Genomic DNA, 451,556 nt, shown 5'->3' on the forward strand with positions numbered 1-451,556 from the left:
GTTTCGCGCAGGGCGATGACGTCGGGCAGGTCGAGCTGGTAGAAAGGGGTATGGTCGGCGGTACTGCCGAGCCGCTCGCGGCGGCTGTCGAGCCCGCAGCCGAGGATGGCAACGATGCCTTCTGGGTATCGGCGGATAAAATCAGCGGCCACTTGGTCGAAATAGCGGGCGCGCAGGGCTGTGCCCACACGGCTGTTGCGGGCGGCGCGGAATAGGGTGAAGTCGTAGTCGATTTGCGGCACAAGGCGCAGGGCGGCCGGGTCGTTCAGTATCGGCCGACTTTGTTGTGCATCGAGGTATTTCATGTAGAGCGGAATCAGCAGGGTTTCGCTAACGGCATTTTGGATTTTCAGCATAGCATCTCTCCTGAACTGGGCTGCCTGCAGGCGTTTCCTTAAACGGAGATTTGAGCTGTACAGAAACTGGGTTGCAGCTCTGCTTTCAGGTAGCCTGTTGGACTAAATAGAAATGAGAATCTTGCAGAAGAGATTGTACACCCGAATAAGCAGCTTGAGATGATGTGAAAGGCTACCTGAAAGCCAAAAAGCCGCTTATCCAGATAGATTGAAGTTAGCTATATGGGGAGAGCACTGGCTGCTTCGTGCTGTTTCCAGGTAGCCTTCTGCTTGAAAACCAAGCCAAACCGCCCAACTAGCAAAGTGTTGCTGATGCGGCAACTGCGCGTATACCGAATACACCTGCCGCTTCAGGCTACCTGAAACTCACACCCCGAAAGGAATCCAACATGAACCCCGTCTTCCAGCCCTACACCTTCAACAACGGCGCCACTGTTCCCAACCGCCTCGCCGTCGCCCCCTTGACCCATTTTTCCTCCGATGAAAACGGCCATATTACCGACCAAGAGCGCACGTTTTTGCAAAACCGCTTCAACGGTTTCGGCCTGTTTATCGCCGCCGCCACGTTGGTGCAGGCAAATGGCAAAGCCTTCCACGGCCAGCCGTATGCCATAAACGAGGACGACCTGCCCAGCCTGCGCGAAGTTGCTAAAATCGCCCAAGCGCAAGGTGCGAAAGCCATCCTGCAAATCCATCACGGCGGCAAATCCGCTCTCAAAGAACTCTGCGGTGACACCGTCGCCCCGTCCGCCGATGAAGCCACGGGTGCGCGCGAAATGACCACCGCCGAAATCGAGCAGCTCATCGCCGCCTATGCCAATGCCGCCACCCTCGCGGTGCAGGCCGGATTTGACGGTGTGGAAATCCATGGTGCAAACGGCTATCTGCTGCAACAATTCGTGTCCGCCCAAACCAACCGCCGCACCGACGAATGGGGCGGCAGCCTGCACAACCGCCTGCGCTTCCCGCTGGCCGTGGTCGATGCGGTGGCCGCCGCCGTCAAAGCGCACGCCAAACCAGAGTTCATCTTGGGCTACCGTTTCTCGCCCGAAGAGCCCGGCGAACACGGCATTACCATGGCGGAAACTTTCGCACTCGTGGACGCGCTGGTGCAAAAACCGCTGCAATATCTGCACGTTTCGCTGTGGGACTTCTACAAACACGCCCGACGCGGCGCAGACACCCACCGCGCCCGCATGGAACTGCTGCACGAGCGCATCGCCGGCAAACTGCCATTAATCGGCGTGGGCAACCTTTACACCGGCAGCGACATCGCCAAAGCGTTTAACACCGGCTGGGCGGAGTTCATCGCGTTGGGAAAAACCGTGCTGATTAACCCCGATTTGGCCGATTTGCTGCGCGAAAACCGCGATACCAACATCCAAACCGACCTCGACCCCGACCGCGCCGACCACTACCGCCTGCCCGACGCGCTGTGGCAACGCTGCCTGACCAACTCGCCGTGGCTGCCGCCGGTGAAAGGGATGGAACGGCAGATTGTGGATATTTGAGTGTTTTAGACGGTCTGAACATGAAAAAGCAGCCTGCACATTAAAGTGCAGGCTGCTTTTTAGGTTTCCAGGTAGCCTCAACCCCGCATCAAAGCAACGCCCGTCTCACCGCCTCCTGCCCCTGTTTATCCAACCGTAAGAATTGGTTGATGATGCGTTCGGCATCGGGCGTGTCGGCGGCGGAAAACAACGATTGCACGTAATCGTTTGCAGGCTGCTTTTTGATGGCTTCGGGCGTACCGATTTGTACCAGTTGGCCGTTGTGCATCACGCCGATACGGCATGCAAGTTTCGCCGCTTCCTGCATATCGTGGGTAACGAAAACGATAGTGGTGCCAAATTTTTGGTGAATCATGGCGATTTGGTCTTGCAGCACGGCGCGCACCAGCGGGTCGAGCGCGGAAAACGGTTCGTCCATCAGCAGCACTTGGGGTTTGGCGGCAATGGCGCGCAAAATGCCGATGCGCTGCTGTTCGCCGCCGGAAAGTTCGTGCGGGTAACGGTCGCGGTAGTGCGCGGGGTCAAGTTCCACCAGTTCCAACAATTCGTTCACACGCGCTTTGCGTTCGGTTTTGGGCCAGCCCAAAATGTCGGGCATGAGCGCGATGTTTTCCGCTACGGTCATGGTGGGAAACAGGGCGATTTGCTGCAATACGTAACCAATTTGGTGGCGGAGCTGGCGGATGTCGTAGTCTTTAATCCGCTTGCCGTGCAGGTAAACGTTGCCGTCGGTCGGTTCAATCAGCGCGTTAATCATGCGTAAAGTGGTGGATTTGCCGCTGCCGGAGCCGCCGACTAACACGAAGAATTCGCCCTGGTGGATGGTGAGGTTCAGTTCGCTCACGGCGGCGTGATTGTCGTAGTGTTTGCTGACGTTTTTGAATTCAATCAGCAGGGTTAATTCAGGCGGCGGGGTCATTGACTAAACCTTATTGATGATACGATAGATGACGGCAAAGGGTCGGTGTTGAATCTGATTAATAGTGCCGGTAATAAAGATATTCTTCGACGGGCAATAAAAGGCAAAGCTGCCGCTACTGCCACTATGGCCGATGATTTCCGGAGCAGGAACAAATGGCGATAATATGCGCGGAATTTTGAGTTGCATCATGCCGCTGCCGTATTTCAGCGGTATGAATTGTATGCGGCGAAAGTTCGGATTTGTAAGGTGATTTTTGGAAAATAGTTGGCCTTTCATGAATGCCTGCAAAAATTGCATCAATTCATAATTGGTCGCCACAATACCGCCTTGCGCCATTTGTGCTGATAGATATTTGAGCCAAAAGGCAGCGTGAGAACCGTTATAAATGGGCGTAATATTATTTTCGTTAGCTGTGCAGTAATGCGTGTTTTTAAGACCAAGCGGTTGGCAAATAATTTCTGCCAATAAGGCAGGCAATGTTTTGCCAGTGAGGGTTTGGCAGATTTCACCCAGTAACAACGCATTGATGTCGGCATAGTAAGCACGACTGCCCGGTTGACCCTTCGGCGGTAATGCAGCTGCCAACTGCAGCGACTCCGCAACGTCCACCGCGCGATCCTGGTGCAATATTTCCTTAAACAATACGGTGCCGTCCGGCAATTTATCCAGTTCATGGTTAGCAAAACCGGAAGTCTGATCAATCAGGTGTCGCACAGTGACATCTTCGGCATTGGGTAAATGGCCAACTCTATCTGCCGGCAGTAAATCAACAAGCCGTGATGTGTGGGCGAGCAGCCGTTTATCTATCAACGCAAAGGTTATCGCATGGGTATAGAGCTTCGAGATGCTGGCAATGGCAAAGGATGAATCGCAGGTCATCCCGCCTTTTGATAGCTCAGCAACTTTTTGTTCACCGCGACAGGCAAGCACCGTCGCTTGGTGAATTTTCTTATTGCTGAGAATGGTGTTATCCATAAGAACCTCTTTAATTATGTGTCCGCAGCCAAAACGTGTTTGCTGATATTTTTGAAAGTTATCAGTTGTAACAGCCTAACGTGGTTAAAAATAGCCAAACAGATTCACTATTGAGTTTGGCGTGATAATTGACCATAGAAACGTAAAGCGTATCTCTTTTTCAAGAATCTCTGCTTTCGTCATTTTTATTTCCCTTGATAAATATGCTTTTAACCACTTCGGCAAAACGGCGTGGTGCGCGGCCCAATAGTTGCGGCAGGTCGTCTGAAACTGTGGCGAGTTCGCCACCTGCGATCGCGGTGTAGGTAGACACCCACGCTTCGATTTGCCAGGCGGGCGTGTCGGGGTAGTCGCGTTCGCGGCTGGCATAGGCCTCACGAAGGGTTTGGTTGTGGTAGCGGTGCGGTTTGCCGGTGACGTCGCTGAGAATGACGGCGACATCGGTGAAGGTCAGCGCTTCGCTGCCGGTGAGGGTGTAGCTGCGATTGTGGTGGCGGTCGTCGCCAGAAACGATGGCGGCAAGGATGTTGGCCGCCGCTTGTGCTACATCCTGCTGCGAGACGCAGGCAACGCGGCCATCGCCCGCAGGGCCGGCAATGATGCCGTCGGCGTTGGCAATCGTCGCCATCATTTCGCTGTAGAAGTTGTCGCGCAGGAAGGTGTAGCGCATGGCAGTTTGCTGGATGGCGGCTTCGGTTGCGGCATGGGTACGCGCCAGCGTGAAGGTGCTGCTGGCGCTGGCACTGGCGAAGGACAGATACACCAGATGCTGCACGCCCGCCGCTGCTGCCGCGCGCACCAGGGTCAGGTGTTCCTGCTCGCGCGTCGGGCTTTCGGCGGCGGAAACCATAAACAGCACATCTGCCCCGCTTAACGCCTGCCGGGCCAGCTCGAAATCGCCGTAGGCAAAGGGGCGCGCTTCGCAAGCGGGCAAATCGGGTGCTTTGGCGGGGTTGCGCAGCGGCAAAATCAGCGGCAAACCGCGTGCGCTGAGGTGGCGGGCGACCATGCCGCCGATGTGACCACTGGCGCCGGTGATGGCGAGGTTCATGTTGTTTTCCTTATGCGTTTTCAAAAGGGATAGCTTTGCCGTTGGCAGGGTTTTGTCCAACCATGTGCAGGCTGCTTTTTGGGTTTCAGGTAGCCTACTGCCAATTTCACTTTCCTAACAACCCATTTTTCTCTAAATAATCCCAAGCCACGTTTTCTGCGCTTTCGCCTTGCACTTTCACGCGGTAGTTCATCTCGCTCATTTCCGATTCGCTGATTTTGCCAGCCAATCGGTTCAGCGCGGCCACGATTTGCGGATTTTTTGCGGCAAATTCCGCTTTCATCAGCGGTGCACCCTGATAGGCGGGGAACAGGGCAACATCGTCTTTCAGCAGGCGCAACTGATATTGTTTCAACTCAGCATCGGTAGAAAAGGCTTCCACTAGGTCGATTTTGTCATTCAGCAGCGCGGTGTAGCGCAGGGCGGGTTCGAGGCGGACGATGTGTTTCAGCGTGATACCGGCCGCCTGCATGCCTTTGTAGCCGTCCGCCCGGTCGGTAAACTCCAGTGAGAAACCGGCTCGGATATCGGGTGCAGCCTGCTTTAAGTCGCTGATGACATTCAGTTGGTGCGATGCACCGTAACTTTCTTTGACTGCCAACGCATAAGTGTTCTGATAAGACATCGGCGGCAGAAATTCCAGCCGATATTGTTCCGCCAATAATTGTTTGCCCAGTCGATAGGTTTCATTGGGCGACAGATGGCGGTTCTTCTGTTCAGTTGGCACTTGTACTAAGGCTTCCAACACTGTGCCGGTGAATTCGGGGTAAATGTCGATTTCGCCGCTGTTCAGCGCGTTGAACAGGAAGGTGGTTTTGCCGAAATTAGGTTTGACTGTAACCTTGATATTCGGATTTTCACGTTCAATCAATAATTTATACATATTAATCAGAATATCTGGCTCGCTACCCATTTTGCCGGCAATCACCACGTTTTGCGTGGCAGGCGTAAACGAAACCTGCGACAGGCTGAGTGCGCCGAAGCCCACCGCCAGCACAAGGACAAGCGGCAACTTGCGTCGCGATTTCTGCAACAGCCCGATAATGCCGCTTACGCCGACAGCCAGTAACGCGGAGAGCAATGCGCCGGTAAACGTCATCGTCATGTTGTTGCGGTCGATGCCGAGCAGAATCAGGTTGCCCAAGCCGCCTGCGCCGATTAACGCAGCCAGCGTTGCCGTGCCGACAATCAGCACCGCCGCCGTGCGGATGCCCGAAATCATGGCAGGCAGCGCCATCGGCAGCTCAATCCGCCATAGCGACTGCCAACGCGATAGCCCGAATGCGGTGTACGCATCTTGAATCGACTGGTCGATTTGGGTCAGCCCCAAATAGGTATTTTGAAAAATCGGCAACAGCGCGTATAGCGTGAGCGCAATCAAGACGGGCGGCGAACCGATACCGACAAACGGAATCAGCAAACCCAGCAGTGCCAAAGACGGGATGGTTTGCAATATATTGGTGAACTGCAATACCGCTTCCGCTGCCCGCTGTCTGCGCGCAAACAACACGGCGGCAGGCACCGCAATTGCCACTGCCGCGAGCAAAGCCAGTCCGGAAAGCCATAAATGCGTAAGCAGCATTTGCCAGAGTTCGGCAGGGGTAAAGGGGAGGGATGTGGGCATGGGGTTTGGCCGTGTTGATGATTAGTGGATTGAATGGTATGGGGATTTTTAGCGTGTGGCAAGGAATGGCGGCGTGAAGGCGGAGGTGGGAAAAGCAGCCTGCACTTTGCGAATTTGAAGTGCAGGCTGTTTTTTAGGTTTTCAGGTAGCTTTTATCAGTCGATGGAGGCCTTATCTATGCGTTTCTCTTTGCTATGCAAACATTCCCAGCACTTCTTCCAACAGTTCAACGCGCCATGTTTCGTTGGCGGGATTATCCAGCGCGGCAGTTAGGGCGGTATATGCTTTGTCTGTCCTTGCACCTTCTATTTTTTTCAATTTTGTCGATCATGCCAGCCGCTTCATGTTCATGCGCCATTTCGAAATTGCCGTCAATCAGCCAGCCGACGGCTTTCTCAAACAAAGGTTCTGCCGGATAGTTTGCCAATGCATAAATCAGCGTACCGCGAACTTTGGCGTATTCCGCGCTGTCTAGTGCGGCTAAAATCAACGGGTAGATTTCCCGATTGCGTTGTTCGGCAGAGTCTAAAATCAGCGGAATTTTGTTCCGCAGAGGAGTTTGCGGATTTTTGATTTGTTCAATCAATTCGTTATTGCTCATTCAGGAGGTGGCGCATTTCGCCACGCATGTATTCCAGGTGCTCATGCAGGGCGGCGGCGTGTTTGTGGGTGTTACGCATATGCAGGCCGCTTTGCAGGGCAAGGCCGAGCAGGTACGGTACCTGATGCAGGGTGTCGCGCATCGCCGCATCGCGTACGTGGTGGTTATATATCCAGTGTGCATCGGAAAGCGCGATGACCGAGTTGCCTAAGTCGCCACCGGCACCACGCCACTTATTTCCCAAACCAAGCCATCCGGCATGGCAAAAGGTTACCTGAAAAAGTCCAAAAATGCCTGACAAGATTCAGCCGCCTACAACCTCAGCCCCCCAAAAAAATCTCATCAATCTTAGCCGTAACGGCAGGGTCTTTTTTGATTACCCATCCCCATTCGCGGTCGGTTTCGCCCGGCCATTTGTTGGTCGCGTTCAAGCCCATTTTGCTGCCAAGTCCGTTGACGGGTCTGGCAAAGTCAAGATAGTCGATGGGGGCATTTTCACCACATTCGATGCCATGCTCTAAATGTCTTTCAACAGTGGCAGTTTGGAAAACGCGTCTTTGATGCCCTTGGGCGGCTCGGGTTCTTTCAGATACGCCAGTATCTTCCCGATTTCGCGCAACTTGGACACGCTGTCTGCGCCCATGCCCGTCGCCACGCGTTCGGGCGTGCGTCGGGCTTAATCGAGTTTTCAAGCAGCAACACCAGCCTTTCGGCGCGCAGCACGCGGTCGGCGATTTCAGCCATTTCCAAATGCAGGGAAACGGGATGGGCGAAATGCTTGAGTTTGCTCTACTGCTCAAGCATGAAGATAAAGTCGCGTAGGTTATTTCATTTAAAGGCTACCTGAAAATGATATATAGCTTTGGGATGATTGAGGAGAGTTCAGTCGGCATATTCTTTCAGCCACTCCCTAATCCACTCCGCTCTTTCTTCGGCTGCAGGCGTGCCGGTGGGCAGGGAGATGAAGGTGGGCATTGTCCACGCACCGCCGGCAAACCCACGGCACATTTGATCGGTGGCGGAATAAGTCAGGCTAAATTTTCTGCCGTTCCAAATCCAGTTTTCATGCCCCCAACAATCGCCGAAACCGCGTTCTTTCCAGTTGTTGGATATGATGCCGTCATATCTATAACTTTCGTTAATTTTATTGCCAAGTATTGATTCGATTCGTGAGAAATCCCTGTTGGTTACTGTAACAAATTGGGTTACATCGTTCGAAGCCGTATGCATACAGTCAGCTCGTATCAGTATATGGCCGCCACTCAAGCGGTAGGCTTCGATTTTTGGGGTCTCCTCTGGTGAATCAACAAACTCGCAGAATTTTGCCTGCGGCAAACGACGCAGTTTTTGCACCAATGCACGGTATTGCGGAGTATGGCGTTTTAATACGCGCACCATCGGCATAGACGGGCTATTACTGTTTGCCAGCGCACTATTTGGCTGAATGCGTGGCATTTCCGGTACAGCTGCCGCATGGATTATCGGTAAGGGTTGTGGCTGCAACACGGGGCGGCGGCTGTGGCCGGGGTTGATGAGAGCAGAGGGAGTGACGTTGCGGCATTGGAACGCATCCATGTGGCGCAAAATGGCGGTGGCACCATTGGCCGACAGCCGCCATACCGTGCCGTTTGTTGTGTGTAGGCTGATGGCAGTTCGGCGTTTTAAGGCTGTCAACAGAGCCTGCGTTTGCGAGGCAGGTAATTTGGTTACACCTTCACCCTGATCAGTGAATACAACTCGGCCAACTGTGTGGCTGTTGATACGTAACTCAGTTACGGTTTGCTGCCGAGCCAAATTATCTTGATAACTAATTTGCAGATGGCTAGACACGACAGCCCGCTCGCCGGCGGCGAGTTGCAGCAGCAGGGAAACCGGCAGCCCGTGAGAGTCTTCTTCGTTGGCATAGCCTGCGGCACGGCACGTGCCAGTGTTGTCGCAGGCCAGCTTCGCCCTGCGTGGTGTAGAAACCTTGAATAGGCGCGGCGGCCAGCTTACTGCCGAGCAACAGTAGCAACCATAGTGAATGACGCAACATTGTAATCTCCTTAGGGGGGGGATGGCCGAGATGAGGGATGGGGGTTTGCAAAGGTTAAGGCTACCTGAAAAGATTGGTTTGGCCGGGTGGATTGGTTTGCGTATTGCGCTAATTTTTCAGGTAGCCTTTATTCGTTCAGGTATACTGCGCCGCTATTTGCCATGCAGCATTCGTTGGACGGCTTCGATTTTACCGATGAGGATGTCGGGCAGGGCGTGGATGGATTTGATGATGGCTTGGTTGATGAGGTCTCGGTCTTCGGAGCGGGGTTTTTTCAGCACATAATTCACCACTTCGTTGCGATCGCCGGGGTGGCCGATGCCTAGGCGCAGGCGGTAGAAGTCGGGTGTGCCGAGGCGGGCTTGGATGTCTTTGAGACCGTTGTGGCCGCCGTTACCGCCGCCGAGCTTGAATTTGATGCGGCCCGGATCGAGGTCGAGTTCGTCGTGGATTACGAGGATTTCTTGGGGGTTGATTTTGTAGAAGGTGGCAAGTGCCTGCACGGATTGGCCGGAGAGGTTCATATAGGTTTGCGGTTTGAGCAGGCGGATTTCGCCTTCGGGCTGTGTGCTTCGGGCGTGACTGCCGAAGAATTTTTTATCGTCCTGCCAGCGGGCCTGCCATTTGCGGGCGAGTTCGTCCAGCAGCCAGAAGCCGGCGTTGTGGCGGGTGTCTTCGTATTCGGTGCCGGGGTTGCCGAGGCCGACGATGAGTTTGATGGGCATGGGGTTTCCTTATTGGGTTTCAGGCATAGCGGATTAACTTCACTTTCGCTACTGCATTGGTTCGTCTTGTCGTACTTCCGTACTGTCTGCGACTTGTTGTCTTGTGGGGAAAATAATTGTTTCAGCTATCTCTTAGGCTGACCACAGCTGGCGGGCGAAGTTGCCGATTAAGAGACACAGCAGCGCCATAAAACCATAACGCAGCCAGCGGCTGCCGCCGAGCACCGCCAGCTTCGCGCCGCAGAAGCCGCCGATTAGGTTGGCCGCTGCCAGCGGCAGCGCCCAGTGCCACAGCACATGTTGGCTGGGGATGAAAAAGCTCAGCGCGGCCAGATTGGTCATCAGGTTGATTACTTTGGCGCAGGCGGTGGCGGTGAGGAAATCGTAGGCAAAAAAGCGCACGAACACGAAGGCCAGCAGGCTGCCCGTGCCCGGGCCGAACAGGCCGTCATAAAAACCGATGGCCGCGCCAAACGCCGTGCCCAGCAGCATTTCTCCCCGCGTGAGCGCGTGGGTGCGCTCGGTTTGCCCCAAATCTTTGCGGAAGAAGGTGTACACAAACATCGCCACCATAATCACGAGCATAGCCGGTTTCATATATTGCACTGGTACATAGGCCACCAGCTTCGCGCCGGCGAACGAGGCGGCAAAAGCCAGCACCCCGGCGGGCAGCAGCATTTTCCACGGCAGCTTCAGGCGGCGGGCGAACTGGCCGGCGGCGGTGAAGGTGCCGGCGAACGAAGCCGCCTTGTTGGTGCCCAGAACGGTGGGCACGGGCGTGGCCGGCGGCAACACGCCGAACAACGCGGGCAGCTGCAACAGCCCACCGCCGCCAACGGCCGCATCCATCAGTCCGGCTAAAAAGCCGGTGATGAGCAGCAGGATAAAGGGAAGTTCCATGGGGTTCTCCGTTGATGAAGGGGTGGGACATTGCCACACCGACGTTTGGTTTGAATTTTCGAAATAAGCATTCTCAGGTAGTTTTTATATTTGTGCTCTATTTATCCTTGCGCTTCATGCCCGCGCGGGCACTCAATTTAGCTACGCAAAAACTCGCCCCCCTTCGGAGACCTCGTTTTCTTTGCTTCGCCAAAGAAAGGAAGCAAAGAAAGGCGACTGCGGGCACAGGTTTGGCTTCGCCAAACTTCCCGCACTGCACACGGTTTTTCGGGCGCAAAGAGAAATTGGATTAGCTGCAACTTGCGGCTTCGCCGCTTCGGGCATGCAAGCCCTTATTTCCCGAAAAACCGCGCTCCGTTCAGTTGTGCCAGCAGACGGGAAGCCAGCCCGCCAATTAGATTGTGATTATTCTATTTTGGAGTTCTGGGTTTAGGAAGGTGGAGGCTACCTGAAACGTTGTATGAATAGATTTGCACTCTCTTTCGCTTATGGAATACAGCCTTTGACAGTGGCGATTAGGAACACTTGCTTCCGCTCACAGCCGCACGTTGTGGCAGGCTTCGTACACCGGCAGCAGGCGGTGCAGGGTTTCGACTAGCCAGGCCGCGCTGTCGGCTTGCCCCAGTTGGTTGCGCTCCAAGTGGCGGCCGAGGCAGAGGAAATCCTGCGGGCTGCGCAGGGCGAAGGCGTCGGGCGGAGCGGTGGCGATGGCGGGGTAGTCGGCGTATTCGCTGTCGCTGCCGTGCCAGATTTGGAAGTCGGCAAATTCGGCGTGCGGAAAATCGGCCAAAGCCTGTTGGTAGCAGGCCAATGGCAGGGTGGAGCGGGCGGCGCGGTATTCGTGCCATTCGAGGCTGGCAGTGAGCCTGCGGCGGTTGAGCAGCAGCGAGAGGATGACCGCCGTATCGGCATGGGTTTGATATTTGAAATAGGCGAAAAAGTGGGCGCGCACCTGCCAGCCGTTGCACCAGCGTTCGATATGCGGCGGGGCAAAGCCTGCGCCCAATTCGGAGGCTACCTGAAAAACCAACGTGCGCCACACCTGCCACGCGGCTTTATAGTCGGCCTTGGTTTGCGCTTCGGTTTCGGGCTGGTATTGGCGGATTTGGGCGAACTGGAAAAACGGGCGTTGGAACAGGTCGCAGCTTTGCGGGGTGAGCATGATGGATTGGCGGCTGGCAAGAAAGGTGGAAAGGCTACCTGAAAAATGGGGTTTCAGGTAGCCTCAATGAATGTTGGGGCTGCCTGAAATCGGTTTTTGAACGGGAAATGGGAACGGGGCATCCGTGTTTTATTAGGCATACGATAAAAGGCTACCTGAAACCTTTTTCAGGTAGCCTTTCCGTTTTATCTCTCCAGCGCGGCTTGCAATCTTTGTTCCAGCGTGTCGCTGTCGAAGGATTTGGCGATCACTTCAAAGCGGCTGTCGCGCCGCCAGGCCACTTGGTTGGCACCCCATTGGCCTTCGCTCCAGTTGAGCCACACCCAGCTGCCGAGCACTTGGAACACGCCTTTGGCGCGCACAAGGCCTTCGCACAGTTTGGGCAGGTCGTTGAAAAATTTGGTGAGCTTTTCGCCATCGAAGCTGCTGCCAGTAGGGAAGGTGTAGCCTTGCGATTGCAGGCCCATGCTGTTGTCGGGCAGCTCTTTGATGCGGTAGCGGCTTTTTTCCACCACCGGGGTTTCCAGCAGGGCGATGTCCAAATAGGCGTCGGTGGTTTCCAGCACGGCGGCTTTGGGCGGGAAGAGCTGGGCGGCTTTGCTGCGGAAGGCGGCCATTTCTTCGGGGCTGCACATGTCGGTTTTGTTGGCAATCAGCACGTCGGCCACGCTCACTTGGTCGCGGTAGAGCGGCTGGTTGGCGTAGTCGGGGTTGGTGAATTGGCGCGGGTCGACCAGGGTGAACACGGCACCGATATCCAGCATTTGGTCGAAGGGTTTGGCGCGCAGCTCGTCGATCACGCTGGCGGCGTGTGCCAGGCCGCTGGCTTCGATGATGATGCGGTCGGGCTTGTTGCCGCTCACCATGCGGTTGATGGTGGTGCCCATCTGCGCACCGGCCACGCAGCACAGGCAGCCGCCGGCGATTTCGGCCACGGGGATGCCGTTGTCGCTCAACACGGCGCCGTCGATGCCAATCTCGCCGAATTCGTTTACCACGATCACCCATTTTTCATCGGGTTTTTTTTGCTCCATCAGGTGGCGCAGGGCGGTGGTTTTACCTGTTCCCAAAAAGCCGGAAAACAGATGTACTTTTGCTTTCTTTATTTCTGACATTGTTTGCATATTCCTGTTAAAACAACATGTTCTTCTTTTAATCTAAACCCACCTGCGGCCACGCCGGCGCACAGCGCCTGCCATTCGTGGGAGAGGGTTTGCTCATCGGTGTTGCCGCATTCGGTGCACACCAAAATGAAGGCGCTGTGGTGGCGTTGCTGTTCGTCGCTACTGTGGCAGTGGGCATCGCAATGGTGGCGGGCGTGGCTGCATAAAATGTAGCCGTTCACCGCGGCCACTTTGTGCAGCACGCCGTGTTCGGCCCAGAAATCGAGCGCGCGGTAGGCGGTGGGCGGCGCCACCACGCCGTTGCTCTGCTGCTGCATTTGCGCCAGCACGGTGTAGGCTTTAATCACGCCTTCCTGCCGCAAAACGATATCCAGCACCTGCTCGCGCAGGGCGGTAATCTGCAGGCCTTGTTCGCGGGCGCGGGCAATGATGGTGGTTTTGTAGTCGGGAGCGGAGTGCTTGGTCATGGCTGCTTCCTATTATTGACTGGGGTGGCGCACAACGGCGAGCGGGTTGAAGCTCTGCGCCACCGGCATGATTTCGATGCTGTTCACGTTCATGTGCGCGGGGCGCCGGTAGAGCCACAGCACGGTGTCGGCGATGTCTTCGGGGCGGATGTAGTCTACGTTTTTATATACATCGGCGGCGCGCTGGTCGTCGCCTTTGAAGCGCACGTTGGAAAACTCGGTGTCGCCGCACAGGCCGGGCTCGATATTGCTCACACGCACGCCCGTGCTGGCTAAATCGGCGCGCAGGTTCAGGCTGAATTGGCGCACATAGGCTTTGGTGGCGCCATACACATTGCCGCCGGGGTAGGGGTAGGTGCCGGCCACCGAGCCGAGGTTGATCACATAGCCGCTGCCGCGCGCCACCATGCCGGGCAGCACTTGGTGGGTGAGGTAGGTGAGGCCGATGATGTTGGTTTGAATCATGGTTTGCCAGTCGGCAAAATCGGCCTGATGGGCCGGGTCTAAACCCAATGCTAGGCCGGCGTTGTTCACTAGGCAGTCGATCCGGGCAAAGTTTTCAGGTAGCCCTTTGAGCGCGGCATCCACCGAGGTAGTATCGCCCACGTCCATTTGCAGCGGCAGGAAGTTGGCACCCAATTCCACGCGTAGTTCGTCCAGTTTGTCGGCACGCCGCGCCGCGCCGATCACGTGGTAGCCCGCTGCTGCAAGCGTGCGGCAGATGGCCCGCCCGAAACCGGCCGATGCGCCGGTTACCAAAATGCTCATGATTGCCTCCGTTGAGCTGGATTACTGGATAGAGCCGGAGCACTTACTTCTCCTATGGCATTGGCTCGCCTTGCAGGAAGAAATAACGGCTTTGGCTAAAAACCATAGTATAACACCGGCAGCTTGCCGGCAGCTTTAAAATGGCAGCAAGGCTCTAGCAAGCCAACTTAACTTTCGCTATTGCGTTGGCTCGCTTTACCATACTTCCATACTGCCTGTGGCTTGCCGCCTTGTCCCATTCTTATTTCTAATCCACTATATTTTCAGGTAGCCTCGGGCAGAACGCCATATTCTGCCCAATAGCGGCAGGCGGCGGTATAAGGCTACCTGAAAACCGTGCTAGAATGCCCGCCTTCCGCATTTTGGCCAAAGGCTTGTTGATATGGCACGTCATCCCTACCGCCGCCTGCGTTCGGCACGTTTCGCCCTGCCCGAAGTTGGCATTTCCGAACACGGTAACATCCGCTCGCTGCATTTGGGCAGCGAAACGGTGCAAAGCTCGATGAATGTGGATTACCCCGCCGAGCTGGTGCTCTCCTACAGCCGTGCCATGATGGCCTGGCTCCTGTTTGCCGAAAACGTGCGCCACATCACGCAAATCGGGCTGGGTGGCGGCTCGTTTGTGCGCTGGATCGATGCCCACCTGCCCGAGGTGGCGCAAACGGCGGTGGAGATCAACCCACAGGTGATCAGCGTGGCGCGCGGCCTGTTTGAATTGCCGTTTGAGGGCGAAAAATTCGAAATCATCGAGGCCGACGGCGCGGAATACATCAAAACCCTGCGCGGCGGCACGGATATTTTGCTGGTGGACGGCTTCGACGGCGTGCAGATTGTCGACGCCCTGGTGGCCGAGCCGTTTTTTGCCGACTGCCGCACCGCCCTGAGCGACAACGGCATTTTCGTCACCAACTGGTGGAGCGGCGACAAACGCTACCCGCTTTTCCTGCAACGGCTCGCGCAGGTGTTTGAACAGCGCGTGTTGTGCGTGCCCGCCGAAACCCACGGCAACGTGGCCGTGCTCGCCTTCCAAAACCAAGCGCCCCAGCCGCTGGCGGCCCTGCAGAAAAAAGCCGCCAAACTGAGCGAACGATACGGGCTGGACTTCAAAACCATGCTGCATCAGGCACACGTGCCGCCGGGCAGCACCTGGCAGTGGCTGCGTTGAGGCTGGCTGAAAGCGAAAACTCCAGCACGGTTAGAAAGGCTATCTGAAGACATAAGCTGCAACGAGGCGAACATCAAATAGCGTTGTGGCGGCTAATCCTGTCCGGCCAGCCAATCCACATAGCGGCGTACGCCGGTGGACACGTCGTCGAATTCTTCGGTATAGCCGGCGGCGCGCATGGCGCTGATGTCGGCCTGGGTGAAGCTTTGGTATTTGCCTTTGAGCGCGTCTGGGAAGTTGCTATACACAATCAAGCCTTGTTGTACCAGCTCTTCCAGCGGCAGCTCGGGCTTGCCTTCTCGGGCGCGGCAGGCGTTTACGGTGGCGGCGGCCAGGTCGTTGAAGGGCTGGCTGCGGCCGGTGCCGCAGTTGAAAATGCCGGATACTTCGGGATGGTCGTAGAAGAAGAGGTTTACTTTGACTACGTCTTCCACGCAGATGAAGTCGCGGCTTTGCGCGCCGGCGGGGTAGCCGTCGTAGCTGCCGAACAGGGTGACGCGGCCGTGCTCGCGGTATTCGTGGAAGTGGTGGTAGGCCACGGAGGCCATGCGGCCTTTGTGCTGCTCGCGGCGGCCGTATACGTTGAAATAGCGCAGGGCAACCACTTGATTGTGCAGCCCTTGCGCCATGCGGCGGCGCAATACTTGGTCGAACAGGAATTTGGAATAGCCGTACACATTGAGCGGGGCTTCCAATTCGCGCTGTTCGCGGAAGGTTTGGCCTTTGCCATACACGGCGGCGGAGGAGGCGTGGATCAGGCGGATGCGATCGTCTTGGCACCAGTCGAGCAGGTCGAGCGTGTATTGGTAGTTGTTATCCATCATGTACACGCCGTCGTGGTTCATGGTGTCGGAGCAGGCGCCTTGGTGGAAGATAGCTTCGATGTTGCCGCCGTTGATTTGGTGGGCGCGCACTTGGCGGATGAATTCGTGTTTGTCCAGATAGTGCGCAATATCGGCCTGCACCAGATTGAGGAATTTGTCGGCACGGCTGAGGTTGTCCACCGCGATGATGTCGGTGATGCCGCGCTGGTTGAGCGCGTGCACGATATTGCTGCCGATAAAGCCGGCAGCGCCAGTAACGATGATGGTCATGGGGGTCTCCTGATAAAGGGTTGGCATATATTTTAACCGATTTCGGGCTACCTGAAACTTGAATATCCGCCCTTGGAAACCATATAGCAGCCTGATCAAGATAACAATAAGGAAAGCATCATGACCACCCAGCCCGCCAACCTACGCACCCGCTTTATTTTCGACAACCAACCCGTGCGCGGCCTGCATGTTCAGCTGCAAAGCGTGTGGCAGCACATCGTACAGCGCAAACCCTATCCCGCCGCCATCCGCAGCGCACTGGGCGAACTGCTGTCCGCCGGCGCCCTGCTTTCCAGCAACCTCAAACTGCCCGGCAAGCTCATATTGCAAATCCAAGGGCAGGGCGACCTCAAAATGCTTGTGGCCGAAACCGATTCCAACCACAGCTGCCGCGCCACCGCCCGCTGGAACGAACAAGCCAATTTAGACGACGGCCGCAGCCTGATTGAGCTGCTCGGTGAAAACGCCGTATTCGGCATCACCCTCCAGCCCAACGAAGGCGAACCCTGGCAAGGCATTGTGCCCCTCGAAGGCAGCAGCATTGCCGAAATGCTCAGCGCCTACATGCGCCGCTCCGAACAGCTCGACACCCACATCAGCCTTGCCGCCTCCGAACACGCCGCCGCCGGCCTGCTGCTGCAAAGGCTGCCCGAACAGCAAATCGACGCCGACGCCTGGACGTACTACACCACCCTGGCCGACACCGTTACACCGCAGGAATTGATCGAACTCGATGCCCAACACCTGCTCTACCGCTTGTTTCACGAAACCCTGCCGCGCGTGTTCGAGCCCGAACAAATCGAATTTGCCTGCACCTGCTCGCGCGGCAAGGTGAGTGACATGCTGCTGCTTTTGGGCGGGCAGGAAGTGGGCAATATCGTGGCCGAACAAGGCAGCATCGCCATCGACTGCGACTTCTGCGGCGAAAAATACGTGTTCGATGACACCGACGTGCAAGCCCTGTTCGGCATGGAAATCGAAGCCATGACCGGGCAGCAGCTGCAATAAGGCGGTATTGTCTTAAACTGTAAAAGGCTACCTGAAAACTGTTGCTCGGTTTTCAGGTAGCCTCATTGTTGGTTTAACTGTGCGGCATGAATAGTTGGCCGTTGAAGCGGTATTTGAGGCGGCGGTTGGTGGGGGTATAGGTATGGCTGCTGCTTTGCGGCTGGCTGATGGTGTGGCTGCCGGGTTCGTAGAAGAAGTAGTTGTTGGTGTGCTGGCCGCTGTAGGCGATGTTGATGCGGTGGGCGGGCTCGGCGGCGGCGGGCGGTTTGGATGATGGGCAGGGGTTGGAGCTGTTCTGCGGTGAAGTGGAGGAGGACGAGGGATTTTTCGGTGTGGTCGCCATCGGTGTGTTCGGTGAACAGGAGGTAGGCGTGGCCGTAGCCGCTGAGGCGGAGGGTGTGCAGGCGTTCGATTTGGCCGGGGAGGGTTTGCACGCTGGTGTGGCCGCCGGGGCTGCGGGCTTGGAGCAGGCTGGTGGGGCTGTGCGGCGGAGTGAAGCTGCGCACGCGGCCGTCGGCGCTGCTGTGGATAATCAGGCCGGTGGCGCGGGTTTGGCTGAAACGGCAGGCCCAGGATTCGGCATTTTTCAGGTAGCCTCAAAGGCTACCTGAAAAATGAAACTGGGCGTATGGCGTTGGCGTTGCAGGTAGCTTTTTCTACGTTTCACTCCACCTTCACCCGTTTCAAGCGCAAGGCATTGCCCAGCACCGAAACCGAGCTTGCCGCCATCGCCGCGCCTGCGATGACGGGGTTTAAGAAGCCAAGTGCGGCGAGCGGGATGCCCAAGGTGTTGTAGAAGAAAGCGAAAAACAGGTTTTGCTTGATGTTTTTCAAAGTCGCTTGCGATACCAGCAGGGCATCGGCGAGCTGGTTGACCGAATGCTGCATCAGCGTGGCGGATGCAGTGTGTTCGGCAACGTCCGCGCCGCCTTTCATGGCGAAGCTGACGTTGGCGGCGGCGAGTGCGGGCGCGTCGTTGATGCCGTCGCCGACCATTGCCACGGTTTTGCCGGCGGCTTTGAGTTTCTGCACTTCGGCGGCTTTGTCGCGCGGACTCATGTTGCCGAAGGCGTGTGCGATGCCCAGTTGTTTGGCGACGTATTCGACCGTACCTTGGTTGTCGCCGCTCATAATGTAAACGTCGATGCCGTGTTTTTTCAGACGACCTATGGCTTCGGCGGTATCGGCTTTCAACGCGTCGGCGAGTGCGAATGCGCCGATGGGTTTGCCGTTGGCGGAAACAGCAACGATGCTTGCGATATGCCAGACGTCGTCTGAAAGGTTTTCAGGTAGCCTTAATTCGGCAAAATCAAGTTTGCCCGCTTTCACCAATCCCGCGCCTTCGACTTCGGCGGCAATGCCTGCGCCGACGACAGTTTGCGCGTTTTGTGCGGCGGGAATGTCCAAACCGCGCACTTGAGCGGCAGAGACGATGGCGCGGGCGAGCGGGTGGGTGGCGTTTTGTTCGACGGCGGCGGTGATGCGGTACAAAGCGTCTTCGTCAAAGCCGCTGTCGGGAACGCAATAAACGGCGGCAACCTGCGGTCTGCCTTCGGTCAGCGTGCCAGTTTTGTCCAACACGACCGCATCGACGTGGGCGGCTTCTTCCATCGCCGCCGCGTCTTTAAACCAAATACCGTGTTTCACCGCCTTGCCCATGCCGACCATAATCGCGGCGGGCGTCGCCAGACCGAGCGCGCACGGGCAGGCAATCACCAAAACGGCAACGGCATGTATCAGCGCAACCGTCCAATCGCCTTTCACCAACCAGGTGGCGATAAAGGTCAAAGGCGCGATGCCCACGACGGCAGGTACGAACACCGCCGCCGCCTTATCCGCCACACGCGCAATCGGCGCCTTGCTGCCTTGCGCTTCGGACAGCGCATTCATCATGTCGCCGAGCAGGGTTTGGCTGCCGAGCTGCGTGGCGCGGTAAACCACGCTGCCTTCGGTCATCAGCGCGCCCGCCAACACTTTGCCGCCCGCCTTTTTCTCTTCGGGATTGGATTCGCCTGTGAGATGGCTTTCGTCCGCCCAGCCGCTGCCGCTCTCGATAATGCCGTCGGCGGCAATGCGTTCGCCGTGGTTGGCGCGGATTAGGTCGCCGATTTGCACTTGGTTGATGGGCAGTTGCCGCCATTCGCCTTCACGTTGCACGTTAACTTGGGTCGGCGTGAGTTTCAGCAGCAAGCCCAAGCTGTTCAGGCTGGATTTTTTGGTGCGGTGTTCCAAAAATTTGCCCAGCGATACAAACCCAATCACCATCACGCCCGCTTCAAAATACACATGCGCCATGCCGCTGTGCCCCATCGCGCGGTGATGAAACAGCATATACACGGAATACAGGTAAATTGACACCGTGCCGATGGTAACGAGCACGTCCATATTCGCCAGCCCGCCCCTGATGCTCGCCCACGCGCTTTTGTAAAACGGCACTGCCAGCCAAAGCTGAACAATGCTCGCCAGCGCGAATTGCCACAACGGCGGCAGCATCCAATCGTGCCGACCAATCATCATGCCTGCCATGCCGATAAGGAACGGGACGTTGATGGCGAACAGCAGCCACAGCCGCCAGCTTACATGCGCGGTTTCTTCGGGCTGCGGCAGCGCGTCTTCCGTCTTTTCCTTCGCGCCGTAGCCGGTTTTCTCGATGATTTTGGCGATGTCGGCGGCGGAGGTTTGGCTGTCGTCAAACACCACCTGCGCTTCCTCGCTGGCGAAGTTCACCCCCGCCGATTCGACAAAATCTTTTTTGTTCAACACTTTTTCAATGCGTGAAGCACAGGCCTGGCAGGTCATGCCTTCGATTTGGAAACGGACTTTTTGTTGCATGGTTTCGTCCTCCTGAATGTGGTCGGGCTACCTGAAAAAAGTGGAGCGGGGTTTTCAGGTAGCCTTTGGGGTGTTGCAGTCGATTCTTTGCGATTCGGTTTACACAGCCGCATCAAAGCCGCCGTCTTCTACCGCCTCTATCAGCGCGGCGGGGTTGGTTTGGGCGGGGTCAAATTCCACGACGGCGTTCTTGTTTTCCAGGCTCACTTCGGCTTTGGCCACGCCGCTTACGCCTTCGAGGATGCGGGTAACGCTTTTCACGCAGCCGCCGCAGGTCATGCCGCCGATGTTTAATGTGATGGTTTGCATAGGGTTTCCTTTCTGTTGGAATGAGGCTGAAGTTTTAAGGCCCGTTGCCGCTAAAACTTTCAGGTAGCCTTAAATGATGGGTCTGCTCTTGCTTTCCCGCTAAGTGCCGCCACTATAAAGCTTCACCCGAAGTAAAGGTCAAGCATCATGATGAACATCAGCCGGGCCGCGGCCGAAAGCGGCCTTTCCGCCAAACAAATCCGCGACTACGAAAAACACGGCCTGCTCGCCCCGGCCGCGCGCAGCGAAGCGGGCTACCGCCGCTACGGCCAGGCCGACCTTGCCCGGCTGCGCTTTATCCGCCATGCGCGGGAAGTGGGCTTTTCGCTGCCGCAGATCGGGCAGCTTTTGAGCCTGCAACACAACCCGCAGCGCACCAGCCGCGAAGTGAAAACGCTTACCGCGCAACACATCGCCGAGCTGGAAGCCAAAATCGAACGCTTGCAGGGCATGGTGGCCGGGCTGCAACGCTGGCACGACGCCTGCGCGGGAGACGACTGCCCGGATTGCGCGATTTTGGCCGGGCTGGAGGAGCGCTAGGTGGTATTGGCGGAATGGGAACAGGCTACCTGAAAAGTTTCAGGTAGCCTGTTTTAGATTTCAGATGGTGTTTGCTGCAGTTTGCGGTATAAATCTCGGCAGTATCGGCGTTGTTGTCGGCGTAGATAGAATTGCACCAGCCAGCGCGGCAGCCATTTTTTCAGGGTAATGGATTCTGTGAAGTTGAGCTCGGTGTGGCCGTTGTCCAAAGCGGTAAAGCGCCCAACCCAGTGGCCGGAGAAGGTATCGTTTTCCATGTCGAACGCCCATAGGTTTGGCGGTTGGGATTGGGTAACGGTAAACAGTGTGCTGATGCCGGATGGGCTGTATTCGCGAAATTGGGTGGCGTTGAGCTGCTCGATTTTTTGCACGTCGCTGCGCCAAGCGTAGTCGGTGAGTGAGGTAACCGTGTTCCATACGGTTTGGATATTGGCGGGGACGGTGTGGCGGATTTGGGATTGGGTGGGCATGGGTTTGGGCTGGATTGTGTTTTTGCAGTAGGGCGGTTGAATCGGTATGGATACCAGGCTACAGGGCTGAATGTAAGGCTACCTGAAATCTTCAGGTAGCCTATTTTACTATTTAGCTGCCGCTTCGGCTGCTTCGGGCTGGGTGCCTTCTTCCTGCCAGCCGCTGCCGATGGCTTTGTAGAGGTTGAGCAGGTTGAGGCCGGAGGCGAGTTGGTTGTCGAGCAGGTTTTGGCTGAAGCCGTGGGCGTTGAGCTGGGATTGCAGGGCGGTGTCGAGGGTTTTGCGGCCGTAGCGGAAGAGTTGGCGGTCGTTGCGTACTTGCTGCTTCGCGGTGCGTTCGGCCTGCTGCAATTCTTGCTGCTGGGCGTTGAGGGCGTGTTGGGCCTGGTAGGCGTTGTCTACGTCGGCGAGGGCCTGCAGCAGGGTTTGGTCGTATTGCAGCAGGGCGGTTTGCAGGCGGGCGTCGGCGGCTTGGATGTTGGCGCGGATGCGGCCGGCGGTGAAGAGGGGGAGCTGTACGCCGATGCTGAAGAGGCCGCCGTTGCCGCTGCGGGCGCGGTTGAAGGGGGCGAGGTCGCTGTTGAGCTCGATGCGGCCGGTTTGCCAGAGGAATTGGATGTCGAAGCGGGGGAGGAGGTCGGCTTTGGCGCTGGCGAGTTGGGCGCTGCGGGCTTGGATTTCGGCGGCGCGGGCGCGCAGGTCGGGGCGTTGGTTGAGGAGGCTGCCGGGCCGGATGCCTTGCGGCGGGCTGGGCAGGTGTTGCAGCAGGGCGGCTTGGCGCATGGCGCCGCTATCGAGGCGGAAGCTTTGCGGGGTTTGGCCGATGAGCACGGCGATGCTGCGCTGCTGGGCGTCGAATTGGGCTTGGAGGGTGCTTTGGCGGGCTTGCAGGGCTTGGATTTGGGCGGCAATGGCGGTGGTGTCGTGGGTGGTGGCGTGGCCGGCGTGGAAGCGGCCGGCGGCGTAGCGTGCCAGTTCTTGCAGGGTGGCGAGCTGTTGGGAAACGAGGGCTTGTTGCTGCTGGGTGTGGGCGGCGCGCAGGTAGTGTTCGGCGATTTGGGCGGAGACGAGCAGGCGGCTGCCGTGGAGCTGCTCTTGGTTGCCGAGGGCGGCGGCACGGGCGGCATCGGCATCACTGCGTTTTTGGCCGAAGATGTCGGGCTCCCAGGCGGCGCGGAAGCTGGCGGAGGTGAGGTTGCCGCCGTTGCCGAGGTAGGGGTCGCGGCGGTGGTTGCGGTAGCCTTTGGCATCGGCGGCGAGGCCGGCTCTGGGGAGGAGGTCGGCTTCGGCCAGGCGGGAGGTGGCGCGGGCTTCTTCTAGTCGGCTGCGGGCGATGGCGATGCTGTGGTTGTGCTGCAGGCCTTGTTCGATGAGGCGGCCAAGCTGGGGGTCGGGCCATTGCTGCCACCAGCGGGCCAAATCGGGGGCGGAATCGGCCTGGCCGGTGTGTTGGAAGTTTTCAGGTAGCGTGATGTTGGATTGGCGGTTAATTTGGGTGGCGGTGCAGGCGGTGAGGAGGAGGGCGAGGGCGATGGGGAGGAGTCTGGGCATGGCGGTTTCCTTGGGGGTGGGGCTACCTGAAAATGTACGGGCGGTTTTTCAGGTAGCCTTTTGGGTTATTTGGGGCTGCCTGAAAAGGTAGGTGCCGTTTTCAGGTAGCCTTTCGGCTAGGTGGCGGGCATGCTTCTTGGGCAGGCTGCCGTTTGGGCTACCTGAAAACCCGTCTTCTTTTTTTCAGGTAGCCTCTTTTAATTCTGCTGCGCCAGCATCCGGCGGAAGCGGATGACGGCGATGGCGGTGAAGAGGATGCCGGACACGGCGGTGATGGCTACGCGGTGGCGGATCACGTTCCAGCCGGCGCCCCGGAAGACGATGTCTTTGGAGAGGGCGGTGAATTGGGTCATCGGCGAGAGTTCGGAAAGGCTGCGCAGCCAGGGCGGCAGGTTTTCGATGGGCGAGGTGCTGCCGGAGAGCAGGAATACGGCGATATACACGATGATGCACAGCAGGCTGAACTGCGGCATGGTAGGCGCCTGGGTGGCGAGCAGCACGCCGAGCCCGGCCATAGCAAACAGATACACGGCCTCGCAGAACACGAACAGCGCCAATGAGCCGTTAATCGGCACGCCCACGGCGCGGTGTACCACCAAGAGCAGCGAGAGCAGGGAGGAAACCAGGATAATCAGGCCGTTGGCCAGGATTTTAGCCATCACGATTTCGTTCGCATCCACCGGCATCACCAACAAATGCTCAATCGTGCCATGTTCGCGCTCGCGGATCACGGCCGCGCCCACCAGCAGGATGGTGAGCAGGGTGGCATTGCCCACCAGTTGGTTGAGCGGCATAAACCATTCGCTGCGCAGGTTTTCGTTGAACAGCACGTTTACCACCGGCTCGAAGGGTGCGGCATTGCCGTGCCGCCCCAGATAGGCCGCCGTTTCGCGATTTACGATTTGGCTGATGTACACCGAGCCCACGCCGGCCTGCGACATGGCGGTGGCGTCCACCAATAATTGCAGCTCGGGGCGTTTGCCGGCCAGGAGATCGGCGGTGTAGTTGGGCGGGATAACCAGCACGAAGCTGTATTCGCCCAAATCCATGGCGCGGTCGATGCGGCTGCCGTCGATGTCGTCCACCTGTTTGAACTGCGGGGCGATCATGGCATCGCGGATGCGGTAGGTGAGTGCGCTGCGGTCTTGGTCGTAGACGGCCAGCGCGGCGTTTTTCACTTCGGTGGTTACGTTTTGCGACACGGAATACACGGAAAAGCTGAACATAAACACCAACAGCGCAAACAGCGCGTAATCGGTGAAGAAGCTGCGGATTTCCTTGCCGCCCAGATACCAAACGTTGCTTATCCATTGGCGCATATTATTTCTCCTGCTTTTTCAAAAGCAGCCCGGCAGCGAGCCAATAGGCGGCGAAAAACAGTAACAGCGTGCCGCACAGCGTGTCCACATCACGCCAGCCCAGGCCTTTGGTGATAACGCCCAGGCTGACGGTTTGAAACCAGCTGGTGGGGCTGAAAATGCCGATCCACTTGCCCGCGCCGCTGAGTGTGGCGGCGGGATAGAGCATGCCGGAAAAATTCAGCGCGGGAATCATGGCCAGAATGGCCGCTGCGAAAATGGCCGCCACCTGGCTGCGCACGAAGGTGGACACCAACAGCCCGAAGCCGGTGGAGGCGGACACGAAGCACAGCACGCCTGCCGTGAGCGCGATAAACGAGCCTTTCAGCGGCACGCCCAGCCCGAACACCACCACGCCGAGCAGGATCAGGTAGCTCAAGAACGAGAGCAGCACATAGGGCAGCTGCTTGCCGAAAAGGTATTGGAAAGAGGAAGCGGGCGAACTGTAGAGGTTCATGATGGAGCCGATTTCTTTTTCGCGCACCACGGACAGGGCGGTGAGCATGGCGGGAATCATCATCAGCGAAAGCATTAAAAAGCCCGGCGTGAGCGCGTTGATGCTTTTGAAGGTGGGGTTGTAGATGAAGCGGGTTTGCAGGCCGCCGCCGGTGTTGATGCGGATGCCGCGTTCGCGGTAGAGCTCGGCCATATAGCGGTTGAGGATGCCTTGGGCGTAGCCGCTGAGGTTTTCGCCCACAAACGGCCACGAGCCGTCGAAATAGAAAGCCAGCTGCGGGCGGCGGCCGAGGGTGAGGTCTTTGCCGAAGCCGGGCAGGATTTCAATCACCATGCGCGCGCTGCCGTTGGTGAGCACGGCGTTGATGTCGTCGCGGGCGGCGAGGCTGGCCCGTTGGCGGAAATAGGACGAGCCGTCGAACTCCTGCGTCAGCTCGCGGCTGTAGCGGCTTTGGTCTTGGTCGAGCACGGCGAAGTCCATTTCGTTTACGTCGAACGATACGCCGAGGCTACCTGAAATCAGATACACCAAGGGGCCCAGCAGGGCAAACATCAGGCGGATGCGGTCGCGCAGCAGCTCTTTTCCTTCGCGGCGGGAGAAGGTGAATACGGCGGAAAGCCAATAGAGCAGGCCGGATGGGGCGGCATGGTTTTCAGGTAGCCTTTGAGTTTCAGGTAGCCTTTGAGTTTCAGGTAGCCTTTCCGCCGCTTCGGCGGCTTCGTCTTGCTCCAAATAGCGGATAAACGCTTCTTCCAGCGTATCGGCGTGTTGGCGGCGGCGCAGTTCTTCCGGTTCGCCCACGGCCAGCACGCGGCCGCGGTGCATCAGCGAGATGCGGTCGCAGCGGGCGGCTTCGTTCATGAAGTGGGTGGAGACGAAAATGGTTACGCGCTCTTCCCGCGCCATGCGGAACAGATATTGCCAAAACATATCGCGCGCGGCAGGGTCGACGCCGGAGGTGGGCTCGTCCAAAATCAGCACCTGCGGGCGGTGCAGGCAGGCGGCGGCCAGCTGCAGGCGCTGGCGCACGCCCAAGGGCAGGGCGGCGGGGGTGGCGTCGGCCAGGTCGGCCAGCTCGAATTGCCGCAGCACGGCTTCGATGGCGGCATTGCTCTTTTCGCCCAGCCGGTACAGCCTTGCGTGCAGCACCAGGTTTTGCCGCACGCTCAGCTCTTCATACAGCGAAAATGCCTGCGACATATAGGCCACGCGCTGGCGCACGGCGGTGCTGCCTGCGTCTATCGGCTCGCCCAAGAGCGTGGCCTCGCCTTCGCTGGCGTCCAAGAGGCCGGTGAGCATTTTCATGGTGGTGCTTTTCCCGCAACCGTTGGAGCCGAGGAAGCCGAAAATTTCGCCTTGGCGGATGCGGAAGCTCACTTGGTTTACCGCCGTGAAATTGCCGAAGCGTTTGCTGAGGTTGTGCGCCTCCATCGCGGGCGGCAGGGAATCGTCGGGGATGAAGGGCGGCAGTTGGGAATCGTCCCAATGGGTTTGCTTGCCTTCGGGCAGCATTTTGATGTAGGCCTGCTCCAGCGTGGCGCAGCCGCTTTGCGCGAGGATTTCCTGCGTGCGGCCGTGGGCGAGGATTCGGCCGTCGTCCATGGCCAGCAGCTGCTCGAACTGCTCGGCTTCGTCGATGTAGGCGGTGGACACCAGCACGGTCATGCCGGGATTTTCGGCGCGCAATTCGCGCACCAATGTCCAGAATTGGCGGCGGGAAAGCGGGTCGACGCCGGTGGTGGGTTCGTCCAGAATCAGCAGGTCGGGGTTGTGCACCAGGGCGCAGCACAGGCTGAGTTTCTGCTTCATGCCGCCGGAGAGTTTGCCGGCGGCGCGGCCGGCAAAAGGTGCCAGGCCGGTGGACTGCATCAGGCGCTCGATGTGCTGCTTGCGCTGGTGTTTGTTCAGGCCGAACAGGCGGGCGTGGAAATCGATGTTTTCATACACCGAAAGCGTGGGGCAGAGGTTTTTACCCAAGCCTTGCGGCATAAAGGCAATGCGCGGCAGCAGCGATTCGCGTTCGGCCTTGTGCGCCACATTGTGCCCGAGCACGCGCACTTCGCCGCTTTGGGGCGTGCGCACGCCGGCAATCAGCGAGAGCAGGGTGGATTTGCCCACGCCGTCGGGGCCGATCAAGCCGACGGTGGCGCTGCGCCCGATGGCGATCGACACGCCGCGCAAGGCCTGCACTTTGCCGTAGGCGTGCGAGAGTTGGCTGATTTCGATGGCATTCGGCATAGCTGTATCCTACTGCGGCAGGCGGGTTTGCAAATCGGCCGGCCAGGCGAGTTTGGGATCGGTGCGCACGAAGCCGGTGGCCGTCATGCCGCCTTTCAGGTAGCCTTGGTATTTGGCCGCCACATCGGCGGGAATCTGCAATTTCACCCTAAACATCAGCTTGGTGCGCTCTTCGGCGGTTTCCACAAATTTGGGCGTGAACTGCGCCTCTGAGGCGATATAGGTAACTTTGGCGGGGAACACCGCATCCAGCCCGTCCATCTTAATCCGCGCTTCGCTGCCCAGCGGGATTTGGTTTACCGTGGGCGCAGGCAGGAACAGGCTGATGCTTGCGTCGTTCAGGTTCAACAGGCTCACCACCTTGCCGCCGGCGGGCAGCACGTTGCCCGGCTCGGCCAGCCGGTATTCCACCCGCCCGGCCTGCGGTGCGCGCACCGACAAATCGCCGATAACGGAAGACACCTGCGCCATTTTCGCCCGCGCCTGCCCCACGCCGGCCTGCGCTTCGTTGCGCGCCGCTTCTGCCGCCTGCACCGCTGCCCGCGCCGCATCGCGCTGCGCCAAGCGGGTGTTGAGTTCGGCCTGCGAGATTAAATTGTCGCGGAACAGCTGGCGGGCGTTGTCTGCCTCCATCTGCGCGGTTCGCAGTTGCTGGCGTTGCGCCTCGATTTGCGCCTGTGCGCGGCGCACCGTCTGCTCCAGTTGCGCCTTGCCCGCCTGCGCTTCGGAAAGCTGCGCCTCGGCGGTTTGCGAAGAAATCCGTGCCAACACCGTGCCCGCTTCCACAAACTGCCCTTCGCTCACCGTTATTTTCTCTACCCGCCCGGCATACAGGCTGGCCACATCCATGCGGGCAAACTCCAGCCGCCCGTTGGCATGCGCGATGCCCGCCAGAGGATCGGGTGCGGCATATTGGTGGAACGCAAAAAAGCCAATGCCGACAAGTGCAGCAAGCGGTAGCAGGAGAAGCAGGGATTTGGGCAGGCGTTTCATCACGAATACCTCGCAAATAAGAATGATTTAAGTGTAAGTCTACGGCACAGGGCTGCATACCATTAAAAAACAATTCCGCGTATTATTAAGCATACGAAATCAGTAAAAAAGTTGCTTAAGCATACGTAAAACCGCAAAATGCCTTGGCCGAGACCCAAAATGGAAGCGCAAACATGAGCGAAAACGAAAGCTATACCGACCCCCGCATCATCAAAACCCACCGCGCCATCCGCGAAGCCTTTGTGGATTTGCTGCACGAAAAACCCTTCGCCCAAATTGCGGTGCAAGATATTCTTGAACGCGCTCCGGTAAACCGCTCTACTTTCTACAAATACTACTCCGGCAAAAGCGATTTGGCCGGCAAGATGATTGCCGACTTCAAAGCCGAATACAGCCGATACATCCTCACCCGTTTCCAAGCAGGCAGTTTTGATGTGTTCCTCAATATGATGCCCGAAGCCTCCGACTGGGTACACAGTCGCCGCCGCCTGATTCTTGCCCTGTGGAAAGTGGATACCCGCCGCCACCACCTCTACCGCGATATGCACAAGCTGATTAAGCAGCAATTCCTCCACTTCGCCCATACCCTGCCCAACGTTTCCCCCGGCAAAGATTGGGACTACCAAGCCGACATGCTTGCCACCCTCATTCTCGGCAGCATGAACTACTTTTTCAGCCGCGACCTGCCACTGCACCTGCCCGAAGTCCGCCAAGCCTGGACGGAAATGAGCCAACTGCTGCTGCCGTGAGGCGAAACGAAATACAGGGTTTGATGCTTGCTCGTCATAATGCCAAAGGCTACCTGAATCCTGTTTCAGGTAGCCTTTTCAGCATGAGTAGGGTGTGTGCCAGGGCACGCACGTTGTTGCACTCATTATTCCAAACTGCGTGCATTTCGCACGTACCCGATACGCCCTGCAAAGGGTAGGCTACCTGAAGCTTATAGGAGCAGCTTACCCATGCCCGCTGCAATACAAAGGCTACCTGAAAGCATAGCGACGCAGAGTTTCTGCGCAGCTAAAACTTTCAGGTAGCCTTAATTTATGCTTTTCAGCTGTCGATACCGCTTAACGCAAGGGGCGGATGCCTACGGCGTCGCGCACTTGGTCGAGCAGTTCGCGGGCTTGTTTGCGGGCTTTGGCGGCGCCGGCCTGCAGGATGTCTTCGATTTGTTCGGGTTGGGCGGTGAGCTCGTGGAAGCGTTCGCGTTTGGGGGCGAGCTCTTCGTTCAGTTTGGCGCCGAGCAGTTTTTTGGCTTCGCCCCAGGCCAGGCCGTCGGCCAGCATTTGGGTGAATTCGGCGGTTTCGGCGGGGGTGGCGAAGGCTTTGTAGATGTCGAACAGCGGGCTCTCGTCGGGAGTTTTTGGCTCGCCCGGCTCTTTGAGGTTGGTGATGATTTTGTTCACGGCTTTTTGCAGCTTTTTCTCGCTTTCAAACAGCGGGATGGTGTTGCTGTAGCTTTTGCTCATTTTGCGCCCGTCGAGGCCGACGAGGAGTTCTACGTTGTCGTCCACTTTGGCTTCGGTCAGCACGAACAGCTCTTTGAAGCGGTGGTTGAAACGCTGGGCGATGTCTCGGGTCATTTCCACGTGCTGGATTTGGTCGCGGCCTACCGGCACTTCGTGGGCGTTGAATATGAGGATGTCGGCGCTCATGAGGATGGGGTAGCTGTAGAGGCCCATTTCCACGCCGTGGTCTTGGTCGGTTTGGCCGGCATCGAGGTTGGCCTGTACGGCGGCTTTGTAGGCATGGGCGCGGTTCATCAGGCCTTTGGCGGTGATGCAGGTGAGTATCCAGTTGAGCTCGGGCACTTCTGGGATGTCGCTTTGGCGGTAAAAGGTGGTGCGCTCGGGATCGAGGCCGCAGGCGAGCCAGGTGGCGGCCACGGCTTGGGTGGAGGCGTGGATGACTTCGGGGTCGTGGCATTTGATGATGCCGTGGTAGTCGGCCAAAAAGAGGAAGGATTCGGCAGAGGGGTCGGCTGCGGCGGCAATGGCGGGGCGGATGGCACCGACGTAGTTGCCCAAATGCGGGATGCCGGTGGTGGTTACGCCGGTGAGGACTCGTTTTTTCATGGGTGGCTTTCTGTGGTTTGGCGGGAATAGGGAAGCGGTGCTGGGGCTACCTGAAAAATGACATGATTATAGTGCAAGGGCGGGGAGACGGTCATGCCTGCGGCAGCGCGGTGGAAAAATTTCAGGTAGCTTTGGGGGTTGGATAAAGGCTACCTGAAGCCAGCTTTAGTTTCGCAGAAGCTCCGTTGTGCTGCGTTCTAACTTCGTTGAAGCTTTGCTTTAGCTACGCAGAAACCCAGCTTTGGCTTCGCCCAGACATTGTTTTCAGGTAGCCTTTGCTCGTTATCATCAATATGCATCCAACTCAATCGATGCGGCCAAGAGCGAGAGCCTGGCCATCACGCCGTATACATACAGGCGGTTGCTGGCACAGTCGCAGGCTTGGCTGCGGTCGGGCAGGCCGAGGGTTTGCCATTGTTCGAACACGCGCTTGCTGCCGGCGAGGAATTCCGGGTCGCCGCCGCTGCTGTCGGTTTGCGGCATGTTGCGGTTCAATGGCACGAAGCGCATGCCGCTGGCGTTGAGGTTTTCGTCGGCGCCGCGCCCTTCGTGCACGCGGAAGAAGCCGCCCACCACGAAGCGGTCGATCATATACACCACCGGCTCGGCCACGGCGCCGTTGAGGGTTTCGTAGGTGTAGATGCCTTCCTGCACAATCACTTCGGTTACGGCCAGGCCTTCTTTCACAGTGGCCATTTTGTTGCGGTTTTTGCGGTTGAGCGCGCGCACTTCGTCGGCGGATTTCACGCTCATCACGCCCATGCCGTAGGTGCCGGCGTCGGCTTTGACGATGACGAAGGGTTTGTCGGTGATGCCTTTTTCGTCGTATTTGGCCTGGATTTTAGCCAGCACGCGTTCCACGGCCTCGGCTAGGGCGTCTTCGCCTTCGCGTTCGTGGAAGTTGAGGCCGGACACTTTTTCGAAATAGGGATTAATATGCCATTGGTCGATGCCGATGAGCTCGGCAAATTCGGCAGCCACTTGGTTGTAGGCGGCGAAGTGGGTGGTTTTGCGGCGGGTGGTCCAGCCGCCGTGCAGGGGCGGCAGCACGGTGTGGCGGATGCCTTGCAGGATTTCTGGCACGCCGCCGGAGAGGTCGTTGTTCAACAACACGAGGCAGGGCGAGAAGCCGTCGGCCAGGTGTACGCGCTCGCGGGTGCGCAGCAGGGGCTCGAGCAAAATGGTGTGCCCCAGCGCGGTTTTGAATTCGGACGGCTCGGTGATTTCGGGGTTCAGGCTGCCCAAGCGCACGGCAAAACCGGCCTGTTGCAGGATATTGCTCAGGGCATACACGTTTTCCAAGTAAAACGTGTTGCGCGTGTGGTTTTCCGGCACGATCAGCACGGATTTGGCTGTTTCGCAATAACGTTCCACCGCGTCGGTGGCGGCAGCGGCGGCCAGCGGACTGAATTGGGGATTCAGGTTGTTGAAGCCGCCGGGAAAGAGGTTCATGTCGATGCTGGCCATTTTGTAGCCGCTGTTGCGGATGTCGACAGAGCCGTAAAACGGCGGCTTGTGCCGTTTCCACTGGCTGCGGAACCAGGCCTCGATTTCGGCTTGCTTTTGCAGGATGAGTGTTTCAAAATCCAGCAAATATTGCGCGTATTGCGGGGAAATAACCGGAATACCCATGCTGATCTCCTTTCAAACGGCGTGTGCAGGTGGCAGGTATTATACTCCAAGCCCGTGCCGCCACAGCGAATTTCCCCACACCTCGTCAGGCTATCCCTTTTTATTCTATGCTCGACAACATCCTCCCTTTCGCCCACCGCCTGCTCGCCCAAGCCACGCCTGAAGGCGGCATTGCAGTGGATGCCACTGCCGGTAACGGCCACGACACGCTGTTTCTGGCGCAATGCGTAGGCAGCGGCGGGCGCGTGTATGCCTTCGATATCCAGCCGCAGGCCTTGGCCGCCACGCAGGCGCGTTTGCAGGCAGCCGGAGAGGAAAGGCAAGTGCGCCTGATTTCTGCCAGCCACGCCGATTTGGCGCACTATGTAAACGAACCCGTGCACAGCATCGTGTTCAACTGCGGCTACCTGCCCGGCGGCAACAAAGCGCTTACTACCGAAACCGGCAGCACCCTTTCCGCCCTGGCGCAAGCCGTGCACATACTGCGCCCCGGCGGGTTGTTGGCTGTGGTGCTTTATCCTGGCCATGCAGCGGGCGAGCTCGAAGCCCAGGCCGTATCCGAATGGGCGGCCGCCCTGCCGCAGCAGCAGTTTGCCGTGCTGCACTACGGCTTCATCAACCGCCGCAACCGCCCGCCTTATTTGCTAGCGATTGAAAAGCACAACACATCTACCAACCCAAAGGCTACCTGAAAGAGGCTACCTGAAACCGATGGCTAAAAAGCGCAAACCCGGCACCTCCGCTTTCCCGCCTGCCCTGTTTCCCTACATCCAACAGGCCAACGACGACACCCTAACTGCTCTTCACCGGCATGATGCTGATGACCATTACCCGCTGCGTGCCTTTCGATAACGCAAACTGGCTGGGCGTGAAGCTGAATTTTGGTGGTGCTGTATGTGCTGGTGGGCATGTTCTGCCTGAAAAGCCCGCCGCGATCCACCAAATGGTGGATCGGCTACGCCCCCTCCACCGGCTGCCTCTGCACCATTTATTGGCTGGCCACGTATAAGCCGATGTTTTGAGTTTGGCGGTTTGAACAAATAAAGGCAGCCTGAAAAGCCGTTATGTGCTTTTCAGGCTGCCTTATCCGTTCTTTTTGCGGTTTACGGTCTACTCCAGAATTTGTCCTCTTCTGCCTGATGTTCGGAGAAAGTCCACACTTCTTGTATTTTCCCGTTTTCTATTCTGAATAAATCGATACCTGGATTGTTTAGCTTTTCGGCTCCTTTTTCGGCTAGGGAGACAACGCTTGCGGCGACAAAGCAGCCGTTGCCTGCAAACCAGTTCGTCACTACGCGGAATGTTCCGTTGCTTCTTTCCGAAAATTCGGCCAAGCGTCTGCCCAATGCCTGTTTTCCCGCAACATCGCCCGAAAGCGGGCTTTCGCCGCCCATATGCCACACGATATTGTCGGCCAAGGTTCCGAATACGGCATCGAAATCGCCTTTTGCCAAGGCTTCCGTATAAGTTTTAAATATTTCCGCTGCTTCGTTTTTCATGAAGACGCTCCTTCTTTAACGAGGTTGGTAATTTCGGTTTTTCCGAAAACCATTATACGCCCGATAATCCGGTTTGAATGTGCAGGGCGGTTTTTTCGGCACGTCCGGAAATTTTCGGGCTGCTTGAAAAATGCTCCCGCCCGTTTTCAAAGCACCGCCACGCCCTCGTCGCCCAAAAACTCCACCGGCTCGAACAGCGGCAACAACCGTAGGTCAGATTCTTGAATCCGACACTCCACCCAAAGGCTACCTGAAAAACCGAGTACTTGCGGCTTTCAGGTAGCCTCCTGGCTTCCGGTAACACCATCAAGACAAACAAAACGCTTGCGGAATCATGCTCCGCAAGCATTTTGTTGTTGGAGGGCGCGGGCTGGGGCTACCTGAAAGTACCGGCGCCAAACCGACAGCTACAGCTTGTGGCACAAATCGCCGATGGCGAAGCCCTGCCAATCTGGGTCGATATTTCGGCTGAAGGCGATGGCTTTGAAGAGCTCGCCCATTTCCTGCGGGGCAAGGAGGGTTTGGCAGGCGGCGGTGCGGATGTAGGCTTCGCTTTCGGGTTCGTCTTGGGCGGCAAGCAGGTCGGTGAGGCCGAGGTTGAGCAGGAAGGCGGCCTGGGTGGTGTAGCCGATGAGGTCGAGCCCGGCTTGGCAGGCAGCTTCGGCGATGGCGGTGAAATTTACATGGCAGGTAAGGTCGGTGAGGCCGACGTGTTCGAAGGGGTTGTGCACAGCGTGATGGCGGTAGTGGCCGATGAGGGCGCCGCCGCTGCGCTGGGGGGATGGTAATACTGGGCGGCGTCGAAGCCGTAGTCGATAAAGAGCAGGGCGCCGCGCGTGAGGCGTTGGGCGAGGGTGCGGATAAAGGCTTTCTAGCGCAGGTGCAGTTCGCTGGTGTAGCCGTCAATGGCGGGCAGCAGCTCTTAGGCGGAGAGTAGGAGTTTTTCGGGTAGGGGCGCTTTGCCATTGGAATTGTTGGTTTGCATCCAGCCCCATGCCCATCAGTTACCATTGGCCGCTTTGATAACGCACGATGTCCAGGGCATAGTATCGAGCACTTCGTTGCCGATGACGAGGCTGTCGAATTCTACGGGCAGTTCGGTGAGCCATGTGATTTGGTGCTGATGTTGTATCAGGCCACACAGTGTTTGTGAGGCGCCGAGGGCTTTGGGGCCGGGGCAGACATATAGAGCTGTTCATAGAGCAATTATGTGAATAATCTGGAAAACGTGCGCAATTATAAAGGCTTGCTGCCGGGAGGCGGAATTGGAGCTGTGTGGAAAACGGCAGGCGTGGTGATTGAGACTAACTATCTTATGTAAAAACAGTTTGTTAATCGTGGATTTTACGGTGTTTGTAATTGACCGATGCCGCTGCTTTGCCGTATAGTGTCGCTTCGTGGGGAATTGTGGGGCAAAGTGCCTTTTCAGTTCCAAAAATCAATCGAAGGTGGGAAAAAGTGTTTGGCGGCGTACATGAATTGAGCATCGACAGCAAGGGGCGCTTGGCGATTCCGGCCAAGTTCCGCGACTTGCTCGCGCGCCACTACACGCCGTCTTTGGTGGTTACTGTAGAAGCGCGTACGCATCTGGTGATGTATCCGGAAGCGGAGTGGCAGAAAACGGCGGAAAATTTGCAGGCGATGAATGTATCGGGCAATCCGGTTGCCAGAATGTTCCGTGATTTGATGCTGAACCACGCCGAAGCGCTGGATTTAGACGCTTCAGGCAGAATTTTGCTGCCGCCGAGCCTGCGCCGCCGTGTGCAGTTTGATAAAGAAGTAACGCTAGTGGGCCGAGCCGACCGGCTGGAGTTGTGGAACCGTGAACGTTGGGAAGCCAATATGAACGCAGTGCTGGATATGGATCCGGATGAATTGGCCGAACAGCTCGATAAAGCCGGGTTCCGCCTATGAACGCGCAGGAATTGGCGCACGTTACCGTGCTTTTGCACGAGGCGGTGGACGCTTTGGCAGTGAAGCCGGACGGCATATATGTGGACGGCACGTTCGGCCGCGGCGGGCATTCCCGCCTGATTTTGTCTAAGCTGGGTGCAAACGGCTGGCTAGTGGTGTTTGATAAAGACCCGCAGGCGATTGCCGTGGCACGGCAGCTGGCGGAAGCCGACAAACGCGTACAAGTGGTGCACGGTGGGTTTTCCGGCTTTCAGGTAGCCTTAAAAGAATTGGGCATTGAAGCGGTGGACGGAGCACTGTTTGATTTGGGTGTGTCTTCGCCGCAGATCGACGATGCCGAACGCGGCTTCAGCTTCCGCTACGATGCGCCGCTGGATATGCGGATGGATACCACGTGCGGCCAAACTGCCGCGCAATGGCTGGCCGAGGCCGGCGAAGAAGAGATTCGCGAGGTAATCAGAGATTATGGTGAAGAGCGGTTTAACAGCCAAATTGCGCGCGCCATTGTGCAGCAGCGGCAAGAGCGCCCCATCCTTACAACCGGCCAGCTGGCGCAGTTGGCGGCACAGGCCGTCCGTACTCGCGAACGCGGCCAAGACCCGGCGACGCGGACGTTTCAAGCCGTTCGGATTTTCATCAACCGTGAGCTTGAAGAAATAAGCGCGGTGCTGCCGCAGGCCGCAGGCTACCTGAAAACCGGCGGGCGTTTGGCGGTGATTGCCTTCCATTCGCTGGAAGACCGGATAGTAAAACAGTTTATCCGCCGCCACAGCCGTCCGGCGTCGCTGCCCAAGTGGGTGATGGTGCGCGAAAGTGAGCGCCCCGAGCCGCCCTTGCGGGAAATCGGCAAGGTACAGCGGGCTTCGGCAGCCGAAACCGCGGCCAATCCGCGTGCACGCTCCGCTGTGTTGCGCGTGGCCGAGCGGACGGCGGGAGAGTTTGTAGATGAATAAGCTGAATATCATGCTGTTTGTGTTGGTGGTGCTCTCCGCGTTGGGCGTGGTGTCGGTGCAGGACAGCTCGCGTGAATCGTTTATTGTGCTGGAAAAAGAGCACCAGCGGCAGGCAGATTTGGAAGAGGAATACCGCCGCTTGCAGTGGCAGCAGGCCAAGTTGGCCAACCATAGTTTCATCAAAGAGGCGGCTCAGCAGCAGTTGCAGCCGCCCACCATGCAGAACACCAAAATCGTGCGTCTGCAATATTAAATAGGCGAATGAAGCTAATAAAAGTAGTTGAATAATATTAAATAAGCAGTTTTGCTGCCGTGTGGGCGGCAGCGTAGAGAGTAAATACCATGCTGATTAAAAGCGATTACAAGCCGCAGATGCGGCAGAAGCCAGTTAAACAGAAGAAGCCGGTGAGCACCAATGGCCGGATTGCCTTTGTTTTGCTGGTTTTTGCTTTGGCTTTCGCCTCAGCGGCGGGCTGGAGCGTACATTTGCATACGGTGGAGCAAGACCGCCTGCAAACTGAGGGCAATAAGCGTTTTGTGCGCACTTTGGTGCAACAGGCCAACCGCGGCACGATTACCGACCGCAACGGCGCAGTGCTGGCCTTGAGCGCGCCCACCGATTCGCTGTATGCCATCCCTTCTGCCATGGACAAAATGCCCAGCCAGGAGCAGCTGGAACAGCTTTCCGAGATTATCGAAGTGCCGGTGGAAACCATTGCCGACCGCCTGGCGCGCACCAATAGCGATTTCGTGTTTCTGAAACGGCAGATGAGCGCGGAAACCGCTGCCAAAGTGCGTGCTTTGAAAATCAAGGGATTGGCCTTCCAAACCGAGCCCAAACGGCAATATCCGATGGGCAATTTGTTCTCCCACGTTATCGGCTTCACCAATATCGACGGCAAGGGCCAAGAAGGTTTGGAGCTCTCGCGTGAAGATGACCTGCGCGGCCAAGACGGCGCGCGCGTGGTGTTACGCGACAATAAAGGCAATTATGTCGATCAATTAGATTCGCCGCGCAACCGCGATGCGGTGGACGGACGCAATATGGTGCTCTCGCTGGATCGGCGTATTCAATCTCTGGCGCACGATAAATTGGCGCAGGCTATTGCCTATCACCAGGCCAAAGCCGGCACCGCTGTGGTGTTGGATGCGCAAACCGGCGAAATCCTTGCTTTGGTAAACCTGCCGGATTTCGATCCGAACCAGCCCGGTGGTGCCGAAATTGCTCTGCGCCGCAACCGTGCGGTAACCGATATGATCGAGCCCGGTTCAGCTATGAAACCTTTCCCGATCGCCAAAGCCTTGGATTCGGGCAAAGTAAATGAAAACATGGTGTTCAACACCAATACTTATAATATCGGTTCGGCCACTGTGCGCGATACGCACAATTACCCTTCGCTCACTCTGCGCGGCATCATGCAGAAATCTTCCAACGTGGGCGTGAGCAAACTTTCGGCCATGTTTAAGCCCGAAGAGATGCACGATTTTTATAAAGCAGTCGGTTTCGGCCGCCGCATGCACTCCGGCTTCCCCGGCGAATCGCCCGGCCTGGTGCGCGACTGGCGCAACTGGCGGCCCATCGAACAGGCCACCATGTCGTTCGGCTACGGCTTGCAGATGAGCCTGCTGCAGCTTGCGCACAGCTACACTATCTTCACCAGTGACGGCAAACTTTTGCCGGTGAGCTTCCTGCACCAGGGTGCCGCGCCGCAGGGCGAGCAGGTGATCAAACCTGAAACCGCACGTGCCATCCGCCGCATGATGGTATCCGTTACCGAGCCCGGCGGCACCGGTACGCAGGGTGCAGTACCCGGCTTCAACGTGGGTGCGAAAACCGGCACCGCGCGCAAGCTGGTGGGCGGTCGCTATGCCGACAACAAACACATGGCCACCTTCATCGGTTTCGCCCCTGCCGAGCATCCGCGCGTGATTGTGGCGGTGAACATCGACGAGCCCACCCAAAACGGCTATTACGGCGGCATCGTGGCCGGGCCGGTGTTTAAAGACATCATGGCCGGTTCGCTGAATATTCTGGGCGTAACGCCCACCAAACCCGTGCAGCAAGTCGCTGCCAAATAAATCGGTGCTTGGAGCCGACCATGTATTGCTTGAAGGACAAACAGTTTGACTTGCCTGACAACTGCACCCTGCCGCCCGATGTGGCGGCGGGGTGCATTTTGCGTATGGACAGCCGCTTAGTGCAGCCGGGCGACGTATTCGTGGCCTGCCAGGGCGAATATGCCGACGGCCGTAACTATATTCCCGCCGCGATTGCCAATGGCGCGGCGATGGTGTTTTGGGACAGCGGCGACGGTTTCGCCTGGCGGCCGGAGTGGCAAATCGCCAACCTCGGCGTGCCGCATTTGAAGCAAAACGCCGGACTGCTGGCAGCCAAACTCTACGGCAATTTTTCAGGTAGCCTTTCTTGCTGGGGGGTAACCGGCACCAACGGCAAAACCTCGATTTCGCAATGGCTTGCCCAAGCTGCCGATTTGCTCGGCACGCCCTGCGCCATCATCGGCACGGTGGGCAACGGCTTCTGGGGGCGGCTCGAAGAAACCACCCATACCACGCCCAACCCCGTGCGCGTGCAAACCCTGCTGCACCAATTCAAGCAGCAGGGCGCAAAAGCCGTGGCGATGGAAGTTTCCAGCCACGGCCTCGACCAAAACCGCGTGGTCGGCACGCCCTTTTCCTCCGCTATCTTCACCAACCTCACCCGCGACCACCTCGATTACCACGGCAGCATGGCTGCTTATGGCGCCAGCAAGGCCAAGCTGTTCTATTGGCAGAGCCTTCAACACGCCATCATCAATACGGACGACGAATTCGGCCGCGAGCTGGCCGCCGGGCTGCGTGCCGACCGCCCAAGCCTGAACGTATACGGCTACGGTTTCAATGAACAAGCCGATATCCGCATCACCCGCTTTACCGCTTCCGCCCAAGGCATGCAGGTTGCCTTCGATACACCTTGGGGCAGCGGCGAAATCCACAGTCGTCTTTTGGGGCGGTTCAATGCGCAAAATCTTGCCGCCTGCGTCGGCCTTTTGTGCGCCGAAGGTTATGCGCTGCCCGACGTGTTGCACGTGCTCGCACAAATCCGCCCCGCCACCGGCCGTATGGACTGCATCAGCCGCTCAGGCCGCCCGCTGGTGGTGGTGGACTATGCCCACACGCCCGACGCGCTGGAAAAAGCGCTGGCTACCCTGCGCGAAATCAAACCGCAGGGCGCGAACCTGTGGTGCGTGTTTGGCTGCGGCGGCAACCGCGACCGCGGCAAACGCCCGCTGATGGGCAGTGCCGCCGCGCAGGGTGCGGATAAAGTGGTAATCACCAGCGACAACCCGCGCATGGAAGAGCCGCAAGACATCATCGCCGATATCCTGCCTGCCGTGCCGCAGCCCGCGCTGGTGGAGGCCGACCGCCGCATCGCCATCCAAACCGCCATCCGCCGCGCTGCGCCGCAGGATATCGTGCTGATTGCCGGCAAAGGCCACGAAACCTATCAAGACGTACAGGGCGAGAAGCACCATTTCTCCGATTTTGAAATCGCCGAAGCCGCGCTGGATGAGGCTACCTGAAAACAGGCGCATCGGATTTTCAGGTAGCCTGCCGCCCCGTAATATTTTCAATGGAATGCCCATGCCCACACTCGATTTAGCTTTTGTCTGCCGCGCCCTGAACCTGCCCGCGCCGCAGCACAACCTCCCCATCCGCCGCGTCATCACCGACAGCCGCCAAGCCGCCGCTGCCGACGAGCGCGGCACGGATTTGTTTGTCGCTTTGGTGGGCGATAAGCACGACGCTCACGATTTTGTGCCTGCCGTATTGGAGCAGGGCGCTTTGGCGCTGGTGTCGTGCCAAGACTGCGCCGCGCTTTCAGGTAGCCTGCCGGTGGCCGACACGTTGGCGGCGCTACAAACCCTGGCTGCGGCCTGGCGCGAAGCGGTGAACCCATTTGTGCTCGGCATCACCGGTTCTTCCGGCAAAACCACGGTGAAGGAAATGCTGGCCGCCATCCTGCGCCGCCAATTCGGTGAAACGGCCGTGCTGGCTACCGCCGGCAATTTCAACAATCACATCGGCCTGCCGCTCACCCTGCTTGCCCTGCGGCCGCAGCAGCGCTACGCCGTTATCGAAATGGGCATGAACCACTTCGGCGAGCTCGATGCGCTCACCCGCATCGCCCGCCCCAATGCCGCGCTGGTCAATAATGCCTTGCGCGCGCATATCGGCTGCGGTTTCGACGGTGTGGGCGATATTGCCCGCGCCAAAAGCGAAATCTACCGCGGGCTACCTGAAAGCGGCACGGCGCTGATTCCGGCGGAAGACGAATACGCCGAAGTGTTCCACGCCGCCTGCCGCGCCCTGAATTTGCGCCAAATCGAATTCGGCGTGGACAAGGGCGAAGTGCATGCCGAAAACGTCCAGCTGCTGCCCCTGGGCTGCCGCTTCGATTTGGTGTGGCAAAACCAACGCGCGGCGGTAGAGCTACCAGTACCGGGCAAACACAACGTGGCCAATGCCGTGGCCGCTGCCGCGCTGGCTTTGCAGGCCGGCGTGGGGCTACCTGAAAGCGCCGCCGCGCTGGCCGGGTTTGCCAATATCAAAGGCCGCTTGCAACGCAAGGCCGGCCTGCGCGGCAGCACGATTATCGACGACACCTACAACGCCAACCCCGACAGCATGAAGGCTGCGCTGGATGTGTTGGCCGGGCTGCCTGCGCCGCGCATTTTCGTGATGGGCGATATGGGCGAACTGGGCGACAGCGAAGCCCCCGCCCTGCACGCCGAAATCGGCCGCTATGCGCGGGATAAGGGCATCGAAGCCGCTTATTTTGTGGGCGATTTCAGCGTGGAGGCTGCCGAAGCTTTCGGCGCGGCCGGGCTGTGGTTTGCCGCCAAAGACCCGTTGCAGCAGGTGCTGGTGCACGAATTGCCGGAGCAGGCTTCGGTGTTGGTAAAGGGTTCGCGTTTTATGCAGATGGAAGAGGTGGTGGCCGCCTTGCAGGGCCATGAAGCGTAGGCCGCACGGCGGTTATCCGCTTTATCCGGCCAGCAACCACTACGACCCGATCCGCCGCCGGTTTTTCAACCCCGAGCCCAAACGCCGCTTGCAGCCGCTGGATTTCGGCGGGGCGTTCAAAATGCTCAGCCGCAAAGGCCGCTTCCCCGTGCAGCCGCTGCCGTTTGCCAAGCCTGATTTTGCCGCCTTCATGCGGCATGAAGGGCTACCTGAAGACGAGCAGCGCGAGTTTCTGCGCAGCAAAAATGAACAAAAGGCACGGTTTGTCTGGTTCGGCCATTCCACCCTGCTGATGCGCGTGGCCGGGCTGAACATCCTCACCGACCCCGTGTTCGGCATGAGCGCCGCGCCGAACAACAAAATGTTCCGCCGCTTCCAGCCGCCGCCCGCCGCGCCACACGAACTGCCGCCGCTCGACATCATCCTCTACAGCCACAACCACTACGACCATTTGGAGGAATCCTTCGTGCGCAGCGTGGCAGACAGCGGGGTGCATTTTCTCGTGCCGCTGGGCATGGAAGTGCTGCTGCGCCGCTGGGGCGTAAAAGCGGAAAACATTTCGGCGGCGGATTGGTATCAGAGCTATACCGTCGGCGGAGTAACATTCACCGCCACTCCCGCCCGCCACGACAGCTTGCGCAACCTGGCTGACCACAACCGTATGCTGTGGGCGGGCTGGGCTATCGAAGGCGGCGGGCAGCGGCTTTATTTCAGCGGCGATTCGTCCTATGGCAGCCACTTCGCCGACATCGGCCGGCACTTCGGCGGCTTCGATCTGGCCTTTATGGAAAACGGCCAATACGACCGCCGCTGGCCGGACAACCACATGTTCCCCGAGCAAACCGTGCAGGCCGCCATCGACGTGGGCGCACGCCGTATGATGCCGATTCACTGGGGCGCCTTCAGTCTGGCCATGCACGATTGGGACGAACCCGTGCGCCGCAGCATCCCGCTGGCCATCGAGCGCGGCCTGCCGATGCTCACGCCGCTAATCGGGCAGGTGTTTGAGGCGGATACGGAAACTGAATTGTGGTGGGAAGAGGTTTGAGCGGTTTGGGAAATTTCAGGTAGCCTCTTTTTAAAGGGTGGCTTGGTTTATAATGCCGCGTTTGCCTGTTTTACGGCGTGCGCAATACAGATAGTTATGTTTCAGGTAGCCTTTTCTATTTCCGGCTGCCTAGGTTAATTAAGCGAATTCAATTTAAATCAGGACAAGGCGGCGAGCCGCAGATAATGCAAAGTGGTACAGCAAGGCGGGCTAACGCAGCACCGGTTTAAATTGAACTCACGAGAAATGATTTAAGGAAGTTTTATGCTTTTATGGTTGGCCAAGCTCAGCAACTGGATTTCGGCGCTGAACATTTTCCAATACACCACTTTCCGCGCGGTGATGGCGGCGCTCACGGCTTTGGCGTTCAGCCTGATGCTGGGGCCGTGGACCATCCGCAAGCTCACCGAGCTTAAAGCCGGTCAGGCCATCCGCAGCGCCGGGCCGAAAACCCATTTGGCCAAGGCGGGCACGCCCACTATGGGCGGGGTGCTGATTTTGGTGTCGATTACGGTGTCCACGCTGTTGTGGGGCAATGTGTCGCACCCGTATATCTGGATTTTGCTCGGCGTGTTGCTGGGCACGGGCGCGCTGGGTTTCTACGACGACTGGCGCAAGGTGGTGTATAAAGATCCGCACGGCGTGTCGGCCAAATTTAAGATGGTGTGGCAGAGCAGCGTGGCGCTGGCGGCAGGGGTGCTGCTGTTTTATGTGGCGAGCAATTCGGCAAACAATATTTTAATCGTGCCGTTTTTTAAGCAGGTGGCGCTGCCTTTGGGCGTGGTGGGCTTTGTGGTGTTGTCGTATTTCACCATTGTCGGTACGTCCAACGCGGTCAACCTCACCGACGGCCTGGACGGCCTGGCGGCTTTCCCTGTAGTGCTGGTGGCTGGCGGGATGGCGGTGTTTGCCTATGCCACCGGGCACTGGCAGTTTGCACGCTATCTGCAGTTGCCCTTCGTGCCGGGGGCAAACGAGGTGATGGTGTTCTGCGCGGCCATGTGCGGTGCGTGCTTGGGCTTTTTGTGGTTCAACGCGGCACCGGCGCAGGTGTTTATGGGCGACGTGGGCGCATTGGCGCTGGGCGCGGCGCTGGGCACGGTGGCGGTAATCGTGCGGCAGGAATTTGTGCTGGTGATTATGGGCGGGCTGTTTGTGGTGGAAGCTTTGTCGGTGATGCTGCAGGTGGGCTGGTATAAGAGAACCAAAAAACGCATCTTCCTGATGGCGCCGATTCATCACCATTTCGAGCAGAAGGGCTGGAAGGAAACGCAGGTGGTGGTGCGCTTTTGGATCATCACCATCGTGCTGGTGTTGGTGGGCTTGAGCACATTGAAAATTCGTTAAACGGTTTTCAGGTAGCCTAATCTGTTAAAGAGAGGCTACCTGAAAGCGGATACGGTAGGCTGCTGTGAAGCCGAAACCCATTTAAAGGATTCCGGTTATGTTGCTACACATGTTGATTTTGCTGGCCTTTGCCAAAATGCAGGATTTCTCTGAGGGCTCCTACGCCTGGCAATGGGCGCTGGCCTTTGCCGGCGTAACCTTCCTGTTCGGCTTGTTTGGCGGCCCCCTGATTGCGGCAGCTATTTCCGCCGTGATTTGGGGCTTGTATTCATGGGGCTATTTCGCCCTGCTGCGGCAGATGGCAGACAGTTTGATTTTGTGGCTGATGGTATGCATCGGCGGGATTATGCTGCCGTGGCTGCTGTTGCTGAAGTTGCTGGCTAATACAGCCGTGCAGTAAAGACTACCTGAAAGCGCAAGCCTCAACGAAGTGAAAATAAGCGAAGCTAAAGCTGAGAAAGCAGCCGCCCGCAGATAAACCGGGTGGCATGGAGAAAAGAATGAAAAGCGAATGGCAAAATCAAAAAATCCTCGTGGCCGGTATGGGCGGCAGCGGCGTTTCCATGCTGGATTTCCTGCGCCGCAAAGGTGCGGTGGTAGCCGCTTATGATGCCGACTTCCCCGCCGCCAAACAGGCCGAGCTGCAACAGCGTTTCCCCGGCCTGGCCTGCCACACAGGCTACCTGAAAAATGTATTGGCCGAAGGTTTCAGCATTCTTGCCCTCAGCCCCGGCATTAGTGAGCGCACGCCTGAAATCGAAGCCTTCAAACAGGCTGGCGGCCGTGTGCTGGGCGATGTGGAGATCTTGGCGCACGAGCTTTCCGGCAAGCGCGACAAAATCATCGCCATCACCGGCAGCAACGGCAAAACCACCGTAACCAGCCTGGTCGGCCATTTGTGCCGCGAATGCGGGCTGGATACCGTGGTGGCTGGCAATATCGGCACGCCCGTGCTCGAAGCTTATGAAGACCGGCAGGAGCAGAGCGCCGATGTGTGGGTACTCGAACTTTCCAGCTTCCAGCTGGAAAACACCGACCATTTGAACGCCGCCGCCGCCGCCGTGCTCAATATTTCCGAAGACCACCTCAACCGCTACGACGACCTGCTCGACTACGCCCACGCCAAAGACAAAATCTTCCGCAGCAGCGGCGTGCAGGTAATCAATGCCGACGATGCGCTGTGCCGTGCCATGAAACGCAGCGGCCGCGAAGTGCGCCGCTTTTCGCTGCAGCAGGAAATCGATTATTGGTTTGACGCCGCATCAGGCTACCTGAAACACGGCGCGGAAACGCTGATTGCCGCCGCCGATATTCCGCTGCAAGGCCTGCACAACGCCGCCAACGTGCTGGCCGCACTGGCTTTGTGCGAAGCAATCGGCCTGCCGCGCGAGCAGCTGCTGCGCCATGTGCGCACCTTCAAAGGCCTGCCGCACCGCGTGGAAAAAATCGGCGAGAAAAACGGCGTGGTGTTTATCGACGACAGCAAAGGCACCAATGTGGGCGCCACCGAAGCCGCCATCGCCGGCCTGCAAAGCCCGCTGTTCCTGATTGCCGGCGGGCAGGGCAAAGGGCAGGATTTCACCCCGCTGAAAAACGTGCTGCCCGGCAAAGCCCGTGCCGTAATGCTCATCGGCGAAGACGCGCCGCAAATCCGCCGCGACCTGGCCGGCTGCGGCGTGGAGATGATGGATTGCGCCACCCTGCAGGAAGCCGTGCAAACCGCCTACCGCCTGGCCGAACCCGGCGACATCGTGCTGCTCAGCCCAGCCTGCGCCAGCTTCGATATGTTTAAAGGCTATGCGCACCGCTCACAAGTGTTCATTGAGGCGTTTGAGGCCTTGTGATGTTTTCAGGTAGCCTCTGCCCGAGCCTAAAGGCTACCTGAAACTGCCGCATCGGCAGGCAAACCGAATGGGGAAAGCACAAATGGTATTGCACACTTTTTTGGAAAACTTTCCGTGGCGCCGGTTTGGTACGCCTTATGAAACCCACGCCAAAGGGGTGCAGCAGAACATTTTGAATATATTGGCGGGATCGGCCGCAGAAAAAGATTATGAGCGGCTGATTGACAGCTTGGAATCGCAGGCTTGGCTGGTGAAATTGTCGCCTTGGGAGTTGAAGGTTTGCCTGGCGTTGCTGGCGGAATAGAAGCCGAATAAGGCCTGGTTGCTTAAAGGAATGTATACGCTGTTTGAAGCGGCCAACTATAGTGCCCAATCTCCGCAGGCCCAGGCATTTAAAGAAACCAAGGGCAAGGCGCTGAAATACGGCATATTTAAAGCCAAACTGTTCGATCCCGCCTTCGATGGCACGATGGACGAAGAGTTTCTTAAAATAACCAAAACATTAGATAGGCATTATTTACATGTGTCTGTTTTAGAATTGTTTGCGGCGAACCGCGCCCTGATAGTGGGTTTGGCCGCTTCCGCAGATGAAGAAACCGCCAAACAGGCGGCCCGGTTGGCGGAGGCGATTGCCCACCCCAAGCAGTATCCTTGCAGTTAGCCGGCCGCAGATTTGAACCGCAACAGATTTTTCAGGTAGCCTCTGTTGAAGCCTAAAGGCTACCTGAAACCTTGTTCCATTGATTTTTGAAGTAACTTGAAGTACCCGAATGATTACTGAATCCAAACTCCTCGACCGCAAAATCCTGCGCCACGGCCACACCATCGATCAATCGCTGCTGTGGCTGGTGGTGCTGATGCTGGGCTTCAGCCTGGTGATGGTGTATTCTGCCTCGGTGGCCTTTGCCGGGCAGGGCGGCGGCAATAAATGGGCGTTCCTCATCCGCCAGGCGGCCTACATTGCTGTGGGTGGCGGGGCGGCTTTGGTGGCGTTCCGGGTGCCGATGCGCACTTGGCAGAAGTATTCGATGGTGCTGCTGGTAATCAGCCTGCTGATGCTGATTGCGGTGCTGCTGGTGGGGCGCGATGTGAATGGCGCGCGGCGTTGGATTCCTTTGGGCGTGGCCAATTTGCAGCCGAGCGAATTTTTCAAGCTGGCGGTGATTCTTTATCTCTCCGGCTTTTTCATGCGCCGCGCCGAAGTGTTGCAGCATTTGAAGAAAGTGTGCTGGGTGGCGTTGCCGGTGGGCTGCGGGCTGGGGCTGATTATGCTGCAGCCGGATTTCGGCTCGTTTGTGGTGGTGTCGGTGATTAGTGTGGGCTTGTTGTTTTTAGTGGGGTTGCCGTTTCGCTGGTTTATCGTGGTGGTGCTGGCCGGCCTGAGCGGCATGGTAACGCTGGTGCTGATTTCGCCCTACCGCATGGCGCGTGTGACCGCCTTCCTCGATCCGTGGGCCGATCCGCTGGGCAGCGGCTACCAGCTCACCCATGCGCTGATGGCCATCGGGCGCGGCGGCTGGACGGGCGTGGGTTTGGGTGCTGGGCTGGAAAAACGCTTCTACCTGCCCGAGGCGCATACCGATTTCATCACCGCCGTGATCGGTGAGGAGTTCGGCTTTCTCGGCATGATGCTGCTCACCGCCTGCTATTTGTGGTTGGTGTGGCGTTCGTTTTCCATCGGCAAAATGGCGCGCGATTTGGAGCAGTTTTTCGGCGCGTTTGTGGCCAGCGGCGTGGGCATCTGGCTGGGGATTCAGAGTTTTTTCAATATCGGTGTGAACATCGGCCTGTTGCCCACCAAAGGTCTGACCCTGCCGCTGATTTCCTTCGGCGGCTCGGCGCTGGTGGCCATGCTGATAGCCGTGGCGCTGCTGCTGCGGGTGGATTATGAAAACCGGCGCAAAATGCGCGGTTTTGAAGTGTGAGGAGCCGAATATGGGCGTGAAAACCTTTTTGCTGATGGCCGGCGGTACCGGCGGGCATATTTTCCCCGCGCTGGCGGTGGCTGCCGCGCTGCGCGAACGCGGGCACAAGGTGCTGTGGCTGGGCAGCGAGGGCGCGATGGAAACGCGCATTGTGCCGCAGCACGGCATCGAAATCGAAACCCTGGCCATCAAAGGCGTGCGCGGCAACGGCCTCAAGCGCAAGCTGATGTTGCCGCTCACGCTGTGGGACACCATCCGTGCGGCACGGAGCATCATCCGCAAGCATCATGTGGACGGCGCCATCGGCTTCGGCGGCTTCGTGACCGTGCCCAGCGGGGTGGCGGCCAAGCTGTGCGGCGTGCCGTTGGTGATTCACGAGCAAAATGCCGTGGCCGGGCTTTCCAACCGGATTTTGGCCAAATTGGCCAGCCGTGTGCTGTATGCCTTTCCCAAGGCGTTTAGCGATGAAAACGGGCTGGTGGGCAACCCCGTGCGCGCCGATATTGCCGCACTGCCCGCGCCCGAAGAGCGGTTTGCTGAGCGTTCAGGTAGCCTGAAGCTGCTGGTTACCGGCGGCAGCTTGGGCGCGGATATTCTCAACCGCCTGCTGCCCGAAGCGCTAGCCCTGTTGCCTGCCGAGCAACGCCCAGAAGTGCGCCACCAAAGCGGGCGCGGTAAGCTGGAAGGTTTGCGCCAGCGTTATGCCGAAGCCGGCGTGCAGGCCGAATGCAGCGAGTTTATCGACGATATGGCTGCAGCCTATGGCGCGGCGGATTTAGTGGTGTGCCGCTCCGGCGCGCTCACCATTGCCGAGCTGGCCGCAGCCGGCGTGGGTGCATTGCTCGTGCCTTACCCCTATGCGGTGGACGATCACCAAACCGCCAACGCCCGCTTCGTGGCCGCCGGCGAGGCCGGGCTGCTTTTGCCGCAGAGCGAGCTGACTGCGGAAAAACTGGCTTCGGTGTTGGGCGGCCTCAACCGAGACACTTGCCGCCAATGGGCGCAAAACGCCCGCCAGATGGCCAAACCGGACAGTGCGGCCAAGGTGGCGGAAGCGGCGCTGGCGGCGGTGGGCGGATGATTGGTTGAGGCTACCTGAAAAGCGGTTTTGAAGTTTCAGGTAGCCTCAATAGCAGTATCGGCTTTTCCCGCTTGTGTTGTATCGAAAAATGTTTATCCGCTATACAATAGCGGTTTTGTCTGCAAAGGCTGCCCGAGAAGCAGTGATAAATATGAAGCAACGAGTAAAACGCATCCATTTCGTCGGCATCGGCGGCTCTGGCATGTGCGGCCTGGCCGAGGTGCTGTATAAAGAATTCGACGTATCCGGCTCGGATCAGGCACAAAGTGCGGTAACGCGCCAGCTGGCCGATATGGGCATCAAGGTGTTCCACGGCCATGCGGCAGAGCATATCGAAGGCGTGGACGTGGTGGTTACCTCCACCGCCATCAAGCCGGATAATCCGGAAGTGTTGGCCGCCCGCGAGGCAGGCATTCCGGTGATTCCACGTGCCATGATGCTGGCGGAGATTATGCGCTTCGGCCAGGGCATCGCCATTGCCGGCACGCACGGCAAAACCACAACCACCAGCCTCACTGCCTCCATTCTCACTGCCGCCGGCCTAGACCCGACCTTCGTTATCGGCGGCAAGCTCACCGCTGCGGGCACCAACGCCAAGCTCGGCGGCGGGCAGTATATTGTGGCCGAGGCCGACGAATCAGATGCCTCTTTCCTCTATCTCACGCCCGTGATTACCGTGGTAACCAATATCGACACTGACCACATGGACACATACGATCACAGCGTGGACAAGCTGCACCAGGCCTTTGTGGAATTTGTACATCGTATGCCGTTCTACGGCAAGGCATTTTTGTGTATCGATAGCGAACATGTGCGCGCCATCCTGCCGGAGATTCAGAAACCGTTTGCCACCTATGGCTTAGACGAAACCGCCGATATTTACGCCGACAATGTGCACAGCGAAGGCGCGCAGATGTGCTTTACCGTGCACCTGAACAAACGCCTGATCGCGCCGTTTGAAGTGCGGTTGAATGCGCCGGGGCGGCACAATGTGCTCAATGCGCTGGCTGCCATCGGTGTGGCGCTGGAGTGTGGCGCGGACGTGGAAGCCATTCAGCGCGGCCTGGCCGGTTTTGGCGGTGTGGGACGGCGCTTCCAGAGCTACGGCGAAGTCAAGCTGCCGCAAGGCGGCAGCGCCTTGGTCGTCGACGACTATGGCCACCATCCGGTGGAAATGGCTGCAACGCTCTCCGCTGCTCGCGGTGCTTATCCAGAACGCCGCCTGGTGTTGGCATTCCAGCCGCACCGCTACACCCGCACCCGCGATTTGTTTGAAGACTTCGTGCGCGTGCTGAATACTGCCGATGCGGTGGTGCTGACTGATGTATACGCTGCCGGTGAAGAGCCGATTGTGGCCGCCGACAGCCGTGCACTCACCCGCGCCCTGCGCGTGGCCGGCAAGCTGGAGCCGATTTACTGCGCTGATGTGGCCGATATGCCCGCCACCCTGCTTAATATGCTGCAAGATGGCGATCTGCTGCTGAATATGGGCGCAGGCAGCATCAATAAAGTACCGCAGGCTTTGCGGGATTTAGCAGCGCATGGATGATTTCCTGAAACGCCGCCAAGAGGCGCGGCAGCGTGCCGCCGCTTTTTGGCAGAGCTGGCAGTGGGAGCAGCCCTGGCAGGCCGGCGGCGGTTGTGTGGCGCTGGTGAATAGCGGCAACTATCTGCTGCACCACTATTTCCCCGGCGTGTTTTTGCAGGCCGTGTCGGATTATGCTGTTGATGTCGGAGCTAAATTTCAGGTAGCCTTCAGCAGCGGCGGCCGGCTGGAGCCGATGGCCGATGCAGTGTTGCTGGCCGAGGTTGCACCGCCGGGTTTGCCCTTCGGTGTGCAGGCCTTGCTGCGGCGCTGCCCGGCTGCCGAACTGCCGCAGCGCAAGGCCGGTTTTGGCAAAACGCAGCTTTCCGGCAGCCAGTTTCAGGTAGCCTGCGCACCAGGCAGCGATGGCTTGGTACATTTACAGGTGTTTGTGAACGATAATCCCGCCGGCACGGATGCCGATGACCGCCGGCTGGCGGTGTGGCTGCTTTTGGCACAGGCCTTGGGGCAGTGGGATTTAAACGTGAAAACTGGCTATGTGGAGCTGGTGGAGCAACCGCCTCAGGGTGCGCTGCCGCTGGCCGAGCTGCCCGCTGCTTTTGATAAGTTGTGGCGTGCCCAGCTGGGGCACGACGGCGTGTATCCGAGCGGCGAGGCTGAGTTCCGCGTGTATGGCGCGGAAAACGATGATGGCGAGCCGGCCAAGATTTTGGTGCGCAACGAATCGGCTGCTTCGCTGTTGGGGCGTGCCGATTTGGCCTGGTGTTTGAGCGTGCGCTGTGAAGTGTACGACGACATGAGCCAGGCTCTGGCGCAGGAATTGGCACACGAGTTTTCCGGCTGCGTCGGGCAGCACGAGCAGGGTATCCTCACCGCCATGCTGGCTGATGCGGAAAAAGGCGAATACATCGCCTTTGCCATGGTGACCGAGCCGGAAGGATTGTGGGAAAAGGTGCGGGAAATCACTGCACGTTATGAGCGGCTGGATGCACGGGCCAACTGTGTGTTCGACCCGTCATGGTGGCATTACCGCCTGCAAGGATAAGAGATGAAGAAATCAGATGCCAACGAAGCCGCAGGCCAGCGCAGCCTGAGCGAATGGCAAGATAATGCCCATTGTTTCTGGACGGTGTGGCGGCGCGAAGAGGCGCGGCTTGCAGCGTTGGAAGCCCCGGTAGCTTTCGTTACCGAGGCCAACAACCTGCTGCACGAATACTGCCCCGGAGTGGTGGTGGAGTTGGAAGGACAGCCGGCCGACGGCGCGCTGGTGTTCAGCGCCAACGGCGATTTGGAACACTTTCCGCAAGTGCTGGCGCTGATTGCCACGGCAGCGGAATCCACCGATCGTTCGGTGCTGTGTTTCCGCCAGCGGCTGGGCTCGCCGGAGCAGTTCGCCATCCGCATGGGCGGCGTGGAAATGCAGGCGGCGGATATTTTGGTACGCTGCGAAGAATGGCGCGGCCTGCCCGCGCTGGACGTGGCTTTTGCCAAGCCGCCCAAGGCAGAAGATTTGGAAACCGCGCAGCGGCTGGCGCTGATTATGTTCGACCATGTGTTGGGCGAGTGGGATGCGGTGGTGAAAGTGGGCGCACTGGATTTTGTGGATACCGTGCCGCCGGAAGCCGTGCCGCTGCACAGGCTACCTGAAAAATTAGACGAAGTATGGAAAGCCTTGGGGCGTGATGCGCTCTATCCCGAGCCGGAATGGCAGTATACTGCCTATCAGCGCGATGAAGACGAAGAACATGAACAAGATGCCCTAGTGCTGCTGCGCAATGAATCGGCCAACGGCCTGCTGGGCCGAGCAGATATGGGTTGGTGCGTTTCCGTGCGCTGCGAAATCAACGGCGAAGACGCGCTGATGGCGGCCTACCGGCTGCAAGACGAATTCGACGCCGAAGCCTGCCACCAGCAGCAAGGCATCGGCACGATTGCCGTAACCAACCTCACGCGGGGCGAGCGCACCATATTTGCCGCTACCGGCGAGCCGGAGCGCCTCATGGAAAAAGCGCAGGCACTGTGCGAGCAGTTTGCCGAGCTCAAGCCGCAGGCCGTGTGCGAATACGACCCGAGTTGGAGGCATTACCGGTTTTAAGTTTTCAGGTAGCTGAAATAATTATTCTTTCCCTGCCAGCCGGTGAGCCGCAGACAGTATAAAAGTACGGCAAGGCGAGCCAACGCAGCAGGAGGAAATAAGGGGTTGTAGCTATAGCCTTTCATACGGGCGTTTGATGAGGCTACCTGAAAGTAGAAGCAAGGAAGAAGCAAAGCAAATGAACAAGCAGTTTGGCAAAGTAGCCGTATTGAACGGCGGATTTTCCAGTGAGCGCGAAGTATCGCTCGATAGCGGCGCGGCCGTATTGGCCGCCTTGCAGAGCCGAGGCATCGATGCCCACCGGTTCGACCCGAAAGAACAAGACATCTTGCAACTGAAAGCGCAGGGTTTTCAGGTAGCCTTCAATGTGCTGCACGGCACCTATGGCGAAGACGGCACTGTGCAGGCGCTGCTCGATTCCATCGGCATCCCCTACACCGGCTGCGGCATGGCTGCCTCCGCACTGGGCATGGACAAATACCGCTGCAAACTGATTTGGCAGGCGCTCGGCCTGCCCGTACCAAATTTCGCCGTGCTGCACGACAACAGCGACTTTGCCGCCGTGGAAGCCGAACTCGGCCTGCCGATGTTTGTGAAACCCGCCGCCGAAGGCAGCAGCGTGGGTGTGGTGAAAGTGAAACAGCCTGGTGAGTTGCCTAAAGCATACAGTGAGCTGCACGAACGCCGCCTGCACGGCGAAATCATCGCCGAACGCTTTATCGACGGCGGCGAATACACCTGTGCCGTGCTCGGCCAACAGGCGCTACCCAGCATCCGCATCATCCCAGCCACTGAGTTTTACGATTACGACGCCAAGTATTTCCGCGACGACACGGTGTATCAATGCCCCAGCGATTTAGATGCAGCTGGTGAGGCCGAAATCCGCCGCCTGGCCAAAGCCGGTTTTGAAGCCATCGGCGGGCGCGGCTGGGGCAGGGTGGATTTCCTGCGCAGCCGAAGCGGAAAGCTTTATTTGTTGGAAATCAATACAGTGCCGGGCATGACTAGCCATAGCTTAGTGCCGAAAGCTGCATCGCAAACCGGCTTGAATTTTGCCGACTTATGCGTTGAAGTATTGAGCCATGCGATTTTGGGATAATGCCGGCGCGCTCAAACGCATCTACAGCAGCCTCTATCTTCTGGCTGGCGTCGGCCTGATTGCGGTGGTGGTGATGTGGATGATGAATTCGCCATATTTCCCGGTGAAGTTGGTGAAAATTGACGGCAGACTGTATCGCTTAAGTACCGCACAGCTACAACAAACCGCCCACCGCCATATCCGCGGCAATATTTTCAAAGCCGATTTGAACGAAGCACGGCAGGCGTTTGAAACGCTGCCTTGGGTGGCCAAGGTGGAGGTGCGCAGAATCTGGCCGGATACGGTGCAAATCCGGGTGGAAGAAAGGCAGCCTGTGGCACGCTGGGAAGGCGGCGGGCTGGTGGATAGCGAAGGTAAAGGTTTCGATGCGCCCACCGACGAAAACTTTCCCATATTTGCAGGCACGCCTGGAATGCGTAAAATTATGGTGGAGGAATTTCTTGAGTTCCAAGCCATCTTGGTGCCGACCAACCTGAAAATCAGCCGCATGGACTATAGCTCGCGCTCCTCACGGGAGCTGACTTTGGAAAACGGCATCCGGCTGCATCTTGGCCGCGTCGACGCGCCAAACCGCTTGCGCCGCTTTGTGCAGGCGTGGCATGAGATTTTGAAAGAACGCGCAGCAGACGTGCAATACGTGGATTTACGCTATAAAGACGGTTTCGCTGTGCGCTACAAACAGGACACAGCAGATGAAGACAACAACAGCAAGCAACAACCGCAATCGGGCGGGCATGGCTGAAACAATTATTTTTTTCCTACTAGGCGGCGAGCTGCAAACAGTATTGAGTAATATGGCAAGTCGGGCCAATGTAGTAGGAAGAAATAAGTGCTTTAGCTATAAACAACCATTTCAACAATAAGCGAGACAGAGTTATGTCAAACAACAAACAACTGGTGGGCGCGCTGGACATCGGCACCTCGAAAACCATCGTTTTGATCGGTGAAGTGCAAGACGACAAGGAAATTCACATCATCGGCTTCGGCCAGGCGCCGTCGCACGGCCTGAAGGCCGGCATGGTGACCAATATCGATGCCACCGCCCAAGCCATCACCCAGGCCATGGAAGAAGCCCAGCTGATGGCCGACTGCCAAATCGGCAGTGTGGTAACCGGTATTGCCGGCAACCACATCCGTAGCATGAATTCGCAGGGCGTAGTGAAAATTAAGGAAGGCGAGGTGATGCAGGCCGATATCGATCGTGCCATCGAAACCGCCAAGGCTGTAAATATCCCGCCAGATCACCAGATTTTGCACACTGTGGTACAGGAGTACATCATTGATAACCAGCCCGGTGTGCGCGAGCCCATCGGTATGAGCGGTGTGCGGCTGGATACACGCATCCATATCGTAACCGGCGCGGTTACCGCCATGCAGAACATTCAAAAATGTATCGAACGCTGCGGCCTGCACATCGACAACATGATTCTGCAGCCCTTGGCCAGCGGCCGTGCCGTGCTGACTGAAGATGAGAAAGAACTGGGCGTGTGCGTAATCGATATCGGCGGTGGCACGACCGATATCGCCGTGTACACCAACGGTGCTATTCGCCATACTGCTGTGATTCCGGTGGCCGGAGACTTGATTACCCGTGATTTGGCGCAAGCCCTGCGCACCCCTTATAACGCTGCCGAATACATCAAAATCAACCATGGCGTGGCCTTGGCTACCGGCGATGGTTTGGATGAAATGATTGAAGTGCCCAGCGTGGGCGATCGCAGCCCGCGCCAGATTTCACGCCGTGTGTTGGCCAGCGTTATCGGCCCGCGTGTGGAAGAAATTTTGGAGCTAACCCGCAATGAGCTGCACCGTTCCGGCTTCCCCGAAGAAGTGCTCACCTCTGGCGTGGTACTCACCGGCGGCGCATCTTTGCTCTCCGGCGTGGTAGAACTAGCCGAAGACGTGTTCAACCTGCCCGCCCGCATTGGAGTGCCACAGGAAATGGGCGGCTTGTCAGAGCGTATCCGCAATCCGCGCTATGCTACCGCCATCGGCCTTCTGCAAACCGCTGCCGAGTACAGTAATCAACATGGCGCGCACAACACCGTAAGGCAGGCCGCAGACGGCGATTCTATTTTCTACCGTCTCAAAGAGTGGCTGAAAAACAATTTCTAAGCTTTTTGCTTATTCTTGCACACAAAATCCGTTCAAACCTTTATAATACGGGCGATTTCAGTTTTCAGGTAGCCTTCCGGGGCGCAAAAGGAGTGTTAAATGCAGTTGGTTTATGATGTTGTCGAGTCCGCAGCCAGTCCGGCGGTCATTAAAGTTATCGGTATTGGCGGCGGTGGCTGTAATGCTATTAACAATATGATAGACAACACGGTACAAGGCGTTGAGTTTATTAGTGCCAACACCGATGCCCAATCTTTACAGGGCAGCAAAGCGCCTAAACGCATCCAGTTGGGTACCAATTTGACCAAAGGTTTGGGTGCCGGCGCAAATCCGGAAACCGGCCGCAATGCTGCGTTGGAAGACCGTGAAACCATCGCCGACGCCATTCAAGGCGCCAATATGCTGTTCATCACCACCGGTATGGGTGGTGGTACCGGCACCGGCGCTGCTCCGGTGGTGGCCGAAATCGCCCGCGAGCTGGGTATCCTGACCGTGGCTGTGGTTACCCGCCCGTTCGAACACGAAGGCAAACGCATCCAGATCGCCAAAGACGGCTTGGAAACCCTGAAAAACCAAGTAGACTCGCTCATCGTTATCCCGAACGACAAGCTGATGACCGCCCTGGGCGAAGATGTAACCGTGCGCCAGGCATTCCGTGCCGCCGATAACGTGTTGCGCAACGCGGTGGCCGGTATTGCCGAAGTGATTACCTGCCCCGGCATGATCAACTTGGACTTCGCCGACGTACGCAACGTAATGGGCATCATGGGTATGGCCATGATGGGTTCAGGTTTCGCACAAGGTATCGACCGTGCCCGTTTGGCTACCGAGCAGGCAATTGCCAGCCCGCTGCTGGACAACGTAACGCTGGAAGGTGCGCGTGGCGTGTTGGTGAACATCACTACCGCCCCAGATGGCCTGACCATGAAAGAGTACAAAGAAATCATGTCGGTAGTGAGCGAATATGCTCACCCTGATGCCGAATTGAAATACGGTACAGCCGAAGATGCTGCCATGGAGGAAGGCGAAATCCGCGTTACCATCATTGCCACCGGCCTGAAAGAGCAGGGCGACAACAGCCAGAGCAGCAATTTGCGCATGGTGAAAGCTGCCCAAGCTACCGGTACAGACGGCGCATTCCCGGAAATCGACAGCGTTATCCGTTCCGGCCGCACTGCCCGCACCATGAATTTGGCTGCTTCTGATTTTGCCAACCAGTCTGTGTTGGACGATTTCGAAATTCCGGCGGTGATCCGCCGCCAGGCTGATTAAGCCCAGTTTGGTTCTTAATAAAACCTGCCTCTTTCGAGGCAGGTTTTTGCTCATTTGATATTTTAAGGCTACCTGAAAGGAGATGGGTGCTTTGGTTTCGATGAAAATAGCTAAAACACTTTGATTCATACGGCATAGGTTCGCTTTGCCGTACGCCTGTACTATCTTCGGTTCGCCGCCTTATATGAAGTGAAGTTTTACAGTTATATATCTCCAATGCAAAATCAGCAAAGGCTACCTGAAAGATTTCAGGTAGCCTTTTTATTCCATTTTCAATTAGGAATGATACGGTACTGCTTAGATTTGCCGATTTAGAACGACTAAACCATACGGGTGCAGCGGATTTTCAGCAGAAGCTGTGTGTACCCAATAGATCTCAAGCCGCCGTGTTGATTTTGTTGAACAGCCGCAGGCAGTTGGCGGTAGTGGCTTGGGCGATGTTTTCCAAGCTGTCGCTGCGCAGCTGGGCAACGAAGGCAGCAGTGTGGCGGACGTAGGCCGGTTCGTTGGGTTTGCCGCGTTTGGGCACGGGCGCGAGGTAGGGGGAGTCGGTCTCCACCAGTAGCCTGTCGAGCGGCACGTAGCGGGCGGCTTCTTGGATGGCAGCGGCGTTTTTGAAGGTGACGATGCCGGAGAAGGAGATGTAGAAGCCTAAATCCAAGGCCAGTTTGGCGGCGTGTACGTCTTCGGTAAAGCAGTGGATAACGCCGGCGTGGGCTTGATGTTCGCGCAGCAGGCGCATGGTATCGGCAGCAGCATCGCGGGTGTGGACGACAAGTGGCAGGCCGCTGCGGTTGGCAGCTTCGATATGCAGGGCGAAGCGTTGGTGCTGCCAGGCCAAATTGCCTTTGCACCAATAATAATCCAAGCCGGTTTCGCCGATGCCCACCACTTTGGGCAGGGCGGCGTGTTCCAGCAGTTCTTCCAGGCTGAATTCTTCGGCTTCTGGGTCGTCGGGGTGGATGCCGACTGTGGCGTAGATGTTGGGATAAGCTTGGGCGATGGCATGCACTTCTTCGAAGCTCTGCCGGCTCACGCTGATGGCGATGGCTTTATCCACGCCGGCCTCGGCCATGTTGGCGAGGATTTCAGGTAGCCTTTGGGCGAGGTCGGGGAAGTTGAGATGGCAGTGCGAATCGATCAGCATGGCTACATGGTGTAGGTGGCGCGGTCGGTGTGCAGCAGGCCGGGCAGTTGGTCTTCGATGTAGTTTTTACATTTGATGCCGGTCTCGTCGTCGCCGAAAGCGAGGCCCACGCCTTGCGGCTGGCCGTTGGTGGTGCGGCTGAGGTTGATCCACACTACGCGGGTGCGCAGGAAGAATTTTTCTGGATTGTCAAACAGTTCCAATACCAACAGCACTTCTTCGCCCATTTTGAATTCGTCGTTGGTGGGCACGAAAATGCCACCATGCTCCAGAAATGGCATGTAGCTGTAGTAGGCGGTGGGTTTGTCTTTGAGGCTAACGCTCATCATGCGGCCGGGGGCGTTGTCGGCGGGTGTGCTCATGGGTATTTCCTTGTTTTAAGTAAGTAACGTTTATACAAAATAAATAACGGGCTTGTTTTCTTAAAGCGGTTTGTTTTGCCAGAAAGCAAGGTAGTTGGTTAGCAAATTTTCAATCTGCATTCTAACACTTAAGGTATGCCGGCCGTAAGGGCTGAGGCGGTTTAGGGTGTGTACCAGTTGGAATAAGGTTGTCCCCTGGGTGCGGGAGGCTACCTGAAAAATGGCAGCTTGGTGTTGCGGGTAGTAGAGCGGGGGCAGGTTTTGTTGGGCGAGCGCGGTGTCGGCCAGCCATTTGTGCAGCCAGTCGAGAAACACGGCCAGCGGCCATTTTTGCTTGTCGAAGGCGGCGGCGTAATTCAGCATGGCCAACAGGCGCGGTTTGGCCAGCAGTTGGCACAGCTCTTCGCGCATCGTGTCTTGCTCCGGCTCGGTTGCAAACAGCGGGGCACCGCTGTGGAAGGCAAGCAGGGCTTCGGCTTGAGGGGTGTTTTGCGTTTTCAGGTAGCCTAAGGCTTCTTCGGCGTTTGGGGCGGGCAGCAGGAAGGGGCGGCAGCGGCTTTTAATGGTGGGCAGCAGGCGGTCTTTGTTGTGGGTCACCAAAAGGAATACCACCGATGCGGGAGGCTCTTCCAGCATTTTCAACAGCGCGTTGGCGGCTTGGGTGTTCATGGTTTCGGCGGGTTGCACCAGCACCACGCGCAGCCCGCCGCGCACGGAGCTTTGCAGCAGTGGCGCCAACACGGCGCGCACGGCATCGATTTTGATTTGCAGCAGCTTGCGCGCGCTTTCGCCTTCGGCTGGCAGCTCGGGCGCGAGTTCGTAGTAGTCCGGATGGCTGCTTTGGGCGAACAGGTGGCACGAAGGGCAGCTGCTGCAGGGCTGGTGTTCGGCCTGCGGCTGTTCGCACAACAGCGCCTGCGCCAGATGGCGGGCAAACGCTGTTTTACCGGTATCGCGCCGGCCGGTAAGCAGCCAGGCGTTGGGGCGGTTGTTCCATTGGGCAGCCAATTGACACCAAGCGGATTCATGCCAAGGATAAATCATAGGAAAACGTGAAGGCTACCTGAAAAGAAATTAGCCGTTTAAAAATAGAGTGAATGAAAATAAGATTGCTACGGCGGTCTGCTTGGTCGTATTACGCATACTGCCTGCGGCTTGCCGCCATTTTAATCCACTATAGTAAAGAGGCTACCTGAAAACGAAGCAGGAGCGGCACACTAAGCCTGCTTCCTCCACTTGGCCTTGGCGATTTCTACCGCCATCGGCAGCACGGACACCACAATAATGCCGATCACCACCAGCCCGAAATTGTTTTTCACCACCGGCAGCTCGCCGAAGAAGTAGCCCGCATAAGTGAGCAGCCCCACCCACATCAGCGCACCGATGATATTGTAGCGGATAAAGCGGCCGTAATGCATATTGCCCATGCCCGCCACAAAGGGCGCAAAGGTGCGCACAATCGGCACGAATCGCGCCAGGATAATCGTTTTGCCGCCGTATTTTTCGTAGAAAGCATGGGTTTTATCCAGATACTCGCGTTTGAACACGCGCGAATCCGGTTTGGCAAACAGCTTTTCGCCGAAATACTTGCCGATGGCGAAGTTTACCGCATCACCGATTACCGCTGCCGCCAAGAGCAGCCCGGCCGCTATATGCACATTCATCCCGCCCAGCGCCGCCACCGCGCCGGCGGCAAACAAGAGCGAATCGCCCGGCAGAAAGGGCGTAACCACCAGCCCGGTTTCGCAAAACACGATGAGAAACAGGATGGCATAAATCCACAAGCCATAGGTTTGGGTGAGCTCAATGAGGTGTTGGTCGATATGCAGAACGAAATTAATCAGGCTGGCAAGCATGGGGAAACCGCAAATAAAAAGAACGGGTGGCATTGTAAGGCAAGAGGGGGCGGGCTGAAAGGGCTGCGTGCAAATCGCGCTGCAAACGCCGTTTTTTGCCGCCGGTTAGATGGTGCAATTTTTCAGGTAGCCTCAAGAGGGGTTAGAGGCTACCTGAAAGTTTCTTTTTCTTAGAAACGCTGTTGCTCCGTATTTTCAGGTAGCCTTTCGGCTGCCTGAAATGCTTTTTTCGGTTAGAATCGGCGGCATTTACCTATTTGCCTGTTTTCCCTATTTTCGAGGAGTTGTTATGTCGCAATACGTCTATTCCATGCTGCGCGTGAGCAAGGTTGTGCCGCCGCAGAAAACCATCATTAAAGATATTTCCCTTTCCTTCTTCCCCGGCGCGAAAATCGGCCTGCTCGGTTTAAACGGCGCGGGCAAGTCCACCGTGCTGCGGATTATGGCGGGTGTGGATAAAGAGTTTGAAGGCGAAGCCGTGCCGATGAGCGGCATCAAAATCGGCTATCTGCCGCAAGAACCGGAGCTTGATCCTGAAAAAACCGTGCGCGAGGAAGTGGAAAGCGGTTTGGGCGAAGTGGCTGCCGCGCAGAAACGTTTGGAAGAAGTATATGCCGAGTACGCCAACCCTGATGCGGATTTTGACGCGCTGGCGGAAGAACAAGGCCGCTTGGAGGCGATTATCGCGGCAGGTTCGTCCACGGGCGGCGGTGCGGAGCACGAACTGGAAATCGCCGCCGATGCGCTGCGCCTGCCGGAATGGGATGCCAAAATCGGCAATCTGTCCGGCGGTGAAAAACGCCGTGTTGCTTTGTGCAAACTCTTGTTGAGCAAGCCCGATATGCTGCTGCTGGACGAGCCGACCAACCACTTGGATGCGGAATCGGTGGAATGGCTGGAGCAATTCTTGGTGCGCTTCCCCGGCACGGTCGTTGCCGTCACCCACGACCGCTATTTCTTGGACAACGCCGCCGAATGGATTTTGGAACTCGACCGCGGCCACGGCATCCCGTGGAAAGGCAATTACACGTCTTGGTTGGAGCAGAAAGAAAAACGCTTGGAAAACGAAGCCAAATCCGAAGCCGCGCGCGTGAAGGCGATGAAGCAGGAATTGGAATGGGTGCGCCAAAACGCCAAAGGCCGTCAAGCCAAGTCCAAAGCCCGCTTGGCGCGTTTTGAAGAAATGAGCAACTACGAATACCAGAAGCGCAACGAAACGCAGGAAATCTTTATCCCCGTTGCCGAGCGTTTGGGTAACAAAGTGATTGAATTTGTGAACGTTTCCAAATCGTTCGGCGACAAGGTGCTGATTGACGATTTGAGCTTCAAAGTGCCTGCGGGCGCGATTGTCGGCATCATCGGTCCGAACGGCGCGGGCAAATCGACGCTGTTCAAAATGATTGCGGGCAAAGAGCAGCCCGATTCGGGCGAGGTGAAAATCGGTCAGACCGTCAAAATGTCCTTGATCGACCAAAGCCGCGAAGGGCTGCAAAACGACAAAACCGTGTTCGACAACATCGCCGAAGGCCGCGACATTTTGCAGGTTGGGCAGTTTGAAATCCCTGCCCGCCAATATTTGGGACGCTTCAACTTCAAAGGCAGCGACCAAAGCAAAATCGCGGGGCAGCTTTCCGGCGGCGAACGCGGCAGGCTGCATTTGGCAAAAACCTTGTTGAGCGGCGGCAATGTGTTGCTGTTGGACGAACCGTCCAACGACCTCGACGTGGAAACCCTGCGCGCGCTGGAGGAAGCATTGCTGGAATTTGCCGGCAGCGTGATGGTGATTTCGCACGACCGCTGGTTCCTCGACCGCATCGCCACGCATATCTTGGCGTGCGAAGGCGATTCGAAATGGGTGTTCTTCGACGGCAACTATCAGGAATACGAAGCCGACAAGAAACGCCGTTTGGGTGAAGAGGGTGCAAAACCGAAACGTATCCGCTACAAACCGGTAACGCGCTAAAGCACGAAGAGGCTACCTGAAAACCGCAGGCTTGGTTTTCAGGTAGCCTCTTGCTTATATACCAAGGTCGTTTTTTCGGTGCAGCACCGTATCGTACAGCCCGATTAACCCTTTCTTTTTATCCAGCCCCGTGTATTCCAGGCTAGAATCTTCATAACGCTTGAATTTATACACGGCATCGTTCATTAATGCGCTATTGAACACATTTAGGCTCACCAAAAGTTCAAAATCTTTTTGGGTCAGTCCTGTTACCTTTTGAAATAGGCCGGGTTCAAGCTGGGTAATCACATCTTTTAAGGTGTGCTCGCGAAAATCGGTCAGATACATAAACACAGGGATACGGGTGGCAAACTTGATGAGTTTTTCCTGTATTTCCTTGCGTTTGTTGCGATATTCCTTCTCATCTTGGGTGAGTTGGTATTTTTCTTCTTTACTTAGCTCCCGTTCGCTGGCTTCTGCTTTGACTTTTTTTACTGCTTCCGATTTATTGATGATGGTTTCGATATCTTCATTCAGCGAACGGAAGCCCTCAATACGCTGCAAGGCGGCCATGGCTTCTTCGTTGGCCATCAATTTTTGCAGAGTGATATTGTCTACGTTTACCAATAATGCACTTTCCCAGCGGCGTGCCAGCAGGGTGGCGGTGGTGCCGCTCATAGCCATATCCAGAATACCGGCTGCATCAATCTGCTTCATTGAGCTGCCATCGTAGGCTAATACCGGCAGGAAGCGGATAAACTCACCCACTTTAGCTTCTGGGCTAACATCTTCAGTGTTGAGGCGGCAGCTGTAATCTGAAATTTGTCTCAGCGCCCGGTCGGGTGCGAAATCGAACACATAGCATTCGTTCTTCACAATCAGCTCGTTGTTTGGGTCGGAAGCGTCATGACCGTGCAGCACCCAGGGCGTTTGCACACGGAAGGCTGCCTGGAAATATGTTTCGGGGCTGGATGCATTGCGCAACATCAGGATACCTGTCCATGGCGGTACGGATACGCCAGTGGTGAGTTTGCCGCAGGATAGGGTTATGGTTTTGCTTTCCAGCGGAACAGCCATGGCCTCCTTTACCGGAGGTAGAGCATTCACGCCGATACCGGCTTCTTTGCCTGCAGCCACAATAATGTGGTAATCATGGTAGAAGCGGTTTTGCCGCTGAAGCAGTAGGGTGTTCATAGCATGGCAGGCGGCAACGGAAGGCAGAAACCAAAAAGTATGTAGCAGAGAGCCCAAAAGCCGGGTATCGGAAAACGGCATAGGTGGTTTTCCTTTACCCATTTTTAGTGTGTCGGCAGCCGCTTCGGGCAGGGCGTTGCGGATTAAATCCAGCCATTTTTGCACCTGCTCTTCGTATTTGAAACGTGCATCTCCGCCCTCACCCTGAGCCGAGAAAAATTCGTTTAGGTCAAATTCGTTAAATTCCCCCCTTTGCGCCACGTCGCGGATACTGTCGGGTAGTTGGTAGGTCATCATCACCATGCGCGGCAATGCGGCATAGGGGTTGCTGCCGTTTTCAGGTAGCCATTCGGCTTTGGCTTTTTGTTCATCAGAGTATGTCCAATTGAAAATCTGCTCTTCGATAAACTCACCCGAGGCGATGGCGCGAAATGGCGTGCCGGAAAGATAGAGATAGTGGTTAGCAGTAATCGGCAGATAGTCTTCATTGAAATAATCCATTCCGCCGCCTTCGGCAAAAGCCTGTTCGCTTTTGTCTTCGCCTTCAAACAGGTCTTTGGCATTTTCACGCCATGCGCCGTAGTGGTATTCGTCAAAAATCACGCAATCCCAGTTGATGGTGTGTACCCATTCATTTTTGGCTTTGATGCCGCCTGCCTTATTTTTGCCGAGAAAGTCTTGGAATGAGCCAAAACACACAATAGGCCTAGTTTTGTCGGCCTCTTCATAACTTAGGCCACCGCTGCCGAGAAACTGCCAGCCTTGGAAATCGGCATGATTTTGTAAGTCTTCCTGCCAGGCATTTTGCACCGCCGGTTTGAAGGTAAGGATCAGTACTTTGCGCCAACCCATTTCCAGCGCAAGCTGATAGGCGGCGAAGGTTTTGCCGAAGCGCATTTTCGCATTCCAAAGGAAATGCGGCGTAATACCCTTATTGGCCGGATCGCGATGGAATTGATCGAAATAGGCGCGGGTTTTATTTACCGCTGCCTGCTGCTCCGGGCGCATACCGAAACTGAGTGTGCGCTTTTCTTCGTTGTGCCGCCCCGTTCTCACTTCTACCAGTGCAGCCTGTACATCTTGCAGTCTGCATTCAAACCATTCAGTTATCCGGTCATGGCTATCACTCAGGCGTTTGATGCCGTGGCGTTCCAGCACTTTGTGCACTTCGTGATCTTTAAATAGGCTGCCGTCTTCGCGTATCGCCGGCTCGTCCAGTTCGATGGTGTAGGTTTGTTCGGGGCGGAGAGTTGGGTATTGTTCGGCCACACGCTCACGCGCAACGGCTTTGGCGGTATAGCCTACTTTCAAACAACCGGGAAACGATTGGTCGGAATAGGCATAGATTCGGGGATGGGTGAGCGGGGGGAATAGGGAGACAGTCATGGCGGTAGGTTAGCTGGAGGTTGGCTAGGCGGGCGGCAGGGGCTACCTGAAATTTCAGGTAGCCTTTATGCTCCGTCCATTGGGCGTACCATTTTTTCAATAAAGCCGATTTCTTCGGTAGTGAGGCCGTACTTGGCGTAGAGTTCTTCGTCTGTCCACGGTTTGCTGAAATTTTGCATGGGGACGAATTGGTAAACTTTCTTGGTGGTATGTTGGGTATTCTTTTTTAGAGTTAGCATGAAATGGAAAAAGCGGGTATCGATATAGCTCATCACGTTTTCACAAATAGCTTTGTTTGGGAATGGTCCGATTACCAAATAAGTTTCGGTACAGGCGGTATTCGGCCCGGCGTAGATGGGTTTTACCTGGTCGGTTTTGCTGTCGCCCGAACCGATGGCATAAGGAACAAGCACTTTATGTTGATTTATCCACGCTGAGTTGGTTTGGATTATTCCACGTTTTAAATAAGCCGTTCCTTTATTTTGATACAGCAATATATTTTGAACATCAACATAAGGACTTGGATTTCCTTTTGTTTCTGTAGTCAGACCAAATGGCTTTCGTGAGCTAATTATTTCACTAAAAGATCTCTCATTTCTTGATAATACTTTTTGCAAGATGCTAATTGCCTCATTATTTCGTATAAAAATGTCAATATTTTCTTCTTTCAGTGGTCGGGAAGCTTTTGAAATCATCTGTTGGTCTTCATATGTGCAGATTAAGCAATTCGGGTCGGTTTTTTTGCTGTCCCAGAGAAAGTAGTTTATCCCCCCCTTAATTTCTACCCCTGTAAAACAATCACTTGAATTCGGGAAATCGTGAATCTCCCTTAATCTCCTGTCGTTTAGCATTTCGTCGCGGAATTCGTCCAGCCCTTTGCCGCCCGCAAACCAGCGCGAGGGGATGATCATCACCAGATAGCGCGGTTCGAGCTTTTTCGCCTGTTGCACGAATTTGTGGTAAATCGGCGAGGCGCTGGCCTGTGCACCACCGTCGCTGAGCTGATACGGCGGGTTGCCGATAATTACGTCAAAGTTCATATTACCGATTTCTGCCAGAAAAGGGTTGTGTTCGGGATGGATAAAGGCATAGGCGTGGTTTTCCAATTCGTCGGGGCGGCCATACTGCTCTTCGCCTGCGCCGCAGTCGAGGCATTTGCGGCTGCCTTTTTTGCCGCTGCCCCAGCGGTGCGGGATGCGGCCGTGCAGGATATTGCCTGCGGCATCGGCAAATGCGGTGCAGACGGACTGGGGGCTGTTTGCCTGCTTGCTGCAATAAATGCTGCGGCGGCTCAAAAGGGCGGTGAGCTCGGTGATGGCGATGCCGTAGAGCTGGTGGGTAAAGATATGGTTCAGGCGGGTTTGCAGGTCGGGGATTTGCGCGGCCAACCCGCGATTGAGCCGTTTGGCGGCTTCGCGCAGGAATACGCCGGATTTGCACACGGGATCGAGGATTTTTGTGTTTGGACTGCTCCACAGGCCGGCGGGCAGGGAGTCCAACATCCGGTTGGCCAATTCGGGCGAGGTAAACACTTCGTCGTTGGAAAGGTTGGCCAAGCAGGTGAGCACATCGGGGTTGTAGCCGTTGGTTTGCCGTTCAGACATTGCTTACCTCCAAAAAATGGATAAGCGGGTAGTCGTCGCGTATGGGGATGGCGATGAAGCATTCTTCACCGGTGTCGGATTTTTGGGGCGGGAGGCCGGATAGGCTACCTGAAAAAATATCTGCGGTTTCATCCGGCCGGTTGCGCTGGATGAGGTGGCGGTATTCGTAGTCGCGGCGTTTCAGGCGGCTATCTATCATGCTCCATTCGGCAAATACGATCGGCTTTTTTTCTGGTGTTTCCAAAGTGAGCGCATCGCCATGCAGGATGTTGCAGGTGAGGATGCTGCGGACGGCCGCAAGATATTGCGGGTTAGCTCTGTTGCCGAAGAGCTCGGTGTAGCGCTGTTCGGCCAATGTGCTGAGGCGTTCGCGGCAAATGGCAACGTTGTCGGACAAAAGCTCGATGCCGTAGATGCTGGCCACGGATTGAATGCCGTCTCGTTCGTAATGCAGTTGGTTTTTACTTCGTTTGTAGCGTGTGGCGGCAACGTCCAGCTTGCGCGATAGGATTTCCACCAAAAAATTGCCTGTGCCGCAGGCAGGCTCTAAAAAACGTGATTCGATGCGCTCGGCTTCAACTTTGACCAAATCGAGCATGGCATTGACTTCGCGCGGGTTGGTATAAACTTCGCCGTGATCGGCGACACGCTGTTTGGAAACGATTTGTGTGGCGGGCATGGAAAGGAGGTGAACGTAACTTTCAACACCTTAAATTTAGCTAATAACGTAACTTTAAGTCAAGTTAAAGCGTAATTTTCTGAAAATTCGCGTAACCGAAACTTACGTTGGCTAATGTGGCAGCATGGATACGCAAAATTCAAAAGCAAAATTTGCCGAGAAGCTGAAAATCGCCATGCAAGCAAGGGGATATGAGGCTAAGGCTTCGGTGTTGGAGCGGGAGTTCAACCTGCGTCATTTTGGCAAACCGGTTACCTTGCACGGCGCGGCCAAGTGGCTGCGGGGAGAAGCACTGCCGCGCCATGACAAAATTGCCACATTGGCCAAATGGCTGAAAATGAATCCGGATGAATTGGTGTATGGTTTAGAGGTTAAGGAGGAAACTGCGGGCAGCCGACGGCGCTGGGAGGAGAGTATCGGCTACCGCGAGCGTGAGCTGTTTGAAATTTTCCTCAATCTACCGGCTCCGCAGCGTAAAATAGTGCGGGAAGTGATTTTGGCGTTCGGCAAGGCGTATTCTGTCGAAAATGACTGAAGAGCGGTATGCTAGGCATCTGGTGAAACCGCTTCTGGTTTGTGGTATAAGCATCCCGTTTTTATTTTTCAGGTAGCCTCATATGAACTGGCAGCAATTGCTCAGCACCAAGCGCTTCAAGCCCGAGAACGGCCGGCTGGTGGCCACCGTTACCCCATCCAGCCAGGAAGGCGCGGATGCGCTGCGCACCGATTTCCACATCGATTACGACCGCGTGGTGTTTTCCGGCTCGTTCCGGCGGCTGGGGCGCAAAACGCAGGTGCACCCCTTCGCCGAACACGACCACACCCACAACCGCCTCACCCACAGCGTGGAAGTGGCCAGCGTGGGGCGCAGTTTGGGCAACCGCGTGGGCGTGATGCTGGCCAAGGGTGGTTTCTTGCCGCCGGAGAATATGCCTTCCGACATCGGCGCGGTGGTTCAGGTAGCCTGCCTCGCGCACGATATGGGTAACCCGCCTTTCGGCCACACCGGAGAAGAGGCGCTGCGCGACTGGTTCCGCAACCCCGAGCACGCAGGCTACCTAGAACATCTGGCCGAAGCCGAACGGCGCGACGTGCAAACCTACGAAGGCAATGCCCACAGCCTGCGCATTTTGGCCAATCTTGAAATGTATCAGCATCGCGGTGGCATGCGGCTTACCGCCGCCTCTATTGGCGCGCTGCTCAAGTATCCGTGGACTACCTCCGCACCGCAAGGTTTGAAAAAATTCAATATTTATCAAACCGAGCTGCCGTTTATCGAATGTGTGGCCGCCGAATTGGGGCTACCTGAAATCGCCGCGCACCATTGGAGCCGCCACCCCCTGTCCTACCTGATGGAAGCAGCAGACGACATCTGCTACGCGCTCCTGGATTTGGAAGACGCGGTGGAGCTCGGCCTGTTGGACGACCGCGAAGTGGAAAACGTATTGCAGGGCATGGTGCACATCGACAAACTCTGGCCGGAGCAATCCGCCCGCCAGCGCTGCGCCATGCTGCGCGGCATGGCCATCGGCCGCACCATCGACGACATGGCGCAGACCTTTATGCTGCACCATGCCGACTTGCTCTCCGGCAACTTCCAGGGCAAAGACCTGCTCAGCGTGTGCACGCCTGAAGTGCGCGATACGTTGGAAGGAGCAAAAGAGCTGGCACGCACCCGTGTGTTCCGCCACCAGAGTAAGCTGATTACCGAAATCGCCGCCTTCCCCTGCATCGGCTCGATTCTCAACCTGCTCGTGCCCGCCGCCTTCGCTTACATCACCAAAGCACACATCGGCACACGCCAATCGCTGGCTTTGGAGCTGCTGCGCGACGACCCGTTGAACGAGCAGGACACACTCTACACTGCCTACATGAAAATCCTCGATTTCGTCGGTGGCATGACCGACAATGCAGCCGCACGACTGGCGCGAGAGGTGTCGGGAATTGGGATGTTGTAATGTGTTTCCGTGTAAATAATGAAAGGCTACCTGAAACTTCAGGTAGCCTTTCCAATAGGGCAGGGCGCTTTATTGATACAGGCAATGCCGACGCCATTCCTGCCGCTGCTGCGGCGTGAGGATTTGCAGCAGGGCGTGTTGGGCGCGCAGGTTTTCCACTTCGCGCTGCATTTGCGGGGTGTATTTTTCGTTCACATAATGCCGTGCCATATTTTCATCGAACACCGGGCCGGAGAGCACCAAATTGGAAGCCTGTGTGGTGTATTGGCGCAGGTTGCGCGATTGTGCCACGAGGTTGTCCATCCGTTGGCGGTATTCGGCACGCACTTGGCGCAGCTGCTCCTGTTGGCTGCTGCTGAGCGCAAGCTGGCGCATATCGCAGTTGGGGCTGTCGGCCAAGGCAAGGCTGCCAGCAGTGAGCAGGGCAGTGGAAAACACAATCCGGCAAAGGGTTTGGCGGCGGGGGAGAGGAGTCATGGGGTTAACTCTTTAGATTCAGTATCGAACCAAGTAAATTTATTATTACCAGTATACGAATGACGGCGTGAAACACGGTATAATCTTGGTAAACCTGTGTAAACAACAATGTAGTGGAAATCACTACGTTTTTGGCACGATGTGCGATGAATTATAATCCCATTTATAGAAGAAAGCACCAACATGGCCCACTACCGTATCGCTCCGAGCATTTTATCTGCTGATTTCGCCCGTTTGGGCGAAGAAGTGCGGCGCGTGATTGCCGCCGGGGCCGACTGGATCCATTTTGATGTGATGGATAACCACTACGTGCCCAACCTCACTTTCGGGCCGATGGTGTGCGCCGCGCTCAAACCTTATGCCACCGTGCCGCTGGATGTGCATTTGATGGTGGAGCCGGTGGACGAAATGATTCAGGCCTTTGCCAAGGCTGGGGCGGATATCATCACCTTCCACCCCGAAGCCAGCCGCCATATCGACCGCAGCTTAAGCCTGATCCGCGACAGCGGCTGCCGCGCCGGGCTGGTGCTTAATCCCGCCACGCCGGTGTATGTGTTGGAACACGTTTTAGACAAGCTCGATGTGGTGCTGCTGATGTCGGTTAACCCCGGCTTTGGCGGGCAGAAATTTATTCCGCACACGCTGGAGAAAATCGAACAGGTGCGCTCGCTCACCGACCTCTACGCCGCCGAAAGCGGCCGCCGCATCCTGATTGAGGTGGACGGCGGCATCAAGGCCGACAATATCGCCGAAATCGCTGCCGCCGGCGCCGACACCTTCGTGGCCGGTTCCGCCATTTTCAATCAGCCCGACTACGCAGCGGTGATTACCGAAATGCGTCGGCAGTTGGAAAAGGCCGGCAGTTGATACGGCAAAAGGCTGCCTGAAATTCTCAAATACAGCGGAAGCGCTTCATTTCTTCCTGCCGCGTGAGCCGCCTTGGCATACTTGGTATGGCTTGCGGTCGGCAGCTGGGCAGTGGAAATCGAGTGCTTCCGCTCAAGTTTTTTCAGGTAGCCAATGTTGCAGGCTGCCTGAAAAACCAAACTGCAGTTTTCAGGCAGCCTCATGCTGCAGCCCGCCTGAAACATTGATACAATTCCCCCGCTTATTCTTAAATCCCGCAGAAAGCCCGTCATGAAAGCCTCCCAGTTCTTTATTTCCACCCTCAAAGAAGCCCCCGCCGAAGCCGCGCTGGCCAGCCACAAGCTCATGCTGCGCGCCGGGCTGATTAAAGCCAACGCCTCCGGCCTCTACACTTGGATGCCCATGGGCTTGCGCGTGCTGCGCAAAGTGGAGGCCGTGGTGCGCGAAGAGATGAACCGCGCCGGTGCTATCGAGCTTTTGATGCCCGTTATCCAGCCGGCCGACTTGTGGAAAGAATCCGGCCGCTGGGATTTCTACGGCGACGAGCTGCTGCGCATCACCGACCGCCACGATAACACCTTCTGCTTCAGCCCCACTTGCGAAGAGCTGATCACCGACATCGTGCGCAAAGAAATCACCAGCTACAAACAGCTGCCCAAGAATTTCTACCACATCCAAACCAAATTCCGCGACGAGCGCCGCCCCCGCTTCGGCGTGATGCGCGCGCGCGAATTTGTAATGAAAGACGCCTATTCCTTCCACGCCGACTACGAATCCCTGGTGCGCGACGGCTACCAGCCCATGTACAACGCCTACTGCCGCGTGTTCGACCGCCTGGGCCTCGACTACCGCCCCGTGGCCGCAGACACCGGCAGCATCGGCGGCACCGGCTCGCACGAATTCCAAGTGCTGGCCGAAAGCGGCGAAGACGTCATCGCCTACAGCAGCGAATCCGATTTCGCCGCCAATATCGAGCTCGCCCCCACCCTGCGCCAAAGCGGCGAGCGCGCCACTGCACAAGCCGTGCTTGCCAAAGTGCACACCCCGGGCGTGAAAACCATTCCCGAGTTGGTGGAATTTTTGCAAATTCCGATTGAACGCACGCTCAAATCTATCGTGGTGGAAGGCGAAGAAGAGGGCGAACTCGTGTTGCTGCTGCTGCGCGGCGACCACGAATTCAACGACATCAAAGCCGAAAAACTGCCCGGCGTGAAAAGCCCGCTGGCCATGGCTTCGCCCGAAGCCATTAAAGAGAAATTCGGCGCAAACGGCGGTTCGCTCGGCCCGGTGGGCTTCAAAGGCAAAGTGTATGCCGACTTCGCCGTGGAAAAACTGGCCGACACCGTGATCGGCGCCAATGAAGACGACCACCACTACACCAGCTTCAACTTCGGCCGCGACTGCCCCAAGCCCGAATTTGCCGACATCCGCAACGTTATCGCCGGCGACCCCAGCCCCGACGGCAAAGGCTACCTGAAACTCGCACGCGGCATCGAAGTCGGCCATGTGTTCCAACTGCGCGACAAATATTCCGCCGCTCTCAACGCCTCGTTCTTGGATAACAACGGCAAATCGCAAATCATGGAAATGGGCTGCTACGGCATCGGCATCACCCGCATCGTGGCTGCCGCCATCGAGCAGAACAACGACGAGCGCGGCATCATCTGGACCAACGCCATGGCGCCGTTCCAAGCCGTGATCGTGCCGATGAACTACAAAAAATCCGAAGCCGTGCGCGAGGCCGCCGATAAAATCTACGCCGAACTCACCGCCGCCGGCATCGATGTGCTGCTCGACGACCGCGACGAACGCGCCGGCGTGCTGCTGGCCGACAGCGAACTGTTGGGCATCCCGCACCGCATCGCCATCGGCGACCGCGGCCTGAAAGAAGGCAAAGTGGAATACACCGAACGGCGCAGCGGCGAAACCGAGCTGGTGGCAGCGGGCGAAATTGCCGCCAAGCTGAAAGGTTTGTTGGCTTAAGCATTACGCCGGATTAGAGGCTACCTGAAAAACTTGGCTTGATAGAAGCTGCGTTTATTTTCAGGTAGCCTTTATGCCTCTGAGTTCTATCGATCCGCACAAACCGTTATTTAGCCCTCGGCCCGCTTTCCGCTACAATGCCGCTTTCCCCACAATACAACATAAAGGAACCCAATCATGGCACGTCTTCCCGTCCATACTGTAGAAACCGCTCCCGAAGCCGCCAAACCGCGCGTGGAGGCGGTGCTGAAGGCCAACGGCTTTATCCCCAACCTCATCGGCGTGTTGGCCAATGCGCCCGAAGCCCTGGCGTTTTATCAGGAAGTGGGCAAGCTCAACGCCGCCAACAGCCTCACCCCGGGCGAGGTGGAAGTGGTGCAGATTATTGCCACCAAAACCAACGAATGCGGCTTCTGCGTGGCCGGGCACACCAAAATCGCCACGCTGAAAAAACTGCTCTCCGAAAAAGCCATCCAAGCCTCGCGCCATCTGAACCCCGCCGAATTCGACGACGCCAAACTGGCCGCACTGGCCGCCTTCACCCAAGCCGTGATGGCGAAAAAAGGTGCGGTGTCCGATGCTGAGCTGCAAGCCTTTCTAGACGCGGGCTACAACAAACAGCAATCGGTGGAAGTGGTGATGGGCGTGGCGCTGGCCACCCTGTGCAACTACACCAACAACTTGGCGCAAACCGACATCAACCCCGAATTGCGCGATTACGCTTAAACATACGCAGCTTGCTGCGGTGAGCGAAACCAAAGGCTACCTGAAATTTCAGGTAGCCTTTGGTTATGGGGCGGCAGAGCTTTGCCGACAGGGTATAGTGGATTAACAAAAACCAGTACGGCGTTGCCTCGCCTTGCCGTACTATCTGTACTGTCTGCGGCTTCGTCGCCTTGTCCTGATTTTTGTTAATCCACTATAGGTTCAAGCCTTTGAGATTTTCAGGTAGCCTGTGCCGTTGCAGGCTACCTGAAAATCTGTGGGGCGGCCAGCTGCGTTCATTTGCTCTGCCGCAAGCGGCCTGTTCCCGTTCGGTGTACAATGCTGCCGTTCAACCATCAACCTAGGAGCCACCCATGCCCAGCACCCAAACCCAGATTGCTGGTTTCTCGTTTGACAACTGCCTCATGAACGCCGCCGGCGTGGCCTGCATGAGCATTGCCGAATTGGAAGAAGTGAAAAATTCCGCCGCCGGCAGCTTTGTTACCAAAACCGCTACCCTCGAGCCGCGCGCCGGCAACCCCGAGCCGCGCTACCGCAACGTGCCGCTGGGCAGCATCAACTCCATGGGTCTGCCCAACCACGGCATCGATTACTACCTCGACTACCTGCTCGACCTGCAAAACCGCGAGCCGAACCGCACCTTCTTCCTCTCCCTGGTGGGCATGTCGCCCAGCGAAACCCACGCCCTCCTGCGCAAAGTGGAAGAGAGCGGCTTTAGCGGCCTCACCGAGCTCAACCTTTCCTGCCCCAACGTGCCTGGCAAACCGCAGATTGCCTACGATTTTGAAACCACGGAAAAAATCCTCGGCGATGCCTTTGCTTATTTCAGCAAACCGCTGGGCATCAAGCTGCCACCCTATTTCGATATCGTCCACTTCGACCAAGCCGCCGCCATCTTCAATAAATTCCCGCTCAAATTTGTGAACTGCGTCAATTCCATCGGCAACGGCCTGTATGTGGAAGACGAAACCGTGATTATCCGCCCCAAAAACGGCTTCGGCGGCATCGGCGGCGAATACATCAAACCTACGGCGCTGGCCAATGTGCACGCTTTCTACCAGCGGCTCAACCCTTCCATCCGCATCATCGGCACTGGCGGCGTGCTCACCGGCCGCGATGCTTTCGAGCACATCCTGTGCGGCGCCAGCATGGTGCAGCTGGGCACCACCCTGCATAAAGAAGGCGTGCCCGCCTTCATCTGCATCACCGAAGAGCTGAAAGCCATCATGGCCGAAAAAGGCTATGAAACGCTGGACGATTTCCGCGGCAAATTGAAATATTTGGGCTAACCGCAATCGGCGTATCCAACAATAAAGGCTACCTGAAAAATTTCAGGTAGCCTTTTTATCTCCGCAATCAAGCTGCCATGTGGGTTTAAAAATGGTTTTTCAATTCGCGCAGTGCGGTGAAGACTTGTTCTTCGCCGTGCAGGCTTTGGCTGCTGAGTTCGGCGGTGCGGGAGGCTACCTGAAAATCGGCGGTGCGCAGGAAGGGGTTGATTTGCCGCTCGTGGGCAAGGGAGACGGGCAGGGTGGGCGTGTGCACGGCGGCGGCCAGGCTGCGGGCGATTTCGGGGTTGTGCGGCTCGATGTGTGCGGCGAAGCGCAGGTTGGCGGCGGTGTATTCGTGGGCGGGGTAGAGCAGGGTGTTTTCAGGTAGCCTGTTGATGCGTTGCAGGGAGGCGAAGAGTTGGGCGGTGGTGCCGTTGAAGACGCGGCCGCAGCCGGCGGAAAAGAGGGTGTCGCCGCAGAAGAGATGGGCTTGCCCGCCCGCTTGTAGCAGGTAGCTGAGGTGGGTTTGGGTGTGGCCGGGGGTGTGCCAGACTTCCACTTGGCTTTGCCAGAGCGGCCAGCGGCTGCCTTCGCCTACGGTGTGGGTGGTGTGGGGGATGTCGTGGTTGGCGTAAACGCGGCAGTCGGGGAACTGGCGGATGAGCTCGGGCAGGCCGGCGGTGTGGTCGGCGTGGTGGTGGGTAATCCAGATTTGGCGCAGCACCAAGCCGTGGGCTTTCAGGTAGCCTGCTACGGGAGCGGCGTCGCCGGGGTCGATGCAGACGGCTTCGTTGCCTTGTTGGAGCAGCCAGATGTAGTTATCGGCAAGAGCGGAAATGGGCGTGATTTTGAGCATGGTGGCAATGTTAGTAAATTGACAAAAGGGTGGCCGGTTGCTAGCCTTCACAGCATTTTACACGATAAGGGAGCGGCAGATGACCGCTGTGGATTATGTAGTGAATTTGGTGTTGAGCGGGATTTTGATTGTGGGGGCGTATCAGTTTTACTTTTTCACCCAACGCCACCCGCTGCGGCAGGCGCAGGTGCTGCATTCGCCGCTGGATGAGAAGATTCCGTTTGTGGCTTGGTGGTCGTGGGTGTATAGCTTTTTGTATTATCCGGCGATTTTGTATTTAAACTGGCTGATGGCGGATTCGCGCCAGTTTGTGATGACGGCGTTTAGCTTTTTGATTTTGCTGTTTGTGCAAATGATGTTTTTCTGGCTGTGGCCGGTGTCCACGCCGCCGCACTGGCGCAGTGTGAACACGGGCAAAACGGCTTCGGAGAAGTTTTTGCTGTTTGTGCAGAAGTTCGACCAATCCACCAACTGCTTCCCGAGCATGCACGTTTCGGTGGCGATGCTCACGGCCATGTATGCCTACCCGAGCATGGGCGCGGTGGCGTTTGCCTTTCCGGTGTTGATCGCGCTTTCCTGTATGTTTACCAAGCAGCATTATCTGATGGATTTGCCCGCCGGCGCGTTTTTGGGCTGGCTGGTGTTTAAGCTGTATGGTTGGCTGATGTTGGGATAAATGAGAAGGCTACCTGAAAGTCCCAGGTAGCCTTTTTTACTGCGAGGGTCAACTAGGAGGTGGCGTTGTTATGCCGCCGTTTGAAGTGTCGGGCTGTTCAAGTTTCCAGGTAGCCTGAAGTCTTTACCAAACAATATGCATTTGGCGCAGGGTGGGTTTATACTCACTCTGTTTTCAATGGATTGTACGGGCTAAGTCTCAATCTTAAGCAAAGGCGGGCAGGCAATCTGCCATTAAACAACAGGGCATGGTTTTCAGCCTGTTAGGCTGGATAGAGGCTACCTGAAAAATTGGCGCGGATATCAGCGCTCGCGGCGTACGCTTTGCCGCCAGCGGCCGTTCACCAGCCGCTTGGTGATGACTTCGGTGTAGGCGCCGTTGCCTTGCCGGCTGTCCCGTGTGGTGATGGCGATTTTACGCGGAGCGCGACCAGGGATAATCTGCCAGGTTTCTTCGGCGTGGAAGCAGCAGCCGTCGCGGGCAGCGGTGGTCAGGGTGTGGCGGGCGGCATCCACGCGGAACATACCCATGTAGTCGGAGGCGAGCTCGGTGAGCTCGCGGCTTTTAACGAAGCGGCCGGATTGGGTTTGCACGTAGATATCGTAGCTGGGGCTGCCGTAGGAACCGCCATTACCATTGCGGATGGCCAGGTCGGGTTTGCCGTCAAAGTTGAAGTCGCCCATTTGCACATCACTTGGCCACAATCCATTGTTGTGGAAAGAGAGTTGTTCGCTGCGGAAGCTTTGTGAGAAGCTACCGTGGCGTAGGGTGATTTGGGCCGGGCCCATACAAATCAAGCCATCTCTGTCGCAGCTGTCGCTTTGCACTTCGGCCTGCCAGCCGGGAGGCAGTTTAGTCGCATCTACCGTTAGACTGCGGGCGTGGGCGGTGAGGGGCAGGATGGCAAGCAGGAGCAGTAGGGTGGGTTTCATGGCGATCTCCAAGGGTGGGGAAGGGGGTTGAGGAAGATTATAGCAGCAAAATCAGGCGGCTGGTTTGGTTTCGGTAGATATGGTTTCAGGTCGCCTTAACCAGCGGTTTTGGCAAAACGGGGCAAATCGGGCATGATTCGGTTTGGACGAACTGCAAACAGGAAAAGGGCAAATGGAGATTTATCTGGTGGGCGGTGCGGTGCGCGATGCCTTGTTGGGGCGGGAAGTGAAAGACCGCGATTGGGTGGTGGTGGGCGCCGATGCGCCGGCCATGCTCGCGGCGGGCTATCAGCCGGTGGGCAAGGATTTTCCGGTGTTCCTGCATCCCGAAACGCATGAAGAATACGCCCTGGCGCGCACCGAGCGCAAAACCGGGCGCGGCTATGCCGGCTTCACTTTCCACGCCGAGCCGGACGTTACCCTGGAGCAAGACCTGCAGCGGCGCGACCTCACCATCAACGCCATGGCGCAGGATTCCGCCGGGCAGATTATCGACCCCTTCGGCGGGCAGGCCGATTTGGCCGCGGGCATATTGCGCCACGTTTCCCCCGCCTTTGCCGAAGACCCGGTGCGGATTTTGCGCACCGCGCGGTTTGCCGCCCGCTACGGTTTTCAGGTAGCCCCCGAAACCCTGCGCCTGATGGCGGATATGGTGCAGAGCGGCGAAGCCGATGCGCTGGTGGCCGAGCGCGTGTGGCAGGAGTTTGCGCGCGGGCTGATGGAAGCGCGGCCGGTGCGCATGATTGAAGTGCTGCGCCAATGCGGCGCGCTCGCCGTGCTGCTGCCCGAAGTGGAAGCCCTGTTCGGCGTGCCGCAGCGCGCAGACTACCACCCCGAAATCGACTGCGGCATCCACACCCTGCTCACCTTGCAAAGCGCCGCCGATGCCGGCCTGAGCCTGCCCGAACGCTACGCCGCGCTGCTGCACGATTTGGGCAAAGCCGCCACCGCGCCCGAAATCCTGCCCGCACACCACGGCCACGATGAAGCCGGCGTGCCGCTGGTGCAGGCGGTTAATCAGCGCTGGAAAGTGCCCAAAGCCTGCGCCGACTTGGCCGTGCAAGTGTGCCGCTGGCACGGGCGGCTGCACAAGGCGGCCGAATTGCGCCCGCAAACCGCCGCCAAAATTTTGCAGCAAACCGATGCCTACCGCCGCCCCGAACGCTTCGCCGCCATGCTCAACGTATGCCGCGCCGACGCGCAAGGCCGCCTCGGCTTCGAACACGCCGCCTACCAGCAGCGCGAACACTGGCTCGCCCTGCTCGCCGCCGCGCAGCAAACCGACACCGCCGCCATCGCCGCTGCCCGCGCCGGGCAACCGCAACGCATCGCCGAAACCATCGCCGCCGACAGGCTGGCGCGGATTAAACCCTTGCAGGAAGCGTATCGGCGGGAGCAGGGGAAGGCTACCTGAAAAGCGCAGGCTTCAGCGCAGCGGAAAATACGCGGGCAGACAAACGGATAAAACGGAAAGGGAAAGTATGTTGAACAAATCAGATGTGAAAGAATTTTGCGTTCGCTTGGCGGAGGAGTATCCCGGCTGGGAATATAAGGCACATTCTTTTAAGAATAAGACATTAAAGCATTCTGAGGTTTGGATTGATACTGGATGGGTGTTGCATTTATCAGCTATGCCTAGTGTTATTGTTTATAATAAATCAGTTAATAAGGTATTTAAGGAGGGATTTAATAATTTCCAAACAAAATGGACTGCTCGTATGTTAATCCTTAGCCCGGATGCCCATAATCATTGCATGATTTATCAAAAGCTGGTGCATACCTTACCTGATGCCGAAACCTATATCCGCGATTTTTTCGAACGCGGTTTGGATTTGGTCGGGCGTTATTTCAGCAATCCGGACGAAAAAGAGTTTCTAGCCAGTTATCCGATTTATGGCGAGTTCCCCGCGCCTTCTACAGATGATGCCTACGAAGGCTTGGGCAACTGCATCGCCCGCGCCATCCTGCTGGACTTTGATTATGTGGAACGGTTTATCAAAGATGATTTCCCCACCGTCCGACCAATCTATGAGCCTTACCGCGAGCGCGTAGCCCAGTGGCTGCCCATCTGGAAAGAGCGCGCCACCGAAACCGGCAGCATCCTGCCGCCGAAGAAGTGAAACCGGGCAGGAGCAGCGGGATAGGTAATAGCGCCGCAGTTATATTTTCAGGTAGCCTCCGGCAGGAAAGAGGCTACCTGAAAAAGTATGGCCGAAGCATTTTGCTGTTATTTATCGGCAGGCAGCGGTTGCGGCTCCACATCGGGCATCGGCGCGATAGGGCTGAATTGCAGGCCGGTTTGCACGGGGGCGAATCGGGCACGGTCGCTTTCTTTGGGCAGGTAGAGGTCGCTTTTGTAGCCGCAGGAGCTCAGGAGCAGCGCAGCGGCGAGGGCGGGGAATAAGGTTCGCATCATCATCAACTCGAAATTGCCTGAAACAGGCGGCTGTGGCAAGATGGGGCATCTTAAACAAAAATGCCACCATACACAAACCATCATGACCGAGACCGAATTTTTGCGCTATTCCGACCAATTGTTTGCCTACATCGAAGACCAGCTCGACCAGTGCGGCGCCGATTTCGACTGCGAACACAACGGCAATGTGCTCACCATCGAGGCCGATAACGGTACACAGATTATCGTAAACCGCCACATGTCAAACCAAGAGCTGTGGATTGCCGCCAAAAGCGGCGGCTACCACTTCGCCCTGCGCGACGGCGAATGGCGCTCCACACGCGATGGCAGCGGCTTTTTCGCCATGCTGAACGAAGTGCTGGGCGCGGCGGCGGGTAAGACGGTGGAGATCGAGCCGCTGTAGTTTGGGCCGGACGCTTGGGAAGGCTATCTGAAAATGGATTGTAGATTTTCAGGTAGCCTTTACCCATTAAAGCCGCCGCTTGATTTTATGCAATACCATGCCGATAACGATGGCGCAGAGCAGCAGGCCGAAGGCTACGGGCAGGATAACGGCGTAGCCCGCCGTCCGGCCGTAACGGATGCTCCACAGGATTTTACCTGCGGCAGCTGCGGCTAGGCAGAACAACCCGAGGCGCGGTTTACTCTGCCAGAATGCGGCGGCAATCAGCGTCAGGCTCAGGGCAACCATGCCCGATGCCAAGACTTTGGCCGTATTCCAGCCGCCGAGCAGGAAGTTTTGCTCCATGGCCAAGAATTGCCGGATGCGTTCGTTTGGATAGTCGGGTGGGGGAAACCAAAACATACTGCTGAGCAGCAGCAACAAGGTAGCCCAAATACCGGCGTGGCTGCGGCGGTAGGCTGAGAGGCAGAAGGGGATGAGGAACAGCGGGCGGATGTACCAGCTCAGGGGGTTATGATGCCGTGCGAATGCCCAATGGAAAAAACGGCTGTCGGCAAAAAAAAGCGGCAATCAGGGTGGCGCTGAGCAGGGCGAATAGGATGGCGGCTGCGCGATCGATGGCGGATCGGTTCATGGGGCGGCTAATATAGTGGATTAAAATAAAAATGGGGCGGCGAGCCGCAGACAGTATGAGCAATACGGCAAGGCGAGCCAACGCGGTAGCATTCTTATTTTAATCCACTATAAAGGGCTACCTGAAAACGGTTTGGATGTTTTCAGGTAGCCTTTGCTTTAGCGGTGTTTGATTGTCCAGCAGCGGTGGATTTTGCGGTTGCGGAAGTCTTCGGGCACGGATTGGCGGCTGATTTCGGCCACTGCATGGCGTTCGGCCACGGCGGGTTCAAGCTCGAAGCTGCGCAGGTTGTTGGAGAAATAAAGCGTGCCGCCTGGTTCGAGCAATTGCATGGCTTCGCGGATGAGGCGGGGGTGGTCACGCTGGATGTCGAGGATGTCGAGCATTTTTTTGCTGTTGGAAAAGCTGGGCGGATCCATCACGATGAGGTCGAAACGTTTGCCTTCGGCGGCGGCGTTTTGCAGGTATTGGAATACGTCGGCGCGGATGATGCGGTGCTGCTCGGGGTTGATTCGGTTGAGCTCGAAGTTGCGCCGCGCCCAATCCAGATAGGTGTTGGACAAATCTACGGTTTCGCTGCTAACAGCGCCGCCGGTGGCGGCATATACGCTGAAGCTGCCGGTGTAGGAAAAGAGGTTGAGGAAGTGTTTGCCTTGGGTTTCGCTGCCTACGAGGGCGCGGGTGTTGCGGTGGTCGAGGAAGAGGCCGGTATCGAGGTATTTGTCGAGGTTTACCCAGAAGGCGCGGCCGTTTTCGTGCACGATAAAATCTTCGCCGCTGCAGCCGGTTTTTTCGTATTGGCTGCTGCCGCGCTGGCGGCTGCGCTGTTTGAGGTGGATGTGTTCGGCGGGAAAGCAGGTGATGAATTGCACGGCCTCCACCACTTCGGCCAGCCAGACTTCGTATTCGGCATGCTGCATGATCCAGCCGGTGTCGTATTCCTGCAGGTGGACGTGATTGCCGTAGATGTCGATGGCGAAGGGGTATTGCGGGATGTCGCGGTCGTAGAGCCGCCAGGCTTCGATGTTTTGCCGGCGCGCCCATTTGATGAGGTGTTTGGCGTTTTTGCCCAGCCGGTTGGCAAAGGCGGTGATTTCGCTCATGTGAGGCTACCTGGAAAGTGGAAAAGGAGTGCGGCTATTTTACGGTTAATTGCCCCGTCGCTCCAAACGGGCAACTGTGGCTTTCAGGTAGCCTTTTCGGTAGATAGGTGTAAATCTAAAGATTTTGCTTGACCGATTCCAAGCAAACGCCTAAGATGCCGTCCCTTTTTTGTTCGAAGCCATCGTCTTCAGCCCCCGCAGTTTTACAGCTGCGTCTGTTTGCCGCATTTTGCGTGCAATCCTTCTCTGCTTCGCAGGTTGTCGCCGATGCCACTCCAAGCGCTTTGCTTGCGACAATCTTTTGCGTAACCTCCAGCGGTTGCCCTCGTTTTCTTTGCTGCTTGCGGCCTGCCCTAGTTATTGAAAGCGAATGAATCCCGCCTCTTTCTGTTAGCGCATCCTTTTGCTTCGTGGCTGCCCGTTTTGTGCGGGCGGAAAGTATTGTTGTCCTTTTTGGAAACACATGACCATCCAATTCAGCGACCTGCTGCACGATAAAAACCTGCTCGCCGCCCTACGTTCTGCCGGCTACATCGAGCCCACCCCCATTCAGACCCAAGCCCTGCCCGCCGCCATTGAAGGCCGCGACATCATGGCTTCGGCGCAAACCGGCTCCGGCAAAACCGCCGCTTTCCTGCTGCCCAGCCTGCAGCGCATCACCCGCCGCAGCGACAAACCCGGCAAAGGCCCGCGCATCCTTGTGCTCACGCCCACGCGCGAGTTGGCGGCGCAGGTGGAAAAAAACGCCAAAATCTACGCCCAAAACATGAAATGGTTGCGCACCGTCACCCTGGTGGGCGGCTCGTCTTTCGGTTTTCAAATCAAGGCGCTGGCCAAGCCGATTGATTTGGTGGTGGCCACGCCAGGCCGCCTGATGGACCACATGCGCAGCGGCCGCATCGATTTCGACCGCCTCGAAGTGCTGGTGCTCGACGAAGCCGACCGCATGCTGGATATGGGCTTTATCGACGACATCGAAACCATCGTGGCCGCCACGCCCGAAAGCCGCCAAACCCTGCTCTTTTCCGCCACTTGGGACGGCGCTGTAGGCAAACTCGCCCGCCGGCTCACCAAAAATCCCGAAGTGATTGAAATCGAACGAGAAGACAACCAAGGCAAAATCGACGAGCAGCTCTTTTACTGCGACGACAAAAACCACAAAAACCGCCTGCTCGACCATATTTTGCGCGATGCCAATATCGACCAGTGCATCATCTTCACCAGCACCAAAGCCATGAGCGAACAGCTGGCCGACGAACTCTACGAAAAAGGCTTCGCCGCCAACTGCCTGCACGGCGACATGCCGCAAAACTGGCGCAACCGCACGCTGATGGATTTGCGCAAAGGGCGCATCAAAGTACTGGTGGCCACCGATGTGGCCGCGCGCGGCATCGACGTGCCCAGCATCACCCACGTGATCAACTACGACCTACCCAAACAGGCCGAAGACTACGTGCATCGCATCGGCCGCACCGGCCGTGCTGGCTGCCACGGCCTCGCCCTCACTTTTGCCGAAGTGAACGAATACGTGGCGGTGCACAAAATCGAAAAATACCTCGGCCGCAAGCTGCCCGAGTTCACCATCGAAGGCATGGAGCCCACCCGCAAGCGCAGCAAAGCCCCGCGCAAAGCCAAAGGCGGCGGTTGGAAACAAAAAGGCAGCGGCCGCAAGCCCAACGGTAGCGGCAAACCCTTCGGGAGCCGTTCCGCCGGCAACCCGCGCGGTAAAGCCCGCAAACCGGCCGCCCAAGGCCGCCGCGCCTGATATGGTTGAATAATTTTCCCCCTGCTGGGTGAACCGATAGCAGCAGGGGGGGAAGTAAGTGTTTGAGCTATGGCCGGTTCAGTAGCAGCTGGCTGTGAAATAAAGGCTACCTGAAACTTGGGAAGCGGCACGAAAAATTGCCGTATTGTTTTCAGGTAGCCCTTAGTTCGCTCGAGCGATTTACTTGGCTTGTTTGCTTGGCTTACAGTAAGATGATTGGCTGTTTGAGTGTAGCGAGAACGCTTCCCTGTATATGAACGCTGTGTCAGGGAGACGCCTAAAGCCAAACCCAAAAATGCCGCTTTCCGAGCAGATTACAAAACAGCCAATCTACGGCACATTGTGCCGTAAACGTAAACCGCGGCTAAAACACCTCATTTCATGGGATGGCCTGGTTTCTATTTTGAACGGCGATACCGTTTGGGCTACCTGAAAACAGATGGCGTTGCTGATGTTTGCTTTGCAGCAGCTCAGCATATTGTTTTAACTTCGTTGAGGCTTCGTTTTCAGGTAGCCTGCTCCATCATTTCCCCAACCCTGCCGCTTGTTGTTGCCGCAGAAGAACCGTTGATAAATATCACGAGTTAGGAGTGTAACCATATGAAAAACCAACGCGACTCTAATAAACGTAATCCGCGCCGCGCCGATGAAAAAGTTTCAGGTAGTCCTAAGCGCCAGCAGCAGCCTGAAGCGGAGAAAGCGCCGAAAACCCGCGTGGCACGAGCAAAAAAGCTAGCGGTGCGCCCGGCTAACCAAAAAGTGCAGAGCCAAGTGCGCCGTTTGCAGGAACAGCGTTCCGATTTGAGCGGCATTGAGCCGGTGCGCCTGCAAAAGGCGCTGGCTGCTTCGGGCGCGGGTTCGCGCCGCGAGATGGAGGAGTGGATTCAAAACGGTTGGGTAACGGTGAACGGCAAGGTGGCGCAGCTGGGCGATAAGGTGCGGCCGGAAGACCAGGTGTTGGTGAAAGGCAGCGTGATCAAGCTGAAATGGCCGGATCGATTGCCGCGTATCATCTTGTATTACAAACAAGAAGGCGAGATTGTGTCGCGCGACGACCCGCAGGGGCGCGTGAGCATTTTCGACCGTTTGCCGCAGGCGGCGAGCAGCCGTTGGGTGGCCATCGGCCGCTTAGACATCAATACCAGCGGCCTGCTGATTCTTACCACTTCCGGCGAGCTGGCCAACCGTTTTGCCCACCCGAGCTTCGAAGTGGAGCGCGAGTATGCGGTGCGCGTGTTGGGCGAGCTGGGCATGGACGAGATGCGCCTGCTCACCAGCGAGGGCGTGATGCTGGAAGACGGCCTGGCGCGGGTGGAACGCATCCACAGCCAGGGCGGGGAAGGCGCGAACAAATGGTATAATGTGGTGCTCAAAGAGGGGCGCAACCGCGAAGTGCGCCGCATTTTCGAGCATTTCGGCCTTACGGTGAGCCGCTTGGTGCGAACCGGCTTCGGGCCGATTGGTTTGCCCAACCGATTGAAACGCGGGCAGTTTTATGAACTGAACGCGGCGGAAGTGGCCTCAGTGATGAAGTGGGCGGATTTGCCGCTGCCGGACAGCCGCCGTCGGCCTGGCTGACGGTATGCCGCCGATTAAAGGCTACCTGAAAAATCAAACAGCCGCTTTCCTATTGTTCTTTAACGAGTTATGAAACAGCCCAACCGCATCGATTCCCAGCCGGCGTTTTTGCTGTCGGCCACGCCGTGGCGCGAAACCAGCCTGCTGGCGGAGCTGTTTAGCCGCGATTACGGGCGGGTGGCGGTGGTGGCGCGCAGCGCGCGCAAACGGCAAAGCGAATTACGCGGCGTGTTGGTACCGTTTGTGCCGGTTCAGGTAGCCTGGTATGGCAAGGAAGAGTTGAAAATGTTGCACCGAGCCGAATGGCTGGGCGGCTGGCCGCAGCCGCAGGGCAGGGCGCTGCTGAGCGGGCTGTATGTAAATGAATTGGTGCAGAAACTCACTGCCCGAGAAGACCCGCAGCCTGCGTTGTATGAGGCCTTGCAGCAGGTGATGCGTACTTTGTGCACCGAACCGAACCACGCCGCCGTGCTGCGCCGTTTTGAGTGGACATTGCTCACGTTGGCGGGCTACGCGCCGGACTTGCAGAAAGATAGCACAGGATGTTCAGTGGAAGCCGACCGGCAATACTGGCTGCGGCCGGAACATGCGGTGCTGCCGCTGGATCAGCGGCATAGCCTGCCATCGGCAGAGGCGCAGCCGGGTGTGGCTGTGGATGGCGATGTGTTGATTCAGCTGCAAAACGGCGACTTTACCAATGCCGCCGCTTTGCAACAAGCACGTCGGATTACGCGCATGCTGCTGGATTTCCGCCTGCCGGAAGGGATTAAATCGCGGCAGGTGTTGCAGCAGATGCAGGTTTTCAGATAGCTTTTATCAATAGTTTTAGATAAGCAAACCATTAAGTTGTACGTGTTGGATATGTAGAAAATCATGGGTATTACGTCGCATGGCGAAGGCGATTCACGGTAAACTTTAACAGCCGTCCGCCGTCTATATCTCACTTGTGGCGGTAGTTTCGATGCTGTGTTGCTTGCCGACATTATGTGCAACATTAGTAAAATGGTTTTTTATCTGAACAAGCGGTTAATCGTGCATCTGTTTTTCGTTCCCTGTTTGAAAGCGGGGAAAATCACGGCGTTTAAGTGATGATTTGTATAGTTGCAGTATTGACCATATCTTGGAAAAGCTTTGTGGTAATGGCATGCCGGTTGCTAGGTATGGCTACGGCGTGAGTCATAAAGCTAAATTGCCAAATTCGATACCCGAAAGGAAAGAATATGCTGTTGGGTGTTAATATCGACCACGTTGCCACCTTGCGTAATGCACGCGGTACGCGCTATCCCAGCCCGTTGGAGGCGGCTTTGGTTGCCGAAACCCACGGCGCGGATTTGATTACCCTGCATTTACGCGAAGATCGGCGCCATATCAAAGATGCAGATGTGTTTGCCATCAAGCAGGCGATCCGCACCCGTATGAATTTGGAAATGGCGCTGACGGCAGAAATGCTGGATAACGCTTTGCAGGTACAGCCGGAAGATGTGTGTATTGTGCCGGAAAAACGGCAGGAGGTAACCACTGAAGGCGGCTTGGATGTGTTGGCACAACAGCAGACGGTAGCAGAGTTTACGCAGCAATTAAACGCTGCCGGCATCCGTGTTTCGTTGTTTATCGATGCGGATGAACAGCAAATCAAGGCTGCTCGTGATGTTGGAGCTCAAGCTATTGAACTGCATACCGGCGCGTATGCCGATGCAGTTTCACATGCCGTTCGGCAAAACGAATTGCTGCGCTTGGAAGAAGCGGCATATTTTGCTTCCGAATTGGGTTTGGTGGTAAATGCTGGACACGGGTTGACGATTCACAACGTAGCGCCGGTGGCGCGGATTCTGCCGATTCGTGAGCTGAATATCGGTCATGCACTCATTGCGCAGGCTGTGTTTTTGGGTTTGCCGAAAGCGATACACCAAATGAAGGATGAGATTTATCAGGCGCGGAGTCAGCCGGATTAGAGGTAAGAGAAATTATAATTATGAGTTGGGATACGATTCAGAATGAAGAAAAGAATAATAAGAAAAATGGAGTTTTATGGCGATGAATAAATCAAACGTAAGTGGGTTTACTTTAGTTGAGCTGATGATCATTATTGCATTGATTGCTATTTTGGTTACTCTATCATATCCAAGTTATGAGGCTTTCATGCGAAGGGTTCATATGGAGGAGGCCAAGGCAAGTATCATGGTAAAGGCTAGGGATATGGAGCGCTTATATGCCAGTAAAAGGACCTTTACCGATTCAAGTAGCCCCGCGACAGATCCGGTTGATACGGAGTACTTTGCTATTGATTTCGCACCAGGTAGTCCCAAGGCAGATAGCTACGAAATTATTGCAAAACCGAAAAATCCTCGTGAAACGCAAGCTCTTTACTACAATAGCATAGGTATTCTCAGTCGTTGCAATGCCTCTACAATGCAGGACTGTGAGCAATACTAATAGTAACAGGGTATTTCATTTTTTTCTAAAGCCGTTTATACTGCGTGTCCTAATAATTATCTAAAGGAGTAGCAATATGAACGGTTTATCTGTTTTCACCAAACGCGGTTTCACACTGATGGAGCTGATGATCATTATTGCCATAGTGGCGATTTTGGCAGCCATTGCGTATCCTTCATACCAATCGTTTGTGCGAAAATCCCGTTTGGAAGAGGCGAATGCTGCTTTGTTGGAAAATAGTCGGGCGATGGAGCGTTTCTATACGAGAAACCGCACTTTTAAAGCCACTTCCACTACTTGGCCGGTGTTGGCGGTTAGTCAAACGCAGCATTTCTGTATTAAATTCCAAGGTAATGCGCGTGGGGTGTTGGGAGATAAATATACAATTAAAGCCGTGGCCTTTGATGTAAATAAAGAGCCACGGGTTTTGTTGATAAACCAAGATCAAACCGTGCGGATTTGCCAAAGAAGTCGTAGCCGTTGCGATAATAAAGAGGTATTTTCTGGAGGTAATAATATCGACCAAGAATGCGAATTGCTGCATTAGTTTTCTTATTATTTAAATTCAAATTTTGATGAGTATTGTAATCTTACTTGCAACAAAAAATCCAAAATGCCGATTATGCTCGCATGATTCAAAACGATACCGTCCCATTTAGCCTAGGAGAAACCGAACTGCTGGCTGAAATCTTGAGTGGTACGAATTTGATATGGTGTATATGGTGTAGCAGCAGGCGGTGATGCAGCAGTCCCGTTTCGATCCGGATGCCTTCCACCAAGATTTGACGATAAAGACGTAACCGGCATTTGCCCGCATTGCATCAACCCGCCCATGCCGCCGTTGCGTGATTATCTGGCGTGGCGTCAAACGCTGGCTAAACAGGCTACCTGAACATTTCAGGTAACCTTTTTCCCTGTATAATCAAACAATAATCTTATCTGGAAAACCCATGCGTATCATTTCTGCCAATGTAAACGGCATCCGTTCTGCCTATAAAAAAGGCTTCTATGAATACCTTGCCGCAAGCGGCGCCGATATCGTTTGCGTACAGGAACTCAAGGCTCAAGAAGCTGATTTGGACGACAGCATGAGGGCCCCGCACGGTATGTACGGCGTTTGGCACTGTGCCGAGAAGCGCGGCTATTCCGGCGTGGCGCTGTATAGCAAACGCGAGCCAGACCGCGTGCAAACCGGCATGGGTATTGCCGATTTCGATGCTGAAGGCCGCTTTGTGCAGGCTGATTTCGGCAATTTATCGGTGATTTCGCTCTACTTGCCGTCTGGTAGCAGTTCGGAAGAGCGCCAGCAGGTGAAGTTCCGTTTCCTAGAAGCCTTCTACCCGATGCTGCGCGAGTTGCAAACCCAAGGACGCGATATCGTGATCTGTGGCGATTGGAATATTGCGCATCAAAACATCGACTTGAAAAACTGGAAAGGCAACCTGAAAAACTCCGGCTTCCTGCCTGAAGAGCGCGAGTGGATCGGCAAAGTGATTGCCGAACTGGGCTGGGTAGATATTTGGCGCACGCTCTATCCCGAAATGCCTGGCTACACTTGGTGGAGCCAGCGTGGCCAGGCCTATGCCAAAGACGTGGGCTGGCGCATCGACTACCAAATGGCCACGCCCGCTCTGGCCGAGCACGCCCGCTCCGCCCATGTTTATAAGCAGGAGAAATTCTCCGATCACGCCCCGCTGGTAGTGGATTACGATTATCCGCTGTAGCGGATGCCGGCGTTCCGGTTTTTCAGAAATCCGGCATTTCGGAAAACCTGTTTCAGGTAGCCTGTAGTATCTGTTTAAGGGCTACCTGAAACCGCGAAAACCAACCCAAGGAAATACCATGTATTTTGTAGACCGCAGCGCCGTGGTGGTGAAGCCCACCGAAGCTTTCCTCGCCTGGCTCAAAAGCACTGGCGACGACCTGCCCGACCTCACCCTTGCCCAAATCCGCAGCAATTGCAGCGTATATTTGTTGGCGCAGGCCGATACGCCCGAAGAGAGCGCCGGCCTGTTCGGCGAACGCTGGCGCGAGGTGTTCAGCGGCGAGATTGCTTCGTGGGAAGTGCCGCAGGAGCAATGGCCGGAGCTCACGCCCGAGCTGTTTGCCCGCTTTTTCGACCTCGAATTCCACGACATGGTGCTGGACACGGATGACGACGACATCCGCGTCAGCCCTGTGGTGGACAACATGATGTAGCCGCCGTGCAGCCTTTTCAGGTAGCCTTTCGGCCTTCGCGGTTGCAGCGTGTGCTGCAGTTGGCCGCATGGGTGTGGCTGGCCGTTATCTGGCTGCTGTATTTCGCCGGTTGGCTGCGCCTGCTCGGCCTCGCGTTCACCGCCTTTGCCGCTTGGTATGCCCTACGCCGGCCATTGCTAATCGGCAGCCTCACAGTGGGCAGCGGCAGCGAGGCCGTGCTGTTTTTGCAGCCTCAGCAAATCGCCGTGGCGGCCACCCTGCGCGGCGGCGTGGTGCTGCCGTGGCTGCAACTTTTGCACTGGCAAACCGACGGCGGCCGGCAGATTTACCAAGCCGTTTGGCCGGATTCCGCCGATGCCGAAGGCCTGCGCCGCCTGCGCGTGTGGGCGCGTTGGGGGCAGGCGCGGAAGAAACGGAGCAAGCCGGTGGATAGGTAGGACTTCCGCTGACAACGACTGTGTCAACGCGGCATATTCTATTGGCTTTTTCATTGCACACAGGACTCAACCCTATGACCAATCCCAACCACCTTATCCTGCCCAGCCGTTTGGGTATTGCCGAAACGCTGGCCGTGTTGAAACAGGCTTTTGCCGCCAAGCAGATTACCCTGTTTGCCGAAATCCCGCATTCCGCGCTGGCCGCCGAACACGGTCTGCCGCTGGCGCCCGTCAGCCTGCTGATTGTCGGCCACCCGGCCAAAGGCACGCCGCTGATGCAGGCCGATTTGCTGCTGGCCGCCGAGCTGCCGCTGAAAGTGTTGGTGTACGAGCAAAACGGCCGTGTGCAGGTGCTGTACCGCCGTGTGTTGCCGCTGGTTGAGGGGCGCGGTTTGGATGCGGCCGAAACTGCCGCCGCGCAAATCGATGCCGCCACGGGTGCACTGATTGCCGCCGCGCTGGAGAGTGTGCCGGGCTGAATTCTGCTGCGGTATAATGTGGCGGCAAAAGGCTACCTGAAAAGGTTTAACCGTTTTCAGGTAGCCTTTATCAGTTAAAGCAGGCTACCTGAAAGCGCCGCTCAAAACCCGGGCCAGCAAGCGCTTGGCACGGTAATGCAGACCGACACCGTTATTTTCAGCTAGCCTTCGCCAAGCCGCCCGTACCGGCATACAGGCTACCTGAAAACCAGTTTGGCATTTTCAGGTAGCCCCTCAAACAAGGTTGAACAAATGAAAACACTCTCCCAATGGCTCGCCCACCTCGAAACCGCCTACACCGGCGGCACCGCCCACAGCCACGGCAGCATTGATTTGGGCTTGGAGCGCGTGCGCGCGGTGAAAGAGCGGATGGGTTTGCAGCCGCAGTGCCCTGTGATCGTGGTGGCCGGCACCAACGGCAAAGGCTCGGTGTGCGCCTTTTTGGAAAGCATCTACCGCGCCGCCGGGTTCAAAACCGGCATGTTCACCAGCCCGCACATCCTGCGCTACAACGAGCGCATCTGCGTAAACGGCCAGCCCGCTGCCGATGAAACTATTGCCGCCTCTTTCGAGCGCATCGAAGCCGCACGCGGCGATACCGCGCTTACTTATTTCGAGTTCAACACCTTGGCGGCCGTGGATATTTTCCGGCGCGCCGAAACCGATGTGATGATTTTGGAAGTCGGGCTCGGCGGCCGGCTGGACGCGGTGAATATTTTTGACGGCGACGTAGCGGTGGTAACGTCGGTGGATTTGGATCACCAAGCCTTTTTGGGCGACACGGTGGAGCAGGTGGCCTTTGAAAAAGCGGGCGTATTCCGCGCGGGCAAACCTGCTATCTGCGCCCAAAACCCGCCGCCCGAATCGCTGCGCCGCCACGCCGAAGCCATCGGCGCCGACCTTTTGCTGGCCGGACGAGATTTCGGCTTCAGCAAGCTGGAGCAGCAACAATGGTCGTTTCACTTTCATCCCGAGCGCAGCCGCCTGTTTTCAGGTAGCCGCAACCGCAACGCACTGCCTTTTCCCGCCCTGCGCGGCGGCTACCAGCTGGGTAATGCCGCCTGCGCGCTGGCCGTGCTCGAATGCCTGAATGCGCGGCTGCCGGTGGATATCGGCGCCATCAAACGCGGGTTGTTGCTGGTGAGCCACCCCGGCCGTTTTCAGGTGTTGCCCGGCTGCCCGCCCACTATTTTGGATGTCGGTCATAACCCGCATGCCGCCCGTGCCTTGCGCCGCAGCCTGATGGCTCTGCCGTTTGCCGAAAAACGGCTGGCGGTGTTCAGCATGTTGGCCGATAAAGATATCGACACTGTGGTTTCCCTGCTGCAAGACCAGTTTGACGAATGGCTGGTCGCCCCGCTACCACTGCCGCGCGGCCTCCCGGCGGAAGCATTGCGGCAGCATCTGGAAGCGGCGGGAGCGGCCAATGTGCGCTTGTTTGCCAGCGTGGGCGAGGCCTACCGTGCCGCCTTATCGGCGGCGGGGGAAAATGATAGAATTGTCGTATTTGGTTCGTTTCACACGGTGGCCGAAGTGATGGGCGCACCGCAACAGGAATAAGAAATTATGCCACCCCAATCCAACCCGAATTGGCGCCATCTGGAAGAATACGAGCAGATTAAGCGCAAAAACCGCCGCCGCTTGGTGGGCGCGCTGCTGCTCACCACGGTGGTGGCGCTGCTGCTGGCCAAAGTGATGGGCAGCAGCCAAAATACTGCCGCACCGGGCGAAATCACCGTGAGCGGCGGCAGCGAAACTGCGGCTTCCATGGTGGTGAAAACCCAGCCGTTGCCCGAGCCGGTGGCCGAAGTGCCGACCGGTGCTGATACTTCGGTGGAAATGCAGCCGCAGCCTGTGTCGGCACCGGTTGTTGAGCCGGAAGCAGTGGTTGTGGAGCCTGCTCCGCCTGCGCCGCAGCCCGTGCAGCCGGCCAAGCCGGTGGAGGCGCGCACCACGGTGTTGCCCAATCCGTTGGCCAACTCTGGAAACACGGCTAATCCGCAGCCGAGCCGCCCGGTTGCACCGCCGGTGCGGGCTGAAAGCAAGCCTGCGCCGCAGCCGCGTGTAGAAGCCAAGCCAGTGCCTGCCGAGCCGCGCGCGCAACAGGCAGAAAACAATAAACCGGCGGCTCAGCCGCAGGCTAAGCCTGCCGTGTCGGAAACCCCGCGCCGCGCCGAGGGCGTGAAACCACAAACGCCGGCCGCGCAGCCGAATGAGCGCCGTGCCGAAAGCAAACCGGCCGAACCGAAGCCGACCGAACAGAAACCAGCCGAGCGCCGCCGCCCAGCTGAACGCCGGCAGGAGCGTAAGCCAAACGGCAACCGCCTCTCGCCGGAAGATATTTTGAATAACCGCGCTGCCAACCATGTGGCCGGTAACGGCAAAGCTGCCGATAATCAAGCGGCGCAGACGGAGCGGCGCATGGTGATTCAGGTGGGTGCTTACACCACCGAAGAGCAGGCACGCGCCGTGCAAAAACGGCTGGCCGATGCGGGTGTGAGCGCCTATGTGGCGCCGCCGGCCAACAAAGGCGGTAACGCACTCTACCGCGTGCGCACCGGCTCATATCCCAACCGCCAGGCCGCCAGCCAGGCAATGGGCAAAATTAAATCGCAGGGGCTGGACGGCATCCTGCTGGAGCGCTGATGACTCTGTTTGATTATCTCGCGCTGCTGGTGATTGCGGCGTTTACCCTGATTTCGCTGTTTCGCGGCGTGGTGGCCGAATTGGTGGGCTTGGTTTCCTGGCTGGGCTCGCTGCTGGCGGCCAAGCTGCTTGCTCCATCAGTGGGCGACTGGCTTTCAGGTAGCCTCAAGCCGCATGCACTGGCGGTGGTAGCAGCGTTTATCGGTGTATTTCTGCTGGCGCGGCTACTGTTCCGACTACTGCAAACCTTGCTCACTTCGTCTGCCGGCGCGGCCGGGCTGGGCGGGGCAAACCGCCTGCTCGGTGGCGTGTTCGGCGCGGTGAAGGGGGTGCTGGCGGTCACGCTGGCGGTGCTGGCCTGCGCGTTTACCGATTTGCCAAAGAGCGAGGAATGGCAGCATTCGCAAACCGCATTTGTTTTCGAGGGCTTGGCCCAATTGGCCGTGCCGTATCTGCCGCCGTTTATGGCGGATCGTGTCGACTACCGGCAAGAGCCGGGGGAGTGAGTTTATGTGTGGCGTGTTGGGCATGGTGGCCTTTGAGCCGGTAAATCAGTTGCTGTATGACGGCTTACAGGTGTTGCAGCACCGTGGGCAGGATGCTGCCGGCATCGTAACCGCCGAGGGCGAGATGCTCCATATGCACAAAGACACCGGCATGGTGCGCGACGTGTTCCGCACACGCGATATGCGCAACCTAGTGGGCAACGCCGGCATCGCCCATGTGCGTTATCCCACCGCCGGCAATGCCGCCAGCAGCGCTGAAGCGCAGCCCTTTTATGTGAATTCGCCCTTCGGCATCGTGCTGGCACACAACGGCAATCTCACCAATACCGAAGAACTCAATGCCAATCTGTGCCGCCGCTACCTGCGCCACATCAACACCGGCTCAGATTCCGAAGTGTTGCTCAACGTATTGGCCAGCGAACTGCAGCACGTGATCGGCAGCCGCAGCAAGCTGGAAGTGGACGATGTGTTTGATGCTGTGGCCGCGCTCAACCGCCAAGTGCGCGGCGCATACGGCGTGGTGTCGCTGATTGCTGGCTACGGCATGCTCGCCTTCCGCGATCCGCACGGTATCCGCCCGCTGGTGTTGGGCAAATCCACCGACGAAGCGGGGCGCACCGCTTATATGGTGTCTTCCGAATCTATCGTTTTCCCCGGCCTGGGTTATGAATTGGTGCGTGATATCGCACCGGGCGAAGCCGTGTTTATCGGCTTTAACGGCGAGTTCCACAGCCGCCAATGCGCCGAAGCGCCGCGCCTTTTGCCCTGCCTGTTTGAATACGTGTATTTTGCCCGCCCCGATTCCGTGATGAACGGCGTATCGGTGTACCAAGCGCGGCTCGATATGGGCGTAACCCTGGCTGAAAAAGTGAAACGTAGCCTGCCAGTAGGAGAAATCGACGTGGTAATGCCCATACCGGATACCAGCCGCCCTAGTGCCTTGCAGCTGGCCATGCACCTGGGCAAGCCCTACCGCGAAGGCCTTATTAAAAACCGCTACATCGGCCGTACCTTCATTATGCCCGGCCAAGCCACGCGCAAAAAATCCGTGCGCCAGAAGCTCAATCCCATCGACAGCGAAGTTGCTGGCAAATCTGTGCTGCTGGTAGACGACTCCATCGTGCGCGGCACTACCAGCCGCGAGATTGTGGAAATGGTGCGTGCCGCCGGAGCACGGAAAGTGTATTTTGCCTCCGCCGCCCCCGAAGTGCGCTACCCCAATGTATATGGCATCGATATGCACACTCGCAACGAGCTGATTGCCAGTGGCCGCAACATCGAACAAATCGCCATCGAAATCTCCGCCGACGGCGTGGTGTTCCAAGATTTGGGCGACTTGGAGAACGTGGTACGAACACTCAATCCTGCCATCGAAGGTTTCGACAGCTCCTGCTTCAACGGCTGCTACGTGACCGGTGACATCGACGAAGGCTACCTGAAACACCTTGAACGTAAAAAAGACAGCAACACGGCCCCTGCCGGCCAGATGGAACACGGCATCCGTGTGGATTCGCTACGGGAATAGCAAATGGCGGAAGCCGGCTTTGAGGCCGGCTTCTTTGGTTTGGCGGGGTAGGGCAATTTCAGGTAGCCTTACCGGCAGATGAAAAGGCTACCTGAAAACCATGAATCTTTCGCGCAGAAACTTACTCAAACTGGCCGCAGCAATATTGTCGGTTTCCGCCTGCGACAAGCCGGACAATAGCCGCCATTCTTTCAACAAGCCAGACAAGGAAACTTCCATGCAATCCAAATTCATCAAACATCAAGGCGCGACGCTGCACTACCAAATCGGCGGCACGGAAACAGCTCCCGTTATCGTTCTGCTGCACGGCGGGTTCGGTTCGATTGCCGACTTTGCCCCGCTGCTGCCGCGTTTGCAGCAACACTACCGCGTGATTGCGATAGATACGCGCGGACACGGACGCTCCACGCTCGGCACAGCCGCGCTGACCTATGCCCAAGCCGCCGAAGATGCGCGCCAAATCCTGCGGCATGAAGGTGTGGAAAAATACAGCCTGTTCGGGTTCAGCGATGGCGGCACGACAGTCTACCGATTGGGTGCGGCAGACAAAAATATCGAGAAAATCATCACCGTGGGCGCGGAATGGCACAAAAAGCACTTGGACGGCGTGCGACCCATGTTTGAAACGATCAATCTTGATTTCGTAAAAGAAAACCTGCCCGAACAGCTCGCCGCCTATCAGGCAGCCAACCCCGAGCCTGATGCGGCAAAATGGGCGGCAGCGTTGAAAGCCATGTGGCTGGACGAGGGCGCGAGCGGCTATCCCAACGAAAACATCCGCCAAATCCAAGCCCCCGTGCTGGCGATACGCGGCGAAGCCGATTTCCTGTTTGCATTTGACGACTGGGCGGCATTGAAAACCGAATTGCCCGAAGTTCATTTGATGAATGTGCCGTTTGCCGCGCACGAAGCCATCAAAGAACAGCCTGAAATCGTTTGGGCGGCGGTGCGGGCGTTTCAGGTAGCCTGAAATACAAATGTATCTATATTTCATGTATGTGAGCTATAAGGCTACCTGAAAAATATCGGCCACGGCAAAATAGAAAATGGCACTTGGACTATTTAGACAGCCGGATGATTTCCCCGATAACTAAGGAATCCGACAGATGGATACCGCTTCCCCAACCCCCCTCGCCACGCCCTTTGGGTTTGACCATCCTGTGCCCGCTGCTGCTGGCGTACGGCATTGCTTGGCCGCTGCTGATGATTATTGCAATGAGCAATTTGGTTGATGGTTGGGAGATGTTTGAATGGGAGATGTTTGAATGGGAGATGCTTGAAGTGTACAGAATCAGCCCGAGAATCGTATTCATCCATTTCATCCTAGGGATTATTGAACCGTTTGCGGTGTCGTTTGGGATATTGTTATGCGCAGCGGGATTGTGGCATCGCCATAAATGGGCGCGTGTGGTATTTTTGTGTGGAGGCCTGCTGCATTTGGGGTGGTTGGTCGGCAGCCAGTTAATCGTTTGGGTGGAGAGGGGCATTTTTGGCTATACGATTTTCGGTAACAGGCCTTTCTTCATTCCATGGCTCGATATGCTCTGCTTCAGCACCGCCATCCTTTATCTTTACCTGCGCGTGCCGAAAACCTATTTCCGCGAAGCCGCCCCGACCACCATTATCAAAATTCAAAAATCATGACCCCCTACGACTACTGCCATCAAAAAGCCGAAGAGAGCGGCTCCAGTTTTCTGGCCGGCTTCCGCTTTCTGCCGCCGGAAAAACGCCGCGCCATGACTGTGCTGTATGCCTATTGCCGCGAGCTCGACGACGTGGCGGACGATTGTGCCGACCCGGCCGTGGCGGCGCAAACGCTGGCTTGGTGGCGGCAGGATGCGGCCAAGGTGTTTCACGGTGCGGCCTTGCCGGAGCATCCGGTCAATCAGGCCATGCGCGAAGTGGCGCCGGCCTACGGGCTACCTGAAAACGAATTGACTGCCGTGATTGACGGCGTGGAAATGGACTTAACCCCGGCGCGTTATGCCGATTTTGCCGCCTTGCAGCAATACTGCCAGCGCGTGGCCGGGGTGGTTGGGCGGCTGATTGCCCGCATCCTCGGTTTTCAAGATGCCGCCGTGCTGGATTATGCCGACAAAATGGGCTTGGCCCTGCAGCTCACCAACATCATCCGCGACGTGGGTGAAGATGCGGTGGCCGGGCGGATTTACCTGCCGGTGGAAGATTTGCAGCGCTTCAACGTGCCCGCCGCCGATTTGCTGCAACGCCGAAACAGCCAAGAGTTTGCCGAGCTGATGGCTTTTCAGGTAGCCCGTGCCCGCCAAACCTACCGCGAAGCCGTGGCCCTGCTGCCCGCTGCCGAGCGGCGCGGCCAAAAGGCCGGGCTGGTAATGGCCGCCATCTACTACGCGCTCTTAAACGAAATCGAGCGCGGCGGCGCGGCCAATGTGCTGCGCTACAAGCTGGCGATTCCGAAGCCGCGCAAGGCACGGATTGCCCTGAAAACCTGGCTCTTGGGGTTTAAGCCGTGAGCGCCGCGCCGCGTGTGGCGGTTATCGGCGGCGGCTGGGCCGGGCTCGCGGCGGCGGAAGCGCTGTGCGGCCGGGCGCAAATCACCCTGTTTGAGGCCGGGCGGCAGTACGGCGGCCGTGCCCGCGCGTTGGGCGGCGGCAGCGGTTTTGCCCATGCCGACAACGGCCAGCATATTTTGGTGGGCGCGTATCGGCAGGTGCTGGATGTGCTGGCGCGCTGCGGCGTGCGCGAAGAAGAGGCGTTTTTGCGCCTGCCGCTGCAATGGCATTTGGCCGACGGCCTGCAGTTTGCCGCCCGCCGCCTGGGTGCGCCGCTGCATTTGCTTTTCGGCGTGCTGGGCGCACGCGGCATCGGTTGGGGCGAGAAAACGGCGCTGCTGCGCCAGATGCGCGCTTTGCAGAGCCTGCGTTTGGCGGAAGACGTTCCTGTGGCCGTTTGGCTGCGGCAGCGGCAAGTGCCGCACCGTTTGCAGCAGCAGTTTTGGCAGCCTTTGGTGTGGGGTGCGATGAACACCGCTTTGGAGCAGGCTTCGCTGCAACGCCTGCAAAACGTGCTGCGCGACGGCGTGTGGGCGGAGCGCGCCGCCAGCGATTTCTTGCTGCCCAAGCAGGATTTGGGGCGGCTGTTTGCCGAGCCGGTGTGCCGCCGCCTAAAAAAATACGGCGCACAAATCCAGCTGGAAACGCGCGTGCCGCAGATCGGGCAAACGCTTTCAGGTAGCCTGTTGGTGAACGGCGAAGCCTTTGATGCCGCCGTGTTGGCCGTTGCGCCCTATCATGTGCCGTCCCTGCTGCCCGAGGCCGCCCCGCCCGAGATTGCCGCTGCGCTGGATGCCTTGGCCTACCACGCCATCACCACCGTGTATTTGCGTTATCCCGTTGCGCCCGGGCTGCCCGCGCCGATTACCGGCCTGGCCGAAGGCACGGCGCAATGGTTTGTCGACCGCGATGCGCTAGGCTTCGGGCGCGGCGAAGTATCCGCCGTGATTTCCCTGTCCGACCAATACGGCAAACTCAGCCGCGAAGAGTGGATCAGGCGCGTACAGCACGATTTGCGGCGCATCTGCCCGCACCTGCCTCGCCCCGCTGATGCTCAGGTCATCACCGAAAAACGCGCCACCGCCGCCAGCCGCATCGATAACCCTGTCATCCCCACTGCCTGGCTGCGCCATCAGCATATCTACCTCGCTGGCGACTACCTCCACCCGCGCTACCCCGCCACGCTGGAAGCCGCCGTGCAAAGCGGCCGGCAGGCTGCGGCTTTGCTGTTGAAAGATGCGGGGTGAGGAGAGGCCACCTGAAAGCAAAACTTCTAAGCAGCTGAAAGTAGGCTAAACTAGTTTTAGTTTTCAGGTAGCCTGCTCTGTGTATGCTCTGTTTACCCTTGCGCCTCCTGCCGGCGCGGGGCACTTCCTTTTCTTTGCTTCGCCAAAGAAAAGGAAGCAAAAGAAAGGCGACTGCGGGCACAGGGTTGGCTTCGCCAAACTTCCCTCACTCCACGTGGTTTTCCGGGCGGGCTCGCAACTTGCGGCTGCGCCGCTTCGAACATGCAAGCCCTATTCCCCGAAAAACCGCGCTCCGTTCGGCTGCGCCAGCAGAGAAAAGTACAGCCCAACCTTTGGTGCTAGAAAAACCTATATCTAGTTTTTCAGGAGCTTTAATTCGGTTGCGGATTGAATTGTTGGATATGGAGTTTTTGGCAGTAATTAAGAGGCTACCTGAAAATTTTCAGGTAGCCTCTATCAGGCGGCCAACGCTGCTATTTGCCCGAACCTATTTTGCTTTCCTTGCCGCTGAGCAGGTTTTGGATATTGCTGCGGTGGCGCAGCAGCACCAGCGCAGCAATCATGGCAATGGCCGCCTGCCAGGAAGGCTGTTGCACCAAGAACATGGCGGCCAGTGGGCTGATGACGGTGGCGGTTAGTGCGGCCAGTGAAGAAATTTTCAGCCCGAAGGCCATCATCAGCCACACCGTTGCGCAAATCAGTGCCACCGGCCACGACAAAGCCAGCAGCACGCCCAGCGCGGTGGCCACGCCCTTGCCGCCCTTGAAGCCGAAAAACAGCGGCCACATATGCCCCACCAGCACCGCCACTGCCACGGCGGCCACCACTTCGTCGGCCTGGCCGAAATGCGATTGCAGCCATCGAGCGAGCAGCACGGCCACCAAGCCTTTTAGCGCGTCGCCCAAGAGCGTGAGCGCGGCGGCTTTTTTGCGGCCGCTGCGTAAAACATTGGTGGCGCCTGGGTTGCCCGAGCCGTAGCTGCGCGGGTCGTCCAGCCCGTAGAATTTGGATACGATAACGGCAAACGAGAGCGAGCCGATTAAGTAGGCGGCGACCACGGCGGCCAAGCCCCACACAGACAAGATGTCAGCCATAAGATTTTTTCACATTCAAACAAACGAGCCGGATTCTATCACGAGGACAAGCACAGCATGGATACCGTTTTTCTGCACGGCCTAAAAGCCCAAACCCTAATCGGCGTTTTCGACTGGGAACGCCGCCAGCCGCAAACCGTGTTGCTGGATATCGACATCCGCGCCGATCTGAGTGCGGCGGAGAATAGTGACAACGTGGCCGATACGATCAGCTATGCCGAGGCGGCGGAGCTGGTAACGGCAGCCTTGGCCGGCCAGCAGTTTTTCCTGCTGGAAGCGCTGGCTGGCTATGTGGCGCAGCTGCTGCTCAAACATTTCCCTTCTTGCGAGGGCGTGCGGATTAAGGCGGTGAAACCCGGCATCCTGCCCGGCGTGGCATCTGTCGGCGTGGTGATGGAGCGGGGCAGGGCAGAGGCTACCTGAAAAGATATAGTGGATTAAAATCAGAATGCTATTGCGTTGGCTCGCCTTGCTGTACTAGTTGTACTGTCTGCGGCTCGCTGCCTTGTCCCCTTCTGATTTTAATCCGCTATAGCCAAAGTATTTTCCCCTCTGCTAAGAGAGCTAACACGATATGCAGTGCATTGCTTCAGCCATCTCGCCGTTTAAACTTCGCCTAAGCTGTGCTTTCAGGTAGCCTCACAAATAAAAAAAGCCGTCTGAACACTCAGACGGCTTTTGGTTTATTTCATAAAGTTTTTCAGCAGCATGGAAGCCACATCGTCCAGGCCGAAGCCGTCTGCATCTTGCGCACTGCCGTTTGGGGTGGCGTGGTCTACCAGGTTGGGCAGGATTTTGGCCAGCATCTCGCTTGCCTGGTTGGCATCCACGCCGAATTTCTGCGCCAGCTGGTTTACGGTATCGCTGCCCAGCGCTTGTTGCAGTTGGCTGCCGGACACGGGCATATTGCCGGACTGGTTGGAAACCCAGCTGCTGATGGCATCACCCAAGCCGCCTTGTTGCAGCTGGCTAATCAGGTTGCCCACGCCGCCGTGCTGTTTCACCAAATCCATCGCCATATCGGTGAGCGAGCCTTGGCCGCCGTCTTTGCCACCCAGCATTTGGCTGGCCGCATTCATCAGGTTGTCCATTAAAGTCATGATTTTTCCTTATGTTAGGGAGAAAAGGGGCGCAGTGTAGCAAAGTTTGGGTTACTCGGTGGCGGGCTTAACTAAATTTAGCGAACGGTATGGTAAAACCGCTTCATAGAGGGTGTTTGGCAAGACGGTTTGCAGACATAAAACGTGGCCCTACGGTTTTCAGGTAGCCTTCCATAGCGGGGCGGCAACCGATATTTGGAGGAGCCGGTTTTATGCCCGGCCGCGATATGGCGTAGGCTACCTGAAAACTGATGCCATTCCGCATTTCAGCCTCGCGGAAGAAGAGGCTTTCAGGTAGCCTTTTTCTCAATTAAAAACAGCCGCTTCAGGCTACCTGAAACGGCTGTGGTTTTATCCGCGTTGCTTATTTAGCGGCAGATGCGCCAGAGGCGGCTGCTGCAGAAGCGGCGGCTGCTGCAGAAGCGGCGGCTGCGCCTTCACCCCATACGGCAGGATATTTGTAGCCGACGAAGCGTTTGTGCGCGTATTCTTTGAATTCTTGGGAATTGTAGGCGGCGGTTACGTCTTGTACCCATTGTGCGTCTTTATCGGCAGTGCGCACGGCAGACCAGTTGATGTAGGCGAAGCTGGGCTCTTGTAACAGGGCTTCGGACAGTTTCATACCGGAAGACATAGCGTAGTTGCCGTTTACGATGGCGAAGTCTACGTCTTGGCGGCTACGCGGCAGGTTGGCGGCTTCCATTTCCACGAATTCGATATTTTTGGTGTTTTCAGCAATATCGGTGCGGGCGGTGCGCAACGGGTCGATACCTTCTTTCAGTTTAATCCAGCCCAGGTTGTCGAGCATCACCAAAGCGCGAGCGAGGTTAGACGGATCGTTGGGGATGGAAACAGAGCTGCCGTTTTTCACTTGATCCAGCGCGGTGAGTTTGCCGGGGTAGATACCCAAAGGAGCAGTCGGCACTTGGAATACTTCAGTCAGGTCGAGATTGTGCTCGGCCTTGAAGGAATCCAGATAGGGTTTGTGCTGGAAAATGTTGATGTCGATTGCGCCCTCGGCCAGTGCCTGGTTGGGGGTAACGTAGTCGGGGAATTCGGTAAGGGTAACGGTGTAGCCCTGTTTTTCCAGGATGGGCTGGATTTGGTCTTTAATCATGTCGGCAAAGTCGCCCGGGGTGGTGCCGAAGCGGATTTCCCGCTTGGCTTCGGCGGCGGGCTGGCTGCCGGCAGATGCGGCGGATGCTTGTGCACCGCTGCCGCTGTCTTGTCCGCCGCAGGCGGCCAGGGTCATGCCCAGCACGGCGGCGCAGGTGAGTTTCCATAATGCTTTCATTGAGTGTCTCCTTATACAATGGATAAACAGGTTGAGAAAAAACGGATTAGCGTTTGTCTAAACGGGCGGCTAAATGGTTGCCGAGCGTTTGGATGCAGACCACTAAGGCTGAAAGTAGGGCAACTACTGCCCACAACACATCAGCCATATAGCGCTGATGGCCGTAACGGATGCCGAGGTCGCCCACGCCGCCGCCGCCGATTAAGCCAGCTGCAGCACTGGTGCCCAGCGTGGCAATAATCAGGATGGCAATGCTGCGTACGAGGCCGGCACGGGCTTCGTTCAGTAAAACTTTGGTGATGATGGTCATGGGTTTGGCACCCATGGCCAGCGCGGCTTCCACCACACCTTTAGGCACTTCGGCCAAATTTTGCTCCACCAGCCGCGCAAAATAAAACATGGCGGCCACGCTGAGCGAAATAGAGGCGGCCACCGGGCCGAATGTGGTACCCATGATCATGCGGGTGGGTTTCATCATCACAATCATGAGGATGACGAAGGGGAAGGCGCGGATAAAGTCGATGGTGAAGCCTAAAATATGGTTCACGCGGCGGTTGGCAAAAATCTGATTTTTGCCGGTGGTGTAGAGCCATACTCCGAGCAGGCCACCGATGATGATGCTGACAATGCCGGAAATGCCGAGCATGATGGCGGTTTCGCCGAAGGCCTTGTAAAACTCCGGCCGCAGGTGCATCAGGTTTTCCCAAATATCGTATTGCTGCCCCATTTCAATCCTCCTGTACCAATTCACGCCCAATGTCGGTGTGCGCCAGAATCTGTTTGTCGCGTACGTCGGCCACTTCCAGCAAATGCCCTTGATGCAGCAGGGCGGTGCGGCGGCACAGGCGGCGGATTACGCTCATTTCATGGGTAACGATCACAATAGTTACGTTGAAACGGCGGTTGATGTCTTGCAGACAGTCGAGCACGCTGCGGGTGGTGGCCGGGTCGAGCGCGGAAGTGGGCTCGTCGGCCAGAATTACGTGGGGGTTGGGCGCGAGTGCGCGGGCGATGCCTACGCGCTGCTTCTGCCCGCCGGAAAGTTGGGCGGGATAGTGTTGCGCACGGTCGGAAAGGCCAACAATTTGCAAACATTCGCGCACACGCTCGTTGATTTTGCTTTTGTTCCAGCCGGCAATTTCCAGTGGGAAGGCCACGTTGCCGGCCACGGTACGGTTGGCGAGCAGGTTGAATTGCTGAAACACCATACCGATATTTTGGCGGGCGGTGCGCAGCCGGGCGGCATTCATGGCGGTGAGGTCTTGGCCATCGATCAGCACTTTGCCGCTGTCGGGTCGTTCCAAAAGGTTGATCAGGCGCAGCAGGGTGGATTTGCCCGCGCCGGAATAGCCCATCAGCCCGAACACCTCACCTTGGTCGATGCTCAGGCTTAAGGGATGCACGGCCATGAATCGGTTGCTTTTGCCGTGATGATAGCTTTTACAAACTGAGTCCAGAATAATCATGATGTTGTTGTATGGCCGCCTCACTCGGCGGCTGCAAAGATTTAAAGCCCACTGAATCAACAATGGGCTTAAAACAGAGGTGCGTGTTATAAATAGTACGCTTTAGCTGTTTTAACGCCCGCAAGCTGTATCAAATCGGCGTAAATAATGATGGCGTATTTAATGCCCAAATATGGGTTTTGTCAAGAGCGGCTGTTTGCCGGGCTGTATTTCAAGCTCGCCGGTTTCGGGTATAATCTTGCCATTTTGGCGGGTGAGCCGCCGTTTCTTCAGCCAACTAACTTTTGGAGCAGAGTGCATGAGCGCCATTATTGATATTTTCGCCCGCGAGATTCTCGATTCACGCGGCAATCCCACCGTAGAATGCGATGTGTTGCTGGAAAGCGGCGTGATGGGGCGCGCGGCTGTGCCCAGCGGCGCTTCCACCGGCCAGAAAGAAGCGCTGGAACTGCGCGACGGCGATGCCGCACGCTATTTGGGCAAAGGCGTGCTCAAAGCTGTAGAACATGTGAACAACGAAATCGCCCAAGCCATTATCGGCATTGACGCTTCCGAGCAGAACTATATCGACAAAGTGCTGGTGGAATTAGACGGCACGGACAACAAAGGCCGCCTCGGCGCTAATGCCACTTTGGCCGTATCTATGGCCGTGGCACGCGCTGCCGCCGAAGATGCCGGCCTGCCGCTCTACCGCTATTTGGGCGGTGCTGGGCCGATGGCGATGCCGGTGCCGATGATGAACGTGATCAACGGCGGCGAACACGCCAACAACAGCCTGGATATCCAGGAATTCATGATTATGCCGGTAGGCGCTGCCAGCTTCCGCGAGGCCTTGCGCTGCGGTGCGGAAGTGTTCCACCACTTGAAAAAAATCTGCCACGATAAAGGCTTTCCCACCACTGTGGGCGATGAAGGCGGTTTTGCCCCCAATTTGGGCAGCCACGCCGAAGCCTTGGATTTGATTTTGGAAGCCGTGAAAGCTGCTGGCTACGAAGCAGGCAAAGACGTGTTGCTCGCGCTCGATTGCGCCTCCAGCGAGTTTTATAAAGAAGGTAAATATCACCTCTCCGCCGAAGGCAAAGCGCTTTCCAGCGCCGAATTTGCCGATTATCTGGCCGATTTGGCCAACCGCTATCCGATTGTTTCGATTGAAGACGGCATGGACGAAAACGACCGCGAAGGCTGGAAACTGCTCACCAACAAGCTTGGCGGCAAAGTGCAGCTGGTGGGCGACGACTTGTTTGTTACCAACCCGAAAATCTTGGCCGAAGGCATTAAAGAAGGCATTGCCAACGCCCTGCTGGTGAAAGTGAACCAAATCGGCACCTTGAGCGAAACCTTGAAAGCCGTGGAGCTGGCTAAACGCAACCGCTACGCCAGCGTGATGAGTCACCGCTCCGGCGAAACCGAAGACAGCACCATCGCCGATTTGGCTGTGGCCGCCAACTGCATGCAGATTAAAACCGGTTCGCTTTCCCGCTCTGACCGCATGGCCAAATACAACCAGCTGCTGCGTATTGAAGAAGAGCTGGGCGAAGCTGCTTATTATCCCGGCCAAGCCGCGTTTTACCATTTGGCTCGTTAAAGGCTACCTGAAACATGAAATGGGTAACCGTGGTACTGGCCGTGGCGCTGGTGTGGTTGCAACATGATCTGTGGCTGGCCAAAGGCGGCTGGCGCGATATGTGGCGGCTGGAGGCTGAAGCCGAGCGCCAGCGGCAGGCCAACCAAGGCTTGGTGTTGCGCAATCAGGCTTTGGCAGCCGAAGTGGAAAACCTGCGCGCCGGGAAAGATGCCATTGCCGAAATTGCACGCACCGATTTGGGCTATGTGGGGCCGGGCGAAGTGTATTACCGCATTTTGCCCGCTTCCGAGGCGGCGGCAGAGAGTGAAACGGCTGCCGAATAATATGTTTCAATAGTTTTTCAGGTAGCCTGCTGTCTGCAAGGGGCTACCTGAAAATATTTCTGCCATAGCAAACAGAATATCAGCCACCGGCAATCATGGAGCTCCTAACTGTTTACCTAGACTTCTCCCTTGCCGCCCAATCCTCCGTTGCCAAGCAGCAAACCATCAATAAGATCAAGCAAAGTTTGCAGCCGTATCATTTTGAGACAGTAATGGAAGAAGGAAGGTTTGTAGTTAAACTGAGCACGCCCAACTGGCCGGATGGCGTGTTTCAACTGTTGGATTTCGCCCAACAGTTGGGACGGCATTTTCAGCAGCAAGATATGCATCAACGGCGCGGCTGCCGCAAGCATGATGTGTGAGAATCCGTCTAGTGTGCCCCGCATGCTGCAGCAGTACGAAGTATAGTGGGTTCACTTTAAACCAGTACTGCGTTGCCTCGCCGTACTATCTGTACTGTCTGCTGCTTCGTCTCCTTGTTCTGATTTTTGTTAATCCATCATTATAATGGATGTGGCATCATCACACTTCTGAGCATATTAATTTTGTTTTTTGGAATGTTATGAGCAATCTCTCTCTGCGCGGTGACCGCCTGGGCTCTGGTTGGATGGTGGTTTCTGCCGCCCTATTTGCCTTGATGGGCGCGTTTGCTAAAGCCGCCGGCAGCCGTTTCGGCTTCAGTTTCAACGAGCTGGTGTTTTGGCGCATGCTGTTTGGCCTCGTGGCTATTGGGTTGCCTGAATGGTGGCGCAACAAGCCCTTCCGCACGCCCTATTTGAAATCGCACCTCAACCGCAGCATTACCGGTTCAGTGGCGCTCCTGCTTTCGTTTTTCGCGCTCACCCGCCTGCCGCTGGCCACCGCTATCACGCTCAATTACACTTCTTCGCTGTTTTTGGCCTTGCTTTCCTTCATCTTCCTTAAGGAAAGAATTGCCCCGCGAATGCTGGCCGCGCTCTTGATGGGCTTCGGCGGCATCATCATTCTACTCCAGCCCACTATTGCCGCCGAGCAGCAGCTTGCCGGCCTCATCGGCCTGATTTCCGGCGTGTGTTCCGGCTGGGCGTATTTGCAGGTGCGCGAACTCTCGCAGTTGGGCGAACCGAGCTGGCGCGTGGTGTTTTACTTCTGCTGTGTGGCCACTGCCATGTCGGGCATATTGGCCTGCATCAACGGCTGGCGGCTGCCCACCGCCCAATCGCTGCCCTATCTGTTCGGCCTAGGTGCCGCCGGTACGCTCGGCCAGCTGGCGATGACCCGCGCCTACCAAGTGGGGCGCAAGCTCACGGTGGCTTCGCTGTCCTACCTTACGGTGGTGTTTTCCACCCTGCTGGGCATTTTCTGGTTGGGCGACAGCACCAGTTGGCACGAAATCATCGGTATGCTGGTTATTGTGTGCGCCGGCGTATTGGGCAGTTTTGCCAAAGGTAAATAAACGGGATTTGAGGCTACCTGAAAGCGAAGTTAACAATTTATCCAATGTATTTAAAGGAGAAAATTATGATCAACAGCATGACCGGTTTTGCCAACGGCAGTGCCGAACATGGCAGCAAACGCCTGTATATCGAACTGCGCGCGGTCAACCACCGCTATCTCGACATCCAATTCAAAATGCCTGAAGACCTGCGCCACCTCGAAGGGGCATTGCGCGAAGCCATGTCGGCCCACGCCGCGCGCGGCAAAATCGAATGCCGTATCCAGCTGCGGCATGGCGAGCAGGCTGGTGGCGAGCAAGAATTGCGGCTGAACAAAAAATTGGTTGCCCGACTGGCTAAAATCAACAATAAAATCTGTAAGAAACATCCTGGCATCCACTGTTTGGGCGTAGCCGACATCCTCGCTTTCCCCGGCGTGCTGTCCGCTCCGGCGGAAGAAACCGGCGATTTAGACGAAACCGTGCTGCAGCTCTTAAACGAAGTGTTGGCTGCCTTCAACCAAGCGCGCAGCCGCGAGGGTGAGCAGCTGCAACAGCACCTGCTGCAGCGTTTGCAGCAGATGGAGCAGATTCTGGACGCTTTGGCTGCAGCTTTCCCGCAGCTGCTGCAACAGCATATGGACAAAGTGCGCCAGCGGCTGCGCGAAGCCGTGGGCGACGTGGAAAACGACCGCCTGCAGCAAGAGTTTGCCTTGTTTATGCAGAAGGCAGACGTGGACGAAGAATTCAGCCGCCTGCGCACCCACATCGCCGAAGTGCGCCGCATCGTGAGCAGCCAGCCCAAAGGCAGCATCGGCAAACGCCTGGATTTCCTGATGCAGGAACTCAACCGCGAAGCCAACACGTTGGGCAGTAAATCCATTGCCGCCGAATGCACCCAGGCCTCGGTGGAGCTGAAAGTGCTCATCGAGCAGATGCGTGAGCAGGTGCAGAATATTGAGTGATGTTTGTGCAGACGAAGAAAGGCTACCTGAAATTTTCAGGTAGCCTTTTGGGTTTATACTGCGCCGGAGGCTTCGCTGGCGGTGGGGGTTGCGGAGGCAGCGGGGTTTTTCAGCCAGGCGGCGGTGTCTTTGGCGAGGGTGTCGGTTACGCGTTCGAGCACGGAGCAGGAGCTTTTAAACATGCCGCCCATGCCGCCGAGGGAGCGGCGTGAAAGCTCGGTGGTGGCGGGTTGCTGGCTGTTTTCGTAGCGGGTGAGGCGGATGTGCATGGATTTGTAGTGGCCGGTGAAGGCGCTGCCGTAGCTGCGGGCGTCGGTAATCTGTACTTCGAGGCGGTCGGGCTGCCCGGCGAGGCTGTCGGCACTGGTGGCCTGCAGTTCGATGCCGCCGGCTTTGGTTTGCTCGATGATTTTGCGGCTGAGGTTTGCGCCTAGATCGGTGCATTCTTGGCGGATGCGGTCGGCCACTTTGGCTTCGGGAGCGTAGGGGATGGTGTCGGCGATAAAGCTTTGGGCGTAGGTTTGGCCGGCGATGAGGAGGACGGCGATGGCGGTGAGGCGGCGGAACATGGGGTGTCCTTTCTGTGGTGGTTGATTTGGGAAATGGGGAATTTTAACGGTTGGGTAGCAGGTTTGGAACGGGGAGGGAAAAGGCTACCTGAAAATTTCAAGTAGCCTTTCCACCCTAAATAATTGATAGCGAGTTACTGAGGAGTATTGAAATTTCTAATGACTTTATATGTGATGCTCTGATTGTTTGCATCAATAATCTCTATCAGAGCACCTTTATAACCAATAGTTTTTGATTCGGTTAGGTCGTATTCTACGTCATTTGAAAAATCTGAACGTGCCATATTGTGGATAAATTCTCTATATCCAATTTTAACTCGATTGCCAATTTTCCCACTATAAATGAGGGTTTGTTGAAAGCTCCTGTCAGAAGGTACGACAATCTGTTTGATTGATGGTAGGGTAGTTATTTCAGAAGTAGGGCAAGATACTAAATTTAAGATAGTTATCAGGCAAACATCTTTATTGGGTTTCAGTAGTATAGAGACCACAGGATCAGCTAGGGCGCGTACAATAACTTGTTGTCCTTCTATACTGCTGGTTAAAAAATTTTGTCCTGCAGAGCTATCCCCTGTTTTTCGGTAGTTACCTGGTGGAATAGAGTATGCAAAATTAATTCTTGTTGCGGTACTAAATGATAGTACATCTGCTTTCGTGATAATGCCCTGTCTTAGCATTTCATCGCCAATATTTACGGTATTTTGGCTACCAATTGGTGGCAAGCTAATATTTTCAACATTAGGGGGTATAGTTATAAGAGGGAGCAGCGCAAGCGCATAGTATAAGGCTGGTGCAAATCAATAGCATATTATTTTCTAACATAAAATATCTCCTAAATTCAATCTAGTGCCGCAAGCGTCCAGATGCGTCTGTTTCAGGGATGATTCAATATTACGCATCAATGTTTTGCGCAATCAGGGCGTTGGTTTCGATGAACTCGCGGCGGGGTTCGACTTCGTCGCCCATCAGGGTAACGAATACTTTGTCGGCAGCGATGGCGTCTTCGATGCGTACTTTCAGGAGGCGGCGCACTTCCGGATCCATGGTGGTTTCCCACAGCTGTTCGGCATTCATCTCGCCCAGCCCTTTGTAGCGCTGGATGGCCATGCCTTTTTGCGCACCGGCGAGCAGGATGTCGATGGCCTGCTCGAAGCTGTTTACGGTTTGCGGCTCGGCTTCGCCTTTGTGGAGCAGGGCGCCGGGCTCAACCAGGCCTTTGAGCTGTTCGGCGGTGCGGCTAATGGTTTGGTAGGCTTTGCTGTCGATGAATTTCTGGTCGAGATAGGAAACCATCACGTTGCCGTGCAGCTGGCGGGTGATTTTGATGAAATGGCCGCCTTCGTGGCCGTCGAGTCGCTCCAGCGCCACTTCTTCTTTAGCCAACAGGGAGGAGAGGGCGGCAATGGCGGCATCAGTGCTTTCGGCACTTTCAAGCGAAATGGGGGCGGTGTCGAGCAGGGCGCGCAGCACGAGGCCGTCGATGATGCGGCTTTCCTGTTCGATGGTGCTGCGGGCGCGGAGGAACTGCTTGGCGGCGCGTTCCAGCTCGGCGCCTTCCAGCGTGCGGCCGCCGGAAACGATTTTGGCTTTGTCCACGGCGAGGCCGAGCAGGAATTCGTCTTTTTCCGTGTCGTCTTTCAGGTAGCGTTCCTGCTTGCCGTATTTGGCTTTATAAAGCGGGGGTTGGGCGATATAGATGTAGCCGCGTTCCACCAGCTCGGGCATTTGGCGGTAGAAGAAGGTTAAGAGCAGGGTGCGGATATGGGCGCCGTCCACGTCGGCATCGGTCATGATGATGATGCGGTGGTAGCGCAATTTTTCCAGATTGAATTCTTCTTTGCCGATGGAGGTGCCCAGCGCGGTAATCAAGGTGGCCACTTCTTGGCTGGCGAGCATTTTCTCGAAGCGGGCTTTTTCCACGTTGAGGATTTTGCCCTTCAGCGGCAGGATGGCTTGGAATTTTCGGTCGCGGCCTTGTTTGGCGGAGCCGCCGGCAGAATCGCCCTCCACCAGATAAAGCTCGGATAGGGCAGGGTCTTTTTCTTGACAGTCAGCCAGTTTACCGGGCAGGCCGAGGCCGTCCATCACGCCTTTGCGGCGGGTGATTTCGCGCGCTTTGCGGGCAGCTTCACGGGCGCGGGCGGCATCCACGATTTTGCTGCAAATGATTTTGGCATCTTGCGGATTTTCTTCCAAGAATTCGTGCAGGGCTTGGCTGAGCACTTCGTTCACCACAGGGGCGATTTCACTGGAAACCAGTTTGTCTTTGGTTTGGGAGGAGAATTTCGGGTCGGGCAGTTTCACGGAAAGCACGCACACCAAGCCTTCGCGCATATCGTCGCCGCTGGTATCCACCTTGGCTTTCTTAGCGATTTCGTTGGCTTCGATATATTGGTTGATGGTGCGCGTCATGGCGGCGCGTAGGGCGGTGAGGTGGGTGCCGCCGTCGCGCTGCGGGATGTTGTTGGTGAAGCATTGCACGGATTCTTGGTAGCTGTCGTTCCACTGCATGGCGCATTCCACCGTCATGCCGTCTCTTTCACCGAGGGTGTAGAAGATTTTGTCGTGCAAGGGTTTTTTGCCGCCGGTGGTGTAGTGGACGAAGCCGGCTACGCCGCCGGATTCGGCGAAGTTTTCGTGTTTGCCGTCGCGTTTGTCGAACAGTTCGATTTTCACGCCGTTGTTCAAAAAGGACAATTCGCGGATGCGCTTGGCCAGAGTTTCAAATTTATATTGCACTACGCCGAAGATTTCTTCGCTGGCCATGAATTGCACACGCGTGCCGTGTTTGTCGGCAGGGCAGTCAGCCACGGCTTTGAGCGGGGCAACGGTTTCGCCACGGCGGAATTCGACAAAATGCTCTTTGCCTTCGCGCCAGATGGTGAGTTTCAGCCAGTCGGAAAGCGCGTTCACCACACTCACGCCCACGCCGTGCAGACCGCCGGAGACTTTATAGCTGTTGTTGTCAAATTTGCCGCCCGCGTGCAGGATGGTCATGATCACTTCGGCGGCGGAGCGGCCTTCTTTGGGGTGGATGCCGGTGGGGATGCCGCGCCCGTTGTCTTCGATGGTGATGGATTCATCGGCGTTGATGGACACGGTGATGCTGTCGCAATGACCGGCCAGCGCTTCATCGATTGCGTTGTCGAGCACTTCGAACACCATGTGGTGCAGGCCGGAGCCGTCTTGAGTGTCGCCAATATACATGCCGGGGCGTTTGCGCACAGCCTCCAATCCTTCGAGGACTTGGATGCTGTCTGCGCTGTATTCTTGTTGGGTTTGTTCTGTCATGGTTGTTTTGCTGTGATTTGGAATGAGTTGAGGCTACCTGAAAAATGGCAGCGCAAATTAGGATGTTTAACTGGCAGCCAATTAGGTCAGCAGGGAGGCTTGGCCGACAATTTCACCGGTGGGCGTGCCGTGCACCACCACGGCGGTTTCTAGCCTAGCCATGAGTGCGGCGAATAATTTGTCTGCTTCAACGCGAGGCAGCCAAAGCTGGCGGAAGGCTTCGGCCTCGACGCCGCCAATGATGGTGATCATCAAGAGTTTGGCCTCTTGGCAGGGCATCAAAAGCTGGCTGGAAACGGCCTGCTGCACTTCGGCTACGAATGCCTCTGTTTCTGCTTCGTTGTTGATATTGCAGGCGATAAATAGGGCTGGGGTTTCTTGGCCGTTTTCGTTTTTCAGGATTTCGTAACTGATGTCGGCGATTTCGTTTGGCATGGGGTGGTGATGACAGGTATTGTTATATTGGGAAATGATGTGTGCTCAATGCGATTTCAGGCTACCTGAAACCTAACGCGCGATTATAACACATCTGTCCCGGCCGTTTTTGCCTGAAAAAGAACAGGCTTCCGCTTAGGAAGCCTGGTTTTCATTTCATTGAAGCAGATAGTTTCAGGTAGCCTGTTCTGCCTTTTCGCGGCGCATGGTTTGGATGCCGTGATACAGCATCACGATGATGCTCGCCCAAATCAGGCTGTGGCTCACCATGGCCACCCAGTCCAAGTGCTCTCCCAACACAAACACCGAGAGCAGAAACAGCAGCGCCGGCTCCAGATAGCTCAGCATGCCGAACAGCACCACCGGTAAAAGCTCGTTGGCTGTGAGGTTGACCTGCATCGATACTGCGCCGTTGAGTCCCAAGAGCACGGCAAATAAAAGCAAAATCGGCTTGGCCTCGATCATGGCCGGGCTGGGTGAATACATCACCAGATACCCAACCACGAAAGGCAGCGCCAAAATCAAATCCAGTAAGAGCCCGAGCAGCGGCGGCACGCCTTGCCAGCGGCGCATGATGTAATAAATCGGGAAGGTGGCGAACACGGCAATGGTTACCCAGGAAAACGTGCCACTGTTCCAGATTTCCAGTGCCACTGCCGCCGAAGCCAGCAGCACGGCAACCAGCTGCAATCGATCGAGCCGCTCGCGGAACACCATCACCCCGCCCAGCATCATCGCGAGCGGGAACAGGAAGTAGCCCATCGACACGTCCACGCCCTTGCCGTTTACCGGCGCCCACATATAAAGCCAAATCTGCCCGATCATAATCGGCGCGGGCAGCAGCACCAACGCCCAGCGGCGCACATTGCCGCCGATTTCGTGCAGGAATTTGGCCGCATCGTGTTTGGCCGAAGTGAGCAGCATAATGGAGAGCGCACAGGCAAACGTGCCCACGATACGCCAGGCAAACACATCCGTGCCGCTCATCGGCCGCATCCACGGGCCAAACATAAACAGCGAGCCGAACAGAATATTGGAGACCACGGCCGCAATAATCCCCTTGGCCATTCTCGACATATACAGCCTTCCAGAATTAAAGATAGTTAACATTATAAGCTTCATCGTGCCGCTTGGCACGTTTTAGCGGTTTTGCTTAAATAACCGTGGGAAAGGAGAAACAGGGCAATGATTTGCCTATTTGTGCCGTGGGTAAAGGCTACCTGAAAAATTCCGGTAATGGTTTGTGTGAAGTTGAGTTAATTAAGATGAAAAGGGTTTTGGGTTGAGTGCTAAGATGATTTTTCAGGTAGCCTTCTGCACACTGAAAGGCTACCTGAAAAAATGTTGGCTGCATTTTTGCCTCTCAGAAACTCGGTCTTGGCTTTAATCAGACATCGATCTACTTTGTTGGGTTGAAGCTCACGCTTTCAGGTAGCCTAAACCGTGCAAACGGTCTAAACTTCTGGCTTTATATACTTCAAGCCCGAATTTCTCTATGCCCGAACTGCCCGAAGTTGAAACCACCCGCCGGGGGATCCAGCCCTATATGCAGGGCAAAACCGTGGCCGAGGTAGTGGTGCGCCAGCCGAAATTGCGCTGGCCGGTGCTGCCGGATTTGGCGCGGCAGCTGGTCGGCAGCCGCATCGTGCACATCCGCCGCCGCGCCAAGTATTTGCTGTTTGAATTTGCCCACGGCGTGATGCTGCTGCATTTGGGCATGTCCGGCAGCCTGCGCGTGTATCCCGACGGCAGTGCGCCGCCGCCGGAAAAGCACGACCACCTCGACATCGTTACAGACGACCAAACCGTGCTGCGCCTGCGCGACCCGCGCCGCTTCGGCGCGGTGCTGTGGTTTGCCGGGCCGGCGGAGCAGCACCCGCTGTTGCAGCATCTGGGCCCTGAGCCGCTGCAAGACGAGTTCACTGCAGGCTACCTGAAAAATGCACTCTCACGTCGCAAAAGTGCCATCAAAACCGCGTTGATGGACAATAAAGTTGTGGTGGGCGTGGGCAATATTTATGCCAACGAAGCGCTATTTGCCGCCGGTATCCTGCCCACCCGCTGTGCCGACAGCGTGTCTGCCGAGGAGTGCCGCCGCTTGGTAGTGGAAATCCGCAGCGTGTTGCACCGCGCTTTGGAAGCCGGTGGCAGCAGCCTGCGCGATTTTTTGCACAGCGATGGGCAAAGCGGCTATTTCCAGCAGCAATATAATGTATATGGCCGCGAGGGCAAAGCATGCCGTCAATGCGGCACGCCGATTGCGCGGCAGATTATCGGCCAGCGCAGCAGTTTTTACTGCCCGCAATGCCAGCGTTGAAGCTGTTCAGGTGGCCTTTCTCAATCTAATAATTAGACCAGCACAAATGAGCACGCAATCTACTTCAATTTTCACCCGTCTGTTCCGCGTCCTGCACCTGCTGTGTTGGTTTTTATGCACGATTTACCGGCTGTTCCGCCTGCGCGAATACAACCAGCATAGCAAAGACGTGATGCAGGATTTGGCGCGTAGTATGTTGAAAGTGTTGCATATCCGTATCGAAGCCAATCCGAACAACCCGCCGTTTCCGCCTGTGTTCCTCGGCGCGGCGAACCATGTGTCCTGGCTCGATCCGATGATCCTGATGGCCATGTATCCCACCGTGTTCATCGCCAAACGCGAAATACGCTCCTGGCCGGTGTTGGGTGCGATGGTAGCGCGCACCGGCGCGGTGTTCATCAACCGCAACAGCCGCAACGATGTGGCGCCGGTAAACGAGGCTATTGTGCGTTCGATGAGTGCGGGGCACAGCGTGTCGTTCTTCCCTGAATCTAAAGCTTCAGACGGCATATCGCTGCTGCCGTTTAAAGCTGCACTGTTTCAATCTGCGCTAGATAGCGGCCTTCCCGCCGTGGCCGTGGCGCTGCGCTACTGTGACAGTGACGGCTGCCGCACCACCACCCCCGCCTATGCTGGCAATACCGGCCTCTTTACAGCCCTGTGGCGTACCGTATCCATGCCCTACATCATCGTCCGCGTCGACTGTTCCATGCCGCTTACCCTGAATGCTGAAGAAACCGCTGACGCCTCCTCCCGCTTCCTGCTCAAAGATAAGGCCGAAGCTTTTGTGGGCGAGATTGTGAACGGGGAGGATAAGGGCCGATTGCTGTTGAAGGAATGAAAAAAGGCTACCTGGAAACTATTCTTCAGATAGCCTTTTTGTTTTCAAAGCCGTTGCATTAAATATCAACCCTCTGTCGGTTCGGCCTTGCGCCGGCCGAAGTAGAGGAAGCCGATAAGGCCGCAGGCGATCATGGGGAGGCTGAGCCACTGGCCCATGGAGAAGTTTAAATAGAGCAGGCCGAGGAATTCGTCGGGCTCGCGGGCAAATTCGGCGATAAAGCGGGCGGTGCCGTAGCCGAGCAGGAACAGGCTCACTACCTGGCCGGTTGGGCGTGGTTTTTTGGAAAACCACCACAGCAGCACAAACAGCAAAATGCCTTCCAGGGCAAATTGGTAGAGCTGGGAGGGGTGGCGCGGCAGCATGCCGTATTGCTGGAAAATCGCGCCCCACAGCTGCGGCTGCTCGGTGGCCAGTTTTAAGTCTTCGCTATGTGCTTGGGGAAAGCCCATGGCCCAGAAGGCATCCGGCCTGGTGACGCGCCCCCAGAGCTCGCCGTTCACAAAGTTGCCACCCAGGCGCACGGCAGCAAAGCCTAATGGGGTGAGCGGGGCGATGGAGTCGGCCAGCTTGAGCGGGTTGATTTTATGTTTGTAGGCAAACAGGAGGCCGGCGGTTACCACGCCGAGGAAGCCGCCGTGAAACGACATGCCGCCCTGCCATACTTTGAAAATTTCCAACGGATTGGCAAAATAGTAGGCGTGCTGGTAAAACAGCACATAGCCCAGCCGCCCTCCCACAATCACGCCGATAATGCCCCAGGTGAGGAAGTCGTCTAGGGTTTGCGTGGTAAACACGCTGTTGCCTTGGCGGATGCGCCGCCGCCCGAGCCACATAAACAGGGCGAAGCCGACGAGGTAGCTGACGGCATACCAGCGGATGGCGAGCGAGCCGAGCTGGAGCATAACGGGATTGAAAGCGGGATGGATCAACATAGGAAAATGCGGCTGAAACAAAAGGGTGCATTATAGCGCATCTGGCCATTGGCCGATAACGGGCAGAGGCGTAAAGAAAACCCGGTTTGGGTTGGATTTTGCCGGGTTGTGTTGTGGTTTTGTTGGGAAGTAGGGGTTTCAGGTAGCCTTGGTGGAGGGGAGAGGTTACCTGAAAAGAGCGATTGGGCTTATCAAGCTAAGAGGTCTGCTGGAAACGGAAGTATCTTGCCGTATGGCATGGCTATGCTGATTTTCAGGTAGCCTGTGCCGGGAAGACTACCTGAAAGTTGAAACGCGGCTTTAACTTGCGGCGGGGATTGGGTATGATAGCCCGCTTTGAAACTGCCGGCGGAGGCCGTGATGGCTGTATTGAAATTCACCAAAATGCACGGTTTGGGCAATGATTTTATGGTTATCGACGGCATCAGCCAGCATTTTGATCCGGCTGCCGCGCCGATTGCCGAATGGGCAGACCGCTACTGTGGCATCGGTTTCGACCAGCTGTTGTTGGTGGAAGCGCCGCCGCTGCCCGAAGCCGAGTTCGGTTACCGTATTTTTAATGCAGACGGCAGCGAGGTGGAGCAGTGCGGCAACGGCGCGCGCTGTTTTGCCCGTTTTGTGCACGAAAAAGGCCTGAGCCGGAACCGCCGCATCAAGGTGGCCACGGCCAAGGGGCTGATTGTGTTGAATTTGCAGGAAAACGGCCTGGTTACGGTGGATATGGGCGAGCCGCGTTTGGCAGCGGCGGATATTCCGTTTGCGCCCACGCCGGGCGAGGCTGCCGATGCCTTGTGGTATGAGATTGACTTGAATGGTGAAACCGCGCGTTTTTCCTGTGTGAATATGGGCAATCCGCATGCCGTGTTGGTGGTGGACGATGTGCACCGTACGCCGGTGGCCGAATGGGGCGCGCGCCTGGAGCGGCATCCGCAGTTTCCCGAGCGGGTGAACGTGGGCTTTATGCAGGTGCTGGATACGCACCATATCCGGCTGCGCGTGTTTGAGCGCGGCACGGGTGAAACCCAGGCCTGCGGCACGGGCGCGTGCGCGGCGGCGGTGGCCGGTATGCGGGCCGGGATGCTGGCGCGGCAGGGCGAGGTGTGCGTGAGCCTGCCGGGCGGCGATTTGCAGATTGAGTGGACGGCGGATAACCATGTGTTGATGTCAGGGCCGGCGGCCACGGTGTTTGAAGGAACGGTAACTTACTGATGGACGAAAAGAAAATATTAGCTTATTTGCAGGAGCACCCGGAATTTCTGTTGAACCATGCCGCCGATTTGGGTGTGCGTCCGGCAGAGGGGCGGGTGCAGTCGTTTGCGCAGGCGCAATGGCTGGCGCAGCAGAAAAAGGCGGCCAAAATGGCCGGGCAGCTGGCGCAAATCATGCAGGATGCCGACAGCAACCATCAAACGTTGGGCCGGATGCTCGGCTTCGTGCGACGCTTGCTGGCGGCCAATACGCTGTTGCAGGTGTTGCGTGCGGCGGAGGCGGGCTGGCAGGAAGATTTCGCGCTGCCGTCCGGCCGGGTGTGGCTGCTAGCCGAGCCGCCGAAAAAAGGCGCGGTTTCCGGCACCTACAGGCTACCTGAAAACCATGCCGCCCATGCTGCCTTGTCTGCTCTGGAAGAGCCGCTGTGCGGCAACCGCATCGCGCCGGCGCTGGTGAAGGCGCTGCCGCAGGAGGGCAGGGGGCTGGAGAGTTTCCTGCTGCTGCCCTTGCGCGTGAACGGGCAAACCGTGGCGGCGATGGTGGCGGGCGATGCCGATGAAACGCGCTTTACGCCGTATTTGCCGCTGGATTGGATGCGCGAGCTGGCTGCCTGCACCGCAGCGGCGCTGGCCAGAGCCGGCGGGTGGTAATGATGGCTTGGCAAAGCCCGACTTTGTGGGCGCTATCGGTGTATATCGCCGTATTTCTGACTTTGGCGTTTCAGCGGCAGCAGTTTTCTTGGCTGTGGGGCAGCGTGATGCTGTGGCTGGGCTTCGGCATCCTCAGCGCGCGGATTATGCCCGGCGTACTGGGGATTACCCATGTGGCCAACCTCTATCCGGTGTACGGCTATTTTGCGCTGGGCAGCCTGTTCCTGTTTGTTAATGGCTGGCGTTACGATGCGCGGCAGATGGGCTGGCGGCTGGACGGCGGCGGGGTGTTTCTGGCCTATTTCGCCGTGGTCGGCGCGGTGCAGCATATTACGTTTTTGTTTTTGCTGCTGTTTGCCGCCTGGCAGTATCCGCAAGGGATGTCGGTGCCACTGCTCACCGGCCTCATGTCGCTGTATCTGCTCAAACCGCTGCTGTGGATAGCCGGGCAGGCGCTGCTGATGCTGCTGATGTGGCTGCACCGGCATTATTTGAGCCGTGATGATGTGCTGCTGTTCAGCCCCTTGCAGCTTCAGGGCGTGTTGCTGATTAGTTTGCTTTTTCAGGTAGCCTGTTTGCTGGCGGGTGAAAAAATCCTACTGATTGCCCTGTTGCGTGCGTTGTGGATGCTGTTTTATGGATAGGGTCGAGTTAGTCCAAAGTTTGTCCAAAGTGCCACAGAGAACTCAGATAAAAGAAATCGCAAATCAGTATAACCAACTGATTTTCGACTTTAATTTTGGTGGGTCGTGAGCGGCTCGAACGCTCGACCAACGGATTAAGAGTCCGCTGCTCTACCAACTGAGCTAACGACCCATGTAATGTTGTGTATTGTAAAAATGCTTTAACAGACTGTCAAGCATGGTTGGTATGGCGGGAGAGGAAAGGCTACCTGAAAATTGAAAAATGGTTTTCAGGTAGCCTTTTATTGTGCGAGTAATGCGCCCTGCTTACCTAAGCCACCAGCCAAGCATTTTTGTGCTGATACATCAAATAGTCGACGATTTTCCCGTCTTCGTATGCCAGGCGGGGTTTTTGATCAGGGGTGCTCGGGATGCGTTCGTCTTGGCGCACGAATTCCAATAAATGGGTTTGGCCGTCTTTTTGCAGTTGCAGGGTGCAGCGGTGCTCGGCGAGGGAGCAATCGGTGATTTCGCAGCCGATGAGCAGGGGCGAGAGTTCGTCCCATTCGGCCCCGTTCAAGCTGCCGACTCAACCGCGTGCAGCGGTGTTGCCGTATGGGTAAATTTTTACTGCGCGGTTGTCCAACAGCGTGCTGTATCCCGCGTGCCATGCGGTGTAAACCAAGTATTCGTCTGTGTCCAGCAGCAGGCCGAAAAAGCCAGGGCCGCCCATGCCGTAAGTGCCTAGATGGGTGCAGAAACCAACAATTTTGCGCCCGATAGGGGATTTGGCCGCCAAATATTCGGGGCGGCCAAACAGCAGCACATCGCGCTTGAAGCGCATGAAACCGTAAACCATATAGGCACGGTCGGCCTCGCGGCGCGACAGTCCGACGGCGTAATGCGGCAGTCAGCCTTGCTCGTACCATTGCGGCACTTCTGCTTTGGGCATCATCATGCAACAGCTTTCCACGTTGCCTTGCTGCAGGTCTAAATAGGGGTGGCTTGTCATGTGTTTGATTCCTTATAGCTCAAATCCTTATTCCTTCCTATTGTATTGGCTCGCCTTATCGTACTAGCTGTGCTGTCTGGGGCTCACCGCCTGGTATGAAGAAATCATTATTTCAGCTATATGTGTTTTCAGGCTACCTGAAAAAAGGTGGGCAACTAATGCCCACCTTATTGCTGCGGATATTTTAACTTTCGTTGAAGCTGACGCTTTCAGGTAGCCTCAACCGGTTTAGGCGTAATCCCGCTCTTCACCTTTTCCATCCACATTCTCGGCGCAGCGGGCGCACAGGGTGGAGTGGGCGGCAACGCTGCCTACGCTGTCCACATAGTGCCAGCAGCGTTCGCATTTGGCCTCGGCACTGGGGCGGACTTCGGCAGTGAGTTCGTCGCCTTTTTGCAGCTCGATTTTGGAAACGAGCATGGCGAAGCGTAGTTCGCTGCCGAGTGCTTTCAGGTAGCCGTATTGCGGTTCGGGCGTGGTGAGGACGACTTCGGCCTGCAATGATGAACCAACGGTTTTGTCGGCACGCAGCGGCTCGATGGCGGCGGTAACGGCGGCGCGGGCTTCGCGGATGTGCGTCCATTTTTCCACGAGCGCGGCTTCGCCGGCGGCGGGGATGGGCGGGAAGTCGTGCAGGGTGTGATAAAGCACGCTGTCTTCTTCACCGCCACCGATGATGTCCCACGCTTCTTCGGCAGTGAAGCAGAGGATGGGCGACATCAAAAGCACGAGGCTGCGCGTGATGTGGTAGAGCGCGGTTTGCGCGCTTCGGCGAGCGTGGCCGTCTTTTTTGGTGGTGTAGAGGCGGTCTTTCAGGATGTCCAGATAGAACGCGCCGAGGTCTTCGGAGCAGAACTGTACGATGTCCTGCACGGCGAAGTGGAAGGCGTAGCGCGGGTAGTGGCTACCTGAAACTTTTTCCTGCAACCGGCGCGCCAGCACGAGGGCGTAGCGGTCGATTTCCACCATGTCGGCCTGCGGCACGGCGTCTTCAATCGGGTTGAAGTCTTTGAGGTTGGCAAACAGGAAGCTGAGCGTGTTGCGGATGCGGCGGTAGCTTTCGGTTACGCGCTTGAGGATTTCTTTGGAAATCGCCAGTTCGCCGCTGTAGTCGGTGGCGGCAGCCCACAGGCGCAGGATGTCGGCGCCGAATTCGTTATACACCTCCTGCGGGGCAACCACGTTGCCGATGGATTTGGACATTTTGCGCCCGTTCTGATCGACCACGAAGCCGTGGGTGAGCAGTTGTTTGTAGGGCGCGCGGCCGAGGGTGGCGCAGCCGGTGAGCATGGAGGATTGGAACCAGCCGCGGTGCTGGTCGCTGCCTTCCAGATACAAATCGGCCGGCCAAGCGAGCTCGGGGCGCTGTTTCAGCACGGAGAAGTGGGTGCTGCCTGAATCGAACCACACGTCCATGGTGTCGGGCAGTTTGTCGTATTGTTCGCAGTCTTCAGGCGACAGCAGCTCGGCTTTGTCCAGTTCAAACCAGGCGTTGATGCCTTTTTTCTCGATGGGCAGGGCGACTTTTTCCAACAGCGCGGCGGAATCGGGGTGCAGCTCGCCGGTTTCTTTGTGGGCGAAGAAGGTCATCGGCGTGCCCCAGAAACGCTGGCGGCTCACCACCCAGTCGGGGCGGCCTTCAATCATGGCTTCCAGCCGCGTGCGTCCCCAGGCGGGGAAGAATTCGGTGTCGTCCACGGCTTTGAGGGCTTTGTCGCGCAGGGTTTTGCCGTCTGTGCCGGCTTTGTCCATGCCGATGAACCATTGGCCGGTGGCGCGGTAAATCAGCGGGGTTTTGTGCCGCCAGCAGTGGGCGTAGCTGTGTTCGATTTTGCCGTGGGCGAGCAGGCGGCCGTTTTCTTGCAGCCAGTCGATAATCGGCTGGTTGGCTTCCCACACGGTCATGCCTGCCAAGCGCGGGGTGTCAGCGGCATAGCGGCCTTGCGCGTTCACAGGGTTGATGAGCTCGATGCCGTATTTGTTGCAGACAAAATAGTCTTCCAAACCATGCGCAGGCGCGGTATGAACGAGGCCGGTACCAGCTTCGGTGGTTACATGGTCGCCGTTTAAAACGGGGATATCGCGTTCGACAAAGGGGTGTTCGGCTTTCAGGTTTTCCAAATCCGCGCCGGTGCATTCGGCGAGGACGGGGCTACCTGAAAAACCGTAGCGTTCCAGCGCGGCTTCGGCCAAATCTTTGGCCAGCACCAGTTTGCCACGCGGCGTGTCGATGAGTTGGTACACGATATCGGCACCGGCAGAAATGGCCTGGCTGGCGGGCAGCGTCCACGGGGTAGTGGTCCAAATCACGGCAAATGCGTCGCCGGAGATTTCAGGCAGCCTGAAAGCCTTGGCCAGTGCGGCGTTGTCTTGGAAGCGGTAGGCCACGTCAATCGCGTGGGAGGTTTTGTCTTTGTATTCCACTTCGGCTTCGGCCAGCGACGAGCCGCAGTCCAAACAGAACTGCACGGGCTTCGCGCCGCGATACAGGTAGCCTGCTTTGTAAATCTCGCCCAGCGTGCGCACGGTGTCGGCTTCGGTTTGGTAGTCCATGGTCAGATAGGGGTTTTCCCAATCGCCAATCACACCTAGGCGGATAAAGTCTTTTTTCTGACGCAGAATCTGCTCGGCGGCATATTGGCGGCACAGTTCGCGGAACTTGCTGGGCGGCATTTCTTTGCCGTGCAGTTTTTCCACCATCACTTCAATCGGCAGGCCGTGGCAGTCCCAGCCCGGCACATAGGGCGCGTCGAAGCCCGCCAGCGTTTTGCTGCGGATAATGATGTCTTTCAAGATTTTATTGACTGCATGACCGATGTGGATGTCGCCGTTGGCATAGGGCGGGCCGTCGTGCAGGATGAATTTCGGGCGGCCGGCGGCAATTTTGCGCAGCTTCTGATAACGTTTTTCGTCCTGCCACTGCTTCACCCACGCCGGCTCGCGCTTGGCCAGATTGCCGCGCATGGGGAAGGGGGATTCGTAGAGGTTTACGGTTTTGGCATAGTCGGTCATGTTGGTCTCGGAATAGAGTACGGCTGTGCGGCGGGCCGTTTCAGCCTGTCTGTTGTGCCGGAATAAGTGAAAATACAAGTTATCAATTTTATAAGGATTTGGTATAAAAGGCTACCTGAAAGCGGGTTTCAGCTGAGTAATCCGCTATAAAACGGGCAGCAGTGTTTTCAGCTAGCCTCAGGCGGGAGGGGAGGCTACTTGAAAATAGGGGGCGGGGGATGGGTTGGTTTACTATGGCTGAAGTGCTTCATTTCATGCGGTGTTGGCTCGCCGCCCTGCTGTATGGCAAGCCAACCTAATTTGGCACGGCATGGGTTCGTCTTGCCGAATTTTTGTGTCGCCTGCAGCTCGCCGCCTTGCGCCGACTTTATTCCAAAATCAGTTCGGCCATTTTGCGATTAGATTTCAGGTAGCCTCAAATCGCCGATAACAAACCGCCCCAAGCATTTGTTCGGGGCGGTTGGTTTGTGGCCTGGGCGGGCTACCTGAAAACCTACATCAGCTGTGGTGGGTTTCCACTTGCTGCAGTTGCTGCGGCTCGGGCACGGCAGCCGGGGCGGCGGGGGCAACATCGGCGCGGCGCAGGCCTTTGGGCTGTTCGGGCTCGGGCTGAACGGCAGTGAGCGCTGCGGGATCGGTTTGCACCAATACCAGACCACCCAGGTCGGCGGCCGCGGGTTCGGCTGCGGTTTGTTGCGGAACGGGTTGCGCCACGGCTGCCGTTGCCGTTTCTACGGCTTGGGCTGCAGCAACAATGGAATCATCAGCAGGAGCAGCCTCCGGAGCGGCTTGGGTTTCGGCAGATGAGGTTTCTACTGCCACGGTTTCCACCACAACGGCTTCTTCCCGCGCTGCTTCCACAGCCGGGCTTGCAACAGCAGCCGGGTTGACGGCTTCGGCAGCTTCCACGGCTTCAGCTGCATTTTCTTCGGCAAACACGAAGGTGGGCGCATCGGCTTCATCGGCCACTTCGGGGATGGTGATGACCAGCGGTTTATCGTTGTCGGCCTCATCAGGCTGCGGCACGGGGGCGGGCGCTTCGGTGTGCAGGCCCAATACCACGTCGGCGGCAGATTTCACCAGCTCGGCTTGCAGCGGAATATTCAGATATTGGATGATTTTCTGTGCAGAGGGGATGTTGCGCTGGCGGCTTCGGCCTTTGCCGTTGCGCTGGCTGCTGTCTTGGCGGCGGTCGCGGCTGGAGCGGCGTTCGTTGCGTTCGCCGCGCTCATTGTTACGCTCGCGCTCGCTTCGTTCGCTACCACGCTCTTGGTTTTCTGCAGAGCTGCCGGTGTCATCAGCAAAACGTTCGGGGATGTCAGCCGCTTGGCTGGCGGCCTGCAGCTTATCGTTTTCAGCCGAGGCTACCTGAACATCGCTGTCTTTGCGTTGGCGGCGGCGTTGGCGCGGATTGGGCTGCTGCTCGGCAGCGGGTTTCTCTGCCAGCTGTTGCGGTGTGCGGTTGTCCAAGGTTTCGGCATCGTCGGCATTTTGCTGGCGCGGCGGGCGGCTGTTGCCGTTTTGGCCGCGCTGCTGGCTGCGGTTGCGGCGGTTGCGGTTTTGCGGGGCTTTGCCGCGATTGCCGCCGTTGCGCCCGTTGTTGGCTGCGGGGGCTTCGGCGGGTTTGCTTTCGCCGCCGCCGAACAGTTTGGCAAACCAGGCGCCGATGCCGGCCAGCAAGCCGGGTTCGGCAGACTGCTGCACCACGGGGGCGGGGCTGCTGTGTTTGATGCCTTTTACGGCGGGCTCGGGTTTCACCGGCTTGGCCTGGCGGCCGATTTCCAAGGTTTGGCTGTCGTCTTCTTCGGGGATTTCGACTTGTTTGTAGCTGGGTTCGGCATCGTCGTCCACGTCGTCGGGGCGCACGCGGGTGATGTTGTAGTGCGGGTTTTCCAGATGGATGTTGGGAATCATCAGGATGGATACGTCCAGCCGCTCTTCCAGGCCGAACAGCTCGGCACGTTTTTCGTTGAGCAGGAAGGTGGCCACGTCCACCGGCACTTGGGCGTGCACTTCTTCGGTGTTGTCCTTCATCGCTTCTTCTTGGATGATGCGCAACACGTGCAGGGCGGTTGATTCGATGCCGCGGATCACGCCGGTGCCGGCGCAGCGCGGGCAGGCCACGTGGCTGCTTTCGCCCAGGGAGGGGCGCAGGCGTTGGCGGGAAAGCTCAAGCAGGCCGAAGCGGGAGAGTTTGCCCATCTGCACGCGGGCGCGGTCTTTCCGCAGCGCGTCGCGCAGGGTGTTTTCCACATCGCGCTGGTGCTTGGGGTTTTCCATGTCGATGAAGTCGATCACGATCAGGCCGCCCAAGTCGCGCAGGCGCATTTGACGGGACACTTCTTCGGCGGCTTCCATATTGGTTTGGAAGGCGGTTTCTTCGATGTCGGCGCCGCGGGTGGAGCGGGCGGAGTTCACGTCTACGGAAACCAGGGCTTCGGTGTGGTCGATTACGATGGCGCCGCCGGAGGGCAGGCTCACGGAGCGCGAGAAGGCGCTTTCGATTTGGTGCTCGATTTGGAAGCGGGAGAAGAGCGGGATGTGGTCGTCGTAGTATTTGAGCTTGCCCACGTTGTGCGGCATCACATAGCTCATGAATTCCTGCACTTGGCCGAACACTTCGCGGTTGTCGATGAGGATTTCGCCGATGTCGGAGCGGTAGTGGTCGCGGATGGCGCGGATGAGCAGGGAGCTCTCCATGAAGAGGAGGTAGGGGTCTTGATGGGCGTTGCCGGCTTCTTCGATGGCGCGCCACAGTTGCAATAGGTAGTTGAAATCCCATTGCAACTCTTCCACGCTGCGGCCGATGCCGGCGGTGCGGGCGATCAGGCTCATGCCGGGCGGCACGTCGAGCTGGCTCATGGCGGCTTTGAGCTCTTGGCGCTCTTCACCTTCGATACGGCGGGAAATGCCGCCGCCGCGCGGATTGTTCGGCATGAGCACGAGATAGCGGCCGGCCAGGCTGATGAAGGTGGTGAGCGCGGCGCCTTTGTTGCCGCGTTCGTCTTTTTCCACCTGCACGATAACCTGCATGCCTTCCTGCAATACGTCTTGGATGCGGGCGCGGCCGCCGTCGTAGTCTTGGAAGTAGGCGCGGGAAACTTCTTTGAAGGGGAGGAAGCCGTGGCGGTCGGTGCCGTAGTCCACGAAGCAGGCCTCGAGCGAGGGCTCGATGCGGGTGATGATGCCTTTGTAGATATTGCCTTTGCGCTGTTCTTTGCCCAGCGTTTCAATGTCGAGATCGAGCAGGTTTTGCCCGTCTACAATCGCCACGCGCAGCTCTTCGGCCTGGGTGGCGTTAAACAACATACGTTTCATGATATTGCTAACCTTTTGTTTGGTTTGCAATTCCGAAGCGCGTAATCAGTTTGGCCGCTTTGCTGCCGCTGGGGAAGGCTACCTGAAAACAAAGTTAAAACCGGCAGCCGTATGCTGTGCGGGCCTGAAGCGCGGTGTGCGGCAAACCGCCGGGGCGGTCGGGCAGCCGGCTTCGGGCGCGGGCAGAAAACGGTAAAGAAGGTAGTGAAAGAGCGGGGCGGGCATCGCTGCCGCGCCGGCCGCCGGAGGGGCGGCTGATTTGGCAAGCCGCGGCAGGCCGGGTGGCGGCCGCTTGCGGCGGGGTATAGCGGATTGGTTTAAAGCAAGGCTGTGCCGGCTGGTTTTACCGTACTGCTTGGGTTGCGGCTTGCCGCTTGGCTTTGGTTTAACTTAAATCCGTTATTAATTCGGTGTTGTGGTCTTCTTTAAGCCCGGCAGCGGGTGCGGCGGCGCGCTGGTCGCGTCTTAGGCCGTTTGGGCTGCCGGAGCCGTAAACTCAATTACTATTTCAGTCTGCCCGCTAAAATGCCTGACAGGCAGAGGAAAGCCGTTCGGAATTGTCTTTTTACGATAAAATAAACAGTAAACAATCAACTTGCCAACCCGGCGGCACCCTTTGTTTTTCGCTTTGTTGAAGCTTGGCTTTCAGGTAGCCCGGGCACGGTGTCGGCAGGGAGGGGATTATAGAGAAAATGCCAGCAATTAGCAAAGATTCAGTCAATTATTTGAGCGTGGACGAAGCCGCCGCCGAGCAGCGTTTGGATAACTTTCTCATCCGCCTGCTCAAAGGCGTGCCCAAGAGCCATATCCACCGCATCATCCGGGGCGGCGAAGTGCGCGTGAACAAAAAACGTGCCGCTGCCGACAGCCGTTTGGCCGCGGGCGACGAAGTGCGGGTTCCGCCGATCCGGCTGGCGCAGAAAGCTGGGCAGGCCGGGGCTGCCGTGCCGCCGCGCGAGTTTGACATTGTGTTTGAAGACGAGCACCTTTTGGTGGTGGACAAGCCTTCCGGCGTGGCCGTGCACGGTGGCAGCGGCGTGAGCTTCGGCGTGATCGAACAGCTGCGCCGCGCCCGGCCTCAGGCGCGTTATTTGGAATTGGTGCACCGGCTGGACAAAGATACCAGCGGCCTCTTGGTGGTGGCCAAAAAGCGCAGCGCATTGGTGAAGCTGCACGAAGCCTGGCGCAACGATAAGCCGGAAAAAGTATATTTGGCGCTGGGCATGGGCGCGTGGCCGCAGGGCGTGCGGCAGGTGAAGCTGCCGCTGTTCAAATACACCGGTGCGGCAGGCGAGAAAATGGTGCGCGTGAGCGAAGAAGGGCAGAGCGCGCACACGCTGTTCCGCGTGCTGGAAAGCTTCGGCGGCACGCCGCTGCACGCGGTGGGGCTTTCCGCCCTGAGCCTGATGGAAGCCACGCTGCGCACCGGCCGCACCCACCAAATCCGCGTGCACATGCAGTCGCAAAACTGTCCGATTGCCGGCGACGAACGTTACGGCGACTACACCGCCAACCGCCGCCTGAAAAAGCTCGGCCTCAAACGCATGTTCTTGCACGCCCACCACTTGGTGCTCGAGCACCCGGCAAGCGGCGAAACGCTGGTGCTTACCGCGCCGCTACCGGAAGAGTTGCGGCAGATGCTGGAAGGCTTGCGGCAGGGCAAAGGGCTACCTGAAAAATCGGAATGTTGAGGGCGGGAGGTGAATGATGGAATACGAGCTGCGTATCAGTTTTTCCGTTGCAGCCTATGGCTGTTGCCGAAAGCGGCGGTTTTTCTCGGGTTCGCGTTTTTGCTTCTGATCGGGAGCGATTCGGCGGCACACGATACTTTTGCTTATGTGCTGTTGTGGCTGTTTGCCGCAGTGGGCGGGCTGTTTGTGCTGGTGTGGCTGCGCTGCATCACGGGCTTTCGGCCGGTTGTGCTGACGCAGCAGGGCGTGGTGCTACGTTCCGTATGGGGCAGGAAGCGGCTGGTGCGCTGGGCGGATATCGAGGACGTTCGGGAGTGTACAATCCGTGCCAACGGTTGGAGCACTGATTTTGCAGCTTTGTGTTTGCGGGGAGACAGCCAGTATGCGCCGTATGATTGCCGCTATGCCGAGAGCAAGAAGCAGGTGTTGGTTCCATACAGCCACGTTATGCGCGGCGGGCATCGGAATGTGCAGCAGCAGCTGCGAAGCGCCCTGAGCCTCTATGGATCGCAGCTTTAGCCGGTGCCGGTGTTCGGAAGGGCTACCTGAAAAAAGTGTGCCCATTATTCCGGCTCTGTTTCTCAGGTAGCCTGTTTGCCATTTAGCCAAAAAGGAAAGATATGCAGCAAAACGATAAGCAGCCCAAATTCAAAGTGATCCTGCCGGAAGGCTTTTCTTTGGAGCGCTCCAAGCAGGCGATTACCCAGCCCGTCGAGAGCGGCCGTGCCGATTTGGAGGAAATCATCCGGCAGGAAACGGCGTGCCGCCAAGCCGAGGCAGAAGCCGATGAAATCATGATTAACGCCTTGCTGCACGGCGCAGGGCGCGGATTGAAGTGAGGCTACCTGAAAATTCAGCCAGCCTAAATTTCCAAACACATCAAGGAATGCCCATGAAACCGTATCGAGTATTGATTTTCGACTGGGACGGCACCTTAGCCGATTCCACCGCCCAAATCGTGCAGGGCGTGCAAAACTCTTTTTGCCGCTTCGGCTGGCCGCCGCCCGCCGAGGCCGACATCCGCGCCACCATCGGTCTGAGCCTGCGCGAAGCCCTGCGCCGCCTGTGCCCGCAGTTGGATCAACAGCAAACCGAAGCCGCCATCCGCGCCTATCAGCACGAATTCCACCACCACCGCGAGCAAACCGTTTTGTTCTCCGACGCGGGCAATACCCTGCAGCGGCTGCAACAGCACTACTGGCTGGCCGTGGCCACCGGCAAAGGCCGGCGCGGGCTCGATGCCGCCCTGGACGAAACCGACACGCGCAGCTTCTTCCTCGCCACCCGCACCGTCGACGAATGCGCCTCCAAGCCCCAGCCGGAAATGGTGCTCTCCATCTGCGACGAATTGGGCGTGCACCCGGCCGAAGCCCTGGTAATCGGCGACACCACCCACGATTTGCACATGGCGCACAACGCCCAGAGCCCCGCCATCGCCATCACCACAGGCGCCCACACCCCCAGCCAACTGCAAACCGCTCCGCATCTGGCCATGCTGGACGGCTTAACCAGCTTGGCGGCCTGGCTGGCAGAATAAAGGCTACCTGAAAGAGTAAGCTTCAATGAAGTTAAGATGAGTTTTGCGAGTTTCTGTGAAGCTAAGATTTTTTGCCGTGCAGTGTGGAGTAGAATGGCACATTTTTGATATTACCGCTGTTTGTGGGCGGCAGCAGGCCAGAATTAAGGAGGGGGTGAGTCTGGAAGGGCGGTCGGCCGGATTTGGAGGCCTTGTGTGGCTCTGCTGGCAGTGATGTGCGTTTGGATTGGGACTATCTGGTTTGCGAGACCGGCAGCGATGCCCAAGCGCAGATAGGGTGCTGGGCGAGCTGACATTCCTTGATTAGGCGCAGGCTGGTAGTTTGCATGGAAATCCTCTATACTGCGCGCACTCCTATTTTGCGGGTATCGTCTAATGGTAAGGCACCGGCTTCCCAAGCCGACTATGCGGGTTCGATTCCCGTTACCCGCTCCATTTTCTTTCCCATGCTACTTTCCTGGCATGGGATTTTTGTTGGCAGTTTGTTAAGAAATATTTACAAGTAGGTGGATGGAATGCAGAGGGACGGCTTTTCGGGCAGGGTGTGTGGGGAGGTGTAGTTAAGGATAGATAAATATTTATTGTTTATATACAAATTATTATTTCGAATAAAGGCTACCTGAAAATAAAATCCGTTTTATTTTCAGGATAAAGTTTGGTAGCCTCGGCGCTCTTTTTGCATACATAAATTTACTTTGGAGACCATAATGAGCTTTTTTGCTCAATATGCGCAGTTTTTTATCCAGTTTGCTGTGGTGCTGTTGTGCATCTTAGCCGGTGCCCAGGTGGGCGGCATCGGCTTAGGTGTGTTCGGCGGCATAGGTTTGGCAGTGTTGTCGTTCGGTTTCGGCCTAGAGCCCACCAGCCCGCCGATTGATGTGATGCTGATGATTATGGCGGTCGTGTCGGCAGCGGCAGCCATGCAAGCGGCCGGCGGTTTGGACTATATGATTAAAATCGCCACCCGCGTGCTGCATAAAAACCCGAAATACATCACCTTTATCGCGCCGATGGTTACCTATACCTTCACCGTTTTGGCCGGCACGGGGCATGTGGCCTATTCCGTGCTGCCGGTGATTGCGGAAGTGAGCCGCAAAAACGGTATCCGCCCGGCGCGCCCGCTCACCATGGCGGTGATTGCTTCGCAGTTTGCCATTGTGGCCAGCCCGATTGCGGCGGCGGTGGTGGCTTGCGTGAGCTACCTCGAGCCGCAGCATATTACGATGGCAGACGTGCTCAAAGTGAGCGTGCCTTCCACCATTATCGGCATCGGTATTGCCTGCGTGTTGGTAAACCGGATGGGTAAGGAATTGAAAGACGACCCGGAATACCAACGCCGCCTGAAAGATCCGGCCTACAGCAAGCTGTATGACACGGAAACCGTGGCCGCCGATGCGCAAGTGGGCGGCAAGGCTAAGATTTCGGTAGGGATTTTCCTGTTTGCCGCTATTTTGGTGGTGCTGCTCGGCGCGATGCCTTCGCTGCGCCCGGTATTTAACGACAAGCCGATGGGTATGGCGCACACCATTGAAATTGTGATGCTTTCTGCTGCCGCGCTGATTATTGTTACCTGCAAACCAGATGGCAACGCGATTACGCAGGGCTCAGTGTTCCATGCCGGTATGCGCGCCGTGATTGCCGTGTTCGGCGTAGCCTGGTTGGGCGATACGCTGATGCACGGGCATTTGGACGAAGTACAGCAGGCAGTGTCCGGCCTGGTGCAGAGTGCGCCGTGGACGTTTGCCTTTGCGTTGTTTGTGCTCTCTATATTGGTGAACAGCCAGGGCGCCACTGTGGCTACGCTGTTTCCGGTGGCCATTTCGTTGGGCGTGCCCACGCCGGTTATCATCGGCACATTCGTGGCGGTGAACGGCTATTTCTTCATTCCGAACTACGGTTCGATTATTGCCGCCATCGATTTCGACAGCACGGGCACGACGAAAATCGGCAAGTTTATTTTCAACCACAGCTTTATGCTGCCCGGCTTGTTGAGCATGGGCTTCAGCTTGGCCTTCGGCCTGCTGTTCTCCAAGATGTTCTTCGGCTGAACGGTTTGATTGGAATACAAACGCCCGGGCTTTGGCTCGGGTGTTTTGCTTGGGGGAAGGCTACCTGATGCTTAGCTTCTCAAGAACTCAAGTAGCTCGTTTGATTTCGTTGGGATTGCTGCTTTCAGGTAGCCTTTTGTGGTTTGCTTGTCTTGCCGTTATTTAATCGCCATCAGCCTTTGATAAAGCTGGGTCATCAGGCGGCTGGTGTGCGGGTCTTTGGGCAGGATGACGAAGCTGTTGGCTATGGCTTCTTCGCTGGGGAAGATGGATTCGTTGTTGCGGTATGCCTCGGGCATCAGCTCGCGGGCCGGTTTGCTGGCGGGGGCATAGGTCACGAAGCTGCCGTTGGCGGCGGCCACTTTGGGGTCGAGGGTGTAGTTGATGTATTTGAGAGCGTTGGCAGGGTGGTGCGCGTCTTTGGGAATCATCAGGGAGTCGATCCACACCGCCAGGCCGTTTTTAGGCACGAGCACTTGGATGTCGATGCCGTTGCCGGCTTCGATGGCACGGTTGCGGGCGATGTTCAAATCGCCGCCGTAGCCTACGGCCACGCACAGGTTGCCGGCGGCGAGGTCGTTGATGTAGGTGGAGGCGGTGAAGATGCGGATGTCTTTGCGCACGGCGCGCATCATGTCGGTGGCCGCTTGCAGGTCTTCGGGCTTGGTGCTGTTGGGGTCTTTGCCTAAATAGTTGAGCGCCAAGGGATATTGCTCGAGCGGGCTGTCGAAATAGGAAATGCCGCAGGATTTGAGTTTGGCGGTGTATTCGGGGTTGAACACCAAATCCCACACGTTTTCGGGCATGGGCTTGCCACCCAAGGCTTTTTGCACCATTTGGGTGTTGATGGCCAGCGTGTTGATGCCCCAGAAATAGGGCACGGCGTATTTGTTGCCGGGATCCACCTGCTCCATCAGTTTGAGCAGCTGCGGGTCGAGATTGCTGTAGTTGGGGATTTGGCTTTTGTCGATGGGCTGGTAGGCGCCGGCTTGGATTTGGCGGCCTACGTTGGAAATGGAGGGCACCACCAAATCGTAGCCGCTGCTGCCGCTGAGTATTTTGGCTTCGAGGGTTTCGTTGTTGTCGTAGTAGGCGGAGCGGATAGTGATGCCGGTTTTTTCGGTGAAGGCGGTGAGGGTGGCGGGGTCGACATAATCCGCCCAGTTGTAGAGGTTGAGCAGGTTGGCGTTGTCGCCTTCGGGGGCGGAGGCTTCGCTTTGGGCTTGGCCGCCGCAGGCAGCGAGCAGGCCGGCGCAAATAGCGAGCAGGAGCAGTTTCTTCATTGTTATTCCTTGGTGGGCGGGGAAGGAAGGGTAAGTAGGCGCAAGTATAGTGAAGTAAAATAAGAATGCTACTGCGTTGGCTCGCCTGGCTGTACTAGCTGTACTGTCTGCGGCTCGCCGCCTTGTCTCATTCTTATTTTACTTCACTATAAATTTCTCATTATAGCCAAACGCCTGGCTCCTTCATACCTCGGGCCGGGCAGGGCACGGCGGCGTGATTGGGGCAACTGCGCTGTGCGGCAAGTATTTTTCAATATTGCCAACAAATTGGCACTTTGTCTGCACTAAATTAACGCAGCGGCATTTTCTGCCTGCTTTTCAGGTAGCCTTCCGGCTATGGAAAAAGCACATGTTATAGAGTATCATGCCGCCCGTTACAACATAACATTCAGCACACACTATGCACTCTTGGTTACTTCGCGGCGCCGGCAGCCGTTTGCTTTTGGCCGTATCGCTCATCGCCCTGATGCTGGGCGTGTTTGCCTGGACGGGTGCGGCGCTATGAGCATCGTGTTCGACAATCTCACTGTGAGCTACCGCCGCCATCCCGCCGTGCACCACATTTGCGGCGAATTCGCGCCGGGCAGCATGTGGGCGGTGTTCGGCCCCAACGGCGCGGGCAAATCCACCCTGCTCAAAGCCATCATGGGGCTGTTGAAAATCAGCACCGGCAGCGTGCAATGGCAAGGCCTCGCCCGCCGCGACATCGCCTATCTGCCCCAGCAATCCGATATCGACCGCAGCCAGCCCATTTCCGTGTATGAGCTGGCCGCCATGGGTTTGTGGTATGAAATCGGCTTTTTCGGCGGCACCAAACCCGCGCAGCGCGAACGGGTGCACGCTGCGCTCGAGCGCGTGGGCATGGCCGATTTCGCCCGCCGGGGCATCGGCCAACTTTCCAACGGCCAATTCCAGCGCGTGCTGTTTGCCCGCATGCTGGTGCAGGACGCCAAATTCCTGCTGCTGGACGAGCCCTTCAACGCCGTGGACGCGCGCACCACTTACGAATTGCTGGAAGTATTGCGCCAATGCCGCCAAAACGAAGGCCGTGCCGTGATTGCCGTGCTGCACGATTATGAGCAGGTGCGCGCCTACTTCCCCCACACCTTCCTGATTGCCCGCGAAAAAATCGCCAGCGGCGCCACTGCCGATGTGCTCACCGAAGGCTACCTGAAACAGGCTACCGAAGCCATGCACCGCACCGAACCGCGCGAATGGTGCGCCGCTTGAGTTTTCAGGTAGCCTGAACGCCATGTTTGCCGCCACCGTTGTTTTCTTCCGAAACCGCAGCGAAGATTTCCCCGCCCAAGCGTTCCCGCAGCGCATCCGCAGCCGCCCGCACTTCCCCGCCGAAGGCTACCGCCCGCACTTCGCACCCAAAGGCAGCCGCGACATGCTCGGCATCGTGTTTGCCGCGTTCGAGCACACCCGATTCGGCGAGCCGCTGCAAGCCGGGCTGGACTACCTCTACCCCGGCCGCGTGGATTATTCCGCCCTGCGCCCCGGCACGGAATTTTGGATTATGGAAGGCGGCACTGCCGTGGGCGAAGGCGTGATAACCCACAACGACAGCCCGCCCGCTATGCAGGCTACCTGAAAACATGAGTTGCCACGCAAATGAACAATATAGTGGATTAACAAAAATCAGGATAAGGCGGCGAGCCGAAGACAGTACAGATAGTACGGCAAGGCGAGCCAACGCTGTACTGGTTTAAATTTAATCCACTATAAAACCCAATCCATTTAACACGAATAAGCGCACACACCATGACCCTCTCCCAGCTCCTGATCGAACCCTTTGCCGACGATTTTATGCGCTATGCCCTTGCCTCCGTGCTGTTTCTGGCCGTGGGCGCGGCGCCGGTGGGCGTGTTTTTGGTGATGCGTCGCATGAGCCTGGTGGGCGACGCGCTCGGCCACGCGGTGCTGCCCGGCGCGGCGGCGGGCTATATTGCCGCCGGTTCGCTCAGCCTGCCCGCCATGAGCTTGGGCGGTTTTGCCGCCGGGCTGGCGATGGCGCTGCTCGCCGGCTTGGTGAGCCGCCACACCAATTTGAAGGAAGACGCGAATTTTGCCGCGTTTTACCTAGCCAGCCTGGCCTTGGGCGTGGTGCTGGTGAGCAGCTACGGCAGCAATGTGGATTTGCTGCATCTTTTGTTCGGTTCGGTGCTGGCGGTGGATACGCCGTCGCTGATTTTGGTGCTGTGCGTGAGCGCGGTGTCGGTGTTGACGCTGGCGCTGATCTACCGCCCGCTGATGCTGGAGAGCATCGACCCGCTGTTTCTGCGCGCGGTAAACGGGCGCGGCGGACTGTGGCATGTGCTGTTTTTGATGTTGGTGGTGCTGAATTTGGTAGCCGGTTTCCAGGCCATCGGCACGCTGATGTCGGTGGGCGTGATGATGCTGCCGGCGATTACCGCGCGGCTGTGGTCGCGCAGCATGGGCGGGCTGATTGCGCTCGCGGTGCTGATTGCACTCGCCTGCAGCTTCTGCGGCCTGCTGTTTTCCTACCATGTGGATATCCCCTCCGGCCCGGCGATTATTTTGTGCCTGGGCGGCGTGTATGCCGTGTCGCTGTTTATCGGGCGCGAGGGCGGGATGCTGCCGAAATGGTGGCGCGGGAGGCATTTGCGGACGTAGTGGCCGGCAGCTTGAAGGCTACCTGAAAATGCTCTGCGAAACTAAATTCTTAGTTCATATAGTTTTAGTGATATTTTGGATTTCGAGACAAATTATTTTTTGGGAAGTCTCACCATCTCCTACCCTATTCGCTTTTGCGCCTCATGCCGGCGCGGGGCACTTCCTTTCTTTGCTTCGCCAAAGAAAGGAAGCAAAGAAAGGCGACTGCGGGCACAGGTTTGGCTCCGCCAAACTTCCCTCCCTCCGCACGGTTTTTCGGGCGGGCTCGCAACTTGCGGCTGCGCTGCTTCGGGCATGCAAGCCCTTGTTTCCCGAAAAACCGCGCTCCGTTCGGCTGTGCCAGCAGGGGGCGCTGCATTGTACGTTTGTGGTGAATTTTCTGTTTTGAAATTCGCACATTAGTAAAAAGGCTACCTGAAATCTTTCAGGTAGCCTCACGGACGAGCCGGAAGGCTCATATGAAAACCAAACATAAGGAGTAAAAGATGAAATTGAAGCATTGGAAACTCGGCCTGATTGCCGCGCTGTTTTCCGGCAGCCTGTATGCCGCGCCGCTGGAAGTGGTGTCGAGCTTCAGCATTTTGGGCGATGTGGCCAAGCAGGTGGGCGGCGAGCGCGTGAACGTGAGCAACCTGGTCGGCCCCGACCAAGACGCGCATGCCTACAACCTTACCAGCCGCGATATGCAGCGCATCCGCAATGCCAAGCTCGTATTGGTGAACGGCTTGGGTTTTGAGCAGGCTGCGGTGATGCGCGGCATCCGCCAAAGCGGCGTGCCGTTTGCCGAGGCCACCAAAAACATCCAGCCGATGAAGGCCGAAGACCACGATGAGCACGATCACGACCATGACCACCACGGCCACGGTCATGACCACGGCCACCACCATCACGGCGAATTCGATCCGCACGTGTGGAACGACCCGGTGCTGATGAAAACCTACGCCCAAAACGTGGCCGACGCGCTGATTAAAGTCGACCCGCAAGGCCGCGCTTATTATCAGCAGCGCCTCAGCGGCTACCAAGCCCGCCTCGATGCCATGCACCAATGGGCGCAAACCCAATTCAACAGCGTGCCGCAGGCACGGCGCAAAGTGCTCACCGGGCACGATGCCTTCAACTACATGGGCAAACGCTACCGCATCGAATTCATCGCCCCGCAAGGCGTGAGCACCGAAGCCGAGCCTTCCGCCCGCCAGGTTTCCGCCCTAATCCGCCAAATCCGCAGCCAGGGCATCCGCGCCGCGTTTAGCGAAAACATCAAAGATTCGCGCATGGTGGAACGCATCTCGCGCGAAACCGGTATCCGCGTAAACGGCAAGCTCTATTCCGACGCCCTGAGCCGCGGAGCTCCCGCCGCCACTTATGAGCAAATGTTCCGATACAACGTGAACGCGCTGGTAAATGCGATGAAGCAGTAGTGTTTGAAACAGCATAGTAAAGGCTACCTGAAAACCGATTTTTTGGTTTTCAGGTAGCCTTTTATGATGGTGGAAACAAAGCAGTGTGGCATCAGCTCACGATGAAACTAGCCGCTTACGTTTAAATGGGCATCGTATGGTTCGGAATGTTCCGCTACGATTTGCTGCAAATCGCGCATCAGGCGGTCGATGGTTTGAGCGTATGCAACAGCATCGAGCTGGGAGAGCAGGTCTAATTCATCGAAACACTCAATAATGCTCTGCAATTTCGGCGGGCAGTAGGGCAAGATTTCATCATAATTTTTCGGCATGCGTAATGTCCAAATGCCTGCTTCCGGCGAAATGACTCCCGATTTGATGGCGCTCAATAAACCGAGCGCCAAGAAGGCGATATAGAGCGTGGGATTTGGGGTGCGGATATGAAGGGTAGGCATGATGATTGGGGAGTTTGGCGAGCCGCAGCAAGCAACTAGGCGATCAGTTTGGCACACTCATAGCCAAATTAATGCGCTGAATAAAGTTTCAGGTAGCCTGCATGATGTGGCAGGCTACCTGAAAGTTTCTTTGCCATTTACTGCCCAGCTTCCGGCCTTATCTGGCTTTTGTGCACATAGCCGTAATAAGCTGAGGTGACTATTCCCCATCTGCCGATTACGCCCACGAAATGCCAGTTTCCTTTACGCTTGGCGGGGAATTCGATCACTCTTGTGCCGTTGGCGAAACGCCCCACCATACTGGAACGGTTGCCGGCTTTCCGGCGTATATTGGCCGAGCCATCGGCGCTGTGCACGGTATAAACATGGCGCAGGCTAACCTGGCTTTGGTGCACATAGCCGTTGATGATGCGCCGCTCCGCCGGCTGGTTTGGCCGCAAGGCCAGCCGCACGCGGTACCACGCGCCACTTTTGCCGAGGATGGCGGCTTCGCTTTGATTGTCGCAAACGGCAAGGATGGCGGCGCGGGTGTTGGGACGGGCACGGATGTTTACTCTCTTGCCGCCGTCGGTAACCAAATAGGTAGTGGGTTCGGCTTCGCCGGTTGCTACGGAGGACAGGCCGCAGCTATCGGGGGCAACATGGGCGGCGGCAGTGGTGGATAGCACCAACAGCACGGCGGCAAGGGCAGAGGTGCAGGTATGCAGTGATGAAAGCATGGGCTTGCTCCTGAGTTGGGTTGATTGGAGGAAATTCGTTACGATTTCACCTGCCGCCATCATATCTAAATTGCCGTGCCAGATAAAGTTTCAGGTAGCCTGTATGGCGATACAGGCTACCTGAAACTTTAGATATACACAGGCTGCGTTTATGCGGCTCTCAACAAGGGCGCAACATAATCCCGCCATTGCAGGGCCAGGCCGGCATTGATTTCGGTGAGATTGTCGAGGAAATAGAACAACGGCGGGTCTTGCACGCCTTCTTGGCTGGCCAATTCTTCGTTCCATGCGGCTTCCCACAGGAAAAAGCCCATAGCCGCTTCTTGGCGGCGCAGATGGGGGATGCTGTTGAATTGGTTTCTTTGATGTTGCCAATGCTGCCTGCATTTTTCTGCCAGCTCGGCAGAGGAAATTCGGCTTTGGAAAAAGGCGCGGGTAGCGGCGGGATAATCGAACAACATTTGGTGGCTTTGGCTGTAGGGGCGGACGTATTCCTCTAAAAAGCCCAGCGATTACAAGACGGTTTCCTGCATCGGCACGCGCTCGAACAGTTCTGCTTCATCGCACCAATCCTCTACCAAAATGGTTTCAAACCCTGGGTATGCCTGCAACTCGGCCAGCTGTTCGGGCGTAATCGGCCGGATTGCGCCGATATCGTTTAAGCGCATTTGGCGGTATTGGGCAAATGCTTCAGGCAGGTTGGCATCATATTGTGCCAAAGCGTGAAAAAAGGCGGGCTCGTGCGTTTTTTGGGCGTAATCCGCGGTATAAGGCGCGAGGAAATTGCGTGCGGCCAGCAGGGTGGGCAAATCGCTGCCAGGCGGGTAGTGCGGAGTGGTATGGGTTTGCGTCCATTCGCTTTGGGGGCAGAGGAGATAGCCCCAAGCGCGTTGGTGGGCTTCGTAGAGTTCGCTTGTATCCCATCTGCTGCCGCTATTGAGCAAAGCGGTTTCAACAAAATCGAGGCAGATGCGTAGGTGGAGGGCGGCGGTCATGGCAGATTGCTCAATCTCAATAGGGTAGGGCGAAAGCAGGCATGGGCCGGCAAAGGCTAGCTGAAAAGCGGGATCGTGCGTTTCAGGTAGCCTCTGCGGCCAAACAGGTTACCTGAATTATTTTGCCTGCTGTTCGCGCAACAATGCTTTGATTTCAGCCATTTCTTGATGCAGGCGCGCCAGCTCGGCGCTGCTCACCAAGATTTGGCCTGTTTGTGGCGTTTCGGGCTGGTGTTCTGTATCTGGGTCGGTGGAATGTAGGTTCGACATGGTATCCACAATCACAGCCACGAATAAGTTCAGCATCACAAAGGCAGACACCAAAATAAACGGCACGAAAAACAGCCAGGCGTTTGGATAGGCTTCCATCACAGGGCGCACAATGCCCATCGACCAGCTCTCCAGCGTCATCACTTGAAACAGCGTATACAGCGATTTGCCCAGGCTGCCGAACCATTCGGGGAAGCGTTCGCCGAAGAGCGTGGTGGCCATCACTGCGCCCACGTAAAACAGAATGCCCATCAGCCCCGCAATCGCACCGATGCCCGGCACGGCCTGCAAGATGGCATCGGCAATACGGCGCAGCTGCGGCATGCGGTTGATCAGCCGCAGCACGCGTAACACGCGCAGCGAGCGCAACACCGAAAGCGCGCCTGCATTGGGCAACAGCGCCACGGCCACCACGAGGAAATCGAAAATATTCCAGCCGTCGCGGAAAAAACGCCGCCCCAAAGCAACGAATTTCGCCGCCAATTCCACAATAAAAATAATCAGCGCGGCCATATCCAGCCAATGCAGCAGCGCGCCGCAACGCGCCATTACGGCGGGTGAGGTTTGCAGGCCGAGGATGATGGCATTTAAAACGATGATGAGGAGGATGGCCAGCTGGGTGGTTTGGTGCAAAACAACGGCACCGATTTTTTGCCGCCAAACGGCAGGAGAGGTGTGTGTCATGATTTGTGTGAATGGATAAGGATTAATAATTGGCTGCCTGAAAGCAGGTAGTAGGATGAAACAAGATGATGGAGAAGCCTGTATGGCCAGCTTTTCCATCGGGTGTATTGTATCAAGTTTTTCACTACATTGAAGCTTAACGATTTCAGGTAGCCTGCATAGTAATACAGGCTACCTGAAAGTTTGTGTTGCAACAAAGTGAAAACCTAGCGGCTATTGGCAGTGCCCCGATGTTTCCCGCCGCAGCTGGCTTTTGTGGATGAAACCATCCATCGGTTTGGCAATATATAGCCAGTCGCCTTCATTCCACTCTGGGAGCACCCATACCCGCGTGCTCGTGCGCAGTTGACCAGTTTGTATCCTTGTCCCAGCATTGTCTTGGTCTTGCCGTTCTGTGCGGACATTGGCATAGCCGTCGCGGCTGCTCACAATATAGCTATGCAGTAGATGGCCCTGGCTTTTATGGATATATCCCTCCACATGGCGGCCGCCATATAAACGCCGAACGTGCAACCAGTTTCCTTGTTTGCCCAAAAGATCCAGTTTCTCTTCGTCATCGGCCAATTGCGCCAGTATCCGGCTTTGTGTGGTGGGCTGGGCACGCAGATTCACTTTATCGCCCGATTGCATATCCGGATTCGGCACCACACAGGTTTGTGCGGCTGCCGACAAAGAGAAGATTGCCAATACAACTGCTGCAATGGATGGTAAACGCCATACAGAATGTCTCATGATGCTCCTCCTTTGGTTAACTAACCAGCTAAAAATCAAGGCATTTATATTGTATCTCATATCTATTTGGGTGGGTAATGAAATTCAGGTAGCCTGCAAGCAATACAGGCTACCTGAAAATGGTTTACAGCTTTAAAACCAATCAACGTTCCACTTGGCTCACATCACGCACCGCGCCTTTGTCGGCTGAAGTCGCCATGGCACCGTAGGCGCGCAGGGCGGCGGAGACGTAGCGGTCGCGGTTTTCCGGTTTCCAGGCTTTGCTGCCGCGTGCTTCCATTTCGGCGCGGCGTTTTGCGAGTTCTTCGTCGGACACTTTCAGATTGATGCTGCGGTTGGGGATGTCGATTTCAATCGTGTCGCCTTCGTGTACCAAGCCGATGGCGCCGCCTTCTGCCGCTTCGGGCGAAGCGTGGACGATGGAGAGGCCCGAAGTGCCGCCGGAGAAGCGTCCGTCAGTCAGCAGGGCGCAAGCTTTGCCCAAGCCTTTGGATTTCAGGTAGGAAGTCGGATACAGCATTTCCTGCATTCCCGGGCCGCCTTTGGGGCCTTCGTAGCGGATGATGACGATATTGCCGGCGACGATTTGGTTGCCCAAAATGCCTTCGACGGCGGCTTCTTGGCTTTCAAACACGCGGGCGCGGCCGGTGAATTTGAGGATGCTCTCGTCCACGCCTGCGGTTTTCACCACGCAGCCGCGTTCGGCGATGTTGCCGAACAAGACCGCCAAACCGCCGTCTTGTGAGTAGGCGTGTTCGACGTTGCGGATGCAGCCTTTTTCTCGGTCGAGGTCAAGGGTTTTCCACATTCGGTTTTGCGAGAACGCTTGGGTGGTGCGCACGCCGCCGGGCGCGGCTTTGAAGCGTTCGATGGCGTGGGTGTTTTCGGGATTGGTCACGTCCCATTTTTCAATCGCGTCTTTCAGCGTCGGCGCGTGGATGGTGTACACGTCGGTGTGCAGTTTGCCCGCTTTGTCCAATTCTTTCAGGATGGCGAAGATGCCGCCGGCGCGGTGCACGTCTTCCATATAGTAGTCGTGGTTGTTGGGCGCGGTTTTGCAGATGCAGGGTACGACGCGGCTTAAGCGGTCGATGTCGGCCATTTTGAAATCCACGTCCGCTTCGTTGGCGACGGCGAGCAAATGCAGGATGGTGTTGGTGGAACCGCCCATGGCGATGTCCATGGTCATGGCGTTTTCAAACGCTTTTTTGGTGGCGATGCTGCGCGGCAGCACGGTTTCGTCGTCTTGCTCGTAATAGCGTTTGGTGATTTCGACAATCATACGGCCGGCTTCGAGGAACAATTCTTTGCGGCCGGCGTGGGTGGCGAGGTAGGAGCCGTTGCCGGGCAGGGACAGGCCGAGCGCTTCGGTCAGGCAGTTCATGGAGTTGGCGGTGAACATGCCGGAGCAGGAGCCGCAGGTCGGGCAGGCGTTTTGTTCGACTTCTTCAACCTGTTGGTTGCTGACATTGTCGTCCGCCGATTCAATCATCGCGTCAATCAAATCCAAGCGGCGTTCGGGCTGGATGTTGGCCACGCCGATGACCTTGCCTGCCTCCATTGGACCGCCGGAAACGAAGATGGTCGGGATGTTCAGGCGCATGGCGGCAATCAGCATTCCCGGGGTAATTTTGTCGCAGTTGGAAATGCACACCAGCGCGTCGGCGCAGTGGGCGTTCACCATGTATTCGATGGAGTCGGCAATCAAATCGCGGCTGGGCAGAGAGTACAGCATGCCGCTGTGTCCCATGGCGATGCCGTCGTCGATGGCGATGGTGTTGAATTCTTTGGCGATTGCGCCCGCTTTTTCGATTTCACGGGCAACCAGTTGGCCCATGTTGTGCAGGTGGACATGGCTGGGGACGAATTGGGTGAAGGGGTTGGCAACTGCGATGATGGGCTTGCCGAAGTCGGTTTCCATCACGCCGGTGGCGCGTCACAATGTGCATGTGCCCGCCATATTGCGGCCGTGGGTGGAGGTTTTGGAGCGGTAGTCTGGCATGGTTGTGTCCTTGTTTAATATGGTGATTTATAGAATATTTGGGGCTACCTGAAAACGGCTAAAGGTGGCGTTTTTCAGGTAGCCTTTCGGTTGGGGCGTATTTTAGCCGAATCGGGCGGGCTTGTTGCAAGTGCCGCTGCAGAATATGATGCGCTATTTATTTGCTCAAAACGCTATAAATTTGCCATTTTATAGCCGTTATAGGCGTTTCAATATGATTCCAAACCGTTTTCAGGTAGCCCGAAACACAAATCGGGCGAATCTGTGCCCGTTTAAAACGGGTATTGCTGATGCCGGGATTGCCTTGCCGGGTGGGAAATGGTAGTTTGGCAGCCTCTTTACAAAATTTGTGGCACAAACTGCCAAGTTGAAGCGGGAGGAGATGGAAGTGAACGAAACAAAAGAAGCCTTATTGGAAATGCAACCGCGCGAGGCGGCGGTGATGGCTGCGCTGGCGGTGGCCGTGATGGGCATTACCATGATTCATTTCGGCTGGGTACCGCATTTGTCCGTGATTCTGGTGCTGTGCGGGCTGCTCGGCTTCGGCAAGGCCAAGGGGCTGGATTTCGGCCGTATGCAGCTGAGCATGGCGCGTGGTGTGCTCTCCGGCATCGGCGCGATTTATCTCTTCTTCTTTATTGGCTTGCTGGTATCGGCGCTGATGGTGTCCGGCGCAATTCCCACGCTGATGTATTACGGCTTCGAGCTGATTTCGCCGCAGTTTTTCTACCTTTCCGCCTTCGTGCTCACTTCGATGGTGGGGGTGGCCATCGGCAGCAGCCTCACCACCTGTGCTACCCTGGGCGTGGCCTTTATCGGTATGGGTAGCGCGTTGGGTGCCAATCCTGCCGTGGTGGCCGGGGCAGTGGTGTCCGGCGCGTTTTTCGGCGACAAAATGTCGCCCATTTCTGACACCACCAGCATTGCCGCCTCCATTGTGGGTATCGATTTGTTCGACCACATCCGCAATATGATGTACACCACCATCCCCGCCTGGCTGATTACCGCGCTGCTGCTCTGGCTGCTCTCCGGCCATACCGCCGCCGCCGATTTAAGCAGCGTGGCCACCTTCCAAACCCAGCTGCAGGCCAGCGGCTTAGTGCACGGCTACACCCTGTTACCTTTTGCCGTGCTGATCGTTTTGGCCGTGCGCCGCGTGAACGCGATTTACACCATCATCATCACCATTGCTGTTTCCCTCGTGCTTACCTACCTGCACAGCAGCCCCAGTATCGAACAGCTCGGCGGCTACTTCTTCAACGGTTACGCGCCGCCCGAAGGCACCGATTTGGGCAATGTGGCCAAGCTGATTTCGCGCGGCGGCATCGGCAGCATGTTTTTCACCCAAACCATCGTTATCCTCGCCCTCAGCCTCGGCGGCCTGCTCAACGCCCTGGGCATCCTGCCCGCGCTGCTCTCCGGTATCGGCCATATGTTGGCCAACGCCGGCCGCGCCACCTTCACCGTGGCCGCCACTTCGCTGGGCGTAAACGTGCTCATCGGTGAGCAATACCTCAGCCTGCTCCTGGCTGGCAACACCTTCAAGCCCATCTACGAACGGCTCGGCCTGCACCCGCGCAACATCGCCCGCACCGTGGAAGACGCCGGCACGGTAACCAACCCACTCGTGCCTTGGAGCGTGTGCGGCGTGTTTATCCACCATGCCCTCGGCGTGCCCGTGATCGATTATTTGCCCTACGCCTTCTTCTGCTACCTCAGCCTGCTGCTCACCCTCGTGTTCGGCTTCACCGGCTTCACTTTGAGCAAGAACGAGGCAGCATAAACGGCATAGCACCGCAAACTATTGGAAAAGGCTACCTGAAAAGTGTAAGGAAAGTTTCTGCTTCGCACTTTTCAAGTAGCCTTTTGCCAACACGGAGCGCTGCCTGAAAACATATGGCAAGCCAACCGAACTTTCGATCTGGCGGCAGAGAGGGCGCAACAAGGGAAGGGCAATTTGAAGTCGGTGCGGCAATGCCGGCCTGCGGCGATATAAAAGACAAGGAAGGCTGCGGCTCGCTACGCTTGCCTTGCCCTGCCTCATCATCTGTTGCTTGAGTTTCATAAAAAATTGCCCTTGGTCTATGACACAAGGGCAATCTTTGCTTACTCGAATGCAGGCTGGCTGTCAAGCAACCGCCTAAAATACTGTTCAGATTGGTTTTTACTGCTTGCCCCTATTGTCGGGGCGTAATATAAGGCTACCTGAAAACGCAGCGCAGCAAAATTTCTGCGCTGCGTTTTCAGGTAGCCTTATATTAGCTCAAGCGGTCGGGTTACTGCTGCGGCTGGGCGCGTTCTTTCTCTTCGGTAACGAAGCCGACTTTGCTCAGGCCGGCATCGCGCACGGCGCTGAGGGCTTTTTCCACGTGGTCGAACTGGGCGTTTTTATCGGCGGCAATGGCAATCACTTGGTCGGGATCGGTTTTGGCCAGCTCTTGCAACTGGCTTTCCAAGTCCTGCAGGCTGATTTTCTCGCCTTCGGCCAGGTGGTAGCTGCCGTCGGCGGCAATGGAAAGGCGTAGCGGGTCTTTGGGCTGGGCGGCGTTTTCCTCCACCTGCTTGGCCGAGGCGGTGGGCAGTTCCAGCGGGATGGAGTGGGTCATCACCGGCATGGTAATCATGAATACAATCAGCAGCACGAGCATCACGTCCACCAGCGGGGTAACGTTGATGTCGGCCATGGGCGAATCGTCGCCGCTGTTCATCGAACCGAAGGCCATGCTCTTACTCCTTATTGTTCATAATTTTAACGTGCAAATCGTAGGCGTAGGCATCCATATCCTGCACCACCTGTTTGTTGCCGAACACGATGAAGTTGTAGGCCAGCACGGCGGGGATGGCGGCAAACAGGCCGATGGCGGTGGCCACCAGCGCTTCGCCGATGGGGCCGGCCACGGTGGCGATGTTTACCTGGCCTTGCAGGCTGATGTTTTCCAGCGCGTGGTAAATGCCCCATACCGTGCCGAACAGGCCGATAAACGGAGCAGTGGCGCCTACGGAGGCGAGAATGGTAAGGCCGCCGTTGAGACCGCGTTTGGCAATGTTCATTTTATGGCGGATGTGCTGCACCAAATAGTCACCCAAAGGGATGCTGGTGAGCTGGCTGGCGGGGTTGGCGCGATATTGGCGCGCGGCCTGAATGGCAGATTCGGTGAGGTCGGCCAGCGGGGAGGGATGGGCTTTGGCCAGGCGCAGCATGTCATCGAGCGAGGCCACGGTGGCTACGGACTCAATCGTGCCCCGATTGGCGTGGCGCACTTGGTGCAGGCGGATGCTGCGCATGATGATAATCCACCAGGTAAGGACGCTCATCAGCACCAGCAGTATAAATACGGTTATCAATACAATGTCGCCTTGGGCGAAAACATGTCCTAAATTCATGATATTCCTAATGTTAATGATGAAATTGGATAATTGGTTTAGTTTGGGGCTTTAAACCGCAGGGTAAAAGTATAGCTTTGGCGCATGGGTTGGCCGTTGCGTTTGGCCGGTGTGAAGGTGTAGCGTTCGCGTACGGTTTTTTCTGCCGAACGGGCGAATAGTGGATGGGTGGCGGAGACCACTTCCACGCTGGATGGCTTGCCGTTGGCTTCCACCATCACGCGCAGTTTCACTGTGCCGCTGACGCCTTCTTCTTCTAGTTGCGGCGGGTAGGGTGGTTTCGGATTGTTCAGGTAGCCACCAAGGTGGGTGGGCGCGCTGTCGCCGCCACCTCCGCCGCCGGTGCCCGAGCCTTTGCCGTCGCCGACACCGCCGCCTTCGCCACCTCCACGGCCACCACCTTTGCCGGGACCTTCCCCATCGCCTTCACCTTGGCCGTGACCTGTGCCACGACCGCCGCCACGGCCTCCGCCTTCTCCGGCAGAAGGCGTGCCTTTGCCACCACCGGCACTTGCGTTGGCGCCATGGCCTGTGTTCGGGTTGGTAGGGGCAATCGGCCGTTCAGGCTGTGCCTGCGGCTTGGGCTCGGGTTTTGGTTCGACAGGTTTGGGCTGAACGATATCGGCGGGTTTGTCTTGCCGTTCCACCGGTTTGATTTGCGCGCGCTGCTCTGGAACAGGTTTGGCTGGCTGCGGCTTGGACTGCTCTGGTTTGGGCGCTTCGGGTGGGGTTTGCTCCGGCGGCCCGGCGGGCTGCTCGTCTTCAGATATGGTGTTGCCACCCGTACCGCCGCCGCCCCCGCCGCCGCCGATCTCGCCGAGATCAACAAAGCTTAGCCCTGGCGGCTCAGCCGGCAGTTCCGGGGGCTTAATCGAGATCAGCAGCCAATACAGCAGGGCATGAGCGGCAATCACGAATAAAAGCGCGGCCGGGGATAAAAGACGGTTTTCGGTTTGCATAATAGGGCGGCATATTAGTGCGAACTATTTCTGTTTGCAAGGAGTTTCTATTTGATTGTTTAAGTGTCAGGTGTTTTCGCCAAAAAGCGTGTTTCAGTAGGGGTGACGTGGAAGTGTGGATGACTTATTCTTTTATCGCTAAAGCACTTCACTTTACTATTTGCGTTGGCTCGCCTTGCTTCACTCCTGTATTGTCTGCGGCTCGCTGCTTGGTATGAAAAAATAATTGCTTTAGCTATAGATTGGAGACTGCCTAAAATTTCAGGTAGCCTTTGTGGTACCTGTTTTTTAATCAGCTAAAACTGGCTATATTGGTATAACTATCTGTTTGATAATCAAAAATGTAATATATAAGCAATAAACTTGCTATTTAATCTTTTATATAGCATAAAATGCTATAAATATAGAAAATAACAATCAACAGTGTCTGCATGCCAGCCGATTTGGGCAGGAAAACTGCGTAATGCGGCAGCGGCGCAGTTTTGGCGGCAGTTTGGATGTTTATTTCTGTTAAAATCGCTCTATTCTGAATCGTTTTGGATTATTGCAGTTTTATGAAATCCCCTGCTTCCTGGTCGTCTAAAATCGGTTTTATCTTATCTGCCGCCGGCTCTGCCATCGGCTTGGGTGCAATTTGGAAATTCCCCTACACCGCCGGCACCAACGGCGGTGCGGTGTTTGTGCTGATATTTTTGATTTTCACCGTATTGGTGGCCTTGCCGGTGCAGCTGGCCGAGTTTTATATAGGCCGCAAGAGCGGCAAAAACGCAGTGGATGCGTTTAAAACGCTCGCGCCGAACAGCCTGTGGCCGTGGATCGGGCGCATGGGTGTGTTTGCCTGCTTTATTTTGCTGTCGTTCTACAGCGTGGTGGGCGGCTGGGTGTTGAATTATGTGGTGCACGCATTCGATGGCAGCATTCATCCGAATGCGGATTTCGGTGTGCTGTTTGGCAGTACGATTTCCAGCCCGGCAGGCCCAATCGCCTATCAGGGGCTATTTATGTTGATGACGGTGTGTGTGGTAAAAAGCGGCATCGCGGCGGGAATCGAACGGGCGAACAAATACATGATGCCTGCGCTGTTTGTGTTGCTGCTATTGCTGGCGGTGCGTTCGCTCACGCTGGATGGCGCGATGGCGGGCATCTCCTTCCTGCTCAAGCCCGATTGGTCGCACTTCACGCCGCAAACCATGCTCACCGCACTGGGGCAGGCCTTTTTTGCGTTGAGCTTGGGCGTGTCCACCATGATTACTTATGCCGCTTATTTGGACAAAAAACAGGATTTGTTCCGCTCCGGCAACAGCATTATGTGGATGAATCTGCTGGTGTCTTTGTTGGCTGGTCTGGTGATATTTCCCGCTGTGTTCGCCCTCAACTTTGAGCCGGGGCAGGGGCCGGGGCTGATTTTCGTGGTGCTGCCTGCCGTGTTTATGAAGCTGCCGCTGGGGCAAATCCTGTTTGCCGTGTTTATGCTGCTGGTGGTATTTGCCACGCTTACTTCCGCCTTCTCCATGCTGGAAACCGTGATTGCCGCAGCCATCCGCGAAGATGAAAGCAAACGCAGCAAAACCACCTGGCTGATCGGCACGGCGATTTTTATTGTCGGCATTCCCTCCACGCTCTCGTTCGGCGTGCTCTCCGAATGGAAGCTGTTCGGCAAAACGCTGTTTGACCTGTGGGACTACATGATTACCGCACTGATTATGCCGATCAGCTCGCTTTTGGTGGCGGTGTTTGTGGGCTGGATACAGCAGAAGAGCGATGTGTTCGAACACATGCGCGAAGGCAGCAGCGTGCCGCAAGCCGTGATTGCGCTGTGGTTCAATGCATTGCGTTTCCTCGCGCCGGTGGCGATTTTGCTGGTGTTTGCCAATACGTTGGGCTGGATTTAGCGGCTTTCAGGTGGCCTTATGGTGGGATTCCTATAACTGAAAGTAAATCGGCAAGCCTTAGTCGCTACGGGATGCAGTAGGGTAAAGCAATGCTGTGGCAACGATAGAGCTTTCTCTAATATTAAGTAAGCGGTAAAAAGGCTACCTGAAATTTCAGGTAGCCTTTTTTAGCGCCCATATCACCGGTTTGCTCAAATTGCTCTTGTGCCCAGCGTTGGCGATTGTCGGGGGTGTCGGCGGATTGGGCTTGCCCCTGTCGCCAGTTGCGGTAGGCTTCGGCATCGAAGGCAATCACCCGACCACCCATGGCGGCTACTTCACCGGCCACGCTTTGGCTGATGCGCCAAGAGGCCAGGTCGGGGCAGGCGTTTGGTTCGGGATACCATAGCACCACCACGGCATTGCCGCCCTGCATTTGGACTTCGATTTGTTCGGCATACTGGTCGATGGCTTGGTATTTCTGGTTGAGGCGGGTTTCTACGGCGCGAACCACGTGTAGGGGGATGGGGGCGGCACCGTTTTCCCATTGTGCCCATTCTTCGGCAGAAGCGCCGTGGGGGAAATCGACATTGGTGGCAAGAGCTTGGCCGGCTTCGGCTTGGGTGAGGCCGAGATTGCGGCGCAGGGCTTTGAGTTCGATGGGGAACATGGTTTTCCTTTTGGGCTGGTTATTTAACTTGTGCGGCCAAGTGTTCTATCGCTGCCTGTGCGCAAAACAGGCCGAAGGCGGCGGTAACCAGCATGCTCGCGCCGTAGCCAGCGCAAGACAATCCTTGCGGTGCGGCATCGGTTTCGCAGGCGGCACCGGTTTGCGGCGGGGTGATGTTTTCTTCGGAATAGATGCAGCTCACTTTCATGCGCTCTTTCGGATCACGAGGAAAGCCGTGGCGGCGGCGCAGGGTGTAGCGCAGGTTGGAAAGCAGCGGGTCGTGGGTGGTGCGAGCGAGGTCGGCGCGGCGGATGAGGGCGGGGTCGCGCTGGCCGCCCGCACCGCCGGACACCACAAAAGCTTGCTTTTTCGCTACAAAATGGGCGGCCATGGCGGCTTTCACACGCACTTGGTCGATGGCGTCGATCACAAAATCAAACGGCTCGGCAAATAAGGTTTGCACGTTTTCCGCATCCACAAAATCTTCGATTTCATGCACGGTGCAGGCGGGGTTGATTTGCAGGATGCGCCGGTGCAGCGCGGTTACTTTGGGCAGGCCGAAATTGTCGGTGAGCGCGTGGAGCTGGCGGTTGGTGTTGGATTCGGCCACGTTGTCCAAATCAATCAGCGTGAGCCGGCCGATGCCGCTGCGCGCTAGCGCCTCCACCGCCCAAGAGCCCACGCCGCCCACGCCCACCACGCAAACATGGGCTTGGGCAAAGCGTTGCAGGGCGGCAGAGCCGTAGAGGCGGGAAATGCCGCCGAAGCGGCGCTCGTTTGGGGCGGGAATAATCATCGGGATAAGTCAAAAAACAGGTAGAAAAAATGGCACATTCCGTGCATCGGTATTATACTGTAAACGTATCAGGAAGCGACCCGTCCGGCGGCTGTAGCCTCTGCGCGGAAGCATTGAAATATCGTTCACTAGGAGAAAGCTTATGTATCAACATATCGTGATTGCAGTAGACGGCAGCCGCACTTCCCAACACGCGCTCAAACAGGCCTGCGGCCTGGCTCAGTCCACCGGCGCGGCACTCACTTTGGTGCATGTGGCCAACCCCGCCGAATACGTGGCCACCGTTGCCCCCGAGTTTTTGCAGTATGAAAACTACGAAACCGCCGCCACCGAACAAGGCAACGCCATTTTGGACGCCGCCATCAAACAGGCGCGCACCGCCTTGGGCGAAGATGCAAAACTCGGCCGCCACCTGCTTGTGATCAGCAAAAATGCACGCGATATGGCCAAAAGCCTGGTGGATTATGCCGCCGAGCAGAAAGCCGACCTGCTGGTGCTGGGCACACACGGCCGCACCGGCCTGATGCATCTCCTGATGGGCAGCTTCGCCGAAACCGTGATGCGCGAAACCCGCCTGCCGCTTTTGATTATCCGCCGCGAAGCATAAGGCTGGGGATGTAGGCAGGATTAGAGGCTACCTGAAAGTTTCAGGTAGCCTCTTTTGATATTGCAGTAGGTCGGGCATTGATGCTCGACCTATGCGTTTGGCTTTAGATTTCGTTGCAGTTAATCCGCCATTCCTTGGTGTATTCCCAATGGTAGTCCACCACGATGTCGTTGGCGTCGGTGTAGTAGGTTTGGTAGAGATTGCGCCCGTAGCAGACGTCAGCGTAATAGGTGGTTTGGCCGGTGCCTATGCCAGGGTTTCGGTAGGTGCCGAGGTTTTCCCGGCCGGCGTAGCGGGTGCGGTAGTATTTGTAGGTGTAGGCATAGCGGTTGTTGCCTACTCTGCTGCGGCCGGAATTGGGCTGGCCGCCGTGTTCGCGGAATACTTCGTTGATGTGCTGGCCAACTTGGCGTTTCATGTTGTCGTCTACTGAGGCGCAGCCGGCAAACAGGAAAACAGCGCTGGCAACTAGGCAGAGTCGCAACAGGTTTCGGGCGGGGTGTGCAGGGGGCGGATGGGCTTGCATGGTTGGTCTCCTTGCAGGTTGAAATTAAGGAAATAATACCAATGGCGGGATGTGCTGACAAGAAGGCTGCCTGAAACTTTCAGGCAGCCTTCTTGGTGGTTTTGCATATTGTTTGACCTATGGCAATTTATTGTTGCGATAGTTCTGAAAAAGGGAGGGTTTGGGGGGTAGCCTGTTCATTGCGTGGAAACCTGGGCTGCGGTTTTCAGGTAGCCTTTGCTTGGGGCGGAAACGGGCTTACAAAAACAGTTGCAGCAAATCGTTCAGATAGCGTTGGCCGCGTTCGGTAGGGCGCAGGAGGGTAGGGTTGGGGTCGATGAGGCCGAGCTGGGTGGCTTCTTGCAGGGGGCGGGCGATGGTGGCGAGGCTGTGGCCGGTGCACTCTTGGAACAGGCGGGCGGGCACGCCGGCGGTGAGGCGCATGGCGTTGAGCATGAATTCGAAGGGCAGCTCGCCGGGGGTTACCTGAAAGCGTTCTACGGCATCGGCGGGATTGCTCTGCATGGCGGCGAGGTAGCTGCGTGGGTGGCGGGCGCGGGTGGTGCGCGTGATGCCGCTGTGGCTGCTGATTTTGCCGTGGGCGCCGGCGCCGATGCCGATGTAGTCGCCGAATTGCCAGTAGTTGAGGTTGTGGCGGCATTGTTGGCCGTTTTTGGCGAAGGCGCTGGTTTCGTAGCGTTCGAAGCCGGCATCAAGCAGGGTGTGGTGCACGGCTTGTTCGATGGTGTAGGCGGCGTCTTCTTCGGGGATGCCGGGGGGCGGGGTGCGGCCGAAGGGGGTGTTGGGCTCCATGGTGAGGTGGTAGGCGCTGATGTGGGTTACGCCGAAGGAGAGGGCGGTTTCGGCATCGCGCTGCGCTTCTTCGGGGGTTTGGCGCGGCAGGGCATACATGAGGTCGGTGTTCACGCGGGGGAAGATGGCGAGCGCGGCTTCGATGGCGGCGCGGGCTTCATCGCCGTTGTGGATGCGTCCGAGGGCGTGCAGTTTGGCGTTGTCGAAACTTTGGATGCCGAGCGACAGGCGGGTGATGCCGGCTTCGGCATAGCCTTGGAAGCGCGCTTGCTCGAAGGTGCCGGGGTTGGCTTCGAGGGTGATTTCGGCTTCGGGCTGTAGTCGCACCAGCGCGCGCACGCCGCTGAGCAGATGGTGGATGGATTCGGCGGAAAACACGCTGGGGGTGCCTCCGCCGATGAAGATGGTGTCCACCGGCCGCCCCCAGATGTGGGGCAGTTCGTGTTGCAGGTCGGTGAGCAGGGCGTTGATGTAGGCGGCTTCGTCGGTGTCGGGTTTGAGGCGGTGGGAGTTGAAGTCGCAATAGGGGCATTTTTGGATGCACCAGGGGATGTGGATATAGAGCGAGAGCGGGGGCAGGGCGCTGGGGCCGGAGCCTGGGGCTTGCAGTAGGGGCATGGTGTGGCGCTTGGTTTTTAAAATAATGGGTTATTCGGCTTGGAAGGCTACCTGAAAAACTTGGCTGCCGATGCGGAAGTCTGCCAGGTAGCCGTCGCGGCGGTCGGTGCATACGGGCAGGCGGATTTGGGCGGCGAGCCAGGAACCGTCGGCCTGGCGCTTAAGCGGGAAGCGGTTGAAGCCCATATCCATACTGTCCATGCTGAAGCTCACTTCGGCCTGCTGTACTTGGGGCGGCACGTTTTCCAGGGTGATGTCGAAGGGGCGGTGGCGCGCGGCGGCAAAGCGGATGCGGCTGCCGTCGGGCAGGGTGCAACCTTGGTTCGGGTCGCAAACGGTTTGTACTACCGTTTCGGCAGCAGGCTGTTGCCCAGCACGCCATTGGCGTACGGTGAAATGGCCGCTGGCCAGCAGCAACAGCGCGGCGATGACGAGCAGGATTTTGGCGCGGGGGAGAGGGTTTGCGACATAAGAGGCTACCTGAAAAAGTTTGGGTGGGTTATCTGGGTCTGATTAGGAAAAGTATTATGACAATCGGGGCCAGCAAAAACGGCACAAAGCTGTTGAGAAAACCTGTCCGAAACGCTGCCCTTCCCTCGGCTTTTGCTCCTGCTTGCCGTATCAAAGCCACGATAAAGCCGATCACTAAAGCCGGTGTCGAAAACCAATATGCAAACCATAATTCATTGTTGTCAAACACAAGCACTGCCAGCCAATACATCCATATCCCCAAATTTATGGCCAGTGAGATGCCCGACACAAAATACGGCCGAACGCTCGACATTTTCCAACTGCACAGCCAAGCCAGCAGGGTGGGGATGAGCAGAAGAATATAATTAGCAAGAGCTACGTCTTCCAAAAAAGGTAAAGTCAATAACCCGATTGAGGGTGGCCAGCACAGCGTATATACCGTTAGCGGCAGATACAGCGCCAAGGCAATCAAAATATCTTTCCAATACGGATTAAGCTTGTTCCACATTTGTTGGTCCTTTCGGTTTGGTTTTTTTCAGGTAGCCTCATGCCATGTGGCAAAGGCTACCTGAAAACATCTTCATCGCCCTTGCACCACCGCATGCGCCCCTGCCGCGAGCCAGCGTTCGGCATAGCGCGCCGCTATATCGGCATCGGAAGGCAGCAGCACCAGCGGCAGCGGCACGCCTGCGGCCAGCGCGGCGCAGGCTTGTTCCGCCGCTGTTGCGTTATCTGCCGGCCACACGGCGGCTTCGGCTTGGGCGGCGGCTGCGGCGGCAATGTCGCTGGCTGAGTGCACCAGCGGCCAGCGGTGCACATCGTCCGGCGTATCGGCGGCCAAATCGGCTAAATCCGCCAGCAGGCGGCTGCCCGGCGGCGGGTTGGCGGCATGGAGCGGCAGCACGCAAAAACCGTCTGCCGCGTGCAAACCCTCATTCAGGCTACCTGAAAACTGCGTGGGCAAAGCCAGCGCCGCCAGCAGCGCGGCATTGGCCGGCAGCATGGGCGACACATCATAACGCCCCGGCTGCTGCCAGCGCCATTGCTGGCCTTCGCACGCTTGCAATTCGCCGCGCCAGCCGTCGGCCGGCACGCGGAAAAAACGCAGCCGCACATGGGCGTGTTCGTAGCTGTGGATTTTGGCGAGCCACGGCACAGCGCTGCGGATTTGAATGCCCAGCTCTTCGGCAAACTCGCGGCGCAATGCCGCCAGTTCGCCCTCTCCCGCCTCCACTTTGCCGCCGGCAAACTCCCAATAGCCCGCATAGGCCTTGCCTGCGGGGCGCGAACTGAGCAGCACCTCGCCGCGATCGTTATACACAATGCCGGCCACCACTTGCAGCAGCAGGCGGGGATCGGCCTCGGCCGGGGCGATGCAGGTGTGCCAGAGCCAGTCGATACACTCCTGCAACAGGGCGGGCAGGCGGCTGATTTCGCGGGTGTATTCCTTGCGCAGCGGATGTTCCCAATCTTGGTTTTCCACCAGCATCACGCCAAACTGCCCGCGCGGGCCGAAGCCATACCAGCCCGCATCAAGCAGGTATCGCCCGCCGCCAAAGCTGATTTGCAGCAGGTCTTCGCCTAAAAGCAGATCGGCCGGGTTGCTGTCGGCGTGTTCCAGCAGCCAGAAGAAATTGTCGTAGGTGATGGTTCCGTTGCGGAGGTTGAGGGCTTGGGGCATGGTGTGGCGGAGGGAGGGATAAACGCGGGCAGTTTACTGGAGCGGGCGGGCTCGGGCAACGGCGGCGTTTCAGGTAGCCTGCAAAGGGTGGGCGGGTATCGGCTTAGACGTTATTAGACGATAAATGTACAATTAGACAAAATGCAGTACAATAATGGCTAATCCCACATAAAGGCACCCGTATGGAAGACCCTCTCTATTTTCCCAGAACCGAATTGGCCGCCGCCCTGCTCAGCAGCCTGAAAAGCGGCGTATCCAACGCATTCACGCTGTTTGCCCCGCGCCGCATGGGCAAAACGCAATTTCTCACCAACGATATTGCCCCCGCCGCCGAGAAAAACGGCTTTAATGTGTTTTACTTCTCTTTCATGGACAACAAAGACAGCGCCAGCACCGCGCAGTTTTTCCATGAAGCCCTACACCGTTTTGCCTTGGAAACCCGCACCGGCAACGGCGTGAAAACCTTTTTCGGCAGCCTAACCAAGATAGACGTGTTGGGCGTGGGCCTGGAGCGCGAAACGCCGCCGTGCGACCTGCCGGGCATCAGCGAAATCATCGCCTATATCGCCGCCGACAGCCGCCCCACCTTGCTGCTGCTAGACGAAGCGCAAGAATTGGCGCGGCTGCCGAATACCGAAGGCATGATCCGCAGCTTGCGAACCGGCCTGGATATCAACCAAAGCCGCGTGAAAACCCTGTTTACCGGCAGCAGCACCAACGGCCTGCGCGCCATGTTCAACGACATCAAGGCCCCCTTCTTCCATTTTTCCCATGCGCTGGATTTCCCCACTTTGGGGCAGGATTTCATCGATTTTTTGGCCGGCGTTTATTACGACCGAACCGGGCAGCAGCTGGATGCGGAGAAGTTTTACGCCATTTTCGAGCAGTTCAACAAAAGCCCGATGTATATCCGCGCCGTGATTCAAGATATGATCATCAACCCCGCGCTCAGCTTAGAAGCCGCCGCGCAAGTGCGGCTCGGGCAGATGCAGGAAAACAGCAATATTCCGATGCAGTGGAAAGCATTAAGCGCCATCGAGCGGCTGCTGCTGCAATCGATGGCGCTGGGGGAGGTGAGCCCGTATGGTGCGGAATTCAGAAAGCAGGTCGCCCGGATATTGGGCGTGGAAAGCGTGAAAGTGAGCACCGTGCAAAGTGCCATCAGAAAGCTGCAACGCAAAGACATGATCAGCAAATTCGGCAACAGCGCGTTTCAAATCAACAACCCTTTGCTGCAAATGTGGCTGAGTGAGAATGCGGAATAAGTGCCAGTGCACGTTTGCGGTGTTGCAGCGGAGAGTACAAACCTGCTGTCGGGCAGCATTCTCCTAATGTGGGGATAGTTTTCAGGTAGCCTTCAAGCAGCGGGATAGATGTTTACAATATCTTGTTTTTTGTTACGATCCGATCATCGGCAATACCCTTATTCCCCCTTTCCAAACAGGAGCGGCAAGATGAAGCAAACCATGATGAACACGGCAGCGGGCGTATTGGCGGCAGTGCTATTGGGCAGTGCGGGCTTGGCATATGCCAACCCCTATCCGGTTGGCTCGCAGCAATGGCACAACTTTAATGGCATCATGCAGTCGGAAGCAGATCGGATACAACGCGAGCGCAATGCCGTACGGCAACAGCCGATCAACCGCGGCCCCACCGCCGCCGAAATACGCGCCTGGGAGCAGCGCGAGGCGGAGGTGCAAGCCGAAATCGTGGAACTGCGCCGCACGCCGTTTTACATGGTGATTGCCTATGATTTCGACACCCGCCAATCCATGTGGAGCGGCGGCTATATTTCCGAGCACCGAGCCGTGGAAGAAACCCTGAAGCAATGCAGCTCGTCCAATTGTCGAGTTATTAAAACTTTTGCCAACACCTGCGCCGCCGTGGTTGAGCCAGACAGCCGGGCAAAATCGGCGGCAGATATTTTCGTTGCCTTAGATAAGGATGACAGGCAGGCAGCGGCTAAAGCCATGCACTCCTGCGAAGCGCAGCACGGCGCGGGCAATTGCAGCTATTGGCAAGTCCGTAAACCCTTGTGTACTGGCTACGATTACAGTATCTACGGCCAGCGTTAAGCCAGTTACAGCCAAAAGGCTACCTGAAAACCGAATATGGTTTTTCAGGTAGCCTTTTATTTGCTACAGCCCGGGCTTACTTACTCTTGCCCAGTTTCGGCAGCACCGAGCCTTCGCCCAGCGAGAGCAGGCCGCTGTCGGCGTAGATGCCGAGTTTGGCGCGGGTGTCGGTAATGTCCAGATTGCGCATGGTGAGCTGGCCGATGCGGTCGAGCGGAGTGAACGCGGCATTTTCCACTTTTTCCATGCTCAGGCGTTCGGGCGCGTAGGTGAGGTTGGGCGATTCGGTGTTCAGAATCGAATAGTCGTTGCCGCGGCGCAGCTCCAGCGTTACTTCGCCGGTGATGGCTTTGGCCACCCAGCGTTGGGCGGTTTCGCGCAGCATCAGGGCTTGGCTGTCGAACCAGCGGCCTTGATAGAGCAGGCGGCCGAGGCGCAGGCCGTTGGTGCGGTATTGCTCGATGGTGTCTTCGTTGTGGATGCCGGTGAGCAGGCGCTCGTAGGCGATGTGCAGCAGCGCCATACCCGGGGCTTCGTAGATGCCGCGCGATTTGGCTTCGATGATGCGGTTTTCGATTTGGTCGCTCATGCCCAAGCCGTGACGGCCGCCGATGCGGTTGGCTTCGAGGAAGAGTTCCACTGCGTCGGCAAAGGGTTGGCCGTTCAATGCCACCGGCACGCCTTCTTCGAAGCGCACGCGCACTTCTTCGGCCTTCACTGCCACGCTTTCATCCCAAAACGCCACACCCATAATGGGTTTGACGATTTTGATGCCGCTGTTCAGAAACTCCAAGTCTTTGGCTTCGTGGGTGGCACCGAGCATATTGGAATCGGTGGAATAGGCTTTTTCCACCGACATTTTGTATTGGAAGCCGTTGGCGATGAGGAATTGGCTCATTTCGTGGCGGCCGCCGAGTTCGTCGATAAATTGCTGGTCGAGCCAGGGTTTATAGATTTTCAACGCGGGATTGGTAAGCAGACCGTAGCGGTAGAAGCGTTCGATGTCGTTGCCTTTGTAGGTGCTGCCGTCGCCCCAGATGTTCACATTGTCTTCCTTCATGGCGGAAACGAGCATGGTGCCGGTTACGGCGCGGCCAAGCGGGGTGGTGTTGAAATAGGGCACGCCGCCGGTGGACACATGAAACGCGCCGCATTGGATGGCGGCGATGCCTTCGTGCACAAGCTGTGCGCGGCAGTCGATTAAGCGGGCGTTTTGCGCGCCGTATTCCATGGCTTTTTGGGGAATGGCGTTGTAGTCGTCTTCGTCGGGCTGGCCGAGGTTGGCGGTGTAGGCGTAGGGCTGCGCGCCTTTGAGTTTCATCCACAGGAGGGCGGCGGAGGTGTCGAGCCCGCCGGAAAAGGCGATGCCGACTTTTTGGCCAACAGGCAGGGTTTGCAGAATGGTGGCGTTGTTCTGGCTCATGATGCTCCTTTGTTTGGCAAGATGGTTGAAGGCTGGGATTGTGTGCCAGCCGGCACAGATTGTCTAGCTTCACGATAAGGCTACCTGAAAATGCCCGGTTTACGCATGTGGCGCTTTCAGGTAGCCTGTGCGCCTTGGGTGAAATCAAGGAGCGGGCAGTGGGGAATCGGCAAACTTTGCCGCAGCAGCAAACGATGATTTGGTATGTGCTGTATACGGGCATTTCCTGCGGCCTGCTCTACGGCGCGCTAACCGTGTTGTGGAAAGGCGGCTGGCAGTCGCCGCAGGCCATGCTGCTGCGCCTAGTGGGATTCAACGGTTTGAGCATCGTGCTGACATCGGCCATCCACTGCCTGTGGCTGCTTGCGCTGCCCGCCCTGCTCACGATCTGGCTGGCCGGCCGCTTGGCTTGGCAAAATAATCTGCCGGGACGGGCAATGGCCACTTTGGCCTGGATGGGGCTGACGGCGGTTTTGTATGCTCTGCCGCAATTGGCGGGTGTGGATGTGGTGCCGGAGTTCAACCGGCTGATTGCCAACACTTTGGAGGGCGTGCTACCCGTGCCCGACGGCATGTTCAACCGGCTGATGGCCACGCCGCCGTGGTATGTGCTGCCTGTACTGTTTGCCTGCGGCGGCTGGCTCGCGGCCATGATGGTGCTGCCCTACGAACCAGACGAAACTTGGGGCGACCGCACGGGCGAACACGGCGAGCAGTGGTGAAGTAAGCCGAGGCTACCTGAAATTTCACAAACTACTAGAAATTCAACCTGTGCCTATGACCAAAAATATTACGCGCGCCAAGTTTCCGAAAGAAGTTTATTGCCTCCCACAATAGAGCAAGCAGCGAAGGCTATGGTGGAAGTTAAGTTAATTCGCCATATATCCCGTATCTTGTATAATCGCACCCTATTCCAACTTTATTTCATGAGGATAATACCGTGAACCGTTCCTACCCCCACCCGCTGATTGCGCGGGAAGGCTGGCCGTTTATTTTGGGCGGGCTGCTGCTGAGCATGCTGGTGAGCATCTGCTGCGGCTGGTGGTCGCTGCCGTTTTGGGTGTTTACCGTGTTTGTGGTGCAATTTTTCCGCGATCCGGCGCGCGATATTCCGGCCGACCCGGAAGCCGTGCTTTGCCCGGCCGACGGGCGCATTGTGGTGGTAGAACGCGCTGAAGACCCGTTCCGCAAGGTACCTGCGCTGAAAATCAGCGTGTTTATGAACGTGTTCAACGTGCATTCGCAACGCGCGCCGGTTGACGGCACGGTTACGCGGGTGGACTACTTCCCGGGACAATTTGTGAACGCCGCACTGGATAAGGCCTGTACGGAAAACGAGCGCAATGCGGTTTTCGCCACCACCCGAAGCGGGCGCGAGCTTACCTTTGTGCAGGTGGCAGGCCTGGTGGCGCGGCGTATTTTGTGCTACGTGCAGCCGGGCGAGAAAATCACGCGCGGCCAACGCTACGGCTTTGTTCGCTTCGGCTCGCGGGTGGATGTGTATCTGCCCACCGATGCCGTGCCGCTGGTGGCCATCGGTGAGAAAGTGCGCGCCAGCGAAACCATTTTGGCACGCCTGCCGCTGGAAGCCGACGGCGAACAAACCGCCATCGAAGAAGCTGCGGCCTTGGTGCAGGCGGCGGCGGAAGAGGTGCTGCCGGAGTAAGTTTTTGGGACTTGGCATTCGGGGCAAAGGCTACCTGAAAACAGGAATACCGGCCTTCCGGCATCCATACCCAACCCGCAAAAAAGGCTACCTGAAAACGCAGCGTAGCGGAGTTTCTGCAAAGCTAAACTTTCAGGTAGCCTTTGGCCTGTTTGGGCAAACTGTCGGCGTTTAATCTGCCAGTTTCACCACACCGTTCATCACGCCGGCATGCCCGGGGAAGGAACAGAAGAATTTGTAGTTGGTGCCGGCGGCCAGTTTGGCCACGGGGAAGGTAACAGAGGCTTCTTCGCCGCCGCCGATGATTTTGGTGTGGGCAATCACGCGCCTACTGTACCGCTTTATCCGGCGGCATAAAATTCCTCTAAATCGAAAAATAATCCGGCTTCAGGTAGCCTGAAAGCCGGATATGGCATGGGCGGTTTTTAGCCGGCCTGCGGCGCAATATGCTCTTTTCCCACGGCACCGCTGTTTTGATACAGAGTAAACAGGGAAACGCCTTCGTTGCGGACGCGGTCGCCGCCGGGCAGGTCGGTGAACTCAAGGATGGCAGCGGCTTCCACCACGCTCCCGCCGAGCTTGTGGATGAGTTTAATGCCGGCGTGCATGGTGCCGCCGGTGGCCACTAGATCGTCCACCAGCAAAACGCGGGCGTTGTCTTTAATGGCGTCGGTGTGGATTTCCACGGTGGCTTCGCCGTATTCGAGCGCGTAGCTTTCAGAAACGGTGGTAAAGGGCAGCTTGCCTTTTTTGCGGATGGGCACAAAGCCCACGTTGAGCTGGTAGGCCAGCGCGGCGCCAATGATGAAGCCGCGCGCGTCCAGCCCTGCCACCACGTCGATATCTTGCGTCATGTAGCGGTAGGTGAGCAAATCCACCAATAGGCGGAAATATTCCGGGCTTTGCAGCACGGGGGTGATGTCGTGGAACAGCACGCCTTTCTGCGGCCAGTTTGGGATTTTGCGGATTTTCTGCGCCAGCATTTCAACAGTCATCACTTCGGGGTGGAACAGCATAGCGGGTATCTTTCAGGTAGCCTTTGGAAAGCGCGAATCTTACCACTTCCCCAAACAAAATTGCACCTGCATCAAACTCCCTGCGCCAACAAGGCCCCACCCGCCGGATTTTTGGTTACAATCAAACTTCATACTGCACAAAAGGGAAACCATGGAGACCGGCTATTCAGACACGCATGTAACCAACCTGCAAGAATGTTTGGCCTGGCTGAAAGGCTATGCCGCACAGCAAAACGAGGCCGACCGCTCACTCTTGCAGCAAGCGTTCGCACTGGCCGAGGCGCACTACCCCGCCAACGCACAAACCTACGCCGGCGAGCCGCTGCTGCCGCACGCCGTGGGTGCGGCGCAGATGGTGGCGCAGCTCGATTTGCTGCCCGAAGCCGTGGCTGCCACCATATTGTCGGGCATGTCTAAGCAGGGCGGGGATTGGCAGCTTCAGGTAGCCGGGCAGTGCGGCCAAACCGTATGCAGCCTGATGCAGGGCATCGACCAAGTGCAGAAACTCACACACTTCGCCCGCGTGGATGGCCTGGCCACGCCAGAAGAACGCGCCGCGCAGGCCGAAACCATGCGCAAAATGCTGCTGGCCATGGTGTCCGACATCCGCGTGGTGCTAATTAAGCTCGCCTTGCGCACTCGAACCATGCAATACCTCGGCAGCTGCCCCGACAGCCCAGAAAAACGCAGCATCGCCAAAGAAACGCTGGATATTTTCGCTCCACTGGCCAACCGCTTAGGTGTGTGGCAGCTCAAATGGCAGCTCGAAGACCTCGGCTTCCGCCACCAAAACCCCGAAGAATATCACCGTATCGCCCACCTGCTCGACGAAAAACGCCCCGAGCGGCAGCACTATATCGACCACTTCCTCGGCATCCTCAAAACCGAGCTGGCCAAATACGGCATCCGCGATTATGACGTGGCCGGCCGCCCCAAACACATCTACTCCATCTACCGCAAGATGGTGAAGAAAAAGCTCGATTTCGAAGGGCTCTACGACATCCGCGCCGTGCGCGTGCTGGTGAACAGTGTGCCCGAGTGCTACACCGTGCTGGGCATCGTGCATAGCCTGTGGCAGCCCATCCCCGGCGAATTCGACGACTACATCGCCAACCCCAAAGGCAACGGCTACAAAAGCCTGCACACCGTGATTGTCGGCCCGGAAGACAAAGGCATCGAGGTGCAAATCCGTACCAAAGAAATGCACCAATTCAACGAATTCGGCGTGGCCGCGCACTGGCGTTATAAAGAAGGCGGTAAAGGCGATTCCGCATATGAGCAGAAAATCGCCTGGCTGCGCCAGCTCTTGGATTGGCGCGAAAACATGGCCGAGAGCGGCAAAGCCGACCTCGCCGCTGCCTTCCAAACCGAGCTGTTTAACGACACCATTTATGTGCTCACCCCGCACGGCAAAGTGCTCTCCCTGCCCGTGGGCGCCACCCCCATCGACTTCGCCTACGCCCTGCACAGCAGCCTGGGCGACCGCTGCCGCGGCGCGAAGGTAGACGGCCAAATCGTGCCCCTCTCCACCCCGCTGGAGAACGGCCAGCGCGTGGAAATCATCGCTGCCAAAGAGGGCGAACCATCCGTAAACTGGCTGTATGAAGGCTGGGTGAAAAGCAACAAAGCCGCCGCCAAAATCCGCGCCCACATCCGCCGTCAAAATGCCGAAAGCGTGCGCGAACAAGGCCGGCTGCAACTGGAAAAAACCCTGCTCAAAGTCCAGCCCAAGCCCAATATGCAGGCTTTGGCCGAAAAGCTCGGCTTCAAAAAACCGGACGAGCTCTACACCGCCGTGGCACACGGCGAAATCATGCCCCGCGCCGTGCAGAAAGCCTGCGGCCTGCTGGCCGAGCCACCTGCCGCGCCGGTGAGCACCGAGAGCATCGTCAAACAGTCGCGCATCAAAGAAACCGGCGGTAAAGGCGGCATTTTGGTGGACGGCGAATCCGGCCTGCTCACCACTTTGGCCAAATGCTGCAAACCCGCCCCGCCCGATGAAATCGCCGGCTTCGTAACGCGCGGGCGCGGCATTTCCATTCACCGCATCGGCTGCGCTTCTTTCCAGAAACTCGCCGCCGACGCGGCTGAAAAAGTTGTGCCAGCCTGCTGGGCCGGCGTGCCTGCCGGGCAAGTGTTTGCTGTGGATATCGAAGTATCCGCCCAAGACCGCAACGGCCTGTTGCGCGATATTTCCGAAGCACTGGCGCGGCATAAACTCAACGTGACCGCCGTGCAAACCCAATCGCGCAACCTGCAAGCCAGCCTGCGCTTCACACTAGAAGTACATCAGGTGGACGACCTGCCGCACGTGCTCGCCAGCCTCGCCAACGTGAAAGGCGTAACCGGCGTGAGCAGGCTGTAGGCGCATGGTTTGACCGAATAAGGCTACCTGAAAGCTCAACCAAATATTTTCAGGTAGCCTTCCCATTCCCATCCCAAGGCTAAAATTGCCCCATCCCATCCAAGGAATCCCACCATGTCGCAATCCCCGCAGCTTTTGGCGCAAGAGCTGGCCGAGCACAAACGGCAAATCGTTGCCGACTACCGCCGCCACCGCAGCCCGCAGCGTTTTTTTGCTGCCTACAGCGCCCTGCTCTCGCACACCGTTACCGCGCTGTGGCGGCAGATGCAGCCGGCAGGGGAGCTGGCGCTGCTGGCGCTGGGCGGCTTCGGGCGCGGCGAGATGTATCCGCATTCCGATGTGGATTTGGGCATTGTGGCGGCCGATTCCCTGAATGAAATGCAACAGCAGCAGATTGAAACTTGGCTGCAAACCCTGTGGGACATGGGGCTGAACCCCTCGCTGAAAACCGGCAGCGTGGCCGAGCTGTGCGCCGGAGCAGCGGAAGACTTAACCGGCGACACCTCGCTCCTCGAAGCCCGCCTGCTCCACGGCAGCCAAGAATTATTTGCCCGCCTGCACCGCGATTTGGACGTGCAGCGCGACCTGACGGCCTTTGCCGAAGGCAAACTGCTGGAATTGCAGCAGCGGCACCTGAAAGCGCAAGCAGGCAGCAGCCTGGAGCCAAACCTGAAAACCTGCCCCGGCGGCCTGCGCGATATCCACACCATGCTCTGGCTGGCGCGGGTGCAGGGCATTTCGCCGCAACTGCACCGCCTCGCCCGCCAAGGCATCCTCACCCGCACCGAAGCGGCCATGCTGCGCCGCAGCCACCGCAGCCTGGCACGCATCCGCATCGAGCTGCACCTGGCCGCCGGCAGGCCTCAGGAGCAGCTGCGTTTCGACTTGCAGCCGCAGGTGGCCTACGCGCTGGGCTACACCGATGAAAGCAAACAAGTGCGCAGCGAGCGGCTGATGCACACGCTCTACCGCGCGGTGAAAACCGTGAAACAGCTGGGCGGCATCCTGCTGCCGATGCTGCGCGGGCGCATTTCCTCGCCGCTGCCGCGCGTGGCGCTGGATTTGGACGAGCACTATTTCCAAGTAAACAACCTCATCGCCGTGCGCGACAAAACCCTGTTCCGCCGCGAGCCACAGCATATTTTTAAAGTGCTGGAACTGTGGCAGCAATACAGCAACCTCGCCGGCCTCGCCCCCGAAACCCTGCGCGCCTGGTGGCAGGCCGTGCAGAAAACCGACACCCGTTTTTATGCCGATCCGGCCAACCGCCGCCGCTTCGTGGGCTTCTTCCGCCACGGCGGCGGGCTTACCCACCTGCTGCGCTTCCTCAACCTCTACGGCGCGCTTTCGCATTACCTGCCCGAGTGGGGCAAAATCGTCGGCTTGTTGCAGCACGACCTGTTCCACGTTTACCCCGTGGACGACCACATCCTGATGGTGGTGCGCAATATGCGCCGGCTGGCTCTGGAGGCGCACAGCCACGAGCTGCCTTTTGCCAGCGCCCTGATGCACGCCTTCGAGCGCAAACCCGTGCTGTATTTGGCCGCCCTGTTTCACGACATCGCCAAAGGGCGCGGCGGCGACCACGCCGAGCTGGGCATGGAAGACGCCCGCCGCTTCGCCGCCGACCATTTCCTGAGCCAATATGAAACCGACTTGCTCGTGTGGCTGGTGGGCAACCATCTTTTAATGTCGCTCACCGCGCAGAAAGAAGACATCCAAGACCCGGCCGTGGTGGCCGCCTTCTGCCGCCGCGTGCAAACGCCCGAGCGGCTTACCGCGCTTTATCTGCTCACCGTGGCCGATATGCGCGGCACCAATCCCAAAATCTGGAATGCTTGGAAAGCCAGCCTGCTCGAAACCCTGTTCCGCTCTGCCCTGCAATATTTCGGCGGCCAAACCATCAGCCGCGACATGGCCGTGAGCCGACGCCAGCAAAGAGCTCGCCAGGCCTTGGCCGAAGCGGGCGTGGGCGAAGCGCAAAGCCGCGAACTGTGGCAGCAACTCGGGCAGGCCTATTTCGTGCGCCACAGCGCCGACATCATCCTGTGGCATCTGCCCCTGCTCGCTGCCGATGCCGCAACGCCCCAAGCCCACATCCGTCCCCTGAGCGCAACCGGCGGCCTGCAAGTGATGGTGTTTATGCCCAACCGCGACCGCCTGTTTGCCGGCTTGTGCCGCCTGTTCGGCCGCCACCAGCTTGGCATCCTCGCCGCCCACGCCTACGTTACCGACCACCAATACATCCTCGACACCTTCGTGCTGCAACTGCCCGCCAACTGCTTCGCCGACGACATCGAGCGCATCAGCAGCCGCCTGCAGCAAGCATTAAACCAATTCGTGCACCACCCGCCGGGCGCCGCCGAGCCCACCCCCGCGCCCCGCCGGCTGAGTCGCCGCCTGCGCCACCTGCCCATCGCTCCGCGCATCACCCTCTCTGCCGAAGAAACCGCCGGCGCCTACACCCTGGAAATCATCGCCGCCAACCGCGCCTTCCTGCTGGCCGACATCGCCGACGTGTTCGCCCGGCTCAACATCAGCCTCAGCTACGCCGCCATCGCCACCTTTGACGAACGCGCGGAAGACAGCTTCCTAATCCGCCATCCCCAGCTGGCCGACACCGCCTTCCAGCTCAAACTCGAACGGATGCTGCTGGAACGCATCGGCGGCTAAACCGGCGCACGAATAGGCCGGCATAGCCGCGCTGCCATCCGGCACAACCGCCTTTCGCAAGCAATCAAAGAGGCTACCTGAAATTTTCAGGTAGCCTTTTGCCGATACCCAATCCAATGTCAATCTTGCCCGTACACGCTGTAATCGTAGCCAGCGCAGAAAGCGGTACCGTTGCGGGTTTGTATATTGGAAAACAAACAGCGGTCTTTCCGCTTGCCGTGTACCGCTTCGCAGGCATTCATCGCTTTTTCTGCTGCCCGCCTGTCGTCTTTATCAATGCCCACAAAAATATCATTACGCGAACGCGGCGGATTACGGGCATATACCAATACAGCACAGGCATTGCTAAACGTGGTGATCACGGAAACATTAGATGCGCCGCGATGGCATTTCATTGACTCTTCAATCGCTCTGCTCTCCGAACGATAACCACCCGACCAACACAGACCTTTTCTATCCCAATCTCGCGTGATGGCCATATAAAACGGCGTGCGGCGCAGTTCCGCGATTTCGGCTTGCACCTCCGCCTCACGCTGCTCCCAGGCGCGTATTTCGGCGGCGGTGGGGCCGTGGTAGGTTGGCTGTTGTTGTGCTTCGCGGTTCTGCTGGATTTGCTTGTTCAGCCCGTCTGCCAGCCACGGGTCGAAACCATCCGCCCAAGCCAAGCCCGCGCCGCCCAATAGCAGCACCGCCAATACGCCCGCTGCCGTGTTCATCATGGTTTGCTTCATCTTGCCGCTCCTGTTTGGAAAGGGGGAAAAAGGGTATTGCCGATGATCGGATTGTAACAAAAAACAAGATATTGTAAACATCTATCCCGCTGCTTGAAGGCTACCTGAAAACCATAATATGGTTTTCAGGTAGCCTGCATCCGCCTGCCCATGCGCTATAATGCCGCATCTTCAATCGTTCTGCCTGATGTCATGCCGCGCCGCCCGCCTCTCCAGCCCGACAAATCCCTCAGCCGCCCCGAGCGCGTATTGCTGGTGGGCGTGATGCTGGCCGACAGTTTCTCCGGCAGCAACGAGCAGCGCGCCCGCGCTTTTCAAAACGTGCTGGATGAAGCCGCCGAGCTGGTGCGTGCCGGCGGCGGGGAGTTGGTGCACGTTTCCACCGCCCGCCGCGACCGCCCTGGCGGCGCATTGTTTGTGGGCACAGGCAAAGCCGAGGAGCTGGCGGCCGAAGTGCAGGCGCACAATATCGAATTGGCCGTATTCAACCACGAGCTCACGCCCACGCAGGAGCGCAACCTCGAAGCCAAGCTGCAATGCCGCGTGCTCGACCGCGTGGGGCTGATTCTCGCCATTTTCGCCCAGCGCGCGCAAAGCCAGGAAGGCCGCCTGCAAGTGGAGCTGGCGCAGCTCACCCACCTTTCCGGCCGCCTGGTGCGCGGCTACGGCCACCTGCAAAGCCAAAGGGGCGGCATCGGCCTCAAAGGCCCGGGCGAAACCCAGCTCGAAACCGACCGCCGCCTCATCGCCCAAAAAATCACCGCGCTGAAAAAACGCCTGGCCGACGTGCGCCGGCAGCGCGCCACCCGCCGCAAAGCCCGCCAGCAGGGCAGCCTGCCCACCTTCGCCCTGGTGGGCTACACCAACACCGGCAAATCCAGCCTGTTCAACCGCTTCACCAAAGCCGATGTGCTGGCCAAAGACCAGCTCTTCGCCACGCTCGACACCACCGCCCGCCGCCTGTATCTCGACAGCGAACACAGCATCATCCTCACCGACACCGTTGGCTTCGTGCGCGACCTGCCGCACCGCCTGGTGGCCGCCTTTTCCGCCACGCTGGAGGAAACCGCCCAAGCCGACGTCTTGCTCCATGTGGCCGACGTTTCCCAGCCCGGCTACGAGCAGCGTATGGAAGACGTCAACCGCGTGCTGGCCGAAATCGGCGCCGCCGATGTGCCGCAGCTTTTGCTGTATAACAAAATCGACCTCCTGCCCGCCGAGCAGCAACAGCCCGGCATCCTGCGCAGCAAAAGCGGCCAAATCGCCGCCGTGCGCCTCTCCGTTACCCAAAGCCTGGGCCTGGACGACTTGCGCCAGGCATTGATTGAGTGGGCAGGTACGCATAGCAAGGCATCGGGCGGCAAAGAGGCTACCTGAAACGGCTATAGTCGGAACGCTTTACTTTCTACAGCGTTGGCTAGCCTTCCCCTGCTTGCTAGCTTGGGCTAAGCGTATTGCCCATGCGGTTTCCCTGGAGATTTATTGCTTGAAGAGGCTACCTGAAAGTGAAGCTAAAGATTTCAGGTAGCCTTTTTGATTTGAATTGTCCGGCATTTATACATGGAGGATTCAAAGGTGGAAAGGCTACCTGAAAAACCAAAAGCCGGTCATACAAGCTCGGCCGGTTTAATTGATCAAAACCGTTTTCAGGTAGCCTCTGTCTGCTAAACCAGCTGCTCGCCCCAATGCAGTTTCTGGCGCAGGGTTTTGTAGTATTGGTAGTTGGTGGGGTGCAGCACGCGCAGGGTGTTGCGGTAGCGGCGGATGGTGAGGCGGTTCATGCTGTGCAGGTCGAGGTGGGATTGGCCGTCGAAATGCACGCGGGCGTTGTCGGCTTTGGTGATGAGGATTTCGATTTCGCAGCTGTCGGGCACCACGATGGGGCGGTTGGTCATGGATTGCGGGCAGATGGGCACGAGGGTGAGGGCGCGCAGGGTGGATTGCAGAATCGGCCCGCCGGCGGCCAGGGCGTAGGCGGTGGAACCGGTGGGGGTGGACACAATCAGCCCGTCGGAGCGTTGGGTATAGACAAACTCTTGGTTGATAAACACTTCAAATTCAATCATCTGCCCCAAGCCGCCACGGTTGATGACTACTTCGTTGAGGGCCAGCGCGGTGCAGTCGGATTCGTCGTGGCGCTGCGTGGTGCATTCGAGCATGATGCGCTCTTCGGGCAGGTATTGGCCGGCGAGCATGCGCGAAATGTCGGCAATCATGTTTTGGCGCGGCACTTGGGTGAGGAAGCCTAAATGCCCCAAATGTATGCCCATGATGGGGATGCGGTAGGGTGCGAGCTGGCGGGCTACGGATAAAAAGGTGCCGTCGCCGCCGAGCACCAGCACCAGATCGCAGCAGGTGCCCATGTTTTCTTTGGCCACCCGGCGGCAGCGTTCGGCCAGCGGGTTGGCAAGCAAAACATTGCTGCATTCTTCGTCTAGCAGCACTTCGAGCCCGTTTCCCAGAAAGAAGGCCACCAGCTCGCTCAGGGTTTCGCCCAAGTGCGGGGTGTTAGGGCGGGTAACGATGCCGATGCGGTGAAATTGGCTGTGTTTCATGGGTGAAATGGGGAAATTTACGTTAGGCCGAACTCTACCTGATTTTCAGGTAGCCTGAAAGGCGGGAGCGGGGCAGGGCGGGTCAGTGCTGTAGCATTCTTATTTTAGTTCACTATATTTTGTTTTCTAATCATGCGGCTGATAGAATGCCGCAGCGGGTGGCTTTATGTTTCAGGTAGCCTTTTGTGTGGCCACAGGCTACCTGAAACATAAAGCCGGAATATTGATTTCTTTTTCAGGTAGCCTCATGCCGCAATCCACTCTGCCGCCGGCACTCGCCTTGCTCGGCCCCACCGCCGCCGGCAAAACTGTGCTCGCGCTTGCCTTGGCTGAAAAGCTGCCGCTGGAAATCGTTAGCCTCGATTCCGCGCTGATTTACCGCAGTATGGACATCGGCACTGCCAAGCCCACTCCGGCCGAGCGCGCTGCCGTGCCGCACCACCTCATCGACATCATCAACCCGCCGCAAAGCTACAGCGTGGCCGATTTTTTGAGCGACTGCCTGCGCCTGTGCCACGAAATCCATGCGCGCGGCCGCCTGCCGCTGATTGTGGGCGGCACCATGATGTACTACTACGCCCTCGTTAACGGCCTTAACAGCCTGCCTGCCGCCAATCCTGAAATCCGCCGCCAACTGCAAGAGCAAAAACAACAACACGGCCTGCCGCACCTCTACGCCCAACTGCAGCAGGCCGACCCCGCCACCGCCGCCCGCCTCAAGCCTGGCGACAGCCAGCGCATCGAACGCGCATTGGAAGTGTGGCTGCTCACCGGCCGGCCGCTCAGCCAACACTTTGCCGAACAGTCCAGCGCCGCGCCGATGCTCTCCCTGCGCAGTATCGCCCTGATTCCGGCGCAACGCGAACGGCTGCACCGCAATATCGAACAACGCTTCCACGCCATGCTGGAGCAAGGCTTCCTCGAAGAAGTGCGCCGACTGCAAGCGCAATATCCCGAGCTCAATCCCGACTACCCCGCCGTGCGCTGCGTGGGCTACCGCCAAGCCTGGGCGCACCTGCAAGGCGAAACCGACCGCAACACTTTCATCGCCCAAGGCATTGCCGCCACCCGCCAGCTCGCCAAGCGCCAGCTCACCTGGCTGCGCAAACTGCCCGCCGATTTGGTGATCGACCCGTTTTCAGGTAACCTCCGGCAACACAGCCAAACCATTCATTCTTTTTGCCGACAACACTTCGCATGAGCACTCCCGCCCCCGCCTCTTTCCGCCGCCATTTCGCCGCCCTGTGTTAAGAAGCCTTGCTGTTGGCCGAAACTGCTGTAGCGCTGATTATCCTTGCCGTGTGGTGGGGCTATTTCCGTCTCTGCCGGCACAGCTTGCGCAGGCAAACTCTGCCGATGAAAGTGTGGCGGCTGCAGCTGTAAACCCCTGCCGGCAGCCGCCCAAGCCTGCGCCAACTGCGCCTGCACTTCATCTGGGCTACTGTGCTGCTTCTGTCGCTTGCCTCATTCGGCATCCTACGCCAACTCACCCCCCCTACCACCCCAAACCATGGCTGGCATGGCGGCATAGGTGTACACCGCGCCTATCCATTGCCGCACTTTCTCGGCGGTTACATTGGCGCCGCGCGCCACAATGGCGGCAATAACGTTTTTCACGTCGGAAACGCTTACTTCGGCCAGCGGTATTTGCCCAATATGGGGAAACACGTCTTTTTGCATATCGGCAAGGATACGTTCGGCGTGAACGGGCTGCCAGCGGTGCAGGTTGTCGGCATGCCAACGGCGGGCAAGGGCTTCAAAGGTATTTAGGGCGGCAGCTTTTCGCTCTTGTTTTTCCTGTTGCTTGGTGGCAGCGGGGTCTTGCCCGTCTGACAGCAGACGGCGGTCGTTCAGGGACATTCTGGGGGTATGTTTTCGGGGGTATTCTCACATACCCCCGAAAACATACCCCCAGATTTTGGTTTATTCAACGATACGGGAATATACGGCGTTATACGATAAAGGCGGGGGCTAATGTGGGTAGTATTGGCTTGAAAGCCTTGTCTGGCTTAGTGTTTGGTATATGGGGATATACGGCGTTAGACGTAAAAAACAGCCCGAAAATTTGGGCCGTTTTTGTTTGATGGTGCGACAATGAGACTTGAATTAGTGATTTAATGCATTGTTTATAAGATATTTTATTTTCATGTTGTGTTGATATACCCCCAAATATACCCCCATTTTGCACAAGTCAAAATCTTTCCCCTGTCTCACGCGTGCGATGCCCGCATTCCGAAGGTGCAAATTCTGCAGATTGGGGCATTGCATGGGATTGATGTTTCAAACCGGGCTTTCGTGGGGTTGTTTTGCAAGTGCGGTTCGGCAAGGCGGTTTTAATCGGTTGCATGGCGCGGGGCTGGTGTCGGGGAGTGGGCAGCAAATGGCAGGGGGTGGGGCTGCCTGCCGATGTCTTGCCTGAAAAAACCAAACTTGGGACGGCAGGAGGGCAGGGAAACAGGCCTTGCCCCGTTCCGATTTTCAGGAATCCTGCCGTCTTACCCTGTCAAATATCCCAAAACGTGCGCTAGGTGGTCTAGGATACGCTAGGATTGCGTTTATATGGTCGGATAATAGGTATTAGCCTGAAAGGTATAAATCGCATTAAAACGCAAAATAGGGCATTTATGCGCTTACTGGTTTTTTAGTATGCGCTGCCGCTGCTTTTCTGTTTCCGGTCGGCATGGTGGGGATTGGTTTGTTTGGCAGGCGGCAACGGCAAGATTGCGGCAAGGTTTGGAAACGGGGCTTCCCTTTTTTATATCTTTCAGAAACCCCAGGCGTAAGGATTTCACACGGTCGTGCGAAAACGCACGCCGAAGGTTTGCCGTTGCCGGCCTGTAATGGCTTGATGTGTAGAGAAGCCCCAAAGTTGGGGGGCTGGTGTCGTGCGGCAGGGAAGGAAGCGGGCAGGGTTTGGGGCAGGTGTGCGGCCTGCCCTGCTTCAGGTAGCCCGGTGCGGCTGCTCCCGTTCAGTCGGCCTGCAGGTGTCGGCAGGGGTAGAGCCCATGCAGGGCGGATAGTCTGCAAGGGATGGGGCGGCAGAGGATGGCCGCCGTGTGTTTTTCCGCTCCCAAGTTTTCAGGTAGCCCGAAATTTTCCGCCGTGTGCCGCCCGTGTGTTTCTGCCTATATTTTGTGCAAGAGGGTGAAAGAAAAAATGGGGGTATATATGGCTTATATATATATAGGACTTCAGAAATTGAAGTAACTCGGAGGCCAAAAATGGCCTGACTACTTCAGTTTTTGAAGTAATTGCCCATTTTTTAGGCAAGCGTTACTTCAGAAATTGAAGTAATAGCGGCTTAATTACTTCAGTTTTTGAAGTACAAGAATTAATTTTTTTTGAATGAGTTTGTTACTGTATAACACACAAGCCGCCCCTGTTTTCGGGGGTGGCAACCGGGGATTCTGCCGCCGCTCCGATTGCTGAAAACTTGTCATATTTTCCGGCGCGGCTGGTGTAGCAGGTTCACTAGGTGGTGCAGATGGTTCACCAGCTCCGGCGGGAGGCAGCTACTTGTCAAAACCTGTCATTGCAGCACGAGAAAACCTCACAAAACCTAACATCAAAGCTCGGAAATAAATCCGAACAGCGGAAATAAATCCGGCTCTCGGATTTCAATCCGAACTACCGGGGAATGCAAAACACCAGCGCGGCGGCTGGTGTCGGGTTTTCAGGTAGCCTTATCTGTAAATGGCCAATTAGCCATCATGCGTCTAATAGTGGCTAATACAGGATTCCGGCAGCTGGGAAAATCGAACTAGTTCCAAAACGGAAATAGTTCAAACTCAATGCTGCTTTAACGACGGGATGGGGTTTAGCTCGTAATGCCTGCGTTTCCAGTCGTCGGGGGCGCGGCTGGTTTCGCCTATATCCAGCTTACCGCCGCAATCATCAATGGCTAGGAAAGTCAGGGCGTATAAGGTGCATTGGTTCTTGCCGCCCTGCCTCGATACGGCTATCAGCCCGCTTTCCAGCAACTCGCGTTTGGCTTTGGCAAGGGTGGCGGTCGATTTGAACGCTCCTGCCTCTGCCGTTCCTTTGTCGGTGGCCGATAAATCGCCGTTGTTGTAGCCGTTGTATTGTGCCATCAGGTAGGCCAGTAGCTTCACGGCGTTGCCTGACAGGGTCTGTATCACGGGGCTGCGCAATACGTCGTAGCGGAGCGGGAAAAACGGCTCTCTGTTGCGTTTCTCCGCTGCCTCCTGCCATCTCGCTGCCTTTCTCTTTCGGTTGCCCATTTCTCTGCTCCTTTTCGGGATGCTGCCTAGGCGTTCAGGGCAGCGGCGAATTTCTGATAGACGGCTGCCTGTTTGCTCGGGTTGGTTTCCAGTATCAGAAACAGCAAATCGGGTGCTTCCTGCTTCAGTTCCTCTATGCGCTGCTTGGCGGCGGTTTTGGTGGGGAAATGGCCGATTGGCTGGTATTCATACACCAGCGGGCTTTCAGGTCGGCAATAACCCACGGCCAGCAGGCAGGATTTCGGCGGCTTGGTCGGATGATTGGTTTTCATGGGTTTTGCGCTGTGCGGATGTTGGGTTTTCATGCTGCCTGCTCCTGTAAAAACACAGCCAGCTTAGCCAAGCCCCGGGCGGTTACCAGGGCTTGGGTATATTGCCGCCCGTTGCGCTCGGAGATGCCGGCCACCTGCACCATTACGCCGCTGTCGATGGCGGCTTGTGTGGCCTGAATGGGACTGCCCGCCCATATCCATTTGCTGCGCCGCAGCAGGGCGATTAACTCGTGGCGGGGGATTTTGAGGTGTTTGGCGGTCAGGGTGAGGTTGCTCGCGCCCCGGCTGTCGGCCAGCAAATCCAGCGCGGCAGCTTTCGGCTCGGCTTTCAATAGCCGCTCCCCCTGCTCAATGATGGTTTTGCGCTGCTCGTTGTTCTTGTCCACTTCCGCCGCCCATGCGCGGGCTGCTTCGGCAGGGTTGGTAAAGTCTGGCAGGGCAACGGCGGCCTGTTTGGCCTGCCGCTCGCATTCGATGAAGTAGCGGCGTGCCTCCCTGCCTTTGGCGTTGCGCTCTACCATAGCCAGTTCTTTTGCGGTGTCGAGTGTGAGGAAGTATTCAATAACGGGTTTTCTGTTGCCGCCCCTTCCGGTGGGTTTGGTTACTTGAATTTGAGTAACCAAAAAATCCGCGTTTTCGATGAAGCCGTATTCTTCGATGCGGCGGGCTATCCAGTCGTTGAAGCGGGCTTCCACTTCAAGGAAGGCGTGCAGTTCACGGGCATTGACTGCCTGCCGCTCTTCGCCTGCGATGGCTTGGCCGGTGATGGGGATTAGTTGGGCTGTATTGGTGTTTTGCATGGTGTCTGTCCTTTCAGGTAGCCCTACCCCTTGCCCTGCGGCCTGAATGCAATCCAAGCGCATTCTGCGGCCTTTGGCGGGCAGGGGAAGGCTGCCCCGTTCCGATAGCGGGCGGGGCTGGTGTTTGGGTTTAGCAGGAAGTTTGGGGCAGTCGGGCAAGCAGCCTGTCGAATAATGGGCTGCCGGGCTGCATGATGCTGTAGCCTGCCTCTGCGGCCTGTTCGGGCGGCAGGGTGGCGATAAACGTCAGGCAGGCGGCGCGGGCGGCCTGTTCGCTGGTGTGGAGGCCTAGCGGCTGCCAGCTGCAGGATTGGGCTGCAAGGTCGGCATGATATTGTTCGGGGATAGCCACGGCGGACAGAAACGGATTGATGATGCGGCCTGCGTGGCTGTAGCAGGTCGTGCCGTTTTCCAGGTTGCTGTGCTGAAGGATGGTTTGGAGATTGGATTGCATGGTATTTGCTTTCTTGAGAGATTTGAGAAGCCCGAATAGGGGGCGGTGCTCTCTCTGGTGCAAATACAACCAGCCGGGGCATTACTGCTTGCCGACACCGCCATAACTTGAAAGGCCGTATGAATTTCATACGTTCGTCTGATTTTGACACGGTCGTGTTAATTTCACACGCACGCCAATCAGGCTACCTGAATTGTGATGGCGATAAAAAACGGCGTTTTACCCGTGCCGTTTTCGGGTATTTGCTTTTGAGAGAGAGTCTGCATTCTGCTTCTCAAGGCTCAATCTGTCAAATGTTTTTACTGTGCCACACCAGCAGGAACAACAGGGCGGCAATGGCGTACAGCATGGTTAATCCTTTGTTTTGCCAGCAGCCCTCAAATTTGAGGAGTGCTGATTGCACTTTGCGGTTTCAGGCCGCCTGCTTTCGCGCTATAGGGCATTTCTGCGGCTGGTGCAGGGGGATGACAGCCAAGCAGGGACAAGGCCGTTAAAACGCAATACGGGCGGTTTGGCGCGTTTTGAAAACCTAATAAAACTTAATATGCCGATACTTCAGGAAACTTCAGTCTGCCCCGAAAATATCGGCCAGGCTGCGGGTCTCAATCTTCACGGCGGCGGTGGCATTCACGTCCAGGCGGTCGCCGTATTTCTTGGGCGCAAGGCGGGCAGCTTTCCATTTGCGGGTGTCTATCCGTACTTTGGCTTTGGCAATTTCTTCATGGATGGGCGGGCAGTTGTCGGCTATTTCGATGATTTCGTCGGCGTAGAAGTCTGCTTGTTGCTCGCGCGCGCGGGCGTATCGCTCCGAAAATTCGGGGCTTTCGGCCAGCCATTTGTAGATTGTGCTGGGGGCGGGCAGGTTCTTCCTGCGGCAGATGGCGGCCAGGCTGTGGCCTTGTGCCAGCATCTCGCAAATACGGGTTTCGATGGTTTTGCGGTTATTGTGCATAGCAGTTCTCCGGTTTCAGGTAGCCTTGTTCAGCAGCCTGCCAAGTTTGCCTAGGTAGTGGTCTGCTTCGGCCAGATGGTGGGCTAGGATGGCGGCGATGCCGTGGCGTTGCGGCTCGGCAAAGTCTTGTGTCAAGTCGCCAAGCTCTCCGGCCAGATGCTCGATTAAATCGCGCTCGTACCGGAACAGCGCCATCATGGCGATGATGCGCTGGTGTTTGCGGTGGATGCAGAAGGGCAGGCGGGTTTTCGTGATGTGGCAGATGGGGCAGCCGTGGCGGTAAGGGTGTTGGGGTTGGCTCATTGCAATGCTCCTTGGGGTTGGGCGGCGATGGCGGCCAGTTCCGCCAAGCCGTTTACCCTGCGCTTGGCTTCCCGGTAGGCCGCGCGGTGGTCTTGCCCTGTGGCAAGTGTTTCCTCAATGGCTGCCTGTGCGATTTGATAGGCGCTGCCGATTAACGCCTTGATATTGGGCGGCAGGGTGCGGCGGGTGCCGGTCTGAAGGTTGAATGCCTTGTTTATCATGCGTTCCAAGTTGGCGTGATAAATATGCTCGGCTACCCCGCTGCCTCTCTCCGATGCGCTTTGATACATAGCACGGGCTGCGTCATGGCATAAATGACGGAAAGGGCTGTATTCGTTGTCATGTACGCTTTGCAGCTTTTGCGCTTGTGCAAAGGCGATAACTAGGCGGGCTTTGAAATCCACTACCCGCGCCGTATTTTTGGACAATGTGCCAATGAAATAGCATTGCGTTTCGGTTAATAATGCATAGCGCTCCGGCGTTCCCCCTCCCTGCTCCCTCTTGCCACGTGCGATTTCAAATCTCACGTGGTAAAACGGGTTGGAAGGGTTGGTGCGTTGCTCCACTTCGGCCAATTTCTCCTGATAGCGGTCGATGGTTTTCATAAAACTGCGGTGCTTAATGCCCAACAATTCGGCGATATTTCGGCTGTCTGCCCGCATTCCGTATTTGGCGGTAATGGTTACGGCTACGCCTTGGCAGGTGGTGGCAAGTTGATTTGCTTTCATGCCCTGCCCTCCGGCATTAACCAGTAACGCCCGCGTTTCACGGTTTGGCCGAACTGGTTTCTTGTCCGTTCCATGATGCAGACGATATTGTGCCCCGCCTGCCTCAGTTCGCAGATACGGGCGTTGCAGCCCATGATGCCCATTTGGTGCATATCGTAGGCGGTCAGGCTTTGCCCGCTCTGCAGGGCGGAGAGGATGCGCTGGTTTTGCGTGGGGATGGTAGAATGTCGGGTAGTGGTAATTCCCTTTGTTTGGCCGTTCGGATGCTTGGCGTTCGGGCGGTTTTTGTTTTGCATGGCCTGCCTCCCTAGCGGTTTTCGGCCAGCTTACGGATATAGCCGTCAATCTCTGATTGCAGCCAGCCGGTGGTATTGGCGGAAACTTTGAAGGGTTTGGGAAAGTCGGGGCGGTATAGCCGGTGCTTGGGGTTGTTCCAGTTCCAAAGGGTGGAGAGGGAAACACCGAACAGGGCGGCGGCTTGTTTGGGGCGGATGATGCTTTGTTGCATGGTTTGATACCTCGTTAGCTGTTGTTGGATAACGGGGCAAAGAATAAGCCGCCTCATGGGCGGCTAGTTCTAATTAGGATTGCTTTAGAAATGCTCAATTCTAATTAGATTCAGTTTGAAAGGCGTTCTATGCCTTGCAGAATGTATTTCCCGATAGTGTCCTTGCTGGGTGGATTGCCTAGTTTGTCAGACTGTCTTTGCCATTCTTGGCGTATGGTCTCGGCAGCCTCGTATGGCTTGCTGCAATCTGTTTTGGTGTACATACAGGCAAGGGCGGCTATGATGCAGGCTTGCATGTTTTCGGCTCTTTTCTGTTGCGGCGCACTTGCAGATGGTGGGGTTGCCTGTTCGATATCTTCGTCAGTGGCAAGCTGCACTTCATTGATTTGGCTCTCCTGTTTAAACTCTTGCCAACCATGAAAATCTTTTATCCCGCATTCATTTTTTAAGAAAAAGGCAACGGCTCTTTTTTTCAGATAGATATTTAAATACTCATTATGGCTTACCCAATTTGGGTTATCTTCCGAACAGCCATTATCAAAGCAGTTATAGGAAGCTACAAATTCTAAAAAATGAAGTAATGGGCGTTTATGATTAGCTCGTTTATATAGGCCGGATATAGTCCAAATAAAACATTCCTCGTCTACATAGCCAAAAGGGATATCTTCAATGTAATTCTTCTCATATTTCTGCAAGAGGAATTTTGCGGTTGCCATAAGGCTTGGCTTGTCGCCGTCCAATTCCTGTACCAGTAATACAATATCTTCCAACAAAATATATTTGTCATGCTCTTTGTTGATTTCAGAAAAAATAAAGCCCATTCCAAACCCTATCCAAAAATGATTTTTCAGGTAGCCTAGGCAATCGCCTCAGTTAGCCTCCTGTTGAAAAATGTTGAAACCGAATATTAAGTTTTATTAAGTCCGCTCTGTTTTCAGGTAACCTCAAACGGGTTAAGCAGCCTTACCCCACTTCCTTGGAAATCGGCAGTATTACGCGTTACCAACACCAGCCCGTATTGTTTGGCGGTAGCGGCTATCCACGCATCATTTTCCGGGGCGGGGTCTGGAATATGTAGGGCGGCACAAACAGCGGCGGTGCGCTCGTCTATCGGCAGAATGCGGCCGGCAAATAGCCCCGTCATGATGGCGCTATACCACGCCCGCAATACCTGCCCTTGTGCAGGGTCTTTGCGCTCCATACGCAATATGCCTCGCTCAAGTTCCATTACAACAACGGCGCTGGTGTAGAACGCGCCGCTATCGGCGGTAGACAGCCAAGCGGCAAACCCCTTGTTTGCCGTACCGTGTCGGATTTTCCGCATTTCGCTAATAGCATTGGTATCCAGCAGATACACGGCTAATCCTCCGTGAAATTCACTGGTTGGCGTTGCGCTTTGCTGCGCGGGGGAATTTCCAGCTCTATATCGGCGGCGGTATCGGGATAATTCAGGCTTTGCAGTGTCTCTAGTGCGCTCCGACGGCCTCCGGTTAGTTTCTGATAGTCGGCATAGCTCAACAGCACATGCGCCGGCCTGCCCCTGTTGGTAATCACAACAGGGTTTTTTTCTGCTTCTTGCTGGGCGCGGTAGGTGTGCTGATTAAACTCCCGGCTGGTCATAATGGCGGGCATGATATTTCCCTCCTGTAGCTTTTCTTGCCGTGATGTTACTACTATGTGTTATCGGCTGCAATACGGCGTTATACGGCATTAGGCTAGATTAAGGATAATACTAAGCAAAATAAAACACCAGCCCGCCTGCCGGTGTCTTGTTTTTCAGGTAGCCCCGGCTGTTGCAATCAAGGCTTGGGCTTGGCGGTATCGCTCCCGCAGATAGTCTGAATACCATTGCATCATCTCCCGCCGCTCGGCCAGATACTCTGCCCGGTTGTAGGCGGCTCTAATCCGGTTGCTTTCTTCATGCGCTAACTGGCGTTCTATGGCATCTGGGTTGTAGCCCTGTTCGTTCAGGATGCTGCTTGCCAAACTGCGGAAGCCGTGCGGGGTGGCTATGCCTTTGTAGCCTAGGCGCTCAATGATGCGGGTTAGGGTGGCATCGCTGATAAAGCCGGTGGTTTTGGTGCGGCTGGGAAATAGATAGGGAGTATTGCCGGTTAAGTCGTGCAGTTCCCGCAGTAGCTCCAGCGCCCAATCGGAAAGCGGCACAGTATGGCTGCGTTTCATCTTCATGCGCTCGGCGGGAATAATCCATTGCGCTGCGGCAAAATCCACTTCCGCCCATTGCCCGCCGCGCAGTTCGGTATTGCGTACAAACACCAGCATAGTCAGCAGCAGGGCAATTTTGTTTGCCGGGCCAATATCGGCCAGTATCAGGCGGCGGTAAAACTCGGCCAGTTCTTCGCGGGGCAGGGCGGGCATGTGGCGGGTGGTCTTTTTCTCGAAGTGGCCGCGTAGCGGTACGGCGGGGTTGCGGTCGGTTATCTCCAGCATGGCGGCATAGGTGTACACCGCGCCTATCCATTGCCGAACTTTCTCGGCGGTTACATTGGCACCGCGCGCCACAATAGCGGCAATAACGTTCTTCACGTCGGAAACGCTTACTTCGGCCAGCGGTATTTGCCCAATATGGGGAAACACGTCTTTTTGCATATCGGCAAGGATGCGTTCGGCGTGAACGGGCTGCCAGCGGTGCAGGTTGTCGGCATGCCAACGGCGGGCAAGGGCTTCAAAGGTATTTAGGGCGGCGGCTTTTCGCTCTTGCTTTTCCTGTTGCTTGGCGGTGGTGGGGTCTTGCCCGCCTGACAGCAGACGGTGGGCGTTTTCGGCAGCTTGCCGGGCTTCGGATAGGGAAACGGCAGGATACTTGCCGATAGTCAGCGTTTTTTCTTTGCCGTCGATACGGTATTTCAGGCGGAAGATTTTGCCGCCTGCCGGGGTAACTTCCAGATACAGGCCGCCGCCGTCAAACAGCTTGGCTTTCTTTCCTGTGCCGGTAGGTTTCGCGTTCTTGATTTGGCGGTCGTTCAGGGGCATTCTGGGGGTATGTTTTCGGGGGTATTCTCACATACCCCCAAATATACCCCCAGATTTTGGTTTATTCAACGATACGGGAATATACGGCGTTATACGATAAAGGCGGGGGCTAATGTGGTTAGTATTGGCTTGAAAGCCTTGTCTGGCTTAGTGTTTGGTATATGGGGATATACGGCGTTAGACGTAAAAAAACAGCCCGAAAATTTGGGCTGTTTTGTGAAGATGGTGCCGACAATGAGACTTGAACTCATACGACCTACGGTCACTACCCCCTCAAGATAGCGTGTCTACCAATTCCACCATGTCGGCTGAAAAATCAGAATTTGTTCTTACTCCGGAATAACCGGTTTGCTGGCTGCTGCTGGTTGCGAAGCGGCCGGAGCGTGATGTTGTGTTGCAGCAGGCGTATCCAAGCCCAGTTTGTTGCCGCTGTTCTGCTTGGAGGAAATGATGCTGAGTGCTAAGCAGCAGCAGAAAAATACAGTGGCGGCGATAGCAGTGCTGCGGCTGAGGAAGTTGGCGCTGCCGGCAGAACCGAATACGCCTTGCGCGCTGCCGGTGCCAAAAGCCGCACCAGCATCAGCACCCTTGCCCTGCTGCATCAGCACTAGGCCGATGACAGCAATCGAGGCAAAGCCACCAATAATCATAATAAGGGTTTTAAAAGCTTCCATGTTTGTTTCGCTATTTATTGCTTTGCTGCGGCTTGAACGATGGCGGCAAAACTGTCGGCCTGCAAGGATGCGCCGCCGACTAAGGCACCGTCTACATTAGGCAGGGTCAGGATGGTTTGTGCGTTTTGTGCATTGACACTGCCGCCGTAAAGAGCGCGAATACTAGCACTCTTGTTGGCGAAAGACAAGAGTTCCGTGTAAATAAAAGCGTGCATATCGGCAATTTGTTCGGCAGAGGCCACCTGGCCGGTACCGATAGCCCACACCGGCTCGTAGGCAACGGCAATATGGGGCATGGCTTTGCCGCGCAGTACAGAGAGTTGCCTGGCCACTACAGCCTGCTCCTGGGCGGCTTGGCGTTGGGCTAGAGTTTCGCCCACGCACAGAATCGGAGTAAGACCGGCGGCTAAGGCGTTGTCTAGTTTGGCAGAGAGGAATTCGTTGTTTTCGCCGAAATACTGGCGGCGTTCAGAGTGGCCGAGCAGAACGAATTGTGCGCCAAGGTCGGCCAGCATGGCGGCAGAGGTTTCGCCGGTAAATGCGCCGTCTTTATCGAAGCGGCTGACGTCTTGTGCGCCCACTGGTAGGGTGGAGGCGGCTTGTTTTAAGTCGAGCAGATAGGGCAGGGGGACGGCAATGCCGGTGCTAACGTTTTCAGGTAGCCTTTGTGCCGTCCAAGCTTGGGCAAATGCCGCTGTTGAGCTGCGGCGGCCGTTCATTTTCCAGTTGCCGATAATCCATGGTTGTTGCCAATTCATGCTGTACCGTCCTTTCGGTTGCGGGATGGTTGGGGCTTATTCTGCGTGGTTGGTCGCAGTTTGGGGTTGCTCTGCTGCAGTAGTCAGGCGTGCCATTTGGGTGGCGATACCTCGTTCGATTTTGGCCATGGAGCCGGATTCAACTTCGTGGTAGGCCTCGAGCAGGGCGTATTTGAAGGCTTCTACGTCTGCGCCGCCGTGGCTTTTGATCACGATGCCGCGCAGGCCGAGGAAGATGGCGCCGTTAAACTTGCGCGGGTCGAGGCGGTTTTTGAAGCCGCGCAGGGTGGGCAGTGCCAGCAGGGCAGCCAGTTTGTTTAGCCAGTTGCGGCTGAATTCTTCGCGGATAATGCCGCCGATAAATTTAACCGCACCTTCAATGGCTTTCAGTACGGCGTTGCCGGTGAAACCGTCAGCCACGACAACATCGACTTCGCCGCTGAACACGGCGTTGCCTTCCACGTTGCCAACAAAATTCAGCGGGCTTTGTTGCAACAGGTGGTGTGCTTCTTTAATCACGCTGCCGCCTTTGATGTCTTCAGTACCGACATTAAGCAGGCCGATACGCGGTTGGCTGTTGCGCGGATACATGGCGCCGAACAGTTCGCCGCCCATCACGGCAAATTGCAACAGCTGGGCGGCGGAGCAATCCACGTTGGCGCCCAAATCCAGCATCAGGGCGAGGCCGCCGCCTTTAGAGGGCATGAATTTGGCAATTGCCGGCCGGTCGATGCCGGGCAGGGTTTTGAGCACGAAGCGGGCAGTGGCCATCAGTGCGCCGGTGTTACCGGCGGATACGGCTGCCTGCGCTACTCCTGCTTTTACCTGGCTGATGGCCACGCGCATAGAGGAGTCTTTTTTGTTTTTCAAGGCCGACTGTGGGGCTTCGTCCATGTCCACCACTTCGCTGGCATGTATGATTTGTAGCCGCTCGTGTGAAGCGTGTTCGCTCAGTGTGCTGCGAACGGCTTCTTCATTGCCTACCAGAATGAGTTTGACATCAGTTTTTTCTTGTAGGAAGGCCAAAGCTGCCGGAATGGTAACCGTGAGGCCGGCATCGCCGCCCATTGCGTCTATGGCTAAAGTAATCATTTAATTCTGTGTTTCCGTTGTGTTCCGTTGCCGTGCCATGAGGCTACCTGAAAGATAGAATGGAATAGCGGCGGACGGATGGTTTCAGGTAGCCCTTAGGGCAGTTGCGGTTTTTGGGCGGCTAGTGCGTTGTGTTCATTGATGTCGTCGGCATCCCAGGGGTAGTTAATCCACCAGTCGGGCGTAACAAGGCCGCTGAAGTAGGCGATATTGGGCGGTAGGGTGCCTTTTTTTTCTTTGATTTTTTCGTGCAATACGGCTACGCCTAGAGAAGCAAAGTTTTCTTTTTGCAGCTGTTCGAGGCAGAATTGCAGGGTAACACGGCTGTCGTCTACTTCGTCCACCACCAAAACGTGTTTGCCTTTCAAGCTCTCCGGCATTGGGTCGAGCCATTGGATTTTCTGCACGGAATCGCGGGGGGTGTGGCTGTGGTCGTTACAGTAATAGGCGGTGGTGATGGCGTAGATTGGAATATTGATGAAGCTACGCAGCATCCGCGCGGGGATGAAACCGCCGCCGCCAATGGCGATCATCGCATCGTAGCGAGTGCCGGACGCTTGGATTTTTTGCGCCAGATGGCGGATGGCTTGATGAATCTCGTCGTAGGTGTACCAAATTTTTTCCGACATTTTCAATCCTTTGTTAAGTCGGCGCAGTGAGGGTTGTTATTGAGTTATCTGCGTGACGGCAAATTGTAAACAGCTGTTGAGCAGAGGGCAACCAAGCAGAGGGCAACCAAGCAGAGGGCAACCAATAGGCACAGAGGCTGTTTCAGGCTGCCTGAAACCCCGGTTTTCTTTGCTGCCCTATATTTGCAATGCAACGCAAAAAAGCCAGTAATTGCTAAGGGCAATCTGCTGGCTTGGAATCGGCCTATGGCTGATTTACTCGTCTTTGGCCTTAACGACTTTGCGGCCACGGTACATGCCGTTGGCGGAAATGTGGTGCGGGCGGTGTACTTCGCCGGTAGCGCTGTCTACAGATAGGGCGGGAGCGGTCAGCGCGTCGTGGGAGCGGTGCATGCCGCGGCGGGAGGGGGATTTCTTGTTTTGTTGAACAGCCATGTTGCAAACTCCTGAGGATAAACCTGAATAAAATAATTAACGACCACTTTTCAACGCCGCCCAAGCAGCAAACGGATTGGGGCGATCTTGATTGACGGCATCGAGCGTATCAGAATGGCAGCTTTCGTGGCAGGGTGCATACGGCAGCGCCATCAGAATCTGCTCTTCCACTAGCATGCCGACATCCAACTGCGCTTCTGGCAGCATGCCTTCGAGCTCTTCTTCGGCTGCCATGGCTTCATCCAGCGTTTCTTCGCTATCAAACAAAACGATATGCGCCTGTTCGTTTAAAGCAAAGGGCAACGGCTGCATGCAGCGTTGGCAAACCAGCGACAACTGCGCTGAAACCGATAAATCCAAATACAGGCGCTGCCGTTTATCGCAGCCGCCCTGTAAGGTAAAAGACACAGGCGTTTGCCGTTCGGCCAAAAACTCGTGCCGGCTCACGCGCTCATCCATCTCGCTCAGCCGGATTTGGCCGGCCAGATGCTGTGCCTGTTCGGCCAGCACCTTCGGATCAATCAAAATAGGGTCTGACATAAACGCACCATGATATAATCAGCCGCCTGAAACGTCAATATTTTAATACGGTTTATGAACACAGTTCCGCCGATTGTCCTCGCTTCTTCTTCGCTGTTCCGACGGCAGCAGCTGGCTAAGCTTGGCCTGCAATTTACCACTGCCGCGCCTGATTGCGATGAAACGCCGTTGCCCGGAGAAACGCCCTGCCAAACTGCCCAACGCTTGGCCGAGGCTAAAGCCCGTGCGCTGGCTGTGCATTTCCCGCGGCATTTGATTATCGGTGCCGACCAAGTGGCCTGCTGCAACGGGCGGCAGTTGGGCAAGCCGATGGACGTGGCGAAAGCACAACAAATGCTGGCTGAAACCGCTGGCCAAGAGCTGCATTTTTACAGCGCATTGTGTGTGCTCAATACGTTTTCAGGTAGCCTGCACCGCCATGTGGATACCACCACGGTGAAGATGCGCCCGCTTACCGCGCAGCAAATCGCCCGTTATCTGGAGCGCGAACCGGATGCGGTTTATTGCGCCGGCGGCGCGAAAAGCGAAGGTTTGGGCGGTGCGCTGATTGAACGCATCGACAGCAGCGATCCCAATGCCCTCATCGGTCTGCCGATTTTCCGGCTGATTGATTTTTTGCAGGCCGAAGGGATGGCGGTTTTGTGAGCTTGAGGCTAGCTGAAATTTCAGGTAGCCTCATTAAAAATGTTTTAACGACTCAAGGAGGCAGTTATGTTTATCGTTTCCCTAAACTATATCAAACCATTATCCGAGATTGAGGCTTATCTTCCAGCCCACATCGAATATCTTGACCGCCACTACGCAGCCGGCACGTTTTTGCTTTCCGGCCACAAAGAACCGCGCACCGGCGGCGTGATTATCATGCGTGCCGACAGCCGGGCGCAGGCCGAGGCCGTGATTGCCGAAGACCCGTTTTACCGAGCCAAACTGGCCGAATACCAAATCACCCAATTTATCCCCACCAAAACCGCCGCCGATTTGGCGGCCTATCGTGAAACGCTTTGATACGTCATAGGTTACCTGGAAGCGAAGCTTCAACGCAGTTAAAATGAGTGAGGCGAGTTTCTCCGAAGCTAAAACGCACCAGCAAGTTTCCGAATAGTGAGAGATAGCCCACCAAATTTTCAGGTAGCCTTTTCTAGGCCAGCAACAAAACTATGCACCCCACTTTATTCCTTATCCCCACTCCGCTAGGCAGCCCGGATACCCCCTGCCTTCTGCCGCACGAGCAAAAGCTGCTGGCCGGCCTTACCGATTTTGTGGTTGAAGGTGAGAAAACCGCCCGCGCCTGCCTGCGTCATTTCGGCTTGAACGCCCCGTTGCAAGAGTTGAGCCTGCGCACGTTAAACAAACACACCGAGCCTGCCGAATTGCCCGATTTGCTGCAACCGCTGCACCAAGGCCGCAGCATGGGTTTGCTCAGCGAAGCCGGTTGCCCCGCGGTGGCCGACCCCGGCGCGGCGCTGGTGGCACTGGTGCATCGCGCCGGATTTGCCGTGTGGCCGCTGGTGGGGCCGTCCAGCCTGATGCTTGCCCTGATGGCCTCCGGCGCCAACGGCCAGCAGTTTGCCTTCCGCGGTTATCTGCCCGCCGATTCTGCCGGACGGGTAGGCTACCTGAAAACCATCGAGCAAGATTCGCAGCGCCGCAACGAAAGCCAAATCTTTATCGAAACCCCGTATCGCAACAACGCCCTGCTGGCCGATGCCGTGGCCGCGTTGCAAGCCGATACCCTGCTGTGCGCCGCCAGCAATCTCACCCTGCCGGAGCAGCGCATCATCAGCATGAGGGCGGGCGAATGGCGCAAACAGCCGCAATTGCCCGACCTGCACAAGCAGCCGACCGTATTTGTGGTGTATGCCGCCGGTCAAACGCCTGCGCCTGCCCGCAAACGGCGTTAGAGGCTACCTGAAACCTTGGCTTGGCTGCTTTTAAACGCCTTATTTTAGCGAAACCCGTTTTGCTCGTGTTAACGGCGTTAAGGCTTCGCTTTCAGGCAGCCTTTGCCATCCAATCGTATTCAATAGAAGAGACCTTATGACCTCCATTCCCGTGAGCATCACCATGCTGGTGAAAAACGCCGAGCGGCACTTGGAAACCTGCCTGGCCGCGCTGGCCGCGTTTGACGAAATCATCGTGCTCGACAACGGCTCCACCGACCGCACGATCGACATTGCCCGCCGCTTCCCCAATGTGGCCGTGCACCATCATGATTTTATCGGCTTCGGCCCGATGAAAAACCTGGCCGCCGGTTTGGCGCGCAACGATTGGGTGCTTAATATCGACAGCGACGAAATCCTGCCGCCCGAGCAAGCGGAAGCCATCCGCGCGCTGGATTGGAGCGACAGCGGCAAAATCTACGCCCTGCCGCGCCTAAACCATTATCGCGGCCGCCCCATCAAAAGCTGCGGCTGGTATCCGGATTGGGTGAAACGCCTCTACCAGCACCAAACCGTGCGCTTCAACGACAACCAAGTGCATGAGTCCCTGATCGAACCGGCCGGCAGCAGCGTGGTGAGGCTACATGAAAAATATCCGCTTCTGCATTATTCGTTCGATGGCGCTTCCGCCCTCATCAGCAAAATGCAGCACTACACCGATTTGTTTGCCGCACAGCAGCAATTCAAACGGCGCGCTTCCGTGCTCGGCGCGGTAGGGCACGGCGCGGCGGCGTTTTTCAAAAACTATATTTTGAAACGCGGCATGCTCGACGGCGGCGACGGCTGGACGATTGCCTTTGCCAACGCCAGCGGTGCCTACTACAAATACATCAAGCTGCACGAGGCCAACCAGCGGCTAAGCGTGTCGCTCATCACCACCACCTATAACCGCCCCGACGCGCTGGAAGCCGTGTTGCGTTCGGTGCTGGCGCAGCGCGTGCTGCCGCAGGAAGTGATTGTGGCCGACGACGGCTCGCGCGACGATACCCGTGCCGTGGTCGAACGCTATCGGGCGCAGTTTCCCGTGCCGCTGTTGCATGCCTGGCAGCCCGACGACGGTTTCCGCCTGGCCGAATCGCGCAACCGCGCCCTGGCGCAGGCGGGCAGCGACTATATCGTGATTATCGACGGCGATATGGTGCTGCATCCCGAATTTATCGCCGACCACAAACACGCCGCAAAAAAAGGCCTGTTTGTGCAGGGCAGCCGCGTGATCCTCACGCCCGAGAAAACCAATGAGCTGCTGGCCAATCCTGCCAGCTACCGAGTGCTCAAATGGTATGAAAAGGGCTTGGAAAAACGTTTTGAAAAACGCTTCTCTGCCTGCCGCCTGCCGTGGCTTTCCCAGCGCATCCTGCGCCGCGAAACCCGCGATGATTTCCACGGCATCCGAGGCTGCAATATGGCTTTCTTCCGCGAAGACGCGCTGAAAATCAACGGCTTCAACAGCGATTTTGTCGGCTGGGGGCGCGAAGACAGCGAATTTGTCGCCCGCTTTTTCAACAACGGCGGCCAACGCGCCAACCTGAAATTCGCCGCCGTGGCCTACCACCTCTACCACCCCGAAGCCGAACGTGCCGCCCTGCCGGAAAACGACCGCCTGCTGGCCGCTGCTCAGGAACAGAAGCTGGTGTGGTGCGAAAACGGAGTGGATCGGTTTTTCCTGCAGAGTAAGCGCTGCAAATGATAAAAAGGCTACCTGAAATTTTCAGGTAGCCTTTTGGTTGAGAGAAGCAAGCGGTTAGCGGTTATTGTCGGTATTGTATTTTTTCTCCAGGTGGGAGAAGAACCAGGCCAGTGTCATGGTGAGCATCAGGTAAACCAAGGCGATGAAGTAATACGGTTCTTCATACACATAATAGCGGCCGGCCGCGCTCTTGGCGACATAGGTCAGCTCGGCTACGGCGATGGTGGCCAAGAGCGAACTGTCTTTGAGCAGGGTGATAAATTCGTTGCCCAAGGGACCGAGCATACGGCGCAGGGTTTGCGGCAGGATGATGTAACGCATGGCTTGGCCGTAGCTCAAGCCGAGCGAGCGGGCAGCTTCCATTTGGCCGCGGTCGATAGATTTGATGCCGGAGCGGAATACTTCGGTGATGTAGGCGCCGGAGTTGAAGGAGAGTGCCAAGATACCAGCCACCAGCGGGGCATAGTTCTGGCGCAGGTAGATAGCCAAATCGCCGCTGATTAACAGGCCGTTTTGCTGGTGCACCAAAAGGGGCGACCACACGTTGTGCCAAATAAAAATCTGTACCAGCATCGGCGTGCCGCGGAATAGGGTAACGTAGAGGCGCGAGCATTGTTGCAGCAGCCGCAGCAGGCCTTTGGTAACGATGTTGCCTTTTTCGATTCGAATCACGCGGATCAGGGCGTTGCACAAGCCCAGAATCATGCCGAAAAAGGTGGAGGCGGCGGCGATGCCGATGGTGGCCAGCATGCCGAAGAAGAACATTTGGCGATATTCGTAGATAATCGGAAAATGTTGGGAAAACAGTTGAATAAGGCCGGTTTCGCTGTTCATGGAAATCTTTGCTCTGCTGCGGTATGGCGAATTAACTTAACTTTTGCTACGACGTTGGCCCGCCTTGCCGTACTACCTGTACTATCTGCGGCTCGCCGCCTTGTATCGAAAATGTGTTAATCCGCTATCAAGGTTTACGGATTTTGACGAAATAAGAGGCGGATTGTACAAGAAAACGGCGGGTTTGTCAGTCGGCGGCAAGTGGCTGGGAAGGGGGTCGTTGGCGGCGAAATGAATGGAGGCTACCTGAAAGCGAACTTCAACGAAGTTAAACGGGATTCGTTTTCAGGTAGCCTGATTGCTATTGGCTGCTTAGTCGGCGGGGTTGGCCAGGCGGTTGATTTCGGCCAGTACGGCGGCGGGGTCGGGCGCTTGGGTGATGGGGCGGCCCATAACAAGGTAGCTGCTGCCGTCGGCGAGGGCTTGGGCAGGGGGCATGATACGGCGCTGGTCGTCTTGGTTGCTGCCGGGGGGGCGGATGCCGGGAGTAACCAACACGAATTCGCTGCCGCGCTGCCGGCGCAGGGTGGCAGCTTCGTGCGGGGAGCAGACCACGCCGTCGAGGCCGGATTGCTGCGCCAGGGCGGCCCAGCGGGATGCCCAATCGGCAATGGGGGCGGTGAGGCCGAGTTCGTTGAGGTCGCCCTGCTCCATGCTGGTGAGGATGGTGACGCCGATGAGCAGGGGGCGCTGGCTGTGGTTGGCCACGGCTTCGGCGGCAGCTTCCATCATGCGGCGGCCGCCTGCGGTGTGCATATCCACCATCCACACGCCCATATCGGCGCCCACACGGCAGGCGGCGGCCACGGTGTTGGGGATGTCGTGGTATTTGAGGTCGAGGAAGAGCTGGAAGCCTTGGTTGATCAGGGCTTCGGCCAGACGGCGGCCGGTGGCGGTAAACAGCTCTTTGCCGATTTTGAGGCGGCACAAATCGGGGCTTAAGCGGCGCACGAAGGCGAGGGTGTCGGCTTCGTTGGCAAAATCGAGGGCGACGATAACGGGGGTGCGGCGGGCGGGCGGGGCGGGGTCGAGGATAAGGGGGTTCATGGGGATGGGGGCGGATGGGTTGGAATGGAAAAGGCTACCTGAAAGCCGTGTTGCTGAGGAATAGGTTTCAGGTAGCCTTTTAAGTTAAGCGTCAAGCGGGGGCATGGGACTGCCGCTTTCGCCGGCAGCGGCAGTGAGCTCGGCGAATTCTGCGGGGTGGCGGCGGATGTAGGAGCAGACGGTGCAGAAGTCGTCTTCACACACGAGGCAGTAGTCGGCATCGAGCTCGTCAAACTGGGGGAATTGTATGCGCAGTTTTTCAATGCTGCTGTTTGGGGTGGCGGTTTGGATGGTGGCGCCGTGCTGTTGGTGAAGGGCGCGGGCGCGATCGATGATGTCAGGGGTGTCGCGAACGCCCCATTGGCGCAGGTATTCGGCGGTTTCGGGGGCGAGGGCGTGTTCGCCCCGGCCGTCGGCAATCAGCACCACGAAGCCGTCGTCTTCCATCAGGAGGTCGAGGCTGAGGTAGGCGAGCAGGGCGCGTTGGGCGCCGCTGTAGCGTTCGATGAAACGGTCGCTGTGGCGGATGCGGTGTGTCCACACGTTGAGCATGCGGTACATTTGGTTGATGGTCATCATGTTATCGGGCATTTTGTTTTCCGTTCGGGGCTAAACTTCGATTTTGTTGGGGGTGAAGGTTTCCCATTTGTTGCAGGCGGGACAGTGCCAGAAGAATACTTGCGATTTGAAGTGGCAGTGGCGGCAGCGGTACATCACGTTTTTCTGCAGGGTGCGCCCGATTACGCCGCGCATCATGTCGGCATCGCTCTTCCAGGCAGGATCGAGGTTGTTCAGGCGCAGGCCGAGCAGGCGGTATACGCCGCCGAGGTCGGGCTTTTGGCGCACGAGTTCGACGGCGGTTTCGGCCGCTTTTTCTTCGCCGTAGAGCAGCAGCGATTTTTCGTACACCACATTGATTAAATCGAGCTGGGGAAAGGTTTTCAGGTAGCCTGTGAGCACGGCGAGGCTGGCGGCGGCTTCGCCTTGGGCATCGTAGGCGTCATACAGTTTTTCGCCCACCATGCTTAAGTAGGCATGGTTTTGTTTTTCGATGGCGGTGTAGGCGGCTACGGCGGCGGGGTAGTTGCCCAGCTTTTGCTCCAAGTCGCCGAGAATCATGTTGGCGCGGGCGCATTTGCGGTTGGCGTCCAGTGCTTTGGCAATATTGGCACGGGCTTGCTCGAAGTCGGATTTGAACAGGGCAGCTTGCGCCAGCTCACAATAGAATTGGGCGATTTCGAAGCGGTAGGTTTGTTCGTCGTGGCTGAGCAGCTGGGCAGTGTCGATGGCTTTGGCCCAGTCGCGGTCTTGCTGGTAGATATTCAGCAGCACTTGGCGGGCTTGGGCGGCCATATTGCCTTGCTGCAGGCCGAGGAAAATCTGCTCGGCGCGGTCTACCAAGCCGGCGCTTTGGTAGTCTTGCCCCAGTTCGAACAGCACTTGGTTGCGCTTTTCGCCCACGGTTTCGGGCGCTTCGAGCAGGGCTTGGTGCATGCGGATGGCTTTGTCGTTTTCGCCGCGCTGGCGGTAGAGTTTGCCCAGGGTGAGGTGCAGCTCGTAGGCGTTGTCGCCGGCGGGCAGCAGGTCGGTCATGTCGGCCAGGTGGCGGGCGGCGCTGCCGAGGTTGTGGTCTACCAGGGCATCCAGGCTGGCGTAAAACGCGGTGGGCACGGATTTGGCCTGCTTAAGCACGGCTTTCATGTCTACCCGTGCGGCAAACCAGCCCATGGCAAAGAAGACGGGCAGCAGGATAATCGGGGTGAGCCACCACCAAATATTGCCGTCCATGCGCCTATTCCTTCACCGGGGCGGCGTCGGGCACAGGCTGGGCGGCATCGGCGGGCGCGGGCGTTTGCAGCTGCTCCTGCGCGATCCGGGCGTTTTTGCGCACTTCGTTGCGTAGGCGGTTGTTTTCATGGCGCAAGGAGAGTAGGCGGCCAAACATGGAAAACACACCGAACACCGCGCCGATAACGAAAAACGCCAAGAGCAGCAGAATCAGCGGCAGGCTGATTTCGCTGCCGGGCAGGTAGCTGAAGCTGACGAGATGGGTGTTGAATGCGGCTAAAACGATAAAAATCGCTAAAAGCAGCAGTTTGATGATGAGCGAAAACAGTTTCATGAAGCTAGGCCTTTCGTCATGCGGGCGGGAATGGATATCAATGGTGAAGTGTAAACTATTTGAGGGGTTTCAGGTAGCCTGCCGGGCAGTGGGAAGGCTACCTGAAAATATGTTATGATGGTTTCATCTTAAGTAAGTTTGCTGTCATCTAACCTGCATTAAGCGGCTAACCATTTCAAACAATAATAAAATATCCAATCAAACCCTGCCGGCCGGATTTCCCTCCCACTCGTTAAACAAATTAAGGAGCAATCTGATGTCTGCAACTGCTGTGACCCCCGTATCCGAATCCCTATTCAAACTCGGCCTGAACCAGGCGCTGCCTGTGAGCGAGCAGGCCACCACTTCGCGCACCGTGCTGAACAACGACTTGCTGCGTGTGGTGGCTTTTACGCTGGATGCCGGCCAAGTGCTCACCGAGCACGCCTCTACCAAGGCTGTGGTGGTGATCCTGCTGGAAGGCGAGATGGATTTTTCCATCGGCGCGCGCCACGAAATCCTGCATGCAGGCGATGTGGTGTATCTCGCTCCGAACGAACGCCATGCGCTGAGTGCCGTGAGCGCTTGCCGGATGCAGCTGGTGATGGTAAACGTGGATTGAGCTTGGTGCCTCGGGTGTTGAAGCTACCTGAAAATGAAATAGCAGCTGGATATGGCTGTTTTTTCAGGTAGCCTTTACCCCTGATTCCGGGCTACTTGAAAAGCGATTTACCCACACAGTCGCTACAAATTTTAACCTAGGGCTAACAGTAGATTAAGAAAACGGTTTGTTACAATGCACCCAATGTTCTGCATTGGGTTTTGGCCAAATAAAAGGCCAATCCGCCTAGAGAATACCGATTATAGTGAATTGAATGAGAACGCTACTGCGTTGGCTCGCCTTGCCGTATTACGCATACTGTCTGCGGCTCGCTGCCTTGTCCCATTCTCATTTTAATCCACTATTCATTCCAACGTGAAGGGAGTTTGAAAATGAAGTTTTGGCAATCTACTGCATTAGCTGCTTTGGCCGTGGGCATCGCTGCCCCGGCATTTGCCGCTGGCGGCACAGTGTCTTATGTCTGCCAACAAGGCAAACAGGTGGATGTGAGCTATCAGTTCAACAGTCGTGGTAAACCCGTGTCTGCGCGCGCCCGCCTCAACGGCAGCAACCGCAACATGGCTTTCGATGCGCGCCACTCTGACAGCACAGGCACTGCGTTTAAAGACCGTGCCGGCTACAACCTGACCGGCCCGGTGCTCACCGTCAACAACTACCGCAGTGAAGAAGGCATCAGCATCCTCTCGCCGCGCAGCGAATTCCTGTATAAAGACTGTAATCCACGGCACAACGAGCCTGCCCGCCAAGCTCCGCCCGCTTCAGCCCGCAGCGGCAGTGTGGCCTACGTTTGCCAGCAAGGCCGCCGCTTGAATGTGAATTACCACTTCAACTCCGCCGGTGTGCCCACCAGCGCCGAACTGCGGGTGAACAACCGCAACCTGCGCCTGCCGTATAACCTGTCGGCTTCCGACAATGTGGACACCGTATTCAGCGCCAACGGTTACCGCCTAACCACCAATGCCATGGATTCGGCCAACTATCGCAGCCAAGACATCATCGTGAGCGCGCCCAACGGCCAGATGCTGTATAAGGATTGTTCGCCCGCCCGTTAATCGGAGTGGCGGATAAGCAAACAGGCACAACTTTGCGGTTGTGCCTGTTTTGTTTGGCTATGGTGTTTCAGGTAGCCTTGGTGTTTCAACGATGCCCAGCAGCTTTTCTGCTAAATCGGTTTTAGCCAAATCAGAGAAGCGGATGCTCAAGCCGTCGGCCAAGTCGTTTACCACGATGAAGTCGTTGCCTTTTGAAACGTGATCGCCCACATATCCACATTCGGTGCCATGGTATAGTCTGAATAGGTGAATACACGGATGTTGCCGGAGGGCGGTATCGATACATGGGCTGGGAATATCGCCGGCGTGGGCAGACGGCAGCTCCCACAGAGAGATATTGAGTTTGAAGGGTGTAGTGGCAGTAAGTAAAACAGGCTACCTGAAAAGGTAGCCTGTTTGGGATTTGGTGCCGGCGGCAGGAATCGAACTCGCGACCCCCTGATTACAAGTCAGGTGCTCTACCAACTGAGCTACACCGGCAAGAAACGCTGCATTATGCCGATGTTGTGTATATTTGGCAAGTAGGCGCTGCAAAAAACAGTGGAACGTGGGTTTGCGGTAACTTGGTGAGAATGGGTAAGAATAGAATGGTGTAGCATATATTCTCAGGTAGCCTGTTGCGGGAACCAGGCTACCTGAAATATGTTTGTGGTGGTTTAATCTTAACCAGTGAGTTGTTTGGTAATCAGTTTTTTCACCAGCGGCAGGTGGTTGCTCAGGCGCAGTACAGTATTACGCAGGAATTTGGCGGGTAAAGAAGCCGGCGGGTGCGTACATTGATCAAGAGGTGGGCGTGGATGCTGCCGGCTGGTGTTATGTTGCCGAGCTTGTGTCGGCAGCGATGAGCAGGCAGGCGGATACGGTATCGCCGTTGTCGAGCAGGATGCTCACGGTTTCTTCGCCATCTACGGCTTCCTGCACTTTATGGCTGGTGAGAAAGTGGACATTTTTTGCCGGCTGGCAGTTTGGTAGGTGGTGCGGCGGATGTCGTGAGTTGGATATGAGGAGGCTGAGCTGGCCTTTGCCGTTGGTGTGTGGGGGGGGGAAGTTGATGGTGCGGGGGAGCTGTCCTTGATCACTTTGGGGCTTTGAGCGGGTAGATACCTTCGGCGGGAATGTGCTGCCACGGGCTGAGTTTCCCCATGATGCCGTGCGAGGGGTGGGTGAGGGCGATTTTGCAGCTATCATGGGGCGGGTTAGCCAAGGGTTCCTGGCTGCTTTGTTTGATAAGCAGGATGTTCAGGCTGCCGTATGCGGCTGCGGTGGCGAAGCTGAGGCTGGCTGGGCCGATGCCGATAATGACGATATCGCAAGTGTGCTGCATGGTAAAGCCCCTCTTGGGGTGATGGGAAAATCGTGTGGCTGTATCCGATTATGCCGCTTCAGTTATAAAATAGTCAGTTGAAAAGATGAAACTAGATATGGAGCCGAAATAATGGATAAACAGGATACGCAAAAGCTGCTGCAGCAATTGGGTAAGGAGGCGAAGCGGCGGCAGGAGGAAGTGGCGGCGCAAACGAGGCAGCAGCGGCAGGAAGAGCTGGATTTTGCGGCGGCAGTGGGCAAGGTTACGCCGCTGAAAAACAGTAATCGGGTGGCTGCACCGAAAGACAATAAACCTTTGAAACGGCGGTTTGATGAGGCGGGGTGGGATGATGATGAGTATTTTTATGTGAGCGCCGACAGCGAACATGAGCCGCCGCGTTCGTTTTGCAAAAACGGCCGTGGGCAGGACGACATCCGCCGCCTGGTGGCCGGTCATTGGCCGTGCGTGGGGCGCTTGGATTTGCACGGCTGCACGCGCGAGGAGGCGCAGCGGGAGTTGAGCGAGTTTCTTGAGGAAGTGTTGCGACGCGGGGTGTGCGCGGAAATCGTGCACGGCAGCGGGCTGGGTTCGCACGGCTTTGTGCCGGTGTTGAAAAGCTTGGTGCGCCGCTGGCTGATGACACATCCGGAAGTACTGGCTTATGCCGAGCCGCATGGTGCGAACGATGGGGCTGTGCGCATTTTGTTGCGTAAACGGCGCGCAGGGTAGGCGGTTCTGTTTTGTTGTTTTGTGTATATGCCATCCTAGCCTGTTTTCGGATGATTTTTTAGGCAGTGAGGTGCCGGAAAGGGGCTTGTGTCTTGAAGAATAAAGGCTTTAAAAGCCTGAAAAAAACGTTGCCAATCAGGCGCAAGACTGTTAATATTCCATGGAAATGCAGAGTGTTGCAGCATTGTTGGTGTGGCAGAAATCTTTAGGAAACAGCGGTTTCCAATTTTTCTGTTTAAGTGCGTGCTTTGTAAGAGTTTTATGTAGATGATTAAGATACTATGTTTGTAGGAAAGGATTTTGATTGAGATGAAAAAATTATTAATAATGATATTTTTTTTAGCAATTTCAAGTTTGGGATTTTCTAGAGAATTTGCAATACATAGTGGAGTTTTAGATGGGGCTAATCTTAGGGAAAACCCAATACTAATTCAAGGATATTGGCAAAATTAGTTATCTTTGACGGCGGTAGAATAATCAGAAAAGAAGGAAGCTGGTATTATATTGAATATAAAACAGAATCAGGGAAAGCTGTCTATGGATATGTCCATGAAAGTCAAGGTAATGTAATAGATTCTTATGTAGTTTCAGCAAGAGATGGCTATGCAAATGTAAGAGCGGGAGCTTCTTCTGAATCAAGAATTATGGGAAAGGTATATAATGGAGAAACAGTGCATTCCTATGGGGAAGAGGGAGATGGATGGCTACATATTACATGGGATGGATCTGCGGAAATACCAGTGGCGTATATTCATAAAAGCCAAGTAAGAAAAATAGAATAATAATATGGTAGATTTTTACTGTGTTGCCAAACGAGAAAGCAAAGCTCATTTATTAACTCAAGAAATGAAGATAGGAATTATGTCTGTCGAAAAACATGATATCGACCCGATTGAAACCCAAGAGTGGTTGGATGCGCTCAGTTCTGTGTTGGAAAACGAAGGCTCGGAACGGGCATATTTTTTGTTGGAAAGCCTGGCACGCTACACCCGCCGCTGCGGCGTGCTCCTGCCATTTAGTGGTACCACCGCGTATTTGAACACCATCCCAGTCAGCAAGGAGCAGAAATCGCCCGGCAACCACGAGCTGGAACACCGCATACGCGCTGCCATTCGCTGGAACGCTGCCGTCATGGTGCTGCGCGCTGGTAAGAAAGATTTGGAATTGGGCGGCCACATCGCTTCCTTCCAATCTTCTGCCACTTTATATGACGTGGGCTTCAACCACTTCTGGCGTGCCAAAAACGAAGCTGCCAGTGAAGAAGGCGATTTGATTTATGTTCAAGGCCATTCCGCTCCCGGCTTCTATTCTCGCGCCTTTGTAGAAGGCCGCCTGAGCGAAGACCAGCTGAACAGCTTCCGACAAGAAGTAGGTGGTAACGGCCTGCCGTCTTACCCGCATCCGCACCTTATGCCTGATTTCTGGCAGTTCCCTACTGTATCTATGGGCTTGGGCCCGTTAATGGCGATTTATCAGGCACGTTTCCTGAAATACTTGGAATCGCGCGGCCTGGCCAAAACCAAAGGCCGCAAAGTATGGTGCTTCTGCGGCGACGGCGAGATGGACGAGCCGGAAAGCCAGGGTGCTATCGCATTGGCTGCCCGCGAAGGTTTGGACAACCTGATTTTCGTCATCAACTGCAACCTGCAGCGTTTGGACGGCCCGGTGCGCGGCAATGGCAAAATCATCCAAGAACTGGAAGGCAACTTCCGCGGCGCAGGCTGGAATGTGTTGAAAGTGATTTGGGGCAGCCGCTGGGATGGCCTCTTGGCACGCGACACCAACCACGCCCTGCAACAGCGCATGGAAGAATGCTTAGATGGTGACTACCAAACCTTCAAATCCAAAAATGGCGCATATGTTCGCGAACACTTCTTCAACACGCCCGAATTGAAAGCCCTCGTGGCCGATATGTCTGACGACGAAATCTGGGCCCTGAACCGTGGCGGCCACGACCCGCACAAAGTTTACGCTGCTTACTACGAAGCTGTGAACAACGCCGGCGGCCGCCCTACCGTGATTTTGGCCAAAACCATCAAAGGCTACGGCATGGGTGCATCCGGTGAAGGCCAAAACGTTGCCCACCAAGCCAAGAAAATGGATGTGCAGTCGCTCAAACAATTCCGCGACCGCTTCGGCATCCAGGTAACCGACGAGCAAATCGACAGCGGCGACTTGCCCTACTTCCGCTTTGCCGAAGACAGCCCGGAAATGCAATACCTGCGCGAACGCCGCAATGCTTTGGGCGGCTACCTGCCCGCACGCCATCCGAATAACGAAGTCCTGCCGATTCCGGTTTTGGAAACCTTCGATGCCCAGCTGCAATCCAGCGGCGAGCGCGAATTCTCCACCACCATGGCTTTCGTGCGTATTCTGGCTGCCTTGTTGAAAGACAAGCAAATCGGCCGCCGCATCGTGCCGATTGTGCCCGATGAAAGCCGTACCTTCGGTATGGAAGGCATGTTCCGCCAATACGGCATTTGGAACCCGAAAGGCCAGCAGTATACCCCGCAAGACAAAGACCAACTGATGTTCTATAAAGAATCCGTTGACGGTCAAATCCTGCAAGAAGGCATTAACGAACCCGGCGCCATGGCCGACTGGATTGCTGCTTCCACAAGCTATGCCAACAACCGTTACGCCATGATTCCGTTCTATATTTACTACTCTATGTTCGGTTTCCAACGTGTCGGCGATTTGGCTTGGGCTGCCGGCGATATGCACGCGCGCGGCTTCCTCTTGGGCGGCACCGCAGGCCGTACCACCCTCAACGGTGAAGGCTTGCAACACGAAGACGGCCACAGCCAGCTGCAAGCCGACCTGATTCCGAACTGTGTCAGCTACGACCCCACCTTCCAATACGAAGTGGCCGTAATCGTACACAACGGTTTGGAACGCATGTATGTGAATAATGAGGACGTATTCTTCTACATCACCCTGATGAACGAAAACTACGCCCACCCGGCCATGCCGCAACGCAAAGGCATCGAGCAGGAAATCCTCAAAGGCATGTACTTGTTCCGCGAGGGCGGCAAAGGCGACAAACGCGTTCAGCTGATGGGCTCCGGCACCATCCTGCAGGAAGTGATTCACGCTGCCGATTTGCTGAAAAACGATTTCGGCGTGGAAGCCGACATCTGGTCTTGCCCCTCATTCAACCTGCTGCACCGCGAAGCCATCGAAACCGACCGTTGGAACCGCCTGCATCCGGCTGCCGAGCAAAAACTGCCTTTCGTTACCCAGCAGCTGCAAGGCCATGCCGGCCCGGTTGTAGCCGCCACCGACTACATCCGCAGCTTTGCCGACCGCATCCGCGCCTACATCCCCAAAGAAAACGGCGACTATGTAGTGCTCGGCACCGACGGTTTTGGCCGCTCCGACAGCCGCGCCAACCTGCGTAACTTCTTCGAAGTAGACCGCTACCATGTGGCTGTGGCCGCGCTGGACGCTTTGGCCAAACAAGGCAAAGTGGGCAAAGACGTGGTGCAGAAAGCCATCGAGAAATACGGCGTTCAAACCGAAGTTGCCCCCAGCTGGAAACGCTAATCCCGGCCTGAATTTTCAGGTAGCCTTGCCCCCGCGGTAGAGGCTACCTGAAAAACAGAAAAGGAAGAATATGAACCCCTTATTCGTTGCATGCTCCGTCAGTCTTACTGACTGCTTGCGCTTCTAATACGCCGGTGGCGCAGGAGGAAAACACCGCGGTTACGAACAGCAGTACCCAAGTTACACGTGTCCCTATATGTCCAAAAACAGGAAGCCACCGTCATGGTGAGCGGCATCAACTGCGAAGATGAAGATTGATCCGCCGCAGCCACAAAGTGAATGTGGGCGGCAGCTTGGGCGATGCGTTTGGCTCGTTTGCCGGTATGGTCAAAAGCCGCAGTTTGGGCATAGCCGAAACCGTACACAGCAAAAATATCGGTCAATCCAACGGTATTTTATCGCGGGCGATTTTTCCGCGAATTTGCCGTGCCGGCCGGCACGGCTGTGAACGTACAGGCCGCCTATCTCGACTTGCAGAATGTGATGGAAGGCGCTACCGAAACCGTCATTCAAACCGAAGGCTCGTGCAACACCCGCATGGCTTCATTCGTGCCCCAAGCCAGGCACGATTACGAAGTGATCGGCCTGCCTGGGCGGCGCTGCACTGTGGCTGTGTATGAAGTTGGTATGTAAGGCGAACTAAAGCCGATGGAAGTGCAAGACGCGGTAAGCTGCCGAAGAAGGCGTTAATTTAATGGTGTCTGAACCTGTTCAGACCATATCCAACCGAATACTAAAGGAACTCTCATGAGTATTGCAGAAATCAAAGTCCCCGATATCGGCGGACACGAAAATGTAGACGTGATCGATGTATCCGTGAAAGCCGGCGACACCATTGCGCTGGACGATACCCTGATTACCCTGGAAACCGACAAAGCCACCATGGACGTACCGGCCGATGCCGCCGGCGTGGTGAAAGAAGTGAAGGTGAAAGTGGGCGACAAAGTGTCTGAAGGCCATGTGATTGTGCTGGTGGAAGCCGCCGGTGCTGGCGCCGCTGCCGCTCCGGCTGCTGCACCCAAAGCCGAAGCCGCTCCCGCACCTGCTGCGCCTGCCGCTGCCCCGGCTGCTGCCGCCAATGTTCAGGTAGCCGTGCCAGATATCGGGGGGCACACCGATGTGGACGTGATTGCCGTGGAAGTGAAAGTGGGCGATACCGTGGCCGTGGACGACACCCTGATCACATTAGAAACCGACAAAGCCACTATGGATGTGCCCAGCACCGCTGCCGGCACCGTTACTGCCGTACACATTAAAGTGGGCGATAAAGTGTCTGAAGGCAGCATTATTATTGACGTGGCCGCCGCCGGCGCACCTGTCGCTGCTGCTCCCGCCGCTGCCGAAGCGCCCAAAGCTGCACCTGCGCCTGCTGCCGCTCCGGCTCCTGCTGCAGCTGCCGCTCCGGCCACCGCTGCCTATGGCAGCGCGCCCGTGAACGAAGCTGGTTTCGCCAAAGCCCATGCTGGCCCCTCCGCCCGCAAACTGGCGCGCGAATTGGGCGTGGATTTGAGTTTGGTGAAAGGCAGCGGCAACAAAGGTCGCATCACCAAAGACGACATCAAAGCCTTCGTTAAAGCCGCCATGCAGGGCAGTGCAGGCAAACCTGCAGCTGCCGGTGCTTCTTTGGGCGGCGGCTTGGATTTGCTGCCGTGGCCGAAAGTGGATTTCGCCAAATTTGGCGAAGTCGAAGTGAAAGAACTCAGCCGCATCAAGAAGATTTCCGGCCAAAACTTGTCGCGCAACTGGGTAATGATTCCGCACGTTACCGTACACGACGAAGCCGACATGACCGAGCTGGAAAGCTTCCGCAAACAGCTCAACAAGGAGTGGGAGCGCGAAGGCGTGAAACTCTCGCCCCTGGCCTTCATCATCAAAGCCAGCGTGGCCGCACTCAAAGCCTTCCCCGAATTCAACTCTTCGCTCGATGGCGACAACCTGGTGTTGAAAAAATACTTCCATATCGGCTTTGCCGCCGACACCCCCAACGGCTTGGTGGTGCCCGTGATTAAAGATGTGGACAAAAAAGGCCTTAAAGAAATCAGCATCGAGCTGGGCGAATTGAGCAAAAAAGCCCGCGAAGGCAAGCTCAAACCGCAGGAAATGCAGGGCGCCTGCTTCACTATTTCCAGCTTGGGCGGCATCGGCGGCACCGGCTTCACCCCGATTGTGAATGCCCCCGAAGTAGCCATCTTGGGCGTGTGCAAATCACAGATGAAACCGGTGTGGAACGGCTCCGATTTCGAAGCCCGCCTGATGTGCCCGATCTCCCTGTCGTTCGACCACCGCGTGATCGACGGCGCAGCCGGCATGCGCTTCACCGTGTTCTTGGCCAACCTGCTCAAAGACTTCCGCCGTATTTCCCTGTAAGCGTTTGGGCATGATGAAAAGGCTACCTGAAAGTTTTCAGGTAGCCTTTTTGTTGTTCTCGTGGATTAGAATAAGAATGGGATACGGCGGTGAGCCACAGGCCATACATGCGGCCAGGCTAGCCATTCTTAATTTTAATTCGTATATGGTGAAGACCGAGGTTAGGGTGGTATTGTTATAGTAGAGCTCTGTTTGGCTGCCTTTTCTAATTTTCAGGTAGCCTCAAGATGGTATGGAGGCTACCTGAAAACTGATGCAAGCCAAACACAAACCGGCTGCCTGATGAGCTTAGGCAGCCGGTGTTTTGTGCGCGGATTACTTGAAGAAGTTGTCCATGCTGGGGGGCAGGCCGAGGCCTTGGGTAAATTGCGACATATGCTGCTGGGCGGCAGCTTCTACTTTGCGGGCGGCATCGTTGAAGGCGGCGGCAATCAGGTCTTCCAGCATTTCTTTGTCGGAAGCGGCATCGGCAGCGAGGCTGTCGTCGATATGCACGCGTTTGACGGCGTGGTGGCAGCTGAGGGAGATTTTCACCATGCCGCCGCCGGCTTCTCCTTCCACGGTGATGTTGGCCAATTCGGCCTGTGCCTGTTTCATTTTTTCCTGCATTTTTTGTGCCTGTTGCATCAGGTTGCCGAGGCCGGCTTTGTTGAACATGAGTGTGCTCCTATTTAAAGAGTGGGTGGGAATAAAAAAGTGCGGGAGCGGCCTTAGGTTTGGCCGTTTTCCTGCAATACAAGGCTTTCGGGTAGCCAGCGGGCGCCGAATAAATTAAGGATATCTTGTGCGGCTGGGTCTTGCTCCAGCAGGCTTTGCACTTGATCGCGGGCGGCCTGGCGCAGGCGTTGTTGGCGCATGGCGGGGGTTTCGGTGGTTGTGCCGCCGGCCGGCCAATCGGTGGTGCGGATGCTGACGGGATGGCCGTAGGCGGCAGCCAAGTGCTGCTCGATGCGCTGGATGTGTTCGCGGCTAATGCTGACTTGCCCGGCTTCGGCCACGGCGAGGGTGAGCAGGTGTTGCTGCGGGTCGTAGCCGAGGCAGGCGGTGTGCTGGGCGCTCATTTGGGCGGCACCGATTTTGGGCGCGATGGCGGCGACGATGTGCGGCCAGGTGTCGGCATCGGGCAGGGGCAGGGCTGTCGTGCCGGGGTGTTCCGGGGCTGCGGTAGCGGCCGATTGGGCGGGAGATGGTTCATTTTGCCCGTTTTGGCCGTGTAAAAATCCGCTTTGTTCGGTTTCAGGTAGCCTTTCGCTGCCTAATCCGGATTCGTTTCGAGGTGCGGCATCATGCTGGTGTTGGGGCAGGCTGTCATTTTGGTTTCGGCCATGCGGAAACTCGTTTGCGGGATTTTGGCGGGGCTCGGTTTCAGGTAGCCTTTGGCTTGGCTGGCTGTCGGGCTGTTGAGTTTCAAAACCAGCGGGCGGTGGGCTGTCGTCCCACGGCGGGCTGCTTTCGAAGGCGGCGGGGACGGCTTCTGCCGGGGCAGGTTGCGGCTCGCTAGGATAGGGGCGGCCGGGTTCGGCTGAATCGGGCGCGAGGTTGCCGGATGCGTTTGGGTTGGGCGAAAGCCGATGCTGGCTGTTTGGACTGCCTGAAATATTTTCAGGTAGCCTTTCGGTATGGCGGGCAGCAGTGGCAGTTTCTTGCGGCAGGGGTTCGTTTTGCGAAAGCCTGCCGTTGTTGTTTGGGCTACCTGAAAAACTGCCGTGCTCATTTTGGCTGTGTGGAAACTCGCGTTGCCCGCTTTTGCTGCGCAGAAGCTCGTTATGTCCGCTTTCAGGTAGCCTGGGTTCGGCTTGGGCGGGCGGGGCTTCTGCGGGCTGGTTTTCGGCTGGAATGCGGGCCTTATCCGGCTGCGGTGTGGCAGCCGGACGGGGCTTTGGGGCGGGATCGTGCAGTTCGCTGCCGCTGATTTGGCTGCCTTCGGGCAGCTCGGCGGCGGCCAAGGGGGCGAAGGCGAGCAGGCGCAGCAGGGTCATCACGAAGCCGGCGTATTCGTCGGGCGCGAGCGGCAGGTCTTGCTTGCCGTAGATCACGCATTGGTAATACAGCTGGATTTGTTCGTCGCCCAGTTGGCCGGCTAGCTGTTGCAGGGTGTCGCGCTCGGGGTCGTCTGCGGGCACGGCGGCGGGGATGGTTTTGATGAGGGCGAGTTTTTGCAGCAGAAGGGCGAGCTCGCTCAAGGCGCTGTCGAAACCGATGGCGCGGCCGGCCATTTCCTGTGCGGTGGCGAGCAGGGCGGCGCCGTCTTGGTTGGCGGCGGCTTGCAGCAGGGAATAAAGGTAGCGTTGGTCGACGGCGCCGATCATTTGGCGCACGTCGGCTTCGGTTACGCTGCCGGAGCCCATGGCGATGGCTTGGTCGAGCAGGCTGAGTGCGTCGCGCATGGAACCTGCGGCGGCGCGGCCGAGTAGGGCGAGGGCGGGGGCTTCGTAGGGGATTTGTTCGCTGGTCAGAACGTGCGCGAGGTGTTGGGATACCTGCTGGGCGGTCATGTTGCGCAGCACGAATTGCAGGCAGCGGCTGAGTACGGTAACGGGGACTTTGTGCGGGTCGGTGGTGGCCAGGATGAATTTGACGTGCTCGGGCGGCTCTTCCAGCGTTTTGAGCATGGCGTTGAACGCGGATTTGGAGAGCATGTGCACTTCGTCGATGATATAGACTTTGTATTTGCCGGCGGTGGGCGCGTATTGGGCGTTTTCCAGCACTTCGCGGATGTTGTCGATGCCGGTGTTGGAGGCGGCGTCGATTTCGAGCAGGTCCACAAACCGTCCGGCGTCGATGTCGCGGCAGGATTGGCATTGGCCGCAGGGCTCGCCTTCGTGCGGGGTTTCGCAGTTGAGGCTTTTGGCGAGGATGCGGGCGATGGTGGTTTTGCCCACGCCGCGCGTGCCGGTGAGCAGGTAGGCGTGGTGCAGGCGGCCTTTGCCCAGGGCGTTTTGCAGGGCTTTGACAACGTGTTCCTGCCCGACTAAATCGGCAAAGGTTTTGGGGCGCCACTTGCGGGCGAGAACTTGGTAGGCCATGTGGGATGCTTTGATGGGGTTGTTCGGGCGCACGGGTGCGCGGGGCGCGCATTGATGGTGCTAAAGGCGGTATTTTAGCATTATCACCGCTATTCTTGGGGGCGGGGAAAAGCAAACAGGCTACCTGAAAACCGGATTTCAGGTAGCCTGCCTGTTTGACCGGGCGGGGCTTATGTGCCGTTGCCGCCGTTGTTGGCGCGGTAGTATGCCCATTCTTCCACTTCTTTGCCGTCTGGCAGGATGCACATGCCGTATTCGCTGCCGTCTTGGTTTTTACGGATTTCAGACTTGCCGCCTTGCTGCACGCAGTACACGCTGGCGGGATTAGCCGCGCCCACGGCGGGCATGGAGGCGTCGGCTGGCTCAGAGGCGGAAGCAGGGGTTTGGCTACCGGCGCAGGCGGCCAAGCCGAGGGCGGCCATCAGGGGGAAGAAACGTTTCATGGGCTATCCTTTTCGGGTGTGGCGAATAAATTTTCAGGTAGCCTTTATCGGAGCAAACTTAAGCCTGATAAAGGCTACCTGAAAGATAGCAGACAAAGGGAAAGTGGAACGTTAATCCGGGTTCGGCCAGGTAAAAGCGCGGCGTGTTACAGCTTAACCTTGCGCACGGCGCGGCAGCACTGGCGATACCAGCGTTTTTGCGAGGCTTTCGGGGGCAGGCCGTCATCGGCGTAGTTCCAGCGTTCATATTGCGCCAGCAGGCTTTCCAGCTCGGGGCTGAGGCATTCCTGTTCGCGCAGGATGCTGGCGGTTTCGGCGGGGCCGAGGGCGGCAGGGTCGATGCCTTCCACGTCGAGCAGGCGCTCTTTGATGCGGGCGAAGCCTTCTTCCAACAGGTTGGCATAACGCCGACTGCTGCGCCGCCACCACAGCCACAGCGGAATCACGGCCAAAGTGCCGCCAACCAGCAGGAACACGAGCAGGCTCAATAGGTTGAAGCCGCCCAAGCCTAGGCTGCGGAACAGGCTTTGCTGCGAGCTGCTGTCGTAGTTCACCACCCATTGCTGCCAGTAAAACTGGCCTTCGGCGCTGAGTTTGCTCCACCACTGCCAATTGCCGCTGCCGGCCACCAGCTCTTGCTCGCCGCCCTCCAGCGCGGAGGAGAGGCCTTGTTCGATGCGGTTGCTGCTCACGGCGGCGGTGGGATCGACGCGCAGCCAGGCTTCTTCTTCGGGCAGCCACACTTCGGCCCAGGCGTGGGCATCTTTGCCGCGTACCTGCCAGAAGCCGCCGTCGGGGTTGTATTCGCCGCCCTGATAGCCGGTTACCACGCGGGCGGGCACGCCGGCGGCGCGCATGATGACCACAAAGCTTTCGGCGTAGTGTTCGCAGAAGCCGCGGCGGTTGTCGAACACGAAGTTGTCGATGCGGTCGGGGCTGCGGTCGAGCGGGGGATTGAGGGTGTAGGCGAAGGATTGGTTGCGGTAGTAGGCCAGGGTACGGTTGATGAAATCGACGGTGTTGGCGGATTGGCTGCGCAGCTGGCGGGCGAGCGAGCGGATACGTTGGTTGCTGTAGCCGGGCAGGCGGCTCAGCTGGCGCTGGCGCGAGGGGGAGAGTTTTTCAGGTAGCCTGTTGCCGATGGCGGCACGCAGCACGAAACGGCGCAGGCCGTCATGGCTGCGTACGCGGATGGTGTGGCCTTCGGCAAAACGCATTTTGCTGCGGGCGTTGTCGGTATTGAAGTTGATGATGGGGTAGTCCAGCACAGGAATGCGGCCTTGCTCATCGCGCATAATGATGCTGTAGGAAACAATGGTTTGCGTGTAGGCAGTATCGGCGCGGGTGGGCAGTTCGTCATCATCGGCACGCCATTGCTCGCCATCAAACTGGCTCATGGTGATGGCGCGCCAATAGAGGTCGGATTGGTTGGGGGTGTAGCCCCCGTCGAAAGTGGCGTTGAAAGCCAGCTCGTTGCTCTGCACCAAATTGCTGATGCTGCCCGGCTGCATGGTGTCGGACAGGCCGGTTTGGGCTTGGCCGGGTTTGGGCGGTTGCGGGATGCGCCATAAAGGCTCGCTCATGCGCGGCACGGCGATAAATAATACGGCGGCCAGCGGCAGGGTGAGCAGCAGGGCAGTAGCGGCGTGGCGGGCGGCCAGACGCAGCGGCATATTCAAGAGGGCGATGCAGGTGGCGGTGCCGAACAGGCCGGCCAATAGCCACAGGCCGATGAACATGCCTTGGTTGAGCAGCACGGTGGCACCCATCAGGAACACCATGGCGGTGAGCAGCATATGCCAATCGCGCAACACGCGGCTTTCATAGGTTTTTAGCAGCACCAGCAGCAGAAGCAGTGCGCTGCCGCCTTCGCTGCCGAGAAACGTGCCCAACTGAGAAAACACGAAGCCAAACACGGCCAGGCCGCCGATGGCGGTGGCCCAAGCGGGCAGGCCGCGGCTACCGATAAGCGTGAGCCCGAGCTGTATCAGCCACAGCACGCCGAATACGACAATCACGCTGGCAGGCAGGGTAAAGGCCAGCGGCAGGGTGATCCATAAAAGCAGCAATAGAACGCCCAAACGCGGCAGGCGTTCGGGCGGGCAGTTGATATATTCGGGATTAAAAATAAACATGGCGGTTTGAGTTTGACGACGGCTTTGTTTTTGGCTTCGCAGAAGGTTGGCTTCTGCTGTGCCGAAGCTTCGTTGAAGCTCACATTTTTCAGGTAGCCTGAACGGTTGTTTTGGTTTCTTGAAAACTCGGCTTCCTTCGGGAGCTTTGTTTCAGGTAGCCTTTTTATCAGACGGTATGTTTTGTGTGCCCGTAGCCGACAGTCTGCGTTCAACCGGTAATCAGATTGGGCAGGCTGTGGCTCAGTTGCAGCGAATTGCCGATTATACCCAAATCCGCATCGGCAAAGCAGGCGTTTTCCAAAATCAGCCCGCCGTTGGGGCGCGAGGCGTGCAGGCTCATGCGCATTTGCGCGGGGGTGAAGGGCAACCCGTGTTTGCGGGCGTATTCGGCGGCGCGGCGGTTGGCGGTTTGCAGCATCGGAATCAGCGTGATGTCTAAATGAAACACGCGCACGCCCAACACCAAAATACGGGCGGCAAACCAATCTGCTTCTTCGGTGAACACTTCCGGGCTGTGTTGCTCGAAATTGTGCCGCTCGGCAGCAATCAGGCAGGCCGGGAGCGGATTTGCGGCAGCAGGGCTTCGCACAGCATGAAATCTTGCTGCTGCGGCGTATCGGCCTGCAAATCGGCACGGTGCTGGTTGCCGTCCATGGCCAAATACCAGCGTTGCAGCTCGGTGCGGGGCTGGGCGGGGGGAAGCTGGAGCTGGCGGAGTTGGCGGGCTAGGGCAGACATTTTGTGTTCCTGTTCGGCTGGGAGGTTCATGGAAAGATTCCGTGGGTGAGCGGCCTTGCCGGGGCAAATAAAAAACCGCTCGGGGTTTCCGGGCGGTAGCTTTTCTTTCGGCCAATGTAGCGCGAATCAGGTGCGCAGTATTAAAGATACTGCTCAGTTGGGCGGTACCATAAAAAGGAGGTGAAAGAGAAGTTTTGCGTATTCATGGGGGCCAATGGGGCGGCGTAGGCTGTCAAGTGCCGGGCAGCGACGGGATTGGCGTTTTCAGACAGCCTTTATAAACAGGAGCAGCTGGTTTTGCAACTGTAAAAATAATATTGCAGACAGTATGTTGGAGTAAAGCTGGGTTAAACGGTTTCGAAATTGCTTGCTCCGCTGCTATCATGTATAACTTTGTGGATACCGCGCGGGCATTCCGAATTCTGTTCCAAATCAGCCGGGCTTGATCAGGTTTGGCTGGCTGTAGGAGAAAAAAGTTGAAATATTCAAATTTATTGTGGCTGCTGCTTTTGGCGCTGGCCGGTTGCATTTCGCCGGAAGCAGCGGGCATCCGCCGGCAGCAGTCGAATATCAATTATGATGACGATGTGAAAATCGGTAGTTCGCGCATGGCCTACGGCTTCCGCAGCCAGCCCACACGCGGCAGGCCGGAGGTGGAGGTGCGGAGCGACAAAGCGCCGGGCGAGGCAGCGCAATGCCTGCAACAACAGCTGCAAACCCGTTTGCGTTTGCCGGAAAACTTTATCCAAGTCCGCAGCTATACCAATTCGGCCTATACTGTGGCACTGCACAACCCCTTCACACATAAAGACGGCGTGGTGATGGATGTGCGGCAACGCGGCGTAAAAAGTTCGGAGATTAAACTGTATGCCAACGGCACCACGCTTTCGCGCGTTTGGCGCAGCATACCGGCAGCGTGCAAGTAGCCGAGTGTTTGCCAAGATATTATAATGACAGCGTTTTAATCCGATTAATCACACAGGCAGACGAAACATGAAAAAATATTTGCTGGCTTTGCTGCTGGCCTTGAGCAGCACCGCTTGGGCGCACCGCTTCCCCATCGACAGCATGGAAGTGGCCGTACTGAAATCCGCTTCTTTCCCGCAGGTTACGCTCACTACAGACGGCTTTTCCTGGTTGCGCACCCTGACTTTGGGTTGGCTGGACGATGGCGCGAAAACTGTGGATATGGTGCAGGGCGTGCGCATTAAAGACGAGAACAACCGCTTCATTACCCACGGCCAGCTGCAAAACTACACCGGCCGCATCGTGGCCCTGCGCCGCAACGGGGCGGGCAATATCGTGGAAATGTGGATACTGACCCCGCAGGAAAACGAAGCATTCAAGGAACGCGCTGCCTTGCTGCAAAACCAGCAGCGTTAAGGCGGGATGAGAAATGAAACCTCCTGCTGCCCCGAATGGGGTGGCGGGAGGTTTTGGTTTGAATGGAGTTGAGATTTTGCTTTCAGGTAGCCTTTGGGAAAAGGCTACCTGAAAAAGTGAAAGCCATTCTATGAGGCTACCTGAAAACGCTGTACTGGGTTTTCAGGTAGCCTTTTTAAACAGAAGGGCCGGATAGTACGTTTAATCCGATGCAGTTTATGCGCGGCAACATATATCAATCCTACGGCTTGAGTTAAGCACCGCTCCCGTTATACACATCAAACCGGGTTGATTTGCCCGTGTATTGGTAATCCGGCTTGCGGCCGCACAGGAAATCGCCCAGACGCGGGCGTTTGACCACCACGCGGGCGGCGGCTGTGGCGAGGGAGGCATCGAGCAGGGTGGAGTCGTTTTGCGCGGTGCCGACCAGCTCGTGGAAAAACGCCATTTCTTTTTTTACCGCTGCCGATTTGCGCCGTTCGGGGTACATCGGGTCGAGATACACCACCTGCGGGCGGCCGATTTCGGCGGCCAGGCGCGGCATATATTCGGCGGCATCGGCGTGGTGCAGGGTGAGGCGGGAAGCGGTTTCGGCGGTGTTCGGGTGGAGCAGGGCGCGTGCGAGGCCGTCGGCCAAGAGGCAATATACGGCGGGATGCCGCTCGAAAATATGCACGTTCAGCCCTAAACCGGCTAAAGCAAAACTATCGCGGCCGAGCCCGCCGGTGGCATCCCATACGGTGGGCTGTTTGCCGCGGCCGACAGCTTTAGCTAGTAACTCGCTGCCGCCGTGCAGCCGCCTGTGCTGCGCCGCGCCGGCAGTGAAGTCCACCCACACGGCGCCTTTGTCGCCCACGCGGTGCAGTACGATGCCGTATTCTTCGATGGCTAGGTAGAGGCCGGAATCAGGCAGGGTGTCGGAAACAGACAGTGCGGGATGGCGGGCGTAGTCTGGCAGGGTGTGCTGGGTTGGGGTGATGAGAGGGATGGGGTGCATGGTGGGTTTCAGGTAGTGTTTTCAGGTAGCCTCCTAGGCAGGCTGCCTGAAAATCTGCATTACGTCGACACAATCCAAAAAATCAGATCGAGCCCAAAGGGGATATTTGGTAGCTAAAACTGCGTTGTGCCAGCAGCACACCGGCGAAGCCCAGTAGCCATATCGGCACGGATACGACGAAATACACAACAAAAACTTCTGGGCCGGGCATCAGCCGATCCAGCAGCAGGTAGCCGAACAGCCCAAAATCAAAGCTGAATGAAATAGCTGATGCAAAATAGGGCCGAACGCTTTTTATCCGCCAGCGGCAGAAGAAAGCCATAAATGTGGGCAGCATGGCTATGGGCACAAAAAATATGCCGCTTCAATCGCCATGTGCGGTGAACAGGATAATCAGCGGCAGATACAGGGGTAATGCAATCAGCATATTTTTATTTATGCTGGCTGGTACTTTTACACATTAGCATCTCTATTTGGATTTGGGTGCTAGTGGGGGTACAACTTCGCTTTCAGGTAGCCTTTATGGTAGGTAGAGGCTACCTGAAAAGCTGCCGTTTTGTTTCAGTCAAGCTATGTGGCTATTCGATTTCCAAACGCTCCATCCGATAGCGCATGGAACGGAAGCTGATGCCGAGCAGTTTGGCGGCCTGGGTGCGGTTGTAACGGGTTTTTTGCAGGGCTTGCTCGATAATCAGCCGTTCCACATCGTCGAGATAGTCTTGCACTTGGGTGCGGCCGAGTACAAAACCGGGCAGGTTGTCGAGCTGGCCGCTGCTTTCGGGAGCGGCTGCTTCGGCGCTGCTGCTGTTTTGGCCGAAGGCGTCAATGGCGCCGCCCCAGTTGTCATCTTCTTCCAATAGCGGGGAGCTGGAGAGCTGGAGGTCGGCGGCGTCGATGGTGTTGTCGGCAGCGAGGGCGACGGCGCGTTCGAGGATGTTTTCCAGCTCGCGGAAGTTGCCGGGATAGCTGTATTGCAAGAGGGCCTGTTTGGCAGGCTGGGTGAGGGTGTAGTAGCTGCCTTGGCGGTGTTTGCGCAAGAGCTGGGTGATGAGCTGGGGCAGGTCTTCGCGCATTTCGCGCAGGGGCGGCATGGTGAGGGAGACGACGTTGAGGCGGTAGAACAAGTCTTGCCGGAATGCGCCCTTGGCCACGAGGCCGGCAAGATCTTTATGCGTGGCGGAGATGATGCGCACGTCCACTTTCACTTCTTGCGCGTCGCCGATGCGGCGCACGGCTTTTTCTTGGATGGCGCGCAGGAGCTTTACCTGCATATGCAGGGGCAGGTCGGCCACTTCGTCGAGGAAGAGGGTGCCGCCGTGGGCATGCTGGAAGAAACCGAGGCGGTCTTGGTCGGCGCCGGTGAAGCTGCCTTTCTTGTAGCCGAAAAATTCGCTTTCCATCAGGTTTTCAGGGATGGCACCGCAGTTTACGGCTACAAAGGGCCGGCTGCGCCGCTCGGAGAGTTCGTGGATGCTGCGTGCGGCCTGTTCCTTACCGGAACCGGATTCGCCGGCGATATATACGGGCACGGTGGTGCGGGCTAGCTTGCGGATCATCTGCCGGGCTTCTTCGATTTGCGGGGAGCGGCCGATGAGACGGGGGATGTCTTCAGGGTTGGCAGCAGGCTGTTTTTCAGCTGCGGGCTGGAGCTTGCGGCCGGCGGCTTTGCTTTCTTCCTGCGGCTCTTCGTTTTCAGGTAGCCCTTCGTCTGCGCCGTCTGCTTGGGGCGGAGGCTCTTCTTTGTCCGGTGCGGGGGCGGGGCGGCTGTCTTCTTCGTGGATTTTGATGGCGGATTTCACCAAGGTGCGCAGTTGCGCCAGGGTGATGGGCTTTTGCAGGTAGTCGAAGGCACCGGTTTTGATGGCCTGCACGGCCTGGTCGGCATTGCCGAAGGCGGTGATCACGGCCACGGGCACGTCGAGCTCTTTTTCGTTGATGTATTCCACCACTTCGAGCCCCGAGCCATCAGGCATGCGCATATCGGTGAGCACGAGGGAGAATTTTTTGCTGTCGAGCCACTTTTTGGCGGCATTGACGCCCTCGGCGGTTTCCACCGACAGGCCCATTTTCATCAGGGTCATTTCCATCAGGTCACGGATGTCTTGTTCGTCGTCCACAACCAATACTGGTTTTTGCAGGCTTTGTTTACTCATTGATATCTTTCGGCATAATTAGTTCGAATCCCTTGATTTCGGGATGATAATGAAGCTGGCCGGAGTTAGCGTGCGCCAATTCGCGTGCCACATACAGCTCCAGCCCGGTGCCTTCGGCGCGGGTGGTAAAAAACGGTTCGAACAGGCGCGGCTGGTTTTCGGGCGATACGCCGGGGCCGTCGTCCATCACAGTGAGCGATACGGATACGTTGTCGTCGGTGGGCTTAACCAATACGGTAATGGAATCGGCCTGCTTGCTGCCGTGCTGCCAGGCATTGTTGATGAGGTTCCACATAATCTGCTGCAAGTGCATTTTATCGAAATACACTTTTAGTGCGCCGCCCTGCATATAAAGGTGTACGGCGTGTTTGGCTTCGGGACGGGTGAGCAGGAATTCCTGTTTGAAATCAAACCAGAATTTCATCAGGTTGATCACTTGGGCATCGAGCCGGTCGCTCTTGTTCAGGCTGCTCACTTCTTCCAGCATTTTATCGATGCGCTGGATATTGTTGTCGATGATGCCGTGCAGCTTGGAGATCATAGGGTCTTCGTTTTCTTCGGCCAGGAGGCTGTTGGATTGGCGGATGGCGGAGAGCGGGTTACGGATTTCGTGCGCCAGGTTGGCGGTAAGTTGGCCGAGCGCGGCCAGTTTGGTGGCCATGGCTTCCACAGCCACTTCCTGGTCGGAGCGGATAAACAGCATCAGCAGCGATTCGTCTTCGCGCACCAATGGGCGGGCGCGCACCTGTACGCCTTGCCCGCCCAGCTCGGCGTGGGTGATGAAGTTGCGCGTGGGGGCGCGCTGCCAGCGTTTCACTAGGAGGGTGAACATTTCTTCGTAGCGGTCGAGCTGCACATAGGGAAAATAGTGGCCGGCTTGGCGGTTCATCAGCCAGATGCGGCTGCCGGTGTCCACCACCACCACGGCTTCGGCCACATGGTTGAGCACCAGTTCGTTCAGGCCTTTGAGGCGGTCGAAGGCACGGCGGTGTTTGTTCAGGGTGGAGGAGGCGCGGTTGAGGAAGGAGGCGTAAAACGAGGTGAGCAACGCCACCAGATAGCCTACCGCCGAGAGCACGATGGTATGGATAATCGCACTGCTGCCGGCTTGGCTGTTGGCTTCAAACGGCCAATAATGCAGCCAAGTGCCGATAAACAACAGGAGGGCAACGTAGGAGGCATATAGGAGCGGGTAGCGGCCGTGGCTGAGCAGGCAGGATACGCCGATAAAGGGCAGGATGAGGATGCCGAAGCCGGAGGCAATGCCACCGGCTAGGTGCATCAGTATCACCATCATAGTGATGTCGACCACCGCACTGATGTTGGGCAGATTGTTTCTTTGTTGCTGCCAGTTGGGAAACGCCATGCTGAACACGATTAGCCCTCCGTATACTGCTGCCCAAATATAGAAGCGGCTGCTGAAAATGGGCATTGAGGCCAGCCTAGCCATGCCCACATTTGAGCCGTAGGCATTTACCAACACGTGGAAGGTGAGCAACGAGAGCAAGAGGCTCACGCGGGCGATGTTCATCAGCCAGGGCAGGCGGTCGAGTTGGCTGTCCCATTCGTTGGGGGCATACGGTTTCGGCAGTTGGGTCATGCTTCGCCCTCCTTCGTGCTGCTCAGGCTGATGAGGCTACCTGAAACATTCAGCACCCGGCCTTTGCGGCCGCGTTTGCCTTCAATATCCTGCACGCGTAAGCGTTCGCGGTGTGCCGCGCCGCGTTTGCCGCGGCTGCATACCCAGAAATCGGGGGTGGACACCAAGGCGGTCAGTTGCAGCGTGTCGTTGCCACGCAAAGACATCAGTTGCAGGCCGCGCCCTTTGGCCATCACTTTCAATTCGCCGATCGGGAAGGCGAGCAGGTGTTTTTCCGCACTGGCCAGCACCAAGCGGCAATCAGGGTTGATCAGCGCAGACTGGCGCACCGGCTGCGGCATCAGCAGGGTTTCGCCCGCCTCCAGTTTCACCACTTCCTTGCCCGCCTTCACGCGGCCGACCAAATCGCCCAGTTTGGCGATGAAGCCGTAGCCGCCGCTGCCGGCGAGCAGGTAGTGCTCTTGCGGCTGCCCGGCCAGCATGGTGAGCACCGACGCGCCCGGCTGCAATTCCAAGAGCGAGGCCAGCGGCACGCCGTCGCCGCGCCCGCCGGGGATTTCGGCCGGGTCGATGGTGTAGCTGCGGCCGAGCGTGTCGAGCACCACCACCGGATCGACGGTGCGCGTTTCCAGCGTTTGCTGCAATTCGTCGCCTTCTTTAAACGCAGTGGCCGACAAATCCAGCCCGTGCCCGGCCCGGCTGCGAATCCAGCCCTGGCGCGACAGGATGAGCGTTACCGGCTCGTCGGCCGTGGTGTGGGTGAGCGCGGCACGTTCGGCTTCGGCCACCAGCGTGCGGCGCGGGTCGCCAAACTGCTTGGCATCGGCCTGCATCTCTTTGATGACGAGCTTTTTCTTCGCGCCTTCGTCGTCCAATAAGTTTTTCAGGTAGCCTTCTTCCTCGCGCAAATCGGCCAATTCCTGCTCCAGTTTGAAACCTTCCAAACGGGCAAGCTGGCGCAGGCGGATTTCCAAAATATCTTCGGCTTGGATTTCGGAGAGGCCGAAGGCGGCCATCAATTCGGGCTTGGGCTCGTCGGCTTCGCGGATAACGCGGATAACCTCGTCGATGTGCAAAAAGGCGGTCATGCGCCCGTCGAGGATGTGGATGCGTTTGAGCACCTGTTCCAAGCGGTGTTGCAGGCGGCGGGTTACGGTGGATACGCGGAAATCGAGCCACTCCTGCAGGATGGTTTTCAGGTTTTTCTGCGCGGGGCGGTTGTCGAGCCCGATCATCACCAGATTGGCCGGCACATTGCCTTCCAGCCCGGTTTGCGCCATCAGGGTGTTGATGAAGTTATCCGGCTCGATGCGGCTGGATTTGGGTTCGAACACGAGGCGCACGGGGTGTTCGCCGTCGCTCTCGTCGCGCACTTTGTCGATGAGCTCGAGCATCAGCTTTTTGGTGTTGAGCTGGTCTTGGTTGAGCTGTTTTTTGCCGGATTTGGGCTTGGGGTTGGTTTGCTCTTCGATTTCGGCCAGGATTTTCTGCGCGCTGGTGTTGGGCGGCAGCTCGGTGATGACGAGGCGCCATTGGCCGCGCGCCAGTTTTTCGATTTCGTAGAGGGCGCGCACGCGGATGCTGCCTTTGCCGGTTTCGTAGAGCTGGAGCAGGTCTTTGGCCGGGGTGATGATGTGGCCGCCGCCGGCGAAATCGGGGGCGGGGATGTGCTCCATCAGTTCGGCGGTGGTGAGCGCGGGCTTTTTGAGCAGGGCCACGGCGGCGGCGGTAACTTCGCCTAAGTTGTGCGGCGGGATTTCGGTGGCCATGCCCACGGCGATGCCGGAGGCGCCGTTGAGCAGCACCATGGGCAGGCGGGCGGGCAGGGCTACGGGCTCTTCAAACGCACCGTCGTAATTCGGCACAAAATCCACTGTGCCTTGATGCAGCTCGGAAAGCAGCAGCTCGGCAATCGGGGTGAGACGGGCTTCGGTGTAGCGCATGGCGGCCGCGCCGTCGCCGTCGCGCGAGCCGAAGTTGCCGATGCCGTCGATTAAGGGATAGCGCAGGGTGAAGTCTTGCGCCATGCGCACCATGGCGTCGTAGGCGGAAGCGTCGCCGTGCGGGTGGTATTTGCCCAGGATTTCGCCCACCACGCGCGCGGATTTCACCGGCTTGGAATGGGCGGCCAGCCCCATTTCCTTCATGGCAAACAGGATGCGCCGCTGCACGGGCTTTTGGCCGTCGCCCACGTCGGGCAGGGCGCGGCCTTTCACCACGCTCATGGCATATTCGAGGTAGGCGCGTTCGGCGTAGGGGGCGAGCAGCAGGATATCGCTGTGTTCGGCGGGTGCGGTGTTTTCTGGCATGGTGTGGCGGGTGTTCCGGTTGCTAAACGCCGTAATTGTAAAGCAAGCAAGGGTTTTCAGGTAGCCTGCGGGGCGGTGGGGCTGGCTGAAACCATCGCGGGAGAGCGGGTTAAGTTTTGTAGTATGCCTTGCGGGCGGCGGGGGAGCGAGTCTTATAATCACGCACTTTCAGCTGCGCCCGCATGAAGAAGGCTACCTGAAAACGGGAAGCCAGCATTTGCCGGTAGGAAACGTCTGACTCACTTTTAAGAGGTAAAAATAATGACTGAAAAACAAATCAAAATTTTAGGCATCGTGGCCAGCATCATGGCTGTGGGCATGTATGTGGCCTACATTCCGCAGATTGCCGACAACCTGGCCGGGCATAAAGGCAATCCGGTGCAGCCCTTTGTGGCTTTTGTGAACTGCACGTTGTGGACTGGCTACGGCCTGTTTAAAAAACCGCGCGACTGGCCGATTGTGGTGGCCAACGTACCGGGCATCTTTTTGGGTTTGGCAGCCTGTTTTACCGCGCTGTAAGCCTTTAAACTTCGCAGTAGCCACGCTTTCAGGTAGCCTTTTGCCAATACGGCAGGCTACCTGAAAACATTGCAGGGTTTCTGCCCAATGCCATCCAACCCCAAGCCCATGCTCTATCTGCATGCCTTCCCCTCGCCCTTAGGCAATATCCTTGCCGCCGCTAGCGAACGCGGCCTGTGCCTGCTCGAATTTGCCGGCAGCCGGCGTATCGACGGCGAATTACGCGATCTCCAGCGCCTGATCGGCTGCCAAACCAAGCAGGGCGGAAACGAACACACCCGCCTGGTGCAAATCCAGCTGGGCGAATATTTCCAAGGCACGCGCCGTGAGTTTAGCGTGCCGCTGCACGCCCCCGGCAGCCCGTTTCAGCGGCGGGTGTGGAACGCGCTGCAAACCATCCCCTACGGAGACACCCATTATCAGGCTCTGGCCGAACAGCTCGGCAACCCTGCTGCCGTGCGCGCCGTAGCCGCTGCCAACGGTGCCAAACGCCTCTCCATCCTCATTCCCTGCCACCGCGTCATCGGCAAAGACGGCAGCCTCACCGGCTACGGCGGCGGCCTACAGCGCAAACAATGGCTGCTCGACCACGAACAGGGCAGGCATCAGGTGCAGCCTGATTTGCTGGGCTAAGCAGAGGAATTTCAGGTAGCCTGCTCGTGTGCTAAAAGCTACCTGAAATTCCATCTGCCCCATTTTTCACGTATCATCCCTTCCCCCACACCAACCGACAACACCATGACCACTTTCACCCACCAACACACCGCCCACTGCGAAAGCGGCGTGATGTCTGCCCTTCTCACCCACCACGGCTGCGCCATGAACGAAGCCATGTTATTCGGGCTGGCTCATGCGCTTACCTTTGTGTATTTGCCCGTGGTCAAACTCAACAGCATGCCCCTGATTTCCTACCGCATCGCCCCGCGCGGCATCATCAAAAACGTTTGCCGTGCCCTTGGTGTGAAGCTGGATATGCGCAAATTCGCCCAAGCCGAGCGTGGTGCGGCTGCGCTGGATGAGGCGCTGTTGCGCGGGCAGATTGCCGGTTTGCAAACCTCCGTGTATTGGCTGCCTTATTTCCCGCCCGAAATGCGCTTTCATTTCAACACCCACAATCTGTTGGTGTATGGCCGCGAAGGAGAGGATTATTTAATCAGCGACCCCGTATTTGAAACGCCCCAGCGCTGCGCCGCCGCCGATTTGCAGCGCGCCCGCTTTGCCAAAGGCGCCCTGGCCGGCAAAGGCTTGATGTACACGCTCGACACCGCCAGCCTGCCGACAAAGCAACAGCTGGCCGAGCGCCTGCCCGCCCTGCTGTATGCCGCCATCCGCAAAAACGCCAAACAAATGCTCGCCCCCGTGTTTTTTGTGGGCGTGCGCGGCATCCGCACCGTGGCCAAGAAAATCGAACGCCTGCCGCAAGAGCCGGAAAAATATCAAAAGCTGTGGCTCGGCCACTTGGTGCGCATGCAGGAAGAAATCGGCACCGGCGGCGCCGGTTTCCGCTATATTTACGCCTATTTTTTGGAACAGGCCGCCGATATTTGCGCCAACCCCGCCTTGCAAACCACCTCGCAGGAAATGACCGCCATCGGCGACCAATGGCGGCAGCTGGCCAGCCAATGCGTGAAACAATGCCGCCACCCAAGCGAACAAGGCTGTGCCCAAATCGCCGCCTTCCTGTGCGAAATTGCGGATAGGGAAGAAAAAACTGTGGCGCGGCTTGCTGCATATTGCGAAATAGGCCGGAGGGCAAGATGAAAGGCTACCTAAAATTTCTGGTAGCCTTTCCGGCATTCCAAGCAGCTTGCTAGGGGCTACTTGAAACTTATCTGCATTATTCCGCCTGCTGTGCGGCCAGTTTTTGCGAGAAGGCGGCCACTTCTTCGCGTTTGGCGCGGGCTTTGCTGCTGTCGATGGCTTTGCGAGCTATGTCCACGCCTTCGTCGAGCTCGTTGCTGCCGTGCACCACGAGGGCGTGTTTGCTGCCGAGCTGCTGAAACACGTGGGAGAGGGTGCCTACCAAATCAATGTGAAACACGCCGATGAGCTGGCTAGCAGCTCCAGCGAGGTTGGTGAGCGGGCCCAACACGTTGAACACGGTGCGTACGTCCAATGCGCGGCGCACGGGGGCAACGTATTTCATGCTGCTGTGGTAGTTGGGGGCATAGGGGTTTCTTTGCGGGAAAAGATAAGGCTACCTGAGAGCGCAGCCTAAAATTTGTCGGCATCTTTGTTCGGGTAGCCTTTGGCCTTTGCTATTCCTGCAAGGCGGTTTTGAGCAGGCGGCTTACATCGCTCATATCGGCCTGGCCGGCGAGGCGTTTTTTCAGCACGCCCATGGTTTTGCCCATGTCGGCCATGCCGGATGCGCCGGTTTGGGCAATGGCTTCGGCCACGGCGCTTTGGATTTCGGCTTCGGAAAGCATCTCGGGCAGGTAGCGCTGGAGGATGGATACTTCGGCCAGCTCTTTGTCGGCCAGGTCTTGGCGGCCGGCTTCGTGGTAGATGGCGGCGCTTTCTTTGCGCTGTTTAATCATTTTGCTGAGCATGGCGGTGATTTTGGCGTCGTCGGCTTCGGCGCGCTCGTCCACTTCGTAGCGTTTGATTTCGGCATTGGCCAGGCGGATGGTGGATAGGGTGAGCGTGTCTTTGGCGCGCATGGCGGTTTTCATGTCTTCGGTGAGGCGGGTTTTCAGGCTCATGGTGTTCTCCTTTTTGTTTGAGGTTTGAATTTGGGGTTTCAGGTAGCCTTTGGTTTTGCTACGAAGCGAGCCAACGCGGGAGCGAAAGTTAGGCTCACTGGCTATTGCGGCCGCGTGCTCTTTAGATGAAGTTAGCCAGCATATCGTGGCCATGTTCGGTGAGCAGGGCTTCGGGGTGGAATTGTACGCCTTCTACGGTGTGTTGTTTATGGAGCACGTCCATGATTTTACCGTCTGCCGCCCAGACGGTGATGTCGAGGCATTTGGGCAGACCGGCGAGTATGCCGCTATTGGTGTGGTACACGGGCGATACTTTGCCGTGCATCAGCTTTTGCGCGCACGATGCGGTCGCCGATGGCTTGAGTGGCCGAGGCACACGCCCAAAATGGGAATCTGCCCGGCAAAGCGGCGCAGAGGGGGCGCGGAAATGCCGGCTTCTTTGGGCGAGCAGGGGTCGGGGCCGATAACGAGGTATTGGGGCCGGAGTTCGGCAATTTCGTCCAGCGCTATGTCGTCGTTGCGGCGCACACTGATTTTCTAGCCGAACTCGGCGAAGTATTGGATGATGCTGTAGATGAAAGAGTCGCAATTATATATAAATAACAGCATGATATGCTAGGCTTGTTCGTTTTTCACGATAAAGGCTTTGTTGATGCGGATGCGTTCGCCGCGCCCGGCTTTTTTGATTTCCACCCAGTCGCTGTAGATGGAGTGGATGAGATCGCGGCCGTTGGCGCAGCCGTATTGGATGGGGTCGATGGCGGCGGGAAGCTGTTTGACTACGTCGCCCAGCCGTGCCCAGCCGTCGGGGGCGGCGGTGGCTTGGATGGCCTGCTGCACGGCGGGGATGAGCTTGGTAAAGGAGGGTTTGGCAGCTTTGGGCGAGCTGCCTTCGGCTTTGGCGGACTGGGGTTTGCGTTTGGCGGGTTTGCTTTCGGTGGGCTGGTCGCTTTGCTGGCGCGGCTCGTTTGGGTTGGGGCGGGCTTCGCTTCGTTCATTTTGGCTTTGCCGTGCTTCGCGTTGCTCGTTTTGATTTTCAGGTAGCCTTTCGGGACGGGATTCGGTTTTGCGGCGCACTTGGAGCTGGTTGTTGTCGGTGCGGTGTTCGAAGATGTCGAAGGATTTGATGAGGTCAGAGAGTTTGCCGTAGCCGTAGAGGCGGGAGTCGAAATCGGGGTTGATTTTGTTGATGTAGCTGCCGATGGGGCCGAGGTTGGCCCAGCCGAGGTCGTCGGCATTTTCACGCACTGCGCGTTTGAGCAGGGGCAGTGCATCGGGAGTGTTGTTGCTTTCTTCAGCGGCGGGGGAAGGGGTTTTACCGTTGCCGCGCTCTTTGTTGGTACGTTGTTTTTCGGGTAGGAAGATTTCGGTGTAGATAAATTTGTCGCAGGCTTTGCGGAAGGCGGTGGGGGTTTTCTTTTCGCCGAAACCGTATACGGTGAGCCCGCTTTCGCGCAGGCGGCTGGCGAGGCGGGTAAAGTCGGAGTCACTAGACACGATGCAGAAGCCGTCGAAATTGCCGCTGTAGAGCAAGTCCATGGCGTCAATTACCAAGGCCATGTCGGTGGCATTTTTGCCTTTGGTGTAGGCAAATTGTTGCACGGGGATGATGGCGTGCGGCAGGAGGGCGGCTTTCCATTTGGAGAGGCCGTGGCTCCAATCGCCATAAATGCGTTTTACGCTGGCGATGCCGTATTTGGCGATTTCTTCGAGCAGACGGTCGATAATGTCGGCGGGGGCGTTGTCGGCGTCGATGAGGACGGCGAGGCGGGCTTGTTGATCGTTTTTCTGCATGGTGTTTGGGTTCTTGGTTAGGGCTACCTGAAAAATGGCTTTCAGGTAGCCTTTGGTGTTAAGGCTATTGGTTTAACAGGGTTTTGAGGTCTTCCACCAGATGGGTGGCGGTTTGACTGACGGATCCCATCTCCACGGGGCGGCCGTTGCGGTAGGTGGAGGTGGATTCGCCGCCGATAGGGTCTTGGCTGATGTCTGTGCCGTGAAACCGGCTGGCAACGGCAGAGGTGGTAGAGGCCGAAGATGCCGACACTTCAGGCACGGCAGGTGGTTTGGATGGGTAACCGTCCAATAGCAGGAGGGCTGCGGATAAGGAGTATTGGTATGCATATGCGGCGATTATATATAGTGGATTCACTTTAAACCAGTACTGCGTTGGCTCGCTATGCTAGCTGCACTCTGCGGCTTATTAACTTGTCCTGATTTAAAGCCAATCTGCTATAATTAAGTACAAACTAGAACTCCACCATCGCACAAAATGAGGTTTTGTCCAGCCAAAAGGCAGCATGGCGGAGTAGGGCTGTGGTTTTATTGCCATTGAAAACACGGTTTTAAACGGCAAAACGGCGGATGTGCAGGTAAAAAACTTTACAAACGTGGAAAAATGCCTATAATGCCGTTTCCTCATCACCTGCCCAGGTGGCGAAATTGGTAGACGCAGGGGACTCAAAATCCCCCGCCGCAAGGTGTGTCGGTTCGAGTCCGACCCTGGGCACCACAAACCGCTTTTCAGCGGTTATTTTTTTATCTTCCTGTACCCACTAAAAACTACAAAGTAATTTGAATTCAATCGATTGATTTGTTTTGATTTTAACTTTCCATCTTTACAAATCTTCCCTTGTTTTCCAAAAGCCACATCAATCAGTTGGTGCTTTTGTAGGTGCATGGTTAAGATAACTGGCAAAAGCACCAACATCTTTCCTAGTATGGCAAATTGAGAGAAAGGATGACTAAAATAGACGGTTATTCTGCCAATAAGGGAAATGTTATGTTATTAAGTGACCGCAGGATTAAAAGCCTCAAACCCGGTAAGAAAAAACAGACCTTGGCCGACGGTAGAGGGCTATCATTTGTCGTTGCTCCTATTTTCCGAGGCAGCACACGGTATTTTGTCTACAATTACCGCTATCACGGTAAAGCACAGAGTTTGCGATTGTGGGAGGCCCACGGCATTCAGATAGGGTTTCAGGCAGATTTGGAATAGCAGGTCTTGGTAGATGCTGTGTTCCAGCTGGGCATAAGTGGTGTTGGCCACGCCGATGATTTCTTTCACTTGTTCCAGTGTGCCGTAGCTCAGTGTGCGGGAGTCTTCGCCGGTGAAAGCGTCCAACAGGCGGATTTTGTCTTGTAGCGCGTTAAATTCGGCTTGCAGCTCGGGGGAGATTTTCACTTTGCCATTGAGCAAAGCCTGCAGTTCGCCAGGTGTGAGCGGTACGCCTTGGCCGGCGGTGCCGGATTGCTCGGTGGCGGCAGTGAGCGTGGGCGTGTAGCTGCCGTAGCGGGCATCGGTTTTGCCCCACTCGGCGGCCAGCTGCGCCAGCAGTGCCGTTTGTTGCTCTTTGGTTTCGGCAGCGGCATATTGGCGCAACACTGCATCCAAAGCAGGCGACAAAGCCGCTGCCTCGCGCAAATCGCGCAGGCGGCCGATGCCGGAGAGGTTCGGATTTTGCAGCTGCTCGGCAGTCAGCTCTACATGATCGTTGAAACGGCTGAACAGCGGATCGTTGGTCAGCAGCAAATCGCCCATTTGGCGGGTTTGGCCATCGGTGGTGGTGTAGCTGCCTTCCTGCGCCAGCGTGTTGCCGTCGCCTAGGCTGCGGTTGGTGTTGCGAAATTGAGTGTTGAGCGACCGCACCTTGGCCTGCTCCAGCGTGAGCAGCTCGCCTTCCTGGCTGATGCCGTCTTGATTGAGATCGCGCCAAACGCGCAATGAAGAGAACGCTTTGTCGGCCGCATCGATTTTGCCGTCGCCGTTGTCGTCCAAATCGGCCAGCGCGGCAAAACCGTGTGCCGCCATGCCGCCGTTTTTCAGGCGGGTGGCATCGCCGAACAGCTCGCTGCCGTTGTTGATGATGCCGTCGCCATTGCGGTCGTACACCAACAGCCCGTCTTCTTTGCCCACCCAGCCCGAAGCGGTACGGATACCGTCGCCGTCGTGGTCGAAGAGGCTACCTGAAAACTGGTTGGCGGCCACAGTGCTGATACCGTTGCCATCAAGGTCTAGGGCGAGGGGGTCGACGATGTGGTATTTTTTGCCTTTATTGGCGTGTTCATGCCATTTTTTGAGTTTGCCACCATCTACCCAATGCTGTTTTTTAAGGTGTTTAGAGGGGAGGTTGCCTGGGACGGTAATATCATATGATTTATATGTGCTTTCTCCCGGTATATTTCCCAAGTTATCAAATCTATTTATTTTGTTTCCACTAAGAGTTACAGGCATATTTTCAACATGAATTTTTGTTCCAGGAGGGGCATGATTAACTATTTCTCGTTGAAAAGAGTTGAGATTTGTCTCTGAACCCGGAGTAACGCCGACGCCTCCTTCAAAATTCAGCAGATGCGAAACCAATATCAACTAGTGCTTTGGCTACAAAATCAATACAGCTATTATAAAGGATATTATACCTAGTATAAAATCCTTTTATTTCCCCGTTTTGAGCCCTGTCGGGAAAGTTTGTTAATCCATCATATTGTTCTTTAGATATTTCTATAGTAAATGATGTAACCGGATGGTTTTTATCTTCAATATAATTTTCATTATCATATTTATTTAGATGACCTGGTTTTCCAGTATCTGATGAGAGTGACCAACCATAACTATGAGTTAATTTTCCAGATGCACGTAACTCATACCACATATGACCAGGTAGTGAGTGTCCTCCTCCACTTTTTTGATTTGTGATGGAGCGCTTCTAATAGTAAGAATATAAGACATATAAATTTCCTTTCTTTTAGTAAATTTTAGATTATTTTAGGCTATAATTCGGATTAATTCCAATAGATGTTTTAATTTCATTAAATTCATTGATTTGATTACTTTTATCTATAATAATAAATTTATATCTTCCTTTTGGTAGGGTAAAACAATCAAATATAACAGTAGTAGAACTATTTTGGTTATTGCTTTTATAAGTACCACTCCATACGTCCATGCATTATCAGTATTCATGTATTCTTTATTTAATATTTCAATGTTTCTTGAGTCATATGCTATAACTTTAAATTTATAAAGATATATTTTATTTCTTGCTAGTTTACTAAGTCCTGAGAAGTTTTTTTGCATATCATCAACATATTCATTATAAGTATAATTTCCTTTATCAAAATCTTCACCATATAATTTTCTTCTTCCATTAATAAATTCTATATTCATATCAACACAGTATTGGTGTTTGAGATAAAAAACTTTATTCAAGGTTACTTGCTTGTTTTGTCCTAAAGGAAAGCTTATGTAGGAGGAAGGCTGAATGGTTCCTAGAATTATTGTTCTGCTGTAATTCCAACTTATTAATATATATGGAATTATTATTAAGATAGCTATACTCCATAGCCATGGGGAGAAGCGTTTTAGACGGCTTATTGGATAAGGAGAATGCTGAGGAGCAGCCTCGATTGTTGGATCGGGCTTGGGTGTTGAAGGCTGTTGTTTATCCATCTCAAATTCCTTTTAGCAGGATTGTTACAGCAAGCACAGGTTGGGCACTTGCTGCCTACGCGGCTACCTAAAAACCACGCAGACATCAACGCCATCCAGCGATATATCGATAATCTTCATCTGCCGTACATCTTAAATTTGCAGCTCCACAGAAACCTGCATTGCCCGTTTTCAGGTAGCCTGAAAGCACATGAACACAAATGCCAGCCCTGTGCTTACCGGCTTTTTGTGATGATTGAAATAATATTGAACTTCCGTATGCGACAGGCTACCTAAAGGCGTAAGCTTCGGTGAGAAGCTAAAACATTGGCTCGGACGAAGCGGAAGCACTGCGGCCGCAAAGTTAGCGGACGAAGCTAAATTTTTGATTCTACGTCATGTTGCTTGGCATGACAAGAATTTTATTTTGTATAGAAGCGATAAGAAGAAAGAAACTGTTGGCACGAGTTGCAATCTTGCCTGCAGGCTACCTGAAACCAGCCGCTCTCCGCTGCTGCATTTGCACTCTACAAAAGACAGCTGCTGCTGTTGGCCAATCTTGGACTTTACCTAATCGGTGTTGTCCTTTTTAGCAAGCCATGAGTTTGCTTCGCTGCAGGTGTTGCTTTTAGGTAGCCTTTTCCATTTGGTTATGCCGTTATTTGGCTGTTCCATTGCTTGGGGCTTTGCCTGGGGCGCGGCTTGGATAAATAGTTTTGCTTGAATGGCACGGATTTGGTGGGATTGTTGCAAAGAAGCTGCATAGTTTGGATGTGTGAGAGCTTTTGTTGGTGCTTAGAGTGTGGCATATGGCGGTTCGCATTTATAATTATGGGTATAGAATGCGGCTTTGATAGAACCTGCCAAATAATACGACAGCCTGAAATGATTAGCATTTCAGGCTATTTTGCGTTAGCTGCTAAGTTTCAGGTAGCCTTTGCTATATGCCGCTGTAGGCTACCTGAAAATGTCCACACACACATCATATAATATCGAAGGGGAGCCGGAATTGCATAAGCCATCAGATGTTTATATCAAGCGCGCTGCTGCGTTTCTGCCGAATCCGCCGGTGAGCAATGAGCAGATGGAAGCTGTGCTCGGTATGGTGGGGGATATGCCTTCGCGGGTGTGCAAGATGATTTTGCGCTCCAATGCCATTACTTCCCGCCATTACGCCATTGATCCGCACACCCGTCAAACCACTCATAGTAACACGGAGCTGGCTGCGCTGGCGGTGCTCGGTTTGTTGGGGCAGGGCTTGCGTGCGGACGAAATCGGCAGCTTTGCCTGCGGCACGTCTTACCCGACCAGATTTTGCCCGGCCATGCGGTGATGGTGCATGGGCTGCTGCCGCAGATTCCACCCTGCGAGGTGGTGAGCACGGCTGGCGTGTGTGTGGCGGGGATGGCGGCGATGAAGCAGGCCGAACGCGCGGTGCGTACTGGTGAATGCCGCGAAGCGGTGGCAGCAGCTTCGGAAACGGCTTCGGCGGTATTGCGCGGCGAGCGTTTCCGTTGTGAAACCGACAGCCTGCGCCTGCAGGGTGCCAAGCCGGAGATTGCGTTTGAAAAGGATTTTTTGCGCTGGATGCTGTCGGACGGTGCCGGCGCGGTGCAGCTGGGCAGTGAGCCGCTGGCCGGGCAGTTGAATTTTAAAATCCATTGGATTGATTTGCTGTCGTATGCCAGCGAGATGCCAGTGTGTATGTATGCCGGTGGCGAAGTGGGGCAGGGCGGGGAGTGGCTGAGCTGGAAAGATGTCGATGCCAATGAGTGTGCCAAGCGCAGCCTGATGGTGGTGAAGCAGGATGTGAAGCTGTTGAATGAAAATATCGTGGCTTACACGGTGGAAAAGCCGCTGTGCCGTCTAATTGCCAAGCACGGCCTGCAAGCCGGCGAGATTGATTGGTTTCTGCCGCATTACTCCTCCGATTTCTTCCGCAGTAAGTTAGCCGATGGCCTTGCTGCAGCAGGGCTGCCGATTGCCGAAGAAAAATGGTTTACCAACCTGCACTATAAAGGCAACACTGGCTCGGCGGCGATTTACATTATTTTGGAAGAGTTTATGCGCCGCACGGATATCCGAAACGGCCAGAAAATCCTATGCTACATTCCCGAAAGCGGCCGCTTTTCCACTTGTTTTATGTTGCTGGAAGCGGTGTATGCCTGAGGCTACCTGAAAACCCAGATTCTGCTTGTTTGGAACTATTCAGCATGGATATCAACGACATTCCGCAAGACGACAGCCCCAGCTATCGTGGGCATCAAAAAATTATCTATGGCACGCACAATGGCCGTTACCAAGCCGCCACCAGCACCGGCTGGCAAGACGAATCCTACGCCACTGTGCAGGCCGTGGCCGAGTTGGAGGAACAGGCCGAAGCCGCCAAGCAGGCCGTGGAGCGTGGCGAGCGCTCCGCTTTGTATTACCACATGTTCCGCAGTCGATACGACGAAGTCGGCCTGGCTATGGCCGCCGGCGTATGGCGTTGGCAGCTGCGCCACCATTTACAACCAGTCGTGTTTGAGGGGCTACCTGAAAAAACCTTGGCTAAATACGCCCAAGCGTTGGGTATCAGCTTGAGCGAACTGCGGCAACCGTTTTGAGGCGATGGATGGAGCAGGATAGCAACCTTGTTTTTCCTCTGTATTAGGCGATGGGTGTAATAGGGCCTTTGTAAAGACAATTGCTGAAAATTTATTTTACAGCTGAGAGTTTGAAACGCTTGTTTATCCTAATGATAAGCAAGCGTTTTTTGTGTAAGGGCTAGGGGCGATTGACATTGGGTTGTGTTTGCCCGATTTTGCGGTGCCCTGTGCCATTTACGATCTAGGTTTGTGTTGTATTACGATTAAAACCTCATAAAGGGTAGGGAGGAGAAAGTTACCTGAAATTTAGGAGGACATGGCAATACGATATTTTATTGCTATTTTGTTGCGTATTATAGAGAATTTTGTAATAGATATTGCTGCTAAGCTACAAGTTGATTCAAGCTAGGAATAGCTTGTAATTTACTTAGTGAGGTTACTCAATAAAGTGAAGCTTCGGCTCGGGCAATAGGAAACGAGCGTATTTATGCTTGGTTTTTAGGTGGTATTTAAGTGTTTGTATATCCAGGAATTATAATATTATGTTCGCTACCTAAAAACCGCCTGAAATGTGTAGTTGATGTGGCTTGTATAAGTAGAGAGTGTTACAAATTTGTTGCAAGTTTTTGTAAAAGAAATACAACCAAGCGATAAGCGGCTAGGATGATACGTTAACTGCCTGTATTATGCCAGCCTCAATTTGCCCACGGGTTTAGAATACGTAGTCTATTGAATTTATTTGAATAAAATAAAGGCCCTCTGCAAAAATAATTTAAGTTTTGTATGGCCTGACAAGCGTAGGAAGAAATCGATGGTGATTGATGTAAATCAACCGATGGGCTTTCCCGTTGTTTAATGTGTTTTATTTTTTGATTCTTTAATTTTGAAAAGTTAGGAAGCTGAATTATATGAACAAAGTTTACCGTACCGTATGGAATGAATGTACCAACACTTGGGTGGCTGTGCAGGAAACAGCTAAGGCTCATCGGAAGTCTGGTCGCAGCAGAGTTGTAGATGTTGGTGTGGCAGCATTGTCCTTTTTTGGTGTTAAAGCAGTTACGCTTTCTGCCGCTATTGCCGGTTTGTTTGCTATGAGCAGTACAGAAGCTTATGCTGCGCCTGGTATTTATATCAATGACGGACACGATACCGGTTGTACAGCAACGTTTGATAGTGGCAACCAAACAGGGCTATATGCGCTGGATTTGAAAGGACAGACTAATAACAGGAGAGCTTGGGGATATTGGGGTGCAGGACAAGGTGCTAACTACCCTGCAATTGACGGCACCCATTTTGGCGTACAGGTAGGAAGTTCTTTCCGCCCATGTTTATCCGTTGAAGATGCTACAAAGGGTGCTACTAATCTCTCTGGCGCAGAAAAACGTGAAACTCAAACTAATCGTACTTTGTTTTATGGCGATAAATGGAGTGCTACCGACAAAGATAACGGTGCTAAAAACCTGACGCTGGGCGGCCGTCTGGATGTCAATAGTGGCATCATTGGCATCGGTAACCGTGGTACGAACGGGGTTGATCCCAACTTCACTCCGAATGGTGAATATAAAGATACGAATGGCAACCTGTATCGTTCATCGAACAGCATCCGCATGGGTACCGGCATCACGTTGGATGAGGCCAATAATAAAGAGGCATCCGTCGCTATCGGTGTGGATACCGTGTCTTCCGGCTTGCGGGCGGTGGCCGTCGGTTGGGATGCGCAAGCCATTGGCAATGAGAGCGTGGCTTACGGCGTGCACGCCAAAGCTTCAGCTACGCAAGGCGTAGCTTTGGGGCCGTCTACCCAGGCCATTGGCAGTCAATCGACCTCCATCGGTAACAACACCATCGCCAGAGGCAATTCTTCCGTCTCCATTGGCGGGGACGACCTGAATGCGGTAGCCAGTACTACGCCGCTGGTCAGTACCAGCCCCGCTAATAACAACGATGCGCTGAACGATACGGCTGCGGCGGCTAAATATAGAAACCTGACAGGGCAGAACCTGGTCGACTTTACTTCTACCGCCGGCCGCTATATCGGTACCGAGGCGGGCGACGGCGCGGTTTCTTTGGGTGTGCAGGCCAAGGCAACAGGCGCCTTGTCAACCGCCTTTGGTACCAAAACGTCGGCAACCGGCATCGCTTCAGTGGCATTGGGCGTTGGCGCAAGCGCTGATAAAGAAAACGCCGTAGCATTGGGCGCGGGCAGCACCACGGCTGCAGCGGCTACGTCAGAAAAAACGGCAACCGTGGGTTCAATCACTTATGGCAGTGCGGCTAATCCGTTTGCTGGCAGCGGCAGCGTGACTGCCGGTGACCAGGTTTCTATTGGTTCGGCTGGTTTCGAACGCCAAATTAAACACGTTGCTCCAGGCGCTATTAATGCCGCCAGCACCGACGCCATCAACGGCAGCCAGCTGTTTTATGTAACGCAAGGATTGCAAAACCAGATTGGTGCTGCGAAAACGCATTACTATAGCGTAAGAGGCAGTGGTGCTACCGACGGAAACTACAACAACGACGGCGCAACTGGTACGCATGCACTAGCCGCTGGCGTAAATGCGTCTGCTTCTGCAGAGCATTCGGTAGCCGTAGGTTCTGCAGCCAAGGCAATGGATAAAGGAACTGTTGCGTTTGGTAATGATGCTCAAGCGACAGGACGAGATGCGTTGGGTATTGGTACGACAACCCGTGCAAACGGAATGGGTGCAACCGCAATCGGTAATACGGCTGAATCAACCAAGCATGGGGTTGCTATCGGTAATGGTGCACATGCAAAAGCTACGGGCGGTTATTCCACCGCGGTCGGTACCGGTTCCAAAGCTATGGGAGATGCTGCAGTAGCATTAGCTAATGATGCGAAGGCTGGAGGACGAAGTTCTGTTGCAGTTGGTAGAGAAGCTAATGCAGGGGGTGATGCTGCGATTTCTATCGGGGAATCGGCTGCTGCTAATGCTGCACAAGCTATTGCAATGGGTCGTGAAGCCAAGGTTACTAAAAATAATAATATCGCTATTGGCTATAAGTCCTCGGCTACCGGCGAAAGGACGGTCGTGGTCGGCCCGAATGCAATTGCGACCGCCGATGATGCGACCACAATCGGGAGTGCGGCAACAGCAACAAAATTACGCAGTTCGGCATTCGGTAGTAATGCGAAAGCTGACGGTATTGATTCCTCCGCATTAGGACAAGGTGCTGAAGCCAAAGCGGATAGCGCAACAGCTATCGGTTCTAAGGCTATTGCTTCTCAGGGCAGCTCCACCTCTATAGGTACTGAGGCTAAGGTGGCAGCCGCCAGCGGTGTTGCTATCGGTGCGGGTGCGAAAGTAGAAGGTGCTGGACAATATGGTACTGCCATCGGTTCTGGCGCAACGGCAACCCATTCTAAGTCTGTTGCATTGGGTAGTTCTTCGACTACTGAAAATGCGGTAGGTACAAATACTGCAACGGTAGGCAATATCACTTACGGTGGTTTTGCGGGAACCAATCCTGTTGCGACAGTAAGTGTTGGTAATGGCAATGAAAAACGTACAATTACCAATGTGGCTGCGGGCCGCATCAGTGCCACCAGCACCGATGCCATCAATGGCAGCCAGCTGTATGCCACACAAACAGTGATTGGCAATGTGGCTGGTAGCATGAAGAATATTTTGGGTGGTAATGCAGCCGTAGGCGCCGATGGTAAACTCAGCATGAACAATATTGGTGGCACAGGTAAGGGCAACATTCACGAAGCCATTCAAGCCAGCAGAACCACGGTGTCTTCTAACAACGGCAGCCTTACGGTCACCAAAACGACCAATGGAACAACTGGCGCAGATAACTACGATCTGAGTGTCAACGCCCAAGGCTTGGCCGAGTCTGCCCAGCTGCCGGTGGTCTACACCAAAGCTGACGGCAGCAAAGTGTACAAACACACCGACGGCAAGTTCTACGATGCGCCCGAAGGTCAACCGGGGGCGCAGCAAGTACAGGCTGGCGACGTGATTGCCAGCATGCAGAATGCCGCTGGCTCCACCACTGAGCCGACCACATTGGCCAATGTGAAGAGCAACCTGGCTGATACAACCAATGCTGTAAACAACCCGGCCAACAACAGCCGCGCTGATTTTGCAGGCAAAGGCAACAATGCCGCTACCGTAAACGACGTATTGAACGCTGGCTTCACCGTACAAGGCAACGGAGTTAATAAGGACTTCGTCACCCACGGCGACACTGTCAACTTCGCCAACGGCCAAGGTACTGTAGCCAAAGTAACGAGTACCAACGGCGTAACTACCGTTAAGGTTGATACCCCGATGACCTATGCCGATGCTTCAGGCAACCCCACCAATACGCCAACTAACAGGGTGAACTTAGTAGGCGGTACCGCAGGCAACCCGGTTACCTTGGGTAACGTGGCGGACGGTACTGTTGCCGCAGGCAGCAAGGAAGCTGTAAACGGCGGTCAGCTGTATGCCACCAACCAAAACGTGGCCAAAGGTATCAACTTCGGCGGTACTACTGGCAGCAACAACTACAAGCTGGGTGACACCATCAACGTGAAAGGCGACAGCAACATCACCAGCACCACTATAGCTGGCGGCACACAGTTGGCGTTGAACCCGAACCTGAACGTAACCAGCGTAACCACCACCGATGCAGCTGGTAATAAAACTGTTACCAACGGTAGTGGCGTAACCATCACTCCGGCAGCAGGTGGCGGCAACCCCGTTAGTCTTACCACCGGTGGTCTGAACAACGGCGGCAACAAAATTACCAATGTTGCTAGAGGTACGGATGGCACGGATGCAGTTAACGTGAATCAGCTGAATGCGGCTAAAGCAGCAGCCACCAGCAAGATAGAAGCAGGCAACGGTATTAGTGTTAGCAGTACGCCAAATGCTGATGGCAGTACCACCTACAAAGTGGCTGCCGACACCACTGCGTTGAACGTGGGCGACGGCACCGGTGGCAACCCGGCTGGTAAAGTGATTGCTCCGGCTCCCGCTGATGCTAACAAACTGGCTACTGCCGGCGATATAGCCAAGGCCATCAACAACAGCGGCTTCAACATCGATGCTGGCGGCAATGTAGCGGGTAATCATTCTGCTACGCTCGCCAAACCCGGCAGCACTCTGACCCTGAAAGCGGGCAACGGGTTGACTGTGAAACAGGAGGTGGACGGCAATGGCAATCAGAGCTACACCTACGCCCTGAATGCCCAATCTGTGGTGCAGAGCGCCCAAACCCCGGTGGCGTACACCAAAGCTGACGGCAGCAAAGTGTACAAACACACCGACGGCAAGTTCTACGATGCGCCCGAAGGTCAACCGGGGGCGCAGCAAGTACAGGCTGGCGACGTGATTGCCAGCATGCAGAATGCCGCTGGCTCCACCACTGAGCCGACCACATTGGCCAATGTGAAGAGCAACCTGGCTGATACAACCAATGCTGTAAACAACCCGGCCAACAACAGCCGCGCTGATTTTGCAGGCAAAGGCAACAATGCCGCTACCGTAAACGACGTATTGAACGCTGGCTTCACCGTACAAGGCAACGGAGTTAATAAGGACTTCGTCACCCACGGCGACACTGTCAACTTCGCCAACGGCCAAGGTACTGTAGCCAAAGTAACGAGTACCAACGGCGTAACTACCGTTAAGGTTGATACCCCGATGACCTATGCCGATGCTTCAGGCAACCCCACCAATACGCCAACTAACAGGGTGAACTTAGTAGGCGGTACCGCAGGCAACCCGGTTACCTTGGGTAACGTGGCGGACGGTACTGTTGCCGCAGGCAGCAAGGAAGCTGTAAACGGCGGTCAGCTGTATGCCACCAACCAAAACGTGGCCAAAGGTATCAACTTCGGCGGTACTACTGGCAGCAACAACTACAAGCTGGGTGACACCATCAACGTGAAAGGCGACAGCAACATCACCAGCACCACTATAGCTGGCGGCACACAGTTGGCGTTGAACCCGAACCTGAACGTAACCAGCGTAACCACCACCGATGCAGCTGGTAATAAAACTGTTACCAACGGTAGTGGCGTAACCATCACTCCGGCAGCAGGTGGCGGCAACCCCGTTAGTCTTACCACCGGTGGTCTGAACAACGGCGGCAACAAAATTACCAATGTTGCTAGAGGTACGGATGGCACGGATGCAGTTAACGTGAATCAGCTGAATGCGGCCTTGGGTGCTTTGAGCGGTACCAACAATGCTAACATCATTGCTCTGGATGCCAAAGTTAACGATGTAGCCAATACTGCCAATGCCGGTGTGGCTCAAGCCATTGCCACTGCTGGCCTGCCGCAGGCTTACTTGCCGGGCAAAAACATGGTGGCTGTGGGTGGCGGCTACTACAAAGGAGAAACTGGTTATGCCGTTGGCTTCTCCACTATTTCTGATAGCGGTAACTGGATTATTAAAGCTACCGGCAGCGGTAATTCACGTGGTAACTTCGGTGCTTCTATCGGTGCAGGCTATCAGTGGTAAGCTGAAAGAGGCTACCTGAAAATCTAAGCATAGAATTTTCAGGTAGCCCTACTGGATTCTCCAAAATAAACAACCCAAAGGAAAAAATTATGAAATTTGCTAAAGTAGCCCGTTGCACAGCAGCTGTGACCACTATCGCCATAGTATTGTCTGCCTGTTCCTCACTAACAAGAGTAAGCTCAAGCGGTACTACTGACCAGCCGGTATGGCCAAAGTGGGATCGGGTAACCCTCAATAAAACCCGTGGCACCTTCCCTGATTTGGGCAGTCTGAACCAAGTGAGAGCTGGCTTGACCAAAGACGATTTGTACTACCTGATCGGCCGTCCGCACTACGGTGAAATGTGGCGTCCGCGCGAATGGAACTACCTGTTCCACTTCCATACTCCCGGCCAAGGTACCAATGGCGTAACTACTTGCCAATTTAAAGTGTTGTTCGACAAAAACGTGTTCAGCAACGAAACCTACTGGCGCGCTGTTGATCCCGAAAACGCCACCTGCCCACCACTATCGCAAGAGTCTGCAGCCCCTGCACAACAGCAGCACCGCTACACGCTGAGTGCAGATGTATTATTTGCGTTCGACCGTAGCGGCGAATATGATTTACAACCACGTGGACGCGAAGAGCTGAGCGAATTGGCCGCTAAATTGAGAAACTTCGAGCAGCTCAATAGCATCACCGTAATCGGCCACACCGATTACCTCGGCTCAGATGCCTATAATCAAAATCTATCGCAGCAGCGCGCCGAAACTGTGCGCCGTTATTTGGCAGCTCAAGGCTTGCCGGCTGACAAAATCCGCGCAGTTGGCATGGGCGAATCCCAGCCAGTTAGGCAGTGCGATAACCACGGTGGACGCAACCAGCTGATCACCTGCCTGCAGCCCAATCGTCGTGTGGAGATCCAAGTAGACGGCTACGGCAGCCGCTAAGCTTGCCTACAGGCAGTTTTGTTAGTACTCAGTTGGCAATAAATAAACCTTTCTGTTTCGGCAGAAAGGTTTATTTATTGCAGGGGAGGAAACTGGCATAAGACTTGCTTGGAATTAGATAGCTCTTACATATCTGTTTCACCTGTCAGGATTTTGCTGGCGGATTTTCGGTTTTATGTAAAAGTTGCTGCTTGGCGAGGAAGTTTAAGTGCCGCGGCGATCAATTTTTTGTTTACTTGATGAGGGATACACCATGCCTTTCGTATATTGGACTTCCGATTTGGACACCGGACTCGACGATATCGATGCACAACACCGCCAATTGGTTGATTATACTAATAAGTTGTATGATGCCAGAGAAGCTAACGATAAAGAAGCTATCGAGCTGGAACTCCAACACCTGATTGACTACACCGTAGAACACTTCAGCTACGAAGAAATGATGTTGGAGGAGGCACAGTACCGTCTGGTAGAGCAGCACAGAAAAGTGCATCAAAACTTCGTAAACCGTATGAGTACCCTGCAAGCCCGTTATCACAACGGCGACCTTGAAGCCTTGGATGAAGTAATTACTTTATGTGAAGGCTGGTTGTTCCGCCACATCCGTATTAACGACCATGGCTACGTTGACAGCGTGAAAGCATCCGGCATCCGCTCTTAATCTGAGTAGATTTTGCTCCATAGGCTACCTGAAAATCGTTTTAGGTAGCCTGTTTGTATAGCCATCCAGAATAGGAATGATACGGTGTTGCCTTGTCTTGCTACTGTTTTTTGTCTGTAGTTCGGCGTCTTCATCCTACTTGGGAAGACTATATTAAGGAGCACATTTAAATAGAATGCAGAAATGATTTACTCCTCTGGTATATATTGAACATTACTTATCCGTATTACTTTGCAGCTCCATCCCAGCTATGAAGGGAGCTTTCATGAACCTACTTGATGAAACTATAAAACACAATAAACACTTCGTTGAAAGCGGCGAATGCGTAGAATTTTTCAGCAATAAATACCCTGAAAAGAAACTGGCCATCCTATCCTGCATGGATATACGTATTTTCGAGCTGCTGTATGCCGCCTTAAACTTGAAAAACGGCGATGGCAAAGTTATCCGTAATACCGGCGCTATAGTGCCGCACCCGTGGGGTTCAGGAATACGCAGACTCTTGGTGGTTGTGTTTGATTTAGATGTGGAAGAAATCATGGTGGTGGTGCATCATGACTGCAGCATGTGCGGCTTTTCTCCCAATCGCCCGTTTAATAAAGCCCGCGCCGCCAGCATTCCGGAGGCGAACACCAACATCCTATGTCATACTGGTATTGACTTAGACGTCTGACTCACCGGCTTCGATAATGCTGACGACAGCGTACGCCAACCGTGAAGTCCATCAAACAACACCTGCTGATGTCTGAGTGCATCGCCGTATGCGGCTTGGCTATCCACCCTGCTACCGGCAAGCTCACCGTGGTGGTGGAAGGCAATAAAAAAGCCGCCGAGTAAATGCCGCTTTGTCCAATAGCCTGCGCTTCATGCCCGCTGCTCTAGTTTTCAGGTAGCTTTTTACTGATGTCTGCGGCGTGGTATTTAGTGGCCGCCTACGGTGTCGGCAGCACGGGTTAGACCTTGGGACAGGGATTCCACCATGGAGGAGTAGCCGTCACCTTGCTGCGGGGTTTTGATGTTGAATGGGGTGGTGCGGCCGTTCGGCCATTGGGCATAGCCGCTCACGAGGGTGTGGCCTTGGAAGCTGCCTTGGAATTGTTCGATATAAATTTTGAGCACGGGCAAGCTGTTGCCGCGGCCGTAGGGCACGAAGCGGGCGCTGCCGTGGCGGTTGAGCCGGTTGCTGAAGGCGGCGGCCAGGCTTTGGTCCAGCGGGGCGGCCCACAGGTGGTGGCGGGCGAAGTTGAGGCGGTGGGCGTCGGTTTGGTAAACGAGGCCGCCTTGGCCGAGCGGCTCGGCCAGGATGATTTGCACGGCGGTTTGGCCGCTGCTTTGGCCGGCCGGCGGCATGAAGGCGCTGTCGGGCAGGCTGAAATACTGGGCGGTGGGGGCGGAGGCGCAGGCGGCCAGCAGCAGGGCCGTGGCGGCGGCGGACAGTTTGGCAAACAAGGACATCAGCGGCTTCCTTTCGGGGTGGGGTCGGTGGCGGAAGATTTGAAAATCAGGGCGTTGGGCTGCTCTTTAAGGGTGTTGAGCACGGGCGCGGCCTGCTGCAGGGTGCGGTCGATGCTGCGCAGGGTTTTCTGCACATCGCCATACACGGGCGATTGCGGGGATACGCCCTGCAGGGTGGTGCGCAGTTCGGCCAGGGTGCGGTTGAGCTCGCCGGGCAGCTGCTGGGTTTGCGGCTGGCCGAGCAGGCGGTTGGCTTGGGCGAGCGTGCCTTTCAGCTCGGTTAGGCTGCCGTTGAGTTCGCGCACGGTTTTATCCAGCGGCAGGCGGTTGAATTTGTCGAGCAGGGCGGAGACCTGCTGCTGCAAATCGCCCAGGCTGCCGCCGTTGCGGCTGGCGATGACGGTGTTGCCCTGATAGCTGGCGGCGGGTTTGAGCACGCTTTGGCCGGGGGCTTCGGAAAGCTCGACAAACAGGGAGCCGGTGAGCAGGTTGTTGCTGGACAGGGTGGCGCTGAGGCCTTTGTTGAGGGCGCGGCCGATTTGGTCGGCCCAGGCTTCTTTGCTTTGGCTGTCGGCGTTGATTTCGAGGCGGGAGGGGTCGATGCGGATGCGCACGGGAACCCAGCCGTTGTCGAACAGGTTGAGGCTGTCGTTGCGGCTGAAGTAGGGCACGTCGGTTACCGTGCCGACGGGGATGCCTTTGTATTCCACGGGTGCGCCGGCGGCCAGGCCGCGCACGCTTTGTTTGAAGAAAACCACGTAATACAGCGAGCGCGCGTCGGCTTGGTTGTCTACGTCGGCACGGCTGTCGTAGAGGGGGAAGAGGGTGTTGTTGCCTACTTGGCTGCCTTTGTTGCCGCCGGGCGGGTCGTCGAAGGCGATGGCGCCGGAAATCAGGGCGGGCAGGGAAGGAGTGTCCACTTTGAGGCCGCTGCCGCCGAGCTCGATTTTGAGGCCGCTTTGCAGCCAGAAGCGCACGTTGTTGCCGATGAGTTTGTCGTTGGGGCTGCCGATGAAGATTTGGTAGTCGGTGGTTTTGGACACGGGGTCGAATTTCGCGCCCTCTACGATGCCCACCACGATGTCGCGGTACATCACCGGGCTGCCGCTGCTAAGAATTTTGCCGCTGCCGCCTTTTAAGCGCAACCGCAGGCCGCCTTGGGAGAAGGCAGACACGGGCGGCACATCGGCCACGGTGAATTCGCGTGCTTCTTCCGGGCTTTTCCCGGGCATCAGGGCGATATACGAGCCGGACACGAGCGTGCTCAAGCCGGTGATGCCGCTTTGGTCCACGCGCGGTTTCACCATCCAAAATTGGCTGTCTTTACGGATCATGTCTTTAGCTTCGCCGGTGAGCTGGGCGGTGAGTGCCACGCCTTCCTGGCCGGGGCGCAGGTGGATGGCGGTAACGCGGCCCACGTCTACATCCAACACCTTAATCACGGTGTTATTCACTTCAATGCCCTCGGCATTACTCATATACAGCGTGACTTCCGGGCCGGTGTTGCGGATGTGGTCGAACAGCAGCCAGCCGCCGGTGAAGAGGGCAATGAGCGGAATCAGCCAAACCATAAAGGAAAAACTGCGGTTGCGGCGGATTTTTGCCTGTGGTTCGCGTGTGGAAGAAGGTTTATTCATTGTGTGATTTGCGTTTTATGGAAGAGGTTTTCAGGTAGCCTATGCTGCGTTGGGGCTACCTGAAAATGGTTCGGGCAGCCCTAATGGTTTCAGGTAGCCTTTGTGTTGCGCTGGGCAGCTTTGTCCCACATCAGGCGCGGGTCGAAAAAATGTGCCGACAGCATGGTGAGCAGCACCACCAAGCAGAAATACAGCGCCGCCGGCCCGGGCACCACCCGCGCCATGTGCGTGCGGAAAGTGGACATCAGCATGATGATGACGAAAATATCAATCATCGACCAACGCCCGATGGATTCCGTAAGCAAATACAGCTTGGAAAGCTTCTGCGGCGCCATCTTGGTGCCGAACTTCGCCGCATACAGCAGCACGCCCATGGCGATGATCTTCAGCCACGGCACCATAATGCTGGCGCTGAAAATAATCATGGCAATGTAGTGGTCGCCGTCGCGCCACATAAACCGGATACCGCTGAAAATCGTGCTGCGTTCGATAACCGTGGGGTTGGACGACACCATAATCGTCATCAGATTGGCCGGCAGCAGCAAAATCACAGAAGTAATCAATAGTGCCAAGCTCAAGCTCAGACTGTTTGGCCGCCGTTTGTGCAGCCCCGAGCCGCAAATTTCGCATTCGGTTTCGTGTGCCGGCCGCTCAAACAAACACTTGCCGCAAAACACCGAGCCGCCTTCTGGTCGCACCAAATCCTTATCCCCACGCAGCCGCCGGATTTGGTAATACACCCAATGCTCCGGCACGGAAAGCGCAGTGCGGATAAGCAGCACGGACAGCACAAACATCAAATAAAACGCCGGCCCGAAATGCACTTCCGCCACTTTGCCCAGCTTGATGTAGGCCACCAGCGTGGAAATAAAAAACACATCCACCATCATCCAGCCGCGCAGCCGCACCAGCCAGCGCGTGGCCCGCAGCACACCAGGCGGCGGCTTGCCCCACAGCAGCCCGCCATACACATACAAACACAGCAGGCAGAAGAAAAACGGCGCGCCGAAGGTGAGCACAAACATCACCTCGGCCAAAAAGCTGGATTTCTGCAAAATCAGCACCTTCATCATTTCCGGCATAGTGAGCGGCACCTCTAGGCCCAACACCGTAACATGCATATACAGCCCGGAAAACACCACCGCCAGCATAACCAGCGAAGCCAAAGCCAGCGCCAGTGGCAGCAGAAACGGGTTGGTTTCCACACGCGCCAGCGGATGGCCGCAGCGCGGGCAAAACGCCGCTTTCCCCGGCTTGAGCGGCGGCAGGCGCAGCTCAAGCCCGCAGGAATGGCAGGAAATATAGTGTGCCGGCATTACCGCCTTCGGCTGATAAGGTCGGTAGCGGCGCGCGCGGCGCAAGCGGGTAGCGAATTTCAAAAGGAAACCGGAAGATAATGAAAAATGGCGATTATAGCCTAAAGCGGATTGGCAGCAATAGTTTAGGGGCTGTTGACAACTGCTGGTTTCCGCGTCTTTTTGCCCCAAAGGCGGCATCTTCCGCGTTGGAAGTTCTCGCAAGGTGTCCAACCTTACTGCGGTTTCCGCCTTGAATCTGCCGCCTTTGGGGCAAAAATCCGCTTGGAAAAGTAGCTGTCAGCAGACTCTAGCAGGTTTTCAGGTAGCCTTGGCTGGGGAGAAGGCTAGCTGAAAAATAATCGGTATTGGAAAAAAGAGTTGGGCAGATAGTGTTCAGGTAGCCTCTTTGTGTAAAAGACAGGCTACTTGAAAATGGTGGAAGCGGTATCTGCTGTCCACAAAAAAAGGCTACCTGGAAAATCGTGGCTGTTGCGGATAGGAGTTTGGTGTGGAAGTGCGGCACACTATTTTCAGGTAGCCTGAAGCAGCAAGCTAGGATTGAGTTTAGACGATGGCGGTGGCCAGCCATAGTTTGGCTGCGAAGAAGATAAACAGGGCACTGGCACCGCTTTTGCCGAACGCAGCCACACGGCTGTATTTGGTGCCCACGCGGCCAACTGAGTTCGCCATCAGAATCAGCGTACCCATGCACAGCAGACTGCACAGCTGGAAGGTGCCGCCCAAGAGCAGGAAGCTCAGGTGCGGGTGTTCGTAGCGGATATCGACAAACTGCACCATGATGGCGGGGAAAAACAGCAGGCTTTGCGGATTGAGCAAGGAAATGGTGAGCGATTTGCGGAACACTTGCAGCAGGGTGCCTTCAGCAGTATGGCTGTCGGCTTTGGCAGCGGCAGCATGATGCAATTTGAGCCAGCCTTCACGCAGCAGCATGATGCCCAAATAGGCCAAGTATGCGCCGCCGGCCAGTTGCAGCGCGTTAAATAAAGAAGGATAGGTTTGCAGCAGGGCGCTGGCGCCGAAAGTGGAAGCCACAATCAACACGCCATTGCCGACAAAGATGCCGGCGAAGGCGCTCCAACCCGTTTTGGTGCCGTATTGCCCGGCCACTGATAAGCAGTAAATCATATTCGGCCCGGGCAGCAACACCAGCAGCAACACGGCGAGCAAATAAGCAGAAAAATTAATAATACCGAACATTTACATACTCACAAATACTCAGGTAGCCATACTATACAACCGGTTTCTTGATATATAAAATACTGGTTAAGGAAGCCTGTGATAGGGAAAGCAGATGATAAATTTCCGCCTCATTCGCCATTTGTGGATGTTTCTTGCCGTGGCCGAAGAAGAACACTTCGGGCGTGCCGCCGAGCGGCTGAATATGTCACAACCGCCGCTCACCGAACATATCAAACAGCTCGAGCAGGCCTTGGGTATGGTGCTGTTTGAACGCTCGCGGCGCGGCACCAAACTCACCGCCGCCGGCTATTCCATCTTGCCCGCCGTGCGCAAATTTGCCGAGCAGATGCAGCGGCTGCAAACTACCGTGCAGGAAATCGCCGCCGGCCACAGCGGCATTTTGCATATTGGTGCGATTACCGTGGCGCTGTTGGAAGAGGTGCCGCCACTCATTGAGCACATCCACTGGCACTATCCCGCGCTCACCGTGCGCGTGCGCGAAATCGACAGCGGCGACGCCGAGCCGCTGCTGCAAGCGGGCGACATTGACCTTGCCTTCGCCCGCCTGGAAATCCCGTGGGACAGCACCATCCGCCTGCACACCCTGCGCCGCGAGCCGCTGGCCGTGGTGTTGCCGAAAAGCCATCCCTTTGCCAAACGAGAATCGATAGATTTAAAAGACCTGGCTTGCGAAGGCTTTGTGATGTTTGAGCGCGCAGTCAGCCCCGGTTCTTTCGACGCCCTGCTTGCCGCCTGCCAATGCGCCGGCTTTGTGCCCAATATCCTGCACGAAGTGCGCACCATCGCCCTGCAGGTGGCCTTCGCCGGCTGCGGGCAGGGCGTGGCGCTCGTACCCGTGTCCTCCGCCCGCTACCTACCCGGCAACGCCGTGCTGCGGCCGCTGGACGACGACATCTGGATTAACAGCGTGGTTCTCGCTTGGCACGAAAGGCAGCACGACCCGCTACTGGAAAATGTGCTGGACTTGGTGCAGGGATATTTCGATGATGAAGGGGAGAAGAAGGCTACCTGAAAATTTCAGGTAGCCTTTTGGGAGAAGTATCAGAAGTAGGCAAGGTGTGCGGAGCAGCCACGCACGCGGTTGGTGGGGATGCGGGCTACGGCTTGCTTTCGAGATTTGGAAGTGCAGGCTGGTTTTTTGGGTTTGTAGGAGAAAATAGACAGACCCTCAAGGTTTTGGCTTTATGAAAACTGTTTTTCAGACGGCCTTTGCGCTAAGAGGTTTTCAGACGACGTTTGAGGTCGTCTGAAAGTTTGAAACAATGGTTGGACGGCAAAGAACGCGTGTGTGCGTGGCTGGTGGGAATGTGGGCTATGCTTACTATGGTTGCTCAACCTACGCTTGCTTTACTGAACTGAAATAATATTCGTGATAAATTTTTTCAAAATCTTCAGTTTTAATATTCTTTCCTGAAGCTATTAATTCTTCAATTTTTTCATTAATAGTTTCTAGAAATATTAGATAATCCGCATGAGTTTTTGAATATAGCGATAAATCAGGGTCTATTTTATTAATTAAATGAAAATTAATATGCCAGTTTAAAGTAAGACAATTAAAATATCCTGCTTTTGATAGTTCGCCAATTTCTTCTCCTTGAATTTTAATAGAGCTCGTTATACCATCTCTCCTATACATATCTTGCGCCTTTTCATGTTCTATAGACAACTTATTTAAGAGTTCATGAACTAATTTATGTATCATTTGAAAAGAAATTCTTTGATTTTGGTTTAAAATTAATAAGGTATCTTTGTAATAATTTGTGTATATGGGATTTGATATGCCAATCATTGCATATTGACCAATTTTATTTGCTCCATATAACTGCAGGTTTCTAGCATGATAGTGTAAGATTCTTTCCACCTCTTTTTGTATATCCGATAATTCTTCATATAGTAGTTTAATAATTTTCTTTCTTTCAAAATAGGTTTTAGCAAAACCAGTTAATTGCGATATTAACCAACCAAGAGAAGTAGAAAATACTACTAAAATAATTTTTTCCAATAAATCTTTATCCATATTTAATCTCCAAAATTCTTTTTAAAAATTTACTCTGCCCCCCAAAGCAGATTCTCTTTAATCCCCCGTATCCTATCCCGTAACACCGCCGCCTCTTCAAACTGCAAATCCCTAGCCGCCTGCTGCATGGCTTTTTCGAGTTTGGCGATTTCTTTAATCGCGTCTTCTTCGTTGTGAATTCCGCCAACTTTAACCTTGTTTTTGCCTTTCAGACGACCTTTGCCGCTGTCTTCTTCGTGGTACACGCCGTCGATGATGTCTTTGACCTGTTTTTTAATCTGCTGCGGCACGATACCGTGTTCTTCGTTGAATTTCATCTGTTTTTCGCGGCGGCGTTCGGTTTCGTCGATGGCGGTTTTCATGGAGTCGGTGATTTTGTCGGCGTACAGGATGGCGACGCCGTTCACGTTGCGCGCGGCGCGGCCTATGGTTTGAATCAGGCTGCGGTGCGAGCGCAGGAAGCCTTCTTTGTCGGCGTCGAGGATGGCGACGAGGGAGACTTCGGGAATGTCCAAGCCTTCGCGCAACAGGTTGATGCCGACGAGTACGTCAAACAGGCCTAGCCGTAAATCTCTAATGATTTCAACGCGCTCTACGGTGTCAATGTCGCTGTGCAGGTAGCGCACTTTGATGCCGAGTTCGCTGTAATAGTCGGTGAGTTGCTCCGCCATACGTTTGGTGAGGGTGGTAACGAGTACGCGTTCGCCTTTTTGGATGCGGTCGTTGATTTCGCTCATTAAGTCGTCGACTTGGGTGGCAACGGGGCGGATGATGATTTGGGGGTCGACCAGCCCTGTGGGGCGGACGACTTGTTCGACCACTTGTCCGGCGTGTTCTTCTTCGTATTTGGCGGGGGTGGCGGAAACGAAGACGGTTTGCGGCATGACTTTTTCAAATTCGTGGAATTTGAGCGGGCGGTTGTCACGGGCGGAAGGCAGGCGGAAGCCGTAATCGACGAGGTTTTGCTTGCGCGATGCGTCGCCTTTGTACATGCCGCCGATTTGGGTAACGGTAACGTGGCTTTCGTCGATGAACATGATGGCGTTGTCGGGCAGGTAGTCCATCAGCGTGGGCGGCGGTTCGCCTTCTTTTTTGCCGGAGAAGTGGCGGGAGTAGTTTTCGATGCCTTTGCAGAAGCCCATTTCGTAGAGCATTTCGAGGTCGAAGCGGGTGCGCTGTTCGATGCGTTGTTGCTCGACGGGGCGTTGTTCGCGGGCGAAAAATTCGACGCGTTCGCGCAATTCTTCTTTGATGGATTCGCAGGCGCGCAATACGGTGTCGCGCGGGGTAACGTAGTGGCTGGACGGGAAGACGGTGTAGCGGCCGACGCGCTGGATAAGGCTACCTGAAAGCGGGTCGAACATATCGAGGCGGTCGATTTCGTCGTCGAACAGGCTGATGCGCAAGGCGTTTTCGGAGCTTTCGGCGGGATACACGTCAATCACGTCGCCGCGCACGCGGAAGCTGCCGCGTTTGAAGTCCAAATCGCCGCGTTCGTACTGCATGGAAACAAGCGTGGCGATGATGTCACGCTGCTCGATGGTGTCGCCTTCTTTGACGGACAACACCATTTGTTGATACTCGGTCGGGTCGCCGATACCGTAAATGGCGGACACGGTGGCGACGATAATCACGTCGTCGCGCGTCATCAGGTTTTTGGTGGCGGAAAGGCGCATCTGTTCGATGTGTTCGTTGATCGCGCTGTCTTTTTCGATGAACAGGTCGCGGCTGGGCACATAGGCTTCGGGTTGGTAATAGTCGTAGTAGGAGACGAAATATTCCACCGCGTTTTCGGGGAAAAACTCGCGCATTTCGGCGTAGAGCTGGGCGGCAAGGGTTTTGTTGTGCGCCATGATGATGGCGGGGCGGCCGCTTTGGGCGATGACGTTCGCCATGGTGTAGGTTTTGCCCGAACCGGTTACGCCGAGCAGGGTTTGGTAGGCCAGGCCGTCTGAAAGCCCTTCGAGCAGGCCGGCAATGGCGGTAGGCTGGTCGCCTGCGGGCGGGAAGGGTGGGTGGAGTTTGAAGGGGGAGTTGGGGTATTGGATGATGTCCATGAGGCTACCTGAAAAAAGCGCGGGCAAAGGTGGAATTATAACGCTAATGCGTGTGCTTGCTGCTGGGTGGCTGGGGAAGTTTCAGGTAGCCTTTTGTGGCAGGATAGGGCGGCAATGGGGGAGGGCGGTATTGTTATGCTGCCGACTCGGTTCCTGCACAGCTAAAACCGCAGCCCGGCTTTGCCGCCATCCGATTTTTAGGTAGCCTTTGCGGCTTGATACGAACAAGGAGTTTCCATGAGCAATATCCGCCCTTATTTGGATGCCGTGCCGCAGGTACATGGCAGTTGTTATCTCGATCCGCTGTGCTTGGTGGCGGGGGATGTGGTGTTGGCTGAGGAGGTGTCGGTATGGCCGTTTGCCGTGTTGCGCGGGGATGTGAACAGCATCCGTGTGGGGCGGGGCAGCAATATTCAAGATCATGTGATGCTGCATGTGAGCCCCAAAACGGACAGCAAGCCGGAAGGTTCGCCGCTGATCATCGGCGAGGATTGCACCATCGGCCATCATGTTACGCTGCACGGCTGCACCGTTGGCAACCGTGTGTTGGTGGGAATGGGCAGCATTGTGTTGGATGATGCTGTGATTGAAGATGATGTGATGATCGGGGTGGGCAGCTTGGTGCCGCCGCGCAAACGGCTGGAAAGCGGCTATTTGTATGTGGGCTCGCCGGTAAAGTAAGTGCGGCGGCTTACGGCGGAGGAGCTGGCGTTTCTGCCTTATTCGGCAGCGCATTATGTGCGGGTGGCAGAGGGGCATAAGGCGGGCGGCTGATTTTAGTTTTGCAGAACCCCGTCGTCTTCGGCTACTTCGTTTTCATTTCGTTGAAGCGGGGCTTTCAGGTAGCCTGCTGTGCTATAGAGGCTACCTGAAAATGATTGTGCTATTATTTGAAAATACTTGTTTTGTATTTAATTGGATGAAAGGAAAAACCATGAAAGCAACATATCGATTAGCCGCTGCTGCGGTGTTGGCCGCCCTGTTGTCGGCTTGTGGCGTTGGCGTGGGCGTGAGCGGCGGCAACGGCCATGTGGGTGCGCGCGGCTCGGTGGATTTGGGCAACGGCAATAGCAGCGTTACGCCTTATGGCAAAGTGGGCGTGGGGGTGGAGGTAACGCGTTAAACGGGTTTGCCTCCGGTTGATGCTGCCCCGTTTGAAAGGCTACCTGAAAACTGTTTGTATGGTTTCAGGTAGCCTTTTTGTTGTTCGGTATTGTTATTCAGCCGCGGCACATTAGGCGTTGTGTTTCGTGCCACATGCCGTCGGGGCGCGGTTCGACCACGGCGATGAGGCCGGGGGCTTGGTGAACGAGCTCGGCAGCATTGATGGTTTGTTCCAAGGGAACGCGGGCGGGCGCGAGGTAGGCGAGGCGGGGCAGGGGGTGGAAGCGTTGTGCGGCTTGGGTGGGGTAGTCTGCCCATTGTGGGAGGAAGAGGCCGCTCCAGCCAAGGGGATTGAGGGGGCTGCCGTTGAGGATGCCGTTTGGGGTGAAGCCGATGCCGCGGATGATGGTGGCGGTGTTGAGGGCTTGGCTAAGGTTTTGGGGTTGGCGGCAATCTGTTTTGCCCGTATTGGCTTCGCGGGGGCTTGCTTCGTTCGTTTTAGCTTCGCAGAAACTCGCTTCGCTCGTTTTCAGGTAGCCTTGGAGTGGTGCGGGCAGTTGGGCACGGGCTTGGGGGGTATGGAAGAGGCGGCATTGTTGTTGCAGTTTGGCGGCTTTGCCAAGCAGGGTGTCGGCGGGGTTGAGGCCTTGGAAATCGTTGGGTGCTGTGCCGCCGTAGTATTTGCAGGTGAGTTCGAGGTGGTAGGGGGTAGAGTCGAGCAGGCAGAGGAAGTCGGCGGCGCCGAGGGGTTGGCCGCTTTCGCTGTGGATGGGGTGGTCGCGGGCGATAAGTTGGCAATGGGGGGCGTGGGCAAGCCAGAAGGCGAGCAGGCTTTCGGCGTAGTGGCCAAGGCGGTGGCCGAAGGGGGCTTCTTGCTCGAGCCATTGTTGCAGCGGGGCGGGCTGGCTGTCGAGGCTGAGCAGAAAGCGGAAGCCTTGGCTGCCGAGCAGGCGGGGGATGGTGAGCTCGCAGCCGCTGTACCATAGGGGCGGGGCGGTGAGTAGGGCGGTGAGGTCGCGCACGGCGGGGTGGCTCAGCTGCCACCAGATGGCATTAAGGGCGTAGTTCATGGTTGGGCGGGGATGGAATGGGATGGCGGGAATGTAGCGATGGCGGGATAGGCAGTCAAGTTGTTTGGAAAGGCTACCTGAAAATAGGGAGTGGTTTCAGGTAGCCTTTGGTTGTGGATTATGTGTGAAATCATTTGTTTTTTATGGGTTGACACCGGATAATGCGCGCGACGCGGCGTGTGCCGGATGAATTTAAAGAGGCTGTAGTATGTATCAAACGAAGAAGCGTAGCTGGCTGCCATGGGTGGTGGGCATGGCGCTATTGTTGGCGGTGGTGCTTTTAATTGTGCAGATGCGCGATGTGCTTTCGCCGTTTGTGGTGGCTGCAGTGTTGGCCTATATTTTGAACCCGCTGGTGGAAAAGCTTTGCCGGCACAGGCTGCGGCGCGGGGCGGCGGCGATGCTGGTGATGGTATTTACGCTATTGCTGTTGGTGTTGCTGTTGCTGATTGTGGTGCCGATGTTGGTGCAGCAATTTGTCAGTTTGCTGGATAAACTGCCGGAATTGGTGGCATTTGCGCAAAATAAGGCGCTGCCTTGGATTAATCATATGCTGGGCACGCATTGGGTGTTAAACGACCAATCGGTATCGAAATGGCTAAGCGGCCATGTGGGCAGTGTTCAGGCAGGGCTTTCCAAGGCGCTGCCAGCCTTGCTGGAACAGGGTGGCAGTTTGGTAACCAGTTTGGGTAATTTGATGGTGCTGCCATTTTTGCTGTATTACTTTTTGCTGGATTGGTCGCGCTGGGCAGAGGGGATTAATACCATGATTCCGCGCCGTTATCTGGCGGCCTATGCGCGCATCGGCGGCAATATGGATACGGTGTTGGGCGAATTTTTGCGTGGGCAACTGATAGTGATGCTGATCATGGGCCTGCTCTACGGTTTGGGCCTGATGCTGGACGGTTTGGAGTCTGGTTTTGCTATCGGGATGGTGGCGGGGCTCTTGGTGTTTGTGCCGTATTTGGGAGCGTTCACCGGCCTGCTGCTGGCCACGATAGCTGCGCTGTTGCAGTTTGGCACTTGGCAGGGGCTGATTACGGTGTGGGCGGTGTTTGCCGTGGGGCAGTTTCTGGAGAGTTTCTTTATCACGCCGAAGATTGTGGGCGATCGCATCGGGCTTTCGCCGTTTTGGGTAATTTTCGCCTTGATGGCTTTCGGCAGCCTGTTGGGTTTTGTGGGCATGCTGCTGGCGCTGCCTTTGGCCGCGGTAACGCTGGTGTTGCTGCGCGAGGGCGTGTCGGCATATATGGATAGCGGGTTCTACCGGCGCGAGAAATAGTCGGGCAGGGCAGGCGTTGTTTGCAAAGGCTACCTGAAACGCAGCACAGCGAAGTTTCGGCGTAGCTAAAGTTTCAGGTAGCCTTTCGTTTGGCTTTGGAGGCTGGCTGGAAAATGCGCTAGGCCGCCTCGGTTTTGTTGTATCAGGCAAACGTTCTTTCCCTACTTACCCGCCGTTTGCCGAAAATAGCTCGTGGCTGCTTGCATTTAGGCAACATCGCCAGTAAAATGCCGCGCTTACGGATTTTATTTTACTTATCAGGAGATTTTTCATATGGCCAATAGCGCCCAGGCACGCAAACGCGCCCGCCAGTCGCAGAAAAACCGTGCACACAATGCCAGCCTGCGTACTGCTTTCCGTACCGCAGTGAAGAAAGTTTTGAAGGTTGTGGAAAGTGGCGATAAAGCCGCTGCCCAAGCCGAATTCGTGGCAGCCACCAAAGTGATGGACCGCATCGCCGACAAAGGCGTGTTCCACAAAAACAAAGCCGCCCGCCACAAAAGCCGCTTGGCTGCCAAAATTAAAGCCATGGCCTAAGCCGCTTGCTGCATAAACGCTGCCGCATCTTGCAAATAGATGCGGCTTTGTTTTGCGCGGAAGATTTGCAGAACGGCTGTGAGGCTGCCTGAAAAATATGCCAATCCCGGCAAGCCTCTGCCGCCCCACCTGTAAGGCTGCAGCCAAAATGCGCTACAATGCGCCCACTACCTTGCACAACAGGAATACTCAATGATCTACGGCATCGGCACCGACATCCTGCGTATCGAGCGCATCGAGCAGCTATACGACAAATACGGCCAGGCATTGGCCGAACGCCTGCTCAGCCGCATCGAACTTTTGGAGTGGCGCTCCGTCGGCAACAAGGCAAACTTTCTGGCCAAGCGGTTTGCCGCCAAAGAAGCCTTTGCTAAAGCCGTGCACACCGGCTTGCGCTCGCCGGTAACGCTGCACCACATTTCCATCGCCCACGACAAACTCGGCCGCCCGGAATTCGTGGTGGAGCCGCCCTTGCAGGAATGGCTGCGCCAACAAGGCATCGGGCGGGTGCATTTGAGCCTGAGTGACGATAACGGCGCGGTCGTGGCCTTCGTCGTGGCCGAAAAAGGGTAGGGCAAGGCAGTTTATAAAAATAATAAAAATAATCGCATCAAGTTTTAGTTTCGCAGAAGCCAGCAGGGCTTGTTTTAGCTTCGTTAAAGCTGCGCTTTCAGGTAGCCTGCTGTACGGGCTGCCCGCTAAAACCATTTAATCCAAAGCAAATAGAGAAAGGAAACACTATGTTCTATAGCCGAAACGTCGTCAGTAACACCTTGCTATACGAACGCCCCGCCGACAGCATGGACGCCTTCAGCCAAAGCTTGGCTGAAATGCGCACCGCCCAGCGCCGCTTTGCCGCTGCCGGCGTACAGGCGCGGGTGGCTATGCTTGCTGCCTTTGTCGACCACCTCGAAGCCGAAAAAACCAAGCTCGCCCGCATGATTTGCGAAGAAGTCGGCCGCTGCCTGCGCGAATGCGAAGCCGAGATGGATAAATCCGTCTCCCTCATCCGCTATTATGTGAAGCTCGCCCCCCAGCTTCTGCAACACCAAACCATCGCCACCCAGGCCAGCCTCAGCCAAGTGCGCTTCGAGCCCTTGGGCGTGGTGCTGGCCGTGATGCCGTGGAACTACCCCGTATGGCAGATTATCCGCTTTGCCGTGCCCGCCTTGTGCTCCGGCAATGCCTGCTTGGTAAAACCCGCACCCAGCGTGGCCCGTGTCACCGCCGCCTTGTTTGATATTGTTGGCAGCGAATTGCCCTGGCGAGCCACTTGGTTGGCACATGAAGATGTGGAATACGCCATTGCCAAAACCGATGCCTTGGCCTTCACCGGCTCTGCCGACGTCGGCCGCCGCCTTGCCGGCTACGCCGGAAGTCATCTGAAAAAATCCGTGATGGAGCTTGGCGGCAGCAACGCCTTCATCGTGCTCGACGATGCCGACATCGCCCAAGCCGCTGCCGATGCCTGCTATGCCCGTTTCCGCGATGCCGGCCAATCCTGCAACGCCGGCAAACGCATCATTCTCACCAAAGGCATCGCCGCGGAATTCACCCAACTCTTCCTCGAACACTGCCGCCGCCTCACCCCCGGCTGTCCGCTCGATCCCGACACCACCCTCGCCCCGCTGCACCGCAAAGACCTGCAGTTGCAAGTGCACGAACAAGTGCAAGACGCGCTCGAACACGGTGCCAAACTCCTGCTCGGCGGCGAACTGCCCAACGAAGCCGATACCACCTTCTACCCGGCCACCGTGCTCGACAACATCACTCCTGCCTGCCGCATGTACCGCGAAGAAGTGTTCGGCCCCGCCGTGGGCATTTTCCACGCCCGCGATGCCACCGACGCCGTGCGCCTGGCCAACGACAACCCCTTCGGGCTCGGTGCCAGCATCTACTCCGCCAACCTCGACAAAGCCTGGGAGCTCGGCCAGCAAATCGAAGCCGGCAGCGTATTCATCAACCGCCACACCAGCAGCGACCTGCGCCTGCCCTTCGGCGGCGTGAAAGACTCCGGCTTCGGGCGTGAGCTTTCCGAATTTGGCTTGTATGAATTTGTGAACGTGAAGGCATATTGGCAGAAATAGCGCAGCAGAAGGCTACCTGAAAGCGCAGCTTCAACACAGTTAAAACGATGTTTGGGCGCAGCTCAAACTGAGTTTCTGCGAAGCTAAAACGGCAGCCCCGTAGGCTGGTTCGCAGCTGGGCGGCATTGCTGCACCGATGCCGGATTATTTTCAGGTAGCCTCTATGCCACAGCAAAGGCTGCCTGAAAGAGTAAGTACCAACAAAGTTTCAATCGGTCTCTCATGTTTCAATCTCTAGCCGGAACACATTTTTCACAGGACAGCGAGCTGCAGACAATATGGCAGTAGACTGTGGTGCAAGCGCAATATAAAAGGCTACCTGAAATATTTTCAGATAGCCTTTTTGCTTGCTTAATCCGCTTAGTGCTCAATCGGTTTGGCCGGGCGGGTGGCGGCCTGGCCCAGGGAGGCGCGCCATTGTTGTGGAGCTTTCACCAGTTCCAAAGCGCGGCGCAATTGGTCGTCTTTGGCCGGATCGGGTTTGTAGCGGGTGGCGGGGTTGTTGTCGGCCTCGTCTTTGGCAGCGGGCTCGGAGGCGGCTTTGTTTTCGGCGCTGTGGTTGTTCAGTGCACGGCCGCGCACTTCGTGGCCGCCGTTGGGGTTGCTCAGGTGGCCGGAGAGGTCGGCTTCGCGGCTTTCATAACGGCGGGTTTTATCAGCCACTTCCACGTCGGGCATGATACCTTGGGCTTGTATGGAGCGGCCGCTGGGGGTGTAGTAGAGCTGGGTGGTGATCTTCAGTGCGCCGCCGTTGGAAAGGGGCATCACGGATTGTACGGAGCCTTTGCCGAAGCTTTGGGTACCCACAATCACGGCGCGTTTGTGGTCTTGCAGGGCGCCGGCCACGATCTCGGAGGCGGAGGCGGAGCCGGAGTTAATCAACACGGTGATGGGGATGGTTTTAAATTCGGCAGGCAGGCCAGCAAGCGGGTCTTTGCTGCTGCCGATTTGGTAGTCGGCGGGCTGGGCTTTGAGGTTCATGTTTTCTTTGCCGTTGCGGCCTTTGGTACTCACCACGAGCTGGCCATTTTGCAGGAAGGCGGCAGATACGCCCACTGCGCCATTGAGCAGGCCGCCAGGGTCGTCGCGCAGGTCGATGACGAGGCCTTTGAGAGGGCCGCCGTTGGTGTGGCGCATAGTTTGCAGAGCCTCAACCATAGCAGGCACGGTACGTTCTTGGAACTGACTGATACGTAGGTAGCCGTAGCTGGGCTCGATGAGGTCGTGGCGCACGCTGCGCACTTTGATGATGGCGCGGGTAAGGGTAACCACGATGGGCTGGGGCGCGTCTTTTCGGGTGAGGGTAAGGGTAATTTTGGTGCCGGGCTCGCCGCGCATGCGCTTCACGGCATCGTTTACACTCATGTTGAGGGTGGAGGCATCATCGATTTTGATGATGTAGTCGCCACTTTGGATACCGGCACGTTCGGCCGGCGTATCTTCAATCGGGGCAACGATTTTGATGAAGTTATTTTCAGAACTGACCTCCATGCCTAAGCCGCCAAATTCACCTTTAGTATTTTCCTGTAGGTCGGCATAGTCTTTGGTGTTCATGTATTCGGAGTGCGGATCGAGGTGGGCAACCATGCCTTTGAGCGCGCCTTCGAGGATTTCGTCGTCGGTTTTGTCTTGATAGTAGTTGGCTTTCACCTGGCTGTACACTTCGGCCATGGTGCGCAGGGAATCCACGGGCAGGGGCTGCTGGCTGCGGGTTTCGGCAAAGCTCTGCATGCTCAGGCTCACGGCGATGCCGGTGAAGGTGCCCAGGGTGTAGAGGGCAATTTTTTTGAAGGTGTTGTTGGACATAATGAGTTTTTGTCTTTCAGTTTGCTGATTAGGTGGCTGGGATGGTTTGCAGTGGCGGGGCTATTTGGTTTTCAGGTAGCCTGCTGCTCAGCCAGATTGAACTTTAGGCAAATTTTCCTGTTCCAGCAAGGGGGTGGGGGTAAATAAATGCTAAATGAGGAATTTTAGTAGGTTCTGTGTGAGTGGAGGCTGCCTGAAAATGTAGCGCAGCGAGGTTTCTGCAAAGCTAAAGGTCGACTGTTTGGTTTGATTAATTCACCCATGAAGTGGGGTTCATGGCTTGGTTGCGGTAGCGGATTTCGAAGTAGAGGCCGTTTTCGCCGTCGGGGAGGCTGCCGCTGCGGCCGATGGTTTGGCGGGGGGATACGCGGCTGCCTGCGCCGGCGCTGATTTGGGAGAGGCCGGTGTAGATGCTGAGGTAGCCGCTGCCGTGGTCGACGATAACGGTGTTGCCGTAGCCTTGCAGGGGGGCGGCATAGGCGACTTCGCCTTCGGCGATGCTGCGCACGGCGGTGGGTGGGGTGCTGATGAAGAGGCCTTTCCAGGTGCCGCCGCCGGGGCGGGCTTGGCCGAAGCGGCCGCTGATGTTGCCGCTGGCGGGGCGTTGCAGGCGGCCTTGCATGCGGCTGAAGCCGTGACTTTGCGGCTCTTGGGCTTCGGAGGCTTCGAGGGCGAGGTCTTCGGCGGTGAGGGTGTTGCGGTTGGGGTTTTCTGGTGTTGGGGTGTCGTGTTGACGGGCTTCGTTGCGTTCGCTTTCAGGTAGCTTGTGCGGACGTGGGGTGGGTTGGTTGCCGTTTTGGGCTTGCTGCTGGCGGCGTTGGCGCAGGGCTTGGGCACGGCGCTGGCGTTCGGCTTCCTGCCGTTGGGCGGAGCGGCGGCTGAGGCTGGCGATGAGGCCGTTGAGGCGGCTTTCGTTTTGGCGCAGGGTTTGCAGCTTGGCGGTTTCGCGGCTGATGTCTTGCTCGAGGCTTTGCTGTTGGCGTTGCTGCTGTTGCTGTTGGCGGCCGAGGCGGGCGGCGGTGGTTTGCTGCTGGCGTTTGAGGGCGTCGAGCCGCTTCAGCTGCTCGTTGATGCTGTCTTGCTGCTGTTTGAGCTCTTGGCGGTTGTGTTGCAGCTGGCTAAGGGCCTGGGCGTTGGCTTGGTTGAGGTGGCGCAGGTATTCGAGGTGGCGGCCTTTCTGCTGGGGGTCGGCGTTTTGCAGGAACAGGGTGACGGCGTTGGGCTGATGGTTGCGGTAGCGGCTGTTGAGCAGGCGGGCGGCTTGGGCTTGGGTGTTTTGGATGCGGGTTTGCAGGCTGTCGAGCTTGGCCTGCATGGCTTGCAGCTCGCGCCAGGCGGTTTGGCGGCTGCGGGTGAGACGGTCGAGCTCGCGGCGCACGGTGTCGAGTTCGCTTTGGGTTTGGCGGATGTTGCTTTGCAGCTGGCGTTGTTCGCTTTGCTGCTGTTGGAGCTTGCGGTTGCTCTCGCCGATGGCGCGCTGTACTTGGCGCAGGTCGTCTTTGGGCGCGGCGGCGGCGGGCAGGATGCTGCAGAGGAGGGCGAGGAGAATGAGGATTTTGTGCTTCATGAGGCTACCTGAAAAAAAGGAGAGGCTACCTGAAAGGGTTTAGAGGAAATTGAGGTGTTCGGCGAGGATGAGTGTGCCGATACCGATGAGTACGAGGCCGCCGAGGATTTCGGCGCGTTTGCCGATGGCGCTGCCCAGGAGGCTGCCCAAGCGCAGGCCGATGGCGGCCATGATGGTAGTGGCCAGGCCGATGGTGAGGGCGGTAAGCAGGATGTTGACTTCGAGGAAGGCCAGGCCGACGCCGACGATCATGGAGTCGATGCTGGTGGCGAAGGCGATGGCGACGAGCATGAGCGGCGAGGGCGGCCGGCGGCCGGATTGGCCGCTTTCTGGCTGTGCCTCTGCAGATTGTTCCCCGACGTGCTGTTCCGGCTGCAGCGCGCCGTAAATCATGCGCAGGCCGAGCAAGAGCAGCAGGATGAAGGCGATCCAATGGTCCCAATCGGCGATGTAGCGTTGTGCCACGGAGCCGATTGCCCAGCCGATGGGCGGGGTAAGGGTTTCCACGCTGCCGAACACGGCGGCGGTGCGCAGTGTGCCCAGGCGGGTGGGTGTGCCGATGGCGGCGCCTTGGGCGATGGCGGCGGCAAAGGCGTCCATAGACATGCCGAAGGCGAGGGCGAGGATAGTGAGGAAGCTCATGGCGGGTGGGGGCTGCCTGAAGCTTTCAGGTAGCCCGCTGCTGGGCAGTCAAACAAACTCAATCAGGCTCTCGCCACTCATTTCCTGCGGCTTAGGCAGGCCGAGCATGGCGAGGAGGGTGGGGGCGATGTCTTTCAGCGCGCCGCCGGCCTTGATGCGGGCGGGGCGGCCGACATACAGGAAGGGCACGGGGTTGGTGGTGTGCTGGGTGTGCGGCTGACCGTTGGCGGGATCGAACATCTGCTCGCAGTTGCCGTGGTCGGCGGTAATCAGCACTTCGCCGCCGGCTGCTTGAGCGGCAGCCACGATTTTGCCCACACAGTCGTCGAGCGTTTCCACCGCTTTGATGGTGGCAGCCAGCACGCCGCTGTGGCCGACCATGTCGCCGTTGGCGAAGTTGCACAGGATCACATCGAAACGCTTGGCGGCGAGGCTGTCGAGGATGTGCTGACACACTTGCGGTGCGCTCATTTCGGGCTGTAAATCGTAGGTGGTGACTTTGGGCGAGGGCACGAGGATGCGCTCTTCGCCGGGATAGGGCTCTTCGCGGCCGCCGCTGAGGAAGTAGGTAACGTGCGGATATTTCTCGGTTTCGGCAATACGCAGCTGGCTTATGCCTTGGGCAGATAGGTATTCGCCCAAGCCGTTGCGGATGCTTTCTTGGGCAAACAGCACGGGGAAGTGGTATTGGCTGCCGTAGCTGGTAAGCGAGGTGAAATAGCCGGGGCGGAAGCGCTGCTGGCGTTGGAAGCCTTGGAAATCGTCGAACAGCAGGGCTTGGGTGAGCTCGCGGGCGCGGTCGGCGCGGAAGTTCATGAAGACAACCGCATCGCCGTCGTGCAGGGCGGCTGCGGGGTCGATAACGGTGGGCTGGACGAATTCGTCGTGTTCGCCGCGTTCATAGGCGGCGGCCAGGGCTTGCAGCGGCGTGTCGGCGCGGAATTGGGCTTGGCCGAACAGGGCGTTGTAGGCCTGCTCAACGCGCTCCCAGCGGTTGTCGCGGTCCATGGCGAAGAAGCGGCCGACCACGCAGCCCACTTTCACTTGCGGATGCTGTTCGCAATAGCTTTGCAGGGTTTTCAGGTAGCCTTCCGCGCTTTGCGGCGGGGTGTCGCGGCCGTCTAGGAAGGGGTGGAACACGATTTTCTGCATGCCGGCGGCCAGAGCAGCGTCGGCTACGGCGAAGAAATGGTTGATGTGGCTGTGCACGCCGCCGTCGGAGAAGCAGCCGAGCAGATGCACGGTTTTCGTGGGGCTTTGCCAGGCGGCGGTGAGGGCGGGGTTTTGCGCGAGCGAACCGTTTTCGATGGCCATATCGATGCGCGTGATGTCTTGCGCCACTACGCGGCCGGCACCGATGTTCAAATGCCCCACTTCGGAGTTGCCGAACTGGCCGGAGGGCAGGCCGACCATGCGCTCGGAGGCATCGATCGTGCCGTAGGCGTATTGGGCTTTGAGGCGGTCGAGATTGGGCGTGTTGGCGAGAAGGACAGAGTTGTCGTCGCCTTCGAGGCGGTGGCCGAAGCCGTCGAGAATGAGGAGGACGATGGGTTTGGTGAGCTTGCTCATGGTGTGCGTTTCAGATGGAAATTGGGATGACGGTATTATATAGCGGATTGGGTGAGAATTGAATGCGAGGGGAGGGCAGGGTGTTGTTTGGGAAGAGGGTTGGGCAAAGGGGGTGGTACATAAAGGCTACCTGAAATTTCAGGTAGCCTTCGTATTGCGGCGGGGAGATGATTACCAAGTTTTTTCTTGCTGAAAAACAGGCTACCTGAAGAAGCTAAATCGGTTTTCAGGTAGCCTTTATTCAACCAAACGGCCTTACACCACGATATTCACCAGCCGTTTCGGCACGATGATGATTTTCTTCGGCTCTTTGCCTTCCATAAACTTCTGCGCACCGGCAGTGGCGAGAGCGGCAGCTTCGATGGTGGCTTTGTCGGCCTCGGCAGGAACAGTGATTTTATCGCGCAGTTTGCCGTTTACCTGCACCATCATCTCCATCTCGGTTTGCACCAGCGCGGCAGGGTCGGCTTTTGGCCAGGGCTGTTGCCACACATTACCGCCCTCGCGCAGCTGCTCCCAAAGGTTTTCGCAAATATGCGGCACGATGGGCCACAGCAGAAGCAGTACGGTTTCGAGAGTTTCCTGCGCCACTTCGCGGCCGTGTGTTTCGGCGAATGCGCCGTTTTTGGCGGTGGCATCGTATTGGTTCAGCAGCTCCATCACGGCGGCGATGGCGGTGTTGAACTGCTGGCGGCGGTCGTAGTCGTCCGTTACTTTGGCGATGGTGCTGTGCAGTTTGAAGCGCAGGTCTTTCAGGCTGCTTGACAGGGCTTCCTGGCTACCTGAAAACTTGCTCACGCCGCTGCCGCCGTTTTGCACGAATTCGTACACGGTGCGCCACAGGCGGCGCAGGAAGCGGTGTGCGCCTTCCACGCCTGCATCCGACCATTCCAGCGACTGCTCGGGCGGGCTGGCGAACATCATAAACAGGCGGGCGGTGTCCGAGCCGTAGGCATCGATGATTTGCTGCGGGTCCACACCGTTGTTTTTGGATTTGGACATTTTTTCCACGCCGCCGATGACCACGGGCTGCCCGTCCGCTTCCAGCACGGCGGACACGGGGCGGCCTTTGTCGTCGGTCTGCACGCGCACTTCGGCGGGGTTGAACCAGGTTTTTTTGCCGTCCGCGCCTTCGCGGAAATACGTCGCTGCCAGCACCATGCCCTGCGTGAGCAGTTGTTTGAACGGCTCGCGCACCGACACAATGCCTTCGTCGTTCATCAGTTTAGTAAAGAAACGGGCATATAAAAGGTGCAGAATGGCGTGTTCGATACCGCCGATATATTGATCAACCTGCCCCCAATACGCGGCGGCTTCGGGCGCAACCATGTGCGCGTCGTCGCGCGGCGACATATAGCGGAACTGGTACCAGCTCGATTCCACAAACGTGTCCATGGTGTCGGTTTCGCGCTTGGCCGCGCCGCCGCATTTCGGACATTTTGTCTCGTAAAATTCGGGCATTTTGGCCAGCGGCGAGCCTGCGCCGTCGGGCACGACGTTTTCAGGCAGCACCACGGGCAAATCTTGTTCGGGCACGGGCACGTCGCCGCAGGTATCGCAATGGATAATCGGCACGGGGCAGCCCCAATAGCGTTGGCGCGAAATGCCCCAGTCGCGCAGGCGGTATTGCGTTTTCGGCTCGCCCGCAGAAGCAGCCTGCAACTTGGCGGCGATGGCATCGAAGGCTTCTTGGAAATTCAAACCGTCCAGATCGCCGCTGTTCACCAGCACGCCGTTTTCCTTGTCGGCATACCAGTCCTGCCATTGCGCCGCGTCAAACGGCTGGCCGTCCACGCTAATCACTTGTTTAATCGGTAGATTATACTGTTTTGCAAAGGCAAAATCGCGCTCGTCATGCGCGGGCACGGCCATCACCGCGCCGTCGCCGTAGCCCCACAGCACATAGTTCGCCACCCACACTTCCAGCCGCTCGCCGTTGAGCGGGTTGATGACGAAACGGCCGGTGGGCATGCCTTTTTTCTCCATGGTCGCCATGTCGGCTTCCGCCACGCTGCCGGCCTTGCATTCGGCAATGAACGCTTGCAGTGCAGGCTGCTTTTCGGCAGCGGCGGCGGCCAGCGGATGCTCGGCGGCCACGGCCACATACGTCGCGCCCATCAGCGTGTCGGGTCGGGTGGTGTACACCTGCACAAACTCGCGGTGGTTTTCAGGTAGCCCTTCGCGGCTGTCGGCGGCTACCTGAAAACGCACCGTTATGCCGCGCGATTTGCCAATCCAGTTGCGCTGCATGGTTTTCACTTGTTCCGGCCAGTCCAAATCGTCCAAATCCGCCAGCAGCTGCTCGGCATAATCGGTGATTTTGAAGTAGTACATCGGGATTTCGCGCTTTTCCACCAGCGCGCCGGAACGCCAGCCGCGCCCGTCAATCACCTGTTCGTTCGCCAGCACGGTTTGGTCAATCGGGTCCCAGTTCACCGTGCCTAGTTTCTTGTACACAATGCCTTTTTCAAACAGCTTGGTAAACAGGAGTTGCTCCCAGCGGTAGTATTCCGGGCGGCAGGTGGCGATTTCGCGCTCCCAATCCAGCGCAAAGCCCAGGCTCTGCAACTGCTTGCGCATATAGGCAATGTTTTCATACGTCCATTTGGACGGCGCGACTTGGTGGTTAATCGCCGCATTTTCGGCGGGCATGCCGAACGCGTCCCAACCCATTGGCTGCAACACGTTGAACCCCTGCATTTTTTTGAAGCGGCTGCGCACATCGCCGATGGTGTAGTTGCGCACATGCCCCATGTGCAGCCTGCCGCTGGGATAGGGGAACATGGAGAGGCAGTAGAATTTGGGTTTGGAAGCGTCTTCGGACACATTGAACACGCGTTCGGCAGCCCATTTTTTCTGCGCAGCGGGTTCGGTGAGTGAGGGTTGGTAGTGTTCTTGCATGATGAGGTTTTGCCGATGGTTTCGGATAGATTGAAAAGCTATGGATTATAAGCCAGCAGCGGGCGCTACGCCAAACGGGATGACGGCGGGAAAATCAATTAGGGATGATACAGCGTTAGCTTGCCTTACTAACCTGTACTGTCTATGGCTAGCCACCTGATCTCATTCCTACTTTGAACAATTATAAATTGGGAGGCTGTTGTTTGAAACAGCCTCCCAAGGCGATGTAATGATTCTGAAAAAACGAGCTCATAGATTGCAATAGTCGGTTCCACATTTCTCTGTGGCCAGAGGCTACCTGAAAGCACAAAACTCAAATGAGCTTAGCTTCCTTCCCTTCGTTTTGGCTGGCTAAATATAGAAACCCCCTCCATTTAGCCTACACAAAAAAAACCATCAATACCAAGGGAGGAAGTATCGATGGCCAATTTGCGGGAAAACGTCTACTTACTATCCATGCTTGCCTACCAAGAAGCAGCACAGATGTAGTACATTATATATAACACTTTCCACGATGTCTCTACCTAATTGTCTTTTTTACCTAACTGCCGCAATTTACTGCAATTAAATTGCATAAAAATACACTTTGCCAACAACTCGAGCGTTTACTTTACTTAATATTGATATCAGTATTTAAACAATATTGTTTAACATTTATTCACTTTTTGCCTGATAATGCCGTGCGATGTTATGTTGTTTCAAATGTTGTATTTTTGTCATCATCCATTGTATTCATCTTTTTAACGGCTTGCCGCACCTTCTCCGGATCGCTCAGGCGCAGCAGTTTTTGCACCTGTGCTGCCAGCTCGCCGGCGTGGCTTTGAATGATTACATTCTTCACGGCCAAAAGATTGCTGGCGTTCATGGAGAAGCGGCGCAAGCCCAAGCCGAGCAGCAGGCGGATGAAATGTAAATCACCAGCCATTTCGCCGCATACCGACACTGGCTTGCCCATGCGTTTGGCAGTGCGGAAAATATGGTGCAGTAGTTTCAACACTGCTGGATGGGCGGGCTGGTAGAGGTAGCTCACGCTATCGTCGCCACGGTCTACTGATAAGGTGTATTGAATCAAATCGTTGGTGCCCACCGAGATAAAATCCAAGTGTTGCAGGATATGACCCACTGTGAGCGCGGCAGAGGGAATTTCAATCATCGCGCCCACCTGCACTTCGCCATATTCTGTGTCACGTTCATCCAGCTGCTTACGGGCAATGGCCAAATGATTGATACATTGTCGCACTTCATCCACCGAAGTAATCATCGGCCACATAATCTTTACCGACCCGTGCGCCGCTGCGCGCAAAATCGCACGCATTTGGGTACGGAACATCAGTGGCTCGGCCAGGCATAGGCGGATACCGGTCATGCCCAGCGCGGGATTGAGCGCATGGTCCTCGCCGAACCAGCGCGGGTTTTTGTCCACGCCTAAATCCACGGTGCGCACGGTGAGCGGCTTGCCTTTGAGCTTTTTCACAATGCCGGTATACACGCGGTATTGCTCGTCTTCATCAGGCAGATTGTCGCGGTTGAGAAACAGAAATTCACTGCGAAACAACCCCACGCCGTCGGCAGAGAGGCGGTGCATCAGGCGCACATCCTGAGCAGATTCGATATTGGCCAACAGCTCGATGTCTACGCCGTCTTTGGTGGTGGCGGTGATGTCTTTGAGTTTGTTGAGCAGGCGGCGCTGGCTGCGGTATACGCGGTCGCGCTTGCGGTATTCGCTGAGGATTAAATCGTCGGGGTTGATAATCAGCACGCCACTGATGCCGTCCACGATAATCCAGTCGTCTTGGCTGATGAGTTCGCGTGCGTTGTAGAGCCCGATTACCGAGGGCATATCCAGGCTGCGCCCCAAAATGGCGGTATGGCTGGTGGGGCCGCCGGCATCGGTGGCGAATCCGGCAATGTGGTGTTCTTTGAAATACACTGCATCGGCAGGCGACAAATCGTGGGCAATCAGGATGATGTCGTCGTCTAACTCGCTTTCTTCGGGCATGAAATCGGTGTTCTGCCCCATCAGGTTTTGGTGAATCCGCTCGGCTACCTGAAGCATATCCTGCTTGCGTTCGCGCAGGTATTCATCTTCAATCGCATCAAACTGCTCGGCCAGCTTGTCGGTTTGCAGCTTCAGTGCCCATTCGGCATTGATGGCCTGCGCGCGCAGAATATCAATCGGCTCGCGCGAAAGTGTAACGTCGGTCAGGAGCATCAGGTGCAGCGAAATAAACGCGCCCAATTCTGTTGGCGCATTTTCCGGAATGGCGCTGCGCAGCTGCTCCAGTTGTCGGCGCGTGGCCTTGATGGCGGCATCGAAACGTTCGGCTTCCGCATCAATTTCTTCCGGCGCCAAATCCAGCTGCGGTACTTCCTCCATACCGCGTACCACCAAATGTGCCCGCCCGATGGCAATCCCGCCGCCTGCTGCAAATCCGTGCAACACCACGCTCATGTTTATTCGCCTTCGTCAAAATAATTGTTGATTAAAGCCGTCAGCGCCTGCATGGCTGCTCGTTCGTCGGCGCCCTCGGTTTCAATTTCAATCACCGAGCCCTTGGCTGCCGCCAGCATCATCAAACCCATAATGCTTTTGCCGTTTACGCATCTGCCGTTGCGGCACACCCGCACTTCCGCCGCAAACGCGCCTGCCGTTTGCGTGAACTTGCTGCACGCGCGCGCGTGCAGCCCCAGTTTGTTTATAATCTCCACCTCCTGTTTCAGCATACACCCTGCTCCTTTTCCGGCAACACCAACATAATCCCCGCCAAGGCCGACTGGCGGACCGACTCGGCCATTGCCAGTAAATCATCAGCCTTTTCCGCCTCCTGCACCGCTTTCACCATCATCGGCGCATTCAGCCCGGTGAGCATCACCATGCGGTGGTGCGGAAGCAGCCGGCGGCCGATATTGCATGGTGTGGCACCGAACACGTCGGCTAAAAGCAAAATACCGTCGGCAAACGCCAAACGCTCCGCTTCCGATTGGGCTCGAGCGGCGGCCACGTCCACATCTTCATCCGGGTTCACTCCCACAATCGCCAAATGCGCCGGTATCTGCCTGAAAAAATGCCGGGCCAGCTTGGTGTACGACTTGCCCAGCGTTTCATGTGTGATAATCATCAAACCAATCATTGTGTTTCTCATTCCATTGCAAAATTTTTTTCAGGTAGCCTTGAACCAGTTAGGAGGGCAATGATAAGCAGGCCGGAGGCTATCTGAAAACATGTAATCGGTCATTTTCCTTTTTCGGGTAGAGGGTGGATTTTGGCAACAGGCTACCTGAAACTTTAACTCAACCAATAATACACATACAGCCCGAAAATACTGAACAGCACCACCAGCGCACAGCCCAACTTCGCCACCACGCCCGCCACAAAGCCCAAGAGCGTGCCCAGCCCCACTTTGCCAGCTGCCCACAAGTTGCGTTGCGCCGCAAATTCTCCCATTGCCGCGCCAACCAGCGGGCCCAGCACCATGCCCGGCAGCGCAAAAAACAGCCCCACAACACCGCCCGCCAACGAGCCCCACAGCGCCTGTTTGCTCGCCCCGGTAAACTTCGCCCCCAGCAGCCCCGCCACATAATCCAGCGTCCAGGCCAGCGCCATAATCAGCCCCAACACCGTCAGCGCCGTGGTGCCGATAACTTCGTAATTCTGGCTGTAGGCCAAGAGCCAAGTGCCCGCAAACATCAGCGGCATCCCCGGCAGCAGCGGGTGTATTGCGCCCGCCAAACCTGCCAGCAGCAACACCAGTGCCAGAATAATCAGCAAAGCCGTCATCATTAAATTCCTTTATCAAACAAGGCAGGCAACTTTCCCGCACGTTCAATCAGATAAGGCCGCTGCCGCCAATTTAAAGCCCGGGCGCTTTTGCCCGTCTGCCGCCCAAGGTATAATGCCGCCCCAACATCGGCTGCCGTTTCCGGCGCAGCCTTTCCATTTTCAGGTAGTCTGCCAGCAGCAGCCTGCCCCCACCAGCCAAATCGGAGAAATATGAATCCCGTCCTCAACACCGCTGTCAAAGCCGCCCGCCGCGCCGGCGACATGATGCTACGTGCCGCCAACAACCTGCCCGCAGTTAAAATCGACAGCAAGGCCTTCAACGATTTCGTTTCCGACATAGACCGCACCGCCGAGGAAATCATCCGCGAAATCCTACAAGAAGCCTATCCCCAGCACAAAATCACCGCCGAAGAAGGCGGCAGTAGCGGCCCCGAAAAAGCCGAATACGAATGGATTATCGACCCGCTCGACGGCACCACCAACTACCTGCACGGCCATCCCCAATACGCCATCAGCATGGCTCTGCTGCACAAAGGCGTATTGCAGGAAGCTCTCGTTTACGCCCCCGAGCGCAACGACCTCTACCTCGCCTCACGCGGCCAAGGCGCCCTACTCAACGACCGCCGCATCCGCGTATCCAGCCGCATCGAGCTCAACCGCTGCCTGATTGGCACCGGCTTCCCCGTGGTGGATCAAAGCATGATGGAGCGCTACCTAAACATCCTGCGCGACTTCCTCGCCAAAACCGCCGGCGCCCGCCGCGAAGGCGCCGCCTCGCTCGATCTGTGCGCCGTGGCCTGTGGCCGCTTCGACGGCTTCTTCGAATTCAACCTCAAACCCTGGGACATCGCTGCCGGCGCACTTATCGTGCAGGAAGCGGGCGGTATTGTAACCGATATGCGCGGCAACGAAGGCTGGCTCGAAAGCGGCAACATCGTAGCCGCACCGCCCAAGGTGCTGGCACAAATGCTGCAAACCATCGCCCCGCATTTAGCTGCCTGATACCCTTGCACAATATAAAGGCTACCTGAAAACATAGCGTCAACGAAATTCAAACACGCGCCATGTTTTCAGGTAGCCTTTTCTCATCCCCACACTTATTCAGCCTCCACATAATACCCCAGCCGATTCTCCCGCATCTCCACCCGCACCGTTTGCCCAATCATCTCCCGTGGCGCACTCCGCAAAAAACCGTATTCCACATCAAACTGCGTACCATTCTCCAGCTCCAGCACCCACGTATTGAACCCGCTCCGGCTTCCCCGTATTTCCAACAGCCGGGCTTGCACTAAAGCTGGCGGTAGCGGCAGCAACGTAGCCAGCACGATGCCGTTTACCGCCACCCGCGTCATCACACAAGCCAGCAACACGCCCCACATCACGCGCGACATATTAGATTTAAACTTATTATGCGCACCCGCACCGCCCTGCCCTCCGTTCGCCGGCCAGCGCAGCAGCCAACGCACGCAGCACACCGCCAGCGGCACAAACACAATGATGCCCAGCCGCGAAGCATCTGCCTTCCACACCAGCGGCCGGGTAAGCAGCAAAAGCGATCCCAGCAACACCGCCACCACCAATGCCAGCTTGTTCCACCATTCCCATTCGCTCATTTTGAACCAAGCCATTTCGCTTTCTCCATTCGGTGTTCAGGCTACCTGAAAATACGCCTACCCGATTTTTCAGGCAGCCTTGCACATTCTTCACAAACAAGCACTTAAGTCTACCTGATAACCATGATTGTCTCCTAAGAACAGTTAAAGAATACAAGGCCAAGATGCGCAAACCAGCTCGCACTCACTCAACAAAGGCTACCTGAAACCCATTTTCAGGTAGCCTTTTATCAACTCAGCTTCGCCGCATGTTCCCTGGTTTCATGGAACACAATATCCGGCCAGCGTTCTTGCGTCAGGTTCAAATTCACGCGGTTGGGGGCGAGATATGCTAGATTGCCGCCTGCGTCTATCGACAGATTGCCTGCGTTGGCTTTTTCAAACTTCGCCAGTTTTTTCTTGTCTTCGCACGATACCCAGCGCGCCGACCAGATGGATGCGTTGTCGAACACGGCCTCTACGCCGTATTCGTTGGCCAGCCGCGAGGTAACGACTTCAAACTGCAACACGCCGACCGCGCCCAAAATCAAATCTGCGCCGCTCATGGGTTTGAAGACTTGAACCGCGCCTTCTTCGCCGAGTTGTTGCAAGCCTTTTTGCAGTTGCTTGATTTTCAGCGGATTTTTGATGCGGACGCTGCGGAACAGTTCGGGCGCGAAGAAGGGGATGCCAGTGAACGCCAGTTGTTCGCCTTCGGAGAAGCTGTCGCCGATTTGGATGTTGCCGTGGTTCGGGATACCGATAATGTCACCCGCGTAGGCTTCTTCCACCAGCTCGCGGTCGTGCGACATGAACGTTACCACGCTGGAGGCGGCGATTTCGCGGTTGATGCGCAGGTGTTTCATCTTCATGCCGCGCTCGAATTTGCCGGAGCAGACGCGCAAAAAAGCGATGCGGTCGCGGTGTTTCGGGTTCATATTGGCTTGGATTTTAAAGATAAATCCGGAAAATTTCGGCTCGTCTGGCTCAACCATGCGCACGGTTGCATCGTGCGGTTTCGGCGCGGGCGCCCAGTCGATGAGCGAATTTAAAATTTCCTGAATCCCGAAGTTATTAATCGCCGAACCGAAGAACACGGGTGTGAGTTCGCCGGCGAGAAATTCGTCGAGATTGAACTCGTTGGAAGCAGCCTGCACCAATTCGATTTCGTCGCGCAACTGCTGGATTTCCAGCGGAAAGCGTTGTTCCAATTCGGGATTGTCGATACCTTTGATGATGTCGAACTCATGCGGCAGGCGTTCGCCGCCTGCTTCAAAGAGATAGATTTCGTCGTTCAGGATGTGGTACACGCCCTTGAAGTTTTTGCCCATGCCGATCGGCCAAGTAACGGGCGCGCAGCGGATTTTTAAAATATTTTCCACTTCGTCCAAGAGTTCCAAGGAATCGCGCACTTCGCGGTCGTATTTGTTCATGAAGGTAACAATCGGCGTATTGCGCAGGCGGCAGACGTTCAAGAGTTTGATGGTTTGCGCTTCCACGCCTTTTGCCGCGTCGATGACCATCAAGGCGCTGTCCACGGCGGTCAAAACGCGGTAGGTGTCTTCGGAGAAGTCTTGGTGTCCCGGCGTGTCCAAGAGGTTGACGGTGTGGTCTTTGTAGTCGAACTGCATCACGCTTGATGCCACGGAAATGCCGCGCTGCTTCTCGATTTCCATCCAGTCGGAGGTGGCGAATTTGCCGGTTTTCTTGCCTTTTACCGTACCCGCGCTCTGAATCGCGCCTGAAAACAGCAAGAGTTTTTCAGTCAGCGTGGTTTTACCCGCGTCGGGGTGGGAAATGATGGCAAACGTGCGGCGGCGGCGCACTTGGTCTGGAATATTGGACATGGCGGAAAATCCGAATTGAAAACGGCGTATTTTAACATATTGCCACGTAGGGAAAGGCTACCTGAAAATATCGGCTTGGGCGGAGCGGATACAAAAATAGAAACAGCCCGCTATCTTGCTTGGGATAGCGGGCTGGGTTTTGGTGGCGGATTAGGCTATCTGAAAATACAAAAATATTAGTTCAGAAAAATTTTACCAACCTATCGGCTTCCGATTACATCTAATTTCTTTTTCTAATTCTGCATACTTAGCTTGATATTCTTTCTCAAGCGCATCATGCTTCGCATCACGTTCACGGTCATATGGCAAAGCGTCTCTTGCAGCAAGAAATTCATCCCACAGCTTTTCACATAGTGGCTGATGTGCTGCAATTTTATCTTTAAACTCAGCATCTATCTTGGTGTAGCTACGGTCGCCGATATACATCGACTTGCCGTCATCCGATAGTTTGAACGGCACACCATGCACAGACAGCACACCGTCTTTTTCATCCAACACCACCGCTTTCCAGGCCATTCCTAATGAATCGTCAATACCCATCAGATTCCTGCCAAAATAATTACCGTTTTCATGCTTGATTTCCATCACTTCTTCTATTCTATCGCCCTGCTCGCGCCAGTAACCCACATAATCGTCCGTACTCTTGCCGCAGCCGGCCAACAAACAAACTGCCGTTATCAAAGTCAAACGTTTCAACATGATTTGCTCCTTATCAATACAGGTGGAAAAAATATTTTCGGCAGTATATTGTTTTTTTTTTTTGATTTGTCAATTTTAATTTACACAGACTATTTTAGTTTGAGAGGCTACCTGAAAAAGCAGGCAAATCCATCCGCCCGATTTTTCAGGTAGCCTTCCCCTTGTATAATGCCGCCTTTGTTTATTTTCCCGCCGTCTTGCCATGTCCGACCTATTCGCTCCCGCCGCGCTCTCTGTTTCCGAGCTCAACCATTTGGCTAAAAACCTGCTGGAAGACCAGCTTGCCGGGCTGTGGGTGGGCGGCGAAGTGTCGAATTTGGTGAAGGCGGCCAGCGGGCACTATTATTTTGTTTTAAAAGACCAACGCGCCCAGGTGCGCTGCACTTTGTTTAAGCATGCCGCCCGTTCGCTGGCCGCGCTGCTGCGCGAGGGCGAGGAAGTGGAGGTGTTGGGCAAAATCACGCTATATGAGGCGCGCGGGGAGTTTCAGATTAATGTGCAGGAAGTGCGGCGCAAGGGGCTGGGGCAGCTGTTTGAAGCTTATGAACGGCTAAAGCGGCGCCTGCAGGCGGAAGGGCTGTTCGCCGCAGAGCGCAAACGACCGCTGCCTACCGTGCCGCAGTGTATTGGCGTGGTCACCAGCCTGTCGGCGGCGGCATTGCGCGATGTGGTCACCACGTTGCGGCGGCGTGCGCCGGATGTGCGCGTGGTGGTGTATCCCACGGCGGTGCAGGGCGCGGGCAGCGAGTTTCAGGTAGCCTCGGCCATTGCGGCGGCGGCGGAACATGCGCAGGCGGATGTGCTGATTGTGTGCCGAGGCGGGGGTAGCATTGAGGATTTGTGGGCGTTTAACGAAGAGGCGGCGGTGCGCGCGGTGGCGGCCTCGCCGATTCCGGTGGTGAGCGGAGTGGGGCACGAAACGGATTTCACGCTCACGGATTTTGCCGCCGATGCGCGCGCGCCCACGCCCACCGCCGCCGCCGAGCTGGCCAGCCCGAACCGTGCGGAGCAGCTGGACAAAATGTGCCGCCTGCACAGCCATATGCGCCACACGCTGCAACGGCGCTGCACAGACGCGGCGCAACGGCTTGACTGGCATGCCGCGCAGTTGCGCCATCCGCGCCAGAAATGGCAGGAACAGCAGGCTGGCTTGCTGCGCAGCCGCCAAATGCTTGCCGACAATATGCTGCGCCACCTGCACCGCAAACAGGAGCAGCTGACCTACTTGGTCGAACTATGTCGCCGCAGCCGGCCGCAAGTGCAAACTGCTGTGCGACAGCTACAAACACAGGCCATGCAACTCAACCGCTACATGGCCGCACTCTTGGCACAAAAGCAGGCACAGTGCCAAAAGCAGGTGGGCATTTTGGATGCCCTCTCGCCACAACACACGTTGTCGCGCGGCTATAGCGTGATTACCGACCGTACGGGCAAAGTGGTGCGCGATGCGGGCAGACTGCACAGCGGGCAGGTGTTGCAGCTGCATTTCGAAACCGGCACGGCCAAGGCGCAGGTGTTGCCGCAGCGTACCGGGCAGCAGGATTTGTTTGATTAGCGCGTGCAAATATCGCTGCAGCAATTTTTTCCTGCGAGGCGGCACAAGCCAATGCAATCAAGAAACATCATCGCTGTAGTTATAGTTTTTCAGGTAGCCTCACTATAGGAAGGCTACCTGAAAAAGCAAAACGGCTTCCTTTGCGGAAGCCGTTTGTTGTTTGACCGATACGTTTATGCCACGGTAAAACCTTCTGCCGAGATGGCAGCTTTGAATGTTTCAAGGTCGAAGCCTTCGCCGTGTGTAATGACTACGCGGCCATTGTCATGATTAGCATTCACCATTCTCACACCCGCAACAGTTTCGCCCTTCAAAACCAAGCGATCCTCATCCGTTTTGTGCTTCATACCGGATACTTGAATCAACGTTTGTGGCATATTAACCTCTAAATATAAGTTGATTGAAAACAAAGATCTGGCCATACTGCACTGTTTTTTACAATTATGCGGCGCGTATCACAAAAAAATATTGTTCACACTTTGTTACGCGTTTCCCCCAACATCCTTGCTGCATCAAACAGGCAATGTATACATTTTGCCTAGGTAGCGGCAACTTGTCCAGCATTATTAAGGGGGGGAGGCCATATTCGTCGCTCGGTGTGTGGCAGCACACCCTAATGCTGCCAATGGCGCATTTGGTAAGATGCTGATGGATACGCAAAGTTGGATAACTATAGTGGATTAACTTTAGATCAGTAAGGCATTGGCTCGCTTTGCCGTTACGTGTGTACTATTTGTACTTGCCACCTTGTTCTGATTCTTGTTGGTTCACTATTATTAAAGAGGTGGAAAAATGATCAGTATTTTTGATATGTTCAAAATCGGTATAGGCCCGTCCAGTTTGCATACCGTGGGACCGATGCGTGCTGGTATACTGTTTCGCAAACAGCTTATCAAACAGGGACTACTGGATAAGATTGCTCGGTTTAGCGCCCATGTGTACGGCTCGCTCTCTTTACACTGGCAAAAACCACGGCACAGACCACACCATCATCGGCAGCCTGGCGGGCTACGAGCCGGATACAGTAGATACCACCGCCTCCCCCGAATTCATCGCGCAAGTATTGCACGGCAAAACCCGACATTGGCGGCAACTACACCCCGTTTGACTACGAACGCGACTTCATGTTCCATTCTTCCTTCTGCTACACGAAAACGGCATGCGCCTGGAAGCCTATGTCGGCGATGAGTTGGTGGCGCAGGAAGTGTTTTACTCCATCGGCGGCAGTTTTGTGATGACCGAAAAACAGTTTGCTGATAGCGGTAAGCAGTCCGCCCCTGTAAATGTGCTCTACCCATACACCAATGCGGACGATCTTATCCGCTAGTGTGCCGAATACAAGCTCTCTCCGAATTGATGTTTCGCAACGAATGCGCCCTGCGTCCGGAGCAGGAAGTATGCGACTATGTGTGCCAGACCATGAGTGACTATATCCAGCGCGGCCTGCATACCGAAGGTGTGCTGCCCGGCCTCATGCAGATACGCCGCCGCGCGCCGCTTTCACGCAAACAGTTTGAAAAAAACGGGCTGAACGATAAAGACCCGATGGCAGCGGTGGACTGGGTAAATATGGTGGCCTTCGCCGTCAACGAAGAAAACGCCGCCGGCGGGCGGTGGTTACCGCGCCCACCAACGGTGCCTGCGGCATCGTGCCCACTGTATTGGCCTACTACGACCACTTCATTTTCTACGCCGATGAAGAACACATCCTGCGTTATTTAATCACGGCCAGCGCCATCGGCAGCCTGTATAAAATGAATGCCTCCATTTCCGGCGCGGAAGTGGGCTGCCAGGGTGAAGTGGGCGTGGCCTGCTCCATGGCTGCTGCCGGACTGACCGAGATTCAGGGCGGCACTGTCGAACAAGTATGTATTGCCGCCGAAATCGCCATGGAGCACCATCTTGGCCTCACTTGCGACCTGGTGGGTGGTCAAGTGCAGGTGCCATGCATCGAACGTAACGCCATTTCATCCATCAAGGCCATCAATGCCTCACGCATGGCGCTGCAGCGCACCACTGATCCCATGGTGTCGCTGGATGCAGTCATAAAAACCATGTATGAAACCGGCAAAGATATGAACCCGAAATACCGCGAAACCTCTACCGGCGGCTTGGCCACGCACGTGGTGCATGTGATGTGTTGAGACTTAATGCTGTTTAGTGCCACAGAGGCAGGAAGGCTACCTGAAAATGGTTTTTCAGGTAGCCTTCTGATTGTAGCCATAGCCAAAGCAATTATTTTCTCTACCAAGCGGCGGGCTGCAAACAGTATGAATCACTTGGCAAAGCGAGCCTGCGCTGTCGGGAATTAAGTGCTTCGGCTATACGATATTAACGGTTGGCCTGCCGCCTATCTTCTCCTAGCTGTCGACACCGTTTGCCATACACTTTTTTACGTGCTTGAAAAGTTTTGTTTTAATGTTTGCCCGAACGCCAGATAGACCAGATAATCCACAGGCTGTTGGCAAAGGCCAAGAGATAGCCGAGGAAGCCCACAAACGACAAGCCAAACAGCTTCGGGCCGATATTGCTGCTGAGCAGGATGGATGAGCCGATAATCAACGCCGCCGTTACCATGCCCATGGTCAGCCGGTTGGCGCTGTATTCCAAGTGCCGGTTCAAACTGTCGAGGCGTTTTAAATCCAGGTTCACGTTTAGCCGACCGCTTTGCAGATTGCGATTGAGGCGCAGCAGGTTTTTGGGCAGCTCGCCCAACATCTGCCCCAGCATACGGCTTTGCGTGCGGCTTCGGCGCCAAAGTTGCCGTGGCGAAAGGCGCTGACGGATGACCTTCTGCACAATCGGTTTGGCGTGCTCCAGCAGTTGGAAGCTGCCGTCCAGCCTTTTCACTACGCCTTCGAGAGTGAGTAGGGCTTTGAACAGCATCACCAAATCGCCCGGCAAGGCCAGCTCGTGCTCGCGCATGATGCGGGTTAGATCGTTAATCACCTGGCTGATGCGCAGATCACGCACGGCGGTGTGTTCGTAGTCGAGCAGCATTTCCATCACGTCGGCGCCGAGCAGGTCTTCATCGGGAACATCGCCCTGCGCCCAGTTGCTCAGAATATATTGCACGGCAAACGGGTCGCGGTGGATAAGGGCTTCAATCAGCGCGTTGATTTCCTGCCGGCGCACCGGATTCAGGTAGCCCGTCATGCCGAAGTCGATCAGGCCGATGCGTAAGTCGGGATAAATAAAGATATTGCCCGGGTGCGGGTCGGCATGAAACAAGCCCTGCCCCAGTATCATGTTGAGCAGTACGTCGGTAATGCGGCAGGCCAGAATATGCCGCTCTTCTGCGCCAAGCAATTCGATTTCTGTATCTTTCAGCAGGGCGGCAGCCACGTATTCCTGCACCAACGCCTGCCGGTTGCTGTATTCGGGATATACCTTGGGAATATGCACTGCTGGATGGTCGGCATACAGCGCGGCAAACCGCTGCAAATGGCGCATTTCGGCCAGCAAATCGGTTTCCTTAGCCAGACTTTTGGCAAAATACTGCACCATCTGCACCGGCTGATAGCGTCGGGTTTCCGGCATTTCCGATTCGGTGAGCTGCGCCAGATGGGTTAGAATACGCAAATCCGCCCGGATGAGCGGCTCAATATCCGGCCGGCGCACCTTTACCGCCACCTCGCTGCCGTCGAGCAACACCGCGCGGTGCACCTGCGCAATAGAGGCGCTACCCAAAGGCTCGCTGTCGATGTGCCGGAACACCTGCTCCGGCGGGCAGCCCAGCTGCTCGGTGAGCAGGGAGAGAATCGCCTCGAAGGGCAAGGGATTCGCGCTGCTTTGCAGATGCTCGAATTCCTCAATCCATTCGGCGTTGAAAATATCAACCCGAGTGGCCAAAATCTGGCCGAGCTTGATAAAGGTCGGCCCCAGCTCCTCAAACGCCAGCCGGAAACGATGCGCCGTGCTCAACCCACCAGCATCTTCCTGAGCGGTTGAGCCACCGAGCCAAGAAGCACGATTCAGCTTAATCCGGCTGAGAAAACCGCCCAAACCGTGCCGCGCGAGTGTGGCTACGATTTGACGCAAACGATTGATATCGCCCAAAGCGGGCATGGCAGATCTAACCATACAGCCCCCTTGCGGAACCAGTGTCCGCACAAACAGATACACAGCATAACATACGCGCCCACCGGTGCGCACAAACTGCCCCTATTGCACACTGCCCGGCCAAACACATTGCCGTGCCTTACCGCACTATGCTATAACATGGGCAAAACAAGAAAGTTTCAGATTGATGAAGTGGATAAAACAAGCAACCCTCTGCGCCCTGGCCGCCCTTGCTTTCGGCCTCGCTCCCGCCGCATACGCCGCCCCGGAAGGATTGGATAACGACGCACTCGAGCGCCTGATCCGCGAACGCACCAGCCACAGCAACAATGCCCCCGCATCCAGCCGACAGTCTTCATCTTCAGGCAGCCGCTCCTCCTCCGGCAGCCAAGATGAAGCCGGCGACCTCATCATGAACGCCATGAGCCTCATCGGCCTCTCCTACCGCTTCGGCGGCAATTCCCCCACCCAAGGCCTCGATTGCAGCGGCTTCATGCAATATATCTTCAAACGCAGCATGGGCATCACCCTGCCGCGCACTTCCGCCGAAATGGCCACCGTAGGCCAGCAGGTAGACCGTGCCAACCTCAAGCCCGGCGACATGGTATTTTTCGGTTCGGGCGGCCGCGTCTCCCACGTCGGCATGTATATCGGCAACGACCGCTTCATCCACGCCCCGCGCACCGGCCGCGACATCGAAATCACCAGTATGAACGGCAACTATTGGAAAAGCCGCTACATCACCGCCCGCCGGGTAGACCGCTCCTCCCGCTTCACCCGTTAAAGGCCTGCATCATGAATATGCCCACCATGCCCAAATGGCACAGCGACGACGGCAGCATCGTATCGTGCACCGAAAAAGTGAAAGTGATGCAGGAAAACATGCAAGAGCTCTACCAGCTCGCACAAGACACCTTCGAAGACGCCCTGCTGATGGGCTGCAGCGAAAAACAAGTGCGCGAATTCCTGCAAGATTTGGTACGCAGCGTGCACAACCCATATAACTGATGCAAGCCGCATCTGCCAATTAATAAAAGGCTACCTGAAAATTTCAGGTAGCCTTTTCTATATGCTGTATGTGGTCGGTATGAGCGATGGCAGCACTGTGGTAGATGGTTTGTCTAGATTGTCAGTAAACAATTGCCGTACCGAATACTGGTCAGGCAGCACGCTATTTATTTTTCAGGTAGCCTCAAGCGTATGGAGGCTACCTGAAAATTGCCAGCCTAGATAAAACAGCACGGTATTAAATCAGGCATAACCGCTATATAATCTATACTATATAATTAAACTATTTCCACACACGCCGAAACCCATATGGATTTAACCAACCATTTCCTCATCGCCATGCCCGATATGCAGGATAATTTCTTTGCCGACAGCGTGGTGTATGTTTGCTCCTATTCCGCCGAAGGCTGCATGGGCGTGATTATCAACAAGCCCTCGCCGCTGCCGCTGCGGCAGATTCTTTCCGCCCAGCAGCACACCGAGCCGCAGCATTTGTTTGACGACTATATCTTCCTAGGTGGCCCGGTGCAGGTGGACCGCGGGTTTGTACTGCACAGCCCGGCGGGCAACTGGATGAGCAGCATCGTGATCGGCAACAATCTCGCACTCACCTCCTCCGGAGACATTCTTCCCCACCTGCACGACGAACAAAGCGTGAAGCAGGCCATGCTATTTATGGGCTACACTGGCTGGAGCGCCGGCCAGCTCGAGCGCGAGCTGGCAGAAAACAGCTGGCTCACCGTGCCTGCCAGCGAGCACATCATGTTTGGTATGCCGCACGAGCAGCGCTACCAAGCCGCCATGTCGCTGCTCAATATTGCCCCCGAGCAACTCATCCGAACCGGCGGCCATGCTTAATATCCCACACGGCACCACGCTGGCCTTCGATTTTGGCGAAACCCGCATCGGCGTGGCGCAGGGCGACGCCGAAGTGGGTATTGCCCACCCGCTGGCTACCGTCAGCGGCGAGGGCAACGACAAAAAATTCGCCGCCATCGCCGCCCTGGTGGCCGAATGGCGGCCGGTGCAATTTGTGGTAGGGCTGCCGCTTTCCACCGACGGCAGCGAACACGAAATGACCCGTCTGGCCCGCAAATTCGGCCGCCGCCTCAACGGCCGCTTCGGCCTGCCCGTGTATTGGGCAGACGAGAGGCTCACCTCGCTCTACGCCGCCGAACTCCTCAACCAAACCGGCCTTCGCGGCCGCAAACAAAAGCCCGTGCTCGACCAAGTGGCCGCGCAGGCGATTTTGCAGGGCTTCTTTGAAGGGGGCTGGGTGGAAGAGTTTCACGGTTGATCGCATGAAGGCTACCTGAAAACGGGAGTGAGATTTCAGGTAGCCTTTTGGCAATGTGCAGGCAAATCTTTGGAGCTATATGCTGCCCGTTGCCATCTGGTTTGATCTATCCCCACTCAAATAATTAAGGATGAAAACATGAAACTAAAATTATGGCCGGCCATATTGATGCTGTTGCCCGCGGTGGCTCTGGCCAAGCCTGCCCCGCGCGGCGAAGAAATCGTTTATTTCAGCGCACCGCCGGCAGGATCTGAAATCGGTTATCGGGCTTCGCAAGGCGGGCAGACGATTGTGGAGCTGGTGCCGAGAGGGCAAACGGTGCAGAATTGGGAGCGGATGGTTACCCTACAAACCTTCGCCGGCAACACCCGCTCGGTAAGCGATTTCCGCCGCGCGGTGTCGGACGGTTGGCGGAGCGCCTGCCCGGGCGGCAACACAATCAATCTGAGCGAAGGGCAGGAAAACGGCTATCCCTTCGCTTTTTGGCAAATGAGCTGCGAGCACAACCCGCAAAGCGGCAGGCCGGAATATACTTGGATAAAAGCGATGCGGGGCGAACGTGCGCTTTATGTGGCGCAATACGCCTTCCGTCACTTGCCGAGCCGGGCGGATCTGACCGATGCGGCACGCCGACTGCGCGGCATGTCGCTGTGCGATACGCGGCCGGGTAGGGCGCGCCAGCATCCTTGCGGCCGTCGTTAGAAATGTGGGAAAGGCTACCTGAAAGCTCACTATATCCGCTTTCAGGTAGCCTTTAAGCTGAATGCTGTTGTATGCTTGTCGGGCAGGGAACTGTCTGTATGGCAAAGTTGAACTACGGTGATGTGGTAAGAGTTGGCTGAAGTTTTTCAGGTAGCCTGTGGGGGAGGAGCTACCTGAAAACATGTGGGCTGCTTCTCTACAGTTCTAAAGCCAAACAGCAATCTGCCCCGATTACCCCGTTCCGTTATCATGCTTCCCGTTCGGATTTGCAGGTGTGCGGAACCGCAACGACTGGGTGTGGAAACATTTTTACCGGTGGAAGCATTCAACAATTTGGCGTTCGACTGCCTTTGCTGCGGCGGCTTGAAAAAACAGGGCGGCGGGGTATAATCGCGCCCAATTAGTCGGGGTGCTGCCTTGGGCGGCTGAGAGGATACCCGTTGTACCTGATCCGGTTAGCACCGGCGTAGGGAACTATCAGGCAGAGGAATGCGGCGGCATGTGCTGTTCGGGTTGCTTTGCCCCATCCGGAACGGATGGGTGTCTTCTCTGCTTTGCTCCCCTGGCTTGGTGTGCCGGGCTTTTTTATGCGCATTTGATACGCGGCTCGGTGGAGTAGTTTTCACAATATAGAGGAAACAGTTTGATGGAACAGCAGGCAGATAAACTTTCGGTTACCGCTTCGGCGGTGATTTGGTTTGGGGCGGCGGTGTCGGTGGCGGAAATTCTCACCGGCATGCTGTTTGCGCCGTTGGGTTGGCGCATGGGCCTTTTGGCAGTGGCTATTGGCCATGTGATCGGCGGGGTGCTGTTTTATCTGGCCGGGCTGATTGGGGCGCAAACGGGGCGCAGTGCGATGGAAACGGTACAGCTTTCCTTCGGCCGTCGCGGCTCGCTGCTGTTTTCGGCGGCCAACGTGGTGCAGCTGGCGGGCTGGACGGCGATTATGATTTTCACCGGGGCGCAGGCTGCGGCGGCGCTCACGGCGGGCTGGAGCGCCGCACAGATAGGGTGGAGCGTGATTATCGGCGCGCTGATTTTGCTGTGGCTGCGTATTGGGATGCGGAATTTCAGCAAAATCAATTTTGTGTCGATGGGCACGCTGTTTACGTTAACGCTGTGGTTGAGTGTTCAGGTAGCCTCCGGCGAGCCGGCGGCAGCCGGGCAGGCAGATGCGGAGGCGATGAGTTTCGGGCTGGCAGTGGAGCTGGCGGCGGTGATGCCGCTGTCGTGGTTGCCGCTGGTGTCGGACTACACCCGCCGCGCAGCCAAGGCACGGGCGGCCACGCTTTCGGCTACGCTGGCTTATTTCTGCACCAGCTCGTGGATGTATGCCATCGGGCTGGCGGCGGCGCTGTTTGCCGGCCAGAGCGAAATCGCGCCGATGCTGCAATATGCCGGGCTGGGCGCGGCCGGGATTTTGGTGGTGGTGTTGTCCACGGTGAGCACGACGTTTTTGGATGCGTATTCGGCCGGGGTGAGCTTTCACAGCATCAGCAGCTGTTTTGGTGAAGTGGCGGTGGCAGCGGCGGTTACGCTGCTGGGCACGCTGCTGGCGCTGGTGTTTGATGTGAGCCGCTTTGAAGGGTTTCTGTATTTTATCGGCTCGGTGTTTGCGCCGATGATTGCGGTGCAGATTGCGGATTATTTTGTGCTGAAACGCAAGCCGGCTTCAGGGGAAGCGGATTGGGTGAGCCTGGCATTATGGCTGGCGGGTTTTGTGTTCTACCGCCTGATGCTGCAATGGCAGCCGCCGCTGGGCACCACGCTGCCGGTGATTGCGGCCACGTTTGCGCTGACGCTGCTGGTGCGTAAGTTGCTGCCGGCAGCGGACGGAGCGGCAGTGCACGAAAGTTAAGTAGAACCAAGAGCAAAAGGCTACCTGAAAAATTTCAGGTAGCCTTTCGTTTTGCCGTGGATGGAGGAAAGTCTGTTCCCCATCATTTTTCAGGTAGCCGCTATCCGAAGGCTACCTGAAATTTTTGGCGGGTATCAGCCATTAAACACGGGCAGGATATTGGCACGGCTGAGGACTTGAGCGGCTACGTTGGCCAGCCCGAAGAAGAATACCCAAGCCATCAGCCATTTCCCGCCGTACACGCGGTAGCCTTTCCCTTCGCCGAATTTTTTGCGGCAGGCGTAGAGCAGCAAGGCGGGGACGAAAGCCGTCCACACGGTGGCGGCGAAGCCGACGTAGCTGATGGCGAGCACGAAGCCGGTGGGGAACAGCAGGCAGGCAACGAGCGGGGGCAGGAAGGTGAGGGCGGCAGCTTTGCTGCGGCCGGTGCGGCTGGTGCCGAAGCCGAACAGGTCGGTGAGGTAGTCGAGCAGGCCGAGGGTAACGCCGAGGAAGGAGGAGGCGATGGCCATGTAGGAAAACAGGGAGAGCACGCGCACCAGCCCGCTGCCGGCCACTTGGGCGAGGGCGGCGAGCAGGGCGGCCACGTTGTCTTGCGCGGCAATCACGGGGCCGAACTGGCTGCGCGGCAGGTTACCTTGTACGGCGAATTGCCAGAGGGCGTAGATCACCAGCGCCACCAAGGTGCCGAGCCAGAGCGAGCGGGCCACTTTTTTGGCGTCGCCCCGGAAGTAGTCGAACAGGCCGGACACGTTGCCGTGGAAGCCGAAGGAGGCTAGGCATACGGGCAGGGCGGTGCCGAGATAGATCCAGTAGCTGCCGTTTCCGCTGCCAACACTATCGAATAATACGGCGGGCTGGGCGGAAAGGAGCAGGCCGCCGTTGGCCCAGAGGAAGGTCATAATCATGCCGCCGATGAGGATGGTGGTGCCGCGGTCTACCCAGAAGGTGGACCACCATACGCAACCGGCGAAGATGAGGGCAAACACGATCTGCCCCACCCATAGCGGCGCTTGGAGGGCTTGGGCGGTGAGGTTGCCACCGGTGAAGATGTAGGCGTAGGTGAGCAGATAGAGTACAAAGGCCACGGAGAGGCCAGTGATGATGCTCCAGCCACGGCCGAGCAGGTCTTTAACGATGGTGTCGAAGTTGGCGCCGGGCGGGTAGTGGGTGGTGGCTTCGAGAATCATCAGGCCGCTAGAGAGCATGGAAAACCAGGTGTAGAGCAGCACGATGAGCGAGCCGACAAACCAGATGCCGGCAGTGGCGGTGGGGTTGGCGAGCATACCGGCACCGATTACAGTGCCGGCGATAATCATGGCGCCACCGAGTACGGAGGGTTTTTGATTCATAGTGATGTGGGTATGGAGTGGGTTTTAGGTATGGTTAAAGCACTGAATTGCTTCCTACGGCGTTGGCTTGCCTTGCTGTCTGTGGCTCACCGCCATGTAGGAACAAATCATTGCTTCCGCCACACCCTGGGGCAGGAAAATGAAACGGCCGCCCAAATCTGCAGCAGCCGGAGGCGGAATTATACAGGGCAGGGGCTTGGCTTGACTATATGATTTGCGATTTTTGTGAACCTGGTTTTTGGCATATTCTCACGTTATTGCTTATTTAATGGCGTTTAGTTTTTAATATGCAGTTTTGTTGTCATGTTGTTGCTTGGATGTTGTCTGGCAGGCAGATCATACTGTTTGAGCCAGAGGCTACCTGAAAATAAATTGTTAGCTTCGCAGGAACGGGTAAAGCTCGTTGGAACTTTGTCGAAGCCTTATGTTTTCAGGTAGCCTGTGGCGTAGAACAAGTAACTTGCTGCTCACGTGGCAACTGTATTGGCTGTGTAATGCTGCATATGTTTCAACTAGAGAAAAAGGCTACCTGAAAATACCGGATAGGGTTTCAGGTAGCCTTTTCAATCAGGCAGAGAGATTGGTTTAGAACAGGGCGTCAATCTCTGGTGAGGGTGCTGTGCCACCACCGCCGTTTTGCGGCTGTACCGGCTCTACCGCGGTTTCTTCCGGAATCACTGGATCGCCGCCTGCGGCTTGGATATCTTCAGCATCAGGAGTGGCGCCACGGTTGTCGATAGCCAGGCGCGGGCTGGTGCTCTGCTGCTCTTGCAGGAAGTATTCGCCGCCATTGCGGACAATCTTCGCGGGCATCGGCATGCCTTTTTGCGGTACGCCTTGGAGCGCATAGCGCATGTATTCGACCCATACGGGCAGGGCAATCGTGCCGCCGAAGCCGGCGCGGCCCATGCTGCGCGGTTTGTCGAAACCGATATACACCACGCCCACCAAGTCGGGATTGAAACCGGCAAACCAGGCGTCTTTGTTTTCGTTGGTGGTACCGGTTTTGCCGGCAATATCGCGTCGGCCCAGCGCGTTGGCACGGGCACCGGTGCCTCGGCGCACCACGTCTTGCATAATGGTATACATGATGTAGGCGTTGCGCGGATCGATAACCTGCGGCGCGCTTTCGCCGGCCACCAAGGGCTTCATCTGGGCACGCAAACGGCCTTGATTATCTTCAATCCGGTCAATCACATAGGGCGATACTTTATAGCCGCCGTTGGCAAATACGGCATAGGCCTGCGCCATTTGCAGCGGGGTAGCCACGCCACTACCCAAGGCCATAGACAGCGAATCGGGAACCTGGCGGGCATTGAAGCCGAAACGCTGTACGTATTGATGCACTTCGTGCACACCGAGTGCCATCACGATGCGGATAGAAACCATATTTTTAGACGCAGTAAGCGCCTGGCGTAGGGTGATGAAGCCAGAGTAGCGGCCATCAGAGTTTTTCGGACGCCACGGACGGCCGCCGCTACCCATGCCGGGCAATTCGATCGGGGCATCATTGATGGTGGTGGCGGCAGTCATCCCTTTGGCCAAAGCAGCGGAGTACACAAAGGGCTTGAAGGTAGACCCGGGCTGGCGCTCGGCCTGAGTGGCACGGTTGAAGCTCTTACTATGGAAGTCGAAACCGCCCACCAAGGCGCGGATGGCGCCAGTTTTGCTGTCTAATGCCACAAATGCGCCTTGCAGCTCGGGCATTTGGCTGATTTGCCAGCCGCGATCGAGTTTGCGCACGCGGATAACCGCACCGGGGCGGATGGCATTGTCTTTACCGTTGTTGATAGTACGCGCTACATAATTGAGTGCGTTGCCGCTGATTTTGATGCGGTTGCCGCCTTGTGTGTAGGCTTCTATCGAAGAGCGGCTGGCCTGCAACACCACGGCCGGTTGTAGGCCGTCTACGGTGTAAACCGTATCCAGATATTGATCTAAGTTTTCATCTAAGGCATCAGCTTCTATCGTTTTTAAATCGATAAAGGCTTCTGCGCCACGATAAGCACCCAGCCCGAAGCCTTTCAGGGCACGGCGCAGGGCTAGGGTGGCTACTCTTTGGCTTTCGGAGCTAACGGTGGTGTACACACGGAAGCCTTGTGTGTAGGCATCTTCACCATATCGGTCGTACATTTCTTGGCGAACCATTTCGGCTACATATAGAGAGTTTTGGTCAATCTCTACCTGTTGGCGTCGGTAATGCAGCTCTTCGGCCAGCGCTTGATCGCGTTCTGCTGGCGTAATCATCTTTTCTTCAACCATGTTGTTGAGAATATAACGCTGGCGTAAACGGGCACGCTCGGGGTTCACAATCGGGTTAAAAGAAGAGGGCGCTTTAGGCAGGCCGGCCAGGATGGTGGCTTCGGCCAAAGTCAGCTCTTTTACTGGTTTGTTGAAGTAGATCTGCGAAGCGGCAGCAAAGCCGTAGGCACGCTGGCCCAAGTAGATTTGATTGAAATACAGCTCCAAAATCTGTTGTTTGCTCAAGGATTGCTCGATTTTGTAGGCCAACAGTGCCTCGTTGAATTTACGGCGGTAGCTGCGCTCGTTGGTGAGATAAAAGTTGCGGGCTACCTGTTGGGTAATGGTACTGGCACCGGATTGCACACCCCCGGCACGGAAGTTGCCAATCAGAGCACGCGCTACGCCGGTAACGTCTACCCCCCAGTGTTGGTAGAAGCGTTTGTCTTCTGCTGCGATAACAGCATTTACCAACATCGGCGGGAATTCGTCAATTTTAGTAAACGCACGGCGCTCTTCGCCATACATGCCGATGAGCTTGCCATCTGATGAATAAATAGTTAGCGGCATCCTGGGTTGATAATTTGTTACTATCTCTAAGCTGGGTAGTTTCGGGTAGGTTGCTAAAACTGCAATAGCCAGCAATCCGATACCGAACAAGGCTAGCCCCAATAATAATCCAAAGACAGTTTTAAATATTTTTCTAAACATAGTTACAAATTTTTCTATCAATAAGTACTTTGATTAAAGTAAACTATACCTTAATTTATGCAAGAAAACGCAAAACCTGATATAAATTTGCCTGTGACCGTTCAATTGGTCTTTCAAAGGGAGACTTAAAGATGCGAATATTAAAAAAACCAAGAAAATCAAAACAAAAGACTAAAATATCTTTTGGCAGCAAAGGCTGCTTGGGCGTGGATATTACGCCAACCGCCATTAATATGGTACATCTTGTTGGCAGCGTTCCGGGTAATCTTCGGTTGGAAAATTACACCATCCAGCCCCTACCTAAAGGCGTTATTATAAACGGCAACATCGAAGATCATGACCAACTCGTGTCATATTTACAACAAGCTTACCAACAGCTCGGTAGTGGTTGCAAGAATGTAACAGCAGCCTTGCCGCAAGCTCTAACCAACATACAAACGATTACTTATGATGTTCGTAGTTCTGATTTGCCGATAGATGAGTTCGTTGAACTGGAAGCCAGCCAAACCATCGGCTCCGATAATCTGAGCTATGATTTCCAAGTTACTGCTGAATTGCAAAACGGTAATGTGCAGGAAATCGTGATGGCCGCCGCCAAGCGCGACGATGTGGATTTGCGCACAGACTTGTTCTCGGATGCTGATATTCCATTGACACAAATGGATGTGGATACTTTTGCTGTTGTAAATGCTTTCTCTGTTTGGATCGATCAATTCGCTCCCGATTTGGAACATCAAAAACTGGCTATCTTCCATGTAGATGAAGATCAGACCAAAGCTTTGATCCTCCAAAATGGCAATCTTGTTTATAAACAAGAAACCAATTTTGGCAACAAGCAGCTGACCCACAATATCCAGCGCCAATATAAATTGAGCGAGGATGATGCGTGGAGTATGCGTTTCAAAAGCAATAAGCCCGCAGATTTCCAAGGCGCAGTAGCTGATCACTTTAATAGTCAGCTTACTCAGGAAATCCAAAGGGTTCTGCAATTCTATTACACCACGGTTAGCAGTGATTACCAAGATAGCATTAAGCACATCTTGATTTCTGGATGTCCGTTTATGCAGCCTTTCGGTCTTGCAAAAAGCGTGTACGCTCAAACAAATATCTCTACTCAACAAGTGGAGCCTATTGCTAGCACACGAGGCAGCAAACAAACCGAAACTTCGAAATTTAATTTGGAATCCGGGCAACTAACTGTTGCATTTGGATTGGCTGTAAGAGGATTGTAAAATGATTCCATTGATTCAACTGAATATGCTCCCTTATCGTGAGGAGCAGGATAAGCAGAAAAAAGCTCAGTTTACCAGGCTGATGGTATTTTCCGGGCTGATAGGAGTTGGTTTGTTGGTGTTTACCTATGTATCGCTTAGCGGCTTGATTTTGAACCAAGAGTCCCGCAATCGGCAGTTAACTGCTGGTATCGAGCAACTAGATATTCAAATCAAGGAAGTAGAAACCTTGGAAGCTGAGAAACGTGACTTCTTGGCTCGGAAAGCCAAAGTAGAAGAACTGGAAAATAAACGTTTTGAAGCGGCTAGGATGATTGATTCTCTGAATACTGTTGCACCTGAAGGTGTTTACCTTACAGGGATTAAGGCAAAAGATGTCAGTACTTATACCCTGTCGGGCAAAGCTACCAGCGATAGCAAAATTGCCGATCTCATGCGTGTGATCCCGAGTACCAATGTATTTGGTCAGCCCTCATTAGATCGCATCAATAAAGTAGAATCAGTGCAAGAATTTGAATTGACCGTAGCAGTTTCTGCTTCTGCACCGATGAATGGCGACTATGCGAATGTTGCTCCTGTTGTGATGCCGTCAGAGGCTGCTTCTGCTGCCAGCGACGTTTCCGCATCAATACCTAATACGCCTGTAGCGCCTGCGTCATCTGCTACAGCCACTTCCTCCCCTGCGAATTAATGGAAGGATGAAATCATGGCACAAAAAATTGACCTTAACACCCTATATAAACAGAACAAGCTGGTTCAGCTTGGGGCTGGTATTGTTATTGTTATTCTTCTTTTAGTTGCAGGCTACTTTGTTTTGTTTAAAGAGCAGTGGGAAGAGTTTGAAACCTTGCAGCAGAAAGAAGAGCAGTTGAAGCAGGACTATCAGAGTAAAGCTGATCAAGCGGCTAATCTGCCGGTTTTGAAAGATGAATTGGAAAAAATCCGAACTGCATTTAATGTGTTGCTGAAGCAGCTGCCAACTGATGCAGAAATTCCGAACCTGATTCAGGAGCTGCATCAAGCTGGGGCCAAAAACAGTATGCGGATGAATAGCGTGAAGCCTCTGCCCCCGGTGGATCTTGATAACGTACAACAATTGCCTTATGAGATTTCCATTTCGGGAAATTATGATCAAATTGCACAATTTATACGTGATGTGGGTCGTCTGTCCCGTATCGTAACTTTGGATAAGATCAATCTTGCTCCTGCAGATGCAAAAGATAGTAATGGCGTACTCACTTTGACTGCTAATGCTAATACCTATAAGGCGTTGGCGCAGAGTGAGGTGGCTGCTGCATCAGCTGCATCACAAGCTGAATGATAAGCATGGTTCTTTAAAAGGATTTTATAATGAAGAAAAATATACTAAGGTTCTTGGCTATTATTTTTTTGCTGACGGCCTGTTCTTTGGCAGAGGGTGATTTGCAGCAGTGGATGGATAACGCCCGGGCGGAAGCAAAAAATAAAGTTCGTCAACCTCAGATACCAACTATTTCAAAGTCGCCTGAGTATATCGATCCTATTATTAATGGTTTGAATATATTTGATTCAAAGCGGCTTCGTGTGAATCAGCAATCAGGTATTAATGCTCCAAACCCCGATAGGCCAAAAGAGATTTTGGAGAACTTTAGTTTGGAAAGCTTGCGTTATGTGGGCTCTATTAAGCGGGGTGGGCAGGTTTCTGCCTTTGTTGAAGCCGGTGGGCATACCTATACCGTACATGTTGGCAATTATCTCGGTCAAAACTACGGACAAATTACAGCTATTACGCCGGATAAGCTGATTTTATCGGAGGTAACTGAAGACAGCTATGGTGCATGGCAACGTCGAACAGCGGAGTTGGAACTGAACACAACTCCAGATGCTTCTAATCAATCAAAACCTAATTAAACTTATCAAGGGATTTACGCTATGAAAATCAAAAAACTGCAATATCTAACTGCTTTAGGTATGGGCTTGGCCATGCAAGGCGTACTAGCTGGTAATATTACAGATATTAATGTCTCTGCTTTGCCAAATAATCAAAAAGTTATCAAAATCCATTTCGATCGGGATGTGTTGAAGCCTAGCGGTTTCATTACTACTACGCCTGCTCGTATTGCTTTGGATTTCCAAAATACCGGTGCTAATCTTAGCCAACCGGTACTTCAATATAATGACTCCTTGCTCAGCCAAATCGCAGTTGCTCAAGACGGCAATAAGACCCGTGTTTTGCTCAACTTAAACAGACCAGGGCAATACAATGCTGAAATCAAAGGTAACGAAGTTTGGATTTATCTGAACGAGTCTGGTCAAGCATCTTCTGCAGCTGCCAGAACTACTGCACCCAACAACCAGATTCAGCAAGAGTCTCTGGGTGTAACTGAGAGTAAGCCTGCCACAGGACAAACTGCTCTTGGCAGCAATACTGCAAACGTAGCAGTTGATTTTCACAAAGGTGCAAATAATTCAGGTGTGATTGAAATTAATACCGCCGGCTATCGTGGCACTCCTGAAATCAAACAGCGTTCAAATAACCTGGTTATTTTACTGAAAAATAACCAATTGCCGATTGCTGCTCAGCGCAATTTGGATGTGACCGATTTCAGCACACCGGTCCGGACTATCAGTTTGCGCCGTTTAGGTAACGATACTGAAATTACCATTAAAAATCAAGGCGGCTGGGAGCATAAAACCAGCCAGTCTGCTGGTCGGTATACTATTACCGTTTCTCCCAAATCTGTAGTGGCCGAAGCTGGTATCAACCGTAATCGCAACCGTAACTTTACCGGCAAACGTGTTTCTTTAGATTTCCAAGACGTAGATGTGCGTACCATTCTGCAAATTTTAGCTAAAGAATCCAATATGAACATTGTGGCTAGTGACAGTGTTTCTGGCAAGATGACCTTGTCATTAAAAGATGTGCCTTGGGATCAGGCTTTGGACTTGGTAATGCAATCACGCGGGCTAGAGTCACGTCGTAACGGTAATATTATCCGTGTTGCTCCTGCTGATGAATTTCGAGAAATTGATCTTAAAGCTTTGGAAGGTGCTAAACGTATCGAAGAGCTTGGTCCGCTGGTGTCTCGTACATTTCAGTTGAAGTATAAAGATGTTAATGAATTCCGCAAAATTTTGAATATTAATGAGAATGGTGGATCCAATAACAGTAATAACAGTAACTCTTTATTGAGCAGTCGTGGTTCTGCTGTTATTGATCCGGCTACTAATACTTTGATTATTAAAGATAATCAAAACGTTATTAAAGAGTTTGAGCGATTAATTGAACAGTTGGATGTTCCTGCCCGTCAAGTGATGATTGAGGCTCGTATTGTTGAAGCTAAAGATGGCTTCTCCCGTGCATTGGGTGTGAAATTTGGTTATGATCGCAAATTCGGTTCAACCCGAGTAGGTAGTGGTTTGAGTGGGGGCTCCAGCACCACCGGTAACATCTTTAACCTTGCTCCGAACGTGAACCTGCCGGCAGCATCTGCGACTTCTTCGCTGACCATTGTTCGTGCCTTGTCTTCCGGTGCACTTGGTTTGGAGTTGACTGCCATGCAGGAGCAAAACCGTGGTAAGATTATTTCTAGTCCGCGCGTGCTGACTCAAGACCGTAAAGAAGCAACCATTAAAGCTGGTCGAGAAATTCCTTACCAAGAAGCTTCTTCCAGTGGTGCTACCAGTACCAGCTTCAAAGAAGCTGTATTGGGCTTGACCGTTACTCCGCAAATCACGCCTGATGGCAATGTGATTATGGATATCAAGCTGAATAAAGACTCTGTGGATCAGGGTTGTAGCGTATTAGGCACTCCGTGTATCAGCACCAAAGAGCTGACTACCCGTGCCATGGTAGAAGATGGTGGCACTATTATCTTGGGTGGTATCTATGAGGAAGATAACTCCAATACTCAGTATAAAGTACCGTTGCTGGGTGATATTCCTGTTGTTGGCAACTTGTTCCGTGGTACTAAGCGCAACAATGAGAAAAACGAATTACTGATCTTCATCACCCCGAGAATCATGGGCAGTGAAGGTAACGTTCTGCGCTACTAAGCCACACTTCACCGATTGATTCGGTTACAATGCCTGCCATGGATACCATGGCAGGCAATATTTTTTTCATCGGATTGATGGGTGCGGGTAAGACCACGCATGGGAAGCAGTTGGCAGCGTTGCTGCAACGCGATTTTATCGATAGCGACCAACTGATTTGCCAACGCACTGGCGTTTCTATCCCCACTATTTTCGAGCTGGAAGGGGATAGTGGTTTTCGTAAGCGCGAAGCTGCCATTATTAACGAACTTACCCGCCGCCATCCCATCATCCTTGCCACAGGTGGTGGAGCTGTCTTGTCTCCCGACAATCGCCGTTGTCTGCATACGCGCGGCACAGTGATCTATTTGCACGCCACCCCAGAAATTCTATACCGGCGCATCCAATACGACAAAAACCGCCCCCTGTTGCAGGTAGCCGACCCACTCGACAAGCTGCAAACATCCTACCAACAGCGCGACCCGCTCTACCGCGAAACCGCCCACCTCATTTTCAATATTCCGCCGCAACATTCCTGCCCGCGAATCACCAAGCAACTGTTGCAGCTGATTCAACAACATAGCCAAGAAAACCGATGATGCAAACTCTGCACGTCCATACCCCCGGCCACAGCTACCCCATCCACATCGGCTTTCGCCTGCTTGATAATCTGGCCGAACACATCCGCCCACACATTAGCAGCAAAGCCGCCATCATCAGCAACCAGACCGTTGCCCCGCTCTACCTTGCTCCTGTTGAAGCCGCCTGCCGACAACTCGGCATCAGTACCTGCAGCATCATCCTGCCCGACGGCGAACAATACAAAAATAACGAATCCCTCCAGCAAATCTACACTGGATTGTTGCAGCACCATGCCGACCGCCGTACCACCATCCTCGCCCTCGGCGGCGGCGTAATCGGCGATCTTGCAGGCTTTGCTGCTGCCACCTATCAGCGTGGCATCCCCTTCATTCAAATTCCCACCACCCTGCTCAGCCAAGTCGATTCATCCGTGGGTGGGAAAACCGGTATCAACCATTCCCTCGGCAAAAACATGATCGGCGCGTTTTACCAGCCCCAAGCCGTCATTGCCGATACTTCCACCCTACAAACCCTTCCTCCGCGCGAATTTTCCGGTGGCTTGGCCGAAGTCATCAAATACGCCCTGCTCAGAGACATTGATTTTCTCGCCCGACTCGAACAAACCATGCCCAGCATTATGCAGCAAGAGCAAACCACTCTCGCTGATACCATCCGCCACTGCTGCCAAATGAAGGCGCACATCGTTGAGCAGGACGAAAAAGAACAGGGCATCCGAGCCCTGCTCAACCTCGGCCACACCTTCGGCCATGCCATCGAAACCCAAATGGGCTATGGCAACTGGCTGCACGGCGAAGCTGTGGCTGCCGGCATGGTGCTTGCTGCGCGACTTTCCGAGCATAAAGGCTACCTGAAAACCGCCGACACCGAACGCATCATCCGCCTGCTGCAAGCCGCACGATTGCCCGTTGCACCGCCGGAGTTTGCGATTGATACCTGGCTTGCCCACATGCAGCATGACAAAAAAAATCAAGCCGGCCAAATCCGTCTTGTTATTCTCAAACAGCTAGGCCAAGCTGCAGTGGAAGCTGGCTTCAGCCGTGAAAACATGGCAGCCTTGCTGCAAAGCATCTGATTGCCCGTTGTAAGCTGGTTGGCTAATTGATCAAGTTGATACAGCAATACAGGCCGATGCCATATAGGGAATAAAAATCTTAGTTTTGCAGAAGCTCGCCTTTTTGTGGAAATCTTACTTTCAGGTAGCCTCTCATGCAGCAGGCTACCTGAAAATTATTTTGGCTGTTGGGCATGGTTTAAGTTTAAGGTTTGCTGAAAAATAAGGCTTTGTCTTTGGTAATAATCCAGAGGATCAATATAAGCAGCAAACCAGTTTGGATGATTTTGCTATCGGGATGAGTGGCAAAAATTTCGTTGCCGAGGTTGGCAGATAGGTGGAACAACACAGCAATCAGGATACTGCGGCCGCTTTTCAGATACAGCCAGTTGGAAAGCAACACGAATACAATCATGCTGAACACAAAATTGGCGGTATATAGCGCGCCTTCAGCTACTACTTGGCTATGGTAGTAGCCTTGAATAAAGGCCAGCGGCAGATGCCACAGCGCCCAATATATGGTAAAGATCATGGAGGCGGCGAACATACTGAATCGGCTCAATAGCGCATCGGTGCCATAGCTGTGCCAGGCCAGCTCTTCAATGATGGCAGCAGAAATGAGGAGGAACCACGGCGAGACCATAGCTGAGCTAAATGAGGGGTTGCCGGAGATGTGGAATTGCGCCATGCTGTGGCCAAACAGCAAGGAGATAAATTGTGCCAATATCAAAGTAAACGGCAGGAGCAGAAGGGTGCACAGCAGATAGCGTTTGGGAAAACCGCCCAGCTTCAGCAGCCGGTTGGCAGCATCGGCACGCAAGCTGGGGTTGCTTCGCAGCAGCCATAATGCCAGCAACATCGGCGATACCAGCCCGATTATGCTTAAGCCGATTTGTATATACTGCATAGCCTTCGAAGGCTGATGATGGCTGATGTAGGCGGCGACGAACCACATCAGCCAGGGAAGAAGCAGGGAAAGGGAGAAGAAGGTGAGGGGGTGGTAGGTTTGTCGCATGATAGTTTGGTATTTGCTATGCTGGAAAAGTTTTCAGGTAACCTGTCTCAGAACAAAAGGCTACCTGAAAAACAAAATAGCGGCTTGAAAAATTGTCTGCTTGCCGTTACCCGTTTCAGGTAGCCCTCTGCTTGGTTTGGGGCTACCTGAAAGCGTAAGCTTCAACGAAGTTAAAACCGTTCGCCGTTTAAAACGTGTAGCCAGTTTGCAGTTCTTCGTCGCCCACCAGCTCGAGCAAGAGTGCGTAGAGTGGGGCGAATTCGCGGTAGCGGCGGGCGGTGCGGCGCAGGTAGTTGAGGAAGCGGGGGATTTCGGGGCGGTATTTGCCTTTGCCGTCGCGGTGCCACAGGCGGGCGAAAATGCCGGCCACTTTCAAGTGCCGCTGCACGCCCATCCATTCGAAATCGCGGTAGAAACGGTCGAAATCGGCAGGTACGGGCAGGCCGGCAGCGCGGGCCTTTTCCCAGTAGCGCACAGCCAGGTCGATGACAAACTCTTCTTCCCATTCGATAAATGCGTCGCGCAGGAGGGAAACCAGGTCGTAAGTAATCGGGCCGTAGAGCGCGTCTTGGAAATCGAGCACGCCGGGGCGGCCCGGGGTGAGCATCAGATTGCGCACGATGAAGTCGCGGTGCACATACACCTGCGGCTGGGCGGTCAGTACGGGCAGGAGGGTGTCGAGCGTTTGCCGCCACAGCTGCTGCTGTTTGAAGTTCAGGCTTTTGCCCAGCTCTTTGGCCATAAACCAATCGGGGAACAGCTGCATTTCCTGGCGCATCACGGCTTCGTTGTATTCGGGCAGCACGCCGGGGCGGCTGGATTTTTGCAGTTCGATCAGTGTGTCGAGCGCATCCAAAAGCAGGGCGCATTGCACTTCGGGGCGGGTGTCGTGCTCCAGTGCGGCCAGGTAGGGCACTTTGCCGAAGTCTTCCAAGGCGGCGAAACCGTGTTCGATATCGTGGTGGAACACTTGCGGCACATGTGCGGCGGCAAAAATCTCGCGCACGCGCAAATAGGGTTCGATGCTCATTTTGTCGGGCGGTGCGTCCATGCAGATCACGCTCTCGCCGTTTTCGAATACGGCGCGGAAATAGCGGCGGAAATCGGCATCCGCTGCAGCGAAGGAAAGGGTGAAACTCCGCTGCGGATAACGTTTCTGCAGCCAGTTTTGCAATTCTTTTTCTCGTTCCATGATGTTTTTCGGGTTAAAATATGCGCCATTTTAAACCCGCTGTAAAAAAATTGGGGTGATTCTTTGTCTTGCTTTTTCCGATTGAGCCCGATGGTGGCTGCCGTGCTGGCCGGTTTGAGCCTGCCAGCCCTGCTGCAGGCCGAGCCGTTGTCGCTGGCGGCAGAGGGAGGGGCAGCCTGCCACAGGCCGGATGCACCCAAACAGATGATTGCGCCGGTGAAAACCAGCGGCGAAGGTGCATTGGCCGAAGGTGTTACCCGCGTGAATGCCGACCGTGTTATCGGCCAGAGCGATGTGCGCGTGCGTGCCGAGGGCGATGTGGTGGTGGAGCGCGGCAACCAGGTGCTCAACGCGCAATGGATTGACTACAATCAGCCGCAAGATACCGTGCATGCCGGTGGCCGCTTCATTTTGGAGCAGGGCGGTGGGCGCGTGAGTGGCGAAAATCTGCGTTATAAGATGGACACCCGCCAGGGCGAGGCCACCAATGCCCGCTTCGAAGCCGAAAGCAGCCGCCGCCGCCTGCAGGGCACCAGCCGAACTCTGCGCATAGATGGCGAAAACCGCTACCACTTGGAAAACGGCCGCTTCAACACCTGCAACTCAGGCGATGAGAGTTGGTATATCCGTGCCAAAAACATTGAAGCGGACTACGAACGCAATATTGGCATGGCACGCAATGCTTCGCTAGTGGTGGGTGGTGTGCCGCTGTTTTATACGCCGTGGATTGATTTTCCGCTCAACGGCAACCGTAAAAGCGGCTTTTTAGTACCTACCTTCAAAGCCGGCTCCAACGGCGCGGAAATCACCATTCCCTATTATTTCAACCTTGCTCCGAACTACGACTTCACGCTTACGCCCAAACTCTATAGCCGGCGCGGCCTGCAGCTGGCCGGCCAGTTCCGCTATCTGCGGCCTAAATACCAGGGAGATATAAGTTTGGCCGTACTGCCCAAAGACCAGCTTAGCCGGCACACCACCCGTAGCAAAATCGATTGGAACCACCAACATCAATTCAGCCGCACCCTCAGCGGCGGTGTGGATTTCCACCAAGTATCCGATGACGATTACTACCGCGATTTCTACAACCGTACTGATATCGCCACCAATGTCAACCTCAACCGCCAGTTGTGGCTGCGCCACCAAACCGAATTGTGGACTGGCCGCTTCGACAGCTACGCCACTGTGCAGAAATACCAAACTCTGGCTAATGCCGACGGCTACAAAGGCGACCAACCCTATTCACTGTTGCCGCGCCTAAGCAGCCAGTGGCAGAAGCGTTTCGGCATCGCCAACTTCCAAATGTTCGGTCAATACAGCAACTTCCGCCACGATAGCAAACAGGAAGGCAGCCGTTTGGTGCTCAACCCCAGTGTGAGCGCGGAACTCAACCGCAGCTGGGGCTATGTCCGACCCAAGCTCGGCTTGCACGCCACTTATTACAACCTAGACAGCCATAACGGCGCGCAGGCACGCAATTTCAGCCGCATACTGCCCACCTTCAGTGTGGATAGCGGCATGGTGTTTGAGCGGCCGGCCAGCTGGCAGGGGCGTGATTATGTGCAAACCTTAGAGCCGCGCCTGTTCTACACCTACATCCCTGCCAAGCAGCAAAACGATATTCCGCTGTTCGATACTGCAGAAAACAGTTTCAACTACAGCCAACTATTCCGCGAAAACCGCTTCTCTGGCCACGACCGCATTAATGCCGCCAACTTCCTCACCATGGCAGTGCAAACCCGCCTGTATGACGCCAAAAACGGCGAAGAGCGTTTCTCCGCCGGTCTCGGCCAGCGCCTGTATTTCACCCGCGACGATGTGCTGCTCGACGGCAGCCGCGTGCAGCGGCGCAGCGGCCATTCCGATTTGCTGGCCTTCGCCGACGGTCGGGTAACCGACAATATCTGGCTGAACAGCGAAGTGCACTACGACACCAGCCAAAATGCCGCGGCCAAATATCATCTTGGCCTGCGCTACAGCCCTGAGCCCGGCAAAACCGTGGGTGCGCGCTATCAATATCGCCGCCATGGCGAAATTTACGACGACGTATACGGCAAAGTGCGCCGGGCCGACGTGTATTTCCAATGGCCGGTGAGCCGCAATCTTTATCTAGTGGGCCGCCACAGCTATTCCTTCAGCGAACATAAGCCGGTGGAACACCTTTTGGGCATGGAATACATCAGCGGCTGCGGCTGCTGGAGTCTGAGCGCCGTCGGCCAGCATTATGTGAACGGCGTGAATTCCAGCAAAAATGCCTTCTTCCTCCAGCTGCGCCTGCGCGACTTGAGCAGCTTGGGCAACAATCCTTTTGAACAAATCCGCCAGTCGATTCCTGGCTACACTAACATTGATGAGGTAATGCGTAGATGAAAATGAAAACTTTGGTTTTGGCGCTGGGCATGAGCTTGGCTTCTCAGGTAGCCTTGGCCAACACCGTGCGGTCGGTAGACAACATCGTGGCCGTGGTGGAGAACGAAGTCATCACCCAGCGTGAGCTCGATCAGGCCGTGGCCCACACCCGCAGTCAAATGCCGCGCGGTATGCAAGTATCCGAGCAGGAATTGCAGCGGCAAACCCTGATGCAGCTGGTGAACCAATCGCTTTTGGTGCAGGCCGGTCGGCGCAACAATATCCAAGTGCCCGATGCCGAAGTGGAAGCAGAAATCGCCCGCATCGCCGCCTCCCGCCGCCAAAGTGTGGCTCAGTTTGAAGCTGCCCAAGCCCGCTTCGGCATCGACAAAACCGCCCTGCGCCGCCAAGTGCGCGATAGTATGCTCGCCCAACGTGTGCAACAGGGGCAAACTGCCGGCGAGGCTAAAGTGAGTGAAGACGAAATCAATGCCGCCATCGCCCGCGCCCGCGCCCAAGGCATTACCCTGCCGCAGGCCGCACCTAAAACCCAATACCATGCCCAGCATATTTTGATTGCCAGCCAAGGCGAGCGCGCCCAGCGGCTGGCACAACGCCTGGCGCAAAATGCCCAACGCGGCGCCGATTTTTCCGCCCTGGCGCGCCAGTATTCGCAAGACGGCAGCGCTGCCAATGGCGGTGATTTGGGCTGGCTCTCCGAAGGCGAAACCGTGCCCGAGTTTGAACGTGCCATGCGCGGCTTGAAACCCGGTCAGGTGAGCGCACCGGTACACACCCAGTTCGGCTGGCACGTGATCCGCCTAGTGGAAGCGCGCACGCCGAACACGCCCGATGCCCGCATCCGCGCCGGCGTGCACGATGCCATCGCTGCCCAGAAAACCCAAGCCGCCATGCAGGGCCTGCTCCAGCAGCTGCATCAAAACAGCTTTATTTCCATTCGGATGCAGTAGGCAGATTGGCCGCAGGGGATGATTGGCCTATCCTCTGCGGCCAATTTACAGGCTACCTGAAACTTTCAGGTAGCCTCATGCTCGACCAATTTGCTGTTGCAGGCCATCAATGCCGTATTTATTTTTCAGGTAGCCTTTAAAGGCTACCTGAAACCCATACCAACCCTAACCGATAGAGAATAGAGACCCGCCATGCGCCCGCTCACTGCCACCATCCGCCTCAGCCACCTGCGCCACAACTACCAACTGCTCAAACGCCTGCACGGCAACAAAATGCTCGCTGTGGTGAAAGCCGATGCCTACGGCCACGGTGCCGTGCGCTGCGCCCGTACGCTGGCCGATTTGGCCGACGGTTTCGCCGTGGCCACGCTGGATGAAGGCATCGAACTGCGCGAAGCCGGCATCAGCGCGCCCATCGTGATGCTCGAAGGCGTGTTTGAGCCGGCTGAATACGCTGCGGTAGACGAATATCGCCTGTGGCCGGGCGTACAAAACCAATGGCAGCTCGGAAGCCTGCTGGCACACCGCTGGCGCGAGCCGGTTACCGTTTGGCTGAAAATGGATTCCGGCATGCACCGCGTGGGCTTCTTCCCGCAAAACTTCGCTCCCGCCCACCAAGCTCTGCGTCAAAGCCCCCAGGTGGCGCACATTGTGAACATGACCCACTTCGCCCGCGCCGACGAGCCGGAACAAGCGATGACCGCTGCCCAGCTGGCTGCTTTCGACACCGCCGTGGCCGGCCTTTCCGGCGCACAGAGCCTCGCCAATTCCGCCGCCATCATCGCCCACCCCGCCGCCCGCCGTGACTGGGGGCGTGCCGGCATCGCCCTCTACGGCATCGAGCCCTTTCCGGGAGCCTGCCCCGAACTCAAACCCGTGATGCGCCTCACCAGCCGTATCTTTGCCGAACGCACCCTCCAGCCCGGCGAGCCTGTCGGCTACGGCGCATCCTTCATCACCGAACGCTCCACCCGCATCGGCATTGCCGCCTGCGGTTATGCTGACGGCTACCCCCGCACCGCACAAAACGGCTGCCCGCTCACCGTAAACGGCCAACCCAGCCGCCTCATCGGCCGCGTGAGCATGGATATGCTCGCCGTTGAGCTCGACCATCATCAAGGCGTGGGCAGCGAAGTGGAGCTGTGGGGCGACGCCGTTTCCGTAGCCACCGTGGCCCAATCCGCCGGTACGATTTCCTATGAGCTGCTGTGCCACATTAAGCGGGCCAACTATGTGTATCAAGAGTAATCAATAAGTTGAAGGCTACCTGAAAAAGCTTCAATGGCGTTTCTGCGAAGTTTCAATGCAGTTAAAACAGTTGTGCATTTTCAGGTAGCCTTTGGCCTGTTATTTGAGGCTGTATAAAGCCATCATTCATCGACAATACTACCCATGACGATACCCATGAAAAAACTTCTCCCCTTCCTGCTCTTCGCCCCCTTGTTCGCCCAAGCCCAACCGCTTGGTACAGGTACATACAAATACGTTGAATGGGGCGTCCACGGCGGTGCCGACATCCGAAAAATGCTGGTGATCGAGGTGTTGCCCAACAGCCGATACTGCCTGCTTTCCATCATGGATTACAAAGAAGACAGCGCTGCGGGCAGGTGGCAGCGCAGCGGCAACAGCATTCGTCTCGGCAACGGCCTGCACCTGCAGCAGAGAAACGGCCAAGTGTATGCTGGCCAACAAGCTGTGCAATACGAACCCTATACCAGCAAAGACAGAGAAGACTACGCCGCTGGAGTTTGTAAGGAAATAGAAGGCAATAGCACGCCGTCTCGATAAAGTTGTTCCGCTGCTTGGAGGCTACCTGAAAAAAGCAGCCCGGCATTCATACCCAACGTTTTGCCAAACCCGCCCAACACACATCCAACCACCCATGCCGCAAACTCTTTCCCCCGAAAGCCTGATCGAAGCCGCGTTGCTCACCCAGCCCGAGCCGCTGCCTGAACGCCGCCTGCGCGCCCTGTGCGAGCTGCCGCTTTCTGCCGATAAGCTCGAAGACGTGCTCGAAGCCCTGCAACAACGCTGGCAGGGCAGGGCACTGCAATTGGTACGCACCCATGAAGGCTGGCGTTTTCAGGTAGCCTCTGCTGCCTTCGAGCGGCTCGGCAGCCTGGAAGAGCAGCGCACGCCGCGCTACTCCCGCGCCGTGATGGAAACTTTGGCCATCATCGCCTACCGCCAGCCGGTAACGCGTGGCGACATCGAAGCCATCCGCGGCGTGGCGGTGTCGCAAAACGTGATGCAAACCCTGCAAGAACGTGGCTGGATAGAAAGTGTGGGCAAGCGCGACACCATCGGCCGCCCCAGCCTGTGGGCCACCACCAAAACCTTCCTCACTGATTTGCAAATCGACACCCTCGAATCCCTGCCGCCCCTAGCCGAACTGGGCGAATTGGTATTGCCTGAGCTGGGTATTCATGGGACAACGGCAGAAGAAGAGATGGCGGAAGAAGAGGTTGAGGAATAGGGCGTTCGAGCGGGCCCCATATTTTCAGGTAGCCCGATGAAGGCTACCTGAAAAGCATCTGCTCCAGTACAATCCCGCCATCTTTCTGCTCCGTACAAGCCCACGTTTTAGCTTCACAGAAACTCACTCCGTTCGTTTTAACTGCGTTGAAGCTCACGCTTTCAGGTAGCCTTCCTCATGAGCGCCGATTTCAAACAACAACTCAAGCTCACCGACGCCACCGCCGGCAAGCTCGCCAAGCTGCATATCCGCAGCCTGTGGGATGCCGTGCTGCACCTGCCCCTGCGCTACGAAGACGAAACCCACATCACCCCGATCAAAGACGCGCCCGTGGGCGTATCCTGCCAGGTGGAAGGCGAAGTGGCGCATCAGGAAATCCAGTTCCGCCCGCGCCGCCAGCTGATTGCCCAAATCCGCGACCAATCCGGCAGCGTGCTGCACCTGCGCTTTATCCATTTCTACCCCAGCCAGCAAAAACAGCTCGCCAAGGGCAAACGCATCCGCGCCATCGGCGAAATCCGCCACGGCTTTTTCGGCGACGAAATGGTGCACCCCAAAATCCGCGATGCCGATAGCCAAAGCCTGGCCGAGAGCCTCACCCCCGTGTATCCCACCGTGTCCGGCCTCAGCCAGCCCACGCTGCGGCGCATTATCCGCCAAGCCCTCGGGCAAACCGATTTGGCCGACACGCTACCTGAAAGCCTGCTGGCTCAACTCAAGCTGCTGCCGCTGGCCGAAAGCCTGCATCTTCTGCACGCGCCGCCGCCCGAATACAGCATCGGCCAATTGTCGGACGGCAGCCTGCCTGCCTGGCAGCGCCTCAAGTTCGACGAACTGCTGGCCCAGCAGCTTTCCATGCGCCTGGCCCGCGCACAGCGGCTCAGCGGGCAGGCCGTGCCGCTGGCGGGCGACGGCAGCCTGGCCGAGCCGCTGGTGCAGAGCCTGCCTTTTGCCCTCACCGCCGCGCAGGAGCGCGTGTTGGCCGAAATCCGCCAAGATTTGGCGCAGCCGCACCCGATGCACCGCCTGCTGCAAGGCGACGTGGGCAGCGGTAAAACCATTGTGGCCGCGCTCTCTGCGCTGGCCGCCATCGAAGCCGGCGCGCAAGTGGCCGTGATGGCACCCACCGAAATCCTTGCCGAGCAGCACCATATCAAATTCCGCCAATGGCTCGAGCCGCTGGGCATCAGTGTGGCCTGGCTTTCAGGTAGCCTCAAAAAGAAAGAAAAAGACCAAGCCAAAGCCGCGCTGGCCGACGGCCGCATCCGCCTGGCTGTGGGTACGCACGCCCTGTTTCAAGACGACGTATCCTTCCAAAACCTCGGCCTGGTGATTGTGGACGAGCAGCACCGCTTCGGCGTGGCGCAGCGCCTCGCCCTGAAAAACAAAGGCCGCGACGTGCACCAGCTGATGATGTCCGCCACCCCCATTCCGCGCACGCTGGCCATGAGCTTCTTTGCCGACCTCGATGTTTCCGTTATCGACGAGCTGCCGCCCGGCCGCACACCGATTAAGACCCGTTTGGTCAACAACATCCGCCGCCGCGAAGTGGAAGGCTTTGTGCTGGCTACCTGTAAAAAGGGGCAGCAGGCCTATTGGGTGTGCCCGCTGATTGAAGAGAGCGAAGTGCTGCAGCTGCAAACCGCCACCGATACGCTCGCCGAGCTGCAGGCCGCCCTGCCCGAGCTCACCGTCGGCCTAGTGCACGGCCGCATGAAAAGCGCGGAGAAAGCCGCCGTGATGGCTGAATTTGCCGCCGGGCGGATTCATGTGCTGGTGGCCACCACCGTGATCGAAGTGGGGGTGGACGTGCCCAATGCCGCCCTGATGGTAATCGAACACGCCGAGCGCATGGGGCTTTCCCAGCTGCACCAATTGCGCGGCCGCGTGGGGCGCGGCGCGGCGGTGTCGAGCTGCGTGCTGCTGTTTGCCGAGCCCTTGGGCGACACCGCCAAAGCCCGTCTCAAGGTAATCTACGAAAACACCGACGGCTTTGAAATCGCCCGCCAAGACCTCAACATCCGCGGCCCTGGCGAATTTCTCGGCGCCCGCCAAAGCGGCCTGCCCCTGCTGCGTTTTGCCGATTTGGAGCAAGACCTGCCCCTCTTGGAAGCCGCCCGCCGGATTGCACCCGAACTCATCGCCCGCCACCCCGATATTGTGGAAAACCACCTAGAACGCTGGCTTGCTAGCCGCGAAGGGTATTTAGGGGTATGAGCGGGGAAAGGCCACCTGAGAACGGATTCCGTTAAAATTGAAAGAAGTAGGCAAATTCAAAATATCGGTGTGGCAACACCGGCCTACAAAGGAAGTGGAGGGTAGGGAGGTGTGACCACGCTGCCGTTTGGGCGGAATTGGATGGGAGAAAAGATACTGCTACATATTTTGTCAAATTCTCACTGTATAAAGGATGGTTAAATAAATATACACCTTTTGGTTTTATTATATTTCTCGGATTATGTCGCCGATACATTAAAACTCAAAATCCTATCCTATCGGGCAGGGGTATTATTCCTGCTGCACTTCGCTTGGCGGTAACCTGCCTGCCTCTATTTCCTACGGAGCTAAAAGCATTCAGGCTGCTTTGGGTTGGTATGGCTTTCCGCTCTTCAGTACGGCAAAGCAGTAAACGGCCAATTTGCACATGATGCACAAACAATCTGCTTGCCCGTCTTTCCGGCGGCTCTCAAGCGCTCAATTAACGGCCGTCATTCCGGCATTGTGAATGTCATGACGGCTGGCATGTACAATGCCGCCCTCGCCGTCTTACCAAACAGCTCAACAAGCTGGTAAAAGTGCGGGCCTTGGGCAAAGACCGCAACGAGCTCCTGCGCCTCACCGATATTAACCACGGCTAGGTAGTGGCGTAACCGATAAGAGCTATGTGATTGAAATCACGGGCACCAGCGACAAGCTCGACAGCTTCCTCGAAACCGTACCCAAAGCCTGATTCTGGAAACCGTGCGTACCGGCGCTGCCAGCATCGGGCACGGGAAGCGCAGTTTGAAGATTTGATGTTTACTTGACCGGCGTATAGCTGAAACACATTGTTTCATACAAGACGAGCTAACGCAGTAGGAAGTGCTTTAGCTATAAAGCTGGTTGGATATTTTCAGGCAGCCTGTATGCAAAGCAGGCTACCTGAAGCCAGTAGCCGCCAAGCATACCGAAGACCAAAGTAACGATAGGGGCTTCACTTAACTGCTTTTGAATTGTTAGCGATAAGATCTTCTTATGCAAATAAAACAGAGGAAACCACTTTATCTTTGCTGGAGATTATAGTTAATGCGCAGTTTTCACTATTCCTCCATTTGTGAGGAATAGCGGAAATCCTTGCTGCAACTAGTTTGCAAGCGATAGAATCCCCATTCATTAAGGCATCCTGCCACATTTTCAATCGAGTTTTTACTGTGGATACTCCAGTTTACAACTTCTCCGCCGGCCCGGCCGTGCTGCCCGAATCCGTATTGCGTACCGCGCAAAGCGAAATGTTCGACTACAACGGCACGGGCTTTTCCGTGATGACCATGAGCCACCGCTCCGACGTGTTCATGAGCATCCTCCATCATGCCGAGCAGGATTTGCGCCAGCTCTTGAATATTCCTGATAACTATAAAGTTTTGTTTTTGCAAGGCGGCGCCAGCGCGCAGTTCAACATGACCGTGATGAACCTGAGCAACGGCTTCAAGCGCGTCGATTCCGTGGTGAGCGGCAACTGGAGCCGCATCGCCCATCAGGAAATGGGCAAATTGTCGGATGTCGATATTCATCTGGCCGCGCACGGCGGCGAAATGTTCGACTACACCGACCTGCCGCCGGTTGAGTCTTGGGATATCGACCCGGGCTCCGCCTTCGTGCATTTCGTAATCAACGAAACCGTGCACGGCCTGCAATACCGTGAAGTGCCCAAACTGGGCGCGGATATGCCGCCCTTGGTGTGCGATATGTCGAGCGAGATTCTTTCCCGCCGCATCAATGTGGCCGATTTCGGCGTGATTTATGCCGGCGCACAGAAAAACATCGGCCCTTCCGGAACCACCATCGTTATCATCCGTGAAGACCTGCTCGAGCGTTGCTCCAGCCGCGTGCCCGATGTGTGGAACTATCGTTCGCACATCGATCGCCAAGGCATGTATAACACCCCGGCCACCTATCCCATCTACATTTCCGGCCTGGTGTTCCGCTGGTTGCAGTCGCAGGGCGGGGTAGGGCAGATGGAAACCATCAACACCCTCAAAGCCAAAACCCTGTATGCCGCCATCGACAACAGCGGCGGCTTCTACCGCAACCGCGTTGCGCCTGCCGCCCGCTCCAAAATGAACGTGATCTTCACCACCGGCAACAAAGAATTGGACGAGCTTTTCGTTCAAGAATCCACCACCCGCGGCCTACGCCTGCTGGGCGGCTACAAGAGCATGGGCGGTATGCGTGCCAGTATCTACAACGCCATGCCCTTGCAAGGGGTGGAGGCGCTGATTGAATTTATGCGCGAATTTCAGAAACGCTACGGCTGAGATGTGCTTAAGCTGAAATGTGCTTAAACTGATGTGCTGAAGTGATTGTTTTTCATGCAAGGTTGGCCGACACCGTAGGAGGAGACAAGAATTTTGGTGATGGGCGTATAATGAGGCTATCTGATAATTATTTTCAAGTAGCCTCTGTTTTTACTTCGTGGAAGTCTCGTTTTAGCTCCGCAGAAACGCACTACGCTTGTTTTAACTTCGTTGAAGCTGACGCTTTCAGGTAGCCTCTTATTTGGTTTGTTTCTAGTGCGCAAACAGATAGTTTACAGGAGAACGCCATGATTAAAATCGAAAACGCCATCAGCGAAACCCTGCTGATTCCGCTCTATATGAAATACCGTGCCTCCCAGCAGGCCAATCCTATCCTCACCGACCCCGCCGCCTGCCGCTTGGTGCCGCAGATCGACTATGATTTTGCCAAGTTCGACCGTGCCAAGCCCACCCTCATCGGCACAGCCATCCGCGCCCGCTATTTCGACCGGCTCACCGCCGATTTCATCCGCTGCCAAAGCCGACCGGTGGTCGTTATCCTCGGCTGCGGGCTCGACAGCCGCCGCGAACGGCTCGGCAGCGAAGCAGACGGCGTACCGTTTTACCAGCTTGATTTAGAAGATGTGATTCAATGGCGGCGCGCCATCCTGCCGCCGCAAAGCAACGAAACCCTGATTGCCGCCTCCGCCTTCAACACTGAATGGATGGATGATTTGCATGTCCGCCACCCCGATGCCCAATTCCTGTTCGTGATTGAAGGCGTGCTGATGTATTTTCCCAACGACACGGTACGCGCCTTGTTCCAAAGCCTTGCCGCCCGTTTCCACGGTAGCGAAATCGCCTTCGATATGTGCAACCGCTGGGCGGTAAAAAACTCTGCCCGCCACGATGCCATGAGGCATGTTAGTGCCCGCTTTGAATCCTTTTGCGACAACGAACGCGAGCCGGAGAAATGGGCAGATAATCTGTGCTTCATTTCCAACAGCTATATCGTTGGCGACTTCCCTGACGAGTGGAAACGCATCGGCTTCGTCTCTAGCCTGATTATGCGCCTGGTGCGCGTTATCCGCGAAAGTAGCCGCATGTTGCACTATCGGATTGATTGAACGCGGCCTTGCCCTTTGTTTGGTGGAAATAAAGGCTACCTGAAAGCGCAAGCTTCAACGAAGTTAAAACGAGCAACGCGGGTTTATGCGCGGCTATGGTTTCAGGTAGCCTTTATCTATGGAACGGGCTAACGGTTTAATCGTCGGGATCGAATTTGGAAGAGAGGATGCGGCCGCTGCGGGCGTCCACAATCACTCCATAATCGCCACGCCGGCCGTCTAAATCCACTTCATACACACGGCGGCCGTGCCAGGTGGTGAGGTACACGTCGGTTACGCGGGCACGGGTGTGGCTGGCAGCACAGGTGCTCGAATCAAAGTTCGGAGGTTGAGGAAACCGGGAAAGGCTACTTGAAGGATATGGCGTCAATTTTAACGAGACTCTAATGTGTTCGTTTTAACTTCGTTGAAGCTTGCGCTTTCAGGTAGCCTTCTTGCTTACTGGATGCGGGTAACAGCTTTCACATCCACTTCGGTGCGGCGCCATTCTTGATCGATTTCAGCTTCGATGCGTACTTTATCGCGCGGGGTAACGTTCAGGCCACGCCATACGTCATCGTCGATTTCCACTTCGATACGGCCGCTGGCATCGCGGAAGATATAGTGTTCGTGGCGCACTTGGCGTTCGATGTAGCCTTCCAAGATAACGTAGCTGTCGTCCGGTACGCTGCGCAGGGCAGAAACGCGGATTACGGCATTTTGGGAGGCAGACGCTTGGCCATTTTCGGAGAAGCCGGCGGAAGCGGTGGCGGATACGGCTAACAGGGCGGTGAAGAGCAAAGCGTTTTTCATGGTGTTTTCCCTTATTCAAGATTGTGGTTTATCGGGCGGCAACCGGTGTTGCCTGAGTTGATGGCTCGCATTATAGGCAGGCAAGCTTAGCGGAAAATTAGGGTTGCGTGAAAAAATGTAAATTATGCAAACCGGCAAAAGCTGCCTAATAGTGGATGAATTTAAATCAGGGTGCAGCGGTATGGTTTAAATTTATCCGCTATAAAACAATCCGGCCGTATCCATTGCGGGATTCGGCCGGGCGGAACTACACGGCTTATTGTAAACCTTGAGTAAAGTTGTCCGCGGCATCCATTTCTTCGTTGCTCATGCGTTTGGCAATGTTGCTCATGATGGAGTTGGTGCGCTGGCCGCTTTGTGTAGATGCAGAGTTGGTCTACCACACAAGATTTGTGCTGACCGGCCAGGCGTGGGTAAGCCACTGTACCGTCTTTCTGGGTTTGGTTGCCCGGAATGCCCGCGCTACAGGAGCCGTGCCACGACATACATGCAGGCAAGCTACCACGATGCGTGCCTAATCTCTATTTTTATAAACGTGGTACTCTATACTAAATTTTACTTTTTGTTCGAGCTATGTCGCTTTTTAAAAACGCCAAATTTTATACCACCGTTAATCACTTAAGAGACCTACCCAATACCCTTGCCGAAATTGCTTTCGTGGGGCGCAGCAACGCCGGCAAATCCAGCGCCATCAATACGCTCACCGCCCACACCCGCCTGGCTTACGTTTCCAAAACCCCGGGCCGCACCCAGCATATCAACTTCTTCAGCCTGGCCAACGGGCACTATATGGTGGATTTGCCCGGCTACGGTTACGCCCAAGTGCCCGAAGCCGTGCGCGCACATTGGGTGCAGCTACTCGGCGGTTACCTGCAAACCCGCGCCCAGCTTATCGGGCTGGTGTTGGTGATGGACGCGCGCCATCCGCTCAAGGAGCTGGACAAGCAAATGCTGGAATTTTTTGCCAGCACCGGCAAACCTGTGCATATTTTGTTGTCGAAAGCCGACAAACTTTCCAAAAACGAGCAGATTAAAACCCTCGCTGCCGTGCGCCGCGCCCTCCAACCTTTTGCCGAGCGGCAAGCGGTAGGGGTGCAACTGTTTTCCAGCCTGAAAAAACAGGGTATGGAGGAAGTGGATGCCGTGGTGGCTGCATGGTTTGCGCAATGGGAGGTGGAGCATGCCCTGCCGGAGAGCGAACAGGTTGCCGAAAACGGAGAAGAGGCTACCTGAAACATGAAGCAGCCGGAAACCGATTGGTTTTAGTTGCAGCAATGAATTTCCTATAGTGTGAAGCGGTGCTGTATGAAATATTGCAGCTGGATCTCACAAAAGAACGAAATCAGCTTTTCAGGTAGCCTCAGTTATGGCTACCTGAAAAGCTGCTAAAGCAGCAGCAACAGGCTGGCTGAAAGCCGCATGGCTTAAACTTTCCCAACAGTATTTCAGGTTATAATCCGCCGCATGCAAAACTCTCTCTCTCTCTTTCTCAACGGCGAAGCCGCCACTGAAGCCTTCGGCAACCGCATCGCGCCCGATTTGGCCGCACCGCTGGCGGTGTGGCTGGAAGGCGATTTGGGTGCCGGCAAAACTACGCTGGTGCGCGCTATTTTGCGCCGGCTAGGGCATGCGGGCGCAGTGAAAAGTCCCACTTATGCCATTGTGGAAAGCTACCGGCCAAACGGCCTGGCGGTAAACCATTTCGATTTATACCGCTTTGCCGCGCCGGAAGAGTGGGAAGATGCCGGGCTGGGCGAACTGTTTGCCGAGCCCTCCCTCCATTTCATCGAATGGCCGCAACGCGCCGAGGGCTTCGTGCCCGCAGCCGATTTGCGTATCGCCCTGCACAACAGCGGCAGCGGCCGTGTCTGCACCCTTTCCGCCGATTCTGAAAACGGCAAGCAACTCATCGAATTATGGCAAAACTTACCCGCCGAACTTTCCTAAGCAGCGGTGCCGGCCTGCTGCTCCTGAGCATTGTGCCCACGGGCGAAGCACACGGCACGCCGCAGTTTGTGGCCGTGCGCATTTGGCCGGCCTCTTCCTACACCCGCGCCACGCTCGAATCCACCCGCCCTCTGCAACATAAATACTTCCTGCTGGACAACCCGCGCCGCCTGGTGGTGGACATTCAAGGCGCGAGCCTCGATAGCGTGGTGCAGAGCCTGCCGCAGAAGCTCAGCCGCAGCGACCCTTATGTGGCCGGCATCCGCGTGGGGCAGTTCAACCCCGACACCATCCGCGTGGTGATGGATTTGAAAACCGCCGTGAACCCGCAAGTGTTCGCACTCACGCCGGTGGCCAATTTCAAACACCGCCTGGTGATCGACCTCTATCCCACCCAGGCTGTGGCGCTGGCGCAGGAAGCTAATGATCCGCTGATGGCGCTCCTGCAAGACTACACCAATGGCCGTATCCGCCAAGACGGCACCGCCACCGCGCAGGCGCAAACCACCAGCGTGCCGCCGGTGCAAAACCATGCCGGCGGCAACCGGCGCGGCAACCGCAAGCTGGTGGTGATGCTCGATCCCGGCCACGGCGGCGAAGATTCCGGCGCGGTCGGCCCCAGCGGCCTGCGCGAAAAAGACGTGGTGCTTTCGATTGCGCGCGAAGCCAAACGCGAAATGGAGCGGCTCGGCTATCAGGTGTACATGACGCGCAACGAAGACGTGTTTATTCCACTGGGCGTGCGCGTGGCCAAGGCGCGCAGCCGCAAAGCCGATATTTTCATTTCGATTCATGCTGATGCCTTCACTACGCCGCAGCCGCGCGGCACCGGCGTGTATGCCTTAAGCCGGGGCCGAGCCACCAGTGCCGCCGCCCGCCGGCTGGCGCAATCGCAAAACGCCTCCGACCAAATCGGCGGTATCCGCGTGAGCGGCAACCGGCAGGTGGACCACACGCTGTTTGATTTGGTGCAAACCGCTACCATCAACGACAGCCGGCGCCTGGGCAAATCGGTGCTTGACGAAATGGGCAAAATTAACCGGCTGCACAAAGGCCATGTCGATCAGGCTGGCTTTGCCGTGCTCAAAGCGCCGGATATTCCGTCTATCCTGGTGGAAACCGCCTTTATCTCCAACCCCACCGAAGAGCGGATGCTGGCCAGCAGCCAGTTCCGTCAAAAAGCCGCCCGCGCCATTGCCGCCGGTGCACAGCAATATTTGGCTACGGCAGCGGTGGCAAGGCGTTAGGTGCTTGTCCGGCATGCTTTAAAGGCTACCTGAAAAGGCAAACCCGTTTGTAGAGGCAGATGGGTTTGTTTTTTCAGGTAGCCTTTGCATTCGCGCCGGGTTGGCTGCCTGTGCTACACTTCGTGCATTGTTTGTTTGCTTGGAAACTATGATGAAATTGAAATTTGCCCCCGCTTTAGCCGTTTTGTTTGTGTTGGCCGCATGCAGCAGCGAGCAGCCGATTACGCCTGTGCCGGAGGCACAGAAGGCGGTGCCGGAAGCATCGACCTTGCCGGTGTCGGAAACCGGGTTCAGCCAAAATGCCGAGGTGCAGCGTTTTATCCGGCAGCAGGCCGGATTGGGCGTGATGGGCGAAGGGCAGTTGCAGCAGTTTTTCGCGCAGTCGGTGTATAAGGGCAATATTGTCAACATCATGAACCGCCCCGGCACGTCGCGCCCGTGGTATGAGTTCCGCAGCGGCAATGCCGGCGCGGGCAGAATCAACGGCGGCCGCCGCTTTTACCAGCAATACCGCCAAGTGCTCGACCAAGTGGCGCGCGAATACGGCGTGCCGGCAGAAGTATTGGTGGCGATTGTGGGCATTGAAACGAACTACGGCAGCAATATGGGCAGCTTCCGCCTGGCCGATTCGCTGCCCACGCTGGCGTTCGGCTACCCGCGCCGTGGCGAGTTTTTCCAGCAGGAGCTGCATGAATTCCTGCTGATGGCCAAAGAAGAAGGGCGCGATCCGTTCAGTTTCACCGGCAGCTATGCCGGGGCGATGGGGATGCCGCAGTTTATACCGTCGAGCTACCGCAAATGGGCGGTGGATTACGATGGCGACGGCCAGCGCAACATTTGGGGTAGCGTGCCGGATGTGGCGGCTTCGGTGGCGAACTATCTGAAGGCACACGGCTGGCAGCGCGGCGGCAAAGTGATGGTGCCGGTGTCGATGGTGCCTACGCCGGAATTGCTGGCGCTGATTGATGAAAAAACCGCGCTGAATAAAACCGTGGGCGAGTTGCGGCGGATGGGGGTAACGCCGCTGGAGGAAGTGGCCGACCACGAAAAAGCCGTGCTGTTCCGCCTGGAAACCGCGCCCGGCCAGTATGATTACTATATCGGCCTCAACAATTTCTTCGCCGTTTGGCAATACAACCACAGCCGCCTGTATGTGAGCGCGGTGCGCGAAATTGCCAACGGCGTGGGCGGCGGCAAGCTGTAAGCCCCGTTGTAATAGAGGCTACCTGAAAAGCAATCAACTGTTTTCAGGTAGCCTTTTCCGTTACAATACGCCACTCAAAAAATTCAGCCAAGAAAGCACACACCATGCCCAAAGTAACCGTCTTGCCGCACAGCGAATTGTGCCCCGAAGGCAAAATCATCGAAAACGCCCCCGAAGGCGAAAGCATTTGCAGCCTGCTGCTCGACAACGGCATCGAAATCGAGCATGCCTGCGAGCAATCCTGCGCCTGCACCACCTGCCATGTGATCGTGCGCCAAGGCTTCGACAGCCTGGAAGAACCGAGCGAAATCGAAGAAGACCTGCTCGACCAAGCCTGGGGCTTGGAAGCCGAATCGCGCTTGAGCTGCCAGGCCAAAGTGGCCGGCGAAGATTTGGTGGTGGAAATTCCCAAATACACCATCAACCACGCCCGTGAACATCATTAAGCCTGGCGCTCCCCAGCCGCCGGCCGTACACATCTAGTTTCAGGTAGCCTCATCATGAAATGGACCGACACCCAACGCATTGCCGAAGAACTCTTCGACCGCCATCCCGACATCGACCCGAAAACCGTCCGCTTCACCCAGCTGCGCCAGCTCATCCTCGATTTGCCCGAGTTTGATGACGACCCGCAGCGTTGCGGCGAGCGCATCCTCGAAGCCGTACAACAGGCTTGGATAGACGAAGCCGAGTAAGCAGCCAGCCAATATAGTGGATTAACAAAAACCAGTACGGCGTTGCCTCGCCTTGCCGTACTCCCCGTACTGCCTGCGGATTCGTCGCCTTGTCCTGATTTTTGTTAATCCACTGTATTTCAATTCCGTTGAAGCGCATATTTTCAGGTAGCCTCACTATCGATGCAGGCTACCTGAAAAATTCATTCCGAAAGCAAACGCCATGAAAATCGCCACTTGGAACGTAAACTCCCTCAAAGTGCGCCTGCCGCACGTGAGCGACTGGCTGATTCAGCATCAGCCCGACGTGCTCTGCCTGCAAGAGCTCAAACTGGATCAAGACCAGTTCCCGCTTTCCGCCTTCGAAATGCTCGGCTACCGCGCCGTGTGGAGCGGGCAGAAAACCTACAACGGCGTGGCCATCCTCAGCAAAGAAGAAGCGCAAGACGTGCACACCGGCCTGCCCGCCCTGCCCAACGACCCGCAGCGGCGCGTGATTGCCGCCACCATCGGCGGCGTGCGCGTGGTGGACGTATATTGCGTGAACGGCGAAGCCGTGGGTAGCGAGAAATTTGCCTATAAGCAGCAATGGTTTGCCGCGCTGGCCGAATTTATCCGCAGCGAATTGGCTCAATACCCGGAATTGGTGCTGCTCGGTGATTTCAACATCGCCCCCGCCGATTTGGATGTGTACGACCCCGAAAAATGGCAGGGTAAAATCCTCTGCTCCGCCGAAGAGCGCGCCTGGTTTCAAACCCTGCTCGACCTCGGCCTCACCGACGGCCTGCGCCGCCTGCACCCCGCCGAACCGCTCTACACCTGGTGGGACTACCGCATGAATATGTTCCGCCGCAAACTCGGCCTGCGCATCGACCACATCCTCGCCAGCCAAGCCCTGCTGCCACGCCTTACCGCCGCCGGCGTAGATACCGCCCCGCGCGCGCTGGAACGCCCCAGCGACCATGCCCCGGTGTGGGCGGAGTTTGAATAGCACATCGTTGCCGCAATAGAAAAGGCTACCTGAAAGCAATGCCTTGGCGAAACTGAGGTTGGGCTTTCAGGTAGCCTTTTGCATCGAAATCGGAGTGGGGGGTGGGTTGGAAACCCAACATGTCTGGGCTATTTTCATTGTGTTGGGTTACGCCGTAAATGGCTAACCCAACCTACACATACTACTACACTCGGTAAAATGATGATGTTGTATTAGCAATAGTTAATTGGATATAGGAGAAATCACTGTACTGCTGGATTGGGTATTACCAGATTGGATATTGCTGGGTTTGGTGCACTGGAACTGGACACTGTGTCTATATAAATCGCAGGTAAATATACCGTGTCCAGGTTCAACGCATGAGGTTTTCACATAATCAAAAGGTTCGGCATCTTGGTAGCCCCATACTGAGCACCGTGTAACTGCTAATTGCTTTACTCTGCTATCGACAGGTTTCTCTTTATCGAGCGGGCTGCGGTCATAGGATAATTGGATGAAACCATCAGCCCGGCTACCGCCTGATGCGCCCCAATCGGTTGTTCTACTTTGAGCCACCATTGCGCCGATACAGCCTGATAATGATGTGGTTAACAGGATAAGAGCGGAAAGTCTTAGAATACTTGATTTGATTGGAGACATAGCTAGCCTCTGGGTCTTAAGTAAATAGGTTTAATTATTGGTTGCATAAGGAAGTTCAGAATAAACTATTCTTATTAAAATTTTAACTTCGTTCTTTTTCTTTTACAAATTTCTTTGTTTTATATGGATAAGTTGTTGTTTGTGAAAAAAGGTAAGCGGGTGGCAGCAGGTAGGTTGGGTTGTAAACACAACATTATCCAGGCTATTTCCATTGGTTTGGGCTACTTGTTATACATGAAAAAGGCTACCTGAAAATGTGAGCTTTGCAGAAATTCGCTCCGCTTATTTTCAGGTAGCCTTTTTGCATCAAAATCAGAGCGGGCGGGGCTTACGGTTGCATCGTCCAAGCCACGCTGCCGCCGGCACGCATGGGGACGAGTTGCCCGCCGTTGCCGATAGGGAAGCTGTTGGGCACGGTTTGCGCTTGTTTCACCAGGGTGATGGTGTCGGTGTTTTCCGGCAGGCCGTAGAAGCGGGCGCCGTTTTTCGAGGCGAAGGCTTCGAGTTTGCCGAGCGCGCCGATTTGCTCGAAGGCTTCGGCGTAGAGTTCGATGGCGGTGGCGGCGCTGAACATGCCGGCGCAGCCGCAGGCGTTTTCCTTGGCGTGTTGCGGGTGCGGCGCGGAGTCGGTGCCGAGGAAGAATTTGTGCGATTGCGCGCCGGATACGGCTTCGAGCAGGGCTTGGCGGTGGCTTTCGCGTTTGAGCACGGGCAGGCAGTAGTGGTGCGGGTGCACGCCGCCCACCAAGAGGTCGTTGCGGTTGAGCAGCAGGTGCTGCGGGGTAACGCTGGCGGCGAGGTTTTCGCCGCTTTGGCACACGAGGCGGGCGGCTTCGGCGGTGGTGATGTGTTCAAACACGGTTTTGAGGCCGGGCACTTTATCCAGCACGGGCAGGAGGATGCGTTCGATGAATGCGGCTTCGCGGTCGAAGATGTCGATGGCCGGATCGGTTACTTCGCCGTGCACCAGGAAACGCATATCTTGGGCAGCAATTTCTTCGAGCACGGGCAGGAGTTTGAACAGGTCGGTTACGCCGCTGTCGGAATTGGTGGTGGCGCCGGCGGGGTAGAGTTTGAAGGCAACGATGCCGGCGGCTTTGGCTTCCTGCACCAGGGCGGGGGTGGCGTGGTCGGTGAGATAGAGCGTCATCAGCGGTTGGAAGCGGCTGCCGGCGGGCAGGGCGGCGAGGATGCGTTCGCGGTAAGCCAAGGCGTCGGCCACGCCAACCACCGGGGGCTTGAGGTTGGGCATGATCACGGCGCGGCCCATCTGGCGGGCGGTGTGCGGCAAAACGTGGCGCAGGGTGTCGCCGTCGCGCAGGTGCAGGTGCATGTCGTCGGGGCGGAGGAGGGTGAGGGTTTGCATGGTAGGGGCTTTCGTGATTTGGAGCGTTATATTTTCAGGTAGCCTTTGGATGCTGGGCGGATAAGGCTACCTGAAACCGTGTTGCAAGATTGGTTAAAACGATATTGCGGCGAAGCCGGGTTATTTGTGTTGGATCACCAAAACGAACACGCCGTTATCCGTACCGGAAGCGAGCAGCTGGTGGCCGGTTTGGCGGCAGAAGGCGGCGAAGTCGTCGGGGGCACCGGGGTCGGTGGCGCGCACGGAGAGTATCTGCCCGGCTTCCAAAGTGGCCAGCGCTTTTTTGGCGCGGAGGATGGGCAAAGGGCATTTGAGGCCGCTGAGGTCGAGCTCCAGGGTGGGGGACATGATGGTGGTTTCTATATGGTTGGGTGGGAGTGGATTATAGCGGAAAGTGGGGTGTGGACTGAGCCTGTGGTGAAAAAAGGCTACCTGAATTTTCAGGTAGCCTTTTTAATGTGGCAACAGCCTAGTGCAAAGCCTGCCACACTTTCAACGCGTCGGCGGTGGCTTTCACGTCGTGCACGCGCAGGATGGCGCCGCCGCGTTCGGTGGCGGCTATGGCGGCGGCAACGCTGCCGTGGATGCGTTGGGCGGGGTCGGCCTCACCGGTGATTTCGCCGATCATGCGTTTGCGCGATACGCCGATGAGTAGGGGCAGGCCGGTTTGTGCCTGCAAATCGGGCAGGTGGCGCATGAGTTGGGTGTTGTGCTGGAGGGTTTTGCCGAAGCCGAAGCCGGGATCGAGCACGATGCGTTCGGAGCAGATGCCGGCGGCTTGGCAGGCTTGGGCACGGGCTTTCAGGTAGCCCGCCACTTCGCTTACCACGTTTTGGTATTGCGGGTTGTTTTGCATGGTTTCGGGCAGGCCCTGCATGTGCATTAGGCAGATGCCGGAGTTGGGGTAGGCGGCGAGCAGTTCGATGGCACCGCTGTCTTCCAGGGCGGATACGTCGTTGATGATGTCGGCCAGGCCCTTGCCGAGTAGGCGTTGCATGATGGCGGTGCGGCGGGTGTCCACGCTGAGCGGGACGTTCCATTTGATGATTTCGCTCACGATGGGTTGCAGCCGTGCCCATTCTTCTTCGGGGGAAACGTGGTCGGCACCGGGGCGGGTGGATTCGCCGCCGATATCGAGAATGTGCGCGCCTTCGGTAAGCAAGCGTTCGGCATGGGCGAGGGCGGCGCTTCTATTACGGGAGTAAGTGCCGCCGTCAGAGAAGGAATCGGGGGTGAGGTTGATGATGCCCATGATTTTGGGCGTGGATAAGTCGATGCGAAAGCGCCCGGCTTGCCAAGAGGGTTGTGTCATGTGAGGCTACCTGAAAAAGAGGGAAAACAGAATTAAGGGAGAACAGAATTATAAGCCTGCGCTGAGAAAAGGTCTTCTTTGTTGTGCTAGGTAGTGGAAATAGGATTAGTGTGGTGTGTTTGAAATGAAAATAGCTGAAAAAAATGATATTATGCAGTGAAAAAATGGTCAGCTTGGACAGTGTTTAGCGGTGGCTAGGGTGCGGATATTTTTGGCCTTATGGGATTAAGAAACAAAAATATCATGGCATTTGGGTGTGGGTGCCAGAAGTTGCTGTGCATCAAATGCATACAATATATGTCGGTGTTAATATTTACTTTGAAAAGTAAAAGGCATATACTGCGATTCAGCGTTGAAGGTGGTGGAAAAGTTTATACAGCCAGCTGCCTAGTCCAGATAACTAATAGAAGTAGGCGATGTTGTTTGGATAATAAAGCCTGCCAAGCCTTCCTGAGTTACAAAGTAGAGAGTATGAATTGGTTTCGGGAAGCTTAAATTATTTGTTTTTATTTTGTTTTTGTGGAGATCTTGTCGAAAATGAATTACGATAAAACCGTAGCGGAAATGTTGAACGTGGATGGCGCTTTGGCTGCCGCAGTAGTGGATTATTCCAGCGGCATGTTGTTGGCCGGCGGCGGTAGCCCCTCAATCGATTTGGAAATTGCTGCCGCAGGTAATACTGAGGTGATGCGTGCCAAAAACAAAACCATGCAGATGCTTGGTTTGAAAGACGAAATCGAAGATATCTTGATGACTTTGGGCACCCAGTACCACCTGCTGCGCCCGCTGCCGCGTCATGATGGCCTCTTCCTGTACTCTGTGCTGGACAGAAGCAAAGCCAACTTGGCTCTGGCTCGCCGTTCTCTGATTAATGCCGAACGCAACTTGGGCTAATTGCCATATTCGAAACCGGCTGTCTGGTAATTAGATAGCCGGTTTTTATTGTTTACCACACCCAGTATGGTGCGGGAAAAATACAACAACCCTCCCGCCTTTTCTGCCATGCACTTGCCGCAGCCGGTATCCGGCCGCTACTATGCGCGGGTTTTCATGATTCATTCACCACTGCAAAGAAAGGAGCTGGCTATGCCGTACACTTCAATCCTCCGTTCAATCCTTTGCAGCTCAGAAGCCTAAGGCCATTCCCTTTTTCTGTGCCGCCCGCTTCGGGCTGCTTTCTCCCTATTTTGCAAACTGCATTTGATGCGCTGCTTCGTCGCGCCTGCCGTTTGCGTTCTGAGGATAAATTTATTTGCCGTTTCAAGCTGTTGCCGTCGTGTTTACGCGTGCTTGGCAGAGCTGTGCGCAAACGGATTTATCCGCTGCAAGAAAGTACATTATGGGCACACAAAATCTCCAAATCATTTCTGAAAACATTGTTTTAATAGCTGATTCAAATACCTGGATTGAAAGCAACGCCATCCAACAGCTCCGAACCACCGCCCGCCTGCCGCAGATGCGCCGGGTGGCTGGTATGCCAGACCTGCATGCCGGGCGCGGCTATCCCGTCGGCGCGGCATTTTTCAGCCCCGACCGTTTTTATCCCGCGCTCATCGGTAACGACATCGGTTGCGGTATGGCGCTGTGGCAAACCGATTTGCCCGCACACAAAGCCAAACCCGCCAAGCTGGCCAAACAGCTCGGCAGCATTGATGCGCCGTTAGGCGAAGATTGGCAAGCACGGATTAATGACATCCTGCCGCAGCATCCTTTTCAGGTAGCCTTAGGCACCATCGGCGGCGGCAACCATTTTGCCGGACTGCAAACCGTAGATACTGTTTACCGCCCCGAAAGGCTACCTGAAAACTTCGATACCGGCTGCCTGCAACTGCTCGTGCACAGCGGCTCGCGTGGGTTCGGCCAGCAGGTTTTGTGCCGCCATGTGGACGCGCACGGCCACCAAGGGCTACCTGAAAACAGCCCCGAAGCCGCCGCCTACTTGGCCGAACACGACGATGCGCTGGCCTTTGCCTGTGCCAACCGGCTGCTGATTGCCGAGCGCATGCTTGAACGTTGGCATGCCGAAGGCCGCCGCCTGCTCGATGTGCACCACAACTTCCTGTTACACACCGAAATCGGCGGCGAAACCAGCTGGCTGCACCGCAAAGGCGCCACCCCTTCCGACTGCGGCTTGGTGCTGATTCCCGGCTCGCGCGGCGACTACAGCTATTTAGTTGAACCGGCCGCCGATTGCAGTATCGCCCTCAATTCGCTTGCCCACGGCGCCGGCCGCAAATGGCAGCGCGGCGAATGCAAAGGCCGCCTGTCGCACAAATACCGTGCCGACAGCCTGCGCCGTACCGCTTTCGGCAGCGTGGTGGTGTGCGCCGACAAAGCCTTGATTTTTGAAGAAGCCCCACAGGCCTACAAAAATATCGACAGCATCATCGAAGCCATGCAGCAGGCCGGCTTGATCGAGCCGATAGCCCGCCTCAAGCCAGTGCTCACCTACAAAATCAACAGCGGCTACGGGGAGTAACGGCATGAAAATCATCAGTAAATTTAAAGACTTTTACGACCACAAGGTGGCCAAATACGGCATCGACCCCGTGCTGGTGTTCGACCGCTGCCAACCGCCGGAAGCCAAAATCCTGCGCGGCCTGCCCAAGCCGCCCGCCGGGTGGGGGAAGGAATACGGCGCTTGCGCCGTGGTGTCCGAGCTGTATATCGGCAATCTGCACGTGTTCCTGTTTGCCACCGAGAAGCAGGTGTATAGCTCATACGACATCGACACCGTGTATCTGCAACACCGCCGCCACCGCTTTCCCCTGAGCATGGTACGCTTCTTCGACGGCAGAGAATACTGCCTGCCGCAATGCCATAACTACTACTGGCCAGGGTATCGCCACTACCAAACGCCCGATTTCAGCCTCCGCCGTTGCAGCCGAAGCCACCCCATAATCGCCAAATACCGCCATACGCCGCTTCTGCTCGCCTATTACGCCGATCCGAACCGGCCCTCCCGGCTCGACAGCCGCCAAGATTTCGCCGAAGATCCGCAGCTCTCCAGCCTCGGCGTGTACCTCGACCCCGATACCGTGTGGCAGCACCTTTGCGAATACCTGTCGCAGCTCAAAAGCGAGGCAGAAACCAGTCCTCCCGTGCCAGATCAAGACAAAATCGGCAACAAAGGCTTCGATGCCAAGCATTCGTTCCGGCCAAAAATGAAAAGGAAGTAAACCATGATTTATCTGCAAATTTTCACCGCCCAAGGCTTGGTCGAATGCCAGATGTTTGCCCGTTTTGCCCTGCGGAAAATCCCGCACGAGGCCGAAGCGGCAGGCGTGGATGCCGAAATATTAGAAGAAACCCCGAGTAAACACGGCATCCTCTCCGCCGTGCTCAAGCTCTCCGGCAGCCGTGCCGAAAGCCTGGCCGCAGCTGGCAGGGCACGCTGCAATGGGCCTGCCCAGCCCGCGGCGGCCCCAGCACCCATGCAAAACTGGTATATCGGCGTGTTTAGTTTATCTGAGATTCCCGCGCTGCCAGCAGAGACGAAGGTATCGAATTCCAAACCTGCTACGCCGGCAGCAAAGGCGGGCAGCACGTGAACAAAACCGACTCCGCCGTGCGCGCAGTCCACCTCGCTAGCGGCATCGCCGTGCGTGCCGAGAGAGAACGCAGTCAGCGCGCCAACAAAAAATGCACACTGAGGCTGCTCGCGCTCAAACTGGCCGAACACCACCAAACCGCCCTGCGCCAACACGCCTCCGATGCACACAAATTACTCTATCAAGTGGAGCGCAGCAACCCGAGACGGGTATTTAAGGGGGAAGATTTCCGCGAACAGGCTTGACGGCGCGGGCAATGGGAAAGGCTATCTTAAATTTCAGGTAGCCTTTGTGGTTTAAATAGCCGTATCTGGTGGATAGGCCGCCATTCGGGAAGTCGGATTCAAGAATCCGACCTACAGGTTTTCAGGTAGCGTTTCCCTATTCGGCACATTGGCAGCCGGTATGGTGATGCCGTGTTGTTTGAGCGGTGTGTAGGGTGTTGCCGCAGGCATGCGCGCTGTCGCCCGATGTTTCAAACCGCGTGCGTGCGGTTCCGCACATACCCTATGCACCCCGCAAAGGGAAAGGCTACCTGAAAACGGTTGGTTGTCGTGGGGGCGTGGGCAGGCGGGCTGTTGTCTGAGTATTAAAACCGCATGTGTGTGTTTCCGCGCACTTTGCGCGTCCAGCAACGGAAAGGCTGCCTGAAAATTGTTTCAGCCCAGCAGGAACAACTCGCGGCCGTGTTGTTTGAGCCAGGCGGTAGCGGCGGGTCGGTGCGGGGGTGTGTTGTTCGACTTCTGCCCAAAAGGCGGGGCTGTGATTGGGGTGGCGCAGGTGGCAGAGTTCGTGCACGCAGACGTAGTCAGCCACGTATTCGGGCGCGCCGACGAGCCGCCAGTTGAGGCGGATATTGCGGCGGCGGCATACGCCCCAGAAGGTTTTTGCGCGGCTGAGGGCGGAGTGCTCGTGAACGAGTTGCAGGCGTTCGGCGTGTGCGGCGAGACGGGGAAGGAGGTAGGCTTCGGCCAGTGGCTGGAGATGTTGGCGCAGGAGGGCTTGCTGCTGCGGCCATTTGGCTGCGGGCAGGAGGATGCGGCCAGGCTGGATTTGGATGGCGGCTTGGGCATGGGATTGCAGTTGGTGCGGCTGGCCATAGAGCCAGAGGTAGCCGGGGGTGGCGGGCGGGGCGGGGCTGCACTGGAGCATTTGCTGCAGGGCAGTTTCATTATGTTGCAGCCAGCGTCGCAGCTCGGGCAGGCTTAGCTGCGGAGGAATGCTGAGCCGCAGGCTGTGTTCGCTGTGCGCCCGCAGGATGATGTTTTTCTTGGCACGACGGCTGAGGTGGAGTTGGATGGCGTGGCCGTTGGCTAGGGTGTGGGTGAGGAGGGGCATGGCGGGTTTCAGGTAAGCTTTGGGGTTTGATTTATATGGTTTCAGGTAGCCTTAGGCTACCTGAAAATATTTATACTGGTGCAACCACACCAGCCGATGGCTGGCAGGCTTATGCCTGATATTAGTGCCTAAAACTGCTGTTTGGCATGAATGCCCGGCCTACGGTTTTATGTTTCAGGTAGCCTCTGAGCACACAAAAGGCTACCTGAAAGTTTAATTGGATTGGCCGGCGGCTTCCGGCTGGGCGGATGCGGCGTCGGTGGCAACAGTTTGGTGCAAGGTGGTGAGCTTGCGGGTAAGGATGTTGAGGATGAGGCCGTAGGCGGGCAGGAAGAAGAGTGTGCCGATCACGAGTTTGAACAGGTAATCAACAAAGGCAATGTGCGGCCAGTTGGCAGCCATAAAGGCGTCGCTGCTGCCGGCGAAGGCGATGGAGAAGAAGAGCACGGTATCCACGGCGTTGCCGGCGAAGGTGGAGGCGGTGGGGGCGATCCACCAGGATTTCAGCTGGCGCAGGCGGTTAAACACGACAATATCGAGGATTTGGCCAACTGCATAGGCGGCAAAGCTGGCCAGGGCGATGCGGAACACGGGCATCACAAACACGGCAAGCGCGCTCCAGCCTGTCCACGCACCTTCTTGAAACAGCACGGAAAAGGCATAAGAAACGAGCAAGGCGGGGAACATAACGAAGAAGATAATGCGTCGGGCGAGGCTTTGGCCGAAGATGCGCACGGTTAAATCGGTGGCGAGGAAAATGAAAGGGAAACTGAGCGCACCCCAAGTGGAATGCACTTCGAAGCCGTTGGGCAGGGTGACGCTGAAGGGAAACTGCACAAGATAGTTACTGGCGGCAATCACCAGGATGTGGAAGAAAACGAGCCAGCGGAGTGCTTGCTGCTGTTGGGCGGGGGTGAAACGGTAGTTTTGCATAATGGTCCTTAGTTTTGGTTTAGATAAGAATCTACGCGGGAGGGTTGCGAACCGCGCGGGGGTTAGAAACAGGGTTTCAGGTAGCCTTTTGGTTAATGCGGCGGAACTTAATCTTCGCCGCCTGCTTCAAAGGAGAAGCTGAGGCCAGCAAACCATTGGCTGAAGTGGTCGGCAATTTTTTGGTAGAACAAATCGCTGTAAATCAGCCAAACGGATTGGTTGGGCAGGAGGAACAGGCGGCCTTCGTTGTAGCTGCCAATAGTAAAGCCCTGCTGTATTTCTTCCTGCGATAATCGCGGCCCATCGCTGCGGGTTTCTGTGGCTTTGAAGTAGAACTCGGGATCGGAGAGGTGGGCGTAGTATGGCAGGCCGTTGCGCTCAGGTTCGCACAGCCGGGCAGGTGGGTAAAAATCTACGTCTTCGCCATCAGCAGTTTCGTACACTTGGATGCCACGTGCCTAGCCAATCATGTCGAGGTATTCGGCAGGCAGGGGCTGACTGGCGTAATGGGTGGGAAGGGTGTAGGGCATGATGTTTTCTATAAATTTAGAAGATTGGCGTGGAGGTTACCTGAAAAATATGGCTGCTATGTTTCCTGCTCAAACTCTGCCTGCATGATTTGGCAGGCCTGTTCAAAAGCAGCTTTTTCTTCATTGCTGAAAACCGGCAGGGAGAGGGTAAGCCGTTTGGCTTCGTTCAGGCTGATGCGGCAGTTGGCTTGTAAAAGGCAATACAGGCTAGCAATGCTGTACTGTGCTGTTTCAGCCGGCAGATTTCGACGGCCAGTGCTGCGTTATCCAGCGGGGAAAGAGAGACGGCACGGTTTTTAATCTCAGCAATCGATATGGGTTTCAGGTAGCCCGCAGGCTTACTGCATATCGTGTGTAAACAGCCGCTCGCGCGCCATTTGCTCGAACGGCGTGCCGGGGCGGCCATAGTTGGCGAACGGATGAATGGCGATGCCGCCGCGCGGGGTGAATTCGCCGAACACTTCGATGTATTTCGGGTTCATCAGTTTGATGAGGTCTTTCATGATGATGTTGATGCAGTCTTCATGAAAGTCGCCATGGTTGCGGAAGCTGAAGAGGTAGAGTTTGAGCGATTTGCTTTCCACCATTTTGATGTCGGGGATATAGCGGATGAGGATGGTGGCGAAATCGGGCTGGCCGGTAAGCGGGCACAGGCTGGTGAATTCGGGGCAGGCGAATTTGACGAAGTAATCGTTGCCGGGGTGTTTGTTGTCGAACGCTTCGAGGATTTCGGGGGCGTAGGTTGAGGGATATTGCGTGCCGGTGTTGCCCAGCAGGGAGAGGCCGCCGAGCTCTTCTTTGTTGCGCATGGGAGTCCTTAGTTTTGGTAACGCGGGAGGGTTGCGAACCGCAGTTTGGAAAAAAGGAGCGGATTATAAAGGATTTTTAGGCTACCTGAAAGCGCAGCTTCAACGAAGTTAAAACGAAGTTTCCGAAGGAAGCTGAGTTTGTGCGGAGCTAAAGTCAAACTTCAACGAAGTTGAAATGCAGCGCAATAAGTGTCTGTGAAGCTAAAATTTCCAGGTAGCCTTCTGCACACTTGTCAGTGTACTTGATAGCGCTGCAATACGGCGCGGATTTGCGGCAGGGCGGCGCGGGCGGCGTCTTCGCCGAGTTTGACGGCGTGGGCTTTTTCATCGAAGCCGCCTACGGCGCCGAGATGCTGCACCTGTGGTTTGATCACCACGTCGGCCTTGGCCAGCTCGCTGTTGAGGGCGGGGGTGCTCATAATGTTGAGGCTTTGGTCGAGGTAGGAGAAGAAGCCGCTTTGGGATAGGCGGGCGGGTTTGGCGGAAATGTCCACCGCAATCACCACGTTGGCACCCATCTGGCGGGCGGCGGATACGGGTACGGGGGCGGTGAGGCCACCATCCACATAGCGTTTGCCGTTGATTACTGCGGGTTGGAACACGTTGGGGATGCTGGCAGAGGCGCGCACGGCCTGGCCGGTGTTACCGCTGCGAAATACCACGCTGCGGCCGGAGTCGAATTCGGTGGCCACGGCGGCGAATTTGCGCGGCAGGTTTTGGATGGGGCGATTGCCCACTTGGCGGTTGATGTAGTTTTGCAGTTTTTCGCCGCGGATAAAGCCGCTGGTGGAAAGGGTTAGATCCACCAAATCGGCGCGTTGCAGGTTTTCGGCTTCGCGCTGCAGGCGGGGGGCGTTCATGCCGGAGGCATAGAGGCTGCCCACCAGGGCGCCTGCGCTGGTGCCGGTAACGATTTTTATGGGAATATTGTTTTCTTCCAATACTTTAATCACGCCGATATGGGCGAAGCCTTTGGATGCGCCGCCGCCCAAGGCCAAGCCGATGACGACTTGAGGCTTACGGGTGGCGGTGAGCGGCTGGCGTGATGGGTTCTGCGAGTTGCCGCTGATGAGGTTGCAGGCGGAGAGGGTGAAGGTGAGCAGGGAAATGCCGAGGCTGCGGTGCAATAGGCTGTTCATGGGGGAATCCTATGTTATTAAGCGGGGGAGCCGGTATTGTATAGCAAAGTAACTCAATTTTCGCTACGGCCTTGGTTTGCTTTATTGTAGTTTTATACTGTCTGCGGTTTGCCGCCTGGTATCGAAAGTTGATTTAGTCCGCTATATCGGATAGCTATGATTGCCGGCGAATTGCTGGTGTTGGCGTTGGAACGATAAGGAGTTATTGCTAAAGAACAAGCCTACCTGAAAGCGCAGTTGCAACGAGAGGCTAAAACGAGAGGTTAAAATAGGAATGATGTGGTGTTGGCTCTTCTTACTGCCACTCAAGCTATCTTCGGTTTGTCGGCTGTTAGGAGTCACACTATTAAGTGCCAAAACCATATCGGCTGTTAATTATGCTCATGCGTAGGCTGTTCGCACGCTTGGCAGCATGCTGCGCCGGTATTTGCGGGTTCGGTCTGCACGGTGATGTGCCCGATGCCGTGAGTTTGCACCGTTGCCTGCACTTGTTGCGCCAAAGTGGCGGCTTGTGCCACGGTTAGGTCGCCACGCACGATGATGTGGCAGGACATGGCGTGTTTTTTGCTGGTAATCGTCCAGGCATGCAAATCGTGTACGCCCAATATACCGTTGATTTTCTGTATGTCTTCGGCAATTTTTCCCAAATCCGTGCCTTTGGGCGTGCCTTCCATCAGGATGTGCAGGCTACCTGAAAGCACGCCCCAGCTGCTTTTGCCAATCAGCAGCGCCACCGCCGCGCTGGCGGCCAAGTCCGCCCAGTCCCAGCCATAAAACTGTATCAACAGGCCGGCCGCTACTGCGGCAACGGAGCCGAGCAAGTCGCCCACCACATGCAAAAACGCGCCGCGCATGTTCAGGTTGTCTTTCTCGCCGCGCAGCATATACCACGCGATAAACAGGTTTACCAACAGCCCGAATGCAGCCACCATCAGCATCGCGCCGCCTGCTACGGGCACGGGCTTGAAGGCGCGGATAACGGCTTCGACCACAATCCACGCCGCCATCACCACCAGCGTAAGCCCATTGAGCGTGGCGGCAAGGATTTCCACGCGCTGATAGCCGTAGCTTTTCTGCGAGTTGGCGGCCTTCTCCGCCCATTTGAAGGCAAAAAGCGCCAAGGCGAGCGAGGCGGCATCGGAAAACATATGTCCCGCGTCTGAGAGGAGTGCCAAGCTGCCGCTGATCCAGCCTGCCGCTGCTTCCACCAGCATAAAGCCGGCAATCACGGCTAACGATACGCGCAGGATATGGGTGTTGGTGCTGTGGACGTGGGAATGGTTGTGTTCGTGGCTGTGGAAGGACATGGACGCTCCTTGGGGGATAGGGTGGGGCTACCTACCTGAAAATGAGAAGACAATAGAAGCGGGCATAAATGCCCGCGTGGTTTCAGGTAGCCTTAGAAATAAAAATGTATAGGCAGCGAGTGTTCATCCCACGGCTTGCTTGCCTAACTGGCTACCTGAAAATTTGCAGCCGCTGGGGCTAGTCTGCCTTCAGCGCGCGCTGGCGGCGGGTTTCGGCCAGCACTATACCGGTGCTCACGGATACGTTGAGGCTTTCCACCGTGCCGAGCATGGGGATGGACACCAGTGCGTCGCAGTGTTCGCGGGTGAGGCGGCGCATGCCTTCGCCTTCGTTGCCCATCACCCAGGCCACGGCGGCGGGGATGTCGTAGTGGAACAGGTCGGCTTCGCCGCCCATGTCGGTGCCCACTATCCAGATATCGCGCTCTTTGAGTTCGCGCAGGGTGCGGGCAAGGTTGGTGACGGCGATGTAGGGCACGGTTTCAGCGGCGCCGCAGGCTACTTTGCTCACGGTGGCATTCAAGCCGACGCTGCGGTTTTTCGGCGCAATCACGGCGTGCACGCCCATGGCGTCGGCCACGCGCAGGCAGGCGCCGAGGTTGTGCGGGTCGGTGATGCCGTCGAGGATGAGCAGCAGGGGCGGCTCGGTAAGGTTGTCGAGCACATCGTCGAGGTGGACGTGGTTGTGCGAAGCGTCGATAAAGCCGGCGATGCCTTGGTGGCGTGCGTGGCGGCACAGATTATCAAGGCGGGCGGCTTCCACGAAGTGAACGGGAATATTTTCCTGCTCGGCTTTCTCCAAAGCCTGCTGCATACGGGTATCGTGGCGGCCGGACAGGGCGTAGAGCTCGGTGAGGCTTTTGGGGCTTTGCCACAGGCGGGCGTTGACGGCGTGGAAGCCATAGATCAGGCGGCGGTTGGACATATGGTTTGCTTTCGTGATGCAGGCTACCTGAAAAAGCAGATATGGTTTCAGGTAGCCTTTTGGATATCGAGGTTTAATCTACGCGGCAGCTTGCGCTTTCTGATGGCCGCGTGTTGGGTGGCCTTATTCCGGCCACAATTTTTGGAAGGCGCGCACGGCGGCGGCGGGGTCGGGGGCGTGGGTGACGGCGCTGACCACGGCCAGCGAGGACACGCCGGTGGCGAGCACGGCGGGCGCGTTTTCCAGCGTGATGCCGCCGATGGCCACAGTGGGGGTGCTACCGGCTTGTTGCACGTAGCGGCGCAGTTTGTCCAGCCCCTGCGGCTCGGTGGGCATGGCTTTGGTGTGGGTGGCGAATACGGCGCCGCAGGCCACGTAGCTGGGCTGTACGGCCAGGGCGCGCGCCATTTCGGTTTCGTCGTGGGTGCTCAGCCCCAAGCGGATGCCGGCGCGGGCGAGGGCGGCAAAGTCGGCGCTGTCCATATCTTCCTGGCCGAGGTGCACGCCGTAGGCGCCTTCTTCGAGGGCGAGCTGCCAGTGGTCGTTGATGAAAAGTTGGCTATGCGAGCCGCTGGTGGCGGCGATGGCGCGGCGGATTTCCCGGCGCAGTGCTTCGCCAGTGAGAGTTTTGCTGCGCAGCTGCACGGTGTCTGCGCCGGCATCGGCCATCCGCGCCACCCAATCGGCATCGGGCACTACGGCGTAGAATTTGAGGGGGCGGATGATGGGGGGAAAGGGTTGCATAGCGGGCGGCCTGCGGGTGGTTGCGGGGTGGCTATTATAGCGTAGCCGCTACTGGCCGGGATGGGAAAGATACTGTCAGGACTAGCCCCGACGGCATGAAATATATAAGGCTACCTGAAAATAAATTGGAGCTTTCAGGTAGCCTTTAGGGCAGAGATGGCGGTTGCCTGAGCATATAGTCGTGTCGAAATAGGCATGCTACGACGTCGGCACGTTTTGCGTAAGGCTGTATGTTCATGGTTTGTTGTCTTGTATGAAAATAGTTGTGCCTCAATATAATAAAAGGCTACCTGGAACTTTCAGGTAGCCTTTTGTATGTATCAGAAATTAGAACAGGCGTTGGCGGCGGCGGCTAATTTCAAAGCCGTGGTTTTGGCTGTTGGTGCAGGTCATGCCACTGGTGCGGCTGGTGCACTGCCAGCCGTCGCCGCGCAGGGTTTGGCCGTAGGGCAGCACGCGGCTGTCGGGGCTAGCGAGGCTATCGCCAACGCAGCCCATTTGGGTGCGGCCGGTGCGGGAGATGGAGAAATTGCCGCCCCAATCGAGCTCGCAATCGCGCGGTTTGGGCCGGATGGGACGGTCGGGCTGGGGAATCTGGCATTCCACTACGCCGGGGGAATGGTCGTACATGCAGTTGATGTTGCCGCTGGGGCTGCGGAAAAGTTTGATGTCGGCATGGGCGGTGCCAGCGGCGAGTAGGATGGCTGCGACGGTAAGGGGGAGGGTACGCATGATGTTACTCCTTATATAGAGAGTGGTTGGAAAAGTGATTGGTAAACAGATAGTTAGAAGCGGAACAGGCTGTCTGGACTGATTTGGAAGCCGTGGCCTTCGGTATTGGTGCAACTTAGACTGTCGGATTGGGCAGTACATTGCCAGCCGGGTTGGTTAAAGAGTTTGAAGGGCTGGTTGTCGGGGAGGGCATAGCTGCCTGCTTGGAATTTGGCGTAGTACGCATGGTGTTGCTCTATTAGAGTGGTTGGGAAAGGAGAATTGTATCTCAAAGTTGGATGTTTTTTAGCTTTGTAAAAACTAGTTTTAGCTTCTTTAAATAATTTCTCAGAAACTCGACTTCCTTCGAAAAGCTTGTTTCAGATAGCCTTTGCTGCATTCTAAAGAGGCTACCTGAAAAATATTTCGGGATTTCACAGCACAGCTTGCGGATAGGCGCCGATGATTTTTACGAAGGCGGCACATTCGGCAAGGGCTTCGAGGGCGGGCTGGATTTGGGGGCTGTCGGCGTGGCCTTCGATGTCAATAAAGAAGAGGTAGTCCCACAGGCCGGCGCGGCTGGGGCGGCTTTCGAGCTTGGTCATGGAGATGCCGTACTCGGAGAAGGGCTGGAGCAGGCAGTGCACGGCGCCGGGGCGGTTGGGGGCGGAGACGATGAGGGAGGTTTTGTCGAGGCCGGAGGGCCGGGTGCGGCTGTGGCCGAAGATGAGAAAGCGGGTGTTGTTGGGCTCGTCTTCGATGTTGGCGGCGAGTTTGGCCAGGTGGTAGTGCTCGGCGGCGGTCTGGCCGGCAATGGCGGCGGCTTGCGGTTCGGCGGCGGCGAGGCGGGCGGCTTCGGCGCTGCTGGCCACAGAAATGCGGGTGGCGTGGGGCAGGTGGCGGTTGAGCCACTCGTGACATTGGGCCAGCGCTTGGGCGTGGGCATACACTTTTTCCGGCTGAGGGCTGCCGCTGGGTTGCTGCAATAAATGGTGCTGGATACGCAGGAGTACTTCGCCGCAGGCACGCAGGGGGGTGGAAACCATGAGGTCGAGGGTGCGCCCGACCGGGTCTTCGGTGGAGTTTTCCACAGGGGCAACGGCGTAGTCGGCCTGGCGGGTTTCCACGAGGCAGAAGCATTCGTCGATGGAGGGGCAGGGCTGGGTGTGGGCGGCGTGGCCGAAGTGCTTCACGGCGGCTTGCTGGGTAAATGTGGCTTCGGGGCCGAGGTAGGCGATGGTGAGCGGGCGTTCTACGGCGAGGCATTCGCTCATGATTTCGCGGAACAGGCGGGCAACAGCTTCGTCGGACAGGATGCCGGCGGCGGTTTGGTTTAGGCTTCGAATGCGCTGCAACACTTGGGATTCACGCTCGGGGCGGTAGACGGTGCCGGTGCCTTTGAGCTCGCCGATGGCACGGGCGTGGGCGGCGCGCTGGTTAAGCAGAGTGAGGATTTCGGCGTCGATGGCGTCGATGGCCTGGCGGTGGGGGGCGAGGGATTGGTCGGGCATGGCGCGGCCTTTGTGCGGGATGGGGATGGGTTGATTGTATAGCAGATTGGCGTCCTGTTGATACCAATTGGGCTAAGGCTGCAGCGGAAGTGAAGTGAGCTTGTTATAGCGCAGAAAAACGGGGCGTTGGTGTTGGCTGAATGTTTTCAGGTGGCCTTGATTGGGGTGGGGGTTAGCTGAGAAGCATTGCGGGAAAAGTTGGGCAAAGGCTGCCTACGGCTAGGGTAAAACGTTTATAATCTCGCGTTTTCAGGTAGCCTTTGTTACCAAGGGCTGCCGCTTCAACCTAAAGATTAAAGAAATTCAACTGAAACATGGACAAACTGAAAATTACCGGCAATGGCCCGTTGCACGGCGAAATCGTGATTTCCGGTGCTAAAAACGCTGCCCTGCCGCTGATGTGCGCCGGGCTTTTAACTGAAGATATTTTGCATTTGACCAACGTGCCGATGCTGGCTGATGTGAAAACCACGCACAAACTCCTGCAAGGCATGGGCGCGGAGGTGGAAAGCGACGGCGTGAGCGAGTTCAAAATCAACGGTGGCACGGTAAACAACACTTGTGCACCGTATGAATTGGTGAAAACCATGCGCGCTTCCATTTTGGTGCTCGGTCCCACGCTGGCGCGTTTCGGTGAGGCGGAAGTGAGCCTGCCCGGCGGCTGCGCCATCGGCTCGCGGCCGGTGGATCAGCACTTGAAAGGGCTGGAAACCATGGGTGCGGAAATCGTGATCGAGCACGGTTATGTGAAGGCACGCGGCAAGCTCAAAGGCGCGCGTGTGGTGATGGATATGGTGACCGTGGGCGGCACGGAAAACCTACTGATGGCAGCCACACTGGCCGAAGGCACCACCGTGCTGGAAAACTGCGCAGTGGAGCCGGAAGTGGTGGATTTGGCCGAATGCCTGGTGAAAATGGGCGCGAAAATCAGCGGTATCGGCACGCCCTCTATGATCATCGAAGGCGTTGAAAAACTGCACGGCTGTACCCACAGCGTGGTGCCGGACCGCATCGAAGCCGGCACTTTCCTCTGCGCCGTAGCCATGACTGGCGGGCAGGTACGCCTGAAAAATGCCGCGCCCAAAACCATGGAAGCGGTATTGGACAAGTTGGTGGAAGCAGGGGCGGAAATCCAAACCGGTGAAAACTGGATTGAAATCAAAATGACGCAGCGCCCGAGGGCAGTGGACGTGCGCACCGTGCCGCATCCGGGATTCCCCACCGATATGCAGGCGCAGTTTATGGCGATGAACGCGGTGGCCGAGGGCAGCAGCCGGGTGGTGGAAACCATTTTTGAAAACCGCTTCATGCACGTGCCCGAACTCAACCGCATGGGCGCGCAAATCAGCGCCGAGGGCAACACTGCGCTGGTAAAAGGCGTGGAGAGGCTTTCCGGCGCCACCGTGATGGCCACCGATCTGCGCGCTTCGGCCAGCCTGGTGATTGCCGGCCTGGTGGCCGACGGCGACACCATCGTGGAGCGCATCTACCACTTGGATCGCGGCTACGAGCATATCGAAGAGAAGCTGAGCAAAGTGGGCGCGAAAATCGAACGTTTGAAACAGTAGGCGCTTTGACAGCAAAGGCTACCTGAAAAACCAACCGTAGGGTTTTCAGGTAGCCTTCAGCATCAGGAAGCAAAAACAGCCCGATATTCGGGCTGTTTCCAATCTTTGCCGGTTTGGATTAACGGCAGGACAAGCCCAAGATGGTGGGCGGGTTGCCGTTGGACAGTTTGATGCGGCAAGTGGTGCCGGAAGTGCCGGATACCACGGCATAGCGTGCGCCGCCTTCGCTGCGGGTGCTGATATTCATCGGCTCTTTCACGCCCATGGATTTGGACGTTTGCGCCAGATTTTGTACCAATTCGGGCGGCAGGCCGGAAGAGTCGTTGCCGATTTTTACACCGTCGGCCCATGCGGACGCAATCGGCAGCAAGGCCAGCATCAGAATAGTTAATTTGCGTTGCATAGTTAGGTTCTCCTGTGAAAAATGGCTACCGTTGCCAGTAGCTGTGGAAACACTCTACTATATCGGAGTAAGGTTTGACAACGATTATGCCGCTTTTTCCCTACGGCAGTGTCGGTAAGTGTCGCATTTTGTGGGCGGGTGATCTAATGGCTTTAAATAAATTTCTTTATAAATTAGCCTATTAGTTGGCTAATTTGCTGCCTGATGTGAAGCAGGCGATAGCCAAGCGCGTACTGCCGATTAAATATTTTCAATGGATTGCCACACATGAACCGAAACAATTTCCCCCAATTGCCCGCCTACCGGCCACCGTTTTGGTTGCGCGGCGGGCATTTGCAGAGCATTTGGCCGAAGTTGGTGCGCATTGGCAGCCTAGCCTACCGGCGCGAACTTTTGCCCGACAGCCTGGGCGCTACCGAGGTGGCATACGATTTTGTAGATGGCAAACGCCCCGATGCTCCGCTATTGATGCTGTTTCACGGGCTGGAAGGCAGCAGCGCCAGCCATTATGCCCGCGCCCTGATGTTTGCCGCGCAACGGCACGGCTGGCATGGCGTAGTGGCGCATTTCCGTAGCTGCGGCGAAGTGGAAAACCGCGCGCCCGTGTTTTATCACTCCGGCGACAGCGCCGAAGTCGCGCACATGCTGCAATTAATGCACTCACGCTACCCGCGCATCTGCGCCGTCGGTATTTCCTTAGGCGGTAACGCATTGGCCAAATATCTGGCCGAACAAGGCAGCCATGCTATTCCGCAGGCTGCTGCCGTGGTGAGTGCGCCGTTGGATTTAACCGCCGCCTCGCACCGGCTGGAACAGGGCTTGAGCAAAATGTTGTATGCACCTTATTTCCTGCGTTCGCTGTTGCCTAAAGCCGCTGCTTGCGCCGCCCGTTTTCCGCAGATTGACGCCGCTGCCGTGCAAGCTGCCGCCAACTTCACCGATTTCGACAACAGCTTCACCGCCCCCGTGCACGGCTTTGCCGATGCCGCCGACTACTACCGCCGCTCCAGCGCCAAACCCCTGCTGCACCAAATCGCCGTACCTACCCTGATTTTGAACGCACTCAACGACCCCTTCATTCCTGCCGAATCACTGCCGCAGGCGGGCGATGTGTCGTCAGCCGTTACCCTGTTGCAGCCCGAATACGGCGGCCACGCCGGCTTTCCCGGCACGGCTGATTTAGATTGGCTGCCAGATACCGTGTTGCGTTATTTCGACGGCGTGGCAGTAAAGGCTACCTGAAAAGGTAGGAAGATTTTTCAGGTAGCCTCTAATCAGAGTTGAAAGGAAACATCATGACCATTACCCAAAACTATCTCGCCGGTTTGCAGCAAGCCTACGTCCAATGCGGCGGTACAGACGAGTAGGCACACTTTGTCGACATCAAGCACGGTATCGCCCTTGAAGATGTCCATGCTTTGCAAGCCACCTATCCGCAAACGCCTGCCTCCCTGCTTGAGCTGCTCGCTTTCGCCGACGGCACCTACTGGCGCGAATACCAAGGCGAAACAGTCAGCTTGTTCCTGCTCGGCTCTGATATTATGGAATATCCCTACTATCTGCTCTCCGCCTGGCAGATGCTGGAAAGCAAAAGTCCACAATATTTGTCCGACTACATCAACCGAACCTACCCTGCTGAAGACGTGGCCGTGGATGACCGTATCACCCGCGATGCAGCCAATGCCTGCTGGCTACACTTCTCCGACTGCATGAACAACGGAGGCACCTCGCAGATGTTTATCGATCTCACCCCATCGGCATCCGGCAAGGGTGGGCAAATCGTTCGCTACCTGCATGATCCCGACGAGCTGGAAGTGATTGCCGACAGTTTCGATGAATATCTGCTTGCCTTAATTGAAGATAGATACGATTTTATTCATTAAAGACGATTTTTAAGCAGAGTTAATAGATACCGTGGTAAAGAGGCTACCTGAAAACCGATATTCTCAGGTAATCTTGATTTAATAAACTGCTACAATCAGCCAGCCGACGCAGTCGAAAGCGCGTATAATGCCTGCCGTTTGAATTTTCCAACCATGAAGAGAGGCTGCCATGACTATCCGCTACAAGCGTGTTTTATTGAAACTTTCCGGCGAGGCATTGATGGGTAACGATGCCTTTGGCATCAATCGTGCCACGATTATGGGCATTGTCGGGCAGATTGTGGAAATCGCCAAAATGGGCGTGGAAGTGGGTGTGGTGGTGGGCGGCGGCAACCTGTTTCGTGGTGTGGCCGCACAAGCCAGCGATATGGACCGTGCCACTGCCGATTACATGGGCATGCTTGCCACCGTGATGAACGCGTTGGCTTTGAAAGATGCGTTTGAAAGCCTCGGCCAGCCAGCACGTGTGCAATCCGCGCTTTCCATGCAGCAGATTGCCGAAACCTATGCCCGCCCCAAAGCCATTCAATATTTGGAAGAAGGCAAAGTGGTGATTTTCGCCGCCGGTACGGGCAACCCCTTCTTCACCACCGACACCGCCGCCGCGCTGCGCGGTGCGGAAATGAACTGCGACATCATGCTCAAGGCCACCAATGTGGACGGCGTGTACACCGCCGACCCGAAAAAAGACGCTTCGGCCACGCGCTATCAAGACATCACGTTTGACGAAGCCATCGTGAAAAACCTGAAAGTGATGGATGCCACCGCCTTGGCGCTGTGCCGCGAACGCAAACTGAACATTGTGGTGTTCGGCATCGCCAAAGAAGGCGCGCTCAAACGGGTGGTGCTGGGCGAAGACGAAGGCACTTTGGTGCATATTTGATTGAATTGGCAAGATTGCAGGCCGCTTCCCAATGGGAGCGGCCTGATGTTTTGGGTTTCAGGTAGCCTGTTGTAGGGGGAGAGGCTACCTGAAAAGCACCAACACAAAATCTGGCCACCCAAAGTTAGCCTCCGTAGACGCTCAGCCTCCTTTGGTCATCTTGTTCCGGCCAGCTTTTCGTGCCGCAAAAAAATGCCCGTTGCAACAACGGGCGTTGGTGTGTTGGGCAAGCCTGCTTATTTTTGCAGCAATACGCGCAGCATCCAGGCGGTTTTTTCGTGGGTTTGCATGCGGGTGGTGAGCAGATCGGCAGTGGGCTCGTCGTTGGCTTGGTCCACAGCGGGAAACAGCTCGCGGCAGGTGCGGATCACGGTTTCCTGTCCTTCCACCAGTTCGCGGATCATGGCAAGGGCATCGTTGCTGCTTTGGCCATCGGGGATAGACGTGAGTTTGGCGAATTCGCTGTAGGAACCCGGCGCTTTGAAGCCAAGTGCGCGGATGCGTTCGGCAATTTCGTCCACGGCCAGCGCCAGCTCGTTGTATTGCTCTTCAAACATGGTGTGCAGGCTGTGGAACATCGGGCCTTCCACGTTCCAGTGGTAGTTGTGGGTTTTCAGATAGAGGGTGTAGGTGTCGGCCAGCACTTTAGACAGGCCTTGGGCGATGGTTTGGCGTTGGGTTTCGTTGATACCGATGTTGATGCTCATGATGGCTCCTTATTAAACAGAGTTGGGAAAAAGAATTACTGTTTGATTGGTAGCCATTGTAGTGCTGAGTATTTTATTTTTACAATTAAAAATTACTTTTCGATTGATTTTTTATTTTAATACCCAAGAGAAGGCTACCTGAAAGGTTTCAGGTAGCCTTATATTATGTTCTGATATGTTTGAAAGATTGGCTATAAAAGGTGAGCGTGGGCATTTGCTGTTGTTTTAGCGTAGCACTTCCTGTTCGGGCGAATCGTTGCGGGTTTGCAGGCGCACGCCGTGCTGGCCGACGCTCCAGCATTGGGCATTGGCGCTGCGGCTGCACAGGCGCTTGCCATCGCTATACCATTCTTGATTGCGGTTGCCGGTGCAGGGTTCGAGGGTGATGCTGATGCTGCTGCCGGTTTGGGTGAGGCATTGGCTGTTTTGGCGGATGGTGCCGTTGCGGACGATACGTTCGAAATATTGATTGGGCGCGTTGCGGCAGGGGCGAAGGGTGGGGGTGCGGTTGTGGACGGTGATGCATTCGCTGCCGATACGCATGGTGTTGCCATCGGGGAGCTTGGATTCAGATTGTTTTTCGCGAGCAAAAGCAGTGCTGCTCGGGGCTTTTGTGTGGAGTTTGGGTGCATTGGGCGGGATGGGGCGCACGGGGCAATAGGGCAGAGGGCAGGCAGTGAGGAGGAGGGCGGAGAGCAGGATGAGGCGGCGCATGGGGTGATCCTCGTGGGTTCAGGTAGCCTTTTATATAGTGAGGCTGGGAATATGGCATAATTTGCTGCTGTGGAATTTAGCAAATGCTGGCTTGATAGGAAAGTGGTTTGTGTAGTTTTGTATAGCGGTTTGGTGTTGTTGTGGGCGGGGTTTGTCCGTTTGTGCGGCGAGGTGTTAAGCCGGATGCAGATGCAGTATTATCAGGCCGGAGAGCAGGCGGATGTGCGGTTTATGGTGGCGGCGCGCCCGGTAGCCGGAAAACCTTGCCGCAGCGGGCAAAGCAAGGTAGTATCCCGCCCGTTATGCACTATTGCCGTGGCAGCCGGAAGGCTACCTGAAAACATTTCAATTAAGGAAACCCTATGATCAAAGAAATCCAAACCTCAGCTGAAACCAAGATGCAGCGTTCGGTGGAAGTGCTGCGCGAAAACTTAGCCAAAGTGCGCACCGGCCGCGCCCACACCGGCCTGCTCGATCAGGTGGAAGTGGAATACTACGGCAGCATGGTGCCGGTGAGCCAGGTGGCCAACGTAACCCTGCTCGACGCGCGCACCATCAGCGTGAAGCCCTATGAGAGCAATATGGCCGCCGCAGTGGAAAAAGCCATCCGCGATTCCAACCTCGGCCTGAACCCCGCTTCTATGGGCGACCTCATCCGCGTACCGATGCCGATGCTTACCGAAGAGCGCCGCAAAGACCTGATCAAGGTGGTGCGCGGCGAAGCCGAAGACGGCCGCGTGTCTATCCGCAACGTGCGCCGCGATGCCAACGACCACATCAAAAAATTGCTGAAAGATAAAGAAGTGTCGGAAGACGATGCCCGCCGCGGCGAAGAGCAGATCCAGAAGCTTACCGACAAATACATCGCCGAAGTAGATAAGCTGCTGGAGCATAAAGAAGAAGATTTGATGGTGGTGTAAACCATCCGAGCGATACGGCGGCATGGGCTGATATATTTGCCCGTGCCGCCTCAGGCTACCTGAAACCTGCCTAGCCCGAGGAAAGCATATGAGCAGCAGCACCCAAAGCATCCCCGAACGCACCAATATTCCGCGCCATGTTTGCGTGATTATGGACGGCAACGGCCGTTGGGCGAAAAAACGCTTGCTGCCGCGCGTGATGGGGCACAAACGCGGCCTCACCGCCCTAGAAAACCTAGCCGCCCGTTGCGCTGAGCTCGGCGTGGAATACCTCACCGTATTCGCCTTTTCCACTGAAAACTGGCGTCGGCCCGAAGATGAAGTTTCCTTTTTGATGAAGCTATTTTTGCAGGCACTGGATGGGAAGGTGGACAAAATGCATCAAAACAACCTGCGGCTCAAAGTGATCGGCAATCGCAGCCGCTTCCCCGCCGCGATTGTGGCTGGCATCGAAGCTGCCGAACGGCTCACTGCCGGCAACACCGGCCTCACGCTCACCGTTGCTGCCGACTACGGCGGCCGCTGGGATATCCTGCAAGCTGCCAACCAGCTGATTGCCGAAGGCAAAAGAGAAATCACCGAAGATGACCTCTCCCAGCGCCTTTCCTTGGCCGAAGCCCCTGAGCCCGACCTGTTTATCCGCACCGGCGGCGAAACTCGCATCAGTAACTTCATGCTCTGGCAAATGGCCTATGCCGAATTTTATTTTACCGACGCGCTGTGGCCGGATTTCGATGCTGCCGAGTTTGACCGTGCCATTTCTTCCTTCCGAGTGCGCGAACGCCGCTTTGGCCGCACCAGCGAACAGTTGCCGCCGGAACAGCAGCGCGGTTGAGTTGTTGGTTTTCGATCGGGCAGGGCGGCGATGGGCAGATACCTGTTGCCGCTTTGTTTTAGCGATACAATTCATGCCAATTTTATAAACCACAGCGAATTCTTCATCCATATCGAAAATCTTCGCTAGTCATTCACCAACCGCGATCTCGAAGACTATCTCCTGGCACTCTACGCCCTGCTGCAAAGCCAACAGGATGCCGTTTGCACTCCCGCCCTCTGCCTCAGCCTACTGCAAGAAGCCTTTACTGCTTCGCCTGCGCCGTTTAACGAACAATGGCTGCTCATCCGCCAGATGCCCGATGAGCAGCTGAAAACAAGCGATCCGTGGCAATACGCCTGCGCCGTGATTATTTTTCAGGTAGCCGAGTTGCACCGCATGCGTGGCCAAGAGTTGCAAAACGAATTGCGCCACTACGGTATCACCTCCGAAACCGGCTATAGCTGGTACAACTTCGACCCGCTCACCCTTTTGGAATGCGGCGCGCAGGGGCTGGAAGATAGATTGGGGGAGGAAGCGGCTGTGGCAGAGGATTGGTCGCTGTTTGGTGATTTGTTGGACTTAGGGCGTTATTACGAATAAGTAGCACGAAAGGCTACCTGAAAATTTCAGGTAGCCTTTACTTTGGACAGCCAAAACCGTTTGCGCTAAAATGCCGCGTTTTCCGTTTTTCCCTGATTTGACTGAAAGAGATATAAATTATGAAAACCGCACAAGAATTGCGCGCCGGCAACGTATTCATGGTGGGCAGCGAGCCGATGGTGGTACAGAAAACCGAATACATCAAAGGCGGCCGCTCCTCTGCCAAAGTAAGCATGAAGCTGAAAAACTTGCTCACCGGCGCAAACAGCGAAACCATCGTGAAAGCCGATGACAAGTTCGACGTTATCCAGCTCGACCGCAAACAATGCACCTACAGCTATTTCGCCGACCCGATGTATGTATTCATGGACGAAGAGTTCAACCAATACGAAGTTGAAGGCGAAAACATCGGCGATAACCTGAAATTCATCGTAGACGGCATGGAAGACGTGTGCGAAGTAACCTTCTACGAAGGCAACCCGATTTCTGTTGAGCTGCCCACCATCATCGTGCGCGAAGTGGAATACACCGAGCCCGCCGTTAAAGGCGACACTTCTGGCAAAGTGATGAAACCCGCACGCCTCGTGGGCGGTACCGAAATCCAAGTGATGGCCTACATTGAAAACGGCGACAAAGTGGAAATCGACTCCCGCACCGGCGAATTCCGCAAACGCGCCTAATTGCCGAATCTGGCCGGTATAGCTCAGTTGGTAGAGCAGCGCATTCGTAATGCGAAGGTCGGGGGTTCGACTCCCTTTACCGGCACCAATCCCGGCTCCGCTTTTGCGGGGCTTTTGCCAGGTAGATTTCAGGTGGCCTATGTGCTTTATTTCTTCAAGCGCAACTATGTCGCGCAGTGTGCCGTCGTGCAGCCAAATCATGGCGCATAGGCTACAGGCAGGCGGATGCGGGGGCGTTGCCGTTGCGCATCATTTTGAATGCTACCGGATCGCGCCACGATCAATACAGCCAGTAGATGCCGTCGACGGAAAACCACATGCCAAACAATGCCAGCGGCAGGTATTTCCACTGCCGACGCGCCAGCGTGCGTGAAGTGATGGGGGCGAACAAGTAGGTACTGAAGGCCATCGGGAAACTGATGGGAATATCCCAGTCGGGTGCGGGCTGGAGGTAGGAGCCGGCAATAAAGATGGCGATGCCTCAGGCACGAAAAAACAGCTTTCAGGGTTGGAGGTAGTCGTGAAAGGATTTATGAAGGGTATGTTCAGGTAGCTTGGGGGTGCTATATTTACTGGAAAATTGGTTTAAGTAGGATTAATAGCTGTTCCAATCGAACATGAAACAAGGCGGGCTCCCTGTTGTTTGTTTGCTTGAGGATGAGACTGAATAGGTGGATAATTTAACCACATCGGAAGCAAAGGTAGCCTCTGGCTGGGAAATGAGATTACCTGAAAAATTTCTTGATTTTAGTGTATTGATAAGTAATAATAAAAGATATCAAGTTTGATTTAGGTTAAGAGAAGCACTATTGGTTAGAGTTTTCTGCCCAAAACGGCATGAAGAATGCCATTCTTTAATGGTGAATTCTAATTTGTAACGTTGTTTTATTTATTTATATTAAACAGGAGGTTATTATGGCTTCAGCAATAGAGCGTCCGGCTGCTTGGACAGGCTTTGTTAGCGGTGATTGGGAAAATAGCATTGATGTACGCGATTTCATCCAAAAAAACTACACGCCTTATGAAGGCGATGGTAGCTTTTTAGCGCCGGCCACCGAAGCCACTACCAAGCTGTGGGCGGAGGTGATGGAAGGCATCAAGGTGGAGAATAAAACCCACGCGCCGTATAAGATTGATGCGCAAGTTGTTTCCGGCATCACCAGTCACGGGCCCGGCTATATCGACAAAGATTTGGAAACCATCGTCGGCCTGCAAACCGACGAGCCGCTGAAACGCTCCATCATGCCCTTCGGCGGCCTGAAAATGGTGAAAGATTCCTGCAGAATCTACGGTGTGGAACTGAATCCCGAAGTGGAAGAAATCTTCACCAAATACCGCAAAACCCACAACCAAGGTGTGTTTGATGTGTATACGCCCGACATCCGCCGCTGCCGGAAATCGGGCGTTTTAACTGGTTTGCCCGATGCCTACGGCCGCGGCCGCATCATCGGCGACTACCGCCGTGTGGCGCTTTACGGTATCGACCGTCTGATGCAAGACAAAACTGAGCAGTATCATTCTTTACAAGCCGATTTGGAATCTGGCCAAAACTTGGAAAGCGTTATCCGCCTGCGTGAAGAAATCAACGAGCAGCATATTGCGTTGAAACAGATGAAGGAAATGGCCGCCTCTTACGGCTTCGATATTTCCGGCCCGGCCAAAAACGCGCAAGAAGCCATCCAATGGACTTACTTCGCCTACCTCGCCGCCGTGAAATCGCAAAACGGCGCCGCCATGAGCTTCGGCCGCGTGTCTTCCTTCTTGGATATCTACATTGAGCGCGACCTGAAAAACGGCGTGATTACCGAAAGCCAGGCACAGGAATTCATCGACCATTTGGTGATGAAACTGCGTATGGTTCGTTTCCTGCGCACGCCCGAATACGACCAGCTCTTCTCTGGCGACCCGATTTGGGCCACCGAATCCATCGGCGGCATGGGCTTGGACGGCCGCACGCTGGTCACCCGTACCAACTTCCGCGTGCTGCACACCCTGTACAACATGGGCCCGTCTCCCGAACCGAACATCACCGTGTTGTGGTCCGAACAACTGCCGCAAGGCTTCAAAGAGTTCTGCGCCAAGGTATCCATCGACACTTCGTCTATCCAATACGAAAACGACGACCTGATGCGCCCCGACTTCAACAGTGACGATTACGCCATCGCCTGCTGCGTGAGCCCGATGGTAATCGGCAAACAGATGCAGTTCTTCGGTGCACGCGCCAACCTGGCCAAAACCCTGCTGTACGCAATCAACGGCGGCGTGGACGAAAAATCCAAAGACCAGGTCGGCCCCAAAACCGAGCCGATTAAAGACGAAGTATTGGATTACGACACCGTGATGACCCGCATGGACAGCTTCATGGACTGGTTGGCAACCCAATACGTTACCGCGCTGAACATCATCCACTACATGCACGACAAATACAGCTACGAAGCCGCCCTGATGGCGCTGCACGACCGTGATGTGAAACGCACCATGGCCTGCGGCATCGCTGGGTTGTCCGTGGCCGCCGACTCGCTGTCCGCCATCAAATACGCCAAAGTCAAACCGATCCGCGACGAAAACGGTATTGCCGTCGATTTCGAAATCGACGGCGAATACCCGCAGTTCGGCAACAACGACGACCGCGTGGACGGCATCGCCTGCGACTTGGTGGAACGCTTCATGAAAAAAGTGGCCACCCACCCGACCTACCGCAACGCCGTGCCCACCCAGTCCGTGCTCACCATCACGTCGAACGTCGTGTACGGCAAGAAAACCGGCAACACGCCCGACGGCCGCCGCGCAGGCGCACCGTTCGGCCCGGGCGCCAACCCCATGCACGGCCGCGACGTGAGCGGCGCCGTGGCTTCGCTGACTTCCGTGGCCAAACTGCCGTTCGAGTTTGCCAAAGACGGCATTTCCTACACCTTCTCCATCATCCCCGGTGCGTTGGGCAAAGACGAAAGCTCCCGCGAACGCAACCTGGCCGGTATGATGGACGGCTACTTCCACCACGAAGCTGGTGTGGAAGGCGGCCAGCATCTCAACGTGAACGTGCTCAACCGCGAAATGTTGGTGGATGCGATGGAACACCCGGAAAAATATCCGCAGCTCACCATCCGCGTGTCCGGTTATGCCGTGCGTTTCAACTCGCTCACCAAAGAGCAGCAGCAAGACGTGATCACTCGCACCTTCACCAGCCGGATGTAATCATGCCCAGCTAGCAGGAATCAGTGCCGGAACTCATTCCGGCACTTTTGTTTCCTCCCGTTTTCAGGCAGCCTGATTCCTGTTGTAAAGGCTACCTGAAACCCAACGCACACCAACCACCATGCCAGAATCCATCCCCATCAGTCCCGGTGCCCCACCGAAAAAACAGCCCGACACTCGCAGCCGCTCCTACAAAGGTATCGGCTACATCCACTCTATAGAAACCGGTGGTGCCGTAGACGGCCCCGGCCTGCGCTTCGTCCTCTTCATGCAGGGCTGCCTTATGCGCTGTCTCTACTGTCACAACCGCGACACTTGGGACAGGCACAGTGAAAAAGAGCTGCACTTCACTGTGCCCCAGCTCATGCAGCAAGTGCTCTCCTACAAACACTACTTTCGCGCCACCGGTGGCGGCGTAACCGCCACCGGTGGCGAACCCCTGCTGCAATACCAATTCATCCGCGACTGGTTTGTAGCCTGCCGCGAGCACGACATCCACACCTGCCTCGACACCAATGGCTATGCCCTGCACTACGACAGTGCCTTGGAAGAGCTGTTGGACAATACCAACCTCGTCATGCTAGATTTAAAGCAAATCGATCCCGAAATCCACAAAGTGTTGGTTGGCATCCCCAACACCAAAGTTTTGCGGTTTGCCCGCCATCTTGCCGAACGAAATCAGCCCACCCGCATCCGCTACGTCGTCGTACCTGGCTACACCGACGACGACCGTTCCGCCCACTTGCTCGGCGAATTTATTGCCGATATGCCCAACGCCGACACCGTGGAAATCCTTCCCTACCACGAACTAGGCGCCCACAAATGGGAGCTGTGCGGCGACGAATACAAGCTCAAAGGCGTGCACCCCCCGCCCAAAGAAACCGTCCTGCGGATAAAGGAAATCATCGAAAGCTATGGTAAACAAACCATCGTATAAGCCCGCCCGAATAGGCTGCCTGAAAAGAGGCTAACATATTTCAGGTAGCCTTTCCTCCTATAAAAAACTGCCTGCAAACAATTGCAGGCAGTTTTGGTGCAAGATTGGCAGAACCGGCTTATTTGGCAGCGGCGGTACCGAAGTATTGCTGGTGGATGCGGTTGTATTCACCGCTGGCTTTGATGGCGGCCAGGGCTTTATTGAGGGTGTCGCGCAGCTCGGTGTCGTCTTGGCGCAGGGCGATACCGTAGTGTTCGGCTTCGAAATCGGGCACTTTAATCATGGTGAAGCCTTTGTCGCCGTTGTGTTTGATGAATTCCATCACCACGGAGCTGTCGCTCACGGCTGCGTCCACGCCGCCGTTTTGCAATTCTTTCAGCAAGAGGGGCAGGCTTTCGAAGCGGGTTACTTTGGGATTGGTGGCGCCCAAGAGTTTGGAAGCGGCCAAATCGCCGGTGTTGCCGGTTACCACGCCTACGCGGTTGAGATTTTTTAAATCTTCCACAGAAGCTACCTGTTTGCCTTCGGGCACGGCCACTACTTGAGTGATTTCAAAGTAGGGGTCGGTGAAGAGCATGCTTTGTTGGCGTTCGGGGGTGATGGTTACGGCAGCCACTACCACGTCGGCATCACCGTTGCGCAGGCTGTTGAAGAGGCTGTCCCAAGATTGGTCTTTAAATTCCACGCGGTAGCCGGCTTCTTTGGCTAAGGCGTTGATGAGGTCGATATCGAAACCGCTGAGGCTGCCGTCAGGGTTTTTAGATTCGAAGGGGGCGAATTCGGCATTGGTGGCCACGCGCAATACTTTTTCGCTGCCGGGGGCGGAAGCGCTGGAGGCGTTGGCATCGGCAGGTTGCGAGGCTTGCTGGGTGCCGCCGGAATTGCCGCAGCCGCTGAGGACGATGGCGGAGCAGGCCAGAGCGGTGGCCAGCCATTTTTTCATGTTCATTGTTTGGTTCTCCTGGATTGGTTTGGATATTAATTAATGATTGCGCTCTGTGCACATCATTCGGGAACACATCATACAACCATATGCGGAAATTCTAAAGGTTTATTGCAGAATATAGCCCAAGCACCTTATTTCTTCTGAGGCGGTAGCGCACTTTGTTGCCTTATTCATGCTGTCTGTAGGCCGCATTGCGGGAAGAAGTAATTGCTTCAACGATATCGGGTAAGGCTACCTGAAAGCATCGGCTGCTGCGAAGCTAAAATGCTATTTCATTGTTCAGCCTGTATCGAAGATAGCCTGCTTCGCTGCAATAGGCAGGCTCAAGCTACGCCGTGTGGGCGAAACTCCACTATAATAGCGGCTGTTATCATCTTAATCGGTGCACTTTAAACCATGTCGTATCCGTTTGCCCCCGAACAGCCCGAGCGCCGCCGCCTGCTCGCTTCGCTGGCTGCCGTTTCTACCGTTGCCTGCCTGCCTCAAGCCGCCCGTGCCGGGGCGCAGCGCGAGGAGACGCTGTCGGACGATGTTACTTCGTTGATGCGCCATTCGGTGGATAATGTGAATCCGCCGCGCCTGGTGTTTGAAAACCCGTATAACGCGCCGCGCTGGCTCAATGATATGTCGCTGCGGCTGGCACGTTTTGTGCCCGACCCGCTGGAACGCCGCCGCCTGCTCATCAACATCCAATACGAAACCACCCGTGCTGGGCTGGATACGCAGTTGATTCTGGGACTGATTACGGTGGAAAGCGCGTTTCGGCAGTATGCCATCAGCAGCGTGGGCGCACGCGGGCTGATGCAGGTGATGCCGTTTTGGCAGCGCTACATCGGCAAGCCGGAACACAACTTATTCGATATCCGCACCAACCTGCGCTACGGCTGCACCATCCTGCGCCACTACAGCAATCTGGAAAACGGCAATATGGAGCGGGCATTGGCGCGCTACAACGGCAGCCTAGGTAGCCGGCGTTATCCCGACGCGGTGATCGGCGCGTGGCAGAACCGCTGGCAATGGTCTTAGTGGAACAGGCTACCTGAAAGTCTAATCAAACATCTACCCTTGCCGAAAAGCTCCCGATGGCGCAAGGCTTCGGGTATAATTAATAGAATTTTTCCCTAACTACTTCCATTTGAACACCATGCCCTGAATCTCCTGCACCGCCTTAATTGTCCAAAGAATGGGGTGCGCCAGCACATAGCTTTCCGGCGTATATGTGCTGCGTATGCTGAGTATGTTTTTGGTGTTGCCTGCCAAGGAGCTGCCTAGTAGTACGCCTGCGTACAGCGTTTAGTGATTGTGGCGGTTGCCGGGCTTTTGGCGGATTTAACGTGCGAAGAAGTGCGTACCCGTGCCATGGCTCCAATGGGGTTCATTTATCGATTTCACTTTTGCTGCTAGCATAATGGTTTTGCCGTTGTTTACCCGCTACGTCAACATTTTCGGCCTGTTTGCATTCACCGGTGCATTGTGTGTGTTGGCTGTAGCGTGGTGTGTGGATTATGTCCAATCCGTAGCGGGGTCGTTTTCATGAAGATATGAGAATGAAGACTTCCGCATCAGCGAGGCGTTACGCAACAAACGCCTGATGCAGCTCAATTTCGGTATTTTTGTTCTGCAGGCGGTGATAATGGAAATTTTTGCCAGTCTGTCGATTGTGATGCGCGGCTTGGTATGTCCAAAGAATGGTATTGGTAGCTTTATCTGTCAGCGGTGCTGCTGGAATTGGCGATTGTGGTGGACGAAACGTGCAACAGGCTCAAGCAGGTGTTTGTAGCTAGTATCATGCTGATTGCAGCGGTTTTGTGCGGAATTTATGTCGACCAGGCTTTGCTCTTGGCTATTGGCGTATCGCTGGTGGTGTATTTTGTTGGCTTCAATATTTTGGAAGTCAGCCTGCTGTCTATCGTATCAAGAGTGGCGCCGATGGATTTGAGAGACATAGCCACATGTACAACATAGCGCAATCCATCGGCGTGCGCAATCTGGCGCCCCCGGTATGGCAGAGCTGCGAAGAGTGGCTTTTGGCCGTGTTGCAGCAGTTTGAAGGCGTGGAAGCTGCCAGCCTCAGCGCCGACCGTCCAACCGTTTACATCAAGGCGCGGCAGCATGGTTTCGATGAAGCCGCCGCCAAACAGATTATTTTAGGAGGAAATCATGTTGAATAAAGTGATGCTTATCGGCAACTTGGGGCGTGACCCTGAAGTGCGCTACCTGCCTAGCGGCGACGCAGTGGCCAATTTTTCTATTGCTACTAGCGAAAACTGGAAAGACCGCAACGGCCAGCGCCAAGAGCGTACCGAATGGCATAACATCAGTATGTTTGGCCGTTTGGCAGAGATTGCCGGCCAATATCTGAAAAAAGGCAGCAAAGTGTATATTGAAGGCCGCATCCAAAGCCGCAAATACATCGGCAAAGACGGCATCGAGCGCACTGCTTACGACATCGTGGCCAGCGAAATGAAAATGCTTGATGGTCGTAACAGCGGCAGCAGCCCCTACGAAGGCAGCGACCAATACGCAGCCGCACCCAGCAGCCCACGCCCGCAGCCCGCTCAAAGCTACAATGAACCGGCCTACGCCGCCGAGCCGCCCGCTCCGCCACGCCGCCAAGCCGCAGCACCCGCCCCGGCACCGATTGACGATATCGATGACGATATTCCATTTTGAATTCTAGATACTTGAATTTTGTAAAAAATAAATCATTAAAACCCGGAGAAACCTTATATAGAAAGGTTTCTCTTTTTTTACACATATTTTGACTTTTGTTATCTTCTTTGTTAGTATTTATATATATTGACTCTGTAAATTTAGTAGATATGTATAGACTAGAAACAATCCTGTTTTCAAATGGAGAACGCTTTTCCCTGTTAGTTAATGAGAAAACTGGTATACCTGATTTTTATTCAACCCTATGGGTGACAGTAGAACTACGTAATCAATCCGCAGTAAATACCATTAGAAATAAACTAGGAATCATACAATGGTTAATGAGCTGGGAAAAAGAGAATAATCTTGTTATTAGTGATCTAATTCATAAAGAGATACTCTTAACAGAAAATCAATTAGAATCTCTTATTCAACATATGAGACTAAATGTAAAAAAGCAAAAGAATGTAATTAGTATGAAAAAAAGTGTGTTAATGAAAGGTCGAACTCAATTTATTGATATTTACCCGTCTGTATCCCTTAGTCACCAATACAATAGGCTAACAACGCTTTCAGAATACATTTTATTTCTATCTAAAGTAATAAGTGCATCTAACGAATATGTCGAAAAATTAAAAAAATTACTTACGCTAATTAAAGGAGTAAGACCTAAGAATCATAAAGCATTATCTATAAAACCAGAAAGTGAGTTACCCGATGGATTGTTAGATGAGTTTATGTCTATTGCGAACTTTTCAAACCCTAATAATCCGTTTCAAGATATCGGAATAAGAAAAAGAAACCATTTAATGTTTATCTTACTGAAAGAATTAGGAATTAGAAGAGGAGAACTATTATCACTTCAAATACCATTTATCGATATAGGGACTGCTAAACCATCGGTTACAATAAAGCGAACGCATGATGATAAATTTGACACAAGAAAAATTCAGGCAGTTAGTAAAACTAAAGAAAGGCGCTTGCCAATATCACAAAAGATAGCTCAACTACTTAATGATTATATTATGAATTATCGTTCTAAAGTTCCCAATGCGAATACACATCCATATTTGTTTGTAACTCATCGAAAAGGAAAAACTCAAGGGAGTCCAATTAGTACAAGTTCTTTTGACAACGTTATTGTACCAACGATGAAAAAGGTAGATCCAAGATTCTCTATTATTCATCCGCATATTTTTCGTCATGAATGGAACTTATATTTTTCACGAAAAGTAGATAAGAATAATAAAAATTTAAATCATGATTCTTCCCATAAAGATTTTATCTCCCCTGAAAAAGAGGCAAAAATAAGACAGCATCTCATGGGGCATACGTCAGAAAAATCAGGTAATTTCTATAATCAACGTTATATTAGAGAAAAAGCTAACAAGATATTATTAGAACTTAAAATTGAGTTTCAAAAAAAGGTTGATGATTATGAATCATAATAAAATTATTAGACAATCTAGAGATGGATATGTATTTGATGAAAAAGAAAATTCTTGGCATATAAGCAAAGAAATAAAGATTAATTTTTCTAAACACATATTAGGAATTAATAAAAAAACATTAGAAGGGTTTAGAAAGACATTAGCAATATATGCCGAAAAATATTCAAGTTATCACGTATTTCACATGTACCAACAGTTCCAACGATTAGTAATTTCAACTAAATTAGAAAATATTAACGTGCCAATAATCTTGGATTAGAAAAATAAATTAGGAAAAGATCATGAATGGTATTTAGGTGCACTAAAAGGTTTTTTGCTCTCATGGCATGAGTATGGTTATTATGGAGTTGATGAATCAGTTGCATTGCTGCTAGAAAGCTTTACCTTGAGTGGAAACAACAAAGGTAAAGCGGTATTAATGAGATGCCCTTATACAGGTGCATTTACTGAAAATGAAATTTTGGCTTTAATGACGGAGCTGGCTAGACTTTGGAAAGAAGATCTTATTTCATTTGAAACATATACATATATTCACTTACTTCAAGCTACCGCGAGAAGACCTATTCAAATCCACCATTTAAAATTTAAAGACTTGAAAAAGGAAATTTCTCAAGGAACATGGAATTATTTCCTAAATATCCCTAGGGCTAAAAAGAGAGGTGGGTTATTTAGAGAAACATTTAAAAAGCTTGCCATCACAGAGGATTTGTATTTAATTCTCTTAAACTTCATAGAATATTAATACAAAAAATTACTTAGTTTGGTTGATGAATTGTTTATCTCAGATTATAAAATGAGATTACCAATGTTTATCGATTGGAATTCTTTGACAAAGAATATACAAAATAGGTGTTTTGATCTTTCATTATTAGATAAAGATATTTTTCATTACTCAGCATCTTTATTAGAGAAAAAACATTACGAAAATTCTGTTTTCATCAAAAAGCTGTTTCAGAGCGGACAGGTGAAATCATTCATGTTAATGCAAGACGTTTTCGTCATACAAGGGGAACTAACCTAGGGAGAAAAGGAGTTGGTGCAGCGATTATAGCAGAACTACTAGATCACTCAGATACACAAAATGTGAAAGTCTATACTGAAAATACAGCGGATACAGTGCAATATATTGATCGCGTTATGGGTGCTGAAATGGGAAAACTAGCCCAAGTATTTGTTGGCAGAATTATTTCTAATTTGAATGAAAGTGAGAGAGGATTTGATCCAACATCTTTAATAACTAATAACGGAGTAGATACCATAGGCGCATGTGGGACGAATGATTTTTGTATAACTGGTTATGAGACTTGTTATTTATGTCCTAAATTTAGACCTTTGGTTGATGGTCCACATCAACAAATATTAAATAAACTGTATAAAGAGAAAGAAGAACGGTTAAGAAGAACTAAAAGTATAGATTATGCATCTTCTAAGGATCGTATTATATTGGCTGTTGAATATGTTGTTCAAGCGTGTAATGAAATGAAAAAAATATAGAGACTCATTAATTATGAATAATACAATTTTTTTCCAAGTACATGAGAATCCAAAATCCAGTTTAGAAAATTTTATCACTTTCTGTAAAAACAAACTTACAGCTTTCGGAAGTGATTGTTGGGACAATAATCAATGGAGAGATACCTTTAATCTTCACAACATTCAAGTTCGTTTTTCCACAGATAGGGTTAAATCTACATCCTACCAATATGAGCCGTTATCTGAACCATTTATTGATTTTGCTAAAGCATACATTCGTTATGTTTATTCTCAGCAGCCAGTTCGTCAATTATCACGGCATATGGAATCATTACGTATGGTTGAAATGGCTTTATACAATGTAAAAGCCAATTGCGATGTATTACAACTCGATAATTTAGTCATTAATGAAGTTGAAATCCTTGTATTGAAAAAATATAAAAAAGATACTGAATCAGTCAATAAATTAGGATATCAACTTGAGAAGTTATTTGATTTTTGTCGTGAAAATGGTATTACTCCAAATTTGTCTTTATGGAATAACCCATATAAACGTCCTAGAGATTTAACGATATTGCTTGATGAAAGAGGAAAAGAATACCGTTCAAGTAAAATGCCAACAGATGAAGAAATGATGTTGGTTGCTAAACTCTTTCATGATGCACCAAATTTAGATAAAGAAACTGAGTATTATACAGCAGTTATGGCTCTACTTATGGTTGCTCCATCTCGTTGTTCTGAGTTGATGTCTTTATCTGTTAATTGCTTAGAATGGGAAGAAGATAGCTTAGGAAATAGGCAATTAGGTATTCGATGGATACCTGCAAAAAATGGAAAAGAGGGTTTGAAATGGGTTCCTGGTAGCATGCAAGATGTGATTATTGAAGCAGTCAAACGTTTAACAGATATAGGAGCTTTAGCAAGAAAAGCAGCAAAGTTTGCAGAAGAAAATCCTAACACAGTAATGATATCACCAGATCAAGGTATGCAAGTATCCCATTATTTATCTCAAAAACCTTTAACTGAAATAGAAATAGGTAAGATTTTAGAAATTAATGGAAAGCATGGGATTAAAACTAAGTGGTTTGAAAAGTTAATGAAAGAAAATAATGGCGTTATAACTTCTAATTTTTAGGAAAGTACTTATACGAAAAATATACCTCAAAATTCAATTACTGGCCATATATTGATAAAAATAGAAACGTTAAAGCTTCTGAAGCCTTATTATTATTTAGAGAAAATGAATTTCATGATGATTTTCTCCCTAAAAAATTTTCTTTTATATTACCAACAGTAAATCTTATTAATGATAGATTCTGCTATTCTGATACACGTCCCAAAACATCATTATGGGAAAAGCATTGTATAACTACTTCGAAAGGAGAGTTTGTTAGATTACTATCACACAATGCAAGGCATTGGTTAAGTACAAAAGCTGAGAGAGGTGGAATGGATGAATTAACTTTAGCGAACTGGGCAGGGAGGGCTAGAATTGCAGATAATAAGGCTTATGATCACAGGACAGAAGAAGAAAAAAGTGAAGCAGTTCGGAATTTACTTATTCCCGAGGATGCTTCACTTTTAGATAAAATCCATTTAAATCTTCCAGTAACCTATGAAGACTTAGGAAAAAATAGAATTGGAATTGCAACTATAACAGAAATAGGCATTTGTGAACATGATTATGCAATGTCGCCATGCTCTCGCCATGGGGATTGTGAAACATGTAAAGAACTCGTTTGTATTAAAGGATTAGAATCATCTTTAGAAATATTAAAGCTTAGAGAAATTCAACTTACAGAACAATTTAATAAAGCGAGAGAGCACCATAAATTAGGTGTTTTTGGTGCAGATCGGTGGATAAGTAATTTAGGATGGAGATTAACGCATATAAAAACTAAAATTGCATTTCTAGAAAATAGGGAAATTCCAAATGGATCATTATTACGAATTCCTGATGAGTATGACCCTTCCCCAGTTAAATTAGCTTTACAGGAAAAAGGAATGGATATAGACATTCTAAAACCAGATACAGCTAAATTAGACAATGATTTATATAGACTAATGAAGTTATAATATGCCAAAAATTCTTGTTACAGAAGAACGTTTAGAAGACATCATCATGTTGATTAAGACCTGGGAAGGTAAATTAACTTGGGAATTACTTTGCCACAAAGTTTCAGAATTATTAAATGTTAAAAGTATTGAAAGACAATCACTAGCTAATTATTCAGACATACAAGAAGCATTTAGCAAACAAAAACAGAAGCTTAAAGAAAAAGCAAAAGCTAACCCAGAACCGAATGTAACAATGGATTATCTGCAAAAGCAAGTTAAGAATTTAAAAGCTCAGGTACAACGTTTGGAAGAAATTAATGAGCGATACAAACAGCAATTTATTGTATGGCAATATAATGCATATATGCATGGTATGACCCAAGTTACTTTAAATAAGCCTCTTATTGCTGTTAACCGTCAACGTAGGTAATTTATAGGATGTAAGGTAAATAATTTTTACTACAGTAGTTTCTACAAAAGATTGTCTGAAAATTAATTTTCAGACAATCTCTTCACACCTATTAAACTTCTTGATGAGTAGAGTAGAAGACAATTCTCGTCAACATTCACTTCTTCTGGTCGGAGAGGTACAGCAGTTTAGTGGCGCGTCAAACACTATTGTACTGAACTGCTTTCTGCTCAAGCCCGCACCCCAACTTGCAGCAGTCTCCACTAAATCTTTATTTTGTTAACAATATGGATTTGCTCGGCTTCGCTCACGTCTTGCCGGAGACAAGCACACGGTCATGTATGCAAAAATTCAAGACTGCTGCATGGTTATTAATCCCAAAGGTATTCCAAAAAATAATTGTGCAAACTAGTTATCGGAACAGGAACGCGATTGAAGTGTAACGCGAAATTTCAGGCAATCTGCATACCTCGCAATGACTGTGGCTGTCTAAACTTCGCCATTTCAGGAATGAACCCATGCCAAACACCCACACTCATACCATCCAATCAACGCATGTCTACGACTGTACAATATCCACTTGCATGCTGGCTGATTGGACCTTCACCCGCTACCACACGCCCGGCAAATCCGAGTATGCCGTGGTGTACGGCACAGTCGTCCAAGATGGATCGGGGCGCTTTGCCACAGGCGGCCGAATCCGCACTTCGCCCGTTACTCAATGGGCGGCACCGCTGGCCTATACGCACAACTCTGTGTATTGCCTGCCGGACGGTGCAGGCTGCTTTTGCAACCTGCCCGCAACCTTGCAGCCGGCCATAGACAGTTTGAGTATTGATCCTGCCGAAGCGGCTGTTATCCTGCAAAACGCCTTCATGCAGCCTGCACATGCCTTGCCTGAAACCACCTGTTTCGGCGTTCCGGTGATGCGGCCGGCAGGACGGGGCGATTGCCCGGTCGTCATGGAACGCCACATCGCCGAATTGCCGTTCTACCCGTTTTGGCGGGACAGCAGCATCGGTTCCGCCCAAAGCCTGATAGACGGACAAGCCGCCGTGTTTCTGCACGATTGGAACGCATTCTGCCGTCTGTTTGTCCGTACCGGTAAACACCGCTGCCAAACCGGCCACACAGGCAATCAAGCGGAAGACGGCCAATACAGCTATTTCGGCCTGCCGATTGTGCATACGCCAGAACAGGATAACGCCCCTGCCGTATCGGAAGCCGACATCGCCAAACTTCCGTTTTACACCTATTGGCGCACCACTTGCGCTTCCGATGTACACCCGTTGGCAGACGGCACGCACGTTGTGCACCTTACCGACTGGGAAGCCTTCTGCCGACGGTTGGTATTGACCGGCAGATAGGTGGGCAAAAAAGTGCAGGCTGCTTTTTATCGCCCCAACCCTGTTTCAGACGGCCTCTAAAGCAGCCTGCACCTTATTTTTCATTGTCAGATCACCCGAAACCGAGTATCCCATGCCCCAAACCTATTTCACCGCCGACTGGCACTTCTCCCATCCCAACATCGCTCGATACTGCCCGCAATTCCGCCTACAAAGCGATAACACCGACGAGCTGAACGAATACCTGATCGACTGCTGGAACCGCGTCGTTACCCCGCAAGACACTGTGTATAACCTCGGCGATGTCTGCTTTGCCAAAAAGTCCGCACACATCGAAGCCGTGCTGCAACGGCTTAACGGCCAACACCATTTGATCTACGGTAACCACGACTACCTAATTCGGCAAAACGAAGCACATTTCCTCAACACGCGCAAAGCCGACGGCCATCCGTTGCTCTCGTCCGCCAGCCATTACCTGCGGCTCAAACTGCCCGAAATCGGCAATACCGCGATTTTGTGCCACTATCCCTTATACGAATGGGACAGCATCCACCACGGTCTATACCACCTCTACGGCCATCTGCACGACCGCATGGCCGCCGTCAAAGGACGTGCCCTCAATGTTGGCTGGGATATGCACGGCCGTTTCCTGACTGCACAGGATATTGACGGCTTCCTGCGCGACCTCCCTGCCGTTCAGTATTTCGACGACAAGCAAAACGTTATCGTTGGTAACAGTACGGAAGATGCAGCTGCAAAAATTCGGGCAAGATTGGCGGCATTGAACGGATGAGCTGTGATTTTAGAGATGAATTTTCAGGTAGCCTTGAATGGTGTAGGCTGTCTGAAAAACAGTCGGCAAAACAAAAGGACGGGTTTTCAATCCGTCCTTTCCGCATCAGCAATACCGGTAAGTGTCCTGCATAAAATGAATAATCTCGTTTAACGGCACAGGCGAAAGCGTAAACAGTTTGTCCCCTTTCTTCTGCTCCACTTCCAAAATCAACATACAGCCCTCTGACAACTTGCCCAGTCGGTCAAATTCCAATTCTTTGATTTTGACCGACTGGGTAATGCCTCTGTTCGCCAAGTTCTGCCGGTATACCTCTTCCGAATATCCGTAAAAAGGGGAAAGCAGCACGCTCAAATCATAGGATTCAGACCGATGACAGCCTGCATTTGGATTTTGTGTGGTAAACAGAGGGCAGGTTGCAGGCTGCTTTTTGGTGCTTTCAGACGACCTTTCGGCTGGTTCGAGCTACCTGAAAACGGAGCGAAGCGAGTTTCTGCGAAGCTAAAACGTGTGCTTTAACGGAGTTAAAACGGATTTATGCTTCGCCTTCCTAGCTGCCACGCGTATCCACGCCAGTTTCTTCCGCTAGGCTTTCGATTTCGGCCATTTGTTCGGCGGTCAATACCAGTTTGGCGGCATCAGCAGCATCAGTAACATGGTGCGGCTTGGTTGCGCCGATAAGCGGCAATGCGCCTTTGGCAATCAAGGTATGGGCCGTCCACCAAGAAATTGCCTGCCTCGAAATATTTTTTGAACCATGCGCGGTGCTGTGCCAGCCATTCGGCGGCTTCTGTTTCGTTGGGTTGTTCGGTGATTTTGATGTCGATAACGTACATTTCGATTTCCTTTATATTATTGTGAAATAAAGCATTTTTAGGCTACCTGAAAAGTTCAGGCAGCAGCGGCTTGAATGGCGGCAACCAAACGCGCCGCGTGTTTGCGCGCCTGTTGTTTTTGGGTATTGACGGCTTCTTCGTTGCTACGGTCGGTGTAGCCGATACCGCAGGTGTACACGGGTTGTTGATAATCCAGCCCACACAAGGCAGCGAAGGTTTCAAACTGCGGCAGATAGTCTTCCACCGAGTGTTTGAAGAAGCCGTCTTTTTGATACAACGCAGCAGGCGCGCCGGTAGTAAATGACACAATGAGCTTTTTGCCACCCAGTTTCGCGGTCGAGCCGTGCGCAAAACCGTGTACGAATACTTCGTCAATCCACAACTTCATCAAACCCGGCACCGAATACCATGAAAACGGGAATTGCAGCACAATCACATCGGCTTTCAGCAGCGCATCTTGTTCGGCGGCAATATCAAACCGACGGTTCGGATACAGCGCATCCAGTTTGCGGATTTCGGCTTGCGGCAGGGATTTTTCCACTTCCGCCAAAATTTCGGCATTGGCCAGGGAATGTTGCAAATCGGGGTGTCCGGAAATAATCAGGATGTTTTTCATATTCGGTTTCCTTGTAGGGGTTTAACGGAAAAATGTTTTTAAGCTTTATCGCTTGCTGATGGGGTGTATTATACGCAGAATAATTGTTATGATTAGACGCACAATTTCTAAATTACTTTTAGGTAAAATCTAATAATTGGTAATTCATTCTATAGGTAACTAATCACTGACAATGATAGTCAAGAGACGGCGGAACCGTTAAAATACGCAAATTTTATTGCCTTATTTCAGAAGGACAACATCATGCCCAACCAACCAACCAACCAACCAACCAACCAACCAACCAACCAACCAACCAACCAACCAACCAACCAACCAACCAACCAACCAACCAACCAACCAACCAACCAACCAACCAACCAACCAACCAATTAGCCTAAGTGCAATCTTAAAAGATTCCAACTACAAACTTTCCCAATTCAGCACCAACCAAGTTGCCAAACTTGAATCTCAAATCAGCGAAAAAGTTGTCAAAGGCAAAACCCACTATTATTTGACTTGCCGTATCCGTAATAAAGAAATCAAATTAACCCCCGAAGAAGTTGTCCGCCAACTGTATCTAATGATTTTGATGGATGACTATGGCTACCCTGCCGAACGCATTCAGTTGGAGTACGGTGTTACCTTTGGTCGGGACGACAGTAAACGGGCAGATATTGTTGTATTTGACAAAGATAATCCGAATGCTGCCTACATTATTGTCGAACTCAAAAAGCCTAAACTTAAAGACGGTAAAGAACAGCTCAAATCCTATTGCAACGCCACAGGCGCACCAATCGGTGTATGGACGAACGGCGATTCCATTTCTTTTTATCACCGAAAAGACCCAAATTATTTTGAAGATATTCCCGCATTGCCAAGAGTATCGGAAAAACTGTCTGACGTATTGAATGAAAAATACACCATCGATGACTTAATCCGAAAAGATAAGCTCGTCAATGAACGCAAATCATTGAAAGATTTGATTTTAGAAATGGAAGACGAAGTCTTGGCAAATGCCGGCGTGGATGTATTTGAAGAACTCTTCAAGCTGATCTTTACCAAGCTCTATGACGAAATGGAAAGCGGACGGAACAAAAAACGCTACTTGGCATTCCGCAACAGCGGCGATACTGAAATCGAATTGAAAAACAAAATCCAAGGTCTGTTTGAAAAAGCCCGTGAAAAATGGGAAGGCGTATTTTCCGAAGACAGCAAAATCCAGCTTACCCCTTCGCATTTGTCCGTCTGCGTTTCTTCACTGCAAGATGTGAAGCTGTTCAACTCCAATTTGGATGTGGTGGATGAAGCTTTCGAATACCTGATTAACAAATCCAGCAAAGGCGAAAAAGGACAATATTTCACGCCGCGCTATGTGATTGATATGTGTGTAAAAATGCTCAATCCGACTGCTGATGAAACCATTATTGATACAGCAGCCGGCAGTTGCGGCTTTCCCGTCCACACAATCTTCCACGTTTGGGAACAGATTTTAAAAGCGCAAGGCTTGGAAAAAATCCATTTGTTTACCAGCGAAGAAAAGCCTGCCGAATGCACTGATTACGTTACCAAGAAAGTTTTTGCTATCGATTTTGATGAAAGAGCTGTGCGCGTTGCCCGCACACTGAACCTGATTGCAGGCGACGGGCAAACCAACGTATTGCATTTAAACACCCTGGATTGGGAACGCTGGGATGAAAAAACCAAAGACGAAAACTGGCTCGATACTTACGGCAACGGTTGGAAAGGTTTGCGCAAACTCAGAAAGCAAAAAGACAGCAACCGAGATTTCGGATTCGACATCCTGATGGCGAATCCGCCGTTTGCAGGTGACATCAAAGAAAGCCGTATTTTGGCGAAATACGAACTGGGGAAGAAGCCCAACGGCAAAGCCCAAACCAAAGTTGGGCGCGACATTCTCTTTATCGAACGCAACCTGGATTTCTTAAAAGACGGCGGACGCATGGCAATCGTGTTGCCGCAAGGGCGTTTCAATAACAGCTCCGACAAAGCCATCCGCGAATTTATCGCAAAACGTTGCCGCATCCTTGCTGTGGTTGGTTTACATGGGAATGTATTTAAACCACACACCGGTACCAAAACCAGCGTCTTGTTCGTGCAAAAATGGCATGACATCCTTTGCCCAGAAGTGGAAGACTACCCGATTTTCTTTGCCACCATGCAAGAACCCAGCAAAGACAACAGCGGCGACAAAATCTTTGTCCGCAACGTAGACGGCACGCCTGTACTCGACAGCCACGGGCATTTGATCGTCAAACACGACCTGTTCAACCACGACGGCAAAACAGGAGACGGTATTGCCGAAGCCTTTTTGGAATTTGCCAAAAAAGAGAAAATGTCTTTTGCGGGAAAGCCCTAAGCCCCTTTGATGCCGCGAAATACAAGCGGTTGTTGGAGGGGCTGGAGGTAAAAGTGTTGAATTACTCTGAAGTTTTGGAAGATAACTTTACTTACCGTATTGATGCAGAGTTCTTTAAAAAAACCTATTTAGAAGAAGAAAAGATAATTGCAAAACTTGGTTTTGAAGAAGCTAAAAATATTATTGCCGTAAAAGGTGGGAAGAGGTTGCCAGAAGGACATGATTTTCTGAATGATAAAAGAGGAATACCATATATACGGGCAGAAGATATAAAAAATGGTTTTGTCGATTACAATAATTCTCCGACTATTTCACTAATAACTCATAGAGAAATAAAAGCCTATCAAACAGAATATAATGATGTATTGATGACTATTGTTGGGAACTCTATTGGAGATATAGGTATAGTAAAATTTAATTTGGATATTTGTAATTTAACAGAAAATGCTGTTCGCTTAATTACTAAAAAAAATAAAATTAAGCCAGAATATTTGTTTTCTTTTTTAGAAAGCAAATTTGGTCAAAATTATATTGAAAGAAATAAAGTAGGGACTGCTCAACCAAAACTATCAATAGAGCGTATTAGAAAAATAAAAATCCCGATAATCTCGTTAGAAGTTCAAGATGAAATTGAAGCTATTGTTTCGTCAGCATTTGAAAAACTGCAAAAATCCAAAGAGATTTACCAAACAGCCCAAAACCTGCTTTTAGAGCATTTAGGCTTAAAAGACTTTAATCCGCCTTCCCAAACGGTCAATATCAAATCCTTTACCGACAGTTTCGGTACATCGGGTAGGCTGGATGCGGAGTTTTATCAGGAAAAGTATGAAAGCTATCTGAAAAAGATTCAGGCATTCAACAATGGATTTGTTCAAATCCAACAGGAATACAGTCAAGTTAAAAGCAAATCAAAGTTTGATTTGCCAGCGTATCAATATATTGAAATTGGGGATGTAAATGTATCTGATGGCTCATATTCATTTAATGAAGTTGCAATAGAAGATTTGCCAGCCAATGCTAAGATTATGGTTAAAGAAGGTGATATTTTGATTTCAACTGTACGTCCAAATCGCGGCGCAATTACAGTTATTGAACATGATAGAGATGATCTGATTGTCAGTGGAGCTTTTACCGTATTACGCAGAAAAGTAAAATCGTATTTCAATAATGAATTCCTAAAAGTTCTTCTAAGAACAGAAATTTATAAAGATTGGTTACTTCAGTTTAACGTCGGAACAAGTTACCCCGTTATTAAAGATGAAGATATTCTTAATTTAGTTATCCCAAATGTGGAGGAGACAATCCAAACCCAAATCGCCGATTTAATCCGACAATCCGACCGCTTGCGCCAAGAATCCCAAGCCTTGTTGGAAGAAGCCAAGCGTAAGGTGGAACAAGCGATTGAGGGGTAAGTTTTAGTTCATTGCCAAGTAAAAGGTCGTCTGAAAAATCTTCAGACGACCTTTTGTCTGTCTAAACGTTTCGTAATATATTTGTTATGATTAGACGCATAATCTCTAAAACACTATTAGGCATAATCTAACGATGGACAATTCATTCTACGGCCAGCTCAAGGTTTTCCAAACCATCGCGCAAGAAGGCAGCATTTCGGCGGCAGCGCGCAAACTGGAAATCGCCGTACCTTCGGCGAGCCAAGCATTAAAGTTATTGGAGCAGAAAATCGGCGTGCCGCTGTTTCACCGTACCACGCGCAATATCCAGCTCACTGATGCCGGCAGGCAGCTTTTGGAACGTACCGAACAAGCCATGGCAACGCTACATCAGGCTTTTGAGGAAGTGCGGAATTTTGGCGGACAGGTGAGCGGAACAGTGCGGATTACCATGGCACGGGTAATGTATCAGCTTGTTTTGAGCCCGCATTTGGCGGAATTTCACCAACGCTATCCGCAAATTCAACTGGAAATTTCTCTGAATGACGGGCTTTCGCACCTGATTGAGGATGGTATCGATTTGGGGATTCGCTTCGGCAACCGTTTGGATGAAGGCATGGTTGCACGTAAGCTGCTGAACGGTACGCAAGAAGGGCTGTACGTCAGCCAAAGCTACACCGCGCAACACGGCACGCCGAAAACGCCCAAGGATTTGCCCGCCCATAAACTCATCGGCTACCGCTTTATCTCGTCCAACAAAATCGAGCCGCTGGTGATTGCGCAAAACGGGCAGGAAACCACAGTGGAAATGGATACGCCACTTATCTGCAACGACCCTGAAATCTTATTGGATGCCACCCGCCAAGGCTTGGGTATTGGGCGGGCGTTTACCCCCAATATGCAGCAACAGCCCGACCGCACGGATTTTGTGCCCGTGCTGCAAAAGTATTGGCGGCAGTATCCGCCGTTGTATCTTTATTATCTGCAACACAGCCAGCGGACGAAAAAGGTGCAGGCGGTGATTGAGTTTTTGCTGGAGAAAACGGCGCAATACCGTTGAAGCCGGGTAGCCTGAAAACGGACGAGGCGGGAAGCGGCAAAGCTAAATTTCAAAAGCAGCCTACACTTTGTTGATGGAAGTGCAGGCTGCTTTTTGTGTTTCAGCTTCGTGGAAACTCAGCTTTCTCACAGAAATTTCGTTGAAGCTGTATTTTCAGACGACCTCCACCCGCAGCGCATCCACAATCAGCTTAAACACATTGGAATGCCTGCGGCGGCTGGGGTAATAGAGGTAAAGCGGATCGTAAGTCATCGCATATTCAGGAAGTAACTCGACTAGCTGACCCGAATGGATTGCATCCGCCACAATCATATGTGCCACCCACGCAATGCCGAGGTCGTCTGAAACGGCTTGCAGGCGCAGATGGTTGTTGATGGAAAACTGCGATTTGGGCGTGAACGTCATCCGCCTTTTTTTGTCTTTGAATTCCCACTGCATTTCTGCGCCGTGTTCCGCGGAGAGCTTCGCGCCGATAAGGCGGTGCCGGTGCAAATCGTCAATATTTTTCGGCGAACCGTGTTGCGCCAGATAATCTGGCGAGGCGACCAACGCCATTTTGAGCGGCTCAGAAATCGGCACGGCAATCATCTCTTTCGCCACATCGTTGCCCAGCCGCACGCCCATATCAAACCCTTTTTTCACAATGTCCGCCAAGCAGTTGTCCACCACGATTTCCAAACGGATTTCCGGGTATTGGTTCAAAATCGGCATTAATTTCGGGTACAACACCGCTTCCGCCACTACCGCAGGGGCATTGATGCGGATTAAGCCTGACGGAGTGTCCAAAAAATCGTTCAACGCATCAACTTCATTGTTAATCGCTTGATAAAGCGGGGAAAGCTGCTCAAAAAGCTGCTGCCCGGCTTCGGTCAGCGACACATTGCGCGTCGTGCGGTTGAGCAGGCGCAGGTTTAGCCGTGTTTCCAAATTTTTCATGCTATGACTCAACGCCGAAGAAGAAATCCCCAAAAGCTGCCCCGCTTTCACAAAACTCTGCGTTTGTGCCAGCGTTAAAAAATAATTCAGCTCGTTAAAGTTCTGCATTTTCCCGCCCTGTTTTTGGTTGATTAGTGAATTTAATTCACTGCATCATAAAACCAAACCCGATTTATCTCAATAAAAACACGGACTAAAATGGCTACACTTTCATGAGAACAAACAGGAGGCGACATCATGCAAAACATCGCATTAAACAACGGCGTACAAATCCCCGTCCTCGGCTTCGGTGTCTTCCAGATTCCGCCCGCAGAAACCGAACAGGCCGTGGCGGAAGCGATTAAAGCAGGCTACCGCCATATCGACACTGCGCAGGCTTATATGAATGAAACCGAAGTGGGTTTGGGCATTAAAAACAGCGGCGTGGCGCGCGAAGAATTGTTCGTTACCACCAAAATTTGGGTGGAAAATTTCGGCTATGAAGCCGCCAAAGCGTCGCTGGATCGTTCATTGGGTCGTCTGAATTTGGATTACATCGATATGGTGCTGATTCACCAGCCTTACAGCGACAGCTACGGCACATGGCGCGCGCTGGAAGAATATCAGGCGGCCGGCAAAATCCGCGCCATCGGTGTGAGCAATTTTTCGCCCGTGCGCGCGGTGGATTTGGGGCTGTTCAATAAGGTCATGCCGCAAGCCAATCAGATTGAAATCAATCCGTTCCAACAAAAAAACGACGAAGTCGCTGCCTTGCAGGCCGAAGGCATCGCCGTGGAAGCATGGGCGCCGTTTGCCGAAGGTAAAAACGATATTTTCCACAATCCCGTGTTAAGCAAAATCGGCACGAAATACGGCAAATCTGTGGCGCAAGTAATTACCCGCTGGTTGATTGAGCGCGACATCGTGGTATTGGCGAAATCCACCAAACCCGAACGCATGGCGGAGAACCTACACATCTTTGATTTTGCGCTCAGCGATGAAGACAAAGCCGAAATCGCCAAGCTGGACGGTACGTTCGCCGCCATCATCAATCACGACACGGTGGATAATTTGAAACGTATCGCCGCTTGGAAAACGGGGCGGTAGGCTACTTGAAAGCGTAGCTTCCACGACGTTAAAACGGTGCTTCCGAAAAAAGCGGAGTTTCTGCCAAGCTAAAAAGCAGCCTGCACTTTTTCAGGCTGCCCTCCAAACCAAACAAGGGGATTTTTATGAAATTCAACCACATCCTCACCGCCGCTGCACTGGCAGTCGGCACAGCAACCGCTTATGCCGCGCCTGTGCAAGACGTTCGCCCCGTCCGCACCGAACCCATGTCCGCCACCGAAATCAGCGACCGCATTGCCTTAAAAGAGTTGGTGGACACCTTTTCCAATCTTGCCGATGAAAAACGCATTGATGAACAAGTGCTGCTGTTCACCGAAAACGCCAGCGTGCAGAGTTTGGAAAACGGCAAAGCCAATCCGCCAATCGTCGGACGGGACGCTTTGAACAAAGCATTCAGCGGTTATCTGGCGCAGTTTCACACCGTTTACCACTTAAACGGACAGCAGACCGTCAGCTTTCAAAGTCCGACCCGCGCCACGGGCATCAGCTATTGCGACGTTACCTTGATTAAAAGTGAAAACGGCAAAGACATCGCCCTGCGGCGTGGTGTGCGTTACGAAGACGTGTATGTGAAACAAAACGGTCGTTGGCTGATTGAAAGCCGCAAATCCAATTTTATGTTCAGCCAGCAGAGTGAAGCCGGACTCAACTAACAAATATCAACCGAAGAAGGAGTACAACATGAAAAAAGAAGTCATCGTATTAGTCGGCTCGGGTGCGATCGGCGTTGCCATTGCCCGCCGTGTGGCCGTAGGTAAAGAATTGGTACTGGCGGATTTACACCTTGAAAACGCCGAAAAACAGGCAGCGGAATTGCGCAACGCGGGCTTTTCCGTGCATACCGTGGAATGCGATGTGTCCAGCCGTGAAGGCATTCAAAAAACGGTCGGATTTTCTACCGCACTTGGGGCGGTGAAAGGCGTCATCAACACCGCAGGCGTATCGCCTTCGCAAGCGTCCGCGCAATTATTGTTTAAGGTGGATTTATACGGCACGGCGGTGTTGTTGGAAGAGTTTGGCAAAGTGATTGCCGAAGGCGGTTCGGCGGTGATGATTGGCTCGCAGTCCTCCCATCGTTTGGAGCCTTTGACTTTAGAGCAAAACCGCGCGCTGGCTTTAACGCCGTCTGAAAAATTGCTTGATTTGCCGTTTATTAAAGAAGTGGACGACAGCCTGCGCGCCTATCAGCTTTCCAAACGCGGCAACGCCTTACGCGTGCAGGCGGAAGCGGTGCGATGGGGCAAGCGCGGCGCACGCGTGAACTGCATCAGCGCAGGCATCATCTATACGCCGCTTGCCAATGACGAACTCAACGGCGAGCGCAAAGATTTCTATCAGAAAATGCTTTCAGAACTTCCTGTCGGACGCGGCGGCGCGCCGGACGAAATCGCCAACCTCGCCGAATTGATGATGTCCGAACGCGGTGCGTATATCACCGGCAGCGATTTTCTGATTGACGGCGGTGCCACGGCGAAATATTGGTGGGAAGATTTGGAACAGAAATAGCCGGCAAAGAGAAAAATTAAAGGCGGTTTTTATCCGCCTTATCTTTAGGTCGTCTGAAACCGTAAAAGCAGCCTGCACCTGCCCGAAGCGGTGCAAATAGGACTGTCGCCAAATGCAAAGGGCGGGCATTTGCCCGCCTCTTTCGTTCAAAACTTTTCCAAACGACCTCAGGAGCAATAATGACAACGCACAAACGTTCCCTTTATTTTTTATTGGTTTTAAGCGCGCTGATGGCGTTCACCTCGCTTTCTACCGATATTTATCTGCCCGCCATGCCGACGATGGAAAAGCAACTGGGCGGCAATGCGGAGCTGACCATTACGGGCTTTTTGACCGGGTTTGCCATCGCCCAACTGATTTGGGGGCCGATTAGCGACCGTATCGGGCGCAAGCTGCCACTGTTTATCGGCATGGTGCTGTTCGTGATTGGTTCTGTGGGTTGTGCATTGTCTGAATCCATGAGTACGGTCGTTTTTTGGCGCATTTTTCAGGCAGTAGGCGCATGCGTCGGGCCGATGTTGAGCCGTGCGATGATTCGCGACAGCTTCGCCCAAAGCCAAGCGGCGCAAATGCTCTCCACGCTTACCATCATCATGGCGATTGCACCGATTGCCGGGCCGTTTATCGGCGGCGGTTTGCTGAAAGTGGCTTCGTGGCATTGGATTTTCTGGCTGTTGGCGATGATTGGCGTGTTGATGTTTACCGCCATTTTTAAACTGCCCGAAACACTGCCGACGGAAAAGCGGGCAAGCGGCTCAGTGTGGAACGCCTTTAAAAATTACCGCACTCTGTTCACCAACGGCACATTTATGCGCTACACCCTAAGCGTGACCTTTTTCTACGTTGCCGCTTATGCCTTTATCACCGGATCGCCTTTTGTTTACATTGATTATTTCGGTGTCGCGGAACAAAACTACGGTTTTTTGTTCGGCATCAACATCATTGGCATTGTGGGCTTGAGCTTTCTCAACCGAAAATTGGTATCCCGCTTTGCTTTGTCCAAATTATTGGTGGTTGCCAGCCTGATTGCCTTTACCGCTTCCGCCGTATTGTTCGCGCTCGTATGGGCAAACATCGGCGGGATTTGGGGCGTGGTTGCGCCGCTGTTCGTGATGTTTAGCATGAACGCCATCATCGCCGCCTGCGCCAACGCCGCCGCCCTTGCCGCCGTGCCGAACCAAATCGCAGGCTCTGCCGCTGCCTTACTCGGTTCACTGCAATACGGCAGCGGCATCGTTTCCTCACTTTTATTGGCGGCATTTTCCAGCGGCACGCCGTTTACCATGGCCTGGATTATTGTTTTATTTGTCGGGCTGAGTGCGGTGATGGCGGTGTGGCAGTGGGCAAAAAAGCCGGAGAGCGGCGAATAAAAGAGTCGTAAACCGCGTATTTTTAACGAGAGATTTACAAGGAGAACCATCATGTCTTTAACGAAAACCCAACAGCATCTCGCCGCCCTTGCCGCTGCTAGCGCACGCGGTGATCAAGACGCACTTGCTCGTCATTTGCACGCGGCATTCGCTGCGGATGGCTTGACCGTCCAGCAGGTTCAAAGCGCGTTGGAGCAGCTTTACGCCTATTGCGGTTTCCCGCGCAGCTTAAACGCCCTGACCACGCTGATGAATGTCGTGGAAGAGCGTAAAAAAGCAGGCAAGTCCGTACAAGAAGGCAATCCGCCCTCCCCGCTACCCGCAGGCGATATGGCAGAGCGCGGACGCATGTTGCGTGAAAAATTGGTCGGACACCGCGTTGGCGGCGCGCTTGCCGCCTTTGCCCCGCGCAGCGATTACTACCTGACTGCCCATCTCTTTGGCGACATCTTTTCAGACGACCGCCTGACGCACCAAGAACGCGAAACCGTAACCATCGCCGCCCTAAACAACCTTGACGGCGTGGCAAACCAGTTGGCTTCGCATATCGCCATCGCCAAAAACATCGGTCTGGACGACGAAGCCGTTTTGGAAATTCAGCAAATTGCCAAACCATAAGGAGAAAACCGTGTCCCATCCCGAAGATTTCAAACAACCTTTCCCTACTGGTGAAATAAATACCGCTTACGCCCAATTTTTTACCGGCACCAGCTATCTTGCCCCGCTTGCCGTTCGCGATGCGGCGGTAGTCAACGTCACTTTCGAGCCGGGCTGCCGCAACCATTGGCATATCCACCACGGCGCAGGTCAAATTCTGATTTGCACGGCGGGCGAAGGCTGGTATCAGGAAGCCGGCAAACCGGCACGCCGTCTGCGAGCGGGCGATGTGGTGGATATTCCGCCCGAAGTCAAACATTGGCATGGCGCCGTCAAAGACCAATGGTTTTCACACATTTCCGTTACCGTGCCGAAAGAAGGCGCAAGCAACGAATGGTGCGAGCCCGTTGATGATGCGCAATACACCGCCCTTGACGCTTAACTTTCACTTGTCCAATAAGGAGAAATCATGACAAAACAACCCCTCACCCTCGCCGAACAAGGCAGCTTTTTCGTGGGCGGCACAGTAATTCAGGCAGACGGCGCATACAGCACCGAAAACCCGATGAGCCACGCAGGACAAACCTTTCACGGCGACCATGCCTACGTTTCCTACCAAATTCCCGTAAACGCCCGCCGCCTGCCGCTCGTTTTCCTGCACGGCGCAGGACAATCGGGCAAAACCTGGGAATCCACACCCGACGGGCGCGAAGGCTTCGGCACGCTATTTCTGCGGCGCGGTTTTGCCACTTATCTTTTAGACCAGCCCCGACGCGGACGCGCGGGCAACAGCACCATCGCCGACAACGCCCCCGTGTTGCCCAACGACCAGTTCTGGTTTGAAAACTTTCGCATGGGCATCTTCCCGAACCTGTTTGCAGACGGACAGTTCCCCAAAGATGCTGCCAGCCTGAACCAGTTTTTGCGCCAAATCACGCCCAATACCGGCGCGTATGATTTGGACGTGGTGTCCGATGCCGTTGCCGCCGTATTCGACCGCATTGGCGAAGGCGTGCTGATTACCCACTCACAAGGCGGCGGCCCGGGCTGGCAGACCGTGCTGAAAAATCCTGAAAAAGTGAAAGCCATGGTTTCCTACGAACCCGGCACCGAGTTTGTTTTCCCCGAAAACGACATGCCGAGCGTCGCCACGCCCGCTAACGACGCCGCCAACATTTCACTCTCGCAGCCTATCAGTGCCGAACGTTTCGCCCTGCTGACCCAAATGCCCATCGTCATCTACTACGGCGATTACATCTCGGCAGACAACCCGCACTGGGCATCACAGCGGTGGATTGAGCGCATCCATATGGCGCAAGCTTTCGCTGACTGCGTCAACCGCCACGGCGGCGATGCCAGCGTTGTGCGCCTGCCCGACATCGGCATACGCGGCAACAGCCATTTCGCCTTTGCCGAAGCAAATAACGTGGAAATCGCTGATGTGCTGGAAAACTGGTTGGTGGAAAAAGGATTGAAATAAGAGCAAATAAAGGGTTAGCTCTTGAAAGCAATTAATACAAATCCTGTACTAATTTTGTAAAATATAGGGCTATTATTATCCGATTGCGTGTACTATTTTTACGTATTGCAAATAATTATTTTAATTTTAGTCTATAATATATTGGAAATATTGTAATTTTATTTTTGCAGTTTATATTATATAGAAACAACCATTTTAAACGGTAAGTTGATGACAACAATCCGCCGCCTGTTCCCGAATAGAAGCAGGCGGCGGGTTTGGTTTGGGTTTTCAGGTAGCCTTTTGCTGTAGAGAAATTGCCGGTTATTTGCTGTTTTCGGCAAACAGGTCTCGGTCGAATAAATCCGGTTCGGCTTGCCGTTGTCGGCAGTCGATGCGGATGTCTTCTTTCACCATGCAGCAGCAGGTGAGGATTTCGTTGGGCAGAAGCATGGCCAGCGGGCTTTCTCGGTATGCAACGCTGCCGGATAGGAGTTTGACGCGGCAGGAGCCGCAATAGCCGCTGCGGCATTGGTATTCGATTTCGTGGCCGGTGCGCTCCAAGGCTTCGAGCAGGGTTTCGCCTTCCTGCATGGTGAAGCGGGTGCTGTGGGTGGTAATCTGGGGCATGGCGTGCGGTGTTTGGTTTGGTGCAGTGAAAATTTCAGGTAGCCTTTCTTATGCGCGGGCAGGCATAAAGGCTACCTGAAATTGTTTGGCCTGGCCAAGGCCAGATTTCTTTTGGGGTTAAAGCTGACTGACGGTCTGCTTCAAGATGTAGAGGTTGGCCAGTTCGCCTTCCACTTGTTTACCGTCGGCATCCAGCGCCCAAATCTGGCCGTTGCCGATTTGGTAGAGCCGCTCGCCGCCGGCTTTGTCGAGCTGGAATACTTCTTGCGGCTTGCGCCAAGTGAAGCGACCATCGGTTTTTTCAGTAAACGGCTGGCGCTGCTTATAGGTTTCGGTGAGTAGGTAGCTGCCGTCTTCTTGCAATATCAAGGTGGTTTCGATGCCTTCGCAAGAGGCGCAGGGCAGCACGCCATAGTAGCGGCCACTCCATTGGGCAGCAGGTTGTGCAGCAGTGGAAGCAGCTGATGCGGCAGGCTCAGCAGCAGGCTGTGAGGCAGCAACAGTGGAAGCAGCCGCCAGGGTGGAGCCCGGTGTGGCATTGTCTTGCGGGGCACAGGCGGCCAGCAGGAGGATAAGGGGGAGGGCGGATCTTGTTTGCATCTTAAATCCTTTCTCGATGGTTTGGCATTGTGACGAACTAACGGGTAAGTTGCCAACGGCCGTCGCGTTTGGTAATGAGAATGTTGTAACTGTTTTTGGCGTCTTCGTAGGAAGAGAGGCCGGTAAATACTTTGATTTCACATGTATAAATTCCACGTTTAACTTTACCGCCACCGGTACGGGTGCAGGATTTGCCCGTGGCTAAATGGCTGCCTTTAGGCAGGTTGCGGTTGGCCTCATTAGCCAGTTTTAGGACAGTTTGCTGCGGTGGGGGCGTGATAGTTATATCGCCGGTACTTAGGTAATTGTAGCCGCCGTAGGCGATAGCCCCGACGATGAGCCAGCTAACGAGTTTTCCAATGTCCATAGAAATATCTCCTTAAATGAGTTGATTTTATTAACTTAATTCTGCTTTAAAAATCGACATATCAGTAGTAATAGGTGTTTCCAGAGGTGTATCAGTTTCAGCCTCTGCTGCGACCAGTTGTTTCTTCTCGGCCAAATACTGCCCGATTTGCCGCACCAACTCCTGCGTGCCCTGATGGGCGAGTGCGCTGATTTCAAATAGGCGCGGGGTTTGCCAATTGAAGCCAGGCTCGCCGGGGGCGGGGTAATCCCAACCGACGGCTTCGAGGAATTCGGCTTTGCGTTCGGCAGCCTCTTCCGGCGTGAGCATGTCCAGTTTGTTCAGCACCAGCCAGCGTGGTTTGTCGAACAGTTCGTCGTCGTATTTTTTCAGTTCGTTGATGATGGCCAGCGCTTCGGCGCCGGGGCTGACGGCTTCGTCGAACGGGGCTAAGTCTACCACGTGCAGCAAGAGGCCGGTACGCGAAAGGTGTTTCAAAAAGCGGTGTCCCAGTCCGGCGCCTTCGGCCGCGCCTTCAATCAGGCCGGGGATGTCGGCCATCACAAAGCTTTGGCTTTCGTCCACGCGCACCACGCCCAGATTGGGGTGCAGCGTGGTGAAGGGATAGTCGGCCACTTTGGGGCGGGCGGCAGACACGGCGCGGATTAGGGTGGATTTGCCGGCATTGGGCATGCCCAACAGGCCGACGTCGGCCAACACTTTCAACTCCAACAGCAATCGGCGCGCCTCGCCGGGTTCGCCGGGCGTGGCCTGTTTGGGCGCACGGTTTACCGAGGACTTGAAATGGATGTTGCCCAAGCCGCCTTTGCCGCCGCGCGCCAGGCAAACGCGCTGGCCGTGCCGCGTGAGGTCGGCCACGATTTCGCCGGTGTCGGCATCTCGGATTAGTGTGCCTACGGGCATTTGCAGCTCGATATCGCCGGCGCCGGCGCCGTAGCGGTCGGAGCCGTGGCCTCTTTCGCCGTTTTTGGCCTGATAACGTTTCACAAAACGGTATTCCACCAGTGTGTTTACGTTTTCGCTGGCCACGGCGAACACGCTGCCGCCGCGCCCGCCGTCGCCGCCATCGGGGCCGCCGCGCGGAACGTATTTTTCGCGGCGAAAGCTGACTGCGCCGTTGCCGCCGCGCCCGGCGGCGACTTCGATTTTGGCTTCGTCGATAAATTTCATTTGCGCTTTCCGTTTTCAGGTAGCCTCTTGGGACTACCTGAAAATCTTAATTCGTTATTTGGTTTGGGATGATGCTTGCGGCCGGAATGGGTATGGCTGTGCCGGATTTTGCTTTAGCCCGCCGTGTGCAAATATGCACATTATAAAGGACTGGCGCAAAGGCTACCTGAAAAATTGTGCCATATTTTCGTTTTGCAGAAACCGAGTCTTGGCTGCGCCAATTAACGTTTCACTGCGTTGCAGCGGATGCTTTCAGGTAGCCTGCTGCTTAAACCGACAGCATCACGTATTTGGTTTCCAAATATTCTTCCAGCCCGTATTTGCCGCCTTCGCGGCCGATGCCTGATTGCTTCACGCCGCCGAAGGGGGCGGCTTCGTTGGAAATCACGCCGGTGTTGATGCCGACCATGCCGTATTCCAAGCCTTCCATCATGCGCGTGGCCGTGCCGAGGCTGCGGGTGTAGCAATAGGCGGCCAGACCGTATTCGGTGGCGTTGGCCTGTTGCAACACGTCTGCTTCGTTCTCGAAACGGAACACGGGGGCGAGCTGGCCGAAGGTTTCTTCGCGCGCCACTTTCATGCCGGCATGGGCGTGGCGGATAACGGTGGGCTGGAAGAAGAGCTTGCCTGCCGGGTGGCGCGCGCCGCCGGCAACTACTTCGCCACCATGGGCGAGCGCGTCGGCCAGGTGTTCTTCCACTTTGGCCAGCGCGGTCTCATCAATCAGCGGGCCGCATTCCGTGCCGCTTTCCAAGCCGTTGCCCACTTTCAGGTAGCCTGCCGCTTGGGCGAATTTGCGGACAAATTCGTCATACACGCCGCTTTGCACATAGATGCGGTTGGCGCATACGCAGGTTTGGCCGGCGTTGCGGAATTTGCAGGCAATCGCGCCGGAGACGGCGGCATCGATGTCGGCATCGTCGAACACGATAAACGGCGCGTTGCCGCCCAGCTCCATCGAGGTTTTTTTGATGGTGGAGGCGCATTGCGCCTGTAGCTGTCGGCCGACGGCGGTGGAGCCGGTGAAGCTGAATTTTTTCACCACATCGCTTTCGGTGAGCACGCGGCCGATTTCGCGCGACGAGCCGGTGATCACGTTGAACACGCCCGCCGGAATACCGGCACGTTCGGCCAAGGCGGCAATGGCCAGCGCGGAAAACGGCGTTTGCGAGGCGGGGCGGATGACGAAGGTGCAGCCGGCGGCCAGCGCGGGCGCGGCTTTGCGCGTGATCATGGCGTTGGGGAAGTTCCACGGCGTAATCGCGGCGCACACGCCGACGGGCTGCTTGAGCACCACAATACGCTTGTCGGGCGCGGGGCCGGGGATGGTGTCGCCGTACACGCGTTTGGCTTCTTCGGCATACCATTCGATGTAGGACGCGCCGTAGGCAATTTCGCCGCGTGCCTCGGCCAGCGGCTTGCCTTGCTCCAGCGTGAGCAGGGTGGCGAGGTCTTCCTGCGCCTCCATCATCAAATCAAACCAACGGCGCAGGATTCGGCTGCGTTGTTTGGCCGTGAGCGCGCGCCAGGCGGGCAGGGCGGCTTGGGCGGCGGCCACGGCGCGTTCGGCTTCCGCCGCGCCCATATCGGGCACGCTGCCGATGGTTTCGCCGGTGGCGGGGTTGGATACGGCGATGGTGCGGCCGCTGTCGGCATCAAGCCATTGGCCGTTGATGTAGCACCGGGTGCGTAGGAGGGCGGGGAGATTGGGCTGGGTCATGGGAGGGCTCTTTAGAGGCTATGTGCAAAATCGGTAGGGCAGCTGTTGAGGCTACCTGAAAGCATGGTTGCAATGAAAGAGGCTGATGTGTGGGTGTAGCTAAGGCTGATTCCTGAGCAGCCCAAATTTTGCTGGTTTGGTTTTTTGGTGGAGGCAGGTTTAGGCTTTATCTGATGGCTTGCAGACGTTCATCAAGCGCAGTCATATCGGGCAGAAACCAGATGTGTTGGCCAGCATTGCTTTCCTGCACCAAGGCTTGCAGGCTGGGGCTGTTGGCCAAATGCCGGCTGATGTCGCCGATGATGGCCAGTTGCAGCCAGTAGGTAGCAAATTTTTGCATGATGTGGCCGGCCAGCCGGGTTTGTAGGGAGAAAAAGCTGTCGTCTAGGCGCTTTGCAGGCAGAGCAACCAATTCCACGCCAAGAAAGGCGTGGCCGATTAAGTCGTCGGCATCAGCCGGCGTACGGATTTTTATGCCATCAGCTGAACACGCGAGTATGAGCTTGCTGCAACGTTCTTCGATTTTATCGCTCATGGTGTGCCCCTTATGGCTGGCTGAAAATCAGGGGGTGGATTTGCTGCCTTATTTTCCCTTGCTCAAGAATGCCTTGCGCTCAGTGGTGTAGTGCCACCAAGGTTTGGGCTGGCCGCCGTGCATGAAGTCGATGATGGAAAGGAAAACATCGATCATACAGGGGTCGTGCCGGTTGCCGGTGTGGCTGCATAGGCGTTCGTATAAATCGTAGGCATTTTGACCGATGAGCTCTGCTGGGGTGCGGATACCGAGCAGTTGCAAATCTTGAGCCACAGCGTGGCCGACGTTGGGCAGATCGGTAAGGTGGCGCAGTAGTTGACGGTTTACTTTGCTCGGATGCATGGCTTGGCTTCTCGGTGTAGTAAGACCCTGCGGGTGGCATGATGCGTATGAGGCTACCTGAAAGCAATGATTGCCAGCTTTCAGGTAGCCTTTGCCTATTTACTCCAGTTCCAGCACGGCGGAGGTGTACACGTTCTGCACGTCGTCCAGTGCTTCGAGCGCGTCGATCAGGCGCTGCATTTTGGCGGCATCTTCGCCGGTGAGCACGGTTTCGTTTTGGGCGCGCATGGTTACATCGCCATCCTCGGCTTTGAAGCCGGCGGTTTCGAGGGCGGCTTTGATGCCGGCCCAGTCGTTGGGGGCGGTGATGACTTCAAACGAGCCGTCGTCGTGGGCAACGACGTCTTCGGCGCCGGCTTCGAGGGCGGCTTCCATCAGGGCGTCTTCTTCGGTGTCGGGGCCGAACAGGAGGTAGCCTTGGTGTTTGAAGTTGAAGGCTACGCAGCCGTCGGTGCCGAGGTTGCCGCCGTGTTTGCTGAAGGCGTGGCGCACGTCGGCCACGGTGCGGGTTTTGTTGTCGGTGAGGCAGTCCACCATCAGGGCGGCGCCGCCGATGCCGTAGCCTTCGTAGCGCAGTTCGGTGTATTCCACGCCTTCGAGGTTGCCGGTGCCTTTGTCGATGGCGCGTTGGACGTTGTCTTTGGGCATGTTGGCGTCCCAGGCTTTGTCCATGGCCAGGCGCAGGCGGGGGTTGGAGGCGGGGTCGCCGCCGCCGAGGCGGGCGGCTACGGTGATTTCTTTGATCAGTTTGGTGAAGATTTTGCCGCGTTGGGCATCAACGCGGGCTTTTTTGTGTTGGATATTCGCCCATTTGCTATGGCCGGCCATATTGCTTTCCTTGTTTATCTGGTGGGATGACAAAGCGTGATTTTAGCATTTTCAGGTAGCGTGTTGAACAGCGTGGCGCGGGAGGAGGGGCGGATGGTTTTCAGGTAGCTTTTGTTGGGAATGGAGACTACCTGAAAAACCAAACCGGCCATATAGACCGGTTTTGTATGATGGAAGCGGTATCACAGGCTCCACACATAATTGAGCCATTCGTTATCTTGCTTGGCGCCAAGGCGGGCATAGAAGCGCTGGCCGCCTTTGTTCCACGGGGCAACCGTCCATTTGATTTGCACGCAGTTGTGCTTTTGGGCTTCCTCTTTTAGCACGAGCATCAATTTTTCACCGATGTTCTGCCCGCGATAGGCTTCGTCTACATACAGCTCTTTGATATATACAGCAGGGCGGTTATGCAGGGTGTAGGGTAGGAAGTAGTACACAATCATGCCGACCAGCTTGTCGCCGTCGGTAGCCACAAAGCTGTAGAAATCGGGCGGATTTTTGCGGAAGCCGCTGTTCACCACCACTTCCGGGGTAATAGCGAAGTCGTTGATATATTTTTCGAATACGGCCAAGCCTTTCATCAGCTCCCACAGCTGCGGGGCATCGCTTTCTACGGCTTTACGGATGACGATACTCATGTTTTGCTCCTAGTTACAGTTAAAGGAAATCTCGTGTGTGAATATACGCCTATACAGAGGTAGGAGGCTACCTGAAAAATGGCATAGCGGTTTCAGGTAGCCTTTAGCCTAATCGGCCAGCGGGGCAAGCATTTGGGAAAAGGCCTGCTCAAACTGGGCTAGGCCGTCTTGCTGGAGCTTGGCGGCCAAGGCTTCGAGGTTAATGCCGAGGGCGGCGATTTCGTCCAGAACCGGCTGTGCGGGCACGGCGGGGCGGGAAAGGGCATCGGCGGCGCGGCCATGGTCGGTAAAGGCTTGCAGCACGGCATCGGGCAGGGTGTTGACGGTGTGCGGGGCGATCAGGTTGTCCACATACAGGGTGTCGGGGTAGGCGGAGTTTTTCACGCCGGTGCTGGCCCAGAGCAGGCGGGCGGTGGGTACGGCGCTGCTTGGTTGGCTGAAGAATTTCTGCCAATCCTGATAGGAGGCCTGCGCCAGGGCCAGCGCGGTTTTGCCTTGCAGGTGCGGCGGCAGCTGAGGGTCGAGCGCGGTATCGATGCGGGAGATGAAAAAGCTGGCCACCAGCTGTGGTGTGGCCTGGCCGGCGCGTTGCGCCAAGCCTTGTTGATAGGCTTGGTAGGCGCGCACGGTTTGGGCACGGGAGAACAACAGGGTGAGGTTGATGTTGATGCCGTCGGCCACCAAGGCGGGCAGGGCGGCGAGGCCGGCATCGGTGGCTGGGATTTTAATTATGGCGTTGGGGCGGCCGATCAGATTCCACAGGCGGTGCGCTTCGGCAATGGTGCCTTCGGTGTCGTGCGAGAGCGTGGGGTCGCATTCGAGGCTTACCAGCCCGCCGTTGCCTTCTGCCGCAAACTGTGCGGCAAACACATCGCAGGCGGCCTGTACGTCGGCCACAGCCAGGGTTTCGTAGCGCGCCTTGGCAGAAAGCGGCTGCTGCTTTAATTGAGCGATTTCGGCTGTGTATAATGCATCGCCGGCCAGCGCTTGGCGGAAGATGGCCGGATTGGAGGTAACCCCGCTCACGCCGCTTTCCTGCAACTTAGCCAACGTGCCGGAGCGCACGAGCGAACGGGAAAGGTTGTCGAGCCAAATTTGCTGGCCGAGCTGTTTGACTTCCTGCAAAATAGCCATATTTTGAGCCTCCGCTGAATGTGTAAATTTTGGAAAATACCCGATTCCGGCGGCCGCCGCAAGCCAGAATGAAGAAAGAAGAATGATGAGTGAACAACAATATCTCGCCCACGCCCGCGAAGTGCTGGCGATAGAAGCCGATGCGCTGCGCGCCCTGTCCGACTCGTTGGACGGCAGTTTTTCCCGCGCCTGCGAAGCCGTGCTGGCCTGCGAAGGCCGCGTGGTGGTGAGCGGCATCGGCAAAAGCGGGCACATCGGGCGCAAAATCGCCGCCACGCTGGCCTCCACCGGCACGCCCGCCTTTTTCGTGCATCCGGCCGAAGCCGCGCACGGCGATTTGGGCATGATTGTGGACGGCGATGTGGTGCTGGCCATTTCCAACTCCGGCGAGAGCGACGAAATCGCCGTGATCCTGCCCGCGCTCAAGCGCAAGAACATCACGTTAATCGGCATGACCGGCCGCCCCGAATCCACGCTGGCGAGCCATGCCGACATCCACCTCACCGTGGCCGTGCCGCAGGAAGCCTGCCCGCTCGGCCTCGCGCCCACCAGCAGTACCACCGCCGCGCTGGCCTTGGGCGATGCGCTGGCCGTGGCGCTGTTGCGTGCCCGCGCCTTCACGAGAGACGATTTTGCGCTGAGCCACCCCGCCGGCAGCCTGGGCAAACGCCTGCTGCTGCAAGTGGCCGACGTGATGCACACGGGCGACGAACTGCCCGTGGTGCGCCCGGATACGCCTTTTGCCGACCTGATTGTGTGCATGAGCGAAAAAGGCCTGGGCATGGTGGCCGTGGCCGATGAGGCAGGCTACCTGAAAGGCATTTTTACCGACGGCGATTTGCGCCGCCTGTTCCAGCAGCAGCGCGACTTCTCCGGCCTCACTGCCCAAGCCGTGATGGGCGCGCATCCGAAAACCATCACGCCGAATCGCTTGGCTACCGAGGCGCTGAAAACCATGCAGCAAAACCGCGTGAACGGCTTGCCGGTGTGCGATGAAGCGGGCAGGCTGTTGGGCGCACTGAATATGCACGATTTGCTCAAGGCGCGGATTGTGTAGGCGCGCCGGGTGTGGCATAAAGGCTACCTGAAAACCGAAGCGAAGTTTTCAGGTAGCCTTTATATTGTCGGCAGTTTTGGCTGCTTAATTGACGTAAGCCTGTCCGCTCATGGCATCCACTTCCACATCGTATTTGCGCCCGCCGCTGAGAATTTCAAATTCGTAGCGGCTACCGCGATGTCCGATTTTGAAGTCTGCTTCGGTAATAATGCCGCCGTTGGTAGTGGCAAATGCCTTCTGTGCAGCCTGAACGGTAGTGAGGTTGCTCTGCCCAGTGAGTTTGGGCAGATAGTTGACTCCCGCACCGGCTGCCAGAGCAATCAGGATGGTACCAGCGCCGATTTTTAGCACCGTTTTACGGCTCGGTCGAAGGGTTTTGGCGAAATGCCACAATCGTATACTGCTGGTTTTGATGACGTCGGTAAATTGTTTGGTGGCGTGCGCAGCGTGGGCTTGGTTGTTGGGATTGAAAGAGATTTTAATCATACTGTTGTTCTCCATAGTGTGTTGGCGACACTGTGTGATAGCTAAAGCACTTATTTCTTCTAGCATTGGCTTGCTGTAGCTTAAACCATACTGTCTTTTGCTTACCTCTTTACAGGAAAAAATAATTGCTTCAGCTATGGGGCTGTGTCGGTTCTACTTTAGTTATCTAGATGGCTGGAGAGGACATTGCCGGTTTGTGCATCGATTTCCACTTCGTATTTTCGGCCGTCCGGTAGGCGCACATCTACATCGAAGTGGTCGGGCTTGGTGCGGCTGCGGTCGAATTCGACTTCGGTAGCTTGGCCGCCGCCCACTTTGGATACAGCAATTTGTGCGGCACGGTCGTAGCTGATGTAACTTTGGCGGTTATGTTCGTAGTGCAGTTGATTGCCATCAGCAAAGGCGGGAGCGGTGAACAGTGCAGCCAAAAGAGTAAGGGAAAGGGTGGATTTTTTCATAATAGATACTCCTTGCCGTGAAACGGCGTTAGTTGGGAAATAGGTTGTTTGTTGCAACGATTCGCAGTATAGGCATGGAGAATTAGTACTGGATTAGGGGTCTGTTAAGAAAAGAAAAAATAAAGGAGGCCCTTTCTTTTTATTATTGTTGGATATCGGATGGTGAACACGCTTCCATATTGGCTGGCAATGGGTTGGCGCAGCGCTGACTTTGGCGGCGATTTATTTGGGCTCGCTGAAGGAAAACGCGGCTTGAGGCTACCTGAAAACGAGTGCGGCGCGTTTCTGCGCGGCAAAAACCGCTTGGCCAATTAAAGCATATTCCTGCCGATGCGTGGCATTTGGTTTTCAGGTAGCCTTGTTTTGCTGTGGATGGGCAGTGTTTTATTGCTTGTGTTTTTAGTTCGGATAAATAAAATTGCCAGTATTTGGCGGTGCGGTGCTTGACCGAACGGGGGCGATTCTTTACGATTGCTTGCAAAATCGTTGTTGATGTAAGTTGCGGCGGCCGCTGAGCTTTGGCAAATGGCCGCCATTCACATTTTAAGAGGTATTCGAACGTGTCTAATCCGCAAAATTCCAAGCGCGAAACCTTCTCCAGCCGACAGGCGTTTATGTTTGCCGCCATCGGCTCGGCGGTGGGTTTGGGCAATATCTGGCGCTTTCCCTATGTGGCGTATAAAAACGGCGGCGGGGCGTTTATCCTGCCGTATTTGGTGGCGCTGCTCACGGCGGGCATCCCGCTTTTGTTTCTCGATTATGCGGTCGGCCACCGCTATCGTGGCTCGCCGCCTTTGGCTTTCCGCCGCCTCAACCGCCGTTTTGAAACCATCGGCTGGTGGAATGTGTTGGTGAACGTGCTCATCGGGCTTTACTACGCGGTGATTTTGGGCTGGGCAGCCAGCTACACCTATTATTCGCTCAATGCGGCCTGGGGCGCGAATCCTGCCGATTTCTTCTCTAACGACTATCTGCAGGTGGCTTCGGATGTGTCGGCGCAGATGCAGTTTGTGGCGCAGGTAACCGTGCCGCTGGTGCTGGTGTGGCTGGCTACGCTGCTGATTTTGGCCTTCGGCGTGCAAAAAGGCGTAGCGCGCGCGTCCACTTTCTTTATGCCGCTGTTGGTGGTGATGTTTGTGCTCTTGGTAGGGGTTGCGCTGTTTTTGCCGGGCGCGGCCAAGGGTTTGGACGTGTTGTTTACCCCGGATTGGAGCAAGTTGGCCAGCTCGGAAGTGTGGGTAGCGGCCTATGGGCAGATTTTCTTCTCGCTCTCGGTGTGCTTCGGCATCATGATCACTTATTCTTCCTACATGAAGCGTGATTCAGACTTAACCGGCACGGGCATGGTGGTGGCGTTTGCCAACAGCAGCTTCGAATTGCTGGCCGGTATCGGCGTGTTTGCCGCGCTGGGCTTTATTGCCACAGCCAACGGGCAGCAGGTGGGCGATGTGGCCGCCGGCGGCATCGGGCTGGCCTTTATCGCCTTTCCCACCATCATCAACCAGGCGCCGGCCGGCGCACTGATCGGCCTGCTGTTTTTCGGCTCGCTGGTGTTCGCCGGGCTCACTTCGCTGATTTCCGTGCTGGAAGTGGTGATTGCGGCGGTGCAGGACAAACTGAAAACCGGCCGCGTGGCCGCCACTTTGGTGGTGGGCGTGCCGATGATGACGGCTTCCGTGCTGCTGTTCGGCACCACCACCGGCCTGCCGGTGTTAGATGTGTTGGATAAATTTGTGAATACCTACGGCATCGTGGCCGCCGGTTTCCTGTATGTTCTGTGCGTGGTGCTGAGCCGCCATCTGGGCGTGCTCTCCCGCCATATCAACAAAACTTCTTCGCTGAAAGTGGGCAAAACCTGGCTGCTGTTTGTGGGCGCGGTAACGCCCCTGGTGTTGGGCACCATGCTCTTCACTGACACGCGCTCGCTGCTCACCGAAGGCTATGGCGGCTACCCGGCCTGGTTTGTGAATATCTACGGCTGGGGTACGGCCATCGGGGTGTTGGTGTTTGCCTTCCTGCTTTCCCTCCTGCCGTGGAAACACGAAGACAAACTGCAAGAAACCCCTGTTGAAACCGAAGGAGACGAATAATGAGCACGATTGCGATTGTGATGATGGTGGTGGCGCTGGTGGTGATCTGGGGCGGCTTGATTGTATCGATCATGCGGCTGCCGGAAGACCACGGCAGCGGGCAGGAGTAAGCAGCCGATTGGGAATAAAGGCTACCTGAAAGGTTTCAGGTAGCCTTTTTTGGTTTTCAGGTAGCCTCAGAAGCGGGGCAGGAACATCGCCAAAGTGGTAAAATCCAACTTTCGGTTTTTAGTATGGAAACGGGCGGAAAAACGGCCCGTAATCAGGAAAGTTTGGCAGATATGACAGAACAAACAACGCGCGAGAGTATGCAGTATGACGTGGTGATCGTGGGCGCGGGCGTGGCCGGGCTGTCGGCGGCGATACGGCTCAAGCAGCTCTCGGCCGAGGCAGGCAGCGACATCAGCGTGTGCGTGGTGGAAAAAGGCTCAGAAGTGGGCGCGCATATTTTGTCTGGCGCAGTGTTTAATCCCAAGGCGCTGAGCGAGCTGCTGCCCGATTGGCGCGAGCGCAGTGCGCCGCTCCTGCAGCCGGTGAAAGGCGAGCGGCTGCTTTTCCTCACCGGCCAATCCGCGCTGCCGCTGCCCCTGCCGCCCAGCTTCCACAATCAGGGCAACTACATCATCAGTTTGGGCGTGTTGTGCCGCTGGCTGGCCGAGCAGGCCGAAGGCTTGGGTGTGGAGATTTATCCCGGCTTTGCCGCCGCCGAAGTGCTGTATAGGGAAGACGGCAGTGTGAAAGGCATTGCCACCGGCGATATGGGCATTGGCAAAGACGGCCAGCCCACCGACGCCTACCAGCCCGGCATGGAGCTGTGGGGGCGGCAGACGGTGTTTGCCGAAGGCTGCCGTGGTTCGCTCTCCGAACAGCTGATTGCCAAGTTCCAATTAGACCGCCACAGCCAGCCGCAAACCTACGGCCTGGGCGTGAAGGAAATTTGGGAAGTGCGGTCTGAACAGTCGCAGCCCGGCAACGTGATGCACACCGTGGGCTGGCCGCTGGATGCCCGCACCTATGGCGGCTCCTTCCTCTACCACTTGGCCGATAACAAAGTGGCCGTCGGCTTCGTGGTGGGGCTGGACTATCAAAACCCCTACCTCTCGCCGTTTGAAGAGTTTCAACGGTTTAAAACCCACCCAGCCATCCGCCCCGTGTTTGAAGGCGGGCGGCGCATTGCCTATGGTGCACGCGCGCTCACCGAAGGTGGTTTGCAGAGCCTGCCCAAGCTCACTTTCCCCGGCGGCGTGCTGGCGGGCGATGCGGCGGGTTTCCTCAACGTGCCCAGCATCAAAGGCGCACACACCGCCATGAAGTCGGCCATGCTGGCCGCCGAAGCCGTGTTTGGCGTGCTGCAAAACGGTGCGGCGGAAGAGGGCGCCGAAGCTGCGGCCTATGCCGAAGCCTTCTGCCAATCCTGGTTGCACGACGAGCTCTACCGCGCCCGCAATATCCGCCCCGCCTTCAAATGGGGCTTCTGGCCGGCTATGGGGCTCAACGCGCTGGATGTGTATCTGTTCCGCGGCCGCGCCCCGTGGACCATCGGCCATCACGGCAGCGACCGCGAGAGCCTGAAGCCGGCCGCCGCGTGCCGCCCCATCGAATATCCCAAGCCGGACGGCCAAGTGTCGTTCGACCGCGCCAGCAGCGTGTATCTGGCCAACACCCATCACGAAGAAAACCAGCCGCCGCACCTGAAACTCGCCAGCGAACAGGCCGCCATCGAGGTGGGCTACCGCCGCTTCGTCGCCCCCGAAACGCGCTACTGCCCCGCCGGCGTGTATGAAATTGTGCAGGAAAACGGTAAACCGCGCCTGCAAATCCATGCTGCCGACTGCATCCACTGCAAAACCTGCGACATCAAAGATCCCGCCGCCAACATCACCTGGACCTGCCCCGAAGGCGGCGGAGGACCGAATTACGGCGAGATGTAGCGGCCGGTAGGTTTCAGGTAGCCTTTTTTTTGATGGGTTTGGCAGGAAGCAGCGGATTGGGCGATTTGATTTTCAAGTAGCCTTCATGGCGCCGCTCGGCAGAACTATGCCGATATTCCTTATACACAGAGTAGATAGCTATTCGCTGATATCGGCACCATACCCACTAAGTGTTCGACGTTCTGTTCAATAGGTTTCAAAACCCAATTAGGTTGAACAAACAGGCTACCTGAAGCTTCACACACCAAGCAGGCAAAAGCAAACTCCCCAACCGGCAAGGTTGGGGAGTTTTAATACTGGCGGAGTAGGAGGGATTCGAACCCTCGATACAGGTTTTAGCCCATATGCACCCTTAGCAGGGGTGTGCCTTCAGCCTCTCAGCCACTACTCCGTGTTCGGAACAGCGGATAATATAGGAAGCGTACCTAAAAGGCAAGATATTTTGTGCCCAGGGCGGGTGCTTGGGTTTGATAGACTTGAAGTGTAAAGATTTTTAGCTGACAGAATAGCAGGCAGTTTGCAACGGATAAGCAGCATAAATGTACCAACGGCTTACCGCTTCATCGCTGTTTGCTATAATGTGCAAAGAAATGTTTTGTTCATTTAACGTACTACTGCGTTTGGGAATGGCTTGTGCCGACAAGCAAATTTTTCAGCCGCAACGGATAAATCAATATGAAACGATTGGGTTTTAAGCTGAGCAGCGGTATCGGCAGGGCGCTGTCGCACAAAATCAAACAAACGCAGCGCCTGTCGCGCAAAACGGCGGCGGTGATTTTGCTGTTGATGGGGGCAGCCTTGGTGTCGCTGGTGTCGCTGGGTTTTGCCAAATTGGCGGATTATGCGCTGCATCTGAACGCCAAATGGTCGCAGCGGTATCCGATGGCAGCGTTTGCAGTGTTGCCGGCAGCGATGATGCTGATTGTGTGGTTCACGCGCCGTTATGCGCCTTATACGGCGGGCAGCGGGATTCCGCAGGTGTTGGCCACGCTTTCGATGCCGAAAGTGAAAGGAAGCAACCGCTTGGTGGCTTTGGGGCGCACGGCTTTGAAAATCCCGCTTACGTTTTTGGGCATGTTGGCCGGGGCTTCCATTGGGCGCGAGGGGCCTTCGGTGCAGGTGGGGGCGGCGGTAATGCTGGCATGGGGCTCTTGGTGCAAACGCTACAATTTGGCATTCAAACGCTTGCAGGACAAGGAATTGCTGGCGGCAGGCGCGGCTGGCGGTTTGGCGGCGGCATTCAATGCGCCGCTGGCCGGGGTGATTTTTGCGATTGAAGAGCTGGGGCGTTCGGTGTCGCTGCATTGGGAGCGGCAGATTTTTATCGGCGTGCTGGCTTCGGGCTTTTTTTTGGTGGCGATTGAGGGCAACAGCACCTATTTTCAAGGCGTTAACGCCGGGCAAACGGCAGAGCATATGTTGCGCTGGGCCTTGCTTTGTGCTGCGGTGTGCGGCGTGGCAGGCGGGCTGTTTGCGCGTTTTTTAAGCAAGGGTGCAACTTGGCTGGCGCTGCCGAAATGGCGCAACTGGATGCGCCGGCACCCGATTTGGCTGGCGGGCGTGTTCGGCTTGATGCTGGCCGCATTGGGCGTGCTGTTTAACGGGAAAACCTACGGCACAGGCTATGATGTGGCGGCAGCCGCGCTGCACGGGCAGACGGATTTGGCCTACGGCCTGGCCGGGGCGAAGTGGGCAGCCACGGTGCTTTCCTATTGGGCGGGCATTCCGGGCGGGATTTTCACGCCTTCGCTGGCCATCGGTGCGCTCTTGGGCGTGCACATTGCCCAAGTTGCCGGCGCGGAAGCACCGGCGGCGATTTTGGCCTTGCTGTGCATGGCTGCGTTTTTAGCAGCGGCCACGCAGGCGCCGCTTACGGCCAGCGTGGTGGTGATGGAAATGACGGGCAGCCAGTCGCTGCTGTTTTGGATGTTGGTATCGTCGATTGCGGCTTCGGTGATTGCCCGCCAGTTTTGCCCGCAGCCGTTCTACCACTTTGCGGCAGGGCGTTTCCGCCAACGCGTGCGCGAGGAATTGCAGCGGGAAGAGGAAGCGCGGTTGGCGGAAGGAGCGACAAAGTAATGGAAAAGGCTACCTGAAAATACTTTTCAGGTAGCCTTTTCAGCCTCAAACGGCAGGTTTTAGCGCTGATTGTAAAGGTTGTAATCGTAGCCCACGCAGAAAATGCCTTCCCCATGCGGCGTTCGCAGCAGGGAGGAGAAGCATCTGTCTTCCCTTTTGCCATGCACCGCCTCGCAGGCATGAACAGCTTTCCGTACCGCCCTGTTGCCGTCCCGGTCGTAGGCCACAAAAAAATCCTGCACCGAGCGCGGCCTGGCTACCGCACTAACGAAATGGGCGCAGGTGTTATTGAAAGTGGCAAACACATGACAATTGGGGGAAGAGCAGATCTGTTTGGCTCGTTCGATGGCTCGCTGCTCAGATCTAAAACCGCCAGGCCAAATGATTGCATCTTTCTCGAAATTCCAAGCCAAAGCCATCCAATACGGCGTGGCGCGGAAACGGGCGATACGTGCTTGCACCTCCGCCTCGCGCTGCTCCCAGGCGCGTATTTCGGCGGCGGTGGGGCCGCGGTTGATCGGCTGTTGCCGTACGGCATTGCGCTCGCGTTGTATCCGATCTGCTTCCGACTGCATGATGCCATTAAAGTTGTGCCATTGCTGCGAGCCAACCGGATAGGGGTTGGCATATGCCAAGCCCGCACTGCCCAATAGCACTGCCGCCAATACGCCCGCTGCCGTGTTCATCATGGTTTGCTTCATCTTGCCGCTCCTGTTTGGAAAGGGGGAATAAGGGTATTGCCGATGATCGGATCGTAACAAAAAACAAGATATTGTAAACATCTATCCCGCTGCTTGAAGGCTACCTGAAAAGTGAGGCATGTCGGGCATTGATGCCGGATTATGTGTTTGTATCTGTAAAGTGTCGGGTACCAATGCCCGATCTGCGGGCTACCATTTTCTGCAGGGTGGGCTTTAGCCCACCCTGCACATGTATCGATTTTTCTGTGTGTTGGCTATTGCCTTTAGTTGGCAAAGGGCTACCTGAAAATGGGAAGATATGTTTTTCAGGTAGCCTTTGTTTGTGTTGGAAGAGGCTACCTGAAAAATGCTGCGGCAAAAAAAGCCGCCCGATTGAATGTGTCGGGCGGCTGCTTCTCTAGCTGTTTTGTTGTGGCTTATTTGCCGGCTTTCAAAATGCGGCGGATGAAAATAAGCATACCGCCAATGAAGAAGGCCAAGCCGAGGAATTCGCCTGCGGTGTCCCAGTTTTCGAGGTTCAGCGCCAGTGGGGAGTCTGAGCCGCCGCTGGTAACAGACAGGGCAATAATCAGAGCCATAATCACGCCGATCAAGCTCTCGCCCACAATCAGGCCGGCGGCAAACAGGGTGCCTACGCGTTCGGCATTTTTCTGTTTGGCCTCATCTTTGCCGATATGGCGTTTCAGGAAGGCAGCCATGATGGCACCGATGGCAATCGGCATATTGATAGCCGGCGGTAGGTAGATACCCATACCCACAGCCAGGGTGGGCAGCATCAGTTTGGAGCCGCTGCGTTTGAATATTTCGTTGATGATGATAAGTACCACACCAATACCGATACCGGTGAGGATGTAGTTCCATTGCAGCGAGTGCGAGAAGATGGCTTTGGCGATGGTGGTCATCAGCGTGGCCTGCGGGGCTGCCAGAGCTTGGTTCGGATCCATATCCGGGCGCGGCATGGCGCCGGTGAAACCGTAGGCAGCGTAAAGCAGCTCAAGCACAGAAGATACCACAAATGCACCCACCACACAGCCGATAATCAGCGCCACTTCCTGCCGCCACGGGGTGGCTTTAATCAGGTAGCCGGTTTTCAGGTCTTGCAGGTTATCGTTGGAGATGGAGGCCACGGCCACTACGGCGGAGCCGCAGAATAGGGTGAGCGCCACTAGGAAGTTGCGCGAGCCTTCATCGGCAAACAGGTTGTTGGCACTACCGACACCCAGCAACACCAGTGAAATGGCCACTACGGAGATGATGCCGATGCCAGAAATCGGGCTGGAAGAAGAGCCTACCAAGCCGGCCATATAGCCGCAGGCGGCTGCCACCAGGAAACCGATAACGAAGGCCAGCAGGGTGCAGACCACTACCAGCAGCCAAGCCGTGCCGGTGGGCAGGTTGGCATCAGCCACGAAGTGGTAGAAGGAAAAGCCCAATAGCAGCATCATACCCAGTGCGTAGGCAATCATCGCTTTGGGCGACAAGTCTTGCTCAACGCGTTCCAGTGCAGCGCCCTCGCCGCCTCTGATGGCACGGAACGACATTTTCATGCCTTCGAGGGTGGGTTTGAGCAGGGTAATCAGTGTCCAGATAGCAGCAATACCGATGGTGCCCGCGCCAATAAAGCGCACTTTTTCTTTCCACAGCTGCATGGCGAAAGCGACCATTTCCATATCGGCTGGCTGCGGATTGGTAGCAGAGAAATAGGGGATGGCGATGCCCCAGGCAATCGCAATGCCCACCAGCATGGCAATACCGCTGGCCAGGCCAACCAAATAGCCTGCGCCGAGCAGCGCCAAGGAGAAGCCCATCGGGATTTGGAAAATAGATGCGCCGGCTTTGAACCACAGGCTGGCGCTGTCGGCCACTACGCGCAGGCCGTTGCTGGCGAAACTGAAAATACCGGAAATCACGCCGCCGGTAACGATTTCGCCGATACCACTGTCAGCCTTTTGCGCGGTGTCGGCATTTTCTTCGCCCACCACGCCGTCGCCGCTGCCGACTTTCAAAATCTCAGCCGCAGCCACGCCTTCGGGATAGGGCAAATCGCTTTTCACCACCATGGCATAGCGCAGCGGGATGGTGAAAATCACCCCCAAAATACCGCCGGCCATACACAGCAGAGTGGTTTGCCAAAACGGGAAACCTGTCCAATAGCCGCTCATCAAGAGGCCGGGCAGGATGAAGATCACGGAAGAGAGCGTACCCGCGGCAGAAGCCTGGGTTTGCACCATGTTGTTTTCAAGGATATTACTGCCTTTGGCGAACTTCAAAATTGCCATAGAAATCACAGCAGCTGGAATAGAAGAGGCGAAAGTGAGACCAACTTTCAGCCCCAAATAAATATTGGAAGCGGTGAACACAACTGTGATCAATGCACCCAATATCATGCCGCGCAGGGTGAGCTCCCTGTAGTTGGCATAAGGGTCGTGAGTTGAGAGAGACATAATCTTTACCTTTGGTTGGAATGAGGTTGCATTTTTTTTCGATATTCCGATTATGTCAATAGGAAATTAGCAAATGTAAATAATTATTTACAATTTACTAAAAAATAACAGAAAAGAAATTATGCATGATTATTTGAAATATTTTGATAATAGATTAAATTAATTATATATAACAAAATAATATCATGGTATGAAAAATTATTAATCAGGAAACGCTTGTTGTACGTTAATTTATATTTAACGTAAACTTACATATAGATATAGGGATATATGGTAGAGAAGGGGAAAGTAGAAGAGATATTTTGAGCAGAAAGAGCAGCAGATGCCGGCTAATTGTTTGATAGGGTTATATGCGGACAAGAGAGAGAAAGGCTACCTGAAAATTTCAGGTAGCCTGATTAATAGCGGGCGTTTACAGCACCGATTTCACGGCATTGACAACATTTTCCACGGTAAAGCCGAATTCTTTGAACAGTACGTCGGCAGGGGCGGATTCGCCGAAGCGGTTGATGCCGACGACTGCGCCGTTCAGTCCGACGTATTTGTACCAGCCGTCGGCGTGTCCGGCTTCTACGGCGATGCGCGGCAGGCCTTCGGGCAGGACGGCGGCTTGATAGGCGGCGTCTTGGCGGTCGAATACGTTGGTGGACGGCATGGAAACGACGCGTACTGCGATGTTTTGCGCGGCGAGTGCTTTTTGCGCTTCCAAAGCCAGCTCGACTTCGGAACCGGTGGCAATGATGACGGCTCGGGCGTTGCCTTGGGCTTCGCTGATGACGTAGCCGCCGCGTTTGATGTCGTGCAGCTGTTGTTCGTTGCGCGCTTGGAATTTCAGGTTTTGACGGCTGAAAATCAGGCAGGACGGGTGGTCTTCGGCTTTAGCCGCTTCCGCCCATGCTACCAAGGATTCGGCGGTGTCGCACGGGCGCCATACATCCATATTCGGAATCAGGCGCAGGGTGGCGGTTTGCTCAATGGGTTGGTGGGTCGGGCCGTCTTCGCCGAGACCGATGGAATCGTGGGTGAAGACGAAGACAGGGTTGATTTTCATCAGCGCCGCCATACGCAAAGCGTTGCGCTCGTATTCGCTGAACATCAGGAAAGTCGCGCCAAACGGTTTGACGCCGCCGTGCAGGGCAAGACCGTTCATGATGGCGCCCATGCCGAACTCGCGCACGCCGTAGTGGATGTAGTTGCCGCCTTTTTCGCGGGTAACGGAGACGCTGTTAGACCAGTCGGTCAGGTTGGACGGGGTCAGGTCGGCAGAACCGCCCACCAGTTCGGGCAACTCTTTAGCCAAAATTTCAATGCTGTTTTGGCTGGCTTTACGGGTGGCGATGGTTTCGGCTTTGGCGCACACTTCTTGCAAGGCGGTTTGAATATAGGCGTCGAAGTTTTCAGGTAGCCTGTGTTCCATGCGGCGCACGAATTCTGCGGCTTCGGCAGGATATTTTGCTTGGTATTGCGCAAACAGTTCGTTCCATTCGGCTTCCAGTTTTGCGCCTTGTTCTTTCGCGCTCCATGCGTCGTAAATTTCTTGCGGGATTTCAAAGGCGGGGTAAATCCAGCCCAGATGTTTGCGCGTGGCTTCGATTTCGTCCGCGCCCAAAGGTGCGCCGTGGGTTTTGTGGCTGCCTTCTTTGTTGGCACTGCCTTTGCCGATTAAGGTTTTGCAGCAGATGATGGACGGTTTGCCGGTTTCGGCGCGTGCGGCTTCGATGGCGGCTTGAATGGCGGCGGTGTCATGACCATTTACGTTGGGAACGATGTGCCAGCCGTAGCTTTCAAAGCGTTGCGGGATGTTTTCGGTAAACCAGCCGTCCACTTTGCCGTCGATGGAAATATTGTTGTCGTCATACAAAACAATCAGTTTGCCCAAGCTTAAAGTGCCAGCGAGCGAACAGGCTTCGTGCGATACGCCTTCCATCAGGCAGCCGTCGCCCATGAAGACGTAGGTGTAATGATCGACGATGTTCAAACCGTCTTTATTGAACTCGGCGGCCAGGATTTTTTCCGCCAATGCCATGCCCACTGCGTTGGCAATGCCTTGTCCCAACGGGCCGGTCGTGGTTTCCACACCGTCGGTGTAGCCGTATTCGGGGTGGCCGGGGGTTTTGCTGTGCAGTTGGCGGAAGTTTTTCAGGTCTTCAATGCTCAGGTTGTAGCCGGTCAGGTGCAGCAGGCTGTACAACAGCATGGACGCGTGGCCGTTGGAGAGGATGAAGCGGTCGCGGTTGTAGAATTTGGGGTTGGCGGGGTTGTGGCGCAGGAATTTCGTCCACAATACTTCCGCCATTTCCGCCATACCCATGGGCGCGCCGGGGTGGCCGGAGTTGGCTTTTTGGATGGCGTCGGCGGAGAGGAAGCGGATGGCGTTGGCAAGTTGGGAGGGCATGGTGTTTCCTAAATGATTGGTTTAGATAGAATAATGAGGCTACCTGAAAATTACCCGGCAAGCGAAAACGACGCAAATTATCGCACTTTTACGCAGTGCGTTCAAAACATCAGGCGAACAGTTTTTCCAGCGCGGCCTCAATATCGCGGCGCACCACGGCTTTGCTGCAGTTGCTGTTGATAACCGTATAGCGCTCGGGTGCAGCGGCGGCGCGCTCTAGGTAGCTTTGTCGCACACGGGTGAAGAAATCGGATTTTTCCTGCTCGAAGCGGTCTTTGTGGCGGCTGCGTTCGATGCGTGCCAAGGAAACCTCCAACGGCACGTCGAGCAGGATGGTGAGGCTGGGGCGCAGGCTGCCCTGCACCCATTGTTCGAGCTGGGCAATATCGGCTTCTGGCAGGCCGCGGCCGCCGCCTTGGTAGGCGAAGGTGGCATCGGTGAAGCGGTCGGACACCACGGAGACGCCGCGCTCCAGAGCGGGCAGGATAACACTTTCGATATGCTGGGCGCGGGCGGCAAACATGAGCAGGGTTTCGGCACGCAGGCAGGCCTGGGTTTGCGGGCTGAGCAGCAGGCGGCGCAAGGCTTCGCCCAAGGGTGTGCCGCCGGGCTCGCGGGTGAACAAGACGGGGCGCCCTTGTACGGCAAACCATTCGCGGATTACGGCCAGCTGGGTGGTTTTGCCGGCGCCATCGATGCCGTCAAGGGTGATGAAATGGGCGGTCATTGTTTAACTCCGTTGAAGCTTTGCTTTTAGGTGGCCTGTTGCTGGGAGGAGGCTACCTGAAAAGTATTTTATAGGTTTCAGGTGGCCTTCAGTTTCAGTACCGCTGTTGGCTTGGCTGTTCGCTCGCTTCGTTTGCCGGGGTGGTGTCGCTTTCGATATTGAGGTGTTTGCGCAATACGAAGGCTTGGGCGGCGAGGAAGATGCCCATCAGGATAAGCTGGCCGTAGCTTTTGAAGTGGATAAACAGGTTTTTGGCCTGCTCGGAGGCGTCGTAGTGGTAGAGGCCGAACCAGTAGTGCAGGGCGGCGAGCAGGAGGAAGAAGGCGGCCCAGGCATAGGTGAGGCGCTGCCAGCCTTGCGGGCCGAAGCGGAATACGTCTTTGGCCACGGGCTGCATCAGGGGCTTGCCGATGAGGGCGCTTATGGCCAGGGCGAGGGCGAAGCTGAGGTTGATGATGGGGGTTTTCCATCGTAGGTAGAGGTCGTCGCGCAGGAGGATGGTGGCGCCGCAGAAGAGGATGGTGAGCACGAGTACCGCCCATTGCTGTTTGGTGAGCCGCCATTTTTGCCGCACGAGGTGGATGCCGTATACAACCAGGGTGGCGGCCAATACAGCGGCAGCGCCGGCCAGGAGGCCGAATTTCTTGGAGGCGATGAAAAAGGCGAGGAGGGGGAGGAGGTCGAGCAGGGCGGTCATGTTACGGCCTTTTCAAAATATAGCGGCGGACGTTGGCGTTGTGTTCTTCTAAGGTGCGGCTGAATTCGCTTTTGCCAGTATCGTCCATGCGGGAGACGAAGTAGAGGTAGTCGGCGTTGCTGGGGTGGGCGGCAGCTTGGAGGGCGGCTTCTCCAGGCAGGGCGATGGGGGTGGGGGGCAGGCCGTCGCGGGTGTAGGTGTTGTAGGGGGTGTCGCGCTGGAGGTCGGCGCGGCGGATGCGGCCGTTGTAGGCGCTGCCCATGCCGTAAATCACGGTGGGGTCGGTTTGCAGGCGCATGCCTTTTCTGAGGCGGTTGACGAATACGGCGGCCACGTTGGCGCGGTCTTCTTCGTGGGCGGTTTCTTTTTCGATGATGCTGGCCATGGTGAGCAGCTCGTAGGGGTCTTTATACGGCAAATCGCCGGCACGGCCACTCCAGGCGGATTGCAGCCGGCTTTGCATGTTGCGGTAGGCGAGGCGGTAGATTTGCAAATCGCTGCTGTCGTAGTCGATTTCGTAGCTGTCGGGGAAGAAGCGGCCTTCGGGGTGCTGCACGGCGGCATCGGAGGCGACGGCGGCGAGGAGCTGTTGGTCGCTCCAAGATGCGGTGTCGTGGCGGATGTCGGCGGTTTGGTTGATGAGGCGGCGCATTTGGGCAAAACGCATGCCTTCGATGATGCGCACGGTGACGGTGTCGGGGCGGCCGTTTTTGAGGTGGTGCAGGATTTGCCAGGAGGAGGCGCGGGGCTGGAGGCGGTAGTTGCCGGGCAGGAGCTGTTTGTGGGTGCCGGTGAGGTAGGCGGCGGCCACGAATACCCAGCGGCTGTAGATGGCATCGTTGGCGGCCAGTGTGCGGCTCACGCTGCCGATGCCGCTGCCGCGTTCTATCCGCAGGCGTTGGCTGTGGGTGTCTTTGGGGGCGAAGAGCAGACCGGCAAACAGGGCGGCGGCCAGCAGGATAAGGGCAAGCAGGGAATAAAGGATTTTTTTCAGCATGGGTTTCGGTGTGGCCGATTAAAGGGCGGCAGTATAGCCCAGGGTGGGGCGGATGCGAAGCGGCGGGGCGGTATTTGGTTTGCAAACTATTTTTCAGGTAGCCTGAAACCTTGGCAGCCTGCGCGGGTAAAGGCTACCTGAAACTGCTTTTTTGTTTTTCAGGTAGCCTTTTTGCGCTTTTCAGGCCGAGGCTTAGTCTTCTTTGCCAAACCAGCGTTGCCAGCCTTCGCGGATTGGCGGGGCGATTTTCAGCAGGTATACCAACACCACAATATTGCTCGCCGCCACGATGAAATAAAGCAGGTTGATGCTGTCGAACAGCCACAAAAGAATGGCGGAGAGCAGGGCGGCGGCCACCATGAAGAGGCCGTTGATGATGTTGTTGGCGGCGATGGCATGGGCACGGAATTCTTCGCTGCTGGCGGTTTGCAGCCAGGTGTAGAGCGGCACGGAGAAAAAGCCGCCGCAGAAGCCGAGCAGCACGATGCAGAGCATCACGGCATAGGCCTCGCCGCGCAACAGGAAGCTGCCGATGCCGCTGTATTCGTGGTAGTGCGTGCCGTGCACGAGGGCAACGAGCAGCAGGCCGAATATGGCCATGCCCACCGTGCCCACGGCCACCCAGCCGAGGTTGAGCCGGCGGTGGCTGAGTTTGGCGCACAGCACGGAGCCGCTGCCGATGCCGATGGAAAACAGGGTGAGCATCAGGTTGAACACATTATCGTTGCCGCCCAGGTGCAGTTTGGTAAAGGTGGGCAGCTGGGTGGTGTACACCGCGCCGATAAACCAAAACCAGGAAATGCCGATGATGGCGGCGTAGATTTCGCGGTTGGCAAAGGCTTGTTTTAGAATGGCTTTGGAGTTGCGCACAATGTGCCAGTCGATTTTTGCTTCCGGGGTTTTCGGCGCCACACGCGGCATAAACAGGCTGGAGGCGAGGCCGCCGGCAGCAATGATGAGCAGGAAAACAGATACCGTGGTGCCGCCGATGCCGGCCAGAATGGTGCCCAAAATCTGGCCGAACAGGATGGCGAGAAAAGTGCCGCCTTCCACCAGGCTGTTGCCCACAATCAGCTCGTGTTCGTCCAAATAATCGGGCAATACGGCGTATTTAAGCGGGCCGAACAGGGTGGAATGCAGGCCCATCAGGAAAATGCAGAGCAGCAAAAGCAGCAGCGATTGGCTGAGGAAACCCACCGTGGCCAGCAGCATAATCAGCACTTCGGCCACCTTCACCGCCACTGCCATGCGGCTGCGGTCGAATTTGTTGCACAGCTGGCCAGAGAGGGCGGAAAACAGGAAAAAGGGCAACACAAACAACAGCGCGCTCACGTTAATCATTTGTGCCGGCTCGATGAAGCCGTTTTTGCCCAAACCATAAAAACTGATCATGGTGGCCAGCGCGATTTTAAACAGGTTATCGTTGAGCGCGCCGAGGAATTGGGTGCCGAACAACGGGGCAAAGCGGCGCGATACGGCAAATTTGAAGCCTGGAGTCATGGTTTGTCCTGCGGGGGTGGGGAGTCGGGATGCACGGAATCGTCGTCCATCAGAATGCGGTGGGCAGGGCCTTCCAAATCGTCAGACTGGCCGTTGTGGCCGGACCACCAAAAGAAATAGCCGATCACGAAGGCCAGCACGATGCTGATGGGAATCAGGATAAACACGCTGTCCATCAAAGGTTTCCTTCCAAATCGGTGAGCAGCAGGCTCTGGCCGCCGAGGCGCAGGTATTGCTGTCGGATATCGGCCGCCAGGCCGCCTTCGGCATCATACAGGGCAATGCCCTCGCCATGCGGCTGCCAAACCAGCAGCTGGCCGGCCAAGGATTCCAGTGCGCGGGCAGGCGCGGCGTCTTCCGGCGGCAGCTCGGCTGCGTGCGCTTGAATCATGGCGCTGCCGGAGATGGGCTCATCGTCGTTGTCGGCCATGAGTACGAGGAAACCGAGTAGGGTGCCGTTGGGGGTGCTGAGGGTGAATTGGCACATTTTCAGGTAGCCTTTTATTTCAGGTAGCCTTAGTTGAGTGTGTTATTTGCTGTTGAGCAGCCAATACTGCAGGCCGACCAAGGTTTTGCCATCTTGAATCTGGTTGTTGGCAATGGCTTCCCGCACGGCTTGGCGTGAGAGCAATACGGTTTCGACAAATTCGTCTTGGTCGGGTTTGCGGGTGCTGGTGGGCGTGATGCCTTCGGCGAGGTAGAGATACATTTTCTCGTCGCAGAAGCCTGGGGCGGTGTAGAAGGTATGCAGTAGGCGCACGGATTGGGCGCGGTAGGGGGTTTCTTCTTCCAGTTCGCGCGCGGCGCATACGGCCGGATCCTCGCCGGCATCGAGCTTGCCGGCGGGCAGCTCGAGCAGGGCTTGGCCGGTAGCATATCGCCATTGGCGCACCAGCACCACTTCGTCTGCTTCGGTAACGGCCAGCACACAGGCGGCGCCGGGGTGGCGGATAACAATGCGGTAGCTTTGGTTGCCGTTGGGCAGGCGCACAGTATCGTGGGCAATGGTAACGAATTTGCCGTCGAAAATCGGTTCGGAAGAGAGTTGGGTTTCGGTGAGGTTCATTGCAGTGGGGTGAGGCTACCTGAAATTTTCAGGTAGCCTTTTCTAGAAACAGATTATTGGGAAACGTAGCCGCGCAGTTCTTTGGCCTTGTTGCGGGCCTCGGTGGCGGTGCATTCGAGGCGGGCAAGCTGGCCGTTGTTGCCGCCGCCGGCCTGTTGGGCGGCTTGGGCACATTTGGCTGCGCTGCTGGCGGCCCAGGATTGGTAGTCTTGACCGATGATGTCTTTCACATCGGCAGGCACGCTCTGCCACACATTGCGCAATTCCTGCTGGGCGGCTTGGGCACGCTGGGTGGCTTCAGTGAGCTGGTTGCCGGTGAAAGTTTCGGCTTCCTGCTTGAGGGAGGGGATGCGCTGCTGCACCTCGCGGGTATCGCATTCGATACGCAGGGCTTCCTGCTCCAGCGGTTCGGTGGAGTCGGCCTTGCTTTGGTAGGCGCATTGGCTCTCACGCAGGCGGTTCCACTGGTTTTGGGCATCTTTCAGCTGGGTGCGGGCGGCGGCGGGCAGGGCTTGCCAGGCTTTATTAAGTTCGTCGTGTGCCTGTTTGTTTTGAGTGCGCAAGAGCTCAATGCGGGCTTGCAGGCGGTTTTGGTCGAGTGTGTTCAGCTCTTGCTGGCGGGCTTCTTCGGCAGCAGATTTTTGTTGGGATTCGGCCATTTGTTTAGCTAAATCGGGGGCGGCGACGTAGTAGGCAACGGGGCCTCGCAAGCCTTCAGCAATTTCTTTGCTGGCTACATTGACTACGAGTTTGTCGCCACTGTCGGTTTGGCTGACGGTATAGCTGAGCGGGCCAATGAAGCCGCCTTTGCCATCGGGCTTGAGCATTTCGCCGGCACTCATCAGGCTGTTGTAGTCGGCACCGTCCATTTCGTTTATTTCGATGAAGTCATTGATGCTTTGTTTGATGCGGGTTTGGGCTTCGGGTTTGGGGGCAAGGCGCAGGGTGGCCTCGCAGGCGAGCTGTTTGCTGCCTTCGGAGGCGGCTTGGGTGGTGCGGATGTCAGTGATTTCGAAGCCGAGTTGGTCAAAGGCGGCTCCCACTTCAGATATGTCGGCTTGGAAGTAGGGTAGGCCGCCTACCCCCTCTTTAGAGGGAACAACGGCAGCTTGGATTTGGGCTTTAATTTGTTCGAGAGCTTCTGGCGCCTGGCAGCTGAGGGTGGCGGGTTTAGCTTCTTCTTCTCCTTTGCCGCAGCCAGCGAGGGCAGCGGTGATCAGGAGGGCGAGGACTGGTTTAATCAGGGGTTTCATGTTTAGATTCCTTGATAGGAGATGGATAACAGTATTCTAACCCGCCGTGGTGCGCCGTGGCGGGAATTTTTGCTTGCAGCTAAAGCGTTTTACTTACTGCAGCGGCTCGCCACGTATGCTGTTGGCAGTCCGCTGCTTGGGAGAAGGAAGCATTGCTTGGCTATCGTTGAAGCCGTAGTTTTTCAGGTAGCCTTTCGATGGCTGGAGGAGGCTACCTGAAACAGGAGGATTCGGTTTTCAGGTAGCCTGTGTTTGGTGTGGGCTGAAAGGCTACCTGAAAGTTTGCGTCATCCCGTTGCTATTGCAGCAGCAGCCCGAAGCGGATGCCGATCTTGCGCCATTGGGCGGCATCATCGGCCAGCGCGCCGGCGGTGAGGGGGTTGTCTTCCGGCCATTGGCGGCTGATGGCGAGGGTGTAGTTTTTGTTTTCGTAGCTCAGTCGGGTGCCTGCGGGCAGGGTGTGCGGCAGGCGGGCGCGGCAGAACAGTACGGCCAGGCGCAGGGCGGCCACGGCAAGCCACATGGTGGGGCTGATAGGCAGCTCGGCCATTTTTTTAAAATCGCCGCGCTGGCCGAGCACTAGGGTGGCAAGGATTTGCTGCTCTTGGCGGGAAAATCCGGGCATGTCGGCTTGCTCGAGGATGTAGGCGGAGTGCTTGTGATAGGCGGTGTAGGCAATGTCGGTGCCGATTTCGTGCACGAGGGCGGCCCAGCGCAGGTATTGTTGCCAATAGTGGCGTTCTTTTTCGGATTCGCGTTCGGCGAGCATGTCGAAGAACTGGGCGGCGAGGGCGGCCACGCGTTGGGCTTGGTTTTGGCTGACGTGGTAGCGCTGTTGGAAATGGGCGATGGTTTGCTCGCGCATGTCTTCGTTGAGCTGGCGGCCGATGAGGTCGTAGAATACGCCGTCGCGCAGGGCGGCGTCGGTTACGGTCATGCTGTCGATATCGAGCTCGGCGAATACGGCGCTCATCACGGCCAGCCCGCCGGCGAATACTTCGATGCGGTCGGCTTTCATGCCGTCGAATTTGGCTTTTTTGGCGCTGCCGGCTTCAATCAGGCGGGCGGCGATTTTTTGCAGGGCGGCGGGAGTAATGCGGTTGTCTTCGGGATTGGCGGCGGCAATGAGGTCGCGCATGGTGCGGGCGGTGCCGGAAGTGCCTACGGCCAGCTGCCAGCCGGTGCTTTTTAACAGCTTGGCAATGCGCTGGATTTCGCTGCGGGCGGTGTTTACGGCTAGCTTGAAGGATTCGGCGGATACTTTGCCTTTGGGGAAGAAGCGCAGGCTGTAGCTCACGCAGCCGAGGTTGAGGCTTTCGGTGATGTCGGGCTGCAGGCGGCTGCCGATTACGAATTCGGTGGAGCCGCCGCCGATATCGACCACCAGCATTTGCCCGCTGCCGGGCGGCAGGGTGTGGATGACGCCGGTGTAGATAAGGCGGGCTTCTTCGCGCCCGGCGATGATTTCGATGGGGAAGCCCAAGGCGGCTTCGGCGCGGGGCATGAAGGGGGCGATATTTTTGGCTACGCGGAAGGTGTTGGTGGCCACGGCGCGCACCTGCTCGGGCGGAAAGCCGCGCAGGCGCTCGTGGAATTTGACCAGGCAGGCCAGTGCCCGCTCTTGGGCGGCTTGGTCGAGTTGTTTGTGTTCGTCCAGCCCGGCAGCGAAGCGCACCATATCTTTGATGGAGTCAACGATTTGCAGCTGCCCATTGTGGTTGGTGCAGATTTGCAGGCGGAAACTGTTGGAGCCGAGGTCTACCGCGGCCAGCATATTGGCGGGGATGGTCATATTGCTTGTGTTGGATAGAAAGAGTGTATCTTACCTTGCGGCGCCTAGTGTGTCATTATGCTGCGGAATTTCAGCTCGCCTCTAGGGGAAGGCGGCTTTGTTATAATGCGCTTGAGGCTACCTGAAAATTGGTTTTCTATTTTTCAGGTAGCCTGCGTTATGGTTTACACCCTGCCGCCGCGCCTGCAAAATGCGCTGGAACACGGCAGCGACGAACAGCAGCAAATCCGAACCCGCCGCGAGTTCGGCCAAGAGTTGGCGCTATATCAAAACAGCAAAAGCCGCCCCTACATCCACCTGCTCGACGGCGGCCTCACCGACAACCTCGGTTTGCGCGGCCTGCTGGAAGCCGCTGAAATCTATCCCAGCCATACCCTATACCGCCAGCTGGCCAACCAAAACGTGCGCAAAATCATCGTAATCAGCGTGAACGCGCAAAACCAGCCCGACAGCATCATCGACCAAAGCGCCAAAGTGCCCGGCCTCTACGATGTGTTGGGCGCCATCATCAACGTGCCCATCGACCAAAATTCGCAGGAGTCGCTACGCCGCATCCGCGCCGTGGCCGACCAATGGAACAGCCAGGCCGGCAGCCGCAAAGGCCATCCGATCAGCATGCATTTCGTGAGCCTCAGCCTGCGCGACTTGCCCGATTCCCCCCTGCGCAAAAACGTGCTCAATATTTCCACCAGCTTTTACCTGCCGCGCGAAGACATCAACAACCTGAAAGAGGCTGCCCGCGTGCTGATGCGCCAATCGCCCGAATACGCCCGGGTGCTGGCTGCCTTATCGAAAGAAGCGGGGTCAGAATCAGGGGCTCAAGAAGGCTCGACTGCTTCGGCTCAAGATGCCTGCAAAAACGGCACAGCGGCAGCTAGGGCGGATTGCTTGGAGGAAGGTAAGGCAGAGTGAGGATAGTTGGTTAAGCTGAAAGGCTACCTGAAAGATTTCAGGTAGCCTTTTATAGTGGGTGGATAAGCCAAGACATGCTGGGTTGCCTTACCGTATTGATCAGCTTTCAGGTAGCCTGCTTTTTACGTGCACCCCACACAAACAGCGCCACACCCGCCCATACCCACAGATAGCCGGCAAACTGCATACGGCTGAACGGCTCGTGGAAGGCGGTGAGGCCGAGTAGGAATTGCAGGCTGGGCGAGAGGTATTGCAGTATGCCGATGGTGGTGAGGCGGATGCGTTGCGCGGCAGCGGCAAACAGCAGCAGCGGAATCATGGTGGCGGCACCGCTGCCAATTACAATGGCCAAGGGCAGGGGTGGCAATTGGGTGAAGACCAGGCTGCCGTGCCAATAATGCCAGCCCAGATACAGGAGGGCAAAGGGCAGCAACATCAGTGTTTCCAGCGTGAAGCCGGGCAGGGCTGGCAGCGGGGCAAGTTTACGCAACAGGCCGTATATGCTCCAGCTCACGCCGAGGCCCAGTGCAATCCAAGGCATCTGCCCGCCCCATGCAGAAAGCCATACCACGCCCACGATGGCTAAAAGAATGGCGCCGATTTGCAATGGGCGCAGGGCTTCGCGCAGAAATAGGCGGCCGCAGAAGATGCTGGCGAGTGGTGCGATGAAGTAGCCTAGGCTGGCTTGCAATACCTGCCGTTGGGTGATGGCGGCCAAATAGAGCAGCCAGTTTGTTGCCAATAGGGTGGAACAGAGGGCGAAGGCGGTGAGGGTTTGGCGGCTTTTGATGGCTTGTGCGAGCTGGGTGCGGGCGGAAGGTGAGCAGGCTACCGTGCCGATGGCGAGCAGCGATGCCCATACGATACGGTGCGCCATCAGTTGCCCGGCGCCGATGAGCTGGCCGACCAGGGGCAGCCAGTAGAGCGGGAAAAAGCCCCAAATCAGATAGCAGCCGATGACGCAGTAGAGGCCCCGGCGGTATTCGGTGGAGTGGGTGGTATTCATGATGTGTTGGTGAATGGTGTAGAGGCTACCTGAAAATCCGTCGGGCGGTTTCAGATAGCCTCTATACAGCTGTTTGGCCGTTACATCAGGTTCAAATCACTTACACGCTCGAAGATGTGCGTACTTTCGCGGCCTTCTTCGTAGAGCTTGATGCGCAGGCGCAAGTCGTTGGCGGATTCGGCCTGGCGCAGGGCTTCGTCGTAGTCGATTTCGCCGTTGATGTAGAGGCGGAACAAGTCTTGGTCGAAGGTTTGCATGCCGTCGTCCTCAGCGCGTTCCATCAGCTCGCGAGCCTCAAGCAACTGGTTTTTGAATACGTGATCCTGCATAGCGGGGGTGTTGATAAGCAGGTCGATGATGGCATTTCGGCCTTTGCCGCCTTTTTTCAGCACCAAACGCTGGCCGATAATGGCCACTAGGTTCAACGCCAAGTCCATCAGAATTTGCGGATGCCGTTCTTCCGGATACAAGTTCATAATACGCTCAACGGTTTGGCTGGCGTTGGTGGCGTGGATGGTGAAGAAGCACAAGTGGCCGGTTTGCGCCAGTTGCAGGGCGTACTCCATGGAGTGTTCGTTACGTACCTCACCCACGCAGACTACATCGGGCGCCTGACGCATGGCGCTTTGCACGGCCGCACCCCAGCTGTGGGTATCAAGGCCGACTTCGCGTTGGGTGATGATGCTCTTGATCGGGCTGTGAATATACTCGATCGGGTCTTCGATGGTTACGATGTGGCCGGCGGAGTGTTTGTTACGCCAGTCGAGCATCGCGGCTTGCGAAGTGGATTTGCCGGAACCGGTGGGGCCGGCCAGAATAATCAGGCCGCGCTTGCGCATGGAGAGCTCTTTGAGCACTTGCGGCAGGCGCAGGTCGTCTATGGTGAGAATGTTGGTGGTGATGCGGCGCATTACCAAGCCGATACGGCCTTGCTCGTGGTAGGCGTTCACACGGAAACGGATACCGTTTTGCGATTGCAGGGAATAGTTCAGTTCCCACTCCACCGGGAATTTGGCTTTCTGCTCGTCGTTGAAGGTGGAGTAAACGATTTGTGCGGCTTCTTCTTCGGCGAGCGGTTTTACCGGAATCGGCACCAGCGTACCGTCGATTTTGAACGAAGGCGGGAAGTTGCTGCTGATGAAGATATCGGAAGCGTTGCGTTTGAGCGATTCATCGGCCATTTTTTCCAGTAGCGGGTGCAGTTTGGCGCGCTCGCGGGTTAAGTGCTGGTTCGGGCCGTGGCCAATAGGCTGTGCCGGCGCGGCATGCAGCGGCGGATGGCTAGACACGGCTGGTGCGGGACGGGCGGTAGGCTGCTGCGGGGCAGTCTGAGCCAGAGTCGGTTTGGCTGGGGTCTGCATTGGTTGGACGGCATGGGGTGCAAGGGCTGCTGCGTATTTAGATTTAAGTTGCGGCTGCGGTTGTGCTGCTTGCGGCTGCACTGGTTGGGCAGGCGGCGTAATGGGCTGTGCCACGAAACCTGGTTCAATCAATTCCGGTTTGCCGAATGTGCTTTCGGGCAAATCGGGCAGCGGCGGAATATCGAGCGTACCAGTGGCCAGCTGGCTTTCCATGGAAGCCAAATTGCCATTCGGCATCATGGCGGCAGTAACGGGAGTGGGTTCGGGCGGTAGGTCGTCGCGTTGGTTGGCCATTTCGGAGAGCAGCTCGGCCAAGTTTTGTTTGTGCTGATCGTTTGACATGATGTTTTCCCTTGTACGATTGTCGGTTTAGACGAGTTGGTCGGGGTTCTGCGCTTTGGCGCGGGCGGCATCGATGCTGATGATGCCGCGTTTGAGCAGGGCCTGCAGGGATTGGTCGAGCGTCTGCATACCGTGTGCTTGGCCGGTTTGCAGGGCAGAACCGATTTGGGCGATTTTGTTTTCGCGGATCAGGTTGCGCACGGCGGCGGTGGAAATCAGGATTTCGTGCGCTGCCACGCGGCCTTTGCCGTCTTTGGTTTTGAGCAGGGTTTGCGAAATCACGGCGCGCAGTGATTCGGAAAGCATGGAGCGCACCATCTCTTTTTCGCCGGCGGGGAACACGTCGATAATACGGTCCACGGTTTTGGCGGCACCGGTGGTATGCAGGGTGGCGAATACCAAGTGACCGGTTTCGGCGGCGGTAAGCGCCAAGCCGATGGTTTCCGGGTCGCGCATCTCACCCACCAGGATGATATCCGGGTCTTCACGCAGTGCGGAGCGCAGAGCGTTGGCGAAGCTGTGGGTGTGTTGGTGCAGTTCGCGTTGGTTTACCAGGCATTGTTTACTCTGGTGCACAAACTCGATCGGGTCTTCGATAGTGAGGATGTGGTGGTGATGGTTTTCGTTGATGTAGTTGATCATCGCTGCCAGGGTGGTGGATTTACCGGAACCGGTGGGGCCGGTTACCAGCACCAGGCCGCGCGGCTGGTCGGAAATTTTTTGGAATACTTTGGGCGCGTTCAATTCTTCCAGTGTGAGTACTTTGCTGGGAATAGTACGGAATACGGCAGCCGGACCGCGTTCGGTGTTGAATGCGTTCACACGGAAACGGGCGATGTTGGGCAGTTCGAAGGAAAAGTCGGTTTCCAGCCGTTGTTGGTAGTCTTTGCGCTGGTGGTCGTTCATGATGGAAGAGATCATGTTGCCCACTTCTTCGGCGCTCATTTCCGGCAGGTTGATGCGGCGCACGTCGCCGTGCACGCGGATCATAGGTGGTAGGCCAGCGGAGAGGTGCAAGTCGGATGCTTTGTTTTTCACGCTGAACGCGAGTAGGTCGGTAATCTGCATGGCGTTTGAAACTCCCTTTTCAGTAATTTTTTTGCAGTTTTGCTAAAAACAGTTCATTGTAAATACAGATGGCGGGATAAATAAAGGAAAACTTGTATTTTCATGTAAAATTGGCGGTTATCTGAAACAGGATACAGGGTTTTGGCATGTTTCTGGCTATTGGCCGGGATGATGCCCAGTCAGACAGAGGCTACCTGAAAATCCATTCTGTTTATTTTTCAGGTAGCCTCCTGCAATCTACCGGCTAATCAAACGCCATTCCAAACACCCTTTCTTAATCATGATGACCCCGCAACAAAAAGGCCTAGCCTGGACGGCGGCGATGGCGCTGTTTATGCAGTCGCTGGACGCCACCATTTTGAACACCGCGCTGCCGGTGATGTCGGCGAGCCTGCACGAATCGCCGCTGCAGATGGAGCTGGCCATCATCAGCTACGCGCTTACCGTGGCCGCGCTGATTCCGCTATCGGGCTGGCTGGCCGACCGGTTGGGCACGCTCAACGTGTTCCGGCTGGCGGTGGCGGTGTTTGTGCTCGGTTCGGTGGCTTGCGCCGTGTCGCCCACGCTGGATTGGCTGGTGGCCGCGCGGATACTGCAGGGCGCGGGCGGTGCGCTGATGCTGCCGGTGGCGCGGCTGGCGATTATCCGCACTGTGCCCAAATCGGAATTGGTGGCGGCGTGGAATTTAATGTCGATGACCGGCCTCATCGGCCCCATCGTCGGGCCGATTTTGGGCGGCTGGATGGCGGTAAACCTTTCTTGGCACTGGATTTTCTTCATCAATATCCCCATCGGCCTGTTCGGCATCGCCATTGCCGGACGCTATATGCCCAATGTGCGGGCCGCCGTGCAACCCTTGGATTGGCTGGGCTTTTTGCTGTTTGCCGGCGGCCTGGTGGGGATTACCTACGGGCTGGAGCTGGCGGCGGAAAACCTGCACAACGGCCGCCGCGCCCTAGTAGTTATCGGGTTGGGCGCGGCGGCCATGTGGCTGTATGCCGCGTATGCGCGGCGTGCTAAAAACCCGCTGCTGCCGCTTTCGCTGTTCCGGGTGCATACGTTCAGCGTCGGGCTGGCGGCAAACCTGATGTTCCGCGTGCTCTCTTCCGGCATTCCCTTCCTGGTTCCGCTGATGCTTCAGGTAGCCTTCGGCTACAATGCCGAAATGGCGGGCTGGATGCTGGCGCCGGTGGCATTGAGCTCGATTCTGATGAAGCCGTTTACCGCGCCGATTCTGGTGCGCTTCGGCTATAAGGCCACGCTCTTGGGCGTGGCCGTGGCCATGTCGGCCGTGGTGGCCGCGCTGTCGCTGCTCGATTCGCGCAGCTCGATAACGTTTTACATGCTGCTGGCCACCTGTTTCGGCCTGTGCCAATCCCTAATGTTCACCGCCATCAACACTCTGACTGTTGGCGATTTGTCGGACGAAGAAGCCAGCGCAGGCTCGACCATGCTCAGCGTGGTGCAGCAGGTGGGCATCGGCATCGGCATTGCCGTGGCCGCCGTGATTTTGGGCGCATACCGTGCCGCCGTGGGTGAAACCGGCGCGCTGCTGGAACAGGCCTTCAGCTACACCTACCTGTCGCTGGCCACCTTCGGCCTGGTGCTGCTGTGGCTGCTGGCCAAACTGCACTCCGGCGACGGCGGGCATTTAAACCGTAAGGCTACCTGAAACCTTCATCCGCACATTTGAACAGATTTGAAAGCCATCATGAGCAACACTACCCCCAACTACATTACCCCCGCCGGCTGGCAGGCATTGAAAGACGAGCTCTATCAGCTGGTGAACAAAGAGCGCCCCGAAATCGTGCAAATCGTCAACTGGGCGGCTAGCAACGGCGACCGTAGCGAAAACGGCGATTATCTCTACGGCAAGCGCCGCATGCGCGAAATCGACCGCCGCATCCGCTTCCTCACCAAACGGCTGGAAGCGGCGCAAGTGGTCGACCCCGAAACCCGCGAAGCCACCGACCAAATCTTCTTTGGCGCCACTGTGGAGCTGCTACGCGGCAACGGCGAAGAGCAAACCGTGCGCATCGTGGGCGTGGACGAAATCGACACCGCCCGCCACAAAATTTCCTGGACTTCCCCGCTCGCCCGCGCCCTGCTCAAAGCCCGCGAAGGCGACGAAATCGTGTTCCACGGGCTGGAAGGCCGGGAGGAAATCGAAGTGTTGTCTGTAGCTTATGTGAAGATAGAGTAGGGGCAGATATATCGTATGGGGAAGGCTACCTGAAAATTTTCAGGTAGCCTTTTGCTGGCAGCGGTGTTGCCATGCTTAAACAACATCCGTTTTTAGCCGGCCTGGTGCAGAGATGATGGCCATGCTTGGATAGTGTTCCGACAGGTATAAAACTCATTCCTAACAAGGTTGCAGGTTACCTGAAATTTAGCGGATTGCCTGAAACGAAATGATGGGCTAGTTTCAGGTAGCCTTTCATCATATTGCAGGCTATAATCCGCCGCCATTAGTCGGGGTGCCGCGCAGGCGGCTGAGAAAATACCCGTTGTACCTGATACAGCTAGGGTCTGCCGGCAATTACTGGTTTCCGCGTCTTTTCGCTTCCAAAGCGGCATTTTCCGCGTTGGCAATCCTCACAAGGTGTCTAACCTTGCTGTGGTTTCCGCCTTGAATTGCCGCTTTGGGAACAAAAATTCGCTTGGAAAAGTAATTGCCAACAGCCCCAATACTGGCGTAGGAAACTATGTAGGCAGTTGGGCATCAAACAGTACAGTTTGATGACAGACTACCTGAAAGCGCAGCTGAAGAGCCCGCCATATTCTCTTGATACAACACCATTTCTCGCCCGATCCAGCAGCGGGCGTTTTTCTTGCCCGTTCCGCCAATCACTAGGAATAAAGTAATATGGAAATCAAATATCTAGATCAAGTTCGTGCCCGCAACCCGCTGGTGCACAACATCACCAACATTGTAGCGGCCAATTTCTCGGCCAACGGCTTGCTTGCCATCGGCGCCTCGCCGATTATGGCCGACAGCGTGGACGAAATGGAGGAGCTGGCAGCGGTGAGTTCGGTAGTGGTGCTGAACACCGGCACGCTGAACAAGCAGGAGGTGGAAGCCATGCTGGTGGCGGGCAAGTCGGCTAACCGTGCAGGCGTGCCGGTAGTGCTTGATCCGGTGGGCGCAGGCTTTACCCAACTGCGGCGCGAAACCACGGCGCAGCTGCTGGCAGAAATCCGATTTGCTGCTGTGCGCGGTAATGCGGGCGAAATGGCACATATTGCCGGGGTGGAATGGCATGCCAAAGGCGTGGATGCAGGCAGCGGTTCGGCCGATTTGCACAGCATCGCCCAACGCATTGCGCAGCAATACGGTTGCGTTGCCGCCATCAGCGGCGAAACCGACTACGTTTCCAACGGCAGCCGCACCGCCAAGCTGAATAACGGTACGCCGCTGTTCCCCAAAGTAACTGCTTCCGGCTGCCTGTTGAGCACGGTGGTGGGCGCATTTGCCGCCGTGGCTGCGCCGGAAGACTATCTGCATGCCGTGGCCGAAGCCTGCACTGTGTATGCCGTGGCGGGCGAGTTGGCGGCGCAGGGCTTGCAGCCTTCGCAGAGCGGCTCGTTTGCATGGAAGCTGATCGACAGCCTGGCTGCCATATCGGCACAGGAAGTGGCTGCGCGTGCGAAAGTGGAATGGATTTAACGGCTTAATTAGGAGACAATAGATGACGCAAATTGCACAAGCCCTTACCATCGCCGGCTCCGATAGCGGCGGCGGTGCCGGCATTCAGGCTGATTTGAAAACCTTTCAAATGCGCGGTGTGTACGGCATGAGCGTGCTGGCGGCGGTAACCGCGCAAAACACGCTCGGCGTGCAGGCCATCCACGGCGTGCCGCTCGATATTATCCGCGCACAAATTGATTCCATCGCTGCCGATTTTCAGGTAGCCGCTTTTAAAATCGGTATGCTCGGCACGGCAGAAGTGATTGAATGCGTGGCGGAAAAACTGGCAGGCAAACCGTTTGGCCGGCTGGTGCTCGATCCGGTGATGGTGGCCAAGGGCGGTGCGCCGCTGTTGCAGCAAAATGCCGTCTCCGCGCTCAAACGGCATTTGTTGCCGCTGGCCGACGTGCTCACGCCCAACCTGCCCGAAGCCGAAGCGCTCACCGGCATCGATATCCAAACTGATGCCGATGCCGAACGCGCCGCCCGCATCTTGCAGGAAGCCGGGGTGCAAACCGTGGTGATTAAAGGCGGCCACAGCGGCGGATCGCAAAGCGAAACCTGCCGCGACTGGGTGTTTATGCCCGACGGGCAGTTCACCTTGGAAAGCCTGCGCTTCCCCACCCCGCACACCCACGGCACCGGCTGCACCTTCTCCGCCTGCCTCACCGCCGAGCTGGCCAAAGGCGTAAGCGTAGAAGCGGCCATCCGCACCGCCAAACAGTGCATCACCGCCGCCATCTCGCAGCCCATCAACATCGGCCACGGCCACGGGCCGGTAAACCATTGGGCGATGTGTGCAGAGTGAAGAAAGCAAGCAGACAGCTTGGCTGTGTGCAAAGGCTACCTGAAAAGCTTTGGCTTCGTTGGAGCTGATGTTTTCAGGTAGCCTTCGTGCATATGGCTGGAAGGTTACCTGAAACTCGATATACAGAAACAAACGGCTTGGAACAAGATTCCAAGCCGTTTGTTTATTGTGCCCATTCCGCCTGGAGCACGCCCCGCAAGGCGTTGGAGAGGCGGATTTCTTCGGCGTGTTCTAGCATGTCGCGGGTGATGTGCGTTTCGATGATTTCGTCCGCGCCCAAGTAGGTTTGCGGTTGTTTCAACACGGCTTGGCGCATGACGCCGTTCAGGATGTCCAAATCCAGAGGCGGGGTGAGCCATTACCCTTGGTATTTGACGAACACGTTGCTTCTGCCGCCTTCGAGCAGGAGGCCGTTTGAATTGAAAAACAGGCTGTCGAATGCGCCCTGCGTTTCGGCGGTTTGCCATGCTTGGTCGTACAGGGCGCGGCGGGTGGTTTTGAAGCGGCGCAGGTAGTCGCGGCGCGGGAGGGGTTGCGGGGCGGGGATGATGCGCTGGGAAGCAGGCAGTTCGGCGGAGGCGGCATGGCTGAGGATGAGGCCGTCTGAAACGAGTTCGGTTTTCAGGCGGAAGAGGCCGTCGGGCAAGTTGGCGATGTATTGTCGGACTCGGGTTTCGCAGTCGTCGGGCAGGGGTAGGTTGAGGGCTTGGGCGGAGGTTTTCAGACGACCTAAATGCAGGTTGAACAGGCGGCATTGCCTGTTTTCCACACGCATGGTTTCGAAGATGCCGAAGGTGGGGCGCAGTTCGTTGAGGAAACGGGCTTTCCAGCCGCATTCCCGATATTCGGCGGCGGGGTCGCTGTCGATGACGCCGCCGTATATGCCTTGATAGAGGTCGTCTGAAACCGAGTTGGAAACAGGTTTGAGCGACAAGGTGCGGATGACGACATTGAATATGCCTTCAAACCCCAGCTTGCCTTCACACGGTTTCAGGTAGCCGATGCTGCCGGTGTACAGGCCGCGCGGTTCGGCTTCGAGCGATTCGATAATCTGCATACTCATGCGTTTGGGCGCGCCGGTGATGCTGCCGCAGGGAAAGGCGGCGCGGCGTTCGTCTTGCCCGTCGCCTAAAATTGGTGTGGTGTCTTTCATCGGTTCGATGCTGATGGTGCCGTCTGCACCGATTCTGAGGAAGAGTTCGGGCGAGAAACACAGCGTCCACGCAGATTTCCCTTCCGTATCGGGCAGGTGGGACAAGACGGCATACAGAACGGGTTGGCGCAGGCGGCAAACCAATGTAGAGCAAGATTGCCGCCGCGTTCAGACTCAATCCCCATCAGCGGTAATCCGAATTCGTAGTCTGCAAACAACACAGCATGCAGCCCTTTTTGCCAGCCCTTTTGCAGCGTATCGTCCAGCGAATCCAGTTCGTTATGATGGAAAAGGCGGATTTCCACATGATTTTGATAGAGTTTTTCGCGGCCGCTCACGGCATCGTCAAAACAGGGCGAAATAGGGTATGGCTGTGAATGGGCAAGATATGAAGGATAGGATCATACGCGCTTTAGGGGATGGAGTTTGGGTTTACCTGAAAAACGGATGATGGTTTTCAGGTAACCTCTATCTACAAGTGTAGGCTGCCTGAAGCCGCTTCATTACCATGAAACATGGATATAATTAAAGCGAATTGAATCTGCCATGGTATAAACGCCATCTGGACTGCGGGAGAATAAAGGACGGTTGGTGGGAACAGCCGGCAAAGCGGCTGCGGCTTTAAAAGGGGCGGAAGGCTACCTGAAAAAGCATTTCCACTCCGCTTAACTATGCAAAAGCGGGTGAACAAACGGCCAATCAGCGCTCGGGTACGGGCAAAGCCAGCCGTAGCGGTCTTCAGCCAAGCCGTATTGGATGTCAGTAATCGCATTGTGGATGGCTGTGCCATGCTCTTGGCTTTGCAGCACGATTTCCTTTCCATTGATAACAAAGGAAGTAACCGGCGACACCACGGCTACCGTTCCGGTGAGGGTGGCTTCTGCTCTGTTTTCTGCCGCTGCTTGCAATTCGGCCACGGTGAAATTGCACTCACTCACTTTGTAGCCCAAATCGGCGGCTACATGCAATACGGAATCGTGGGTTATACTGTGCAGGAATTCTTCGGTGGGCAGGTGCTTGGTGATGATTTCGTTGCCATTAATCAACGCAAAGTTGGACGCGCCGGTTTCCTGCACGTCGCCGTTCGGGCAGAACAACGCTTGGTTGGCGCCGTATTGTTCTCGGGCGCGCACCACGTTTTGCAGTGCGGAGGTATAGTTGCTACCGCATTTCACCCGGCCCATGTGCGGTGCACAGCGGATGTGTTCGGTTTCCACCAACAGCTTCATCGGCGAACCCACTTTGAAATAGTCGCCCACCGGTGAAGCCAAAATATACAGCATGGCCGAAGACGAGCCCACGCCGGCCTTGCCGATTGCCGGGTCGGTGCCGATAAGCGTGGGCGCAGATACATGGCGGCGGGCGCATCCGGCACAGGCAGTTCCAACAGTTTCGTACTCTGCTGCATACAGGCGATATTCACTTCCAGATGGAAGATAACGATACAGCCATTTTACTGGCGGAAAGCCTTCAGCCCTTCAAAGCACTCACTGCCGTAATGCAGGCTGCTTGGCCGATGGCAGGGAGAGCGAATCGGAAGACTGCCGGCGCATCGGCTGCCATGCGCCATCGGAAAAAACCAACACCGGCATCTCGCGGTGGAAAACGCTGCCGAAAACGGCAGGAACTGCTTTTTCCATGATATTTCTTTGTGATTTGTGCTAAGGCACCAAAGATATTCTTGAAGCAAAGCGTTTGACAAGCCTTTTGTGCCAAAAATTGCATCCAAGAAGGCTACCTGAACAATGGTTTCTGCGAAAAGCAAACCCGCCATCAAGGCGTTTACGCTCCGCAGACGGGTTTTCAGGTAGCCTGTTTGCCGGATTGGGGCGCCGGTTTGGGATTAAATAGCAAATTGCGTTAAGCGGGGTGTGTTGCTCTGATGAATGTTGAGGTGAAGGTTTTGTAGGGGATAAGCACTCAATGGAAGTAGCTCCAGAAGCTTCGGTATTTATCACATTGCCCTTATGCACCTTATGCAAAAGGCTACCTGAAAATCGGAATACACCGTTTCAGGTAGCCTTTTGGTATTGGACTGGCGCTTACAGGGAGGAGAAGGTGTCGCATTGCGCCGGGTCGCCGCTTTGCAGGCCGCGGCGGAACCATTGCAGGCGTTGGGCGGAAGTACCGTGGGTGAAGCTGTCGGGCACGGCGTAGCCGCGGCTGCGCTGTTGCAGGCGGTCGTCGCCCACGGCTTCGGCGGCGTTGAAGGCTTCTTCCAAGTCGCCCTGCTCAAACAGCTGGCGTGCTTGCGCGCGGTTGGCCCACACGCCGGCCAGACAGTCGGCCTGCAGCTCCACCATCACGGAGAGGCGGTTGGCATCGCGCTCGCTCATGCGGGCGCGGGCACGGTTTACGCGCTCCATGGTGCCGTCGAGGTTTTGCACATGGTGGCCGACTTCGTGGGCAATCACATAGGCAAAGGCCGCATCGCCCGCTGCGCCGAGCTGGTTTTTCATGTCGTCATAGAACGAGAGGTCGAGGTAAACCTTTTGGTCGGCCGGGCAGTAGAACGGACCCATCGCGGATTGGCCGGTGCCGCAGGCGGTGGGGGTGCTGCCGCGGTAGAGCACCATTTTCGGCTGCACATATTGCCGGCCCTGGCTGCGGAAATATTTGCCCCAAGCGTCTTCGGTGGTGGCGAGGATTTGCGAGGAGAACTGCGCCAGCTGCTCTTCTTCGGGGCTGACGGCGCGTTGCTGCTGTTGCATTTGCGGCATCTGCATGCCGCCAGTGAGGCCGCTCAAATCCACGCCGTAATAGGCGCCGATGAGCACGATAATCAGGCCGGCAAGGCCCATTTTGCCCCCGCCACTGCCTCCGCCGCCAAGGCTGCGGCGGTCTTCGATGTTGCTGCTGCTGCGTTGGTTGCCGAGTTTCATATTGGCATTCCTTGGGTTGGTGTGGTTCGGGGGCAATTATATAACAGGCTACCTGAAAAGCATGCGGAGATTAGAAACTTGCTTCGCTGGTGTTAGCTTCGTTGAAGCCGGTGCTTTCAGGTAGCCTTGGCGTGTGCGGCGTGGATTTATTCGATGGCGTATTCGATGGTTACGACTAAGCGCACTTGTTTGCCGACGGTGGTTTTGTCGTAGCTGCCGCCGTATTCGTCGTCGCCGCTGCTGCCGCTATCGGCGTAGATATTGAACGAGCCTTGCGAGGCGGAGCGCATGGCGCCGACTTTGCCGCCGCCGGTGGAGGCGAATTCGGCGGCGCGGCGGCGGGCGTCTTCGGTGGCCTGCTTAATCAGGCTGTGTTTGATGGTTTCGAGGTTGCCGAGCAGGTATTGCGGGGCCTCGAAATCGATGGCGTCATTGCCGGCGCGCAGGGCGAGGATGTTTTGGTGGGCGCTTTGGATGCAGTCGAGTTTGCTGCTGGCCACGGTGAGCTGCTGCTTGCCGTTGTAGCCGTTGGGGGTACGGATTTCGTTACCGTGGGCATCGTGTTCCACCAAGAAGGCGGGGCTGATTTCGGGAGCAGCGGTTTGGATCTCGGCTGCATCAAAGCCTTGGCTGCGCAGGAATTGTTCGAGTTTGGGGCGTTGCTGGTTCAGTCGGTCGAGCACTTCCTGATAGCTGGCGCCGTGTACACTCACGGCGGTGTTCCAGCGGGCGCGCTCGGACTGGAAGTTTTGTTCGGCCAGGCCTTTTACGGTGATCGTGCCGGGCTGGCGGAAATTTTTAAACTGGCCGCCCAACACGAAGGCTGCGGCCACGAGGCCGATGGCGAGTAGGGCACCGAGGGCTTTAACGCTGCCGGAGAGGGCTTTTTCTGTGGACATAATGCTTTCCTTTGCGCTTGGTGGAAGAGAGTCGGCGGAGGCTACCTGAAAAGGTATAGACGGATTTTCAGGTAGCCTTTGATGCTATTCCTGCCAGCCGCGTTTGAGTTTGTCCAGCTCCCGGCGGTCGCGTTTGGTGGGGCGGCCGTCGGGGTAGGCGGCGCTGATGCGGCTGGCCTGGTCGAGCGCTTTTTGCGCTACGCGTTTGGCGGCGGTGGCGCTGTCTTCGGCGTAGAGGGCGCGTGCTTCGGGGGCGGGGCGGCGCTGGTGGTTGAGCGCGAGCACGGTGATTTTGTAGGGCAAGGAGTTGAGCGTGAGGTCGATGGTGTCGCCCGGCTCGATGTTTTTGCTGTTTTTCACTTTCGCACCGTTCACCAGCACACGCCCGAGCTCGATGTGTTTCTGTGCCATGCCGCGCGTTTTGAAGAAACGTGCTGCCCACAGCCATTTGTCGAGCCGCATGTGGTGTTCTTTGTGTGAATTTTTGCCTGCCATAGTTGCCTCCGTGTTCAAGCGGTTATTTTATACCAAAGGCCGGGAATACGGCTAACGGCTGGTGGTTGGATTTGTATGTAGTATGTATGCAAATGTATTCGTAATATTTTTATATTTATTATCATTGTGTTGATTTATTTTTATTGGGTGCTGATACGAAAAATATTGCGTATATAAACCGTTTTCGCTATTTTTGAATACATGGGCTGGGTGATTTATTCCGAGAGGCTTAAACGCAGCTGCATTGCCACCGAAGCGCAGTTTTTGCTGGCGCAATATGTGTTTGAAACCCTGCGCTACCGCCGCTACGAATGGAAGTGCGACGTGCTGAACCAGGCCTCGCGTCGTGCTGCTGAGCGATTGGGCTTCCGTTTCGAAGGCATTTTCCGGCGGTGGTGTAAAAGGCCGCAACCGCGACACGGCCTGGGTTGCCATGCTGGATTCAGAATGGCCGCAGATTAAGCGGCGGATGCAGCGCTGGTTGGACGAAGAGAATTTCGATGAACACGGTCGGCAGCGCCGTGCCATTACAAGAGATTAAATGAAATGGAAATATGGTTTCAGGTAGCCTCTTCCCACCGCCTGAAGGCTATCTGAAAGCACTGCTTCAACGGAGCTCAAACAAAGCGAGTTTCTGCGAAGCGGAAAATCCGATTAACCGACAACCCGTGAAAGATCCCGCCATGTGGAATTTAATCAACACCCCCGAAACCGAAATTTTCGGCATCGCCATTGCCCTGATGCTGATGCTCGGCCTGCTCGAGCTGCTCTCGCTCTTGGTAGGCGGCTTCACCGACTGGCTCGATAATCTGTTGCCCGACAGTTTGGTGGAAGCGGATTTAGATGGCGATTTGCACGCCGGCATCGAAGGGGCGGGCGCATTGGTGCGCTTTTTGGATTGGCTGTATGTGGAGCGGGTGCTGCTGCTGGTGTTTCTCGCCATGTTCAGGCTGGTGGGCTATGTGCTGCAATCCTTGTGCGCGAGGCTGTTTGAAGGCTACCTGAACGCTTGGCTGGCAGTTGCGGCGGCACTGTTTCTTGCGCTGCCTTTGGTGCACTTTATGACGGGCGGGCTCTATAAAATCATGCCCAAAGACGGAACTACCGCCATTTCGCAGGAAAGCCTAGGCCAGCAGCATTATGTGATGGCCGAGCCCGACCCGATGGCGAAGGTGTGCTGAAGCAGGGCGATGCAGTGCTTTTGGTGTCGCTGGAGGGGAATACGTTTAAGGCGATTTTGAATCCGAGCGGGAGCTCGGTGGATTAAGGCTACCTGAAAATGGCAAGCTAAATAGGAGATATAGAATGACTCATACCATGCCAGATTTGCCACCTAGAGCCGAGCCTTCCAGCCGGCAGGATACGGAGCTGGTGTTCCGGCAGTTGGGGTTGCTGACGGCGGCATCGCTGGTGTGGCTGCTGATTGCTCTCTCTTGTTTGATGGGGGTGGCGAATACCACGCTGCGGATGCAACAGATCAGCAGTTTGCTGCTGAGTGGCTTTTTCTTGGGGCGGTGCTGGCAGCGGTTGTGCAAAATCCGTTATAGCGCGTCAGAGGATTGCCTGTTGGTATATGCCGTGTCGCTGCGCGGCTGGCGGTTGGCGGGAAGTTATCCGTTGGACGGATTTACCGGGTTGTATCGCAGCGGCAAGGGCTCGATTGCCGAAGTGTGGCTGGCGGGCAAAAACGGCGGGCAGGATGTGCTGCTGGACAGGATATTTTTGGGCACGGGTGCTCTGCAGAAACGCTTTGTGGCTGGTTTGGCAGATTTGAGCCATGCCACTGGGCTGCCTTTGCTGGAGCCCAGTGAGGCTACCTGAAAATAGCAGCCAAATTTTATGGTACTCAAAGCGGATGCCTAAACAGCTTTCAGGTAGCCTGCAATGGAGTAAATTATGACGGATTGGGTGGGAAGATTGCTGGTTTTGCCGGTTTATATTTTGCTCAGCCTGTTTTTCAAATGGATTCTCTCGTGGGGCGGAGCGGAAAAAATCGAGGGTTGGAAAGCGGGCTGGCTGATCGGCTGGGTGGCGGACGATTGGGATACGGAGCAGATCTGGATGTGGGCACTGCTGACATGGATCGGCTGGACGGTGTTTTGCCTGCTGGCTTTGGTAGTGTAGGGTAGTCGGACGGCTTTCAGGTAGTCTGCAATATAAAAGAGGAAGCCATGCAACAGAATAAAAACAAAATCGTGATGTTGTATCCGGGCTAGTTTGGGGATGTGATGTTGGAAGGCATGCTGGTTAGTGTGGCGCTGGCATTGTTTGCGTTTATGTCGGCAGACCCTGTTCAGTACCTTGGGTGTGGACTGGAGGCTGGCTCTGCTTGGCCTGCTGGCAGCCTTGATATTTGCCGGTGTGGGTGGGCTGATTGCCGTGTGGCCTCAGCGCAATTCCGCTTCTTCCTGCCCGGCACACACAATTTGGTGGGTAATCGTACCGCCGCAGTATTGCGTAACCAGTATGTCCAATTCTTCCTGTGCGGCGCGTAGTTCGTCGTCTCCCACTTCGGCTAATGCTTCAATCACAAACACACAGTTGGTTGTATCTGGGCTAATGACGGTGCGTGCCACTTCACGCCAGTTCCAGCGTCGGCAAATGGCGCCAGCGTTGTCTTTATAGAAAATCTCGCCCTCTGCTGGCGCCTTGTGCCTCATCTTTGCCCGACACAACCACCGGCACTTCATCCGCTCCGGCGTAGGTTAGCTGCAAATTACCCTGCATGGCATCCAAATCTTCTCCGCCCACTGGCACGGTGTATTTGAGCGAAATATAGTTATAAATATCTACCAACGGGCTGATGTTGCCCAAACCTTTTCCTTTAGAAACGCGTTTATATAGCGCTTCTACCGAGCTTGGATATTCTTGGCCTTCACACCAAATTGTCGATATGCCTCGCGCCAGGCAGCAATTTTCGGCAATTGTGCTACAGGCTGTCCTCCACAATTTTCCGCTACATTATTTGCCGCCTGCTGCAATTGTGGCAGGAAAGCAGCCACATCTGCCTTATTGTTCACCCCGCGTGCCACACTAATGCCAATACGCAATCCAGGAAATTGGGTAAACAATTGTTTGTCTGCTACAAATTTCATCTTAATATTCCTTATTAGCTCAATCTTGTTTGAAAGTAGGCAGATTATACGAATAGCAGATTGGCAAGCTAATACGGTAAAGGCGATATAATCCCCACTTTCTGCCCGCTAAAGGCTACCTGAAAATGCCCGCTCCCCCGTCCGATACGCCGAACAGCCCCGGCATCGCTACGCTGTTCGGCCAGCCGGTTACCGACTTGCCAGCCGACCTCTTCATCCCGCCCGATGCGTTGCAGGTGGTGTTGCACAGCTTTGAAGGCCCGCTCGATCTGCTGCTGTACCTTATCCGCAAGCAAAACATCGACGTGCTGGATATCCCCATGCTCAAAATTACCGAGCAGTATCTGGCCTATATCGCGCAAATGGACGAGCAAAACCTGGATTTGGCCTCGGAATACCTGCTGATGGCGGCGGTGCTGATTGAAATCAAATCACGCCTGCTCCTGCCCGCGCCGCCCGCTGCCGCAGACGAAGACATTGCCGACCCGCGCGCCGAATTGGTGCGCCGCCTTTTGGCCTACGAGCAGATGAAGCTCGCCGCTGTGGGATTGGATGCGCTGCCCCGCGCCGGCCGTGATTTCGCCTGGGCGTATCTGCCGCTGGAAATCGCCACCGCCGCCAAGCTGCCGGAAGTACAGCTGGCCGACCTCACCCAAGCCTGGCTAGCTATCCTCTCCCGCGCCAGCCAACGCCGCAGCCACACAGTGGTGCAGGAAAACGAAGCCCTTTCTGTGCGCGCCACCATGAGCCGCATCCTGCGCCGCCTGCAAGACGGCAGCTGCCGCTTCAGCCGATTGTTTGAGCCGGAGGGCGGCGTGGTGCAGGTGGTGGTGTGCTTTATCGCCCTGTTGGAGCTGGTGAAAGAAGGGCTGGTGCGCCTCACTCAGGAAGACGGCGCATTTGGCAATATTTTGGTGAGCCTGCCCGGAGAGGCAGATGAAACTGCCGTGCTGCAAAGAGAAGGCGAAGATGAAAATAAATAGAAAGGCTACCTGAAAAACCGTTTGCCATTTTTCAGGTAGCCTTGACAAAGCCTCCTGCCAGTCAAACAATAACGCCCCTCCGCCTCCCAAAGGCTACCTGAAAACATATTGTCTTACAGTAGAAACCACCATGCCCGCAAATTCCTCTCTCTATCGCATCCTCATCCAACACTACCTCGACCTCCCCCACTCCCGCGCCATCGGCCTGTGCTATGAAGGTATCCGTGCCCGCCGCCCCGTGCTCAGTTTCGATTGGCAGCCTCATCTTGTTGGCCGCCACGACACCCAGATCATCCACGGCGGCACCATCACCACCCTGGTCGATATGGTTTCCGCCTGCGCGGTAACCGCCCAGTTGCCCAGTGCCGAAATCCTCGCCACTCTCGATATGCGCATCGACTATATGCACCCCGCCACCCCCGGTCGCCGCATCTACGGACGCGCCGAATGCTACCGCCTAGCTGGCCAAGTGGCCTTCGTGCGTAGCTGCTGCTACCAAGAAGACCCTGCCGACCCCTTCGCCTTGGGCATGGCCACTTTCATGCGTACCCCGCTCACCCCAGAAGAACAAGCTAAACTACAGGAGATGTTGCAAGCATGAACAACACCCTATTCACCCTTTCCAGAGAACTCACGGCAGAAGCCGCCGAACTCATCCCCTACACCGGATTCATCGGCCTGCAATGCGGCGAATCCAACGGAAATCCCCTGTTTGCCTTACCATACAAACGCGAAAATATCGGCAACGTTTTCCTGCCTGCCCTGCACGGTGGCATGCTCGGCGGCTTCATCGAAAGCTGCGCCGTGCTCTTCCTCTACCGCCAGGCCGGCCTCGCCGAGTTGCCTAAAATGATCGATTTCTCGCTCGACTACCTGCGCAGCGGCAAGCCGGAAACCACCTACGCCCGCTGCTCCCTCACCCGCCAAGGCAGCCGCATTGCTAATGTGGCCGTGGAAGCCTGGCAGTCTGATTCCGCCAAACCCATCGTCGTGGCCCGCTGCCACTTCCAAATGCCCGCTGCCCAATAGCTTTCCACCTTCGACATGTAAAAAATTTCAGGTAGCCTGTTAACAGAAAACAGGCTACCTGAAATTTTTATAATGAATGAAAAAAGAATGCTGCGGTGTTGGTTCTCCTCGCTGTCCTATCTGCAGCTCGCCTTTTTATCCAATTCTTATTTCCATCCGCTCTATTGGGATGACACATCAAACCCTAATCCACATACTCTCCCTCATCCTTATTCAAAAACGCATACGGTACGCCAATCAGCAGCCCACCGCCAATCCAATTTGCCACAAAAGCCACGCTGCAATGGCGCAGGATATTCAGCGCTTCAAAATGCGACACGCTATCGGCAATCTGATTGAAGCCCACCAGCGCAAACGAAGCAAAGTTTGCCGCCACGTGTTCGTTGGCCAAAAACACAAACATATACACCGCCGCAAACACTGCCGCAATCTTCGCCACCTGTTCCTTCAGCAGCAGATAGGATAACACCGCCACGTTTACAAACAGATTAGCGAAAATCCCCTCCGACAGCACTAGGCCGTTCGGTCGTTCCAGTTTGTGCCCCACCATATTGGCCAAATAGCCATCCGCCGAAATATGGGCAAACGCGCTGGTTTGGTTGAACAGCCAAGCGGTGAAAATCGAGCCGATTAAATTAAATGCCGTGCAGTAGAGCAAAATAATCAGCGCCTTTTCCCATTTGATTTTTTTGAGGAAGGTGCCGGCCGTGAGGTACATCATATTGGAAGTGGTAAGTTCCGCATTAAGAAACAAGATATACACCAGCCCCCAAGAGAAGAAAAACGGAAAGGCAAAACGCCCCAGTGAAGGATGCACTGTGTTGAGCACATCCGCTGCAATCACACCCGTGGCCGACGTGAGCGTGAGCAGCATGCCGGCAATCAGCGAACGCAGCGCATACTTCGCCTTGTTGCGCTCAAACACCCCCACCTTCTTGCGGCAGGCTAGCTCAATTTTTTCCACAAATACGGATTGTGCCATGACAGCTTCCTTTTTTAAATTAAATAGGTTTCAAATCATTTGGTTGATTGTTCTCATGCAGTCTTCGATGAGTCTAGCAAAGGCTACCTGAAAAATTTTCTTATGCTGGTGTCGGCATGGCCATGCCGGCCTACAGTTTTGCTGCTGAGGTTTACCGGAATATTATATTATACGATGTAGTTAGGGTTGCTGCTTAGAGCAGTACGGGATTCTTGGTACACAGAGTTTGCCTGTGTATTGCCAATAACATGCAAGGGTTATTTTGGTTTCGCTGCTGATGGTGGTGATAGTTTCATGGCATTCCTTTGTTTCAGGTAGCCTTTCAGACGGCCTTGAAGCTGCCTGAAATCATTCTACGGTATAGCGCAAAATAGTTTTGAGCTTTTCCGGTACGGTTGGCGTTGTTCAGATAAATTTCGCAGTTCGTAGCGCTGCTGCGTTGCAGGACGTGTTTTTGGTAGAACTTGTCCATTTTGGCGAACGAAGTGAGTTCGTCATCAAACCTGCCAACATGTAGAATGCTCACGCATTTGCTATCAGCCATGCGTTCAAAGCATACTTCTTTATACAGGTTTCTTAATGCGTGTTTTGGCCTGTGCATCTTGTCACATTTCAGGCGTGATGAAATTAGACTGGGCGATCATAATGGTGTAGACCAAGTTGCCTTTATCCAACTTAATCCTCTCCCGCCGTTTTTTGCTGCCAAACGTCTTCCAGCGGCTACACGGAAAAATCGTCAACAGTCTGCCTGGCAGTGGATTTTGTAATTTATCTTCACGGCATACGTCAAGTTGTACAGAGCGCTCATACGTTCGGAAAAATTAGCAGTATCGCAGCATTGGGGTTGCTTTCGCCGTTTATCATAATGAATGATTGCGGCAGCACATCCAGCAATACAAGCGACGCCTTAATACCGTATGAATCTTTAGTTAACCTTCTTCCATTCTTGTTTCATAATAGTTCCCCTCCTGTAGAAAGGCTACCTGAAACCCACTTTCAAGGCTGGCTATATGGCCCCAGTGTGCTTTGGCTGCCTTCCGATGCCTTACTCGAAGCCGCATCCCATACGGGTGTTATACAGTAGCGCGCAGGGTTGGCAGTCGCCGTGTCTACGCGCGCTGCCCCAGTATTCCACTTGTCCTGCTTGCGCATAGGTGCTGATGGCCATTAACACATGCCGCCTGCACTCATGGATGTAGCATATGCCTTCGATGATAAATTTCTGGTCGAAATTCAGGCCAGGGAAGTCGCGCACGTTAGTCGTGTTTTTCGGCTCCGTGTAAACCGTGTCCGTGCCCTTGTCCACGGCGGTTTTCAGGGAGGGCAGGCTGCCGGCGAGGCAGGCGAGTTCGGGGATGCTGCTGTGCTCGGCGGGCTATGAGCTAGATGGCGGTTTGGCACTGATTTAAATCAACATCGCTGGGTGGGTATTTTCAAGCAGTCTCTTTCAGGTAGCCTTTGCGCAAATAGATATAGATAAGGCTACCTGAAAACTTCTGCTTACCCACTTCGGATATGGCTGAAGTCGCCGATTCTCCCTTGGTATTTAAGTAGGCAGCTTCCTGCAATATGCAGTAAAATCATGCCCAATTTTTGTTAAGCGCACAAACCGCCCAAATCACTTTTTGAAAGATACCAAAAAGCTATGAAAACCTCCGAACTACGCCAAAAATTCCTAAAATTCTTCGAATCCAAAGGCCATACCATCGTCCGCTCCTCATCGCTCGTGCCACACGACGACCCGACGCTGCTGTTTACCAACGCCGGCATGAACCAGTTTAAAGACGTATTCCTCGGCTTCGACAAACGCGCCTACACCCGCGCCACCACCGCGCAAAAATGCGTACGCGCAGGCGGCAAACACAACGACTTGGAAAACGTCGGCTACACCGCCCGCCACCACACCTTCTTCGAAATGATGGGCAACTTCTCCTTCGGCGACTACTTCAAACGCGACGCCATCCACTTCGCCTGGGAATTCCTCACCTCCCCCGAATGGCTGAACATCCCCAAAGAAAAACTCTTGGCGACCGTATATGCCGAAGACGACGAAGCCTACAACATCTGGCTGAACGAAATCGGTATGCCTGCCGATCGCATCGTCCGCATCGGCGACAACAAAGGCGCGAAATACGCGTCCGACAACTTCTGGCAGATGGGCGACACCGGCCCCTGCGGCCCGTGCTCCGAAATTTTCTACGACCACGGCGAAGAAATCTGGGGCGGCATTCCCGGCAGCCCCGAAGAAGACGGCGACCGCTGGATTGAAATTTGGAACTGCGTGTTCATGCAGTTCAACCGCGACGAACAAGGCAATATGAACCCGCTGCCCAAGCCGTCCGTCGATACCGGCATGGGCTTGGAGCGCATGGCGGCCGTGATGCAGCACGTCCACAGCAACTACGAAATCGACCTGTTCCAAGACCTGCTCAAAGCCGTTGCCCGCGAAACCGGCGCACCGTTCAGCATGGACGAGCCGAGCCTGAAAGTCGTTGCCGACCACATCCGGTCTTGCTCCTTCCTGATTGCCGACGGCGTGATGCCGTCCAACGAAGGCCGCGGCTATGTACTGCGCCGCATCATCCGCCGCGCCGTGCGCCACGGTTACAAACTCGGTCAGAAACAGACGTTTTTCTACAAACTCGTACCCGATTTGGTCAAAGCAATGGGCGACGCGTATCCTGAGTTGAAAGAAAAACAAGCGCAAATCGAAGAAGCCCTGAAAAACGAAGAAAGCCGCTTCGCCCAAACTTTGGAAACCGGCATGGCTTTGCTGGAAAACGCGTTGACCAAAGGCAGCAACAAACTGGACGGCGAAATCATCTTCAAACTCTACGACACCTACGGCTTCCCATACGATTTGACCGCCGACATCTGCCGCGAACGCAATATTGATTTGGACGAAGAAGGCTTCAACCGCGAAATGGACGCCCAACGCGCCCGCGCCCGCGCCGCGCAAAACTTCAAAGCCAACGCCCAACTGGACTACACAGGCGCGGACACCGAGTTCACCGGCTACGAAAAACGCAGCCAAGACACCAAAATCATCGCTTTATATAAAGGCAGCGAAGCCGTGGACGAACTCCAAGCAGGCGAAGCAGGCGTGGTCGTTTTGGAACAAACCCCGTTCTACGCCGAAAGCGGCGGCCAAGTCGGCGACGTAGGCTTTATCTTCGCAGGCGAAAACCGCTTCCGCGTCGAAGACACGCAGAAAATCAAAGCCGCCGTACACGGACAATTCGGCGCGGTCGTTTCAGGTAGCCTGAAAGTGGGCGATGCTGTATCCGCTGAAATCGACAACGACATCCGCGACAGCATCATGCGCAACCACAGCGTTACCCACCTGATGCACAAAGCCCTGCGCGATGTTTTGGGCACGCACGTCGAACAAAAAGGCAGCCTGCAAAACGCCGAGCTGACCCGCTTCGACATCTCACACCCGCAAGGCATCAGCGCGGGAGAAATCGCCGAAGTCGAACGCCGCGTCAATGCCGCGATTATCGCCAACGTGCCCGTCAAAGTAGAAACCATGTCTATTGAAGACGCGCAAAAATCCGGCGCCATGATGCTCTTCGGCGAAAAATACGGCGACTTCGTCCGCGTCATCACCATGGGCGACTACTCTACCGAATTGTGCGGCGGCACCCACGTCGCCCGCACCGGCGACATCGGCTTCTTCAAAATCATCAGCGAAGGCGGTATCGCCGCAGGCATCCGCCGCGTAGAAGCCATCACAGGCCTTGCTGCACTCGCATGGGCGCAAAACCAAGAAAGCCTGATGAAAAACATCATCGCCGAAGTCAAAGCCCAAACCGAAAAAGACGTACTCGCCAAAATCCAAGCCACCGCCGCAAACGCCAAAGCCTTGGAAAAAGAGTTGGCAAAAGCCAAAGCCGAACTTGCCGTCCACGCAGGCGCAAAGCTCTTGGACGACGCAAAAGACTTGGGCGCAGCCAAACTCGTCGCCGCCCAAATCGAAGCCGACGCAGCCGCCCTGCGCGAAATCGTTACCGATTTAACCGGCAAATCCGACAACGCCGTGATTCTTTTGGCGGCAGTAAACGACGGCAAAGTCTCCCTGTGCGCCGGCGTATCCAAAGCCCTGACCGGCAAAGTGAAAGCCGGTGACTTGGTCAAATTCGCAGCCGAACAAGTCGGCGGCAAAGGCGGCGGCAGGCCGGATTTGGCACAGGCCGGGGGGACGGATGCTTCCCAAGTCGGCGCGATGCTGGATTCGGTAGAAGGCTGGGTTAGAGAGAAGCTGTAATCACAAAAGAATGGGCTACCTGAAAGTGGGTTTTCAGGCAGCCCGCTCTATAACTTGCCATGTTCAAAACTTAATTAAATTTGATAAAACACGATACACTACTATTTTCTACTTTATGAAATAAAGGATGTAACCATGATTCAAACTGCCGCACAAACTACCGTAAAAGCCTTGTTAAGTGAAAACAACGGCGCAAAATACCATTATGTTATTCCGCCCTATCAACGCGAATATGCATGGACAAAAAACCAATGGGATAACCTGTTTGATGATTTGACCGATAACGATAAAGGTTATTTTCTTGGTTCGCTGATTTGTATTTTAGACGGTAACGTAGGGGATAGCATAGAAGTCACCGTTATTGATGGACAACAGCGTTTGACCACTTTGAATTTATTACTGCTCGCGTTGTATGAAAAAATCAAACCATTAAATTCACACAAAAAAGTGATAGAGAGTAGATCTTATCTGAGAGCGTACCTTGCATTTGAAACATATTTTCTTAACGATTCCGATGACAAATTACCACGCCTTACCCCGTCTATCCAAAACAACAATCAGGTAGATTATACGTATTTGGTACGCAAAATCGTGCACGGCAATGAGAGCAACAAACCGCAAAATTGTGGTAACCGCCGAATTATCAAAGCATTCAAGCATTTTCAAGACCGTATTGAAAACTATGCTGGCGATGATGTGGATACTTTGTTTGAACTGCTGGATAAAATCATAGCTGCCTGCGTGGTGCGGATTGATACGCAAGATGCGGCATCTGCATTTATTCTGTTTGAAAGTATCAATAACCGGGGCGTGCCGCTTACGCCGATGGATTTGATTAAAAACAGCATGATTAGCAGCCTGAAAAGCCAATCAGCCGAACAGACCAACGAAGAATGGCAGCAAATCATCAATAATCTGAACGACTATGACGTGCAAGTCCGCTATTTGCGCCATTTCTATCAGGCGTTCAAACCTGTCGGTTTGATTTGGGATAAAGATAAAGGTAAGGACAAAATTACCAAAAACGACCTAATCCAAACTTATACCGCAGTCATCAAGCAGCAGCCTGAAAACGTGCTGCGGGAGTTGACCGTAAAATCAGGAATTTACAAAGCCTTATCATTCCCAGAAAATATAACGGCAGACAGCACATTCATCCGTTATCAAAACAAGTTGATTGATTTGAAAAAACTTGGTGTCGCACCTGCCTATACATTACTGCTGTTTTTGTTTGACCGGTATCCGCAACAAGATTTCTCTGGTTTATTAAGCTATATAGAGCAATGGTTTATGGTGCGTCATTTAACCAATATTCCCGCAACCAACCGTACAGATGATATTTTTATTGCTGCCACAAAGACCCCAGCATGAAAAATATGATGAAGCCGCACTAATTTCCCAATTACAACAAGCTCTACCTGATACAGAATATATAAGACAATCTTTAGAAAACAAATATCTATATGAAGACAACGCTAATTTAACACGTTATATCTTGGTGTATTTGGAACAAAAACAACGAACTGCCGAAAATACGGTAGATTTTTGGGCAAACAACCATAAAGGTAAACCTATTTGGTCTGTGGAACACATTTATCCGCAAAAACCCAAAACGGGGGAATGGCCAGATGACTGCAAAGAATGGCTGCATTCGTTGGGTAACCTAACTTTATCTGCATATAACAGCAATCTGCATAACCACTCATTTGCCAAAAAATCGCAAGTAAATGAAAATGGCAAAGATATCGGCTTGAAAAGCGGAAATGTCAAAATTAACGATTACCTGCGTGATAAAACCGAATGGAATGCAGCATATATTAAAGGGCGCAGAGATACATTGATTGATCATTTTCTAAAGTCCCTACAAAAGTAACTTGCAAACATTACTGCCACACTACTACAAATCGACAGCTGAATCAGTAAACGGTCAGATTGGATGTTAGCTGTGGATGAAAACTGCAAAATTACCTAAAGTATTGGATAGTGAGGAAAGCTGAATAAGCAGTAAACTGAACTTGATTGAATAAAGGCTACCTGAAAATTTCAGGTAGCCTTTCCATACAAACAGCCTGCACTCTTCAAATTAGAGTGCAGGCTGTTTTGATGCCAACAACGTTACAGTGCGAGTGTGGTGAAGCAATACACAGTAATACCCGCAATAATCACATACACAATCGCATAAGGCATGGCCGAGCGCAGGAAGGCGCCTTCTTGGCCTTGCTGCTCGCAGGCGGCGGTGGCGATGGCGATGCTTTGCGGCGAAATGATTTTGCCGCCGGTGGCGCCGGCCGTGTTGGCGGCGGCGAGCCATGATTTGTTCATGCCCAGCTGGTCGGCCACGGAAGCTTGCAGTTTGCCGAACAAGATGTTGGAAGAGGTGTCGCTGCCGGTGGCGAACGTGCCGATGGCGCCTACCAGCGGTGCGACCAGCGGATAGAATGTGCCGGTAGCGTCCACCAAGCCTTTGGCAATCACGGCAATCATGCTGCTGTGGCTCATAATCGCGCTCATGGCCACCAGGCAGATGACGGTGATGCCCGAAGCCTTCATTTTCACCAAAGTCTGGCCCAAAATCTGGAACAGTTTGCTGGCGGAAACGCCTTGCACCAAGCCGCCGATAAACGCGCCCAAAAACAGCATCAAACCGGCGTTGGACAACCAGCCAAAGGAGAAATATTTGCCTTCCGCATAAATCGGCAGGTGGATTTTGCTCACCAGCGTGGATTTCAAAAACTCGCTGACGGGGCCGGACAGGGGGCTGTCCATGATGATGAAGAACAGGATGAAGCCGTACACCGCCCATGCTTTCGCCATTTGCCCCATGCTGATGACTTTATCGGTAGGCGTGGCTTTTTTCTCGGTCATTTTCGCATACAGCACGATGAAGACGATGCAGGCGATGCTGCCCAAGATGGCAGGCGTTTCCGCGCCGATGAAATAAGCGGCCACAAACTGCACGCCTAGCGACAATCCGCCTACCACGGTAGATAGGATAATATTGGGAACGATGTATTTTTTAGAGGTGTCGGTCAGCATTAAGATGACAAATGGCACCAAGAACATTAAGAATCCCAATTGAATCACCACGTCGCTGGCGATAGCATGGGTTTGCTCGGAAGTAACCGCAGAACCGAACACTTCTTTTGCTAGCGTAATCACGGGGATGCCAACCCCACCGAAACCGGTGGCTACGCTGTTGCCAATCAACGATACGAGCGCCGCAAAGCGCGGTGTAAAGCCCAAACCGATTAAGATAGCGGCTGGAATTGCCACTGCCGTGCCGAAACCAGCCATACCTTCCAACAGGCCGCCGAAGCCCCAAACAATCAGTAGAACTTGAATGCGTTTGTCGCTGGAAATATTGGTAAATTGCTGTTTAATCACTTCAATCTGTTTGCTTTCCAGTAGCACGTTGTAACTGAACAATGCCATCAGAATCACAATTAGAATAGGGAAAATGGCTTTCAAGACACCTTCGGCAAATGCCCAGCCGATGTATCTGACACTGTAGCCTTCCGGTGGCGTAAATCCGCTGATATTGGGAACGGCGAAAATGGCAATCAAAACAGCGGACAATGCTGCTAATATTGCGCTGTGATCGCCGCGCATTTTGAAGCCAATCATCGAAATAATTAGAAATAAGATTGGAAAGACAGAAAGGGCGATACTCATGATGTCTCCGTTATATGTCAATGAAACGCCGTAAAGACTGGGGGCATGAGGTACAGGTGTTGTTTGGGGGTGTGTAGCTGATTAAAACTTGGAGCGTGAGCGTTCTGGTTCGCAACAGGGCAAACGCCAAATTGCAGTCTTTAGCTTTGTAGGAGGAACTACAGGCTACCCGAAAACAGCTTTTGCTCTACAAAAAATGCAGATGGAAATGTCCGCGTGCCATTGTTTAATTGCTGCCAAAGCGGCCTGCATTCGGTTTAGCCGGAATTTCTGTTGTTTTGCTTTCAACAACTGGTGCAGCGATTTGGGCGCAGGTTTCATCAGTACATGGCTGTCTGTCCAGCTGAGCTGCTCGCCAGGGGCAGCCTGCGGAATTTGGTGGTCATCATGCCGAACATGCGGTAGGCAGTTTTGCTGAATAAAATGCCGTCAAATCCGCATCAAGCCAGTTATTTGCTCAAAGTGTACAAAGCGCCTTAGTTTTTAATTAGATAGGGCACAGTTTCATCGGGCGTGTGTTGTGCTTCTTTACACAGGCGCTATATCTGCTAGATAATCAGGATTTTCGGGGCAGCCTTCCAAGACGTGCCATACATGGTGCAGGCGGTAGGCAGGTCGTGGGTGGTTTCCGATCCCAGCAGATGCGGTAACAGGATTTTGCCAATCGGTCCGAGGTAAGCGGTGCCATGTGCCGAACCGCCGATATGGTACGGGCAGTGGTTCATGTAGGCGCTACAGCAGATACATTGCAGCGTGCGGTGTATCTGTTCTTAGGTGGGTGATACTTTGCCCGATACCGCTGTGCGGTATCAGGTTGTAGAGTGTCGGAACATCCGACAATTTGGCCACCACTTTTTCAATGGCGACGTGCGCATTACCCGCATCGGCCTTTACCATCGCCTCCCATTAGACGCAGTGTGCCGGTTTCGGTCATGGCAAAGTTCACACTGCTCAAGCCGATATCGGCGGTGTAGTAAATGTTGCACAATATCATGCGGACAAAGCCGGTGAGTTTGTCCATATCGTCGGACAGCTCTGTGCCGGTGTTTTTGTAGAGCAGTCCGTTTAGTTTTGTGGATGGCGGGCATCACAATGTGGGGGCGGCTTTCGTCGGCCATTTGCGCAATATATTTGCCCTAATCGATTTTCACCGCTTTAATGCCGCATTCGGCAAGATAATGGTTCAGCTCGATCTCTTCGCTCACCATCGATTTGCCTTGGTGGTGCATCACGATACTGTGGATAATGCAGCAGACTTCTTTGGGCATTTCCACCCAATGCACTCTCACACCCAGTTTGGTGAGATTGCTTTCCAGCTGTTCCAGCAAATCAGGCGTTTGGACAGCGAACGCTGGCGAATGTGCTTACAAAGGGTGCACAGCATCTGCAATTCCTGTTCGTCCGACAACACAATTTTGCGCTTGGTCATCAGCATATTCATTGCCGTGCACAGGATTTTGCACAAAGGTTTGTCGGTAAGGGCTTCGCGTGCGTTACTCACGATTTCCGTGACCTGTGTTTCTTTCAGCATGGTCACTTTATCGTTCATTATGTTGCCAGAAATGTCGGATTGTTTAACGGAGAATGTGCCGCCGAAGCCGCAGCATTCGCTTTCGTGGTCGTGCACGATGCGCTCCACGTTTTGCAGGCGTCAATCAGCTTCCAGCCTGTGATGTGCACGCCCATTTCGCGGCGTGCCGTACAGGAAGTATGCACCGCCGCTTTCACCGGCTCGCCCACGTCTTTAGGCTCGTAGCCGATGCCCACCAGAAAATTGGTGAACTCAACGCACGGCTGGCCAATTCGTTGGCGCGCTGTTCGTATTCGCTGCCTTTAAACAATTTGGGCCAATGGTGCTTCATCATACTGCCGCAAGAGCCGGAAAGCATAATGATGAGTAGTTTTCGGTGAATAAAGCGAGCTGGGCTTTGGCTACATTGAACGCCTCTTCGCAGTATCCCGATAGAAAATGCAGGTTGCCTGCAGCAGCTTTGTTCCATCGGATAATGCACTTTGATGCCTTGCTGTTCTAACAGCGTAATGGCATCCATACCTGCTTCCGGCATAAATAAGTCCAAAAGGCAGAGCCGAAAAATTAAACTTCGGCAGGCTTGCCGCCACTGTGTGTGTGGTGGTTTGGTTGGTGTTCATAATATGCTTCTTATTTCTTAATAATTTAGAGAAGCCGATGCGAGTCTTACCAACGGAAAATCCATACTACTTTAAGCGATATGCTTTTAGATGGTCAAGATGCTTGTGAAATTAGGGCTAATGCCAGACACCGTTGATATGGAGGAGGGTAGATTTGACGGATTTAAAGCACGAAATTCGTTATTATGCAAGGGATAGTAGAAACTTTTGTGTGGTCAATGAATTGCCCATGCTATTCGGTTGAAGGCTACCTGAAGGTTCAGGAGGATAGGCATAACAAAATGTCAACGTTGCCACGCCGATATTTCGCAATTCAAACAACAGTTTTATTTTTATTAATCGATTTTCGATACAAAAAGGCTACCTGAAAAGTCCCAGGTGGCCTTTGGTTTATAGCAGATTAACTTAACTTCCGATACAGCATTAGCTTACCTTACCGTGCTCTGTACTGTCTGCAGTTTGCTGCTTTGTATCAAAAATTAATTAATCTGTTATAACTGTGTCGGTAGCAAAATAGTTCAACTGGCCGGCATTATCGCGCAGGAATAGTACCCATGCGGCGGGTGAGGGAGGTGTGCGGCTCGTTGAACAGGCTGGCGTAATAGGTGGCGTTGGACATCACGCGTTTAACGTAGTCGCGGGTTTCATCAAACGGGATGGTTTCGGCATACACCGCGCCTTCGAGCGCTGTGGAGGCCTGCCAGTTGCGGGCGCGGCCGGGGCCGGCGTTGTAGCCGGCGGTGGCGAGTACTTCGTTACCCAAGCGATTGCGGGCATCACCTAGATACCAAGTGCCCATGCGAATGTTGCCTTCGATGGTATGCAGTTCGGCAGGGTCCATGCCGATTTTGCCGGCAATTTCGCGGGCGGTGGCGGGCATCACCTGCATCAGGCCGGTGGCGCCCACGCGGGAGCGCACGCCGATTATGAAGCGGCTTTCCTGGCGGATGATGCCGTAGGCCCAGGCGGGGTCGATATTGGCTTGGGCGGCGTAGCGGGTAACGCTGTCGCGGAAGGGGGAGATATAGCGCAGGTTGTAGTTGATTTGGCTGTGGGTTTTGTCGGCGGCATAAATGCCCATTTCGTAGAAACCGGCATCGTGGGCGAGCTTGGCGGCGGCGAGCAGGGTGGGTTCGTTAAAGCCGTCCACGGCATAGCGCCACTCGGCCTGCGCCTGTTTGCGCATATCCCAATCGCTGCTGCGCTGGGAGGCGCGGAATAGGCTGAGGGCGCGGGAAATTGCGCCGTCGGCGGCCACTTGGCCGGTTTGGCTGCTGCCGGGCTCGGCGGCGGTGTTGCGGGTGTTCACTTGGCCGCCGAGGGCTTCGGTGGCAAGCAGGGCATAGAAATTGCGGCCGGAGGCGGCGGCTTGGCGGTAGTGCTGCCGGGCTCGGGCGGAATCGCCGCCGGCGGCCAGGCTGCGGGCGAGCCAGTATTGCCAGGCGGGGTCGGCACGCAGGGTGTCGGGCATGGCTTCGATGATGTTTTGCAGATCGCTCCAGCGGCCGAGGCGCAGGGTGCTGCGGGCATACCATTCCCAGTGTTCTTTGCCCAGCTGGCTGCGGTCGGCGCGGTTGAAGGCGTCGAGCGCGGCGGGGAAGCGTTGGTTCAGCGCGTAGTGGTGGCCGAGCACGGCCCAGGCGAAGCCGGTTTGAGCCGGGCTGAGGCTGGCGGAGAGATTTTGCAGGCGTTGGGCGGCATCGGCCTGTTTGCGGGCGTTTTGGCCGATTACGCTGTGCAACAGGGCTTCACGGCCGCCTTGGCTGTCGGGCGTGGCGCTGGTGAGCGGTTCGGGCAGGGGTGAGCCCAAGGCGGCGGCCAGGCGGCGGGCGTCGCTGATTTGGTTGTTGGCCAACAGGCCGCGCACGCGCCGCCAGGCGGCTTCGGCAGGCAGTCTGCCTTGAGCGGCGAGCTGCTCGAGCAGGCGGTTGCAGCCTTCGGGCTGGCGGCCGAGTTCGGCCAGCACTTCTTGGGCGGCATTTTGGTTTTCCTGCCCGGCTAGCGCGGCATAGCAGCGGGTTTCTTTATCGCGGTCGGCGGGTTTCAGGTAGCCGTATTGCCGAACAAATTCTTGCCATTGGCCGTTGCGGCCGAGCTGTTTGAGCCACTGGTTGCGCAGGCTGTTGGCCATGGCGCTGGGCTGGGCTTGGGCGAGGAATTGGGCGGCTTGGCCGGCATCGCCCTGTTTGAGCGCGGCTTGGGCAGATTGAAAGAGCTGGTAGTCGGCCAGCACTTTGTCTTCGGAATCGCTGCGGCGGCCGCCGGGCAGCTGGACAGCGGCGCTGCTGTCGGCGTTGATGGGCTCGACCGGGGTTTCGGTTTGGCTGGAGCAGGCGGCGAGCAGGCCGGCGGCGAGGAGGGGGATGCTGTGCTGATATACAGTTTTTTTCATGCTTGATGTCGGCTTGGATAATTCGGAATGGCCTAAGGCTACCTGAAAGCGGTGGGGCAATGAAGCGGCAGGCGCGAACAGACGGCGGGTTTTACTGCTTTTTACGCAGGAAAAGATTTTCCGGTAGCCTGATAAAGGAGGCTGCTTGAAAACCAAAATGCCTCAGCCGCGCTCTACAGCCGCGAGAAATCCGGGCGCAGGCGGAGGAATGCACCGATGGGTTGATGGAACTGCTAGAGAAACTGGGCGGCTGAGGAATGCTTGGGTGATGAAGACCGAGACCTTTTCAAAACCACGGATTTGAGTGCGGTTCAAAGCAGCAGCATCGCAAATCATTTGGCTTTATTGGGCACAGATAATATGGAAATATTTTCAAGCATTCGAGAAACGTACCGAGAGGAAATATGCCGAAAACGGGATTTTACAAAGGTCTCAGGCTACCCTGAAATTTTCAGGTAGCCTTTTGTGTTTGGGGCTGCTCCACCCAAACAAGCTGCTCTTGCTATTGCCTTTCAGGTAGCCACCATTGTGGCGGGGTAAGCGGCTGTCGGATTCGAGAGCTTGGCCTACCTATCTTCAGCTTTTCAACAGCTTTATTTCAGGTAGCCCTCTTCCCGTTTGAGACTACCTGAAATCATCAAACGCTATTTGCGCCAATAGGCGGGGGTAAAAAGCATAAACACGGTGAAGATTTCCAAGCGGCCGAGTAGCATGACGATAGAGCACAGCCATTTTTGGGCGTCGGCTAGGTTGGCGTAGCTGCCGGCGGGGCCCACGCTGCCGAGGCCGGGACCAGCGTTGGTAATGCAGGCGGTGGTGGCAGTGAGGGCGGTTACGAAGTCGAGGCCGGTGGCCATGAGGGCGAAGGTAGCGAAGATGATGGTGAGGAAATAAACGGCAGTGAACACGAGCACGGTCATGGCGGTACGCTCTGCGATGTGCATACCATTGATTTTTACGGTGTGCACGGCGTTGGGGTGCAAGAGCAGCATCATTTCACGCAGACTGAATTTGAACAATACGATGGCGCGGATGGTTTTGAGCCCACCACCGGCGCTACCGGCGTTGGCGAGGATGTTGGCGAGGAAAAACATCCACAGGGATACGGGCAGCGGCCAGGTGGCGAAGTCAGTGTTGGCGTAGCCGTTGGCCAGGCCGATGGAGACGAAGTTGAAACCGACGTAACGCAGGGCGTGCGGCCAGTCGGCGTAAAAATCTTTGTGCCACAAATAGAGGGAGCATACGATAATGCTGGCAATTAGGGTGGTAATCATCACGCGCACTTCACTGTCGCAGCGATAGGCATTGAGGCTGCATTGGCGGAAGGCGTAATAATGATTGGTAAAGTTGATAGCAGCCATAACACTGCCAATGGTGATGATGATTTCGATGAGTGGAGAATTGAAATAGGCGATGTTTTGGTCGTGGGTGGAGAAGCCGCCTAGGCCGAGGCAGGACATGGCATGGCACACGGCATCGAGCCAACTCATACCGGCCAGGCGCAGGGCGAGGCAGATAAGGAGTGTGAAAAAAACGTAGATTAACCAAAGGTTTTTGGCGGTTTGGGAGATGCGAGGGGAAAGTTTGCTGTCTTTGTGGATGCCAGGGATTTCGACTTTAAAGAGCTGGGTGCCGCCCACGCCGATCATGGGCAGGATGGCCACGGCTAACACGATGATGCCCATTCCGCCTACCCAGTTGAGCAGATGGCGCCAGAAGTTAAGTGAGGGGGGGAAGCTGTCGAGGTTGGTGAAGACGGTGGCGCCGGTGGTGGTAAGGCCGGATATGGCTTCAAAAAAGGCGTCGGTGTAGCTGATACCGGGCAAATGCCAGTAGAATGGCAGGGAGGCGACCATGGCAAAGCCTACCCATAAAAGGAAGACGAGGGTGAAGCCGTCGCGGGCGCGCAGCTCGCGGTGGTGGCGGCGGGTGATGAGCCAGATGATGCCGGAAACGAAGATGGTGCCAGCGGCGGTGTCAGCAAATATCCAGAAAGCAGCATCTTGGTAGAGATACGATACGATGGTGGGCGCCAAGAGCAATAGCGAAAATACGAAGCCAAGGCGGGAGAAGATGTGGATGATGGGAGCGAGTTTGTAGTACATGGTGTGGCTTAGGTGGCCTGTGGAAAAGGATGTATTTTACTTGTTTTAACGGGGTGTTGTGGTGGCGGTTGAGGCTACCTGAAAACGGATACAGCGGTTTCAGGTAGCTTGCGGCATGAGCAAATGAGCGTGGGTCATAGCTAAAGCACTTATTTCTTATATACGACGTTAGCTTGTCTTGCCATACTTTTACCTATACTGTCTGCGGCTCGCTGCCTTGTATGAAGAAATAAGTGCTTTAGCTATAAGCGCGTTTCGGGTCATTGGGTCGCAGTTCGGCCGCCAGTTTATCCAAAATGCCGTTGACGAATTTGTGGCCGTCGATGCCGCCGAAGGTTTTGGTGACTTCAATTGCCTCATTGATGATCACGGGGTAGGGCGTTTCCGGCATATCGCGCAGCTCGAAAGCAGCGGCCAGCAGCACGGCGCATTCGATGGGGCTGAGGTCTTTTTCGTCGCGGTCGAGCAGCGGGCGGATAATCTGCATCAGCTCGCGGCGTTTGGCCTGCACGCCGAAGAAAATGGCGGTGAAGAGCTCGTTGTCGGCCTTGGCGAAGTATTCGTTTTCGCGGATATTTTTGGCCACTTCGGTATCGGGCAGTTGGTTGAGCGCGGCCTGATACAGCGCCTGCACGGCAAATTCGCGCGCGCGGCGGCGCGGGGTGCGGTTTTTCGGTTTCATTACTTGGCTTTCTGAAATCAAGGGCTACACGATGGCATCGGGCAGGTTGTTGCCGGCCGGATTGAGGCGGCGCAGCAGATTGGCGCATTCCACCGCCACCACGGCGGCTTCGGCGGCTTTGCTTTGGATGCGAGCGTGGGCTTGTTCGTCGTTTTCGGTGGTGAGGATGGCATTGGCGATGGGGATGTTGAAATCCAGCCCCACGCGGCTGATGCCGGCGGCAGATTCATTGGCCACCAGCTCGAAATGATAAGTTTCGCCGCGAATCACCGCGCCCAAGGCCACCAGCGCATCAAAACTGTGCGACTGCGCCATATTTTGCAGCGCCAGCGGCACTTCCAGCGCGCCGGGCACGGTGGCTACGGTGATGTTGCCGTCGGGCACGCCCATTTCCACCAGTTTTTCGGTGCACACTTCAAGCATGGCGCTGCCGATTTTGTTGGAAAAACTGGCTTGTACGATGCCGATATTCAGGCCTGCGCCTTCGTGGTTGGGGGGGATGATGGTCATGTCCGCTGCTCCGTTGTAGTGAAATAAGCAAAAGCGGCATGCGCCGCAAAGGAAACGGATTTTACACCAAAGCGCACGTTTTGGGGCTGTGAAGGAAGATGGCTTGCGTTACAATGGCGGCGTTTTGCTCCACTTTCAGGTAGCCTTCCATGCAAACCATCACCCTTATCGCCGCCGTGGCGAGCAACCGCTGCATCGGCAGCGGCAACGCCATGCCCTGGCATATTGCCGAAGATTTCGCCTTTTTCAAACGCTACACCTTGGGCAAACCTGTGGTGATGGGGCGCAAAACTTGGGATTCGCTGCCCAAGAAACCCTTGCCCGGCCGCCGCAATATCGTGATTACCCGCCAGCCGCACTGGCAGGCCGAAGGCGCAGAACGTGCCGGCAGCTTAGATGCCGCGCTGGCCATGCTGGCCGACGTGCCCGAAATCATCATCATGGGCGGCGCGCAGATTTACGCCCAAGCCCTGCCGCTGGCCACCGATCTGCGCCTCACCGAAGTGCACTTGGCTATCGACGGCGACGCCTTTTTCCCCGCCTTTGCCCCCGCCGAATGGCAGGAGCTTGAACGCAGCAGCCACACCGCTGCCGCCAACGGCATCCGCTTCGATTTCGTGCACTACCGCCGCGCCCGGCGGGCTACCTGAAAGATTGAGGCTACCTGAAAAATGCTGCACCGCCTGATCGAGCGCCATTGGCAAACGCCCAACCCGCTGCTCACGCCGATTTTATGGCCGCTGGCGCGGCTGTTCGGCCTGTTGGCGGCACGACGGCGTGAAGGCTACCTGAAAGGCCGGCGGCACAGCGAAAAGCTGCCCGTGCCGGTGGTGGTGGTGGGCAATGTGCAGGCTGGCGGCAGCGGCAAAACCCCCGTGGTGCAGGCCTTGGTGCGTGCCTTACAGGAGCGCGGCATCCGCCCCGGCATCATCAGCCGCGGCTATGGCCGCAGCGGGCAGGGCGTGCACGTGTTAAATAGCCAAAGCACCGCCGCGCAGGCCGGCGACGAACCGCTGCTGCTGCACCGCAGCACCGGCGCCCCCGCCGCCGTGGGCAGCCGCCGTGCCGAGGCGGGCAGGGCGCTTTTGGCCGCGCATCCCGAAGTGCAAATCATCGTTGCCGACGACGGCCTGCAACACTACGCCCTGCAACGTGATTTCGAGCTGGCCGTGTTCCCCGCCGCCGATGTGGGGCGGCCGCTGGATTTGCTGCCCAACGGCAATTTGCGCGAGCCTTTGGTGCGCTTGGAAAGCGTAAACGCCGTGCTGCTCGCCAACAGCACGCCCGACAGCCCCGAGCCGGATTGGGCGCTGCCGGATAACGTGCTGCTCTGCCGCAGCCGCCTGCAATGCGGGCAGATTTACCGCCTGCACCGCCCGCACGAACCCTTGCCCGAAGGCTACCTGAAACAGCGCCGCGTTATTGCCGCCGCCGCCATCGCCAAGCCCGAACGTTTCTTTGCCGAATTGGCGCGGCTGGGCATCGAAACCGAACGGCAAATGGCCCTGCCCGACCACACCGCCTGGCAGATTGCCGATTTGCCCGCGGCCGATTGCTACATCGTTACCGAGAAAGACGCAGTGAAGCTCGCCGCCGACACCGCGCAGGAAGTATGGGTATTGCCCGTGCGCACCGAATTGCTGGAAGCCTTAGTGCAGGCCGTGATCCGCCGTTGCCTGCCGGATAAGGAGCAGGCTGCCTGAAAGCGAAGCTTCAACGCAGTTAAAACACAAGTTGAAACGAAGTTGCCGCAGGATGCGGAATTTCTGTGAAGCCAAAACCGTAAGCTTCAACCAAAACAACACTGGAGACCCCAAACCATGGACAAAAAATACCTCGACCTCCTCGTTTGCCCGATCACCAAAGGCGTGCTCGAATACCATGCCAGCCGACAAGAGTTGTGGAGCCGCCAAGCCAAGCTGGCCTTCCCCATCCGCGACGGCATCCCCATCATGCTGGAAAACGAAGCCCGCTCCCTCACCGAAGAAGAGCTGCGCGCATGAGCACCCCGTTTACCGTTATCATCCCCGCCCGCCTGGCCTCCAGCAGGCTACCTGAAAAAGCCTTGGCCGATATTGCCGGCAAACCCATGGTGGTGCGCGTGGCCGAGCGCGCCAAGCTGAGCGAGGCGCAGCGCGTCGTCGTGGCCACCGACCACACCGCCATTGCCGCCGCCTGCTCCGAATACGGCATCGAAGCCGTGCTCACCGGCAAACAGCACGCCAGCGGCACCGCCCGCCTGGCCGAAGCCGCGCTGCTGCTCGGCATGGCCGATAGCGACATCGCCGTAAACGTGCAGGGCGACGAACCGCTGATTGATCCCGCCCTCATCAACCGCACCGCCGAATTGCTCGGCGGCAGCAGTGCGCAAATGGCCACCGCCGCCCACCCGATTGCCGACGCGGCCGAATTTCTCAATCCCAACTGCGTGAAAGTGGTGCTCGACCAACGGCGCAACGCCCTCTATTTCAGCCGCGCCCCCATCGCCTGGCCGCGTGACGCCTTCGCCGAAACGCAAGCCGTGCTGCCCGAAGGCTTTGCCCCGCTGCGCCACATCGGCCTGTATGCCTACCGCGTGGGCTTTTTGCACCAATACGTCGGCCTGCCTCCCTCACCGCTGGAAAGTATCGAATCGCTCGAGCAGCTGCGCGTGTTGTGGCACGGCGGCAAAATCGCCGTAACCGTGTGCGACAACGCCCCCGCCGCCGGCGTAGACACCGCCGAAGATTTGCAGCGCGTGCGTGATTGGTTTGCCCGGCATCCCGAAGAGGCTAGCTGAAAATAAATCGCCCGGCTGAGCAAAGCCAATATGGTTTTAACTTCGTTGAAGCTGATGCTTTCAGGTAGCCTGTTCTCCCGAGACAGCTTGCCTCCGCCTCCGCCTTGAACGACCGCTTTTAAGGAGTTGTGTTATGCGTTTGCTCCGCCGCGTTGGTTTCGCTGCCCTCCTGATTGCCGTTGCCCTCTCTGCCGCTTATTTTGCGAACACCACCCGCCCGCCACAAAATCCCGCTGCCCGCGCCAAAGCTGTTCGGCTGCCTAAAACCATGCCGCCGCCCGCATCGGCACAGGTCGGCAACACGGATAAGGCGCCGCCCATCGTCCGCGCCGCCTGCAGCCAAATCGGCCAAACCGTGCGCTACGACCCCGCCTATACTGCGCTGGATTATCCGATGGGCGATGTGCCGATAGCAAAAGGAGTGTGCACCGATGTGGTGATTCGCGCACTGCGGCAGCAGAGCATAGACTTGCAGCAGCTGGTTCACCAAGACATGAAAGCGAATTTTCCCGCCTACCCGAACCGCTGGGGCTAAAACGCCCCGACCTGAATATCGACCACCGCCGCGTGCCGAATCTGGAGGTTTATTTCGCACGGCACGGCTGGGCGGTGCAAGACGGATACCGCACGGGCGACATTGTTACCTGGCGGTTGGCGGGCAGCGGGCTGCCGCATATCGGCATCGTATCCGACCGCAAACATGGTGATACACCGCTGATTATCCACAATATCGGCGCAGGCACGCGTGAAGAGGACATCCTGTTCCGCCACGAAATCGTCGGCCATTTCAGGCAGCCCGCCCAATATGGCGCCGTGAAGTGGCGGCGCGGCCAAGCCTGATGCTGTTTTTTAGATAGCCTCCTCACGCCAAGCAGGCTACCTGAAATTAACATCTGCCTAACAAAGAAACGAATATGACCACACCCGACAACACCGTCCGCCTTTCCAAACGCATGGCCGAGCTCGGCCTCTGTTCGCGCCGTGAAGCCGATGCCTATATCGAGCGCGGCTGGGTGAGCGTGAACGGCGAGAAAGCCGTGCTCGGCCAAAAGGTGGGAGCGGGTGACCGCATCGAGCTGCACCGCGCTGCGCACGAAGAACAGGCCGGGCGGGTTACCATTCTGCTGCACAAACCGGTGGGCTTCGTGAGCGGGCAGGCCGAAAAAGGTTACCGCAGCGCTGCCGATCTGATTACCGAAGCCAACCATTGGCCGGAAGACCGCAGCCCGCAAAAGTTTAAAGCGGCACACCGCCACGGCCTCGCCCCCGCCGGCCGACTGGATATCGATTCGATTGGGCTGCTAGTGCTCACGCAAGACGGACGCGTGGCCAAAAGCCTGATCGGCGAAAACAGCGGCGTGGAGAAAGAATATCTGGTGCGGGTGAAGGGCAAACTTTCCGAAGAAGGCCTGCGCCTGCTGAAACACGGCCTGAAGCTAGACGGTGAAGCGTTGCGGCCGGCCAAGGTGTCGTGGCAAAACCAAGACCAGCTGCGTTTTGTGCTGAAACAGGGCAAAAAACGCCAAATCCGCCGCATGTGCGAGCTGGTGGGGCTGCGCGTGGTGGGGCTCAAGCGCATCCGCATCGGCAAGGTGAAACTCGGTGCGCTGCCGCCGGGGCAGTGGCGTTATCTGGCGCCGCACGAGCGGTTTTGATTGGGAAGATAGCGGATTAAAATAAGAATGAGACAAGGCGGCGAGCCGCGGACAGTATAGGTAGTACGGCTAGGCGAGACAACACTGTAGCATTCTTATTTTAATCCGCTATGAATATGCTAAAGGCTACCTGAAAATACGGCATGGCAGAGTTTTTGCGAAGTTGAAGTTTCAGGTAGCCTTTAGCATATTCATTTTGGACAGGTGTTGTGATTTCAGGTAACGTGTATGCCATGTTCTTCGCTTGTTCCTGCAGTTGGTTTGAGAAAAACTGCAATCAAAGCTATACGCCCGGGCGACGGCTATGGCAAAATGCCTGCTTGATTTTATTTCTGTATATTCCAAGGAGTGCCACCATGTCCATCAGCAATGTAGTTCGCATGATTGAAGAGAACGATGTCCGTTTCGTTGATTTGCGATTCACCGACACTAAAGGCAAACAGCACCATTTCACCGTGCCCGCCGCGGTGGTGCTGGACGATCCGGAGGAGTGGTTTGAAAACGGCCACCCGTTCGACGGTTCGTCTATCGGCGGCTGGAAGGGCGTTCAGGCCTCCGATATGATGCTGCGCCCCGACTCGGCTACTGCTTTCATCGACCCTTTCTACGATGATGCCACCGTGGTGCTCACTTGCGACGTGATCGATCCGGCCAGCGGCCAAGGCTACGACCGCGACCCGCGCTCCATCGCCCGCCGTGCCGAAGCTTATTTGAAAGCCAGCGGCGTGGGCGACACCGCCTATTTCGGTCCCGAGCCTGAATTTTTTGTGTTCGACGGCATTGAGTTTGAAACTCATATGCACAAAGCCCGCTTCGAAATCAGCTCCGAAAGCGCCGCGTGGTCGAGCGGCCTGCATTTGGACGGCCAAAATACCGGCCACCGCCCGATGGTGAAAGGTGGCTACGCTCCCGTTGCGCCGGTGGATGCCGGGCAGGATTTGCGCTCCGCCATGGTCAATACCTTGCAGGAAATCGGCATTGAAGTGGAAGTGCATCATGGCGAAGTGGGCACTGGCAGCCAGATGGAAATCGGTACTAAATTCAGTACCTTGGTACACCGTGCTGACCAAACCCAAGACATGAAATACGTGATCCACAACGTGGCGCACAACTTCGGCAAAACCGCCACCTTCATGCCCAAACCTTTGATGGGCGACAACGGCAGCGGTATGCACGTGCATCAATCCATTTGGAAAAACGGCCAAAACCTGTTCGCAGGCGACGGCTATGCCGGCTTGAGCGACACCGCCCTTTACTATATCGGCGGCATCATCAAGCACGCCAAAGCGCTGAATGCCATCGCCAACCCCTCCACCAACTCCTACAAACGCCTGGTGCCGCATTTTGAAGCGCCCACCAAGCTGGCTTATTCCGCCAAAAACCGCTCCGCTTCCATCCGCATCCCCACCGTGTACAGCGTGAAAGCCCGCCGCGTTGAAGTGCGTTTCCCGGATCCTACCGCGAACCCCTATTTGATGTTCGCCGCGCTGCTGATGGCCGGGCTGGACGGTATCCAAAACAAAATCTATCCCGGTGATCCGGCCGACAAAAACCTCTACGACCTGCCGCCGGAAGAGGATGCATTGGTGCCGACCGTGTGTGCCTCTTTGGAAGAAGCCTTGTTCGCCCTCAAAGCCGACCACGAATTCCTCCTGCGCGGCGGCGTGTTCAGCCAAGACTGGATCAACAGCTACATCGCCTTCAAAGAAGAAGACGTGCGCCGCATCCGCATGGCGCCGCACCCGCTGGAATTTGAAATGTATTACTCGCTGTAAGGCAGAATGAAAAGGCTGCCTGAACAATCAGGTGGCTTTTTTATACCGAATGTTTGCCCTGGCTGCTGCCTTTCGCAGGTTCAGGTAGCCTTTGTCCCATGATTGCACGAGACAAAATGGCGGCAGATTGAGCAAAATCGGATAGTTTGGAGCAGAGGAATGCCAGTATGATGCCACCTGTTTTAAATTATCCAAGCAATAAGGAACACATCATGGGCGCACGCCGCAAATTTCCGATTCCGCTCAGTTATTTCAGCACCACCATCGGCCTATTCGCGTTGGGTTTGTCGTGGCGCTATGGCGCAGCGGCAGGCCTGATGCCGGCTTGGCCGAGCGAATGGCTGCTGGCAGCGGCGTTTGTGGTGTGGTTGGTGCTGGTGGCGGCTTACGTTTGCAAGATATTGGCTTATCGCGATGATTTTTTAAGCGACTTAACTGATTTGGTGCAATGCTGTTTTCTCAGTGCCATTCCGATTACCACCACCTTGGCAGGCATTGCCGGGCTGCCGTATGCCGCCGGGGTGGCACGTGTGTTGGTGTATGCCGGCATTGCCGGGCAGCTGGCGTTTGCCATGTATCGTGCTGCCGGGCTGTGGCGCGGGCTGCACAGCTTGGCAGCCACTACGCCGGTGATTTATCTGCCTACGGTGGCCGCTAATTTCGTGAGTGCCACGGCGCTAGACGTGCTGGGGCAGCATGATTATGCGGTGTTGTTTTTCGGTGCGGGGCTGCTGTCTTGGTTTAGCCTGGAGGCGGCGATTTTAGGCAGGCTGCGCACGGCGGTGGCGGTTGTACCGCAGGTGCGCGGGATAGTGGGCATCCAGCTTGCGCCGGCCTTTGTGGGCTGTGGGGCGTATTTTGCGGTGAACGGCGGCGCAATCGACATTTTTGCGCTGGCCTTGATGGGATACGGCTGTTTGCAGTTTCTGCTGTTGCTGCGCCTGCTGGGCTGGTTTGCCGAGGGCGGGTTTAGCATGAGCTGGTGGGGCTTCTCGTTCGGCTTGGCGGCCATGTGCGGCTGCGGGTTGCATCTGCTGGAGGCGGGCAGGTTGGTGTGGCTGGGCACGGTGCTGGCGGTAAGCGGCTCGGCTGGGGTGGCGCTGCTGTTGGCGGGAACGTTGTATTTGGTGTGGCAGGGGCGGTTTTTGGTGCGTTAGGCTGCTTATGCCCTTGTTGTAAAGGTTAAAGGCTACCTGAAAACGGTTTATACGGTTTCAGGTAGCCTTTTTGTAGCAGAGGAAGGTATCAGAGCAAATCCAATTGCGCTAAAGCCCGTTGCAGCTGGTCGGCCGTCCAGTGGTTGCTAGCAGCGAGGGTCATGAGGGCGGTGGCGGTTTCGATATTGCATTTGCCGCCGCCCACCGCTCCGGCCTGGCGCAGGGCGTTGCCTTGGGCGTAGGCGGTGCCGGTGCGGCCGTGGTGGGCTTGGCTGATGTTGAGCAGCAGGCCGCCGTTTTGGGTGAAGTGTTGCACGGCGGCGAGCAATTCGGGGTTGGCGGGGGCGTGGCCTTGGCCGTAGGAAAGCAGGATGGCGGCTTCTTGGGGGAAGTGGCGCAGGCTGTGGGCGATTTGCTCGGTGCTGCTGCCGGGGGTGAGCAGGTGGCTGCACACGCGGGCGTCGGGGTTGAAGCGGGTGGGCAGGCCGCTGAGGCGGCAGGGCGGGGTGTTAGGCTGCCAGGTGTTGAAGTGGGCGTTGTCGAAGCCGTGATCGAGCTCGGTGCTGCATTTGCTGCTGCCGATGGCGGGGTAGAGCCGGCCGCCGAAGGCGATAACGGTACCGTGCAGTTGGGGATTTTGCAGGGCGGCGATGGCGGTGCGGAGGTTGTCGGGGGCATCGCTGTTGGCGGCGTGGTAGGGCTTTTGCGCGCCGGTGAGGATGATGGGTTTACCGACGTTGTCGAGCGCAAGGGCGAGGAAGTTGGCAGTGTAGGCGAGGGTGTCGGTGCCGTGCAAGATGAGGATGCCGTCGTGCTCGGGCAGGGCGGCTTGCAGGATGGCGAGCCATTCTGCCCAATGTTGGGGGGTGATGTTGGAACTGTCGATCAGGGGCTGGCAGATGTGCCAGTGAAACACGGCTTGTTCGGCATAGGATTGCAGGGCTTGTTCGGCGAGCTCGGCATCGGGCACAAGGCCGTCGGGGCTGGGCTTCATGCCGATGGTGCCGCCGGTGTAGAGGACAAATATTTTTTGCATGGCGGGATGGTTTGCTGGAAATGGGATATAGGATTATAGGGGCTAGTTGGAAAGTTGGGGTAGGGGATTGGGGTTTCTTTTTCAGGTAGCCTTGGTGTGATTGAGGGAATGGATTAAAGGCTACCTGAAAAGTGTTTTGCTTTTCAGGTAGCCTTTCAGGTAGCCTTTTAATTAGCTGATGGAATTACTGAACTTTAATCAGTTTAACATCGAATACCAGCACGGAGTTGGGCGGAATGTTGGGGTTGCCTTTGTCGCCGTAGGCGAGTTCGGCAGGGATGTAGAGGGTGTATTCGCCGCCTTCTTTCATCAACTGCAGGCCTTCGGTCCAGCCTTTGATCACACCGTCAAGCTTGAAAGTAGCGGGTTCACCGCGCTTGATGGAACTGTCGAACACAGTGCCATCGAGCAATTTGCCTTCGTAGTGTACGGTTACAGTGCTCTTAGCAGTAGGCTGTTTGCCGGTACCTTCGGTTTTCACGCTGTATTGCAGGCCGGAGGGCGTGGTTTTCACGCCTTCTTTGGCTTTGTTGGCTTCGAGGAAGGCTTTACCTTCTTCCAGCTGGCGGGTGGCCAGTTTGCCCATCTGGGCAGTGTGGTATTGCTGCAGGATGTTGTTGGCTTCTTCGTCGCTCACGGGTAGCGGCTGGCTGGCCATACCGGCCTGCAGTCCTTTAATCAGGGTGGCTTGGTCGAAATCCAAAATAGCATTGGCGTCGCCCAGCTGTTGGCCTTGCAGATAGCCGATGAGGTAGCTGGCTTTTTGCTGTTCGGTCATGCCGGCCAATACGTCGGAGGCGGCAGCAGGGCCTGAAGCGGCAGCGGGGCCGGATGCAGTTGAAGATGCGGCCGGAGCAGAGGCGCTGCCGGAAGTGGGCTGTTGGTTACAGGCGGCCAGTGCGAATACCACGGCGGCCAGCAGGCCGGTGCGGAATGTGTTGGTTTGCATAAAACTCCCTAATGTGAATGAAAGGAAACAACAGCGGGCATTACATCATTTCTGCCGTGCCGTTTCAATCGGTTTTACCTGAATTAAAAGGTCTCGGCTTGTTTTTTCGCGGCGGAAGTGATGAAATCCCGCCTTTGCACCGAACACACAGAAAGATTTGCTATGCCACCCGTTTGCCTGCCGCGCGGCCCGATTATGGCCGATGTTGCCGCCTACCGCTTGAGCGAGGAGGAAAAACAACGCCTGCTGCACCCCGCCGTTGGCGGTGTGATTTTGTTTCGCCGCAATTACCAAAACCGCAGCCAGCTTCAGGCTTTGTGTGCCGAAATCAAGGCTTTGCGTACGCCGGAGTTGGTGATTGCCGTGGATCATGAGGGCGGGCGCGTGCAGCGCTTTATCGAAGGCTTCACCCGCCTACCGGCCATGAGCACGCTGGGCGGCATTTGGGAAAAGCAAGGCCAAGCAGCGGCAGAAGCGGCGGCGGAACAGGTGGGTTGGGTGTTGGCGACAGAATTGCGCGCCTGCGGGGTGGATTTGTCGTTTACGCCGGTGTTGGATTTGGATTGGGGGCAGTGCGCCGTAATCGGCAACCGCAGCTTTCACTGCCAAGCCGATACTGTTACCGCGCTGGCGCTGGCGCTGCAACGCGGGCTCAACCGGGGCGGCATGCAAAGCTGCGGCAAACACTTCCCCGGCCACGGCTTTGTTTCCGGCGACAGCCACCACGTTCTGCCCGAAGACCCGCGCAGCCTGGCCGAACTGATGGCGGCAGATATCCGGCCTTTCCGCGCCCTGGCCGCCGAGGGTATGGCCGCCGTGATGCCCGCGCATGTGGTGTACCCGCAGGTAGACAAACAACCTGCCGGTTTTTCGAGCATCTGGCTAAAGCAAATTTTGCGCCAGGATTTGGGCTTCAACGGCGTAATTTTTTCCGACGACCTCACCATGGAAGGCGCCAGCATGGCCGGCGGCATCCGCGAGCGGGCAGCGCAATCTTTTGCCGCCGGCTGCGATATCGTGTTGGTGTGCAACCGCCCCGATTGGGTGGACGAACTGCTCGAAGGCTTCAGGCTACCTGAAAACCCGCAACTGGCCGAGCGCTGGCAATACATGGCCGGGCGCGGCACACCAGAGGATTACGCCGCAGTGATGCAGCAGCCCGAATTCCAAGCCGCCCAAGCTTTCACTGCTGCCCTTTCCTCGCCGCAAGATTTGGCCGGCGGGGTGAAAGTGGGCGAGGCGTTTTAAGGAGGATACCTATGTTAAACCCGAAAATTTTCAGCCTGCCGGAAGAAGAGCTGCCGGTAAAAGATGTGCCGCAGGGCTATGCCATCGTTTCCGACCAGGTTGCCAAAGAAGGCATGCCCATCCGTTTTCTGTATCGCGAAGAGCCTGATGCCGCCTTCCCGCCCGACAGTGGCTGGCGGATGTTTTCCGGCTTTGAAGACGATGACTACGCCGACAATGCCGCCAACTTTCACTTCTACAGCTTGCAACGCATGGCTAACTACCAGCCGGCGATTGCCAAATTGCTGCACAGCTCCACCGGTTCGGTGTTTGAGCAGGATTTGGATCAGCTGGATTTTGTAGCAGTAGGCGATTGGGAGATTCCACAGGAGTGAGCTTGGTGTCATCATTGTGATGGCGGGCGGTATAGAGGCTACCTGAAGTGGTTTTTTGATTTTCAGGTAGCCTTTTGTTGTGGCCGGGCAAGCCAGGCTGATCAATTAGCTTGTGGCCAATTCAAAATATTTCTGCATCACCAGCAGGTTGGTGATCAGTTCTTGCCTGCTATTAAAGAAGGGCTGCATATAGGCGTTGGCGTTGCGGATGATGCGTTCGGCGGCATCGGGGTATTGCTGGTAGAAGGCGAGTTTTTCTTCGAAATCGCTGTAGTCGGGCTGGAGGTGGACGTAGTGGACTTCAGGCTGCAGCAGGCCCTCCAGCAGCCAGGTTTCGTAGGCGGGGGTGGTCATGAAACAGAGGGAGCGGGAGGCGAGTATCCATTTGAGGTTGGTGGCGACGTCGTTGCCTTCGATGCTGAGGATGTATTTGTATTGCAGCTGTTGGCCTACGCTCATGAAGCTGCGGTGGTAGGGCTGGCCGATGGATTGTTTGTGTACGCAGCCGACGTCGCACAGAGGGTGGTTGTGGTATTGGCGCAAGAAGCGCAGGCGCTGTTCTTGGAAGGCGGCGCCGCGCCAGACGAGTTGGTTGCGTTTGGCGGCAAATGGGGTGCGGTCGGGGTAGATGTAGAAATGGCGCACGCTGTCGAGCTTGAGTAAAACGGAGTATTGGTTGTCGCTCCGGATAGGGCGGCTTTTCACGAAGGCGGGCTGGGCGGAGATGTGGGTGACATCGCCGAATTCGTAGGCGAAGCGGGCTTCTGCCGGGAAGTAGCGCAGGAGGGTGGCGAGGTCGTAGTAGTAGGCGGAGGTGTGGCTGCCGCGTTTGAAGTTGCCGGCTTGGCCTACCGGGGTGAGGCTAGCTGAAAGGGTAAACGGCTGGTTTTGCTGGTTGCAGTAGTCCACGCGCTGCCGGATTTGCTGCTGGGTTTCGCTGGGGAGGCGGGCAAACTCGGCCAATACGGGCTCGATGGATTTGGCGAGTAAGCGGTGTGGCAACAGGCCGAATGGACTGTGGCGGGTGTAGTAGGCGAGTTTGTGCAGGCGGCGGTGGTAGATGCCGAGATCGATGGGCATGGCGGTTTAGCAGGGTTGTATCAGTTGTTTGGCTTCCTGGCGTTTGAGCTTCCAGCCGTGGGAGTAAACGAGGCAGGTGAGGTAGTATTTTGATTCTATGCGGAATAGGGGGATGAAGAAGAAGGTGAATTTGGTGTAGGCATTGGTGATGTGTAGATTAACGCGGTTGTTGCAGTTGCCGCAGAGGCAGCTTTCGCCGAGGTCGTCAAAATAGCCTTTACTGCCCCAGATGAAGATCATGGCGATTTCTCTTTGTACTTATATGGTTATGTGTGAAAGCCGGGCCGGCACGTTGCGGCCGGCCCTGCTGGTTTGGCTTATACGATTTCGGCTTTGGTGATGACTACGGGCTCAACCGGCACATCGTCGTGGTAGCCGTGACGTTTAGTGGCCACGCCTTCGATGGCATCAACTACATCTTGGCCTTCCACCACTTTGCCGAATACGGCGTAGCCCCAGCCGTGCAGGCTGGGGGAGGTGTGGTTGAGGAATTCGTTGTCTTTGGTGTTGATGAAGAATTGGGAGGAGGCGCTGTGCGGGGCCTGGGTACGCGCCATGGCGAGGGTGTATTTGTTGTTTTTCAGGCCGTTTTGCGCTTCGTTTTTAATCGGGGCGCGGGAGGGCTTTTCCTGCATGTTTTCGTCCATGCCTCCACCCTGAATCATGAAACCTTTGATCACGCGGTGGAAAATAAGGCCGTCGTAGAAGCTGTCTTTCACGTATTGTTCGAAGTTGGCGGCGGTTTCGGGGGCTTTTTCGTGGTCGAGCTCGATGCCGATGGTGCCGAAGTTGGTATGGAGTTTGATCATGTTTGCCGTCCTGTAATGGGTTGGAGGAAAGGGAAGAGGTTACCTGAAAAACAGTTTGGGGTTTCAGGTAGCCTTTTTATGTTGGGATTATTGCGAAAGAACGTGCACTTGGCGGATAACGATGGGCGTGCGCGGCACGTCTTGATACATATCCACGGTGCTGGTGGGAATGCTGGCGATTTTGTCCACTACTTCCTTACCGGCGGTTACTGTGCCGAACACGGCATAGCCGTAGCCGCGTGCGGTGGGGGCGGTGTGGTTGAGGAATTCGTTGTCTTTCAGGTTGATGAAAAACTGGCTGGTGGCGGAGTGGGGCTGGGCAGTGCGCGCCATGGCGATGGTGTAGCGGTTGTTTTTCAGGCCGTTGTCGGCTTCGTTATCGAGGGCGCGACGGATGGGGGCTTTTTCGGCCATTTGGGCGGTGAGGCCGCCGCCTTGGATCATGAAGCCGGGAATCACGCGGTGGAAGATGGTGCCGTTGTAAAAGCCGCTGCGGGCGTAGGCGAGGAAGTTTTCCACGGTTTTGGGTGCACGGGTTTCATCCAAGGAAAGCTCAATATTGCCTTGGCTGGTTTCAAGCAACACGCGGGTTTCGGCATGGGCGGCGAGGGCGGAGCAGCCGAGTGCGGCGGCCAGGATGAGTGTGCGGAACGGTTTGTTCATGATATTGGTTAAGATATGGAAATGAATAAAGGCGTTAGGGTAAAGGCTACCTGAAAATTTTGCAAGCACGGTTAAAGCACTTCTGCCTGCTGCGTTAGCTGGTGTTGCGGTATTGCTCATGCTGTTTGCAACTCTTCGCTCGGCAAGAAGAAAGAACGGTTTCCGCTGCCATAGATGCCGGCCATGGTGAGAAGGGTTGTTTTAAATACAGAAAGCATTGATTGTGTTAAAATTGCCCGTTTTTTACATTCTAATTTTCCGCAAAGGCACACCCATGATTTCCACTTCCGGCATCACCATGCAGTTCGGCGCGAAGCCGCTGTTTGAAAACGTATCCGTTAAATTCGGCGAAGGCAACCGCTACGGCCTCATCGGCGCGAACGGTTCGGGCAAGTCCACCTTCATGAAAATTTTGGGTGGCGATTTGGAGCAGACCAGCGGCGAAGTGGCGATTGAACACGGCGTGCGCCTGGGCAAACTGCGCCAAGACCAGTTTGCCTACGAAGACATGCGCGTACTGGACGTGGTAATGATGGGGCACACCGAAATGTGGGCGGCGATGACCGAACGCGACGCGATTTACGCCAACCCCGAAGCCACCGAAGAAGACTATATGCACGCGGCCGAACTGGAAGCCAAGTTTGCCGAATACGACGGCTACACCGCCGAAGCGCGCGCCGCCGAATTATTGAGCGGCGTGGGCATTGCCGAAGAACTGCACAACGCCACCATGGCGGAAGTCGCCCCCGGCTTCAAGCTGCGCGTGCTGCTGGCGCAAGCCCTGTTCTCCAAACCCGACGTGTTGCTGTTGGACGAGCCGACCAACAACTTGGACATCAACACCATCCGCTGGCTGGAAGGCGTGCTGAACCAATACGACAGCACCATGATTATCATCAGCCACGACCGCCACTTCCTGAACGAAGTCTGCACCCACATGGCGGATTTGGACTACAACACTATCACCGTTTACCCCGGTAATTACGACGACTACATGCTCGCCTCCGCCCAATCCCGCGAACGCGCCCTGAAAGACAACGCCAAAGCCAAAGAAAAATTGCAGGAACTGCAAGAATTTGTGGCTCGCTTCTCCGCCAACAAATCCAAAGCCCGCCAAGCCACCAGCCGCTTGAAGCAGGCCGACAAAATCAAAGCCGAAATGGTGGAAGTGAAGCCCTCCACCCGCCAAAACCCGTATATCCGCTTTGAAACCGACGAGAAAAACAAGCTGCGCCGCCAAGCCGTGGAAGTGGAAAACCTGGCCAAATCGTTCGACAAAACCTTGTTTGAAAAATTGTCTTATATTCTGGAAGCCGGGCAACGCCTCGCCATTATCGGCCCGAACGGCGCGGGCAAATCCACCTTGCTGAAACTCTTGGCCGGCGCGTTTGACGAAAAACTTTCCGACATCAAGCCCGATGCAGGCAGCATCAAATGGGCGGAAAAAGCCACCGTCGGCTACTACCCGCAAGACCACGAAAACGACTTCGACGTGGACATGGACCTGACCGAATGGATGCGCCAATGGGGTCAGGAAGGCGACGATGAACAAGTGATTCGCGGCACGCTCGGCCGTTTGCTGTTCGGCAGCAACGACGTGGTGAAGAAAGTGAAAGTGCTCTCCGGCGGTGAAAAAGGCCGTATGCTCTACGGCAAACTGCTGTTGCTGCGCCCCAATGTGCTGATTATGGACGAACCGACCAACCACATGGACATGGAAAGCATCGAATCGCTGAACATGGCGCTGGAAAAATACAAAGGCACGCTGATTTTCGTGTCGCACGACCGCCAGTTTGTATCCTCGCTCGCCACGCAGATTATCGAGCTCGACGGCAAAGGCGGCTATGAATATTATCTGGGCGATTACGAAGGTTACTTAGCCAAGAAAGGCTTGGTGTAACCCCAAAAGGCTACCTGAAAGAGAAATCAATTTTCAGGTAGCCTTTTGCAGATGGTTCAAATAAAAATATAAGAAAGGGAAAGTATGTTTACACTCAATGGGTTTGGCACCACATTTGTTGGCGAATGCGATTACGAGCCGGACGGTACTTACATCACCACAGCATGGATTGTGGCTTTATGGATACCGCTGATTCCGCTGTATAGCGCACGGATTTTGTTGGTGGAACCGACCATGCTCTCCGGCACGAATTATCAAATTATCAAGCAGCCGGTGCATTGGGGTCAGGCTCGGCGGATATGGGTGTACACACTCGGGATTCCCGCTCTGCTTGCCTTGTTTGTTTGGATGGTGGGTGTGTTGGATTCATTGTCGCCGTTGGCGGGGTAAATCCTATTTTGGCTGGCGGTGGGCGTGATGCTTGTCTACGCTCTTTTGCCGTTTTTCCTGCGCTATCGGGCTTGTAAGGCAATCGGGCTGCGTTACAAGGAGCTGAATGAATCGCCTCTTACTTGGCTGATAGTAGTGTTGCTGTTGCTCGCATTCGGTTATGGGGTATTGTTTGGGAACAAACCATAGCGCAGGCTTGGAATCTGCCCAAGCATGAGGCTACCTGAAAATCGGTAAAGCAGTTTTCAGGTAGCCTGTAGCTGAAATATTTTCCATACAGGCCAGTCAAGGCTGTATGCAGCACTTTGGTTATGCATAGTGCAAATGAAACGGGACGGTTGTTCAAAACCGTCCCGCCATTTTTTGGCTGCCTGCCTGTTGTAGCTGCCTTTGCCTTTCTTTTTACGTTCCGTTTTGTGCCGGAACAGATTGGAACGTACCAGCGCTTTGAGTGCGTTATCGCGGATTTTGCCTTTATTGAGTTGGTGTGCCATAGGGCTTTCCTTTTGTTTTGTATTAAAACGGGCGCGGATTGTAGCCTGCCGGTTAGGATGGGGCAAGAGGGAGCGGGAGTGGGAGTTTGGCAGAGGTTTGTTGAATGGATGGGCTACTGTATTTGGTGCCGCGGCTTTGCTCACTATTCTTGCCCAGATAGCTTTGCTGTCTGGGCAATATCGAATAACAGTATTGCACCTGGGTATATTGCTGCTGATTGCAGTGGCGGTATGCAGGCTGGTGTGGTGGCGGTGGCATGGCAAACGTACCGGGCCACGCGAGTTTGTGCGTTTGGAGGAAGAGGGTATCCGTTATTGTTTATCGGGTGCGGGCGAAGGTTTTGTGGCTTATGAATGGTTGCAATTTGTGAATTTGCGGGGCGGAAATTTTCCCAGCAAATTGTTATTGCAATACCGCATGCCGGAACAGGCCGGCGTAGTACCGCAAACGCTCAGTTTGAATTTGAATCGGATTAAGCCGTCGTCTGCAGCCGGAAACCAGGTGTGGCTTAACAGCGCGTGGAATGCTTTGGAATTGGCGGAGGAAATCAGAAATCGCTGCCGGCCGGGGCAGCTGTATGACAAATTAATGTATTGATTGCCGGTTTGGCGTGAGGCTATATTTTTCAGGTAGCCTTGGTATGGAAAAGGCTACCTGAAAACTTAAATGCTTAAGCGCTTTCTTGCTCCAGCACAAATCTTGCGCCTTGGTCTTGCGCCAAGAGTTCGGCGAGGGCAGGCAGGTTGGCGGCGAGCTGTTCGGCCAGCAGATAGGGCGGGTTGATAACGAACATGCCGCTGCCGTGCATGCCGAAGCCGTCACTGCGTGGGGCATGGGCATGCAGTTCGGCTTGCAGCCAATGGGTAATGGGCAGTTTGCGCAGTTCGGCGGGCATTTGGCGGCTTTCTTCGCGCGAAAGGCAGGGATACCACAGCAAATAGCAGCCGGTGGAGAAGCGGCGCAGGGCGGCCTGCAGGGTTTTGACTACTTGGCGGTAGTCTTGTTTTTGTTCGTAGGGCGGGTCGATGAGGATTAGGGCGCGGCGCGTCGGGGGCGGCAGGAGGGAAATCAGGCCTTGGTAGCCGTCGCTTTGTTTGGCGATGATGCGGCGGTCGGCGCTGGTGTTTTCCTGCAGCAGGGCAAAATCGGCGGGATGCAGCTCAAACAGGCGCATTTTGTCGCTGTCGCGCAGCAGGCTTTGGGCAAGGTGGGGCGAGCCGCAATAGAAATCGGGCGCGGGCAGGATATGGCGCAGGTGTTGGCGGAATTGTTCCAGCTCGGCGGGCAAGGCAGGCGTGGCAAGCAGGCGGCTGATGCCTTGTTGGTGTTCGCTGGTTTTTTGTGCGGCATCGTCTGTCAGGCGATATAAGCTGGCACCGCTGTGGGTGTCGATATACCAATAGGGCTTGTCTTTGCGGTTGAAGTAGCTGAGAGTGAGAAACAGGATAAAATGTTTGAGTATGTCGGCATGGTTGCCGGCATGGAAGGCGTGGCGGTAGCTTAGCATGGGGTGGCGCTGAGTTGAGAAAGGCGGCATTTTATAGCGGGTTGGTTGGCTTCCGCTACTTTGGCTAAATATTGCAGATAAAAAAAGGTGTGGCAGTTGGCCACACCTAAACACACACACATCAAGAGGAAAATGAATCCAATGTTGCAAGAAACAGGAGTATCTCTATTTCAACCAACCGGCTTTGCTTGCCAGCCGGGCACTAAATCCTTTCAACTTGGAAGGAATTATAAAGATAATGGCTGGGAGAAATGTTGACCAAAATCAAATGAACGACAATTCATAGCCCGAAAGTTTGGCAATTTATGCGTAAAAGAGGCTCCGTTAGCAAATTATCGGTGTGTTCCGGCTTTTCAGGTAGCCTCAAATAGCTTAAACGGGCTGCCACAGGGTGTGCCAGCGTGCTAAAATGTCTGTATATTAACAAGATGCCGTGCAACAGAACAGTTAGCGGGCAGGGGAATGACCCTTGCCAACCGGCCTTAACTAGGGAGTGGCAGTATGCGGCCTGGCCGCAATAGCCGCCAAAAGAAAGATTTAAATACGGTTGGAACGAATGATTAAATTTGCACTCGGGCGCAAAGCCGTTAAGCTGGTGAAAACAAATCGGACCGAGCAGGATAATCTGCCTGATGCCGAAGCCTACTACCGCCGTGCCCAACAGCTGTTGGAAGCAGAAGACACCCGCGAAAAAGCCGTGGCCGATATGCTCCAAGCCGCCGAAATGGGGCACCAGCAGGCGCAATACGAGCTGGGCGAATGGAACCGCCAAGGCCAAAATGTGCCGCAAAACTATGCCACCGCACTATATTGGCTGGAGCGTGCCGCCGCTTCAGGCTACCTGAAAGCCGCCTACAGCCTGGCTTTGATGCAGGCCAACGGCGAAGGCATGCAGCAAGACGTATTAGCCGCCAGCCAAGTGATGCAGCATCTGGCTGCGCAAAAATTCCCGCTGGCCATCGTGTGGCTGATGGAAAACGCGGCCGCCCACGGCCAGCACCAAAAAGCCTTTGCCTGGGCCTCCCATGCCGCCGCGCTGGGCGAACCGCAGGCGCAATATCATATGGCCTATGCCCTCCTGCACGGATTGGGCACCAAAACCGACGTGCGCCAAGGCATCAGCTGGCTCAAACGCGCCGCCGAACACGACTACGGCGATGCACAATGGCAGCTCGCCCGCCTGTATGAAACCGGCCGCTTCGGTGGCATGGACAAAGCCAAAGCCCTGCATTGGTATGAGCGCGTGGCTGCCAAAGGCGTGGTGGCTGCCCAAAGCAAGGCCGGGCATATGCGGCTTAACGGTATCGGCTGTGCTGCCGACCCCAAGGCCGCCGTACAATGGATTATCCAGGCTGCCAACGCCAACGACTCGGAAGCATTGAACCTGCTGGCCAAACAGCTGCTCACCGGGCAGGGCATCCAGCAAAACTTCGATGCCGCCGTGCGTTGCCTGGAGCAAGCCGTGCGTTTGGGTAATGCCGACGCCATGTATCAAATGGGCGATGTGTACCGCTACGGCTTGGGCGTATCTAAAGACGACAAACTGGCGCGGCAATGGTATGAACAGGCCGTGCTCAACGGGCACGAAGAAGCCAAAGAAAAGCTGGCCGAGCCGGTGAAACCCCAGCGCCGTGCGTCCGATCCGGTGTGCCATCTGCCCGATCCGGAAGAGCAGCTGGCCGAAGAACACTACCGGCAAGCCTTCGTTTGCCACTTCGGCCTCAATGGTACGACCCAAGACATCGGCCAAGCCTTCTCGCTCTATAAAGCCGCCGCCGAATACGGCCTGCCGCGTGCGCAAACCAACCTCGGCATGATGTTTTTCCTTGGCGAATTTGTGGGCAAAGACTACGAAAAAGCCGCTGCTTGGTTTAAAAAAGCCGCCCTCCGGCACGATCCCGTGGCGCACTACAACCTCGCCTGCCTCTACTACCACGGCTGGGGTGTGCGCGCCAACGCCGGTGAAGCGATTTCCCACCTCAAGGCCGCCATCGCCCAAGGCCATAAGAACGAAGGCGAGTGGCAGAAGCTCTTGGAGCAATGGCAGGAAGAATTGGCTTAGGGCTGCCTGAAATCAAAAGGCTACCTGAAAAATGGCAAACGGTTTTTCAGGTAGCCTTTATATGCAGTGATGGCGAAACGCAACGCCTGCCTTAAAATATTTCGCCGCAGGCACCGCCTGCCTGCACTTTAAACCCGCCGCATCCGCCCTTATTTGCCGCTTAGAATTTACCCAAGCCGACTTGCCCGCAAACCCCGCTTTGCGCCACAATTAAGCCCATCCCGCATAACACAGAAAAAGGAATAAACCATGTCTGATATTGATCACAGCGATCCCATTATCTTCACTGAAAGCTGCTGCAATAAGGTAGCCGAGCTGATTGCTGAAGAAAATAACCCTGATTTGAAACTGCGCGTGTTCGTGAACGGCGGTGGATGCTCCGGCTTCCAATACGGCTTCACTTTTGACGAAATCGTGAACGATGACGACTTCCAAATCGAAAAAAGCGGCCTTGTTTTCCTAATCGACCCGATGAGCTACCAATACCTGCTCGGCGCGGAAATCGACTATACCGAAGGCTTGCAAGGCTCGCAATTCGTTATCCGCAGCAACCCGAATGCCGTAACCACTTGCGGCTGTGGTTCTTCGTTTTCGGTTTGATTGATTCAATCGCATGAATGAAAGGCTACCTGAAAGTTTCAGGTAGCCTTTTAAAATAAGAATGCTACAGCGTTGGCTTGCCTTGCCGTATTACTCATACTATCCGCGACTCACCGCCTTATCTT

General features: G+C 55.7%; 449 protein-coding genes, 7 tRNA genes, 22 pseudogenes and 1 riboswitch (1 of these 479 cut by a window edge). Of the genes and pseudogenes, 238 read left to right on the top strand and 240 right to left on the bottom strand.

Features of this window, described 5'->3' with window-relative positions; all coding sequences use genetic code 11:
- Positions 1–356, bottom strand: partial view of a class I SAM-dependent methyltransferase gene (locus A7P97_RS02330; protein ID WP_067530224.1) — the start only. Its footprint begins 451 nt before the window's first position; the window shows 356 of its 807 coding nt (coding positions 1–356); the start codon lies at positions 354–356; its stop codon lies off the left edge, out of view.
- 389 nt (positions 357–745) lie between these two features.
- Here A7P97_RS02330 and A7P97_RS02335 point away from each other — a divergent pair, with 389 nt between their 5' ends.
- Entirely contained in the window at positions 746–1,867 is a 1,122-nt protein-coding gene (locus tag A7P97_RS02335) for an NADH-dependent flavin oxidoreductase (RefSeq protein ID WP_067530225.1), read from the top strand.
- A gap of 88 nt (positions 1,868–1,955) precedes the next feature.
- On the opposite strand, the gene A7P97_RS02340 is transcribed toward A7P97_RS02335, so the two are convergent.
- The 15 genes and pseudogenes from A7P97_RS02340 to A7P97_RS09985 form a co-directional block, all read right to left on the bottom strand.
- On the bottom strand, positions 1,956–2,786 hold the full coding sequence (locus A7P97_RS02340; RefSeq protein WP_067530226.1) for an ABC transporter ATP-binding protein: 831 nt from the start codon (positions 2,784–2,786) through the stop codon (positions 1,956–1,958).
- 3 nt (positions 2,787–2,789) lie between these two features.
- Positions 2,790–3,764 (bottom strand): serine hydrolase, encoded by a 975-nt coding sequence (locus tag A7P97_RS02345; protein ID WP_067530227.1) that lies wholly within the window; start codon positions 3,762–3,764, stop codon positions 2,790–2,792.
- 160 nt (positions 3,765–3,924) lie between these two features.
- Positions 3,925–4,815, bottom strand: a complete 891-nt coding sequence (locus tag A7P97_RS02350; protein ID WP_067530228.1) for an SDR family oxidoreductase — start codon at positions 4,813–4,815, stop codon at positions 3,925–3,927.
- A 106-nt stretch (positions 4,816–4,921) separates the two neighbouring features.
- Positions 4,922–6,439: an ABC transporter permease/substrate-binding protein gene (locus tag A7P97_RS02355; RefSeq protein WP_067530229.1), complete on the bottom strand. Its 1,518-nt coding sequence runs from the start codon at positions 6,437–6,439 to the stop codon at positions 4,922–4,924.
- Between the two features lie 253 nt (positions 6,440–6,692).
- A complete protein-coding gene (locus A7P97_RS02360) occupies positions 6,693–7,040 on the bottom strand; it encodes a hypothetical protein (RefSeq protein ID WP_082887569.1) in 348 nt (115 codons plus the stop codon).
- Positions 7,030–7,284, bottom strand: a complete 255-nt coding sequence (locus A7P97_RS09980; protein ID WP_125080417.1) for a hypothetical protein — start codon at positions 7,282–7,284, stop codon at positions 7,030–7,032. The genes A7P97_RS02360 and A7P97_RS09980 overlap by 11 nt, the downstream gene beginning before the upstream one ends.
- Positions 7,285–7,485: 201 nt before the next feature.
- Positions 7,486–7,844, bottom strand: a pseudogene (locus A7P97_RS09595) (3-octaprenyl-4-hydroxybenzoate decarboxylase); the annotation flags it as partial.
- Positions 7,845–7,922: 78 nt separating this feature from the next.
- Entirely contained in the window at positions 7,923–9,188 is a 1,266-nt protein-coding gene (locus A7P97_RS09600) for a DUF1176 domain-containing protein (protein WP_082887570.1), read from the bottom strand.
- A gap of 39 nt (positions 9,189–9,227) precedes the next feature.
- On the bottom strand, positions 9,228–9,800 hold the full coding sequence (gene pth / locus A7P97_RS02375; RefSeq protein WP_067530232.1) for an aminoacyl-tRNA hydrolase: 573 nt from the start codon (positions 9,798–9,800) through the stop codon (positions 9,228–9,230).
- Positions 9,801–9,932: 132 nt separating this feature from the next.
- Entirely contained in the window at positions 9,933–10,700 is a 768-nt protein-coding gene (locus A7P97_RS02380; RefSeq protein WP_067530233.1) for a TSUP family transporter, read from the bottom strand.
- A 535-nt stretch (positions 10,701–11,235) separates the two neighbouring features.
- The gene (locus tag A7P97_RS02390; RefSeq protein ID WP_067530234.1) at positions 11,236–11,862 is read right to left on the bottom strand and encodes an HI_0552 family protein; all 627 of its coding nucleotides are present in this window, start codon (positions 11,860–11,862) and stop codon (positions 11,236–11,238) included.
- Positions 11,863–12,047: 185 nt separating this feature from the next.
- Positions 12,048–12,977: a GTP-binding protein gene (locus A7P97_RS02395; protein ID WP_067530235.1), complete on the bottom strand. Its 930-nt coding sequence runs from the start codon at positions 12,975–12,977 to the stop codon at positions 12,048–12,050.
- Positions 12,965–13,453, bottom strand: coding sequence for a Fur family transcriptional regulator (locus A7P97_RS02400; RefSeq protein WP_067530236.1), 489 nt, complete (start codon positions 13,451–13,453; stop codon positions 12,965–12,967). Before A7P97_RS02400 ends, A7P97_RS02395 begins: the two co-directional genes overlap by 13 nt.
- A 12-nt stretch (positions 13,454–13,465) precedes the next feature.
- A complete protein-coding gene (locus A7P97_RS02405; RefSeq protein WP_067530237.1) occupies positions 13,466–14,221 on the bottom strand; it encodes an SDR family oxidoreductase in 756 nt (251 codons plus the stop codon).
- A 247-nt stretch (positions 14,222–14,468) separates the two neighbouring features.
- Entirely contained in the window at positions 14,469–14,615 is a 147-nt protein-coding gene (locus A7P97_RS09985) for a hypothetical protein (RefSeq protein ID WP_156497467.1), read from the bottom strand.
- Between A7P97_RS09985 and A7P97_RS02410 the strand changes: the two genes are divergently transcribed.
- Positions 14,604–15,386 (top strand): polyamine aminopropyltransferase, encoded by a 783-nt coding sequence (locus A7P97_RS02410; RefSeq protein WP_067530238.1) that lies wholly within the window; start codon positions 14,604–14,606, stop codon positions 15,384–15,386. The genes A7P97_RS09985 and A7P97_RS02410 overlap by 12 nt on opposite strands.
- Before the next feature lie 92 nt (positions 15,387–15,478).
- Here A7P97_RS02410 and rfaD read toward each other — a convergent pair whose 3' ends face one another.
- Positions 15,479–16,480: an ADP-glyceromanno-heptose 6-epimerase gene (rfaD, locus tag A7P97_RS02415; RefSeq protein WP_067530239.1), complete on the bottom strand. Its 1,002-nt coding sequence runs from the start codon at positions 16,478–16,480 to the stop codon at positions 15,479–15,481.
- A gap of 120 nt (positions 16,481–16,600) precedes the next feature.
- Between rfaD and hslO the strand changes: the two genes are divergently transcribed.
- Entirely contained in the window at positions 16,601–17,488 is an 888-nt protein-coding gene (gene hslO, locus A7P97_RS02420; RefSeq protein WP_067530240.1) for an Hsp33 family molecular chaperone HslO, read from the top strand.
- Between the two features lie 73 nt (positions 17,489–17,561).
- Here hslO and A7P97_RS02425 read toward each other — a convergent pair whose 3' ends face one another.
- Positions 17,562–17,831, bottom strand: coding sequence for a hypothetical protein (locus A7P97_RS02425; RefSeq protein WP_067530241.1), 270 nt, complete (start codon positions 17,829–17,831; stop codon positions 17,562–17,564).
- On the opposite strand from A7P97_RS02425, the gene A7P97_RS02430 reads away from it, so the two are divergent.
- The gene (locus A7P97_RS02430) at positions 17,821–18,099 is read left to right on the top strand and encodes a hypothetical protein (protein WP_125080413.1); all 279 of its coding nucleotides are present in this window, start codon (positions 17,821–17,823) and stop codon (positions 18,097–18,099) included. The genes A7P97_RS02425 and A7P97_RS02430 overlap by 11 nt on opposite strands.
- 52 nt (positions 18,100–18,151) lie before the next feature.
- Here the strand turns inward: A7P97_RS02430 and A7P97_RS02435 are convergent, their stop codons facing one another.
- Together A7P97_RS02435 and A7P97_RS02440 are read right to left on the bottom strand one after the other, a co-directional pair.
- A complete protein-coding gene (locus A7P97_RS02435) occupies positions 18,152–20,320 on the bottom strand; it encodes a cation-translocating P-type ATPase (protein WP_067530243.1) in 2,169 nt (722 codons plus the stop codon).
- Positions 20,321–20,419: 99 nt separating this feature from the next.
- Complete coding sequence (locus A7P97_RS02440) at positions 20,420–20,629, bottom strand: heavy-metal-associated domain-containing protein (protein WP_067530244.1); 210 nt, start codon at positions 20,627–20,629, stop codon at positions 20,420–20,422.
- 147 nt (positions 20,630–20,776) lie between these two features.
- On the opposite strand from A7P97_RS02440, the gene cueR reads away from it, so the two are divergent.
- Positions 20,777–21,169, top strand: coding sequence for a Cu(I)-responsive transcriptional regulator (gene cueR / locus A7P97_RS02445; protein WP_067530245.1), 393 nt, complete (start codon positions 20,777–20,779; stop codon positions 21,167–21,169).
- A 53-nt stretch (positions 21,170–21,222) separates the two neighbouring features.
- Here the strand turns inward: cueR and A7P97_RS02450 are convergent, their stop codons facing one another.
- From A7P97_RS02450 to A7P97_RS02470, 5 genes are all read right to left on the bottom strand, one after another.
- The gene (locus A7P97_RS02450; RefSeq protein WP_067530246.1) at positions 21,223–21,639 is read right to left on the bottom strand and encodes an SRPBCC family protein; all 417 of its coding nucleotides are present in this window, start codon (positions 21,637–21,639) and stop codon (positions 21,223–21,225) included.
- 108 nt (positions 21,640–21,747) lie between these two features.
- Positions 21,748–23,190 (bottom strand): efflux transporter outer membrane subunit, encoded by a 1,443-nt coding sequence (locus A7P97_RS02455; protein WP_067530247.1) that lies wholly within the window; start codon positions 23,188–23,190, stop codon positions 21,748–21,750.
- Positions 23,191–23,387: 197 nt separating this feature from the next.
- Positions 23,388–24,509, bottom strand: coding sequence for an ABC transporter permease (locus A7P97_RS02460; protein ID WP_067530248.1), 1,122 nt, complete (start codon positions 24,507–24,509; stop codon positions 23,388–23,390).
- A gap of 1 nt (position 24,510) precedes the next feature.
- Positions 24,511–27,243 carry a ribosome-associated ATPase/putative transporter RbbA gene (gene rbbA / locus A7P97_RS02465; protein ID WP_067596300.1) on the bottom strand — a complete coding sequence of 911 codons (2,733 nt, stop codon included), beginning with the start codon at positions 27,241–27,243 and terminating at the stop codon, positions 24,511–24,513.
- 9 nt (positions 27,244–27,252) lie between these two features.
- Positions 27,253–28,236, bottom strand: a complete 984-nt coding sequence (locus tag A7P97_RS02470) for an HlyD family secretion protein (RefSeq protein ID WP_156497468.1) — start codon at positions 28,234–28,236, stop codon at positions 27,253–27,255.
- 173 nt (positions 28,237–28,409) lie between these two features.
- On the opposite strand from A7P97_RS02470, the gene A7P97_RS02475 reads away from it, so the two are divergent.
- Positions 28,410–28,985 (top strand): TetR/AcrR family transcriptional regulator, encoded by a 576-nt coding sequence (locus tag A7P97_RS02475; RefSeq protein WP_067526582.1) that lies wholly within the window; start codon positions 28,410–28,412, stop codon positions 28,983–28,985.
- A 318-nt stretch (positions 28,986–29,303) separates the two neighbouring features.
- On the opposite strand, the gene trpS is transcribed toward A7P97_RS02475, so the two are convergent.
- Positions 29,304–30,311, bottom strand: coding sequence for a tryptophan--tRNA ligase (gene trpS, locus A7P97_RS02480; protein WP_067530250.1), 1,008 nt, complete (start codon positions 30,309–30,311; stop codon positions 29,304–29,306).
- A gap of 288 nt (positions 30,312–30,599) precedes the next feature.
- Entirely contained in the window at positions 30,600–31,943 is a 1,344-nt protein-coding gene (gene gshA / locus A7P97_RS02485) for a glutamate--cysteine ligase (RefSeq protein WP_067596301.1), read from the bottom strand.
- A 107-nt stretch (positions 31,944–32,050) separates the two neighbouring features.
- On the opposite strand from gshA, the gene A7P97_RS02490 reads away from it, so the two are divergent.
- Both A7P97_RS02490 and A7P97_RS09990 read left to right on the top strand, forming a co-directional pair.
- The gene (locus A7P97_RS02490; RefSeq protein ID WP_067596302.1) at positions 32,051–32,635 is read left to right on the top strand and encodes a class I SAM-dependent methyltransferase; all 585 of its coding nucleotides are present in this window, start codon (positions 32,051–32,053) and stop codon (positions 32,633–32,635) included.
- 128 nt (positions 32,636–32,763) lie between these two features.
- A complete protein-coding gene (locus A7P97_RS09990) occupies positions 32,764–32,952 on the top strand; it encodes a hypothetical protein (RefSeq protein WP_197484495.1) in 189 nt (62 codons plus the stop codon).
- 94 nt (positions 32,953–33,046) lie between these two features.
- On the opposite strand, the gene A7P97_RS02495 is transcribed toward A7P97_RS09990, so the two are convergent.
- The 3 genes from A7P97_RS02495 to A7P97_RS10990 all read right to left on the bottom strand — a co-directional run bounded on the left by A7P97_RS02495 (position 33,047) and on the right by A7P97_RS10990 (position 34,304).
- Positions 33,047–33,442 (bottom strand): nuclear transport factor 2 family protein, encoded by a 396-nt coding sequence (locus A7P97_RS02495; RefSeq protein ID WP_067530253.1) that lies wholly within the window; start codon positions 33,440–33,442, stop codon positions 33,047–33,049.
- A 407-nt stretch (positions 33,443–33,849) separates the two neighbouring features.
- Positions 33,850–34,173 (bottom strand): SAM-dependent methyltransferase, encoded by a 324-nt coding sequence (locus tag A7P97_RS10555; RefSeq protein ID WP_067596303.1) that lies wholly within the window; start codon positions 34,171–34,173, stop codon positions 33,850–33,852.
- Positions 34,122–34,304, bottom strand: coding sequence for a hypothetical protein (locus tag A7P97_RS10990; RefSeq protein WP_369815098.1), 183 nt, complete (start codon positions 34,302–34,304; stop codon positions 34,122–34,124). Before A7P97_RS10990 ends, A7P97_RS10555 begins: the two co-directional genes overlap by 52 nt.
- Before the next feature lie 596 nt (positions 34,305–34,900).
- On the opposite strand from A7P97_RS10990, the gene mraZ reads away from it, so the two are divergent.
- The 21 genes from mraZ (at position 34,901) to ftsZ (ending at position 56,706) form a co-directional block, all read left to right on the top strand.
- Positions 34,901–35,356, top strand: coding sequence for a division/cell wall cluster transcriptional repressor MraZ (mraZ, locus tag A7P97_RS02505; protein WP_067530256.1), 456 nt, complete (start codon positions 34,901–34,903; stop codon positions 35,354–35,356).
- On the top strand, positions 35,353–36,309 hold the full coding sequence (gene rsmH, locus A7P97_RS02510) for a 16S rRNA (cytosine(1402)-N(4))-methyltransferase RsmH (RefSeq protein ID WP_067530257.1): 957 nt from the start codon (positions 35,353–35,355) through the stop codon (positions 36,307–36,309). The genes mraZ and rsmH overlap by 4 nt, the downstream gene beginning before the upstream one ends.
- Positions 36,302–36,562 carry a cell division protein FtsL gene (gene ftsL, locus A7P97_RS02515; RefSeq protein WP_067530258.1) on the top strand — a complete coding sequence of 87 codons (261 nt, stop codon included), beginning with the start codon at positions 36,302–36,304 and terminating at the stop codon, positions 36,560–36,562. Before rsmH ends, ftsL begins: the two co-directional genes overlap by 8 nt.
- An 89-nt stretch (positions 36,563–36,651) precedes the next feature.
- The gene (locus A7P97_RS02520) at positions 36,652–38,388 is read left to right on the top strand and encodes a penicillin-binding protein 2 (protein WP_067530259.1); all 1,737 of its coding nucleotides are present in this window, start codon (positions 36,652–36,654) and stop codon (positions 38,386–38,388) included.
- Between the two features lie 20 nt (positions 38,389–38,408).
- Positions 38,409–39,890, top strand: a complete 1,482-nt coding sequence (locus tag A7P97_RS02525; RefSeq protein WP_067530260.1) for a UDP-N-acetylmuramoyl-L-alanyl-D-glutamate--2,6-diaminopimelate ligase — start codon at positions 38,409–38,411, stop codon at positions 39,888–39,890.
- Between the two features lie 61 nt (positions 39,891–39,951).
- Positions 39,952–41,334 (top strand): UDP-N-acetylmuramoyl-tripeptide--D-alanyl-D-alanine ligase, encoded by a 1,383-nt coding sequence (gene murF / locus A7P97_RS02530; protein WP_067530261.1) that lies wholly within the window; start codon positions 39,952–39,954, stop codon positions 41,332–41,334.
- Positions 41,324–42,382, top strand: a complete 1,059-nt coding sequence (locus A7P97_RS02535; RefSeq protein ID WP_067530262.1) for an MBL fold metallo-hydrolase — start codon at positions 41,324–41,326, stop codon at positions 42,380–42,382. Before murF ends, A7P97_RS02535 begins: the two co-directional genes overlap by 11 nt.
- Before the next feature lie 264 nt (positions 42,383–42,646).
- Positions 42,647–43,729, top strand: a complete 1,083-nt coding sequence (gene mraY / locus A7P97_RS02540) for a phospho-N-acetylmuramoyl-pentapeptide-transferase (RefSeq protein WP_067596304.1) — start codon at positions 42,647–42,649, stop codon at positions 43,727–43,729.
- A 97-nt stretch (positions 43,730–43,826) separates the two neighbouring features.
- Complete coding sequence (locus A7P97_RS02545; RefSeq protein WP_082887571.1) at positions 43,827–44,129, top strand: hypothetical protein; 303 nt, start codon at positions 43,827–43,829, stop codon at positions 44,127–44,129.
- 100 nt (positions 44,130–44,229) lie between these two features.
- Complete coding sequence (gene murD, locus A7P97_RS02550) at positions 44,230–45,573, top strand: UDP-N-acetylmuramoyl-L-alanine--D-glutamate ligase (protein WP_067530264.1); 1,344 nt, start codon at positions 44,230–44,232, stop codon at positions 45,571–45,573.
- A 67-nt stretch (positions 45,574–45,640) separates the two neighbouring features.
- Positions 45,641–45,877 carry a hypothetical protein gene (locus A7P97_RS10340; protein ID WP_197474160.1) on the top strand — a complete coding sequence of 79 codons (237 nt, stop codon included), beginning with the start codon at positions 45,641–45,643 and terminating at the stop codon, positions 45,875–45,877.
- 30 nt (positions 45,878–45,907) lie between these two features.
- The gene (locus tag A7P97_RS10345; RefSeq protein ID WP_197474161.1) at positions 45,908–46,234 is read left to right on the top strand and encodes a hypothetical protein; all 327 of its coding nucleotides are present in this window, start codon (positions 45,908–45,910) and stop codon (positions 46,232–46,234) included.
- 109 nt (positions 46,235–46,343) lie between these two features.
- Positions 46,344–47,498, top strand: coding sequence for a putative lipid II flippase FtsW (ftsW, locus tag A7P97_RS02560; RefSeq protein ID WP_064087030.1), 1,155 nt, complete (start codon positions 46,344–46,346; stop codon positions 47,496–47,498).
- 10 nt (positions 47,499–47,508) lie between these two features.
- Positions 47,509–48,579, top strand: coding sequence for an undecaprenyldiphospho-muramoylpentapeptide beta-N-acetylglucosaminyltransferase (murG, locus tag A7P97_RS02565; protein WP_067596305.1), 1,071 nt, complete (start codon positions 47,509–47,511; stop codon positions 48,577–48,579).
- Between the two features lie 151 nt (positions 48,580–48,730).
- Entirely contained in the window at positions 48,731–50,128 is a 1,398-nt protein-coding gene (gene murC / locus A7P97_RS02570) for a UDP-N-acetylmuramate--L-alanine ligase (protein ID WP_067596306.1), read from the top strand.
- On the top strand, positions 50,121–51,170 hold the full coding sequence (locus A7P97_RS02575; RefSeq protein WP_067596307.1) for a hypothetical protein: 1,050 nt from the start codon (positions 50,121–50,123) through the stop codon (positions 51,168–51,170). The genes murC and A7P97_RS02575 overlap by 8 nt, the downstream gene beginning before the upstream one ends.
- A 3-nt stretch (positions 51,171–51,173) precedes the next feature.
- Positions 51,174–52,220: a hypothetical protein gene (locus A7P97_RS02580; RefSeq protein WP_067530269.1), complete on the top strand. Its 1,047-nt coding sequence runs from the start codon at positions 51,174–51,176 to the stop codon at positions 52,218–52,220.
- Positions 52,221–52,398: 178 nt separating this feature from the next.
- A complete protein-coding gene (locus A7P97_RS02585) occupies positions 52,399–53,319 on the top strand; it encodes a D-alanine--D-alanine ligase (protein ID WP_067530270.1) in 921 nt (306 codons plus the stop codon).
- Positions 53,303–54,061 carry a cell division protein FtsQ/DivIB gene (locus tag A7P97_RS02590; protein WP_067530271.1) on the top strand — a complete coding sequence of 253 codons (759 nt, stop codon included), beginning with the start codon at positions 53,303–53,305 and terminating at the stop codon, positions 54,059–54,061. Before A7P97_RS02585 ends, A7P97_RS02590 begins: the two co-directional genes overlap by 17 nt.
- A 134-nt stretch (positions 54,062–54,195) precedes the next feature.
- Positions 54,196–55,434, top strand: a complete 1,239-nt coding sequence (gene ftsA, locus A7P97_RS02595; RefSeq protein ID WP_067530272.1) for a cell division protein FtsA — start codon at positions 54,196–54,198, stop codon at positions 55,432–55,434.
- A gap of 99 nt (positions 55,435–55,533) precedes the next feature.
- On the top strand, positions 55,534–56,706 hold the full coding sequence (gene ftsZ, locus A7P97_RS02600) for a cell division protein FtsZ (RefSeq protein WP_049258065.1): 1,173 nt from the start codon (positions 55,534–55,536) through the stop codon (positions 56,704–56,706).
- Between the two features lie 376 nt (positions 56,707–57,082).
- Here the strand turns inward: ftsZ and A7P97_RS02605 are convergent, their stop codons facing one another.
- The 4 genes from A7P97_RS02605 to A7P97_RS02620 all read right to left on the bottom strand — a co-directional run bounded on the left by A7P97_RS02605 (position 57,083) and on the right by A7P97_RS02620 (position 60,071).
- Positions 57,083–57,853, bottom strand: coding sequence for a TatD family hydrolase (locus tag A7P97_RS02605; RefSeq protein WP_067530273.1), 771 nt, complete (start codon positions 57,851–57,853; stop codon positions 57,083–57,085).
- 2 nt (positions 57,854–57,855) lie between these two features.
- Complete coding sequence (locus A7P97_RS02610; RefSeq protein WP_067530274.1) at positions 57,856–58,215, bottom strand: PilZ domain-containing protein; 360 nt, start codon at positions 58,213–58,215, stop codon at positions 57,856–57,858.
- 60 nt (positions 58,216–58,275) lie between these two features.
- A complete protein-coding gene (holB, locus tag A7P97_RS02615; RefSeq protein WP_067530275.1) occupies positions 58,276–59,259 on the bottom strand; it encodes a DNA polymerase III subunit delta' in 984 nt (327 codons plus the stop codon).
- 173 nt (positions 59,260–59,432) lie between these two features.
- Positions 59,433–60,071, bottom strand: coding sequence for a DedA family protein (locus A7P97_RS02620; RefSeq protein ID WP_067530276.1), 639 nt, complete (start codon positions 60,069–60,071; stop codon positions 59,433–59,435).
- Between the two features lie 289 nt (positions 60,072–60,360).
- On the opposite strand from A7P97_RS02620, the gene ettA reads away from it, so the two are divergent.
- The gene (ettA, locus tag A7P97_RS02625) at positions 60,361–62,034 is read left to right on the top strand and encodes an energy-dependent translational throttle protein EttA (RefSeq protein ID WP_067530277.1); all 1,674 of its coding nucleotides are present in this window, start codon (positions 60,361–60,363) and stop codon (positions 62,032–62,034) included.
- A 54-nt stretch (positions 62,035–62,088) separates the two neighbouring features.
- On the opposite strand, the gene A7P97_RS02630 is transcribed toward ettA, so the two are convergent.
- The 3 genes from A7P97_RS02630 to A7P97_RS02640 form a co-directional block, all read right to left on the bottom strand.
- Positions 62,089–64,593 carry a GIY-YIG nuclease family protein gene (locus tag A7P97_RS02630; protein WP_067530278.1) on the bottom strand — a complete coding sequence of 835 codons (2,505 nt, stop codon included), beginning with the start codon at positions 64,591–64,593 and terminating at the stop codon, positions 62,089–62,091.
- Positions 64,594–64,658: 65 nt separating this feature from the next.
- Positions 64,659–66,197, bottom strand: a complete 1,539-nt coding sequence (locus tag A7P97_RS02635; protein ID WP_067596308.1) for an Eco57I restriction-modification methylase domain-containing protein — start codon at positions 66,195–66,197, stop codon at positions 64,659–64,661.
- Positions 66,190–66,876 carry a hypothetical protein gene (locus A7P97_RS02640; RefSeq protein ID WP_067530279.1) on the bottom strand — a complete coding sequence of 229 codons (687 nt, stop codon included), beginning with the start codon at positions 66,874–66,876 and terminating at the stop codon, positions 66,190–66,192. Before A7P97_RS02640 ends, A7P97_RS02635 begins: the two co-directional genes overlap by 8 nt.
- Positions 66,877–67,000: 124 nt before the next feature.
- Between A7P97_RS02640 and A7P97_RS02645 the strand changes: the two genes are divergently transcribed.
- Both A7P97_RS02645 and A7P97_RS02650 read left to right on the top strand, forming a co-directional pair.
- Entirely contained in the window at positions 67,001–67,411 is a 411-nt protein-coding gene (locus A7P97_RS02645; protein WP_067596309.1) for a DNA-binding protein, read from the top strand.
- An 82-nt stretch (positions 67,412–67,493) separates the two neighbouring features.
- A complete protein-coding gene (locus tag A7P97_RS02650; protein ID WP_067530281.1) occupies positions 67,494–68,834 on the top strand; it encodes a deoxyguanosinetriphosphate triphosphohydrolase in 1,341 nt (446 codons plus the stop codon).
- 69 nt (positions 68,835–68,903) lie between these two features.
- On the opposite strand, the gene A7P97_RS02655 is transcribed toward A7P97_RS02650, so the two are convergent.
- Positions 68,904–69,311: a Spy/CpxP family protein refolding chaperone gene (locus tag A7P97_RS02655; protein ID WP_067530282.1), complete on the bottom strand. Its 408-nt coding sequence runs from the start codon at positions 69,309–69,311 to the stop codon at positions 68,904–68,906.
- Positions 69,312–69,494: 183 nt separating this feature from the next.
- On the opposite strand from A7P97_RS02655, the gene rpe reads away from it, so the two are divergent.
- The 4 genes from rpe to A7P97_RS02675 all read left to right on the top strand — a co-directional run bounded on the left by rpe (position 69,495) and on the right by A7P97_RS02675 (position 74,176).
- Positions 69,495–70,178: a ribulose-phosphate 3-epimerase gene (gene rpe, locus A7P97_RS02660; RefSeq protein WP_067530283.1), complete on the top strand. Its 684-nt coding sequence runs from the start codon at positions 69,495–69,497 to the stop codon at positions 70,176–70,178.
- A 270-nt stretch (positions 70,179–70,448) separates the two neighbouring features.
- Positions 70,449–72,161: a proline--tRNA ligase gene (locus A7P97_RS02665; protein WP_067530284.1), complete on the top strand. Its 1,713-nt coding sequence runs from the start codon at positions 70,449–70,451 to the stop codon at positions 72,159–72,161.
- A gap of 177 nt (positions 72,162–72,338) precedes the next feature.
- On the top strand, positions 72,339–72,887 hold the full coding sequence (locus A7P97_RS02670; RefSeq protein WP_067530285.1) for a carboxymuconolactone decarboxylase family protein: 549 nt from the start codon (positions 72,339–72,341) through the stop codon (positions 72,885–72,887).
- A gap of 353 nt (positions 72,888–73,240) precedes the next feature.
- Complete coding sequence (locus tag A7P97_RS02675) at positions 73,241–74,176, top strand: dihydroorotate oxidase (RefSeq protein WP_067596310.1); 936 nt, start codon at positions 73,241–73,243, stop codon at positions 74,174–74,176.
- Between the two features lie 85 nt (positions 74,177–74,261).
- Here the strand turns inward: A7P97_RS02675 and gloB are convergent, their stop codons facing one another.
- Positions 74,262–75,014, bottom strand: a complete 753-nt coding sequence (gene gloB, locus A7P97_RS02680; protein ID WP_067530287.1) for a hydroxyacylglutathione hydrolase — start codon at positions 75,012–75,014, stop codon at positions 74,262–74,264.
- A gap of 79 nt (positions 75,015–75,093) precedes the next feature.
- On the opposite strand from gloB, the gene A7P97_RS02685 reads away from it, so the two are divergent.
- Positions 75,094–75,690, top strand: coding sequence for a phosphatase PAP2 family protein (locus tag A7P97_RS02685; protein WP_067530288.1), 597 nt, complete (start codon positions 75,094–75,096; stop codon positions 75,688–75,690).
- 302 nt (positions 75,691–75,992) lie between these two features.
- Here A7P97_RS02685 and A7P97_RS02690 read toward each other — a convergent pair whose 3' ends face one another.
- Complete coding sequence (locus A7P97_RS02690) at positions 75,993–76,622, bottom strand: FG-GAP and VCBS repeat-containing protein (protein WP_067530289.1); 630 nt, start codon at positions 76,620–76,622, stop codon at positions 75,993–75,995.
- Positions 76,623–76,794: 172 nt separating this feature from the next.
- Here A7P97_RS02690 and A7P97_RS02695 point away from each other — a divergent pair, with 172 nt between their 5' ends.
- A complete protein-coding gene (locus A7P97_RS02695; RefSeq protein ID WP_067530290.1) occupies positions 76,795–78,036 on the top strand; it encodes a multifunctional CCA addition/repair protein in 1,242 nt (413 codons plus the stop codon).
- 304 nt (positions 78,037–78,340) lie between these two features.
- Positions 78,341–78,742, top strand: coding sequence for a hypothetical protein (locus A7P97_RS10565; RefSeq protein ID WP_231865626.1), 402 nt, complete (start codon positions 78,341–78,343; stop codon positions 78,740–78,742).
- Positions 78,743–78,849: 107 nt separating this feature from the next.
- Here the strand turns inward: A7P97_RS10565 and A7P97_RS02705 are convergent, their stop codons facing one another.
- The gene (locus A7P97_RS02705; protein WP_082887573.1) at positions 78,850–79,041 is read right to left on the bottom strand and encodes a lipoprotein; all 192 of its coding nucleotides are present in this window, start codon (positions 79,039–79,041) and stop codon (positions 78,850–78,852) included.
- Between the two features lie 76 nt (positions 79,042–79,117).
- On the opposite strand from A7P97_RS02705, the gene cyaY reads away from it, so the two are divergent.
- Complete coding sequence (gene cyaY / locus A7P97_RS02710; RefSeq protein ID WP_067530937.1) at positions 79,118–79,441, top strand: iron donor protein CyaY; 324 nt, start codon at positions 79,118–79,120, stop codon at positions 79,439–79,441.
- Between the two features lie 66 nt (positions 79,442–79,507).
- Here the strand turns inward: cyaY and A7P97_RS02715 are convergent, their stop codons facing one another.
- Together A7P97_RS02715 and A7P97_RS02720 are read right to left on the bottom strand one after the other, a co-directional pair.
- Positions 79,508–80,011 carry a hypothetical protein gene (locus tag A7P97_RS02715; RefSeq protein WP_082887574.1) on the bottom strand — a complete coding sequence of 168 codons (504 nt, stop codon included), beginning with the start codon at positions 80,009–80,011 and terminating at the stop codon, positions 79,508–79,510.
- A gap of 222 nt (positions 80,012–80,233) precedes the next feature.
- On the bottom strand, positions 80,234–81,178 hold the full coding sequence (locus tag A7P97_RS02720) for a class I SAM-dependent methyltransferase (protein ID WP_067530292.1): 945 nt from the start codon (positions 81,176–81,178) through the stop codon (positions 80,234–80,236).
- Between the two features lie 463 nt (positions 81,179–81,641).
- On the opposite strand from A7P97_RS02720, the gene A7P97_RS02725 reads away from it, so the two are divergent.
- The 20 genes and pseudogenes from A7P97_RS02725 to hpnE all read left to right on the top strand — a co-directional run bounded on the left by A7P97_RS02725 (position 81,642) and on the right by hpnE (position 98,524).
- Positions 81,642–82,943, top strand: coding sequence for a DEAD/DEAH box helicase (locus tag A7P97_RS02725; RefSeq protein WP_067530293.1), 1,302 nt, complete (start codon positions 81,642–81,644; stop codon positions 82,941–82,943).
- Positions 82,944–83,363: 420 nt separating this feature from the next.
- Positions 83,364–83,531 carry a hypothetical protein gene (locus tag A7P97_RS09995; protein WP_156497469.1) on the top strand — a complete coding sequence of 56 codons (168 nt, stop codon included), beginning with the start codon at positions 83,364–83,366 and terminating at the stop codon, positions 83,529–83,531.
- 12 nt (positions 83,532–83,543) lie between these two features.
- Positions 83,544–84,521, top strand: coding sequence for a pseudouridine synthase (locus A7P97_RS02730; protein WP_067530294.1), 978 nt, complete (start codon positions 83,544–83,546; stop codon positions 84,519–84,521).
- A gap of 69 nt (positions 84,522–84,590) precedes the next feature.
- Positions 84,591–85,331: a DNA repair protein RecO gene (gene recO, locus A7P97_RS02735; RefSeq protein ID WP_067530295.1), complete on the top strand. Its 741-nt coding sequence runs from the start codon at positions 84,591–84,593 to the stop codon at positions 85,329–85,331.
- Between the two features lie 410 nt (positions 85,332–85,741).
- Positions 85,742–86,473, top strand: a complete 732-nt coding sequence (pdxJ, locus tag A7P97_RS02740; RefSeq protein ID WP_067526670.1) for a pyridoxine 5'-phosphate synthase — start codon at positions 85,742–85,744, stop codon at positions 86,471–86,473.
- A gap of 76 nt (positions 86,474–86,549) precedes the next feature.
- On the top strand, positions 86,550–86,954 hold the full coding sequence (locus A7P97_RS02745; RefSeq protein ID WP_231865627.1) for a type IV pilin protein: 405 nt from the start codon (positions 86,550–86,552) through the stop codon (positions 86,952–86,954).
- 76 nt (positions 86,955–87,030) lie between these two features.
- Positions 87,031–87,501, top strand: a complete 471-nt coding sequence (locus tag A7P97_RS02750) for a type IV pilin protein (protein WP_067444196.1) — start codon at positions 87,031–87,033, stop codon at positions 87,499–87,501.
- Between the two features lie 83 nt (positions 87,502–87,584).
- A pseudogene (locus A7P97_RS10570) lies at positions 87,585–87,846 on the top strand (hypothetical protein).
- Positions 87,847–87,904: 58 nt separating this feature from the next.
- Positions 87,905–88,678, top strand: a complete 774-nt coding sequence (locus A7P97_RS02755) for an exodeoxyribonuclease III (protein ID WP_067530296.1) — start codon at positions 87,905–87,907, stop codon at positions 88,676–88,678.
- A 118-nt stretch (positions 88,679–88,796) separates the two neighbouring features.
- Positions 88,797–89,153 carry a hypothetical protein gene (locus A7P97_RS02760; RefSeq protein WP_067526678.1) on the top strand — a complete coding sequence of 119 codons (357 nt, stop codon included), beginning with the start codon at positions 88,797–88,799 and terminating at the stop codon, positions 89,151–89,153.
- A gap of 5 nt (positions 89,154–89,158) precedes the next feature.
- A complete protein-coding gene (locus A7P97_RS02765) occupies positions 89,159–89,590 on the top strand; it encodes a protein YgfX (RefSeq protein ID WP_067530297.1) in 432 nt (143 codons plus the stop codon).
- 74 nt (positions 89,591–89,664) lie between these two features.
- Positions 89,665–90,069: a DUF302 domain-containing protein gene (locus tag A7P97_RS02770; RefSeq protein ID WP_067530298.1), complete on the top strand. Its 405-nt coding sequence runs from the start codon at positions 89,665–89,667 to the stop codon at positions 90,067–90,069.
- Between the two features lie 252 nt (positions 90,070–90,321).
- Complete coding sequence (gene folC / locus A7P97_RS02775; protein WP_067530299.1) at positions 90,322–91,629, top strand: bifunctional tetrahydrofolate synthase/dihydrofolate synthase; 1,308 nt, start codon at positions 90,322–90,324, stop codon at positions 91,627–91,629.
- A gap of 6 nt (positions 91,630–91,635) precedes the next feature.
- Complete coding sequence (locus A7P97_RS02780; RefSeq protein ID WP_067530300.1) at positions 91,636–92,715, top strand: SPOR domain-containing protein; 1,080 nt, start codon at positions 91,636–91,638, stop codon at positions 92,713–92,715.
- Positions 92,715–93,221 (top strand): CvpA family protein, encoded by a 507-nt coding sequence (locus A7P97_RS02785; protein WP_067530301.1) that lies wholly within the window; start codon positions 92,715–92,717, stop codon positions 93,219–93,221. Before A7P97_RS02780 ends, A7P97_RS02785 begins: the two co-directional genes overlap by 1 nt.
- 4 nt (positions 93,222–93,225) lie before the next feature.
- Positions 93,226–94,746: an amidophosphoribosyltransferase gene (purF, locus tag A7P97_RS02790; protein WP_067530302.1), complete on the top strand. Its 1,521-nt coding sequence runs from the start codon at positions 93,226–93,228 to the stop codon at positions 94,744–94,746.
- A gap of 217 nt (positions 94,747–94,963) precedes the next feature.
- On the top strand, positions 94,964–95,716 hold the full coding sequence (locus A7P97_RS02795; protein WP_082887576.1) for an alpha/beta fold hydrolase: 753 nt from the start codon (positions 94,964–94,966) through the stop codon (positions 95,714–95,716).
- Positions 95,717–95,799: 83 nt separating this feature from the next.
- Entirely contained in the window at positions 95,800–96,390 is a 591-nt protein-coding gene (locus A7P97_RS02800; RefSeq protein ID WP_156497470.1) for a hypothetical protein, read from the top strand.
- Complete coding sequence (hpnD, locus tag A7P97_RS02805; protein ID WP_067530305.1) at positions 96,387–97,238, top strand: presqualene diphosphate synthase HpnD; 852 nt, start codon at positions 96,387–96,389, stop codon at positions 97,236–97,238. The genes A7P97_RS02800 and hpnD overlap by 4 nt, the downstream gene beginning before the upstream one ends.
- On the top strand, positions 97,235–98,524 hold the full coding sequence (gene hpnE / locus A7P97_RS02810) for a hydroxysqualene dehydroxylase HpnE (RefSeq protein ID WP_067530306.1): 1,290 nt from the start codon (positions 97,235–97,237) through the stop codon (positions 98,522–98,524). Before hpnD ends, hpnE begins: the two co-directional genes overlap by 4 nt.
- Positions 98,525–98,997: 473 nt before the next feature.
- Here the strand turns inward: hpnE and plsY are convergent, their stop codons facing one another.
- The gene (plsY, locus tag A7P97_RS02815) at positions 98,998–99,618 is read right to left on the bottom strand and encodes a glycerol-3-phosphate acyltransferase (RefSeq protein WP_369799513.1); all 621 of its coding nucleotides are present in this window, start codon (positions 99,616–99,618) and stop codon (positions 98,998–99,000) included.
- A gap of 57 nt (positions 99,619–99,675) precedes the next feature.
- On the opposite strand from plsY, the gene folB reads away from it, so the two are divergent.
- Positions 99,676–100,041, top strand: a complete 366-nt coding sequence (folB, locus tag A7P97_RS02820) for a dihydroneopterin aldolase (RefSeq protein WP_067530307.1) — start codon at positions 99,676–99,678, stop codon at positions 100,039–100,041.
- Between the two features lie 260 nt (positions 100,042–100,301).
- Here folB and A7P97_RS02825 read toward each other — a convergent pair whose 3' ends face one another.
- From A7P97_RS02825 to A7P97_RS02840, 4 genes are all read right to left on the bottom strand, one after another.
- The gene (locus A7P97_RS02825; protein ID WP_064105784.1) at positions 100,302–100,718 is read right to left on the bottom strand and encodes a YidB family protein; all 417 of its coding nucleotides are present in this window, start codon (positions 100,716–100,718) and stop codon (positions 100,302–100,304) included.
- Positions 100,719–101,082: 364 nt separating this feature from the next.
- A complete protein-coding gene (locus tag A7P97_RS02830) occupies positions 101,083–102,012 on the bottom strand; it encodes a MetQ/NlpA family ABC transporter substrate-binding protein (RefSeq protein ID WP_067530308.1) in 930 nt (309 codons plus the stop codon).
- Between the two features lie 46 nt (positions 102,013–102,058).
- Positions 102,059–102,739 (bottom strand): methionine ABC transporter permease, encoded by a 681-nt coding sequence (locus A7P97_RS02835; protein ID WP_067530309.1) that lies wholly within the window; start codon positions 102,737–102,739, stop codon positions 102,059–102,061.
- Position 102,740: 1 nt separating this feature from the next.
- Positions 102,741–103,478: a methionine ABC transporter ATP-binding protein gene (locus tag A7P97_RS02840; protein WP_067530310.1), complete on the bottom strand. Its 738-nt coding sequence runs from the start codon at positions 103,476–103,478 to the stop codon at positions 102,741–102,743.
- Between the two features lie 298 nt (positions 103,479–103,776).
- Between A7P97_RS02840 and eno the strand changes: the two genes are divergently transcribed.
- The 5 genes from eno (at position 103,777) to A7P97_RS02865 (ending at position 107,765) form a co-directional block, all read left to right on the top strand.
- Positions 103,777–105,063 (top strand): phosphopyruvate hydratase, encoded by a 1,287-nt coding sequence (gene eno, locus A7P97_RS02845; RefSeq protein ID WP_067530311.1) that lies wholly within the window; start codon positions 103,777–103,779, stop codon positions 105,061–105,063.
- Between the two features lie 14 nt (positions 105,064–105,077).
- Positions 105,078–105,386, top strand: a complete 309-nt coding sequence (gene ftsB / locus A7P97_RS02850; RefSeq protein ID WP_067530312.1) for a cell division protein FtsB — start codon at positions 105,078–105,080, stop codon at positions 105,384–105,386.
- Between the two features lie 95 nt (positions 105,387–105,481).
- Positions 105,482–105,748, top strand: a complete 267-nt coding sequence (locus A7P97_RS02855) for a hypothetical protein (protein ID WP_067530313.1) — start codon at positions 105,482–105,484, stop codon at positions 105,746–105,748.
- Positions 105,749–105,948: 200 nt separating this feature from the next.
- The gene (locus A7P97_RS02860) at positions 105,949–106,821 is read left to right on the top strand and encodes a DMT family transporter (RefSeq protein ID WP_067530314.1); all 873 of its coding nucleotides are present in this window, start codon (positions 105,949–105,951) and stop codon (positions 106,819–106,821) included.
- Positions 106,822–106,886: 65 nt separating this feature from the next.
- Entirely contained in the window at positions 106,887–107,765 is an 879-nt protein-coding gene (locus A7P97_RS02865; RefSeq protein WP_082887577.1) for a YicC/YloC family endoribonuclease, read from the top strand.
- A gap of 53 nt (positions 107,766–107,818) precedes the next feature.
- On the opposite strand, the gene A7P97_RS02870 is transcribed toward A7P97_RS02865, so the two are convergent.
- The 5 genes from A7P97_RS02870 to rarD (A7P97_RS02885) all read right to left on the bottom strand — a co-directional run bounded on the left by A7P97_RS02870 (position 107,819) and on the right by rarD (A7P97_RS02885) (position 113,137).
- Entirely contained in the window at positions 107,819–108,334 is a 516-nt protein-coding gene (locus tag A7P97_RS02870) for a hypothetical protein (protein ID WP_067530316.1), read from the bottom strand.
- Between the two features lie 134 nt (positions 108,335–108,468).
- Positions 108,469–109,056, bottom strand: a complete 588-nt coding sequence (locus A7P97_RS09615) for a hypothetical protein (RefSeq protein WP_197474162.1) — start codon at positions 109,054–109,056, stop codon at positions 108,469–108,471.
- A 169-nt stretch (positions 109,057–109,225) separates the two neighbouring features.
- Entirely contained in the window at positions 109,226–111,625 is a 2,400-nt protein-coding gene (gene gyrB, locus A7P97_RS02875; protein WP_067596311.1) for a DNA topoisomerase (ATP-hydrolyzing) subunit B, read from the bottom strand.
- 81 nt (positions 111,626–111,706) lie between these two features.
- Entirely contained in the window at positions 111,707–112,060 is a 354-nt protein-coding gene (locus tag A7P97_RS02880; RefSeq protein WP_067530318.1) for a hypothetical protein, read from the bottom strand.
- Between the two features lie 174 nt (positions 112,061–112,234).
- On the bottom strand, positions 112,235–113,137 hold the full coding sequence (rarD, locus tag A7P97_RS02885) for an EamA family transporter RarD (RefSeq protein ID WP_067530319.1): 903 nt from the start codon (positions 113,135–113,137) through the stop codon (positions 112,235–112,237).
- 418 nt (positions 113,138–113,555) lie between these two features.
- On the opposite strand from rarD (A7P97_RS02885), the gene mutM reads away from it, so the two are divergent.
- Positions 113,556–114,377 (top strand): bifunctional DNA-formamidopyrimidine glycosylase/DNA-(apurinic or apyrimidinic site) lyase, encoded by an 822-nt coding sequence (gene mutM / locus A7P97_RS02890; protein ID WP_067530320.1) that lies wholly within the window; start codon positions 113,556–113,558, stop codon positions 114,375–114,377.
- Positions 114,378–114,423: 46 nt separating this feature from the next.
- The gene (locus A7P97_RS02895) at positions 114,424–115,218 is read left to right on the top strand and encodes a 1-acyl-sn-glycerol-3-phosphate acyltransferase (RefSeq protein ID WP_067530321.1); all 795 of its coding nucleotides are present in this window, start codon (positions 114,424–114,426) and stop codon (positions 115,216–115,218) included.
- 65 nt (positions 115,219–115,283) lie between these two features.
- Here A7P97_RS02895 and lgt read toward each other — a convergent pair whose 3' ends face one another.
- Entirely contained in the window at positions 115,284–116,153 is an 870-nt protein-coding gene (gene lgt / locus A7P97_RS02900; RefSeq protein WP_067530322.1) for a prolipoprotein diacylglyceryl transferase, read from the bottom strand.
- 360 nt (positions 116,154–116,513) lie between these two features.
- Here lgt and dapF point away from each other — a divergent pair, with 360 nt between their 5' ends.
- The 3 genes from dapF to A7P97_RS02915 are packed head-to-tail and all read left to right on the top strand — an operon-like array spanning position 116,514 to position 118,656.
- Positions 116,514–117,362, top strand: coding sequence for a diaminopimelate epimerase (gene dapF / locus A7P97_RS02905; protein ID WP_067530323.1), 849 nt, complete (start codon positions 116,514–116,516; stop codon positions 117,360–117,362).
- Positions 117,362–118,012 (top strand): DUF484 family protein, encoded by a 651-nt coding sequence (locus A7P97_RS02910; RefSeq protein ID WP_067530324.1) that lies wholly within the window; start codon positions 117,362–117,364, stop codon positions 118,010–118,012. The genes dapF and A7P97_RS02910 overlap by 1 nt, the downstream gene beginning before the upstream one ends.
- Complete coding sequence (locus tag A7P97_RS02915; RefSeq protein WP_067530325.1) at positions 118,012–118,656, top strand: hypothetical protein; 645 nt, start codon at positions 118,012–118,014, stop codon at positions 118,654–118,656. The genes A7P97_RS02910 and A7P97_RS02915 overlap by 1 nt, the downstream gene beginning before the upstream one ends.
- Positions 118,657–118,752: 96 nt before the next feature.
- Here A7P97_RS02915 and A7P97_RS02920 read toward each other — a convergent pair.
- The 5 genes from A7P97_RS02920 to A7P97_RS02935 form a co-directional block, all read right to left on the bottom strand.
- Positions 118,753–118,828: transfer RNA gene (locus A7P97_RS02920), tRNA-Lys, on the bottom strand.
- 138 nt (positions 118,829–118,966) lie between these two features.
- Positions 118,967–119,215, bottom strand: a complete 249-nt coding sequence (locus A7P97_RS10575) for a hypothetical protein (RefSeq protein ID WP_231865628.1) — start codon at positions 119,213–119,215, stop codon at positions 118,967–118,969.
- A gap of 9 nt (positions 119,216–119,224) precedes the next feature.
- Entirely contained in the window at positions 119,225–119,494 is a 270-nt protein-coding gene (locus A7P97_RS10580) for a hypothetical protein (protein WP_231865629.1), read from the bottom strand.
- A gap of 381 nt (positions 119,495–119,875) precedes the next feature.
- Positions 119,876–122,659, bottom strand: coding sequence for an isoleucine--tRNA ligase (ileS, locus tag A7P97_RS02930; protein ID WP_067530943.1), 2,784 nt, complete (start codon positions 122,657–122,659; stop codon positions 119,876–119,878).
- A gap of 498 nt (positions 122,660–123,157) precedes the next feature.
- Positions 123,158–125,977: an Rne/Rng family ribonuclease gene (locus A7P97_RS02935; RefSeq protein ID WP_067530945.1), complete on the bottom strand. Its 2,820-nt coding sequence runs from the start codon at positions 125,975–125,977 to the stop codon at positions 123,158–123,160.
- A 692-nt stretch (positions 125,978–126,669) separates the two neighbouring features.
- Between A7P97_RS02935 and A7P97_RS02940 the strand changes: the two genes are divergently transcribed.
- From A7P97_RS02940 to A7P97_RS02965, 6 genes are all read left to right on the top strand, one after another.
- Positions 126,670–127,668 (top strand): RluA family pseudouridine synthase, encoded by a 999-nt coding sequence (locus A7P97_RS02940; protein ID WP_067530326.1) that lies wholly within the window; start codon positions 126,670–126,672, stop codon positions 127,666–127,668.
- A 99-nt stretch (positions 127,669–127,767) separates the two neighbouring features.
- The gene (locus tag A7P97_RS02945; RefSeq protein WP_185737525.1) at positions 127,768–128,187 is read left to right on the top strand and encodes a PH domain-containing protein; all 420 of its coding nucleotides are present in this window, start codon (positions 127,768–127,770) and stop codon (positions 128,185–128,187) included.
- Positions 128,188–128,288: 101 nt separating this feature from the next.
- Entirely contained in the window at positions 128,289–128,507 is a 219-nt protein-coding gene (locus A7P97_RS02950; RefSeq protein WP_067530328.1) for a hypothetical protein, read from the top strand.
- A gap of 53 nt (positions 128,508–128,560) precedes the next feature.
- Positions 128,561–129,205 (top strand): HAD-IA family hydrolase, encoded by a 645-nt coding sequence (locus tag A7P97_RS02955; protein WP_067530329.1) that lies wholly within the window; start codon positions 128,561–128,563, stop codon positions 129,203–129,205.
- Positions 129,206–129,566: 361 nt separating this feature from the next.
- Positions 129,567–129,640: transfer RNA gene (locus A7P97_RS02960), tRNA-Gly, on the top strand.
- A gap of 272 nt (positions 129,641–129,912) precedes the next feature.
- On the top strand, positions 129,913–131,253 hold the full coding sequence (locus A7P97_RS02965; RefSeq protein WP_067530330.1) for an anaerobic C4-dicarboxylate transporter: 1,341 nt from the start codon (positions 129,913–129,915) through the stop codon (positions 131,251–131,253).
- A gap of 158 nt (positions 131,254–131,411) precedes the next feature.
- Here the strand turns inward: A7P97_RS02965 and A7P97_RS02970 are convergent, their stop codons facing one another.
- Positions 131,412–132,536 carry a polyamine ABC transporter substrate-binding protein gene (locus tag A7P97_RS02970; protein ID WP_067530331.1) on the bottom strand — a complete coding sequence of 375 codons (1,125 nt, stop codon included), beginning with the start codon at positions 132,534–132,536 and terminating at the stop codon, positions 131,412–131,414.
- A gap of 501 nt (positions 132,537–133,037) precedes the next feature.
- Here A7P97_RS02970 and A7P97_RS02975 point away from each other — a divergent pair.
- The 4 genes from A7P97_RS02975 (at position 133,038) to A7P97_RS02995 (ending at position 136,594) form a co-directional block, all read left to right on the top strand.
- Positions 133,038–133,766: a metal ABC transporter ATP-binding protein gene (locus tag A7P97_RS02975; RefSeq protein ID WP_067530332.1), complete on the top strand. Its 729-nt coding sequence runs from the start codon at positions 133,038–133,040 to the stop codon at positions 133,764–133,766.
- Between the two features lie 22 nt (positions 133,767–133,788).
- A complete protein-coding gene (locus A7P97_RS02980; RefSeq protein WP_082887578.1) occupies positions 133,789–134,133 on the top strand; it encodes a hypothetical protein in 345 nt (114 codons plus the stop codon).
- A gap of 170 nt (positions 134,134–134,303) precedes the next feature.
- Positions 134,304–135,176, top strand: a complete 873-nt coding sequence (locus tag A7P97_RS02985; RefSeq protein ID WP_067447770.1) for a metal ABC transporter permease — start codon at positions 134,304–134,306, stop codon at positions 135,174–135,176.
- A 491-nt stretch (positions 135,177–135,667) separates the two neighbouring features.
- Positions 135,668–136,594 (top strand): metal ABC transporter solute-binding protein, Zn/Mn family, encoded by a 927-nt coding sequence (locus A7P97_RS02995; protein WP_197474181.1) that lies wholly within the window; start codon positions 135,668–135,670, stop codon positions 136,592–136,594.
- A 107-nt stretch (positions 136,595–136,701) separates the two neighbouring features.
- Here A7P97_RS02995 and A7P97_RS03000 read toward each other — a convergent pair whose 3' ends face one another.
- The 7 genes from A7P97_RS03000 to ilvD all read right to left on the bottom strand — a co-directional run bounded on the left by A7P97_RS03000 (position 136,702) and on the right by ilvD (position 142,352).
- The gene (locus A7P97_RS03000; protein WP_067526754.1) at positions 136,702–137,028 is read right to left on the bottom strand and encodes a hypothetical protein; all 327 of its coding nucleotides are present in this window, start codon (positions 137,026–137,028) and stop codon (positions 136,702–136,704) included.
- A gap of 137 nt (positions 137,029–137,165) precedes the next feature.
- On the bottom strand, positions 137,166–137,747 hold the full coding sequence (locus A7P97_RS03005) for an SH3 domain-containing protein (protein WP_067530334.1): 582 nt from the start codon (positions 137,745–137,747) through the stop codon (positions 137,166–137,168).
- 149 nt (positions 137,748–137,896) lie between these two features.
- Positions 137,897–138,208, bottom strand: a complete 312-nt coding sequence (locus A7P97_RS03010) for a hypothetical protein (RefSeq protein ID WP_067530335.1) — start codon at positions 138,206–138,208, stop codon at positions 137,897–137,899.
- Between the two features lie 51 nt (positions 138,209–138,259).
- Complete coding sequence (locus A7P97_RS03015; RefSeq protein WP_067530336.1) at positions 138,260–138,742, bottom strand: hypothetical protein; 483 nt, start codon at positions 138,740–138,742, stop codon at positions 138,260–138,262.
- Between the two features lie 117 nt (positions 138,743–138,859).
- Positions 138,860–139,696, bottom strand: coding sequence for an ion transporter (locus A7P97_RS03020; protein ID WP_067530337.1), 837 nt, complete (start codon positions 139,694–139,696; stop codon positions 138,860–138,862).
- A 213-nt stretch (positions 139,697–139,909) separates the two neighbouring features.
- Positions 139,910–140,428: an SH3 domain-containing protein gene (locus A7P97_RS03025; RefSeq protein ID WP_067530338.1), complete on the bottom strand. Its 519-nt coding sequence runs from the start codon at positions 140,426–140,428 to the stop codon at positions 139,910–139,912.
- Positions 140,429–140,570: 142 nt separating this feature from the next.
- On the bottom strand, positions 140,571–142,352 hold the full coding sequence (ilvD, locus tag A7P97_RS03030; RefSeq protein ID WP_304438625.1) for a dihydroxy-acid dehydratase: 1,782 nt from the start codon (positions 142,350–142,352) through the stop codon (positions 140,571–140,573).
- 460 nt (positions 142,353–142,812) lie between these two features.
- Here ilvD and A7P97_RS03035 point away from each other — a divergent pair, with 460 nt between their 5' ends.
- The gene (locus A7P97_RS03035; RefSeq protein WP_067530339.1) at positions 142,813–144,213 is read left to right on the top strand and encodes a Na+/H+ antiporter NhaC family protein; all 1,401 of its coding nucleotides are present in this window, start codon (positions 142,813–142,815) and stop codon (positions 144,211–144,213) included.
- 493 nt (positions 144,214–144,706) lie between these two features.
- On the opposite strand, the gene A7P97_RS03040 is transcribed toward A7P97_RS03035, so the two are convergent.
- The 3 genes from A7P97_RS03040 to A7P97_RS03050 are packed head-to-tail and all read right to left on the bottom strand — an operon-like array spanning position 144,707 to position 146,773.
- A complete protein-coding gene (locus A7P97_RS03040; RefSeq protein WP_067530340.1) occupies positions 144,707–145,153 on the bottom strand; it encodes a biopolymer transporter ExbD in 447 nt (148 codons plus the stop codon).
- A gap of 4 nt (positions 145,154–145,157) precedes the next feature.
- Positions 145,158–145,814 carry a MotA/TolQ/ExbB proton channel family protein gene (locus A7P97_RS03045; protein WP_067530341.1) on the bottom strand — a complete coding sequence of 219 codons (657 nt, stop codon included), beginning with the start codon at positions 145,812–145,814 and terminating at the stop codon, positions 145,158–145,160.
- Positions 145,815–145,852: 38 nt separating this feature from the next.
- Positions 145,853–146,773, bottom strand: a complete 921-nt coding sequence (locus A7P97_RS03050) for an energy transducer TonB (protein WP_067530342.1) — start codon at positions 146,771–146,773, stop codon at positions 145,853–145,855.
- Positions 146,774–147,327: 554 nt separating this feature from the next.
- Here A7P97_RS03050 and A7P97_RS03055 point away from each other — a divergent pair.
- Positions 147,328–148,665 (top strand): sodium-dependent transporter, encoded by a 1,338-nt coding sequence (locus A7P97_RS03055; RefSeq protein ID WP_067530343.1) that lies wholly within the window; start codon positions 147,328–147,330, stop codon positions 148,663–148,665.
- Between the two features lie 121 nt (positions 148,666–148,786).
- Here the strand turns inward: A7P97_RS03055 and A7P97_RS03060 are convergent, their stop codons facing one another.
- Both A7P97_RS03060 and A7P97_RS03065 read right to left on the bottom strand, forming a co-directional pair.
- Positions 148,787–149,314: a DUF1870 family protein gene (locus tag A7P97_RS03060; protein ID WP_067530344.1), complete on the bottom strand. Its 528-nt coding sequence runs from the start codon at positions 149,312–149,314 to the stop codon at positions 148,787–148,789.
- A gap of 19 nt (positions 149,315–149,333) precedes the next feature.
- Positions 149,334–150,110: a ThiF family adenylyltransferase gene (locus tag A7P97_RS03065; protein WP_067530345.1), complete on the bottom strand. Its 777-nt coding sequence runs from the start codon at positions 150,108–150,110 to the stop codon at positions 149,334–149,336.
- A 142-nt stretch (positions 150,111–150,252) separates the two neighbouring features.
- Between A7P97_RS03065 and A7P97_RS03070 the strand changes: the two genes are divergently transcribed.
- A complete protein-coding gene (locus A7P97_RS03070) occupies positions 150,253–150,717 on the top strand; it encodes a universal stress protein (RefSeq protein WP_067440722.1) in 465 nt (154 codons plus the stop codon).
- Positions 150,718–150,820: 103 nt separating this feature from the next.
- Here A7P97_RS03070 and A7P97_RS03075 read toward each other — a convergent pair whose 3' ends face one another.
- From A7P97_RS03075 to A7P97_RS03095, 5 genes are all read right to left on the bottom strand, one after another.
- A complete protein-coding gene (locus A7P97_RS03075) occupies positions 150,821–151,243 on the bottom strand; it encodes a hypothetical protein (RefSeq protein WP_067530346.1) in 423 nt (140 codons plus the stop codon).
- A 237-nt stretch (positions 151,244–151,480) separates the two neighbouring features.
- Positions 151,481–152,653, bottom strand: coding sequence for a radical SAM family heme chaperone HemW (hemW, locus tag A7P97_RS03080; RefSeq protein WP_067530347.1), 1,173 nt, complete (start codon positions 152,651–152,653; stop codon positions 151,481–151,483).
- 30 nt (positions 152,654–152,683) lie between these two features.
- Entirely contained in the window at positions 152,684–153,070 is a 387-nt protein-coding gene (locus A7P97_RS03085; protein WP_231865630.1) for a hypothetical protein, read from the bottom strand.
- Positions 153,071–153,152: 82 nt separating this feature from the next.
- A complete protein-coding gene (locus A7P97_RS03090) occupies positions 153,153–153,632 on the bottom strand; it encodes a hypothetical protein (RefSeq protein ID WP_067530349.1) in 480 nt (159 codons plus the stop codon).
- A 72-nt stretch (positions 153,633–153,704) separates the two neighbouring features.
- Positions 153,705–154,805, bottom strand: a complete 1,101-nt coding sequence (locus A7P97_RS03095) for an NUDIX domain-containing protein (RefSeq protein WP_369799514.1) — start codon at positions 154,803–154,805, stop codon at positions 153,705–153,707.
- A 182-nt stretch (positions 154,806–154,987) separates the two neighbouring features.
- Between A7P97_RS03095 and A7P97_RS03100 the strand changes: the two genes are divergently transcribed.
- Together A7P97_RS03100 and A7P97_RS03105 are read left to right on the top strand one after the other, a co-directional pair.
- Positions 154,988–156,070 (top strand): ATP-binding protein, encoded by a 1,083-nt coding sequence (locus tag A7P97_RS03100; protein WP_067596312.1) that lies wholly within the window; start codon positions 154,988–154,990, stop codon positions 156,068–156,070.
- Positions 156,071–156,259: 189 nt separating this feature from the next.
- Entirely contained in the window at positions 156,260–156,880 is a 621-nt protein-coding gene (locus A7P97_RS03105) for a DUF4189 domain-containing protein (RefSeq protein ID WP_067530351.1), read from the top strand.
- Positions 156,881–156,956: 76 nt separating this feature from the next.
- On the opposite strand, the gene argG is transcribed toward A7P97_RS03105, so the two are convergent.
- Positions 156,957–158,303 carry an argininosuccinate synthase gene (gene argG / locus A7P97_RS03110; RefSeq protein ID WP_067530352.1) on the bottom strand — a complete coding sequence of 449 codons (1,347 nt, stop codon included), beginning with the start codon at positions 158,301–158,303 and terminating at the stop codon, positions 156,957–156,959.
- Positions 158,304–158,362: 59 nt separating this feature from the next.
- On the opposite strand from argG, the gene A7P97_RS03115 reads away from it, so the two are divergent.
- Both A7P97_RS03115 and A7P97_RS03120 read left to right on the top strand, forming a co-directional pair.
- On the top strand, positions 158,363–159,025 hold the full coding sequence (locus A7P97_RS03115) for a hypothetical protein (protein WP_125080365.1): 663 nt from the start codon (positions 158,363–158,365) through the stop codon (positions 159,023–159,025).
- Between the two features lie 218 nt (positions 159,026–159,243).
- Positions 159,244–159,969, top strand: coding sequence for a phosphatidylserine decarboxylase (locus A7P97_RS03120; protein ID WP_067530354.1), 726 nt, complete (start codon positions 159,244–159,246; stop codon positions 159,967–159,969).
- A 171-nt stretch (positions 159,970–160,140) separates the two neighbouring features.
- On the opposite strand, the pseudogene A7P97_RS03125 reads toward A7P97_RS03120, so the two are convergent.
- Together A7P97_RS03125 and A7P97_RS03130 are read right to left on the bottom strand one after the other, a co-directional pair.
- Positions 160,141–160,296 (bottom strand): annotated as a pseudogene (locus tag A7P97_RS03125) (plastocyanin/azurin family copper-binding protein); the annotation flags it as partial.
- 98 nt (positions 160,297–160,394) lie between these two features.
- Positions 160,395–160,985 (bottom strand): adenine phosphoribosyltransferase, encoded by a 591-nt coding sequence (locus A7P97_RS03130; protein WP_067447806.1) that lies wholly within the window; start codon positions 160,983–160,985, stop codon positions 160,395–160,397.
- Positions 160,986–161,136: 151 nt separating this feature from the next.
- Between A7P97_RS03130 and A7P97_RS03135 the strand changes: the two genes are divergently transcribed.
- Positions 161,137–163,350, top strand: a complete 2,214-nt coding sequence (locus tag A7P97_RS03135) for a bifunctional (p)ppGpp synthetase/guanosine-3',5'-bis(diphosphate) 3'-pyrophosphohydrolase (protein ID WP_067530355.1) — start codon at positions 161,137–161,139, stop codon at positions 163,348–163,350.
- Positions 163,351–163,464: 114 nt separating this feature from the next.
- Positions 163,465–166,023 (top strand): [protein-PII] uridylyltransferase, encoded by a 2,559-nt coding sequence (gene glnD / locus A7P97_RS03140; RefSeq protein WP_082887581.1) that lies wholly within the window; start codon positions 163,465–163,467, stop codon positions 166,021–166,023.
- Between the two features lie 119 nt (positions 166,024–166,142).
- Here the strand turns inward: glnD and A7P97_RS03145 are convergent, their stop codons facing one another.
- Positions 166,143–166,754: a DUF4189 domain-containing protein gene (locus A7P97_RS03145; RefSeq protein WP_067530356.1), complete on the bottom strand. Its 612-nt coding sequence runs from the start codon at positions 166,752–166,754 to the stop codon at positions 166,143–166,145.
- Between the two features lie 192 nt (positions 166,755–166,946).
- On the opposite strand from A7P97_RS03145, the gene hflX reads away from it, so the two are divergent.
- Complete coding sequence (gene hflX / locus A7P97_RS03150) at positions 166,947–168,131, top strand: GTPase HflX (RefSeq protein ID WP_067530953.1); 1,185 nt, start codon at positions 166,947–166,949, stop codon at positions 168,129–168,131.
- A gap of 287 nt (positions 168,132–168,418) precedes the next feature.
- Here hflX and A7P97_RS03155 read toward each other — a convergent pair whose 3' ends face one another.
- On the bottom strand, positions 168,419–169,309 hold the full coding sequence (locus A7P97_RS03155) for an NAD(+) kinase (RefSeq protein WP_067530357.1): 891 nt from the start codon (positions 169,307–169,309) through the stop codon (positions 168,419–168,421).
- 247 nt (positions 169,310–169,556) lie between these two features.
- Between A7P97_RS03155 and miaA the strand changes: the two genes are divergently transcribed.
- Positions 169,557–170,510 (top strand): tRNA (adenosine(37)-N6)-dimethylallyltransferase MiaA, encoded by a 954-nt coding sequence (miaA, locus tag A7P97_RS03160; RefSeq protein WP_067530358.1) that lies wholly within the window; start codon positions 169,557–169,559, stop codon positions 170,508–170,510.
- Positions 170,511–170,785: 275 nt separating this feature from the next.
- Here miaA and A7P97_RS10350 read toward each other — a convergent pair whose 3' ends face one another.
- The 21 genes from A7P97_RS10350 to A7P97_RS03265 all read right to left on the bottom strand — a co-directional run bounded on the left by A7P97_RS10350 (position 170,786) and on the right by A7P97_RS03265 (position 184,689).
- Complete coding sequence (locus A7P97_RS10350) at positions 170,786–171,169, bottom strand: hypothetical protein (protein ID WP_197474164.1); 384 nt, start codon at positions 171,167–171,169, stop codon at positions 170,786–170,788.
- A gap of 1,928 nt (positions 171,170–173,097) precedes the next feature.
- Complete coding sequence (locus tag A7P97_RS03170; RefSeq protein WP_067530359.1) at positions 173,098–173,550, bottom strand: hypothetical protein; 453 nt, start codon at positions 173,548–173,550, stop codon at positions 173,098–173,100.
- A 26-nt stretch (positions 173,551–173,576) separates the two neighbouring features.
- Complete coding sequence (locus A7P97_RS03175) at positions 173,577–173,855, bottom strand: hypothetical protein (RefSeq protein WP_067530360.1); 279 nt, start codon at positions 173,853–173,855, stop codon at positions 173,577–173,579.
- Entirely contained in the window at positions 173,852–174,622 is a 771-nt protein-coding gene (locus A7P97_RS03180) for an antA/AntB antirepressor family protein (protein ID WP_067530361.1), read from the bottom strand. Before A7P97_RS03180 ends, A7P97_RS03175 begins: the two co-directional genes overlap by 4 nt.
- Positions 174,623–174,752: 130 nt before the next feature.
- Positions 174,753–175,076, bottom strand: coding sequence for a hypothetical protein (locus A7P97_RS03185; protein ID WP_067530362.1), 324 nt, complete (start codon positions 175,074–175,076; stop codon positions 174,753–174,755).
- Between the two features lie 565 nt (positions 175,077–175,641).
- Positions 175,642–176,028: a hypothetical protein gene (locus A7P97_RS03190; RefSeq protein WP_067530363.1), complete on the bottom strand. Its 387-nt coding sequence runs from the start codon at positions 176,026–176,028 to the stop codon at positions 175,642–175,644.
- 15 nt (positions 176,029–176,043) lie between these two features.
- Positions 176,044–176,331, bottom strand: coding sequence for a hypothetical protein (locus tag A7P97_RS03195; protein ID WP_067530364.1), 288 nt, complete (start codon positions 176,329–176,331; stop codon positions 176,044–176,046).
- Positions 176,328–177,059 (bottom strand): Rha family transcriptional regulator, encoded by a 732-nt coding sequence (locus A7P97_RS03200; protein ID WP_067530365.1) that lies wholly within the window; start codon positions 177,057–177,059, stop codon positions 176,328–176,330. The genes A7P97_RS03195 and A7P97_RS03200 overlap by 4 nt, the downstream gene beginning before the upstream one ends.
- Positions 177,056–177,355, bottom strand: coding sequence for a helix-turn-helix domain-containing protein (locus A7P97_RS03205; RefSeq protein WP_067530366.1), 300 nt, complete (start codon positions 177,353–177,355; stop codon positions 177,056–177,058). Before A7P97_RS03205 ends, A7P97_RS03200 begins: the two co-directional genes overlap by 4 nt.
- An 11-nt stretch (positions 177,356–177,366) precedes the next feature.
- Complete coding sequence (locus A7P97_RS03210) at positions 177,367–177,567, bottom strand: AlpA family transcriptional regulator (protein ID WP_067530367.1); 201 nt, start codon at positions 177,565–177,567, stop codon at positions 177,367–177,369.
- Between the two features lie 110 nt (positions 177,568–177,677).
- Complete coding sequence (locus tag A7P97_RS03215) at positions 177,678–178,388, bottom strand: hypothetical protein (RefSeq protein WP_067530368.1); 711 nt, start codon at positions 178,386–178,388, stop codon at positions 177,678–177,680.
- 113 nt (positions 178,389–178,501) lie between these two features.
- Positions 178,502–178,924, bottom strand: coding sequence for a type II toxin-antitoxin system VapC family toxin (locus tag A7P97_RS03220; RefSeq protein WP_067530369.1), 423 nt, complete (start codon positions 178,922–178,924; stop codon positions 178,502–178,504).
- 2 nt (positions 178,925–178,926) lie between these two features.
- The gene (locus tag A7P97_RS03225) at positions 178,927–179,199 is read right to left on the bottom strand and encodes a type II toxin-antitoxin system Phd/YefM family antitoxin (RefSeq protein WP_067530370.1); all 273 of its coding nucleotides are present in this window, start codon (positions 179,197–179,199) and stop codon (positions 178,927–178,929) included.
- Between the two features lie 144 nt (positions 179,200–179,343).
- A complete protein-coding gene (locus tag A7P97_RS03230; protein WP_067530371.1) occupies positions 179,344–180,561 on the bottom strand; it encodes an integrase arm-type DNA-binding domain-containing protein in 1,218 nt (405 codons plus the stop codon).
- A 223-nt stretch (positions 180,562–180,784) separates the two neighbouring features.
- A tRNA-Leu gene (locus A7P97_RS03235) sits at positions 180,785–180,870 on the bottom strand.
- Positions 180,871–180,890: 20 nt separating this feature from the next.
- Complete coding sequence (gene secG, locus A7P97_RS03240) at positions 180,891–181,235, bottom strand: preprotein translocase subunit SecG (RefSeq protein ID WP_067530372.1); 345 nt, start codon at positions 181,233–181,235, stop codon at positions 180,891–180,893.
- Positions 181,236–181,249: 14 nt separating this feature from the next.
- Positions 181,250–181,993 (bottom strand): triose-phosphate isomerase, encoded by a 744-nt coding sequence (gene tpiA / locus A7P97_RS03245; RefSeq protein ID WP_067530373.1) that lies wholly within the window; start codon positions 181,991–181,993, stop codon positions 181,250–181,252.
- Between the two features lie 36 nt (positions 181,994–182,029).
- Positions 182,030–183,085, bottom strand: a complete 1,056-nt coding sequence (gene plsX / locus A7P97_RS03250; RefSeq protein WP_067530374.1) for a phosphate acyltransferase PlsX — start codon at positions 183,083–183,085, stop codon at positions 182,030–182,032.
- Positions 183,086–183,180: 95 nt separating this feature from the next.
- Entirely contained in the window at positions 183,181–183,714 is a 534-nt protein-coding gene (locus A7P97_RS03255; protein WP_067525395.1) for a phosphoribosyltransferase, read from the bottom strand.
- 255 nt (positions 183,715–183,969) lie between these two features.
- Positions 183,970–184,149, bottom strand: a complete 180-nt coding sequence (gene rpmF / locus A7P97_RS03260; protein WP_067441481.1) for a 50S ribosomal protein L32 — start codon at positions 184,147–184,149, stop codon at positions 183,970–183,972.
- 36 nt (positions 184,150–184,185) lie between these two features.
- Positions 184,186–184,689: a DUF177 domain-containing protein gene (locus A7P97_RS03265; protein WP_067530375.1), complete on the bottom strand. Its 504-nt coding sequence runs from the start codon at positions 184,687–184,689 to the stop codon at positions 184,186–184,188.
- A gap of 54 nt (positions 184,690–184,743) precedes the next feature.
- Between A7P97_RS03265 and A7P97_RS03270 the strand changes: the two genes are divergently transcribed.
- The 4 genes from A7P97_RS03270 to A7P97_RS03285 all read left to right on the top strand — a co-directional run bounded on the left by A7P97_RS03270 (position 184,744) and on the right by A7P97_RS03285 (position 188,316).
- Complete coding sequence (locus A7P97_RS03270) at positions 184,744–185,334, top strand: nucleoside triphosphate pyrophosphatase (RefSeq protein ID WP_067530376.1); 591 nt, start codon at positions 184,744–184,746, stop codon at positions 185,332–185,334.
- 66 nt (positions 185,335–185,400) lie between these two features.
- Entirely contained in the window at positions 185,401–185,694 is a 294-nt protein-coding gene (locus tag A7P97_RS03275) for a YciI family protein (RefSeq protein WP_067530377.1), read from the top strand.
- 152 nt (positions 185,695–185,846) lie between these two features.
- Positions 185,847–186,590: an SAM-dependent methyltransferase gene (locus tag A7P97_RS03280; RefSeq protein ID WP_067530378.1), complete on the top strand. Its 744-nt coding sequence runs from the start codon at positions 185,847–185,849 to the stop codon at positions 186,588–186,590.
- 136 nt (positions 186,591–186,726) lie between these two features.
- Positions 186,727–188,316, top strand: coding sequence for a glycosyltransferase (locus A7P97_RS03285; protein ID WP_067530379.1), 1,590 nt, complete (start codon positions 186,727–186,729; stop codon positions 188,314–188,316).
- A 54-nt stretch (positions 188,317–188,370) separates the two neighbouring features.
- Here A7P97_RS03285 and A7P97_RS03290 read toward each other — a convergent pair whose 3' ends face one another.
- The 5 genes from A7P97_RS03290 to A7P97_RS03310 all read right to left on the bottom strand — a co-directional run bounded on the left by A7P97_RS03290 (position 188,371) and on the right by A7P97_RS03310 (position 192,319).
- Positions 188,371–189,150 (bottom strand): amino acid ABC transporter permease, encoded by a 780-nt coding sequence (locus A7P97_RS03290; RefSeq protein ID WP_067530380.1) that lies wholly within the window; start codon positions 189,148–189,150, stop codon positions 188,371–188,373.
- 312 nt (positions 189,151–189,462) lie between these two features.
- The gene (gene pyrF / locus A7P97_RS03295) at positions 189,463–190,197 is read right to left on the bottom strand and encodes an orotidine-5'-phosphate decarboxylase (protein ID WP_067530381.1); all 735 of its coding nucleotides are present in this window, start codon (positions 190,195–190,197) and stop codon (positions 189,463–189,465) included.
- 84 nt (positions 190,198–190,281) lie between these two features.
- The gene (locus A7P97_RS03300; RefSeq protein ID WP_082887584.1) at positions 190,282–190,788 is read right to left on the bottom strand and encodes a DUF4375 domain-containing protein; all 507 of its coding nucleotides are present in this window, start codon (positions 190,786–190,788) and stop codon (positions 190,282–190,284) included.
- Between the two features lie 18 nt (positions 190,789–190,806).
- The gene (lapB, locus tag A7P97_RS03305; protein WP_067530382.1) at positions 190,807–191,985 is read right to left on the bottom strand and encodes a lipopolysaccharide assembly protein LapB; all 1,179 of its coding nucleotides are present in this window, start codon (positions 191,983–191,985) and stop codon (positions 190,807–190,809) included.
- 4 nt (positions 191,986–191,989) lie between these two features.
- Entirely contained in the window at positions 191,990–192,319 is a 330-nt protein-coding gene (locus tag A7P97_RS03310; RefSeq protein WP_067530383.1) for a lipopolysaccharide assembly protein LapA domain-containing protein, read from the bottom strand.
- 256 nt (positions 192,320–192,575) lie between these two features.
- Here A7P97_RS03310 and A7P97_RS03315 point away from each other — a divergent pair, with 256 nt between their 5' ends.
- Positions 192,576–192,920, top strand: coding sequence for a cupin domain-containing protein (locus tag A7P97_RS03315; RefSeq protein ID WP_067530384.1), 345 nt, complete (start codon positions 192,576–192,578; stop codon positions 192,918–192,920).
- Between the two features lie 371 nt (positions 192,921–193,291).
- Positions 193,292–193,972 (top strand): hypothetical protein, encoded by a 681-nt coding sequence (locus A7P97_RS03320; RefSeq protein ID WP_082887585.1) that lies wholly within the window; start codon positions 193,292–193,294, stop codon positions 193,970–193,972.
- A gap of 57 nt (positions 193,973–194,029) precedes the next feature.
- On the opposite strand, the gene A7P97_RS10000 is transcribed toward A7P97_RS03320, so the two are convergent.
- The 3 genes from A7P97_RS10000 to A7P97_RS03330 form a co-directional block, all read right to left on the bottom strand.
- Positions 194,030–194,182, bottom strand: a complete 153-nt coding sequence (locus A7P97_RS10000; RefSeq protein WP_156497471.1) for a hypothetical protein — start codon at positions 194,180–194,182, stop codon at positions 194,030–194,032.
- 194 nt (positions 194,183–194,376) lie between these two features.
- A tRNA-Thr gene (locus tag A7P97_RS03325) sits at positions 194,377–194,452 on the bottom strand.
- 595 nt (positions 194,453–195,047) lie between these two features.
- A complete protein-coding gene (locus A7P97_RS03330) occupies positions 195,048–195,296 on the bottom strand; it encodes a hypothetical protein (protein WP_067530386.1) in 249 nt (82 codons plus the stop codon).
- A 111-nt stretch (positions 195,297–195,407) separates the two neighbouring features.
- Between A7P97_RS03330 and A7P97_RS03335 the strand changes: the two genes are divergently transcribed.
- The 4 genes from A7P97_RS03335 (at position 195,408) to aceE (ending at position 199,553) form a co-directional block, all read left to right on the top strand.
- A complete protein-coding gene (locus A7P97_RS03335) occupies positions 195,408–196,007 on the top strand; it encodes a Smr/MutS family protein (protein WP_067530387.1) in 600 nt (199 codons plus the stop codon).
- Positions 196,008–196,316: 309 nt separating this feature from the next.
- Complete coding sequence (locus tag A7P97_RS10005; protein ID WP_156497472.1) at positions 196,317–196,460, top strand: hypothetical protein; 144 nt, start codon at positions 196,317–196,319, stop codon at positions 196,458–196,460.
- Positions 196,448–196,789 (top strand): SH3 domain-containing protein, encoded by a 342-nt coding sequence (locus tag A7P97_RS10010; RefSeq protein WP_125080351.1) that lies wholly within the window; start codon positions 196,448–196,450, stop codon positions 196,787–196,789. The genes A7P97_RS10005 and A7P97_RS10010 overlap by 13 nt, the downstream gene beginning before the upstream one ends.
- A 79-nt stretch (positions 196,790–196,868) precedes the next feature.
- On the top strand, positions 196,869–199,553 hold the full coding sequence (gene aceE / locus A7P97_RS03340) for a pyruvate dehydrogenase (acetyl-transferring), homodimeric type (protein ID WP_067530388.1): 2,685 nt from the start codon (positions 196,869–196,871) through the stop codon (positions 199,551–199,553).
- Positions 199,554–199,657: 104 nt separating this feature from the next.
- Here the strand turns inward: aceE and A7P97_RS10585 are convergent, their stop codons facing one another.
- The gene (locus A7P97_RS10585) at positions 199,658–199,936 is read right to left on the bottom strand and encodes a hypothetical protein (protein ID WP_231865631.1); all 279 of its coding nucleotides are present in this window, start codon (positions 199,934–199,936) and stop codon (positions 199,658–199,660) included.
- Between the two features lie 43 nt (positions 199,937–199,979).
- On the opposite strand from A7P97_RS10585, the gene A7P97_RS10590 reads away from it, so the two are divergent.
- Positions 199,980–200,186, top strand: coding sequence for a hypothetical protein (locus A7P97_RS10590; RefSeq protein WP_231865632.1), 207 nt, complete (start codon positions 199,980–199,982; stop codon positions 200,184–200,186).
- 114 nt (positions 200,187–200,300) lie between these two features.
- A complete protein-coding gene (aceF, locus tag A7P97_RS03350) occupies positions 200,301–201,920 on the top strand; it encodes a dihydrolipoyllysine-residue acetyltransferase (protein WP_067530389.1) in 1,620 nt (539 codons plus the stop codon).
- A gap of 315 nt (positions 201,921–202,235) precedes the next feature.
- Here the strand turns inward: aceF and A7P97_RS03355 are convergent, their stop codons facing one another.
- From A7P97_RS03355 to A7P97_RS10995, 6 genes are all read right to left on the bottom strand, one after another.
- Entirely contained in the window at positions 202,236–202,577 is a 342-nt protein-coding gene (locus A7P97_RS03355) for a YbaB/EbfC family nucleoid-associated protein (RefSeq protein WP_067530390.1), read from the bottom strand.
- A 53-nt stretch (positions 202,578–202,630) separates the two neighbouring features.
- Positions 202,631–204,946: a DNA polymerase III subunit gamma/tau gene (gene dnaX, locus A7P97_RS03360; protein WP_067530391.1), complete on the bottom strand. Its 2,316-nt coding sequence runs from the start codon at positions 204,944–204,946 to the stop codon at positions 202,631–202,633.
- A gap of 170 nt (positions 204,947–205,116) precedes the next feature.
- On the bottom strand, positions 205,117–205,389 hold the full coding sequence (locus tag A7P97_RS03365; protein WP_067530392.1) for a DUF333 domain-containing protein: 273 nt from the start codon (positions 205,387–205,389) through the stop codon (positions 205,117–205,119).
- Positions 205,390–205,535: 146 nt separating this feature from the next.
- Positions 205,536–207,524 (bottom strand): DUF3488 and transglutaminase-like domain-containing protein, encoded by a 1,989-nt coding sequence (locus A7P97_RS03370; protein ID WP_067530393.1) that lies wholly within the window; start codon positions 207,522–207,524, stop codon positions 205,536–205,538.
- 208 nt (positions 207,525–207,732) lie between these two features.
- Positions 207,733–208,113 (bottom strand): hypothetical protein, encoded by a 381-nt coding sequence (locus A7P97_RS03375; RefSeq protein ID WP_369799515.1) that lies wholly within the window; start codon positions 208,111–208,113, stop codon positions 207,733–207,735.
- Complete coding sequence (locus A7P97_RS10995; RefSeq protein ID WP_369799516.1) at positions 208,071–208,292, bottom strand: hypothetical protein; 222 nt, start codon at positions 208,290–208,292, stop codon at positions 208,071–208,073. The genes A7P97_RS03375 and A7P97_RS10995 overlap by 43 nt, the downstream gene beginning before the upstream one ends.
- Positions 208,293–208,738: 446 nt before the next feature.
- Between A7P97_RS10995 and A7P97_RS03380 the strand changes: the two genes are divergently transcribed.
- A complete protein-coding gene (locus A7P97_RS03380) occupies positions 208,739–209,188 on the top strand; it encodes a hypothetical protein (RefSeq protein ID WP_231865633.1) in 450 nt (149 codons plus the stop codon).
- Between the two features lie 67 nt (positions 209,189–209,255).
- Positions 209,256–209,645: a hypothetical protein gene (locus A7P97_RS03385; protein ID WP_064083976.1), complete on the top strand. Its 390-nt coding sequence runs from the start codon at positions 209,256–209,258 to the stop codon at positions 209,643–209,645.
- Between the two features lie 253 nt (positions 209,646–209,898).
- Here A7P97_RS03385 and A7P97_RS03390 read toward each other — a convergent pair whose 3' ends face one another.
- From A7P97_RS03390 to parC, 5 genes are all read right to left on the bottom strand, one after another.
- Positions 209,899–210,642 (bottom strand): class I SAM-dependent methyltransferase, encoded by a 744-nt coding sequence (locus A7P97_RS03390; protein ID WP_067530394.1) that lies wholly within the window; start codon positions 210,640–210,642, stop codon positions 209,899–209,901.
- A gap of 82 nt (positions 210,643–210,724) precedes the next feature.
- On the bottom strand, positions 210,725–210,991 hold the full coding sequence (locus A7P97_RS03395) for a hypothetical protein (RefSeq protein WP_125080342.1): 267 nt from the start codon (positions 210,989–210,991) through the stop codon (positions 210,725–210,727).
- A 229-nt stretch (positions 210,992–211,220) separates the two neighbouring features.
- Entirely contained in the window at positions 211,221–212,795 is a 1,575-nt protein-coding gene (locus tag A7P97_RS03400; protein ID WP_067530396.1) for a sigma-54 dependent transcriptional regulator, read from the bottom strand.
- The gene (locus A7P97_RS03405; RefSeq protein ID WP_067596313.1) at positions 212,788–214,395 is read right to left on the bottom strand and encodes a PAS domain-containing sensor histidine kinase; all 1,608 of its coding nucleotides are present in this window, start codon (positions 214,393–214,395) and stop codon (positions 212,788–212,790) included. Before A7P97_RS03405 ends, A7P97_RS03400 begins: the two co-directional genes overlap by 8 nt.
- A complete protein-coding gene (parC, locus tag A7P97_RS03410) occupies positions 214,392–216,704 on the bottom strand; it encodes a DNA topoisomerase IV subunit A (protein WP_067530398.1) in 2,313 nt (770 codons plus the stop codon). Before parC ends, A7P97_RS03405 begins: the two co-directional genes overlap by 4 nt.
- 261 nt (positions 216,705–216,965) lie before the next feature.
- On the opposite strand from parC, the gene A7P97_RS03415 reads away from it, so the two are divergent.
- The 3 genes and pseudogenes from A7P97_RS03415 (at position 216,966) to A7P97_RS03425 (ending at position 218,967) form a co-directional block, all read left to right on the top strand.
- The gene (locus A7P97_RS03415; RefSeq protein WP_023886953.1) at positions 216,966–217,223 is read left to right on the top strand and encodes a SemiSWEET family transporter; all 258 of its coding nucleotides are present in this window, start codon (positions 216,966–216,968) and stop codon (positions 217,221–217,223) included.
- Positions 217,224–217,310: 87 nt separating this feature from the next.
- Entirely contained in the window at positions 217,311–217,856 is a 546-nt protein-coding gene (locus A7P97_RS03420; RefSeq protein ID WP_231865634.1) for a methylated-DNA--[protein]-cysteine S-methyltransferase, read from the top strand.
- A gap of 105 nt (positions 217,857–217,961) precedes the next feature.
- Positions 217,962–218,967 (top strand): annotated as a pseudogene (locus A7P97_RS03425) (BtrH N-terminal domain-containing protein).
- 93 nt (positions 218,968–219,060) lie between these two features.
- On the opposite strand, the pseudogene A7P97_RS03430 reads toward A7P97_RS03425, so the two are convergent.
- From A7P97_RS03430 to A7P97_RS10355, 5 genes and pseudogenes are all read right to left on the bottom strand, one after another.
- Positions 219,061–219,393 (bottom strand): annotated as a pseudogene (locus A7P97_RS03430) (hypothetical protein); the annotation flags it as partial.
- Positions 219,394–219,481: 88 nt separating this feature from the next.
- Positions 219,482–219,928: a GatB/YqeY domain-containing protein gene (locus A7P97_RS03435; RefSeq protein ID WP_067530401.1), complete on the bottom strand. Its 447-nt coding sequence runs from the start codon at positions 219,926–219,928 to the stop codon at positions 219,482–219,484.
- Positions 219,929–220,049: 121 nt separating this feature from the next.
- Positions 220,050–220,537, bottom strand: a pseudogene (locus A7P97_RS03440) (aminodeoxychorismate/anthranilate synthase component II).
- Between the two features lie 6 nt (positions 220,538–220,543).
- Positions 220,544–221,722, bottom strand: a complete 1,179-nt coding sequence (locus tag A7P97_RS03445; RefSeq protein ID WP_067530402.1) for an NYN domain-containing protein — start codon at positions 221,720–221,722, stop codon at positions 220,544–220,546.
- Positions 221,723–221,786: 64 nt separating this feature from the next.
- The gene (locus tag A7P97_RS10355; RefSeq protein WP_185737522.1) at positions 221,787–221,975 is read right to left on the bottom strand and encodes a hypothetical protein; all 189 of its coding nucleotides are present in this window, start codon (positions 221,973–221,975) and stop codon (positions 221,787–221,789) included.
- Between the two features lie 380 nt (positions 221,976–222,355).
- Between A7P97_RS10355 and A7P97_RS03455 the strand changes: the two genes are divergently transcribed.
- Positions 222,356–222,440, top strand: a tRNA-Leu gene (locus tag A7P97_RS03455).
- 270 nt (positions 222,441–222,710) lie between these two features.
- Positions 222,711–222,926, top strand: a complete 216-nt coding sequence (locus tag A7P97_RS11000) for an Arm DNA-binding domain-containing protein (RefSeq protein ID WP_369799521.1) — start codon at positions 222,711–222,713, stop codon at positions 222,924–222,926.
- A 1,339-nt stretch (positions 222,927–224,265) separates the two neighbouring features.
- Here A7P97_RS11000 and A7P97_RS10015 read toward each other — a convergent pair.
- The 3 genes from A7P97_RS10015 to A7P97_RS10025 all read right to left on the bottom strand — a co-directional run bounded on the left by A7P97_RS10015 (position 224,266) and on the right by A7P97_RS10025 (position 226,109).
- Complete coding sequence (locus A7P97_RS10015) at positions 224,266–224,580, bottom strand: hypothetical protein (protein WP_125080339.1); 315 nt, start codon at positions 224,578–224,580, stop codon at positions 224,266–224,268.
- 185 nt (positions 224,581–224,765) lie between these two features.
- Positions 224,766–225,377: a hypothetical protein gene (locus tag A7P97_RS10020; RefSeq protein WP_156497473.1), complete on the bottom strand. Its 612-nt coding sequence runs from the start codon at positions 225,375–225,377 to the stop codon at positions 224,766–224,768.
- A 549-nt stretch (positions 225,378–225,926) separates the two neighbouring features.
- Positions 225,927–226,109, bottom strand: coding sequence for a hypothetical protein (locus A7P97_RS10025; protein ID WP_125080337.1), 183 nt, complete (start codon positions 226,107–226,109; stop codon positions 225,927–225,929).
- A 214-nt stretch (positions 226,110–226,323) separates the two neighbouring features.
- Here A7P97_RS10025 and A7P97_RS03470 point away from each other — a divergent pair.
- From A7P97_RS03470 to A7P97_RS03510, 6 genes and pseudogenes are all read left to right on the top strand, one after another.
- Positions 226,324–227,525 (top strand): annotated as a pseudogene (locus A7P97_RS03470) (beta-ketoacyl-ACP synthase III).
- Between the two features lie 44 nt (positions 227,526–227,569).
- Positions 227,570–227,962 carry a hypothetical protein gene (locus A7P97_RS03475; RefSeq protein ID WP_067530406.1) on the top strand — a complete coding sequence of 131 codons (393 nt, stop codon included), beginning with the start codon at positions 227,570–227,572 and terminating at the stop codon, positions 227,960–227,962.
- Between the two features lie 890 nt (positions 227,963–228,852).
- Positions 228,853–234,423: a YadA-like family protein gene (locus tag A7P97_RS09630; RefSeq protein WP_082887587.1), complete on the top strand. Its 5,571-nt coding sequence runs from the start codon at positions 228,853–228,855 to the stop codon at positions 234,421–234,423.
- An 89-nt stretch (positions 234,424–234,512) separates the two neighbouring features.
- Complete coding sequence (locus A7P97_RS03500) at positions 234,513–235,352, top strand: OmpA family protein (RefSeq protein ID WP_067530411.1); 840 nt, start codon at positions 234,513–234,515, stop codon at positions 235,350–235,352.
- Positions 235,353–235,605: 253 nt separating this feature from the next.
- Complete coding sequence (locus tag A7P97_RS03505) at positions 235,606–236,013, top strand: bacteriohemerythrin (RefSeq protein ID WP_067438342.1); 408 nt, start codon at positions 235,606–235,608, stop codon at positions 236,011–236,013.
- 265 nt (positions 236,014–236,278) lie between these two features.
- Positions 236,279–236,850: pseudogene (locus A7P97_RS03510) on the top strand (beta-class carbonic anhydrase).
- Between the two features lie 84 nt (positions 236,851–236,934).
- Here the strand turns inward: A7P97_RS03510 and A7P97_RS03515 are convergent.
- From A7P97_RS03515 to leuE, 4 genes are all read right to left on the bottom strand, one after another.
- Positions 236,935–237,468 carry a membrane integrity-associated transporter subunit PqiC gene (locus tag A7P97_RS03515; protein WP_067530412.1) on the bottom strand — a complete coding sequence of 178 codons (534 nt, stop codon included), beginning with the start codon at positions 237,466–237,468 and terminating at the stop codon, positions 236,935–236,937.
- On the bottom strand, positions 237,468–239,105 hold the full coding sequence (gene pqiB, locus A7P97_RS03520; RefSeq protein ID WP_067530413.1) for an intermembrane transport protein PqiB: 1,638 nt from the start codon (positions 239,103–239,105) through the stop codon (positions 237,468–237,470). The genes A7P97_RS03515 and pqiB overlap by 1 nt, the downstream gene beginning before the upstream one ends.
- 89 nt (positions 239,106–239,194) lie before the next feature.
- Positions 239,195–240,421 (bottom strand): paraquat-inducible protein A, encoded by a 1,227-nt coding sequence (locus tag A7P97_RS03525; protein WP_125080623.1) that lies wholly within the window; start codon positions 240,419–240,421, stop codon positions 239,195–239,197.
- A 546-nt stretch (positions 240,422–240,967) separates the two neighbouring features.
- The gene (leuE, locus tag A7P97_RS03530) at positions 240,968–241,621 is read right to left on the bottom strand and encodes a leucine efflux protein LeuE (RefSeq protein ID WP_067530414.1); all 654 of its coding nucleotides are present in this window, start codon (positions 241,619–241,621) and stop codon (positions 240,968–240,970) included.
- Positions 241,622–241,715: 94 nt separating this feature from the next.
- Here leuE and A7P97_RS03535 point away from each other — a divergent pair, with 94 nt between their 5' ends.
- Positions 241,716–242,636, top strand: coding sequence for a LysR substrate-binding domain-containing protein (locus tag A7P97_RS03535; RefSeq protein ID WP_067530415.1), 921 nt, complete (start codon positions 241,716–241,718; stop codon positions 242,634–242,636).
- A 324-nt stretch (positions 242,637–242,960) separates the two neighbouring features.
- Here the strand turns inward: A7P97_RS03535 and A7P97_RS03540 are convergent, their stop codons facing one another.
- Together A7P97_RS03540 and uvrB are read right to left on the bottom strand one after the other, a co-directional pair.
- Entirely contained in the window at positions 242,961–243,641 is a 681-nt protein-coding gene (locus tag A7P97_RS03540) for a hypothetical protein (protein WP_067530416.1), read from the bottom strand.
- Positions 243,642–243,670: 29 nt separating this feature from the next.
- The gene (uvrB, locus tag A7P97_RS03545; RefSeq protein ID WP_067530417.1) at positions 243,671–245,698 is read right to left on the bottom strand and encodes an excinuclease ABC subunit UvrB; all 2,028 of its coding nucleotides are present in this window, start codon (positions 245,696–245,698) and stop codon (positions 243,671–243,673) included.
- Between the two features lie 237 nt (positions 245,699–245,935).
- Between uvrB and A7P97_RS03550 the strand changes: the two are divergent.
- Positions 245,936–246,472 (top strand): annotated as a pseudogene (locus tag A7P97_RS03550) (gamma carbonic anhydrase family protein).
- 160 nt (positions 246,473–246,632) lie between these two features.
- A complete protein-coding gene (locus A7P97_RS03555; protein ID WP_023886233.1) occupies positions 246,633–246,821 on the top strand; it encodes a hypothetical protein in 189 nt (62 codons plus the stop codon).
- 97 nt (positions 246,822–246,918) lie between these two features.
- Here A7P97_RS03555 and A7P97_RS03560 read toward each other — a convergent pair whose 3' ends face one another.
- Together A7P97_RS03560 and A7P97_RS10030 are read right to left on the bottom strand one after the other, a co-directional pair.
- Entirely contained in the window at positions 246,919–247,872 is a 954-nt protein-coding gene (locus A7P97_RS03560) for a DUF1853 family protein (protein ID WP_067530418.1), read from the bottom strand.
- Positions 247,869–248,006 carry a hypothetical protein gene (locus A7P97_RS10030; RefSeq protein ID WP_156497474.1) on the bottom strand — a complete coding sequence of 46 codons (138 nt, stop codon included), beginning with the start codon at positions 248,004–248,006 and terminating at the stop codon, positions 247,869–247,871. The genes A7P97_RS03560 and A7P97_RS10030 overlap by 4 nt, the downstream gene beginning before the upstream one ends.
- 74 nt (positions 248,007–248,080) lie before the next feature.
- Here A7P97_RS10030 and A7P97_RS03565 point away from each other — a divergent pair, with 74 nt between their 5' ends.
- The 4 genes from A7P97_RS03565 to A7P97_RS03580 all read left to right on the top strand — a co-directional run bounded on the left by A7P97_RS03565 (position 248,081) and on the right by A7P97_RS03580 (position 251,778).
- Positions 248,081–249,154 carry an AI-2E family transporter gene (locus tag A7P97_RS03565; protein ID WP_067530419.1) on the top strand — a complete coding sequence of 358 codons (1,074 nt, stop codon included), beginning with the start codon at positions 248,081–248,083 and terminating at the stop codon, positions 249,152–249,154.
- A 273-nt stretch (positions 249,155–249,427) separates the two neighbouring features.
- A complete protein-coding gene (gene rpsT, locus A7P97_RS03570) occupies positions 249,428–249,691 on the top strand; it encodes a 30S ribosomal protein S20 (protein ID WP_003823349.1) in 264 nt (87 codons plus the stop codon).
- Between the two features lie 192 nt (positions 249,692–249,883).
- Complete coding sequence (gene acpS, locus A7P97_RS03575; protein WP_003823347.1) at positions 249,884–250,264, top strand: holo-ACP synthase; 381 nt, start codon at positions 249,884–249,886, stop codon at positions 250,262–250,264.
- 167 nt (positions 250,265–250,431) lie between these two features.
- Positions 250,432–251,778 carry an aldehyde dehydrogenase family protein gene (locus tag A7P97_RS03580; protein ID WP_067530420.1) on the top strand — a complete coding sequence of 449 codons (1,347 nt, stop codon included), beginning with the start codon at positions 250,432–250,434 and terminating at the stop codon, positions 251,776–251,778.
- A 360-nt stretch (positions 251,779–252,138) separates the two neighbouring features.
- Here the strand turns inward: A7P97_RS03580 and A7P97_RS03585 are convergent, their stop codons facing one another.
- The 10 genes from A7P97_RS03585 to A7P97_RS03625 all read right to left on the bottom strand — a co-directional run bounded on the left by A7P97_RS03585 (position 252,139) and on the right by A7P97_RS03625 (position 264,041).
- Positions 252,139–253,584 (bottom strand): S41 family peptidase, encoded by a 1,446-nt coding sequence (locus A7P97_RS03585; protein WP_067530421.1) that lies wholly within the window; start codon positions 253,582–253,584, stop codon positions 252,139–252,141.
- A 250-nt stretch (positions 253,585–253,834) separates the two neighbouring features.
- Positions 253,835–255,151 (bottom strand): murein hydrolase activator EnvC, encoded by a 1,317-nt coding sequence (locus A7P97_RS03590; protein ID WP_067530422.1) that lies wholly within the window; start codon positions 255,149–255,151, stop codon positions 253,835–253,837.
- Between the two features lie 39 nt (positions 255,152–255,190).
- On the bottom strand, positions 255,191–255,793 hold the full coding sequence (locus tag A7P97_RS03595) for a manganese efflux pump MntP family protein (RefSeq protein WP_067530423.1): 603 nt from the start codon (positions 255,791–255,793) through the stop codon (positions 255,191–255,193).
- Positions 255,794–255,841: 48 nt separating this feature from the next.
- Entirely contained in the window at positions 255,842–257,362 is a 1,521-nt protein-coding gene (gene gpmI, locus A7P97_RS03600) for a 2,3-bisphosphoglycerate-independent phosphoglycerate mutase (protein WP_067530424.1), read from the bottom strand.
- A 10-nt stretch (positions 257,363–257,372) separates the two neighbouring features.
- Entirely contained in the window at positions 257,373–257,540 is a 168-nt protein-coding gene (locus tag A7P97_RS10035; RefSeq protein WP_156497475.1) for a hypothetical protein, read from the bottom strand.
- A gap of 77 nt (positions 257,541–257,617) precedes the next feature.
- Complete coding sequence (gene leuS, locus A7P97_RS03605) at positions 257,618–260,263, bottom strand: leucine--tRNA ligase (RefSeq protein WP_067530425.1); 2,646 nt, start codon at positions 260,261–260,263, stop codon at positions 257,618–257,620.
- Positions 260,264–260,951: 688 nt separating this feature from the next.
- Positions 260,952–262,715 carry a phosphoenolpyruvate--protein phosphotransferase gene (ptsP, locus tag A7P97_RS03610; protein ID WP_067530426.1) on the bottom strand — a complete coding sequence of 588 codons (1,764 nt, stop codon included), beginning with the start codon at positions 262,713–262,715 and terminating at the stop codon, positions 260,952–260,954.
- A 2-nt stretch (positions 262,716–262,717) separates the two neighbouring features.
- A complete protein-coding gene (locus A7P97_RS03615; RefSeq protein ID WP_067530427.1) occupies positions 262,718–262,987 on the bottom strand; it encodes an HPr family phosphocarrier protein in 270 nt (89 codons plus the stop codon).
- Positions 262,981–263,382, bottom strand: a complete 402-nt coding sequence (locus tag A7P97_RS03620; protein ID WP_369815094.1) for a PTS sugar transporter subunit IIA — start codon at positions 263,380–263,382, stop codon at positions 262,981–262,983. Before A7P97_RS03620 ends, A7P97_RS03615 begins: the two co-directional genes overlap by 7 nt.
- A 167-nt stretch (positions 263,383–263,549) precedes the next feature.
- Positions 263,550–264,041 (bottom strand): DUF456 domain-containing protein, encoded by a 492-nt coding sequence (locus A7P97_RS03625; protein ID WP_067449207.1) that lies wholly within the window; start codon positions 264,039–264,041, stop codon positions 263,550–263,552.
- A gap of 213 nt (positions 264,042–264,254) precedes the next feature.
- Between A7P97_RS03625 and A7P97_RS03630 the strand changes: the two genes are divergently transcribed.
- Positions 264,255–265,046, top strand: coding sequence for an inositol monophosphatase family protein (locus tag A7P97_RS03630; RefSeq protein WP_067596315.1), 792 nt, complete (start codon positions 264,255–264,257; stop codon positions 265,044–265,046).
- 95 nt (positions 265,047–265,141) lie between these two features.
- Here A7P97_RS03630 and A7P97_RS10040 read toward each other — a convergent pair whose 3' ends face one another.
- The 3 genes from A7P97_RS10040 to A7P97_RS03650 all read right to left on the bottom strand — a co-directional run bounded on the left by A7P97_RS10040 (position 265,142) and on the right by A7P97_RS03650 (position 268,182).
- The gene (locus A7P97_RS10040) at positions 265,142–265,672 is read right to left on the bottom strand and encodes a hypothetical protein (protein ID WP_156497476.1); all 531 of its coding nucleotides are present in this window, start codon (positions 265,670–265,672) and stop codon (positions 265,142–265,144) included.
- A gap of 215 nt (positions 265,673–265,887) precedes the next feature.
- Positions 265,888–267,483 carry a peptide chain release factor 3 gene (locus tag A7P97_RS03645; RefSeq protein WP_067530432.1) on the bottom strand — a complete coding sequence of 532 codons (1,596 nt, stop codon included), beginning with the start codon at positions 267,481–267,483 and terminating at the stop codon, positions 265,888–265,890.
- 192 nt (positions 267,484–267,675) lie between these two features.
- Positions 267,676–268,182 (bottom strand): hypothetical protein, encoded by a 507-nt coding sequence (locus tag A7P97_RS03650; RefSeq protein WP_067530433.1) that lies wholly within the window; start codon positions 268,180–268,182, stop codon positions 267,676–267,678.
- A gap of 202 nt (positions 268,183–268,384) precedes the next feature.
- Here A7P97_RS03650 and xseA point away from each other — a divergent pair, with 202 nt between their 5' ends.
- Complete coding sequence (gene xseA, locus A7P97_RS03655; protein WP_067530434.1) at positions 268,385–269,737, top strand: exodeoxyribonuclease VII large subunit; 1,353 nt, start codon at positions 268,385–268,387, stop codon at positions 269,735–269,737.
- A 173-nt stretch (positions 269,738–269,910) separates the two neighbouring features.
- On the opposite strand, the gene A7P97_RS03660 is transcribed toward xseA, so the two are convergent.
- Positions 269,911–270,159, bottom strand: coding sequence for a hypothetical protein (locus A7P97_RS03660; protein WP_346265211.1), 249 nt, complete (start codon positions 270,157–270,159; stop codon positions 269,911–269,913).
- Positions 270,160–270,671: 512 nt separating this feature from the next.
- On the opposite strand from A7P97_RS03660, the gene A7P97_RS10935 reads away from it, so the two are divergent.
- The 3 genes and pseudogenes from A7P97_RS10935 to A7P97_RS10945 all read left to right on the top strand — a co-directional run.
- Positions 270,672–270,845, top strand: a complete 174-nt coding sequence (locus A7P97_RS10935) for a serine dehydratase beta chain (protein WP_304438629.1) — start codon at positions 270,672–270,674, stop codon at positions 270,843–270,845.
- 51 nt (positions 270,846–270,896) lie between these two features.
- Entirely contained in the window at positions 270,897–271,064 is a 168-nt protein-coding gene (locus A7P97_RS10940; RefSeq protein ID WP_304438626.1) for a hypothetical protein, read from the top strand.
- Between the two features lie 248 nt (positions 271,065–271,312).
- Positions 271,313–271,881: pseudogene (locus A7P97_RS10945) on the top strand (L-serine ammonia-lyase, iron-sulfur-dependent, subunit alpha); the annotation flags it as partial.
- Between the two features lie 271 nt (positions 271,882–272,152).
- Here the strand turns inward: A7P97_RS10945 and A7P97_RS03670 are convergent.
- Positions 272,153–273,820: an AarF/ABC1/UbiB kinase family protein gene (locus A7P97_RS03670; RefSeq protein WP_067530435.1), complete on the bottom strand. Its 1,668-nt coding sequence runs from the start codon at positions 273,818–273,820 to the stop codon at positions 272,153–272,155.
- A 166-nt stretch (positions 273,821–273,986) separates the two neighbouring features.
- Between A7P97_RS03670 and A7P97_RS03675 the strand changes: the two genes are divergently transcribed.
- The 6 genes from A7P97_RS03675 (at position 273,987) to cytX (ending at position 278,664) form a co-directional block, all read left to right on the top strand.
- Positions 273,987–274,583 (top strand): C40 family peptidase, encoded by a 597-nt coding sequence (locus tag A7P97_RS03675; RefSeq protein WP_067530436.1) that lies wholly within the window; start codon positions 273,987–273,989, stop codon positions 274,581–274,583.
- Between the two features lie 11 nt (positions 274,584–274,594).
- A complete protein-coding gene (locus A7P97_RS03680; protein ID WP_003823382.1) occupies positions 274,595–274,807 on the top strand; it encodes a hypothetical protein in 213 nt (70 codons plus the stop codon).
- A 309-nt stretch (positions 274,808–275,116) separates the two neighbouring features.
- Positions 275,117–275,665: a YqgE/AlgH family protein gene (locus tag A7P97_RS03685; protein ID WP_067530437.1), complete on the top strand. Its 549-nt coding sequence runs from the start codon at positions 275,117–275,119 to the stop codon at positions 275,663–275,665.
- The gene (ruvX, locus tag A7P97_RS03690; RefSeq protein WP_067530438.1) at positions 275,658–276,104 is read left to right on the top strand and encodes a Holliday junction resolvase RuvX; all 447 of its coding nucleotides are present in this window, start codon (positions 275,658–275,660) and stop codon (positions 276,102–276,104) included. The genes A7P97_RS03685 and ruvX overlap by 8 nt, the downstream gene beginning before the upstream one ends.
- A 138-nt stretch (positions 276,105–276,242) precedes the next feature.
- A complete protein-coding gene (locus A7P97_RS03695; protein ID WP_082887588.1) occupies positions 276,243–276,806 on the top strand; it encodes a hypothetical protein in 564 nt (187 codons plus the stop codon).
- 395 nt (positions 276,807–277,201) lie between these two features.
- Positions 277,202–277,296: riboswitch (TPP riboswitch) on the top strand.
- A 156-nt stretch (positions 277,297–277,452) separates the two neighbouring features.
- The gene (cytX, locus tag A7P97_RS03700) at positions 277,453–278,664 is read left to right on the top strand and encodes a putative hydroxymethylpyrimidine transporter CytX (protein ID WP_067596317.1); all 1,212 of its coding nucleotides are present in this window, start codon (positions 277,453–277,455) and stop codon (positions 278,662–278,664) included.
- A 134-nt stretch (positions 278,665–278,798) separates the two neighbouring features.
- Here the strand turns inward: cytX and A7P97_RS03705 are convergent, their stop codons facing one another.
- Complete coding sequence (locus A7P97_RS03705) at positions 278,799–280,016, bottom strand: aromatic amino acid transporter (RefSeq protein WP_067530441.1); 1,218 nt, start codon at positions 280,014–280,016, stop codon at positions 278,799–278,801.
- Between the two features lie 585 nt (positions 280,017–280,601).
- Positions 280,602–282,968 carry a penicillin-binding protein 1A gene (locus A7P97_RS03710; RefSeq protein WP_067530442.1) on the bottom strand — a complete coding sequence of 789 codons (2,367 nt, stop codon included), beginning with the start codon at positions 282,966–282,968 and terminating at the stop codon, positions 280,602–280,604.
- A 131-nt stretch (positions 282,969–283,099) separates the two neighbouring features.
- Here A7P97_RS03710 and pilM point away from each other — a divergent pair, with 131 nt between their 5' ends.
- From pilM to aroB, 7 genes are read left to right on the top strand one after another with little or no spacing between them, the layout of a single operon-like run.
- The gene (gene pilM / locus A7P97_RS03715) at positions 283,100–284,200 is read left to right on the top strand and encodes a type IV pilus biogenesis protein PilM (protein WP_067438439.1); all 1,101 of its coding nucleotides are present in this window, start codon (positions 283,100–283,102) and stop codon (positions 284,198–284,200) included.
- Between the two features lies 1 nt (position 284,201).
- On the top strand, positions 284,202–284,891 hold the full coding sequence (locus A7P97_RS03720) for a PilN domain-containing protein (RefSeq protein ID WP_067530443.1): 690 nt from the start codon (positions 284,202–284,204) through the stop codon (positions 284,889–284,891).
- Positions 284,892–284,906: 15 nt separating this feature from the next.
- Positions 284,907–285,521 carry a type 4a pilus biogenesis protein PilO gene (locus tag A7P97_RS03725; RefSeq protein WP_067438445.1) on the top strand — a complete coding sequence of 205 codons (615 nt, stop codon included), beginning with the start codon at positions 284,907–284,909 and terminating at the stop codon, positions 285,519–285,521.
- Positions 285,522–285,550: 29 nt separating this feature from the next.
- Positions 285,551–286,090 carry a pilus assembly protein PilP gene (locus A7P97_RS03730; protein WP_067530444.1) on the top strand — a complete coding sequence of 180 codons (540 nt, stop codon included), beginning with the start codon at positions 285,551–285,553 and terminating at the stop codon, positions 286,088–286,090.
- Positions 286,091–286,111: 21 nt separating this feature from the next.
- Positions 286,112–288,235 carry a type IV pilus secretin family protein gene (pilQ, locus tag A7P97_RS03735; RefSeq protein WP_185737521.1) on the top strand — a complete coding sequence of 708 codons (2,124 nt, stop codon included), beginning with the start codon at positions 286,112–286,114 and terminating at the stop codon, positions 288,233–288,235.
- Positions 288,236–288,264: 29 nt separating this feature from the next.
- Positions 288,265–288,813 (top strand): shikimate kinase, encoded by a 549-nt coding sequence (locus A7P97_RS03740; protein WP_067525549.1) that lies wholly within the window; start codon positions 288,265–288,267, stop codon positions 288,811–288,813.
- Positions 288,813–289,889, top strand: coding sequence for a 3-dehydroquinate synthase (gene aroB / locus A7P97_RS03745; protein WP_067530966.1), 1,077 nt, complete (start codon positions 288,813–288,815; stop codon positions 289,887–289,889). Before A7P97_RS03740 ends, aroB begins: the two co-directional genes overlap by 1 nt.
- A gap of 184 nt (positions 289,890–290,073) precedes the next feature.
- Here the strand turns inward: aroB and A7P97_RS03750 are convergent, their stop codons facing one another.
- Complete coding sequence (locus A7P97_RS03750; protein ID WP_067530445.1) at positions 290,074–290,883, bottom strand: CPBP family intramembrane glutamic endopeptidase; 810 nt, start codon at positions 290,881–290,883, stop codon at positions 290,074–290,076.
- A 187-nt stretch (positions 290,884–291,070) separates the two neighbouring features.
- Entirely contained in the window at positions 291,071–292,075 is a 1,005-nt protein-coding gene (gene amgK / locus A7P97_RS03755) for an N-acetylmuramate/N-acetylglucosamine kinase AmgK (RefSeq protein WP_067530446.1), read from the bottom strand.
- 63 nt (positions 292,076–292,138) lie between these two features.
- Between amgK and A7P97_RS03760 the strand changes: the two genes are divergently transcribed.
- From A7P97_RS03760 to A7P97_RS03795, 9 genes and pseudogenes are all read left to right on the top strand, one after another.
- Positions 292,139–294,445 carry an LPS-assembly protein LptD gene (locus A7P97_RS03760; protein WP_067530447.1) on the top strand — a complete coding sequence of 769 codons (2,307 nt, stop codon included), beginning with the start codon at positions 292,139–292,141 and terminating at the stop codon, positions 294,443–294,445.
- On the top strand, positions 294,442–295,395 hold the full coding sequence (locus A7P97_RS03765; protein ID WP_067530448.1) for a peptidylprolyl isomerase: 954 nt from the start codon (positions 294,442–294,444) through the stop codon (positions 295,393–295,395). Before A7P97_RS03760 ends, A7P97_RS03765 begins: the two co-directional genes overlap by 4 nt.
- A 192-nt stretch (positions 295,396–295,587) precedes the next feature.
- Complete coding sequence (gene alr / locus A7P97_RS03770; protein WP_067530449.1) at positions 295,588–296,643, top strand: alanine racemase; 1,056 nt, start codon at positions 295,588–295,590, stop codon at positions 296,641–296,643.
- 156 nt (positions 296,644–296,799) lie between these two features.
- Positions 296,800–297,183: a hypothetical protein gene (locus A7P97_RS03775; RefSeq protein WP_067530450.1), complete on the top strand. Its 384-nt coding sequence runs from the start codon at positions 296,800–296,802 to the stop codon at positions 297,181–297,183.
- A 94-nt stretch (positions 297,184–297,277) separates the two neighbouring features.
- Entirely contained in the window at positions 297,278–297,871 is a 594-nt protein-coding gene (scpB, locus tag A7P97_RS03780; RefSeq protein ID WP_067530451.1) for an SMC-Scp complex subunit ScpB, read from the top strand.
- A 177-nt stretch (positions 297,872–298,048) separates the two neighbouring features.
- A complete protein-coding gene (gene recG / locus A7P97_RS03785) occupies positions 298,049–300,088 on the top strand; it encodes an ATP-dependent DNA helicase RecG (protein WP_067530452.1) in 2,040 nt (679 codons plus the stop codon).
- A 545-nt stretch (positions 300,089–300,633) separates the two neighbouring features.
- Positions 300,634–300,886, top strand: a pseudogene (locus A7P97_RS09635) (acetolactate synthase small subunit); the annotation flags it as partial.
- Positions 300,887–301,281: 395 nt separating this feature from the next.
- On the top strand, positions 301,282–302,385 hold the full coding sequence (gene serC, locus A7P97_RS03790) for a 3-phosphoserine/phosphohydroxythreonine transaminase (protein ID WP_067530453.1): 1,104 nt from the start codon (positions 301,282–301,284) through the stop codon (positions 302,383–302,385).
- A 287-nt stretch (positions 302,386–302,672) separates the two neighbouring features.
- Entirely contained in the window at positions 302,673–303,491 is an 819-nt protein-coding gene (locus A7P97_RS03795) for a class I SAM-dependent methyltransferase (RefSeq protein WP_067530454.1), read from the top strand.
- Positions 303,492–303,627: 136 nt separating this feature from the next.
- On the opposite strand, the gene A7P97_RS10600 is transcribed toward A7P97_RS03795, so the two are convergent.
- Positions 303,628–303,759 carry a PepSY domain-containing protein gene (locus A7P97_RS10600; protein ID WP_231865637.1) on the bottom strand — a complete coding sequence of 44 codons (132 nt, stop codon included), beginning with the start codon at positions 303,757–303,759 and terminating at the stop codon, positions 303,628–303,630.
- A 170-nt stretch (positions 303,760–303,929) separates the two neighbouring features.
- Positions 303,930–304,283, bottom strand: coding sequence for a YgiW/YdeI family stress tolerance OB fold protein (locus A7P97_RS03800; protein ID WP_067530455.1), 354 nt, complete (start codon positions 304,281–304,283; stop codon positions 303,930–303,932).
- Between the two features lie 573 nt (positions 304,284–304,856).
- Here A7P97_RS03800 and yihA point away from each other — a divergent pair.
- The 7 genes from yihA (at position 304,857) to xth (ending at position 310,346) form a co-directional block, all read left to right on the top strand.
- Positions 304,857–305,516: a ribosome biogenesis GTP-binding protein YihA/YsxC gene (gene yihA / locus A7P97_RS03805; RefSeq protein WP_067530456.1), complete on the top strand. Its 660-nt coding sequence runs from the start codon at positions 304,857–304,859 to the stop codon at positions 305,514–305,516.
- Between the two features lie 231 nt (positions 305,517–305,747).
- Positions 305,748–306,230, top strand: coding sequence for a tRNA (adenosine(37)-N6)-threonylcarbamoyltransferase complex ATPase subunit type 1 TsaE (gene tsaE / locus A7P97_RS03810; protein ID WP_067530457.1), 483 nt, complete (start codon positions 305,748–305,750; stop codon positions 306,228–306,230).
- A complete protein-coding gene (locus tag A7P97_RS03815) occupies positions 306,200–307,477 on the top strand; it encodes an N-acetylmuramoyl-L-alanine amidase (RefSeq protein ID WP_067530458.1) in 1,278 nt (425 codons plus the stop codon). The genes tsaE and A7P97_RS03815 overlap by 31 nt, the downstream gene beginning before the upstream one ends.
- Before the next feature lie 148 nt (positions 307,478–307,625).
- Positions 307,626–308,681, top strand: a complete 1,056-nt coding sequence (gene mltB / locus A7P97_RS03820; protein ID WP_156497477.1) for a lytic murein transglycosylase B — start codon at positions 307,626–307,628, stop codon at positions 308,679–308,681.
- 104 nt (positions 308,682–308,785) lie between these two features.
- A complete protein-coding gene (fdx, locus tag A7P97_RS03825; protein WP_003822051.1) occupies positions 308,786–309,127 on the top strand; it encodes an ISC system 2Fe-2S type ferredoxin in 342 nt (113 codons plus the stop codon).
- A gap of 54 nt (positions 309,128–309,181) precedes the next feature.
- A complete protein-coding gene (gene iscX / locus A7P97_RS03830; protein WP_003822048.1) occupies positions 309,182–309,376 on the top strand; it encodes a Fe-S cluster assembly protein IscX in 195 nt (64 codons plus the stop codon).
- 202 nt (positions 309,377–309,578) lie between these two features.
- Entirely contained in the window at positions 309,579–310,346 is a 768-nt protein-coding gene (gene xth / locus A7P97_RS03835; RefSeq protein WP_067530460.1) for an exodeoxyribonuclease III, read from the top strand.
- Positions 310,347–310,568: 222 nt separating this feature from the next.
- Here the strand turns inward: xth and yecR are convergent, their stop codons facing one another.
- The 4 genes from yecR to folP all read right to left on the bottom strand — a co-directional run bounded on the left by yecR (position 310,569) and on the right by folP (position 313,663).
- Positions 310,569–310,985 (bottom strand): YecR family lipoprotein, encoded by a 417-nt coding sequence (gene yecR / locus A7P97_RS09645; protein WP_082887590.1) that lies wholly within the window; start codon positions 310,983–310,985, stop codon positions 310,569–310,571.
- Positions 310,986–311,313: 328 nt separating this feature from the next.
- Complete coding sequence (pyrC, locus tag A7P97_RS03840; RefSeq protein ID WP_067530461.1) at positions 311,314–312,351, bottom strand: dihydroorotase; 1,038 nt, start codon at positions 312,349–312,351, stop codon at positions 311,314–311,316.
- A gap of 120 nt (positions 312,352–312,471) precedes the next feature.
- Positions 312,472–312,699, bottom strand: a complete 228-nt coding sequence (locus tag A7P97_RS03845; RefSeq protein WP_067530462.1) for a sulfurtransferase TusA family protein — start codon at positions 312,697–312,699, stop codon at positions 312,472–312,474.
- A gap of 121 nt (positions 312,700–312,820) precedes the next feature.
- Positions 312,821–313,663 carry a dihydropteroate synthase gene (gene folP, locus A7P97_RS03850; protein ID WP_067530463.1) on the bottom strand — a complete coding sequence of 281 codons (843 nt, stop codon included), beginning with the start codon at positions 313,661–313,663 and terminating at the stop codon, positions 312,821–312,823.
- Positions 313,664–314,200: 537 nt separating this feature from the next.
- Here folP and A7P97_RS03855 point away from each other — a divergent pair.
- The 5 genes from A7P97_RS03855 to A7P97_RS10615 all read left to right on the top strand — a co-directional run bounded on the left by A7P97_RS03855 (position 314,201) and on the right by A7P97_RS10615 (position 317,459).
- Positions 314,201–314,557: a hypothetical protein gene (locus A7P97_RS03855; protein WP_067530464.1), complete on the top strand. Its 357-nt coding sequence runs from the start codon at positions 314,201–314,203 to the stop codon at positions 314,555–314,557.
- Between the two features lie 445 nt (positions 314,558–315,002).
- Entirely contained in the window at positions 315,003–316,142 is a 1,140-nt protein-coding gene (locus tag A7P97_RS03860; RefSeq protein ID WP_067530465.1) for an RNA ligase RtcB family protein, read from the top strand.
- A 4-nt stretch (positions 316,143–316,146) separates the two neighbouring features.
- Positions 316,147–316,842, top strand: coding sequence for a hypothetical protein (locus A7P97_RS03865; RefSeq protein ID WP_067596318.1), 696 nt, complete (start codon positions 316,147–316,149; stop codon positions 316,840–316,842).
- A 3-nt stretch (positions 316,843–316,845) separates the two neighbouring features.
- On the top strand, positions 316,846–317,214 hold the full coding sequence (locus A7P97_RS10610; protein ID WP_231865638.1) for a hypothetical protein: 369 nt from the start codon (positions 316,846–316,848) through the stop codon (positions 317,212–317,214).
- On the top strand, positions 317,211–317,459 hold the full coding sequence (locus A7P97_RS10615; protein WP_231865639.1) for a peptide chain release factor-like protein: 249 nt from the start codon (positions 317,211–317,213) through the stop codon (positions 317,457–317,459). The genes A7P97_RS10610 and A7P97_RS10615 overlap by 4 nt, the downstream gene beginning before the upstream one ends.
- A gap of 286 nt (positions 317,460–317,745) precedes the next feature.
- Here the strand turns inward: A7P97_RS10615 and A7P97_RS03875 are convergent, their stop codons facing one another.
- The 11 genes from A7P97_RS03875 to pheA all read right to left on the bottom strand — a co-directional run bounded on the left by A7P97_RS03875 (position 317,746) and on the right by pheA (position 327,161).
- Positions 317,746–318,552: a M48 family metallopeptidase gene (locus A7P97_RS03875; RefSeq protein WP_369815095.1), complete on the bottom strand. Its 807-nt coding sequence runs from the start codon at positions 318,550–318,552 to the stop codon at positions 317,746–317,748.
- Positions 318,553–318,765: 213 nt separating this feature from the next.
- Positions 318,766–319,485 (bottom strand): 7-cyano-7-deazaguanine/7-aminomethyl-7-deazaguanine transporter, encoded by a 720-nt coding sequence (locus A7P97_RS03880; RefSeq protein ID WP_067530467.1) that lies wholly within the window; start codon positions 319,483–319,485, stop codon positions 318,766–318,768.
- A gap of 107 nt (positions 319,486–319,592) precedes the next feature.
- Entirely contained in the window at positions 319,593–319,928 is a 336-nt protein-coding gene (locus A7P97_RS03885; RefSeq protein WP_067530468.1) for a hypothetical protein, read from the bottom strand.
- 425 nt (positions 319,929–320,353) lie between these two features.
- Positions 320,354–320,824, bottom strand: coding sequence for a preQ(1) synthase (queF, locus tag A7P97_RS03890; RefSeq protein WP_067530469.1), 471 nt, complete (start codon positions 320,822–320,824; stop codon positions 320,354–320,356).
- A gap of 233 nt (positions 320,825–321,057) precedes the next feature.
- Positions 321,058–321,963, bottom strand: coding sequence for a patatin-like phospholipase family protein (locus A7P97_RS03895; protein ID WP_067530470.1), 906 nt, complete (start codon positions 321,961–321,963; stop codon positions 321,058–321,060).
- Positions 321,964–322,334: 371 nt separating this feature from the next.
- Complete coding sequence (locus A7P97_RS03900) at positions 322,335–323,270, bottom strand: cation diffusion facilitator family transporter (protein WP_067530471.1); 936 nt, start codon at positions 323,268–323,270, stop codon at positions 322,335–322,337.
- A gap of 178 nt (positions 323,271–323,448) precedes the next feature.
- Positions 323,449–324,195, bottom strand: coding sequence for a 23S rRNA (guanosine(2251)-2'-O)-methyltransferase RlmB (rlmB, locus tag A7P97_RS03905; RefSeq protein WP_067596319.1), 747 nt, complete (start codon positions 324,193–324,195; stop codon positions 323,449–323,451).
- A gap of 123 nt (positions 324,196–324,318) precedes the next feature.
- Positions 324,319–324,939 carry a thiamine phosphate synthase gene (thiE, locus tag A7P97_RS03910; RefSeq protein ID WP_067530473.1) on the bottom strand — a complete coding sequence of 207 codons (621 nt, stop codon included), beginning with the start codon at positions 324,937–324,939 and terminating at the stop codon, positions 324,319–324,321.
- Between the two features lie 327 nt (positions 324,940–325,266).
- Positions 325,267–325,671 (bottom strand): DUF6636 domain-containing protein, encoded by a 405-nt coding sequence (locus A7P97_RS03915; protein ID WP_082887591.1) that lies wholly within the window; start codon positions 325,669–325,671, stop codon positions 325,267–325,269.
- 53 nt (positions 325,672–325,724) lie between these two features.
- Complete coding sequence (locus A7P97_RS10045) at positions 325,725–325,943, bottom strand: hypothetical protein (protein ID WP_125080317.1); 219 nt, start codon at positions 325,941–325,943, stop codon at positions 325,725–325,727.
- Positions 325,944–326,084: 141 nt separating this feature from the next.
- A complete protein-coding gene (pheA, locus tag A7P97_RS03920) occupies positions 326,085–327,161 on the bottom strand; it encodes a prephenate dehydratase (protein WP_067530474.1) in 1,077 nt (358 codons plus the stop codon).
- A 314-nt stretch (positions 327,162–327,475) separates the two neighbouring features.
- On the opposite strand from pheA, the gene murA reads away from it, so the two are divergent.
- A complete protein-coding gene (gene murA / locus A7P97_RS03925; RefSeq protein ID WP_067530475.1) occupies positions 327,476–328,729 on the top strand; it encodes a UDP-N-acetylglucosamine 1-carboxyvinyltransferase in 1,254 nt (417 codons plus the stop codon).
- 118 nt (positions 328,730–328,847) lie between these two features.
- Here the strand turns inward: murA and A7P97_RS03930 are convergent, their stop codons facing one another.
- Positions 328,848–329,132 carry a hypothetical protein gene (locus tag A7P97_RS03930; protein WP_067530476.1) on the bottom strand — a complete coding sequence of 95 codons (285 nt, stop codon included), beginning with the start codon at positions 329,130–329,132 and terminating at the stop codon, positions 328,848–328,850.
- Positions 329,133–329,399: 267 nt separating this feature from the next.
- Between A7P97_RS03930 and A7P97_RS03935 the strand changes: the two genes are divergently transcribed.
- Entirely contained in the window at positions 329,400–330,374 is a 975-nt protein-coding gene (locus A7P97_RS03935; RefSeq protein ID WP_067530477.1) for a YheT family hydrolase, read from the top strand.
- Positions 330,375–330,406: 32 nt separating this feature from the next.
- Here the strand turns inward: A7P97_RS03935 and A7P97_RS10360 are convergent, their stop codons facing one another.
- Positions 330,407–330,547: a hypothetical protein gene (locus A7P97_RS10360; protein WP_197474166.1), complete on the bottom strand. Its 141-nt coding sequence runs from the start codon at positions 330,545–330,547 to the stop codon at positions 330,407–330,409.
- Positions 330,548–330,550: 3 nt separating this feature from the next.
- Here A7P97_RS10360 and A7P97_RS03940 point away from each other — a divergent pair, with 3 nt between their 5' ends.
- Together A7P97_RS03940 and pyrH are read left to right on the top strand one after the other, a co-directional pair.
- Positions 330,551–331,015 (top strand): SMI1/KNR4 family protein, encoded by a 465-nt coding sequence (locus tag A7P97_RS03940; RefSeq protein ID WP_197474167.1) that lies wholly within the window; start codon positions 330,551–330,553, stop codon positions 331,013–331,015.
- Between the two features lie 169 nt (positions 331,016–331,184).
- Positions 331,185–331,898: a UMP kinase gene (gene pyrH / locus A7P97_RS03945; RefSeq protein WP_067530478.1), complete on the top strand. Its 714-nt coding sequence runs from the start codon at positions 331,185–331,187 to the stop codon at positions 331,896–331,898.
- 236 nt (positions 331,899–332,134) lie between these two features.
- Here pyrH and A7P97_RS03950 read toward each other — a convergent pair whose 3' ends face one another.
- Positions 332,135–332,605 (bottom strand): Dps family protein, encoded by a 471-nt coding sequence (locus A7P97_RS03950; RefSeq protein ID WP_067525707.1) that lies wholly within the window; start codon positions 332,603–332,605, stop codon positions 332,135–332,137.
- A gap of 225 nt (positions 332,606–332,830) precedes the next feature.
- Positions 332,831–333,319, bottom strand: coding sequence for a ricin-type beta-trefoil lectin domain protein (locus A7P97_RS03955; RefSeq protein ID WP_067530479.1), 489 nt, complete (start codon positions 333,317–333,319; stop codon positions 332,831–332,833).
- Positions 333,320–333,421: 102 nt separating this feature from the next.
- On the opposite strand from A7P97_RS03955, the gene A7P97_RS10050 reads away from it, so the two are divergent.
- From A7P97_RS10050 to A7P97_RS03980, 6 genes are all read left to right on the top strand, one after another.
- Positions 333,422–333,685 (top strand): hypothetical protein, encoded by a 264-nt coding sequence (locus A7P97_RS10050; protein WP_125080314.1) that lies wholly within the window; start codon positions 333,422–333,424, stop codon positions 333,683–333,685.
- A complete protein-coding gene (gene frr, locus A7P97_RS03960) occupies positions 333,682–334,239 on the top strand; it encodes a ribosome recycling factor (protein ID WP_064083836.1) in 558 nt (185 codons plus the stop codon). The genes A7P97_RS10050 and frr overlap by 4 nt, the downstream gene beginning before the upstream one ends.
- Before the next feature lie 88 nt (positions 334,240–334,327).
- On the top strand, positions 334,328–335,074 hold the full coding sequence (locus A7P97_RS03965) for an isoprenyl transferase (RefSeq protein ID WP_067530481.1): 747 nt from the start codon (positions 334,328–334,330) through the stop codon (positions 335,072–335,074).
- Positions 335,075–335,368: 294 nt separating this feature from the next.
- On the top strand, positions 335,369–335,656 hold the full coding sequence (locus A7P97_RS10365; protein WP_197474168.1) for a hypothetical protein: 288 nt from the start codon (positions 335,369–335,371) through the stop codon (positions 335,654–335,656).
- 119 nt (positions 335,657–335,775) lie between these two features.
- Positions 335,776–336,336: an elongation factor P gene (efp, locus tag A7P97_RS03975; RefSeq protein WP_003823135.1), complete on the top strand. Its 561-nt coding sequence runs from the start codon at positions 335,776–335,778 to the stop codon at positions 336,334–336,336.
- Between the two features lie 12 nt (positions 336,337–336,348).
- Positions 336,349–336,424, top strand: a tRNA-Thr gene (locus tag A7P97_RS03980).
- 192 nt (positions 336,425–336,616) lie between these two features.
- On the opposite strand, the gene A7P97_RS10865 is transcribed toward A7P97_RS03980, so the two are convergent.
- Complete coding sequence (locus A7P97_RS10865; RefSeq protein ID WP_255361588.1) at positions 336,617–336,745, bottom strand: hypothetical protein; 129 nt, start codon at positions 336,743–336,745, stop codon at positions 336,617–336,619.
- Positions 336,746–337,251: 506 nt separating this feature from the next.
- Between A7P97_RS10865 and pflB the strand changes: the two genes are divergently transcribed.
- Both pflB and pflA read left to right on the top strand, forming a co-directional pair.
- On the top strand, positions 337,252–339,531 hold the full coding sequence (gene pflB, locus A7P97_RS03985; protein WP_067530482.1) for a formate C-acetyltransferase: 2,280 nt from the start codon (positions 337,252–337,254) through the stop codon (positions 339,529–339,531).
- 121 nt (positions 339,532–339,652) lie between these two features.
- A complete protein-coding gene (gene pflA / locus A7P97_RS03990) occupies positions 339,653–340,468 on the top strand; it encodes a pyruvate formate-lyase-activating protein (RefSeq protein ID WP_067439492.1) in 816 nt (271 codons plus the stop codon).
- Between the two features lie 118 nt (positions 340,469–340,586).
- On the opposite strand, the gene A7P97_RS03995 is transcribed toward pflA, so the two are convergent.
- The gene (locus A7P97_RS03995; RefSeq protein ID WP_067525723.1) at positions 340,587–341,417 is read right to left on the bottom strand and encodes a basic amino acid ABC transporter substrate-binding protein; all 831 of its coding nucleotides are present in this window, start codon (positions 341,415–341,417) and stop codon (positions 340,587–340,589) included.
- Between the two features lie 393 nt (positions 341,418–341,810).
- Here A7P97_RS03995 and A7P97_RS04000 point away from each other — a divergent pair, with 393 nt between their 5' ends.
- Positions 341,811–342,440, top strand: coding sequence for a lytic transglycosylase domain-containing protein (locus tag A7P97_RS04000; RefSeq protein ID WP_067530483.1), 630 nt, complete (start codon positions 341,811–341,813; stop codon positions 342,438–342,440).
- A gap of 99 nt (positions 342,441–342,539) precedes the next feature.
- Here A7P97_RS04000 and A7P97_RS10870 read toward each other — a convergent pair whose 3' ends face one another.
- Positions 342,540–342,674 carry a hypothetical protein gene (locus A7P97_RS10870; RefSeq protein ID WP_255361589.1) on the bottom strand — a complete coding sequence of 45 codons (135 nt, stop codon included), beginning with the start codon at positions 342,672–342,674 and terminating at the stop codon, positions 342,540–342,542.
- Between the two features lie 477 nt (positions 342,675–343,151).
- On the opposite strand from A7P97_RS10870, the gene A7P97_RS04005 reads away from it, so the two are divergent.
- From A7P97_RS04005 to A7P97_RS04040, 13 genes and pseudogenes are all read left to right on the top strand, one after another.
- Positions 343,152–343,379 (top strand): hypothetical protein, encoded by a 228-nt coding sequence (locus A7P97_RS04005; protein ID WP_197484496.1) that lies wholly within the window; start codon positions 343,152–343,154, stop codon positions 343,377–343,379.
- Positions 343,367–343,585, top strand: coding sequence for a hypothetical protein (locus tag A7P97_RS04010; protein WP_067530485.1), 219 nt, complete (start codon positions 343,367–343,369; stop codon positions 343,583–343,585). Before A7P97_RS04005 ends, A7P97_RS04010 begins: the two co-directional genes overlap by 13 nt.
- Entirely contained in the window at positions 343,572–344,087 is a 516-nt protein-coding gene (locus A7P97_RS04015; protein ID WP_067525728.1) for a single-stranded DNA-binding protein, read from the top strand. Before A7P97_RS04010 ends, A7P97_RS04015 begins: the two co-directional genes overlap by 14 nt.
- A 149-nt stretch (positions 344,088–344,236) precedes the next feature.
- A complete protein-coding gene (locus A7P97_RS09655) occupies positions 344,237–345,514 on the top strand; it encodes a site-specific integrase (RefSeq protein ID WP_082887627.1) in 1,278 nt (425 codons plus the stop codon).
- On the top strand, positions 345,504–345,776 hold the full coding sequence (locus A7P97_RS10620) for a hypothetical protein (protein ID WP_231865640.1): 273 nt from the start codon (positions 345,504–345,506) through the stop codon (positions 345,774–345,776). Before A7P97_RS09655 ends, A7P97_RS10620 begins: the two co-directional genes overlap by 11 nt.
- A 54-nt stretch (positions 345,777–345,830) precedes the next feature.
- A complete protein-coding gene (locus A7P97_RS10625; protein ID WP_231865641.1) occupies positions 345,831–346,259 on the top strand; it encodes a hypothetical protein in 429 nt (142 codons plus the stop codon).
- A gap of 230 nt (positions 346,260–346,489) precedes the next feature.
- Positions 346,490–346,567: pseudogene (locus A7P97_RS10630) on the top strand (hypothetical protein); the annotation flags it as partial.
- A 33-nt stretch (positions 346,568–346,600) separates the two neighbouring features.
- Positions 346,601–347,011, top strand: a complete 411-nt coding sequence (locus A7P97_RS10635; protein WP_231865642.1) for a hypothetical protein — start codon at positions 346,601–346,603, stop codon at positions 347,009–347,011.
- Positions 347,012–347,024: 13 nt separating this feature from the next.
- The gene (locus A7P97_RS10640; protein WP_231865643.1) at positions 347,025–348,125 is read left to right on the top strand and encodes a hypothetical protein; all 1,101 of its coding nucleotides are present in this window, start codon (positions 347,025–347,027) and stop codon (positions 348,123–348,125) included.
- 314 nt (positions 348,126–348,439) lie between these two features.
- Complete coding sequence (locus A7P97_RS10645) at positions 348,440–349,066, top strand: hypothetical protein (RefSeq protein WP_231865644.1); 627 nt, start codon at positions 348,440–348,442, stop codon at positions 349,064–349,066.
- 1 nt (position 349,067) lies between these two features.
- On the top strand, positions 349,068–349,478 hold the full coding sequence (locus A7P97_RS04030; protein WP_067530486.1) for a hypothetical protein: 411 nt from the start codon (positions 349,068–349,070) through the stop codon (positions 349,476–349,478).
- Positions 349,479–350,041: 563 nt separating this feature from the next.
- Positions 350,042–350,824 carry a hypothetical protein gene (locus A7P97_RS04035; protein ID WP_067530487.1) on the top strand — a complete coding sequence of 261 codons (783 nt, stop codon included), beginning with the start codon at positions 350,042–350,044 and terminating at the stop codon, positions 350,822–350,824.
- A 112-nt stretch (positions 350,825–350,936) separates the two neighbouring features.
- Complete coding sequence (locus A7P97_RS04040; protein WP_067530488.1) at positions 350,937–351,596, top strand: phosphoesterase; 660 nt, start codon at positions 350,937–350,939, stop codon at positions 351,594–351,596.
- A 550-nt stretch (positions 351,597–352,146) separates the two neighbouring features.
- On the opposite strand, the pseudogene A7P97_RS10055 reads toward A7P97_RS04040, so the two are convergent.
- Positions 352,147–352,344: pseudogene (locus tag A7P97_RS10055) on the bottom strand (aldo/keto reductase); the annotation flags it as partial.
- Between the two features lie 143 nt (positions 352,345–352,487).
- Positions 352,488–353,048 (bottom strand): NAD(P)H-dependent oxidoreductase, encoded by a 561-nt coding sequence (locus A7P97_RS04055; protein ID WP_067530491.1) that lies wholly within the window; start codon positions 353,046–353,048, stop codon positions 352,488–352,490.
- Positions 353,049–353,272: 224 nt separating this feature from the next.
- Here A7P97_RS04055 and A7P97_RS11005 point away from each other — a divergent pair.
- The 6 genes and pseudogenes from A7P97_RS11005 to A7P97_RS04070 all read left to right on the top strand — a co-directional run.
- Positions 353,273–353,341, top strand: a pseudogene (locus tag A7P97_RS11005) (PT domain-containing protein); the annotation flags it as partial.
- A pseudogene (locus A7P97_RS11010) lies at positions 353,326–353,382 on the top strand (PT domain-containing protein); the annotation flags it as partial. The pseudogenes A7P97_RS11005 and A7P97_RS11010, both read left to right, overlap by 16 nt.
- Positions 353,372–353,428: pseudogene (locus A7P97_RS11015) on the top strand (PT domain-containing protein); the annotation flags it as partial. The pseudogenes A7P97_RS11010 and A7P97_RS11015, both read left to right, overlap by 11 nt.
- Before the next feature lie 113 nt (positions 353,429–353,541).
- Positions 353,542–355,407 (top strand): N-6 DNA methylase, encoded by a 1,866-nt coding sequence (locus tag A7P97_RS04060; protein WP_197474169.1) that lies wholly within the window; start codon positions 353,542–353,544, stop codon positions 355,405–355,407.
- Positions 355,408–355,460: 53 nt separating this feature from the next.
- Positions 355,461–356,819 carry a restriction endonuclease subunit S gene (locus A7P97_RS04065; protein ID WP_125080309.1) on the top strand — a complete coding sequence of 453 codons (1,359 nt, stop codon included), beginning with the start codon at positions 355,461–355,463 and terminating at the stop codon, positions 356,817–356,819.
- Between the two features lie 133 nt (positions 356,820–356,952).
- Entirely contained in the window at positions 356,953–357,858 is a 906-nt protein-coding gene (locus A7P97_RS04070; protein ID WP_067530494.1) for a LysR family transcriptional regulator, read from the top strand.
- A gap of 153 nt (positions 357,859–358,011) precedes the next feature.
- Here A7P97_RS04070 and A7P97_RS04075 read toward each other — a convergent pair whose 3' ends face one another.
- Positions 358,012–358,902 carry a LysR family transcriptional regulator gene (locus A7P97_RS04075; protein ID WP_067530495.1) on the bottom strand — a complete coding sequence of 297 codons (891 nt, stop codon included), beginning with the start codon at positions 358,900–358,902 and terminating at the stop codon, positions 358,012–358,014.
- Between the two features lie 129 nt (positions 358,903–359,031).
- Here A7P97_RS04075 and A7P97_RS04080 point away from each other — a divergent pair, with 129 nt between their 5' ends.
- The 7 genes from A7P97_RS04080 to A7P97_RS04110 all read left to right on the top strand — a co-directional run bounded on the left by A7P97_RS04080 (position 359,032) and on the right by A7P97_RS04110 (position 364,854).
- Positions 359,032–359,880 (top strand): aldo/keto reductase, encoded by an 849-nt coding sequence (locus A7P97_RS04080; protein ID WP_067530496.1) that lies wholly within the window; start codon positions 359,032–359,034, stop codon positions 359,878–359,880.
- 125 nt (positions 359,881–360,005) lie between these two features.
- Positions 360,006–360,554, top strand: a complete 549-nt coding sequence (locus tag A7P97_RS04085; RefSeq protein WP_067530497.1) for a nuclear transport factor 2 family protein — start codon at positions 360,006–360,008, stop codon at positions 360,552–360,554.
- A 28-nt stretch (positions 360,555–360,582) separates the two neighbouring features.
- Positions 360,583–361,407, top strand: coding sequence for an SDR family oxidoreductase (locus A7P97_RS04090; protein WP_067530498.1), 825 nt, complete (start codon positions 360,583–360,585; stop codon positions 361,405–361,407).
- Positions 361,408–361,586: 179 nt separating this feature from the next.
- A complete protein-coding gene (locus A7P97_RS04095; RefSeq protein ID WP_067530499.1) occupies positions 361,587–362,777 on the top strand; it encodes a multidrug effflux MFS transporter in 1,191 nt (396 codons plus the stop codon).
- A gap of 51 nt (positions 362,778–362,828) precedes the next feature.
- Positions 362,829–363,395, top strand: coding sequence for a carboxymuconolactone decarboxylase family protein (locus A7P97_RS04100; protein WP_082887593.1), 567 nt, complete (start codon positions 362,829–362,831; stop codon positions 363,393–363,395).
- 10 nt (positions 363,396–363,405) lie between these two features.
- Positions 363,406–363,816 carry a cupin domain-containing protein gene (locus A7P97_RS04105; protein WP_067530501.1) on the top strand — a complete coding sequence of 137 codons (411 nt, stop codon included), beginning with the start codon at positions 363,406–363,408 and terminating at the stop codon, positions 363,814–363,816.
- Positions 363,817–363,843: 27 nt separating this feature from the next.
- Positions 363,844–364,854, top strand: coding sequence for an alpha/beta fold hydrolase (locus tag A7P97_RS04110; protein ID WP_067530502.1), 1,011 nt, complete (start codon positions 363,844–363,846; stop codon positions 364,852–364,854).
- Between the two features lie 303 nt (positions 364,855–365,157).
- On the opposite strand, the gene yfaE is transcribed toward A7P97_RS04110, so the two are convergent.
- The 11 genes from yfaE to tal all read right to left on the bottom strand — a co-directional run bounded on the left by yfaE (position 365,158) and on the right by tal (position 372,797).
- A complete protein-coding gene (gene yfaE, locus A7P97_RS04115) occupies positions 365,158–365,463 on the bottom strand; it encodes a class I ribonucleotide reductase maintenance protein YfaE (protein ID WP_067525730.1) in 306 nt (101 codons plus the stop codon).
- Between the two features lie 117 nt (positions 365,464–365,580).
- The gene (locus A7P97_RS04120; protein ID WP_067530503.1) at positions 365,581–366,063 is read right to left on the bottom strand and encodes a copper resistance protein NlpE; all 483 of its coding nucleotides are present in this window, start codon (positions 366,061–366,063) and stop codon (positions 365,581–365,583) included.
- Positions 366,064–366,100: 37 nt separating this feature from the next.
- Positions 366,101–366,430 carry a hypothetical protein gene (locus tag A7P97_RS04125; protein ID WP_067525734.1) on the bottom strand — a complete coding sequence of 110 codons (330 nt, stop codon included), beginning with the start codon at positions 366,428–366,430 and terminating at the stop codon, positions 366,101–366,103.
- Between the two features lie 30 nt (positions 366,431–366,460).
- Positions 366,461–367,600 (bottom strand): GTPase ObgE, encoded by a 1,140-nt coding sequence (gene obgE, locus A7P97_RS04130; protein ID WP_067530504.1) that lies wholly within the window; start codon positions 367,598–367,600, stop codon positions 366,461–366,463.
- A gap of 268 nt (positions 367,601–367,868) precedes the next feature.
- A complete protein-coding gene (locus A7P97_RS04135; RefSeq protein WP_067530505.1) occupies positions 367,869–369,320 on the bottom strand; it encodes an NAD-dependent succinate-semialdehyde dehydrogenase in 1,452 nt (483 codons plus the stop codon).
- Positions 369,321–369,486: 166 nt separating this feature from the next.
- Positions 369,487–369,855 (bottom strand): DUF4180 domain-containing protein, encoded by a 369-nt coding sequence (locus tag A7P97_RS04140; protein WP_067530506.1) that lies wholly within the window; start codon positions 369,853–369,855, stop codon positions 369,487–369,489.
- 48 nt (positions 369,856–369,903) lie between these two features.
- Positions 369,904–370,197, bottom strand: coding sequence for a helix-hairpin-helix domain-containing protein (locus A7P97_RS04145; protein ID WP_067530507.1), 294 nt, complete (start codon positions 370,195–370,197; stop codon positions 369,904–369,906).
- 99 nt (positions 370,198–370,296) lie between these two features.
- Complete coding sequence (locus tag A7P97_RS04150; RefSeq protein WP_067530508.1) at positions 370,297–371,025, bottom strand: YebC/PmpR family DNA-binding transcriptional regulator; 729 nt, start codon at positions 371,023–371,025, stop codon at positions 370,297–370,299.
- Between the two features lie 14 nt (positions 371,026–371,039).
- Positions 371,040–371,177, bottom strand: a complete 138-nt coding sequence (locus A7P97_RS10060; RefSeq protein WP_156497479.1) for a hypothetical protein — start codon at positions 371,175–371,177, stop codon at positions 371,040–371,042.
- A 30-nt stretch (positions 371,178–371,207) separates the two neighbouring features.
- The gene (locus tag A7P97_RS04155) at positions 371,208–371,663 is read right to left on the bottom strand and encodes a GNAT family N-acetyltransferase (RefSeq protein WP_067530509.1); all 456 of its coding nucleotides are present in this window, start codon (positions 371,661–371,663) and stop codon (positions 371,208–371,210) included.
- A gap of 108 nt (positions 371,664–371,771) precedes the next feature.
- Entirely contained in the window at positions 371,772–372,797 is a 1,026-nt protein-coding gene (gene tal, locus A7P97_RS04160) for a transaldolase (protein WP_067530510.1), read from the bottom strand.
- An 82-nt stretch (positions 372,798–372,879) separates the two neighbouring features.
- On the opposite strand from tal, the gene A7P97_RS04165 reads away from it, so the two are divergent.
- A complete protein-coding gene (locus tag A7P97_RS04165; protein ID WP_067530511.1) occupies positions 372,880–373,854 on the top strand; it encodes an SIS domain-containing protein in 975 nt (324 codons plus the stop codon).
- An 84-nt stretch (positions 373,855–373,938) separates the two neighbouring features.
- Here the strand turns inward: A7P97_RS04165 and A7P97_RS04170 are convergent, their stop codons facing one another.
- Entirely contained in the window at positions 373,939–374,340 is a 402-nt protein-coding gene (locus tag A7P97_RS04170; protein ID WP_067530512.1) for a PepSY domain-containing protein, read from the bottom strand.
- Between the two features lie 158 nt (positions 374,341–374,498).
- A complete protein-coding gene (locus tag A7P97_RS04175) occupies positions 374,499–374,798 on the bottom strand; it encodes a PepSY domain-containing protein (RefSeq protein WP_067530513.1) in 300 nt (99 codons plus the stop codon).
- 159 nt (positions 374,799–374,957) lie between these two features.
- Between A7P97_RS04175 and A7P97_RS10065 the strand changes: the two genes are divergently transcribed.
- From A7P97_RS10065 to A7P97_RS04185, 4 genes are all read left to right on the top strand, one after another.
- Positions 374,958–375,113, top strand: a complete 156-nt coding sequence (locus tag A7P97_RS10065; RefSeq protein ID WP_156497480.1) for a hypothetical protein — start codon at positions 374,958–374,960, stop codon at positions 375,111–375,113.
- Positions 375,114–375,358: 245 nt separating this feature from the next.
- Complete coding sequence (locus tag A7P97_RS04180) at positions 375,359–376,888, top strand: sodium-dependent transporter (RefSeq protein WP_197474170.1); 1,530 nt, start codon at positions 375,359–375,361, stop codon at positions 376,886–376,888.
- On the top strand, positions 376,888–376,998 hold the full coding sequence (locus tag A7P97_RS09660; RefSeq protein WP_035580098.1) for a methionine/alanine import family NSS transporter small subunit: 111 nt from the start codon (positions 376,888–376,890) through the stop codon (positions 376,996–376,998). Before A7P97_RS04180 ends, A7P97_RS09660 begins: the two co-directional genes overlap by 1 nt.
- Before the next feature lie 171 nt (positions 376,999–377,169).
- A complete protein-coding gene (locus A7P97_RS04185; protein ID WP_067530515.1) occupies positions 377,170–378,819 on the top strand; it encodes an electron transfer flavoprotein-ubiquinone oxidoreductase in 1,650 nt (549 codons plus the stop codon).
- 297 nt (positions 378,820–379,116) lie between these two features.
- Here the strand turns inward: A7P97_RS04185 and A7P97_RS04190 are convergent.
- Positions 379,117–379,210: transfer RNA gene (locus tag A7P97_RS04190), tRNA-Ser, on the bottom strand.
- A 284-nt stretch (positions 379,211–379,494) separates the two neighbouring features.
- On the opposite strand from A7P97_RS04190, the gene A7P97_RS04195 reads away from it, so the two are divergent.
- The gene (locus tag A7P97_RS04195; RefSeq protein WP_067530516.1) at positions 379,495–380,898 is read left to right on the top strand and encodes a chloride channel protein; all 1,404 of its coding nucleotides are present in this window, start codon (positions 379,495–379,497) and stop codon (positions 380,896–380,898) included.
- 59 nt (positions 380,899–380,957) lie between these two features.
- Here A7P97_RS04195 and A7P97_RS04200 read toward each other — a convergent pair whose 3' ends face one another.
- The 12 genes from A7P97_RS04200 to ppx all read right to left on the bottom strand — a co-directional run bounded on the left by A7P97_RS04200 (position 380,958) and on the right by ppx (position 394,470).
- A complete protein-coding gene (locus tag A7P97_RS04200; protein WP_067530517.1) occupies positions 380,958–381,599 on the bottom strand; it encodes a DUF4189 domain-containing protein in 642 nt (213 codons plus the stop codon).
- Positions 381,600–382,015: 416 nt separating this feature from the next.
- Entirely contained in the window at positions 382,016–384,043 is a 2,028-nt protein-coding gene (locus A7P97_RS04205) for an OPT family oligopeptide transporter (RefSeq protein ID WP_067530518.1), read from the bottom strand.
- 412 nt (positions 384,044–384,455) lie between these two features.
- Positions 384,456–386,438: a transketolase gene (gene tkt / locus A7P97_RS04210; RefSeq protein ID WP_067530519.1), complete on the bottom strand. Its 1,983-nt coding sequence runs from the start codon at positions 386,436–386,438 to the stop codon at positions 384,456–384,458.
- A gap of 109 nt (positions 386,439–386,547) precedes the next feature.
- Entirely contained in the window at positions 386,548–387,165 is a 618-nt protein-coding gene (tmk, locus tag A7P97_RS04215) for a dTMP kinase (RefSeq protein ID WP_067530520.1), read from the bottom strand.
- Between the two features lie 94 nt (positions 387,166–387,259).
- Complete coding sequence (locus A7P97_RS04220) at positions 387,260–387,862, bottom strand: inner membrane-spanning protein YciB (RefSeq protein WP_067530521.1); 603 nt, start codon at positions 387,860–387,862, stop codon at positions 387,260–387,262.
- 1 nt (position 387,863) lies between these two features.
- Positions 387,864–388,859: an endolytic transglycosylase MltG gene (gene mltG, locus A7P97_RS04225; RefSeq protein WP_067530522.1), complete on the bottom strand. Its 996-nt coding sequence runs from the start codon at positions 388,857–388,859 to the stop codon at positions 387,864–387,866.
- Between the two features lie 192 nt (positions 388,860–389,051).
- Positions 389,052–390,359 carry an MFS transporter gene (locus A7P97_RS04230; protein WP_067530523.1) on the bottom strand — a complete coding sequence of 436 codons (1,308 nt, stop codon included), beginning with the start codon at positions 390,357–390,359 and terminating at the stop codon, positions 389,052–389,054.
- Positions 390,356–390,535, bottom strand: coding sequence for a cbb3-type cytochrome oxidase assembly protein CcoS (gene ccoS, locus A7P97_RS04235; protein ID WP_067530524.1), 180 nt, complete (start codon positions 390,533–390,535; stop codon positions 390,356–390,358). Before ccoS ends, A7P97_RS04230 begins: the two co-directional genes overlap by 4 nt.
- On the bottom strand, positions 390,535–390,846 hold the full coding sequence (locus A7P97_RS04240; protein WP_067530525.1) for a hypothetical protein: 312 nt from the start codon (positions 390,844–390,846) through the stop codon (positions 390,535–390,537). The genes ccoS and A7P97_RS04240 overlap by 1 nt, the downstream gene beginning before the upstream one ends.
- A 42-nt stretch (positions 390,847–390,888) precedes the next feature.
- Positions 390,889–391,425 carry an NUDIX hydrolase gene (locus A7P97_RS04245; protein ID WP_067530526.1) on the bottom strand — a complete coding sequence of 179 codons (537 nt, stop codon included), beginning with the start codon at positions 391,423–391,425 and terminating at the stop codon, positions 390,889–390,891.
- Between the two features lie 53 nt (positions 391,426–391,478).
- Complete coding sequence (locus A7P97_RS04250; protein ID WP_067530527.1) at positions 391,479–392,678, bottom strand: lysozyme inhibitor LprI family protein; 1,200 nt, start codon at positions 392,676–392,678, stop codon at positions 391,479–391,481.
- Between the two features lie 298 nt (positions 392,679–392,976).
- The gene (gene ppx, locus A7P97_RS04255; protein WP_067530528.1) at positions 392,977–394,470 is read right to left on the bottom strand and encodes an exopolyphosphatase; all 1,494 of its coding nucleotides are present in this window, start codon (positions 394,468–394,470) and stop codon (positions 392,977–392,979) included.
- Between the two features lie 159 nt (positions 394,471–394,629).
- Between ppx and A7P97_RS04260 the strand changes: the two genes are divergently transcribed.
- Positions 394,630–395,382 carry a hypothetical protein gene (locus A7P97_RS04260; protein ID WP_185737518.1) on the top strand — a complete coding sequence of 251 codons (753 nt, stop codon included), beginning with the start codon at positions 394,630–394,632 and terminating at the stop codon, positions 395,380–395,382.
- Positions 395,383–395,488: 106 nt separating this feature from the next.
- On the opposite strand, the gene rarD (A7P97_RS04265) is transcribed toward A7P97_RS04260, so the two are convergent.
- From rarD (A7P97_RS04265) to A7P97_RS04275, 3 genes are all read right to left on the bottom strand, one after another.
- Entirely contained in the window at positions 395,489–396,388 is a 900-nt protein-coding gene (rarD, locus tag A7P97_RS04265; protein WP_067530529.1) for an EamA family transporter RarD, read from the bottom strand.
- Between the two features lie 80 nt (positions 396,389–396,468).
- A complete protein-coding gene (locus tag A7P97_RS04270) occupies positions 396,469–397,635 on the bottom strand; it encodes a PilT/PilU family type 4a pilus ATPase (RefSeq protein ID WP_369799156.1) in 1,167 nt (388 codons plus the stop codon).
- Positions 397,636–398,118: 483 nt separating this feature from the next.
- Positions 398,119–399,159: a type IV pilus twitching motility protein PilT gene (locus tag A7P97_RS04275; protein ID WP_067525785.1), complete on the bottom strand. Its 1,041-nt coding sequence runs from the start codon at positions 399,157–399,159 to the stop codon at positions 398,119–398,121.
- A gap of 280 nt (positions 399,160–399,439) precedes the next feature.
- Here A7P97_RS04275 and A7P97_RS04280 point away from each other — a divergent pair, with 280 nt between their 5' ends.
- The 4 genes from A7P97_RS04280 (at position 399,440) to thiD (ending at position 403,655) form a co-directional block, all read left to right on the top strand.
- Positions 399,440–400,831 (top strand): DHA2 family efflux MFS transporter permease subunit, encoded by a 1,392-nt coding sequence (locus tag A7P97_RS04280; RefSeq protein ID WP_082887596.1) that lies wholly within the window; start codon positions 399,440–399,442, stop codon positions 400,829–400,831.
- A 39-nt stretch (positions 400,832–400,870) separates the two neighbouring features.
- Positions 400,871–401,362, top strand: coding sequence for a transcription elongation factor GreB (gene greB, locus A7P97_RS04285; RefSeq protein ID WP_067530970.1), 492 nt, complete (start codon positions 400,871–400,873; stop codon positions 401,360–401,362).
- Positions 401,363–402,025: 663 nt separating this feature from the next.
- On the top strand, positions 402,026–402,826 hold the full coding sequence (thiM, locus tag A7P97_RS04290) for a hydroxyethylthiazole kinase (protein WP_067530532.1): 801 nt from the start codon (positions 402,026–402,028) through the stop codon (positions 402,824–402,826).
- Between the two features lie 22 nt (positions 402,827–402,848).
- Complete coding sequence (gene thiD / locus A7P97_RS04295; protein WP_067530533.1) at positions 402,849–403,655, top strand: bifunctional hydroxymethylpyrimidine kinase/phosphomethylpyrimidine kinase; 807 nt, start codon at positions 402,849–402,851, stop codon at positions 403,653–403,655.
- Between the two features lie 163 nt (positions 403,656–403,818).
- Here thiD and A7P97_RS04300 read toward each other — a convergent pair.
- From A7P97_RS04300 to A7P97_RS04320, 5 genes and pseudogenes are all read right to left on the bottom strand, one after another.
- Positions 403,819–405,177 (bottom strand): annotated as a pseudogene (locus A7P97_RS04300) (aminotransferase class IV).
- A gap of 296 nt (positions 405,178–405,473) precedes the next feature.
- Positions 405,474–406,448: pseudogene (locus A7P97_RS04305) on the bottom strand (aminotransferase class IV).
- Positions 406,449–406,850: 402 nt separating this feature from the next.
- Positions 406,851–407,690 carry a neutral zinc metallopeptidase gene (locus A7P97_RS04310; protein ID WP_067530534.1) on the bottom strand — a complete coding sequence of 280 codons (840 nt, stop codon included), beginning with the start codon at positions 407,688–407,690 and terminating at the stop codon, positions 406,851–406,853.
- A gap of 146 nt (positions 407,691–407,836) precedes the next feature.
- Positions 407,837–408,589, bottom strand: coding sequence for an SIMPL domain-containing protein (locus A7P97_RS04315; RefSeq protein WP_067530535.1), 753 nt, complete (start codon positions 408,587–408,589; stop codon positions 407,837–407,839).
- Between the two features lie 84 nt (positions 408,590–408,673).
- Positions 408,674–409,084: an RNA-binding S4 domain-containing protein gene (locus A7P97_RS04320; protein ID WP_231865647.1), complete on the bottom strand. Its 411-nt coding sequence runs from the start codon at positions 409,082–409,084 to the stop codon at positions 408,674–408,676.
- A gap of 201 nt (positions 409,085–409,285) precedes the next feature.
- Between A7P97_RS04320 and A7P97_RS11020 the strand changes: the two genes are divergently transcribed.
- The 4 genes from A7P97_RS11020 (at position 409,286) to A7P97_RS04345 (ending at position 411,208) form a co-directional block, all read left to right on the top strand.
- On the top strand, positions 409,286–409,546 hold the full coding sequence (locus tag A7P97_RS11020) for a GNAT family N-acetyltransferase (protein ID WP_067530536.1): 261 nt from the start codon (positions 409,286–409,288) through the stop codon (positions 409,544–409,546).
- Positions 409,547–409,767: 221 nt separating this feature from the next.
- Positions 409,768–410,265 carry an OB-fold-containig protein gene (locus tag A7P97_RS04330; protein ID WP_231865649.1) on the top strand — a complete coding sequence of 166 codons (498 nt, stop codon included), beginning with the start codon at positions 409,768–409,770 and terminating at the stop codon, positions 410,263–410,265.
- Positions 410,266–410,389: 124 nt separating this feature from the next.
- Positions 410,390–410,905, top strand: a complete 516-nt coding sequence (locus tag A7P97_RS10070) for a hypothetical protein (RefSeq protein ID WP_156497481.1) — start codon at positions 410,390–410,392, stop codon at positions 410,903–410,905.
- 75 nt (positions 410,906–410,980) lie between these two features.
- Positions 410,981–411,208 (top strand): hypothetical protein, encoded by a 228-nt coding sequence (locus tag A7P97_RS04345; RefSeq protein WP_067530537.1) that lies wholly within the window; start codon positions 410,981–410,983, stop codon positions 411,206–411,208.
- A gap of 263 nt (positions 411,209–411,471) precedes the next feature.
- Here A7P97_RS04345 and A7P97_RS10075 read toward each other — a convergent pair whose 3' ends face one another.
- The 3 genes from A7P97_RS10075 to A7P97_RS10375 are packed head-to-tail and all read right to left on the bottom strand — an operon-like array spanning position 411,472 to position 412,179.
- The gene (locus A7P97_RS10075) at positions 411,472–411,744 is read right to left on the bottom strand and encodes a hypothetical protein (protein WP_156497482.1); all 273 of its coding nucleotides are present in this window, start codon (positions 411,742–411,744) and stop codon (positions 411,472–411,474) included.
- On the bottom strand, positions 411,704–411,898 hold the full coding sequence (locus A7P97_RS10655) for a phenylalanine--tRNA ligase beta subunit-related protein (RefSeq protein WP_231865650.1): 195 nt from the start codon (positions 411,896–411,898) through the stop codon (positions 411,704–411,706). The genes A7P97_RS10075 and A7P97_RS10655 overlap by 41 nt, the downstream gene beginning before the upstream one ends.
- Positions 411,899–411,933: 35 nt before the next feature.
- Positions 411,934–412,179 (bottom strand): hypothetical protein, encoded by a 246-nt coding sequence (locus tag A7P97_RS10375; protein WP_197474184.1) that lies wholly within the window; start codon positions 412,177–412,179, stop codon positions 411,934–411,936.
- A gap of 125 nt (positions 412,180–412,304) precedes the next feature.
- Between A7P97_RS10375 and A7P97_RS04355 the strand changes: the two genes are divergently transcribed.
- The 3 genes from A7P97_RS04355 (at position 412,305) to A7P97_RS04365 (ending at position 414,191) form a co-directional block, all read left to right on the top strand.
- The gene (locus A7P97_RS04355) at positions 412,305–413,162 is read left to right on the top strand and encodes a ScpA family protein (RefSeq protein WP_067530538.1); all 858 of its coding nucleotides are present in this window, start codon (positions 412,305–412,307) and stop codon (positions 413,160–413,162) included.
- Between the two features lie 130 nt (positions 413,163–413,292).
- Entirely contained in the window at positions 413,293–413,763 is a 471-nt protein-coding gene (locus A7P97_RS04360) for a PaaI family thioesterase (protein ID WP_067530539.1), read from the top strand.
- On the top strand, positions 413,760–414,191 hold the full coding sequence (locus A7P97_RS04365; RefSeq protein ID WP_067530540.1) for a PaaI family thioesterase: 432 nt from the start codon (positions 413,760–413,762) through the stop codon (positions 414,189–414,191). Before A7P97_RS04360 ends, A7P97_RS04365 begins: the two co-directional genes overlap by 4 nt.
- 184 nt (positions 414,192–414,375) lie before the next feature.
- Here A7P97_RS04365 and A7P97_RS04370 read toward each other — a convergent pair whose 3' ends face one another.
- The gene (locus A7P97_RS04370; RefSeq protein ID WP_067530541.1) at positions 414,376–415,173 is read right to left on the bottom strand and encodes a formate/nitrite transporter family protein; all 798 of its coding nucleotides are present in this window, start codon (positions 415,171–415,173) and stop codon (positions 414,376–414,378) included.
- A gap of 1,114 nt (positions 415,174–416,287) precedes the next feature.
- Positions 416,288–416,530 (bottom strand): annotated as a pseudogene (locus A7P97_RS10665) (U32 family peptidase); the annotation flags it as partial.
- Positions 416,531–416,818: 288 nt separating this feature from the next.
- Here A7P97_RS10665 and alaS point away from each other — a divergent pair.
- The 3 genes from alaS to A7P97_RS04395 all read left to right on the top strand — a co-directional run bounded on the left by alaS (position 416,819) and on the right by A7P97_RS04395 (position 421,313).
- Positions 416,819–419,440, top strand: a complete 2,622-nt coding sequence (gene alaS, locus A7P97_RS04385; RefSeq protein ID WP_067530543.1) for an alanine--tRNA ligase — start codon at positions 416,819–416,821, stop codon at positions 419,438–419,440.
- 135 nt (positions 419,441–419,575) lie between these two features.
- On the top strand, positions 419,576–420,811 hold the full coding sequence (locus A7P97_RS04390) for a DUF262 domain-containing protein (RefSeq protein WP_067530544.1): 1,236 nt from the start codon (positions 419,576–419,578) through the stop codon (positions 420,809–420,811).
- Positions 420,774–421,313: an HNH endonuclease family protein gene (locus A7P97_RS04395; RefSeq protein ID WP_082887598.1), complete on the top strand. Its 540-nt coding sequence runs from the start codon at positions 420,774–420,776 to the stop codon at positions 421,311–421,313. The genes A7P97_RS04390 and A7P97_RS04395 overlap by 38 nt, the downstream gene beginning before the upstream one ends.
- 242 nt (positions 421,314–421,555) lie before the next feature.
- Here the strand turns inward: A7P97_RS04395 and A7P97_RS04400 are convergent, their stop codons facing one another.
- From A7P97_RS04400 to ribH, 8 genes and pseudogenes are all read right to left on the bottom strand, one after another.
- On the bottom strand, positions 421,556–423,112 hold the full coding sequence (locus tag A7P97_RS04400) for an L-lactate permease (RefSeq protein WP_067530546.1): 1,557 nt from the start codon (positions 423,110–423,112) through the stop codon (positions 421,556–421,558).
- A gap of 267 nt (positions 423,113–423,379) precedes the next feature.
- Positions 423,380–424,643, bottom strand: a pseudogene (locus tag A7P97_RS10670) (LUD domain-containing protein); the annotation flags it as partial.
- An 18-nt stretch (positions 424,644–424,661) separates the two neighbouring features.
- Positions 424,662–424,751: pseudogene (locus A7P97_RS11025) on the bottom strand ((Fe-S)-binding protein); the annotation flags it as partial.
- Between the two features lie 85 nt (positions 424,752–424,836).
- Positions 424,837–425,163 carry a hypothetical protein gene (locus A7P97_RS11030; RefSeq protein ID WP_369799519.1) on the bottom strand — a complete coding sequence of 109 codons (327 nt, stop codon included), beginning with the start codon at positions 425,161–425,163 and terminating at the stop codon, positions 424,837–424,839.
- Positions 425,164–425,795: 632 nt separating this feature from the next.
- Complete coding sequence (locus A7P97_RS04410; RefSeq protein WP_067596320.1) at positions 425,796–427,655, bottom strand: lytic transglycosylase domain-containing protein; 1,860 nt, start codon at positions 427,653–427,655, stop codon at positions 425,796–425,798.
- Positions 427,656–428,299: 644 nt separating this feature from the next.
- Complete coding sequence (locus A7P97_RS04415; protein WP_067439319.1) at positions 428,300–429,760, bottom strand: TrkH family potassium uptake protein; 1,461 nt, start codon at positions 429,758–429,760, stop codon at positions 428,300–428,302.
- 238 nt (positions 429,761–429,998) lie between these two features.
- Positions 429,999–430,442, bottom strand: coding sequence for a transcription antitermination factor NusB (nusB, locus tag A7P97_RS04420; RefSeq protein WP_067530548.1), 444 nt, complete (start codon positions 430,440–430,442; stop codon positions 429,999–430,001).
- Between the two features lie 24 nt (positions 430,443–430,466).
- Positions 430,467–430,952, bottom strand: coding sequence for a 6,7-dimethyl-8-ribityllumazine synthase (ribH, locus tag A7P97_RS04425; RefSeq protein ID WP_067530549.1), 486 nt, complete (start codon positions 430,950–430,952; stop codon positions 430,467–430,469).
- 149 nt (positions 430,953–431,101) lie between these two features.
- On the opposite strand from ribH, the gene A7P97_RS04430 reads away from it, so the two are divergent.
- The 8 genes and pseudogenes from A7P97_RS04430 (at position 431,102) to tehA (ending at position 438,318) form a co-directional block, all read left to right on the top strand.
- Positions 431,102–431,602 carry a dihydrofolate reductase gene (locus A7P97_RS04430; RefSeq protein ID WP_067530550.1) on the top strand — a complete coding sequence of 167 codons (501 nt, stop codon included), beginning with the start codon at positions 431,102–431,104 and terminating at the stop codon, positions 431,600–431,602.
- Between the two features lie 21 nt (positions 431,603–431,623).
- The gene (gene lpxK / locus A7P97_RS04435) at positions 431,624–432,655 is read left to right on the top strand and encodes a tetraacyldisaccharide 4'-kinase (protein ID WP_067530551.1); all 1,032 of its coding nucleotides are present in this window, start codon (positions 431,624–431,626) and stop codon (positions 432,653–432,655) included.
- 117 nt (positions 432,656–432,772) lie between these two features.
- A complete protein-coding gene (locus A7P97_RS04440; RefSeq protein WP_067530552.1) occupies positions 432,773–432,955 on the top strand; it encodes a Trm112 family protein in 183 nt (60 codons plus the stop codon).
- Complete coding sequence (kdsB, locus tag A7P97_RS04445) at positions 432,952–433,731, top strand: 3-deoxy-manno-octulosonate cytidylyltransferase (protein WP_067530553.1); 780 nt, start codon at positions 432,952–432,954, stop codon at positions 433,729–433,731. The genes A7P97_RS04440 and kdsB overlap by 4 nt, the downstream gene beginning before the upstream one ends.
- Positions 433,732–433,999: 268 nt before the next feature.
- Positions 434,000–434,571, top strand: a pseudogene (locus A7P97_RS04450) (DUF1287 domain-containing protein).
- A 74-nt stretch (positions 434,572–434,645) separates the two neighbouring features.
- Positions 434,646–435,386: a pseudouridine synthase gene (locus A7P97_RS04455; RefSeq protein WP_067596321.1), complete on the top strand. Its 741-nt coding sequence runs from the start codon at positions 434,646–434,648 to the stop codon at positions 435,384–435,386.
- Between the two features lie 356 nt (positions 435,387–435,742).
- Positions 435,743–437,161 carry a type I glutamate--ammonia ligase gene (glnA, locus tag A7P97_RS04460; RefSeq protein ID WP_067530555.1) on the top strand — a complete coding sequence of 473 codons (1,419 nt, stop codon included), beginning with the start codon at positions 435,743–435,745 and terminating at the stop codon, positions 437,159–437,161.
- 212 nt (positions 437,162–437,373) lie between these two features.
- The gene (gene tehA, locus A7P97_RS04465) at positions 437,374–438,318 is read left to right on the top strand and encodes a dicarboxylate transporter/tellurite-resistance protein TehA (protein WP_067530556.1); all 945 of its coding nucleotides are present in this window, start codon (positions 437,374–437,376) and stop codon (positions 438,316–438,318) included.
- Between the two features lie 88 nt (positions 438,319–438,406).
- On the opposite strand, the gene A7P97_RS04470 is transcribed toward tehA, so the two are convergent.
- The gene (locus A7P97_RS04470) at positions 438,407–439,354 is read right to left on the bottom strand and encodes an asparaginase (RefSeq protein ID WP_067530557.1); all 948 of its coding nucleotides are present in this window, start codon (positions 439,352–439,354) and stop codon (positions 438,407–438,409) included.
- Positions 439,355–439,538: 184 nt separating this feature from the next.
- On the bottom strand, positions 439,539–440,303 hold the full coding sequence (locus A7P97_RS04475) for an FKBP-type peptidyl-prolyl cis-trans isomerase (protein WP_067530558.1): 765 nt from the start codon (positions 440,301–440,303) through the stop codon (positions 439,539–439,541).
- Between the two features lie 162 nt (positions 440,304–440,465).
- On the opposite strand from A7P97_RS04475, the gene nagZ reads away from it, so the two are divergent.
- Both nagZ and A7P97_RS04485 read left to right on the top strand, forming a co-directional pair.
- Positions 440,466–441,551, top strand: coding sequence for a beta-N-acetylhexosaminidase (nagZ, locus tag A7P97_RS04480; RefSeq protein WP_067530559.1), 1,086 nt, complete (start codon positions 440,466–440,468; stop codon positions 441,549–441,551).
- Between the two features lie 11 nt (positions 441,552–441,562).
- A complete protein-coding gene (locus A7P97_RS04485) occupies positions 441,563–441,925 on the top strand; it encodes a DUF2185 domain-containing protein (RefSeq protein WP_082887599.1) in 363 nt (120 codons plus the stop codon).
- A 105-nt stretch (positions 441,926–442,030) separates the two neighbouring features.
- Here the strand turns inward: A7P97_RS04485 and A7P97_RS04490 are convergent, their stop codons facing one another.
- From A7P97_RS04490 to A7P97_RS04505, 4 genes are all read right to left on the bottom strand, one after another.
- A complete protein-coding gene (locus tag A7P97_RS04490; RefSeq protein WP_067530560.1) occupies positions 442,031–443,005 on the bottom strand; it encodes a glycosyl transferase family 90 in 975 nt (324 codons plus the stop codon).
- Positions 443,006–443,011: 6 nt separating this feature from the next.
- Complete coding sequence (locus A7P97_RS04495) at positions 443,012–443,245, bottom strand: zinc-ribbon domain-containing protein (protein ID WP_067446754.1); 234 nt, start codon at positions 443,243–443,245, stop codon at positions 443,012–443,014.
- A gap of 77 nt (positions 443,246–443,322) precedes the next feature.
- Positions 443,323–443,814, bottom strand: a complete 492-nt coding sequence (locus tag A7P97_RS04500; RefSeq protein ID WP_067530561.1) for a peptidylprolyl isomerase — start codon at positions 443,812–443,814, stop codon at positions 443,323–443,325.
- An 87-nt stretch (positions 443,815–443,901) separates the two neighbouring features.
- On the bottom strand, positions 443,902–444,477 hold the full coding sequence (locus A7P97_RS04505; protein WP_067530562.1) for a peptidylprolyl isomerase: 576 nt from the start codon (positions 444,475–444,477) through the stop codon (positions 443,902–443,904).
- 274 nt (positions 444,478–444,751) lie between these two features.
- On the opposite strand from A7P97_RS04505, the gene A7P97_RS04510 reads away from it, so the two are divergent.
- Complete coding sequence (locus A7P97_RS04510) at positions 444,752–446,377, top strand: ABC-F family ATPase (RefSeq protein ID WP_067530563.1); 1,626 nt, start codon at positions 444,752–444,754, stop codon at positions 446,375–446,377.
- Between the two features lie 84 nt (positions 446,378–446,461).
- Positions 446,462–446,767, top strand: a complete 306-nt coding sequence (locus A7P97_RS10675) for a hypothetical protein (RefSeq protein ID WP_231865652.1) — start codon at positions 446,462–446,464, stop codon at positions 446,765–446,767.
- A gap of 245 nt (positions 446,768–447,012) precedes the next feature.
- Here the strand turns inward: A7P97_RS10675 and A7P97_RS10680 are convergent, their stop codons facing one another.
- On the bottom strand, positions 447,013–447,261 hold the full coding sequence (locus tag A7P97_RS10680; protein ID WP_067446758.1) for an alternative ribosome-rescue factor A: 249 nt from the start codon (positions 447,259–447,261) through the stop codon (positions 447,013–447,015).
- Positions 447,262–447,358: 97 nt separating this feature from the next.
- On the opposite strand from A7P97_RS10680, the gene A7P97_RS04525 reads away from it, so the two are divergent.
- The gene (locus tag A7P97_RS04525) at positions 447,359–447,859 is read left to right on the top strand and encodes a hypothetical protein (RefSeq protein WP_125080268.1); all 501 of its coding nucleotides are present in this window, start codon (positions 447,359–447,361) and stop codon (positions 447,857–447,859) included.
- A gap of 73 nt (positions 447,860–447,932) precedes the next feature.
- Here the strand turns inward: A7P97_RS04525 and A7P97_RS04530 are convergent, their stop codons facing one another.
- Positions 447,933–448,769 carry a 23S rRNA (adenine(2030)-N(6))-methyltransferase RlmJ gene (locus A7P97_RS04530; protein ID WP_067530977.1) on the bottom strand — a complete coding sequence of 279 codons (837 nt, stop codon included), beginning with the start codon at positions 448,767–448,769 and terminating at the stop codon, positions 447,933–447,935.
- Between the two features lie 556 nt (positions 448,770–449,325).
- Between A7P97_RS04530 and A7P97_RS04535 the strand changes: the two genes are divergently transcribed.
- Together A7P97_RS04535 and erpA are read left to right on the top strand one after the other, a co-directional pair.
- Positions 449,326–450,831, top strand: a complete 1,506-nt coding sequence (locus A7P97_RS04535; protein ID WP_067530565.1) for an SEL1-like repeat protein — start codon at positions 449,326–449,328, stop codon at positions 450,829–450,831.
- 249 nt (positions 450,832–451,080) lie between these two features.
- Positions 451,081–451,431, top strand: a complete 351-nt coding sequence (gene erpA / locus A7P97_RS04540; protein ID WP_003821808.1) for an iron-sulfur cluster insertion protein ErpA — start codon at positions 451,081–451,083, stop codon at positions 451,429–451,431.
- Positions 451,432–451,556: the final 125 nt, after the last annotated feature.

Origin of the sequence: Eikenella sp. NML070372 (assembly GCF_001648415.1) — a bacterium.
Taxonomy (GTDB): Bacteria; Pseudomonadota; Gammaproteobacteria; order Burkholderiales; family Neisseriaceae; genus Eikenella; species Eikenella exigua.

Bases quoted from the DNA above. Each gene is read 5' to 3' on its own strand.
- thiE (WP_067530473.1), bottom strand. From the start codon at position 324,939: ATGCAACCCTTTCCCCCCATCATCCGCCCCCTCAAATTCTACGCCGTA.
- A7P97_RS10075 (WP_156497482.1), bottom strand. From the start codon at position 411,744: ATGAGGCACAAGGCGCCAGCAGAGGGCGAGATTTTCTATAAAGACAAC.
- A7P97_RS10020 (WP_156497473.1), bottom strand. From the start codon at position 225,377: ATGGATAAACAACAGCCTTCAACACCCAAGCCCGATCCAACAATCGAG.
- A7P97_RS04080 (WP_067530496.1), top strand. From the start codon at position 359,032: ATGCAAAACATCGCATTAAACAACGGCGTACAAATCCCCGTCCTCGGC.
- A7P97_RS02855 (WP_067530313.1), top strand. From the start codon at position 105,482: ATGGAGCTCCTAACTGTTTACCTAGACTTCTCCCTTGCCGCCCAATCC.
- A7P97_RS03275 (WP_067530377.1), top strand. From the start codon at position 185,401: ATGTTTATCGTTTCCCTAAACTATATCAAACCATTATCCGAGATTGAG.
- A7P97_RS03365 (WP_067530392.1), bottom strand. From the start codon at position 205,389: ATGAAACGTTTCTTCCCCCTGATGGCCGCCCTCGGCTTGGCCGCCTGC.
- A7P97_RS02670 (WP_067530285.1), top strand. From the start codon at position 72,339: ATGGCACGTCTTCCCGTCCATACTGTAGAAACCGCTCCCGAAGCCGCC.
- ppx (WP_067530528.1), bottom strand. From the start codon at position 394,470: ATGACCATCCCCGCCAATATGCTGGCCGCGGTAGACCTCGGCTCCAAC.
- A7P97_RS04185 (WP_067530515.1), top strand. From the start codon at position 377,170: ATGACAGAACAAACAACGCGCGAGAGTATGCAGTATGACGTGGTGATC.
- A7P97_RS04120 (WP_067530503.1), bottom strand. From the start codon at position 366,063: ATGCAAACAAGATCCGCCCTCCCCCTTATCCTCCTGCTGGCCGCCTGT.
- A7P97_RS10360 (WP_197474166.1), bottom strand. From the start codon at position 330,547: ATGGACATCTTCAAGGGCGATACCGTGCTTGATGTCGACAAAGTGTGC.
- A7P97_RS04070 (WP_067530494.1), top strand. From the start codon at position 356,953: ATGGACAATTCATTCTACGGCCAGCTCAAGGTTTTCCAAACCATCGCG.
- rpsT (WP_003823349.1), top strand. From the start codon at position 249,428: ATGGCCAATAGCGCCCAGGCACGCAAACGCGCCCGCCAGTCGCAGAAA.
- A7P97_RS02450 (WP_067530246.1), bottom strand. From the start codon at position 21,639: ATGCCCACCCAATCCCAAATCCGCCACACCGTCCCCGCCAATATCCAA.
- A7P97_RS10375 (WP_197474184.1), bottom strand. From the start codon at position 412,179: ATGAAATTTGTAGCAGACAAACAATTGTTTACCCAATTTCCTGGATTG.
- A7P97_RS03875 (WP_369815095.1), bottom strand. From the start codon at position 318,552: ATGCCCCTCCTCACCCACACCCTAGCCAACGGCCACGCCATCCAACTC.
- A7P97_RS02630 (WP_067530278.1), bottom strand. From the start codon at position 64,593: ATGACTGTCTCCCTATTCCCCCCGCTCACCCATCCCCGAATCTATGCC.
- A7P97_RS04455 (WP_067596321.1), top strand. From the start codon at position 434,646: ATGACCACACCCGACAACACCGTCCGCCTTTCCAAACGCATGGCCGAG.
- A7P97_RS03175 (WP_067530360.1), bottom strand. From the start codon at position 173,855: ATGAAAACCCAACATCCGCACAGCGCAAAACCCATGAAAACCAATCAT.
- A7P97_RS02655 (WP_067530282.1), bottom strand. From the start codon at position 69,311: ATGACTCCTCTCCCCCGCCGCCAAACCCTTTGCCGGATTGTGTTTTCC.
- A7P97_RS04150 (WP_067530508.1), bottom strand. From the start codon at position 371,025: ATGGCCGGCCATAGCAAATGGGCGAATATCCAACACAAAAAAGCCCGC.
- A7P97_RS02770 (WP_067530298.1), top strand. From the start codon at position 89,665: ATGACCAATCCCAACCACCTTATCCTGCCCAGCCGTTTGGGTATTGCC.
- A7P97_RS03255 (WP_067525395.1), bottom strand. From the start codon at position 183,714: ATGTCGGAAAAAATTTGGTACACCTACGACGAGATTCATCAAGCCATC.
- A7P97_RS04240 (WP_067530525.1), bottom strand. From the start codon at position 390,846: ATGTGCCAATTCACCCTCAGCACCCCCAACGGCACCCTACTCGGTTTC.
- A7P97_RS10940 (WP_304438626.1), top strand. From the start codon at position 270,897: ATGCGCCTGGAAGCCTATGTCGGCGATGAGTTGGTGGCGCAGGAAGTG.
- ribH (WP_067530549.1), bottom strand. From the start codon at position 430,952: ATGACCATCATCCCCCCCAACCACGAAGGCGCAGGCCTGAATATCGGC.
- A7P97_RS04200 (WP_067530517.1), bottom strand. From the start codon at position 381,599: ATGAAGCAAACCATGATGAACACGGCAGCGGGCGTATTGGCGGCAGTG.
- A7P97_RS03580 (WP_067530420.1), top strand. From the start codon at position 250,432: ATGTTCTATAGCCGAAACGTCGTCAGTAACACCTTGCTATACGAACGC.
- uvrB (WP_067530417.1), bottom strand. From the start codon at position 245,698: ATGGACATCATCCAATACCCCAACTCCCCCTTCAAACTCCACCCACCC.
- A7P97_RS02545 (WP_082887571.1), top strand. From the start codon at position 43,827: ATGTTGCTACACATGTTGATTTTGCTGGCCTTTGCCAAAATGCAGGAT.
- frr (WP_064083836.1), top strand. From the start codon at position 333,682: ATGATCAAAGAAATCCAAACCTCAGCTGAAACCAAGATGCAGCGTTCG.
- A7P97_RS03155 (WP_067530357.1), bottom strand. From the start codon at position 169,309: ATGAAACACAGCCAATTTCACCGCATCGGCATCGTTACCCGCCCTAAC.
- alr (WP_067530449.1), top strand. From the start codon at position 295,588: ATGCGCCCGCTCACTGCCACCATCCGCCTCAGCCACCTGCGCCACAAC.
- A7P97_RS04365 (WP_067530540.1), top strand. From the start codon at position 413,760: ATGAACAACACCCTATTCACCCTTTCCAGAGAACTCACGGCAGAAGCC.
- eno (WP_067530311.1), top strand. From the start codon at position 103,777: ATGAGCGCCATTATTGATATTTTCGCCCGCGAGATTCTCGATTCACGC.
- rpe (WP_067530283.1), top strand. From the start codon at position 69,495: ATGGCCCACTACCGTATCGCTCCGAGCATTTTATCTGCTGATTTCGCC.
- A7P97_RS03625 (WP_067449207.1), bottom strand. From the start codon at position 264,041: ATGACGGCTTTGCTGATTATTCTGGCACTGGTGTTGCTGCTGGCAGGT.
- A7P97_RS03740 (WP_067525549.1), top strand. From the start codon at position 288,265: ATGCCTGCCATGGATACCATGGCAGGCAATATTTTTTTCATCGGATTG.
- secG (WP_067530372.1), bottom strand. From the start codon at position 181,235: ATGGAAGCTTTTAAAACCCTTATTATGATTATTGGTGGCTTTGCCTCG.
- A7P97_RS10065 (WP_156497480.1), top strand. From the start codon at position 374,958: ATGGTGAACACGCTTCCATATTGGCTGGCAATGGGTTGGCGCAGCGCT.
- A7P97_RS09655 (WP_082887627.1), top strand. From the start codon at position 344,237: ATGTATAGACTAGAAACAATCCTGTTTTCAAATGGAGAACGCTTTTCC.
- parC (WP_067530398.1), bottom strand. From the start codon at position 216,704: ATGCCAGAAAACACCGCACCCGCCGAACACAGCGATATCCTGCTGCTC.
- A7P97_RS03130 (WP_067447806.1), bottom strand. From the start codon at position 160,985: ATGCTGTTCCACCCCGAAGTGATGACTGTTGAAATGCTGGCGCAGAAA.
- ettA (WP_067530277.1), top strand. From the start codon at position 60,361: ATGTCGCAATACGTCTATTCCATGCTGCGCGTGAGCAAGGTTGTGCCG.
- A7P97_RS03900 (WP_067530471.1), bottom strand. From the start codon at position 323,270: ATGTCCTTCCACAGCCACGAACACAACCATTCCCACGTCCACAGCACC.
- A7P97_RS03170 (WP_067530359.1), bottom strand. From the start codon at position 173,550: ATGGGCAACCGAAAGAGAAAGGCAGCGAGATGGCAGGAGGCAGCGGAG.
- recO (WP_067530295.1), top strand. From the start codon at position 84,591: ATGAAACAGCCCAACCGCATCGATTCCCAGCCGGCGTTTTTGCTGTCG.
- A7P97_RS04330 (WP_231865649.1), top strand. From the start codon at position 409,768: ATGTGGAATTTAATCAACACCCCCGAAACCGAAATTTTCGGCATCGCC.
- A7P97_RS04220 (WP_067530521.1), bottom strand. From the start codon at position 387,862: ATGACCGCCCTGCTCGACCTCCTCCCCCTCCTCGCCTTTTTCATCGCC.
- A7P97_RS02840 (WP_067530310.1), bottom strand. From the start codon at position 103,478: ATGATTATTCTGGACTCAGTTTGTAAAAGCTATCATCACGGCAAAAGC.
- A7P97_RS04035 (WP_067530487.1), top strand. From the start codon at position 350,042: ATGCTGGCTGATTGGACCTTCACCCGCTACCACACGCCCGGCAAATCC.
- A7P97_RS02865 (WP_082887577.1), top strand. From the start codon at position 106,887: ATGATCAACAGCATGACCGGTTTTGCCAACGGCAGTGCCGAACATGGC.
- lpxK (WP_067530551.1), top strand. From the start codon at position 431,624: ATGCTGCACCGCCTGATCGAGCGCCATTGGCAAACGCCCAACCCGCTG.
- A7P97_RS03620 (WP_369815094.1), bottom strand. From the start codon at position 263,382: ATGATTATCACACATGAAACGCTGGGCAAGTCGTACACCAAGCTGGCC.
- A7P97_RS02635 (WP_067596308.1), bottom strand. From the start codon at position 66,197: ATGTCTGAACGGCAAACCAACGGCTACAACCCCGATGTGCTCACCTGC.
- A7P97_RS03895 (WP_067530470.1), bottom strand. From the start codon at position 321,963: ATGAACAGCCTATTGCACCGCAGCCTCGGCATTTCCCTGCTCACCTTC.
- A7P97_RS03185 (WP_067530362.1), bottom strand. From the start codon at position 175,076: ATGCAATCCAATCTCCAAACCATCCTTCAGCACAGCAACCTGGAAAAC.
- A7P97_RS02915 (WP_067530325.1), top strand. From the start codon at position 118,012: ATGATGGCTTGGCAAAGCCCGACTTTGTGGGCGCTATCGGTGTATATC.
- A7P97_RS02860 (WP_067530314.1), top strand. From the start codon at position 105,949: ATGAGCAATCTCTCTCTGCGCGGTGACCGCCTGGGCTCTGGTTGGATG.
- A7P97_RS02400 (WP_067530236.1), bottom strand. From the start codon at position 13,453: ATGACCAAGCACTCCGCTCCCGACTACAAAACCACCATCATTGCCCGC.
- mraY (WP_067596304.1), top strand. From the start codon at position 42,647: ATGCTTTTATGGTTGGCCAAGCTCAGCAACTGGATTTCGGCGCTGAAC.
- A7P97_RS04135 (WP_067530505.1), bottom strand. From the start codon at position 369,320: ATGACCCAGCCCAATCTCCCCGCCCTCCTACGCACCCGGTGCTACATC.
- A7P97_RS02650 (WP_067530281.1), top strand. From the start codon at position 67,494: ATGAACTGGCAGCAATTGCTCAGCACCAAGCGCTTCAAGCCCGAGAAC.
- A7P97_RS02520 (WP_067530259.1), top strand. From the start codon at position 36,652: ATGCTGATTAAAAGCGATTACAAGCCGCAGATGCGGCAGAAGCCAGTT.
- pilM (WP_067438439.1), top strand. From the start codon at position 283,100: ATGCGAATATTAAAAAAACCAAGAAAATCAAAACAAAAGACTAAAATA.
- A7P97_RS03855 (WP_067530464.1), top strand. From the start codon at position 314,201: ATGAATTACGATAAAACCGTAGCGGAAATGTTGAACGTGGATGGCGCT.
- A7P97_RS03965 (WP_067530481.1), top strand. From the start codon at position 334,328: ATGAGCAGCAGCACCCAAAGCATCCCCGAACGCACCAATATTCCGCGC.
- obgE (WP_067530504.1), bottom strand. From the start codon at position 367,600: ATGAAATTTATCGACGAAGCCAAAATCGAAGTCGCCGCCGGGCGCGGC.
- A7P97_RS02605 (WP_067530273.1), bottom strand. From the start codon at position 57,853: ATGCTGATCGATTCGCACTGCCATCTCAACTTCCCCGACCTCGCCCAA.
- ftsL (WP_067530258.1), top strand. From the start codon at position 36,302: ATGAATAAGCTGAATATCATGCTGTTTGTGTTGGTGGTGCTCTCCGCG.
- A7P97_RS04090 (WP_067530498.1), top strand. From the start codon at position 360,583: ATGAAAAAAGAAGTCATCGTATTAGTCGGCTCGGGTGCGATCGGCGTT.
- leuE (WP_067530414.1), bottom strand. From the start codon at position 241,621: ATGTTCGGTATTATTAATTTTTCTGCTTATTTGCTCGCCGTGTTGCTG.
- pflA (WP_067439492.1), top strand. From the start codon at position 339,653: ATGCCAGAATCCATCCCCATCAGTCCCGGTGCCCCACCGAAAAAACAG.
- A7P97_RS02410 (WP_067530238.1), top strand. From the start codon at position 14,604: ATGGCACGTCATCCCTACCGCCGCCTGCGTTCGGCACGTTTCGCCCTG.
- A7P97_RS03560 (WP_067530418.1), bottom strand. From the start codon at position 247,872: ATGAACTACGCCCTTAATGCCATCTGGTGGCAGCTGAGCCACCCCGCC.
- A7P97_RS04055 (WP_067530491.1), bottom strand. From the start codon at position 353,048: ATGAAAAACATCCTGATTATTTCCGGACACCCCGATTTGCAACATTCC.
- A7P97_RS02985 (WP_067447770.1), top strand. From the start codon at position 134,304: ATGACCCTCTCCCAGCTCCTGATCGAACCCTTTGCCGACGATTTTATG.
- A7P97_RS03650 (WP_067530433.1), bottom strand. From the start codon at position 268,182: ATGTTGAAACGTTTGACTTTGATAACGGCAGTTTGTTTGTTGGCCGGC.
- A7P97_RS02780 (WP_067530300.1), top strand. From the start codon at position 91,636: ATGCCACCCCAATCCAACCCGAATTGGCGCCATCTGGAAGAATACGAG.
- A7P97_RS02830 (WP_067530308.1), bottom strand. From the start codon at position 102,012: ATGAAAGCATTATGGAAACTCACCTGCGCCGCCGTGCTGGGCATGACC.
- A7P97_RS04430 (WP_067530550.1), top strand. From the start codon at position 431,102: ATGCAAACCATCACCCTTATCGCCGCCGTGGCGAGCAACCGCTGCATC.
- A7P97_RS03005 (WP_067530334.1), bottom strand. From the start codon at position 137,747: ATGCTTTCATCACTGCATACCTGCACCTCTGCCCTTGCCGCCGTGCTG.
- holB (WP_067530275.1), bottom strand. From the start codon at position 59,259: ATGATTTATCCTTGGCATGAATCCGCTTGGTGTCAATTGGCTGCCCAA.
- A7P97_RS02380 (WP_067530233.1), bottom strand. From the start codon at position 10,700: ATGGAACTTCCCTTTATCCTGCTGCTCATCACCGGCTTTTTAGCCGGA.
- A7P97_RS02705 (WP_082887573.1), bottom strand. From the start codon at position 79,041: ATGATGATGCGAACCTTATTCCCCGCCCTCGCCGCTGCGCTGCTCCTG.
- A7P97_RS04355 (WP_067530538.1), top strand. From the start codon at position 412,305: ATGCCCGCTCCCCCGTCCGATACGCCGAACAGCCCCGGCATCGCTACG.
- A7P97_RS02340 (WP_067530226.1), bottom strand. From the start codon at position 2,786: ATGACCCCGCCGCCTGAATTAACCCTGCTGATTGAATTCAAAAACGTC.
- A7P97_RS03270 (WP_067530376.1), top strand. From the start codon at position 184,744: ATGAACACAGTTCCGCCGATTGTCCTCGCTTCTTCTTCGCTGTTCCGA.
- A7P97_RS04110 (WP_067530502.1), top strand. From the start codon at position 363,844: ATGACAAAACAACCCCTCACCCTCGCCGAACAAGGCAGCTTTTTCGTG.
- A7P97_RS03475 (WP_067530406.1), top strand. From the start codon at position 227,570: ATGGATATCAACGACATTCCGCAAGACGACAGCCCCAGCTATCGTGGG.
- pdxJ (WP_067526670.1), top strand. From the start codon at position 85,742: ATGCTGTTGGGTGTTAATATCGACCACGTTGCCACCTTGCGTAATGCA.
- A7P97_RS04315 (WP_067530535.1), bottom strand. From the start codon at position 408,589: ATGTCCACAGAAAAAGCCCTCTCCGGCAGCGTTAAAGCCCTCGGTGCC.
- A7P97_RS04165 (WP_067530511.1), top strand. From the start codon at position 372,880: ATGATGAGTGAACAACAATATCTCGCCCACGCCCGCGAAGTGCTGGCG.
- hflX (WP_067530953.1), top strand. From the start codon at position 166,947: ATGCCGCGCCGCCCGCCTCTCCAGCCCGACAAATCCCTCAGCCGCCCC.
- A7P97_RS02980 (WP_082887578.1), top strand. From the start codon at position 133,789: ATGTTTGCCGCCACCGTTGTTTTCTTCCGAAACCGCAGCGAAGATTTC.
- A7P97_RS04320 (WP_231865647.1), bottom strand. From the start codon at position 409,084: ATGGCAGGCAAAAATTCACACAAAGAACACCACATGCGGCTCGACAAA.
- alaS (WP_067530543.1), top strand. From the start codon at position 416,819: ATGAAAACCTCCGAACTACGCCAAAAATTCCTAAAATTCTTCGAATCC.
- mutM (WP_067530320.1), top strand. From the start codon at position 113,556: ATGCCCGAACTGCCCGAAGTTGAAACCACCCGCCGGGGGATCCAGCCC.
- A7P97_RS03280 (WP_067530378.1), top strand. From the start codon at position 185,847: ATGCACCCCACTTTATTCCTTATCCCCACTCCGCTAGGCAGCCCGGAT.
- A7P97_RS03535 (WP_067530415.1), top strand. From the start codon at position 241,716: ATGATAAATTTCCGCCTCATTCGCCATTTGTGGATGTTTCTTGCCGTG.
- A7P97_RS03205 (WP_067530366.1), bottom strand. From the start codon at position 177,355: ATGCAAAACAAAAACCGCCCGAACGCCAAGCATCCGAACGGCCAAACA.
- A7P97_RS03675 (WP_067530436.1), top strand. From the start codon at position 273,987: ATGAAGTGGATAAAACAAGCAACCCTCTGCGCCCTGGCCGCCCTTGCT.
- A7P97_RS10345 (WP_197474161.1), top strand. From the start codon at position 45,908: ATGTATACGCTGTTTGAAGCGGCCAACTATAGTGCCCAATCTCCGCAG.
- A7P97_RS03020 (WP_067530337.1), bottom strand. From the start codon at position 139,696: ATGACACACACCTCTCCTGCCGTTTGGCGGCAAAAAATCGGTGCCGTT.
- A7P97_RS03320 (WP_082887585.1), top strand. From the start codon at position 193,292: ATGAAGTTTTGGCAATCTACTGCATTAGCTGCTTTGGCCGTGGGCATC.
- A7P97_RS03265 (WP_067530375.1), bottom strand. From the start codon at position 184,689: ATGTCAGACCCTATTTTGATTGATCCGAAGGTGCTGGCCGAACAGGCA.
- A7P97_RS02335 (WP_067530225.1), top strand. From the start codon at position 746: ATGAACCCCGTCTTCCAGCCCTACACCTTCAACAACGGCGCCACTGTT.
- pyrC (WP_067530461.1), bottom strand. From the start codon at position 312,351: ATGCAAACCCTCACCCTCCTCCGCCCCGACGACATGCACCTGCACCTG.
- miaA (WP_067530358.1), top strand. From the start codon at position 169,557: ATGCCGCAATCCACTCTGCCGCCGGCACTCGCCTTGCTCGGCCCCACC.
- aroB (WP_067530966.1), top strand. From the start codon at position 288,813: ATGCAAACTCTGCACGTCCATACCCCCGGCCACAGCTACCCCATCCAC.
- A7P97_RS11020 (WP_067530536.1), top strand. From the start codon at position 409,286: ATGGGCTGGGTGATTTATTCCGAGAGGCTTAAACGCAGCTGCATTGCC.
- A7P97_RS02975 (WP_067530332.1), top strand. From the start codon at position 133,038: ATGAGCATCGTGTTCGACAATCTCACTGTGAGCTACCGCCGCCATCCC.
- A7P97_RS03615 (WP_067530427.1), bottom strand. From the start codon at position 262,987: ATGCTGAAACAGGAGGTGGAGATTATAAACAAACTGGGGCTGCACGCG.
- A7P97_RS10340 (WP_197474160.1), top strand. From the start codon at position 45,641: ATGGGGAAAGCACAAATGGTATTGCACACTTTTTTGGAAAACTTTCCG.
- A7P97_RS03730 (WP_067530444.1), top strand. From the start codon at position 285,551: ATGAAGAAAAATATACTAAGGTTCTTGGCTATTATTTTTTTGCTGACG.
- amgK (WP_067530446.1), bottom strand. From the start codon at position 292,075: ATGGAACGAGAAAAAGAATTGCAAAACTGGCTGCAGAAACGTTATCCG.
- A7P97_RS02950 (WP_067530328.1), top strand. From the start codon at position 128,289: ATGCAGCAAAACGATAAGCAGCCCAAATTCAAAGTGATCCTGCCGGAA.
- A7P97_RS03795 (WP_067530454.1), top strand. From the start codon at position 302,673: ATGATTAAAATCGAAAACGCCATCAGCGAAACCCTGCTGATTCCGCTC.
- queF (WP_067530469.1), bottom strand. From the start codon at position 320,824: ATGCGCAACAAAGAAGAGCTCGGCGGCCTCTCCCTGCTGGGCAACACC.
- A7P97_RS03290 (WP_067530380.1), bottom strand. From the start codon at position 189,150: ATGAACAGCGAAACCGGCCTTATTCAACTGTTTTCCCAACATTTTCCG.
- ccoS (WP_067530524.1), bottom strand. From the start codon at position 390,535: ATGGACAGCGTGTTTATCCTGATTCCCATCAGCATCGTGCTGGCCTTC.
- hemW (WP_067530347.1), bottom strand. From the start codon at position 152,653: ATGCCCCTACTGCAAGCCCCAGGCTCCGGCCCCAGCGCCCTGCCCCCG.
- A7P97_RS02675 (WP_067596310.1), top strand. From the start codon at position 73,241: ATGCCCAGCACCCAAACCCAGATTGCTGGTTTCTCGTTTGACAACTGC.
- A7P97_RS03355 (WP_067530390.1), bottom strand. From the start codon at position 202,577: ATGTTCAACAAAGCCGGCCTCGGCAACCTGATGCAACAGGCACAAAAA.
- A7P97_RS10015 (WP_125080339.1), bottom strand. From the start codon at position 224,580: ATGTGGTATGAGTTACGTGCATCTGGAAAATTAACTCATAGTTATGGT.
- A7P97_RS02490 (WP_067596302.1), top strand. From the start codon at position 32,051: ATGCTCGACAACATCCTCCCTTTCGCCCACCGCCTGCTCGCCCAAGCC.
- hslO (WP_067530240.1), top strand. From the start codon at position 16,601: ATGACCACCCAGCCCGCCAACCTACGCACCCGCTTTATTTTCGACAAC.
- A7P97_RS02390 (WP_067530234.1), bottom strand. From the start codon at position 11,862: ATGCTCACCCCGCAAAGCTGCGACCTGTTCCAACGCCCGTTTTTCCAG.
- A7P97_RS04275 (WP_067525785.1), bottom strand. From the start codon at position 399,159: ATGCAGATTACCGACCTACTCGCGTTCAGCGTGAAAAACAAAGCATCC.
- A7P97_RS02730 (WP_067530294.1), top strand. From the start codon at position 83,544: ATGAAAAACCAACGCGACTCTAATAAACGTAATCCGCGCCGCGCCGAT.
- A7P97_RS11000 (WP_369799521.1), top strand. From the start codon at position 222,711: ATGTTATTAAGTGACCGCAGGATTAAAAGCCTCAAACCCGGTAAGAAA.
- glnA (WP_067530555.1), top strand. From the start codon at position 435,743: ATGTCCATCAGCAATGTAGTTCGCATGATTGAAGAGAACGATGTCCGT.
- plsX (WP_067530374.1), bottom strand. From the start codon at position 183,085: ATGATTACTTTAGCCATAGACGCAATGGGCGGCGATGCCGGCCTCACG.
- A7P97_RS03035 (WP_067530339.1), top strand. From the start codon at position 142,813: ATGGAAGTGAACGAAACAAAAGAAGCCTTATTGGAAATGCAACCGCGC.
- rpmF (WP_067441481.1), bottom strand. From the start codon at position 184,149: ATGGCTGTTCAACAAAACAAGAAATCCCCCTCCCGCCGCGGCATGCAC.
- A7P97_RS03680 (WP_003823382.1), top strand. From the start codon at position 274,595: ATGAATATGCCCACCATGCCCAAATGGCACAGCGACGACGGCAGCATC.
- A7P97_RS04395 (WP_082887598.1), top strand. From the start codon at position 420,774: ATGATATTTTTATTGCTGCCACAAAGACCCCAGCATGAAAAATATGAT.
- A7P97_RS03555 (WP_023886233.1), top strand. From the start codon at position 246,633: ATGAAAGCAACATATCGATTAGCCGCTGCTGCGGTGTTGGCCGCCCTG.
- aceE (WP_067530388.1), top strand. From the start codon at position 196,869: ATGTCTGTCGAAAAACATGATATCGACCCGATTGAAACCCAAGAGTGG.
- A7P97_RS04510 (WP_067530563.1), top strand. From the start codon at position 444,752: ATGATTTCCACTTCCGGCATCACCATGCAGTTCGGCGCGAAGCCGCTG.
- A7P97_RS03585 (WP_067530421.1), bottom strand. From the start codon at position 253,584: ATGTCCAACAACACCTTCAAAAAAATTGCCCTCTACACCCTGGGCACC.
- xth (WP_067530460.1), top strand. From the start codon at position 309,579: ATGAAAATCGCCACTTGGAACGTAAACTCCCTCAAAGTGCGCCTGCCG.
- gyrB (WP_067596311.1), bottom strand. From the start codon at position 111,625: ATGACAGAACAAACCCAACAAGAATACAGCGCAGACAGCATCCAAGTC.
- dnaX (WP_067530391.1), bottom strand. From the start codon at position 204,946: ATGGCCTACCAAGTTCTCGCCCGCAAGTGGCGCCCCAAAACCTTTGCC.
- A7P97_RS02750 (WP_067444196.1), top strand. From the start codon at position 87,031: ATGAACGGTTTATCTGTTTTCACCAAACGCGGTTTCACACTGATGGAG.
- A7P97_RS03660 (WP_346265211.1), bottom strand. From the start codon at position 270,159: ATGGCCAGATCTTTGTTTTCAATCAACTTATATTTAGAGGTTAATATG.
- A7P97_RS04470 (WP_067530557.1), bottom strand. From the start codon at position 439,354: ATGCAAAAAATATTTGTCCTCTACACCGGCGGCACCATCGGCATGAAG.
- A7P97_RS03800 (WP_067530455.1), bottom strand. From the start codon at position 304,283: ATGAAAAACGCTTTGCTCTTCACCGCCCTGTTAGCCGTATCCGCCACC.
- A7P97_RS10680 (WP_067446758.1), bottom strand. From the start codon at position 447,261: ATGGCACACCAACTCAATAAAGGCAAAATCCGCGATAACGCACTCAAA.
- murC (WP_067596306.1), top strand. From the start codon at position 48,731: ATGAAGCAACGAGTAAAACGCATCCATTTCGTCGGCATCGGCGGCTCT.
- A7P97_RS02725 (WP_067530293.1), top strand. From the start codon at position 81,642: ATGACCATCCAATTCAGCGACCTGCTGCACGATAAAAACCTGCTCGCC.
- A7P97_RS03500 (WP_067530411.1), top strand. From the start codon at position 234,513: ATGAAATTTGCTAAAGTAGCCCGTTGCACAGCAGCTGTGACCACTATC.
- A7P97_RS11030 (WP_369799519.1), bottom strand. From the start codon at position 425,163: ATGGATGCCATTACGCTGTTAGAACAGCAAGGCATCAAAGTGCATTAT.
- lapB (WP_067530382.1), bottom strand. From the start codon at position 191,985: ATGGACGGCAATATTTGGTGGTGGCTCACCCCGATTATCCTGCTGCCC.
- A7P97_RS03710 (WP_067530442.1), bottom strand. From the start codon at position 282,968: ATGTTTAGAAAAATATTTAAAACTGTCTTTGGATTATTATTGGGGCTA.
- tsaE (WP_067530457.1), top strand. From the start codon at position 305,748: ATGCAAAACTCTCTCTCTCTCTTTCTCAACGGCGAAGCCGCCACTGAA.
- A7P97_RS02435 (WP_067530243.1), bottom strand. From the start codon at position 20,320: ATGCAACAAAAAGTCCGTTTCCAAATCGAAGGCATGACCTGCCAGGCC.
- A7P97_RS04075 (WP_067530495.1), bottom strand. From the start codon at position 358,902: ATGCAGAACTTTAACGAGCTGAATTATTTTTTAACGCTGGCACAAACG.
- A7P97_RS02470 (WP_156497468.1), bottom strand. From the start codon at position 28,236: ATGAAACGCCTGCCCAAATCCCTGCTTCTCCTGCTACCGCTTGCTGCA.
- A7P97_RS03040 (WP_067530340.1), bottom strand. From the start codon at position 145,153: ATGGCCTTCGGTTCGATGAACAGCGGCGACGATTCGCCCATGGCCGAC.
- A7P97_RS02755 (WP_067530296.1), top strand. From the start codon at position 87,905: ATGCGTATCATTTCTGCCAATGTAAACGGCATCCGTTCTGCCTATAAA.
- yfaE (WP_067525730.1), bottom strand. From the start codon at position 365,463: ATGCCCCAGATTACCACCCACAGCACCCGCTTCACCATGCAGGAAGGC.
- A7P97_RS03445 (WP_067530402.1), bottom strand. From the start codon at position 221,722: ATGCAGAAAAACGATCAACAAGCCCGCCTCGCCGTCCTCATCGACGCC.
- yecR (WP_082887590.1), bottom strand. From the start codon at position 310,985: ATGTCTCCAATCAAATCAAGTATTCTAAGACTTTCCGCTCTTATCCTG.
- A7P97_RS03315 (WP_067530384.1), top strand. From the start codon at position 192,576: ATGTCTGCAACTGCTGTGACCCCCGTATCCGAATCCCTATTCAAACTC.
- A7P97_RS02525 (WP_067530260.1), top strand. From the start codon at position 38,409: ATGTATTGCTTGAAGGACAAACAGTTTGACTTGCCTGACAACTGCACC.
- A7P97_RS04530 (WP_067530977.1), bottom strand. From the start codon at position 448,769: ATGCTAAGCTACCGCCACGCCTTCCATGCCGGCAACCATGCCGACATA.
- purF (WP_067530302.1), top strand. From the start codon at position 93,226: ATGTGTGGCGTGTTGGGCATGGTGGCCTTTGAGCCGGTAAATCAGTTG.
- ileS (WP_067530943.1), bottom strand. From the start codon at position 122,659: ATGACCGACTATGCCAAAACCGTAAACCTCTACGAATCCCCCTTCCCC.
- glnD (WP_082887581.1), top strand. From the start codon at position 163,465: ATGTCGCAATCCCCGCAGCTTTTGGCGCAAGAGCTGGCCGAGCACAAA.
- A7P97_RS02690 (WP_067530289.1), bottom strand. From the start codon at position 76,622: ATGAAACCCACCCTACTGCTCCTGCTTGCCATCCTGCCCCTCACCGCC.
- pth (WP_067530232.1), bottom strand. From the start codon at position 9,800: ATGCCCATCAAACTCATCGTCGGCCTCGGCAACCCCGGCACCGAATAC.
- A7P97_RS03200 (WP_067530365.1), bottom strand. From the start codon at position 177,059: ATGAAAGCAAATCAACTTGCCACCACCTGCCAAGGCGTAGCCGTAACC.
- A7P97_RS03070 (WP_067440722.1), top strand. From the start codon at position 150,253: ATGTATCAACATATCGTGATTGCAGTAGACGGCAGCCGCACTTCCCAA.
- A7P97_RS04345 (WP_067530537.1), top strand. From the start codon at position 410,981: ATGACGGATTGGGTGGGAAGATTGCTGGTTTTGCCGGTTTATATTTTG.
- pqiB (WP_067530413.1), bottom strand. From the start codon at position 239,105: ATGAATAAACCTTCTTCCACACGCGAACCACAGGCAAAAATCCGCCGC.
- A7P97_RS03705 (WP_067530441.1), bottom strand. From the start codon at position 280,016: ATGAATCAAAAACCCTCCGTACTCGGTGGCGCCATGATTATCGCCGGC.
- A7P97_RS10070 (WP_156497481.1), top strand. From the start codon at position 410,390: ATGACTCATACCATGCCAGATTTGCCACCTAGAGCCGAGCCTTCCAGC.
- tmk (WP_067530520.1), bottom strand. From the start codon at position 387,165: ATGACCGCCCATTTCATCACCCTTGACGGCATCGATGGCGCCGGCAAA.
- A7P97_RS03845 (WP_067530462.1), bottom strand. From the start codon at position 312,699: ATGTCCCCCACCCTGGAGCTCGACCTCAGCGGCCTCAAATGCCCTTTG.
- A7P97_RS03055 (WP_067530343.1), top strand. From the start codon at position 147,328: ATGAAATCCCCTGCTTCCTGGTCGTCTAAAATCGGTTTTATCTTATCT.
- A7P97_RS02955 (WP_067530329.1), top strand. From the start codon at position 128,561: ATGAAACCGTATCGAGTATTGATTTTCGACTGGGACGGCACCTTAGCC.
- A7P97_RS03815 (WP_067530458.1), top strand. From the start codon at position 306,200: ATGGCAAAACTTACCCGCCGAACTTTCCTAAGCAGCGGTGCCGGCCTG.
- murA (WP_067530475.1), top strand. From the start codon at position 327,476: ATGGACAAACTGAAAATTACCGGCAATGGCCCGTTGCACGGCGAAATC.
- A7P97_RS03720 (WP_067530443.1), top strand. From the start codon at position 284,202: ATGATTCCATTGATTCAACTGAATATGCTCCCTTATCGTGAGGAGCAG.
- A7P97_RS03950 (WP_067525707.1), bottom strand. From the start codon at position 332,605: ATGAGCATCAACATCGGTATCAACGAAACCCAACGCCAAACCATCGCC.
- A7P97_RS03415 (WP_023886953.1), top strand. From the start codon at position 216,966: ATGACTGAAAAACAAATCAAAATTTTAGGCATCGTGGCCAGCATCATG.
- thiM (WP_067530532.1), top strand. From the start codon at position 402,026: ATGGAAATCAAATATCTAGATCAAGTTCGTGCCCGCAACCCGCTGGTG.
- A7P97_RS03390 (WP_067530394.1), bottom strand. From the start codon at position 210,642: ATGCACCCCATCCCTCTCATCACCCCAACCCAGCACACCCTGCCAGAC.
- A7P97_RS10565 (WP_231865626.1), top strand. From the start codon at position 78,341: ATGTTAATCCTTAGCCCGGATGCCCATAATCATTGCATGATTTATCAA.
- A7P97_RS03385 (WP_064083976.1), top strand. From the start codon at position 209,256: ATGAAAAAATATTTGCTGGCTTTGCTGCTGGCCTTGAGCAGCACCGCT.
- gshA (WP_067596301.1), bottom strand. From the start codon at position 31,943: ATGGGTATTCCGGTTATTTCCCCGCAATACGCGCAATATTTGCTGGAT.
- A7P97_RS03565 (WP_067530419.1), top strand. From the start codon at position 248,081: ATGTATCAAACGAAGAAGCGTAGCTGGCTGCCATGGGTGGTGGGCATG.
- kdsB (WP_067530553.1), top strand. From the start codon at position 432,952: ATGAGCACCCCGTTTACCGTTATCATCCCCGCCCGCCTGGCCTCCAGC.
- A7P97_RS03685 (WP_067530437.1), top strand. From the start codon at position 275,117: ATGGATTTAACCAACCATTTCCTCATCGCCATGCCCGATATGCAGGAT.
- A7P97_RS02405 (WP_067530237.1), bottom strand. From the start codon at position 14,221: ATGAGCATTTTGGTAACCGGCGCATCGGCCGGTTTCGGGCGGGCCATC.
- pheA (WP_067530474.1), bottom strand. From the start codon at position 327,161: ATGCCCGACCAATCCCTCGCCCCCCACCGCCAGGCCATCGACGCCATC.
- A7P97_RS04100 (WP_082887593.1), top strand. From the start codon at position 362,829: ATGTCTTTAACGAAAACCCAACAGCATCTCGCCGCCCTTGCCGCTGCT.
- A7P97_RS09660 (WP_035580098.1), top strand. From the start codon at position 376,888: ATGAGCACGATTGCGATTGTGATGATGGTGGTGGCGCTGGTGGTGATC.
- A7P97_RS03330 (WP_067530386.1), bottom strand. From the start codon at position 195,296: ATGCAGCACACTTGCGATATCGTCATTATCGGCATCGGCCCAGCCAGC.
- A7P97_RS02350 (WP_067530228.1), bottom strand. From the start codon at position 4,815: ATGAACCTCGCCATCACCGGCGCCAGTGGTCACATCGGCGGCATGGTC.
- A7P97_RS10935 (WP_304438629.1), top strand. From the start codon at position 270,672: ATGTGTACGGCTCGCTCTCTTTACACTGGCAAAAACCACGGCACAGAC.
- A7P97_RS03915 (WP_082887591.1), bottom strand. From the start codon at position 325,671: ATGCGTACCCTCCCCCTTACCGTCGCAGCCATCCTACTCGCCGCTGGC.
- A7P97_RS04030 (WP_067530486.1), top strand. From the start codon at position 349,068: ATGCCAAAAATTCTTGTTACAGAAGAACGTTTAGAAGACATCATCATG.
- A7P97_RS04310 (WP_067530534.1), bottom strand. From the start codon at position 407,690: ATGAAACTCGGCAACCAACGCAGCAGCAGCAACATCGAAGACCGCCGC.
- A7P97_RS02455 (WP_067530247.1), bottom strand. From the start codon at position 23,190: ATGCCCAGACTCCTCCCCATCGCCCTCGCCCTCCTCCTCACCGCCTGC.
- folC (WP_067530299.1), top strand. From the start codon at position 90,322: ATGAAAACACTCTCCCAATGGCTCGCCCACCTCGAAACCGCCTACACC.
- A7P97_RS04095 (WP_067530499.1), top strand. From the start codon at position 361,587: ATGACAACGCACAAACGTTCCCTTTATTTTTTATTGGTTTTAAGCGCG.
- A7P97_RS03075 (WP_067530346.1), bottom strand. From the start codon at position 151,243: ATGCAAGCCCATCCGCCCCCTGCACACCCCGCCCGAAACCTGTTGCGA.
- A7P97_RS03065 (WP_067530345.1), bottom strand. From the start codon at position 150,110: ATGATTATTCCCGCCCCAAACGAGCGCCGCTTCGGCGGCATTTCCCGC.
- A7P97_RS04415 (WP_067439319.1), bottom strand. From the start codon at position 429,760: ATGTACTACAAACTCGCTCCCATCATCCACATCTTCTCCCGCCTTGGC.
- cytX (WP_067596317.1), top strand. From the start codon at position 277,453: ATGGAACAGCAGGCAGATAAACTTTCGGTTACCGCTTCGGCGGTGATT.
- A7P97_RS03645 (WP_067530432.1), bottom strand. From the start codon at position 267,483: ATGTCCAATATTCCAGACCAAGTGCGCCGCCGCCGCACGTTTGCCATC.
- A7P97_RS03215 (WP_067530368.1), bottom strand. From the start codon at position 178,388: ATGGGCTTTATTTTTTCTGAAATCAACAAAGAGCATGACAAATATATT.
- acpS (WP_003823347.1), top strand. From the start codon at position 249,884: ATGATCTACGGCATCGGCACCGACATCCTGCGTATCGAGCGCATCGAG.
- rarD (WP_067530529.1), bottom strand. From the start codon at position 396,388: ATGAATACCACCCACTCCACCGAATACCGCCGGGGCCTCTACTGCGTC.
- rbbA (WP_067596300.1), bottom strand. From the start codon at position 27,243: ATGCCGAATGCCATCGAAATCAGCCAACTCTCGCACGCCTACGGCAAA.
- A7P97_RS03525 (WP_125080623.1), bottom strand. From the start codon at position 240,421: ATGCCGGCACACTATATTTCCTGCCATTCCTGCGGGCTTGAGCTGCGC.
- A7P97_RS03285 (WP_067530379.1), top strand. From the start codon at position 186,727: ATGACCTCCATTCCCGTGAGCATCACCATGCTGGTGAAAAACGCCGAG.
- A7P97_RS02460 (WP_067530248.1), bottom strand. From the start codon at position 24,509: ATGCGCCAATGGATAAGCAACGTTTGGTATCTGGGCGGCAAGGAAATC.
- A7P97_RS04250 (WP_067530527.1), bottom strand. From the start codon at position 392,678: ATGAAACCCCTGATTAAACCAGTCCTCGCCCTCCTGATCACCGCTGCC.
- A7P97_RS02940 (WP_067530326.1), top strand. From the start codon at position 126,670: ATGCCAGCAATTAGCAAAGATTCAGTCAATTATTTGAGCGTGGACGAA.
- pyrF (WP_067530381.1), bottom strand. From the start codon at position 190,197: ATGAACCCCCTTATCCTCGACCCCGCCCCGCCCGCCCGCCGCACCCCC.
- A7P97_RS04490 (WP_067530560.1), bottom strand. From the start codon at position 443,005: ATGCCCATCGATCTCGGCATCTACCACCGCCGCCTGCACAAACTCGCC.
- A7P97_RS04475 (WP_067530558.1), bottom strand. From the start codon at position 440,303: ATGCAAACCAACACATTCCGCACCGGCCTGCTGGCCGCCGTGGTATTC.
- A7P97_RS03015 (WP_067530336.1), bottom strand. From the start codon at position 138,742: ATGACCGCCGCCCTCCACCTACGCATCTGCCTCGATTTTGTTGAAACC.
- A7P97_RS10640 (WP_231865643.1), top strand. From the start codon at position 347,025: ATGAATAATACAATTTTTTTCCAAGTACATGAGAATCCAAAATCCAGT.
- ftsA (WP_067530272.1), top strand. From the start codon at position 54,196: ATGTCAAACAACAAACAACTGGTGGGCGCGCTGGACATCGGCACCTCG.
- nusB (WP_067530548.1), bottom strand. From the start codon at position 430,442: ATGAAACCGAAAAACCGCACCCCGCGCCGCCGCGCGCGCGAATTTGCC.
- A7P97_RS02580 (WP_067530269.1), top strand. From the start codon at position 51,174: ATGAAGAAATCAGATGCCAACGAAGCCGCAGGCCAGCGCAGCCTGAGC.
- A7P97_RS04410 (WP_067596320.1), bottom strand. From the start codon at position 427,655: ATGAAAAAAACTGTATATCAGCACAGCATCCCCCTCCTCGCCGCCGGC.
- A7P97_RS02590 (WP_067530271.1), top strand. From the start codon at position 53,303: ATGCGATTTTGGGATAATGCCGGCGCGCTCAAACGCATCTACAGCAGC.
- A7P97_RS03190 (WP_067530363.1), bottom strand. From the start codon at position 176,028: ATGCACAATAACCGCAAAACCATCGAAACCCGTATTTGCGAGATGCTG.
- pflB (WP_067530482.1), top strand. From the start codon at position 337,252: ATGGCTTCAGCAATAGAGCGTCCGGCTGCTTGGACAGGCTTTGTTAGC.
- A7P97_RS02440 (WP_067530244.1), bottom strand. From the start codon at position 20,629: ATGCAAACCATCACATTAAACATCGGCGGCATGACCTGCGGCGGCTGC.
- rlmB (WP_067596319.1), bottom strand. From the start codon at position 324,195: ATGTCCAACCGCCGCCTGATCTATGGCTTCCACGCCGTCAACGCCCGC.
- yihA (WP_067530456.1), top strand. From the start codon at position 304,857: ATGTCGCTTTTTAAAAACGCCAAATTTTATACCACCGTTAATCACTTA.
- A7P97_RS02835 (WP_067530309.1), bottom strand. From the start codon at position 102,739: ATGGGGCAGCAATACGATATTTGGGAAAACCTGATGCACCTGCGGCCG.
- A7P97_RS03100 (WP_067596312.1), top strand. From the start codon at position 154,988: ATGGAAGACCCTCTCTATTTTCCCAGAACCGAATTGGCCGCCGCCCTG.
- A7P97_RS04440 (WP_067530552.1), top strand. From the start codon at position 432,773: ATGGACAAAAAATACCTCGACCTCCTCGTTTGCCCGATCACCAAAGGC.
- A7P97_RS03045 (WP_067530341.1), bottom strand. From the start codon at position 145,814: ATGAATTTAGGACATGTTTTCGCCCAAGGCGACATTGTATTGATAACC.
- A7P97_RS03230 (WP_067530371.1), bottom strand. From the start codon at position 180,561: ATGCCCCTGAACGACCGCCAAATCAAGAACGCGAAACCTACCGGCACA.
- A7P97_RS03995 (WP_067525723.1), bottom strand. From the start codon at position 341,417: ATGAACATGAAAAAATGGCTGGCCACCGCTCTGGCCTGCTCCGCCATC.
- A7P97_RS02395 (WP_067530235.1), bottom strand. From the start codon at position 12,977: ATGTCAGAAATAAAGAAAGCAAAAGTACATCTGTTTTCCGGCTTTTTG.
- scpB (WP_067530451.1), top strand. From the start codon at position 297,278: ATGCCGCAAACTCTTTCCCCCGAAAGCCTGATCGAAGCCGCGTTGCTC.
- A7P97_RS04010 (WP_067530485.1), top strand. From the start codon at position 343,367: ATGTACAACATAGCGCAATCCATCGGCGTGCGCAATCTGGCGCCCCCG.
- A7P97_RS04495 (WP_067446754.1), bottom strand. From the start codon at position 443,245: ATGATCTTCATCTGGGGCAGTAAAGGCTATTTTGACGACCTCGGCGAA.
- A7P97_RS03750 (WP_067530445.1), bottom strand. From the start codon at position 290,883: ATGCGACAAACCTACCACCCCCTCACCTTCTTCTCCCTTTCCCTGCTT.
- A7P97_RS09990 (WP_197484495.1), top strand. From the start codon at position 32,764: ATGACCATTACCCGCTGCGTGCCTTTCGATAACGCAAACTGGCTGGGC.
- A7P97_RS03090 (WP_067530349.1), bottom strand. From the start codon at position 153,632: ATGTGGAACAAGCTTAATCCGTATTGGAAAGATATTTTGATTGCCTTG.
- A7P97_RS03195 (WP_067530364.1), bottom strand. From the start codon at position 176,331: ATGAGCCAACCCCAACACCCTTACCGCCACGGCTGCCCCATCTGCCAC.
- A7P97_RS10865 (WP_255361588.1), bottom strand. From the start codon at position 336,745: ATGGCCTTCAGTACCTACTTGTTCGCCCCCATCACTTCACGCACGCTG.
- nagZ (WP_067530559.1), top strand. From the start codon at position 440,466: ATGCCACCCGTTTGCCTGCCGCGCGGCCCGATTATGGCCGATGTTGCC.
- folP (WP_067530463.1), bottom strand. From the start codon at position 313,663: ATGACACAACCCTCTTGGCAAGCCGGGCGCTTTCGCATCGACTTATCC.
- A7P97_RS03050 (WP_067530342.1), bottom strand. From the start codon at position 146,773: ATGCAAACCGAAAACCGTCTTTTATCCCCGGCCGCGCTTTTATTCGTG.
- ftsZ (WP_049258065.1), top strand. From the start codon at position 55,534: ATGCAGTTGGTTTATGATGTTGTCGAGTCCGCAGCCAGTCCGGCGGTC.
- A7P97_RS03135 (WP_067530355.1), top strand. From the start codon at position 161,137: ATGGAGACCGGCTATTCAGACACGCATGTAACCAACCTGCAAGAATGT.
- A7P97_RS02880 (WP_067530318.1), bottom strand. From the start codon at position 112,060: ATGCCAAACGAAATCGCCGACATCAGTTACGAAATCCTGAAAAACGAA.
- dapF (WP_067530323.1), top strand. From the start codon at position 116,514: ATGGCTGTATTGAAATTCACCAAAATGCACGGTTTGGGCAATGATTTT.
- xseA (WP_067530434.1), top strand. From the start codon at position 268,385: ATGTCCGACCTATTCGCTCCCGCCGCGCTCTCTGTTTCCGAGCTCAAC.
- A7P97_RS10610 (WP_231865638.1), top strand. From the start codon at position 316,846: ATGATTTATCTGCAAATTTTCACCGCCCAAGGCTTGGTCGAATGCCAG.
- murG (WP_067596305.1), top strand. From the start codon at position 47,509: ATGGGCGTGAAAACCTTTTTGCTGATGGCCGGCGGTACCGGCGGGCAT.
- A7P97_RS02965 (WP_067530330.1), top strand. From the start codon at position 129,913: ATGAGCTTTTTTGCTCAATATGCGCAGTTTTTTATCCAGTTTGCTGTG.
- rarD (WP_067530319.1), bottom strand. From the start codon at position 113,137: ATGTCGAGAATGGCCAAGGGGATTATTGCGGCCGTGGTCTCCAATATT.
- A7P97_RS04170 (WP_067530512.1), bottom strand. From the start codon at position 374,340: ATGATTAAAATCTCTTTCAATCCCAACAACCAAGCCCACGCTGCGCAC.
- fdx (WP_003822051.1), top strand. From the start codon at position 308,786: ATGCCCAAAGTAACCGTCTTGCCGCACAGCGAATTGTGCCCCGAAGGC.
- A7P97_RS02970 (WP_067530331.1), bottom strand. From the start codon at position 132,536: ATGAAGAAACTGCTCCTGCTCGCTATTTGCGCCGGCCTGCTCGCTGCC.
- rsmH (WP_067530257.1), top strand. From the start codon at position 35,353: ATGAACGCGCAGGAATTGGCGCACGTTACCGTGCTTTTGCACGAGGCG.
- A7P97_RS02910 (WP_067530324.1), top strand. From the start codon at position 117,362: ATGGACGAAAAGAAAATATTAGCTTATTTGCAGGAGCACCCGGAATTT.
- A7P97_RS03095 (WP_369799514.1), bottom strand. From the start codon at position 154,805: ATGCCCCAAGCCCTCAACCTCCGCAACGGAACCATCACCTACGACAAT.
- A7P97_RS03515 (WP_067530412.1), bottom strand. From the start codon at position 237,468: ATGTCCTTGTTTGCCAAACTGTCCGCCGCCGCCACGGCCCTGCTGCTG.
- A7P97_RS04140 (WP_067530506.1), bottom strand. From the start codon at position 369,855: ATGAGCGATAAAATCGAAGAACGTTGCAGCAAGCTCATACTCGCGTGT.
- A7P97_RS02695 (WP_067530290.1), top strand. From the start codon at position 76,795: ATGGAGATTTATCTGGTGGGCGGTGCGGTGCGCGATGCCTTGTTGGGG.
- A7P97_RS03420 (WP_231865634.1), top strand. From the start codon at position 217,311: ATGCCATCCAACCCCAAGCCCATGCTCTATCTGCATGCCTTCCCCTCG.
- A7P97_RS02640 (WP_067530279.1), bottom strand. From the start codon at position 66,876: ATGCCCGCCACACAAATCGTTTCCAAACAGCGTGTCGCCGATCACGGC.
- A7P97_RS03930 (WP_067530476.1), bottom strand. From the start codon at position 329,132: ATGCAACGCAAATTAACTATTCTGATGCTGGCCTTGCTGCCGATTGCG.
- A7P97_RS03505 (WP_067438342.1), top strand. From the start codon at position 235,606: ATGCCTTTCGTATATTGGACTTCCGATTTGGACACCGGACTCGACGAT.
- efp (WP_003823135.1), top strand. From the start codon at position 335,776: ATGAAAACCGCACAAGAATTGCGCGCCGGCAACGTATTCATGGTGGGC.
- greB (WP_067530970.1), top strand. From the start codon at position 400,871: ATGAGCAACACTACCCCCAACTACATTACCCCCGCCGGCTGGCAGGCA.
- A7P97_RS03670 (WP_067530435.1), bottom strand. From the start codon at position 273,820: ATGGTTAGATCTGCCATGCCCGCTTTGGGCGATATCAATCGTTTGCGT.
- A7P97_RS10350 (WP_197474164.1), bottom strand. From the start codon at position 171,169: ATGTCCCTGAACGACCGCCGTCTGCTGTCAGACGGGCAAGACCCCGCT.
- A7P97_RS04040 (WP_067530488.1), top strand. From the start codon at position 350,937: ATGCCCCAAACCTATTTCACCGCCGACTGGCACTTCTCCCATCCCAAC.
- A7P97_RS03865 (WP_067596318.1), top strand. From the start codon at position 316,147: ATGAAAATCATCAGTAAATTTAAAGACTTTTACGACCACAAGGTGGCC.
- A7P97_RS02495 (WP_067530253.1), bottom strand. From the start codon at position 33,442: ATGAAAAACGAAGCAGCGGAAATATTTAAAACTTATACGGAAGCCTTG.
- A7P97_RS10995 (WP_369799516.1), bottom strand. From the start codon at position 208,292: ATGAACCTCCCAGCCGAACAGGAACACAAAATGTCTGCCCTAGCCCGC.
- A7P97_RS03765 (WP_067530448.1), top strand. From the start codon at position 294,442: ATGAAAATGAAAACTTTGGTTTTGGCGCTGGGCATGAGCTTGGCTTCT.
- A7P97_RS09630 (WP_082887587.1), top strand. From the start codon at position 228,853: ATGAACAAAGTTTACCGTACCGTATGGAATGAATGTACCAACACTTGG.
- murF (WP_067530261.1), top strand. From the start codon at position 39,952: ATGCCCACACTCGATTTAGCTTTTGTCTGCCGCGCCCTGAACCTGCCC.
- A7P97_RS03955 (WP_067530479.1), bottom strand. From the start codon at position 333,319: ATGCGCCGCCTCATCCTGCTCTCCGCCCTCCTCCTCACTGCCTGCCCT.
- A7P97_RS04205 (WP_067530518.1), bottom strand. From the start codon at position 384,043: ATGTCTCTCTCAACTCACGACCCTTATGCCAACTACAGGGAGCTCACC.
- A7P97_RS03595 (WP_067530423.1), bottom strand. From the start codon at position 255,793: ATGAGCTTCCTCACTATCCTCGCCCTCGCCTTCGGCATGTCTATGGAC.
- A7P97_RS03370 (WP_067530393.1), bottom strand. From the start codon at position 207,524: ATGTTTATTTTTAATCCCGAATATATCAACTGCCCGCCCGAACGCCTG.
- A7P97_RS03310 (WP_067530383.1), bottom strand. From the start codon at position 192,319: ATGAAACTGTTTTCGCTCATCATCAAACTGCTGCTTTTAGCGATTTTT.
- A7P97_RS03105 (WP_067530351.1), top strand. From the start codon at position 156,260: ATGAAGCAAACCATGATGAACACGGCAGCGGGCGTATTGGCGGCAGTG.
- A7P97_RS02785 (WP_067530301.1), top strand. From the start codon at position 92,715: ATGACTCTGTTTGATTATCTCGCGCTGCTGGTGATTGCGGCGTTTACC.
- A7P97_RS10620 (WP_231865640.1), top strand. From the start codon at position 345,504: ATGAATCATAATAAAATTATTAGACAATCTAGAGATGGATATGTATTT.
- rfaD (WP_067530239.1), bottom strand. From the start codon at position 16,480: ATGACCATCATCGTTACTGGCGCTGCCGGCTTTATCGGCAGCAATATC.
- A7P97_RS04175 (WP_067530513.1), bottom strand. From the start codon at position 374,798: ATGAAAAAATCCACCCTTTCCCTTACTCTTTTGGCTGCACTGTTCACC.
- A7P97_RS03300 (WP_082887584.1), bottom strand. From the start codon at position 190,788: ATGCCCGATAACATGATGACCATCAACCAAATGTACCGCATGCTCAAC.
- mltB (WP_156497477.1), top strand. From the start codon at position 307,626: ATGATGAAATTGAAATTTGCCCCCGCTTTAGCCGTTTTGTTTGTGTTG.
- A7P97_RS02475 (WP_067526582.1), top strand. From the start codon at position 28,410: ATGAGCGAAAACGAAAGCTATACCGACCCCCGCATCATCAAAACCCAC.
- aceF (WP_067530389.1), top strand. From the start codon at position 200,301: ATGAGTATTGCAGAAATCAAAGTCCCCGATATCGGCGGACACGAAAAT.
- argG (WP_067530352.1), bottom strand. From the start codon at position 158,303: ATGAGCCAGAACAACGCCACCATTCTGCAAACCCTGCCTGTTGGCCAA.
- A7P97_RS03725 (WP_067438445.1), top strand. From the start codon at position 284,907: ATGGCACAAAAAATTGACCTTAACACCCTATATAAACAGAACAAGCTG.
- A7P97_RS04535 (WP_067530565.1), top strand. From the start codon at position 449,326: ATGATTAAATTTGCACTCGGGCGCAAAGCCGTTAAGCTGGTGAAAACA.
- A7P97_RS03860 (WP_067530465.1), top strand. From the start codon at position 315,003: ATGGGCACACAAAATCTCCAAATCATTTCTGAAAACATTGTTTTAATA.
- A7P97_RS04245 (WP_067530526.1), bottom strand. From the start codon at position 391,425: ATGAACCTCACCGAAACCCAACTCTCTTCCGAACCGATTTTCGACGGC.
- A7P97_RS02895 (WP_067530321.1), top strand. From the start codon at position 114,424: ATGAGCACGCAATCTACTTCAATTTTCACCCGTCTGTTCCGCGTCCTG.
- tkt (WP_067530519.1), bottom strand. From the start codon at position 386,438: ATGCCCTCCCAACTTGCCAACGCCATCCGCTTCCTCTCCGCCGACGCC.
- A7P97_RS04360 (WP_067530539.1), top strand. From the start codon at position 413,293: ATGCCCGCAAATTCCTCTCTCTATCGCATCCTCATCCAACACTACCTC.
- A7P97_RS02745 (WP_231865627.1), top strand. From the start codon at position 86,550: ATGGCGATGAATAAATCAAACGTAAGTGGGTTTACTTTAGTTGAGCTG.
- A7P97_RS03400 (WP_067530396.1), bottom strand. From the start codon at position 212,795: ATGAGTAAACAAAGCCTGCAAAAACCAGTATTGGTTGTGGACGACGAA.
- A7P97_RS10645 (WP_231865644.1), top strand. From the start codon at position 348,440: ATGGATGAATTAACTTTAGCGAACTGGGCAGGGAGGGCTAGAATTGCA.
- A7P97_RS04145 (WP_067530507.1), bottom strand. From the start codon at position 370,197: ATGCATCCGAGCAAAGTAAACCGTCAACTACTGCGCCACCTTACCGAT.
- A7P97_RS02575 (WP_067596307.1), top strand. From the start codon at position 50,121: ATGGATGATTTCCTGAAACGCCGCCAAGAGGCGCGGCAGCGTGCCGCC.
- A7P97_RS10365 (WP_197474168.1), top strand. From the start codon at position 335,369: ATGCCCGATGAGCAGCTGAAAACAAGCGATCCGTGGCAATACGCCTGC.
- A7P97_RS10030 (WP_156497474.1), bottom strand. From the start codon at position 248,006: ATGATTTCACACATAATCCACAACCAAAGGCTACCTGAAACCACTCCC.
- folB (WP_067530307.1), top strand. From the start codon at position 99,676: ATGGATACCGTTTTTCTGCACGGCCTAAAAGCCCAAACCCTAATCGGC.
- A7P97_RS03180 (WP_067530361.1), bottom strand. From the start codon at position 174,622: ATGCAAAACACCAATACAGCCCAACTAATCCCCATCACCGGCCAAGCC.
- A7P97_RS02685 (WP_067530288.1), top strand. From the start codon at position 75,094: ATGACCGCTGTGGATTATGTAGTGAATTTGGTGTTGAGCGGGATTTTG.
- A7P97_RS02535 (WP_067530262.1), top strand. From the start codon at position 41,324: ATGAAGCGTAGGCCGCACGGCGGTTATCCGCTTTATCCGGCCAGCAAC.
- A7P97_RS04390 (WP_067530544.1), top strand. From the start codon at position 419,576: ATGATTCAAACTGCCGCACAAACTACCGTAAAAGCCTTGTTAAGTGAA.
- A7P97_RS02760 (WP_067526678.1), top strand. From the start codon at position 88,797: ATGTATTTTGTAGACCGCAGCGCCGTGGTGGTGAAGCCCACCGAAGCT.
- mltG (WP_067530522.1), bottom strand. From the start codon at position 388,859: ATGCTGAAAAAAATCCTTTATTCCCTGCTTGCCCTTATCCTGCTGGCC.
- A7P97_RS03540 (WP_067530416.1), bottom strand. From the start codon at position 243,641: ATGGATAAAGATTTATTGGAAAAAATTATTTTAGTAGTATTTTCTACT.
- trpS (WP_067530250.1), bottom strand. From the start codon at position 30,311: ATGAAAAAACGAGTCCTCACCGGCGTAACCACCACCGGCATCCCGCAT.
- thiD (WP_067530533.1), top strand. From the start codon at position 402,849: ATGACGCAAATTGCACAAGCCCTTACCATCGCCGGCTCCGATAGCGGC.
- A7P97_RS10580 (WP_231865629.1), bottom strand. From the start codon at position 119,494: ATGGTTTACGGTTTCATGCGCTTCAAGCGCGATGTGCTGCTGTTTGGC.
- ruvX (WP_067530438.1), top strand. From the start codon at position 275,658: ATGCTTAATATCCCACACGGCACCACGCTGGCCTTCGATTTTGGCGAA.
- tpiA (WP_067530373.1), bottom strand. From the start codon at position 181,993: ATGAATTGGCAACAACCATGGATTATCGGCAACTGGAAAATGAACGGC.
- A7P97_RS04500 (WP_067530561.1), bottom strand. From the start codon at position 443,814: ATGATCAAACTCCATACCAACTTCGGCACCATCGGCATCGAGCTCGAC.
- A7P97_RS02825 (WP_064105784.1), bottom strand. From the start codon at position 100,718: ATGACTTTAATGGACAACCTGATGAATGCGGCCAGCCAAATGCTGGGT.
- A7P97_RS02355 (WP_067530229.1), bottom strand. From the start codon at position 6,439: ATGCCCACATCCCTCCCCTTTACCCCTGCCGAACTCTGGCAAATGCTG.
- A7P97_RS02795 (WP_082887576.1), top strand. From the start codon at position 94,964: ATGCAATCCAAATTCATCAAACATCAAGGCGCGACGCTGCACTACCAA.
- hpnD (WP_067530305.1), top strand. From the start codon at position 96,387: ATGACCCCCTACGACTACTGCCATCAAAAAGCCGAAGAGAGCGGCTCC.
- A7P97_RS04400 (WP_067530546.1), bottom strand. From the start codon at position 423,112: ATGAGTATCGCCCTTTCTGTCTTTCCAATCTTATTTCTAATTATTTCG.
- A7P97_RS02620 (WP_067530276.1), bottom strand. From the start codon at position 60,071: ATGCTTGCCAGCCTGATTAATTTCGTTCTGCATATCGACCAACACCTC.
- A7P97_RS03025 (WP_067530338.1), bottom strand. From the start codon at position 140,428: ATGAGACATTCTGTATGGCGTTTACCATCCATTGCAGCAGTTGTATTG.
- A7P97_RS10005 (WP_156497472.1), top strand. From the start codon at position 196,317: ATGAAAAAATTATTAATAATGATATTTTTTTTAGCAATTTCAAGTTTG.
- murD (WP_067530264.1), top strand. From the start codon at position 44,230: ATGAAAAGCGAATGGCAAAATCAAAAAATCCTCGTGGCCGGTATGGGC.
- A7P97_RS02935 (WP_067530945.1), bottom strand. From the start codon at position 125,977: ATGAAACGTATGTTGTTTAACGCCACCCAGGCCGAAGAGCTGCGCGTG.
- A7P97_RS04280 (WP_082887596.1), top strand. From the start codon at position 399,440: ATGATGACCCCGCAACAAAAAGGCCTAGCCTGGACGGCGGCGATGGCG.
- A7P97_RS02610 (WP_067530274.1), bottom strand. From the start codon at position 58,215: ATGAGCACACCCGCCGACAACGCCCCCGGCCGCATGATGAGCGTTAGC.
- A7P97_RS04125 (WP_067525734.1), bottom strand. From the start codon at position 366,430: ATGGACATTGGAAAACTCGTTAGCTGGCTCATCGTCGGGGCTATCGCC.
- A7P97_RS03935 (WP_067530477.1), top strand. From the start codon at position 329,400: ATGAACCGAAACAATTTCCCCCAATTGCCCGCCTACCGGCCACCGTTT.
- A7P97_RS02645 (WP_067596309.1), top strand. From the start codon at position 67,001: ATGGATACGCAAAATTCAAAAGCAAAATTTGCCGAGAAGCTGAAAATC.
- A7P97_RS04370 (WP_067530541.1), bottom strand. From the start codon at position 415,173: ATGGCACAATCCGTATTTGTGGAAAAAATTGAGCTAGCCTGCCGCAAG.
- gpmI (WP_067530424.1), bottom strand. From the start codon at position 257,362: ATGAGCAAGCTCACCAAACCCATCGTCCTCCTCATTCTCGACGGCTTC.
- A7P97_RS04155 (WP_067530509.1), bottom strand. From the start codon at position 371,663: ATGAGTATCGTCATCCGTAAAGCCGTAGAAAGCGATGCCCCGCAGCTG.
- A7P97_RS03775 (WP_067530450.1), top strand. From the start codon at position 296,800: ATGAAAAAACTTCTCCCCTTCCTGCTCTTCGCCCCCTTGTTCGCCCAA.
- recG (WP_067530452.1), top strand. From the start codon at position 298,049: ATGAGCGCCGATTTCAAACAACAACTCAAGCTCACCGACGCCACCGCC.
- A7P97_RS04195 (WP_067530516.1), top strand. From the start codon at position 379,495: ATGAAACGATTGGGTTTTAAGCTGAGCAGCGGTATCGGCAGGGCGCTG.
- A7P97_RS03060 (WP_067530344.1), bottom strand. From the start codon at position 149,314: ATGTTCCCCATCGAACTCAAAGCCCTGCGCCGCAATCTCGGCCTCACC.
- A7P97_RS03880 (WP_067530467.1), bottom strand. From the start codon at position 319,485: ATGCAAAACTACCGTTTCACCCCCGCCCAACAGCAGCAAGCACTCCGC.
- A7P97_RS10675 (WP_231865652.1), top strand. From the start codon at position 446,462: ATGTTTACACTCAATGGGTTTGGCACCACATTTGTTGGCGAATGCGAT.
- erpA (WP_003821808.1), top strand. From the start codon at position 451,081: ATGTCTGATATTGATCACAGCGATCCCATTATCTTCACTGAAAGCTGC.
- A7P97_RS03695 (WP_082887588.1), top strand. From the start codon at position 276,243: ATGAAACTAAAATTATGGCCGGCCATATTGATGCTGTTGCCCGCGGTG.
- tal (WP_067530510.1), bottom strand. From the start codon at position 372,797: ATGGCTATTTTGCAGGAAGTCAAACAGCTCGGCCAGCAAATTTGGCTC.
- A7P97_RS03145 (WP_067530356.1), bottom strand. From the start codon at position 166,754: ATGAAGCAAACCATGATGAACACGGCAGCGGGCGTATTGGCGGTGCTG.
- A7P97_RS02870 (WP_067530316.1), bottom strand. From the start codon at position 108,334: ATGTTCCGCCGCCTCACCGCCATCGCCGTCCTCCTCATCGCCGGCCAA.
- pilQ (WP_185737521.1), top strand. From the start codon at position 286,112: ATGAAAATCAAAAAACTGCAATATCTAACTGCTTTAGGTATGGGCTTG.
- A7P97_RS10060 (WP_156497479.1), bottom strand. From the start codon at position 371,177: ATGGCCGGTTTGGTTTTTCAGGTAGTCTCCATTCCCAACAAAAGCTAC.
- iscX (WP_003822048.1), top strand. From the start codon at position 309,182: ATGAAATGGACCGACACCCAACGCATTGCCGAAGAACTCTTCGACCGC.
- A7P97_RS04000 (WP_067530483.1), top strand. From the start codon at position 341,811: ATGTCGTATCCGTTTGCCCCCGAACAGCCCGAGCGCCGCCGCCTGCTC.
- A7P97_RS04230 (WP_067530523.1), bottom strand. From the start codon at position 390,359: ATGACTCCAGGCTTCAAATTTGCCGTATCGCGCCGCTTTGCCCCGTTG.
- A7P97_RS04505 (WP_067530562.1), bottom strand. From the start codon at position 444,477: ATGAACAAACCGTTCCGCACACTCATCCTGGCCGCCGCACTCGGCTGC.
- A7P97_RS02360 (WP_082887569.1), bottom strand. From the start codon at position 7,040: ATGAGCAATAACGAATTGATTGAACAAATCAAAAATCCGCAAACTCCT.
- A7P97_RS04085 (WP_067530497.1), top strand. From the start codon at position 360,006: ATGAAATTCAACCACATCCTCACCGCCGCTGCACTGGCAGTCGGCACA.
- A7P97_RS02585 (WP_067530270.1), top strand. From the start codon at position 52,399: ATGAACAAGCAGTTTGGCAAAGTAGCCGTATTGAACGGCGGATTTTCC.
- ftsW (WP_064087030.1), top strand. From the start codon at position 46,344: ATGATTACTGAATCCAAACTCCTCGACCGCAAAATCCTGCGCCACGGC.
- lgt (WP_067530322.1), bottom strand. From the start codon at position 116,153: ATGTTGATCCATCCCGCTTTCAATCCCGTTATGCTCCAGCTCGGCTCG.
- A7P97_RS10040 (WP_156497476.1), bottom strand. From the start codon at position 265,672: ATGGCTTGGTTCAAAATGAGCGAATGGGAATGGTGGAACAAGCTGGCA.
- cueR (WP_067530245.1), top strand. From the start codon at position 20,777: ATGATGAACATCAGCCGGGCCGCGGCCGAAAGCGGCCTTTCCGCCAAA.
- A7P97_RS03335 (WP_067530387.1), top strand. From the start codon at position 195,408: ATGGATAAACAGGATACGCAAAAGCTGCTGCAGCAATTGGGTAAGGAG.
- plsY (WP_369799513.1), bottom strand. From the start codon at position 99,618: ATGGCTGACATCTTGTCTGTGTGGGGCTTGGCCGCCGTGGTCGCCGCC.
- A7P97_RS03000 (WP_067526754.1), bottom strand. From the start codon at position 137,028: ATGCCTACCCTTCATATCCGCACCCCAAATCCCACGCTCTATATCGCC.
- A7P97_RS03010 (WP_067530335.1), bottom strand. From the start codon at position 138,208: ATGTTGTTCGATTATCCCGCCGCTACCCGCGCCTTTTTCCAAAGCCGA.
- A7P97_RS02720 (WP_067530292.1), bottom strand. From the start codon at position 81,178: ATGAGCGAAATCACCGCCTTTGCCAACCGGCTGGGCAAAAACGCCAAA.
- A7P97_RS04485 (WP_082887599.1), top strand. From the start codon at position 441,563: ATGTTAAACCCGAAAATTTTCAGCCTGCCGGAAGAAGAGCTGCCGGTA.
- A7P97_RS03630 (WP_067596315.1), top strand. From the start codon at position 264,255: ATGAATCCCGTCCTCAACACCGCTGTCAAAGCCGCCCGCCGCGCCGGC.
- pyrH (WP_067530478.1), top strand. From the start codon at position 331,185: ATGACTATCCGCTACAAGCGTGTTTTATTGAAACTTTCCGGCGAGGCA.
- tehA (WP_067530556.1), top strand. From the start codon at position 437,374: ATGGGCGCACGCCGCAAATTTCCGATTCCGCTCAGTTATTTCAGCACC.
- ptsP (WP_067530426.1), bottom strand. From the start codon at position 262,715: ATGAGCGTGGTGTTGCACGGATTTGCAGCAGGCGGCGGGATTGCCATC.
- A7P97_RS03590 (WP_067530422.1), bottom strand. From the start codon at position 255,151: ATGAAGCACAAAATCCTCATTCTCCTCGCCCTCCTCTGCAGCATCCTG.
- A7P97_RS04260 (WP_185737518.1), top strand. From the start codon at position 394,630: ATGGTTTACACCCTGCCGCCGCGCCTGCAAAATGCGCTGGAACACGGC.
- A7P97_RS03435 (WP_067530401.1), bottom strand. From the start codon at position 219,928: ATGAGCCTGAAAACCCGCCTCACCGAAGACATGAAAACCGCCATGCGC.
- A7P97_RS02425 (WP_067530241.1), bottom strand. From the start codon at position 17,831: ATGGCGACCACACCGAAAAATCCCTCGTCCTCCTCCACTTCACCGCAG.
- A7P97_RS02665 (WP_067530284.1), top strand. From the start codon at position 70,449: ATGAAAGCCTCCCAGTTCTTTATTTCCACCCTCAAAGAAGCCCCCGCC.
- A7P97_RS03405 (WP_067596313.1), bottom strand. From the start codon at position 214,395: ATGACCCAACTGCCGAAACCGTATGCCCCCAACGAATGGGACAGCCAA.
- A7P97_RS03225 (WP_067530370.1), bottom strand. From the start codon at position 179,199: ATGCCCGCCATTATGACCAGCCGGGAGTTTAATCAGCACACCTACCGC.
- A7P97_RS02345 (WP_067530227.1), bottom strand. From the start codon at position 3,764: ATGGATAACACCATTCTCAGCAATAAGAAAATTCACCAAGCGACGGTG.
- A7P97_RS03210 (WP_067530367.1), bottom strand. From the start codon at position 177,567: ATGCAACAAAGCATCATCCGCCCCAAACAAGCCGCCGCCCTGTTCGGT.
- leuS (WP_067530425.1), bottom strand. From the start codon at position 260,263: ATGCAAGAACACTACCAACCCTCACTCACCGAACCCGCTGCGCAGAAA.
- ftsB (WP_067530312.1), top strand. From the start codon at position 105,078: ATGAAATGGGTAACCGTGGTACTGGCCGTGGCGCTGGTGTGGTTGCAA.
- A7P97_RS09985 (WP_156497467.1), bottom strand. From the start codon at position 14,615: ATGACGTGCCATATCAACAAGCCTTTGGCCAAAATGCGGAAGGCGGGC.
- gloB (WP_067530287.1), bottom strand. From the start codon at position 75,014: ATGCTCAAAATCACGCCCATTTCCGCTCTTGCCGATAACTACATCTGG.